Source organism: Salinivibrio proteolyticus (genome assembly GCF_027286365.1).
GTDB classification, from domain to species: domain Bacteria; phylum Pseudomonadota; class Gammaproteobacteria; order Enterobacterales; family Vibrionaceae; genus Salinivibrio; species Salinivibrio proteolyticus.
Genome location: NZ_CP114584.1, coordinates 325,001 through 786,373, shown reverse-complemented (window position 1 = coordinate 786,373; position 461,373 = coordinate 325,001). Strand labels below are relative to the sequence as shown.

407 protein-coding genes, 22 tRNA genes, 6 rRNA genes, 2 other RNA genes, 2 pseudogenes, 1 riboswitch and 1 other annotated feature (1 of these 441 running past the window's edge) are annotated in these 461,373 nt (G+C 50.5%); of the genes and pseudogenes, 173 read left to right on the top strand and 266 right to left on the bottom strand.

The features are described 5' to 3' along the window. The 3 genes from frsA to N7E60_RS03830 all read right to left on the bottom strand — a co-directional run. Window positions 1-1,244: the 5' portion of an esterase FrsA gene (frsA, locus tag N7E60_RS03840; protein ID WP_269598181.1), read on the bottom strand. The gene continues 10 nt to the left of window position 1, outside the view; 1,244 of the gene's 1,254 nt are visible here — the first part of the coding sequence; the start codon lies at window positions 1,242-1,244; its stop codon lies beyond the left edge, outside the window. A 157-nt stretch (window positions 1,245-1,401) separates the two neighbouring features. Next, a complete protein-coding gene (gene gpt, locus N7E60_RS03835) occupies window positions 1,402-1,857 on the bottom strand; it encodes a xanthine phosphoribosyltransferase (RefSeq protein WP_069587432.1) in 456 nt (151 codons plus the stop codon). A 56-nt stretch (window positions 1,858-1,913) separates the two neighbouring features. After that, window positions 1,914-3,206, bottom strand: coding sequence for an NCS2 family permease (locus N7E60_RS03830; RefSeq protein WP_069587433.1), 1,293 nt, complete (start codon window positions 3,204-3,206; stop codon window positions 1,914-1,916). A 739-nt stretch (window positions 3,207-3,945) separates the two neighbouring features. On the opposite strand from N7E60_RS03830, the gene N7E60_RS03825 reads away from it, so the two are divergent. Further along, the gene (locus tag N7E60_RS03825; protein WP_077661856.1) at window positions 3,946-5,421 is read left to right on the top strand and encodes an aminoacyl-histidine dipeptidase; all 1,476 of its coding nucleotides are present in this window, start codon (window positions 3,946-3,948) and stop codon (window positions 5,419-5,421) included. Here N7E60_RS03825 and dinB read toward each other — a convergent pair. The 10 genes from dinB to bolA all read right to left on the bottom strand — a co-directional run bounded on the left by dinB (window position 5,418) and on the right by bolA (window position 14,483). Then, window positions 5,418-6,467, bottom strand: a complete 1,050-nt coding sequence (gene dinB / locus N7E60_RS03820) for a DNA polymerase IV (protein ID WP_077455575.1) — start codon at window positions 6,465-6,467, stop codon at window positions 5,418-5,420. The two genes, N7E60_RS03825 and dinB, sit on opposite strands and share 4 nt — an antisense overlap. A gap of 82 nt (window positions 6,468-6,549) precedes the next feature. Next, the gene (gene nqrM, locus N7E60_RS03815; protein ID WP_069587436.1) at window positions 6,550-6,771 is read right to left on the bottom strand and encodes a (Na+)-NQR maturation NqrM; all 222 of its coding nucleotides are present in this window, start codon (window positions 6,769-6,771) and stop codon (window positions 6,550-6,552) included. Between the two features lie 30 nt (window positions 6,772-6,801). Then, complete coding sequence (locus N7E60_RS03810) at window positions 6,802-7,818, bottom strand: FAD:protein FMN transferase (RefSeq protein ID WP_269598179.1); 1,017 nt, start codon at window positions 7,816-7,818, stop codon at window positions 6,802-6,804. Window positions 7,819-7,902: 84 nt separating this feature from the next. Beyond that, a complete protein-coding gene (gene nqrF / locus N7E60_RS03805) occupies window positions 7,903-9,126 on the bottom strand; it encodes an NADH:ubiquinone reductase (Na(+)-transporting) subunit F (protein WP_269598178.1) in 1,224 nt (407 codons plus the stop codon). A gap of 31 nt (window positions 9,127-9,157) precedes the next feature. Beyond that, window positions 9,158-9,754, bottom strand: coding sequence for an NADH:ubiquinone reductase (Na(+)-transporting) subunit E (nqrE, locus tag N7E60_RS03800; protein ID WP_069587439.1), 597 nt, complete (start codon window positions 9,752-9,754; stop codon window positions 9,158-9,160). 6 nt (window positions 9,755-9,760) lie between these two features. Then, window positions 9,761-10,393, bottom strand: coding sequence for an NADH:ubiquinone reductase (Na(+)-transporting) subunit D (locus N7E60_RS03795; protein WP_069587440.1), 633 nt, complete (start codon window positions 10,391-10,393; stop codon window positions 9,761-9,763). Next, complete coding sequence (locus tag N7E60_RS03790) at window positions 10,386-11,189, bottom strand: Na(+)-translocating NADH-quinone reductase subunit C (RefSeq protein WP_077455572.1); 804 nt, start codon at window positions 11,187-11,189, stop codon at window positions 10,386-10,388. The genes N7E60_RS03795 and N7E60_RS03790 overlap by 8 nt, the downstream gene beginning before the upstream one ends. Beyond that, the gene (locus tag N7E60_RS03785; RefSeq protein ID WP_069587442.1) at window positions 11,179-12,420 is read right to left on the bottom strand and encodes an NADH:ubiquinone reductase (Na(+)-transporting) subunit B; all 1,242 of its coding nucleotides are present in this window, start codon (window positions 12,418-12,420) and stop codon (window positions 11,179-11,181) included. The genes N7E60_RS03790 and N7E60_RS03785 overlap by 11 nt, the downstream gene beginning before the upstream one ends. 3 nt (window positions 12,421-12,423) lie before the next feature. Continuing rightward, window positions 12,424-13,764, bottom strand: a complete 1,341-nt coding sequence (locus N7E60_RS03780) for a Na(+)-translocating NADH-quinone reductase subunit A (RefSeq protein WP_077455571.1) — start codon at window positions 13,762-13,764, stop codon at window positions 12,424-12,426. A 410-nt stretch (window positions 13,765-14,174) separates the two neighbouring features. Further along, complete coding sequence (gene bolA / locus N7E60_RS03775; protein WP_077479418.1) at window positions 14,175-14,483, bottom strand: transcriptional regulator BolA; 309 nt, start codon at window positions 14,481-14,483, stop codon at window positions 14,175-14,177. 193 nt (window positions 14,484-14,676) lie between these two features. Here bolA and N7E60_RS03770 point away from each other — a divergent pair, with 193 nt between their 5' ends. The 7 genes from N7E60_RS03770 (at window position 14,677) to N7E60_RS03740 (ending at window position 21,001) form a co-directional block, all read left to right on the top strand. After that, the gene (locus tag N7E60_RS03770; protein WP_269598177.1) at window positions 14,677-15,804 is read left to right on the top strand and encodes a methyltransferase; all 1,128 of its coding nucleotides are present in this window, start codon (window positions 14,677-14,679) and stop codon (window positions 15,802-15,804) included. Between the two features lie 19 nt (window positions 15,805-15,823). Continuing rightward, window positions 15,824-16,393: a YajG family lipoprotein gene (locus N7E60_RS03765; RefSeq protein ID WP_069587446.1), complete on the top strand. Its 570-nt coding sequence runs from the start codon at window positions 15,824-15,826 to the stop codon at window positions 16,391-16,393. A gap of 2 nt (window positions 16,394-16,395) precedes the next feature. Beyond that, on the top strand, window positions 16,396-16,956 hold the full coding sequence (locus N7E60_RS03760; protein WP_069587447.1) for a peptidylprolyl isomerase: 561 nt from the start codon (window positions 16,396-16,398) through the stop codon (window positions 16,954-16,956). A gap of 21 nt (window positions 16,957-16,977) precedes the next feature. After that, the gene (locus tag N7E60_RS03755; protein WP_269598175.1) at window positions 16,978-18,369 is read left to right on the top strand and encodes an AmpG family muropeptide MFS transporter; all 1,392 of its coding nucleotides are present in this window, start codon (window positions 16,978-16,980) and stop codon (window positions 18,367-18,369) included. 214 nt (window positions 18,370-18,583) lie between these two features. After that, complete coding sequence (locus N7E60_RS03750; RefSeq protein ID WP_069587449.1) at window positions 18,584-19,399, top strand: nucleoside-specific channel-forming Tsx family protein; 816 nt, start codon at window positions 18,584-18,586, stop codon at window positions 19,397-19,399. A 109-nt stretch (window positions 19,400-19,508) separates the two neighbouring features. Beyond that, on the top strand, window positions 19,509-20,396 hold the full coding sequence (locus N7E60_RS03745; protein ID WP_269598174.1) for a 2-dehydropantoate 2-reductase: 888 nt from the start codon (window positions 19,509-19,511) through the stop codon (window positions 20,394-20,396). 2 nt (window positions 20,397-20,398) lie between these two features. Next, entirely contained in the window at window positions 20,399-21,001 is a 603-nt protein-coding gene (locus N7E60_RS03740) for a DJ-1 family glyoxalase III (RefSeq protein WP_077455565.1), read from the top strand. Window positions 21,002-21,056: 55 nt separating this feature from the next. Here the strand turns inward: N7E60_RS03740 and thiI are convergent, their stop codons facing one another. From thiI to pomA, 3 genes are all read right to left on the bottom strand, one after another. After that, complete coding sequence (gene thiI / locus N7E60_RS03735) at window positions 21,057-22,505, bottom strand: tRNA uracil 4-sulfurtransferase ThiI (protein ID WP_069587452.1); 1,449 nt, start codon at window positions 22,503-22,505, stop codon at window positions 21,057-21,059. A gap of 147 nt (window positions 22,506-22,652) precedes the next feature. After that, the gene (locus tag N7E60_RS03730; protein ID WP_077455564.1) at window positions 22,653-23,588 is read right to left on the bottom strand and encodes a flagellar motor protein MotB; all 936 of its coding nucleotides are present in this window, start codon (window positions 23,586-23,588) and stop codon (window positions 22,653-22,655) included. A 43-nt stretch (window positions 23,589-23,631) separates the two neighbouring features. Then, window positions 23,632-24,393 (bottom strand): flagellar motor protein PomA, encoded by a 762-nt coding sequence (gene pomA / locus N7E60_RS03725; protein ID WP_077455563.1) that lies wholly within the window; start codon window positions 24,391-24,393, stop codon window positions 23,632-23,634. A 222-nt stretch (window positions 24,394-24,615) separates the two neighbouring features. On the opposite strand from pomA, the gene xseB reads away from it, so the two are divergent. The 3 genes from xseB to dxs are packed head-to-tail and all read left to right on the top strand — an operon-like array spanning window position 24,616 to window position 27,661. Continuing rightward, window positions 24,616-24,861 carry an exodeoxyribonuclease VII small subunit gene (gene xseB / locus N7E60_RS03720; protein WP_069587455.1) on the top strand — a complete coding sequence of 82 codons (246 nt, stop codon included), beginning with the start codon at window positions 24,616-24,618 and terminating at the stop codon, window positions 24,859-24,861. Then, window positions 24,854-25,753: a (2E,6E)-farnesyl diphosphate synthase gene (gene ispA, locus N7E60_RS03715; RefSeq protein WP_069587456.1), complete on the top strand. Its 900-nt coding sequence runs from the start codon at window positions 24,854-24,856 to the stop codon at window positions 25,751-25,753. Before xseB ends, ispA begins: the two co-directional genes overlap by 8 nt. 27 nt (window positions 25,754-25,780) lie before the next feature. Beyond that, the gene (gene dxs / locus N7E60_RS03710) at window positions 25,781-27,661 is read left to right on the top strand and encodes a 1-deoxy-D-xylulose-5-phosphate synthase (protein ID WP_269598171.1); all 1,881 of its coding nucleotides are present in this window, start codon (window positions 25,781-25,783) and stop codon (window positions 27,659-27,661) included. Window positions 27,662-27,747: 86 nt separating this feature from the next. On the opposite strand, the gene upp is transcribed toward dxs, so the two are convergent. Next, complete coding sequence (upp, locus tag N7E60_RS03705; RefSeq protein ID WP_069587458.1) at window positions 27,748-28,374, bottom strand: uracil phosphoribosyltransferase; 627 nt, start codon at window positions 28,372-28,374, stop codon at window positions 27,748-27,750. 184 nt (window positions 28,375-28,558) lie between these two features. Here upp and purM point away from each other — a divergent pair, with 184 nt between their 5' ends. Together purM and purN are read left to right on the top strand one after the other, a co-directional pair. After that, window positions 28,559-29,599, top strand: a complete 1,041-nt coding sequence (gene purM, locus N7E60_RS03700; protein WP_269598169.1) for a phosphoribosylformylglycinamidine cyclo-ligase — start codon at window positions 28,559-28,561, stop codon at window positions 29,597-29,599. Beyond that, complete coding sequence (gene purN, locus N7E60_RS03695) at window positions 29,599-30,252, top strand: phosphoribosylglycinamide formyltransferase (protein ID WP_167314074.1); 654 nt, start codon at window positions 29,599-29,601, stop codon at window positions 30,250-30,252. The genes purM and purN overlap by 1 nt, the downstream gene beginning before the upstream one ends. Before the next feature lie 62 nt (window positions 30,253-30,314). On the opposite strand, the gene N7E60_RS03690 is transcribed toward purN, so the two are convergent. Then, window positions 30,315-31,109, bottom strand: coding sequence for a class II glutamine amidotransferase (locus N7E60_RS03690; RefSeq protein WP_077455557.1), 795 nt, complete (start codon window positions 31,107-31,109; stop codon window positions 30,315-30,317). A 21-nt stretch (window positions 31,110-31,130) separates the two neighbouring features. Next, window positions 31,131-31,709, bottom strand: coding sequence for a D-sedoheptulose 7-phosphate isomerase (gene lpcA, locus N7E60_RS03685; protein WP_069587462.1), 579 nt, complete (start codon window positions 31,707-31,709; stop codon window positions 31,131-31,133). A gap of 315 nt (window positions 31,710-32,024) precedes the next feature. Here lpcA and fadE point away from each other — a divergent pair, with 315 nt between their 5' ends. Together fadE and N7E60_RS03675 are read left to right on the top strand one after the other, a co-directional pair. Continuing rightward, window positions 32,025-34,469 (top strand): acyl-CoA dehydrogenase FadE, encoded by a 2,445-nt coding sequence (gene fadE, locus N7E60_RS03680; protein ID WP_269598168.1) that lies wholly within the window; start codon window positions 32,025-32,027, stop codon window positions 34,467-34,469. Between the two features lie 124 nt (window positions 34,470-34,593). Next, window positions 34,594-36,030, top strand: a complete 1,437-nt coding sequence (locus N7E60_RS03675) for an IS1182 family transposase (protein WP_269598071.1) — start codon at window positions 34,594-34,596, stop codon at window positions 36,028-36,030. A gap of 124 nt (window positions 36,031-36,154) precedes the next feature. Here the strand turns inward: N7E60_RS03675 and N7E60_RS03670 are convergent, their stop codons facing one another. Together N7E60_RS03670 and dnaQ are read right to left on the bottom strand one after the other, a co-directional pair. Further along, window positions 36,155-37,459: a TIGR03503 family protein gene (locus N7E60_RS03670; RefSeq protein WP_077640482.1), complete on the bottom strand. Its 1,305-nt coding sequence runs from the start codon at window positions 37,457-37,459 to the stop codon at window positions 36,155-36,157. 8 nt (window positions 37,460-37,467) lie between these two features. Next, window positions 37,468-38,190 (bottom strand): DNA polymerase III subunit epsilon, encoded by a 723-nt coding sequence (gene dnaQ, locus N7E60_RS03665; protein WP_096631103.1) that lies wholly within the window; start codon window positions 38,188-38,190, stop codon window positions 37,468-37,470. Window positions 38,191-38,241: 51 nt separating this feature from the next. Between dnaQ and rnhA the strand changes: the two genes are divergently transcribed. Then, window positions 38,242-38,706: a ribonuclease HI gene (gene rnhA / locus N7E60_RS03660; RefSeq protein ID WP_269598166.1), complete on the top strand. Its 465-nt coding sequence runs from the start codon at window positions 38,242-38,244 to the stop codon at window positions 38,704-38,706. An 8-nt stretch (window positions 38,707-38,714) separates the two neighbouring features. On the opposite strand, the gene N7E60_RS03655 is transcribed toward rnhA, so the two are convergent. Then, window positions 38,715-39,440, bottom strand: a complete 726-nt coding sequence (locus N7E60_RS03655) for a methyltransferase domain-containing protein (protein ID WP_069587467.1) — start codon at window positions 39,438-39,440, stop codon at window positions 38,715-38,717. Window positions 39,441-39,472: 32 nt separating this feature from the next. On the opposite strand from N7E60_RS03655, the gene gloB reads away from it, so the two are divergent. From gloB to N7E60_RS03640, 3 genes are all read left to right on the top strand, one after another. Then, window positions 39,473-40,231, top strand: a complete 759-nt coding sequence (gloB, locus tag N7E60_RS03650; RefSeq protein ID WP_069587468.1) for a hydroxyacylglutathione hydrolase — start codon at window positions 39,473-39,475, stop codon at window positions 40,229-40,231. 70 nt (window positions 40,232-40,301) lie between these two features. Beyond that, complete coding sequence (locus N7E60_RS03645) at window positions 40,302-41,876, top strand: lytic transglycosylase (RefSeq protein WP_269598165.1); 1,575 nt, start codon at window positions 40,302-40,304, stop codon at window positions 41,874-41,876. Continuing rightward, a complete protein-coding gene (locus N7E60_RS03640; protein WP_269598164.1) occupies window positions 41,873-42,562 on the top strand; it encodes a YIP1 family protein in 690 nt (229 codons plus the stop codon). Before N7E60_RS03645 ends, N7E60_RS03640 begins: the two co-directional genes overlap by 4 nt. Here the strand turns inward: N7E60_RS03640 and N7E60_RS03635 are convergent. Then, the gene (locus N7E60_RS03635; protein ID WP_269598163.1) at window positions 42,555-43,397 is read right to left on the bottom strand and encodes an endonuclease/exonuclease/phosphatase family protein; all 843 of its coding nucleotides are present in this window, start codon (window positions 43,395-43,397) and stop codon (window positions 42,555-42,557) included. The two genes, N7E60_RS03640 and N7E60_RS03635, sit on opposite strands and share 8 nt — an antisense overlap. Before the next feature lie 186 nt (window positions 43,398-43,583). Here N7E60_RS03635 and N7E60_RS03630 point away from each other — a divergent pair, with 186 nt between their 5' ends. From N7E60_RS03630 to istB, 3 genes are all read left to right on the top strand, one after another. Beyond that, on the top strand, window positions 43,584-43,895 hold the full coding sequence (locus N7E60_RS03630) for a gamma-glutamylcyclotransferase family protein (RefSeq protein WP_269598162.1): 312 nt from the start codon (window positions 43,584-43,586) through the stop codon (window positions 43,893-43,895). A gap of 66 nt (window positions 43,896-43,961) precedes the next feature. After that, window positions 43,962-45,002: an IS21 family transposase gene (gene istA, locus N7E60_RS03625; RefSeq protein ID WP_269598161.1), complete on the top strand. Its 1,041-nt coding sequence runs from the start codon at window positions 43,962-43,964 to the stop codon at window positions 45,000-45,002. Further along, on the top strand, window positions 44,989-45,750 hold the full coding sequence (gene istB / locus N7E60_RS03620; protein WP_269597949.1) for an IS21-like element helper ATPase IstB: 762 nt from the start codon (window positions 44,989-44,991) through the stop codon (window positions 45,748-45,750). The genes istA and istB overlap by 14 nt, the downstream gene beginning before the upstream one ends. A gap of 302 nt (window positions 45,751-46,052) precedes the next feature. Here istB and N7E60_RS03615 read toward each other — a convergent pair. From N7E60_RS03615 to gmhB, 11 genes are all read right to left on the bottom strand, one after another. Continuing rightward, window positions 46,053-46,129: transfer RNA gene (locus N7E60_RS03615), tRNA-Trp, on the bottom strand. 8 nt (window positions 46,130-46,137) lie between these two features. Beyond that, window positions 46,138-46,214 (bottom strand) — tRNA-Asp (locus N7E60_RS03610). 203 nt (window positions 46,215-46,417) lie between these two features. Continuing rightward, window positions 46,418-46,533: ribosomal RNA gene (rrf, locus tag N7E60_RS03605) — 5S ribosomal RNA — on the bottom strand. A gap of 119 nt (window positions 46,534-46,652) precedes the next feature. Beyond that, a 23S ribosomal RNA gene (locus N7E60_RS03600) occupies window positions 46,653-49,639 on the bottom strand. A 347-nt stretch (window positions 49,640-49,986) separates the two neighbouring features. Beyond that, a tRNA-Ala gene (locus tag N7E60_RS03595) sits at window positions 49,987-50,062 on the bottom strand. A gap of 33 nt (window positions 50,063-50,095) precedes the next feature. Next, a tRNA-Val gene (locus N7E60_RS03590) sits at window positions 50,096-50,171 on the bottom strand. Between the two features lie 12 nt (window positions 50,172-50,183). Continuing rightward, window positions 50,184-50,259, bottom strand: a tRNA-Ala gene (locus N7E60_RS03585). Between the two features lie 12 nt (window positions 50,260-50,271). Further along, window positions 50,272-50,347 (bottom strand) — tRNA-Lys (locus N7E60_RS03580). A gap of 3 nt (window positions 50,348-50,350) precedes the next feature. Continuing rightward, window positions 50,351-50,426: transfer RNA gene (locus tag N7E60_RS03575), tRNA-Glu, on the bottom strand. A 224-nt stretch (window positions 50,427-50,650) separates the two neighbouring features. Continuing rightward, a 16S ribosomal RNA gene (locus tag N7E60_RS03570) occupies window positions 50,651-52,205 on the bottom strand. Together the 16S, 23S and 5S rRNA genes with 7 tRNA genes alongside form the textbook arrangement of a ribosomal RNA operon. Window positions 52,206-52,625: 420 nt before the next feature. Then, a complete protein-coding gene (gene gmhB, locus N7E60_RS03565; protein WP_096631095.1) occupies window positions 52,626-53,174 on the bottom strand; it encodes a D-glycero-beta-D-manno-heptose 1,7-bisphosphate 7-phosphatase in 549 nt (182 codons plus the stop codon). Between the two features lie 124 nt (window positions 53,175-53,298). Here gmhB and tsaA point away from each other — a divergent pair, with 124 nt between their 5' ends. Beyond that, window positions 53,299-54,024 carry a tRNA (N6-threonylcarbamoyladenosine(37)-N6)-methyltransferase TrmO gene (gene tsaA / locus N7E60_RS03560; protein WP_077455968.1) on the top strand — a complete coding sequence of 242 codons (726 nt, stop codon included), beginning with the start codon at window positions 53,299-53,301 and terminating at the stop codon, window positions 54,022-54,024. A 46-nt stretch (window positions 54,025-54,070) separates the two neighbouring features. Continuing rightward, entirely contained in the window at window positions 54,071-55,786 is a 1,716-nt protein-coding gene (locus N7E60_RS03555) for a proline--tRNA ligase (RefSeq protein ID WP_069588640.1), read from the top strand. Between the two features lie 46 nt (window positions 55,787-55,832). On the opposite strand, the gene N7E60_RS03550 is transcribed toward N7E60_RS03555, so the two are convergent. Next, window positions 55,833-56,444, bottom strand: a complete 612-nt coding sequence (locus N7E60_RS03550) for a superoxide dismutase (RefSeq protein WP_096631093.1) — start codon at window positions 56,442-56,444, stop codon at window positions 55,833-55,835. Between the two features lie 169 nt (window positions 56,445-56,613). Between N7E60_RS03550 and N7E60_RS03545 the strand changes: the two genes are divergently transcribed. The 4 genes from N7E60_RS03545 to N7E60_RS03530 all read left to right on the top strand — a co-directional run bounded on the left by N7E60_RS03545 (window position 56,614) and on the right by N7E60_RS03530 (window position 59,172). After that, entirely contained in the window at window positions 56,614-57,744 is a 1,131-nt protein-coding gene (locus N7E60_RS03545; RefSeq protein WP_069588636.1) for a patatin-like phospholipase family protein, read from the top strand. A 118-nt stretch (window positions 57,745-57,862) separates the two neighbouring features. Continuing rightward, window positions 57,863-58,717 carry a GGDEF domain-containing protein gene (locus N7E60_RS03540; RefSeq protein WP_069588634.1) on the top strand — a complete coding sequence of 285 codons (855 nt, stop codon included), beginning with the start codon at window positions 57,863-57,865 and terminating at the stop codon, window positions 58,715-58,717. Window positions 58,718-58,778: 61 nt separating this feature from the next. Further along, window positions 58,779-58,982 carry a YaeP family protein gene (locus tag N7E60_RS03535; protein ID WP_069588633.1) on the top strand — a complete coding sequence of 68 codons (204 nt, stop codon included), beginning with the start codon at window positions 58,779-58,781 and terminating at the stop codon, window positions 58,980-58,982. Between the two features lies 1 nt (window position 58,983). Beyond that, window positions 58,984-59,172, top strand: a complete 189-nt coding sequence (locus N7E60_RS03530) for a DUF4250 domain-containing protein (RefSeq protein ID WP_269598160.1) — start codon at window positions 58,984-58,986, stop codon at window positions 59,170-59,172. Between the two features lie 77 nt (window positions 59,173-59,249). Here N7E60_RS03530 and N7E60_RS03525 read toward each other — a convergent pair whose 3' ends face one another. The 19 genes from N7E60_RS03525 to rpsB all read right to left on the bottom strand — a co-directional run bounded on the left by N7E60_RS03525 (window position 59,250) and on the right by rpsB (window position 81,200). Further along, window positions 59,250-60,599, bottom strand: coding sequence for a sodium-dependent transporter (locus tag N7E60_RS03525; RefSeq protein WP_069588629.1), 1,350 nt, complete (start codon window positions 60,597-60,599; stop codon window positions 59,250-59,252). Between the two features lie 123 nt (window positions 60,600-60,722). Further along, complete coding sequence (gene tilS / locus N7E60_RS03520; RefSeq protein WP_269598158.1) at window positions 60,723-62,039, bottom strand: tRNA lysidine(34) synthetase TilS; 1,317 nt, start codon at window positions 62,037-62,039, stop codon at window positions 60,723-60,725. Between the two features lie 100 nt (window positions 62,040-62,139). Beyond that, window positions 62,140-63,099, bottom strand: coding sequence for an acetyl-CoA carboxylase carboxyl transferase subunit alpha (accA, locus tag N7E60_RS03515; RefSeq protein WP_096631083.1), 960 nt, complete (start codon window positions 63,097-63,099; stop codon window positions 62,140-62,142). Between the two features lie 55 nt (window positions 63,100-63,154). Next, a complete protein-coding gene (dnaE, locus tag N7E60_RS03510) occupies window positions 63,155-66,634 on the bottom strand; it encodes a DNA polymerase III subunit alpha (protein WP_269598157.1) in 3,480 nt (1,159 codons plus the stop codon). Between the two features lie 46 nt (window positions 66,635-66,680). Continuing rightward, a complete protein-coding gene (rnhB, locus tag N7E60_RS03505; protein ID WP_077455961.1) occupies window positions 66,681-67,280 on the bottom strand; it encodes a ribonuclease HII in 600 nt (199 codons plus the stop codon). After that, window positions 67,270-68,427 carry a lipid-A-disaccharide synthase gene (gene lpxB / locus N7E60_RS03500; RefSeq protein ID WP_269598156.1) on the bottom strand — a complete coding sequence of 386 codons (1,158 nt, stop codon included), beginning with the start codon at window positions 68,425-68,427 and terminating at the stop codon, window positions 67,270-67,272. Before lpxB ends, rnhB begins: the two co-directional genes overlap by 11 nt. Then, entirely contained in the window at window positions 68,427-69,215 is a 789-nt protein-coding gene (lpxA, locus tag N7E60_RS03495) for an acyl-ACP--UDP-N-acetylglucosamine O-acyltransferase (protein ID WP_269598155.1), read from the bottom strand. Before lpxA ends, lpxB begins: the two co-directional genes overlap by 1 nt. Window positions 69,216-69,217: 2 nt before the next feature. Next, complete coding sequence (fabZ, locus tag N7E60_RS03490; protein WP_069588651.1) at window positions 69,218-69,670, bottom strand: 3-hydroxyacyl-ACP dehydratase FabZ; 453 nt, start codon at window positions 69,668-69,670, stop codon at window positions 69,218-69,220. A gap of 84 nt (window positions 69,671-69,754) precedes the next feature. Next, a complete protein-coding gene (lpxD, locus tag N7E60_RS03485; RefSeq protein ID WP_269598154.1) occupies window positions 69,755-70,780 on the bottom strand; it encodes a UDP-3-O-(3-hydroxymyristoyl)glucosamine N-acyltransferase in 1,026 nt (341 codons plus the stop codon). 18 nt (window positions 70,781-70,798) lie between these two features. Then, window positions 70,799-71,308: an OmpH family outer membrane protein gene (locus N7E60_RS03480; protein ID WP_269598153.1), complete on the bottom strand. Its 510-nt coding sequence runs from the start codon at window positions 71,306-71,308 to the stop codon at window positions 70,799-70,801. Window positions 71,309-71,328: 20 nt separating this feature from the next. Next, window positions 71,329-73,761: an outer membrane protein assembly factor BamA gene (gene bamA / locus N7E60_RS03475; protein WP_269598152.1), complete on the bottom strand. Its 2,433-nt coding sequence runs from the start codon at window positions 73,759-73,761 to the stop codon at window positions 71,329-71,331. A 32-nt stretch (window positions 73,762-73,793) separates the two neighbouring features. Beyond that, window positions 73,794-75,149: a sigma E protease regulator RseP gene (rseP, locus tag N7E60_RS03470; RefSeq protein ID WP_269598151.1), complete on the bottom strand. Its 1,356-nt coding sequence runs from the start codon at window positions 75,147-75,149 to the stop codon at window positions 73,794-73,796. Beyond that, window positions 75,146-76,342: a 1-deoxy-D-xylulose-5-phosphate reductoisomerase gene (gene ispC, locus N7E60_RS03465; RefSeq protein ID WP_269598150.1), complete on the bottom strand. Its 1,197-nt coding sequence runs from the start codon at window positions 76,340-76,342 to the stop codon at window positions 75,146-75,148. The genes rseP and ispC overlap by 4 nt, the downstream gene beginning before the upstream one ends. Window positions 76,343-76,360: 18 nt before the next feature. Continuing rightward, window positions 76,361-77,212 (bottom strand): phosphatidate cytidylyltransferase, encoded by an 852-nt coding sequence (locus N7E60_RS03460; RefSeq protein WP_269598149.1) that lies wholly within the window; start codon window positions 77,210-77,212, stop codon window positions 76,361-76,363. 15 nt (window positions 77,213-77,227) lie between these two features. After that, on the bottom strand, window positions 77,228-77,998 hold the full coding sequence (locus N7E60_RS03455; protein ID WP_069588608.1) for an isoprenyl transferase: 771 nt from the start codon (window positions 77,996-77,998) through the stop codon (window positions 77,228-77,230). 75 nt (window positions 77,999-78,073) lie between these two features. Next, a complete protein-coding gene (gene frr, locus N7E60_RS03450) occupies window positions 78,074-78,631 on the bottom strand; it encodes a ribosome recycling factor (protein ID WP_069588606.1) in 558 nt (185 codons plus the stop codon). A 53-nt stretch (window positions 78,632-78,684) separates the two neighbouring features. Next, window positions 78,685-79,413 (bottom strand): UMP kinase, encoded by a 729-nt coding sequence (gene pyrH / locus N7E60_RS03445; protein WP_069588604.1) that lies wholly within the window; start codon window positions 79,411-79,413, stop codon window positions 78,685-78,687. Window positions 79,414-79,496: 83 nt separating this feature from the next. Next, the gene (tsf, locus tag N7E60_RS03440) at window positions 79,497-80,339 is read right to left on the bottom strand and encodes a translation elongation factor Ts (RefSeq protein ID WP_069588603.1); all 843 of its coding nucleotides are present in this window, start codon (window positions 80,337-80,339) and stop codon (window positions 79,497-79,499) included. Between the two features lie 132 nt (window positions 80,340-80,471). After that, entirely contained in the window at window positions 80,472-81,200 is a 729-nt protein-coding gene (rpsB, locus tag N7E60_RS03435; RefSeq protein WP_069588601.1) for a 30S ribosomal protein S2, read from the bottom strand. Between the two features lie 458 nt (window positions 81,201-81,658). Here rpsB and map point away from each other — a divergent pair, with 458 nt between their 5' ends. From map to N7E60_RS03420, 3 genes are all read left to right on the top strand, one after another. After that, complete coding sequence (gene map, locus N7E60_RS03430) at window positions 81,659-82,453, top strand: type I methionyl aminopeptidase (RefSeq protein WP_069588600.1); 795 nt, start codon at window positions 81,659-81,661, stop codon at window positions 82,451-82,453. 53 nt (window positions 82,454-82,506) lie between these two features. After that, a complete protein-coding gene (gene glnD / locus N7E60_RS03425; protein WP_269598147.1) occupies window positions 82,507-85,128 on the top strand; it encodes a bifunctional uridylyltransferase/uridylyl-removing protein GlnD in 2,622 nt (873 codons plus the stop codon). A 100-nt stretch (window positions 85,129-85,228) separates the two neighbouring features. Next, a complete protein-coding gene (locus N7E60_RS03420; protein WP_069588596.1) occupies window positions 85,229-85,606 on the top strand; it encodes a DUF3461 family protein in 378 nt (125 codons plus the stop codon). A gap of 67 nt (window positions 85,607-85,673) precedes the next feature. Here the strand turns inward: N7E60_RS03420 and truC are convergent, their stop codons facing one another. Both truC and N7E60_RS03410 read right to left on the bottom strand, forming a co-directional pair. Next, the gene (gene truC, locus N7E60_RS03415) at window positions 85,674-86,429 is read right to left on the bottom strand and encodes a tRNA pseudouridine(65) synthase TruC (protein ID WP_269598146.1); all 756 of its coding nucleotides are present in this window, start codon (window positions 86,427-86,429) and stop codon (window positions 85,674-85,676) included. Continuing rightward, a complete protein-coding gene (locus N7E60_RS03410; RefSeq protein WP_269598144.1) occupies window positions 86,426-86,746 on the bottom strand; it encodes a YqcC family protein in 321 nt (106 codons plus the stop codon). Before N7E60_RS03410 ends, truC begins: the two co-directional genes overlap by 4 nt. 140 nt (window positions 86,747-86,886) lie before the next feature. On the opposite strand from N7E60_RS03410, the gene N7E60_RS03405 reads away from it, so the two are divergent. From N7E60_RS03405 to N7E60_RS03390, 4 genes are all read left to right on the top strand, one after another. Next, window positions 86,887-87,939, top strand: a complete 1,053-nt coding sequence (locus N7E60_RS03405) for a DUF3549 family protein (RefSeq protein WP_269598143.1) — start codon at window positions 86,887-86,889, stop codon at window positions 87,937-87,939. Continuing rightward, window positions 87,929-88,237 carry a DUF3301 domain-containing protein gene (locus N7E60_RS03400; RefSeq protein WP_069588591.1) on the top strand — a complete coding sequence of 103 codons (309 nt, stop codon included), beginning with the start codon at window positions 87,929-87,931 and terminating at the stop codon, window positions 88,235-88,237. The genes N7E60_RS03405 and N7E60_RS03400 overlap by 11 nt, the downstream gene beginning before the upstream one ends. Window positions 88,238-89,082: 845 nt before the next feature. Beyond that, window positions 89,083-89,316: a DUF2789 domain-containing protein gene (locus N7E60_RS03395; protein ID WP_096631061.1), complete on the top strand. Its 234-nt coding sequence runs from the start codon at window positions 89,083-89,085 to the stop codon at window positions 89,314-89,316. 66 nt (window positions 89,317-89,382) lie between these two features. Continuing rightward, window positions 89,383-89,679, top strand: a complete 297-nt coding sequence (locus N7E60_RS03390; protein ID WP_269598141.1) for a hypothetical protein — start codon at window positions 89,383-89,385, stop codon at window positions 89,677-89,679. Here N7E60_RS03390 and N7E60_RS03385 read toward each other — a convergent pair. Together N7E60_RS03385 and syd are read right to left on the bottom strand one after the other, a co-directional pair. Next, entirely contained in the window at window positions 89,647-90,426 is a 780-nt protein-coding gene (locus N7E60_RS03385) for a Zn-ribbon-containing protein (RefSeq protein ID WP_269598140.1), read from the bottom strand. The genes N7E60_RS03390 and N7E60_RS03385 overlap by 33 nt on opposite strands. Further along, on the bottom strand, window positions 90,423-90,971 hold the full coding sequence (gene syd, locus N7E60_RS03380) for a SecY-interacting protein (RefSeq protein WP_269598139.1): 549 nt from the start codon (window positions 90,969-90,971) through the stop codon (window positions 90,423-90,425). The genes N7E60_RS03385 and syd overlap by 4 nt, the downstream gene beginning before the upstream one ends. Before the next feature lie 63 nt (window positions 90,972-91,034). Here syd and queF point away from each other — a divergent pair, with 63 nt between their 5' ends. The 5 genes from queF (at window position 91,035) to xni (ending at window position 98,310) form a co-directional block, all read left to right on the top strand. Then, a complete protein-coding gene (gene queF / locus N7E60_RS03375; protein ID WP_069588581.1) occupies window positions 91,035-91,883 on the top strand; it encodes an NADPH-dependent 7-cyano-7-deazaguanine reductase QueF in 849 nt (282 codons plus the stop codon). A gap of 120 nt (window positions 91,884-92,003) precedes the next feature. Further along, entirely contained in the window at window positions 92,004-94,355 is a 2,352-nt protein-coding gene (locus tag N7E60_RS03370) for a tetratricopeptide repeat protein (protein WP_077455945.1), read from the top strand. 73 nt (window positions 94,356-94,428) lie between these two features. After that, window positions 94,429-95,988 carry a GGDEF domain-containing protein gene (locus N7E60_RS03365; protein WP_269598138.1) on the top strand — a complete coding sequence of 520 codons (1,560 nt, stop codon included), beginning with the start codon at window positions 94,429-94,431 and terminating at the stop codon, window positions 95,986-95,988. A 103-nt stretch (window positions 95,989-96,091) separates the two neighbouring features. Continuing rightward, window positions 96,092-97,447, top strand: a complete 1,356-nt coding sequence (gene ppnN / locus N7E60_RS03360; protein ID WP_269598137.1) for a nucleotide 5'-monophosphate nucleosidase PpnN — start codon at window positions 96,092-96,094, stop codon at window positions 97,445-97,447. 77 nt (window positions 97,448-97,524) lie between these two features. After that, window positions 97,525-98,310, top strand: coding sequence for a flap endonuclease Xni (gene xni, locus N7E60_RS03355; protein WP_269598136.1), 786 nt, complete (start codon window positions 97,525-97,527; stop codon window positions 98,308-98,310). Here the strand turns inward: xni and rlmM are convergent. The 4 genes from rlmM to N7E60_RS03335 all read right to left on the bottom strand — a co-directional run bounded on the left by rlmM (window position 98,307) and on the right by N7E60_RS03335 (window position 101,421). Next, window positions 98,307-99,395: a 23S rRNA (cytidine(2498)-2'-O)-methyltransferase RlmM gene (gene rlmM, locus N7E60_RS03350; RefSeq protein ID WP_269598135.1), complete on the bottom strand. Its 1,089-nt coding sequence runs from the start codon at window positions 99,393-99,395 to the stop codon at window positions 98,307-98,309. The two genes, xni and rlmM, sit on opposite strands and share 4 nt — an antisense overlap. A 108-nt stretch (window positions 99,396-99,503) precedes the next feature. After that, window positions 99,504-99,884, bottom strand: a complete 381-nt coding sequence (locus N7E60_RS03345; RefSeq protein WP_269598134.1) for a DUF423 domain-containing protein — start codon at window positions 99,882-99,884, stop codon at window positions 99,504-99,506. Further along, the gene (locus tag N7E60_RS03340) at window positions 99,884-100,519 is read right to left on the bottom strand and encodes an alpha/beta family hydrolase (protein ID WP_269598133.1); all 636 of its coding nucleotides are present in this window, start codon (window positions 100,517-100,519) and stop codon (window positions 99,884-99,886) included. The genes N7E60_RS03345 and N7E60_RS03340 overlap by 1 nt, the downstream gene beginning before the upstream one ends. Continuing rightward, window positions 100,516-101,421, bottom strand: a complete 906-nt coding sequence (locus N7E60_RS03335; protein ID WP_069588567.1) for a transcriptional regulator GcvA — start codon at window positions 101,419-101,421, stop codon at window positions 100,516-100,518. Before N7E60_RS03335 ends, N7E60_RS03340 begins: the two co-directional genes overlap by 4 nt. A 382-nt stretch (window positions 101,422-101,803) precedes the next feature. Here N7E60_RS03335 and N7E60_RS03330 point away from each other — a divergent pair, with 382 nt between their 5' ends. The 8 genes from N7E60_RS03330 to N7E60_RS03295 all read left to right on the top strand — a co-directional run bounded on the left by N7E60_RS03330 (window position 101,804) and on the right by N7E60_RS03295 (window position 109,966). Further along, window positions 101,804-103,015: an aminotransferase class V-fold PLP-dependent enzyme gene (locus N7E60_RS03330; RefSeq protein WP_269598132.1), complete on the top strand. Its 1,212-nt coding sequence runs from the start codon at window positions 101,804-101,806 to the stop codon at window positions 103,013-103,015. A 22-nt stretch (window positions 103,016-103,037) separates the two neighbouring features. Further along, the gene (csdE, locus tag N7E60_RS03325; RefSeq protein WP_069588564.1) at window positions 103,038-103,463 is read left to right on the top strand and encodes a cysteine desulfurase sulfur acceptor subunit CsdE; all 426 of its coding nucleotides are present in this window, start codon (window positions 103,038-103,040) and stop codon (window positions 103,461-103,463) included. 502 nt (window positions 103,464-103,965) lie between these two features. Next, a complete protein-coding gene (locus tag N7E60_RS03320) occupies window positions 103,966-104,706 on the top strand; it encodes an SDR family oxidoreductase (RefSeq protein ID WP_069588562.1) in 741 nt (246 codons plus the stop codon). 14 nt (window positions 104,707-104,720) lie between these two features. Continuing rightward, window positions 104,721-105,932 (top strand): acetyl-CoA C-acetyltransferase, encoded by a 1,212-nt coding sequence (locus N7E60_RS03315; protein ID WP_069588560.1) that lies wholly within the window; start codon window positions 104,721-104,723, stop codon window positions 105,930-105,932. Window positions 105,933-105,987: 55 nt separating this feature from the next. After that, window positions 105,988-106,335 carry a phasin family protein gene (locus N7E60_RS03310; protein ID WP_069588559.1) on the top strand — a complete coding sequence of 116 codons (348 nt, stop codon included), beginning with the start codon at window positions 105,988-105,990 and terminating at the stop codon, window positions 106,333-106,335. A gap of 81 nt (window positions 106,336-106,416) precedes the next feature. Next, a complete protein-coding gene (locus N7E60_RS03305; protein ID WP_269598131.1) occupies window positions 106,417-108,231 on the top strand; it encodes a class I poly(R)-hydroxyalkanoic acid synthase in 1,815 nt (604 codons plus the stop codon). 124 nt (window positions 108,232-108,355) lie between these two features. Beyond that, entirely contained in the window at window positions 108,356-109,120 is a 765-nt protein-coding gene (locus N7E60_RS03300) for a substrate-binding periplasmic protein (RefSeq protein WP_269598130.1), read from the top strand. A gap of 60 nt (window positions 109,121-109,180) precedes the next feature. Then, a complete protein-coding gene (locus N7E60_RS03295; RefSeq protein WP_269598129.1) occupies window positions 109,181-109,966 on the top strand; it encodes a substrate-binding periplasmic protein in 786 nt (261 codons plus the stop codon). On the opposite strand, the gene tcdA is transcribed toward N7E60_RS03295, so the two are convergent. Together tcdA and N7E60_RS03285 are read right to left on the bottom strand one after the other, a co-directional pair. Further along, window positions 109,967-110,785, bottom strand: coding sequence for a tRNA cyclic N6-threonylcarbamoyladenosine(37) synthase TcdA (gene tcdA / locus N7E60_RS03290; RefSeq protein ID WP_269598128.1), 819 nt, complete (start codon window positions 110,783-110,785; stop codon window positions 109,967-109,969). It abuts the gene before it with no gap. A gap of 27 nt (window positions 110,786-110,812) precedes the next feature. Then, window positions 110,813-111,733, bottom strand: coding sequence for a LysR family transcriptional regulator (locus N7E60_RS03285; RefSeq protein WP_269598127.1), 921 nt, complete (start codon window positions 111,731-111,733; stop codon window positions 110,813-110,815). A 98-nt stretch (window positions 111,734-111,831) separates the two neighbouring features. Between N7E60_RS03285 and N7E60_RS03280 the strand changes: the two genes are divergently transcribed. The 3 genes from N7E60_RS03280 (at window position 111,832) to N7E60_RS03270 (ending at window position 115,133) form a co-directional block, all read left to right on the top strand. After that, window positions 111,832-113,160: an aspartate aminotransferase family protein gene (locus N7E60_RS03280; protein ID WP_269598126.1), complete on the top strand. Its 1,329-nt coding sequence runs from the start codon at window positions 111,832-111,834 to the stop codon at window positions 113,158-113,160. A 49-nt stretch (window positions 113,161-113,209) separates the two neighbouring features. Continuing rightward, entirely contained in the window at window positions 113,210-114,019 is an 810-nt protein-coding gene (locus N7E60_RS03275; RefSeq protein WP_269598125.1) for a BKACE family enzyme, read from the top strand. A gap of 142 nt (window positions 114,020-114,161) precedes the next feature. Beyond that, a complete protein-coding gene (locus N7E60_RS03270) occupies window positions 114,162-115,133 on the top strand; it encodes a TAXI family TRAP transporter solute-binding subunit (RefSeq protein WP_069588547.1) in 972 nt (323 codons plus the stop codon). Window positions 115,134-115,207: 74 nt separating this feature from the next. Here the strand turns inward: N7E60_RS03270 and mltA are convergent, their stop codons facing one another. Beyond that, window positions 115,208-116,287 carry a murein transglycosylase A gene (gene mltA, locus N7E60_RS03265; protein WP_269598124.1) on the bottom strand — a complete coding sequence of 360 codons (1,080 nt, stop codon included), beginning with the start codon at window positions 116,285-116,287 and terminating at the stop codon, window positions 115,208-115,210. Between the two features lie 235 nt (window positions 116,288-116,522). Here mltA and N7E60_RS03260 point away from each other — a divergent pair, with 235 nt between their 5' ends. Beyond that, the gene (locus N7E60_RS03260) at window positions 116,523-116,747 is read left to right on the top strand and encodes a hypothetical protein (RefSeq protein WP_069586647.1); all 225 of its coding nucleotides are present in this window, start codon (window positions 116,523-116,525) and stop codon (window positions 116,745-116,747) included. 73 nt (window positions 116,748-116,820) lie between these two features. Here N7E60_RS03260 and N7E60_RS03255 read toward each other — a convergent pair whose 3' ends face one another. After that, window positions 116,821-117,165 carry a DUF2850 domain-containing protein gene (locus N7E60_RS03255; RefSeq protein ID WP_269598123.1) on the bottom strand — a complete coding sequence of 115 codons (345 nt, stop codon included), beginning with the start codon at window positions 117,163-117,165 and terminating at the stop codon, window positions 116,821-116,823. Between the two features lie 247 nt (window positions 117,166-117,412). Here N7E60_RS03255 and argA point away from each other — a divergent pair, with 247 nt between their 5' ends. Next, window positions 117,413-118,738, top strand: coding sequence for an amino-acid N-acetyltransferase (argA, locus tag N7E60_RS03250; protein WP_269598122.1), 1,326 nt, complete (start codon window positions 117,413-117,415; stop codon window positions 118,736-118,738). A gap of 15 nt (window positions 118,739-118,753) precedes the next feature. Here the strand turns inward: argA and recD are convergent, their stop codons facing one another. After that, window positions 118,754-120,592, bottom strand: coding sequence for an exodeoxyribonuclease V subunit alpha (recD, locus tag N7E60_RS03245; RefSeq protein WP_269598121.1), 1,839 nt, complete (start codon window positions 120,590-120,592; stop codon window positions 118,754-118,756). Next, window positions 120,589-124,182 carry an exodeoxyribonuclease V subunit beta gene (gene recB, locus N7E60_RS03240; protein WP_269598120.1) on the bottom strand — a complete coding sequence of 1,198 codons (3,594 nt, stop codon included), beginning with the start codon at window positions 124,180-124,182 and terminating at the stop codon, window positions 120,589-120,591. The genes recD and recB overlap by 4 nt, the downstream gene beginning before the upstream one ends. 337 nt (window positions 124,183-124,519) lie before the next feature. Between recB and N7E60_RS03235 the strand changes: the two genes are divergently transcribed. Next, window positions 124,520-125,047 carry a hypothetical protein gene (locus tag N7E60_RS03235; RefSeq protein WP_269598119.1) on the top strand — a complete coding sequence of 176 codons (528 nt, stop codon included), beginning with the start codon at window positions 124,520-124,522 and terminating at the stop codon, window positions 125,045-125,047. 115 nt (window positions 125,048-125,162) lie between these two features. Here the strand turns inward: N7E60_RS03235 and N7E60_RS03230 are convergent, their stop codons facing one another. The 3 genes from N7E60_RS03230 to N7E60_RS03220 form a co-directional block, all read right to left on the bottom strand. Next, the gene (locus N7E60_RS03230; protein WP_269598117.1) at window positions 125,163-127,409 is read right to left on the bottom strand and encodes a CehA/McbA family metallohydrolase; all 2,247 of its coding nucleotides are present in this window, start codon (window positions 127,407-127,409) and stop codon (window positions 125,163-125,165) included. Window positions 127,410-127,839: 430 nt separating this feature from the next. Next, on the bottom strand, window positions 127,840-131,220 hold the full coding sequence (recC, locus tag N7E60_RS03225; RefSeq protein WP_269598116.1) for an exodeoxyribonuclease V subunit gamma: 3,381 nt from the start codon (window positions 131,218-131,220) through the stop codon (window positions 127,840-127,842). Between the two features lie 134 nt (window positions 131,221-131,354). Further along, entirely contained in the window at window positions 131,355-132,038 is a 684-nt protein-coding gene (locus tag N7E60_RS03220) for a DNA-3-methyladenine glycosylase I (protein ID WP_269598115.1), read from the bottom strand. Window positions 132,039-132,121: 83 nt separating this feature from the next. Between N7E60_RS03220 and N7E60_RS03215 the strand changes: the two genes are divergently transcribed. From N7E60_RS03215 to pheA, 4 genes are all read left to right on the top strand, one after another. After that, on the top strand, window positions 132,122-132,430 hold the full coding sequence (locus tag N7E60_RS03215) for a YebG family protein (protein WP_069586683.1): 309 nt from the start codon (window positions 132,122-132,124) through the stop codon (window positions 132,428-132,430). A gap of 225 nt (window positions 132,431-132,655) precedes the next feature. Beyond that, window positions 132,656-133,687: a 2,3,4,5-tetrahydropyridine-2,6-dicarboxylate N-succinyltransferase gene (dapD, locus tag N7E60_RS03210; RefSeq protein ID WP_269598113.1), complete on the top strand. Its 1,032-nt coding sequence runs from the start codon at window positions 132,656-132,658 to the stop codon at window positions 133,685-133,687. Between the two features lie 396 nt (window positions 133,688-134,083). Then, complete coding sequence (gene hpf, locus N7E60_RS03205; protein WP_069586681.1) at window positions 134,084-134,434, top strand: ribosome hibernation-promoting factor, HPF/YfiA family; 351 nt, start codon at window positions 134,084-134,086, stop codon at window positions 134,432-134,434. A 258-nt stretch (window positions 134,435-134,692) separates the two neighbouring features. After that, a complete protein-coding gene (gene pheA / locus N7E60_RS03200) occupies window positions 134,693-135,877 on the top strand; it encodes a prephenate dehydratase (RefSeq protein WP_269598111.1) in 1,185 nt (394 codons plus the stop codon). A gap of 45 nt (window positions 135,878-135,922) precedes the next feature. Here the strand turns inward: pheA and N7E60_RS03195 are convergent, their stop codons facing one another. The 4 genes from N7E60_RS03195 to N7E60_RS03180 all read right to left on the bottom strand — a co-directional run bounded on the left by N7E60_RS03195 (window position 135,923) and on the right by N7E60_RS03180 (window position 139,076). Next, window positions 135,923-136,249, bottom strand: a complete 327-nt coding sequence (locus tag N7E60_RS03195; RefSeq protein WP_131826387.1) for a hypothetical protein — start codon at window positions 136,247-136,249, stop codon at window positions 135,923-135,925. After that, the gene (locus N7E60_RS03190; RefSeq protein ID WP_269598109.1) at window positions 136,246-136,527 is read right to left on the bottom strand and encodes a hypothetical protein; all 282 of its coding nucleotides are present in this window, start codon (window positions 136,525-136,527) and stop codon (window positions 136,246-136,248) included. The genes N7E60_RS03195 and N7E60_RS03190 overlap by 4 nt, the downstream gene beginning before the upstream one ends. Before the next feature lie 335 nt (window positions 136,528-136,862). Further along, window positions 136,863-137,996, bottom strand: coding sequence for a bifunctional chorismate mutase/prephenate dehydrogenase (gene tyrA / locus N7E60_RS03185; RefSeq protein WP_069586891.1), 1,134 nt, complete (start codon window positions 137,994-137,996; stop codon window positions 136,863-136,865). Window positions 137,997-137,999: 3 nt separating this feature from the next. Continuing rightward, entirely contained in the window at window positions 138,000-139,076 is a 1,077-nt protein-coding gene (locus N7E60_RS03180; protein ID WP_069586890.1) for a 3-deoxy-7-phosphoheptulonate synthase, read from the bottom strand. Between the two features lie 186 nt (window positions 139,077-139,262). Here N7E60_RS03180 and N7E60_RS03175 point away from each other — a divergent pair, with 186 nt between their 5' ends. Both N7E60_RS03175 and btsR read left to right on the top strand, forming a co-directional pair. Next, the gene (locus tag N7E60_RS03175; RefSeq protein WP_408642333.1) at window positions 139,263-140,828 is read left to right on the top strand and encodes a LytS/YhcK type 5TM receptor domain-containing protein; all 1,566 of its coding nucleotides are present in this window, start codon (window positions 139,263-139,265) and stop codon (window positions 140,826-140,828) included. Window positions 140,829-140,959: 131 nt separating this feature from the next. After that, a complete protein-coding gene (gene btsR / locus N7E60_RS03170) occupies window positions 140,960-141,679 on the top strand; it encodes a two-component system response regulator BtsR (protein WP_269598108.1) in 720 nt (239 codons plus the stop codon). A gap of 20 nt (window positions 141,680-141,699) precedes the next feature. Here the strand turns inward: btsR and N7E60_RS03165 are convergent, their stop codons facing one another. The 7 genes from N7E60_RS03165 to ffh all read right to left on the bottom strand — a co-directional run bounded on the left by N7E60_RS03165 (window position 141,700) and on the right by ffh (window position 147,382). Beyond that, window positions 141,700-142,089 (bottom strand): DUF2799 domain-containing protein, encoded by a 390-nt coding sequence (locus tag N7E60_RS03165; RefSeq protein WP_269598107.1) that lies wholly within the window; start codon window positions 142,087-142,089, stop codon window positions 141,700-141,702. A 101-nt stretch (window positions 142,090-142,190) separates the two neighbouring features. Continuing rightward, window positions 142,191-143,615, bottom strand: a complete 1,425-nt coding sequence (locus N7E60_RS03160) for a carbon starvation CstA family protein (protein ID WP_077457611.1) — start codon at window positions 143,613-143,615, stop codon at window positions 142,191-142,193. A 227-nt stretch (window positions 143,616-143,842) separates the two neighbouring features. After that, a complete protein-coding gene (gene rplS, locus N7E60_RS03155; RefSeq protein ID WP_069586885.1) occupies window positions 143,843-144,196 on the bottom strand; it encodes a 50S ribosomal protein L19 in 354 nt (117 codons plus the stop codon). Between the two features lie 28 nt (window positions 144,197-144,224). Continuing rightward, complete coding sequence (trmD, locus tag N7E60_RS03150; RefSeq protein WP_069586884.1) at window positions 144,225-144,980, bottom strand: tRNA (guanosine(37)-N1)-methyltransferase TrmD; 756 nt, start codon at window positions 144,978-144,980, stop codon at window positions 144,225-144,227. A 25-nt stretch (window positions 144,981-145,005) separates the two neighbouring features. Further along, a complete protein-coding gene (gene rimM / locus N7E60_RS03145) occupies window positions 145,006-145,533 on the bottom strand; it encodes a ribosome maturation factor RimM (RefSeq protein WP_069586883.1) in 528 nt (175 codons plus the stop codon). A gap of 28 nt (window positions 145,534-145,561) precedes the next feature. Next, window positions 145,562-145,810, bottom strand: a complete 249-nt coding sequence (gene rpsP, locus N7E60_RS03140; protein WP_069586882.1) for a 30S ribosomal protein S16 — start codon at window positions 145,808-145,810, stop codon at window positions 145,562-145,564. A 198-nt stretch (window positions 145,811-146,008) separates the two neighbouring features. Beyond that, complete coding sequence (gene ffh, locus N7E60_RS03135) at window positions 146,009-147,382, bottom strand: signal recognition particle protein (protein ID WP_269598105.1); 1,374 nt, start codon at window positions 147,380-147,382, stop codon at window positions 146,009-146,011. A 184-nt stretch (window positions 147,383-147,566) separates the two neighbouring features. Between ffh and N7E60_RS03130 the strand changes: the two genes are divergently transcribed. Together N7E60_RS03130 and N7E60_RS03125 are read left to right on the top strand one after the other, a co-directional pair. Continuing rightward, complete coding sequence (locus tag N7E60_RS03130) at window positions 147,567-148,364, top strand: cytochrome C assembly family protein (RefSeq protein ID WP_069586880.1); 798 nt, start codon at window positions 147,567-147,569, stop codon at window positions 148,362-148,364. 107 nt (window positions 148,365-148,471) lie between these two features. Then, complete coding sequence (locus N7E60_RS03125; protein WP_069586879.1) at window positions 148,472-149,755, top strand: HlyC/CorC family transporter; 1,284 nt, start codon at window positions 148,472-148,474, stop codon at window positions 149,753-149,755. Window positions 149,756-149,846: 91 nt separating this feature from the next. On the opposite strand, the gene N7E60_RS03120 is transcribed toward N7E60_RS03125, so the two are convergent. The 22 genes from N7E60_RS03120 to N7E60_RS03015 all read right to left on the bottom strand — a co-directional run bounded on the left by N7E60_RS03120 (window position 149,847) and on the right by N7E60_RS03015 (window position 171,218). Further along, a complete protein-coding gene (locus N7E60_RS03120; RefSeq protein ID WP_269598103.1) occupies window positions 149,847-152,423 on the bottom strand; it encodes a LuxQ periplasmic sensor domain-containing protein in 2,577 nt (858 codons plus the stop codon). A 6-nt stretch (window positions 152,424-152,429) separates the two neighbouring features. Continuing rightward, entirely contained in the window at window positions 152,430-153,476 is a 1,047-nt protein-coding gene (locus N7E60_RS03115; RefSeq protein WP_269598532.1) for a substrate-binding domain-containing protein, read from the bottom strand. A 360-nt stretch (window positions 153,477-153,836) separates the two neighbouring features. Next, window positions 153,837-154,355, bottom strand: coding sequence for an S-ribosylhomocysteine lyase (gene luxS, locus N7E60_RS03110; RefSeq protein WP_077479392.1), 519 nt, complete (start codon window positions 154,353-154,355; stop codon window positions 153,837-153,839). A gap of 30 nt (window positions 154,356-154,385) precedes the next feature. After that, entirely contained in the window at window positions 154,386-154,994 is a 609-nt protein-coding gene (locus tag N7E60_RS03105; RefSeq protein WP_408642332.1) for a transglycosylase SLT domain-containing protein, read from the bottom strand. A 17-nt stretch (window positions 154,995-155,011) separates the two neighbouring features. Beyond that, entirely contained in the window at window positions 155,012-156,589 is a 1,578-nt protein-coding gene (gshA, locus tag N7E60_RS03100; RefSeq protein WP_269598101.1) for a glutamate--cysteine ligase, read from the bottom strand. Window positions 156,590-156,686: 97 nt separating this feature from the next. Then, window positions 156,687-159,533: a M16 family metallopeptidase gene (locus N7E60_RS03095; RefSeq protein WP_269598100.1), complete on the bottom strand. Its 2,847-nt coding sequence runs from the start codon at window positions 159,531-159,533 to the stop codon at window positions 156,687-156,689. A gap of 11 nt (window positions 159,534-159,544) precedes the next feature. Beyond that, a complete protein-coding gene (locus tag N7E60_RS03090) occupies window positions 159,545-159,967 on the bottom strand; it encodes a YqaA family protein (RefSeq protein WP_069586873.1) in 423 nt (140 codons plus the stop codon). A 64-nt stretch (window positions 159,968-160,031) separates the two neighbouring features. Continuing rightward, a complete protein-coding gene (locus N7E60_RS03085; protein ID WP_269598099.1) occupies window positions 160,032-160,988 on the bottom strand; it encodes an NADP-dependent oxidoreductase in 957 nt (318 codons plus the stop codon). 170 nt (window positions 160,989-161,158) lie between these two features. Beyond that, window positions 161,159-162,289, bottom strand: a complete 1,131-nt coding sequence (locus N7E60_RS03080; protein WP_077455252.1) for a sodium ion-translocating decarboxylase subunit beta — start codon at window positions 162,287-162,289, stop codon at window positions 161,159-161,161. A gap of 9 nt (window positions 162,290-162,298) precedes the next feature. Then, window positions 162,299-164,083: a sodium-extruding oxaloacetate decarboxylase subunit alpha gene (gene oadA, locus N7E60_RS03075; RefSeq protein ID WP_269598097.1), complete on the bottom strand. Its 1,785-nt coding sequence runs from the start codon at window positions 164,081-164,083 to the stop codon at window positions 162,299-162,301. 32 nt (window positions 164,084-164,115) lie between these two features. Then, window positions 164,116-164,361: an OadG family protein gene (locus tag N7E60_RS03070; RefSeq protein WP_269598094.1), complete on the bottom strand. Its 246-nt coding sequence runs from the start codon at window positions 164,359-164,361 to the stop codon at window positions 164,116-164,118. 536 nt (window positions 164,362-164,897) lie between these two features. Next, window positions 164,898-164,974 (bottom strand) — tRNA-Arg (locus tag N7E60_RS03065). Between the two features lie 25 nt (window positions 164,975-164,999). Further along, a tRNA-Arg gene (locus tag N7E60_RS03060) sits at window positions 165,000-165,076 on the bottom strand. A gap of 55 nt (window positions 165,077-165,131) precedes the next feature. Continuing rightward, window positions 165,132-165,208: transfer RNA gene (locus N7E60_RS03055), tRNA-Arg, on the bottom strand. A 32-nt stretch (window positions 165,209-165,240) separates the two neighbouring features. Next, window positions 165,241-165,333, bottom strand: a tRNA-Ser gene (locus tag N7E60_RS03050). A gap of 9 nt (window positions 165,334-165,342) precedes the next feature. Further along, window positions 165,343-165,419, bottom strand: a tRNA-Arg gene (locus N7E60_RS03045). A 24-nt stretch (window positions 165,420-165,443) separates the two neighbouring features. After that, window positions 165,444-165,536, bottom strand: a tRNA-Ser gene (locus N7E60_RS03040). A gap of 200 nt (window positions 165,537-165,736) precedes the next feature. Beyond that, entirely contained in the window at window positions 165,737-165,934 is a 198-nt protein-coding gene (csrA, locus tag N7E60_RS03035; RefSeq protein WP_069591103.1) for a carbon storage regulator CsrA, read from the bottom strand. A 443-nt stretch (window positions 165,935-166,377) separates the two neighbouring features. Beyond that, entirely contained in the window at window positions 166,378-168,960 is a 2,583-nt protein-coding gene (alaS, locus tag N7E60_RS03030) for an alanine--tRNA ligase (protein WP_269598093.1), read from the bottom strand. A 146-nt stretch (window positions 168,961-169,106) separates the two neighbouring features. Further along, entirely contained in the window at window positions 169,107-169,556 is a 450-nt protein-coding gene (locus N7E60_RS03025) for a regulatory protein RecX (protein ID WP_240531929.1), read from the bottom strand. Continuing rightward, entirely contained in the window at window positions 169,556-170,602 is a 1,047-nt protein-coding gene (gene recA, locus N7E60_RS03020; protein ID WP_069591106.1) for a recombinase RecA, read from the bottom strand. Before recA ends, N7E60_RS03025 begins: the two co-directional genes overlap by 1 nt. A 133-nt stretch (window positions 170,603-170,735) precedes the next feature. Further along, window positions 170,736-171,218: a CinA family protein gene (locus tag N7E60_RS03015; RefSeq protein WP_077662274.1), complete on the bottom strand. Its 483-nt coding sequence runs from the start codon at window positions 171,216-171,218 to the stop codon at window positions 170,736-170,738. A 141-nt stretch (window positions 171,219-171,359) separates the two neighbouring features. Here N7E60_RS03015 and mutS point away from each other — a divergent pair, with 141 nt between their 5' ends. Further along, window positions 171,360-173,906, top strand: a complete 2,547-nt coding sequence (mutS, locus tag N7E60_RS03010; RefSeq protein WP_408642339.1) for a DNA mismatch repair protein MutS — start codon at window positions 171,360-171,362, stop codon at window positions 173,904-173,906. A gap of 68 nt (window positions 173,907-173,974) precedes the next feature. Here mutS and rpoS read toward each other — a convergent pair whose 3' ends face one another. From rpoS to rlmD, 14 genes are all read right to left on the bottom strand, one after another. Beyond that, the gene (rpoS, locus tag N7E60_RS03005; protein ID WP_269598091.1) at window positions 173,975-174,949 is read right to left on the bottom strand and encodes an RNA polymerase sigma factor RpoS; all 975 of its coding nucleotides are present in this window, start codon (window positions 174,947-174,949) and stop codon (window positions 173,975-173,977) included. A gap of 97 nt (window positions 174,950-175,046) precedes the next feature. Then, window positions 175,047-175,952 carry a murein hydrolase activator NlpD gene (gene nlpD / locus N7E60_RS03000; protein WP_269598090.1) on the bottom strand — a complete coding sequence of 302 codons (906 nt, stop codon included), beginning with the start codon at window positions 175,950-175,952 and terminating at the stop codon, window positions 175,047-175,049. A 33-nt stretch (window positions 175,953-175,985) separates the two neighbouring features. Then, window positions 175,986-176,606 carry a protein-L-isoaspartate(D-aspartate) O-methyltransferase gene (locus N7E60_RS02995; RefSeq protein ID WP_069591116.1) on the bottom strand — a complete coding sequence of 207 codons (621 nt, stop codon included), beginning with the start codon at window positions 176,604-176,606 and terminating at the stop codon, window positions 175,986-175,988. Between the two features lie 78 nt (window positions 176,607-176,684). Continuing rightward, window positions 176,685-177,422 (bottom strand): 5'/3'-nucleotidase SurE, encoded by a 738-nt coding sequence (gene surE / locus N7E60_RS02990; RefSeq protein ID WP_069591117.1) that lies wholly within the window; start codon window positions 177,420-177,422, stop codon window positions 176,685-176,687. Further along, entirely contained in the window at window positions 177,403-178,440 is a 1,038-nt protein-coding gene (gene truD, locus N7E60_RS02985; RefSeq protein WP_167314029.1) for a tRNA pseudouridine(13) synthase TruD, read from the bottom strand. Before truD ends, surE begins: the two co-directional genes overlap by 20 nt. After that, window positions 178,437-178,916, bottom strand: a complete 480-nt coding sequence (gene ispF, locus N7E60_RS02980; protein ID WP_069591121.1) for a 2-C-methyl-D-erythritol 2,4-cyclodiphosphate synthase — start codon at window positions 178,914-178,916, stop codon at window positions 178,437-178,439. The genes truD and ispF overlap by 4 nt, the downstream gene beginning before the upstream one ends. Then, entirely contained in the window at window positions 178,916-179,545 is a 630-nt protein-coding gene (gene ispD / locus N7E60_RS02975; protein ID WP_269598530.1) for a 2-C-methyl-D-erythritol 4-phosphate cytidylyltransferase, read from the bottom strand. Before ispD ends, ispF begins: the two co-directional genes overlap by 1 nt. 111 nt (window positions 179,546-179,656) lie before the next feature. After that, the gene (ftsB, locus tag N7E60_RS02970; protein WP_069591125.1) at window positions 179,657-179,935 is read right to left on the bottom strand and encodes a cell division protein FtsB; all 279 of its coding nucleotides are present in this window, start codon (window positions 179,933-179,935) and stop codon (window positions 179,657-179,659) included. A 261-nt stretch (window positions 179,936-180,196) separates the two neighbouring features. Beyond that, a complete protein-coding gene (locus N7E60_RS02965) occupies window positions 180,197-181,633 on the bottom strand; it encodes an IS1182 family transposase (RefSeq protein WP_269598088.1) in 1,437 nt (478 codons plus the stop codon). A 158-nt stretch (window positions 181,634-181,791) separates the two neighbouring features. After that, window positions 181,792-183,090, bottom strand: coding sequence for a phosphopyruvate hydratase (gene eno / locus N7E60_RS02960; protein ID WP_077675035.1), 1,299 nt, complete (start codon window positions 183,088-183,090; stop codon window positions 181,792-181,794). A gap of 77 nt (window positions 183,091-183,167) precedes the next feature. Further along, window positions 183,168-184,802, bottom strand: a complete 1,635-nt coding sequence (locus N7E60_RS02955; protein WP_069591319.1) for a CTP synthase — start codon at window positions 184,800-184,802, stop codon at window positions 183,168-183,170. A 140-nt stretch (window positions 184,803-184,942) separates the two neighbouring features. Further along, window positions 184,943-185,752 (bottom strand): nucleoside triphosphate pyrophosphohydrolase, encoded by an 810-nt coding sequence (gene mazG / locus N7E60_RS02950; protein WP_077455266.1) that lies wholly within the window; start codon window positions 185,750-185,752, stop codon window positions 184,943-184,945. A 48-nt stretch (window positions 185,753-185,800) separates the two neighbouring features. Then, a complete protein-coding gene (gene relA, locus N7E60_RS02945; protein WP_269598086.1) occupies window positions 185,801-188,014 on the bottom strand; it encodes a GTP diphosphokinase in 2,214 nt (737 codons plus the stop codon). A 91-nt stretch (window positions 188,015-188,105) separates the two neighbouring features. Further along, complete coding sequence (gene rlmD / locus N7E60_RS02940; protein WP_269598085.1) at window positions 188,106-189,422, bottom strand: 23S rRNA (uracil(1939)-C(5))-methyltransferase RlmD; 1,317 nt, start codon at window positions 189,420-189,422, stop codon at window positions 188,106-188,108. 150 nt (window positions 189,423-189,572) lie between these two features. Here rlmD and barA point away from each other — a divergent pair, with 150 nt between their 5' ends. Continuing rightward, window positions 189,573-192,335, top strand: a complete 2,763-nt coding sequence (gene barA / locus N7E60_RS02935; protein WP_269598084.1) for a two-component sensor histidine kinase BarA — start codon at window positions 189,573-189,575, stop codon at window positions 192,333-192,335. A 16-nt stretch (window positions 192,336-192,351) separates the two neighbouring features. Here barA and acpS read toward each other — a convergent pair whose 3' ends face one another. From acpS to rpoE, 11 genes are all read right to left on the bottom strand, one after another. Then, window positions 192,352-192,741: a holo-ACP synthase gene (acpS, locus tag N7E60_RS02930; protein WP_069591308.1), complete on the bottom strand. Its 390-nt coding sequence runs from the start codon at window positions 192,739-192,741 to the stop codon at window positions 192,352-192,354. Next, window positions 192,741-193,472: a pyridoxine 5'-phosphate synthase gene (pdxJ, locus tag N7E60_RS02925; protein ID WP_069591306.1), complete on the bottom strand. Its 732-nt coding sequence runs from the start codon at window positions 193,470-193,472 to the stop codon at window positions 192,741-192,743. Before pdxJ ends, acpS begins: the two co-directional genes overlap by 1 nt. 2 nt (window positions 193,473-193,474) lie before the next feature. Beyond that, window positions 193,475-194,170, bottom strand: a complete 696-nt coding sequence (recO, locus tag N7E60_RS02920; protein ID WP_269598083.1) for a DNA repair protein RecO — start codon at window positions 194,168-194,170, stop codon at window positions 193,475-193,477. A gap of 36 nt (window positions 194,171-194,206) precedes the next feature. Next, entirely contained in the window at window positions 194,207-195,112 is a 906-nt protein-coding gene (gene era / locus N7E60_RS02915) for a GTPase Era (protein WP_069591303.1), read from the bottom strand. Beyond that, window positions 195,109-195,783 (bottom strand): ribonuclease III, encoded by a 675-nt coding sequence (rnc, locus tag N7E60_RS02910; RefSeq protein WP_069591301.1) that lies wholly within the window; start codon window positions 195,781-195,783, stop codon window positions 195,109-195,111. Before rnc ends, era begins: the two co-directional genes overlap by 4 nt. A gap of 12 nt (window positions 195,784-195,795) precedes the next feature. Then, the gene (gene lepB / locus N7E60_RS02905) at window positions 195,796-196,695 is read right to left on the bottom strand and encodes a signal peptidase I (protein ID WP_269598081.1); all 900 of its coding nucleotides are present in this window, start codon (window positions 196,693-196,695) and stop codon (window positions 195,796-195,798) included. Window positions 196,696-196,709: 14 nt separating this feature from the next. After that, a complete protein-coding gene (lepA, locus tag N7E60_RS02900) occupies window positions 196,710-198,506 on the bottom strand; it encodes a translation elongation factor 4 (RefSeq protein ID WP_069591298.1) in 1,797 nt (598 codons plus the stop codon). 78 nt (window positions 198,507-198,584) lie between these two features. After that, a complete protein-coding gene (locus N7E60_RS02895; protein ID WP_269598080.1) occupies window positions 198,585-199,082 on the bottom strand; it encodes a SoxR reducing system RseC family protein in 498 nt (165 codons plus the stop codon). Further along, on the bottom strand, window positions 199,079-200,056 hold the full coding sequence (rseB, locus tag N7E60_RS02890) for a sigma-E factor regulatory protein RseB (RefSeq protein ID WP_069591293.1): 978 nt from the start codon (window positions 200,054-200,056) through the stop codon (window positions 199,079-199,081). Before rseB ends, N7E60_RS02895 begins: the two co-directional genes overlap by 4 nt. Continuing rightward, complete coding sequence (locus tag N7E60_RS02885; RefSeq protein WP_077639520.1) at window positions 200,053-200,688, bottom strand: RseA family anti-sigma factor; 636 nt, start codon at window positions 200,686-200,688, stop codon at window positions 200,053-200,055. The genes rseB and N7E60_RS02885 overlap by 4 nt, the downstream gene beginning before the upstream one ends. A gap of 32 nt (window positions 200,689-200,720) precedes the next feature. Beyond that, entirely contained in the window at window positions 200,721-201,302 is a 582-nt protein-coding gene (gene rpoE / locus N7E60_RS02880; RefSeq protein WP_069591286.1) for an RNA polymerase sigma factor RpoE, read from the bottom strand. A 334-nt stretch (window positions 201,303-201,636) separates the two neighbouring features. Between rpoE and nadB the strand changes: the two genes are divergently transcribed. Continuing rightward, window positions 201,637-203,253 carry an L-aspartate oxidase gene (gene nadB / locus N7E60_RS02875; protein WP_069591283.1) on the top strand — a complete coding sequence of 539 codons (1,617 nt, stop codon included), beginning with the start codon at window positions 201,637-201,639 and terminating at the stop codon, window positions 203,251-203,253. Between the two features lie 84 nt (window positions 203,254-203,337). Here the strand turns inward: nadB and N7E60_RS02870 are convergent, their stop codons facing one another. From N7E60_RS02870 to N7E60_RS02860, 3 genes are all read right to left on the bottom strand, one after another. Beyond that, a complete protein-coding gene (locus N7E60_RS02870) occupies window positions 203,338-205,167 on the bottom strand; it encodes a methyl-accepting chemotaxis protein (RefSeq protein WP_167314020.1) in 1,830 nt (609 codons plus the stop codon). 114 nt (window positions 205,168-205,281) lie between these two features. Then, window positions 205,282-205,692 carry a protein YgfX gene (locus N7E60_RS02865; protein ID WP_269598079.1) on the bottom strand — a complete coding sequence of 137 codons (411 nt, stop codon included), beginning with the start codon at window positions 205,690-205,692 and terminating at the stop codon, window positions 205,282-205,284. After that, window positions 205,661-205,924, bottom strand: a complete 264-nt coding sequence (locus tag N7E60_RS02860) for an FAD assembly factor SdhE (protein ID WP_069589792.1) — start codon at window positions 205,922-205,924, stop codon at window positions 205,661-205,663. Before N7E60_RS02860 ends, N7E60_RS02865 begins: the two co-directional genes overlap by 32 nt. Window positions 205,925-206,151: 227 nt before the next feature. On the opposite strand from N7E60_RS02860, the gene ygfZ reads away from it, so the two are divergent. From ygfZ to N7E60_RS02835, 5 genes are all read left to right on the top strand, one after another. Then, complete coding sequence (gene ygfZ, locus N7E60_RS02855) at window positions 206,152-207,135, top strand: tRNA-modifying protein YgfZ (RefSeq protein WP_269598078.1); 984 nt, start codon at window positions 206,152-206,154, stop codon at window positions 207,133-207,135. A gap of 24 nt (window positions 207,136-207,159) precedes the next feature. Then, window positions 207,160-207,639, top strand: coding sequence for an aminoacyl-tRNA deacylase (locus N7E60_RS02850; protein WP_408642338.1), 480 nt, complete (start codon window positions 207,160-207,162; stop codon window positions 207,637-207,639). 15 nt (window positions 207,640-207,654) lie between these two features. Beyond that, complete coding sequence (locus N7E60_RS02845) at window positions 207,655-208,617, top strand: LysR family transcriptional regulator (RefSeq protein ID WP_069589750.1); 963 nt, start codon at window positions 207,655-207,657, stop codon at window positions 208,615-208,617. Between the two features lie 3 nt (window positions 208,618-208,620). Further along, window positions 208,621-209,157 (top strand): GNAT family N-acetyltransferase, encoded by a 537-nt coding sequence (locus N7E60_RS02840; RefSeq protein ID WP_269598076.1) that lies wholly within the window; start codon window positions 208,621-208,623, stop codon window positions 209,155-209,157. A gap of 193 nt (window positions 209,158-209,350) precedes the next feature. Continuing rightward, window positions 209,351-209,596, top strand: a complete 246-nt coding sequence (locus N7E60_RS02835) for a DUF1107 domain-containing protein (RefSeq protein WP_069589755.1) — start codon at window positions 209,351-209,353, stop codon at window positions 209,594-209,596. Window positions 209,597-209,673: 77 nt separating this feature from the next. Here N7E60_RS02835 and gcvH read toward each other — a convergent pair whose 3' ends face one another. From gcvH to N7E60_RS02815, 4 genes are all read right to left on the bottom strand, one after another. Beyond that, window positions 209,674-210,075 carry a glycine cleavage system protein GcvH gene (gene gcvH / locus N7E60_RS02830; protein WP_069589757.1) on the bottom strand — a complete coding sequence of 134 codons (402 nt, stop codon included), beginning with the start codon at window positions 210,073-210,075 and terminating at the stop codon, window positions 209,674-209,676. 120 nt (window positions 210,076-210,195) lie between these two features. Continuing rightward, window positions 210,196-211,428 carry an FAD-dependent 2-octaprenylphenol hydroxylase gene (locus N7E60_RS02825; RefSeq protein WP_269598075.1) on the bottom strand — a complete coding sequence of 411 codons (1,233 nt, stop codon included), beginning with the start codon at window positions 211,426-211,428 and terminating at the stop codon, window positions 210,196-210,198. After that, window positions 211,425-212,615, bottom strand: coding sequence for a 2-octaprenyl-6-methoxyphenyl hydroxylase (gene ubiH, locus N7E60_RS02820; protein WP_269598074.1), 1,191 nt, complete (start codon window positions 212,613-212,615; stop codon window positions 211,425-211,427). The genes N7E60_RS02825 and ubiH overlap by 4 nt, the downstream gene beginning before the upstream one ends. Before the next feature lie 63 nt (window positions 212,616-212,678). Further along, a complete protein-coding gene (locus N7E60_RS02815; protein WP_069589761.1) occupies window positions 212,679-213,254 on the bottom strand; it encodes a UPF0149 family protein in 576 nt (191 codons plus the stop codon). A 419-nt stretch (window positions 213,255-213,673) separates the two neighbouring features. On the opposite strand from N7E60_RS02815, the gene zapA reads away from it, so the two are divergent. From zapA to serA, 5 genes are all read left to right on the top strand, one after another. Beyond that, window positions 213,674-213,979: a cell division protein ZapA gene (gene zapA / locus N7E60_RS02810; protein ID WP_096630961.1), complete on the top strand. Its 306-nt coding sequence runs from the start codon at window positions 213,674-213,676 to the stop codon at window positions 213,977-213,979. 4 nt (window positions 213,980-213,983) lie between these two features. After that, window positions 213,984-214,166, top strand: a non-coding RNA gene (ssrS, locus tag N7E60_RS02805) — 6S RNA. Window positions 214,167-214,195: 29 nt separating this feature from the next. Beyond that, a complete protein-coding gene (locus N7E60_RS02800) occupies window positions 214,196-214,798 on the top strand; it encodes a 5-formyltetrahydrofolate cyclo-ligase (RefSeq protein ID WP_069589764.1) in 603 nt (200 codons plus the stop codon). A 54-nt stretch (window positions 214,799-214,852) separates the two neighbouring features. Then, complete coding sequence (rpiA, locus tag N7E60_RS02795; RefSeq protein WP_269598073.1) at window positions 214,853-215,512, top strand: ribose-5-phosphate isomerase RpiA; 660 nt, start codon at window positions 214,853-214,855, stop codon at window positions 215,510-215,512. A 351-nt stretch (window positions 215,513-215,863) separates the two neighbouring features. Beyond that, window positions 215,864-217,093 (top strand): phosphoglycerate dehydrogenase, encoded by a 1,230-nt coding sequence (gene serA, locus N7E60_RS02790; RefSeq protein WP_069589766.1) that lies wholly within the window; start codon window positions 215,864-215,866, stop codon window positions 217,091-217,093. Between the two features lie 96 nt (window positions 217,094-217,189). On the opposite strand, the gene yaaA is transcribed toward serA, so the two are convergent. Next, the gene (gene yaaA, locus N7E60_RS02785) at window positions 217,190-217,963 is read right to left on the bottom strand and encodes a peroxide stress protein YaaA (protein WP_269598072.1); all 774 of its coding nucleotides are present in this window, start codon (window positions 217,961-217,963) and stop codon (window positions 217,190-217,192) included. A gap of 72 nt (window positions 217,964-218,035) precedes the next feature. Further along, on the bottom strand, window positions 218,036-219,460 hold the full coding sequence (locus N7E60_RS02780) for an alanine/glycine:cation symporter family protein (protein WP_077455290.1): 1,425 nt from the start codon (window positions 219,458-219,460) through the stop codon (window positions 218,036-218,038). Window positions 219,461-219,697: 237 nt separating this feature from the next. On the opposite strand from N7E60_RS02780, the gene N7E60_RS02775 reads away from it, so the two are divergent. Together N7E60_RS02775 and N7E60_RS02770 are read left to right on the top strand one after the other, a co-directional pair. Continuing rightward, entirely contained in the window at window positions 219,698-219,877 is a 180-nt protein-coding gene (locus N7E60_RS02775) for a DUF3545 family protein (RefSeq protein ID WP_069589769.1), read from the top strand. A 119-nt stretch (window positions 219,878-219,996) separates the two neighbouring features. Next, window positions 219,997-221,433, top strand: coding sequence for an IS1182 family transposase (locus tag N7E60_RS02770; protein WP_269598071.1), 1,437 nt, complete (start codon window positions 219,997-219,999; stop codon window positions 221,431-221,433). Between the two features lie 158 nt (window positions 221,434-221,591). On the opposite strand, the gene ung is transcribed toward N7E60_RS02770, so the two are convergent. Further along, complete coding sequence (ung, locus tag N7E60_RS02765) at window positions 221,592-222,275, bottom strand: uracil-DNA glycosylase (protein ID WP_269598070.1); 684 nt, start codon at window positions 222,273-222,275, stop codon at window positions 221,592-221,594. Window positions 222,276-222,328: 53 nt separating this feature from the next. Beyond that, window positions 222,329-222,454, bottom strand: coding sequence for a hypothetical protein (locus N7E60_RS02760; protein ID WP_268794307.1), 126 nt, complete (start codon window positions 222,452-222,454; stop codon window positions 222,329-222,331). 411 nt (window positions 222,455-222,865) lie between these two features. On the opposite strand from N7E60_RS02760, the gene grcA reads away from it, so the two are divergent. Further along, the gene (gene grcA, locus N7E60_RS02755) at window positions 222,866-223,243 is read left to right on the top strand and encodes an autonomous glycyl radical cofactor GrcA (RefSeq protein WP_069589774.1); all 378 of its coding nucleotides are present in this window, start codon (window positions 222,866-222,868) and stop codon (window positions 223,241-223,243) included. A 47-nt stretch (window positions 223,244-223,290) separates the two neighbouring features. On the opposite strand, the gene thrC is transcribed toward grcA, so the two are convergent. The 3 genes from thrC to thrA are packed head-to-tail and all read right to left on the bottom strand — an operon-like array spanning window position 223,291 to window position 227,992. Beyond that, window positions 223,291-224,574, bottom strand: coding sequence for a threonine synthase (gene thrC / locus N7E60_RS02750; protein ID WP_269598069.1), 1,284 nt, complete (start codon window positions 224,572-224,574; stop codon window positions 223,291-223,293). Continuing rightward, the gene (thrB, locus tag N7E60_RS02745; RefSeq protein WP_167314008.1) at window positions 224,571-225,530 is read right to left on the bottom strand and encodes a homoserine kinase; all 960 of its coding nucleotides are present in this window, start codon (window positions 225,528-225,530) and stop codon (window positions 224,571-224,573) included. Before thrB ends, thrC begins: the two co-directional genes overlap by 4 nt. Window positions 225,531-225,532: 2 nt before the next feature. Then, complete coding sequence (gene thrA / locus N7E60_RS02740; protein WP_269598068.1) at window positions 225,533-227,992, bottom strand: bifunctional aspartate kinase/homoserine dehydrogenase I; 2,460 nt, start codon at window positions 227,990-227,992, stop codon at window positions 225,533-225,535. A gap of 24 nt (window positions 227,993-228,016) precedes the next feature. Then, window positions 228,017-228,134, bottom strand: a sequence feature (Thr leader region). A 168-nt stretch (window positions 228,135-228,302) separates the two neighbouring features. Between thrA and aceK the strand changes: the two genes are divergently transcribed. Further along, window positions 228,303-230,021 (top strand): bifunctional isocitrate dehydrogenase kinase/phosphatase, encoded by a 1,719-nt coding sequence (gene aceK, locus N7E60_RS02735; protein WP_269598067.1) that lies wholly within the window; start codon window positions 228,303-228,305, stop codon window positions 230,019-230,021. A gap of 185 nt (window positions 230,022-230,206) precedes the next feature. Then, entirely contained in the window at window positions 230,207-230,680 is a 474-nt protein-coding gene (locus N7E60_RS02730) for a hypothetical protein (RefSeq protein ID WP_069589780.1), read from the top strand. A gap of 25 nt (window positions 230,681-230,705) precedes the next feature. Here N7E60_RS02730 and N7E60_RS02725 read toward each other — a convergent pair whose 3' ends face one another. Together N7E60_RS02725 and N7E60_RS02720 are read right to left on the bottom strand one after the other, a co-directional pair. Beyond that, window positions 230,706-231,203: a putative 4-hydroxy-4-methyl-2-oxoglutarate aldolase gene (locus N7E60_RS02725; protein WP_069589782.1), complete on the bottom strand. Its 498-nt coding sequence runs from the start codon at window positions 231,201-231,203 to the stop codon at window positions 230,706-230,708. A gap of 10 nt (window positions 231,204-231,213) precedes the next feature. Next, complete coding sequence (locus N7E60_RS02720) at window positions 231,214-231,645, bottom strand: DUF3293 domain-containing protein (RefSeq protein WP_269598065.1); 432 nt, start codon at window positions 231,643-231,645, stop codon at window positions 231,214-231,216. A 435-nt stretch (window positions 231,646-232,080) separates the two neighbouring features. Between N7E60_RS02720 and arcA (N7E60_RS02715) the strand changes: the two genes are divergently transcribed. Continuing rightward, window positions 232,081-232,800 (top strand): two-component system response regulator ArcA, encoded by a 720-nt coding sequence (gene arcA, locus N7E60_RS02715; RefSeq protein WP_069589785.1) that lies wholly within the window; start codon window positions 232,081-232,083, stop codon window positions 232,798-232,800. 64 nt (window positions 232,801-232,864) lie between these two features. Here the strand turns inward: arcA (N7E60_RS02715) and arcB are convergent, their stop codons facing one another. Both arcB and N7E60_RS02705 read right to left on the bottom strand, forming a co-directional pair. Further along, entirely contained in the window at window positions 232,865-235,213 is a 2,349-nt protein-coding gene (arcB, locus tag N7E60_RS02710; RefSeq protein WP_269598064.1) for an aerobic respiration two-component sensor histidine kinase ArcB, read from the bottom strand. A 20-nt stretch (window positions 235,214-235,233) separates the two neighbouring features. Then, the gene (locus N7E60_RS02705) at window positions 235,234-237,012 is read right to left on the bottom strand and encodes a diguanylate cyclase domain-containing protein (RefSeq protein ID WP_069589787.1); all 1,779 of its coding nucleotides are present in this window, start codon (window positions 237,010-237,012) and stop codon (window positions 235,234-235,236) included. Between the two features lie 626 nt (window positions 237,013-237,638). On the opposite strand from N7E60_RS02705, the gene gltB reads away from it, so the two are divergent. From gltB to N7E60_RS02670, 7 genes are all read left to right on the top strand, one after another. Then, on the top strand, window positions 237,639-242,105 hold the full coding sequence (gene gltB, locus N7E60_RS02700) for a glutamate synthase large subunit (protein ID WP_269598063.1): 4,467 nt from the start codon (window positions 237,639-237,641) through the stop codon (window positions 242,103-242,105). An 11-nt stretch (window positions 242,106-242,116) separates the two neighbouring features. Further along, the gene (locus N7E60_RS02695) at window positions 242,117-243,529 is read left to right on the top strand and encodes an FAD-dependent oxidoreductase (RefSeq protein WP_077662309.1); all 1,413 of its coding nucleotides are present in this window, start codon (window positions 242,117-242,119) and stop codon (window positions 243,527-243,529) included. Between the two features lie 100 nt (window positions 243,530-243,629). Beyond that, the gene (gene mtnN / locus N7E60_RS02690; protein WP_069588469.1) at window positions 243,630-244,322 is read left to right on the top strand and encodes a 5'-methylthioadenosine/S-adenosylhomocysteine nucleosidase; all 693 of its coding nucleotides are present in this window, start codon (window positions 243,630-243,632) and stop codon (window positions 244,320-244,322) included. Window positions 244,323-244,343: 21 nt separating this feature from the next. Further along, window positions 244,344-245,321 (top strand): cobalamin biosynthesis protein, encoded by a 978-nt coding sequence (locus N7E60_RS02685; RefSeq protein WP_269598061.1) that lies wholly within the window; start codon window positions 244,344-244,346, stop codon window positions 245,319-245,321. 10 nt (window positions 245,322-245,331) lie between these two features. Beyond that, the gene (gene btuF / locus N7E60_RS02680) at window positions 245,332-246,168 is read left to right on the top strand and encodes a vitamin B12 ABC transporter substrate-binding protein BtuF (RefSeq protein WP_269598059.1); all 837 of its coding nucleotides are present in this window, start codon (window positions 245,332-245,334) and stop codon (window positions 246,166-246,168) included. A 20-nt stretch (window positions 246,169-246,188) separates the two neighbouring features. Continuing rightward, entirely contained in the window at window positions 246,189-246,800 is a 612-nt protein-coding gene (locus N7E60_RS02675) for a TRIC cation channel family protein (RefSeq protein ID WP_077662391.1), read from the top strand. 75 nt (window positions 246,801-246,875) lie between these two features. Next, entirely contained in the window at window positions 246,876-247,436 is a 561-nt protein-coding gene (locus N7E60_RS02670) for a flavodoxin family protein (RefSeq protein ID WP_269598058.1), read from the top strand. 94 nt (window positions 247,437-247,530) lie between these two features. Here N7E60_RS02670 and tyrS read toward each other — a convergent pair whose 3' ends face one another. Then, on the bottom strand, window positions 247,531-248,718 hold the full coding sequence (gene tyrS, locus N7E60_RS02665) for a tyrosine--tRNA ligase (protein WP_069588464.1): 1,188 nt from the start codon (window positions 248,716-248,718) through the stop codon (window positions 247,531-247,533). A gap of 244 nt (window positions 248,719-248,962) precedes the next feature. Here tyrS and N7E60_RS02660 point away from each other — a divergent pair, with 244 nt between their 5' ends. Then, window positions 248,963-250,288: a peptidoglycan DD-metalloendopeptidase family protein gene (locus tag N7E60_RS02660; RefSeq protein WP_077455306.1), complete on the top strand. Its 1,326-nt coding sequence runs from the start codon at window positions 248,963-248,965 to the stop codon at window positions 250,286-250,288. Between the two features lie 89 nt (window positions 250,289-250,377). On the opposite strand, the gene erpA is transcribed toward N7E60_RS02660, so the two are convergent. Further along, complete coding sequence (gene erpA, locus N7E60_RS02655) at window positions 250,378-250,719, bottom strand: iron-sulfur cluster insertion protein ErpA (RefSeq protein WP_069588460.1); 342 nt, start codon at window positions 250,717-250,719, stop codon at window positions 250,378-250,380. 214 nt (window positions 250,720-250,933) lie between these two features. Here erpA and hemL point away from each other — a divergent pair, with 214 nt between their 5' ends. After that, window positions 250,934-252,226: a glutamate-1-semialdehyde 2,1-aminomutase gene (gene hemL, locus N7E60_RS02650; RefSeq protein ID WP_077662313.1), complete on the top strand. Its 1,293-nt coding sequence runs from the start codon at window positions 250,934-250,936 to the stop codon at window positions 252,224-252,226. A 116-nt stretch (window positions 252,227-252,342) separates the two neighbouring features. Here the strand turns inward: hemL and glsB are convergent, their stop codons facing one another. Together glsB and trmB are read right to left on the bottom strand one after the other, a co-directional pair. Continuing rightward, entirely contained in the window at window positions 252,343-253,263 is a 921-nt protein-coding gene (gene glsB / locus N7E60_RS02645) for a glutaminase B (RefSeq protein ID WP_069588473.1), read from the bottom strand. A 94-nt stretch (window positions 253,264-253,357) separates the two neighbouring features. Further along, entirely contained in the window at window positions 253,358-254,074 is a 717-nt protein-coding gene (trmB, locus tag N7E60_RS02640) for a tRNA (guanosine(46)-N7)-methyltransferase TrmB (RefSeq protein WP_077455308.1), read from the bottom strand. A gap of 206 nt (window positions 254,075-254,280) precedes the next feature. On the opposite strand from trmB, the gene mutY reads away from it, so the two are divergent. From mutY to N7E60_RS02605, 7 genes are all read left to right on the top strand, one after another. Beyond that, a complete protein-coding gene (mutY, locus tag N7E60_RS02635) occupies window positions 254,281-255,369 on the top strand; it encodes an A/G-specific adenine glycosylase (RefSeq protein ID WP_077455309.1) in 1,089 nt (362 codons plus the stop codon). Further along, window positions 255,366-255,644 (top strand): oxidative damage protection protein, encoded by a 279-nt coding sequence (locus N7E60_RS02630; protein WP_069588452.1) that lies wholly within the window; start codon window positions 255,366-255,368, stop codon window positions 255,642-255,644. The genes mutY and N7E60_RS02630 overlap by 4 nt, the downstream gene beginning before the upstream one ends. A gap of 97 nt (window positions 255,645-255,741) precedes the next feature. Continuing rightward, entirely contained in the window at window positions 255,742-256,884 is a 1,143-nt protein-coding gene (mltC, locus tag N7E60_RS02625) for a membrane-bound lytic murein transglycosylase MltC (RefSeq protein ID WP_077455310.1), read from the top strand. 136 nt (window positions 256,885-257,020) lie between these two features. After that, a tRNA-Phe gene (locus tag N7E60_RS02620) sits at window positions 257,021-257,096 on the top strand. A gap of 45 nt (window positions 257,097-257,141) precedes the next feature. Continuing rightward, window positions 257,142-257,217, top strand: a tRNA-Thr gene (locus tag N7E60_RS02615). 2 nt (window positions 257,218-257,219) lie between these two features. Continuing rightward, window positions 257,220-257,295: transfer RNA gene (locus N7E60_RS02610), tRNA-Phe, on the top strand. A 4-nt stretch (window positions 257,296-257,299) separates the two neighbouring features. Then, window positions 257,300-257,375 (top strand) — tRNA-Asn (locus N7E60_RS02605). A 117-nt stretch (window positions 257,376-257,492) separates the two neighbouring features. Here N7E60_RS02605 and N7E60_RS02600 read toward each other — a convergent pair. The 12 genes from N7E60_RS02600 to N7E60_RS02545 are packed head-to-tail and all read right to left on the bottom strand — an operon-like array spanning window position 257,493 to window position 269,371. Then, window positions 257,493-259,184 (bottom strand): ATP-binding SpoIIE family protein phosphatase, encoded by a 1,692-nt coding sequence (locus N7E60_RS02600; RefSeq protein ID WP_269598055.1) that lies wholly within the window; start codon window positions 259,182-259,184, stop codon window positions 257,493-257,495. A gap of 7 nt (window positions 259,185-259,191) precedes the next feature. Beyond that, window positions 259,192-259,491, bottom strand: coding sequence for an STAS domain-containing protein (locus N7E60_RS02595; protein WP_077455312.1), 300 nt, complete (start codon window positions 259,489-259,491; stop codon window positions 259,192-259,194). An 8-nt stretch (window positions 259,492-259,499) separates the two neighbouring features. Continuing rightward, window positions 259,500-260,663 (bottom strand): methyl-accepting chemotaxis protein, encoded by a 1,164-nt coding sequence (locus N7E60_RS02590; RefSeq protein ID WP_269598053.1) that lies wholly within the window; start codon window positions 260,661-260,663, stop codon window positions 259,500-259,502. Continuing rightward, entirely contained in the window at window positions 260,653-261,705 is a 1,053-nt protein-coding gene (locus N7E60_RS02585) for a protein-glutamate methylesterase/protein-glutamine glutaminase (protein WP_269598052.1), read from the bottom strand. Before N7E60_RS02585 ends, N7E60_RS02590 begins: the two co-directional genes overlap by 11 nt. Continuing rightward, window positions 261,705-262,355 (bottom strand): chemotaxis protein CheD, encoded by a 651-nt coding sequence (locus tag N7E60_RS02580; protein ID WP_269598051.1) that lies wholly within the window; start codon window positions 262,353-262,355, stop codon window positions 261,705-261,707. The genes N7E60_RS02585 and N7E60_RS02580 overlap by 1 nt, the downstream gene beginning before the upstream one ends. Window position 262,356: 1 nt before the next feature. Next, window positions 262,357-263,202, bottom strand: coding sequence for a CheR family methyltransferase (locus tag N7E60_RS02575; protein ID WP_269598049.1), 846 nt, complete (start codon window positions 263,200-263,202; stop codon window positions 262,357-262,359). A gap of 2 nt (window positions 263,203-263,204) precedes the next feature. Then, on the bottom strand, window positions 263,205-265,604 hold the full coding sequence (locus N7E60_RS02570; RefSeq protein ID WP_269598048.1) for a methyl-accepting chemotaxis protein: 2,400 nt from the start codon (window positions 265,602-265,604) through the stop codon (window positions 263,205-263,207). Between the two features lie 3 nt (window positions 265,605-265,607). Further along, the gene (locus N7E60_RS02565; RefSeq protein WP_269598047.1) at window positions 265,608-266,078 is read right to left on the bottom strand and encodes a chemotaxis protein CheW; all 471 of its coding nucleotides are present in this window, start codon (window positions 266,076-266,078) and stop codon (window positions 265,608-265,610) included. Window positions 266,079-266,089: 11 nt separating this feature from the next. Beyond that, complete coding sequence (locus tag N7E60_RS02560; protein ID WP_077674986.1) at window positions 266,090-266,587, bottom strand: chemotaxis protein CheW; 498 nt, start codon at window positions 266,585-266,587, stop codon at window positions 266,090-266,092. 9 nt (window positions 266,588-266,596) lie between these two features. Next, window positions 266,597-268,711, bottom strand: a complete 2,115-nt coding sequence (locus N7E60_RS02555; RefSeq protein WP_269598046.1) for a chemotaxis protein CheA — start codon at window positions 268,709-268,711, stop codon at window positions 266,597-266,599. A 21-nt stretch (window positions 268,712-268,732) separates the two neighbouring features. Beyond that, window positions 268,733-269,092, bottom strand: coding sequence for a response regulator (locus tag N7E60_RS02550; protein WP_069588426.1), 360 nt, complete (start codon window positions 269,090-269,092; stop codon window positions 268,733-268,735). 21 nt (window positions 269,093-269,113) lie between these two features. After that, the gene (locus N7E60_RS02545) at window positions 269,114-269,371 is read right to left on the bottom strand and encodes an STAS domain-containing protein (RefSeq protein ID WP_269598044.1); all 258 of its coding nucleotides are present in this window, start codon (window positions 269,369-269,371) and stop codon (window positions 269,114-269,116) included. A gap of 360 nt (window positions 269,372-269,731) precedes the next feature. Here N7E60_RS02545 and N7E60_RS02540 point away from each other — a divergent pair. From N7E60_RS02540 to N7E60_RS02530, 3 genes are all read left to right on the top strand, one after another. Further along, a tRNA-Phe gene (locus N7E60_RS02540) sits at window positions 269,732-269,807 on the top strand. Between the two features lie 782 nt (window positions 269,808-270,589). After that, the gene (locus tag N7E60_RS02535) at window positions 270,590-271,717 is read left to right on the top strand and encodes an ISAs1 family transposase (RefSeq protein WP_269598043.1); all 1,128 of its coding nucleotides are present in this window, start codon (window positions 270,590-270,592) and stop codon (window positions 271,715-271,717) included. Window positions 271,718-271,757: 40 nt separating this feature from the next. After that, entirely contained in the window at window positions 271,758-272,930 is a 1,173-nt protein-coding gene (locus N7E60_RS02530) for an HD-GYP domain-containing protein (protein WP_269598042.1), read from the top strand. Here the strand turns inward: N7E60_RS02530 and panC are convergent. The 8 genes from panC to thpR form a co-directional block, all read right to left on the bottom strand. After that, a complete protein-coding gene (gene panC, locus N7E60_RS02525) occupies window positions 272,927-273,820 on the bottom strand; it encodes a pantoate--beta-alanine ligase (protein ID WP_069588419.1) in 894 nt (297 codons plus the stop codon). The two genes, N7E60_RS02530 and panC, sit on opposite strands and share 4 nt — an antisense overlap. Window positions 273,821-273,831: 11 nt before the next feature. Continuing rightward, window positions 273,832-274,626 carry a 3-methyl-2-oxobutanoate hydroxymethyltransferase gene (gene panB, locus N7E60_RS02520; RefSeq protein WP_077455323.1) on the bottom strand — a complete coding sequence of 265 codons (795 nt, stop codon included), beginning with the start codon at window positions 274,624-274,626 and terminating at the stop codon, window positions 273,832-273,834. A 35-nt stretch (window positions 274,627-274,661) separates the two neighbouring features. Beyond that, complete coding sequence (folK, locus tag N7E60_RS02515; RefSeq protein WP_096630874.1) at window positions 274,662-275,153, bottom strand: 2-amino-4-hydroxy-6-hydroxymethyldihydropteridine diphosphokinase; 492 nt, start codon at window positions 275,151-275,153, stop codon at window positions 274,662-274,664. Then, window positions 275,150-276,508, bottom strand: a complete 1,359-nt coding sequence (pcnB, locus tag N7E60_RS02510; RefSeq protein ID WP_069588471.1) for a polynucleotide adenylyltransferase PcnB — start codon at window positions 276,506-276,508, stop codon at window positions 275,150-275,152. The genes folK (N7E60_RS02515) and pcnB overlap by 4 nt, the downstream gene beginning before the upstream one ends. 103 nt (window positions 276,509-276,611) lie before the next feature. Further along, window positions 276,612-277,496 (bottom strand): tRNA glutamyl-Q(34) synthetase GluQRS, encoded by an 885-nt coding sequence (gluQRS, locus tag N7E60_RS02505; RefSeq protein ID WP_269598040.1) that lies wholly within the window; start codon window positions 277,494-277,496, stop codon window positions 276,612-276,614. A gap of 166 nt (window positions 277,497-277,662) precedes the next feature. Beyond that, window positions 277,663-278,112: an RNA polymerase-binding protein DksA gene (gene dksA / locus N7E60_RS02500; RefSeq protein WP_069586438.1), complete on the bottom strand. Its 450-nt coding sequence runs from the start codon at window positions 278,110-278,112 to the stop codon at window positions 277,663-277,665. A gap of 124 nt (window positions 278,113-278,236) precedes the next feature. Further along, on the bottom strand, window positions 278,237-278,959 hold the full coding sequence (sfsA, locus tag N7E60_RS02495; protein WP_269598038.1) for a DNA/RNA nuclease SfsA: 723 nt from the start codon (window positions 278,957-278,959) through the stop codon (window positions 278,237-278,239). 2 nt (window positions 278,960-278,961) lie between these two features. Beyond that, window positions 278,962-279,519: an RNA 2',3'-cyclic phosphodiesterase gene (gene thpR, locus N7E60_RS02490; protein ID WP_167313993.1), complete on the bottom strand. Its 558-nt coding sequence runs from the start codon at window positions 279,517-279,519 to the stop codon at window positions 278,962-278,964. 65 nt (window positions 279,520-279,584) lie between these two features. Between thpR and hrpB the strand changes: the two genes are divergently transcribed. Next, window positions 279,585-282,038 (top strand): ATP-dependent helicase HrpB, encoded by a 2,454-nt coding sequence (gene hrpB, locus N7E60_RS02485; RefSeq protein ID WP_269598037.1) that lies wholly within the window; start codon window positions 279,585-279,587, stop codon window positions 282,036-282,038. An 8-nt stretch (window positions 282,039-282,046) separates the two neighbouring features. Then, the gene (gene mrcB / locus N7E60_RS02480; RefSeq protein ID WP_269598036.1) at window positions 282,047-284,380 is read left to right on the top strand and encodes a penicillin-binding protein 1B; all 2,334 of its coding nucleotides are present in this window, start codon (window positions 282,047-282,049) and stop codon (window positions 284,378-284,380) included. Between the two features lie 82 nt (window positions 284,381-284,462). Here the strand turns inward: mrcB and N7E60_RS02475 are convergent, their stop codons facing one another. The 4 genes from N7E60_RS02475 to N7E60_RS02460 form a co-directional block, all read right to left on the bottom strand. After that, window positions 284,463-285,233, bottom strand: coding sequence for an ABC transporter permease (locus N7E60_RS02475; protein ID WP_069586433.1), 771 nt, complete (start codon window positions 285,231-285,233; stop codon window positions 284,463-284,465). After that, window positions 285,230-286,153, bottom strand: a complete 924-nt coding sequence (locus N7E60_RS02470; RefSeq protein ID WP_069586432.1) for an ABC transporter ATP-binding protein — start codon at window positions 286,151-286,153, stop codon at window positions 285,230-285,232. The genes N7E60_RS02475 and N7E60_RS02470 overlap by 4 nt, the downstream gene beginning before the upstream one ends. 15 nt (window positions 286,154-286,168) lie before the next feature. Next, window positions 286,169-287,821: a SulP family inorganic anion transporter gene (locus N7E60_RS02465; RefSeq protein ID WP_269598035.1), complete on the bottom strand. Its 1,653-nt coding sequence runs from the start codon at window positions 287,819-287,821 to the stop codon at window positions 286,169-286,171. A gap of 284 nt (window positions 287,822-288,105) precedes the next feature. Continuing rightward, the gene (locus N7E60_RS02460) at window positions 288,106-289,761 is read right to left on the bottom strand and encodes a SulP family inorganic anion transporter (RefSeq protein WP_069586430.1); all 1,656 of its coding nucleotides are present in this window, start codon (window positions 289,759-289,761) and stop codon (window positions 288,106-288,108) included. Window positions 289,762-289,974: 213 nt separating this feature from the next. On the opposite strand from N7E60_RS02460, the gene can reads away from it, so the two are divergent. The 4 genes from can to secF all read left to right on the top strand — a co-directional run bounded on the left by can (window position 289,975) and on the right by secF (window position 293,909). Next, complete coding sequence (gene can / locus N7E60_RS02455) at window positions 289,975-290,649, top strand: carbonate dehydratase (protein WP_069586429.1); 675 nt, start codon at window positions 289,975-289,977, stop codon at window positions 290,647-290,649. A 57-nt stretch (window positions 290,650-290,706) separates the two neighbouring features. Continuing rightward, a complete protein-coding gene (locus N7E60_RS02450; RefSeq protein WP_269598034.1) occupies window positions 290,707-291,117 on the top strand; it encodes a hypothetical protein in 411 nt (136 codons plus the stop codon). 105 nt (window positions 291,118-291,222) lie between these two features. Continuing rightward, on the top strand, window positions 291,223-293,001 hold the full coding sequence (gene secD, locus N7E60_RS02445; protein WP_269598032.1) for a protein translocase subunit SecD: 1,779 nt from the start codon (window positions 291,223-291,225) through the stop codon (window positions 292,999-293,001). A gap of 11 nt (window positions 293,002-293,012) precedes the next feature. After that, the gene (secF, locus tag N7E60_RS02440) at window positions 293,013-293,909 is read left to right on the top strand and encodes a protein translocase subunit SecF (protein WP_269598030.1); all 897 of its coding nucleotides are present in this window, start codon (window positions 293,013-293,015) and stop codon (window positions 293,907-293,909) included. Between the two features lie 98 nt (window positions 293,910-294,007). Here the strand turns inward: secF and hpt are convergent, their stop codons facing one another. After that, window positions 294,008-294,538, bottom strand: a complete 531-nt coding sequence (gene hpt, locus N7E60_RS02435; RefSeq protein ID WP_069586425.1) for a hypoxanthine phosphoribosyltransferase — start codon at window positions 294,536-294,538, stop codon at window positions 294,008-294,010. Between the two features lie 347 nt (window positions 294,539-294,885). On the opposite strand from hpt, the gene N7E60_RS02430 reads away from it, so the two are divergent. Then, the gene (locus N7E60_RS02430) at window positions 294,886-295,494 is read left to right on the top strand and encodes a TetR/AcrR family transcriptional regulator (protein ID WP_269598029.1); all 609 of its coding nucleotides are present in this window, start codon (window positions 294,886-294,888) and stop codon (window positions 295,492-295,494) included. Window positions 295,495-295,541: 47 nt separating this feature from the next. On the opposite strand, the gene N7E60_RS02425 is transcribed toward N7E60_RS02430, so the two are convergent. The 6 genes from N7E60_RS02425 to N7E60_RS02400 form a co-directional block, all read right to left on the bottom strand. After that, on the bottom strand, window positions 295,542-296,588 hold the full coding sequence (locus N7E60_RS02425) for an ABC transporter ATP-binding protein (protein WP_269598028.1): 1,047 nt from the start codon (window positions 296,586-296,588) through the stop codon (window positions 295,542-295,544). Further along, window positions 296,585-298,216 carry an ABC transporter permease gene (locus N7E60_RS02420; protein WP_069586422.1) on the bottom strand — a complete coding sequence of 544 codons (1,632 nt, stop codon included), beginning with the start codon at window positions 298,214-298,216 and terminating at the stop codon, window positions 296,585-296,587. The genes N7E60_RS02425 and N7E60_RS02420 overlap by 4 nt, the downstream gene beginning before the upstream one ends. Before the next feature lie 62 nt (window positions 298,217-298,278). Further along, window positions 298,279-299,295: a Fe(3+) ABC transporter substrate-binding protein gene (locus tag N7E60_RS02415; protein WP_077455341.1), complete on the bottom strand. Its 1,017-nt coding sequence runs from the start codon at window positions 299,293-299,295 to the stop codon at window positions 298,279-298,281. Between the two features lie 164 nt (window positions 299,296-299,459). Next, window positions 299,460-300,689: an ammonium transporter gene (locus tag N7E60_RS02410; RefSeq protein ID WP_269598026.1), complete on the bottom strand. Its 1,230-nt coding sequence runs from the start codon at window positions 300,687-300,689 to the stop codon at window positions 299,460-299,462. An 18-nt stretch (window positions 300,690-300,707) separates the two neighbouring features. Continuing rightward, window positions 300,708-301,046: a P-II family nitrogen regulator gene (glnK, locus tag N7E60_RS02405; RefSeq protein WP_069586419.1), complete on the bottom strand. Its 339-nt coding sequence runs from the start codon at window positions 301,044-301,046 to the stop codon at window positions 300,708-300,710. 252 nt (window positions 301,047-301,298) lie between these two features. Then, the gene (locus N7E60_RS02400; protein WP_269598025.1) at window positions 301,299-301,688 is read right to left on the bottom strand and encodes a YacL family protein; all 390 of its coding nucleotides are present in this window, start codon (window positions 301,686-301,688) and stop codon (window positions 301,299-301,301) included. A gap of 261 nt (window positions 301,689-301,949) precedes the next feature. Between N7E60_RS02400 and N7E60_RS02395 the strand changes: the two genes are divergently transcribed. Then, complete coding sequence (locus N7E60_RS02395; protein WP_269598024.1) at window positions 301,950-303,089, top strand: glycerate kinase; 1,140 nt, start codon at window positions 301,950-301,952, stop codon at window positions 303,087-303,089. Between the two features lie 68 nt (window positions 303,090-303,157). Here N7E60_RS02395 and acnB read toward each other — a convergent pair whose 3' ends face one another. Continuing rightward, window positions 303,158-305,755, bottom strand: a complete 2,598-nt coding sequence (gene acnB, locus N7E60_RS02390; RefSeq protein ID WP_069586622.1) for a bifunctional aconitate hydratase 2/2-methylisocitrate dehydratase — start codon at window positions 305,753-305,755, stop codon at window positions 303,158-303,160. A 558-nt stretch (window positions 305,756-306,313) separates the two neighbouring features. Between acnB and N7E60_RS02385 the strand changes: the two genes are divergently transcribed. After that, the gene (locus N7E60_RS02385; protein ID WP_269598022.1) at window positions 306,314-308,227 is read left to right on the top strand and encodes a methyl-accepting chemotaxis protein; all 1,914 of its coding nucleotides are present in this window, start codon (window positions 306,314-306,316) and stop codon (window positions 308,225-308,227) included. Between the two features lie 113 nt (window positions 308,228-308,340). Here N7E60_RS02385 and N7E60_RS02380 read toward each other — a convergent pair whose 3' ends face one another. The 8 genes from N7E60_RS02380 to N7E60_RS02345 form a co-directional block, all read right to left on the bottom strand. Next, entirely contained in the window at window positions 308,341-309,717 is a 1,377-nt protein-coding gene (locus N7E60_RS02380) for an IS4 family transposase (RefSeq protein WP_269597251.1), read from the bottom strand. A 145-nt stretch (window positions 309,718-309,862) separates the two neighbouring features. Continuing rightward, a complete protein-coding gene (gene lpdA / locus N7E60_RS02375) occupies window positions 309,863-311,287 on the bottom strand; it encodes a dihydrolipoyl dehydrogenase (RefSeq protein WP_069586620.1) in 1,425 nt (474 codons plus the stop codon). A gap of 186 nt (window positions 311,288-311,473) precedes the next feature. Further along, the gene (gene aceF / locus N7E60_RS02370) at window positions 311,474-313,354 is read right to left on the bottom strand and encodes a pyruvate dehydrogenase complex dihydrolipoyllysine-residue acetyltransferase (protein ID WP_269598021.1); all 1,881 of its coding nucleotides are present in this window, start codon (window positions 313,352-313,354) and stop codon (window positions 311,474-311,476) included. Window positions 313,355-313,366: 12 nt separating this feature from the next. After that, window positions 313,367-316,033: a pyruvate dehydrogenase (acetyl-transferring), homodimeric type gene (aceE, locus tag N7E60_RS02365; RefSeq protein ID WP_269598020.1), complete on the bottom strand. Its 2,667-nt coding sequence runs from the start codon at window positions 316,031-316,033 to the stop codon at window positions 313,367-313,369. 92 nt (window positions 316,034-316,125) lie between these two features. Further along, window positions 316,126-316,899, bottom strand: a complete 774-nt coding sequence (gene pdhR, locus N7E60_RS02360; RefSeq protein ID WP_069586617.1) for a pyruvate dehydrogenase complex transcriptional repressor PdhR — start codon at window positions 316,897-316,899, stop codon at window positions 316,126-316,128. 280 nt (window positions 316,900-317,179) lie between these two features. Then, window positions 317,180-317,734: a 1,6-anhydro-N-acetylmuramyl-L-alanine amidase AmpD gene (ampD, locus tag N7E60_RS02355; RefSeq protein WP_269598019.1), complete on the bottom strand. Its 555-nt coding sequence runs from the start codon at window positions 317,732-317,734 to the stop codon at window positions 317,180-317,182. Between the two features lie 27 nt (window positions 317,735-317,761). Beyond that, window positions 317,762-319,066: a diguanylate cyclase domain-containing protein gene (locus N7E60_RS02350; RefSeq protein WP_269598018.1), complete on the bottom strand. Its 1,305-nt coding sequence runs from the start codon at window positions 319,064-319,066 to the stop codon at window positions 317,762-317,764. Beyond that, window positions 319,063-320,055 (bottom strand): ABC transporter substrate-binding protein, encoded by a 993-nt coding sequence (locus tag N7E60_RS02345; RefSeq protein ID WP_269598017.1) that lies wholly within the window; start codon window positions 320,053-320,055, stop codon window positions 319,063-319,065. Before N7E60_RS02345 ends, N7E60_RS02350 begins: the two co-directional genes overlap by 4 nt. 162 nt (window positions 320,056-320,217) lie before the next feature. On the opposite strand from N7E60_RS02345, the gene nadC reads away from it, so the two are divergent. The 8 genes from nadC (at window position 320,218) to yacG (ending at window position 327,244) form a co-directional block, all read left to right on the top strand. Further along, complete coding sequence (nadC, locus tag N7E60_RS02340) at window positions 320,218-321,126, top strand: carboxylating nicotinate-nucleotide diphosphorylase (protein WP_269598015.1); 909 nt, start codon at window positions 320,218-320,220, stop codon at window positions 321,124-321,126. A 250-nt stretch (window positions 321,127-321,376) separates the two neighbouring features. Further along, a complete protein-coding gene (locus N7E60_RS02335; protein WP_269598013.1) occupies window positions 321,377-321,790 on the top strand; it encodes a pilin in 414 nt (137 codons plus the stop codon). Window positions 321,791-321,814: 24 nt separating this feature from the next. Continuing rightward, entirely contained in the window at window positions 321,815-323,497 is a 1,683-nt protein-coding gene (gene pilB, locus N7E60_RS02330) for a type IV-A pilus assembly ATPase PilB (protein ID WP_269598012.1), read from the top strand. 9 nt (window positions 323,498-323,506) lie between these two features. Beyond that, window positions 323,507-324,721, top strand: a complete 1,215-nt coding sequence (locus N7E60_RS02325; protein WP_269598011.1) for a type II secretion system F family protein — start codon at window positions 323,507-323,509, stop codon at window positions 324,719-324,721. Window positions 324,722-324,785: 64 nt separating this feature from the next. Next, window positions 324,786-325,655, top strand: coding sequence for a prepilin peptidase (locus tag N7E60_RS02320; protein ID WP_269598010.1), 870 nt, complete (start codon window positions 324,786-324,788; stop codon window positions 325,653-325,655). After that, complete coding sequence (gene coaE / locus N7E60_RS02315; protein WP_269598009.1) at window positions 325,655-326,269, top strand: dephospho-CoA kinase; 615 nt, start codon at window positions 325,655-325,657, stop codon at window positions 326,267-326,269. Before N7E60_RS02320 ends, coaE begins: the two co-directional genes overlap by 1 nt. Window positions 326,270-326,292: 23 nt before the next feature. Next, a complete protein-coding gene (gene zapD, locus N7E60_RS02310) occupies window positions 326,293-327,033 on the top strand; it encodes a cell division protein ZapD (RefSeq protein ID WP_269598008.1) in 741 nt (246 codons plus the stop codon). A 4-nt stretch (window positions 327,034-327,037) separates the two neighbouring features. Next, complete coding sequence (gene yacG / locus N7E60_RS02305; protein ID WP_069586608.1) at window positions 327,038-327,244, top strand: DNA gyrase inhibitor YacG; 207 nt, start codon at window positions 327,038-327,040, stop codon at window positions 327,242-327,244. 30 nt (window positions 327,245-327,274) lie between these two features. Here the strand turns inward: yacG and mutT are convergent, their stop codons facing one another. Both mutT and secA read right to left on the bottom strand, forming a co-directional pair. Beyond that, window positions 327,275-327,670, bottom strand: a complete 396-nt coding sequence (gene mutT / locus N7E60_RS02300) for an 8-oxo-dGTP diphosphatase MutT (RefSeq protein ID WP_069586607.1) — start codon at window positions 327,668-327,670, stop codon at window positions 327,275-327,277. A gap of 133 nt (window positions 327,671-327,803) precedes the next feature. Next, window positions 327,804-330,527, bottom strand: a complete 2,724-nt coding sequence (secA, locus tag N7E60_RS02295) for a preprotein translocase subunit SecA (RefSeq protein WP_077455358.1) — start codon at window positions 330,525-330,527, stop codon at window positions 327,804-327,806. A 416-nt stretch (window positions 330,528-330,943) separates the two neighbouring features. Here secA and N7E60_RS02290 point away from each other — a divergent pair, with 416 nt between their 5' ends. Continuing rightward, the gene (locus N7E60_RS02290; protein WP_269598006.1) at window positions 330,944-331,405 is read left to right on the top strand and encodes a DUF721 domain-containing protein; all 462 of its coding nucleotides are present in this window, start codon (window positions 330,944-330,946) and stop codon (window positions 331,403-331,405) included. A gap of 73 nt (window positions 331,406-331,478) precedes the next feature. Here N7E60_RS02290 and lpxC read toward each other — a convergent pair whose 3' ends face one another. The 17 genes from lpxC to rsmI form a co-directional block, all read right to left on the bottom strand. Beyond that, window positions 331,479-332,396 (bottom strand): UDP-3-O-acyl-N-acetylglucosamine deacetylase, encoded by a 918-nt coding sequence (gene lpxC / locus N7E60_RS02285; RefSeq protein WP_069586604.1) that lies wholly within the window; start codon window positions 332,394-332,396, stop codon window positions 331,479-331,481. 116 nt (window positions 332,397-332,512) lie between these two features. Continuing rightward, on the bottom strand, window positions 332,513-333,682 hold the full coding sequence (gene ftsZ, locus N7E60_RS02280; RefSeq protein WP_077455359.1) for a cell division protein FtsZ: 1,170 nt from the start codon (window positions 333,680-333,682) through the stop codon (window positions 332,513-332,515). A 33-nt stretch (window positions 333,683-333,715) separates the two neighbouring features. Beyond that, window positions 333,716-334,972, bottom strand: coding sequence for a cell division protein FtsA (gene ftsA / locus N7E60_RS02275; protein WP_069586602.1), 1,257 nt, complete (start codon window positions 334,970-334,972; stop codon window positions 333,716-333,718). Window positions 334,973-334,984: 12 nt separating this feature from the next. Then, on the bottom strand, window positions 334,985-335,755 hold the full coding sequence (locus tag N7E60_RS02270; RefSeq protein ID WP_269598004.1) for a cell division protein FtsQ/DivIB: 771 nt from the start codon (window positions 335,753-335,755) through the stop codon (window positions 334,985-334,987). Window positions 335,756-335,967: 212 nt separating this feature from the next. Then, window positions 335,968-337,437: a UDP-N-acetylmuramate--L-alanine ligase gene (murC, locus tag N7E60_RS02265; protein WP_077662349.1), complete on the bottom strand. Its 1,470-nt coding sequence runs from the start codon at window positions 337,435-337,437 to the stop codon at window positions 335,968-335,970. Between the two features lie 14 nt (window positions 337,438-337,451). Then, a complete protein-coding gene (gene murG, locus N7E60_RS02260) occupies window positions 337,452-338,510 on the bottom strand; it encodes an undecaprenyldiphospho-muramoylpentapeptide beta-N-acetylglucosaminyltransferase (RefSeq protein ID WP_269598003.1) in 1,059 nt (352 codons plus the stop codon). Beyond that, window positions 338,500-339,705 carry a cell division protein FtsW gene (gene ftsW, locus N7E60_RS02255; RefSeq protein WP_269598002.1) on the bottom strand — a complete coding sequence of 402 codons (1,206 nt, stop codon included), beginning with the start codon at window positions 339,703-339,705 and terminating at the stop codon, window positions 338,500-338,502. The genes murG and ftsW overlap by 11 nt, the downstream gene beginning before the upstream one ends. Next, a complete protein-coding gene (gene murD / locus N7E60_RS02250) occupies window positions 339,702-341,039 on the bottom strand; it encodes a UDP-N-acetylmuramoyl-L-alanine--D-glutamate ligase (RefSeq protein ID WP_269598000.1) in 1,338 nt (445 codons plus the stop codon). Before murD ends, ftsW begins: the two co-directional genes overlap by 4 nt. Window positions 341,040-341,041: 2 nt before the next feature. Further along, window positions 341,042-342,124 carry a phospho-N-acetylmuramoyl-pentapeptide-transferase gene (gene mraY / locus N7E60_RS02245; protein WP_069586596.1) on the bottom strand — a complete coding sequence of 361 codons (1,083 nt, stop codon included), beginning with the start codon at window positions 342,122-342,124 and terminating at the stop codon, window positions 341,042-341,044. Next, window positions 342,124-343,488 (bottom strand): UDP-N-acetylmuramoyl-tripeptide--D-alanyl-D-alanine ligase, encoded by a 1,365-nt coding sequence (locus N7E60_RS02240; RefSeq protein WP_269597999.1) that lies wholly within the window; start codon window positions 343,486-343,488, stop codon window positions 342,124-342,126. The genes mraY and N7E60_RS02240 overlap by 1 nt, the downstream gene beginning before the upstream one ends. After that, window positions 343,485-344,963, bottom strand: a complete 1,479-nt coding sequence (gene murE / locus N7E60_RS02235; protein WP_269597998.1) for a UDP-N-acetylmuramoyl-L-alanyl-D-glutamate--2,6-diaminopimelate ligase — start codon at window positions 344,961-344,963, stop codon at window positions 343,485-343,487. Before murE ends, N7E60_RS02240 begins: the two co-directional genes overlap by 4 nt. Then, window positions 344,950-346,716 (bottom strand): penicillin-binding transpeptidase domain-containing protein, encoded by a 1,767-nt coding sequence (locus tag N7E60_RS02230; protein WP_069586593.1) that lies wholly within the window; start codon window positions 346,714-346,716, stop codon window positions 344,950-344,952. The genes murE and N7E60_RS02230 overlap by 14 nt, the downstream gene beginning before the upstream one ends. After that, the gene (gene ftsL / locus N7E60_RS02225) at window positions 346,713-347,042 is read right to left on the bottom strand and encodes a cell division protein FtsL (RefSeq protein WP_069586592.1); all 330 of its coding nucleotides are present in this window, start codon (window positions 347,040-347,042) and stop codon (window positions 346,713-346,715) included. The genes N7E60_RS02230 and ftsL overlap by 4 nt, the downstream gene beginning before the upstream one ends. A gap of 3 nt (window positions 347,043-347,045) precedes the next feature. Beyond that, complete coding sequence (gene rsmH, locus N7E60_RS02220) at window positions 347,046-347,996, bottom strand: 16S rRNA (cytosine(1402)-N(4))-methyltransferase RsmH (protein ID WP_077639587.1); 951 nt, start codon at window positions 347,994-347,996, stop codon at window positions 347,046-347,048. A 16-nt stretch (window positions 347,997-348,012) separates the two neighbouring features. Beyond that, window positions 348,013-348,471 carry a division/cell wall cluster transcriptional repressor MraZ gene (gene mraZ, locus N7E60_RS02215; RefSeq protein ID WP_069586590.1) on the bottom strand — a complete coding sequence of 153 codons (459 nt, stop codon included), beginning with the start codon at window positions 348,469-348,471 and terminating at the stop codon, window positions 348,013-348,015. Between the two features lie 252 nt (window positions 348,472-348,723). Further along, an RNA gene (rnpB, locus tag N7E60_RS02210) (RNase P RNA component class A) lies at window positions 348,724-349,104 on the bottom strand. A 54-nt stretch (window positions 349,105-349,158) separates the two neighbouring features. Next, window positions 349,159-350,016, bottom strand: a complete 858-nt coding sequence (rsmI, locus tag N7E60_RS02205; RefSeq protein ID WP_069586588.1) for a 16S rRNA (cytidine(1402)-2'-O)-methyltransferase — start codon at window positions 350,014-350,016, stop codon at window positions 349,159-349,161. A 61-nt stretch (window positions 350,017-350,077) separates the two neighbouring features. On the opposite strand from rsmI, the gene N7E60_RS02200 reads away from it, so the two are divergent. The 4 genes from N7E60_RS02200 to N7E60_RS02185 are packed head-to-tail and all read left to right on the top strand — an operon-like array spanning window position 350,078 to window position 353,426. Continuing rightward, window positions 350,078-351,928 (top strand): penicillin-binding protein activator, encoded by a 1,851-nt coding sequence (locus tag N7E60_RS02200; protein WP_269597997.1) that lies wholly within the window; start codon window positions 350,078-350,080, stop codon window positions 351,926-351,928. Beyond that, window positions 351,928-352,293 carry a YraN family protein gene (locus tag N7E60_RS02195; RefSeq protein ID WP_077455370.1) on the top strand — a complete coding sequence of 122 codons (366 nt, stop codon included), beginning with the start codon at window positions 351,928-351,930 and terminating at the stop codon, window positions 352,291-352,293. Before N7E60_RS02200 ends, N7E60_RS02195 begins: the two co-directional genes overlap by 1 nt. A gap of 3 nt (window positions 352,294-352,296) precedes the next feature. Beyond that, window positions 352,297-352,887 (top strand): phosphoheptose isomerase, encoded by a 591-nt coding sequence (locus tag N7E60_RS02190; RefSeq protein ID WP_069586585.1) that lies wholly within the window; start codon window positions 352,297-352,299, stop codon window positions 352,885-352,887. Window positions 352,888-352,889: 2 nt separating this feature from the next. After that, window positions 352,890-353,426, top strand: coding sequence for a BON domain-containing protein (locus tag N7E60_RS02185; protein ID WP_069586584.1), 537 nt, complete (start codon window positions 352,890-352,892; stop codon window positions 353,424-353,426). Between the two features lie 87 nt (window positions 353,427-353,513). On the opposite strand, the gene lptG is transcribed toward N7E60_RS02185, so the two are convergent. Further along, window positions 353,514-354,587, bottom strand: coding sequence for an LPS export ABC transporter permease LptG (lptG, locus tag N7E60_RS02180; RefSeq protein WP_069586583.1), 1,074 nt, complete (start codon window positions 354,585-354,587; stop codon window positions 353,514-353,516). Next, window positions 354,587-355,687 (bottom strand): LPS export ABC transporter permease LptF, encoded by a 1,101-nt coding sequence (lptF, locus tag N7E60_RS02175; RefSeq protein ID WP_269597996.1) that lies wholly within the window; start codon window positions 355,685-355,687, stop codon window positions 354,587-354,589. Before lptF ends, lptG begins: the two co-directional genes overlap by 1 nt. 190 nt (window positions 355,688-355,877) lie before the next feature. Here lptF and pepA point away from each other — a divergent pair, with 190 nt between their 5' ends. The 4 genes from pepA (at window position 355,878) to N7E60_RS02155 (ending at window position 361,530) form a co-directional block, all read left to right on the top strand. Next, complete coding sequence (gene pepA, locus N7E60_RS02170) at window positions 355,878-357,389, top strand: leucyl aminopeptidase (protein ID WP_077662354.1); 1,512 nt, start codon at window positions 355,878-355,880, stop codon at window positions 357,387-357,389. Window positions 357,390-357,539: 150 nt separating this feature from the next. Then, the gene (locus tag N7E60_RS02165) at window positions 357,540-358,034 is read left to right on the top strand and encodes a DNA polymerase III subunit chi (protein WP_069587990.1); all 495 of its coding nucleotides are present in this window, start codon (window positions 357,540-357,542) and stop codon (window positions 358,032-358,034) included. Window positions 358,035-358,052: 18 nt separating this feature from the next. After that, window positions 358,053-360,911, top strand: coding sequence for a valine--tRNA ligase (locus N7E60_RS02160; protein ID WP_077662355.1), 2,859 nt, complete (start codon window positions 358,053-358,055; stop codon window positions 360,909-360,911). Window positions 360,912-361,146: 235 nt separating this feature from the next. Next, window positions 361,147-361,530 (top strand): DUF2061 domain-containing protein, encoded by a 384-nt coding sequence (locus tag N7E60_RS02155; protein ID WP_077480327.1) that lies wholly within the window; start codon window positions 361,147-361,149, stop codon window positions 361,528-361,530. Between the two features lie 50 nt (window positions 361,531-361,580). Here N7E60_RS02155 and rraB read toward each other — a convergent pair whose 3' ends face one another. Continuing rightward, window positions 361,581-361,964: a ribonuclease E inhibitor RraB gene (gene rraB, locus N7E60_RS02150; protein WP_077455376.1), complete on the bottom strand. Its 384-nt coding sequence runs from the start codon at window positions 361,962-361,964 to the stop codon at window positions 361,581-361,583. A gap of 329 nt (window positions 361,965-362,293) precedes the next feature. Here rraB and arcA (N7E60_RS02145) point away from each other — a divergent pair, with 329 nt between their 5' ends. The 3 genes from arcA (N7E60_RS02145) to N7E60_RS02135 all read left to right on the top strand — a co-directional run bounded on the left by arcA (N7E60_RS02145) (window position 362,294) and on the right by N7E60_RS02135 (window position 365,883). Beyond that, entirely contained in the window at window positions 362,294-363,514 is a 1,221-nt protein-coding gene (arcA, locus tag N7E60_RS02145) for an arginine deiminase (protein ID WP_077455377.1), read from the top strand. A gap of 199 nt (window positions 363,515-363,713) precedes the next feature. Further along, on the top strand, window positions 363,714-364,337 hold the full coding sequence (locus N7E60_RS02140; protein ID WP_269597995.1) for an outer membrane protein: 624 nt from the start codon (window positions 363,714-363,716) through the stop codon (window positions 364,335-364,337). 400 nt (window positions 364,338-364,737) lie between these two features. Continuing rightward, window positions 364,738-365,883 (top strand): DUF3103 family protein, encoded by a 1,146-nt coding sequence (locus N7E60_RS02135; protein WP_269597994.1) that lies wholly within the window; start codon window positions 364,738-364,740, stop codon window positions 365,881-365,883. Window positions 365,884-366,069: 186 nt separating this feature from the next. On the opposite strand, the gene brnA is transcribed toward N7E60_RS02135, so the two are convergent. Next, window positions 366,070-366,312, bottom strand: coding sequence for a type II toxin-antitoxin system BrnA family antitoxin (gene brnA / locus N7E60_RS02130; RefSeq protein ID WP_069587979.1), 243 nt, complete (start codon window positions 366,310-366,312; stop codon window positions 366,070-366,072). After that, window positions 366,299-366,484 carry a BrnT family toxin gene (locus N7E60_RS02125; RefSeq protein ID WP_408642331.1) on the bottom strand — a complete coding sequence of 62 codons (186 nt, stop codon included), beginning with the start codon at window positions 366,482-366,484 and terminating at the stop codon, window positions 366,299-366,301. The genes brnA and N7E60_RS02125 overlap by 14 nt, the downstream gene beginning before the upstream one ends. Window positions 366,485-366,800: 316 nt before the next feature. Between N7E60_RS02125 and N7E60_RS02120 the strand changes: the two are divergent. The 3 genes and pseudogenes from N7E60_RS02120 to N7E60_RS02110 all read left to right on the top strand — a co-directional run. Next, window positions 366,801-367,265: pseudogene (locus N7E60_RS02120) on the top strand (replication endonuclease); the annotation flags it as partial. A 268-nt stretch (window positions 367,266-367,533) separates the two neighbouring features. Then, window positions 367,534-368,418, top strand: coding sequence for a sce7726 family protein (locus N7E60_RS02115; RefSeq protein ID WP_269597992.1), 885 nt, complete (start codon window positions 367,534-367,536; stop codon window positions 368,416-368,418). Beyond that, window positions 368,418-369,359 carry a sce7725 family protein gene (locus N7E60_RS02110; RefSeq protein WP_269597990.1) on the top strand — a complete coding sequence of 314 codons (942 nt, stop codon included), beginning with the start codon at window positions 368,418-368,420 and terminating at the stop codon, window positions 369,357-369,359. Before N7E60_RS02115 ends, N7E60_RS02110 begins: the two co-directional genes overlap by 1 nt. Window positions 369,360-369,695: 336 nt before the next feature. Here the strand turns inward: N7E60_RS02110 and N7E60_RS02105 are convergent, their stop codons facing one another. The 4 genes from N7E60_RS02105 to N7E60_RS02090 all read right to left on the bottom strand — a co-directional run bounded on the left by N7E60_RS02105 (window position 369,696) and on the right by N7E60_RS02090 (window position 371,951). After that, window positions 369,696-370,031, bottom strand: a complete 336-nt coding sequence (locus N7E60_RS02105; RefSeq protein WP_269597989.1) for a transposase — start codon at window positions 370,029-370,031, stop codon at window positions 369,696-369,698. An 80-nt stretch (window positions 370,032-370,111) separates the two neighbouring features. Continuing rightward, on the bottom strand, window positions 370,112-370,951 hold the full coding sequence (locus N7E60_RS02100; RefSeq protein WP_269597988.1) for an LPO_1073/Vpar_1526 family protein: 840 nt from the start codon (window positions 370,949-370,951) through the stop codon (window positions 370,112-370,114). Beyond that, entirely contained in the window at window positions 370,951-371,139 is a 189-nt protein-coding gene (locus tag N7E60_RS02095; protein WP_269597987.1) for a hypothetical protein, read from the bottom strand. The genes N7E60_RS02100 and N7E60_RS02095 overlap by 1 nt, the downstream gene beginning before the upstream one ends. 95 nt (window positions 371,140-371,234) lie before the next feature. Continuing rightward, on the bottom strand, window positions 371,235-371,951 hold the full coding sequence (locus tag N7E60_RS02090; RefSeq protein WP_269597986.1) for an HNH endonuclease signature motif containing protein: 717 nt from the start codon (window positions 371,949-371,951) through the stop codon (window positions 371,235-371,237). Between the two features lie 790 nt (window positions 371,952-372,741). Between N7E60_RS02090 and N7E60_RS02085 the strand changes: the two genes are divergently transcribed. The 7 genes from N7E60_RS02085 (at window position 372,742) to N7E60_RS02055 (ending at window position 379,707) form a co-directional block, all read left to right on the top strand. Beyond that, window positions 372,742-372,879, top strand: a complete 138-nt coding sequence (locus N7E60_RS02085; protein WP_269597985.1) for a hypothetical protein — start codon at window positions 372,742-372,744, stop codon at window positions 372,877-372,879. A 318-nt stretch (window positions 372,880-373,197) separates the two neighbouring features. After that, the gene (locus N7E60_RS02080; RefSeq protein ID WP_269597984.1) at window positions 373,198-374,439 is read left to right on the top strand and encodes a site-specific integrase; all 1,242 of its coding nucleotides are present in this window, start codon (window positions 373,198-373,200) and stop codon (window positions 374,437-374,439) included. 471 nt (window positions 374,440-374,910) lie between these two features. Beyond that, window positions 374,911-376,572, top strand: a complete 1,662-nt coding sequence (locus N7E60_RS02075; RefSeq protein WP_077674930.1) for an anti-phage dCTP deaminase — start codon at window positions 374,911-374,913, stop codon at window positions 376,570-376,572. Between the two features lie 126 nt (window positions 376,573-376,698). Continuing rightward, on the top strand, window positions 376,699-377,595 hold the full coding sequence (locus N7E60_RS02070) for a hypothetical protein (protein WP_077674929.1): 897 nt from the start codon (window positions 376,699-376,701) through the stop codon (window positions 377,593-377,595). Window positions 377,596-377,686: 91 nt separating this feature from the next. After that, the gene (locus N7E60_RS02065) at window positions 377,687-377,929 is read left to right on the top strand and encodes a helix-turn-helix transcriptional regulator (RefSeq protein WP_077674928.1); all 243 of its coding nucleotides are present in this window, start codon (window positions 377,687-377,689) and stop codon (window positions 377,927-377,929) included. Further along, window positions 377,922-378,185, top strand: a complete 264-nt coding sequence (locus N7E60_RS02060) for a hypothetical protein (RefSeq protein ID WP_077674927.1) — start codon at window positions 377,922-377,924, stop codon at window positions 378,183-378,185. The genes N7E60_RS02065 and N7E60_RS02060 overlap by 8 nt, the downstream gene beginning before the upstream one ends. Beyond that, entirely contained in the window at window positions 378,169-379,707 is a 1,539-nt protein-coding gene (locus N7E60_RS02055; protein ID WP_269597983.1) for a replication endonuclease, read from the top strand. Before N7E60_RS02060 ends, N7E60_RS02055 begins: the two co-directional genes overlap by 17 nt. Window positions 379,708-380,283: 576 nt before the next feature. On the opposite strand, the gene N7E60_RS02050 is transcribed toward N7E60_RS02055, so the two are convergent. Beyond that, window positions 380,284-380,952, bottom strand: coding sequence for a hypothetical protein (locus tag N7E60_RS02050; RefSeq protein WP_077674925.1), 669 nt, complete (start codon window positions 380,950-380,952; stop codon window positions 380,284-380,286). A gap of 473 nt (window positions 380,953-381,425) precedes the next feature. Between N7E60_RS02050 and N7E60_RS02045 the strand changes: the two are divergent. Then, window positions 381,426-381,603 (top strand): annotated as a pseudogene (locus N7E60_RS02045) (IS110 family transposase); the annotation flags it as partial. Between the two features lie 31 nt (window positions 381,604-381,634). Here the strand turns inward: N7E60_RS02045 and N7E60_RS02040 are convergent. Further along, window positions 381,635-382,081 carry a hypothetical protein gene (locus N7E60_RS02040; protein ID WP_077674923.1) on the bottom strand — a complete coding sequence of 149 codons (447 nt, stop codon included), beginning with the start codon at window positions 382,079-382,081 and terminating at the stop codon, window positions 381,635-381,637. Window positions 382,082-382,422: 341 nt separating this feature from the next. Between N7E60_RS02040 and N7E60_RS02035 the strand changes: the two genes are divergently transcribed. Then, window positions 382,423-383,379 (top strand): IS110 family RNA-guided transposase, encoded by a 957-nt coding sequence (locus N7E60_RS02035; protein WP_269597982.1) that lies wholly within the window; start codon window positions 382,423-382,425, stop codon window positions 383,377-383,379. Between the two features lie 21 nt (window positions 383,380-383,400). On the opposite strand, the gene N7E60_RS02030 is transcribed toward N7E60_RS02035, so the two are convergent. The 3 genes from N7E60_RS02030 to N7E60_RS02015 all read right to left on the bottom strand — a co-directional run bounded on the left by N7E60_RS02030 (window position 383,401) and on the right by N7E60_RS02015 (window position 385,834). Further along, window positions 383,401-384,198 carry a class I SAM-dependent methyltransferase gene (locus N7E60_RS02030; RefSeq protein WP_269597981.1) on the bottom strand — a complete coding sequence of 266 codons (798 nt, stop codon included), beginning with the start codon at window positions 384,196-384,198 and terminating at the stop codon, window positions 383,401-383,403. Between the two features lie 1,160 nt (window positions 384,199-385,358). Further along, window positions 385,359-385,434: transfer RNA gene (locus N7E60_RS02020), tRNA-Ile, on the bottom strand. Window positions 385,435-385,588: 154 nt separating this feature from the next. Next, window positions 385,589-385,834, bottom strand: a complete 246-nt coding sequence (locus N7E60_RS02015; protein ID WP_269597980.1) for a hypothetical protein — start codon at window positions 385,832-385,834, stop codon at window positions 385,589-385,591. 321 nt (window positions 385,835-386,155) lie between these two features. Between N7E60_RS02015 and argF the strand changes: the two genes are divergently transcribed. The 3 genes from argF (at window position 386,156) to pyrI (ending at window position 388,786) form a co-directional block, all read left to right on the top strand. Further along, window positions 386,156-387,163: an ornithine carbamoyltransferase gene (argF, locus tag N7E60_RS02010; protein ID WP_269597979.1), complete on the top strand. Its 1,008-nt coding sequence runs from the start codon at window positions 386,156-386,158 to the stop codon at window positions 387,161-387,163. Window positions 387,164-387,377: 214 nt separating this feature from the next. Next, entirely contained in the window at window positions 387,378-388,319 is a 942-nt protein-coding gene (gene pyrB, locus N7E60_RS02005; RefSeq protein WP_069589975.1) for an aspartate carbamoyltransferase, read from the top strand. Further along, complete coding sequence (gene pyrI, locus N7E60_RS02000; protein WP_069589977.1) at window positions 388,319-388,786, top strand: aspartate carbamoyltransferase regulatory subunit; 468 nt, start codon at window positions 388,319-388,321, stop codon at window positions 388,784-388,786. Before pyrB ends, pyrI begins: the two co-directional genes overlap by 1 nt. Before the next feature lie 123 nt (window positions 388,787-388,909). Here pyrI and sspB read toward each other — a convergent pair whose 3' ends face one another. The 8 genes from sspB to zapE all read right to left on the bottom strand — a co-directional run bounded on the left by sspB (window position 388,910) and on the right by zapE (window position 395,301). After that, window positions 388,910-389,431, bottom strand: a complete 522-nt coding sequence (gene sspB / locus N7E60_RS01995; RefSeq protein ID WP_069588087.1) for a ClpXP protease specificity-enhancing factor — start codon at window positions 389,429-389,431, stop codon at window positions 388,910-388,912. Continuing rightward, the gene (gene sspA / locus N7E60_RS01990) at window positions 389,431-390,069 is read right to left on the bottom strand and encodes a stringent starvation protein SspA (RefSeq protein WP_069588088.1); all 639 of its coding nucleotides are present in this window, start codon (window positions 390,067-390,069) and stop codon (window positions 389,431-389,433) included. The genes sspB and sspA overlap by 1 nt, the downstream gene beginning before the upstream one ends. Window positions 390,070-390,156: 87 nt before the next feature. Continuing rightward, the gene (locus N7E60_RS01985) at window positions 390,157-390,894 is read right to left on the bottom strand and encodes a cytochrome c1 (RefSeq protein WP_096630730.1); all 738 of its coding nucleotides are present in this window, start codon (window positions 390,892-390,894) and stop codon (window positions 390,157-390,159) included. Then, the gene (locus tag N7E60_RS01980; protein WP_077456390.1) at window positions 390,891-392,156 is read right to left on the bottom strand and encodes a cytochrome b; all 1,266 of its coding nucleotides are present in this window, start codon (window positions 392,154-392,156) and stop codon (window positions 390,891-390,893) included. Before N7E60_RS01980 ends, N7E60_RS01985 begins: the two co-directional genes overlap by 4 nt. Next, entirely contained in the window at window positions 392,156-392,746 is a 591-nt protein-coding gene (petA, locus tag N7E60_RS01975) for a ubiquinol-cytochrome c reductase iron-sulfur subunit (protein WP_077676375.1), read from the bottom strand. Before petA ends, N7E60_RS01980 begins: the two co-directional genes overlap by 1 nt. A gap of 365 nt (window positions 392,747-393,111) precedes the next feature. Continuing rightward, complete coding sequence (gene rpsI / locus N7E60_RS01970) at window positions 393,112-393,501, bottom strand: 30S ribosomal protein S9 (RefSeq protein ID WP_069588094.1); 390 nt, start codon at window positions 393,499-393,501, stop codon at window positions 393,112-393,114. 13 nt (window positions 393,502-393,514) lie between these two features. Beyond that, the gene (gene rplM, locus N7E60_RS01965; protein WP_096630727.1) at window positions 393,515-393,943 is read right to left on the bottom strand and encodes a 50S ribosomal protein L13; all 429 of its coding nucleotides are present in this window, start codon (window positions 393,941-393,943) and stop codon (window positions 393,515-393,517) included. Between the two features lie 251 nt (window positions 393,944-394,194). Further along, window positions 394,195-395,301 carry a cell division protein ZapE gene (zapE, locus tag N7E60_RS01960; protein ID WP_096630725.1) on the bottom strand — a complete coding sequence of 369 codons (1,107 nt, stop codon included), beginning with the start codon at window positions 395,299-395,301 and terminating at the stop codon, window positions 394,195-394,197. A 200-nt stretch (window positions 395,302-395,501) separates the two neighbouring features. On the opposite strand from zapE, the gene zapG reads away from it, so the two are divergent. The 3 genes from zapG (at window position 395,502) to degS (ending at window position 398,557) form a co-directional block, all read left to right on the top strand. Then, window positions 395,502-395,909, top strand: a complete 408-nt coding sequence (zapG, locus tag N7E60_RS01955; RefSeq protein ID WP_269597975.1) for a Z-ring associated protein ZapG — start codon at window positions 395,502-395,504, stop codon at window positions 395,907-395,909. 68 nt (window positions 395,910-395,977) lie between these two features. Beyond that, window positions 395,978-397,342, top strand: coding sequence for a Do family serine endopeptidase (locus N7E60_RS01950; RefSeq protein ID WP_101494742.1), 1,365 nt, complete (start codon window positions 395,978-395,980; stop codon window positions 397,340-397,342). 141 nt (window positions 397,343-397,483) lie between these two features. Beyond that, complete coding sequence (gene degS / locus N7E60_RS01945) at window positions 397,484-398,557, top strand: outer membrane-stress sensor serine endopeptidase DegS (protein ID WP_269597974.1); 1,074 nt, start codon at window positions 397,484-397,486, stop codon at window positions 398,555-398,557. Window positions 398,558-398,659: 102 nt separating this feature from the next. Here degS and murA read toward each other — a convergent pair whose 3' ends face one another. From murA to mlaF, 7 genes are read right to left on the bottom strand one after another with little or no spacing between them, the layout of a single operon-like run. Then, window positions 398,660-399,919, bottom strand: a complete 1,260-nt coding sequence (gene murA / locus N7E60_RS01940; protein ID WP_077456382.1) for a UDP-N-acetylglucosamine 1-carboxyvinyltransferase — start codon at window positions 399,917-399,919, stop codon at window positions 398,660-398,662. A 9-nt stretch (window positions 399,920-399,928) separates the two neighbouring features. After that, a complete protein-coding gene (gene ibaG, locus N7E60_RS01935) occupies window positions 399,929-400,183 on the bottom strand; it encodes a BolA family iron metabolism protein IbaG (protein WP_269597973.1) in 255 nt (84 codons plus the stop codon). Between the two features lie 2 nt (window positions 400,184-400,185). After that, the gene (locus N7E60_RS01930; RefSeq protein WP_269597972.1) at window positions 400,186-400,500 is read right to left on the bottom strand and encodes an STAS domain-containing protein; all 315 of its coding nucleotides are present in this window, start codon (window positions 400,498-400,500) and stop codon (window positions 400,186-400,188) included. Continuing rightward, the gene (gene mlaC, locus N7E60_RS01925) at window positions 400,497-401,171 is read right to left on the bottom strand and encodes a phospholipid-binding protein MlaC (protein ID WP_069588111.1); all 675 of its coding nucleotides are present in this window, start codon (window positions 401,169-401,171) and stop codon (window positions 400,497-400,499) included. Before mlaC ends, N7E60_RS01930 begins: the two co-directional genes overlap by 4 nt. A gap of 4 nt (window positions 401,172-401,175) precedes the next feature. Continuing rightward, entirely contained in the window at window positions 401,176-401,655 is a 480-nt protein-coding gene (gene mlaD, locus N7E60_RS01920) for an outer membrane lipid asymmetry maintenance protein MlaD (protein ID WP_069588113.1), read from the bottom strand. A 2-nt stretch (window positions 401,656-401,657) separates the two neighbouring features. Continuing rightward, window positions 401,658-402,401, bottom strand: coding sequence for a lipid asymmetry maintenance ABC transporter permease subunit MlaE (mlaE, locus tag N7E60_RS01915; protein WP_232112038.1), 744 nt, complete (start codon window positions 402,399-402,401; stop codon window positions 401,658-401,660). 35 nt (window positions 402,402-402,436) lie between these two features. Beyond that, the gene (gene mlaF / locus N7E60_RS01910) at window positions 402,437-403,234 is read right to left on the bottom strand and encodes a phospholipid ABC transporter ATP-binding protein MlaF (RefSeq protein WP_069588116.1); all 798 of its coding nucleotides are present in this window, start codon (window positions 403,232-403,234) and stop codon (window positions 402,437-402,439) included. Between the two features lie 316 nt (window positions 403,235-403,550). Between mlaF and N7E60_RS01905 the strand changes: the two genes are divergently transcribed. The 12 genes from N7E60_RS01905 to mgtE all read left to right on the top strand — a co-directional run bounded on the left by N7E60_RS01905 (window position 403,551) and on the right by mgtE (window position 412,827). Continuing rightward, window positions 403,551-404,513: a calcium/sodium antiporter gene (locus tag N7E60_RS01905; RefSeq protein WP_069588117.1), complete on the top strand. Its 963-nt coding sequence runs from the start codon at window positions 403,551-403,553 to the stop codon at window positions 404,511-404,513. An 11-nt stretch (window positions 404,514-404,524) separates the two neighbouring features. Further along, entirely contained in the window at window positions 404,525-405,493 is a 969-nt protein-coding gene (locus N7E60_RS01900; RefSeq protein WP_069588204.1) for a KpsF/GutQ family sugar-phosphate isomerase, read from the top strand. Next, window positions 405,493-406,053, top strand: a complete 561-nt coding sequence (gene kdsC, locus N7E60_RS01895; protein ID WP_167313909.1) for a 3-deoxy-manno-octulosonate-8-phosphatase KdsC — start codon at window positions 405,493-405,495, stop codon at window positions 406,051-406,053. Before N7E60_RS01900 ends, kdsC begins: the two co-directional genes overlap by 1 nt. Then, window positions 406,050-406,613, top strand: a complete 564-nt coding sequence (gene lptC, locus N7E60_RS01890) for an LPS export ABC transporter periplasmic protein LptC (protein ID WP_077456370.1) — start codon at window positions 406,050-406,052, stop codon at window positions 406,611-406,613. The genes kdsC and lptC overlap by 4 nt, the downstream gene beginning before the upstream one ends. Beyond that, a complete protein-coding gene (lptA, locus tag N7E60_RS01885) occupies window positions 406,594-407,112 on the top strand; it encodes a lipopolysaccharide transport periplasmic protein LptA (RefSeq protein ID WP_069588205.1) in 519 nt (172 codons plus the stop codon). Before lptC ends, lptA begins: the two co-directional genes overlap by 20 nt. 8 nt (window positions 407,113-407,120) lie before the next feature. Further along, a complete protein-coding gene (gene lptB / locus N7E60_RS01880) occupies window positions 407,121-407,846 on the top strand; it encodes an LPS export ABC transporter ATP-binding protein (protein WP_069588123.1) in 726 nt (241 codons plus the stop codon). A 124-nt stretch (window positions 407,847-407,970) separates the two neighbouring features. Continuing rightward, the gene (locus tag N7E60_RS01875; protein ID WP_269597968.1) at window positions 407,971-409,428 is read left to right on the top strand and encodes an RNA polymerase factor sigma-54; all 1,458 of its coding nucleotides are present in this window, start codon (window positions 407,971-407,973) and stop codon (window positions 409,426-409,428) included. A gap of 25 nt (window positions 409,429-409,453) precedes the next feature. Beyond that, window positions 409,454-409,741, top strand: a complete 288-nt coding sequence (gene hpf / locus N7E60_RS01870; protein ID WP_069588127.1) for a ribosome hibernation promoting factor — start codon at window positions 409,454-409,456, stop codon at window positions 409,739-409,741. A gap of 3 nt (window positions 409,742-409,744) precedes the next feature. Next, window positions 409,745-410,188 carry a PTS IIA-like nitrogen regulatory protein PtsN gene (ptsN, locus tag N7E60_RS01865; RefSeq protein WP_269597967.1) on the top strand — a complete coding sequence of 148 codons (444 nt, stop codon included), beginning with the start codon at window positions 409,745-409,747 and terminating at the stop codon, window positions 410,186-410,188. A 26-nt stretch (window positions 410,189-410,214) separates the two neighbouring features. Continuing rightward, window positions 410,215-411,066, top strand: a complete 852-nt coding sequence (gene rapZ / locus N7E60_RS01860; RefSeq protein WP_167313906.1) for an RNase adapter RapZ — start codon at window positions 410,215-410,217, stop codon at window positions 411,064-411,066. After that, window positions 411,063-411,338 (top strand): HPr family phosphocarrier protein, encoded by a 276-nt coding sequence (locus N7E60_RS01855; RefSeq protein WP_077456362.1) that lies wholly within the window; start codon window positions 411,063-411,065, stop codon window positions 411,336-411,338. Before rapZ ends, N7E60_RS01855 begins: the two co-directional genes overlap by 4 nt. A 121-nt stretch (window positions 411,339-411,459) precedes the next feature. Continuing rightward, the gene (gene mgtE / locus N7E60_RS01850; protein WP_077456360.1) at window positions 411,460-412,827 is read left to right on the top strand and encodes a magnesium transporter; all 1,368 of its coding nucleotides are present in this window, start codon (window positions 411,460-411,462) and stop codon (window positions 412,825-412,827) included. Between the two features lie 69 nt (window positions 412,828-412,896). Here the strand turns inward: mgtE and rpoD are convergent, their stop codons facing one another. The 4 genes from rpoD to rpsU form a co-directional block, all read right to left on the bottom strand. Continuing rightward, window positions 412,897-414,735 carry an RNA polymerase sigma factor RpoD gene (gene rpoD / locus N7E60_RS01845; RefSeq protein WP_077456358.1) on the bottom strand — a complete coding sequence of 613 codons (1,839 nt, stop codon included), beginning with the start codon at window positions 414,733-414,735 and terminating at the stop codon, window positions 412,897-412,899. A 93-nt stretch (window positions 414,736-414,828) separates the two neighbouring features. Further along, window positions 414,829-416,580 carry a DNA primase gene (dnaG, locus tag N7E60_RS01840; RefSeq protein WP_077456356.1) on the bottom strand — a complete coding sequence of 584 codons (1,752 nt, stop codon included), beginning with the start codon at window positions 416,578-416,580 and terminating at the stop codon, window positions 414,829-414,831. An 83-nt stretch (window positions 416,581-416,663) separates the two neighbouring features. Continuing rightward, window positions 416,664-417,107 (bottom strand): GatB/YqeY domain-containing protein, encoded by a 444-nt coding sequence (locus N7E60_RS01835; protein WP_069588140.1) that lies wholly within the window; start codon window positions 417,105-417,107, stop codon window positions 416,664-416,666. Between the two features lie 23 nt (window positions 417,108-417,130). Beyond that, entirely contained in the window at window positions 417,131-417,346 is a 216-nt protein-coding gene (rpsU, locus tag N7E60_RS01830) for a 30S ribosomal protein S21 (protein ID WP_069588141.1), read from the bottom strand. Between the two features lie 249 nt (window positions 417,347-417,595). Here rpsU and tsaD point away from each other — a divergent pair, with 249 nt between their 5' ends. Next, window positions 417,596-418,615 (top strand): tRNA (adenosine(37)-N6)-threonylcarbamoyltransferase complex transferase subunit TsaD, encoded by a 1,020-nt coding sequence (tsaD, locus tag N7E60_RS01825; protein ID WP_077641059.1) that lies wholly within the window; start codon window positions 417,596-417,598, stop codon window positions 418,613-418,615. Window positions 418,616-418,653: 38 nt separating this feature from the next. On the opposite strand, the gene plsY is transcribed toward tsaD, so the two are convergent. Continuing rightward, entirely contained in the window at window positions 418,654-419,253 is a 600-nt protein-coding gene (gene plsY, locus N7E60_RS01820; RefSeq protein ID WP_069588145.1) for a glycerol-3-phosphate 1-O-acyltransferase PlsY, read from the bottom strand. 170 nt (window positions 419,254-419,423) lie between these two features. Between plsY and folB the strand changes: the two genes are divergently transcribed. The 3 genes from folB to N7E60_RS01805 are packed head-to-tail and all read left to right on the top strand — an operon-like array spanning window position 419,424 to window position 421,077. Continuing rightward, complete coding sequence (gene folB / locus N7E60_RS01815) at window positions 419,424-419,777, top strand: dihydroneopterin aldolase (RefSeq protein WP_069588147.1); 354 nt, start codon at window positions 419,424-419,426, stop codon at window positions 419,775-419,777. Beyond that, window positions 419,774-420,268 carry a 2-amino-4-hydroxy-6-hydroxymethyldihydropteridine diphosphokinase gene (folK, locus tag N7E60_RS01810; RefSeq protein ID WP_069588149.1) on the top strand — a complete coding sequence of 165 codons (495 nt, stop codon included), beginning with the start codon at window positions 419,774-419,776 and terminating at the stop codon, window positions 420,266-420,268. Before folB ends, folK (N7E60_RS01810) begins: the two co-directional genes overlap by 4 nt. Window positions 420,269-420,276: 8 nt before the next feature. Next, entirely contained in the window at window positions 420,277-421,077 is an 801-nt protein-coding gene (locus tag N7E60_RS01805) for an undecaprenyl-diphosphate phosphatase (protein WP_269597966.1), read from the top strand. A 6-nt stretch (window positions 421,078-421,083) separates the two neighbouring features. Here N7E60_RS01805 and N7E60_RS01800 read toward each other — a convergent pair whose 3' ends face one another. Both N7E60_RS01800 and pmbA read right to left on the bottom strand, forming a co-directional pair. Next, window positions 421,084-421,917 carry a hypothetical protein gene (locus tag N7E60_RS01800; protein WP_269597965.1) on the bottom strand — a complete coding sequence of 278 codons (834 nt, stop codon included), beginning with the start codon at window positions 421,915-421,917 and terminating at the stop codon, window positions 421,084-421,086. A gap of 94 nt (window positions 421,918-422,011) precedes the next feature. Next, entirely contained in the window at window positions 422,012-423,352 is a 1,341-nt protein-coding gene (pmbA, locus tag N7E60_RS01795; protein ID WP_069588153.1) for a metalloprotease PmbA, read from the bottom strand. A 128-nt stretch (window positions 423,353-423,480) separates the two neighbouring features. Here pmbA and yjgA point away from each other — a divergent pair, with 128 nt between their 5' ends. Next, window positions 423,481-424,008: a ribosome biogenesis factor YjgA gene (gene yjgA / locus N7E60_RS01790; RefSeq protein WP_069588156.1), complete on the top strand. Its 528-nt coding sequence runs from the start codon at window positions 423,481-423,483 to the stop codon at window positions 424,006-424,008. A gap of 35 nt (window positions 424,009-424,043) precedes the next feature. On the opposite strand, the gene tldD is transcribed toward yjgA, so the two are convergent. The 10 genes from tldD to csrD form a co-directional block, all read right to left on the bottom strand. After that, entirely contained in the window at window positions 424,044-425,492 is a 1,449-nt protein-coding gene (gene tldD, locus N7E60_RS01785) for a metalloprotease TldD (protein WP_269597964.1), read from the bottom strand. A 66-nt stretch (window positions 425,493-425,558) separates the two neighbouring features. Continuing rightward, window positions 425,559-426,377, bottom strand: coding sequence for a carbon-nitrogen hydrolase family protein (locus tag N7E60_RS01780; RefSeq protein ID WP_077641063.1), 819 nt, complete (start codon window positions 426,375-426,377; stop codon window positions 425,559-425,561). A gap of 2 nt (window positions 426,378-426,379) precedes the next feature. After that, window positions 426,380-430,237, bottom strand: a complete 3,858-nt coding sequence (locus tag N7E60_RS01775) for a YhdP family protein (RefSeq protein WP_269597963.1) — start codon at window positions 430,235-430,237, stop codon at window positions 426,380-426,382. A gap of 3 nt (window positions 430,238-430,240) precedes the next feature. Continuing rightward, window positions 430,241-431,710, bottom strand: coding sequence for a ribonuclease G (rng, locus tag N7E60_RS01770; protein ID WP_069588168.1), 1,470 nt, complete (start codon window positions 431,708-431,710; stop codon window positions 430,241-430,243). Between the two features lie 37 nt (window positions 431,711-431,747). Continuing rightward, window positions 431,748-432,317, bottom strand: a complete 570-nt coding sequence (locus N7E60_RS01765) for a Maf family protein (protein ID WP_096630698.1) — start codon at window positions 432,315-432,317, stop codon at window positions 431,748-431,750. A 6-nt stretch (window positions 432,318-432,323) separates the two neighbouring features. Beyond that, complete coding sequence (gene mreD, locus N7E60_RS01760; protein WP_069588172.1) at window positions 432,324-432,812, bottom strand: rod shape-determining protein MreD; 489 nt, start codon at window positions 432,810-432,812, stop codon at window positions 432,324-432,326. Continuing rightward, window positions 432,812-433,720 (bottom strand): rod shape-determining protein MreC, encoded by a 909-nt coding sequence (gene mreC / locus N7E60_RS01755; protein WP_069588174.1) that lies wholly within the window; start codon window positions 433,718-433,720, stop codon window positions 432,812-432,814. The genes mreD and mreC overlap by 1 nt, the downstream gene beginning before the upstream one ends. 33 nt (window positions 433,721-433,753) lie before the next feature. Beyond that, the gene (locus tag N7E60_RS01750; RefSeq protein ID WP_069588176.1) at window positions 433,754-434,797 is read right to left on the bottom strand and encodes a rod shape-determining protein; all 1,044 of its coding nucleotides are present in this window, start codon (window positions 434,795-434,797) and stop codon (window positions 433,754-433,756) included. A gap of 184 nt (window positions 434,798-434,981) precedes the next feature. After that, window positions 434,982-435,491, bottom strand: coding sequence for a hypothetical protein (locus N7E60_RS01745; RefSeq protein ID WP_077456336.1), 510 nt, complete (start codon window positions 435,489-435,491; stop codon window positions 434,982-434,984). Further along, on the bottom strand, window positions 435,488-437,467 hold the full coding sequence (csrD, locus tag N7E60_RS01740; protein ID WP_269597962.1) for an RNase E specificity factor CsrD: 1,980 nt from the start codon (window positions 437,465-437,467) through the stop codon (window positions 435,488-435,490). The genes N7E60_RS01745 and csrD overlap by 4 nt, the downstream gene beginning before the upstream one ends. A gap of 121 nt (window positions 437,468-437,588) precedes the next feature. Here csrD and N7E60_RS01735 point away from each other — a divergent pair, with 121 nt between their 5' ends. Both N7E60_RS01735 and N7E60_RS01730 read left to right on the top strand, forming a co-directional pair. Beyond that, window positions 437,589-438,476 (top strand): LysR family transcriptional regulator, encoded by an 888-nt coding sequence (locus tag N7E60_RS01735; protein WP_077479477.1) that lies wholly within the window; start codon window positions 437,589-437,591, stop codon window positions 438,474-438,476. A gap of 147 nt (window positions 438,477-438,623) precedes the next feature. Further along, window positions 438,624-439,781 carry an alpha-hydroxy acid oxidase gene (locus N7E60_RS01730; protein ID WP_269597961.1) on the top strand — a complete coding sequence of 386 codons (1,158 nt, stop codon included), beginning with the start codon at window positions 438,624-438,626 and terminating at the stop codon, window positions 439,779-439,781. A 63-nt stretch (window positions 439,782-439,844) separates the two neighbouring features. Here N7E60_RS01730 and N7E60_RS01725 read toward each other — a convergent pair whose 3' ends face one another. Further along, on the bottom strand, window positions 439,845-440,387 hold the full coding sequence (locus tag N7E60_RS01725) for a single-stranded DNA-binding protein (RefSeq protein WP_069588185.1): 543 nt from the start codon (window positions 440,385-440,387) through the stop codon (window positions 439,845-439,847). A 285-nt stretch (window positions 440,388-440,672) separates the two neighbouring features. Here N7E60_RS01725 and N7E60_RS01720 point away from each other — a divergent pair, with 285 nt between their 5' ends. From N7E60_RS01720 to N7E60_RS01700, 5 genes are all read left to right on the top strand, one after another. Next, a complete protein-coding gene (locus N7E60_RS01720) occupies window positions 440,673-441,374 on the top strand; it encodes a LuxR C-terminal-related transcriptional regulator (RefSeq protein ID WP_069588187.1) in 702 nt (233 codons plus the stop codon). A 65-nt stretch (window positions 441,375-441,439) separates the two neighbouring features. Further along, window positions 441,440-442,393 carry a DHH family phosphoesterase gene (locus N7E60_RS01715; RefSeq protein ID WP_269597959.1) on the top strand — a complete coding sequence of 318 codons (954 nt, stop codon included), beginning with the start codon at window positions 441,440-441,442 and terminating at the stop codon, window positions 442,391-442,393. Between the two features lie 262 nt (window positions 442,394-442,655). Then, window positions 442,656-443,516 (top strand): UTP--glucose-1-phosphate uridylyltransferase GalU, encoded by an 861-nt coding sequence (gene galU / locus N7E60_RS01710; RefSeq protein ID WP_069588192.1) that lies wholly within the window; start codon window positions 442,656-442,658, stop codon window positions 443,514-443,516. Between the two features lie 152 nt (window positions 443,517-443,668). Continuing rightward, window positions 443,669-446,494 carry an excinuclease ABC subunit UvrA gene (gene uvrA, locus N7E60_RS01705; RefSeq protein WP_069588194.1) on the top strand — a complete coding sequence of 942 codons (2,826 nt, stop codon included), beginning with the start codon at window positions 443,669-443,671 and terminating at the stop codon, window positions 446,492-446,494. Continuing rightward, window positions 446,494-448,167, top strand: a complete 1,674-nt coding sequence (locus tag N7E60_RS01700) for a Wzy polymerase domain-containing protein (protein ID WP_269597958.1) — start codon at window positions 446,494-446,496, stop codon at window positions 448,165-448,167. The genes uvrA and N7E60_RS01700 overlap by 1 nt, the downstream gene beginning before the upstream one ends. Before the next feature lie 7 nt (window positions 448,168-448,174). Here N7E60_RS01700 and N7E60_RS01695 read toward each other — a convergent pair whose 3' ends face one another. Continuing rightward, entirely contained in the window at window positions 448,175-449,308 is a 1,134-nt protein-coding gene (locus N7E60_RS01695; RefSeq protein ID WP_269597957.1) for a pyridoxal-phosphate-dependent aminotransferase family protein, read from the bottom strand. Between the two features lie 227 nt (window positions 449,309-449,535). Next, a riboswitch (Lysine riboswitch) is annotated at window positions 449,536-449,720 on the top strand. An 85-nt stretch (window positions 449,721-449,805) separates the two neighbouring features. Between N7E60_RS01695 and lysC the strand changes: the two genes are divergently transcribed. Beyond that, window positions 449,806-451,191, top strand: a complete 1,386-nt coding sequence (lysC, locus tag N7E60_RS01690) for a lysine-sensitive aspartokinase 3 (RefSeq protein WP_269597956.1) — start codon at window positions 449,806-449,808, stop codon at window positions 451,189-451,191. A gap of 39 nt (window positions 451,192-451,230) precedes the next feature. On the opposite strand, the gene metH is transcribed toward lysC, so the two are convergent. Further along, a complete protein-coding gene (metH, locus tag N7E60_RS01685) occupies window positions 451,231-454,896 on the bottom strand; it encodes a methionine synthase (RefSeq protein ID WP_269598529.1) in 3,666 nt (1,221 codons plus the stop codon). 181 nt (window positions 454,897-455,077) lie between these two features. Here metH and N7E60_RS01680 point away from each other — a divergent pair, with 181 nt between their 5' ends. Then, on the top strand, window positions 455,078-456,370 hold the full coding sequence (locus N7E60_RS01680) for a cation:proton antiporter (protein WP_269597955.1): 1,293 nt from the start codon (window positions 455,078-455,080) through the stop codon (window positions 456,368-456,370). 45 nt (window positions 456,371-456,415) lie between these two features. Here N7E60_RS01680 and metA read toward each other — a convergent pair whose 3' ends face one another. The 7 genes from metA to N7E60_RS01645 form a co-directional block, all read right to left on the bottom strand. Beyond that, window positions 456,416-457,363 carry a homoserine O-acetyltransferase MetA gene (metA, locus tag N7E60_RS01675; protein WP_077457974.1) on the bottom strand — a complete coding sequence of 316 codons (948 nt, stop codon included), beginning with the start codon at window positions 457,361-457,363 and terminating at the stop codon, window positions 456,416-456,418. A gap of 185 nt (window positions 457,364-457,548) precedes the next feature. Beyond that, window positions 457,549-457,664 (bottom strand): 5S ribosomal RNA (gene rrf, locus N7E60_RS01670). 7 nt (window positions 457,665-457,671) lie between these two features. Next, window positions 457,672-457,747: transfer RNA gene (locus N7E60_RS01665), tRNA-Thr, on the bottom strand. Window positions 457,748-457,843: 96 nt separating this feature from the next. Then, window positions 457,844-457,959, bottom strand: a 5S ribosomal RNA gene (rrf, locus tag N7E60_RS01660). Between the two features lie 115 nt (window positions 457,960-458,074). Then, window positions 458,075-460,962, bottom strand: a 23S ribosomal RNA gene (locus N7E60_RS01655). A 250-nt stretch (window positions 460,963-461,212) separates the two neighbouring features. Next, window positions 461,213-461,288 (bottom strand) — tRNA-Val (locus tag N7E60_RS01650). Window positions 461,289-461,297: 9 nt separating this feature from the next. Continuing rightward, window positions 461,298-461,373, bottom strand: a tRNA-Lys gene (locus N7E60_RS01645).

The following is a 461,373-nucleotide window of genomic DNA, read 5'->3' as shown; positions in this document are numbered from 1 at the left end:
TTGGCAAACCAAGAGACGGTCTCACACAACGCACGATGATAGCCGTCATGCAAAGGCGTATTCGGCAATGTCACCGCTTTACCACCACGACTATAGGTCGCAATCAGTTTATTGTCGGATTCTGGACAAACCGGATCACCTTTTAAGCTCAAGGCTAAAATGGGCACATCGGTGCGCCGTCCGGTGAGTAAGCCTTGGTTTTTGAGTGACCACGCCTGCAAGCGTGTCCGAAGCGTGTCGATAGGAATATGGCGACCGAGCCGCGACCCTAGTGTATCGAGGTACATGGGCGGCATTTTCTTCATCATTTGTGCATTGGTTAATAGCGAATGCACGATGCCTCCCAGCGCCGCACTCGCTTTGACTCTATGTGGTTCAAGAAAGGCTAACCGAACCGCTGGATTGGCGCCAAACCGGATCCCCATGGTGCCCACGCGGTGGTGATCCACCCAAGGTACCTCCGCCAGTTTATCTAACATGGCACGATGTAAGCGGCTGGTATCTTCATTGAGATGCCAATGACTGCTGTGCCCCACTGAGGGCATATCTAAGGTCAATACTGCGATATCTGCGGGAGCAAAGTAATCGACGAATACCCGCCATAAATCGGTTTGCAAACTGTCTAAGCTGCCACTGAGAATAACCACCGGCAGAGTCGCATCGGTTCTTGGCAGATACAGGTAACCTTTTAGCGATTTGCCATCGAGCGTTGTTTCTACGGTTTTAACCGTGAAGGGAAGCTTATCCATGGCATGCTCAAAGGCTTTGTAGGCCAGCGTTTCCGATTGCAAAGCGAGCGTATCGCCTTTGAGGTGAGGATACGCCGCGATACCGAAATAGGTACAGGCTTGCAGCCATTGCTGACTCGCTGCTTGATGCTCTCCTTTGTCTACCAGCGCTTGGGCGCGCTTTTGGTGCTGCATGCCCACTGCTGTCCACTCGTAGTTCCAATTTCCCGAGCGGTAGCCTTCTACCGTATCCAGCAGACTGTCAACGGAGCGTGAATTATCCGAATGAGCAATACGGGCAAAAATGGCTTCCATCTCTACCGGATCCACTCCTTGCCACGTCCATTGTCCACGACGCCGCATTCGATACCAGCTGCGCTCACTATCTCCATCAAACGCCGAATAACTCGCTTGATCGATTTGCTGGATAGCGCCAAACAATGTCGACGTTTCTTTGGCATGTCTGTGTTTGGCAAACAGCTTGACCGACAAATTTTGAGATTCGCTTTCCGACACGTTCACTCCCGAGCGTTCAGTTTATGACGCTCCTAGTGTAAACCATACTCACAGCAAGGCCATGATTTTCAGTCAATCGCGTCCCTAGAAACGAAAAAACGCCGCAACTGTGTGCGACGTTTTGTTGACAGCAGATTATCAATAACCTTGCTGGCTATTATTTGGCAATCGGATCCACATAGCTCACCGCCATATCCCACGGCTGCTCAATCCATGTGTCTTGCGCAATATCGACGATATAATCGTCAACAAGATGCTTACCCGCCGGTTTGGCGCTTACAGTCACAAAGCGTGCTTTAGGATAGAGTTGGCGCACCATTTCTGCGGTTCCGCCTGTATCAACCAAGTCGTCCACCACAATAAAGCCTTCACCATCCCCCGGTGCTTGTTTCACGACACGCATATCGCGCTGATGATCATGATCGTAGCTCGAGATACACACCGTATCGACATAGCGAATGCCTAGCTCACGGGCCAGAATGGCGGCAGGCACCAAGCCACCGCGACTCACAGCAATAATTCCCTGCCACTGGTCAGCGGGTAGCAGCCTCTCCGCCAATTGGCGTGTGTACATCTGCATGTTGTCCCAGGTGATGATGAACTTGTTACTCATGATGAAAACCTCGTGGCGTTTCTCGCCTTGTTATAACGTCAATGTGGGCGGCTGTTTTACACCAAGAAAACGAACTTGAGTAAGAACAATCCAGCCAAGATCCAGATACTGACAGGGACCTCACGCCCTTTGCCCGCAAAGGTTTTTACGGCACAAAACGCAATAAAGCCAAGGCCAATCCCGCTCGCAATCGAGTAAGTGAGCGGCATCAGCAAGCACACCACGACCACCGGTGCGGCTTCGGTCAAATCTCGCCAGTTAATCCCTACAAGACCTGACATCATCAAAATCGCAACATAAAAGAGAGCGCCAGCTGTTGCATACGCTGGGACCATACCTGCTAGCGGCGCAAAAAATAGCGCAAGCAAGAATAAGATCCCCACAACGACAGCAGTGAGTCCTGTACGGCCACCCGCTGCTACCCCTGACACACTTTCAATATATGAGGTTGTATTCGACGTGCCTAAAAGCGCCCCGACCGATGTCGCGGTACTGTCTGCCAGTAATGCACGATTTAAACGCGGCAGTTTACCATCTTTGTCCAAAAGTTCCGCGCGCTGTGCCACACCCACTAAGGTTCCTGCAGTATCAAAGAGGTCAACAAACAAAAATGCAAACACAATAGACACCAGACCAACTTCAAGGGCTCCGGCAAAATCAAGCTGCATAAAGGTCGGCGCGAGGCTTGGCGGCGCAGACATCACGCCATGGTAAGGGACATCCCCCGCGACAATACCAATCACGGTGACCACTAAAATCGCAATCATGACCGCCCCTTTTAGGCCACGATGCACCAAACCGATAGTGAGGAAAAAGCCAAGTGCTGCCATCGCTGGGGCAAATGCCGTCACATCACCCAGTGCGACAAGGGTTGCCGGGTGATCCACGACGATCCCCGCGTTTTGCAGTGCGATGAGCGCTAAAAACAAACCGATACCCGCCGAGATACCGGTGCGCAGTGACATAGGAATCGAGTTGATAATCCACTCACGAATTTTCAACACACTGAGTAGAATAAAACACAAGCCCGAAATAAACACCGCAGCCAGCGCAACCTGCCACGAGTGGCCCATTTGCAGCACCACTGTGTAGGTGAAGAAAGCGTTAAGGCCCATACCTGGCGCTTGAGCGACCGGATAGTTGGCGACAATTCCCATCACAAAACAGCCGACGGCAGCAGCCAAACAGGTGGCAACAAATACGGCGCCCTTGTCCATTCCTGCTTCAGCCAAAATAGATGGGTTCACGAAAATGATGTAGGCCATGGTGAGGAAGGTGGTCACACCGGCAATAACTTCGGTGCGAAGATCCGTGCCATGATCGCTGAGTTTAAATAAACGCTCTAACATCGTTGGTATCCCGAATAAAAGGTGGCGCATCATAAGATGCAAAAGGAAAACGTTTGCGTGTCAAAAATTGGCGCAAATCTTACCGATCGATGAAGGAAATTTCCAGCACGAAACCGCATGAATTGATCGGAATGTCATGGCTCTCGTGATGGTTGCCAACAAGATTGTCTATCATGACTGGCTTATCAGGCACCTGACATACCACCCATAAAAAAAACGCCACAACATTGTGTGGCGCCAGAACTAAAGCGTTTGCTTCTGGATCAGAAATGTCTCTGTAAGAGCGGGGGAATCGTAAAACTTACTTGCGGTACCCGAACGGCGCCGGATACGTAAATCCTTTGGTATACACTGACTGTTGGTTCCAGTAGTAGTTAGATACCATACCTTCCATCGTTTTTACCTCTCTCAAGTTTAAACCTAATGTTGTTCACATTTTGTCTCGGTTCCTTGGAGGCGAATACTCGGGTTCACTCCATGAACAATCGATAACCTGTGTTATCAGTGTCTAGATAATAACCCACACGTAATTATATTACAAGAAATAGAGTGACTAGAGTCACAAAAAGTTCATATTTGGTAGTTTTATTACGCCCTGCACGCCTAGATATCCGGCATGCACTCTGTTTTTCCTTCCCTTGATCCTGCGACTGTCACCACCTAGTCGACAGTGGTATGCTTGGTAAAGTCCATCTATTTCAGTAAGGCCTACTGTTTAAAAGGCCAACAATAAAATAAAATGGAGTCTACCGTGTCTGAGATCAGCCAATTATCACCCCAGCCTGTTTGGGCTTTTTTTGACCAGATTTGTGCTATTCCACATCCCTCTTACCACGAAGCACAATTGGCAGCATTCATTGTCGATTGGGCGAAAGGCCGAGGTTTAGAGGTTCGCCAAGATCCCACTGGCAATATTTTTATCCGCAAACCGGCGACGCCGGGAATGGAAAACCGCAAAGGTGTAGTACTACAAGCCCACCTTGATATGGTGCCGCAGAAAAACGAGCACACCGAGCACGACTTTACCACTGATCCGATTCGCCCTTATATCGATGGCGAGTGGGTCACGGCGGATGGCACGACATTAGGCGCCGATAACGGTATTGGAATGGCCTCCTGCCTTGCCGTCTTAGCGGCTGATGACATTGAACATGGTCCGCTCGAAGTGTTGCTCACCACCAACGAAGAAGCTGGGATGGACGGTGCATTTGGCCTAGAAGCAGGCTGGCTTGAAGGAGAAGTGTTACTGAACACAGACTCCGAACAAGAAGGAGAAATCTACATGGGCTGTGCGGGCGGCGTCGATGCTAGCATGCACTTTCCGGTCGAGCGTCATCCCATCGGCGACAATTTTGCGCGTTTTACCGTCGGTATAAAAGGCCTAAAAGGCGGCCACTCTGGGGTGGATATTCACACGGGTCGCGCCAATGCCAATAAGCTACTTGCACGCATGCTCAGCCATCACCTCAGTGAGATTGATGTCAGTCTAATTGCATTGCGAGGCGGCACATTGCGTAACGCCATCCCGCGTGAAGCCTTTGCAGATATTGCCGTGCCAGTCGAACAAAAAGACGCATTAGCCGCGGCGATAGATAACTACGCGCAGTTGCTTCACGATGAGTTGGGACGCTTGGAGGAGAACGTCACTGTTGTACTCGATGCGTCCGACAATCAAGCCGACCCATTGACCCGTGCCGTACAATCTCGGCTACTCGCGGCCTTAAACGCGGCGCCAAACGGTGTTATACGGATGAGCGATGATGTTCCGGGTGTGGTAGAAACCTCACTGAACTTAGGCGTTATCCAAACCGATGAGCATACTATTACGGGATTGTTTTTGATCCGCTCATTGATCGATTCAGGGCGAGAAATGGTGCAAGGCATGCTGCGCTCACTGGCCGGTTTAGCAAACGTGACCGTCGAGTTTTCCGGCGCATACCCGGGGTGGAAGCCTGATCCGGACTCTGAAATCATGCATATTTTCCGCGATACCTATGAAGCTATCTATCAGCGTAAGCCTGATATCATGGTGATCCACGCGGGATTAGAATGCGGTCTATTTAAAAAACCTTATCCGGATATGGATATGATCTCGTTTGGTCCAACGATTAAGTTCCCTCACTCACCTGATGAGAAAGTGAACATTGAAAGTGTGGGTCACTATTGGCAACAAATGCGCGCTATCTTAAAAGCGATTCCTGAAAAGCGCGCTTAAGCGAGTAAACTTAGCTGGGGGTCATTGTCGTCCCCCAGCCCTACCGACAAACCAATCAGCCGCACCGCTCTACCCTCGCCTCGATAAAACGCTTCATGCAACAAGGTATCAAATAGCCCTCGATCTAACCGCTCACAGCGGTGTGCAACCGTCGTGGTTTGAAAGTCGTTGAATTTGAGTTTGACCCCTTGGCGACAAATCCGTCCATTCGCATCGGCTTTTTCGAGTCGCCGTTGGAGCTCTTCGTATAAAGTATCTAGCCACTGTAAACAATCATTCAGCGCCGCAAGATCTTGCGATAAAGTGCGCTCTACGCCAACGGATTTACGTATCCGCTCCACTTGCACTGGACGTCGATCAATACCGTGTGCTCGCTGCCATAGTACCTGCCCAAATTTACCAAACCGCTGGATCAGTTCACCATGATCGCTACACTGCACATCTCTACAGGTAAACAAATTCAGTTCATGAAGCTTGGTTAAGGTGACACGTCCTACGCCCGGAATGCATTGCAAAGGGAGCTCAGCCACAAAGGTGTCGACCTCGTCAGGGGTGATCACGCATAAGCCATCCGGTTTGTTGATATCTGAGGCGACTTTGGCGAGAAACTTGATTGGCGCGACGCCTGCCGACGCGGTTAATGATAGCTCGTCGCGAATGGTGTGACGAATCGCTTCTGCAATGCGGGTTGCCGAGCCTTGATGACTGTCGCAATCTGTAACATCTAAGTAAGCCTCATCAAGAGAGAGGGGCTCAATAATATCGGTATAACGATGAAAAATAGCATGAAGCTGCTGAGAAACGGCGCGGTACTTGGCCATATTGCCACGCATAACCGTCAGACCGGGACATAGTTTAAGTGCTTGAGCTGTCGCCATCGCGGAACGGATCCCAAAGCGACGCGCGGGATAATTGCAGGTTGCAATCACCCCTCGCCCATCAGGTGACCCGCCAATCGCAAGAGGCACCTGTTGTAAGGCAGGGTTATCACGCATCTCCACTGCCGCATAGAAACAATCCATGTCGATATGGATGATTTTCTTCATGACAATCCTGCATGGCCACCAGATAAGACAGAGTGACTCACTGGTGGCTATCTACTGTACACCTGATCGCGTCAGGTCTTTGCTAGATAATTTGGTTTTTCTTCCACTCACGGGTTTTCTCTGCACGCGCTTCTCGCTTTTTACGTGCATCGCACGGCTCTGGGCAGTCGCATTCTTTTTCAATACCGATTGCGCCTAGGCCACCACAGCTCCCACTGATGGTTTTTTGCTGTACGATGTAGCCGATCGCCATCCCTGCAATCACAAGTACAAAAACAGCAAAGGTGATAAGAAATACTGACATAATTGCTCACCTACTATCGTTATTGCGTATTTAACGCTTTAAATAAGGCTTAAACGCCTCAGATGCGATTTCTTTAAAACCGTCATCCGTTTTCACTACCATAAAGGCAGGAATATTGGCTTGATTTGCCAATGCAACGGCTTTCTCTGGTCCAAGTACCATGAAGCCTGTTGCCAAACCATCCGCCGTCATACAAGACGGGTCCAACACAGTGACAGACACTAAGCGATGATGAATCGGTCGTCCTGTTGCTGGATCAATGATGTGCGAATAGCGTACCCCATCATGCTCAAAGTAATTGCGATAATCCCCTGACGTGGCAACCGCCATATCCCCAGGCTCAATAATCTCTTGCACCGACTGTGTGCCGGCACTAGGCTTTTCAATCGCGATGCGCCAAGGTACGCCGTCTTGGTTCACACCTTTTAATTGTAACTCACCACCAATCTCAACCAAATAGTTATCGAGACCAAGTGACGCCAAATACTCAGCGACCACATCTACGCCGTATCCTTTGGCGATCGTTGACAAGTCGACATAAAGGTCAGGATTGGTTTTGGTCAACTGATTGCCCGATAAAGACAGGCTATCTAACCCCGTCATCGCCATTCGCTGTGCGATTTCTTCGTCGGTCGGAATATTCTCTGGTCGTTTTTCAGGGCCAAAGCTCCAAAGATTCACTAACGGTCCAACCGTGACATCTAACGCGCCATCGGTGAAGGCGTTAAGACGCATAGCTTCTTTCACCACTTTCGCCGTCGCGTCAGATACCTCAACCGGAGAGTCAGCACGATGTTGATTGAAACGGCTCAGCTCCGAATCGTCTCGATACGTCGACATCTGGTCATTCACCAGCTCCAAACGCTTATCGATTTCTTTTTGGATAACAGCCTTCTCGGGCGTGTTTTCCGTTGCAATGTACTTAATGGAGTAATACGTGCCCATTGTACTGCCATTAAGATGGACCAGCTCAGGTGAACGCTCACAACCGACCAAAGCCACGAGCAGTGTCAGCGTTGCCACACAGCCTAACCAAAACTTCTTCATATGGGTGTCCTTCGACGCGAGGTTGATACGTAAAATGGCTGACCCAAAGGCCAGCCATTAAAAGGTAAGTCACACGTTGCGATCTTAGCCGCCGAAGTCATCCAGAAGGATGTTTTCGTCTTCAACACCTAAGTCTTTCAGCATACCGATAACGGCTGCGTTCATCATTGGTGGACCACACATGTAGTATTCACAGTCTTCTGGCGCTTCATGATCTTTAAGGTAGTTTTCATAAAGCACGTTATGGATAAAGCCTGTGTAACCATCCCAGTTATCTTCTGGTAGTGGGTCTGACAGTGCGCAGTACCACTTGAAGTTATCGTTCTGCTCTTGAAGCATATCGAAATCTTCAACGTAGAACATTTCACGCTTAGAACGTGCACCGTACCAGAAAGTGATCTTACGATCTGAGTTCAGTCGTTTAAGTTGGTCAAAGATATGCGAGCGCATTGGTGCCATACCGGCACCACCGCCGATAAAGACCATTTCAGCGTCGGTATCTTTCGCGAAGAACTCACCAAACGGCCCTGAGATCGTACACTTATCACCCGGCTTCAGTGACCAAATGTAAGACGACATTTGGCCTGGTGGCACATCAGGGTTACGTGGTGGTGGCGTTGCCACACGCACGTTCAGCATGATGATGCCTTCTTCTTCAGGGTAGTTCGCCATTGAGTAAGCACGGATGATTTCTTCATCCACTTTTGACTCATAGCGGAACAAGTTGAACTTCTCCCAGTCTTCGCGGTATTCCTCAGGAATATCAAAGTCAGAGTACTTAATGTGGTGCGCTGGCGCTTCAATCTGAATATAACCACCTGCACGGAAAGGTACAGACTCACCGTCAGGTATACGCAGCTTCAGCTCTTTGATGAACGTGGCTTTGTTGTCGTTAGAAATAACTTCACAATCCCACTTCTTCACGCCAAAAATTTCTTCTGGCAATTCGATCTTCATGTCTTGCTTTACAGCAACCTGACATGACAGACGTTCACCTTCACGTGCTTCACCTTTGGTGATGTGATCAAGCTCGGTTGGCAGAATATCACCGCCACCTTCTTTGATTTTTACGCGGCACTGGCCACATGAACCACCACCACCACAGGCAGAAGAAACAAACACACCAGCACCGGCCAGTGCACCAAGCAGTTTACCGCCTGGCTGAGTAACGATCGCCTTTTCAGGATCGTCATTGATATCAATTGTGACGTCACCGGTTGGTACCAGCTTGGACTTGGCGAACAAAATCACCAATACCAGCGCCAGTACAATCAGAGTAAACATCACTACACCAAGAATAATGTCCATTGACTATTCCTTTTCTCGCAGTTTACCCGGCTTACAGTTGCACACCAGAGAAAGACATAAAGCCCAATGCCATCAAACCAACTGTGATAAAGGTGATCCCCAAACCACGCAGTGCTGGCGGCACGTCTGAATATTTCATTTTCTCACGGATACCCGCTAGGGCGACGATGGCTAGCATCCAGCCCACCCCAGAACCGAAGCCGTAAACCACTGACTCTGCGAAGTTGTAATCACGCTGAACCATGAATGATACGCCACCGAAGATGGCACAGTTCACCGTAATAAGCGGCAGAAAGATACCCAGCGCGTTGTAAAGCGGCGGGAAGAAGCGGTCGAGTACCATCTCAAGAATCTGTACCAACGCCGCGATAACGCCGATGAAGGTAACAAAGTTCAAGAAACTCAAATCGACGCCTTTCACCAGCGCGTCTTCACGCAGAACCAAGTTGTAAACCAAGTTGTTAACCGGCACTGAGATGGTCAGTACCACAACCACGGCCACACCCAGACCAAATGCGGTTTTTACTTTCTTTGATACGGCCAAAAAGGTACACATACCAAGGAAGAATGCCAGCGCCATGTTCTCGATGAAGATAGAGCGCACTAGCAGGCTCAAATAATGTTCCATGTGCTATTACTCCTTCGCTTCAACTTGTTCAGGTTTGAAGGTACGCACAATCCAAATCAAAAAGCCGATGAGGAAGAATGCAGATGGGGCCAGAAGCATCAAACCGTTTGGCTGATACCAACCCCCTTCATTGACCACAGGTAGAATAGACACACCAAACACTGAGCCAGAGCCCAGTAGCTCACGGAAGAACGCGACTGTCATCAGCACAAAACCGTAGCCCAGTGAGTTACCAATACCGTCAATAAATGATGGCAATGGCGACGACTTCATCGCATACGCCTCAGCACGACCCATCACGATACAGTTGGTAATGATAAGACCAACGAATACGGACAGCTGCTTAGAAATGTCGTACACGAACGCTTTCAATGTTTGGTCAACCACGATAACTAACGACGCGATGATCGCCATCTGGACGATGATACGTACGCTGTTAGGAATGTGGTTACGGATCAAAGAAACACACAGGTTTGACATCGCCGTTACGAACATCACCGCCAACGTCATAACAAATGCCGTTTGCATCTGTGTGGTCACCGCCAAGGCCGAACAAACACCGAGGACCTGTAAGGCAATCGGGTTATTGTCCAGTACCGGTGACAGAAGGTTTTTCTTCAGTTCTTTAGCTTCAGCCATCGATCAGGCCTCCCTCGCGAACTTTTGCTAGGAATGGACCAAAGCCCATGTCACTTAGCCAGAAGTTAAACTGGTTCTGAACACCATTACTGGTTAGGGTCGCACCCGACAATGCATCGATACCGTGCTCACTACCTTGAGGAGCGCCGCCTTTAACGATGCGAATCGCTGGCTCGCCCTGCTCGTTGAATAGCTTTTTGCCATCCCACTGCGCGCGCCATTTCGGGTTTTCAACTTCACCACCTAGCCCTGGTGTTTCACCTTGCTCGTAGTAAACGATGTCAGCAACTGTATTACCGTCGGGTTCTACCGCTACGAATGCGTACATCATGCTCCAAAGGCCAGAACCATTGACGGGCAAAATCAGACGCTGAGTTTGACCTGCCTCGTCTTTGACTAAGTACACCTTAGCGACGTCAGGACGACGACCGATATCGGCAATGTTTTCATCGCCACTCAGTTTTTTCGACAAGGCCGGATCATTGGCAGCCGCACGCTGATCGTAATCAGCTGCCGATTCAACGTTGACCGTCTCAGGGCTAACAAATTCACCGTCATCTAGGCTGACTAGACGAGTCTCAATGTACTTGTTGTAAGCATCATTGATCGCACTTTTGCCACCCGTGACATCAATACCAGCCACCGAAAGGATGTTTTTCTGTACGTCTAGCTTTGCATTAATTTGTTGCAAAGGACGTAGCGCTACTGCTGCACCAGACACCACAATCGAGCACACCAAGCTCAATGCGATAACAACGAGCAGCGTCTTTTTAATACTATCGTTACTACTTGCCATTACGAGCCAGTCTCCGTTTGATGTTGCCCTGAATCACCAGGTTATCGAACAGTGGTGCAAACAGGTTCGCGAACAAGATCGCCAGCATCATCCCTTCTGGGTATGCTGGGTTAACCACGCGAATAATCACGGCCATCGCACCAATCAAAATGCCGTACCACCATTTTGCTTTATTGGTGAACGCAGCAGAGACAGGATCCGTCGCCATGAACATCATACCGAACGCAAAACCACCCAGTACAAGGTGCCAATGAGCAGGCATGCTAAACATTGGGTTGGAATCAGAGCCAATCACATTGAACAAGGTTGCCGCGGCGACCATACCGAGGAAGGTACCCAAGATGATTCGCCATGATGCAATGCGCATGTAAACCAGCGCCGCACCACCAATCAAGATGGCAAGCGTCGATACTTCACCCATTGAACCTGGGATGTTACCAATAAAGGCGTCCATCCAAGTCATGGTTTGACCGGTCACGTTGTGCATCAGCGCCATTTCACCGCCGGTTGACCATTGACTCAGTGCTGTCGCACCCGAGAAGCCGTCCGCAGCGGTCCATACCAAATCACCAGAGATTTGAGCAGGATACGCGAAGAACAAGAATGCACGGCCAGCCAACGCAGGGTTCAAGAAGTTACGGCCTGTACCACCAAAGATTTCTTTTGCAACCACCACACCAAAGGTGATACCCAAAGCGGCTTGCCACAATGGCAGCGTTGGCGGAACGATCAGTGCAAAAAGAATCGAGGTCACGAAGAAACCTTCGTTCACTTCGTGCTTACGGATAATACAGAACAGTACTTCCCAGAAACCACCCACGATAAACACGGTGGCATAAATAGGCAGGAAGTAGGTGGCACCCAAGACCATTTTGGTGCCCCAACCTGCACTCGCAAGCGGCCCCGCAATCGCCTCAGTCAGCCAATAGTGCCAGTTCCCTTCAATGATTTGCGCAAGCTGCGCGCCTTCATATAAATGGTTCAGGCCCATAATGGCTTGGTTACCTGTGTTGTACATACCCCAGAACATTGCGGGGAACACAGCAAACCACACCATGATCATGATGCGTTTCAAATCGATGCTGTCACGCACGTGAGCGCCAGCTTTGGTCACCATGCCTGGCGTGTACAAAATGGTCGCGACCGCTTCATACAGGGCAAACCACTTCTCGTGTTTACCGCCTGGCTCAAAGTGTGGCTCGATTTGCTCTAAAAAGTTTTTCAGGCTCATCTGTTACCCTTCCTTCTCAATTTTTTCCAGGCTCTCGCGGAGCATTGGGCCAAATTCGTACTTGCCAGGGCAGACAAATGTACAAAGTGCCAAATCCTCAGGATCTAACTCCAGCGCGCCTAACTGTTGCATACTATCTGTATCACCGGCACAGATATCACGCAGCAGCATAGTCGGCTCGATATCCAGCGGCATTACTCGCTCATAGTTACCGATTGGCACCATAGAACGATCACTACCGTTGGTCGAGGTGGTCATATTGAAAAGTTGGCCTTTAAACAGGTGGCCAAGGTACGCACGGGTCACAGAGAAGCGGTTTTTGCCGGGAGATAACCAACCGAACAACTCTTTCTCATTACCTTCGCGTAATACAGACACTTGCAGGTGGAAACGGCCAAGATACGCATGAGGACCAGTCGCTTTGGTACCCGAGAGTACAGAGCCTGAGATAATGCGGCTCTCGCCGGCCATCAACTCACCGTCCGTCAACTCATCAAGGTTAGCGCCCAGTTGAGTACGTACCAAGCGTGGCTTATTGACCATAGGGCCTGCTAAGGCAACCACGCGATCGGTGTTGATTTCACCGGTCAGAAAGAAATGGCCAAATGCAATGACGTCTTGATAGTTCAGATGCCATACCATTTTTTCCATACTTGCTGAGCGCAAGTGGTGGATATGGGTACCGACAAGACCCGCTGGGTGAGGACCAGCGAAGACGTGCTGCTCAACGTTTGATTGCTTGCTAGTCGGTAACTCTACGTCTGCTTTACAAACGAATACCGTTTTTTCGGTAAGGCGAGAAACCACATCTAGGCCCGCAACGAAAGCCTCTTTTTGCTCATCAATGATCACTTTCGGATCCGCGGCAAGCGGATTGGTGTCCATGGCATTGACAAAGATAGCTTCCGGCACGGCATCAACCGCAGGCGACTTGCTAAAAGGACGAGTACGAAGCGCTGTCCACATGCCAGACTCGACCAGTTGGTCAACAATGGCTTGGCGATCTAGCGATGCCAACTGTGAGGCTTCATATTTATTAAACGTGACTTGCTCGTTTCCATCGACTTCAATGACGACAGACTGAAGAACACGCTTGGCACCGCGGTTAACTTCAACCACTTTACCAGCTGCTGGTGCAGTGAATTTCACGCCCGGATTCTTCTTGTCTTCAAAAAGAATCTGACCTTTTTTCACTACATCACCCACACGCGCGTGCATGGTGGGGCGCATTCCAACGTACTCTTCGCCAAGCAAGGCGACTTTCTTGACGGCTGGGCCGTCATTTATCACCTGAGTAGGAGTCCCGGCAATAGGGATATCCAAACCCTTTTTTATTGTAATCATACGCACTTGCACTACATTAACGGGAAAAAGAATTCTGTTATTGCGCAGTTAAAGACACGACTTTCGACTGTTTGGCGGCCATGACGGCCCACCGTCGCAACATCCTGCTAACCAAATCGTTACACAAAGGTAGCCTAGGTTAGTCTTTAAGCGCCGTATTCTATCACTAACCCCAGCGTTGATTCTATGGGTATTGTCACTGGAGCGTGGCAATTATCCATACCTGTACAAACAATACTCGCTATAAGCTCACAGTTTCACTGCTGTTTTTTTGTTCACCTTAGCAGGTAATGCGAACACTCGCCTGTGCTGATGAAACGAAAGCCGTACGCAGTTACCACTCACCGAACCGCTCATATTTATGTAAGAATTTGTTGCCACAACGTGAAAAATCAACATCAGCGCTGGCGCTATTTGCCCCCACCGCGACAAGCAGGTGAATCCGGAGCTTGCGCTTGTGACGCCCACTCTTGCGGCGTGTAAGTGTGGATCGCCAACGCATGAATATGATGGGCCAACTCATCAGATAAGGTCGTATTCACTGCGCGGTGACGTTGAATTAAACGCTGACCGTCAAATGCCTCTGATACCACCACGACTTTAAAGTGGCTCTCTGATCCTTCTGGCACGTTATGCATAAAGCTTTCATTACGCACATCCAGAAAGCTAGGCGAAAAGGCCTGCTCGAGCTTCTCGGTGATCTGTGTTTGTATTTTCATTTTGCTTCCCACATTTTACACGGGGAGCACAGGTGCTCTCAGTGTAGATGCTATTGATGATTTTGCGACTTTCGCGGTGGCGTGAGCTTTCAACACCAGAGATAACGCCACGTTTTAAATTGCAGTCTCTGGCTGAGTGCGACAATATACCCACTTTATCTAGCGCGACGCAAAAACTCCGATGAAGACTGAAATGACGACGCCTGCGGGCCAGCCATTAATACTCCACCGTTATCCCCGACGTAAAAACGAGACGCTGCAAGCGTTCGACGCAGCCGACGAATACTTGATTGAGCACGTGGCTGAGTTGTCATTACCGGCCGGTGCGCGTGTGTTGATCATCAATGATCACTTTGGCGCGCTAAGCTGCTGGGCGTCACAACAAGGCTATGACACGATTCAAGTCAGTGATTCGGTGGTGGCACAACAAGCAACTGTCCAAAACTTAGCCGCCAATGCCCTGCCTAGCATCGTCCAATTAACCAGCCTAGAGCCGCTGCCTGAGCGCATCGATGTGGTGCTATTACGGATCCCGAAAAGCTCACGCATGTTGTCATGGCAATTACAGCAACTTGCCGCGATCACCGATTCATCCATTCCCGTCATCGCCGCGGCGAAGGCCAAAGAGATTCACACCTCAACGTTAAACCAGTTTGAGCGCCAGCTCGGCAACACAGTGACCTCACTGGCGAAGAAAAAAGCACGCTTAGTATTTTGCACGCCGCGTGACGACAAACCCGAGTTAATCGACCAGCTACATACGTTCGATGTGCCTGATTACGCCATGACACTGGCGAATTTCCCCAATGTATTCTCTGCGCAAAAACTGGATATTGCGGCGTATTTGATGTTACCTCACATTCCGAGTGAACCCGGATTAAAAAGGATTGTCGATCTAGGGTGTGGTAATGGTGTGCTTGCCTTGCAAGCCGCTCGAAACAATCCAAATGCCTTTATTCATGCCGTTGACGAAAGCCATATGGCTGTCGCATCGGCGCAACGTAACCTTTTAGCGCATCACATTGCGCCCACGCGCTTTGAGTGTGAAGCGCGGGATTGTTTGAGCGAGTTTGCACACCATGATGTGGACTTGGTGATGTGTAATCCACCATTCCATCAACAACAAGCCATTACCGATCATATTGCTTGGCAAATGTTTTGTGACGCAAAACGTGTTCTGACCAATCATGGCCGCCTTTTAGTCATCGGAAACCGACATCTCGGCTATCATGCTAAGTTAAAACGCCTTTTTGGTAATGTCTCCGTCATTGCGTCGAATAAAAAATTCGTTATTCTTCAAGCAGTACACGCCCAACATTAAGTAAAGGATGCTGAACACAATGAAAAAACTGCTCGTTGCCGCTGCCGTGCTTATCCTAGCAGGCTGTTCATCGCCGCGTGATCCGCAACTGACTATCGCGCCCAAACCCGCCACCTCAAACCAACAGCAAGTGAATAACTTGCCCGTAGTTGTGAAAAGCCGTGATCTGCGTACCGCCCAGTTTGTGGCTGTCATTGACAGTGGTCGCTCTAACGTGAAGCCACTGCATGCTAGCCAGAATCTGCGCGTTGTCTTAGAAGATACCCTTTCTCGCCAACTTTCTTCGCAAGGCTTCCGTGTAGTGGCGAATGGCCCGGGAACACTGCGCCTCGATATTCTTGATGCCCTCGTGCGTGTAAAACACACGGTGTTTAAGCACAATATGGAAGCGTCGGTCCAGCTTCAGCTGGTCGCAGAGTCTCCTGATGGTCGCTTCGTGAAGCGTTACACTGGCAAATCAACCCAAGAAGGGATCAGCAGCGCATCGCCTGATGATATCGAAATGGCTCTGAACAACTTGCTTGAGGCGGTACTGCAAGATATTGCCAACGACGAGCAGTTGCTTAAGCACATGAAAGAGCACTTTTAATCATGCGTACCTTCTGCATGATGTGCATGCTTGCGTTGGCTGCATTGCCAGCGCAGGCGGAAGTGTTGGTGAAGGTGGATACAACGCTCGGCGCATTTACGCTCAGTCTTGATGAGCAAAAAGCGCCCAAAACCGTGGCTAATTTTCTCCGTTATGTTGATGATGGCAGCTATGTTGGCTCTCAATTTCATCGCGTGATCCCGGGGTTCGTGGTCCAAGGTGGTGGGTTTGATAAAGACCTTGAGCGCCTGCCGGTATATGACACGGTTGACAATGAATCCACTAATGGCCTGAGCAACCGACGCGCCACGATTGCGATGGCCAGAACCAATGACCCCGATTCGGCCACGCGTCAATTTTACATTAATATCAACGATAACGGCTTTCTGGACGCCACGCCCAACAAGCTTGGCTACACCGTTTTTGGTCGAGTAGTTGAAGGCTTTGTCACGGTGCAAAACATTTCATCTCAATCAACCGTGACGATCCCAAGCAAGCGGATGCAAGACGTACCACAACAACCCATTGTGATAAATAGCATCTCTCGAATATCTTCTCAGTAGCTGACAGACAGGCTTGCGATCATGTTACCTAATCTTAAGGGGGCGCTTGCGCCCTATGCCGACCGCCGACTCCTTTATGTGTTCTTAATGGGCTGCTGTAGCGGCTTTCCTTGGGTGTTAATCGGCTCCAACTTAAACGGCTGGCTCGCGGATGAAGGTCTCTCTCGTACCGCGATTGGCCTATTCGGCTCGGTGTTTGTGCTGTATGCGGTGAACTTTCTCTGGGCGCCTTTGATCGATAGACTCAAAGTGCCCATGCTTAATGAGCGCTTCGGACAACGCCGCAGTTGGATATTGCTCACCCAAGCGCTGATTCTGATCGCAACCTTGGCCTTATCTCAGCTTAATTTACACGGCTTGACGGCCATTGATCCTTGGGTGACCACTGTGGTGCTTTCATCGCTGATTTTTGCGATTGCACTCGCCTCTGCCACCCAAGATATCGCCATTGATGCCTTTCGTATTGATAATTTTGCGGAGCATGAGACCGATAAGTTCCCACTTGCCTCTGCCATGTCCGTCATTGGATGGTGGACGGGATATTCTCTGCCCGGCTACATCGGTTTTATCAACGCTGACGCCATCGGTTGGAATCAGGTGTATGTGATCATGGCCGGGTTCGTAGGCTTAATGTTACTGGCCACCTTATTCGTTAAGGAGCCTGCCAGTGACCGCGAACAGCGCCAAGATGCCGCGACCCGTTACTATCTAGGGAAAGGATACAGCAGTGCACGCACTTGGTTAGCAGTGACTGTGTTTGAACCTTTTGCCGAGTTTTTCCGCCGCAACGGTGTAAAAGTTGCGTTAGCCATTCTGTTGTTTGTTTTTCTCTTTAAGATTGGCGAGGCCTTTTTGGGCCGGATGTCGATTGTCTTTTACAAAGATGTTGGCTTCAGCAATGAGCAAATTGGTTATTACTCCAAGCTCGTAGGTTGGGGACTGACCGTGGTGTATACCTTAATCGGCAGCTACATTAACTTGCGCTTTGGGGTAATCAAAGGCTTGTTTATTGGCGGTGTGGCCATGGCCTCCAGTAATTTGATGTTTGCTTGGCTTGCTGTGGTGGGGCCAGACGAGCACCTGCTGCTAGGCGCGATACTGGTGGATAACTTCACCTCGGCTTTCGCCACCATTGCCTTTGTCTCTTTCTTGACCTTCTTAACCGGGCGCGCTTTTTCCGCCACTCAATACGCGCTGCTTGCATCGTTGGGTAACCTTGGCCGTACCTCTCTCGCATCCTTTAGCGGTATGATGGTGGACTGGCTGGATAGCTGGTCAACATTTTTCGTAATAACCTCATTGATGGTGATCCCAGGTCTAGTCATGCTGCTCTATATTGGTAGACAATTTAGAAAAGAATCATCGCACCATGACGCACCTTCTGGACAATGTCTAAAAACCCGGCAGGACTAGCATTTCCCCATCACAGCGGAGTGCAAAAATTGCGCTCCGCACGTCATTTTCTTTTAATCAAGATCACACAAAAATGACATGTAATCGGATACATTCCACCTTCAGTCACATCTAAAAATCATGTCTACATTTGTTACATTGTTTATGGTGAACTTAATCAATATACTGCCTCCATTGAACTCAACGGTTACACACTTAAGCAGAGGCAGTCACCATGAAAAAGTCCCTACTCGCACTTGCCGTCATGGCAGCTAGCGCCGCACCTATCGCCAACGCGGCTGATTACTCAGACGATATCTATAAAAACGATCATAAATGGCTTCAGTTTAACGCCATGTATGCCATCAACGAGAAACCTCAGTTCGGTCCTGACACCGATAAAGATCATAATTACCTCGAGATGGAATTTGGCGGCCGTAAGGGCGTGGTTGATCTCTATGGCTATGTGGACATCTTCGACCTTGCCGAAAGCGATAGCGACAACAACAATAAAAAAGGCGCGCCTAAAGCCTTTATGAAGCTAGCACCACGCTTCTCAATTGACGGCATCACCGGGCAAGACTTGTCGTTTGGCCCTGTACAAGAAGTATACTTCTCGACTTTGTTTAACTGGGGTGGTGGCGATAGTGACACTAACAACTCGTTCTGGGGTGTCGGTGCCGATGTTGAACTGCCTTGGTTTGGCAAAGTAGGCATGAACCTTTACGGTTTGTATGACATCAACAAAAAAGACTGGAACGGTTACCAATTCTCGACCAACTGGTTTAAGCCTTTCCACTTTTTCGACAACGGTAGCTTCCTGTCATACCAAGGCTATATCGATTACCAGTTTGGTGCCGATGACACTTTCAAAGGCAACAGCCAAGCGACCCACGGCGGCGCGATGTTTAACGGCCTATATTGGCACTCAGACAACTATGCCCTCGGTTATGGCCTAAAAGCCTATAACGATGTCTACTTGATTGAAGATGGTGGCACAACGGAAAGCTCAGGTATTTCCCACTACCTAAGCGCTACCTACAAATTCTAAGTGACTGCGCCGGCCTCTCGGTCGGCGCTTTTTTCCTCCCCCAACTTGTTTCTCTGTCTTGCTCCTACCTCGTGATAAACTATGCACTTTTAACCGCTCTGAGCTTGTCATGAACATAACTTTTATCGGTGCAGGCGCAATTGGTACTTTGTGGGCAACCCAATTAGTGCAAGCCGGTCATCGCGTGCAGGTGATCACCCGTGCAGGCACAGAAGTGTGTCGGCAATTGGTACTCGACAGCCATACCGTGACGGTCCCCGCTAACCAGCCACAAGCCATTACCGATTGCGATCTATTAATGGTGTGTACCAAGGCTTACGACGTCATGCATGCCTTACAACCTCTCATCGAGCAACTTCATCCCGATACAATTATCGTCTTAATGCACAATGGGATGGGACCGCATGCGCAAATCAAAACGCTAGTGAGTCCGTCGCAACCTTTATTGCTCGCCACCACCTCACACGGCGTCTTTAGCCCCTCTCAAGGGAGCTATCAGCATACCGGCCACGGAGAGACTTACATCGGCGCGGCGAATAAGGCAGGTCAGCAGTGTGCCTTTGTCGCCGAAGTGTTGGATCATGCCTTATCGCCAGTGCACTGGCACGAAGCGATTATCCATCAGCTATGGCATAAGCTGGCGGTTAATTGTGTGATCAATCCACTCACCGCGATTCATCAAGTGAATAACGGAGCATTGTTATCTGCCGACTACCAAGACACCATCCAGTTACTTTGCCAAGAACTTGCCCGTGTGATGCAAGCTGACGGACTCGCTACCCATGCCGAACAGCTAAAAACACAAGCACTGACAGTGGCACGCGCCACCGCAAATAACTATTCATCAATGAATCGCGACTGCTATCATGGCAGAAAGACAGAGCTTGAGCAGATCACAGGCTATTTATTGGCTCGAGCGGCACATCATCAGATTAAGGTGCCTACTCATCAGGCGCTGTATGACGCCGTGAAGCAACGTGAGGTACAAAAAGGATAATCATGAAACCGATTAACGTCTTAGTATGCGTGGCACCCGGCAGCGAGGAAATGGAAACCGTCACCGCCATTGATGTGATGAAGCGGGCTGGTTTTTGTGTCACCGTTGCCAGCGCCGACCCTGAAGGTTCACTCACTTTAACCTGTTCTCGTGGCGTACAATTAGTGTGCGATGCACCTTTGGCGAGTGTGGCCGACCAGCCGTTTGATTGCGTCATTTTACCCGGGGGTATTGACGGGGCGCAGTGTTTAGGCGACAGCGCGATCGTGATAGAAATTATCAAACAACAGCAAAGTGACCATGCATGGGTCGCGGCTATCTGCGCGGCTCCCGCGCTTGTCTTGCAGCGCCACCAGCTTTACCCCACCTCTCATATCAGTTGCCACCCCAGTGTCAGCGAGCAGATCCCAGAGCAATGGCGCAGTCGTCGCCGTGTGATGACTGATTATGATCACAAGTTGATCACCAGCCAAGGCCCGGGCTCTGCGCTCGAATTTGCCATTGAGATTGTTCACGTCTTGGCAGGGAAAGCACTGGCCTGGCAGGTTGCCGAACCTATGGTTCCCCTCCCAAACTTGCAGTACGAGAAAAAATTCGCCGAATAAAAAACAGGCAGCGAGGCTGCCTGTTTTTCTTTGCTTAAATCGTGCTTTGTCGCGATTAGCCGCGATAGACTTTGACATTTTCAAAGCCCATGTCTTTTAGATACAGCGCTTGAAGGCGGCTCATCACACCACGCTCACAGTACAGCAAGTAGGTTTTGCTTTGGTCTAGGTCGCCAAAGCGGGTCGCTAATTTAAAGAAAGGAATATGAACAACGTCAGTGCCGTCGATGTTCAGTGGCTTTTCCTCTTCTTCATCACTGCTGCGAATATCAATGACAATCGCGCCTTGCTCGGCCTCGTTAACCAGTTCAACCTCGGGAGCCTTTTCCTGACTAAGTTTCTCGATATCGCGAATATCCATCACCGAGGCATTGTTAACCACTTGCTCCAGTAACGCGAAGTCAAATTTCGCTTCCTCGGCCTCAAGTTTGGCTTTCTCGGCTTTAATCGTCGGGCTTTTCGAAATCACACCACAGAATTCAGGCATGGTTTTAGCGAAGTCTTCAGTGCCGATTTTACGGGCTGTCTGGATAATGTCTTCTTTATCCCAGTTGATCAGCGGACGCAGGATTAACGTGTCCGTCACGTTATCAATCATGCGTAAATTGGTTAGAGTTTGGCTCGACACTTGTCCTAAGGCTTCGCCGGTGACCAGAGCTTGAATACCGAAACGCTCGGCAACCATGCTTGCCGCACGCATAAACATCCGCTTTAGCACGACTCCCATCTGACCATCATCGATGTTTTCGAGGATACTGGCGACAACCGGCTCAAAGTCGATAGAAATAAATTTCACTTTCGCCGACGAGCCAAACTTGTTCCACAGGAAGTGCGATACCTGCTGCACACCCGTTTCATGGGTTTTGCCGCCTAAATTGAAGAAGCAATAATGGACCTTGCTACCGCGCTTAATATGCAAGTAACTCGACACCCCTGAGTCGAATCCTCCCGAGATCAAGCTCAGCACATCTTCTTGCGTGCCGAGTGGGAAGCCACCCAAGCCAGTATGGCGGTGCTTTACCAAGTTCAGCTTATCGTGGTCCACTTCCATCATCACGGTCACATCAGGCTTTTTCAGCTGTACGCTGGCGGTCGGAACAGCTTGGTTTAACCCACCTCCTACGTAACGCTCTACATCTATCGAGGTAAAGTCATGCTGGCCGCGGCGTTTAGCACGCACGCAAAAGGTTTTTCCTTCGATTTGGTGACGAACACCCTCAAGGGTGAGTTCATAGATGTGGTGTAAATCGTTAAATAACGTTTGCTCAACCTCAAGCACCGTCTGCACGCCCGGCGTGTTGGTTAATACATCCAGGACAAGCTGACGCTCGTTTGGTTGTTTTAACGTCACCTCAATGTGATCCCTACGGTTATATACCGCCGTATTATCTGTCCGACGCTTTAAAATATTACGAATATTGCATTCGAGGATTTTAGTAAAACGCTTTCTAACAGACTCACTTTTGACGATCACCTCAGGGTGAATTTTAACGATAAACTTCATAACCGGTTCGATACAGCTGGAAACAAGGTCGCGGATTATACAATAACCACGTCCCAGCTGAAACCGGGCATTTCTACGTCTAAATAAAAGTGAAAAACCTGACCGTAATAAACGTTTTTAATCAATCCATTACGGTCAGGATCTAGCTTATGGGGTAGGTGCAGCCGCATTGTCGGCCGATATTTCATCTGAAAAGCTGGGTTTTCCTTGGATCACAGCGATTTCTACACGGCGATTGGCCGCACGGTTATCGGGCGAGTTATTGGGCGCGCGAGGCTGAGTGTCTGCCAACCCTTCCACTTTCATGCGCAAATGGTTAAACCCGGGCACTTTTTCCATTTCTTGCGCTACCGATACCGCACGCTGCGCGGATAAATCCCAGTTGGAACGGTACAGCTCCGATTCCAAAGGTGTGCTGTCCGTGTGGCCTGACACTTTGATTTCACCGGGCACATCTTTCACCAATTCCGCAATTTGGCGCACCATGGGGCGGAACTTGGGTTGCAAAAAGGCCGAATTTTGCGGAAATGCGCCTTTTTCCCGAATACGGATCACCAGTTGTTGACCCAAGTTTTCAACTTCAACGGCTCCTTCTTCGATTTCACGCTCTAACGCCTGCACAATCATCTTTTGCAACTGTTCCATTTGCTGCTGGCTTTGTTGCTGCTCCAGTTGAGAAGCAACCTGTGCACTGGTGCCTCCCTCCATATCCGACGCAGTGCGTTGTGAGCCACCCGAGCGGTCCGATTCACCTTCTTGGAAATTAAGCGTTCGTTGGGTCATGTCGATGGTTTGCTGCATGATCACTTCGATAGGGGTCGGCTCTGGTCGCCCCGGACGGAACTCTTGCGCAATCACACTGGTACCTTTGGGAATGTCTTTGACTTCCAGAACATTTTGTACCCCGAAGGCAAACTTCATCGACCCTGCTATCTGCTTAAACTTCAAAACGTCCATCTCAGAGAAGGACAGCAAAAGCACGAAAAAGCACATCAGCAGTGACATCAGGTCGGCGAACGTCCCCATCCACGGCGGCAGGCCGGGCGGTGGACATTTGCATTCCTCTTCTTCTTGTTGTGCCATCTAGACTCCTTACCCACGGTTCACTGGCGTGATCGGCCAGTGCTTAATTATCGACATCCACTTCACGTTTACTCTCGTTGAGGTAGTTTTTCAAAAATCCGTCGATAACACGCGGGTTTTGCCCATCCTGAATGGCCAACAAGCCATCCATAATTAAGCGCCGATTCAGTTTTTCTTGCCCTTTACGCAACGCAAGCTTGTTAGCGATCGGTGTTGCAACCATATTGGCGAGCATGGCGCCATACATGGTGGTCAACAAGGCCACGGCCATCGCAGGGCCTATGGCTTTCGGGTCATCCATATTGGAGAGCATCGCCACCAGACCAATCAAGGTCCCGATCATCCCCATTGCCGGCGCAACATCGGCTAACGCCGCATAAAAACTGATCCCGTGGTCGTGACGCTCCTCGGTCAGACTAATGTCTTTTTGCAGGGTGGCTCGCACCACATCTGCATCGTGTCCATCCACCAGTAAGTCGACCCCTTTTTGCATAAACGAGTTACTGACTTCCATCTCTTCTAACGCCAAAAAGCCGCCTTTACGGGCGGCATCTGCCATTTCAATAATCTTGGCAATCAAGTCTTCCGGATCGTCCGACTTAAACATGAACGCCTTGCCTGCAATCTTAAAGCAAGCAAAAAACTGTCCCATGGTGTAGTTGGTCAACACCACGAAAAGACTGCCCCCGATAACAATCAGTACGGACGGCACGTCGAAGTACATGTTCATGGTGCCGCCCAACAGCATGGCCATAATGACGAATGCGAACGAGCCTATAATGCCGATGAGCGTCGCTATATCCACGTCAGTCTCCCTTAGATTACATCGGTTCGTTATTATTTGTTTTTGTTGTCTTTGGTTGTATCGGCAACCAATCCTATAGGTTTAGCGCAAATCCGCAAATACCAACAAGCAGAATGCGTGATTTGCAAAGCAGCGTTTGGGGCACAAAAATCGCCTGATGAATTTGACCCCCTGTCAGCACTGGGTTAACGTCTGTCCCTCCCTCTCTAATTTTATTGCATCATGGCTGTGAAGAAACCAGAAAATATGACCTTTGAGGACACCCTCAAAGAGTTGGATGCGATCGTCGGTGCTTTAGAGACTGGCGACCTCGCCCTTGATACGGCAATGAAGCGCTTTGAGCGCGGTATTGCGCTTGCGCGCCAAGGACAAAAAACCTTAGCAGATGCTGAACAGCGCGTTGAGATTCTGCTTTCTCAAGATGATGACGCGCCACTGACTGAATTTTCTCACGACGACAATGACTGATTCCGTTGTACAGCTCGCGCTGCGGGAGACGCAACACCGCAGCAACCAACAGCTATCGCGTTGGCTAGACACACTCTCGCATCAAGATTTACCGCTTATTAAAGCAATGCGCCACGGCTTACTGCTCGGCGGCAAGCGCGTTCGTCCTTTCTTGACTTATGCTACCGGACAATTGTTTGGGGTGCCCATCACTGATTTGGACACACCCGCTGTGGCGGTAGAGTGCATTCACGCGTACTCCTTGATCCACGATGATTTGCCCGCCATGGACGATGATAGCCTGCGACGAGGTCAACCGACTTGCCATATCGAGTTTGATGAAGCGACCGCCATACTCGCCGGGGATGCCTTACAAACCTTGGCGTTTACGGTGTTATCCGAAGGGTCGCTCAATCCAAACGCTGAATCTTACCGTATCGATATGATAAGAACGCTGGCAAACGCCAGTGGCGCCAGTGGAATGTGTCTGGGTCAAGCGCTCGATCTCGCCGCCGAAGGCCAACACGTCGGGTTAGAGGCGTTAAAACAAATCCACCGTAACAAAACGGGGGCATTAATTCGAGGCGCGGTCAGACTGGGGGCTTTTGCCGCCGGCGAGAAAGGAGTGACGCACCTTGACGAGCTGGATACCTTTGCCAACGCCATTGGCCTCGCGTTCCAAGTGCAAGATGACATTTTAGATATCACAAGCGATACCCAAACATTGGGGAAACCGCAGGGATCTGACATGAGCGCGGATAAAAGTACCTACCCTGCGCTACTCGGTTTACAGGGCGCGCAAGAAAAAGCACAGCAACTTTACCAAGAAGCACTACACGCGCTGCATGCGATCCCCTACAATACCGAACAACTGGAAGTTTTTGCCCGATATATCATCGAGCGCAACAACTAGCATTACCAATAAAAGCGCCGAACCACTATGACACTGGATATATCAAAGTACCCTACACTCGCGTTGGCTGATACGCCGGAAGAGTTACGCACCATTCCGCGTGATCACCTTCCAGAACTGTGTGATGAGCTGCGTACCTACTTACTTAATACGGTTAGCCACTCAAGTGGTCATTTTGCGTCTGGACTTGGCACTGTCGAGCTGACTGTCGCACTCCATTATGTCTATAACACCCCTTTTGATCACCTTGTTTGGGATGTCGGTCACCAAGCCTACCCACATAAAATTTTGACGGGTCGGCGCGAAAAAATGCCGACGATTCGCAAAAAGGGCGGATTGCATCCCTTCCCGTGGCGCGAAGAAAGCCCCTACGATGTGCTGTCGGTAGGCCACTCTTCGACGTCAATAAGCGCCGCATTGGGGATGGCCATTTGTGCCGAAAAAGAAGGGAAAAACCGCAAAGTCGTTAGTGTGATTGGAGACGGAGCCATCACCGCGGGGATGGCATTTGAGGCGATGAACCATGCTGGGGACGTGAAACCCGACATGCTGGTGATCCTCAACGACAACGAAATGTCGATTTCAGAGAATGTTGGTGCTCTCAACAATCATCTGGCGCAGCTTCTTTCTGGTAATTTGTATACCACCATCCGAGAAGGGGGCAAAAAAGTCCTGTCGGGCGCGCCACCAATTAAAGAGCTGGTCCGTCGTGCTGAAGAGCACCTCAAGGGGATGGTGATACCGGGGACCATGTTCGAGGAACTCGGCTTTAACTATATCGGCCCTATCGATGGTCATGACGTGGAAGAGCTGGTTAAAACGCTAAAGAACATGCGTAACCTGAAAGGGCCACAGTTCTTGCACGTGATGACGAAAAAAGGCAAAGGCTACGCGCCTGCGGAAAAGGATCCGATTGGGTATCATGCCGTTCCTAAATTCGATCCAAGCGTGCATAGCCTACCGAAATCAAAGCCAGCCAGCCCGACATTTTCTAATGTCTTTGGTGACTGGTTGTGTGATATGGCCGAGCAAGACGACAAACTGCTCGCCATTACCCCGGCGATGCGTGAAGGCTCTGGTATGGTGCGCTTTTCCAAGGCGCACCCTGACAAATACTTCGATGTTGCGATTGCCGAACAACATGCCGTCACCCTAGCGGCAGGTATGGCGATTGGTGAGTACAACCCTGTGGTAGCTATCTACTCCACCTTCTTACAGCGTGCGTACGATCAGCTGATCCATGATGTCGCCATTATGAACTTACCGGTGTTGTTCGCGATCGACCGCGGTGGCATCGTGGGCGCCGACGGCCAAACGCACCAAGGGGCATTTGATTTAAGCTACCTAAGATGCATCCCGAATCTAGTGGTGATGACGCCAAGCGATGAGAACGAATGCCGGCAAATGCTCTATACCGGTCATATTCATCAGGGCCCGGCCGCAGTGCGCTACCCACGCGGGGGAGGCATGGGCGTTGATATTGAGCGCGATATGCATGCACTCCCTATCGGTAAAGGCGTACAAAAACGCCAAGGAAAGCGCATTGCGCTACTTAACTTTGGTACTCTGTTGCCCGGCGCCCTCGCGGCAGCAGAAGCGCTTGATGCAACCGTGGTAGATATGCGCTTTGCTAAACCTCTGGATGCCGATTTAGTGGCAGAAATGGCGAAAACGCATGATTGCCTTGTCACTATTGAAGAAAACGCCACCGCTGGCGGGGCGGGAACCGGTGTGATTGAAAGCTTAATGACGCAAGGTATCATTAAGCCGGTATTGCAAATTGGCTTGCCCGATCGCTTTATTCCACAAGGCACTCAGCAAGAATTGCATGCTGAGCTGCAATTAGATGGTGAGGGGATCGAAGCGCAAGTGCGTACTTACCTCGATAAAATAGGCCTGTCTTTATAAGACGGGACATTTAGACTAAAAAAGCCCGCGATACTAAGCGGGCTTTTTGATCCGTTATTACGCCATCATCTTGGCGATGATAACGATTACTTGGTACCGAAGATTTTATCGCCGGCATCACCTAGGCCGGGTACGATATAGCCTTTGTCATTCAGCTTTTCATCGATAGCTGCAGTATAGAGCTCGACATCCGGATGCGCTTTTTTCAACGCTTCAATACCCTCTGGGGCAGAGACTAACACCAACACTTTGATATGTTGACAGCCTTGCTCTTTAAGCAAATCGATAGTGGCAATCATAGAACCACCCGTTGCCAGCATAGGATCGACCACCAGCGCCATGCGCTCGTCGATATTGCTCGCCAACTTGTGGAAATACGGTACAGGCTCTAGCGTTTCTTCATCACGGTAAATGCCGACCACACTGATACGGGCACTTGGTACATGCTCCAACACACCGTCCATCATACCGAGCCCTGCACGCAAAATAGGCACCACGGTGACTTTTTTACCTTTGATTTGATCAACGCTGACTGGGCCGTCCCAACCTTCGATGGTCACTTTTTCTGTTTCGAAGTCTGAAGTGGCTTCGTATGTCAGTAGGCTACCCACTTCAGTGGCAAGCTCACGAAATCGCTTAGTGCTAATATCCCGCTCACGCATCAATCCAATTTTATGCTTCACTAACGGGTGCCCGACTTCCACGACCTTCATCTTAGACTCCTTACAAAAAACAAATTCTCGGTAGTATACACGAAAGAGTTTTGCTAGCGTAGATCAAAGGCTTGACATCTCGCCTATTTCCTCACCAAACAGCTGACGCAAACGTTTTCCTTTCTAATTATCTACTGATAGAATAGCGCCGACTTTTGACTTCCAACTCCGGCGAGGAATTGCAGTGAGCGGTAAACAATCATCTCTTAGCTACAAGGATGCAGGTGTCGATATTGATGCGGGTAACGCCCTAGTCGACCGTATCAAAGGCGTCGTCAAACAAACTCACCGTCCTGAAGTAATGGGCGGCTTGGGCGGGTTTGGTGCCCTGTGTCAGTTACCGACCAAGTATAAAGAACCCGTGCTGGTGTCCGGCACTGATGGGGTAGGAACCAAATTACGTTTAGCGCTTGATGCCAATAAGCACGATACGATCGGCATTGATTTGGTCGCCATGTGTGTGAACGATCTGATTGTTCAAGGGGCTGAACCACTCTTTTTCCTCGACTACTACGCGACCGGAAAATTAGACGTCGAGACAGCGGCCGATGTGGTCACAGGGATTGCTCATGGATGCCAACAAGCCGGTTGTGCCCTGATCGGTGGCGAAACCGCTGAAATGCCGGGCATGTACTCAGGGGATGATTATGATGTCGCTGGGTTTTGTGTCGGGGTCGCGGAAAAATCCGCATTAATTGATGGCAGTAAGGTCGGTGAAGGCGATGCTCTGATTGGTCTGGCTTCTAGCGGTCCTCACTCAAACGGCTACTCTCTGATCCGCAAGATCTTGGAAGTCAGCGAGGCTGATTTAACCATGCAACTCGAAGGCAAACCTTTGGTTGAGCACTTGCTGGCACCGACCCGTATCTACGTGAAGTCAGTACTCACTTTACTTGAGCAATACCCTGCTCATGCCATTTCTCATATTACCGGTGGCGGCTTCTGGGAAAACATTCCCCGCGTATTGCCTCAAGGTACAAAAGCCGTTATTGATGGAAATAGCTGGCAATGGCCAGCCATCTTTAACTGGTTGCAGGCACAAGGCAATGTCAGTGACTATGAAATGCTGCGCACCTTTAACTGTGGCGTCGGCTTAGTCATCGCGCTACCACAAGCACATGCCGAACAAGCGATCGCACTGCTCAATGAGTCAGGGGAAACCGCTTGGCAGTTGGGCCATATTGCAACAAGTGCTGACGGCGAAGCGCAAGTGGAGTTGGTGTAATGACAAAACGCATCGTGGTGTTGATCTCGGGAAGTGGCAGTAATCTTCAGGCCTTAATCGATAAGTGCCCGCAAAACGCAAAAATTGTCGGCGTGATTGCAAACAAGCCAGATGCCTACGGCCTAACCCGCGCGGATAATGCTGGAATCGAGACTCGCGTGCTCGAAAACTCGCGCTATGACACTCGCGACGCTTACGATCATGCGTTGGCAACCGCCATTGATGCGTTGGCTCCTGACTTGGTCGTTCTCGCCGGCTTTATGCGTATACTCACCCCAGCCTTTGTCGAGCACTACCAAGGACGAATGCTGAATATTCATCCGTCGTTGCTCCCCAAATACACGGGCTTACATACCCACCAGCGCGCGATTGATGCGGGTGATACCGAGCATGGCACCTCAGTGCATTTTGTCACAGAAGAATTGGATGGTGGCCCGGTGATTTTACAAGCACGTGTCCCCATTTTTTCAGAAGACGACGCCAATACCGTTGCAGCACGAGTGCAACAACAAGAGCACCAGATTTATCCTTTGGTTGTTCGCTGGTTTGTCGAAGAGCGCTTACGCATGGAAGCTGGCCAAGCTTGGCTCGACGGCGCGCCGTTGGGCCCTGCTGGCTATGCCGCTGATGAATATGACGACCTAAAAGCCTAGTGTGATTCGCCCTGATCAAAAAAGGCGCCTGATGGCGCCTTTTCTATGCTGGCAGACCGCAATCAGGTCGTTGCATACTGATCTTGATTGGTGCAATACACTTCACCAAAATGGAAGACGCAGTACTCCCCTTCTGCCATTTTGTGCCAGTTTTCATTATTGGTTAGCGGCTGGGTCGCGATCACAGTGACGACATCATTGGGCGTAGTCTCCTCATGAAAATCAACCGTCATTTCCTGATCGATCAAGCTCGCTTTACCAAACGGGGCCCGCCGCGTAATCCAGTGCAAGTTATTACTGCAATACGCCATCACATAGTCACCATCGCTAAACAGCATGTTGTACACTCCAAGTGCACGTAACCGATCGCAGCGCGAGGCGATAAAGTCGAACACCTCACACATGTTATCGGGTTGCTGTGGGTAGTGCTTGTATAGTTCATTAAGCAGCCAACAGAAGGCTTTTTCACTGTCGGTTTCTCCCACAGGCTTAAAGTGGCCCGTTTCTAAGCTTTCAAACCCAGATAGCTGGCCATTGTGGGCAAACGTCCAATAACGTCCCCAAATTTCGCGAGTAAAAGGATGCGTGTTTTCAAGGCTGACGCCACCTCGATTAGCCTGACGAATATGACTGACTACCGCACAGCTTTTGATCGGATAACTGGTTACCAACTCGGCCACTTTAGATTGGCAGCTTGGGGCGGGATCTTTAAAGGTGCGAAACCCTTTCCCTTCGTAAAAGGTAATGCCCCAGCCATCTCGATGCGGCCCTGTTTTTCCGCCGCGCTGAATAAGCCCAGTAAAACTAAAACAGATATCCGTAGGCACATTGGCACTCATGCCAAGCAGTTCACACATTCTTTCATCTACCTCCGAGCATTAGGCCGCCATTTCCTTTTCCACCAGCTGGATAAGAATATGGATAATCTTAATATGGACTTCTTGAATACGATCCGCATAGCCAAAATGAGGGACACGAATTTCGATATCCGCAAGACCAGCCATTTTGCCGCCGTCTTTCCCAGTCAGCATGATGGACTTCATGCCTTTCGCTTTCGCCGCATCGATCGCGTTAAGAATGTTACCGGAGTTTCCTGAGGTAGACAGACCAAAGAGGACGTCGCCTTTCATGCCGACGGCTTCAACATAGCGTGAAAAAACAAACTCATAGCCAAAGTCGTTGGAAACACAAGAAAGGTGGCTTGGATCAGAAATCGCAATCGCAGGATACCCCGGACGGTTTTCACGATAACGGCCCGTTAACTCCTCAGCAAAATGCATGGCATCACAGTGCGAGCCACCGTTCCCACACGAAAGCACCTTGCCACCCGCTTTGAAGCTATCGGCCAATAGCTTGGCAGCTTCTTCAATTTGTTGAATGTTTTTGTCGTCACTTAAAAAGGCATTCAAAACGGTAGCTGCTTCCGACAGCTCACCGCGAATAATATCTTGGTACATGGCATGTTCCCATCGTTGAAAAAGGCCAGGCTCTCACTCTGTGCACCGGGGGTGAGAGCGGATTTAAGGTCAGTGTAACCGTATCGTTTTGTGCCTGTCGACTGCCGCTTGCGTGTTGGTCTCGAGCTAGGTCACGTTTGTTCAAATGGCAACCTATCTTTCCAACTTTGGCGGAGAATGATTGATGATTTTCTCACCTTGCAAGCCACATCACACCGTACCAATTTACAAATATTTAAATTTTTGCTTACATTAAGTGGTACGACCTCTTACCTCATTTGAGGAGAGGCTAACTAAACCGAAGGAGATGACGTGATGGCGACAGGGTTATTTATCGCTGCCATGCTAATTGTGGCAGGCGTACTCGCATACCATCGTGCCAATTTGCTGGTTTCAACAGCTGCATTGGCTGCGGGACTAGTAGTAGGGACTTTACTGGGGAGTGTTGGACAGATCACTTGGCTGATCTTTGCCGTAATCGCACTGCCACTTAATATCGCGACATTCCGTCGCAACTGGATCAGTAAACCAGCGTTTAAAGCATTTAAATCTGTGATGCCAGAAATGTCAGCCACAGAAAAAGAAGCCATCGACGCAGGTACAGTATGGTGGGAAGCAGATCTTTTCCGTGGTACGCCTGACTGGAACAAATTGCATGATATCCCAGCACCACGTTTAAGTGCCGAGGAGCAGGCGTTCCTGGATGGCCCTGTGAATGAAGTCTGCCGTATGGTTGATGACTATCAAGTCACCCACGAGCTGGCAGATTTACCACCTGAGGTATGGCAATACCTGAAGGACAACAAGTTCTTCGCCATGATCATCAAAAAACAATATGGTGGCCTCGAGTTCTCCGCTTACGCCCAGTCTTTGGTGTTACAAAAACTGTCTGGCGTGTCAGGCGTACTGTCATCTACGGTCGGGGTCCCTAACTCTCTCGGTCCGGGTGAGCTATTGCAGCACTATGGTACCGAAGAGCAAAAAGACCACTACTTACCGCGCCTTGCTGAGGGTAAAGAAATTCCATGCTTTGCCTTAACCAGCCCAGAAGCAGGCTCCGATGCGGGCTCGATCCCTGACTACGGGGTTGTCACAAAAGGGATGTGGGAAGGCAAAGAAGTGCTGGGGATGAAAATCACCTGGAACAAACGCTACATCACCCTAGCCCCTGTCGCTACCGTACTCGGTCTCGCGTTTAAACTTCGCGATCCTGACCATCTACTTGGCGATCAAGATGAGCTTGGTATTACCTGTGCACTGATCCCGACCGATTTAGAAGGTGTCGATATCGGCCGTCGTCACTTCCCTCTCAACGTTCCATTCCAAAATGGTCCGACACAGGGTAATGACGTCTTCGTTCCAATGGACTTTATTATTGGCGGCCAGAAAATGGCGGGCCAAGGTTGGCGTATGCTGATGGAGTGTCTGTCGATTGGTCGTGGTATCACCCTGCCATCGAACACCACCGGCGGCTTGAAGTCAGCAGCATTGGCAACCGGTGCTTATGCGCGTATTCGTCGTCAGTTCAAATTGCCGATCGGTAAAATGGAGGGTATTGAAGAGCCTCTAGCACGTATCGCGGGCAATGCTTACGTAATGGACGCCGCCAGTGCCCTGACCGTGACAGGGATTGACTTGGGAGAAAAACCGTCGGTGATCTCCGCCATCGTCAAATATCACTGTACGCATCGTAGTCAACAAGGTGTGATTGATGCGATGGATGTTGTGGGCGGTAAAGGTATCTGCCTTGGTCCTAAAAACTTCTTGGGACGCAACTATCAAGGCTCACCTATCGCCATAACCGTTGAAGGTGCGAACATTTTGACGCGTTCGATGATCATCTTCGGTCAGGGGGCGATCCGCTGCCATCCGTTCGTACTGGATGAAATTCGTGCCAGCGAAGACACCGATTCGCAACGTGCGTTAAGTGCCTTTGATCGCGCACTGTTTGGTCACGTTGGCTTTGTGATGAGTAACCTTGCTCGCACATTGTGGCTGGGCCTGACCGATGGACGCTTCTCGAAAACACCACGTAAAGACGAAACACGCCGTTACTACCAGCAAATGAACCGCTACAGTGCGGCATTAGCGCTGCTGGCTGACGTTTCAATGGCGGTTCTCGGGGGTAATTTGAAGCGTAAAGAGCGTCTGTCTGCGCGTCTGGGTGATGTGCTTAGTCAGCTTTATCTTGCCTCTGCAACCATGAAACGTTACGCCGATGAGGGCTATCAGAAAGACGATCTGCCACTAGTTCATTGGGGTATGCAAGATGCCATGTACCAAACCGAGCAAGCGCTGGATGAGTTCCTTGCCAACTTCCCAAATCGTATGATTGCAGGATTGGTACGTGCCCTCGTGTTCCCATTAGGTAAAGGTCGCCGCAAACCAAGTGATCGCTTAGACGGTAAGCTTGCAGTAATTTTGCAATCGCCAAGTGCAACACGTGATCGCATTGGCCGTGGACAATTCTTCGAGCCTGGTAATGCCATTGGGAATATCGAAAAAGCGCTTCACGACATTCTCACTGCAGAGCCGATCCACAAAAAAGTTTGTGACGGTATTGGCGAGAAACTGCCATTTATGTTCTTAGACCAAGTGGCACAGAAAGGTCTGGATGCGGGCGTGATCAGCGAACAAGAAGCGCAGCTGCTCCGTGACGCTGAAGTGGGTCGACTAGAAACCATCAATGTTGATGACTTCGATCCTGCAGAGCTTCCTGCTGCATCGACTAAAGTGGGAAAGATGCATGATGCAGCTTAATGATTCGCGTTAAGCTGCCCAACCAAAAAGAGAAGGCAATTGCCTTCTCAGACTGCTGACAAAGGTCTAGCTTTCGAGCTAGACCTTTGATCTAATAGGAGTGTCGCAATAGGGATGCTCCGGTATGCTTCAAGAACCTTCTCCACACCAATATGAACTTGAAATGGTGACGATGGAACAACTTGTTCCCAAAGACCATCTTGTTCGTAAAATCGACCGTGCCATCGACTTCGAGTTTATTCGAGATGAAGTCGCCCACCTTTATTGCAAAGATAATGGCCGTCCACCCGTTGACCCCGTTCGCTTATTTAAAATCATCCTGCTTGGCTATCTCTTCGGCATCAAAAGCGAGCGCCAGCTTGTTAAAGAAATTGAAGTCAACGTTGCTTATCGTTGGTTCTTGCGTATGTCGCTGACAGAGAAGGTCATCCATGCGTCCACGCTGAGCCAAAATCGTATTCGTCGCTTTAATGGCACGGATGTCTTCGAACGCATATTCAACCATATTGTGGTTCAAGCCATGGAGAAGGGCTTAGTCGCAGGGCAAGAGCTGTATACCGATAGCACACACCTTAAAGCCAGTGCGAACAAAAATAAGCATGTGAATAAACTGCGCCCGGTGAGCGCCGGCGCTTACCTAGAGATGTTGGATGAAGACATCGCCTGTGACCGCAAAGCAGAAGGAAAAAAGCCGTTCAAGGACGCGCCATTAAAAACGGACGTCAAAAACACAAAAGTGAGTACGACTGACCCTGAAAGTGGTTTTATGACCAGAGATAATAAGCCCCAAGGCTTCTTCTATCTTGACCATAGGACCGTTGATGGTAAGCACGGTATCATCGTCGATACGTATACAACCCCAGGGAATGTCAACGACTCACAACCGTATATCCATCGCCTTGACCACACACTCACGCAATTTAACCTCAATCCTATTGCCGTGGGCATCGATGCTGGCTACTTCACGGCACCGGTTGCCGAATCCTTAGAGCGTCGCAGCATTCTTGGCGTATTCGGCTATCGTCGCCCTTCTCGAACGAAGAATACGTTCAAGAAAAAACACTTCACATACGATAAGAAAACCGACACATATCGCTGCCCCAAAGGGCAAACGCTTATCTATAAAACAACCACAAGAGCCGGCTATCGTACTTATCACTCAGACCCAAAGCAGTGTGCGTTCTGTCCGGTTAGAAACGACTGTACGCAAAGTAAGACCATGCAAAAGGTCATCACGCGTCATCTTTACACTGATGCAGTCGAGCGTGCCAATGAAATGCGACTGTCTCGTTATGGCAAAAAGATATACAAGCGACGAAGTGAGACTGTGGAGCGAAGCTTCGCCGACGCTAAGCAGCATCATGGGCATCGCTACGCACGCTTCCGAGGGCTTGCAAATGTGCAAATGCAATGCTGGCTGGCGGCGGCTGCTCAAAACATCAAGAAGATAGCGTTAGTGGTGAGCTATCTAAGAAAATGTGGCTTTAACATGGCGGATATAAGGCAAATACTGGCTTCTATCCGCCAATTTAGGCGTTGGTCGGTAACGACCACTCTCTAACAAAAAATATCGCGATCGCGGCCTACGGCCGCTTATCAAAAAGAACCCCGCCTAAAAAGGCGGGGTTCGTCAGCAATCTGAGAAGGCAATTGCCTTCTCTTTTTTTATTCTTTACTTCTCTTTTTTATTCTTTATCCGGTTTATCCATGTCCAACTCATCGCCCATCTCTTCACGCGCACCTTCATCGGGTGGCGGCGCTTCCAACTCTTGAGCCGCTTCAGCGAGCTTCCGGGCTTTGCGCTTTTTCAACACAAACCAAACCGCTGCGCCGAGCAGAAGAATCAATAGATTCCCTACACCGATAATCAGTAACGATGTCGTGCGTGCCTTTTCCTTCTCTCGCTCACGACGCCGCTCTTCCGCTGCCGCTTGCAATTCGCGCTCTCGCGCCAACCGCTCGGCTTCTGCTTGTTCAAGCGCTTCATAATCGGTCACCGCAAACGTCTGCTCAGGTAAACTAAAAACCAGCGGTCGGCCTGACAATAAATCCGTCGCATAAAGCATACTGCTCCATTTGTACTGGCCCGGCGTGGATGCATACGGGATGTCCAGTGTCATCGTCATGGATTTATCATCGTTCGATGTTTGGTAAACTGTGGTCTTCCCTTCCGTGTCGATAAATTTAGCATGCACCGATATGCTACCCGGCTCAATACTGGCCTCCTCGGCCTGAATAACCAGCTTGTGTGGCTCATCATCAATTTGGCTTTGTTTAAACGTCGCCATCAATGGCGTCGGGTACACCAGCACTTCTTGCTCTAAGGTGCGGAAAAAAATGCCATTGCCTGACGTCACACGCGCTCGGTATTTACCGGGCATCACATTCACCGGCAGTGCGACGGTGAAGATACCATCATTGGGCTTTTCATCTAACCCCGTCCCGTCGTCACTAAAATGCCCGAGTGAGCGAGGCTGAGGGCGCTGATCAGGGTTGAGCGATTCAGGATCTTCGACGTACTCGGTAAAGGTGACATTCAAATCAACGCGCTCGATGAAATCGCGCAGGATGAGAGGCTCATCGCCAAGCTTTAATCGCGCCGTGAATTTCACCGTTTCCCCCTGATATAAACGCGGAGGAAGATCATCAACCTGCATACGCAGATCGCTTAGCACTTTTACTTTGTTATCAGGGCTAACTCGGCCAATCGCTTGCCACGGACCGGGCATGGGATCAGTGATAGAAACGATGTCCATGTCCGATTCTTGGTGCCAAGAAACTTTATCCGGATGTCGCCATGCGTAGTACTTAGTGCCATCGGGGCGCACCAGGACCACAGGGACACTGGGATCTTCTCGGTAAATCACGAACGCGGCACGCTCAATGGTAGGATCAACCCGAAAGCGGTTTTCCAGCAGACGTATTTCTTGCTCACTGGCTTGCGCCAATAATGGGATACAAAGACAGGCAGTCCACCACCGCTTTTTCATGTGCTCTCCTACTGTCGCCAAAGACAGCTACCATTTTGCTCAATAAAATCTAAACGCGCTTCGTGTGCACTTAGTTCATCGGCGGATGCGGGGATAATCTTTAGCGGTTTCTGACGTTTGACCGAACGCGGCGCCATTGGGCTCGCATTGTCCGTATCGGTTCCCGCGTTAAAAGACAGGCTGGTTTGCCCGCCCGTCATCAGTAAGTAAACGTCGGCTAAGATCTCGGCATCAAGTAATGCCCCGTGCAACGTGCGGCGAGAATTATCAATACCATAGCGCTCACATAAAATATCTAAGTTATTGCGCTTACCCGGGAAGATTTTCTTCGCCATAGCAAGGGTATCGGTAATTGAACAGATCTCGCTCGTCTTTAACGCCACTCCCAGGTTTTTAAACTCGTAGTCCATGAAGCCGACGTCAAAGGGCGCATTGTGGGCAATTAGCTCCGCCCCTTCTACAAAGGACACAAATGCCTGATGCACATCGGCGTATGTCGGTTTGTCGGCGAGAAAAGCATCCGTGATACCGTGTACTTCAATAGCTTCAGGATCAATCGCACGTGTCGGTTTAATGTAGGCATGAAAGTGCCGACCGGTTAGCTTACGATTGATAATTTCAACCGCGCCGATTTCGATAATGTTGTGTCCCTGGTAATGAGGGCCACCTTCGCGGTTCATACCTGTGGTTTCGGTATCAAGAACAACAAGGCGATCGTAATTCGCTTTCATGGCAATACTTATGTCAAACTTGGCAGATTCTAATTCCCGATAGTACCAAAGATGACCAAGCAGGTAGAAATTTTCACAGACGGTTCATGCCTCGGTAACCCAGGTCCCGGTGGTTACGGTGTGGTGATGCGTTATAAACAGCACGAAAAAACCTTGAGCGCCGGTTATACCCTCACAACGAATAATCGTATGGAGCTCATGGCGGCTATCGTCGGACTGAACGCCCTTACCGCGTCATGCGAGGTCGTGCTTACCACAGACAGCCAATACGTGCGCCAAGGGATCACACAATGGATCCATAATTGGAAAAAACGTCAGTGGAAAACTGCAGATAAAAAGCCAGTGAAAAACGCTGAGTTATGGCAGCAACTCGATGCTGCGGCCGCCAAGCATACGGTGACTTGGAATTGGGTAAAAGGCCACGCTGGCCACCCAGAAAACGAACGCTGTGATGAATTAGCCCGAGAGGCGGCCAATCACCCTACTCTGGTTGATGAAGGGTATCAGCCGCAATAAGCAGGTTTTTATCCACCGTTTGGCACGACTCCACCTAAAGGCGCAACGGCTTTTTTCAGCTTCCAGCGTGGTTTGATGGGTTTTAACGGATAGCTGCGTTTACGGGCGATAATAAAGTAGACGCAGCCGACAAAGGGCGTGAATTCAGCAAAGCTGCTTTCTACCCAAGCGTGTCTCGCCTTGGGCTGTTTCGTTGGCCACAAACCAAAGTGCGTTGCAGTGGTCACCTCATAATTCATCACACTTAGCCAATCGCGGATCCTCAGTGGAGAAAACATACGTCCACTCCATGGCAGTCGCTGGCCGCGTCCCCGCAATACACGCTTGATTCCCATCACGCTGGTCGGGTTGACGCCGGATAAAATAAGATATCCATCGTCAATCATCACGCGATCCACCTCACGCAGCAGCCGGTGAGGATCATCGCTATAGTCGAGCTGATGAGCCAGCAAGCACGCATCAAACGATTTTTCGATGAAAGGAAGCGCATAATGGTCTGCGGTTAAGTTGCGCATTGGATTACGTTTATCCACACAGACTTGGTGTTGAATGTTACACTGTTGGCTGACCAGTTCGCAGCTTAGCCCGCCGAGCTTCAGTAAATGGTAGCCAAACAGGTTAGGCAAACATTCATCTAAACGCGTTTGTAACTGCGCTCGTGTCCAATCCCCATACGCAACTTGGTCCCACGTATAGGGGTAATCATAGTGATAATCGATGCGCGCTGGTTTCATGGTCAAGGCTCATTCTATTGCTGGAGAACCCAATGCTCAGTGTCAAAAGCATACCTGCATTTAACGATAATTACATATGGCTCATTATTAGTGAAGATAACCGTTGTGCGGTGGTCGATCCGGGTGAAGCACATCAAGTTATCGACTACATTCAGGCACATGAGTTGACCTTATCCTGCATTTTAATCACACACCATCACTGGGATCACACCAATGGCATTGAAGATTTAGTACGCTTTGCGCCAAGTGCTGCGGTGATAGGTCCCGATGTAAAGCCTATCCCTCGACTTACGATGGCAGTGAAAGACGGTGACCAGATCGATGTGTTTGATCACCGTTTTCTGGTGGTGGGCGTAGAAGGCCATACCGAGGATCATATCGCGTTTGTCGGCGATGGTAAGCTATTCTGCGGTGATGCTCTATTTTCAGCAGGATGCGGCCGCTTACTCGGTGGCACCGCAGAACAAGCCGTTAACTCATTGAAAAAGCTTGCATCCTTACCCATCGAAACTCAGGTTTTTTGTGCACATGAATACACGGCGGCCAACGTCGCTTTCGCATTAACCGTTGAACCGGAAAATGATGCGCTACATTTGTATAGAGAAGAAGTAAATAGGTTGCGTGCGCAGCAAAAACAGACTCTACCGAGTACCATTGAGCGCGAACGGCGCATAAACCCATTTTTACGAACGAGCGAACCGACTGTGATTCAAGCGGTGAGTGGCCGAGCCACTGATGACAGTGAGCTAGAAGTATTCAGGGCTCTGCGGCAGTGGAAGGACGAATTTTGAGCTGAGTCTCTTGTCATCAATAGAGCCAGCCCCTATTATCATCGGCTATTTTGGACGAAGGTTTTATGCAATGAAGTACCGTTTTGTTATCTTGAGCACCCTGTTGCTGAGCGGCTGTCAGCTGACAGGTGATGCTCAGAATACGGATATCGCAACAAAAAAGACCCCAGTCGCGGCTACTCCGGTTAAAGCAACACCGACCGTTTCCGCGACCAAGAAACAACCGACCCCAGCGACACCAACGGTACTTTCACCGCAAATGCAGGAGGATGTGTGGCAACGAATCAGCATGCAGCTGTCACTGCCCGTCCCTAATAACAGCGCTATCCGCCAGTACCGCAATTGGTACCTAAAATATCCAAACCACATTGCCACCGTCGCGGAACGTGCCACTCCTTTCTTGCACTTAATTGTTGAGAAAGTAGAAGCGCGCAATATGCCGCTTGAGATCGCATTGCTACCTATCGTCGAAAGCTCGTTTGATCAATTTGCTTACTCTCACGGTCGTGCCGCTGGCTTATGGCAGTTTGTACCAGCAACCGGTGAACGCTTCGGACTGGAGCAAAATTGGTGGTATGACGGTCGTCGTGATGTGGCCAAAGCCACCGATGCCGCCTTGGACTACTTGGAATACCTTAACGGTATGTTTGACGGCAATTGGCTTCACGCTATTGCCGCCTACAATTCCGGTGAAGGGCGCGTTGCTCGTGCGATTCGTAACAATGAGAAACGGGGCAAGCCAATCGACTTTTGGCACCTCGATTTACCCAAAGAAACCAGTAGCTACGTCCCCAAGCTGATTGCACTTGGCGACGTCATTCGTCATAAAGATAAATATGGCCTTGAGGTTCCCGCCATCGCGAACAAACCTGCACTGGCATTGGTTGAACCCAATATCCAAATGGACCTAGCACTGGCAGCCAACTATGCTGGCCTGAGCGTGTCAGAGTTACAAAGCCTTAATCCGGCTTACAACCACTGGGCAACCGCGCCTGCCGGTCCGACCCACTTGTTACTTCCCATCGATAAAGTCGATCGTTTCAACACCGAACTGGCGAAAAATAACAACCAAGGGCTACGTGTGGAGCGTTATTACGTCCAATCGGGCGATAGCCTGAGTGAAATTGCCGCCCACTACAACACGACGGTCAAGGTACTACAGCGCGCTAACCAACTGAGTACCACACGTATCCGTGTCGGTCAGCCTCTGATGATCCCAGTCTCATTGAAAGACGAATCTCAGTACACCTTAAGCGCCCCTCAGCGCCTTGCTGCATTACAAGCCGCTGAGCGCGACGGTTACAAACGGACCCATACCGTGCGTAAAGGGGATAGTTTCTGGACAATTGCTCGCCGTTATGACGTTGACTACCGACAACTGGCAAAATGGAATGGCATGAGTCCTCGAGATACCTTGAGTATTGGGCAAAAGCTGGTCGTTTGGGATAAAAACGATAACGCAAAACGTGTTCGTACCATCACTTATCAGATTCGCCAAGGCGACTCCCTAAGCAGCATTGCGCAGCGTTACAATGTGTCCGTGTCTGATCTGGTTAAGTGGAATCAGCTACGCAAGAACGCCTATATTCAGCCGGGCCAGCGCCTCACCCTGCATATTGATATCTCGCGGAGTAGCGGCTCATGATGGTAGCGTCCTCTAACCCTTTGTTCGCCTTGCGTGATATCATAATCCGGCCGAGTGCCTGCTTTGCCGCATTGAGCCAGCGTCCTGCATGGGCGTGGCTGGCGTACTTATTACTGTGCTTTAGCTCAATGGCGTTTTGGAACGCCTATTTCGACCACACGGATCTGGCTACCCTTCAGCGAGTGTTAATTCAAACACTCTCTATGTCCGAAGGCGATGCCCAGCAATGGTTGGAGCGTGAGACCCTATTGGCGTCAGAGGTGCTAGGAGACTGGTTTGGACGCGCGGCGGTCATCTTCGCGCTGGCACTTTGGTTCCGTCTTGCCACTAAACAAGAAGCACCAACTTTTGGCTACCGACATTGGCTTGCGGCAACCAGCTTTATCCTACTACCCGCCATCGTGGGTGATCTGGCCAGCTATACCAATATGATGTTGTCACCGAGTTTTATTCTACCTGCCCACGCAGATCTCAACAGCCTTAACGGACTGTTAAAACTGCCGTTGACGTCAGAGTGGAGTGCTTGGGCGGCGAGTCTACCCATTCTTCTTCCTTGGTATTGGGTGCTCAGTATTACCGTCTTGGCCCTCTGGACGCCGCTTGAACAAGGTAAAGCGATTGTGGTTGCCACCCTGCCTTGGTTTGCCGTCTTTGGGGGATGGGCCCTGATGATTGCCGTTAGCTAATCACCTTCAACTGCGCCTCCATCGGAGTATGATCGGAGGCGCCGTTATCCAACGCTTTTGCGCCTTCCACCACTAATCCTCGATAAAAAACATGATCCAAGGGCAAGCCAAATTTCGTGATCCGCTCATCCGGGCTAAACGCCATTTCCTGAAGCGATAATCTAGAGACCATTGCCCTTACCGCCTCTAAACGACGCTGAGACCAAGTATTGAAGTCCCCAGCGAGAATAATCGGCCCTTCAACCTGCGCGAGCACTTTTTCTAACGCCGCCAGCTGTTTCTTATACGCTGACATGGCGTACGTAAAGTTAATGCTATGAATATTTACCACTGCCAGTCGCTGACCATTAGACAGTTGATATTCGCTGTACAAAGCACTTTTCGGCAGCCTTAGATAAGGTTCAACGGCGGTATATGCACAGCTATGCATCGGATTAACCTGAGACAAATTCATCACCCCAGCCACAGCATCTTGCATAGCAAACGCATAAGCTTGATCGTAGTGAAGTGACGCTTGGTTTATCCAGCGAGCAAGCTGAGGACCAAAACTGGCTTCTTGCAATAACATTAACCGGTGAGGATCACGATATTGACTCAGCGCCGTCTCCCAATGAGGACGTTGCTGTTTATAAATATTCCACACCAATAATGAAAAATGCCCGTCTTCATCCAATGGAGAAGCATGAATATAATCAACACATTGCCGGTGAATACCTGAGACGGTATGCAACTGGGTACTATCTGGCACGGTAAAATAGCCATTTACACCCACCACAGCGGCCGGCACTAGAATCGCTGTGCCCCACGCCATCGCTTTACCAATTCGCCGTTTCATCACGTCTACCACTATTGATTACTCAGCCACTGTGAGTATAACCTGCCATCAGTTCGGGCGCCGATTTTGCGCGTCTTGCGGTTAAAATACAAGCAAAGATCTCACTTTATGACTTGCCGATAATCGAGCCCCAGAGATAGGATGTGAAAGCAATAATAACAATATACATTCAAGGAGCGACGCCACATGCTCAATAATCTATTTGTGTATGGCACCCTGTGTCCGGGGGAACGGAATCATTATCTACTTGCTGATGTTCAAGGAGACTGGTATCCCGCTACATTACAAGCAGTACGCACGGATCGTGGGTGGGGATCGGCAAAAGGCTATCCAGGGATTGAACTCAGTGACAATCCCGACGATATCGTGCACGGTTGGTTGCTAAAAGCAAAAGACCTCACGACGACCATCCCCCAATTAGATGAATTCGAAGGGGCGGGCTATCAACGCGTTATTGTAGAAATTCGTTATCAACTGTCACCGATCATGCAAAACTGATCCACTAACGATCATCGAAAACTGATCCACTTGGTATCATCCGTTTATTTTTTGTACGGGTGATTTATGTTAACCAAGGAGACATTTGTGGATATTCATGTTCACTTTGCACAAGGCCAAAGTATTCGTAAAATTGCCCGTCAATTAGGCATCTCTCGTAACACCGTAAAGCATCATTTGCAGCAGCATCAGATGCCCAATTACGCGCAACGAGCACAACCCGCGACAAAACTAGCGCCCTTTAAACCCTATCTCGTCCAACGAATTGAGCAGGCCAAACCCGATTGGATACCTGCCACCGTCTTGTTTGACGAGGTCGTCCAACGCGGTTATCCAGGCGGTATTGCTCAGCTCCGACGCTTTGTGTGTCAGTTTAAGCTTTGTTCCACTCCTGAGCCGGTTGTCCGTTTTGAAACGCTACCAGGGCAGCAAATGCAAATCGACTTTACCACCATTCGTCTCGGTAAACGGCCGCTCAAAGCCTTTGTCGCAACGTTAGGTTACTCGCGCGCCACTTTCGTCAAATTCTTTGATAACGAGCGTGCGCATGCATGGCAACAAGGTTTAAAAGAAGCGTTTGAGTATTTCGGTAGAGTACCCGAGCAAGTGCTGTGTGACAACGCTAAAGCGCTCATCATTGAGCGAGATGCTTATGCACAAGGCGAACATAAGTTGCATGATGAGATGCTACAGATGTCGAAAGACTACGGCTTTAAGCTGGTTGCTTGTAAACCCTATCGAGCTAAGACCAAGGGGAAAGTTGAGCGTTTTAACCACTACTTAAAAAACAGCTTCGTTGTGCCACTTAGCGCCGAATTGCGCGCGCAAAATCTCGAGCTGGATGTACAAATAGCCAACGCAAAAGTCGGCCCATGGTTACAACGTGTGGCGAATCAACGCATTCATGGCACCACGTTAGCTGTCCCTGCTGAGCGCTTGCGAGAAGAAGTGAAACAGTTACTTCCTCTGCCAAAGTTCGTTCAGGGTGCAAGCCAACACAAGTGTGCCCCAGATATCCGTATTGTGCCGCCACGAGAGTCCATCAATCTACAACATCCCATGAACGTTTACGAAGCGTTGTTTGGAGGTGACCATGCTACTGCATGAACAAATAGGTCATCTCTGTGACTCACTGAAACTCAGCTCTGTTGCCGCCTCTTGGCCATCGTTGGCTGAGCAATGTATTGCTCAAGAAAAGAGTTATGGTGAATTTCTACGCGCGTTATTGGAAAGCGAGCAACAACAACGAGACGAGCGAACCCGACAGCTTTTCAGTCGTATGGCAGGTTTTCCCGCGCATAAAGAGTTAAGTACGTTTGATTTTAAGTTCGCCACCGGCGTCCCGAAACAGCAGATACAAGAATTAAGTGCGCTGACCTTCATTGAACGTAATGAAAACGTGGTGCTACTTGGACCAAGCGGTGTCGGTAAAACGCATTTAGCTATCGGGTTGGGACTAAAAGCCGTACAGGCTAGAAAGAAAACGCGCTTTATCACTGCTGCTGATTTGATGCTGCAATTATCGACCGCTAAACGGCAAAACAAGCTGAAGCAATACCTCTCTCGCTCCGTGATGGCCCCAAGGTTATTGATCATTGATGAAATCGGTTACCTGCCATTTGGACGAGAAGAAGCGAACCTATTTTTTAATGTGATCGCTAAGCGCTATGAGTATGGCAGCATTATTTTGACCAGTAATCTATCGTTTGGCCAATGGCCAAGCGCATTTGCCGATGATGCGACATTAACGGCAGCGATGTTAGATCGACTACTTCACCACTCCCATGTTCTGCAGTTAAGTGGTGATAGTTATCGATTGAAAGATAAACAACGCTCAGGAGCAATACCTGACTAAAAGGGTGGATCAATTTTGATTGATCGTTTTTAAGCTAAAAGTGGATCAGTTTTCGGTGATCGTTGACATCAACCAAATATGGATATGGTACAGACCATAACCGCCTTCACTTATGAGCTCTGCTTCAGTCATCAGCCAGAAGAAGCAGGCCCAAGCCAGTTTGTCGCCAAAAACTATTAGCGCTGTCAGACAGTCAAAAGCACCGACAAGCGTCAGTGCTTTTTGAGTAGCAGAAATAGATGGGTTCGACCGGTAATATTTAGATCAAAAAAAAGCACCGACAAATGTCGGTGCTTTTTAGATGGCAGGGGTGGAGGGATTCGAACCCCCAACACGCGGATTTGGAATCCGCTGCTCTGCCAATTGGAGCTACACCCCTATAAATAGTGGCGGAGTGGACGGGACTCGAACCCGCGACCCCCGGCGTGACAGGCCGGTATTCTAACCAACTGAACTACCACTCCGCACCAATTCTGTTTCACCAAAGTCTTACACTTAATTGCTTTGATGCTTAAATATTTGCTAACTAAAGCCCAATATTAAGCTCTAATTAGATTATCTTGTTTGATGCGATGAGGATTTTGAATCGAGACGCGCAGTGTACGGTCAGTACATGAGCATCGCAGCTATCAAAAATCGCAAGCAACAGTCACAATTTATAATCAAAGCCTGGCGATGTCCTACTCTCACATGGGGAGACCCCACACTACCATCGGCGCTGCTTCGTTTCACTACTGAGTTCGGCATGGAGTCAGGTGGGTCCAAAGCGCTATGGTCGCCAAGCAAAATTTTGTGTGTCTTCACTTTTCTAAAAGTGAAAACCATAAACCTAGAAAGCTGTTCGTTCTCGCCACAATCAACTGGCTTATTTTAAGTCCAACCCAAAACCTCTTGGGTGTTGTATGGTTAAGCCTCACGGGCAATTAGTACAGGTTAGCTCAACGCCTCACAGCGCTTACACACCCTGCCTATCAACGTCGTCGTCTACGACAACCCTTTAGAGAGCTCGAAGCTCTAGGGATGACTCATCTCGGGGCCAGCTTCGCGCTTAGATGCTTTCAGCGCTTATCTGTGCCGAACTTAGCTACCGGGCAATGCGTCTGGCGACACAACCCGAACACCAGCGGTTCGTCCACTCCGGTCCTCTCGTACTAGGAGCAGCTCCCCTCAATCATCCAACGCCCACGGCAGATAGGGACCGAACTGTCTCACGACGTTCTAAACCCAGCTCGCGTACCACTTTAAATGGCGAACAGCCATACCCTTGGGACCGACTTCAGCCCCAGGATGTGATGAGCCGACATCGAGGTGCCAAACACCGCCGTCGATATGAACTCTTGGGCGGTATCAGCCTGTTATCCCCGGAGTACCTTTTATCCGTTGAGCGATGGCCCTTCCATTCAGAACCACCGGATCACTATGACCTACTTTCGTACCTGCTCGAGCCGTCACTCTCGCAGTTAAGCGGGCTTATGCCATTGCACTAACCTCACGATGTCCGACCGTGATTAGCCCACCTTCGTGCTCCTCCGTTACTCTTTGGGAGGAGACCGCCCCAGTCAAACTACCCACCAGGCACTGTCCTCACCCCGGATAACGGGGCTAAGTTAGAACATCAAACATACAAGGGTGGTATTTCAAGGATGGCTCCACAGCAACTGGCGTCGCCGCTTCAAAGCCTCCCACCTATCCTACACATGTAGGCTCAATGTTCAGTGCCAAGCTGTAGTAAAGGTTCACGGGGTCTTTCCGTCTAGCCGCGGGTACACAGCATCTTCACTGCGATTTCAATTTCACTGAGTCTCGGGTGGAGACAGCGTGGCCATCATTACGCCATTCGTGCAGGTCGGAACTTACCCGACAAGGAATTTCGCTACCTTAGGACCGTTATAGTTACGGCCGCCGTTTACCGGGGCTTCGATCAATGGCTTCTCTTGCGATAACCACATCAATTAACCTTCCGGCACCGGGCAGGCGTCACACCGTATACGTCATCTTTCGATTTTGCACAGTGCTGTGTTTTTAATAAACAGTTGCAGCCACCTGGTATCTGCGACTGCCCATAGCTCCATCCGCAAGGGACTTCACCGCGGGCAGCGTACCTTCTCCCGAAGTTACGGTACCATTTTGCCTAGTTCCTTCACCCGAGTTCTCTCAAGCGCCTTGGTATTCTCTACCCGACCACCTGTGTCGGTTTGGAGTACGGTTGCTACTTACCTGAAGCTTAGAGGCTTTTCCCGGAAGCATGGCATCAATGACTTCACCACCTTGGTGGCTCGACATCGTGTCTCGGCCTTGATTTCCCGGATTTGCCTAAGAAATCAGCCTACGCACTTGAACCTGGACTACCATCGCCAGGCCCACCTAGCCTTCTCCGTCCCCCCATCGCAGTAAGCAGCAGTACGGGAATATTAACCCGTTTCCCATCGACTACGCCTTTCGGCCTCGCCTTAGGGGCCGACTTACCCTGCCCCGATTAACGTTGGACAGGAACCCTTGGTCTTCCGGCGAGGAGGTTTTTCACCCCCTTTATCGTTACTCATGTCAGCATTCGCACTTGTGATACCTCCAGCATGCCTCTCAGCACACCTTCAACAGCTTACACAACGCTCCCCTACCCAATATCCATAAGGACATTGCCGCAGCTTCGGTGTATCGCTTAGCCCCGTTACATCTTCCGCGCAGGCCGACTCGACCAGTGAGCTATTACGCTTTCTTTAAATGATGGCTGCTTCTAAGCCAACATCCTGGCTGTCTGAGCCTTCCCACATCGTTTCCCACTTAGCGATAACTTTGGGACCTTAGCTGGCGGTCTGGGTTGTTTCCCTCTCCACGACGGACGTTAGCACCCGCCGTGTGTCTCCCGGATAGTACTTACTGGTATTCGGAGTTTGCAAAGGGTTGGTAAGTCGGGATGACCCCCTAGCCTTAACAGTGCTCTACCCCCAGTAGTATTCGTCCGAGGCGCTACCTAAATAGCTTTCGGGGAGAACCAGCTATCTCCGAGTTTGATTGGCCTTTCACCCCTAGCCACAGGTCATCTCCTAACTTTTCAACGTTAGTGAGTTCGGTCCTCCAGTTGATGTTACTCAACCTTCAACCTGCCCATGGCTAGATCACTCGGTTTCGGGTCTAATGCTAGCAACTACACGCCCAGTTAGGACTCGGTTTCCCTACGGCTCCCCTATGCGGTTAACCTTGCTACTAACATTAAGTCGCTGACCCATTATACAAAAGGTACGCGGTCACCCCATCACTAAGTCACCTCTGCTTGATTGGGCGGTTGACCCACGCTGCGCGTGGTTAACCCAATAAACAAAGTGATTGCGTCTCACTAAGGTAAGGTGTCTTAGTGATGGAGCTCCCACTGCTTGTACGTAGACGGTTTCAGGTTCTATTTCACTCCCCTCACAGGGGTTCTTTTCGCCTTTCCCTCACGGTACTGGTTCACTATCGGTCAGTCAGGAGTATTTAGCCTTGGAGGATGGTCCCCCCATGTTCAGACAAGATATCACGTGTCCCGTCCTACTCGTTTTCACGACTAAGGCGCTGTCGGTTACGGGGCTATCACCCTTTATTGCCAGGTTTTCCAACCTGTTCACCTAACGCCTAAGCCACTTAAGGGCTGCTCCGGGTTCGCTCGCCGCTACTGCCGGAATCTCAATTGATTTCTTTTCCTTCGGGTACTTAGATGTTTCAGTTCCCCGAGTTCGCCTCTTAGCGCTATGTATTCACGCTAAGATACCTGCTTATGCAGGTGGGTTTCCCCATTCGGAAATCCCAGACTCAAATGGCTTTTACTGCCTTATCTGGGCTTATCGCAAGTTAATACGTCCTTCATCGCCTCTGACTGCCAAGGCATCCACCGTCTACGCTTAGTCACTTAACCATACAACCCCAAGAGGTTTTATTTACGGCGAGATTGTCTAAAAAAGAAATCTACGTCGCAAAACCACTGAGTGTTGAATCATCAACTAATTAAGGTTTTGTTTTTGCCGGACTCAAAATAGAGACTTTGCTTATCACTAAGACAAAGCCCAAGCACACTTGATTGTGTGAGTGACATTTCTGTCACTGATTGAGAACTTTACTGTCATTCTTAAAGAATGACTTGTCAGCTTTCCAGATTGTTAAAGAGCATGTGTGTCTATCATAAAGACAAACCACTTTATTATTTGCTTTCAGACACAGCTTTTCGCAACAGGAGATAACTGCTGTGAAAAACGAATAATAAAGTGGTGGAGCTATGCGGGATCGAACCGCAGACCTCCTGCGTGCAAAGCAGGCGCTCTCCCAGCTGAGCTATAGCCCCAATATAATATGGCTTTTCTCTTTGAAAGAGAAATGGTGGGCGATACCGGGCTCGAACCAGTGACCCCCTCCTTGTAAGGGAGGTGCTCTCCCAACTGAGCTAATCGCCCATCCTTCAGACTTGGTGGAGCTAGGCGGGATCGAACCGCCGACCTCTTGCATGCCATGCAAGCGCTCTCCCAGCTGAGCTATAGCCCCGCGTCTGAGAAATGGTGGGTTGTACAGGATTCGAACCTGTGACCAATTGATTAAAAGTCAACTGCTCTACCAACTGAGCTAACAACCCAAGTGGCGTCCCATAGGGGAGTCGAACCCCTGTTACCGCCGTGAAAGGGCGGTGTCCTAGGCCTCTAGACGAATGGGACTTTATGCGGATGATTTATCTTCTCTAGCTGCGTTGCTTTCATTGCTCAGCCAATCACATAGTTTTTCTATGCTCAGGCCATTCGCACTTCAAGCGCCTTGCTATCCAAGCAAATCATCACGCCTAAGCAATAATTCCTAGGCGTGTTTGGCATTGGGATGCCAAACCTCTCTTTATACTTTCAACCTATACAATCTGTGTGAACACTCGCAAGAATAGCGTCAGTAAGGAGGTGATCCAGCCCCAGGTTCCCCTAGGGCTACCTTGTTACGACTTCACCCCAGTCATGAACCACACCGTGGTAAACGCCCTCCCGAAGGTTAAGCTATCTACTTCTGGTGCAGCCCACTCCCATGGTGTGACGGGCGGTGTGTACAAGGCCCGGGAACGTATTCACCGCAGCATTCTGATCTGCGATTACTAGCGATTCCGACTTCATGGAGTCGAGTTGCAGACTCCAATCCGGACTACGACAAACTTTAAGGGATTCGCTTAACATCGCTGTCTCGCTGCCCTCTGTATCTGCCATTGTAGCACGTGTGTAGCCCTACTCGTAAGGGCCATGATGACTTGACGTCGTCCCCACCTTCCTCCGGTTTATCACCGGCAGTCTCCCTGGAGTTCCCGACATTACTCGCTGGCAAACAAGGATAAGGGTTGCGCTCGTTGCGGGACTTAACCCAACATTTCACAACACGAGCTGACGACAGCCATGCAGCACCTGTCTCAGCGCTCCCGAAGGCACTCCTCTATCTCTAAAGGATTCGCTGGATGTCAAGAGTAGGTAAGGTTCTTCGCGTTGCATCGAATTAAACCACATGCTCCACCGCTTGTGCGGGCCCCCGTCAATTCATTTGAGTTTTAACCTTGCGGCCGTACTCCCCAGGCGGTCTACTTAATGCGTTAGCTCCGAAAGCCAAAGTCTTAAACCTCAGCCTCCAAGTAGACATCGTTTACGGCGTGGACTACCAGGGTATCTAATCCTGTTTGCTACCCACGCTTTCGCATCTGAGCGTCAGTCTTTGTCCAGGGGGCCGCCTTCGCCACTGGTATTCCTTCAGATCTCTACGCATTTCACCGCTACACCTGAAATTCTACCCCCCTCTACAAGACTCTAGCCTGCCAGTTTCAAATGCGGTTCCGAGGTTGAGCCCCGGGCTTTCACATCTGACTTAACAAACCGCCTGCATGCGCTTTACGCCCAGTAATTCCGATTAACGCTCGCACCCTCCGTATTACCGCGGCTGCTGGCACGGAGTTAGCCGGTGCTTCTTCTGCAGCTAACGTCAAGCAATGCACGTATTAAGTACACTACCTTCCTCACTGCTGAAAGTGCTTTACAACCCGAAGGCCTTCTTCACACACGCGGCATGGCTGCATCAGGGTCTCCCCCATTGTGCAATATTCCCCACTGCTGCCTCCCGTAGGAGTCTGGGCCGTGTCTCAGTCCCAGTGTGGCTGATCATCCTCTCAAACCAGCTAAGGATCGTCGCCTTGGTAAGCCATTACCTTACCAACTAGCTAATCCTAACTGGGCCCATCCCAACGCGATAGCTTACATGTAGAGGCCACCTTTGGTCCGTAGACATTATGCGGTATTAGCCGTCGTTTCCAACGGTTATCCCCCTCGTCAGGGCAGGTTCCCAGCCGTTACTCACCCGTCCGCCGCTCGACGTCCAGTAAATCCACCGAAGCTTCAATACTGCCGTTTCCGCTCGACTTGCATGTGTTAGGCCTGCCGCCAGCGTTCAATCTGAGCCATGATCAAACTCTTCAATTAAAGTTTTTTCGAAACCGAAGTTTCAGCTCAATGAATACTGATTACTGTTTATCTCCGAAGAGAAAAACGAATTGACTGTGCCGAACAACTGTAAAAGTTGTCGTTTGGTCACTCAGTTCATCGAATAAATCTTTTGTCTATTCTCAACGAGTGCCCACACAGATTGCATAGGTCAAATTGTTAAAGAGCGTCGCTCAATCTTGAGCGGGAGTGGCATTTTACGCCACCGAGGCAGTGAGTCAAGCTTTTTGTTTACTTGGCTTTGCTGCCGTTTGTTAGCGCGGTTTGCCGTGCCAACGAGGAGCGAATTATAGGGTGATAAATTTAAGTCGCAAGTCTTTTTTTCAACGAAATTAACCGTTAGAACAAATTATCACCAAAAAGGTACAAAAGTGTGATTCTGATAGGCTCGCGTGTGAATTAGCTCAATGTACTCGGAACATCTGCGATGGAATCCACCACGCAGGTTGCTAACGATTCCCCTTCCTCGGTCACAGGCTTTCCTGATCTCACGAGAATACGGGTAGCCACACCGGCAGCTTGTGCAGCCTTCATGTCATCAGCTTTATCACCGACCATCACCGAGCGTGACATATCAATATCGAGCTCCTGCTGAGCCTCAATCAACATACCCGGCTTGGGTTTGCGACAATCGCAATCAATCCGATACTCACCGACCCCTTCACTGGCATGGTGTGGGCAGTAATAAATACCGTCAAAGTCCACGCCCTTGTCGGCAAAGTTCCAATCCATCCATTCCGTTAGCTGCAAAAAGTCTTGCTCAGAGTAATAACCACGGGCGATACCGGCTTGGTTGGTCACCAGCACTAATAAATACCCTTTTTCTTTTAGGGCGCGGCATGCGTCGAACACACCTTCGATATACTCAAAATTATCGATATCCGCCACATAGCCGTGGTCGACATTGACCACACCATCGCGATCAATAAAAACAGCGGGAAAACTCACTCACAATTCCTCATTCAGTGTCAGGCGATAATTATGACATGCTGCGTGGTTGCTTGCATCTTTGCATACTCAATGAAACTCGCGTGTTAAGATTAGCGTGCGTCTATTAACCGAACTTCACCCTATGCAAGATACTTTCTCTATCTCTCCTGTTGGCACTTTGATTTCTCCGTTTAAAGAAAAGTTTGCTGTGCCGCGACAACCGGGCCTAGCGCCTAGTGCCTTGGCATATATTGAATTGCGCGGTGACGCGAATCAGCTTGATGCGGTAAGAGGCATTGAGCAGTTTTCCCACCTTTGGTTACTATTCTTGTTCGATCGTAATTTAGATAAAGGTTGGTCCCCGACAGTTCGTCCCCCGCGTTTGGGTGGAAACGAGCGAGTCGGCGTCTTTGCCAGTCGTGCGACCTTTCGTCCCAATGGTATCGGCATGTCGGCGGTAGAGCTGGTTCGCGTTGAGTCTACTCCGGGCCAAGTCCGGTTAGTCGTACGGGGGTGCGATCTTGTCAATCGAACGCCAATTATCGATATCAAACCTTATATCCCCTACTCTGATTGTCTTGATAGTGCTCAGGGCGGGTTTGCTCAGCAAAAGCCTGACTTGATGCCAGTTCATTTTTCCAACCCCGCCCTCGCGACACTCTCTCAACATCCTGAGGGCACATACCAACGCCAAGTGATTGAAGAGGTGCTCGCACAAGACCCTCGCCCTGCCTATAAAAAGGGCAAGCCAGATGCTAAGCACTATGCCGTCCACCTGTTCGATTTCAATGTGCGTTTCACGGTGTCTGACGACCAGATTCACGTTGAGACCATAGAAGCTTTTGTCGAAACTCCCCCGCGCTGTTAATATGCCCTACTTATTATTGATCGCTAATATCAACGGATAACTTTAAATGCGTACCAGTCAATATCTGCTTTCTACTTTGAAAGAAACCCCTAGCGACGCAGAAATTGTCAGCCACCAGCTGATGCTGCGCGCAGGTATGATTCGTAAACTTGCTTCAGGTCTATACACTTGGCTGCCGACCGGTGTACGAGTGCTACAAAAAGTTGAGCGCATTGTACGGGAAGAAATGAACAAGTCAGGCGCTGTCGAGACGCTTATGCCAGTGGTACAGCCTGCAGATCTATGGCAAGAAACAGGACGCTGGGAAAAGTTTGGTCCAGAACTGCTTCGCATCGCGGATCGTCACGAACGTCCCTTTGTACTTGGACCCACGCATGAAGAAGTGATTACTAACTTGGTGCGCAACGAGATTAACTCGTATAAGCAACTGCCGATCAATCTGTATCAGATTCAAACCAAATTCCGTGATGAAGTTCGTCCGCGTTTTGGCGTGATGCGTTCACGTGAATTTATCATGAAAGATGCATATAGCTTTGATATCGATAAAGCGGGTATGGAGCAAAGTTACGAGAAAATGCGTGCCGCCTACTGCGCCATTTTTGATCGTATGGGCCTTGATTACCGCGCGGTATTGGCAGACACAGGAGCGATTGGTGGCTCCGCGTCACATGAGTTCCACGTACTTGCTGGTAGCGGAGAAGACCTGATTGCTTTCTCCACCGAGTCCGATTACGCCGCCAACATCGAAAAGGCAGAAGCACTCGCGCCTAAAGATCAGGCTGAGGCGCCAACCCAAGCGATGGAATTAGTCGACACGCCAAATGCAAAAACCATTGCCGAGTTGGTGGAGCAATTTAAGTTGCCGATCGAAAAAACCGTCAAGACCTTGTTTGTTAAGGCCTCTGATGAAGTAGACGCCGACCTGATCGCGCTGATTATCCGCGGCGACCATGAACTCAACGAAGTGAAAGCAGAAAATCTTCCTGAAGTTGCAGCGCCATTAACCTTTGCGACAGAAGAAGAAATTCGCGCCTTAGTCGGTGCCGGTCCCGGTTCACTAGGTCCGGTCAATCTTCCTGCGCCGTTTATTGTCGATCGCAGCGTCGCGGTAATGAATGATTTCGGCGCCGGTGCCAACATTGACGACAAACACTACTTTGGCATCAACTGGGGCCGTGACGTTGAACTTGGCCAAGTTGCCGATTTGCGTAATGTGGTTGAAGGCGATCCTAGCCCATGTGGCAAAGGCACCTTGATGTTTAAGCGCGGTATTGAAGTTGGCCATATTTTCCAACTGGGTAACAACTACTCGGAAAAAATGGGCGCAGGCGTCCTCGGCCAAGATGGCAAAAATACAACCCTAGAAATGGGCTGTTATGGTATTGGTGTGACACGTGTAGTTGCCGCTGCGATTGAACAAAACCATGATGAAAATGGCATCATTTGGCCAGACGCGATTGCACCGTTTACCGTGGCGATTGTGCCGATGAATATGCACAAGTCTGAGCGTGTCCGTGAAGCGGCTGAAAAGCTTTACGCTGATCTTACTGCTGCCGGTATCGAGGTACTCTTTGATGATCGTAAAGAACGTCCTGGGGTAATGTTCTCAGACATTGAGCTAGTAGGTGTGCCGCATACCATCGTAATCGGTGAGCGCAGCATGGATAATGGCGTATTTGAATATAAGCATCGCCGCGACGGTGAGAAAGTGCCGTTCGCTATCGACGACGCCTTATCGTTTATCCAAGCAAAACTGGCTTAAGCCTTATCGTCTAGAGAGTAAATGCCCCGCGTTGCGGGGCATTTTTTTAACCGATCGCTTGCTGGTACGCTTTTTCAGCAAATGACCAATTCACCACCTTCCACCACGCGTTCACGTAGTCAGGACGTTTGTTCTGGTAGTTAAGATAATAAGCGTGTTCCCAGACATCACACCCTAAAATCGGTTCACCTTTGACCTCTGCAATATCCATCAATGGATTGTCTTGATTAGCCGTTGAGGTGATCGCAAGCTGACCATCCTCTTTCACCACCAGCCATGCAAAACCTGAACCAAACTGACCAATTGCCGCCTGACTAAAAACCTCTTTAAATGCATCAAGCGAGCCGAAGGTCTCGACAATCGCATCGTAGAGTGCGCCTTCTGGCGCAGGCTTAGGATTCGGCGTCATCGATTGCCAGTAAATCAGGTGGTTATAGTATCCTCCCCCATGATTACGAATCGCTGCTGGCAGCGACGAGATATCTCGAAACAAATCCTCAACCGGCTCACCATCGCGGTCTGTCTCTTTTATCGCAGCCACGAATTTATCGAAATAGGTTTTGTGGTGACGCTGGTGATGAATGCGCATGGTTGCCTCATCGATATGCGGTTCGAGAGCATCATAGGCATAGGGTAAATCGGGAAACGAATAAGTCATCTTGTCACTCCATCGATTAATTGACCTCCTCACCATAGATCGAATTGATAATGATTTTCAACCTCATTATCTATAATGAAAAAGAAACGGACGTTGTGATGACTAACGCGCGACAGGGCGCGTGAAGTAACTATAATCAAGCTGTTAGCCTTTTAACGTCGTCGGTTATATGTCTACACACAAGCCTAAAATCGCTCTCGTTCTGACTGGTGGTGGTGCGCGTGCGGCCTATCAAGTCGGTGTATTGGCTGCCATTGCTGAATGGTACCCTCGCGTTCACACCAGTCCATTTACGATATATTCCGGCACATCTGCCGGAGCAATCAATGCGGTGTCTCTGGCTAGCTACGCGTCATCTTTTCGACTTGGCGTCAAAAAGTTGTCATGGCTGTGGCATCGGCTCGATACATCGCGTATTTTTGCCAGTCAGCCTCTTGGTCTGTTAAGTCACCTCGCTAGCCAAACAGGACAGCGCTTTCAGTCACGCTATCAACCCACTTCACCTTTTGGCCTGTTAAATAATCGCCCATTGCGTGAATTGCTTAATCAAACCATTAATTTTAATAAGTTAAACTATCAATTACTGTCCGGTCACCTTCATGGCCTATCGGTGACCGCTTCCAACTATCAAACCGGCCAATCGGTCAGTTTTTTTCAAGGTGATGCCAGTATTTCGCCATGGGAGCGGGCACGAGCTGTCGGCCGACGCAGCCAACTCTCGACAGAGCATTTACTGGCCTCTTCAGCCATTCCTTTCGTGTTCCCTGCCTCACGCATTGGCCATGAGTTTTATGGGGATGGTGCGATTCACCAAATCGCCCCTTTGCGACCGGCGATTAAAATGGGGGCGGAGCGGATCCTCATTTTGGATTTAACCACAGGTATTCGCACTGCTGGCAATATCGACCCGTCAGCGCCAGGACTCGCGATGCTGGGCGGTCACCTGATGAACGCAATATTTGCTGATACCTTGTCGGCCGACTTAGAAAACTTGCAGCGCATGAACCAAATTCACCTTGCCCTGAACGACGCGCAGCGCCACCAGCTAGGATTAAGAAAAGTGAATGTCCTACACCTGCGTCCATCGGTCCCTTTCGAGCCCGTAGCCAAGCGTTTTTATCGCCATATGCCCTTTGCCGCACGTGCCCTGTTAAGGCTTTTAGGCATCAATGCCTCACAAGATGCTACCTTTGCCAGTTATTTATTGTTCGAGCCGGCATATCTTCGCCAGTTAATTGACATCGGCTACCAAGACGCACAGAATCACAGATCCCAAATCCTCTCCTTGTTGATAGAATAGTCATCCAAAAAGAACGAGATAGATCGCAGCCAAACGACGTCTCTTCGCCTTGATAATAGGCTGGCATGGATTCTGCTTATTCAGCATGACCCACAAATCAGATAGCTGTTGATTATTAATGACTGCCTCGCACTTAAAGCAATTCACACACTCTGGCATCGCCCCGCGTAAAGTTCCGCTGGGTGCTGATCAGCGTTTGTTGTTGCTACAAAAACTGCAAGGACACCTCGATATCAAGGTATTGTTTGAGGTGTATGCACGAGAGGTAGAAAAGCAGATTGATATTGGTCGTATCATTTGGGAGCACGACGAAATCTCAAATATTATCCGTCGGGGTGAGCAACATACTTTCCGCCAAACCTTCGCGATTAAATTTAATAAGCAACCATTAGGGGTGCTGCAGTACTCCACTCCGTATAAACTTGATCCGGATGAAATTAGCTTATTACACACCTACCATAAGTTGCTTGCCGGTCCGCTGACCAATGCGGTTGAATATACCCGTGTAAAGAACATGGCACTGCTGGATGGATTAACCGGACTGCACAACCGAACCAGCTTTGAGCAGGATTTGCAGCACGCGGTTGCAGTTTGTGAGCGGCAAAATATTGGCTTGGTCATGATGATGTTCGATATGGATAATTTTAAACAAGTCAATGATAACTATGGCCACCTAGACGGTGATAAAGTGCTTCGTCGTTTTTCGCTGCTGGTCAAAGAGGCCGTGCGTGGTAGCGACCGCTGTTATCGCTTAGGCGGTGACGAATTCGCGGTGTTGCTACAGCCCGCCGGTGATGATTCAGTCGCCAATGTCACCCATAGAGTCAAACATCTGGTCACCAATGACCGATTACTCAGCGCGCACGATATCAGCGCCTCGGTTGGCTATGCCCAATATCGTAAAGGCGATAACAGCGTTTCGCTTTATGAGCGTGCCGATCAGAGCATGTATCGCCAAAAACGCGCTCGCTAACCCTTTTCTCAACGCCTCTCCTTTCGCTATAGTGCGTGCAGTACTATTGAGGAGATCCATTATGAAAGTTGCAGATTGCTGTGAACTCATCCGCCAGCGCTATGCCGAGATTGGCAGTGGCGAACAAGGCTACATTCCTGCAGCTATCAGCTGCGCGCTGAAAGCATTAAATGATGTCGCAAGTGACGAGAGTGTTTCGCCAGCTCGTCGTGAACAAGCCGCATTTGCTGCTGCCAATTTATTGATTAGCGATCACGAGGATTAAGATGGATTTGAAAAACTATGCCTCGATGGATCCTGTCATGCTCATGAGCATTATTAACATGAAGCTACGCGATGAGTTTGCCAGTTTAGAGGACTTAGTACGTTACTATGATATCGACCGCGACACCTTGTGTGCGCGCTTAGCGGATGCTGGCTTTACGTATTTAGAAGACGCCAAACAGTTCCGTTAACTCATCTCGCCTTGCCTGTTAAGCGGCGATAAAAAAAGCGGACCGATGTCCGCTTTTTTAGTGTCATCATTTGGCTTTTAGCCAAGTGAGACCCACAACACTGTGGCTACCAACACAGGGCAAACAAACTTCACATACACAGGCCAGATTTTCCAGAACAGACTCTGCTCAATATCATCATAACCTTCGCGCAATGCCGCTAGCTTGCGATCACGCGACCAAATCCAACCACCAAATAGACAGAAAAGTAGCGCCGCAAAAGGTTGGAAATATTGGGTCGCCACCTTCGCAACTAAGCCAAATAGCGCACCGAAGTTAAACACAATCACCGCACTGCAGAGCGCAATCACACCCCCTAACACCCAGCTGGTGATTTTCCGGCTTGAGCCCAAGCGCTCACTGGCCAGCGCTACAGGACACTCCAGCATAGAAATCGAGGATGTCAGGGCCGCGATAGTCATCAGCAAAAAGAAGACGAGAGAAACATACGGGCCTGCCGCGCCTAAACTTTCAAATAATAAAGGCAACACAGTAAACACCAAGGTATCGGCACTGAGCAAACTGCCGTCTTGCGCATAAATCTCAACGCCTTGATGCATGGCAACAAACATCGCTGGCAACACCACTAGCCCGGCAATCACCGCCACTGCGGTATCGACCAAAGTGACACTCAGTGCCATTTTCGGCAGGTTTTCTTTGTGGCTAAGGTACGAGCCATAAATCAGCATGGAGCATCCGCCAATCGTCAGAGAGAAGAAGCCCTGTCCCATGGCTGCTAATAGCAAATCTTTGTCCATCACTTTGCTAAAGTCGGGGATCAGGTAGTGCTTTAAGCCTTCTGTCGCGCCGGGTAGCGTCATGATATAGACAAACATCGCAGCAAAGAGGACAAACAGCGCGGGCATGAGACGGGTTGACCAACGCTCAATCCCCTGCTTAACCCCCGCCTGTACGATCACAATGGTGAGCACATAAAACACCACCGCCCCAAAGAGATTACGTGATGCTGAGAAGCCTTTTAACCAAGCGGATGCGTCTGAAAACTGGAAAATGTCTGCCACCGCAGCCAATAAAAAAGAGACTAACCATCCGCCTACAATGCTGTAAAACGCCAAAACCATACAAGGTACAGCCAAGCCAATCAGCCCCACGCCACTGCCAAAACGCTTCAGAAGAGGGTTATCACTCAGCGCACGCATGCTGTCCAACGGGTTAGCGCGGCCATGCCGACCAATCGCCATCTCCACCACCAACATGGGAAAGGCAACGAGTAAGATCATCAGTAAGTAGACTAATAAAAAAGCGCCGCCCCCGTTGCTCGCCGCCTGCGTTGGGAACCCCCAAATATTGCCTAGTCCCACAGCCGCGCCGGCTGCAGCAAGGACAAAGCCTATTCGGGTGCCAAATAATTCACGACTCGATGCCATTACTTCTTTACCTCAATGTATCATTAGACTAGTACATTAAGTAATTCGGACAATTTTAGCAAGTGTCGTTTATCTGACTGGTGGTTTTATGAGCAGGCAGATAATTGGCGGGTAAGGGATAAGTTAAGCAGTGTTTTTCCGCTCCCAGACTAAACGCCATACCTTCCCGACCGCTGATTGACTCACAAAGCAATCCGCCACGGCGATTACACCACGCTCGTCGCAAAGGATTGGCAAGCGACGCCGCTGCCAACTTGGAATACCGTATTCTTGATAAAGCTTCTTGAGTTTACGACGGCCTTGCCGCCCGGCAGGATGGGCGCTTAACCCGCTGGGATTAAACTGCACCGATAGCCAAGACTGTGGCAAAGGACCTAATGCCAATCCTTGCGCGCGCTCTGTATAAGGAAGAAGCACCAAACGCCCTAATCCATCCGGCAAATGTAATGGCGATTGTGGCGTCAGTTTACCTTGCCATGCAGTGACATCCGCGGAGTCAGCAATAAGATACAAACGCTGCTGATAACGACGAATGCTCTTTCCATCAACCGACAGTTGCGGGTTAGCATCCGCTCTTGCCTGCACCACATCCTGGATCAGCGTATTAAGCTGAGCCTGAGTTAAAATCAGATCATGGTACTTCAACCAGTGTCGTAACATCGCTCGACACAGAGCAAGATCCGTAAGAGGGAGATGTGCCAAAGACAAACTGTTGTCCGTATCGATGGCGTTTTCGACCAAAGGGGCGACAAATGTTGCTAAGAGTGCCGCTTGCTCTTGGCACAATTGCTGCGTGCGTTGCACGGCAGTGCGAAACCCCGGCCAACGCGCGTCAGCTTCTGGGAGCCATTGTTGACGGATAAAATTACGATCAAAGTGTGTATCTTGGTTGCTCGGGTCTTCCACCCATGCCAACCCTTTTTGACGCGCGTAGTGATGCAATTGCGCCCGTGACGCTGCCAACAAAGGACGGACTAAGAGCCCTTTGCCGAGTGTTCTCACAGTGGGCATTCCCGCCAATCCTTCCAGACCACTTCCTCGCTTCAATGCCAAAAAGAAGGTCTCGACTTGATCATCGCTGTGTTGCGCGGTAAGAACGAGTCCATGGGGTTGGAGTAACTCTTGAAAGGCTTGATAGCGTGCCTCTCTAGCTGCATGCTCTGTGCTTAACTCTGGGTCGAGAGTGACATGTTTTAGGATGAAGGAAAAACCCGCTTGCTCCGCCCAAACCTGACATTGTGTCGCCCACTTATCGGCATCAGCATGCAAACCATGATGAACATGACACACGGAATAGTCGTGCTGCGGATGCTGGCCGCGATAACTGGCCAATAGATCCAGCAGCACCCGAGAGTCTAATCCCCCACTCAGGGCTAAAAGAATTTGTCGTGGCTGAGCCGTTAGCGGCGCCAGTGTGTCTGTCAGGTATTGGGTGAGCATAAGCATCTGTCATTGTGAGTCTGCGCCTATTGTTGCTGGCGCGTAGCAAAAAGAAAAGGGCCATTAGGCCCTTTCATTGTGCTCGATTATCGAGTGGCAATTAGCAGTAACCATAACTGAGCAAACGCTGATATCGGCGGTCGCGTAGGCTTTCAGTATCCAATGCTTCCAAATCCGCGAGCTGGCTAATCAAGGTTTGTTTAATGCTTTGTGCCGTCGCTTTCATATCGCGATGCGCACCACCTAGAGGCTCTTCAATCACAGCATCAATCAAGCCCAGCTCTTTCAAGCGTGGGGCAGTCATCCCCATTGCGTCTGCCGCTTGTGGTGCTTTGGCCGAATCACGCCACAAAATAGAGGCACAGCCTTCGGGCGAAATCACTGAGTATGTTGAATACTGGAGCATATTGACGTAGTCACCAACACCGATCGCCAAGGCACCGCCTGAGCCGCCTTCACCAACCACATTACAGATCACCGGCACGGTCAGGCCCGCCATTTCCTTCAAGTTACGTGCAATGGCTTCTGACTGACCACGCTCTTCTGCCCCCACGCCTGGGTAAGCACCGGCAGTATCAATAAAGGTGATCACTGGCATGTTGAATCGCTCTGCCATTTTCATCAAGCGTAATGCTTTGCGATATCCTTCAGGCTTTGGCATACCAAAATTACGCTTTACCTTCTCGTTGGTATCACGGCCTTTTTGGTGACCGATGACCATCACTGGACGCCCTTCTAAGCGCGCAATACCGCCTACTAGGGCTTTGTCATCCGCATAGGCGCGATCGCCCGCCAGCTCGTCAAATTCGTGAAAGATAAGATCGATATAATCATAGGTGTAAGGACGTTGAGGGTGGCGCGCCAGTTGTGCCACTTGCCATGCCCCTAAATCACCAAAGATCTTGCGCGTAAGCTCAAGACTCTTGGTTTCCAGTTGTTCAATTTCCTTATCAAGATTAACCGCATCTTCTCCGCCACGCTTGGAGACAGCGCGAAGGGCTTCAATTTTAGCTTCTAGCTCTGCGATCGGTTGTTCGAATTCTAAAAAGTTAAGACTCATACCAAGAGAATCCTATTGGTCACCGCCGGTGTACGCGATGCGTCACCAGCTAAGCTTAGTTAAACTCTAATTCGACCTGCTCGTCGCCAAGCAAGCCTTTTAAATTATCGATCAGTTCATCCGCGGGGGTAATTCGCCACTCCGCCCCTAAACGTAACCGCGCCCGTGCATCACGGCGCTGGTAATAAAGATTCACTGGCACAGTCCCTGAACGGTACGGTGCCAACGTATCATGAAACCGTTCAAAAAACGGGGCATCAATTTGCTCTTCCATGATAGAGATGCCCAAACAGCGCGCATATTTTTCTCGCGCTTGACTGATGTCCATGATTTCACGGGCCGTCATTTTAAGCCCACCATTGAAGTCATCAAAGCTGACCTGTCCTGAGACCACCAGAATTCTGTCTTTCTCCACCAGATCGAGATATTTGTCGAGTACGTCAGAAAAAAGCATCACTTCCATGCGGCCCGAGCGATCATCAAGGGTTAAGATCCCAAGACGAGAACCGCGCTTGGTGGTCATGACACGCGCCGCAATCACAAGACCGGCGACCGTAGACACCACATCACGCTTAGTGGCATGCGCGTCTTCCAATCGCCATGTCACATAGTGTTTAAGCTCTTTACGATAGCTATTGATGGGATGGCCGGTCAAATACAACCCTAGGGTTTCTCGCTCCCCTTCCAGCCACACTTTATCTGGCCAAGGTGCCACATTCGCGTAGGCGTGCTCGACCTCTTCCGGGGCATCCGTGAGGACACCAAACATATCGGTTTGTCCGTAAGACTCGGCTTGATGATGCTGACTGGCCGCACGAATAGCGTCATCGAGTGATGCCATCATTGCCGCACGATGAGGGCCAAGCCTATCCATGGCGCCTGCGCGAATCAAGCGTTCAATCACACGCTTATTGACTTTTTTGGTATCAATGCGCGCACAGAAATCAAATAAGTCACGGAAGTAGCCATCTTGCTCTCGCGCCGCAACAATATTGTCGATCGGCCCTTCACCCACCCCTTTAATCGCGCCAATACCGTAGACGATCTCCCCTTTGTCATTGACGGTAAAGCGGTGCAAACCCGCGTTCACATCTGGGGGGAGCACCGTTAGTTTCATGCGACGGCACTCTTCCACCAGTCCGACAACTTTATCGGTGTTATCCATATCCGCGGTCATAACGGCGGCCATGAATTCAGCCGGATAATGCGCCTTTAACCACAGTGTTTGATAAGAGACCAAGGCATAAGCGGCGGAGTGTGATTTGTTGAAACCATAACCGGCAAACTTTTCCACCAAGTCGAAGATACGCATGGCAAGTTCGCCATCAATGCCGTTTGCGATCGCGCCTTTTTCAAAGATGTCGCGCTGCTTGGCCATTTCTTCGGGTTTTTTCTTACCCATCGCACGACGTAGCAAATCGGCGCCACCGAGCGTATATCCGGCTAAGATCTGGGCAATTTGCATCACCTGCTCTTGATACAAGATGATGCCGTAGGTCGGCTCAAGGGTCTCTTTCAGTGACTCATGTTGCCACTTTTCATCGGGATAAGAGACTTGTTCTCGTCCGTGTTTTCGGTCGATAAAGTTATCCACCATCCCTGATTGCAATGGGCCTGGGCGGAACAGAGCCACCAGTGCGATCATGTCTTCAAAACAGTCCGGTTGGAGACGCTTGATCAGCTCTTTCATGCCCCGCGATTCCAGCTGGAACACAGCTGTCGTCTCTGCCTTACGCAGCATCTCGAATGATGGTTGGTCGGCCATCGGAATCGCCGCGATATCGATAGGATCTTTGCCTTGCGCTTGTAAGCGAGGGTTAATCATTCCCAGCGCCCAGTCGATAATGGTCAGCGTCCGCAGCCCCAAGAAGTCAAACTTCACAAGACCGGCCGTTTCAACATCGTTTTTATCAAATTGGGTGACAGGGTGGTGCCCTTCACTGTCACAATATAGCGGTGCAAAGTCCGTAATCGTCGTCGGTGAAATCACCACCCCGCCCGCGTGCTTGCCCGCGTTACGTGTCACCCCTTCGAGCATGCGGGCCATGTCGATCAACGCTTTGACTTCTTCGTCTGCGTTGTAAACCTCAACCAACTGCGGTTCAGCTTCAAACGCCTTTGCCAACGTCATGCCCGGGTCGGGCGGCACCAATTTAGAAATACGGTCAACAAACCCATAGGGGTGACCCAATACACGACCCACGTCTCGGATCACCGCTTTGGCCGCCATGGTACCGAAAGTAATGATCTGGGATACCGCATCCCGGCCGTACATTTCGGCCACGTGGTCGATCACCAAATCACGCTTATCCATGCAAAAGTCGACATCGAAGTCGGGCATGGAAACTCGCTCTGGGTTCAAGAAGCGCTCAAAAAGCAGATCGAACTCTAGGGGATCCAAATCAGTGATTTTAAGGGCGTACGCAACCAAAGAGCCGGCCCCGGAGCCCCGTCCGGGTCCCACCGGAATATCGTTATCTTTTGACCATTGGATAAACTCCATCACGATCAAAAAGTAACCAGGGAAGCCCATTTGGTTAATCACACCGAGTTCACGGTCAAGGCGCTCGTCGTATTCAGGTCGCTTAAGGGCGCGCTCTTTCTCATCGGGGAAAAGAAACGCCAGTCGCTCTTCTAGGCCTTCTTTGGAGCGTTTGACCAAGTACTGATCAATCTCCATCCCTTCGGTTGGGAAGTTCGGCAGGAAGTATTCATTAAGTCTGACCGGTACATTACAGCGCTTAGCAATTTCCACGCTATTTGCCAACGCTTCTGGGATATCCGCAAAGAGCTCGCACATCTCTTGCTCGGTGCGCAGATATTGCTCGGCACTGTAGTTTTTCGGGCGACGTGGGTCGTCTAACGTATAACCATCGTGGATGGCCACACGGATCTCGTGGGCGTCAAACTCGTCGGGCGAGATAAAGCACACTTCGTTCGTCGCCACCACAGGCAGGTCGTGCTCGGTGGCAAAGTCGACCGCAAAGTGTAGGTACACTTCTTCATCCTGACGTCCGGTGCGAACGAGCTCCATGTAATAAGCATTGGGAAAATGGGCTTGATAAAAACGGGCGCACTCTTCAGCAAGCGCCTTATTGCCTTTCAGTAAGGCTTTGCCCAAGTCTCCTCGGCAGCCGCCAGATAATACAATCAACCCGTCAGCGTGTTCTACCAGCCACTCTTGGTCGATCACTGGCGTATGTTGAACATGGCCGCGCAAGTAAGCTTTGGAAATCAGTAAAGTGAGGTTTTTATACCCCGCTTTATCCGCGGCAAGAAGGGTCAGCTGGCATAATTCATCGCCAAACGCCTCCGACTGCACCTTAAAATCGGCACCAATGATAGGTTTTACACCCACATTATTCGCGGTGTTATAGAACTTTACCAACCCACAAAGGTTGCTAAAGTCTGTCAAGGCCATCGCAGGCATGCCCATTTCGGCCACTTTCTTAACCAGTGGCGGGACTTTGGACAACCCATCGACCATGGAGAAATCACTGTGAATACGTAAATGGACGAAACGTGGCTCAGACATAAAACTCGTTACTATCTAGGGATTGGAAATGATAAAGCGCCGTCACTTACGCTAAACCAAGGGCGCGTTTAACCGGTTTAAAGCTTTTTCTGTGCATTGGTAAAGCGCCATGCTCACTCAATGCGGCCATATGCGCCTTGGTAGGATAGCCTTTATGCTGGGCAAATCCATAGGCCGGATAGGCGATGTCCAACTCAGCCATTTCTCTATCACGGTCTACTTTCGCCAAGATCGACGCCGCACTGATCTCGGCGACGCGTAAGTCGCCTTTCACCACCGCTTGCGCCGGCATCGGGAGCGAGGGAACACGATTACCATCAATCAATGCGTAATCGGGAGTAACGGCAAGGCCTGCAATGGCACGTTGCATCGCGACCATGGTGGCCTGAAGAATATTTAAGCGATCAATTTCTTCGGGCTCTGCGCGCCCTAACGACCACGCCAAGGCTTTGGCTTTGATTTCATCGTACAACGCGAGACGTTTTTTCTCACTCAGCTTTTTTGAATCGGTGAGCCCTTCAATCGGTTGATTCGGATCGAGGATAACAGCCGCCGTGACAACCGCGCCCACCAAAGGACCTCGCCCAACTTCATCCACGCCAGCAATCAAGCGTGCGTCAGGGTATACAAATGCCTCATCTGTCATGATTTTTTACTAACTCTAATACTGCGGAGGCTGCAGAGGCATCCGCATCTTTACGAATGGTTTGATGCAGCTGTGTAAAAGTCTCAAGCAAGGCTTGGTTATCGCCATCCAACATCCGTGAAACAGCTGCTGCCAGCGCCTCAGGCTCGCACTCTTCTTGCAATAACTCGGGCACCAAAGGGGCATCGGCGAGGATATTGGGCAAAGACACATAGCGCGTTTTGAGCAAACGCCGTGCTAGCCACGCAGTCAAAGGCTTCACTTTATAGCCTACAACCATGGGGCGCTTCAGCAACATACACTCAAGAGCAACGGTACCAGAGGCCAGCAACACCGCATCAGAAGCACTGATCACTTGCCTTGCCGTATCATTCACCAAGGTAAATGACAATTCCGGCGCATGGGTTTGCCACGCTTGCTCGAATTGTGCGCGGCGTGCGTCATTCACCAAGGCGACCACAAAGCCGAGATCAGGATACTGCTGTGACAGACGCTGGCAGGTTTGCAAAAATGGCGGCGCCAACATTGCCATCTCACTCCCACGACTTCCCGGCAAGACGGCTAACCAACGTTTGTTGGTATCCAGCCCCAACGCTTGTTGTGCCTCGCGCTGATCGACTTGCATGGGAATGCTATCAGCCATGGTGTGGCCGACAAACGCGCAAGGGACGTTGAACTTATCGTAAAACGCTTTTTCGAAGGGCAAAAACGCCAAGACAAGATCGGTCGCGGCCGCAATTTTAAAAATACGCTTTTGACGCCATGCCCAGACCGAGGGACTGACATAGTGAACCGTTTTAATGCCGGCCTGTTTTAACAATGCTTCGAGACGTAAGTTGAAATCAGGTGCATCAATACCGATAAACACATCGGGGGGATGGGTAGTGAAGTGTTTGACGAGGCTCGCTTTAACCTTCAGCAAACGGGGCAAACGGCCGAGCACTTCAACCAGCCCCATTACAGCAAGCTCTTCCATATCAAATAGGCTCTGGCAGCCTTGCGCAATCATGCGCGGCCCACCAATACCGACAAATTCTACATTGCCGTATTGGGCCTTAATTGCCTTGATAAGGCCTTCACCTAAAACATCGCCGGAGATTTCTCCGGCGACAATTCCCACTCGTAATGGACGTTCGCTGGGCAACATTAACGAATGATGCCTCGTGTTGAACGTTCAAAGAAATCAACAAACAGGGCCAAGGCAGGATCGTCCTCGACCTGGCTAGCCAACGCCTGTTTGACCTCTTCAAGGGTTTTACCGGAACGATACATGTTCTTGTAAACCGCACGAATCGCACGAATCGATGCTTTCTCGAATCCGCGACGCTTCAATCCTTCCACGTTAATGCCGAAAGGCGCGCAGTGGTTCCCCTGAGCCATCACATAGGGGGGGACATCTTGGACCACAATAGAACCGCCCCCCAACATCGCATGGCTACCCACCACACAGAATTGGTGGATCGCAGACATGCCGCCCACAATGACGTAATCGTCGATGTGTACATGACCGGCTAGGGTCGCATTGTTGGCAAAAATACAGTGATTTCCGATCACACAATCGTGTGCCACGTGGGCGTTGATCATGAATAGGTTATCATTGCCAACTTTAGTCTCACCTTTGTCTTGTACCGTACCACGGTGCATGGTGACACTTTCACGAATGGTGTTGCGATCGCCAATTTCTAGCGTCGTGGGCTCACCCGCATATTTCAGGTCTTGGCACGCTTCACCGATCGATGCGAATTGATAGATGCGGTTATCTTGGCCGATACGCGTAGGACCTTTAATCACGACATGCGTCATGACTTCGGTACCCGCACCAATCTCGACACCTTCTCCGATAAAAGAAAATGCGCCAATCTTAACGTTTTCTCCCAATGTCACCCCGTCTTCTACAACGGCGGTCGGGTGGATATAGGCAGTTTCGTGGATCACAATTAGATCTCTCTTCTTGCGCACTTCAGTTCCGCCGAGCAGACAACGTCTCCGTCTACTTTCGCTACTCCGGTAAAGGCAGCAATTCCTCGGCGCTCTTTAATAAACTCCACCTCGAGGACCAGTTGGTCTCCCGGTGTGACAGGACGGCGGAATTTCGCGTTATCAACGCTTGCAAAATAGTATAGCTCGTTGTCTTTTGGCTTCCCGAATGTCTTAAATGCCAGCAAGCCAGTGGCTTGCGCCATTGATTCAAGGATCAATACGCCAGGAAACACAGGCAACTGAGGAAAGTGGCCGGTAAATTGAGGCTCATTCACGGTAATGTTTTTTATCGCGTGAAGGTATTGGCCTTCTTCATAATCGGTAACGCGATCGATCAACAAAAACGGATAGCGATGTGGTAGCAGCTCTTTGATTTCGTTGATGTGTAACACTTTGTTTTCGCGAGTCAAGGTAGTATTCCCGTTTAAATCCAATACTGACTTCTTTAACGCAAAACGGCCCGCGTTTTTGAGGCGGGCCTGCAATCTGTTGCGTTAAGCTTGGTTATCGAGCTGTTTTTCGAGCTCTTTTAGCCGCTTGTGCATCTCGTCAATCTTGAGCACACGCGCGGCTGTTTTCCGCCACTCGCGGTTGGGCTGTAACGGAATGCCGGACGAGTACATGCCCGGCTCAGTAATCGGTCGCATTACCATCGCCATACCTGTGATGGTAACGTTGTCTGTGATTTCCATATGGCCATTAAACACACTGGCGCCGCCGATGATGCAGTGCTTACCTACTTTTAGGCTGCCTGCCATCACAGTTGCACCAGCCACTGCCGTGTTTTCGCCGATCGATACATTATGCGCAATCTGACACTGGTTGTCGATAATCACGCCATCAGCAATGCAGGTATCGTCCAATGCACCACGGTCAATGGTCGTACACGCACCAATTTCGACCCGATCACCAATCACAACACGACCTAGCTGCGGGATCTTAATCCACTTACCTTTTTCATTCGCGTAGCCAAAGCCATCCGCGCCGATTACGGTTCCCGCCTGTACCAAGCAGTCCTCACCCAAAACCACATCATGGTAAATGGTGACATTGGCCCAAAGTTTGGTTCGTGCACCCAGTTTGGCGCCTTTACCGACAAAACAGCCCGCACCAATCTGCACGCCATCACCAATTAAGGTTCCGGACTCGACCACCGCGTTAGGACCAATCGCCACGCCTTCACCCAGAATGGCATCTTCGGCAACGACCGCCGTCGGCGCAATGTCAGTGGCACAGGCAGGTGTGGTATCTAAAATTTGGGCCACTTTGGCATAAGCCACATAAGGGTCAGAAACCACCAAGGCATTGCCTTGGCAGTATGACACGTCCGCTTCTTTTAGCATCACCGCACTGGCGCGACACTGCGCCAAGTGTTTGCGGTATTTCGGGCTCGATAAGAAGGTGATTTGCCCTTCTCTCGCTGAATTCATCCCTGCTAGCGAGGTTATTGTTACAGCACCGTCTCCGTGGAGCTGAGCGTCCAGTTTTTCCGCTAATTCAGCGAGAGTAATCGAAACCATGGGCTCCTCGATTGTTTGTTATTTTACTGCATTAATGACTTTTTCAGAGAGATCGTCGCCTGGGTTAGCGTACAAGATGGCATTGGCATCCAATACAATGTCGTAACCTTCTTGCTCAGCCACTTGATCGATGGCGGTTTTTAGCTTTTTGACCAGTTTAGACTCTTCTTGGCCACCACGCTTGCGTTGATCTTCCTGTAACGCTTTTACTTTTAATTTGTAGTCCGACTCCATCGATTGGAGATCACGCTGCAGTTTGATGCGCTCATCTTCGCTCATCAGCTCGCCGTTACGTTTCAGCTTTTCAACCCCTTCTGAGAGCTTTTCTTTCATGCGCTCAATTTCCGCTACACGGTCTTTGAATTCAGCACGCAGCTTTTCGTTAAGGTTGTTTTTTTGAGCCAGCTGAGACATCACCGCCCCAGTCGATACGTAGCCCACTTTCTGTGCAGCATCAGCCGCTGATGCGTACATGGACGTGGTCAGAATTGCGACACTAAGTCCCGCTGCTTTCAAAAATGATTTCACAATAGTCTCCTTTCTGATGATCAGAATGTGCGCCCGATAGTGAAGGAAAAGAACTCTTCATCATCGCCAGGCTGGCTTGTAATAGGTTTTGCAATTGAAAACACCAAAGGTGCCATCGGTGACATCCACTGTAGGGCTACCCCGTAAGAGGCACTGATATTGGATGGATCCGAGTAATCTTTGATATTGCTAATACCACTGTATTTCTCTGCAGCAGCGACGTCATATTCGGTGTCCCACACTGAGGCGGCGTCCACAAAGACACTGGTACGAATTTGCTGACGCGCTTCGTCAGAGGCAAACGGTGTAGGCACAATCAGCTCTAAGCTGCCTTGCGCAATCGCGTTCCCGCCCACAGAGTCACTCGAGCCGTAGCTCCCTTCATTTTTCTCAATGTCTTTTTTGCCTGGTTGCTTAGAGCCACCTTCCCCATATACGGCTTTGGGGCCCACTGTATTTGAGCGGAAGCCACGCAAGGTCGAGAAGCCACCTGCGTAATAGTTTTCATAAAACGGCAACATATGATCTTGGCCATTGATCTGGCCATAGCCATTGCCGTAACCAAGGCGACCACGCATCAACAGCGTGAACTCATGCTCTTGAGTTAACGGCACATACTGGCGGATATCATATTGCATTTTAAAATACTGGACGTCAGAGCCCGGCACTGTCATTCGGTAAGAAGCTCGCTGATAGTTACCTGCCGTAGGGAAATAACCACGGTTGAGATTATTACGCGTCCATGAAACGGATAAGTCAAAGTCATCCACTTCTAGGCCATCATTATGGTTCTTGTGATCTTCATGGCGCTTCATAAACTCATCGATCTGGTAATACTTACCTAGATTTTCGATTTTGTTGTGGGTATAGCCCAACCCAAAATCAATTGAGTTCAGTTCATCGGTCCAAAAGCCCCACGTCAATTTCGACCCATAGCTTTGGTTGGTGTATTCGACGATGTTCGCGTCTCGCGCCTCAAACTCGTTATAGAACACCTTGCCCCCGAGGCTAACACCATCGAGAGTAAAATAGGGGTCACGATACTCAAGCGTCAGGTTCTTGCGGTAATCGTTAACCATGGCATTAATACCAAAGCGATTACCGGTGCCGGCAAAGTTATCTTGCTGCAAGCCCAGCTGTAAGCTCGCTCCTGATTCGGTACCATAGCCGATCCCAAAGTTGATGCTGCCCGAGTTGGCTTCTTTAACCTTATAATTCACATCGACCTGATCGTCGGTGCCAGGAACCCGCTTAGTGTCTACTTCAGCACTTTGGAAAAAACCGGTTCGGTTGAGACGCTCTTTACCACGACTCACGGCTTTAGCATTAAGCCAAGTGCCTTCAAGTTGACGCATCTCACGGCGCAGCACTTCATCCTTGGTGGTGGTATTACCGGTAAAGCGAATGTTTCGGACATAAATACGTTTGCCCGGCTCAACGTTGACCGTCAGCGACACTTGCTGATTCTCATCATCAAATGTCGGCAAGGTACTCACTTTCGGGTAGGCAAAACCGGTTTCACCGAGGTGGCGTTTAATCGCCTCTTCCAACGCTGTGACCTTGTCCCCGTTATAGGTATCACCTCGGGTAAAGTTCACTAGCGAGCGGTAGATCTCCTCATTCTCAGGATCGCCACGGAAGCTTAGATCCGCCACTTGATAGGGCTTGCCTTCGTTAACATTTAAGGTGATATATACACCTTTTTTATCCGGAGAAATCGCCACTTGGGTCGACTCAACGCGAAACTTCAAATAGCCGCGATTTAAGTAGTAGCTGCGTAGCTTTTCCAAGTCACCCGCCAGCACTTGCTTTTGGTATTTCTCGTTAGCCAAGAAGTTCCACCAAGGAACATCAACACGCAAGTCGAAATTATCGCGCAGCTCTTCATCACTGAAGACTTGGTTGCCCACAAAGTTAATCTGCTCGATTTTTGCAGAAACACCTTCGGTGAAAACAAATTTCAGATCCGCACGGTTACGTGGTAAGGGTGTGACCACGGCTTTCACCGATGCACTGTATTTTCCCACGCTGTAGTAGAAATCTTCTAAGCCTTTTTCAATCTTGCTGAGCTTGGTGCGGTCTAACGCCTCACCTACACGCAACCCTGATGCGGTCAGGTTTTCTTTCAGTTGCTCTTCTTTGATGGCTTTGTTGCCTGAAAACGAAATGCTGGCAATGGTTGGGCGCTCGATCACTTTCACTAAGAGTGCATCATCATCACGATAAACCCGCACATCCTCAAAGTTACCCGACGCAAACAGAGCATTGATGACATCCGCGACATCGCTATCATCCACCTTGTCTCCAACACGCACCGGCATAGAGAGCAATGCTGCCCCTAAACTGACTCGCTGTAGGCCCTCAAAACGGATATCGCTGACTTGGAATGTATCCGCGTGCGCCACACTGCTACTGACTAAAAGAGACGCTATTAATAGTTTTTTCATCGCCATGTGCTTCTGACTTATCCTTGAATACTAACCGTTTAAAGTCGGGCGAAGTCGTTAAACAATGCCACTGCCATTACCATCATCAACACGGCAGCGCCGATACGATACCCAAAGTCTTGTACACGCTCTGGTACAGGACGGCGCGTGACCGCTTCAATACCAAAGAACAATAAATGCCCGCCGTCTAAGACCGGTAGGGGTAGCAAATTGATAATGCCGAGGTTAACGCTGATCAGCGCCATAAACCCTAAAAATGAGATCAATCCGATCTCGGCTGTCATCCCTGCGCCTTTGGCAATAGAAATCGGTCCGCTCAGGTTATTGACGCCCACATCCCCAACAATCAGCTTTTTCACCATATTGACGGTGAGGCTGATAACCTGTCCGGTTTTACTGACTGCCTCAGGGATCGCCGCAAGCGGCCCATACTGCTGCGTAAAACGGTAAGCCTCCGGCCAAGGTTCCATTTGCGGCGCAATACCTGCGTAGCCGGTGACCTTGCCATTACTTTCACGCGCATCCGGTGTCAGGCTCAACACCTGCTCACGCCCGGCGCGCGTCACCGTCACCTGCAGCGGTTGATTCGGGCTTACTTGTACCGCCTCAACCAATTCAGACCACGCTTGTAATCTATTGCCATCAACCGCCACTAAGGTATCACCTGAAGCAATGCCAGCCTTCGCAGCGGCACTGCCCTCCACCACCTGAGCCACATCGAGTGTGATTGCAGGACGGTAAGGGGTGATCCCTAAGGTTGTCAGCGGAGACTCAGTTTCTGGATTAAACTGCCACGCGGTTAAATCCAATCTGTAGTCCCGGCTATAACTGGATGCCACTTCTGGCTTTGCTGTTATGGTCATCTGCTCATCACCGATATGGTTGATGAGTGAGAAATTAACAGCCTGCCAATCTGCGGTTTCGACGCCCGAAATGTGGGTAAGTTCCATACCCGGTTCAATTCCGGCCTCTGCAGCGATGGAGTTGGGGGTTATTTGACCAATAACGGGTTTGACCGCAGGGATCCCCATCATGAAAATCAACCAATAGGCGACCACTGCAAAAAGAAAATTGGCAATAGGCCCTGCGGCGACAATAGCACTGCGTTGCCACAGCGGTTGATTATTAAATGCACGTGGTTTGTCATGCTCAGCGACCGCCTCAATACGCTCGTCAAGCATTTTGACATAACCACCTAACGGAATGGCGGCAATGACATATTCGGTGTCGTCTTTACCCCGCCAGCGCCATAGTGCGCGCCCAAAACCAATCGAGAAGCGTTCGACTTTTACGCCACAGCGGCGCGCGACCCAAAAGTGTCCATACTCATGAATGGCCACCAACACACCGAGAGCGACAATAAATGACGCTGCGTTCCATAGAAATGCACTCATTTTGCAACCTTAGCAATGTGCTCCTTAGCCGTAATTCGCGCCATTCTATCCAGCTCCAGCAGGCAATCCAAGCTTGATGGCGAGCGAAGTGTGCTTTGTGATAACACCGCCTCATTAATCCGTGCGATGTCCATAAAGCCTATCTGGCCTTTTAAGAAGGCATCCACCGCTTGTTCATTGGCGGCATTGAGTGTCGTTGTCGCCGCTTGCCCGTGCTGGCATGCCTCAATCGCCAAAGACAAGCAAGGATAGCGGCGGGCATCCGGTGCCATAAAGGTAAATTCGCCAATTTGGGTAAAATCAAGCGGTGCAACCGACGTCGTCACACGTGATGGATACGCCATCGCGTGGGCGATAGGCGTGCACATATCAGGGGTGCCTAATTGGGCGAGCACCGATCCATCGCTCATTTGCACCATAGAGTGGATGACCGACTGAGGATGAATCACAACCTCGAGCTGGTCGGCACGCGCATTAAATAACCAGCGTGCTTCAATATACTCCAAGCCTTTATTCATCATGGTGGCAGAGTCAACGGAAATTTTGGGTCCCATCGACCAATTGGGGTGAGCAACCGCTTCCGCTACGCTCACGGTATGCAAGGTCTCAGGTTCACGATAACGGAAAGGCCCCCCTGAGCCTGTGAGCAAGATTTTGCTCACGCCCGCGGCACTCAGATCGCAGCGGCCGGGGTTAGCTTGTACAACCTGCGGTAAGCACTGAAAAATTGCATTGTGCTCACTATCGATAGGTAACAGCTCTGCGCCATATTGATAAACTGCATCGATAAAGAATTGCCCTGACATCACCAAGGCCTCTTTATTGGCAAGCAAAACGCGCTTACCCGCTTTCACCGCAGCCATGGTCGGCATCAAGCCTGCCGCCCCCACCACCGCAGCCATCACCATATCAACTTCAGGCAAAGATGCGAGTGTGCATAAACCTTGCTCACCGGCCAACACTTCTGTGTTAACCCCTTTCGCCTTAAGCGCTTGTGCCAATTCCAATGCAGCGTTCTCATCGGCCATGGCTGCAAAACGCGGCCGCCAATGCAAACACAGGCGGGTCATCTTTTCCACATTGGTATTGGCCGCCAGTGCGGTCACTTCGAACTGTTGAGGATTTGCCTCAACCACAGAAAGCGTACTGGTTCCGATCGAGCCAGTGGCACCTAATACAGTGATTTTTTGCATGTGATACGCTCGTTTTACTTAATTCGCAAACGCGAAATACAGCACGGTAAAAACGGGAAATGCAGCGGTCAAACTATCAATTCTATCCAAAATACCGCCGTGGCCGGGTAATAAATTCCCACTGTCTTTCACGCCAGAGACACGCTTAAACATACTCTCAGCCAAATCGCCCAGCACCGACGCTAACGCTGTAACCACAGCGATACAAAGCAGCGCGCCCACACTCGCAAAATGAATATCGAGAAGCTGCGCACCGGCCCATGTCACGACAACGGCGGCCACGAGCCCACCAAGCAAACCTTCTAGGGTTTTATTGGGGCTCACCGCCGGTGCCATTTTATGCTTACCGAAGGCTTTACCGGCAAAGTAGGCACCGCTGTCGGCACACCACACCAACACAAACACCAGAAGTACCAGTTTCGCACCGTAATAGGTGGAAAATTGATAGTCTGCGGCGCGTAAAATCAACACGCTCCACATAAAGGGCAATAAGGTCAAAAGACCGAATAGTTGGCGCAATAAGCGACTGTGCGTCCAAAGCGCTCCGGATTTAGGAAAGGCTAAGACCAACCCGGTGGCAAACAACCACCATGCCGCGCCCGCTGCTGCTACCGAAAAGGGGGCCACTGCTAAATGGCTCAGCGCATAGGCACTAAAAGGGAGACTATAAATGGATAGCGCCACTGCCGCCGCCGGAACGATAAAGGTAAGCCATCTTGAAGAGTTGGACACAAACTGTGTCCACTCCCAATGACCGAGCAGCGTGACGGCAGCAATCACCGCAACAAACGCGGGAAAAGGCAAATAAAAGACAGCGGCGACCACCAAAGGGACTAACAAGGCCGCGGTTAAAACACGTTGTTTGAGCAAACTGATTCCTCGTGGTTACTTATCGGTTGTTAGCATGGCTTTGATTTGCTCGCCGGTACAGCCAAAGCGTCGTTCACGATTGACATACCAAGCGACCGCATCGAACAGGCTTTGCTCGTTGAAATCGGGCCAATATTGTTCTGTAAAATACAACTCGGCATAGGCGGCTTGCCACAAGATGAAGTTACTAATGCGACATTCGCCACTGGTGCGGATCATTAAATCCACATCGGGTAAGTCAGATAGCATCAATTGACGAGCAATATCTTGCTCTGTGATATCGCTGACCTGTAATTGACCAGTCGCGACTTGCTCTGCGACACGACGTGCCGCTTGAGTAATATCCCATTGCCCACCATAGTTAGCCGCAATATTGAGCACGAGTTGATCGTTATTTGCGGTCAAAGCTTCAGCTTCGGCAATTTTTTGTTGTAGCGATGGGTTAAATCGAGAGGTATCACCGATAACGCGAAGTTGGACACCATTTTTGTTCAAGCGTTTGACTTCGCGAGAAAGCACACTGATGAACAACTCCATCAGCACACTGACTTCATCTTCTGGCCGACGCCAGTTTTCACTGCTGAACGCAAACAAGGTTAGGGCTTTTACCCCAAGCTCCGACGCCGCCTTCACCGTTTTACGCACTGCTTTAACACCGGCTTTATGCCCAAATACACGGGCTTTGCCTCGCGCCTTTGCCCAACGTCCGTTTCCATCCATGATAACGGCAATGTGCTGCGGTAGGGCGGCAGACTCGAGCTGCGCATCAAGAGACTGGGAACTCATGTTTCTCCTTGGCAAATAAAAAGCGCTGTACTGCACGCACAGCGCTTTGACATTGGTGGTAAAGTCTAATGAGATTTAGACTTCCATCAACTCTTTTTCTTTTGCATCAAGAAGCGCATCAACATTCTTCACCGCAGCATCCGTCAGCTTTTGAATTTCATCTTGTGCACGGCGCTCGTCATCTTCAGAGATTTCTTTGTCTTTCAACAGTGCTTTTAGGTCACTATTAGCGTCACGGCGGATATTACGTACCGCAACGCGGCCTTGTTCGCCTTCTGCGCGCACCAACTTGACCATCTCTTTACGACGCTCTTCCGTCAATGGAGGAAGCGGCACACGAATCACGGTACCTGCTGATGCTGGGTTAAGGCCCAAATCTGCAGTCATGATCGCTTTTTCAACCGCTTGTGCCACTTGCTTGTCAAAAACAGTAATCGCCAAGGTTCGTGCATCTTCAGCAACGATAGAGGCGAGTTGCTTCAACGGTGTTGGTGCACCGTAGTATTCAACCGTAATGCCTTCCAACAAGCTTGGGTGGGCACGACCGGTGCGAAGTTTTGAAAGATTGTGTTTAAGCGCTTCTACACTTTTATCCATACGCGCTTTGGCGTCTGCTTTAATATCGTTAATCACTGGAGGTATCCTTGCGATTGAATTTTACTGTCCGATTATGCCACTAAATCGGCTTAGCTGTTAGTAATCAGAGTGCCTTCTGTTTCACCCATCACGACACGGCGTAAGGCGCCCGGCTTATTCATATTAAACACACGGATCGGCATTTGGTGATCGCGTGCTAACGTAAATGCGGCCAAATCCATTACTTTCAACTCTTTTTCGAGTACATCTTGGTAACTCAAGGTTGAATAAAGCTCAGCATCTGGGTTTTTGGTTGGGTCATCACTGTATACGCCGTCAACTTTCGTTGCTTTGATCACCACGTCAGATTCAATTTCAATGCCGCGTAGGCACGCCGCTGAATCCGTGGTAAAGAAAGGGTTGCCCGTTCCGGCAGAGAAAATCACCACACGGCCATTACGAAGCTGGCTAATCGCTTCAGCCCAGTTATAGCTGTCACACACACCATTAAGTGGAATGGCGGACATCACTCGTGCGTTCACATAGGCACGATGAAGTGCATCACGCATTGCCAAACCGTTCATCACGGTGGCCAGCATACCCATGTGATCGCCCACAACACGGTTCATTCCCGCTTCGGCAAGACCAGCGCCACGGAATAAATTACCGCCGCCGATGACTAATCCAACCTGAACACCTAACTCGACCAATTCTTTAATTTCTTGTGCCATACGGTCTAGCACAGTTGGATCGATACCGAATCCATCGTTGCCCTGCAGGGCTTCACCACTGAGTTTAAGTAAAATGCGTTGATATGCAGGCTTAGGATTTGTAGTCATGTCACTACCTTATATTAGGCACTAAGTTAGGGAAGAAGGTTATGGAAAGGCCGCGGCGAATACCGCGGCCTGAATCAGAAAAATTAGCCTTTTTGTGCAGCAGCTACTTCTGCAGCAAAGTCTACTTCTTCTTTCTCGATGCCTTCGCCCACTTCAAAGCGGATGAAGTTAGTCACTTCGGCACCTTTTTCTTTCAGCATTTGGCCCACAGTTTGCGCTGGGTCCATAACAAATGCTTGACCAGTCAGAGAGATTTCGCCGGTGAATTTCTTCATACGGCCAACAACCATTTTCTCTGCGATTTCAGCAGGCTTGCCTGACTGCATCGCGATATCAACCTGGATTTGTTTTTCTTTCTCAACCACGTCAGCTGGTACGTCTTCTGGGTTAACGTACTCAGGCTTAGATGCAGCAATGTGCATAGCAACGTGCTTGATGGTTTCTTCGTCAGCGTTTGCAGCTACAACCACACCGATGCGATCGCCGTGACGGTAAGAACCTACTTTCGCGCCTTCGATGAATGAAACACGACGGATATCCATGTTTTCACCGATTTTTGCAACTAGCTCAGCACGCTGCTGTTCGAATTTTTCTTTCAGCGCGTCGATTTCTAGGCCTTCTGCCAAAGCAGTTTCAGCCACTTGGTTAGCAAATGCAGCAAAGTTAGCATCTTTAGCAACGAAGTCAGTTTCACAGTTGATCTCAACGATCGCTGCTTTGCCTTCGTTTTCTTTAACCAGAATCACGCCTTCAGCAGCAACACGGCCAGCTTTTTTCGCTGCTTTAGCCGCACCACTTTTACGCATGTTTTCGATCGCGACTTCGATGTCTGCGTTCGCTTCAACCAGTGCTTTTTTACATTCCATCATGCCAGCGCCGGTGCGCTCGCGCAGTTCTTTAACCAGGGCAGCGGTAACAGTTGCCATTGTTCAATCCTCGATTCGAAACTATTTGGGTAAAAAACAGGGGCCCGACTTCGGCCCCTGCTAACCATACTTAGCTTACAGCATGAAAGATGACACGCTGATGGCTAAGAACGCTCACAAGGAGCTGTTGTCTTACTCAGCGACTTCAACCAGCTCGTCTTCTGCTTGCGCAACGATGTCTTGGCTACGGCCTTCTTTGTATGCGTCAGACGCTGCGTTCAGGTAAAGTTGGATAGCGCGGATTGCGTCATCGTTACCTGGGATTACGTGGTCAACGCCGTCTGGGTTAGAGTTAGTATCTACTACCGCAAATACTGGGATACCCAGGTTGTTCGCTTCTTTGATAGCAATGTGCTCGTGATCCGCATCGATAACGAACATTGCATCAGGCAGGCCGTTCATGTTTTTGATACCACCCAGAGACTTCTCAAGTTTTTCCATCTCACGAGTGCGCATCAGCGCTTCTTTTTTGGTCAGCTTTTCAAACGTACCGTCGGTAGACTGGGTTTCCAGGTCTTTCAGACGCTTGATAGACATACGAACGGTTTTCCAGTTGGTCAGCATGCCGCCCAACCAACGGTTGCTCACATAAAACTGCTCGCAGTTTTCTGCTGCCGCTTTTACCGCTTCGCTTGCTGCGCGCTTAGTACCAACGAACAGGACTTTACCTTTACGCTCACCGATTTTTGACAGTTCAGCCAAAGAATCGTTAAACATTGGTACAGTTTTCTCAAGGTTGATGATGTGTACTTTGTTGCGAGAGCCAAAGATGAAAGGCTTCATCTTAGGGTTCCAGTAACGGGTTTGGTGACCGAAGTGTACGCCCGCCTTGAGCATGTCGCGCATTGAAACAGTAGCCATGATAATTTCCTCTTGGGGTTAGGCCTCCACATATCCCATTTGACCGACCCGCACAGGGCACCCCGGACAATGTGACGATATGTGTGTGATTTAAAATAAAAAGTGTTTAGTGAAATGCCATCAAGATGAAACCTGACAAAAACAGATTGATCACAATGACGGATTTCGGCGCGCTTTATACCACATAAAGTAGGCAAAAATCCAGATAAATTGCCCAAGCGAAGGCCGGTTTGTCGTATTGCCGCACCACTGCCCAAACGGCGAAAGGTGTGGTTCTGGTTTCCAGAAACCGCCCAGCTTGATACCATGTGCCCACTTCAATGTGTCTGCCCCGCGCTACCGGTGACCAAAGAGTAGCAGGTCAAAGCAGCGCATGCCTGATTTATCAGGGTGTGAGGTCCCTCACGCTCTGACGCTCATTGCCTCGATGAGCGAGACGAATTAAGTGAGAAAGCAAAATGACGATCCCAATTAAAACAGCAGAAGAAATAGAAAAAATGCGCGTTGCCGGTCGGTTGGCCGCAGAAGTGCTGGAAATGCTGGCCCCACATGTAAAGCCAGGCGTTACTACGCGTGAACTGGATGACATCGCGCACAAATATATGACCGAGGTGCAGGGCACCACACCCGCTACCTTGAATTATCACGGCTTCCCTAAGTCCATGTGTACCTCTATCAACCACGTGGTTTGTCATGGGATCCCTTGTGACGAAGATGTGCTCCAAGATGGCGATATCGTCAACATCGACGTCACCGTTATTAAGGATGGCTATCACGGCGATACATCGAAAATGTTTTTGATTGGTGAGGTCTCTTTGGAAGACAAGCGCCTTTGCCGTGTCACCCAAGAAAGCCTTTATCATGCCATCAAAAAGGTGAAGCCAGGCGCTACAGTTGGTGACATTGGTACTGCTATCCAAAAATTCATCAAAAGCAGCAACACTCGCTACTCGATCGTAAAAGAGTACTGTGGACACGGTATCGGTGCGAGCTTCCATGAAGATCCACAAGTGGTGCACTACAAAAACAACGATCGAACCATCCTCAAACCTGGTATGTGCTTTACCATTGAGCCTATGATTAATGCAGGTAAATACGGTACCGTGCTTGATGAAGACGATGGTTGGACGGTTTATACCATTGATGGCAAGAAGTCAGCGCAGTGGGAGCACACCCTGCTAGTGACCGAAACAGGGGTGGAAATCTTAACCCTTCGTGAAGAAGAAACCATCCCGCGCCATATCAACCACTAAGACTCTGATAAAAGCCGGGCTTGCTCCGGCTTTTTTATGCGCAAAGGAACGCCATGACAGACACAGTTATCACACCACAAAGTTTGACCCAAGACCAATTGAGTCCAGCGGCACTCAAAGCCCAATTTCAGCACCTCCTTGAGCAACAGAAGCAAGACTTCCTCGCCAATGTTCCGGTGCCTGAACTGGTCTATCAGCGTAGCGATTACATGGATGCGCTGATGCAGAGGCTTTGGCAGCATTTTGGTTTTGACCAGCACCCTCATCTCGCCTTGGTTGCTGTAGGTGGCTACGGTCGGCGTGAACTCCACCCCCTGTCTGATGTTGATCTGCTATTACTTTGCCAAGGGCCATTAGACGATCACCAGCAACAAAAACTCAGTGAATTACTGACCTTATTGTGGGATCTCAAACTTGAAGTGGGCCACAGCGTGCGCACGGTCGATGAGTGCATCAGTGTCGGACTCGACGATCTGACGGTAGCGACCAACCTGCAAGAAGCACGCTTATTATGCGGCAGCGAGCGGCTATTCAATGCGCTGGAACAGCGCGTTCATGCGGATGACTTTTGGCCCAGCGAGCGTTTTTATCGCGCGAAAGTGGAAGAACAGAAAGCCCGCCATCGCCGCTATCATGACACCGCCTACAAGCTGGAGCCAGATCTGAAGTCAAGCCCCGGTGGACTGCGCGACATCCACACCCTCGCCTGGATAGCCCGACGCCATTTTGGCGCCACCAGCCTGCGTGAGATGAGTCACTATGGCTTTCTGACTGATGCCGAGTATCGCGAACTGAATGAGTGCCAAAACGTACTCTGGCGGATTCGCTTCGCGCTTCATTTAGAGCTGCGCCGCTATGACAACCGACTGACCTTCGCGCACCAAACCTCCGTTGCCGAATTGCTAGGCTATCGTGGCGAGGGAAATCGTGCGGTAGAGCAAATGATGAAAGACTTCTTTCGCACGCTCGGTCGGATCGGCGAGCTTAACAAGATGTTGCTGCAAATCTTCGATCAAGTGATTATCGACAATGGCCGCCCGGGCCAAATCGACATTCTGAGTGACGATTTTCAGCGCCAAGGCAATGCGATCGAAGCGCGCAAACCGGCACTATTTCAAGCACGCCCTGACACCATTCTCGACATGATGCTCCATGTGGCTGATGACACCACCATAGAGGCCATATCGGCGCCGACCCTTCGTCAACTGCGCACGGCACGTCGTCGGCTTAACCATTTTTTGTGTCAGCAACAAGACGCTCGCGAAAAATTTATGGCCTTGGTGCGCCACCCCAATGCGCTGCATAAAGCCTTTAGTTTGATGCACCGCCACGGCATTATGTCAGCCTACCTGCCGCAGTGGAGTCAGATCGTCGGACAAATGCAGTTCGACTTGTTCCACGTCTATACCGTGGATGAGCACACCATTCGCTTGCTTAAACACATGCGCCTTTTTGACGATGAGGCCAACCGAGAACGTCACCCCATTTGTTGTGATATTTTCCCTCGACTCGCACGCCGCGAGTTACTGCTAATCGCAGCTATCTTTCATGACATAGGCAAAGGGCGCGGCGGCGATCACAGCGAAATTGGTGCCATCGAAGCCCATGACTTTTGCCTTGAGCACGGCTTATCTCGCCCTGAAGCGAATATTGTCAGTTGGCTGGTGCGAAACCACCTCCTGATGTCCGTGACTGCACAACGTCGCGATATTTACGATCCCGACGTGATCACCGACTTTGCCAAAGAAGTGCGCGATGAGGAGCGGCTTGACCTGCTAGTGTGTTTGACCGTCGCCGACATCAATGCCACCAACCCTGACTTGTGGAATAGCTGGAAACGCACCTTGATCGCAGAGCTCTATTACTCGACGCAAAAAGCCCTGCGCCGAGGACTAGAGAATCCGCCGGATGTCCGTGAACGGATCCGCCATAACCAACACTTAGCAGCCGCCATGCTACGCAAGCAAGGGCATAGCCCGCGTGATATTGAGTTGCTTTGGCAACGCTTTAAAGCCGATTACTTTCTCCGCCATACCCACAAGCAAATCGCTTGGCACAGTGAACATTTGCTCCACCATCAAAGTGATCAACCTTTGGTGTTGGTGAGCAAAAAAGCGACCCGAGGCGGTACCGAAATCTTTGTTTATTGCCAAGATAGGCCCAGTTTATTTGCGCGCGTGGTTGCCGCATTAGATAAGAAAAACCTGAGTGTCCATGATGCACAGGTCATGACCAGCAAAGATGGACATGCACTCGATACCTTTATGGTCATGGATCAAAATGACGAGGCAATTCCCCTCGACCGTCACCCCCGGATCATCGAAGGGGTCGCCAAGGCCATTGAAGAAACGGGCAAGATCACCATTCCGCGTCGTCGAGCGCCACAAAAGCTCAAACACTTTACCGTCAAAACTCAGGTCCTTTTCTTACCAACCAAAAATGGACGCCGTACCTTGATGGAGCTGGTAGCCCTCGATACACCGGGGTTGCTGGCCCGCGTTGGTGCCGTGTTTGCGCGGCAAGGCGTCAGTGTTCATGCAGCGAAGATCACGACCATTGGTGAGCGGGCAGAAGACTTTTTTATTGTAACGGATGCCCAAAACCAAGCCCTGACATCTGAACATCAAGCGCAACTAAAAACCGCGCTAGAGAAGACGCTATCGCAAGCAAAATAGCCAAAGTGGTCACGGTAATTGGTGTGGCTGACGGGCTACACTGAGCCCTGTATCGAAACGCTGGCTCACAGCGTGTACGACGTCAACTTATGAGGTGGTTATGTACCAACAGTTAAAAAATATCGGCGTTGAGCATCCAGAGAAAATCGAGCGTTATTCACTGCGCCAAGAAGCCAGTTATGACACGCTGAAGATCTATTTTGAAAAGCAAAAAGGCGAGTTGTTCGCCAAGAGCATGAAGTTTAAATACCCACGCCAGCGTAAAAATGTGGTCGTGGACAGTGGTACGGGGCGCTTTCGTGAAGTCACAGAGATCAATCGCAGCTTATCACTGGTGATTGATGAGCTGGACCAAATCGTCCAACAAGAACAAGCCGAACATGATGTAAAACAGAAGATCCTGACCGATTTACGTCATCTTGAGAAAGTCGTCGCCAGCAAAATTGCTGAAATTGAATCTGAGCTGGAAAAACTCTAATCAGCGCAGGCAGCTCCAGCGCTCATACAGCCTAACAATGCGTCGTGCTGTTCGGCACGACGCCCTGCTAATTTCCCATTAAATTCGCGTTATCAGGCCATTGCCACGCAAACGCCTCCATCAGCGCTTGCCACTGGTTGTCAATCGGCGCCGTCACCGTTAGAAACTCACCAGACACAGGGTGTTCAAAACACATCTGGCTTGCGTGCAACAGTAAACGATGACAATCAAAGTGGTGACGAAAAACCCGGTTATGCCGTCCATCGCCGTGGGTAGTGTCGCCAATAATCGGATGACTAAGATGATGCATATGTCGACGCAACTGATGTTTGCGACCGGTATGCGGCTGCATGGCGACTAAACTATACCGGCTGGTCGCATAACGCCCCGTCGCGATCGGTAACTCTATTTTCGCTAATGGCTGATAGTCGGTGATCGCCGACTTGGCTTCCGGCGCCTGGCTGGCATGCTTATCAGCAATCTTGTCTTGTTCTTCCACCAGCGGATAATCAAGCTGGCCGGCGTCTGTTATCCAGCCTCGGACGATGGCATGGTAGCCCTTTTTAATCTGGTTGTTGGCAAACTGTGGCATCATTGCCGCGGCAACGTCACTGGAAAGGGCAAACACCAAGACACCAGAGGTGGGTTTATCAAGCCGGTGGAGTGGATAGACATGTTGGCCAATTTGATCCCGTAACGTTTGCATCACAAAACGGGTCTCACCTTTATCCAACCAAGAGCGATGAACCAGCATACCGGCAGGTTTATTGACCACCACCAAGTGATCGTCTTGATATAAAATACTAAGCGGCAGGTCTGTCATTGATCGGTAAACAAACTATCAATCCGCACAACCACAGCGACCACCTCACGATGTCCCGCTTGCTCTTTCATTGCTTCTTCCACATAAGGTGAAATTTCAAAGTTACGCGGTAAAGTCTGCCCAGCATCAATCAGTGCACGCATCTTAGGTACAAAAATCCATTGCAGCCATTCGTGGCATGCCAAGGTATCGACAGCAAAAGGCTCAGTGCTCGCGAGACGCTCAGCCGACGGTGGCGTCGTTTGCCATAGCGCGTGATCATTTAGCACTTGCTCCAACTCATCAAGAAGTTGGATACATTGAAAGTGAAGACTCATTGATACCCTCATCACTTAGTGTTTATGGAAACCGCGAAGCATACCATGATCAAGCCAAAGACAACACGCACAAGGCAAGCATCAGCTGGGTGAAAACTGATATACTCCCGCCCATCAAGCGAAAACAGCGAGCGGATACCATGGAATCTTTTCACGCGCTGAGCACCCTTTTTGATCATGCCCAGTGTCAGTTTAGCGTCTACGACTTAGGCCGACGTGTTTGCCTTCTCGACGATGCCGAGTTTCGTGCCGTTGAGGCGAACCAACAACCTTACCCTTACCCTCTGCGCCATCATGCGCATATGGCTGTCGCGTTCTGGCCAAAGGGCGGCGCACCTTGGGTATGGTTTTTGAAAATGCCACTGGATGAGCGAGGGCTACTTAGTCACACCGCGATGGGTGACTTTCTGCAATATGTCAGTGCGGCCATGGGGGAGAATTTAAGCGCAACGCCGAACAAAGCGCAGCGTGAGAAGCTGGCTAACAACCCTTACACCTTCACCCCAACAGATGACAAGATGGCGATGTTTCATGCTTCGCTCACCTACTCGCTCGGTCGTCCCGCGAGCCAATATTACGAACAAGCTCAACACTATTTAAACGGTGAACTCGGCTGGGATAACTGGCAAGGCGTTGGCCTACAAGGCTTGGCAGATATTTGCGTGCGTATGCACGAGCAAAATAATGCCACGCGAGTAAGAAAAGCGATCGCCAATATGCCAACCACGCCGCAATATGCATTGCTGGGGTGCTTGGAGCACTGCACCTTGAGCGACAAGCTTGCTGCCACCTTGCGCACGCTATTTAGCGATTTGTGTGAGAGCCAAGAAGTCGACCTCTTTTTCGTTAGCGCATTATTGCGCGCCCATGCGGGTGCACCAAAAGCACAGCGCGATCAATTGATCCGTGCCGTATTAGCTAAACGCGCACTCCACCATCAAGAGATCTTTGTCGCCATCGCGGGGCGGTGCTGGGATGGATTAACCGATGATGCTGTATTGGATGCCTTTTTAATTGCGATTGCCGACCAACATGACCCGGCGCTATTCCAACAAATCTATGCCGATCTGGTGATGATGCCTGATCTTCGCGGTGCATTATTAAGCCGCTTGCATGGCAATACCTCTCCGGCACTGACTCAGGCGATGGCTCGTCTGCAATCGGCAGTGAAGCAACCCCATCATGATCACTGATCTTGTTACCCTGTTACTCGTCTTTGTCGTCGCGATGCTGTTTTGGCAACAGCGGCGGCAAAGCGAGCACGCGCATCGATACATTCAGCATTATTGCCAACATATGGGGCTTCAGGTGTTATCCATTGCGCGCGGTAAGCATCGGCTCACACACACCGATCAGGGCTGGCGCTGGGTAACACATTACTGGTTTGAATTTTCATCGACCGGGCAAGATAGCTATACCGGCCATGCGCAGTTGCGAGGATTTCGCTTAAAAAGCATCGACACGCCGGTCCATACCATGCCTGTACAATAAGGCCCATACCCACACAATCGCGCCATATTCGCGCAAATGGATAAGCTGTACTAGAGTAACAGTATGATGCACACGTCGCGCGACACGCGAGTAGTACGTGACAGGGAGTCACCGGAAAAGATGGGGTAACCGCTCATGTTTACCGGCTACAAAAAGGAAGGGCGCAGCTTGCGCCGCGCCCGAGAGTTTTACTTGCAGCTATCCTGCTACTAAAAGGTGCTCCCTGCATCATTCCTTGATCAGTCGCCGATTCCTTCAGCGTCGTTCCATGTCTCTCCGTCTTGGAGGTGTCCTTTCGTCATCCTGACAAACCGAAATTCCCGTTTTCGATAAGCTCTCCATCCTGGAGGTGTCCATGACTTCGTCCTGAAGTATTCCTTAAGCCCCCATCCTGGGTTGTCCTAAGTCTTCCTGACGTACAAGCTTCCTGCCTGTAGAGAACGGTTCCATCCGATGTCCTTCTGCAATCCTTGCCAGCGCTTCATCCTGAAGTACTGCCTCATCCTGAGGTACCGAGTCCGTGGTGATTCCTGTTCCCTGTGTCAGTTCCCTTCCGACACCGATAAGATTACGCGACTGAGCCTTTGGCACAAGACATCACAACGTGCGCGATGTCTCAATTTTATCCCAATCATATAAAACAAAACATAAGCCATTGTTTTTATTTAACAAAAAGCCAGACCCTTCTCGTTTAACCCGGTACGATTCTGCTTTTCTCCCACGCCTTTGTAAGAGATATCTCACAAGCGAACCAGCATTTTGTCCCTACCAGAGTACAAGGCAAGCTGTCTAGAGGATTGCTATAGTCAAATAATGGATGCATAGACTAGGTTTGAGGAGCGACAATGGAAACTTTCCAGCACGATTTAACGCACTTGTTTGAGCAATTAGGCCTAGCAAGCGATCAGCAGGCCATCGAGCATTTCTTAACAAGCCATTGTCTGGTCGATGGTCAATCTTTGGTAGATGCGCCGTTTTGGAACACCGCCCAACGGACTTTTATCCATGAAGCGTTACAAGAGGATGCCGATTGGGCCGAACAAGTCGACACCCTTGATGCTTTGTTGAGAAAATCTTAGATTACGACGAGGTCAGCGCGGCAGCGAGTTAGCCAAGCGCACGTATTAATGAGATTGAGAATCACGATGAGTTATCAAGCGGCACTAGAACGCGCAATCCACACCTTGGTCCAAAAAGGGCAATCAGTCACCGTGGCAAAGCTGAAAGCACAGCTTGATACCCCGGTGCCGTTGCCCCTGATTATTCAAGCGGTAAAAAGTGCCAAATCTAATTCACCGTTACCCGACATGGCCGAGGAGGAGACTGCTCCTTCAGAGGCAATGCGAATTGCGGCGCTCGAGCAGCAAGTCTCCCAACTGACGGCTCGTCTGAGCGAATTGGAAGAGCGCTTAAGTGAGCTTGAAGTCCCACGAAAGGTTTGAGACCAAACGGCAAGCCTCGCACTTGAACAGGAAAATATCGTGCAGTGGTGTTTCCAATCGCCACTGTCCACCACATTTAGGACAAGGGCGCGCTAACTCACTGTCCTTATCTTTACCACCGACACGGTATTGATAGTAATACGTGGGTATACCCGTGAGGTATTCAATCCGTCCACGCAAATCCCAGCCACGTTGGAACAATCGAGTTTGCGGGTTTTCTAGCTCGTTAAGCCCGGCAAACTCCGCATCACTGGCACCTGCCATCTGCAATTCATCACACGCTTGCCATTCCGTTTGCCACTTGATCACAGATTTGTGGTCACCATTAAAGGTCGCGGGTAAGCGATATAAAGGAATCGGCAGCAAGGTATCACCACACCGTAACGGTGAGCAGGTGTGGACAAACGTGGTATATAACACCTGCCAACTCGGTGTCGTACTTGGCGCCGCTTGTTCGGAGTTAAGGTCTCGACCTAAAAGACGCACCTTAGGCTGAGTCAGACACGCCTCGGACAGTTGATTCAATGCTCGCTTGACTTGAGGGCTATTAAACTTTGGCTGCAACGCACCTTCATCCGGACAAACAACCCGAAGCTGAAACTGCCCTTCTTGCATCAGTATCGGGAATTCACGCCCCAACACCTGACCGTTGTAACGCAACGCATCCATCAAGCCATTAATCGCGCGGTCAACCGCGCTCACCGTTGTATTGTCGAAGCACTCGAAGGTTAGCTCGGTAAGGATCATGATACATCAACCTCTAACGCCTCAATGAATTGCTCAACATCGTCCGCCAACACCTCTCGCGATCCTTTATTGAGTACTTCTTTCACCACTTGGCCCGTGACATTATCAATAGCAATAATCGTCATTTCATCATCAGTGGTCGCAATAAAGACACTCGGGGAGTATTTACGCTGGCGCTGCATCATTAAATGCCCAAGAATATTTTCTTGTAAGCGGGCCAAGTCATCTTCACTCCACACTTGCAGTAAATTGAAGCGCTCACCGCCAAAGTGCACCGGCAAATCTGCGCAGTACATAAAGTTATAAAAGTCTTTAATGTCGCTGTGCAGACGTAACTCAATCGCGTGCTCCACGTTGGTGAAGTCTGCCAAAGTATCACGCTGAACCGGTTGCCATTGTACTTGGTGGGCATTTTCGCTCTCGACACACGGTGACGCTAAGCCTAAATACGCCTCCGTGCACGGCAAGCACTGCTGCACCTTTCGCCATTTGGCAACATATTTCTGGGCTAGCGCCCAAAGGGCGTTATGTAATGTGTTCTCCATTAGCAACCTATAGCAAGATTCAGTAAACTTTACCCATTCTACTTGAATCGATGGCAAATCCGTATGAGCAATTACCAAGATGCCGATGCCCTAGCCGGTCTGTCGCTAGGCCAACACACTGACTACCCGACGCAATACGACCCGTCACAGCTACGCGCCGTCCCGCGTGAGCTGAATCGTCAAGCCATTGGCCTGAGCAATGAGACTGTGCCCTTTACCGGCTATGACACCTGGACACTTTATGAGCTGTCTTGGTTAAACCAAAACGGCCTTCCGCAAGTGGCCATCGGTGAGGTACGCCTACCCGCTTCTAGCCCAAACTTGATTGAGTCTAAATCGTTTAAACTGTATTTAAACAGCCTCAATCAAACCCGCTTCGAGAGCTGGCAAAAAGTCGCCGATGCACTTCAGAAGGATTTGTCTGCCTGTGCAGGCGAAGAGGTGGATGTGACCCTCTCGCCACTGAGTGAACTGGAAGGCGAAACCATTGCTGGAATGGCCGGTGAGTGCATCGATCATCAAGATATCAGTATTGATGATTATACTTTTAACCCTGATTGGCTCGATGGCGCCGCGCAAGGGGCGATTGTGTCAGAAACGCTGCACAGCCACTTGCTAAAATCCAATTGCCTGATCACCAACCAGCCTGATTGGGGATCGGTGCGCATTGCCTATAAAGGGAAAAAAATTAACCGCGAGAAGCTACTGCGTTATCTAGTGTCCTTCCGTGAACACAACGAATTCCACGAACAATGTGTGGAACGTATTTTCATGGACATCATGCGTTTTTGTCAGCCAGAAAAGCTCACGGTTTACGCGCGTTATACACGTCGTGGCGGACTCGACATCAACCCTTATCGCACCAACATGGGTAAAACGCCGAGCGAAAATAACCGACTCGCCCGTCAATAACTATGATTCAGCGACGTCTCGTTGCGGCCTATGTGCCGCAACGTTGAGTCAGCGCGCAGACATGGCTGTCTCAAACTGGCAGCCTTCATTTTTGTTCAGACGCATTTTTGAGGATAGCGCATGCGCTTTAGCCGCCCCTTCCTAGGCCTGCTCTTATGGTTAACGTCGTCCATGGCGTTGGCTTCTATCCATTCCTCGCCTGTACTAACCAATGCAGAAGAATTGTTAGCCACCGCGCCTGAGCAATCGTTAGAGATCAGTAACCGTTTCTTAGCGCAGCGACGACTCACTACGGGTGCAAACCGCTCTCACGTCAATAACGATACCGATCGCTCAATTCGCACCCCCTTGCATACGGTGTACGCCTATTTGATCAGTGCTCGTGCTTACGCACACCTTGAGCAACCGCTAGAAGCCAAAGCGGCATTACAAAAAGCCTATCAAGTCGTCGAAGAGCACGAGCTCAAACACACACTGGTGCAAGTGATGCTGACCGAAGCGTCCCTCACTTGGCATTTAGTCGGCGATGATAAACAGGCATTGCATAAACTGGATGAAGTCGATGCGGCATTGAATGCACTTCCTGATAACAGTCTCAATATCCACGACGTGCGTTTTAACAGCGCCTTGTTGCGCGCCAATATTCTCGCCGCCACGGCAGACAGTGAAACAGCGCTCATCGCGTATGAACGTGCACGCAGCCAATTATCCACGCACCCGGAAAACCTACGTGATAAAGTCGAGTTTCAACTCTCATTGGGGGCTTTCCTACTCGATGAAAAACAGCATGAAAGCGCATTGACCGAGTTGCTTAGTGCATTTTGGATAGCCAGTGAAAATGAGTACACTGCGCTCATCGCTCGCGCTAACATGCAACTTGCGCAACTGTACTTTCAGCAAGGCGTGCTCAAACAAGCCCTCGAGCACGCGAACCAAGCAGCAGCGTTTTTTGAACACTTTTCACTGAGCCGTCAGCTTTCCGCTTCTCAGCGTTTATTGGCCGCGATTTACGAACAACAAGCGCGTTATAACTTTGCGTTAGTGCATTACTTTAACGCGCTTGAAATTGAGCAAAACCTGTCCAGACCTAAGCCTCTGGCCGAGGTCCACTTTGCCATTGCAAGAACCTATTTCGAGTTATCTCACTACCCATTAAGCGACCGCTATATTCAAGATACGTTACGTTTAGCCGGTGCAATGCCCAACTCGCAGCTCACAACCCAAGCAATCCTGTTGCAAGGGCAAATTCATTTAGCCCTGTCTAAACCCAAACTGGCCGAAAAAGAAATCCAAACTGCGCTGGAACAGGCCCAAGCCCAGCAAGACCTCGCCACCGTCACGCGAGCTTATCAGGCTTTATCCGCGGCGTTGGAAGCTCAGGGGCAGTATCAACAGGCACTCGCCATGCAACGCGAGTACGAACGCTTACGCGCCCGTCAAACCGAAACCGAGCAACAAAGCCAAGCCGATACGTTCAAACAACAGCAACGTGTGGTCGAGCGCCAATTACAAATGGACGAACTACAGCGTCAACTCGATGGCGCGCGTCAAGAGCAGATCCATTTGCAAAAAGTTAACTATTTCTTGCTCGGTAGCCTTGGTGTGCTGTTGGTCATCGTCTATTTGCGCCACCGAGCCGCCGTGATGCGCCAAATCGAGCTTGAGCAATTGCGTGACGATTTTTATGCCCACCCTCGAACTGGGCTACGCAACCTACGGATGCTCAATGCCAAGCTGCCCCGTTCGTTAGAAAAAAGTAATGCCAATTTTGAGCAATGGTACTTAAACGACATGATCCACCAGCCACTCAGTGACCGGCTGCGGTTCGCAATGTTTGATGTTGCCTTTTTAAAGGATTTATTTTTGCACCATGGCTATCAATATGCGCAGGATATCGAACGTCAGCTGGGTGAATACCTCTCCGATAAAGTCACGGGAACCGGTCGCCTATACCACTTTTCCGATGCCCTATTTATTTATATTGAAACCAACTGGGAAGAAGATGCCCAACCCGACGCCCTTGCCCATTTTGTTCAATCTTTGATTGAAGATTTTGTCGCACATTATCATCAGCAACCCGACGACAGTGATCAGGATGATACGCTATCAGCAAATATCAGACTCTCAACTCAGGTTTGTGTCGGGCTGGCTGAGTACCCTTTCTTGCCGCGAGCGTATACCTCGATCAACGATCAGGAATTGATTGAAATTCTCCTCACGGCCACCAATAAGGCATGCGAGCTCGCGGAGCAAAGTGGTGATAGCCATTGGGTACATTTAAGCGCCATTGATACCGCGCCTGCCGCCAGCTTCGTCAATACCAACTTACGACATGCCTGCCTACGCGGTATTGACTCCGGATTAGTGAAGGTTAAAACGTCAGCGAACACATCAATTAACTGGCAGACGGATCACGAATCTGATAAAAAGCGAGGGTTAATTATTGATGATCGAAGCAATAAGTCGGTATAGCTAGAGACGTTTGGCTGGCGAACCCCGCCGCCTGTTGCGTCATCGCAAATGTTGTCAGGTGTATCCCCGAGAAATGAATAAGTCCAATCCACAGCTGGTAACGGCAGGCACCGCGTCTGCGGTCCAAGAAGATACGCCATACGCGTATCGGGACTTGGCCTTAAAATCACGTCGTGAGATCCATATTCTCAAGCGCTTGGTGACTCGCTTTGTCGCAACCTGTACCGGAAAAAGCTCGCTACTCGATAAAAAGTTGGCTGAATTCCGTGAGCTGTTACATGTTACGCAGGATGTCAGCCCTCTGATCCCGCGTTTAGCAATTATAGAACGCATGGTGGGTCAGCACGATATGACACAAAAGAAAGTCGAGTCGCATCTTAGTGCGCAGTTTCATGCCAGTGGCGAAACACTAAAGCGCGTACCCGGCTTACCGGCACAACTGAAGCGCGATTTGCGCGATCTTTTATCTCAGCCGGCGGACGATCAAACCACCCGCACACAGCAGTTGGTCAAGTTACTCCAACTGTATGAGCGCGCTGTCACTTTGCAAGCGGTACGTCCCAGCGCTCGACACTCGGAGACCACCCTCGAACAGGATCAAATTCGCCGTGTTGCCGACGAATTGCAAAACCTAATCACTGAACTTGATCTCGACGGAGAAGCGGGCCAACGCTTGCTCGATATTCGTCAACAGCTACTCGAAGCACTCTCGCCTGCGACCATCATTGCACTCACATTAGAATCGCTCAAGCTCATCCTAGAGGCGACACACGCCGAGCGGCGGGCCTCGCAAGCATTTTTGGCGCAAGTGAATGATAACCTGATTGCGATCAGCCAACAAAATACCCGCGCCTACGACCATGCCCATAGCCTGCGCCAAGACCACCAGCGTATTGATACCTTGCTGGGCGGCACTATCGCTAACATTGAACGCGATCTGAGTGCACCTAGCGCCGATGCCACTGCACTGAGTCGCTCGTTAGCGCATGCGCTGGCCGATCTCAAAGCGCTCGCCGACGAGAATGAAGCACTAAAAAATCGCGAGCAGTCTTTGGTTGAGCAATTGGCGCACAATCAGAACCAACTGAACGCGGTTGCCGAGCAAACCATGGATCAAAGACGCCGCTTGGGCGACCAAGAGCGTAAGCTGTTACTCGATCCGCTCACCCGTGTATACAACCGCGCAGCGTTGCACGACCGTCTAGAGCATGAATACCGTCTATGGCGCAAATATCAGCATGATTTCTGTCTCGCGGTGATCGACATCGATCATTTCAAAGAGGTGAATGTCCAATTCGGTCACCTTGTTGGCGATAAAGCCCTCAAGATTATCGCGCGCAGTATTTATCAGTGTCTGCGTGATACCGACTTTATCGCTCGCTTTGGCGGCGAAGAGTTTGTGGTCTTACTGCCTGATGCGGATGAAACCACCCGAACCGACATTTTGGCGAATGTGAGTCATACCATTCGTCAGTTGCCACTGAAATTCAAAAATCAGCGCGTCTCTATTACAGCATCGATTGGTGCCACGCTCTTCTCCGGCTCAGACACCCCAACGCATGTGCTTGAGCGTGCCGACCAAGCCCTATATCAAGCGAAAAACGCCGGTCGCAACCAAATCATTTGGTGTTAATTTTTTCTGGTCAATCTGCCAACCTGTGTGTATTTTTAATTAACACACTGATTTTTATAGCACCACTCTGCCCTTCCTAATTTGTCTTCAAGAGGTTGTCGCTATGATCACACACATTAGCCCTATCGGCACCATGGACCTGCTTTCACAAATTGAGGTCGATCGTCTTAAAGCGAGTGCAAGCAGCGACTTATATCGCCTTTATCGAAATTGTTCACTCGCCGTTCTGAACTCAGGCAGCCACACCGACAGCTCCAAAGCCTTGTTGGAGAAACATACCAACTTTGAGATCCGCGTATTGCGTCGAGAGCGGGGGATAAAACTAGAGCTGGTGAACCCACCCGACCATGCATTTGTCGATGGCAAAATTATTCTCGGTATTCAAGAACATATGTTTTCCGTCCTGCGCGATATTATCCATGTCAATGTTCAACTCGAGCACAGCCCGACCCTTAACCTTACCAGCTCACCCCATATCACCAACCTGATATTCGGCATTTTACGTAACGCAAAAACACTGCGGCCGCGGGTCGATCCTAATCTCGTGGTCTGCTGGGGCGGCCACTCAATCAATGACATTGAGTACCAATACACCCGAGAGGTTGGTCATGAGCTGGGGTTACGTGAACTCGACATCTGCACAGGATGTGGCCCCGGCGCAATGGAGGGGCCAATGAAAGGCGCCGCGATTGGACACGCGAAACAGCGTATCTACGATAGTCGCTTCATCGGTCTCACCGAGCCATCTATTATTGCCGCGGAGCCACCGAACCCCATGGTCAACGAGCTAGTGATCATGCCTGACATCGAAAAACGCCTTGAAGCTTTTGTCCGTATCGCCCACGGCATTATTATCTTCCCTGGCGGGGCAGGGACCGCAGAAGAACTGCTCTACATTCTCGGTATCATGATGCACCCAGAGAACCGTGAACAACCACTACCCATTGTGCTAACTGGGCCAAAAGAAAGCGAAGACTATTTCCGCAATATCGACACCTTCATTCGCGAAGTCCTTGGCGACCAAGCATCCCAGTTTTATGAAATCGTGATTGACGATCCGGCCAAAGCCGCGCGTTTAATGAAAAATGCGATGCCGGCGGTAAAAGAACACCGTAAAGCCACTGGAGATGCATATTCCTACAACTGGTCACTCAAAATCGAGCCAGAATTCCAACTGCCTTTTGCACCGACCCATGACAACATGGCGAACCTGAATCTACATATGAATCAACGCCCTGAACTACTGGCATCGGCATTACGCCAAGCGTTTTCAGGCATTGTGGCAGGTAACGTTAAAGATGAGGGGATCCGCAATATCGAGCAACATGGCCCGTTTAAAATTGACGGCGATAAAGTGCTGATGGCGAAAATGGATAAGCTGCTGCAAAGCTTTGTCGATCAACAACGAATGAAATTGCCGGGCACTGAGTATGTGCCTTGCTATCAAATCGTCTCTTAATCCCATCGGGCGGCTTTGCCCACCCGTGTAAACTGGTACAATGGGCAGCATGCTGCTCATTGTTACCGGTTAAGTCTATGTCCAAGCTTCACGTTGTTATCATTGATGCCATGAACCTGATCCGTCGCGTTCATGCCGCCCAGCCCGACACTCATACCCTTGAGGCAACCACACAGACCTGCCTGAAAACACTGGATAAAATCATCAGTCACAGTGAGCCCAGCCATATCGTTGCCGTTTTCGATCATACCGGCCAAGATCGAGGTTGGCGTGCCGATATTCTGCCTGAGTACAAACAGGGCCGGAAACCCATGCCCTCCGACCTCGAACAAGGGTTGGATACTATTCAAGATGCATTTTGGCAGCGTGGTGTAGACTCCTTGCTCTCACAAGGGGATGAAGCCGATGACATGATCGCAACGCTCGCATTAAAAGTCGCGGCTCATCGCGAGCAAGTCACCATTGTTTCCACCGATAAAGGCTATTGCCAACTCTTACAGCCCACATTGCGGGTGCGAGATTATTTCCAGCATCGCTGGCTTGATTTAGCATTTGTGGAAAAGAGTTTTGGCGTTCGCCCTGAACAGTTGTGTGATTTTTGGGGGCTCGCCGGCATCAGCAGCAGTGAGATCAGCGGCGTACCGAGTATTGGCCCGAAAAGCGCAGCCAGTTTACTGTCCCAGTACGGTGATCTGGACGCCATACTCTCGGCTAACGATCTGGCTGATAAGTGGGCGAAGAAGTTAGATGGTCACCACGATCTCGCACGCAAATGTAAGGCCGTGGCACAACTAAAAACGGATATCCCACTGGGTTTTAACCTACAGGATATCCGCTTTCAACCGACCACAGTCAGTGCCTAACCATTCAACGAGTGTTGACGTTTTACACGACGCAAGTACACGGTGATTTCTTCACGATCGTGATAAAGGTGTTTCGCCTTCATCTCGTAGGGAATGTTGTGCTGCTTTAAAAACTCACCCAAGGTGTCGAGGTTATAAGAAACCTGCTCATATCGACGGCTCATGGGGAGCTTCAAGTTGAACATGGCCTCTTTCGCCCATCCTGCAATCAACCACTCCCCCATGAGTTGAGCGACGCGGGAGGGTTTTTCGATCATGTCACAGACCAACCAAGTCACATTTTTTCTCGTGGGCTCAAACTTAAAGCCATCTTCGGCATGATGGAATACTTGGCCAGTTTCCATCAAGCTTTCATCCATCGCGCCGTTATCAACCGCATGCACAAACATCGAACGCTTCACTAACTGGTAAGTCCACCCGCCGGGACAAGCCCCCAAGTCGACCGCCCATAATCCGGGCGCGAGTCGCGTATCCCACTCCTCTTTAGGAATAAAGTGATGGAACGCTTCTTCTAACTTTAAGGTCGAGCGACTCGGCGCATCGGCAGGAAATTTCATGCGCGGGATGCCCATGTAATGCGTTGAGTTATTGGTGGTCAATGAGTAACCCACAAAGCATGTCCCCGGCGCGATAAAGCAAAGATGAATAACCGGCTTTTTAGGATTGTCTTTTGCTAACATCACGCCCTGCTTTCGCAGTGCCTGACGCAATGGAACGGTGAACTTACGACAAAACTTCAATAAGGCTTTCGCCTCGTCATTATCCGGCGTCTCCACCCGTAAGTCTCCCGCTTTGGGCAGTGCATCCGCAACAGCCAAAATCGGAGAAATTCGGTCGTCCGGATCCAGATCAGAGAGCGATGCGGTCACCGCAATCATTTGCCGGGCAAAGATCAGGGAATCGAGCGGCAGATCACGGACAATCTGCTCAGCCTCACCGTCTTGGTAGCATTCAAACAGCACATAGGCGCTGTTGTTAATCACTCGCGGAAATCCGTAAATACCCATCTCAGTGGTTTTTTGTTGAATTTCCGCCGCACAGTCTTTTTCAAACCCTGCACGACAGTAAAGCAAAACCTGATTCATGACTTCCTCTGGTTTGGGTCACCGTCACGATTACCGTGACAAAAAACAAGCTGCGCATTATATATGCCAAACGGTTAGGAAAGAAATGCCAACCCTGATGATTTTGGTTTACTGGCGACCCGCGCGCCATGCTCCAAACGCCAATGCGCCCCAGCCGACTAAAAAGCTTAGCCCACCGAGCGGGGTGACAGGCCCGAGCCAAGTCATGTGTGTCAATGCCAAAAGATACAAGCTGCCACTAAAACAGAGTATCCCGACCCACCATGCGATACCCGTTGTAACTACACAGCGCTCAGGCAGTTGAGGCGTAACCGCCCCAAGACACAACAACGCCAAACTGTGCCACATTTGATAATTGACGCCGGATTTAAAAATCGCGAGCTCATAGTCGTTGAGTGTCGCTTTCAAGCCATGTGCGGCAAATGCGCCGAGCGCCACTGCTAATCCGGCACCGAGCGCCCCTGAGATAATCCAATGCTGACGCCCCATCAATTTGCTCCTTGTTGGTGAATAAACTGGCACAGATGCGAAACGGCGGTTTGGCGATTTTGCATCTCTGTCAGTCCCGAGGCTTTGCGAGGTTTAAAGCTATGATCCCCATCGGGCAAGAACGCGACCTCGACACTGGGCGATAGTGAATAACTCACCACCTCTTCTTGGCGGCCAAAGGTGTCTCGCTCACCTTGCAAAATCAATACAGGACGAGTGACTGACGCTAAATGTTCGCCCTTGTATTTTTCAGGTTTGCCCGGCGGATGAAATGGAAAGCCCAGACAGATCACACCTGAAACACTTGGATTTTCGGTTAAATGACTGGCCATTCTGCCCCCCATCGATTTACCGGCCAGCCATAAACGGCTGGTCGCAGGACGCAGACCATTCACCTGCTCAATCACAGCTTCAAAACAGCTCAGCAGAGCAGACGCACGGTCTGGCGGGCGTTTTTTACCATCGACTTTTCGCTTATCCATGTAAGGGAAATTAAACCGTACCACACAAGTATGCTCGCTCAATCGTGCTGCCATATCGGCCATAAATTCATGATCTTTGTCCGCGCCCGCACCGTGAGCAAAAATAATCCAATCCGTTGCTGTCTGCTCACCATCAATCAAAAGTTCTGTCATAAATTCATCTTCTCCTGCTCTTTCGCAGCCGTTTCTAGCATCCACTCTCGAAATGCCGCAATCCGACCGGTTTCCGCATCACGCTGTTGGCTAACCAAGTAAAAGCCATTGTCACTTTTGAGCACTTGTTCAAAGGGATGCACAAGTCGTCCCGAAGCCAATTCAGGTTGGGATAACACATTATTACCTAGTGCGACACCTTGGCCGTGGGCTGCCGCTTGTAACACCATGGAAGAGTGGCTAAAGATAGGCCCATGTTCCAAATTGATATCCGTCAGTTGATGCGCCTTCGCAAATGCTTTCCACTCTTTGCGTGAGCGGTCATGCAGTAGCACATGGTGTTTGAGATCATCAGGACAAGTCAGCGGCTTACCGGACTCTAGTAGCAAAGGTGAGCAAACCGGCAGTAGGCACTCTTGGTATAAAAGATCGCAACGTAGCCCCGACCAATTCCCTCGGCCGTAGTAAATAGCCACATCCACATCATCCGTCAGTGATCCGTCTTCCAAATCAACTGCTTTTATCCGAACATCAATATCGGGATGCGCTTTGTTGAAATCAGCTAAACGCGGTACTAGCCATTGAATAGCAAAACTCGGCGGAAGACTAATGGTGAGCGCCCCTTTCGCACTTCGCTCCAATACTTTATCAGTCGCATAGGAAAGCTCGGAAAAAATATCTTTAATATCAAGAAAGTAACTCTGGCCTTCTTCGGTTAGCAGCAAAGATCGGTTGCGACGCCGAAAGAGCTTAAGGCCAAGGAACTCTTCCAGCGCTTTGATTTGGTGGCTAACTGCAGCCTGAGTCACAAAAAGCTCTTCGGCAGCCCGTGTAAAGCTTAAATGTCGCGCTGCGGCCTCAAACACTCGAAGCGCGTTCAGCGGTGGGAGACGCCTTGCCATAAACAGCTCACCTCTAGTTATTAGTTTTTCTAATCGTTGGCATTATAAATTGTCGATTGCTGATATACCAGCAACCTCCTATAGTGCACCCCGCATCCACAAGTGACGTCTCTCTATTTAAGACTGTTTCCGTGGTTGCGATGTTGTGTTTGCATTTGTCTAACACTGGTTAGACAGGTAGTCGTATCTACCACTTTTAACTTCCTGTATTTTGACATTGTCTGTCATTACATATTTGTTGGCACTGAGCTTTGCTCAGTGCTTTTTTTTGTCTGTTTGATAACGCCTATCCGCGCGATACGCCCTCTGAGCGATAAAGTTACTTGAGTTCCAGCCAAGAGATAGGGATCATAAGCAAGATTCAGTTTGGACAGCTCGTACTATGACGCAACATTTCGATATTCACGCACTACGCGCCCAATTTCCTGCCTGCGAAAATCCGGACTGGGTGTACCTCGACAGTGCCGCAACAGCACAAAAGCCCCGAGCGGTGATTGATGCCATCAGTGATTTTTATGCGTCGCCGTTAGCCAATGTGCATCGCGGCCAGCATCAAGCGTCACTCACTGCGACCGAGAAGTTCGAACAAGCGCGTCGGGATGTGGCGGCATTTATTGATGCTAAACCCAACGAGATCATCTGGACCCGAGGGGCTACCGAGTCGATCAATTTATTGGCTTACAGCCTGAGCCAACATTTCACTGCGCAGGATGAAATCTTGGTCAGCGAAATGGAGCACCACGCCAACCTGATTCCATGGCAATTAGTCTGTGAACGCACTGGCGCGACCTTAGTCAAAATCCCCTGCTGTCCACACACCGGTCAGCTCGATTTACATGCGTACCAACAAGCACTGAATACTCACACTCGGATTGTTGCCGTCAGCCATGTCAGCAATGTCACGGGTACCCGCCATCCTATCGAAAAGATGACCGCCATGGCGCATCGTTATGGTGCAATTGTGATCGTTGATGGTGCACAAGGTGTGATTCATGACCCCATCAGCATGGCCGAGCTTGATGCAGACTTTTACGTGTTTTCCGGCCACAAACTATACGGGCCAACCGGGATTGGCGTACTTTATGGCAAACAAGATAGCCTCGCCGCACTGCCCGCTTTTCACGGCGGAGGCAAAATGATCACTGACGTAAGCTTTGAGCAGCATACTCTCGCCCCGATCCCTGCTCGCTTTGAGGCCGGCACCCCAAATGCGGCTGGAGCGATTGGACTGGCAGCCGCCATCCAATGGTTAACACAATATGACTTGCGCGCAATAGACGCTCATCTCAGCACCTGTTATCAAGCTCTTGTCGAGGGTTTGAAGCAACGTCCTGCCATTCAGCTTATCTGTCCACAACCGCATAGTACTATGGTGTCTTTCGTGGTGGATGGCGAGCACCACGCGGACATTGCTGAGCTACTCGGCCAACAAAATATCGCGGTGCGTTCGGGCCATCACTGTGCGCATCCGTTTATTAAGGCGCTCAATGTAGAGGGCACAGTCCGTGTATCTTTGGGTGCCTATAATAGCCAAGAAGACATTGACCGCTTCCTGACTGCACTGGATAAAACGTTATATTTACTCGGTGTTTAATCGCTAATTAATAGGATTCACGATGGACTTACCCTCTCACCCATTTGGCAGTGAGCTCGACCAACACACCGTTGCCGAGATGCTGGCACAACACACCAACTGGGAAGACAAATACCGCCAGCTTATTATCTGGGGAAAACGTTTACCGACCTTCACTGACGCGCAAAAACAGGCTGCGAGCCAAGTATCGGGCTGTGAAAGTGATGTGTGGTTTTTGCACCACAAAGACGCGGAAACGCACTACTTTGCCGCCGACTCCAATGCGCGTATTGTAAAAGGACTGCTAGCCGTGGTTCTCGCCTGTGTGAACGGCCAAAACCACGCACAGATCGCTCAGTTGGATTTGAATGCGGTCTTCTCGCAAGCCGGGCTTGCACACCACCTCAGTGAATCACGCACCAATGGCTTGCACGCCATCGTGCAACATATTCATTCCGAGATTAAATAATCAAGCGTAAACAGGCGGATAGCAACAATAAACACAGCAAAAAGCCTGTTTACCCCACCCACTCAATTGCCTAATAATCCATTCATATTTAGCCACTAAGCTATCTTAAGACCACCAAAATGCAATCGATAACATTGCCAATAATTGAGTCGTTATAACTACTAATAATTGATCAAATAAAAAACCAAAAACAAACACATCATTTACATTTGATTTCATTTTTGCGGTTAATCATTGACATAGATCTCGAATAGATAAAAGAACGCGTTTTTACTTTGCGTAATTTCTCAGATTCGTTAGGTTAATTATCGGCGGTCATAAAAGGGTCACACCTTAACGATAGACTGCCCAGCAACAGTGACAGAAGATATTAATCATTATTGGCATAGGTCTTGCTGTTACTCACAGACAATAAGGATGACTGTAATTCTGGCGTGAGTGGTTCCAGATGCGGCTTCAGGCATCTCGTTTAATTTGCTTGTTGTAGTGAATGGAGTCATACATGAAGAAACTGGCATTAGTTACCGGCGCAAAAGGCGGTATTGGTTCAGCGATCACAGAACAATTGGTTCAAGAAGGATACCGCGTGATTGCGACCCACTTCACCGGCGGCCAAAGCTGCGCGCAAGAATGGTTTGAAGAGAAAGGCTTCAATTCAGAGCAAGTGCGCCTTTTTGAACTCGATGTCACCGATACTCAGCAGTGTGCAACACGTATCGCCAAACTGCTTGAAGAAGAAGGCACTGTCGATGTGCTCGTGAATAACGCAGGCATCACGCGCGATAGCGTCTTTAAAAAGATGGATGCCACCCAATGGCATGACGTCATTAATACCAACCTCAATAGCCTCTTTAACGTTACCCAACCTTTGTTCGCCGCGATGTGTGAAAAAGGCGGTGGACGTATCATTAATATTTCATCGGTTAATGGCCAAAAGGGCCAGTTCGGCCAAGCCAACTATGCTGCAGCCAAAGCCGGCATGATGGGCTTCAGTAAGTCACTGGCTGCCGAAGGTGCTCGCGCCGGCGTGACCGTCAACGTGGTGGCCCCTGGCTACACAGCAACGCCTATGGTCACCGCCATGCGTGATGACGTTCTAGAATCCATCACCAATCAAATACCGATGAAACGCCTTGCTAAACCTGAAGAAATCGCCGCGGCTGTGACCTATCTCGCCAGCGATGCAGGTGCTTACATTACAGGTGAAACGCTGTCGGTGAACGGCGGCTTATACATGCAATAAATCAGGGAACGATGATGGAACGCATTTATATCGTAGCAGCAAAACGTACTGCTATTGGCGCCTTTTCAGGCTCGCTAAAAGATATCCCAGCAGGTCAATTGGCCGCTCATGCAATCAAAGGCGCACTACAGGCTGGATCGCTCAGTGGCGACGCTGTCGATGAAGTCATCGTCGGTAATGTGGTCAGTGCAGGACAAGGCATGGGTATTGGCCGTCAAGCCGCCATTTACGCAGACATTCCAGCTAGCGTGCCCGCCTATTCTGTCAATATGGTTTGCGGCAGTGGCATGAAGTCAATTATGGATGCTGTGACGCACATTCGCGCAGGAGACGCACAGGTTGTAGTCGCTGCGGGGGTGGAAAACATGTCACAGATCCCGTTTGCGGCAGCAGGCAATTTACGCACCGGACAAAAGATGGGCAATTTTGCGATGAAAGACTTGCTCATCAATGATGGCCTTACCGATGTGTACAACCAGTATCACATGGGCGTGACAGCCGAAAACGTTGCCAAAGAAGTCGGGATTACCCGTGAGCAACAAGACAGTTTCGCACTAAGCAGTCAGCAAAAAGCGATTGCGGCAATCGAAGCGGGTCATTTCAAGCAAGAAATTGTGCCCATTGAAGTCAAACAACGTAAGCAAACACTCACCTTTGATACCGATGAATATCCAAAGGCTGATGCCACGTTAGAAGGACTCACCAAGCTGCGTCCGGCTTTTGATAAAGAAGGAACGGTCACTGCAGGCAATGCGTCTGGCATCAACGATGGCGCCAGTGCCGTCATTGTTGCCTCTGAGTCTGCCGTCGCCAAACATGGCCTGACACCGCTTGCTGAAATTACTGCTTACGCGCAGCACGGTATTGACCCGAGCATTATGGGGCTTGGTCCAGTTGGTGCGGTCAATGCCGCGCTCGATAAGGCCAACCTGACTATTGACAACATCGATTTGTTTGAGCTGAACGAAGCCTTTGCAGCCCAAGCGCTCGGTGTGGTTCATCAATTAGCACAACACCATCAAATCACTCCGGATGCTTTATTGGAGCGTGCAAACGTGAATGGCGGTGCCATTGCACTCGGCCACCCTCTTGGCGCGTCTGGTAACCGGATTGTGGTCACACTGCTACACGAGCTGACCCGAAGAAGCGCAACCTATGGCGTCGCTTCTTTGTGTATTGGCGGCGGCATGGGTACGGCTTTGGTTATCAAGCGTACACAAGCGTAAATGGACATTTGCGACCTTGGGAACTATCCCAGACAACACTATCAGGAGATACACCATGTACACAGATATGTTTAAAGCGTTTTCTGAGCAATCTGAAAAAGCCTTGGCTCCATACGTTAACTTCAACAAATTGGTAGCCAAAAACGTAGAAACTCTTACCGAGCTGCAAATGAATGCCATGCGCACATACAGCCAGCTAGGTCTCGAGCAAATGAAAGCGGCAAGCGAAGTGAAAGACGTATCAACACTGACGTCATTCAGCAGCCAGCAGCTTTCTGCGCTGACAAAACTGTCTCAGCAAATGATGGATGACAGCACCAAGCTGCAAAACATCGCCAAAGAGTTCAAAGAAGATATCGACAAGTTGACTGCCGAAAACATGAAAACTGGCACCCCAGCATAAGGGCAAGGCCACTACAACAGCGCCTGCTGCCTTGTGGGTAGCAGGCCTTTGTGGTGTTTATCCGTTTAAGAGGGCAAGACTATGTTTCATCACTTCTTTTCGGACTACCTTGCCAGGCTGCAAGAACAAAACCAGCAATGGTGGCAGGATCTTGAGCAGGGCAAGGCAGCCGTAAACACACCGTTCAACCAAGCCATGCAGGAAATTAGCCTGCAAGACACTGCTCAGTTGCTGGAAGGTGCGGCTCAACAACCCGCTGCACTTTTACAGGTACAAATGCAGTGGTGGGAACAACAACTTCAAATTTGGCAAAACGCCATGCTCGCGCGCGACAATACCGAAGAGGTCGTCAGCGAAGAGCGAGATGACAAGCGTTTCAAAGACAAAGCATGGCAAGAAGACGTCTTGTACAACTTTATCAAGCAGTCTTACTTGCTGTTCGGGCGCACCTACATGCAAACCATCGATGCTATTGAAGGCCTCGATGAAAAAACCCGTGAGCGTCTCTCTTTCTTTTCACGTCAAGCGATTAACGCTATGGCGCCAAGCAACTATATCGCGACCAACCCTGAACTGTTGAAAATGACACTGGAATCTCAGGGCGAGAACCTACTTCGTGGTATGGAGCAGCTAAAACAAGACATGGAGTCAAGCGCCGATATTTTGAAAGTGCGCATGACCAACAACAATGCCTTCCGTGTCGGTGACGATGTAGCGAACACCCCAGGGGATGTGGTGTTTAAGAATGAGGTGTTTGAACTCATCCAATATCGTCCTATGACGGAGAAAGTACACGCGACCCCCATCTTGGTGGTGCCTCCGTTTATTAATAAGTATTACATTCTCGACTTGCGTGAGAAAAACTCACTAGTGCGCTGGCTGGTCGAACAAGGCCATACCGTGTTCTTGATGTCATGGCGTAACCCTTCTGCAGATCAAGCAGAGATAGGCTTTGAAGACTATGTGACGCAAGGCACTGTCAAAGCGGTTAGTGCTATCGAAGAAATTACAGGACAGTCGCAGATTAACGGCGTGGGTTACTGTATCGGTGGCACCGTACTGGCCTGCACGATTGCTTACTATGCCGCGAAACGCATGAAGGCGCGCATCAAGTCGGCGAGCTTCTTTACCACCTTGCTCGACTTCTCTCAGCCGGGTGAAATTGGTGCCTATATCAATGACAGCCTGATCCGAGCGATTGAAGCGCAAAATACAGCGCGTGGTTATATGGACGGCCGCTCACTCAGCGTCACATTTAGCTTGCTTCGTGAAAACAGCCTGTACTGGAACTATTACATTGAGAATTATCTCAAGGGAAATAGTCCCGTTGATTTTGACTTGTTGTATTGGAATAGCGATAGCACCAACGTGGCGGCGAAAACCCACAATTTTATCCTGCGCGATTTGTATCTTGAAAACAAATTGGTGCAAGACAAAGGGGTTAAAGTCGGTGGCGTCTGGATTGATCTCAACAAGATCAAGGTGCCAAGCTACTTCATCTCGACCAAAGAAGATCACATTGCCCTATGGCAAGGCACCTATCGCGGTGCACTGAATGTCGGTGGCAATAAAACCTTTGTGTTGGGTGAGTCTGGTCACATTGCGGGGATTGTTAACCACCCTGTGAAGAAAAAGTACGGATTCTGGACCAACGATAGTCTGCCTGATTCAGCCGATGAGTGGCTCGATAACGCGTCACATCACACGGGTTCTTGGTGGACGCATTGGGAGAAATGGCTGCGAAGCTATAGCCCAGATGAGCAGGTAGAGCCTTATGCAATCGGCTCTGAGAACTATCCGGTTCTTTATGCGGCGCCGGGTGAATACGTTCGTCAGGTTTTGCCGATTCACACAGAGGCAAAAACCGAACCTGAGCCTGAAGAAGCTAACGCTTAACCAACTACTGTCTCAATAATAAGAATGGCGGCGCAATTGTGGCTCATAGAGAGCGACGGCGCCGCTACTTTATTTCTCCTGCACTATACTCCTCTCATAGTCACAAGAACGATCAGGAGGCAGTATGAGGCTGATGGTGCAATGGGGATGCGCATTGTTGCTGATCCTTCCAATGCTCACACATGCGCAATCACTCCGCCTGGCGTCGGGTGAATACCCTCCTTTTATTTCGCAACACCTCCCCAACCAAGGCCCATTAACTGAAATTATTGTGTTGGCCACCGAAGAAGCTAATCTCGATTTGTCTTTTGGTTATTTTCCTTGGCATGAGTCGATGGCGTTGGCTCAGCAAGGTCAGTGGGACGGTACGGTTGGCTGGGCTTTCACCGAAGAGCGCGCACTGGATTTTATCTATTCAGATGCCATTTATACCGAAAGTGCCGTTTTCTTTTATCTCCGAGATAAAGCATTCGATTGGTCAAAGCCCGAGGATTTAGCCGGTCTTGCGGTCGGTGTCGGCCTTGGATATATCGACGTCAAGACACTGAGCCAATTACAAAAATCCGGTATTGATGTGAAGTTACAAGAATTTGCCAAAGAAGAAGACAAACTCCACGCGTTATTGAATAATCAGATTGATCTTGCACTAGGCAACAAAGATGTTTTGCAGCACATCATTCAAACGGCTCTCAGTGCTGAGCAAGCTCGTCAGTTGACGCATCATCCTCGTCCCTTTCGCGTAACCCCCTTACATGTGCTGTTTAGTCGTCAGATTGAACAGGGCTACGATCATTCCCGCGCATTTAATAAAGGGTTACGACGCATAAAAATGGATGGTCGCTATCAAGCAGTTTGGAATCAATTTCGACGGCAAAAAATGTCGGAATAGTCTCAGTTGAAGATTCATCGACATTGGTTTTGGTAAATGTCCGTTGACTTTGGAGTTGTTATGTGGCGATGGCTAATCATTTTATTCGCGTTCAGCCTCCCGGTGGTTGGTGTTGCCACGCCCAATTTGGTGCTCACGTCTGGCGACTACCGTCCATTTATTTCTGATCAATTGGCACATCAAGGGGTGTTGGCGCATATCGTCAAAGAAGCTGGCAAGCAACAGGGCATGGAGATAGAGATCAAGTTTGTCCTTTGGCAGCAAGCCAAAATAGAGGCACAAACCGGTAAAGCACACGGCACGGTTGGTTGGGGCTATACCCCAGAAAGAGAGCGCGACTTTATTTATTCAGCCCCCATTTATACTGAGTCTGTGGTCTTTTTCCACCTCAAAAATCGCTACTTCGATTGGCAGTCTTTAGAGAGTCTCAATGGTCTCAACGTCGGTATTAGCGAAGACTATATTGAAGACAATATGCTGGAAACCTTTAATCAAGAGGGTGGCAGCGTCATCATCCACAAATACCCGAACGAGTTCGAGAAGGTGAAAAGCTTACTAACCGGTCAAAGTGATGTGATTATCGGCAATCAATACGTCATCCATGACGTGGTGCGTAATCAACTTCGCAACGACGAAAGTCGTCACATCACATTTCATCCCAAGCCGCTTCGAGTGACCCCATTACATGTCTTATTCAGTCGTCAACACCCCCAAAGCGCACTGTGGGTCAGTCAGTTCAATCGAGGATTACGCCAGATAAAGATGAGCGGTGACTATCAGCGCGCTTGGAGTGCGTTTCGTATGGGAGAGTATGGGCTGATCGGCATCCCCGCCGAGCAGCCGTAGTTAATCGGCTTGGCGTATTTTATCCGCCTCGATCAATTTATATAAAATACGTGACACCGCGACGAACCCAAAACTGGCCGTCACCATGGTTGCCGCACCAAAACCACTGGCACAATCCATTCGCTTCGGCCCTTGTGCAGATGCCTTGCTTTCACAGACGCTGCCATCAGGTTGTGGGTATTTGAGTTGCTCGCTTGAAAAGACACAGTCAATCCCAAATTTTCGACCTTGAGTTTTAGTAAAGCCGTAAAAGCGACGCAAGTTGTTACGCAGCTTCGCCGCGAGTGGGTCTTGAATCGTTTTAGTCAAATCCGCCACTTGGATCTGGGTGGGATCGATCTGTCCCCCCGCGCCACCTACGGTAATGACTTTGATTTTGTGCCGCTTGCAGTGAGCCAACAAGGCCGTTTTGGGCTTGATGCTATCGATAGCATCAAGCACATAATCAAAGCGCTTGTCGATATACTCGGCAATATTATCCGGCGAGATAAAATCATCAATCACAGTCACTTGGCATTCTGGATTGATCGCCGCCACACGCTCGGCCATCACCTCGCTTTTGCTTTGGCCAATGGTCGCTTTCAAAGCATGGATTTGTCGATTGGTGTTAGTGACACACACATCATCCATATCAATCAGCGTGATGGCCCCAATCCCTGTCCGTGCCAGCGATTCCACTGCCCACGATCCCACGCCACCAATACCGATGACACAAATATGGCTCTGGTGAAACACCTCAAGCGCACGGCGTCCATATAAACGAGCCGTACCGCCAAAACGTTGCAGATAGGATTCTGATAGGGATTGAGTCATAACCATAGTCTTCATTGATCGCGCAGACAGGCGTTATACCGACTTGCTGATGGGATGTCTAGCCAGATCCCCTTTGAGGGTATCATACAACCAATTGATCACCTGCATAACCGCTGGTGAGCGCTGCTTATATCGCGCGCTGTAAAGATAATAGCCATAGCCGCTATCGATACTTAACCCCAACGGATTCACAATCTGATCGTTTGACAGGGCGGCTGAGACCATAAAGGTGGGGATTAACGCCATCCCCATCTGTTGTTTTACACCTTCAAGCGCCATAAAAAAGTGCTCAAACCCCGCTCCGTATTGCGGATTGCTGTCAGCCAGCCCAAATTGTTGCCAAAACTGCTCCCACAGTGAAGGGCGCGTCAAATGAGATAAAACCGGCACCTCCGATAACAACGCGGTCCGATCCAAAGGCTCTGGTAGCAAGGTCACTGATGCAACAAGCGATAAGTGTTCGTGAATTAAACAGACTCCTTGCGCGCCTGCCTGCTGATGAGGCTGACAGCGGATTAAAATATCCAGTTCACTTTCTTTCCCTTGGGGCACATAGTCACTGGCACTGACCACCACAGAAATATCAGGATGCTGCGATTTAAACACTGGCAGCTGAGGGATCAACCAAAGGCTAGCAAACGAGGGCGGCACCAATAAGCTGACGGACTCATGCCTTGCACTTTGCTGACGCGCTTGCGCCGTGGCATTGGTGATATCATTGACGCTGGCCGATATCATAGTTAAATAAGGCTCTCCGACTCTGTTTAGTCTTACTCCCCCAGCATGTCGCTCAAAAAGTGGTTGACCAATTCCTTCTTCGAGCTGCTGTATTTGCTTGCTCACCGTACTTTGGCTGACATGCAATACCTTCGCGGCTTCTGAAAAACTTCCTGTTTGAGCCACCGCAATCAGTGTTTGAAGCGAGCGCATCGACGGCAAACGCACATTCATCATCCCATTCCTTTTTTGCATGCCTGATGAAAATATATCCTTTGCGGTTTAAAACACAAGTTCACCATACTGAGTTATCACGCTTGCATTGAGGCCCTCGTATGAGTCATGTCTTTCACCGTCACTGTCATCATCTTCCCCCTACCATTGCCAGTGGTAATGGGATGTACTTAATCGACACTCAAGGTAACGAGTATCTCGATGCATGCGGAGGCGCAGCCGTCTCTTGCCTTGGGCACAACCACCCTACCGTGTTAGAGGCTATCCACCGTCAACTGGATGCTATTCCTTATGCGCATACCGGCTTTTTTACCTCCGCACCGAGTGAAGCACTTGCCGAGAAGCTGGCTGATCTTGCCCCTACTTCCATCAACCATGCTTACTTGGTCAGTGGTGGATCTGAGGCAATGGAAACCGCCCTCAAGCTCGCTCGCCAGTACTGGGTGGAAGTCGGCGAGCCCCAGCGCCAACATTTTATTGCTCGGCGACAGAGTTATCATGGCAACACCTTGGGCGCCTTGTCTGTGGGAGGGAATGCGTGGCGACGTGCTCCATTTGCGCCTTTATTGATGGATACCAGTCTGATTGCCCCCTGTTACGCCTATCGCGATCAAGGTCCCGATGAGACCGCTTACGAGTATGGTCAACGGGTGGCCAACGAGCTTGAAGCCATGCTGTTAGAAAAAGGCCCAGATACCGTCATTGGGTTTGTCGCAGAACCTGTGGTGGGCGCGACAGCCGGTGCATTGACCGCAGAGGCTGGCTATTTTTCTCGTATCCGCGCGATCTGCGACCAGTACAATATTTTGCTGATCCTCGATGAAGTCATGTGCGGTACGGGACGCACTGGGCGTTTTTTCGCCTTTGAGCATGAAGATATCGTTCCGGATATTGTTGCCATCGCTAAAGGGCTGGCTGCCGGTTATCAACCCATTGGCGCGACCTTAGTCTCAGATCGTCTCTATGAAGCGATTGCGTCTGGGTCAGGCTTTTTTCAACACGGCCATACCTTTATGGCTCATCCAACGGCATGTGCCGCTGCCTTAGCAACACTCACCACACTTGAGCAAGAAAGATTAGTTGACGCGGCGGAAAAACAAGGTAAGGCGCTTAAAACGGCGCTACATCATCAGTTTGATTCACACCCTTTTGTCGGCGACATTCGCGGACGTGGACTGTTTGTCGCGTTGGAGCTCGTAGCAGACAAGACCAGTAAACGTCCCTTTTCATCTGATCTCGCGCTCCATCAAACGATAAAACACACCGCCATGCATAACGGGCTGATGTGTTATCCCATGGGCGGTACCATTGATGGTAAGCAGGGGCATCACATCTTACTCGCACCGCCCTATATCATTGAATCAACTCATATAGCGGCCATCACCGACAAGTTAGCACTAACATTAGAGATGTGCTTGCCTTCTCAATAACGATACATTGATAGACGAGGGGAAAAGAATGCAAGACGCAAGGACGATCATGGTTGCCCCCAATGGTGCACGCTTACAGCCCACACACCACCCGAATGTGCCTGTCACCAACGAACAGCTTATTCACTGCCTGCACGAATGTGCAGACGCAGGTGCAACCATGGCACATATCCACGCCCGAGATACACAGGGGGCTCATAGCCTTGATCCCGCGCTAAACCAAACGCTATATCAGCAAGTGATGGATGCCGTCGGCGATCGCATGGTGATTCAACTCACCACCGAGGCCGTAGGCCGCTATTCTCCCCAGCAACAGATGGCTCTTATCCGAACCGTCAAACCGGAAGCCGCTTCCTTTGCGCTCAGAGAGCTTGTTCCTGATCATCAACCGACTCACCAAGCCGTGAAAGATTTTTTTGCTTGGACAGTGGAGGCGCGCATCTACAGTCAGTTTATTCTCTATCACCCTCAAGAATTGGCACGCTATTACGCGTTACGAGAACAAGGCATTCTTCCCTCGCAAGGTCATCACCTGCTTTTTGTTGCGGGCCGCGACCGAACGCCTCCCAGGGGCGCACCGGAAGATATCGTCGCCATGTATCAAGCTCGTCACTTAGATGACACTGTTCCGTGGTCTGTCTGTGCATTTGGCCAGCGAGAGCTTTCCTGTTTAACCACGGCCGCCTTGCTAGGAGGAGATATGCGGATTGGTTTTGAAAACAACACCTTCGATGTCCATGGTCGCGCAGCCCCCAATAACGCATACCAGATCACACAACTGCGCAACACGCTGGAAAAGCTGGGATATTGTACTAAACCTGTACAAGCATTGAGGCAAACCATGACCCAGTCGTTTTAACCCAATACTATTGCTTGCAAATATTGTTAAAAGATTGAAAAAATAGCGCGGTGACACTTTTTTGTCATATTTGCATCGAGTGTCATACCATCTTCGAGGGTGCGCCCGGATAGCAACCTCTAACTAAAAAGGAATCTTAAGCATGAAAGCGATGAAACCGACTCTGATTGCGCTCAGCTTTTCCGCTGCACTAGGAACCGCAGCAACCGCTCAAGCAAATCAGTTTGTGACCATTGGTACCGGTGGTGTTACTGGTGTTTATTACCCTACGGGTGGTGCAATCTGCCGTCTGGTCAATAAAAGCAAAGATGACCATGGTATTCGCTGCTCAGTAGAGAGTACGGGCGGTTCTATTTACAACATCAATACTATCCGTGCTGGCGAGCTAGATATGGGTATCGCCCAGTCTGACTGGCAATATCACGCTTACAAAGGCACCAGCAAGTTTAAAGACCAAGGCGAGTTCAAAGATCTGCGCGCGGTCTTCTCGATCCACCCTGAACCCTTTACTGTGGTCGCACGTGCGGACGCAGGGATTAAAACCTTTGATGATCTGGCTGGCAAACGCGTCAACATTGGTAACCCAGGATCAGGTCAACGCGGTACCATCGAAGTATTGATGGACCAAATGGGTTGGGATATGGACAAGTTCGGCCAAATCTCTGAGCTAAAGGCGGCGGAACAATCCAAGGCATTGTGTGACAACAAAATTGATGCCATGGTCTACACAGTCGGCCACCCAAGTGGCGCAATCCAAGAAGCGACCACTGCCTGTGATAGCGTGTTAGTGGAAGTGGCGAACGATGCAGCTAAACAGCTGATTGCTGACCGTGATTACTACCGTAAAGCCGTGATCCCAGGTGGCATGTACCGTGGTAACGATGGCGATGTCACTACGTTCGGTGTCGGTGCGACCTTTGTATCATCGACTCAAGTACCAGACGACGTGATTTACAACGTCGTTAAAGCGGTGTTTGAGAACTTCGATGATTTCCGCCGTTTGCACCCAGCCTTTGCGAATCTGAAGAAAGAAGAAATGGTAAAAGATGGCTTGTCTGCACCGCTTCATCCCGGCGCAGCACGCTACTATCGTGAAGCTGGCTTGATTGAATAATCAATCACGCTCAAAGGAAAAGCGAGCATTCAATGCTCGCTTTTTTATCGCTTCAACTCCGTGAGTGACACTCTCTAAGGCTGACTCGCAAGCTGTGGCGACAACGCTTCAAGCTTCCAAACTCGGCCAAAGTGTTTGTAATGCCCCGCTCGCTCTCCAGCGTCATTGCCCATACCGTGGTACAAATCAAGATGATTTTCTTTGACTGCGCCACCAGTATCCAATGCCATCAAAAGTTTTAATACATGCTCTCCAGTCCAGTTACCTTGCTCATCCAACTGAGGAACTTCAGCAAGTAACACACTGCCCATCGGTAAATAACGACGATCCGCTGCGACAGAGGCGCCCGCTTTCAACGGAATACCTGCGGTACCGCTCACGGGGTCTGCGGCCTTAGGCGTGAAGAAAACATAAGAGGGATTTTGTTCAAGTAACTCACGAACTTCCTCTTCACCGTGCGCCGCTACCCAGTCTTTGATCGCTTTCAGCGACATTTTTTCACGCGGCACTTCACCATTTTCAATCAAGACTTTACCGATGCTGACGTAAGGGTGGCCATTCTTGCCGCCGTAGGCAAAATACTCGAGTTGGTCGTTATCGCCAAAGTGGACAAAGCCACTGCCCTGAACTTCCATAATAAAGTTATCAATCAAAGAAGCGCTATAACCCAGCTCTAACCCCAACCCATCTAAGGCTCCATCATAAATCGCTTTGCGATCTGGGCAGTCGTCATCGCAAAAGGGTTTGGCATAAACCGGATAGCGGAACAAGGCATCGGGTTGATGGCGCATCTCAATCACTGGTGAGAAATAACCGGTAAACATCACGTTACCAAAGTCATCACCACCGCCCATTTGGTCGACACCCAGTCCAAACTCAGCAAGTGCTTCCACATTGCCTCCTGCATCCAGCCACGCTTGCAAACGCTGGTATACCGCTTGATGCTTGGCCACTAGCGAAGGCGATTTCGCTTTTACTTCGGCTAACTGATCATTAAACAGACTAAAGTCACGTGGGCTATCAGACACCACGTGTGGCACTGGAGTTAAAATTGATTCAAACCGCCCATCAACATATTGTTGACCACGGTCAGTGGGACGTACACACCCTGCGAGTGCAACCACACACCCCATCACGACTAACGCTTTTTTCACACTGTAATCCAATCAGTAGTTTGTAGCGCTAAGGCTCGCAAAAAGACCTACACTTCGCAATCACTTCTCATTGCTAAGTTGTAACTGCCTGCAAATCAATACACGTTGAATGTGATCAAATCTATCTTACCTGCCTGAAATAGGCGACATTCATGAAAGTGTCATATAATTGTTATGTACTGTGTCTGAAACAAAATTGCATAATAAATGCAACATCAAGGGAGTACAGGTTGCTATGGATCTGAAAGTTGGGCGTTCAACGCTTCTTGATACCGATGCAGTGGAATACCAATGGATTCGAATGATGGCCAGTGAGGGCTGCACTCGAAACACTATCAATACCAGCATTCAACGTTGTCTCGGTGGCGATGAAACCACCGCCGATATTCTTCGCCGCGTGGCCATGAAGCAGTGTTCGGTTAATGAACTGCTTTCATCTCTCGACGCGGTTAAATACTAGCGTGTAAAGTGGCGCCATATTGCCATTGATCGCAATTGGCGCCTCTTCACTTGCAGCAGCGCTGCGCGCAAACTTAATTCGCCTTACCGAACATAGACGTATAGTGCGCTGGCGATAGCCTTTCTAGCGTTGATTTATTCTCTACGCGATACAGATACTCTTGTGTGCCAATCGTGTACGACAGCTCATCGCCATCAAACGTATAAGCAGTAGTCGCACGACTGCCATTGGTATAAATACCATCCGAGCGCACCTCAAAACGGTCAGCCGCATAAGGGGCCACATCTAGTTCCACCCACTCACCGTATAAATCTTTTTTGGTCATATCAGGGGCAAAAAACTCGGGGCGAGTTGCCACAAGAAAACTGGCGCCACCCGCTAGAATAATAAACACCAGTAAAAATATTTGTTTGGTCAACCGCACGCTACAACCTCACTCACTGATAATCAGGACATTTTAACCAATCCCATTGTCTACTTTAGACGCAGTTTGCAAATCTTGTGAGTTTGGTTCCCAAACAGACGCTAACTTGCCTACGTCACCTTGCCTCTTTATCGCTCGGGCGCGCAGACGACAGCGCATAGTAAAATGACTAAAGGCTTGACACTTATCACCCAAAGAGAATAAAAAGGCACTATAAGTGAATATTTAGACGGATAGACACGTGAAGATAAGAAGTACCGCACTGGTTAAAGGATTTCGTCAATCGGCGCCGTATGTCAACGCTCACCGAGATAAAACCGCGGTGATCATGCTGGGTGGCGAGGCGATGGCGGATGAGAACTTTCAGAATATCGTCAATGATATCGCCCTACTCAATAGCCTGGGCATGAAACTAGTATTGGTGTTTGGCGCCCGCCCGCAAATCAATCGTGCTCTTAATCAGTACGGACTGGAAACGCCTTATCACAAAGGTATTCGCATCACCGACAGCCACGCGCTTGAAGTGGTCAAACAAGCGGCCGGTCAAGTGCAGCTCGACATTACGGCGCGTTTATCCATGGGGCTCAACAACACCCCAATGGCGGGCGCTCAGATCAATGTGATCAGTGGTAATTTTGTTATTGCGCAACCCTTGGGCGTCGATGATGGGATTGATTATTGCCATAGTGGCAAAATTCGCCGCATCGATATTGACGGCATTCAGCGCCAGCTCGATCAAAACGCGATTGTGCTGATGGGGCCAGTAGCCAGCTCAGTCACAGGCGAATGCTTTAACCTCACCTCCGAAGAAGTGGCGACTCAGGTCGCGATTCGGTTACGCGCAGACAAGTTGATTGGCTTTTGCTCTGAACAAGGGGTCTTAAACCCAGACAATGAGGTGATTTCTGAGTTACTGCCCACCCAAGCCCAGCCACTTCTAGAAGCGAGAGAAGCCGCTGGCGATACTGGCTCTGGCACCAGTCGCTTTTTACGGGGCGCGATTGCTGCGTGTCGCGCGGGCGTTACGCGTAGCCATTTAATCAGCTATAAAAAAGACGGCGCCTTGATTCAAGAGCTGTTCTCGATTGAAGGGATCGGCACCCAGATCGTGATGGAGCGTGCCGAAAAAGTGCGCCAAGCCCAGATTGACGATATCGGTGGGATCTTGGATTTGATCCGACCTTTGGAGCAACAAGGGATCCTGGTGCGCCGCTCGCGAGAACAATTGGAGCAAGAAATCCCTCGCTTTACCATCATCGAGCGAGATGGATTGGTGATAGGCTGCGCCGCCCTCTACCCGTTTAGTGAGGCGCGTACCGGCGAGATGGCTTGCGTCGCCATTCATCCGGATTATCGTGATGGCGACCGCGGCGTCATGCTCCTCAATCACCTCAAGCAACGTGCTAAAGCCAAAGGGCTCGAGACCATTTTTGTGCTCACCACCCACAGTTTACATTGGTTTTTGGAACAAGGCTTTTTACTCTCCGATGTATCAGCACTCCCCAACACTCGCCAAGAGCTGTACAACTATCAGCGTCGCTCTAAGGTGCTGACCTTAACGCTTTAGCGGATTTCGTCACACTCAAGGCGCTATTAAAGCATCCGGCAAACCACTATACCTTGCGGTGCGTGCGCTCACACCGTGGCGCAGCACCGGCCAAGACGCGTAAAGATCAAGCTGGTGCTTCGCCCGCGTGATGCCGGTGTAAATCAGCTCGCGGGTGATCACCGGTGAAATAGTGGGCGGACATACCAACACCGTATGCGCGAACTCCGAACCCTGTGATTTATGCACCGTCATCGCAAACGCGGTTTGATGGGCGGGCAGACGGCTGGCAAGCAAATAGCGCACCTCGCCATCATGGGTTTCAAACGCTACTCGCGTAATCCCTTCATGCTGCACCGCAATCCCAATGTCACCGTTATACAGCCCCAGAGCATGATCGTTTTGCAAAATCATGATCGGTCGGCCGTGGTACCAGGTGTCACGCTCTTTGGCGATCAGCCCTGTCGACGCCAAGTGCTGCTCAATGGCTTGGTTGAGACCAGCGACGCCAAATGGACCTTCAGTCAATGCACACAACAAACGAAATTGGCTAAAGGCACTCAGCACGTCCGCCATCGATGACGGATTTTCGAGCGTTGCATTGTCGAGTGCCGTTAAGTAACTGCGATATCCTGTCACCGCTTGTTGCATCAGGGCCTGATAGCTGTCATCACTCAACACATGGTGGGCAATATCGCTATAGCCGCGTTTTAACACCGCCCCCACCTCAGCCATTTCTCCTCGGTTCACCGCAAAGGCGAGCTGGCCAATGCCGGATTGGGCATCAAAGCGATAGCTCTTTCGCAGCAGACACAGAGCACTGGCAATCGCTGGCGCGTGCGGGTTTTCGGGTACATCAAAGCCAGTCAGTTGGCTTAAACGCGCTGCTTGCGCCGCTGGATAGCCCGCCTCGGCGTACTGACAAATATCGCCTAGCACCGCCCCCGCTTCCACAGAGGCAAGCTGATCTTTATCCCCCAGCAAAATAATGCGTGTTGAGGGCGCCAAGGCATCGAACAGCTGTGCCATCAAAGGCAAGTCCACCATTGAGGCTTCATCGACAATCAACACATCCGCATGCACGGGATTATTTTTATGATGGCGAAACGCCACTCGCTGCGGAATCGCCCCTAATAATCGGTGAATGGTACTGGCTTGGGTTGGCAGCGCCGCTTTCACGTCATGATCAACAGGCAAAGCGGCAATCGCCCGCCCCAGTGATTCAGTCAATCGGTTAGCCGCTTTACCGGTCGGGGCCACCAGCTTGATAGTGAGCGCTGCAGAGGCTGTACGCTCGGCGTGGTGCGAGGCCACCAGCGCCGCCAACAAACGGGCGACGGTGGTGGTTTTACCCGTACCCGGCCCACCCGAAATCACCGCAAAAGGCTGGGTCAACGCGGTGGCTGCCGCCACTTTTTGCCAGTCTATCTCTGCCTGTGAGGCGGCAAATAAATTATCTAGGGTTTGTCTGGCCTCATCCGGTACCGGCAGCGCCGTCAGACGCTGGCGAATATGCCCTGCCACTTGCTGCTCGGCATGCCAGTAGCGATGCAAATACAGTCGGTGTCCGGCAAGCACCAAGGGCGTCGCCTGCGTCCCGTCAGACACCACCGACGCCTGTGCCAATTGCTCGCTTGGCGCTTGGCTATCAATGTGCGCCAATAAAGGCTGCCAAGCGACGTCACTGGGTGGCTGCCACTGGTGCAAATCAAGGCAGACATGGCCTTTGCCCACCTCGCGGCTCAGCAGCGCCGCCCATACGGTGATAGCAGCCTTATCTAATTGGGTGTCTTCTTCGCCCATCAAACAAGCAAATTGCACATCAATCGCTCGTAATTCCCCGCGCTGGTATAGTGCCATTAATGCTTGTTTCATACCGACTCTCCAGCAAACAGGTTGTCCAAGGCGTCAATCAGTGCCTTGTCGGGACGGTGCGCGAACACACCGGTCTCGCCGCTATCACTGGCGCCCCGTAAAAAGAAATAAAACACGCCCCCCACATGGGTGTCGTAATCATAATCTGGGATCCGCTGGCGCAAAAAGCGGTGCAGCGCCAAGGTATAGATCTGGTACTGAAAGTCGTATCGGTGCGCGATCATCGCCTCTTTGAGCGCATCAGGATGATAATCGGCCACACTGTCCCCTAAATGGTTCGACTTCCAATCCAGCACGTAATACTTGCCGTCGGCGCGGAAGGTTAAATCGATAAAGCCTTTTAACATCCCGCGCGCCGTCTCAAAGGTGAGCTGGCCAGCTCGCGCTGATAAGGCATCATATCGCGCGGCAAGTCGATTCAATCGCTGGCAGTCCAGTGCGGCCAAAGGCATCACGAACTCCATCTCCGTTAACCGACTGGCGTTGTCAATTTGGTTCAGCCTCAGCCCTTGCTCATTAAGCGGATGTTTCAATACCTGAGTCATCCACTGCTGCAATATCGGGCACCACTGCGGGTCATAGTTTTCCAAGCTAAGGTGATGGGTGATGAGTTCAGCGACCTCTTCACCCATCAAATCAGCGGTAAAGTCCACCTCTTCAAATAAGGTGTGTAAAAAGGTACCGGCTCGCGCGCCTTTGGGAAACGCAAAAACCGACCAAAGGTCCACCGCCACATCTGCTGTCTCCTCGTCAGCGAGGTCATCGTCCGCGTCCAAGTCATAACTGGCCAATGTTGGTAAAGCGCTGATGTGATGGCTTTGTTTTAACAGCCCTGAGTAACTGGTTAACCGCCACTGACGGTCAATTTTGCCGTCAAACTGACGCGCGCTTAGCGCCTCGTGCGCCCCCGTTTGAGGGGCATAATGGCTATCATCCGGTTCAGGCGGCGCGACCACCGCCACCGCATCGCTCGCGCTCGCCAATCCAGCCAAACTCTCGGCCAGCAAACTAGCATCACCGGCTTCTCCATGCTGGAGCAAATAACCGAGGGCCGTTAAGTGCAAAGCCGAGTCTTTTTGCCGACTATTACCTTGTTTAAGGGGCGCACAGCCGATAAAACACCCATACACGGCGCGCGTCACCGCCACATATAGCAAGCGGATATCTTCAGCCAGCCGCTCTTTTTCAGCACGTTCTTTGCCTTCATCGACATTATCCAGCGCCAGCACCGGCTGATACTGTTCATCATGATAAAACGGTTGGCTGCTTTCGCGATACTGACAAGCGAACGGCAAGTAAACCAGATCGTATTCCAAGCCTTTTGATTTATGGATGGTGACGATTTGCACCAAATCACGCTCCGACTCCAACCGCACCTGCTGCTCTTCCGATTGTTGAGCCGGCTCGGCCATTCGCTCTTGTAACCAGCGGATCAGCGCGTGTGGGTTGTCCAATTGCTGGCTGGCACTTTGCAGCAACTCCGCGATATGCAAAAAGTCGGTCACACAGCGTTCGCCTTGCGGCATCGCCAACCAGTTTTCTGCCACTTGGCGGGCACTGGCGACTTGGCGAAGCATCGGCATCACCCCACGACGCTGCCAAGTATCACGGTAATGGCTAAAGGCCACCACCTCTTGCTCCCACAAGGCTTCGTCTTGATTGAGTAACGCCAGCTGCTCTGCGGTCAGGCCAAATAAAGGGCTGGCTAGCGCTGCCCGCAACTTACGCTCGTTTTCAGGCTGCATGACCGCCACTAAAATGCGCTCAATATCGCTGGCGACGGGGCTGGCGAACACATTATCACGGTTAGAAAGATACACAGACGCCACGCCTTTTTCGGCCAGCGCTTGCTTGACCAGCTGTGCCTCGCGTCCGGTGCGCACCAACACAGCGATATTGTGCGGCTGAATGTCGGCTCGGCCGGACGGAGTTTGTAGATAACTATTGCCCGCCATCGATTGGTTGAGTACCTGAGTGATATGCTGTGCGGTACTCACCGCCAAGGTCTGTTCAAAATCTTGCTTGGCACACAATTCATCCGGGCTGTGATGCCAAAAGGTGAGCGCGGGCTGCTCGTTTCCCTCCACCACCAGCGCCTTTTGTTTGGCGCTAGGCGAAGAGGCCACCTCTAAAAAGGGAATACTGTCTTGATAGACAAACGGTGCCTTCGCACGTGAGAACAAGGCATTGACCCCGCGCACCATGCCATCTGTCGAGCGCCAGTTGGTGGCAAGGTTATAGTGATCACTCACCTGTGCACGGGCATGAATATAGGTGAAGATATCGGCGCCACGAAAGGCATAAATCGCCTGTTTAGGATCGCCAATCATCATTAAACCGGTGCGCTCATCCTCTTCCCCTGTGTCTGTCTCTGCGTCTGCGAATACAGGGGCATCGTCCGCCACTGGCGGCTGATAGACAGTGCTAAAAATCTGATATTGCAGCGGGTCGGTGTCTTGGAATTCATCAATCATTGCCACCGGATATAAGCTGCGAATACGCGCAGCCAACTGGCCTTGGCTATCTTGGTCAAGTGCGCTGGCAAGCTGAGAAAGGAGATCGTCAAACGAGAGCCACCCTTGACGGCGTTTTTCTTGGCGGAGCAGCTGCCGAACTTCTTTGATCGCCAGCGCGGTTAATCCCGGCTTTAACGTCGGCGGCTGATCAACCAATGCCTGAATTTGATCAAATAGCGCTAGACTCGGTGGTTCTGCTTTACTCTTGGCCGCTAATGTCTGTTGAGCGAATTTTTCCAATTTGTCAGGCAATTGGTAATCAAGCGTCTCGGCATTGGCCCATTGTTCCATCGCATTCAGCCAGTTCGCCAAATGGTCTTTGCGATAACTGCGGCCATCGAGTTTAGCGGCGCTGAGTTGTTCGGTGATCTGCTCCCCCGCCTCGCGCCATGCGCGCTTCACCCCGTCAATCTTGGCAATCGCCGCTTGGTGTGCCGCCGTGAGATCTTCGCCGAGATCAGGCGCCTTAACCGTGACAGCCGGTCCGGATAAATAGGGCGCAATCTCTTTTAATAAGGCTTCCGGTGCGGGCCAGTAGCTGCTCACCACACCGGCTAACGATTTAGGCAGCGGATAAAAACGACGACGCCAAAAATCGGCCGCCGCGCGCGCTTTGATCTGTCGCTCGTCGGTGACAAATTCATGACTGAACAGGCTGCCCGATTCAAACGCATTTTGGGTCAGCATCCGCTGACAAAAACCGTGAATGGTATAGATGGCCGCCTCGTCCATCTGACGTTCGGCCTCTAACAGTCGCTGCGCCGCGGTTTTATGATCGCTAATCTCTGCCAGCAAAGGTTCAATGATAGGATCGTCACTCTCACCGCGCATAAAGGCAAAACGCGCCTCATGAATGCGACGCCGAATACGGTCTTTTAGCTCTTGGGTTGCCGCTTCGGTAAACGTCACCACCAGTATTTGCTCGACCCGACACGGCGCTGCGCGGCCATGCCCAAGCAACAATCGCAGGTACAAGCCAGCAATGGTAAACGTCTTTCCGGTGCCAGCGGAGGCTTCGATTAATCGGACGCCATCAAGTGGCAAGGTGAGCGGGTTGAGGATCTGCGGTTCCATATCATTATTTCATCGCCTAGTCTGCCCGCTATTGTAGCAACCCCTTGGGGTAAAACATATTCGGGCAAGAGTAACAATTGCAGGATCCTTCAAACTAACACGCAAACATTTCACTTGAGGCCTTGTTTTCTAGGCGGGTTAGCGGATGATTCAAACTCAACGAACAATACAATATCAGAAAAGTACTAAATAATTGTTCTTAATCAGGTGCAGAGAAAGCACTCGCGAAAAATTAAAGGGCTTGCATAAACAGGTATATGGATATACGCTGATTTTGAATCGCTTATCTCGAAAGGCTAAGCATACGCAGGTGAAACTGCCAATCCATTGAAAACGGATGATGACCCGCATGAAAATCCAAAGTCAAGCTTACTCTCCTCTTTTCTCTACAGTTTATGATGAGAAAACTCCCATCGGCTATCTTGGTCGTGGTACACACTACTCTATATTTAGAGCTGCCCAATTTCTTAACAATATGTATCAACCTCAAACGCCATTGAGAGCACAAGACTTTTGTGTTGTTTGGGATGAAGATCATGATACCCGTATCATAGAAGTCATTGAGATATTATATCTTAATAATTTACTCGCACCCGTTCTTTATATTGGAGAAAGGAAAGGAGGTGTAAGTGTCATACTTGATAAAAGCTTTTATGATAATAAAACCTTACTAAGTAGCTTCTATCAGCAGTTGTCAATTATCACTCAAGGACTTAACGATCCATGGTGTTCTGATGTTGGTTACTTTGATCCAACGAGTAAATGTGTTGAGCCAGTTGCATTAATAAATGACTCAATTGATAAAGTTACTGTTTACCTGAACAACATAAATAATCTTTGGTCTCTTGGGCACAAAGGTTTTTGATCAAAAAATAGTGTTCAGTAATATAATATGAAACATAACACATACTTTATTGGACCTTTAAAGTGCAAAAAAGGCCAGCATCGCTGGCCTTGGTTCATTGATTGAGACTCGAGGTTTACGACTGAATCCACACTGGGTTGGTCCATGCAGTGCTGCCGTCTTTATCTTCCACTTCTAGGTTGATCCAGCCTTCTGCATCCGCAGGAATAGACAGCGATAGCTCAAGACGCTGTGTGCTCTCTTCAGGGTTAATGGTAATGCTGTTTAGCACCTCACCACCTTGACCGATTAAGCGCACTTCTTTGAGGCCATCAGCGGCGACGACGTTAATATCCCATTTATCACCTGCCTTGGCGGTTTCACCAAACATGATGTTTTGTGGGTACAAGATTGGTCCCTGCGTGGCATAGCCGTGACCGGCTTTTAACGCTTTGGCAAAGGCGAGCGGCGTCAATTCGCCGTCAACGTGCGCCATCATACGAATACGACCGGTGAGCTGGTTCCACGCATCATGGGTATCAGTACCCGCGGTGAGGTACATGGCTTCGCCTTGATCCCAAAGCTTGTGCGCTTTTTCAAGCGTCGGCTCGTTATCGACACGTGCGTTAAGTTCCATCAGATCGAAACGGTCGGTCTTACCGCCCGGCACCGCATCCTTAGCGATATTGGTGAAGTAGCCATAATCGTTATATGGATGGTTCATCGGCACCACTTCTGCACCCATCTCATGTGCAGCATCAATCAGAGTATGTACGTCATCAGTACCCGGATCGACCGTCAGCGCAGCGCCATTGTCGATGGGGAATGGATTCATGTGACCCCACGATGGTGAGATTTCAATCGATGGAATGAAAGGCACACCACGTTTCGCTGATAAGTCAGCAAACACTTTGTGATTAATGGTGGAGTCGTGATCACTGATAAAGGTCAGATCCAAGTCGGTTGCCAACTGAGCACGCACCACGATTTCTGGTGGGGTTACCCCTTCCAACACATTACCGTGGTGGTGCAAATCAGCACCATACCAATGGTTACGATTTGGGAAGGTAACCTGAGGCACTTTCACCACTTGTTGGTTGGTTTTGCCCGACTCGAGCGTTACATCCAAGGTTTGTGATTCTGCGGTAAAGCCCGCACCGGCGTTAATGCCCAGCTTGTATTCACCCGGTGCCAGCTTTAGCTCAGCATGGCCGGCTGGCAGCAAGTCAGTGAAGAAGGTGCGTTTACCCAAAAATTCAACCGGTGGCGCTTGGCCTTCAATGATAGTCACACGCGCGTCTTTAGCGACACCAGAGGTCGCTTCTTCCACGTTAAGCGCAAGCGTCGCTGGGCTTTTCAGCGATGTGAAGTCCAGTGTCTGCTCACTGTCAGCACTCACGGTAATAGATTGCGGCTGGCTATTCGCATGCCCGGTTGCCGTGCCGTACACTTGGTACTTGCCTTCCGGCAAGGCCATGCTGTACTGACCATCTTTAGCGAGCGTCCACGCGTAAGGGTGGCCGTCTTTTTCAATCATCACAATCGCATCGGCAGGCACGTTACCATTGTCGGCGCGAAGTTGGCCGCTAATGGTGCCCGTCGCTTCGCCATGACGCTCAGCTTCGGCTTTAACAATCGGTGCCATATCGCCGTTTGGAACAACCTGCAGCTTTGAGTCAAAGGTACGGGTTTCACCGGCTTTAAGCGTGTGGCCCAAATACATGTCGCGGCCATTGTATTTGATGCGGTCAAAGTAAGGCGCATGCAACGCAAACGCCCAATCTCGGTCATACGCGACCATGCGATCGGCAAGGGCGTTATCCGCCATCGCTTCTTCATTGCCTTCAAGGCCCGGCACTGCGAACTGATAACCCGTATCCGGCCAAATCGTGTGGCCTGATTCCAGCTCAAGATCGTCTTCGCCTTGGTTGGTCATCACGGTTTTCAGCCCAATCGAATCAGAGCCTGCTTCCAAGGTATACCAAGTGGTAATGTCGACCTTGTCGAAGTTACGGCTCACTTTGATCACCGCTTTTTCATCGCTGTCTTCCACAACCTCAATCGACTTACGCTCGTTCGGCCAAGCCGACCAGCTGTTGGGGATGAAATCTGCAAAAGCGACTCGGTCTAGATCAATTTTGCCATTTTTCACCGCCGCGAGATCCACCAAGGTGCCACGTGGCACACCCCACGGTGGCGCAGACTCAACCGCCAATGCAAACGCGACATGCTCGTTTTTTACGGTGATGTCTTGGGCGTGCGTTGCCTCGCCGTCGGGAATCGCCGTTTTACCCTGTGTAATGCTGACGTCGGCATGCGCTGAGGCACCCAACAGTAGTCCAGACACTAAGGTCGCCACCGCGCTTTTTGAGAATTTATGCATGAAGGCACATCCTTTTTTTCATGGTTTGTTATATGAATTTTCGATGACATTGTGCGTTAACTTAATTACACGTTCAAATAAAAAACCAACAAAAACCATCATCAAACCTCACCAAAGATATGCACACTAATTTTATTCAATTATACAATTAACTGATATTTATAAATAAAATTATATAACTAACCCAAAAAATAATAGCCAAACGAATGTTTAGACCACGAATAAATCAATTCATTAAATACATGCTTTTGACTAATACACAAACAACAAAGTGATAACAATTTGCTCTATTGGCGTCTCACGATGCATCGCTTTTAACCGTCTTGTTCACCACGCCCCTAAAAGAAGCATCGGTTAAATATTCTTTTTTTACGCATAAAAAAGCCAGACAAGACGTCTGGCTAATAAGGTACGGCAGGAAGATAAGACGCTAACGTTTTTGTCGCTGCGCTAGCATCGGCATTAAGTGGCGATCGCCTGTAGCTAACAGCGCCTGGCCGAGGCTCTCTCGCCATTGCGGCCAAACACGGTAGATGTAAGGATCGTGCCCTTCGCCAGGATTAAAGCCCCCCACAAACGTATCGCGTATCGCTTTTAGGGCTTTGTCTTGGCCGGTTTCACTGTTATCAAAGCCTTTTTTGCCATCTCGGGCTTTTATCCCCGCTCCGACTGAGCTTGGCAGATAGGTAAGCGGCTGGTTGAGGCCATGTTGATAGTCTTCAACCAAAGCTTGTAAGTGTGCAAGCGCGTCATCTTTGCTGAGTGGGGAAAACTCGATGGTTTCTTTCACCCCCACCAATGTACTCGGCACGGCTTCGCCCATCGCGCATTGACATAAATGATCGATCCATACCGCAAGCTGATGACGCACGGTCAGATCACCGCAATGAAAGCGGACCAAGCTGTCTTGATAACGCCGGTTGAGCCAACCTTGCAATTGCACTTCACCCAACGCAGTGGGAAGGGTCAGATTAAGCTCAAGATCAGGGCGCGGCGCGGCGAGTAAAGGCGTTAAACGTTGGTACATATCACGGATCACCGTGACTTGCGAATCCAAGGTCAGTTCGCCAAAGTACGCCAAAGGCAACTTGCCCTGCCCACGCTGTCGAGCCATAAAATCCTGCACACTTTGGGGACTGTCATCGGTTTCAATAAAGTGAGCTAACAGCTGATCGCGTAGCTGAAACCGGTGCAAGGTATCTAAACTAAAGGGTTCAAATTCTTCTAACGGCGCTTCTAACTGCTCAAAGAAGACTTTCAAGCGGCGTTGGAAAAAATAGCGCACGGGCAACCGCCAAAAGCGCTGCAATTCAGCCAACTCAATCACAGGATCCTTGTGGCTGTCCGGATCAGGGCTTAACGCATCACCAATAAATGCCGGCAGTTGCGTCCCTTGTCCTTGAGCAGCTGGTAGCCACTCTTGTGCATAACTTCCAGCACCGGAAAAGGCATCAGAGCTAAAGGGCGTTAGCGGATGGAACTGGATAAGTTTTTCTTCCAACTGCTGGCGTGACTGCGCTTCGGGTAAGTCGCGGTCACCGGCCAAACAGTAGCCTTGGGTGCAATACTCAAGCAACTCGGTGACCAGTACTGATGGGACTTTTAAGCTGTTGTCTTGCACTGAGCGACCGACATAACTGATATACAAACGCTGCTGTGCTGACTGCAACGCTTCTAAAAACAGGTATCGATCATCGTCGCGGCGCGAGCGATCTCCCGCCCGCGTGCGTCCCACCATCAAATCAAAGCCGACACTGGGCACTGTGCGCGGGTACACGCCATCATTCATCCCAAGCAGACACACCACATCAAAGGGAATGGAGCGCATCGGCATCAAGGTACAAAAGTTGACCTGGCCGGCCAAAAAGCGCTGGCTGACTCGCTCGTTATTGAGGCGACCATTAAAGTAATCGCGCACCACGGGCAACGTCAACGTATGGGTAAAGGCGGCATCGCTGAGCTGCGTTAGCCAACTGTCTAACTGAGTACGGATCAATTTGACTGCTAACTCTTCATCCCCTTCAATGGCGAAGCAGTCATCCAGCATTTGGGTCAATCGCGCCACCCACGCCTTGCCATCGCATTCAATCGCCAACTGCTGCTGGTAGTGAATCAAGGTGTCGATAAACAATCCTAAACGCCCCGCCAGCTCCGCATTAAGTCCTTGGACTTCATCATAAGGGACGGTGTCTGCAAACAAGCCGGCCTCACTCGGCATCGCGTAGCCAAGTAACATACGTTTCAGGCCAAATAGCCACGTATTCTGATACTGCTCGGGCAAGGCAAATTGGCTCGCGGTATGGGTATCAAGCCCCCAGCGAATGCCGGTTTCTTCCACCCACTGCTTAATCTGATCAAACTGTTGGCTGTCGATGGCAAAACGGCGCGACACCGCCGGCACCTCAAGAATTTCCAATAGCTCCGCCGCACTGCATCGACTATCAGGCAGGGTGAGCAGACGCAAAAAGGCGGCTAACACCGGGCTTTCTTGATCGGCACTGCGATCTGAGATGGAAAACGGAATAAAACGCTCACTCGGTGCATTACCAAACACCGCTTGAATGGCGGGGCTGTAGGCATTGATATCCGCCACCATCACAATCACATCGCGGGGGCTCAGTGATGGGTTGGCCTCAAACATCGCCAGTAGCTGATCGTGCAGCACTTCGACTTCGCGCATCGGGCTGTGACAGGCATGAATTGCGATCGAAGCATCATCTAGCTCGATTTCTGTTTTCGCCGCACTGGTTTCAGTCTGCTTGGGATCGCCCGGCTCATTCAAATCCAAAATATCGGCTTGGATGTGATGCAGCAGATTATCGCGAGTGACCTCAACAAAGCCGCTATCAATCTCATTACAAGCCATTTCCGAGAGCAGCAGTAAGTTATCGCGTCCCAGTTTTCCCATCGACGCCAGCAAGCTATTCCCTACTTCACCGTGCTCAGGCTCATCAAGCCCCAGTGCCAATTGGCTCTCGGCGGGGATGTCTTCAATTCGGCTGATCTTATCCCGCGCCAATGCGGCACGTTTAGCCAGATAGCGCTTGTCGCGAATATCGCCCCAATAATAACGGCATGGATTGGTGAACATAAAATGCACCTCCACATGCTCGCCCAGTGCTTGCAACGCATCCAGATAGCGTGGTGGGAGCGCGGAGATGCCAAACACGAAGACCCGCTCAATATCAGCCAGTCCCTCAGGTTTGTGCTGATGACTGGTTAAGGTATCGATAAACTCTTGATACAGGTTGGCGCGATGATAAGGCGATTGACCCAACGCCAAGGTGTGATCGTATAAGCGGCGCCACAGTTTTTGCTGCCAAGGCTGCACATCGTCAAGCTCGGGTACCGGTTGTTCTTGCTCCCATGCCAGCACCCACTCGGGGCGATAGACCAAATACTGGTCGAAAATATCGGCCACTTTTTCGGCCAGCTGGTAAGCACGCTGCTGATCCTGGCTATCTTCCAAATACGCGGCTAAATCAGCGAACTCTGGCGCATCCAGACAGCTGGGTAAGATATCCATCAGCTTCCATGTCATCGCCTCTTTATTGAAATCACTGCGCTCAGGCACGCCATCCAACACCCGCACAAACAGCTGCCAGATAAAGGTAGCGGGAAGCGGGAATTCGACGTTAGCGACAATCTGCTGCTCATTGGCGAGTGCCATTTTTAACCACTGCGCCATGCCGGGGCTTTGCACCAGAATAAGTTCTTTTTGAAAAGGGTCAGACAGCGGTCGCTGTTGGATCAGGGAGACCAACAAGGATTTCAACAGATCGAGCTGATTAGAGTGATAAACAGTAAACACAAGGCGCTCACATGGGAAAGATAACTGGCATCGATTGTGGCCGATTGCCGTACTAAGCGCAAACCGCCATCGATACGCCGCGACCTCGCACACGGCTTGCTAACCGTGTGATGGCACAGCAAATCGCTACGCGATTAAACGCGATTGTCACCCACACTGAATGCGATCAGCTGGCTGATATGGTTCAGTGAACGGCCTGACTCTTGTTGCCACTCATTAAATGCCTGTTGCGCCGCTTGCATCGCCCGCTTGGTCTCTCGGCCGCTATCAACGATTTTAGTCGCACGCAGGTAGTGCTCGATATCGCGGGTGAACAAGAAGGTGTCCTTGCCCATTCGGCGCAAGGTATAAGCACCCGTATTACCACCTAAACGCTTACCGTGCTTTTTTAAATACTGCCATAAACCGACAATATCTTCGCTGGGCCAATCGGCGACAAACTGGCTAAAACTGCCGTGCGATTGCTGCACGCGGTGGATCATTTCCGCGTTGTGCGGAATGGTCATCACCTTGGTAAGGTGACGAATAATCGCTGGGTTGGTGGCTTTTTCTTCCCACATTTCCGGCGGCATCAGCAGCATTTTCTCAATATCAAAGCCCCAGAACACCTCTTCAAATCCGGGCCATTTTTTACGCACTACCTGCCAACTAATGCCCGATTGAAACACCTTCTGGCTAAACGCCGCGAGCCAGCGATCATCTGGTATCTCACACAAGGCATCATATACAAGCGGTGCCACCAGCATATGCTCTAACGCACGTTGACCGCCTTTGCGTTCGGCGGCACGTTGATAAATAGTGCTAAATTTTTCTCTCATGTCACAATCATGGCAGGGTCAGTAGACAATGGCCCTTATCGTACTGTATAAAAAGACAGTAAATCAACGAAGAGAGGGTGATTATGGCCGTTATCGTCAAGTACGTGGTCGAACGCGAAGGAGAAGAAAAGATGACATTTACCTCCAAAGCCGAAGCCGATGCCTACGACAAAATGTTGGACATGGCAGACGCCTTGTTCGATCTGATTGAAGAGAGCAAACTGGTAGACGACGAAGAAAAGCGTGAAGCCTTGTCGCTATACCTAGCTGAACATAAAGACTCTGTCCTCGAAGCGCTGGGCGCCAAGCGCAAGGCGGCAAAGAAAAAGCCGGCTAAAAGCGAGACCAAAGCGGACACAAATAGCGACGACAAAGACGCCGACGCTGCCTAATGTTGTGATTGCTGACCCTTTTAGGATCCGCGAAAGAGCAAGCCCAGTGGCTTGCTTTTTTTATGCCCGCCCCTTTCACCACCTATGCATTAAGGCGCATCGCTGCCCCGACCTGTGCGGTTTTTTCGTCAGCCGCCGTTTGATCGCTTCCAACCACTGCCGCTTGTCTTTAAGATGAAGCGTTAGATGTTTTAAGCCCAAATACACACAAGGAGATCTTCCCCGATGGCAAGCTTTGCTCTGGCGCTAGGTACAGCGACCAAAAACCAGGACGGTAAAATCATTGAGGTCTACTTCCCGGCACCACTACTCAACCCGAGCGATGAGCTGGTTAACGCACTTAGCGCCCTCACCGACTATACGTCGGGTAACCAAGTGATCGAGGTGGCGCCTGAAACATGCGGTGCGATCAGCGAAGCCTTCTCAGCGGCTGACGCCTCTCAAGCGGCAACCTTTGCCAATAAAGCGCAACAAACCACACAACCCTTGGTACTGGTGATCCTCGAAAATGACATCAAGCCAGCGTCAGTGGCGGAAGGCTTCCTCAAGCTTCAACTGATCTCACACCGCTTAGTGAAACCACACGGTGTGGTGCTTGACGGACTCTTTGGTCTGCTACACAACATTGCTTGGACCAACCAAGGCCCGATTGACTTGCCGGAACTGCCTGAACGTCAAATGGAAGCTCGCCTGAAGGGCGAAACATTGACCGTTGAGTGCGTGGATAAATTCCCGAAAATGACCGATTACGTGGTGCCTGCTGGCGTGCGTATTGCAGATACCGCCCGAGTGCGTTTAGGTGCCCATGTGGGCGAAGGTACGACAGTGATGCACGAAGGCTTTATCAACTTTAATGCCGGTACTGAAGGTGTCAGCATGGTTGAGGGCCGTATCTCTGCAGGAGTCATGGTCGGCAACGGCAGTGATATTGGTGGCGGCGCATCAATCATGGGAACCTTGAGCGGCGGCGGCCAGATTGTCGTTTCGATTGGCGAAAACTCACTACTCGGTGCCAACGCCGGCCTTGGCTTCCCATTGGGCGATCGTTGCACCATCGAGTCAGGCCTGTATGTCACCGCAGGTACCAAAGTCACCATGCTCGACGCCGACGGGAATGCGGTCGAAAGCGTTAAAGCACGTGACTTGGCGGGCAAAGCCGATCTCCTGTTCCGTCGTAATTCAAAAACAGGTGCCGTTGAGTGTTTGACCAACAAGAGTGCGGTTGAGCTCAACCACGAGCTACACGCGAATAACTAATGCTTTGATTGTTTATCAGCGCATTATCAGGCGGCCATCATGGTCGCCTTTTTTATGCCCAGTTTGCTTGAGCCACTCTCGTTTCACCGCAGAGCACCAAAAAGTACAAGCTGATTTGTGGCACATTTTTAACCACAACGAAAAGTAGAAAAACAAATAGGCGCGACGCGGCCCTGACTGGCGGGTAAATCAGCATTCGTGACCTCTCTCAAGGTAGCATTTTTGTCTTTAAGTTCAAGGGATTTCATGCTTAACAAATGTCAGGATCCGTGAAGGCTCACAGTTCAACTTTTCGTTTTTTCTCCCCCCTTTAAACTTGAGCCAAGTCACGTTATCAAAGGAGGAAAGCGGTAATCTGAATATGAACCTAATACAGGGGAACAAAGAGGAACGAGTATGAGAGTGGAAATTGCAGGCAAAAACATCGAAATCACTCCCGCCATCCGTGAGCGCATCGAAAGCCGCTTTGATAAGTTGGCCAAGTGGCAGGTGGCACTCATCAATCCTCATGCTGTGATCAGTAAGGAGCCAAACCATCAGTTCAAAGTAGAAGCCAAAGCAGGGTTGCCAGGATCAACCATCGTGGCCTCTGCAGAAAGCGATGACATGTATAAAGCGATCAACGAGGTGGGCCAGAAGCTAGAGAAGCAATTAAATAAGGTCCAACACAAAGGCGAAGCGCGCCGCAACGACAAATCAACGGCAACGGTTGCAATGGAAGAAAACGCAGCCGACGAGGAAATCTAATCCGCATTGCATTACCTCACCCGCTAAACATGTCAGCCCCGCCCCCGCGGGGCTTTTTGGTGCTTGACAGCATCCCCCGCTGTCAATATGGTTAATTGACACGCAAACATAACAACCAAGGCCCTATGCTGATTATTGCTCGTTTCTTTCGCTTCTTTTTTATCTCGCCTGTGCGGGAGGAAGCGTGCTAAGCCTTAACAGCATGGCGCTCTAACCTCCCAACCGGGAGGTTTTTTTGTATTAGAACAAGGATAATGTATGCCAGACACGCCACTTTCACTGGACGAGATCCGTACTCGGATCAGCCAGTTAGACCACGAATTGCTGACTTTACTGGCCGAGCGGCGCCGCCTCAGCGTGGATGTCGCGAAAAACAAAATCGCAATTCAAAAACCGATTCGCGATCAAGCGCGAGAACAAGACTTATTGGAAAAATTGGTCAGTGATGGCAGCTCTCACCAACTGGATGCCCATTATGTGCTGAGTATTTTCCACACCATTATTGAAGACTCGGTGCTGATCCAGCAGCGTTATCTGCAAGCGCTGGCCAACCCCGACAATCAACGTCCGGTAGCTCGGGTTTCCTTTTTAGGCAGCCAAGGTTCGTACTCTTATCTCGCCGCGCGCCAGTACTTTAGCCGCAAGCAGACCGAATTGGTGGAAATGGCTTGTGACAGCTTTAAACAAGTGGTCGAAACGGTAGAAACCGGCCATGCCGACTATGGCTTATTGCCTGTCGAAAATACTAGCTCAGGGTCGATCAATGAAGTGTACGATCAGCTGCAGCACACCCGGCTATCTATCGTTGGCGAGTTAACCCTTCCCATTGCTCATTGCTTACTGACCGTTGGCGACCAAGATCCCAGCCATATTGATACCCTATACGCGCATCCCCAGCCTCATCAGCAATGCAGCGAATATGTCGATACTTTAGGAAAAATTAAGAAAGTGTACTGTTCAAGCACCGCTGACGCGATGCAACAAGTGGCAGATTTAAACCAACCTAATGTGGCTGCCATCGGCCATGCCGCCAGTGGTGAGTTGTATGGCCTCACGGCAATCAAAACAGACATAGCGAATCAGCAGCAAAACTACACCCGCTTTATTGTGGTGGCCCGTAAGCCGGTGAAAGTGTCCAAACTTACGCCTGCCAAAACCACGTTCATTATGTCGACGTCGCAGCAAGCAGGGTCTTTGGTGGAGTGTTTGATGGTATTGCGAGAGCGCGGCATCAATATGACCAAGCTGGAATCTCGGCCCGTGCTCGGCAACCCATGGGAAGAGATGTTTTATGTCGATGTTGAAGCCAATATGGCCAGTGATGTGATGCAAAGTGCACTGGACGAGCTCACCACCCTGACCCGTTATCTAAAAGTGCTTGGTTGCTATCCGTCAGAAACCATTTCTCCCACCGAGGTATCGCTGCCGGACAGCAACGAATAATCATAAGTTACCGATAAAAAAAGCCTACGATGTGGGCTTTAATTATTAATACCAATGTCCATATGGAATATCTCTGGCGTCCTTAGGCAGTTTTCTTAACGTGTATTCATCCTTCAAGTATAATTTTTCAAAATTATTTCTTCTAGCTCCAGCTGGGGGCATATCTCTTAGTATTTTAACAATTGATTGTATTTCCTTAGACTCAAATCGATACCCGCGCGATAAAGCATCATGTAGTATGGGAATTAAAGCATTATATTTTTCATTTGCATCTTTTTTGTCTTCTAGTAGTCCATACATCATTTCCAAAGGTGTAGCCAAAGGAGATGCTTTAGATATAGAGCCTAAAAGTGACTTAGGGTTCATACTCATTTTATAATGACCTTTGCTATCGCAGCATTAACGCCAACCTCAATTAAAAACAGAGAATAATGACTAGAACTAAAGCTCTGATCCCAATATCTTAATATGGGATATAAATAGTCAGCAATAGTTATTGCAACATATGAAAAAGCGATAATTTTACACTCTAAATCGCCAAAAATGTCTACATTTCTATACTTTGAATATAATGCGATAATGACAAAAAACATCACAACAGGTGATATGAAATTAATAGCGTGCTCTACATAGTCTCCAACTGTAGACATTGAAAATAACAACGAAGAGCTGAACACTATATAGATGAAAGCCACTAATGGAAAATATCTACTCTGCATAAAATTCTTATTTAAATTAATATTTAGCTAGAAGAACAATAAAACCCGAAAAACAATACCAATATATAAATAAAAAATCGATTAAAAAATCACTAGTCATTGGAGGTATGATTTTTTTTAGGACCAAGATCTCACTCTAGTTGTCTCATTATTTTTATTCCATTTCTACCTATGACAGATAAGGTATTTCTACGCTATCAAAAAACCAGCCAAGTGGCTGGTTTGGGTATAGATTTATCATCTATTGTCGGAGTGGTTTACATAAACTAGGTCGCGGTGCGGTGGGTGGCGTCGTTGGCTTGTCGCAACAGGCCTTGGCTTTCTTGTAAAAAGCGCGGCGCGTAATCGCCAAACCAGTTTTCGACTTGGGCAAACGCATCGACAAAGGTGGCTTTGTCGTGCTGTTCAAGCAAATCAATCGCTTCCCCAAAGCGCTGGTAAAAGCGCTTAATCATCGCCAAGTTTTGCGGTGAGGACATAATAATATCCGCATACAAGCTTGCATCTTGGGCAAACAGACGCCCCACCATGGCAAGCTCCAAGCGATAAATCGGTGAGCTCAACGCTGTCAGCTGGTCCAAGTTGGGGTTTTCTTCTGCCAGATGGACCCCGTAAACAAACGATGTAAAGTGACGTAGCGCTTGGATCAGCGTCATGCCCTCATCATGCTCAACAGCACTGATCCTGTGTAGTCCCGCCCCCCAAATACGAAATTGCTCGAGCAGCCATTGGTAGGCTTCTGGCTCGCGGCCATCGCAGTAAACAATGACCTGCTTAGCCAGGCTAGCCACATCAGGACCAAACATGGGGTGCAGCCCCACAACGGGGCCTTGATGCGCCGTTAACATGGCTTGTAGCGGGCCAGATTTAACGGAGGTAAGGTCTGCCAAGATACAGTCTTTCGGAAGCTGCTGGAGGGCGCTAATCACGGTTTCGGTGACATCAATCGGCACAGAGACCACCACCATGCCGGCATCTGCGAGCAGTGCCTCTGCGTTGTCCCAATCGTTTTTCTCCAACACAGACACTTGATAGCCCGATAAGCGGAATAAGCGTGCGAATAAGCGACCTAACTGCCCTTCTCCGCCAATCACCACGATGCGGCGCAAATCCGGATTTAGGCATTTAAACCCTGAGTCGTTTTCGCTGCTGTACGACTCGCGCATTGTGCGTCGCAGCACATCTTCAATCAAATCGGGCGGCACCCCTTGCGCTTCGGCCTCTGCTCGTCGAGACGCTAACATGGCCGCTTCACGGTCAGGCGCATAAATGGGCAAGCCATGCTGACTTTTTACCTCTCCCACTTCCGCAACCAGTGCCAGTCGTTTGGCGAGTAGAGTTACCATTTGTTTGTCGACATCATCGATTTGATCGCGCAGTCGGCTTAGTTCCGCCACCATGATTTAGTCCTGTTGAATCCGTTGTTGTAGAGAAGTTGCCAACGCTTGGTGCGTATGACGCAGCAATTGTTCGGTAGACGCCCAATCAATGCAAGCATCAGTGATCGAGACGCCGTACGCCATCTCTTCTTTGGGCAGATCCGCCGATTGATTCCCCGCATGGATATGGCTTTCTAGCATCAGACCGATAATAGACCGGTTGCCCTGATTGATCTGGTGGATCACATCTTCAGCGACCAAGGTTTGGCGACGGTAATCTTTGCGAGAGTTCGCATGGCTACAATCGACCATCAGCGATGGCGTCAGGTTAGCATCGCGCAGTTGCTGCTCACACTCGGCCACAGAGACTGAATCATAGTTGGTTTGCTTGCCGCCACGTAAAATCACATGGCCATTGGGGTTACCTTGTGTGGTCAATAATGCCACTTGGCCGGCTTGGTTAATCCCCATAAAACGGTGCCCTGAAGCAGCCGCTTTCATCGCATTGGTGGCGGTGGCCAGATTGCCATCCGTACCATTTTTAAAGCCAATCGGCATAGACAGGCCACTCGCCATTTCACGATGGGTTTGTGACTCGGTGGTACGAGCACCGATGGCTGCCCAACTAAACAAATCGCCAATGTATTGTGGACTGATGGGGTCGAGCGCTTCGGTGGCCAGCGGCAATCCCATTTCAGCAAGCTCAGTGAGCAGACTGCGTGCTTGCTTTAAGCCAAACTCAACATCAAAGCTGCCATCCAAGTGTGGATCATTGATAAGCCCTTTCCAGCCCACTGTGGTACGTGGTTTTTCAAAGTAAACCCGCATCACAATAAACAAGTGGTCGCTCAGCTCATCCGATAGGGCTTTCAAACGGCGGGCATAGTCTTTCGCCGCGTCGACATCATGAATGGAGCAAGGACCACAGACCACGAGCAGGCGGTGATCACGCTTGTTGATAATATCTGCCACGGTTTGGCGGGCCTGACTAATCGCCGCTCGGGTGCTTTTGGCGATAGGAAATTGATCGCGAAGTTGCTCTGGTGTGAGTAGCACTTGTTCATCGCGAATGTTGATATTGGTTACCGAATCTTGCTGCATGACCTTGCCCTAAAATATGTTCACTATGTTTTACATAGACAATACCAGCCCATATTTTAAAAGCAATAGTAACTGTATCATTTAAATTACGGTGTAATTTTTAATTTACACTCGCATTTTTAATTAGAGTCTTTTATCACCAACAGTTACTATAACGGGGAACTCTAGTTACCCCTTTTTATTGTTATGGCGTTAGTGCTTTCATTGCTGCAGCAGATGAGCGTGTATCTTGTGATCGCGTATTTGCTGAGCAAAACTCCTGTGTTTATGCCGCTGCTCAGTATTTCTGGGCGGCTATCGCACAAGTGTGTCTGCTATGTGCTTTTTTCCGGCTTTTGTATTCTCGGCACCTATTTTGGGTTGCACATCCAAGACGCAATCGCGAATACCCGCGCTATCGGTGCCGTGCTTGGCGGTCTGCTTGGCGGCCCTGTAGTGGGTTTTTTGGTCGGCTTAACGGGCGGACTACATCGCTATAGTTTAGGAGGGTTTACAGATTTAGCCTGCGCGATCTCGACCACAGCAGAAGGCGTGATTGGCGGCTTAATGCACCGCTACTTGGTCTCTAGCAACCAAACCAGCCGTTTGTTTTCCCCTACCGTGGTCCTAAGCGTGACGTTCGTAGCAGAGCTGGTACAAATGGCCATCATTCTCGCCGTCGCCGAACCCTTTAGTCGTGCTTATGAGCTCGTCAGCGCAATTGCTGCGCCCATGGTGATCGCTAACTCAGTCGGCGCCGCGATGTTTATGAGCATTATTGTTGATCGCAAGACGTTGTTTGAACGCTATTCCGCGGCGTTTTCTAGTAAAGCGCTTAAAATTGCTGAACGCTCGGTCGGTATTTTAAGCAGCGGGTTTAATCAACAAAGTAGTGAACAGGTCGCCGCCATTATCCAGCAAGAAACTGGCGTGGGGGCGGTGGCAATCACAGATCGCGAGAAAATCCTCGCCTTTACCGGCATTGGTGATGACCACCACTTACCCGGTACCCCAATTGCGTCCGATTATACCCGACGTGCCATTGCAGATGACCAGCTCATCTATATCGACGGCGCGGATACCCCTTATTGCTGCTCACTGTCTCCCCATTGCAAACTGGGCTCTGTGTTGGTGATCCCGCTACGCGGCGGGGATGGCTATGTGCTAGGGACGGTGAAGCTTTATGAGCCAAAACGTAAACTGTTCTCGGCGATCAATGTCACCATGGGAGAAGGGATCGCGCGTTTGCTCTCCAACCAAATCTTAACCGGCCGTTATCAGCGCCAGCAAACCTTGCTGACCCAAGCGGAGTTAAACTTGCTACGCGCCCAAGTAAACCCTCACTTTTTATTTAACGCGTTGAACACCATCAGTGCGGTGGTAAAGCGCGAGCCAGAGCGCGCCCGTCAGTTAATCCAGCACTTATCCACCTTCTTTCGTAGTAACTTAAAGCAAAACCGTGAAACCGTCTCGCTTGAGCAAGAGCTGAATCATCTTGATGCCTATCTGGAACTCGAACATGCCCGCTTTGCCGATCGAATGAGTGTTGAAAAGCAGATAGATCCGGCTATCTTGCACGCGGTGATCCCCAGTTTTACCTTACAGCCTTTGGTTGAGAACGCGGTGAAACATGGGATCAGTCAATTAATGGCCGACGGTCAAATCATCATTCGTGGTTGGCAAGAAGGCGAGTGCCTGTATTTACAAGTCGAGGACAATGCAGGTTTCTATCAACCAGCGGCACAGCATTCTGGGCTGGGATCGTATTGTTGACTTCGTATTGTTGAAAACGGATACGCGTTCGGCGGATACGGGCTAAAAATGACATGCCAGCATGATCACTGGACACGTGCCACCGTGACCTTGCCATTAACCGATACTGCCCCAAACAAGGAGACCATGGCATGATTCGAGCGTTAATCGTGGATGACGAATTGTATGCACGTGAGGCCTTGGAAGATGAGCTGCTAGGATTAGGCGGTGTAACCATCATTGGTCAATGCAATAACGCCATTGATGCACTGAAAACCATTAATCACGCCCGCCCCGATGTGGTGTTTTTAGATATTCAAATGCCTCGCGTCACCGGCCTTGAGCTACTCGCGATGCTTGACCCCGAGACCATGCCCAAAGTGGTGTTTGTCACCGCCTATGATGAGTTTGCCGTACAAGCCTTTGAGGACAACGCATTTGATTATTTGCTCAAGCCCATCGAAACCGCGCGCTTAAAAAAGTCGCTCGACAAACTGTCGCGTGAGTTAAATCGACCAGAGGACTATCAGGCGATCACGCCCGCACTGGAGCTGCTCCCTTGTGCGGGCCATAACCGGATTACCTTAGTGCCTCACCAAGACGTCGAAGTGGCACGCACCTCAGTGACTGGCGTGACACTACTCACCGCCAATGGAGAATCCGTCACCCATTTAAGCTTGAAAGTCTTGGAAGACAAAACGCCCTTAATGCGCTGCCACCGACAATTTTTGGTGCACCCTGCCGCTATTCGGGAGATCCGGCTGTTAGATAATGGGCTCGCGGAGGTGGTGACCGCCTCCGCTCATTCGGTACCGGTAAGCCGACGTTATCTTAAGGCACTGAAAGATAAACTTGGTCTTACCCATAATTGATGTCGGCACCGGTTTTAGCGCTAGTAAAACTGGCTATTCGCTTGGCTTTGGTAATCGTTATAGCCACGTTGCCACTCCATACGAAAACGCTGTGAACCGGGTCGGCTTTCGCACACGCCCATATAGGGGTTGCCATCCAACCCGAGTTGATACGCATGTGCAGGATTGCAGTATGCGTCAATGCCATGAATATAGCCTTGCTCGTAGTCGAGGTAATTGGCGGTCATACGGTCGCCCGCTTTGTTCGCCAGTGTGCGTAAGTCGTTTAAGGTTCGCTGTGGTAGCCCGCGCTGGCCATCTTGCTCACCCAGTCCATACCAGTTTTGCTCATCCACTAACGCTTGTGTAGTCGACGCTGCACACCCCGCCATCAGCACAATAGTCAGTAACGAAAAAAGCGCGTGTTTCATGCCACCATCCTTTTGATCAAAAAAGCCCCAGCGAGTGCTGAGGCTTTGATCTTAGCGCATTTTATGCGTTATTGCTGTAATACCAATTGGTTAGAATGGCATCATTGCTCGTCAGCAATCAGCTGGGGGTTCGGCTTATAGACCACAAGGAACGCAATACTCGCCACCACCGTTGTTACCAAGCCAATGATGGTTGCTGTGTTCATCGGTAAGCCAAAGCCGATGTCGGCGTTAGCTAAGTAGGTCACGGTGACTGCAGTCATAAACATCGCCGGAATGGTGCAGACCCAGTGCAGCTTATCACGCTTAATTAGGTAGGCTGCCGCGGCCCACAACATGATCATCGCCGTGGTTTGGTTCGCCCAACCAAAGTAGCGCCAAATCACGCCAAACTCGGCCTTAGTGATCAAGTAACCCACCACAAACATAGGAATCGCAATCAGGAGACGTTTCATCAATGGCTTTTGCTGAATATTCAAAAAGTCAGCAATGATCAAACGCGCAGAACGGAACGCGGTATCCCCTGAGGTGATAGGCAATACAATCACACCTAATACCGCCATAATGCCCCCGACGGTGCCCAAGAGCGAGGTAGAGACCTCATGCACCACAGCGGCAGGACCACCATTGGCGAGCGTTTGATTCAACGCATCCGTGGATTCGTAAAAGCTTAATCCTAAGCTACACCAGATAAGCGCAATCACACCTTCACCAATCATGGCGCCATAAAAGATAAAGCGACCCGACTTTTCATTCTGCATGCAGCGCGCCATCAATGGCGACTGGGTGGCATGGAAACCTGACACCGCCCCACAGGCAATAGTGATAAAGAGCAGTGGCCACAATGGCAGATCGGTGGGATGGAAGTTAGTGGCAAAATCGAGCCCTTGGCTGTAGAAGCTGTGATCGCTCACGGCCAAGCCAATCATCAAGCCGACCGACATAAAGACCAACAAGGCACCAAAAAACGGATAAAAGCGACCAATAATTTTATCGATCGGTACCACAGTCGCGAGGATATAGTAAGCAAAAATGATCGCCACCCATACCGGTACACTCATCGCCGATAAGCTACCTAGCAGCTTGGCAGGGCCCAAGACAAAGACCACGCCCACCAGCATCAAGAGTAACACCGCAAAGAAGTTCATAAAATGTTTCGCGAAGTTACCTAAGTGCTCGCCGACTACCGCAGGAACCGATGCACCTTTTGCTCGGACACTCAGCATTCCCGAGAAATAGTCATGAACCGCACCGGCAAATATACAGCCAAACACAATCCATAACATGGCCACCGGTCCATACAAGGCACCGAGGATTGGACCAAAAATCGGCCCGAGACCTGCAATGTTAAGCAGTTGAATAAGATAAACTTTTTTATCAGATAGCGGGACGTAATCCACACCATCATTCATGCTCATGGCGGGTGTCGCTTGTTCGGGCTTAGGACCGAACACCTTGGTAATAAAGGTGCCATAAGTGAAGTAGCCGGCGATCAAAGCCACTACGCAGAGTAGAAACCAGGACATTCTCGTTCTCCGTCTCGATACGCAGCGATGCTGCTAATCAGTGAGTAAGGTACAGATGCCATTTTGCCCTATTGTTTGTCTATGTCTTGCGCTCTTTCAGTGAGTGGCAACATAGCAAGTTAAATGGTCGTGACGGGCATTAAGTGGTTTCGTGACCTGACTGTAAGAGAACAATAAAAAAGCCCGTCCATTGGGACGGGCTTTCTGAGCAATAAACGCCGGAGCGATTACTTCTTGTTAAGACGCTCTTTGATTCGAGCTGACTTACCAGAACGCTCACGCAGGTAGTACAGTTTGGCACGACGTACTGCACCGCGACGTTTAACAGTAATGCTGTCGATAACTGGCGAGTGAGTTTGGAAAGTACGCTCTACACCTTCACCGCTAGACATTTTACGTACGGTGAATGCAGAGTGCAGGCCACGGTTGCGCTTAGCAATTACCACACCTTCGTATGGCTGCAGACGCTCACGGTTACCTTCTTTTACTTTAACCTGTACCAGGACAGTGTCACCTGCTTGAAACTCAGGCAGGTCTTTTTTCATTTGCTCGTCTTCGAGCTGCTTGATGATGTTACTCATTGTCTATAACCCTAGAATAAACTGAAACTCAATTTGATTCGGCACTTGCTCGATGCTCTTTAATGAACTCGGCAAGTAGTGATTCCTGTTCGTCAGTCAGAGCTAGGTTTTCCAGGAGCTCTGGTCGTCGTAGCCAAGTGCGACCTAGCGATTGCTTTAATCGCCAGCGACGAATGTCCTTGTGGTTTCCGGATTTTAGCACCTCTGGTACCGCCAACCCATCTAACAACTCAGGACGCGTGTAGTGTGGACAGTCTAACAACCCGTTGGCAAAGGAGTCTTCCTCTGCTGACGCCATGTCGCCTAAAACGCCCGGTACAAACCGAGCAACAGCGTCTACTAACGTCATCGCGGGCAGCTCGCCCCCACTGAGCACAAAATCTCCCACCGACCATTCTTCATCGACGTGAGTTTGTATAATGCGCTCGTCTACCCCTTCGTACCGGCCACAAATCAAAATAAGTTTTTCATTGCTGGCCAGTGATTCGACCCCCGCTTGGTCGAGCTTACGCCCTTGCGGAGAGAGGTAAACCACTTTCGCGTTATCGCCTGCGGCTTGTTTGGCAGCATGAATGGCATCGCGCAACGGCTGAACCATCATTAACATACCGGGGCCACCGCCGTAAGGTCGATCATCAACCGTACGATGTTTGTCTTGAGTGAAATCACGCGGATTCCACGTTTCGACGTTTAACAGCCCTTTTTTAACCGCTTGGCCCGTAACTCCAAAATCAGTGACGGCTCGGAACATTTCTGGAAAAAGGCTGATAATGCCAACCCACATATTTCCGCTCGCTTACTGTTGGAGTTTAAAAACCAGGATCCCAGTCAACTTCGATCCGTTGAGCAGTGCGATCAATCGACTTGATGACCTGCTCTTCAAGGAACGGAATTAAGCGTTCCTTTTTGCCAAAAGCATCTTTCAGGTTGGCTTTAACGACAAGTACGTCGTTCGAGCCCGTTTCAAGCATGTCTGTCACAGTACCAAGGTGATAGCCTTTCGCATTCACCACGTCCATGCCAAACAGCTCACGCCAATAAAACTCTTCATCCGATAACGCTGGCAGTGCTTCAGCACTAACGGCGATTTCGGCATTGGTCAGCATCTGCGCGTCTTCGCGCTGATCAAGCCCTTTGAGCTTGGCAACATACCCTTTGTTGTGGCGCTTCCAGTCTTCTAACTCGAAACGTTGCCACTCGCCACGCACCTGAATAAACCAAGGTGAGTAGGCAAAAATGCTCTCAGCTTCTTCAGTGTAAGAAAAAATCTTGAGCCAGCCTCGAATGCCGTATGACGAGCCAAGCTTGCCGACGACGATAGTTTCTTGCTCACTCATTTCTTCTTTTAACCCTGACACTGATTGCTTACGCTGCTTTCGCTGCGTCTTTGATCAGCTTAGCAACACGGTCAGAAACCGCAGCGCCTTCGCCAACCCAGTGGTTTACGCGATCTAGGTCAAGGCGTAGTTTCTCTTCCTGGCCTTGAGCTACAGGGTTGAAGAAACCGATTTTCTCGATGAAGCGACCGTCGCGCGCCTGGCGGCTGTCAGCTACAACGATTTGATAGAATGGGCGTTTTTTCGCGCCATGACGTGCCAAACGAATGGTTACCATATCGTCCTCATTTGCATTACTTAATAAAATTGGCCCCGTTTCGCGTAAGCAATGCGGGGCCTCGTGCCAAAATAAAGCTCGGGAATTTTACTCTTTATTGCTGTGATTGCAACTGGTTTAGCCAAATTTTCACCAGCTGTCCCAAGCCTCACAGCGAGTTGTCATGCAGGCTGACGCTTCATCCGCCTGCAAAATGGGTTAGCCCATAAAGCCACCACCAGGTCCACCCGGCGGCATCATGCCTTTCATCTGACGCATCATGTTACGCATGCCGCCTTTTTGCATTTTCTTCATCATTTTTTGCATCTGGGTAAACTGCTTGAGCAGACGGTTCACGTCTTGCACTTGGGTCCCAGAGCCGGCTGCGATACGTTTTTTGCGCGAGCCTTTGATGATCTCAGGGCGTTGACGCTCACGTGGGGTCATCGAATTGATGATAGCTTCCATTTGCACGAACATCTTATCGTCAACGTTATCTTTCACGTTGGCCGGTAAGTTCGACATGCCTGGGAGCTTATCCATCATCCCCATCATGCCGCCCATGCTTTTCATTTGCTGCAGTTGGTCACGGAAATCGCCCAGATCAAAGCCTTTCTTTTCTTTGAACTTCTTGGCCATTTTCTCGGCTTTGTCTTTATCGACATTACGCTCGAGATCTTCGATAAGTGACAGCACGTCACCCATGCCCAAGATACGGGATGCCACCCGGTCAGGATGGAAGGGCTCTAGTGCATCAGTCTTCTCACCCACACCCAAGAATTTAATCGGCTTACCGGTAATATGGCGAACCGACAACGCAGCACCACCGCGCGCATCACCATCGACTTTGGTCAATACCACACCAGTCAGTGCTAACGCATCATTAAAGGCCTTTGCGGTGTTCGCGGCGTCTTGACCGGTCATGGCGTCTACCACGAACAAGGTCTCAACTGGGTTAATCGCATGGTGGACGTCTTTGATCTCGTCCATCATAGCATCGTCAACGTGCAGACGACCGGCGGTATCGACGATCAACACGTCGTAGAATTTGAGCTTCCCTTCATCGAGCGCCGCTTTGGCGATATCTACTGGGTTCTGGTCTGCGCTCGACGGAAAGAAATCAACGCCAACTTCACTGGCCAGTGTTTCCAACTGTTTGATCGCCGCGGGGCGATACACGTCAGCCGATACCACCAGCACTTTTTTCTTATGACGCTCTTTGAGCATCTTACCCAGTTTACCCACACTGGTAGTTTTACCGGCACCTTGCAGGCCCGCCATCAGGATCACCGCGGGAGGCTGGGTGGCAAGATCAAGCTGCTCATTAGCATCGCCCATCACCGCTTCCAGCTCGGCTTGAACGATCTTGATGAATTCTTGCCCCGGGGTCAGGGTTTTCGATACCTCAATCCCCACGGCGCGCTCTTTAACGCGTTTAACAAAATCACGAACCACAGGGAGCGCGACATCGGCTTCCAGTAGCGCCATACGCACTTCGCGCAGGGTTTCCTTGATATTGTCTTCCGTTAATCGACCTCGGCCGCTGATATTTTTTAGCGTCCGGGATAAACGTTCTGATAAGTTTTCAAACATGCGTTACTCGCCCACTCGTCCTATTGGCCCATGACATTGACCGTCAGGGTGCAATCGCTGTCGCGAAATTAATTGAGATTATACCGCAATCCCCCCATCGCTTGCATGTATCGATAGCGACAGAGATTGAGGCAAGGTATACTCACACCTTCATTCTTATTGATTAACTGACTGATCGGTGACGATGGATATTCTGACAGCCTTATTGGCATCACTGCTTTATCTGGCCGCCATTTTGCAGATCATCCCCGGCTTGTCCAGCAACAATCAGATTAGTGCGAAGCCGGTCTTCTTTACTGCACTGGCTGCGCTGGCATTGCACGCATATCTGCTCAAGGATTTAATCCTTTCTGGCAGCGGGCAAAATTTAAGCATACTCAACGTCGCGTCGTTGGTAAGCTTCATCATTGCTATGATGACTACCGGCCTGATTTTCCGACTCCGTTTATGGTTTTTGCTGCCGGTTGTCTATGCCTTTGCGGGGTTAAACCTCGCCAGCGCGACCTTGCTACCCGGTGCCTTTATTACCCATCTAGAGTCACACCCTGAGGTGTTGTTGCATATCTCCTTGGCGCTGTTTGCGTACTCGACCCTGATGATTGCAACCTTGTACGCACTGCAGCTGGCTTGGCTCGACTATCAGTTAAAACATAAAAAACGTCAGGTCATCAACCATAACGTCCCACCTTTAATGATGGTGGAGCGCCAACTTTTCAACATTATTTTAGTGGGCCAGAGTTTACTGACGGTCACCTTAATTACTGGATTTGTCTTTGTCGATGATATGTTCGCGCAAGGAAAAGCGCATAAAGCCTTCCTCTCGATGGCAGCATGGGTGGTCTATGGTGTGCTACTATGGGGCCACTATCAATCTGGCTGGCGTGGACGTCGAGTGATTTGGTTTAGTATTGTAGGCGCCTTTCTACTCACATTGGCCTACTTTGGTAGCCGATTTGTTCGCGAGATCCTTATTGCGGGTTAATCGTCACCCTAGAATGCATGATGGGTGCGCTCGCTACCCAACCGCATGTCAGTGTTATACTCTCGAGCAGACGCTCACATTTTAAAACAAACGTAAGGAACAGTTCGTTGGACGACATATCGACGGGAATATTAATTTCCTTCTTGGTATTGCTTATCGTCATTTCCGGTTATTTTTCCGGCTCTGAGACAGGCATGATGGCATTGAATCGATACCGATTACGCCACCTTTCTAAACAGGGCCATACCGGTGCCAAGCGAGTTGAAAAACTGCTAGCACGCCCGGATCGTTTGATTGGACTCATTCTAATCGGCAATAACCTCGTCAATATTCTTGCCTCTTCTATTGCGACTGTCTTAGGGCTACGCCTTTATGGTGATGCCGGTATTGCGATTGCGACCGGTGTCCTGACGATGGTGATTTTGGTGTTTGCAGAAGTGACACCGAAAACTTTAGCAGCCTTGTACCCTGAGCGTGTTTCCTTTCTCAGCAGCTTTGTACTCACCATCCTGATGAAGGTGTTTTACCCGGTTGTAAGCTTGGTGAACTTCATCACTAACGGCTTTCTACGCTTGCTTGGCTTGGGCGTGAAAAGTGATGGGAAAGACAATTTAAGTACCGAGGAATTGCGTACCATCGTTAATGAGGCCGGCAGTTTAATCCCACGTCGTCACCAGCATATGTTGATCTCGATCTTAGAGCTCGAAGAGGTGACGGTAGACGACATTATGGTGCCCCGTAACGAAATCACAGGGATCAACGTCAACGATGACTGGAAGTCCATTATGCGCCAGCTTACCCATGCGCCACATGGCCGTATGGTGCTGTATCGTGACACCATCGACGAAGTGGTCGGCATGTTACGGGTACGAGAAGCGTACCGATTAATGGTCGAGAAAAACGAATTCAATAAAGAGACCTTGCTGCGCGCTGCGGATGAAGTGTACTTCATACCGGAAGGTACCCCGCTCAACGTGCAGATGCTGAAGTTCCAGCGTAACAAGCAACGCATTGGTCTGATTGTGGACGAGTACGGCGACATTATCGGTTTGGTGACCTTAGAGGACATTCTCGAAGAGATCGTAGGGGAATTTACCACCTCACTCTCGCCAAGCTTGGCCGAAGAAATCACTCCGCTGACAGATGGCGGTTATCTGATTGAGGGTAGCGCCAATATCCGTGATTTAAATAAGAGCCTGAACTGGGATCTCCCTACCGACGGTCCCCGCACATTGAACGGTTTGATCTTAGAGCACTTAGAGGATATTCCTAATAGCCGCCTAAGCGTGGAAATTGACGGCCATCTAATTGAAATCGTCGATGTTGCCGAGAACATGATCAAACAAGTGAAAGTGCTACCGATCCAAAAGCAGAAAGTCAGCACCGAGTAGAACAGAATTCGCCGTTAAGTTTTCTAACGTTAGAACAGCTTAACGGCTCTGCCTTTTCCCCGTTATATTGACCTTATACGCAAGCCTCTCACTAATCAGCGGTGCTCTGCTCCACCATTGCTTGCCGCTCGGTTTGGTAATAACGCAATGCCTCAACAAAGCTATCTTCTTTGATGGGTTTCACAATCACATAATTTGCCCCGGCCTCATAAAAGGCATCATGCACACTGCCATATGCATCAGCAGTACAGGCATAAACCGGCACATTCAGCCCCAGCTCTTGGCGAATAGCCTTAGTGGCATCAATCCCCCCCAAATTAGGCATTTGGTTATCCATCAACACAAGATCATAGGTGGTTTCACGTAACGAGGTAAGCGCTTCCTCACCATCTTTCACCCAATCTACGCTGATGTCGTGTTTTTTACAGAACGCTTGTGCCACCATCGCATTAATCTTGTTGTCTTCAACTAGCAGCACGCGCTGTATGCCGGCCTGCCCGGCATCAAACATGGTGCTTTCCGCCATGGTTTTGGGCTTATTATCTACGTGTTCGACCGGCACTGTCAGCGTAAAGCAGCTGCCTTTCTCTGATTCACTGGTCACCTCAATCGCGCCGCCGAGTAAGTCGAGCAGGCTCTTAACAATGGAAAGCCCCAATCCACTGCCGCCGTATTTGCGCGTCACACTTGAGTCGGCCTGAACGAAAGGATCGAATAAGGTGTCGAGTGCATCTGCACTCATGCCCACCCCTGAATCTTGCACTTTTATCATCAAGCGGTGCTGAGCCCCCTCCATTGGGGTAAGTTTGACTTCAAGCGCCACATTGCCCTGATGGGTAAACTTCACCGCGTTGCTCATCAAGTTAAACAGTATTTGGGTCAAGCGCGATTGGTCAGAGCGTATCACGGTATCGTCCGCGAGATTAGACTCGATAATCAGTCCAATATGCTTACTTTCGCACAGCGGCGTATAGATGTTTTCTACCGTACTGATGATATCGTGCAAATAAAAATCACCGTACTCGATGGTCATCTTACCTTGCTCTATTTTGGAAAGATCCAAAATATCGTTCAGAACAGTCAGTAAGTGCTCACCACTTTGGTACAAGCTTCCCAAAAGCTCACTTTGCGCTTTATCTTCCACTTTATCGCTGAGTATTTGGGTAATGCCAAGGATCCCATTGAGCGGTGTTCGGATCTCATGACTCATCTTAGCGAGGAATTCCGATTTTGCGCGAGCGGAGGCTTCTGCCGCTTCTTTGGCACGTTGACTTTGCTGTTCGGCTTCAATCAGCGACGTAATTTCTTGTCCTTGCCCGATGACAGCCTTCACTTGGTTATCGACCATCAAAGGAGCAAGGTTCCAACGATACACGCGGTTATCGATATGAATATTAACGCCTTTAAGAATGGTGCCATCGACGGCACGCTTAAGATAAGGCGAGATAGCGCGCATAAACTGCATGTACATCCAGCTCGTTTGCTGCGCATCGGCGTCATAATTCAGCTTTAACTTGGCTGCCGGGTTAATCCGCGTGATGGCAAAGTCGGTGTCCCAAACAATAATGGGTGAGAGCGCATAATCAAACAAATCCTGCAATGACCGCTCTTTTTCGTAAAGGGCATCAAATGTCGATTCGAGTGTCTGACCGATGTGATCAAACTCTTCAATATCAGAGCCCGCAAAAGGCAAGGTTCGCTGGCGTGAGGTCGCGCCCAGGGTATAACGCATCAATTTGTCGAGCGAACCGGCAATACGCGTTTTGACAAACCGGTTGACCCAAATAGCCGCCACTAAAATCACTAACGTGGTGAGTAAAAGGTTGATCCCCATTTGGCGCTGTAACGCGAGCACATTGTCGTTGCGTTGTGCCGACAGTACAGCGATATCGGAGTTTTCCCCTTCAATACGCAAATTAGCGTGACTGATAAGGTAGTTGCTGAACGCTTGACTACTCCCCTTGGTGGGTAAGGTGAGTTCGTTAGCGAAATTATCATCCCCAGTCAGTGTGGAAGCGAGCGTTAACTCTTTGACCGATAACCAAACGGCTTGCGTACCACTGGCCCGCTGCAGGCTTTTGACAAAAGAAAAGTTGCCATTGAGCATCACCGCAACATACAAGTAACCGCCCAACTTACCACTGGCTTGGAAAACGATTGGGGTTTTGCGCATAAGCACATATCCCTGCTCCATCTCGGTGGTAATGGTGGTCAGTGTCCAGCGGTTGATATCTCGCAGCTGCGCACGCAAGCGCTCAAGCCCTTTGTCATCAATGCCATGAAAAAGGCTACTCCCATCGTGCCATAACAACTCGCCATCACGGGAAATAAAACGAAAATCAGGGGTATTGGCGGCATCTTGCTGCTCTTGCTCAATGAAATAGTCGTCGAGAGCAATGCGATCGCCTCGTGCCACCAAGTCTTGCAGCGTCATACTGGATGCATTAGTGTTTTGGTGGATCTGTAGCGAGTCTAGGCGACTATCAAACACATTCTGCAAAAGGCGTGACGTTTGTGTCAGCGTACGCGTCACTTCCTGATTAATGCCTGCCAGCGTCAGTTGATAGCTCTGGACATAGACGCCTACAGTCACAAACAAGAAAAACACCACGATAAGACGCGTGAGTAGCTGTGAAAGTGACAGTTTTTTGGAGCCTGACATGGTCATGATGCGTTAATCCGAGTATCTGAAAGCCTGCTTCTTAAGCGCATTAATGCGCTCAGGACTGTCCTCTTTCGTGACAATTTCAAATCGGCCGGAGTATACCACGGGCACAGCCTGATCCTGCAGATCGCGTTTAATCGCCTCCGCCATTGCTACGCCTGTGTCATCATTCATCCGCATCACAGTAACATCCAGATCGCCACGTTGCAGGGCATCAAGCTCTGCTGAGCCGCCGCCCCAGCCATTGATCACGACCTCATGCCGGTTCAAGTCATCCAGCGCATTAATTGCACCGAAGGCGACGTCTGTGGCGCACGCGTAAATAAAATCAAGCTTCTCATTATTGTTGAGCATTGCTTTTGCCGCCTCATAGCCAGACGCTTGGTCGCCTTTGGTGTAATACGCAGAGACTAAATGATTGTGACTGTGGTTATTCATTGCATCGATAAATGTATCGCCACGCGCGTCGCTAACATAGCCTTGCGAAAAGTAGAGAACCGAATACGCGGCTCCTTGCGGGTAGCGGGCATTGAAATGGTCTGCTAACGCTAAACTGCCCTCTTGGTGGTCAAAGCCAACATACAGAAACGGCTGATTGCCCTGCCACGACTTAACCGGTGTGGTGATATTTTGCAGGATTAGCTTGGTTTTGTTTTGCGACAATACATGGTTAATAAATTTGCGATGACGAACACTGTTGAGGGTGAAAATTAGGTAGTCGGCGCCATCACGAAGCGCAGCGTACAAAGAGGCACTTTGCTCGCGAATATCATTGTTGGGCCGCGTGGTCACTTGCTCCAATTCATACTGAATATTCAGCGCTTGCAGCCGACGTTCCAGAGCAAGAATATTACGCTGCCAGTAATCTGAAATCTGCTCACCCGGCACGACGACCGAGATCTTAATCGGTTGAGGAGCGGTTTTAAGCGGCTCGGGCTCTGCTTGTACTTGTCTATCAAGTTGCTCAGTTAGCGCATTTTGCTCAGGGTGAAGACGCAGATATTCACTGTAAGACCAATAATCATTAAGGGCAGCCAGCGCATTAGACGTCATCATCCAGATAATGACGCCACATATTGCACGAACAATCTTGAGATGTGTGGGTTGCCGCTTGCTCAATTTCACGTTGGGTCTCACTGCCTTATCACTTGCCAGATACCTATCAGCTTAGCGAATACCAGCACATTGCGCAGCGCCGAACTTCAGAAGCGTGCTTCATTAAGCAAAAAAGCTGCAATCACGCATACTCCTTCTCGCAATTTATCCAACAATCAAGACAGGCTGGATTCTGTCCCAATCTTGGTAGCAGATGAAATAGCAAAGAAAGAGAACGATAATATAAAAAACGCCACCGAACGGTGGCGCCTTAAACGTCTACTTTTTTATATCCGATGTGCACCTATTTCTGCAAAGAAATTAATCCACACGCAAGGTTTGTAGCATCGACTCGGGTAGCGACAGATCATCGTTCTTATTCACGGTGATCCCAGCATCAATGATCGCGCGTGCAATGTCCTTCGCTTCAGAGAGCGAATGCATTGCATAGGTGCCACATTGGTACTCATTCAGCTCTGGGATTTTATCTTGCGACGGTACCGTCAATACATCTTCCATCGCCGCTTCCCAAGCGCGACCCACATCACTTTCTTTAGGTTCACCAATCAAGCTCATATAAAAGCCCGTTCGGCATCCCATTGGGGAGATATCAATGATTTCAACATCCTTGCTGTTTAAGTGCTTGCGCATAAAGCCTGCAAACAAGTGTTCCAACGTGTGGATGCCTTTTTCCGTCAAGATCTCTTCATTGGGTCGGCAAAAGCGCAGATCGAACACGGTGATCGTATCACCACCGGGCGTTTTCATCGTTTTAGCCACGCGCACTGCAGGTGCATTCATACGGGTATGGTCGACCGTAAAACTATCCAATAATGGCATTTTGCCCTCCTTTTCATTCATCACTGTGGCTTAGAAAGGCCACCAGCTCAGATTATCCTCTAAACGTTGCCGGCAGCCTTTAAGCTGCCAGCCATAATCCTTGGCTTGCTGCTCTACTTTTCGCGCGACGCGTTTAAGTTCGGGTTTGCGCTCAAAAGAGCCGCGCTTAAAACCGCCGCGTCCTTCATGGTAAGCCAAATATTGTCGGTACACATCCCATTTAGACACACCAAGTTGACGATAGGTTTCGTTGGTGTACCAACCAATAAATTGCAATGCATCATCGAAGTTGGTACGTGAACCGCCATTACCGGTTGCCTTTTGATAATCCGACCATGCAGGGTCTTGCGCTTGTGCATACCCGTAGGCACTGCTCACTCGCCCCCAAGGTAAAATCCCCAAGACATAATCACGAGGCGGCAAAGCATCATGGACAAACGCACTTTCTTGTTTCACGAAGGCCATCGCGACTTGGATGGGTGTCCCCCACGCCTTTTCCATCTCCACCGCCGCTTCAAACCAATCTGGATTCTGTTCAAAAATCGCACATAGGTTATTCGGATTATCCGGCGGTGGTGTTGCACAGCTAGACAGAAATAATACCGCCCCTAGTGCCACGAAAGCTCGGCTAACACACACCCAAGTCATCCTCCGATTTACCAGCTTTCTGCCATTGGCACATCTTTGAAATAGTCTTTCAAGAAGGCCTCAAAGCTAAGTGTGTCACTTGCTTCAACGTCTTTTTGACGAGCGAGACTGGCAGCCGCTTCTTGCAAAAATTCCGCATCACTGTGGATACGATAGTCGTCGCCACTAAGTGCCGTCTTGTGCGCACTGGCTAACCCTAAGCCCACATTACCAATACCACCTTGAGCGATAATATCGGCAAGTAGGCGTCCAGAGAGGGTGAGCTCTGGGTTGTCAAAGCAGGCCATCATTTTATCGCAGACGGTTTCGTAGCGATTATCACCCACCGCTCGGTCCATCACGGCAGCCAATTGTTTGAGCTCAGCCATCACGTGTAACCCCCACTCCGCTTGTGTGCGCTGATGGCCGTCACATCCAGTGGTGAGCAATAAGCCTGGCTTGCGCCCCTCAATCACTATCTTGTTCCAGTTCTCACGCCAGCAATTGAGCTCCGCATCTGTCATCGGGTCTGACGGCGAGAGCGCACACCAACTTACAAAGAGATCTAGGAAATGGATTTGGTCTTGTTCAATGCCAACCGGACTGTAAGGGTTAACATCTAGCGAGCGCACTTCAATGTACTCGACACCGGCACGATCCAAGGCTTCTGTGGGCTTTTCACCACTTTTCGCATTGCGTTTGGGGCGGATAGGCGCATAGAGTTCATTTTCTATCTGCAAGACATTGGTATTAAGCTGGCGATAACTGTCACCATCACGGATCCCAAGCTTGGCAAACTCATGCGAGGGGGTACGAATCGCACTGCGCAATCCTTCCAAATATTGCTCAAGGGTATTAAAGCCGATTCTTAGCTCGGCTTGCGCGTTGTTGGTATAGCCTAAGTCACTGAGACGCAGAGAGGTTGCATACGGTAAGTAACAGGTACCTGATGGCAAATACTCAAACGGCAAACGGGTCTGTGCATGCTTAATAAAGGTGCCACACAAGGCAGGTGACGCACCAAACAAATACGGGATCATCCAACCGTGACGGTAGTAGTTACGGATAAGATCAAAATAGCCTTGCGTGACTTGGGCTTGCGTCACGGACTCCGTGTGGTAGAGATGCTGCCAAAACGTCTCTGGGAGGGAGATATTAAAATGCACCCCAGAGATCACTTGCATCACACTGCCATAGCGATGTTTAAGCCCTTGGCGATAAAGTGTTTTCATCCGCCCGATATTCGAGCTGCCATATTGTGCCAAGGTAATATCGTCTTCAGACGCGACCACACATGGCATGGACATGGGCCATAGCTGCTCGTCACCCATTTGCTTGTAAGTAAAACGGTGAATGTCTTGCAGCTCATCGAGCATTCCGTTGACCGATGTATTGACGGGCGTAATAAATTCCAACAAAGACTCCGCAAAGTCCGTAGTGATCCATCGATGCGTTAGCGCTGAGCCAAGTGCATCTGGATGCGGCGTCTGTGCCAAGTGCCCGGTTGGCGTGATCCGTAAGGCTTCACGCTCCAGTCCTCGGCCAATCCCCTTTAATGCTTCTGGGTTTTGCGCCAAACGCGCTAACCGCTGGGTGAAATCAGTCAAAACGTTTCTCTTATCTTTGTGCTGCGTGACGGGTTAGGATAAACAAGCTATCACTCAAAAGCCATCACGCAGCGACATGTGTTTACTCGAGGCGGCGTTAGCGATACTCAAGCGTAAGCGGATTCACCGGCAAACCAAGCGCTTTCAGCTCTGGCGCAAGCTGTTCGGCATCTCCGACAACGATGATTTGATAGTCATTCGGATTAAACCAACGTCTCGCTGCCTGATTTAAGCGTTCAAGATCCATCGTTTCAATGATCGCTTGCTGCTCATCGCGGTAGTTGTCGGATAAATCAAACTCCTCAATATGGGCAATTAAGCCTGCCTTATCCCACGGGGTTTCATAGCTCAGCGCATCTTGTTGTCCGCTCGATTGGCGCAGATAAGCAAGCTCTTGCGGTGTGAAACCATTTTCCGCCGCATTGGCCATTTCCTGCCACAGCTGGTTGATTGCATCAACCGTCGCGTTCGCACGCACATCAGCATCAAACTCAACGGTGCCGATTTGGCGCCCACTATACACACCGCCACCAGCGCCATAGGTATAGCCTTTATCTTGGCGCAGGTTCTGATTAATACGTGAGTTGAAGTTGCCGCCGAGGTTAAAGTTGGCCAAGCGCGTGATAAACATCTCGCCAGTCGCATCATAAGGCATGCCGTGGCGCACCATACGAATACTGGATTGCGGCGCTTTCGGTTTATCTACAAGCCAAATTTGTGGCTGCTTTTCATCACGAGGAACAGCGCGAGCGACCTGCGGTTGAGAACGAGGCGCCTCTTGCCACGGTGTTATTTGGTTCGCCAACGTCACGGCTTGATCGCGTGACAAATCGCCCACGACCACCAGCTGGCTGCCTTTCAACACATAATGTTGGCGATAAAACGTGCGAACGTCATCAATGGTAAGTGCTTCAATATCTTCTGCGACACCACCTCGTGGAGCACGGTACACTGCGTCTTGGAACAAGAGCTCTCGAGTAGCTTGGTCTGCGAGCCAGCTAGCATCATCGGCACGCGAGGCCATCCCTTCCAGCAGTTGCGCTTTGAGACGCATGAAGTCTTGCTCGGAGAAGGTAGGCGCACTTAACGCTTTGTGAACGAGTTGCAGGGTTTCATCCACATGTTTTTTCAGCGCAGTCATCGTGATATAGGTTTCATACTCACCGGCTTCAATACTCGCCTGGCTCCCCAATTGCTTCAGGGCTTGGGTTAACTCCGCCGCGCTCATCCCTGCCGCGCCTTCGGTAACCATCTTGGCAGTAAGGTTGGCGAGACCGCGCTTGTCATTCGGCTCCATAAAGGTACCGGCAGGCAAGGTCATATACAGGGTAACCGTCGGCGTTTCACGACTCTCCGTACCAACAAGATGAATGCCATTATCGAGGTTGGCACGATAAATTTGCGGCACGTTCACCGTCACACTACCAGCAGTAGGAGGCACTTGGGTGCGATCAATATTTTCCGGCGTACGACGTGGTGGCAGCTTCTCGTGTGAAGGCGCGATGCTTTGCGCGTAATTTGGGCGCTGATACACAAAGTTAGCTGGCTTCGCCACTAAGTCCGTGCGCTCGTACGGCACCACACTCAGATACACGGCAGGCTTATTCTTCACCCAGCGGTGGAAACTTTCCATCACGTTTTCAGGGGTCACCGCCTCAAGACGCGCCAAACGTGCTTCTAAGCGATTGGCATCACCAAATAAACTGAAGTCGCTGGCCAGCTGCTCGACTTTGCCGTCCACGCTTTGCAGCGCGAAGATGTCATCCGCTTCAGCCATGGTTTTGATGCGGGCAATACTTGCCTTCGACACCCCTTGTTGTTCAAAGGTCTCAAGCGCGTCCATCAACAGGGTTTCAACCTCAGCCAATGATTGCTGCTGGCTGCCTACGCCATAGAGCTCAAACGTACAAGCAAGCTCACCACAACGGTGGGAAGCGCCAGCGCTCAACAGCTTACCTGACTGCACCAAGGACTGATAAAGCAGGCTATCACGATCTTGTCCAAGCACGCTGGCAAGGACGCCTAAGCGGGTGCTGGTATCTGTGTCCGGCGTGCCGGTTGGGAAGGTAATGAACAATACGGGTTGGGAGATTTGGTCTTCCAAGGTGACATAGCGGTCCGCCTCAAGCGTGACGGGTTGTGGTTTAGGGGCAGCGACCTCTGGGCCAGCAGGAATATCACCAAAATACTTGTTCACCCAAGCCAGCGTTTGTTGTACATCAATATCTCCACCGATGGTCAAGGTGGCATTGTTTGGTCCGTACCAGCGTAGGAAAAATTGCTTCAAATCCCCTACGTCAACGCGATCAAGATCCTCAACGTAGCCAATCACAGGCCACGAATAAGGATGACCTTCAGGATAAAGCGCTTGATTAATGGTTTCATTAACCCGGCCATAGGGCGCATTATCGATACGATAAGCGCGTTCGTTTTTCACCGTATCACGCTGGACTTCAAATTTACGTTGCGAAACCGCTTCTAGCAAAAAGCCCATTCGGTCCGACTCAAGCCAAAGTACGCGCTCTAACTCATTGGCGGGAACGGTTTGATAATACTGAGTGGTATCGCGATCGGTCGAGCCATTGTTATATCCCCCCACTTCTTTGATCCGTTTGTCGTGATCATCCACATGCTTGGAGCCTTCGAACATCATGTGTTCAAAAAAGTGTGCAAAGCCCGATTTACCCGGTTCTTCACGGGATGAACCGACGTGATAACGCATATCGACTTTCACCAAAGGATCGGAGTGGTCTTGATGCAACAGAACGGTCAGCCCGTTATCAAGACGAAACTCTTGATAAGGCACCTGTGCGCTACCCTTTGGCGGCGACACGGTTTTAATCCAAGTAATACCTTCAGGGGTTGGCGTGGCTTGTGGGCCAAGTAACTGACACCCTGTCAGTGAGGCAAGAACAAAAAACGAGACGAGCAATAAACGTTGCATATGATAATTTCCTACCCGGCTACCCAATGATATGACAAGACAAGAATAAGGTAGCGCGCTGTTTTTGCAGAAAAAATAACTAGCCAGCACCAAGACTGGCGTAAACGTAGCCACCCGGCGACGACACATAGGGGATCACCAATGGCGGGCACCCAACTTAACAATAATGCGGCATAACCGTATCGCTTTAACCACGCCAGCGCGTGGCGATCCCAGCGCCGCTTGGGTTGATAGTCAGGTAACCAACGACCAATCGCATAGTTGGTCATACCGCCTAGCGTATTGCCCACGCTGGCAATCGCAATAATGACGCTTTCGGGGTAGCTATGGTGATGAAGCAAATACACCATATTGGCTTCAGAGCCACCCGGGAGCAAGGTGGCACTGAGAAAGCTGGTTGCAAACAACATAACCAGCGATGACCAATCGCCCATTCGACCGCAGACTCCCCTATTGGTTCAGGCGTTTAGGCCCTGAATGACCACTCTTTTTATCCATTTATGCAGACGGCATTTCGAGGACGCGTTTACCACGCGTATGACCTTCTTCAAGGGCAACGTGTGCTTGTGCAGCCTCCGCTAACGGATACACAGCCGCAATATCAATCCGTAAATCACCTTGGTAAAGCATGTCGAGTAGGCGCTGAGTTTGCCATGTATTGGGCTCCACCAGCATCCCAGTGGCTTTCAAGCCTCGTTCGGTCGCTGCTGAGGTAATCATATCGCGGGTATTAGTCGGCACGGTCACCACACGTCCGCCAGTGCGTAAACTGGCGAGCGCATCAATCCCAGTTTCTCCTCCAACCAGATCAATCAGCACATCAAATTCACCATGAGCCGTTGCCCAATGGGTTTGGTGATAATCAACTGGTTTTGCATCAAGCTGACGCAAGAAATCATGATTGGACGGCGAGGCGGTCGCGTAAACATTCGCCCCAGTTCGAACCGCTAATTGAACCGCCAAGTGACCCACGCCACCGGCACCGGCCAAGATCAGTACTTTATCGTCTGCCCGTAATTGCGCGTGTTCGAGCGCTTGCCATGCGGTGAGACCTGCCAGTGGTAAGGCAGCGGCATCTACCATAGGCACACTCGGTGGAACGGTCGAGAGTAACCCCGCGTCCGCTACTACGTACTGGCTATAACCGCCACCCTCAGTGGGAAAGCCAATCATACCTGCAACGCGGTCGCCCACATCAAACTTGCTTTCGTTGGTGCCATTAGCCACCACAACACCCGCAACATCATATCCCGGCACCCAAGGTAATTTGTCTTGGTTATGCTCTGCGGCCCAGCCAAGGCCTGCACGCGTTTTTGCATCAATCGGATTCACGCCTGCCGCTTTTACCTGAATCAGCACTTGTTCTTCAGACGGGGACGGAATAGGACGATTAACGGCGGTTAACACCTCAGGTCCACCAAATTGGGGGATCGCAAGAGATACATTGTTCGACATAAAGACTCCTTTCGCATGCCGTTGCCCGGTTGAGTCACCTGACTCATCGCTTCATAGCAAAGCACTGCGTAATCGCAAAGCGTAAACCTCTAGTCTTAACAAAAACGGCGATAGACACAATGCCTACCGCCGTTTTCTTTTCGCCTTTTCTCGTCACAAGACAGGGCGTGTTATCCGACCAACGCCAACAAGATACCCGCTGCCACCGCCGAGCCAAGCACACCGGCCACATTGGGCCCCATAGCATGCATTAACAAGAAGTTGTGTGGGTTGGCATCTAAACCAACTTTGTTGACAACCCTTGCCGCCATGGGCACTGCCGACACGCCTGCTGCGCCAATCAGCGGATTGATCGGATCGCGGCTAAAGCGGTTAAGCAGCTTTGCCATCAGCACGCCGGCGCCAGTCCCAATACTGAATGCCACAGCACCGAGTACCAAAATGCCTAACGTCTCAAACTGAAGAAACTTATCCGCTTCTAATTTAGAGCCCACCGCCAAGCCAAGGAAAATGGTGACAATGTTAATCAGCTCATTTTGCGCGGTGCCGGATAAACGGTCGACAACCCCACATTCTCGCATCAAGTTCCCGAGGCAGAACATCCCGACCAGCGGTGTTGCCGACGGCAAGAACAAGATGGTCATCATTAATACCGCCAGCGGAAACAGCACTTTCTCAGTTTTCGACACATGGCGTAACTGCTGCATCTCGATTTGACGCTCTTTTTCCGAGGTAAACAGCTTCATGATCGGAGGCTGAATAATCGGCACAAGCGCCATGTAACTGTAGGCGGCGACTGCAATGGCGCCGAGCAAATCCGGCGACAGCTTGCTGGCGAGGAAGATTGCTGTCGGCCCATCCGCACCACCAATAATGGCAATCGAGGCGGCATCCTTGAGCGTAAATGCCATCCCAGGAACCAAGTTGAGCAAAATGGCACCAAACAAGGTGGCAAAAATGCCAAACTGTGCCGCCGCACCCAATAGCAGCGTGCGCGGATTGGCAATCAGCGCGCCAAAATCGGTCATCGCGCCAACGCCCATAAAAATCAATAGCGGGAAGACGCCCGTATCGATACCGACATGATAGACGTAGTAGAGCAAGCCGCCCGGCTCGTTAAATCCAGCATTAGGAATGTTCGCCAGTATCGCCCCGAACCCGATAGGCAAAAGCAACAAAGGCTCGAACCCACGGCGAATGGCCAAAAAGAGCAACAAGCAACCGACGGCGATCATCACAAGCTGAGGCCATTGGAAATTCGCCAAGCCCGTTTCTGACCACAAGATCATTAATCCTTCCATGTTGCCCTCTTACCCTAAGTGCAATAGCGGCATACCCACGGTCACCGCATCGCCTTCTTTTACTTGGACATCCTGAACTGTGCCTGCTTGCGCCGCTCGGACCTCGGTCTCCATTTTCATCGCTTCGAGCACAATCAATACATCCCCTTCTTGCACGTGCTCACCCGCCGATACCATCACTTTGAAGATGTTACCCGCTAAAGGAGCAGTGACGGGTTCGCCTTGTGATTGAGCGGCGCTAGGTTGAGGGACTGATGTCGCTGGCGACGAGCTGGGCTGAATGTCTCCTAACGCGCCATCTGGACCTACATCCACATTAAAGACCTGTCCATTCACACGCACGCTATAGGTTTCAATCTCGCCGCCTGATGTCGGCTTGTTGGCCACAGAGGCAGACTCTGCTTCACCGGTTGGTGCAGGTTCAAAGGCATCGGGGTTGCCGCGATTTTGTAAGAACTTCCACCCCACCTGCGGAAATAACACATAAGTTAAAACATCGTCGATTTTATCGTCTGCCAAAGACACGTTTTCGGCGTCGGCTTTTTCAATGAGAGCCTGCGTGAGCGCATCCAGCTCAGGCGCTAATTTATCTGCAGGACGGCAAGTAATCGGCGCTTCACCATCCAGCACTTGGGCTTGCAGCTTCGCATTGACCGGTGCGGGCGCTTTTCCATATTCGCCCTTGAGCAGCGCCGCCGTTTCTTTGGTAATGCTCTTATAACGCTCGCCAGTCAGAACATTAATCACTGCTTGCGAGCCGACAATTTGGGAGGTGGGTGTGACCAATGGGATATAACCGAGATCTTCGCGTACACGCGGGATCTCATCGAGTACCTCATCCAAGCGGTCGGCCGCACCTTGCTCTTTAAGCTGGCCTTCCATATTGGTGAGCATGCCGCCCGGCACTTGTGCGATCAAAATCCGTGAGTCGACGCCCTTGAGCTGCCCTTCAAACTGCGCATACTTTTTCCGTACCGTTCTAAAATAGGCAGCCACAGATTCCAACTTGTTGAGGTCGAGCTGCGTATCGCGCTCTGTGTTCTCCAGCATCGCCACCACGGTTTCCGTCGGCGTATGGCCATAGGTCTGGCTCATCGACGAAATCGCGGTATCTAATACATCGAGTCCTGCTTCAACGGCTTTAATGGCCGTTGCGGTTGATAAGCCAGTCGTGGCGTGACAGTGCAGCGATAAAGGGATATCACACGCCGATTTGATGCGACTTACTAGCTCATAGGCTTCATACGGCTTTAGCAAGCCAGACATGTCTTTAATACACAGTGAATGACACCCTAAATCTTCCAGTTGCTTGGCAAGATCTGTCCATGTGTCCAAGGTATGAACAGGGCTTGTGGTATACGAGATCGTTCCTTGTGCATGTGCCCCAACTTCTACCGCGGCACCGACCGCCGCTTTGAAATTGCGCACATCATTCATGGCATCAAAAATACGGAACACGTCCATACCATTGGCGTGCGCACGTTCGACAAATTTATGCACCACGTCATCGGCATAGTGGCGATATCCCAGCAAATTTTGCCCACGTAACAACATCTGCATTGGCGTGTTCGGCATCGCCTTTTTCAGTTCGCGCAAGCGCACCCAAGGATCTTCCCCCAAGTAGCGAATACACGCGTCAAAGGTCGCTCCACCCCATGTTTCGAGTGACCAAAAACCAATTTGATCAAGCTCGGCGGCAATCGGCAACATATCGTCCAAACGCAGGCGCGTGGCAAACAACGACTGATGGGCATCACGAAGCACCACATCGGTAATAGCTAACGGCGTAGACATAACAAACTCCTTTTTTATATGTGCCTTACCACTCAACGCTGGCGTTGGCGATATTGCTGAACAGCGACAGTAATCGCAGCAATCACATCCGGGGATGTTCCCGGCTGAGCTTTAACGGGGGTAGACGCGACAGATGATGCTGGCGTAGGCTGGGTAGGATCGCCAAAGCGAGCAAGCTGACGTACCAGAAAAATCAGAATTGAAAGAAATACGAACACCACTGACATGCCGGTGAGCATGAGCATCAGTGCCTGTTCTAAAAGCGGGCCCAGTTCCATGGTTATCGTCCTTGTCACCTATTCCCCTGTAACGATGGTTTGATTCCTCACAGGGTTTAAAGGGGTATTTAATCGTTTGCGGTCAAAATACTAACTATTTGCACAAATGACAATCGATGTGTTGCGTTTTTGTTACCTTACAACGCACGCTATCACCGCGCTAGACGCGATAACCTTAATTTGACGTTTACGTAAAGGTAAATATATAGATTACGCATTTTACGGTGAGTACTGAGGGTCTATCAGAATTGCGAGCTTGTCTATGCAAGGGCTTCGATGCGGGAATCAAAATGATTGTGCGAATTTTGGAAAAAACCTTTTTCTTCTCCACAGCCAATCACTCTTAGGGACTGATAAAAGGAGAAAGCGTTAATAAACGCATCAAAAGGATTGACCAGTAGGATGGATCACACGAGCGAGAAAAACAGACTGAACGGTCGGTATTTAACACAACGATAAATGAGGGAGTAACACGAACTGCCACGGTAGCGTGACGAACAATAGGAGGAAATGAATTGGGAATTAAAGCAAAGAAATGGCGCGTCCGGGAGGATTCGAACCTCCGACCGCCTGGTTCGTAGCCAGGTACTCTATCCAGCTGAGCTACGGACGCGCTGACGGATTTTCATGATTGAAGATGGCGCGCTCGGGAGGATTCGAACCTCCGACCGCCTGGTTCGTAGCCAGGTACTCTATCCAGCTGAGCTACGAGCGCGTGTCTACAATCGGTTCATCCTGAACATCGTTTGCAAGTCTTCCGTGAAGGGTGATGGCGCGTCCGGGAGGATTCGAACCTCCGACCGCCTGGTTCGTAGCCAGGTACTCTATCCAGCTGAGCTACGGACGCACATCAGTTTTACAAGGCAGGCTTGTAAGTCATGGCGGTGAGGGAGGGATTCGAACCCTCGATACGGCTACAAACCGTATACTCCCTTAGCAGGGGAGCGCCTTCAGCCACTCGGCCACCTCACCACAAGTAAATGGCGCGTCCGGGAGGATTCGAACCTCCGACCGCCTGGTTCGTAGCCAGGTACTCTATCCAGCTGAGCTACGGACGCACATCTATCTTGCTTGCAGCAACATGGCGGTGAGGGAGGGATTCGAACCCTCGATACGGCTACAAACCGTATACTCCCTTAGCAGGGGAGCGCCTTCAGCCACTCGGCCACCTCACCGTCGCTGCGGGGGCACATATTACTTTGAGCCACAAATATGTCAAACACTTTTCGGGCAAAAATCGCTTAGCCCCAAACAAATGGACAATTATCACCCAAAGGTCGGCTTTTTTGTTGGTTTATTGGTCGTTTAGACGTAATTATTCTGCAACTTTCTGGCATAAAAAAGGTCGACCTAGGTCGACCTTTTCTGCACTCAATTAGTAGTCGTTCTGACCACCGGCTGGGGTGCCTTTCTCTGCTTGTATACGCATGTAAATTTCTTCACGGTGTACAGAGACTTCTTTTGGTGCGTTCACACCGATGCGAACTTGGTTACCTTTCACACCCAAGACGGTGACGGTGACTTCATCACCAATCATCAAAGTTTCGCCAACACGGCGAGTCAAAATCAGCATTCTTCTACTCCTTGAGTATCAATCTTTTACTTATTCAATCAGTGTCTGAGCCAGATAACCCGCCTGCGTACCGGCCCGCTATCTGTGATCGTATGACCATTTCCCTGCTCGTGATGCTAATGCGACGGTTAAATAAACGCCGCAACACACACTATGGCTGAATTATCAGACCATATCCAGAAAAGGGCAGAGAAATTTACTGTTTTATCATCATGCCGTTAGCAATGTTAGCGCTTGACCTGAGATAACAGTGTAAGAGAAATCTGTGTTGCACTGGTTGGCAAGGACGTAAAACCTAATCCATATCACGTCTTCTCGCCAGCGCATTGCCTAAGGCGTTGCACTATACAGAATCAAAAAAAAAGTGCAATTATTAATCTAGATCACAAAAAAGGGTCGCCCATGGCGACCCTCTTGACTTTAACACTTAGCTGTGAACTCGATTAAAGGCGCTCTGCCAGCCATGCATCGACAGATTGAATCGCTTGCGGTAATGCAGCCACATCACTGCCGCCCGCTTGCGCCATATCTGGGCGACCACCACCTTTGCCGCCGACTTGTTGCGCGACAAGGTTGACTAACTCACCGGCTTTGACTTTGCCAGTCAGATCTTTGGTCACACCGGCAATCAGACCGACTTTACCATCGGCAACGTTACCGAGCAGGACAATTCCGCTACCCATCTGGTTTTTCAAGTCGTCAACCATGCTACGCAGCGCTTTGTTATCTGCGCCATCGAGCTGGCTCACAAGCACTTTAACACCGTTAAGTTCTCGGACTTGATTGATAAGCCCTGCACTCTCCTGCGCCGCCAGTTTTTGCTTAAGCTGCTGAATTTGCTTCTCAAGCGCCTTGGCTTTGCCGTGTGCATCGTCAAGCTTGGCTTTATAGTCAGCTTGTTGCTGATACACACGCTCAATCGCATCTTGTCCGGTGATCGCTTCAATGCGGCGTATACCCGCAGCAATGCCACCCTCAGAGGTGATCTTAAATAGACCAATATCACCGGTACGGTTTGCGTGCGTACCGCCACACAGCTCGATGGAGAAGTCACCCATGGTCAGTACGCGTACTTTGTCGTCGTACTTTTCACCAAACAGAGCCATCGCCCCTTTTTGTTTGGCCGCATCGATATCCATCACATCAGTTTGCACGCTGTGGTTGGCGCGGATTTGCTCATTGACGATTCGCTCAACCGCTTTTAATTCGTCGTGACTGACCGCTTCTAGGTGCGAGAAGTCAAAACGCAATCCGTCTGGGCGAACCAACGAGCCTTTCTGTGCCACATGCTCACCTAAGACTTGACGCAGGGCTGCGTGAAGTAAGTGAGTGGCAGAGTGATTAAGTGCAATGGCTTGACGACGCGCGGCATCAACCTGCGCCTTCGCTGTGCTACCGACAAGCAGTTGCCCTTCTACTAAACTGCCGTAGTGCGCAATGGCCTGACCAACTTTTTGCGTATCTGTCACTGCAAAGCGGCCTTGCTCGGTAATCAGCACACCAGCGTCACCACATTGACCACCCGCTTCGGCATAGAAAGGGGTATGGTCGAGAATCACAACCGCATGATCACCCGATGCGAGCGTCTCAACAGGCGCCCCATCGACAAAGATCTCAGTAATGCTTCCTTCGCCCTCTGTGCCAGTGTAACCGCAGAAGTCTGAACCATGTTCCACTTTGATGGCTTGGTTGTAATCAGTACCGAACTGACCCGCTTCGCGCGCACGTTGGCGCTGTGCTTCCATCGCCGCTTCAAACCCGTCTTCATCGATGCGATAGCCACGCTCACGGGCAACATCGTTGGTTAAATCAGCTGGGAAGCCATAGGTATCGTAAAGCTTAAAGACGGTTTCGCCATCTAGCACATCACCTTGCACTTTATCCAAGGCTTCTTCCAGCATGACCATGCCACGCTCAAGGGTGCGACCGAAGTTTTCTTCTTCGATTTTAAGCACTTTTTCGACCATGGTTTGCTGATCACGCAACGCTTCGCCAGCCGTGCCCATAATCGCCGCCAAAGGACCAACGAGCTTGTAGAAAAAGGCACCTTTCGCGCCCAGCTTATTGCCATGGCGCACTGCACGACGAATGATACGACGTAGCACGTAGCCGCGGCCTTCATTGGATGGCATCACGCCATCAACAATCAGGTACGCGCACGAACGGATGTGGTCTGCTACCACACGCAGCGATTGGTTACCCAAATCATCGACGCCAATGTTGTCAGCCACTTGTTTGATCAGTTGCTGGAACACGTCAATTTCGTAGTTGGAATGAACGTTTTGCTTGATGGCCGCAATACGCTCGATCCCCATGCCGGTATCAACCGATGGCTTCGGCAAGTTTTCCATGGTGCCGTCAGCTTGACGGTTAAACTGCATGAAAACGATATTCCAGATCTCGATAAAACGGTCACCGTCTTCTTCTGGAGAGCCTGGAGGTCCACCCCAAATATGGTCACCATGATCGTAGAAAATTTCAGAGCATGGGCCGCAAGGTCCAGTGTCACCCATTTGCCAGAAGTTGTCTGACTCGTAAGGCTTACCGCCCTCTTTATCACCAATGCGCACGATACGATCAGCCGGTACACCGATAGTGTTGTGCCAGATATCGAAAGCTTCATCGTCGGTTTTATAAACGGTGACTAGTAGCTTTTCAGTCGGCAGGCCAATCGTTTTGGTCAGAAATTCCCACGCGTACTGAATCGCGTCTTGTTTGAAATAATCGCCGAAGCTGAAATTACCCAGCATTTCAAAGAAGGTGTGGTGACGTGCTGTGAAGCCGACATTTTCTAAGTCGTTGTGCTTACCGCCCGCTCGTACACAACGCTGCGCAGAGGTGGCGCGTGAGTAGTCACGTTTTTCGATCCCTAAAAAGGTATCTTTAAACTGGTTCATACCTGCGTTGGTGAACAAAAGCGTTGGATCATTGGCAGGCACGAGCGATGAGCTGGGCACAATCTGATGCCCTTTGCTTTCAAAGAACTTGAGAAACGCGGTGCGGATCTCATCAGTGCTCATATACATTGGCTAATCCTGATAATCGAGTGTTGCGTTAGCAACCGGTCGTAGTAATGACGCGATGGTAACATAATTTTATTTGCGCCATTGTAAACAACCGATCGCGTACGGAAAAGAGACAGTGCAGGATTCAGCGATAATTGATGAGGAATTTAGTCGTTGGAGAGCGCGTATTGGATTTGATCGAAGTTAAAGCCCCGCGATTGCAAAAAGCGCATCCGCTTGGCTTTGAGTTTTTGATCCGCGGGTGGGATCACGCCGTCAATATCAGCATATTTGCGCTGTGCGGTTTCTTTTGCCAAGGCAAACCAATCAATCTCAGCTGCTTGCTCTGCTTGAGAAAGTAACTCGCTATCGACCCCTTTACGCTTGGCATCTTGGCAGATGCGCAACCAGCCATGTTGTTTGCTGATCCCTTGGCGTAATAGGCTCGCTGCAAAACGGGCATCATCTAACCAACCCCGCTCTAAGCAAGTTGCCAAGGTGCTTTCAATCGTTTCGCTATCAAAGTCACGCTGCTCAAGCTTTTGGCGCAACTCTTGTACAGAATGATCGCGGCGGGCCAATAAGCCCACCGCAATCTCTTGGCACGATGACGACATTACAAATCGTCTTCTGTTTCTGCCTGCGCGTCAGCTTCTACCACTTCGTTATTCAATGCGGTTTGCAACAGCATTTCACGCAATGTGGTATCGAGCTCTTTCGCAATATGTGGGTTCTCTTTGAGGTACTTACAGGCGTTAGCTTTACCTTGGCCAATTTTATCGCCTTTGTAGCTGTACCACGCACCCGCTTTCTCGACCAGCTTGTGCTTGACCCCGAGATCAATCAGTTCGCCATGCAGGTTAATGCCTTGGCCATAAAGAATTTGGAATTCAGCTTGCTTAAAGGGCGCCGCGACTTTGTTTTTCACCACTTTCACACGGGTGTCGTTACCGACCACTTCGTCGCCTTCTTTGATCGCACCAATACGACGAATATCCAAGCGCACCGACGCATAGAATTTCAGTGCGTTACCACCCGTGGTGGTTTCGGGGTTACCGAACATCACACCAATCTTCATCCGTATTTGGTTGATGAATACCATCAAGGTGTTGCTGTTTTTGATGTTGGCGGTCAATTTACGCATCGCTTGTGACAGCATGCGTGCCTGAAGGCCCATGTGAGAATCACCCATCTCACCTTCAATTTCCGCTTTTGGTGTCAACGCCGCTACCGAGTCAATCACGATCATATCGACAGCACCGGAGCGGGTCAGTGCATCAGCAATTTCTAGCGCTTGCTCACCTGTGTCTGGCTGTGACACCAAAAGGTTATCAATATCGACACCTAACTTACGGGCGTAAACAGGGTCTAGTGCGTGCTCGGCATCGATAAACGCACAGGTTTTGCCCATTTTTTGGGCTTCGGCAATCGCTTGTAGGGTCAGGGTTGTTTTACCCGATGATTCCGGACCATAAATTTCAACAATACGGCCAAATGGCAATCCTCCCGCCCCTAGCGCAATATCCAGAGACAATGAGCCGGTCGATACGGTTTCGATGTCCATGGTGCGGTCATCGCCAAGGCGCATAATAGAGCCTTTACCAAATTGCTTTTCGATTTGTCCAAGCGCAGCGGCAAGCGCCTTTTCTTTGTTATCGTCCATTTCAGTCTCCAAGAAATAAAACTCAATCTATGCGACGAGAAAGCTGTCGTTAATGCGGTCAAGTATACTGTCCATTTATACAGTGTCTAGAGCTGATCAGAAAAAATCTGATGTGTCCCACAACCCAAACACGTCACTGTAGCCGATTTAAAACATGACCAAGTGCGTGCGCAATGGTTTGCTCGCGCACTTGACGGCGGTGGCCATCAAAGTGACAGACTTCGGTCTCGGTTTCATCCTCTCGCCATGCCCACGCAAACCAGACGGTGCCGACTGGTTTTTCTTCACTCCCTCCTGATGGCCCGGCCACGCCGCTAACGGCAATCGCAACATCTGCGTTTGCACGCTCACGCGCGCCCTCAGCCATTGCCATCACCACAGGTTCACTCACTGCGCCATACTGCTCGAGCGCCATATCAGGTACCTTCACCAAACGCTGCTTCGCGTCATTGCTGTAAGTCACGAAGGCTTGATGGAACCATTGTGAACTACCCGCAACATCCGTCAGGCAATAGGCGATTCCCCCACCCGTGCATGACTCAGCGGTGGTGATAGTCAATTGTGCATCAGCCAGTACATCACCTAGCTGCTTTGCCAGTGAATATAAGTGGTCCACGTGTTTCTCCTTTTTCATGGCACCGAAATCCACATGACGTGGCTTTACCCTGTGCCCCGACATCACGTATTCTAAGCGGCCTTAACGTTCCATTTTGCAGGTCTAGTCGTGACAGTACAAGCGCTCGAAAAACACACGCCCATGATGCAACAGTATCTCAAGTTAAAAGCTCAGCACCCCGAGGAGCTGCTCTTTTACCGTATGGGAGATTTTTACGAACTCTTTTACGACGACGCCAAACGCGCCTCACAATTGCTTGATATCTCACTGACCAAGCGCGGTAGCTCAAATGGCGAGCCCATTCCAATGGCAGGCGTGCCTTACCATGCGGTAGAAGGATACCTTGCCAAGCTTGTCCAATTGGGCGAACCCGTTGCCATTTGCGAGCAGATTGGCGATCCGGCCACCAGCAAAGGCCCAGTCGAGCGCCAAGTTGTGCGTATTGTCACACCCGGCACCGTCTCTGATGAGGCATTACTGAGCGAGCGAGTGGATAATTTAGTGGCCGCCATCATCGCCGATGATACTGGCTTTGGCTTTGCCACCTTAGATATTACGTCCGGCCGTTTTGTGTTGAGTGAGCCACAAACGTTAGAACAAATGCAGGCAGAGCTGCAGCGTACCCAACCGGCCGAACTGCTCTATCCTGAGGATTTTGCCTACTCCGACCTGCTTTCGGTAAGCAAAGGCGCCCGCCGTCGCCCGATTTGGGAGTTTGACCTCGATACGGCACGTAGTCAGTTAACCGCCCAATTTGGCACCCGAGACCTGATTGGTTTTGGCGTGGAAGACTGTGCGCGCGGGCTCAGTGCCGCAGGCTGTTTGTTGCAATACGCCAAAGATACTCAGCGCACCGCCCTACCTCATATTCGGGCGATTATCAAAGAACAACAAGACAGCGCGGTGGTGCTAGATGCTGCGACACGCCGCAACCTTGAGATCACACAAAACCTTGCTGGTGGTCATGATAATACCTTGGCCGACGTGCTGGATCGTACCACCACCCCGATGGGAAGCCGCTTGCTTAAGCGTTGGTTACACCAACCGCTCCGCGACCGAAGTGTACTCAATCAACGATTGGATGCGATAGAGACATTGCTTGATACTGGGCTTTATAGCGATCTCGCCGCCGAGCTCAAACCCGTTGGCGATATCGAACGCGTGTTAGCACGCTTGGCGATGCGCTCTGCTCGTCCACGCGATATGGCCCGCCTACGGACTGCGCTTGCACAGCTGCCGGCGATTCAGTCGCAGCTCAGTGAATTGAATCACTCTGCGTTTGCACACTATGCCAAAGCAACTCAGCCTATGCCTGAGCTTACAGATTTACTGACGCGGGCAATTGTCGATAACCCGCCGGTGGTAATTCGTGATGGTGGGGTCATTGCCCCCGGCTATCACGCGGAACTCGATGAATGGCGTGAGCTGTCTGACGGCGCATCGCGCTACCTTGAGGAGCTAGAACAGCGCGAGCGTGACAAGTACGGCATTGATACTTTAAAGGTCGGCTACAACCAAGTGCATGGCTTTTATATCCAGATTAGCCGCGCACAAAGCGATCGCGTCCCCGCGCATTACATTCGCCGTCAAACGCTTAAAAACGCGGAGCGCTATATCATTGCCGAGCTCAAAGAGCATGAAGACAAGGTGCTAAGCTCCAAGTCTACGGCTTTGGCGCTGGAAAAACGGTTGTGGGAAGAGCTGTTTGATTTATTGCTTCCTCACCTTGCTCAATTGCAGGGTGCGGCTGAAGCGTTATCCGCCCTCGATGTGCTGTGTAATCTCGCCGAGCGCGCTGACACGCTTAATTACCACCGCCCTAAACTCAGTGACCAAGCTGGTGTGGAGATTGAAGCAGGTCGCCATCCGGTCGTCGAACAAGTGATGACAGACCCCTTCATTCCGAACCCTATCTCACTGAGGCCTGAACGGCGTATGCTGATCATTACCGGCCCTAACATGGGGGGTAAGTCGACCTACATGCGCCAAACCGCATTGATTGCTTTGTTGGCCCATATTGGTGCGTATGTGCCTGCCGACAGTGCCGTCATTGGACCGGTCGATCGCATTTTCACCCGCATTGGTGCGTCTGATGATCTTGCCTCAGGACGCTCCACCTTTATGGTAGAAATGACGGAAACGGCCAATATTTTGCACAATGCAACCGCACACAGTTTAGTCTTGATGGATGAAATCGGCCGTGGCACCAGTACCTATGATGGCTTATCACTGGCATGGGCCAGTGCTGAATGGCTGGCCGAGAAGATTCAAGCTATGACTCTGTTTGCCACTCATTATTTTGAGCTCACCGAACTACCGGGGCAAATGGACGGCTTGGTGAATGTCCACCTGGACGCGGTGGAACATGGCGATGAGATTGCCTTTATGCACGCCGTACAAGAAGGCGCGGCGAGTAAATCTTACGGGCTAGCGGTTGCAGGATTAGCTGGCGTCCCTAAACCGGTGATCCGCCGAGCCAAGCATAAATTGGCGCAGTTAGAACAAAGTGGCCAACAAAAAGTCACTGGCGACACATCTCACAATCAGGCCGTGCCAACACAGCTCCCTTTGCTTCCTGAACCTAGTGAGCTCGATCAGGCCGTTGATGCGCTCAACCCCGATGAGATGACACCTCGTCAAGCGCTTGATGCACTCTATGCACTCAAAGCCCTCCAACAGTCTCGCTAATCATTCAATAACGCATTAAAAAGGACGGCACCTTGGCCGTCCTTTTTTGCTTATAGCGATTAGTGCTGTTATTGCTCGACATTAAACAAAGACTCAATACTCAGTCCTTGCTGGGTCAACATATCGCGTAGGCGACGCAATCCTTCAACTTGAATTTGACGCACGCGCTCACGGGTTAGACCGATTTCACGCCCCACGTCTTCAAGCGTGGAGGCTTCGTGGCCAAGAAGGCCAAAGCGACGCGCCAACACTTCACGTTGTTTGGGGTTCAGCTCTTGTAGCCATTGCACGATCGACTTTTTCATATCGTCGTCTTGGGTGGTGTGCTCTGGACCATCTTGTTTTTCATCGGCGATGATATCCAGCAGCGCTTTTTCTGAATCCCCACCAATTGGGTTATCCACCGAGCCAATGCGTTCGTTCAAACGCAGCATGCGATTGACGTCTTCAACCGGTTTATCGAGTTGGGCGGCAATGTCTTCGGCAGTCGGTTCATGGTCCAGTTTTTGTGCTAGTTCACGCGCCGTACGCAGGTAGACATTCAGCTCTTTCACCACGTGAATCGGCAAGCGAATGGTACGCGTCTGGTTCATGATGGCACGCTCAATGGTTTGGCGAATCCACCATGTGGCGTAGGTAGAGAATCGGAAGCCTCGCTCTGGATCGAACTTTTCAACGGCGCGAATCAGACCTAAATTGCCTTCTTCGACCAGATCCAATAGCGCAAGACCTCGGTTAGAGTAGCGTCGAGAAATTTTCACCACCAAACGGAGGTTACTCTCGATCATGCGTTTACGTGCCACTTCGTCACCACGTAGGGCACGACGCGCATACAACACTTCTTCCTCGGCGGTCAGCAGGGGTGAAAAACCAATTTCACTCAAGTAGAGTTGTGTGGCATCTAGGGCTTTGGATGTCGCAGCGTGCTGTTGTACAGCCTGTTCAACCTCTTCGGCAACCTCTTCAACTTGCGCATCCAAGGTCTCGAAATCCACGTCTTTATCCAAGCCGTCCAGTTTTTTCGCGGTGTTAGTTTGGCTCATAGCGCCTCCCTTATGGCGTAGCAGCTAAGCAGAGCGTATCTCTGCTTTCACCGGCCCCGTCACACTGGTGGCTTGACGATATCACGCCTTTGTAGCGCTATCGTTTAGGCAAATAATGCAACGGATTGACCGATTTTCCTTTGTAGCGAATCTCAAAATGCAACCGAACACTGTTTGTACCTGTACTGCCCATTGAAGCTATTTTCTGCCCCTTTTTGACAGACTGGCCTTCTGAAACCAAGAACCTGTCATTATGTGCATACGCACTCAGGTAATCATCATTGTGTTTCACTATTATTAATTTGCCGTAACCTCGAAGCGCGCTTCCGGCGTATACGACTTTTCCGTCTGCCGCTGCCTGAATGCTTTGCCCTCGTTGTCCAGCAATATCTATGCCTTTATTGCCTCGTTCAGTGCTAGAAAATCGCGACACCATTCGGCCGTTGGTTGGCCACTGCCAGCTTATCTGTTGGTTAGATACGCTCGCCGTCCGCTTGTTGTTAACAGCTTGTTTACTTTTTTGTTTTATTTGACTGTACCTTGTGGCTGATTGGGCTTCAACTGCTTTTTGTTGCGAAACCGCCGTTTTCGCCTTCTTTTCTTGACCGAATTTACCATTTTCGGTGCTTTTACTAGAAGATACTGCTACCGCCGCAGCTTTTGCAGCTGAACTTGTGGCAGAGGCCACATTTGTTGCCCCTGAGGTGGACTTTGCCACATCAGGACGCTGATACGCAGGCTTCCACAACGCTAAGGTTTGACCCGGATAAATGGTGTAAGGCGGTTGGAGGTTGTTATGTTTGATGATGTCGTCAATATCACGATCGGTGATGTAGGCGATATAGTAGAGAGTATCGCCTTTCTTCACTTCGTAGTAGCTACCGCGGTAGCTGCCTCTGTCGACACTGGAGTAGTCAGGCGTCACACTAGATACGGGCGCTGGGCCATGCCAAGCACACCCAGAAAGTATGACTACTGATAAAAGAAAAAACGCGATTTTCATCTGTTTTTAGTTTCTACTCCATAGATAGCGTAGTTAGGCCAGTTCGCCGGCAACAAGGGGCACAAAACGCACCGATTCAATCGTTTCGGTCAGAAACTCTTCGCCCTGCCTTGTCACCTTGATTAGCGTTTGTTGGTGCTCTCCAACGGGAATTAACATCACACCGCCTTCTGTCAGTTGTTGGCATAATGCATCTGGAATACGCTCTGCCGCCGCGGTGACGATAATCCCATCATAAGGACCTTTCGCCGGCCAGCCTTGCCAACCATCACCGTGCTTGGTGGCCACATTATAAATGTCGAGCTGCTTGAGGCGTCGCTTGGCGAGCATTTGCAGCTGCTTAATCCGTTCAACGGAATAAACCTGATCCACCAGCTGAGCAAGAATCGCCGTTTGATAGCCAGAGCCGGTTCCTATTTCCAAAATGCGACTGTCGCGTCGCAAATTGAGCAATGTTGTCATCTTAGCCACAATATAAGGTTGTGAGATAGTTTGTCCCCACCCAATCGGTAACGCATTGTTTCCGTATGCTTGGTGAGTCATGGCTTCAGAGACAAACAGATGCCGGGGCACTGCTTGCATTGCATCTAGAACGCTTTGGTTATCAATACCTTGTTGCTGCAAAAATTGAATAAGTGATTGCGCTTGACTCAACGTCTGCTTCCTTTATCACTGAGTATTAATCGAACGAGATAGGCTAGCGCGTTAACTTCGCCAGCCTGTTTTCAGTAGCTATTCCGCTAACCACTGAGAAAACGCTCCGAGCGTGTCGTGAGCGGTAAGGTCCACCTGAAGCGGCGTAATAGAAACGTATTGCTCCGCTATGGCGTGAAAATCCGTGCCCGGTCCAGCATCTTGCGTTTTTCCGGGTGCACCGATCCAGTATATGGGTTTCCCGCGCGGATCGCCTTGTTTTATCACGTCTTCGGCATGGTGACGGGCACCAAGACGGGTCACCTTCCATCCTTTTAACGCTTCAATCGCCACATCCGGCACATTGATATTAATCAGACGGTGACTGGGGGCGGCATGGCGCTGGTTTTTAGCCAAAAACTGCTTAATCACATGGGCGGCGGTGTCAAAATGCTGATGACCACATAGTGAAACCGCGATCGCAGGGGCACCGAGAAAGAACCCTTCCGTGGCCGCGGCAACGGTGCCGGAGTAAAGCACATCATCGCCCAAGTTTGCACCGTGGTTAATGCCGGTGATCACGAAGTCAGGTTGCCACGGAACCAATTGGTTCAACGCTAAATGGACCGAGTCAGTGGGCGTACCTTGCACCGCAAAACGCCCAGGACCGAGTTCACGAACCCGCAGCGGATTCTCAAGCGTTAATGAGTTCGACGCGCCCGAACAATTTCGATCCGGCGCAGCGACCACCACCTCGGCAATCTCACTCAGAGCGTGAGTGAGCGTTTGGATCCCTTGCGCGTGGTAGCCATCGTCATTACTGATCAGTATGCGCATCCTGCTCTCCTTGTTCTTGTGGGCTAATCAGCTCGCGCATCACTGTGGTGGCGAAAGCGCCGGCAGGTAGAGAAAAACGCACACACAAGCTGTCTGCATCCAGCTCCCACGTCATATTTTTCGGCAACAAGCGGATCTCTCGGCGGTCATGGCGCATGCGGTTATTGCGGATCACGGCGAGCAGATCCGGCTCTTTATCGAGAACCGCCTGCTCAAACTGCTGCGCACTGTCTGTGGTGGGAAGTGCGTTGTCACCGGTCAGAGGAGCGGTAATACGCATCCCTTCAACGCCGGCTTGGTTGCAGGCGACCAGTTGGTCGGCATCGTCAACGCACAGATCACCCGCCAGTGTTTGGCTAAAACAGCCTGCCTCGAGGCGTGCTGAAACCACGTGATTAAACAGCAATGAACGCGCCGCAGAGAGGTAAAAACTGCGCTTACTTTTATCTTTCACTTTGCGCTCACCGCGTCCCCATGCTCGCGCTGCGTCAAGGTTGTTCCCTTCTCGGCCAAACCGCTGCTCACCAAAGTAATTAGGGACGCCTTGGGTTGCAATGGCCTCTAAGCGCGGCACCAATGCACTCGGATTGGCTAGAGCGCGGATCTGCAGCACAAAATCATTCCCGATAAGATCACCCGGCCGCAGTTTTTGATGGTGGCGAGCGGTCGCTTCAATGCTCAGTACGCCAGGATGCGTGGCGACAAACTCGTTTAAATCAGGATCGGCTTTGCCCGGTAATTGTACGCTGAACCACTGCTCGGTCACCGCATGCCTATCTTTCAGGCCCGCCCAACTCACTTGTCGTGATGGCACACCGCATGCTTTAGCCAGCTCATTGGCCACATAGCGCGTATTCTCGCCACGCTTTTTGATTCGCACTAGAAAGTGTTCACCGGCTCCCGACGGGGTAAAACCGAGGGTTTCCGAGACGTAAAAGTCGTCTGGCGAGTGTTTGATTTGGCCGGATTGAGTCGGCTGGCCATGCATATAAGCCAGGGGAGCAAGTACGTCTGTCATAGCGTCTCTTTTGTTAGTAGCACAACGGCTTCACAAGCAATGCCCTCTTTACGCCCGGTAAAACCGAGTCGCTCTGAGGTGGTTGCTTTTACATTAATGGCATCGATGGGGGCCTTTAGATCGTCAGCAATCGCCGCACACATGGCGGGAATATGCGGGCCCATCTTTGGCGCTTGGGCGATGATAGTGATATCTGCATTACCCAAACGATAACCTTTTTCTTGTACTTTGCGGTAAACGTCGCGCAGCAACATACGACTGTCCGCGCCTTTCCACTCATCACTGGTATCTGGGAAATGCTGGCCAATGTCACCGGCCGCAATCGCGCCCAACAATGCATCACACAGGGCGTGAAGTGCCACATCACCGTCCGAGTGCGCAAGCAACCCTTGTTCATAAGGCACAGCGACACCACCAATGATCACCGGGCCATCACCACCAAATTTGTGTACATCAAACCCATGTCCAATTCGCATCATGATTTGCCTTCTTGTTGCGATAAGTAAAACTCGGCCAGCACCCTATCTTCAGGATGCGTCACTTTAATATTGCTGGCACTGGCAGGAACTAATAGCGGATGGCCGCCCGCCGCCTCAATCGCCGACGCGTCATCAGTCACCTGATCTCCAGCGCTTGCCAATGCCACTTTTAAGTGCAGGGTGGGAAACATTTGTGGCGTCAAGGCATGCCACAGTGCCTGTCTGTCGACAGTCTGTGCAATACAGCCATCCGGCTGTGCCCGCTTCATAGTGTCGCGAACCGGAGCAGCTAAGATCGCGCCGTCAGAATGGCTTTGGGCTGCGTGAATCAACGCATCAATGTCTTTGTGAGTGACGCAGGGGCGTGCTGCATCATGCACCATCACCCAACGGGTCTGTACTGCCTCAAGCCCTGCCTGTACCGATTGTGCCCGCGTCGCACCGCCTGTGACGACGGTAATATCCGGATTGTCGCCCAGTCCGGTCTCAGCAAAATAGCCATCGTTCTCACCGATCGCGATAATCACGCGGTCAATCGCAGCATGACTCAGCAAGCGTTCAACGGTGTGGGTAATTAACGGCTTACCTGAAAGGTGTAAATACTGCTTTGGACAGTCTGCCTGCATGCGACTGCCTACGCCAGCGGCGGGCACCACCGCTGTAATTCCTGATTGCAAAGAGGCTTTTTCTACCACGCGTTTTCTCTTTGATTAGTCCGCGATCGTGCGGATGATGGGTTATCGCGTTGCGTCGACTAAACGAAAAAAGGTTTCGTCAGGTTTAATCATGCCCAACTCATTACGGGCGCGCTCTTCAATCGCTTCTTGTCCACGCTTGAGATCCGCGATTTCGGCATACATTTGTTGGTTGCGCTTCACCAGCTTTTGGTTCGCTTGTTGTTGCACCACGACGTTTGCCTGAGTGTGCCAATAATCCATAACGCCATTCTTACCCAGCCACAATTCATATTGCAGCCACGCCAGAGTGATAAATAGCGCAACAGATAGCAGTCTCATGGTTTCACTCCTTAGGTGTTCAGTGGGCCAGCAACGTCAATTATGCTAACCGCATAGGCTAGCGGATCAGGCCGCCGGTGTCATGGTTTTCTGTTTATCTGGCGCGTGAAGATGCGCTCAAACGCACCTCTTATCCATTCATACGCCCTTGAATACAAAAAAGCCGCCATAAAGGCGGCTTCAGATTGCTGACGAACCCCGCCTTTTTAGGCGGGGTTCTTTTTGATAAGCGGCCGTAGGCCGCGATCGCGATATTTTTTGTTAGAGAGTGGTCGTTACCGACCAACGCCTAAATTGGCGGATAGAAGCCAGTATTTGCCTTATATCCGCCATGTTAAAGCCACATTTTCTTAGATAGCTCACCACTAACGCTATCTTCTTGATGTTTTGAGCAGCCGCCGCCAGCCAGCATTGCATTTGCACATTTGCAAGCCCTCGGAAGCGTGCGTAGCGATGCCCATGATGCTGCTTAGCGTCGGCGAAGCTTCGCTCCACAGTCTCACTTCGTCGCTTGTATATCTTTTTGCCATAACGAGACAGTCGCATTTCATTGGCACGCTCGACTGCATCAGTGTAAAGATGACGCGTGATGACCTTTTGCATGGTCTTACTTTGCGTACAGTCGTTTCTAACCGGACAGAACGCACACTGCTTTGGGTCTGAGTGATAAGTACGATAGCCGGCTCTTGTGGTTGTTTTATAGATAAGCGTTTGCCCTTTGGGGCAGCGATATGTGTCGGTTTTCTTATCGTATGTGAAGTGTTTTTTCTTGAACGTATTCTTCGTTCGAGAAGGGCGACGATAGCCGAATACGCCAAGAATGCTGCGACGCTCTAAGGATTCGGCAACCGGTGCCGTGAAGTAGCCAGCATCGATGCCCACGGCAATAGGATTGAGGTTAAATTGCGCGAGTGTGTGGTCAAGGCGATGGATATACGGTTGTGAGTCGTTGACATTCCCTGGGGTTGTATACGTATCGACGATGATACCGTGCTTACCATCAACGGTCCTATGGTCAAGATAGAAGAAGCCTTGGGGCTTATTATCTCTGGTCATAAAACCACTTTCAGGGTCAGTCGTACTCACTTTTGTGTTTTTGACGTCCGTTTTTAATGGCGCGTCCTTGAACGGCTTTTTTCCTTCTGCTTTGCGGTCACAGGCGATGTCTTCATCCAACATCTCTAGGTAAGCGCCGGCGCTCACCGGGCGCAGTTTATTCACATGCTTATTTTTGTTCGCACTGGCTTTAAGGTGTGTGCTATCGGTATACAGCTCTTGCCCTGCGACTAAGCCCTTCTCCATGGCTTGAACCACAATATGGTTGAATATGCGTTCGAAGACATCCGTGCCATTAAAGCGACGAATACGATTTTGGCTCAGCGTAGACGCATGGATGACCTTATCTGTCAGCGACATACGCAAGAACCAACGATAAGCAACGTTGACTTCAATTTCTTTAACAAGCTGGCGCTCGCTTTTGATGCCGAAGAGATAGCCAAGCAGGATGATTTTAAATAAGCGAACGGGGTCAACGGGTGGACGGCCATTATCTTTGCAATAAAGGTGGGCGACTTCATCTCGAATAAACTCGAAGTCGATGGCACGGTCGATTTTACGAACAAGATGGTCTTTGGGAACAAGTTGTTCCATCGTCACCATTTCAAGTTCATATTGGTGTGGAGAAGGTTCTTGAAGCATACCGGAGCATCCCTATTGCGACACTCCTATTAGATCAAAGGTCTAGCTCGAAAGCTAGACCTTTGTCAGCAGTCTGAAGCCGCCATAAAGGCGGCTTTTGGCGTCAACAGTGAAAGGCAAGGTGCCTTTCCATCACAGCCAATCGGCTGCGACTTTTATTATTGACCTTTAACTTCTTTCAGACCGTTAAACGGTGCTTTTTCACCCAGCGCTTCTTCGATACGGATCAGCTGGTTGTACTTGGCAACACGGTCAGAACGGCTCATAGAACCAGTTTTGATTTGGCCTGCTGCAGTACCAACCGCCAAGTCAGCGATGGTTGCGTCTTCAGTTTCACCTGAACGGTGAGAGATTACGGCAGTGTAGCCCGCGTCTTTCGCCATCTTGATCGCAGCCAAGGTTTCGGTTAGAGAACCGATTTGGTTGAATTTGATCAGGATAGAGTTCGCCACACCTTTGTCGATGCCTTCTTTCAGGATCTTGGTGTTGGTTACGAACAGGTCATCACCCACTAGCTGAAGTTTGTCACCCAGCAGTTCAGTTTGGTGCTTAAAGCCATCCCAATCTGACTCGTCTAGGCCGTCTTCGATAGACACGATTGGGTACTCTTCAGCCAGTTTCGCCAGATAGTGGTTAAACTCTTCTGAAGTAAAGGTTTTACCTTCACCCTTCATGTTGTAGATGCCTTGCTCTTTGTCATAGAACTCAGACGCAGCACAGTCCATCGCTAGGGTGATATCTTTACCTAGCTCGTAGCCTGCTTTCTCAACCGCTTCTTTGATAGCAGCAAGGGCAGCAGCATTTGACTCTAGGTTAGGCGCGAAACCACCTTCGTCACCAACAGCAGTGCTTAGGCCTTTGGCCTTCAGAACTTTGGCTAGGTTGTGGAATACTTCCGCACCAATGCGCAGTGCTTCTTTCAGGGTTTTCGCACCAACAGGTTGGATCATGAACTCTTGGATATCAACGTTGTTGTCCGCGTGCTCACCACCGTTGAGGATGTTCATCATTGGTAGAGGCATTGAGAACTGACCCGCAGTGCCGTTTAGTTCAGCGATGTGCTCAAACAAAGGCATGCCTTTCGCCGCCGCAGCAGCTTTTGCGTTAGCCAGAGAAACCGCTAGGATCGCGTTAGCACCGAACTTAGATTTGTTCTCAGTGCCGTCAAGGTCGATCATCACCTGATCGATGTCAGCTTGGGCTTTCGCGTCTTTACCTAGCAGTGCTTCTGCGATTGGGCCGTTAACCGCTTCAATCGCTTTCAGTACGCCTTTACCCATGAAACGTGACTTGTCACCGTCACGCAGCTCTAGTGCTTCGCGAGAACCGGTAGACGCACCTGATGGCGCTGCCGCCATACCAACAAAGCCACCTTCCAAGTGCACTTCTGCTTCTACAGTTGGGTTACCGCGTGAATCGATAATTTCACGACCTAGAACTTTAACGATCTTAGACATTGTGATTCCTCTCGTCTGTCATTGTATTCAAAAAATAAAAAGCGGCCGCCCGTCAGGACTACCGCTTCACATTTGTGTTATAGCTCACCGCGCTGCTTTTTACCTGCAGCCGCAACGAACCCGGCGAATAGCGGGTGGCCGTCGCGAGGAGTCGAGGTGAACTCTGGGTGGAACTGACAGGCCACAAACCATGGATGTGCTGGGTTTTCGATGATTTCTACCAGCTTCTTGTCCGCCGACAAGCCCGATACAAGTAGACCGGTTTTTTCCAATTGTGGACGCAGCAAGTTATTCACTTCGTAGCGATGACGATGGCGCTCGTGGATTTGAGTGTTGCCATATAGCTGATGCGCTTTAGACCCTTCAGATAGGTGGCAAAGCTGTGCGCCTAGACGCATAGTGCCACCTAAATCAGAGGATTCGCTACGCTCTTCCACGTTACCTTCTTCATCAACCCACTCGGTGATCAGTCCCACCACTGGGTATTTGCTGTCTTTGCTGAATTCGGTGGAGTTAGCTCCTTCCATCCCAGCAACATTACGGGCGTATTCAATTAACGCCACTTGCATGCCTAAACAAATGCCAAGATACGGCACTTTGTTTTCACGCGCATATTGTGCGGCAAGGATTTTGCCTTCGACGCCGCGATCACCAAAACCGCCCGGAACCAAGATCGCATCTAAACCATCGAGCAGCTCAGTGCCGCGGGTTTCGAGATCTTGTGAGTCAACATACTTGATGTTGACGGTCAGACGATTTTTCAATCCGCCATGCTTCAGCGCTTCGTTGACTGATTTATACGCGTCAGGCAGTTCGATGTACTTACCCACCATACCAATGGTGACTTCGCCCATTGGGTTGGCTTCTTCGTAAATGACTTGTTCCCATTCAGACAGGTCGGCTTCCGGCGCTTGGATGCCAAAGCGCTGACAAACCAAGTCGTCCAGCCCTTGAGAGCGAATCAATGAAGGAATTTTGTAGATTGAATCCACATCCTTCATGGTGATAACCGCTTTCTCTGGTACGTTACAGAACAGTGCAATTTTTGCACGCTCATTGGCTGGAATTGGACGCTCACTACGGCAAACGAGGACATCCGGCTGGATACCAATCGATAGAAGCTCTTTTACCGAGTGCTGGGTCGGCTTGGTTTTCACTTCACCCGCCGCAGCCAAGTATGGCACCAAGGTAAGATGCATAAACATCGCACGCTCACGACCGACTTCCACGGTCAGTTGGCGAATCGCTTCAAGGAATGGCAGTGATTCAATATCACCGACAGTGCCGCCAATTTCCACGATCACCACGTCGTGACCTTCACCACCGGCGATGATGCGGTCTTTGATCGAGTTAGTGATGTGTGGAATCACCTGAATGGTCGCTCCCAGGTAATCTCCGCGGCGCTCTTTGCGCAGAACATCCGCGTATACGCGACCAGAGGTAAAGTTATTACGCTTGGTCATTTTGGTGCGGATAAAGCGCTCGTAGTGACCGAGGTCAAGGTCGGTCTCGGCGCCGTCTTCCGTGACGAATACTTCCCCGTGCTGGGTAGGGCTCATTGTCCCTGGATCCACGTTGATATAAGGGTCGAGTTTCATGATGGTGACGTTGAGGCCACGCGCTTCAAGAATGGCTGCCAATGAGGCTGCAGCAATACCCTTACCGAGGGAGGATACAACACCGCCCGTAACAAAAATGTAATTCGTCGTCATGCTAAACCTGAGAGTTGGATTTAGAGGAAATTAATGGAAATCTGGACGGGAAGTCATGATACCAGACCCCACTCACTCCCACAACGTGAAAACTATCACACACCATACTGTTTTTATTTGTCGCAAATCAATGATGAAACTTACAGCGTGTTGCTTTTTTCCTGCTTTTTGACCTGTTGCCAGGCCGATTCCAGTTCATCTAACTGACATTCTTGAATATTTTTTTCATCATTGCGTAATTGAGTTTCAACTTGACGGAAACGTCGTTCGAATTTTTGATTCGCGTTACGCAACGCGGATTCCGCATCCGTGCCTACGTGGCGTGCCAGATTTACCACCGAAAACAATAAATCGCCGATTTCTTCTTCCACCCGCGCGGGGTCTACCGGCGTGATTGCCAGTTCTTGCTCAACCTCGGCAATTTCTTCGCGTACTTTATCGAGCACCGGCGCCACCGCATCCCAATCAAACCCCACTCGCGCACAACGTTTTTGCAGTTTGTGTGCGCGCACCAGTGCGGGAAGGCCTAACGTAACGCCGTCTAACACGCTAGTGGGTTGCTCTGACGCCGCTTTGTCGGCACGCTCCTGTGCTTTAATCCCTTCCCAATCCGGGCCGTGCAGCGGCTCACCTTGGCTGTCTTTAGGACCAAAGACATGCGGGTGACGACGGGTGAGTTTGTCACAAATCGCCCCCACGACGGCGTCAAAATCAAAACGATTTTGCTCGTGTCCCAATTGACTGTAGAACACTATTTGAAAGAGTAAATCGCCTAATTCATCTTTTAGGTCCGACCAGTGCTCACGCTCAATGGCATCGGCCACTTCATAGGCTTCTTCGAGCGTGTGAGGCACGATGGAGGCAAAAGTTTGGGCTTTGTCCCAATCGCACCCTTTTTGTGGGTCGCGCAAGGTCGCCATGATAGTCAGTAAATCGTCAATCGACGCCATACTTCGTTATCCTTAAAAAAACGCCCTGTCGATAACAGGGCGTGATGTTTATCTGAGTCGTTTGGCTTCTACCACATCCTTGACCTGCTCCAACCGATTCACAATTCGGCTAAGCGTGTCGAGATCGGAAATCTCTAAATCAAAGTCCATGATAGACATCTGCTTTTTGTAATCGACGCGGCTTTGCATGCCCGCAACGCGGACTTTTTCATTGCTGAGCACGGTATTAATGTCTTTGACTAATCCGGTCCGTTCATTGGCGGATAAGCGAATGCGCACATGGTATTGCCCGACATGCCCTTTGCCCCAGACGGTGGCGATGATTCGCTCCGGCGCATGGTGACGAAGTTCGTTGAGTTGCTCACAATCCGCACGGTGTACTGAAATACCGCGTCCTTGGGTCACAAAGCCCATAATGTCATCACCCGGCAGCGGCTGACAGCAACGCGCGAGGTGGGTCATCAGGTTATCAACCCCTTCAACCACCACCGCATCACGATGGGTTTTTCCACCTACGGTTTTTTGTTCACTTTGTTGAAGTTTTTCCAGCAACTGTTGCTCTTCTTCTTCCAAGCTTGGCTTGTTGATCAGGCTGTTAATGTGATTAACCACCTGATTGATGCGCAGATCGCCACTTCCGACCCCCGCATACAGCTCTTCCAGTGAATTCACATTGAAGCGCTTGAGCGCCAAACTCGCATCTTTACTGGCACCGCCAATTTTTTGTAGTTCGGTATCGAGAATTTCTTTACCCGCGGCAATGTTTTTATCTCTGTCTTGTTTGCGGAACCAAGCGTTGATTTTTGCCCGCGCTCGGCTCGAATTCACAAAGCCTAAGCTTGGATTCAGCCAGTCACGTGAGGGGTTGGGCTCTTTTTGGGTGATAATTTCAACCTGATCCCCCATCTGTAAGTGATAGGTGAAAGGCACAATGCGTCCTTCTACCTTGGCACCAATGCAACGATGGCCGACTTCAGAGTGAATGTGGTAGGCAAAGTCGAGCGGCGTCGCACCGCTTGGCAAGTCGACCACATCACCACGCGGTGTAAAGGCATACACGCGATCATCAAAGACTTGGCTGCGCAACTCATCCAGCATTTCGCCTGAGTCTGACATCTCTTCTTGCCACGCCAAGAGTTTTCGCAGCCAGGTAATTTTCTCATCGTAGCCACTGCGTCCACTGGCTGAGCCTTCTTTATACTTCCAGTGCGCCGCCACCCCAAGCTCCGCATCATCATGCATTTGACGGGTGCGAATTTGAATTTCGACCGGTTTGCCTTCCGGCCCCAACACGACGGTGTGAATTGACTGATAACCGTTGGGTTTGGGGTTGGCGACGTAATCATCGAACTCTTTCGGTAAGTGACGATATTTGGTGTGCACCGCGCCCAATGCGGCGTAACAGTCTTGTAGCTCTTCGGCGATAATGCGCACCGCTCGTACATCAAATAGCTCATCAAACTGCAGATTTTTTTTCTGCATTTTGCGCCAAATACTGTAGATATGCTTGGGACGGCCATACACTTGCGCGTTGATATGAGAAGCTTCCATCGCCTGCTGCAGATCAGTGACAAACGCGGTAATGTAGTTTTCGCGATCGATGCGCCGTTCAGCCAGTTGCTTCGCGATTTGTTTATAGGTCTGCGCGTGCTGGTAGCGGAAGGCGTAGTCTTCGATTTCCCATTTTAACTGACCAATACCGAGACGGTTGGCCAAGGGTGCATAGATGTTGGCACTCTCTTTCGCCGCCTGCAGACGCACCTCTTCCGGTGCATCTTTAACTTCACGCAGATAGCAAATACGTTCCGCCAGCTTGATCACCACGCAACGGAAATCTTCGACCATAGACAGCAACATGCGGCGAACATTATCCACCTGCGCGGAGGTCGCTTCGGCATCGGTTTGGGTATTCAAATGACGGATGGCGGCGGTTTGCTGCACGCCCTCAATCAGTTTGACAATCGCGGGCGAATAGCGCTCTTCCAAGGTATCGAGCGCCAGCAATTTGACTTCCACCACCGGGAAGAAGAGCGCGGCGAGGAGCGTGTCGGCGTCCATACTCAGGGTCACCAAGATTTCAATCATCTCTCGGCCACGCCACAGCGGTTGGCTCAGCGCCGTTTCATCCCCTAACGTACGACAATAATTGTACCCATCCAGCAGGGCTTGAGCGGTTGAGGCGTCTTGTCCTAACCGCGCAATCCAAGTTTGAAGATCAAAGGCTTCATCTTCATGCAGATGGGCTTCTCGTACCGCAACCATAACTGTTCCTATCCTTATCTTTCGCCTCAGCGAAAGAGGCATATCCATGTTTAACCGCGTGGCTTCAGATCGAACACATCATTGACGACACCTAGCGTCGAAATAGTGCCATGGATTCCAAATGCCCTGTTTGCGGAAACATATCAAGCATACTCAAGCGAGTTAATTGGTAACCCTGTGCCAACAACACGCGACTATCCCGCGCCAGCGTCGCTGGGTTGCAGGACACATATACAATGTGTGTAGCGCTAGATTGTGCCACAAAGTCCATCACTCCGGCAGCCCCTGCTCGGGCAGGATCGAGCAGGATTTTATCAAATGCGTGCTGTGTCCAGTCCCCATTCAGCGTCTCACCATTGAGATCTGCTTGGTAAAACTGCGCATTGCTTACTTGGTTGGCCTTCGCATTATCCTGAGCTTGCGACACCATCGCCTCAACCCCTTCTACACCAATCACGGTTTTCGCCTGTTTCGCCATGGGGATGCTGAAGTTGCCAAGACCACAAAACAGATCCAACACCACATCGGTTGACGCAAGCTCTAGCCAATTCAGTGCTTGGGCAACCATCTGTTGGTTCACCGCCGCGTTGACTTGAATAAAGTCGCCAGGCTGAAAATAGAGGCGGGTTTGTTGGCTCTCGTAATACGGAGGCTCGCCCACCACTCGCTCAAGCGGCCCATCAGCTTGCTGCCAATACAACATGCAGCCTGTCAGCTCTGCCCATGCTTGAAGCGCTTGCCTATCTTCTGGATGCAACGCCTTAGTGGTGCGCAACGACGCAATACAGCCATTGTCTGCCTCAATCAAATCAACATGGCCGAGGATTCGGCGTCCTCGCAGCCCATCTAAACAAGGCCGCAAGCTGGCAAGCAGCTGATTTAATGGCTCACTGAGAACAGGACAGTGGCCCACATCGACAATGGCATTGCTTTGACGGGCTCGAAACCCCATGGTCAGCGCCCCTTTATTATCGACTTTCAAGCTGATGCGCGCGCGACGACGATACTGCCAAGGGCTATCGATGGCGCCATCCGACAGCTCGACCGTCTCGTCTCCGGCAAATTTTTCAATCAATTCTGTCAGCACTGCGCGCTTGTGTGCCACTTGGCCTGAGTGGCTTAAATGCTGCAAACTACAGCCGCCACATTGCTGATACAAAGGACAAGCCGGCTCAATGCGAGTTTCCGCGCGCTGGTCGAGTTTAATCAGTTTGGCCCGCGCATACTGGCGCTTTTGCTCGGTGAGCTGCACCAGCGCCTGTTCACCGGGCAAGGTACCCGGAACAAAGACTGGTTTTTTCTGCCAATAGCCGACCCCATCACCGTGGTGGTCGAGGCGTTGAATCGCGAGCAACTGATGCTTTTGTTCAACGTTTTTTTTCTTCTGAGGCTTAAAAAAGCGCGCCATGGTGGATTCCAGTGTCAAAGTGCTTGTGGTCGCAAGCGAGTCAAAGAGGTCCTGCCAGTGGGAGTTGTGATAGTTCGCTGACTATTTAGTTATTGAATCATGTACACTGGCAGCTAATTACAGCCATTATTTTCCCATAGTTTATCCAGCATGACCAAATATGGACTCCGCACCCGTGTCTCCGTGTTGACCATTGCGCCTACCTTGATTGTTGGCCTCCTGCTGAGTGCGTTCTTTACCAGCACGCGTTATCAGGACTTGGAACAACAACTTACCATCACAGGGTCTGCCATTATCGAGCCTTTGGCGATTGCCAGTGAGGTTGGATTAAAAAACGATAGCCGCGAAAATGTGCGACGCTTGATTGGCTTTGCGCACCGTCAGCACTCCCAGTTTGTGCGCAGTATTGCGGTGTTCGATCGCCACAACGAATTGTTTGTTACCTCCAACTATCACCGTGATTTGGCGATGCTATCGGTCAATAATGGCCAACCCATCCCGACCCAGTTACAGGTAAGCCAACAGCAAGAGACCCTGATTTTACGGGCGCCTATTCTGGAAATTGGCCGTTTTACGCCTGGGTTAAACGTCGAGCGCCCCTTAGGCTATATTGCGATGGAGCTAGATCTAAGCTCGGTGCGGCTAAAGCAATATCAAGAGATGATCACCGCATTGGTGATGGTCGCACTCGGCGTGATCCTCTCATGCTTCTTTGCATACCGATTGATCTCAGATGTCACCCATCCCATTGCGAATATGGTGAGCTTAGTCGATAGGATCCGTCGCGGGCACTTGGATGTTCGTATTGAAGGTGAGCTGCTGGGTGAGCTCGATACCCTCAAAAATGGCATCAACGCCATGGCCATTTCCCTTTCCGAATATCATCTGGAAATGCAGCAAAGCATTGATCAGGCTACCTGTGACTTGCGCGAAACCCTCGAGCAGCTCGAGATCCAAAACGTTGAATTAGACATTGCCAAAAAGAATGCTCAAGAAGCCGCTCGGGTGAAATCTGAGTTCTTAGCGAATATGTCTCACGAGTTGAGAACGCCTTTGAACGGGGTGATTGGCTTTACCCGTCAGATGTTGAAAACAGAGTTGAGCAGTAGCCAACGCGATTACTTGCTGACCATTGAAAAGTCGGCCAACAACCTGTTGACCATCATCAACGACATTCTCGACTTCTCCAAACTCGAAGCTGGGAAACTGCTGCTGGAAAACATTCCTTTTGACTTCCAAGACATGCTGGATGAAGTCATGCGTCTGCTCGCACCCATGGCGCATGAAAAAGGGCTGGAGCTAACCTTACGTGCCGATGCCCGTATCCCTGCTGGCGCGGTTGGTGACCCGTTACGTATTCAGCAAGTGTTGATCAACTTAATTGGTAATGCTGCCAAATTCACAGAGCGCGGCAATATTGATGTCAGTGTCGATTTAAAACAGCTACATGATGAAACCATGGAGCTGCAGTTTATGGTCAAAGATACCGGCATTGGCATCTCAGAACGCCAGCAAGCCCAGCTTTTCCAAGCCTTCCGTCAGGCCGATGCCAGTATCTCACGCCGTTATGGCGGGACAGGCCTTGGGTTGGTGATCACCCAAAAATTGGTGCAACAGATGGGCGGAGACATCGGCTTTACCAGCCGCCTCCACCAAGGTTCTTCATTCTGGTTTACGTTGAAACTCACGCAGACTGATTTACCCGTCTCGCAGCCAATTGATATCGAGCCGCTGGTTGGCCGTGATCTGGTGATTGTTGAACCCAACCCTCGCACACGGGAAATCCTCCGCCATCGATTAGGGCAAGTGGGGTTAAACATCGATACCGTCGCCGATGTCGAGATGCTCAGCGATCACGCATACACCTTTGCGCTGTTATGTTTTGACGCCGGAAAAATGCCAGAAATCGAAAGCATGAAACAGGCCGTGCTCGCCTGTGAGCAGCGAGCAAACAGTGTGATTGTGTGTCTACCGACCACTGAGCTGGAAGCCTCTGAACACTTATTAAAAGCCGGCGTCAGCGCCTGCATTGCAAAACCTATCCCACAACGCAAGCTCCTTGAGACATTACTAGGCTCGCCCGAGCCTACGCCGCTACCACTGCCGAAACCCTGCAGCCATCAAAAAGCGCCGTACACAGTGATGACCGTCGATGATAACCCCGCCAACTTAAAGCTGATCACCGCTTTGCTGGCCGAACGGGTCGAGAAAGTGGTGACCGCCGAAAATGGGGTTAAAGCCTTAGCACTTGCCCACCAGCAAGCCTTCGACATCATCTTGATGGATATCCAGATGCCAGAAATGGATGGGGTCACGGCCTGTCAGGAAATTCGTAAAGCGGGCATGAATCAGCAAACCCCCATTGTGGCTGTCACCGCCCATGCGATGCCGGGCGAGCGCGAGCGCCTATTGGAAGCGGGCATGGATGACTATCTGACCAAACCGATTGAAGAAGCCATGTTAGAAAGCACCCTCGCACGCTGGCTACGCTTTGACGAGCTTTCCGCCGTGACGGTGAGTGATGTGGAGCCCGCCCCGAAAGCGGTTTGCACCGATCAAAGTGCGCGCCACCTCGACTGGCAACGAGCGTTAAGCCAAGCCGCGGGTAAAGAAGATCTCGCCAAAGAAATGCTAGAGATGCTGATTGCCTCATTTGCTGGTGTCAAAACCATCGTGGAGCACGCATTGGCCGGCACCTGCTCTACCGAGGATTTATGGCAAGCAATTCATAAGTTACATGGCAGCTGTGCATACAGCGGGGTTCCGCAACTCAAAGCGCTGTGTCATGAGCTAGAAACGCAGCTCAAAGCAGGCGCAGATATCGACACCGTCGAGCCAGAGTTATTGGAACTACAAGATGAGATTGCCCATATCGAACAGCTGGCGCCCCAGTATTTGAACGACGACGCGTAAAACACCCTCGGCGGCCTTAAGCCGCCGGTGTGCCTTCAAGGATTACGTGTGCCACCGCATAAGCTTTTTCATCAGAGAGCGTCAGCCAGCAGTGGCTGACACCTCGGGCTATCGCTAGCTGTTGTGCCTTGCCAGACAGGGTCAGCACGGGCTGCCCCGACGGTTGATTGCTCACCGTAAAGTCTTGAAAGCTGACCCCTTGAGCAATCCCGGTTCCTAGTGCTTTCGCGGCAGCTTCTTTCGCGGCAAACCGTTTCGCCAAATAGCGCCCTGGCTGCTGAGTTGCCGCCATTTGCGCCTGCTCTGGCTCAGTCAGAATACGATCCGCAAAACGGGCACTGCGAGACAGCGCCGCCTCAATGCGCGCTATCTCAACAATGTCAGTGCCAACGCCTAAAATGGCCATTAGCGACGCGCAGACTCCATAATCGCTTTCATATCCGCCACTGCTTTTTGCAGGCCATCAAACATGGCGCGGCCAATAATCGCGTGACCAATATTCAGCTCATGCATTTCTGGCATCGCCGCAATCGGCGTGACGTTATGGTAAGTCAGGCCGTGTCCGGCGTTCACTTTAATACCCAGATCCGCCGCGTAGCTGGCAGCAGCAGAAATCTTCTTCAATTCAGCTTGGCGGTCGTTGTCGTTACTGGCATCAGCATAGTGACCCGTATGCAGCTCGATATAAGGCGCACCACACTGGTGAGCGGCATCAATCTGCTCACGGTCAGCATCGATAAATAGCGACACTTTTATGCCCGCCTGAGTCAGGGTTTGTGTTGCCGCTTTTACTTTGTCTAATTGACCGGCGACATCTAACCCTCCCTCCGTGGTCAATTCTTCACGCTTTTCGGGAACTAAGCAGACGAATTCTGGTTGGGTGTCGAGGGCAATTTTCACCATTTCATCGGTCACTGCCATTTCTAAATTCATGCGTGTTTGTAGCGTTTCTTTGAGAATGCGCACATCGCGATCCGTGATATGACGACGATCTTCACGCAAATGGACAGTGATGCCATCCGCCCCGGCACGTTCTGCCATTTCAGCCGCGTGGACAGGATCTGGGTACGCGGTGCCACGCGCATTACGCACGGTGGCAATGTGATCAATATTCACACCCAAGTAAATCTTATTCATGATTATTTCCTTCTAAACAATTCTCTGCTTTTTAGCGGCTTAGGGCCTAAGTATGGCTTAAGCGCAATGCGTGTAAACCGCTTCGCAGCCCGCAATTGGTCGCTGGTGTCAAATTGACGCGTCGCCAGCGCACGCAGATCGTGACCGGTAAACTGCCGCTGTTGGCTTTTCATCAGGGACGCGACAAACCCTTGTTGTTCGCGAAACAGATACGTCATGTTATCGTCAATCGGGTCACCACTGCCAGCGCAATGAAGAAAATCAACCCCATAGCCCAGCGCCTCGAGTAACGCGAGTTCAAAACGGCGCAGTGCCGGCTCGGGGTTGTTATAGCGTGCTAGTTGCGTCAGTGCAGTGACATAATCGAGGAAGACCGTCGGGTACGGCGTTTGCGGCTCAAGGACGCGCATCAAAACTTCGTTGAGATAAAAGCCAGAATAGAGCGCATTTCCAGAAAGTGGTAACGCCAAACCGGTCGCTTCAGCGCTTCGTAAAGTACGCAATTCACCGCGACCGCCCCATTTTAGCAACAACGGGGTGAAAGGTTGTAAGGCGCCTTTGAGTGCAGAGCGCTTACCGCGCGCGCCTTTAGCCAGCAAGCTAACTCGGCCCTCGCCTTCAGAGAACACATCAAGGATCAGGCTGGTTTCGCTATAGGGGCGTGAGTGAAGCACAAAACTGCGTTGAAAGCCGTCCACGCCGCCCCTCCTGTGTATGGCTACCGAGTGGGTAACTTAGAGATCGTCAATGTAGCCCAAGCTGCGCAGTGCACGTTCGTCATCTGCCCAACCGGATTTTACTTTGACCCAAAGCTCGAGGTAGACCTTGCGCTCAAATAGATCTTCCATATCGAGTCGGGCCTCACGGCCGATACGTTTGATTTTCTCGCCGCCTTTACCAATCACCATTTTCTTTTGGCCATGGCGCTCGACCAAAATCAGGCCATTGATATGAAAACCATCCGTCTCTGGATTGTAATCAAAGCGCTCGATTTCGACGGTCACCGAGTAAGGCAACTCTTCACCCGTGAAACGCATTAGCTTTTCACGAATGATTTCTGACGCCATAAAGCGTTGCGAGCGATCTGTCACATACTCTTCAGGGAAGTAGTACTCACACTCAGGTAAGGCATCGCGAACACGCTGCTCGACCACATCGATATTGGTACCGTGTTTCGCGGATACAGGGATCACATCAACAAACTCCATCTTTTCCGACAAGGTTTGTAGGTGCGGGAAGAGTTCGGTCTTTTCACGCACATTATCGACTTTGTTAACCAAGAGTACGGTTGGCAACCCTGAACGCGCCAGCTTGTTCAGAACCATTTCGTCATCTTTGGTCCAGTGGGTACCATCCACCAAGAAAAGAACGAGCTCAACATCGGTCAACGAGCTGTTTGCCGCTCGGTTCATCAGGCGGTTGATCGCGCGCTTTTCTTCAATATGCAGCCCCGGCGTGTCTACATAGACGGCTTGATAGTTATCACGGGTATCTACGCCCATGATACGGTGACGCGTGGTTTGCGGTTTGCGTGACGTAATCGAGAGCTTTTGCCCAACGAGACGATTGAGCAAGGTCGATTTGCCGACGTTTGGACGCCCGACTATGGCGATAAATCCGCAGTGCTGTGCTTGTGTCATTGTGCCAACTTCTGTAATGCTAATTCTGCAGCCGCTTGCTCTGCCTTGCGACGACTGCTGCCTTTACCTATCACAGAACGCTCCAGTCCTGCCACTTGACACTCCACCGTAAACTCTTGGTTGTGTGCCTCGCCACGTACTTTCATTACCGTGTAAGACGGTAGCGGTTTACGCTTGCCTTGTAGGTGCTCTTGCAAGCGGGTTTTGGGATCTTTTTGGCTGACGCCCGGCTCAATGGTATTTAAGCGTTGTTGATACCAATTGAGGATAATGCGCTGCACCGTATCAATATCACTATCCAAAAAGATAGCACCAATCAGCGCTTCTACCGCATCCGCCAAAATTGAGTCTCGGCGGTAGCCGCCACTTTTAAGTTCTCCTGGGCCAAGGCGCAGTACTTCGCCCAGTGAAAACTCACGGCCAATCTCAGCCAAGGTATTGCCACGAACTAAGGTCGCGCGCATACGACTCATATCCCCCTCATCCACTTTAGGAAAACGGTGGTAGAGATCGTCAGCAATCACAAAGCTGAGAATGGAATCTCCCAGAAACTCCAAACGCTCATTGTGGGTGCCATTGGCGCTTCTGTGTGTCAGTGCAAGCTCAAGTAATGCCGCGTTATTGAATTGGTAACCAATCTCACGCTGCAGTTTATCTGTTAGTGTTGTCATCATGTTCCAGAATTAATTAATACCACCAATACGGTTAAAGCGAACGCCTGTCGGCACCCAAGATGGTAGCCAGCTATCACTGTCGCGTTCGAACTCAAAGCTTACCCATATAGCTACCGCCTTACCGACCAAGTTGCGTTCAGGGACAAATCCCCAGAAACGGCTATCGGCACTGTTATCTCGGTTATCCCCCATCATGAAGTAGTGGCCTTCTGGCACCACCCAGCGGTTGACGCCCGGACGAGGCTGATAAGCAGCCACGCGGTCATTGCGGGATGGGTTCACGAGGATCTGGTGTGCTTGCGCGCCCAAGGTTTCTTGCGCCTGAATCAAGTTCACACCGCCTTGGGAAAACTCGCTCGGCTCAATATTATCAATGGGCACAGGCTCGCATTGTGATTGCCCTTTGGGCTGGATACACAGTCGTTTTTCTTTGGTATAGACAATGGTATCGCCGGGCAATCCGATCGTTCGCTTGATGTAATCGATATTCGGTTGTGGTGGATACTTAAAGACCACGATATCACCGCGTTCCGGTTTGCCGGTCTCAACCAGCTCGGTATGAAACGCAGGATCGCGCAGCCCATAGGCAAACTTTTCCACCAAAATAAAATCGCCAACCAGCAAGGTTGGCATCATGGATCCTGATGGAATTTGAAAAGGCTCATAAATAAAGGATCGCAAGACCAATACCACGGCAATGACCGGGAAAATCGATACCGCGTTCTCAATCCAGCTGGGCTGAGGCGTCACCTTGGCGACTTGTTCACTATCGACATCGCTGTCAGACACATTGAGGGCTTTCGCGGCCGCTTGGCGACGTTGCGGCGCCCAACGGTACTTGTCTAACACCCAAATAATGCCGGTGACCACAGTCACCAGCACCAGTATCAAAGAAAATGTATTGGCCATACTTTAATCCGTTATTATTTGTCTTTACCCACGTGCAAAATGGCCAAAAAGGCTTCTTGCGGCAGTTCGACGTTACCGATCTGCTTCATGCGCTTCTTACCTTCTTTTTGTTTTTGCAGTAGTTTTTTCTTACGACTCACGTCACCGCCATAACATTTAGCTGTAACGTTTTTACGTAACTGCTTCACGGTTGAGCGTGCAATGATGTGGTTACCAATCGCCGCCTGAATCGCAATATCAAATTGCTGACGTGGGATGAACTCTTTCATCTTCTCAACCAAATCACGGCCTCGAGGCTGGGCATTATCACGGTGAGTAATAATTGCCAAGGCATCAACACGGTCGCCGTTAAGAAGAATATCTACCCGCACCATGTCTGATACTTCATAGCGCTGGAAGTTGTAATCCAAAGAGGCGTAACCGCGGGACGTCGATTTAATCCGGTCGAAGAAGTCCAAGACCACTTCAGCCATTGGGATATCGTAGGTTAGCGCCACTTGGTTGCCGTGATACACCATATCTACTTGCATGCCGCGCTTCTCCACACATAAGGAGATGACGTTACCGACAAACTCACTTGGCACCAAGATGTTACAACGGGCAATCGGCTCACCGATGGTGTCGATATCGTTGATCGGCGGCAACTTCGCAGGGCTATCCACGTACACCACTTCTCCGTCGTTTTGTGTCACTTCGTACACAACCGTCGGGGCGGTAGTAATCAGGTCGAGGTTGTATTCACGCTCAAGACGCTCTTGGATGATTTCCATATGGAGCATGCCAAGGAAACCACAGCGAAAACCAAAGCCCAGTGCCGCTGAGCTTTCTGGCTCATAAAACAGTGAGGCGTCGTTTAAGCTCAGTTTACCTAGCGCATCGCGGAAGTTTTCATAATCATCCGAGGAGATCGGGAACAAACCGGCATACACCTGTGGCTTGACCTTTTGGAAACCTTCAATGCGCTTTTCACAGCCATTTTTTGCATGGGTAATGGTGTCACCCACTGGGGCGCCAAGAATGTCTTTAATGCCACAGATCACCCAGCCCACTTCACCCGTTTTCAGCCCTTGGAGCTCTTTGCGTTTCGGCGTGAAAATGCCGATGCTATCAATGTTCCACTCTTGGCCGGTGCTCATGATTTTGACTTTATCGCCTTTTTTGAGCTCACCTTCACGGATACGCACCAATGACACCACCCCTAGGTAGTTGTCAAACCAAGAGTCAATGATCAGGGCTTGCGTGGGAGCATTCGGATCGCCTTCTGGTGGCGGGATAAGACGTACAATATCTTCCAGTACATCATCCACGCCCACGCCGGTTTTCGCCGAACAGCGGGTAGCATCAATGGCTTCAATACCCACGATGTCTTCAATTTCTTGCGCGACGCGATCAGGGTCGGCAGCCGGAAGGTCGATTTTGTTCAGAACAGGCACGACTTCCAAGTCCATTTCAATCGCGGTGTAGCAGTTTGCTAGGGTCTGAGCTTCCACGCCCTGTCCAGCATCTACCACCAGCAAAGCACCTTCACACGCTTTCAGTGAGCGTGACACCTCATAAGAGAAGTCGACGTGTCCTGGCGTATCGATGAAGTTAAGCTGATACTCATTGCCGTCTTTGGCTTTATAGTTCAGTGTCACACTCTGTGCTTTGATGGTGATACCGCGCTCGCGCTCTAAGTCCATAGAGTCGAGGACCTGAGAAGCCATTTCCCGGTCAGTAAGGCCCCCACATACTTGAATGAGTCGATCGGAAAGGGTCGACTTACCGTGGTCAATGTGGGCGATGATCGAAAAGTTACGAATATGCTTCATGTGTTAGTGTGACTTACTCGTTATCTATAAGAATGGGATCCTAGGATCAGGTGGGGCGGATTCTACCGAAAATAGTGGCTAGTCGCTATCCTGACGTGCTGCATTTATCACCGCGAGCTCGGAAACTGGCTCTCCCATCACGCGTAATAACTGGGGCTGCTGTTGCTCAGGCGTCCCTACCCGTGCCGCAAAATAGCGCGCAATCAGTACACCGAGTGTGCCAAAACCAACACTGGTGGCAATCACACCAGCCTCGCCGCCACTGGCAAGCTCGGTAAACACAAACTGACCAAGCAGTGCGCCTACCATCAACATCACTAGCGGCACCAGATACACAATCAACGCGGAACGCACCAAGGTGGCTTCCGCGAGACCAATTTCAACCAAGGTCCCGACCGGTAATGCTTTGGGGGCACGCACTTTGACATGATTAACCTTACCGGGCAACGCTTTAGACACGATACCGGTGCCACACTGACTTTGTGATTGGCAACTGCCACAGCTGGTTTGTTGCTGACACGCCAGTGCCAGCCAGCCATCTTGATATCCAGTCACTTCCGCGAGCGCTTTAATCATTGTTCAACCTGTTGCGATGCTTTTTCTCCATTATCGGTGATACGCACCGAATTAGCGACACGTTTAGCGGTTTCAGGCGGAATATCACCCACCACGGTAATCTCTGCGTTTCCGCTAATCACACTGTGCAACGTCCGGCGCCCCTGACGAACAATTTGCTCGCGTACCGAGACATCGTCCGCTTTGGCCAAATAAACCGAAAAACTGAACAGGCCGTCGCTAAACATTTGGCTCTCAACCGCACGCTTGGTCATCATTAAGCGATGGCGATTGCTGTACACAGGCTCAAAACCATCCGGCAATTGGGTGACTTGCCAATCTAATGATGAGTGGTTAGTGGCAGGCAGTTTGAGTACAGGTGGGAGCGTGAGTTCTGCCAGTTGCTGCATTGCTTCGCTAATGCGCGGCGTGACCACGAGCGACAATGCGCGATATTGCTCCAGCGGGTCACCATCTCGGTCCAATAAATCGGCGCGGACCGGAAGCTTACTCTCTTCATCAATCCACAACAGATACGAGTAACGCTCACCATCTTTTGGGGTAATTCGCACCACTTGGCAAGCCATACCCGCTTCACGAGATTCACCCATTGAGACAAAATCATACTGACGTGCAAGGACATCAATATCGGTTTGAATCAAGGTGGGAAGTGGCGCAACGATATGATCGCTGGCAATGGTAAAGGGGTCATACCCCGGCTCAAAGTAGCTCACTTCATCGCCGCGACGGATCACTTCGCGCGGCGGTCCGCTGAGGTACATTAAGTGCCCGAATGCATGCTCACCCACGCGCGCATGACGAAAGCGCATCGGCTCTAAACTATTTTTGCCGACCATGATGTAGGACACTTCATAGTCTAATGTGTCGCTTGCGACGTCCATTTGATGTAACAAAGCCTCGGCAGAAGGTTCGGCCGAGGCTTGCGCAGACATCAAACCGACCAGCGCAAGCGCACCGATCAGAGTTTTTTTCATTGATTTGTACTGCTCATCGACGGTGCCAGTGTCTGATTCTCAGACAGCCTATCTTTATTCAAACGAAGCTGCAATTCGTAGTCTTTCAACATCGCATTAATCCGGCGACGTTGCTCCATCAACTGCGCTTCAGTGGGCGTTGAGCGAAAATCGTCTCGGCTCAGGCTCACCGGTTCTGCGGCACCCGAAAAAGGAATGGTTTCTAGTACCGGTGGCTGCGTGGCGGTACTCGCTACCGGTGATGTACTCTCCGGCTGGTTATACTGCTGCACACCGACAATCACGGCCAATGACACACAGGCGGCCATCCCCACTTGCGTGACTTGTTGAAGCCAGTTGGGCAAGTGACGACGGGCTTTTTCTGGCGTCGGCTGCGCTTCATGCATAGGTACCACATCACTGTCGTGATGATGAACAGGGGTATGCGCTGGCTCCTTGTCTAACGCAGACGCCACCGCCCCAGCAATGTCCCACTGTGCGGCACTTGGGGTTTCGCCTCGCATTACGTCACGGAGGGTCCCGAAACTTTCCCATGTTTGCAGCGCGTCATTATCGTGCTCGAGTTGGTGGATCACTGCGTTATCCACGACCTCACCATCTAACAACGCTGAAATTTGTTCTCTATCCGTCATTCATGTCACCGTCATGCAGCCAGCAAAACACGTTACCGTTTCATCAGTGGTCGGATGCGCTTCTCCACCGCTTCTCGAGCGCGGAAAATACGAGACCGTACCGTACCGACTGGACAATCCATTACCTGTGCAATTTCTTCGTAGCTGAGTCCATCGAGCTCACGCAACGTAATTGCGGTTTTTAAGTCATCAGGCAGTGATTCGATCGTCGAAAAAACTACCTGCTTCAGTTCCTCTGACAACATCAAGTTCTCAGGGTTCGAAATTTCTTTTAGTGAGCCGCCGCTTTCAAAATTCTCTGCGTCTTCTGCGTCTATATCACTGCCGGGTGGACGACGCCCTTGCGCCACCAAATGGTTCTTTGCTGTGTTCACCGCAATGCGATACAGCCAAGTATAAAACGCACTCTCACCACGAAACCCCGGTAAGGCACGATAGGCTTTAATGAACGCCTCTTGTGCGATGTCCGGAATATCGCCACTGTGTGTTCCCACGTAGCGGGCAATAAGGTTGCACACCTTATTTTGATATTTGACGACTAACAGGTTGAATGCTTGCTTGTCACCATTCTGTACACGTTCTATTAGAACCTGATCGGTTAGCTGCTCGCTCATTCGAGCGTTTACTCCTTGGTTGTTCTTTCCGCCCGATTATCGAAATTCTGTGCCCGACGTTGTCAGAACGCGGTTAAACCCTCTTGCGAGCATTCGCACATACTACGACGAAGTGGCTGGGGAAAAGTTCCTCACCATATTGGTTTTATTTTGGGTGTCATCACATTACTGTGACGGGATGGCTAAATTATGACAACCTAGCCCGCCTATATTGTCGCCCGAAGGATAGCATGGTTGCAAACTTTCCCCCTCCGTTCACTGTGATTTGATCCAAGTGCGCGCAGGCGTGACAAATTGGTGTAACATGGGCCGCGTAGAAAGAGGACCAGGGATCATGACGACCACAACTCAGGAACATCAATGTGATGTGCTGGTTATCGGCAGCGGTGCCGCCGGCCTATCATTGGCGCTACGTTTGGCGCCCACACATAAAGTGATTGTACTTAGCAAAGGCCCATTGAGCGAAGGAGCCACCTTATACGCGCAAGGTGGTATTGCCGCGGTTTTTGATGAGCAGGACTCTGTCGAGTCACACGTTGAAGACACACAAATCGCAGGCGCTGGCATTTGTGATACGCAAGTTGTCGACTTTATCGCTCGAAATGCGAAAGATTGCGTACAATGGCTGATCGATGGCGGCGTGCCTTTCGATCAAGAAGATACTGAGAGTGACACGCCGAAATATCACCTCACCCGCGAAGGTGGACATAGTCACCGCCGCATTCTTCATGCCGCGGATGCCACCGGCATGGCCGTGCAAACCTCACTGCAAGATAATGTACGCAACCACCCCAATATTACCTTGCTCGAACGCCACAATGCGCTCGACATTATTACGCGTAAAAAAATCGGCCTTGGTGGTCCCAATCATGTGTTAGGTGCCTATGTCTGGAACCGCGACCGCGAAGTGGTCGACACGGTACGGACCAATTTTGTAGTGCTGGCGACCGGTGGTGCATCCAAAGTGTATCAGTATACCTCGAACCCAGATGTGTCATCTGGTGATGGCATCGCTATGGCTTGGCGTGCGGGCTGTCGGGTCGCTAATTTGGAATTTAATCAATTCCACCCAACCTGTTTGTATCACCCTGATGCCCGTAACTTTTTGCTTACCGAAGCATTACGTGGTGAAGGCGCTCATCTCAAACGCCCAGACGGGACACGATTCATGTCAGAGTTTGATGCGCGTGGCGAGCTAGCCCCACGTGACGTGGTGGCGCGCGCCATTGACTATGAGATGAAGCGCCTCGGGGCTGATTGCATGTACTTAGATATCAGTCATAAAGATCCTGACTTTATCACCAAGCACTTCCCGACCATTTACGAGAAGCTGCAAACCTATGGGTTTGATCTCACCAAGGACGCGATTCCGATTGTACCGGCCGCTCACTATACCTGTGGCGGTGTGATTGTTGACCAAAACGGCAATACCGATTTACCGGGCCTCTATGCAATCGGCGAAGTGAGCTATACCGGCTTGCACGGCGCCAACCGGATGGCGTCTAATTCGCTTCTGGAGTGTGTGGTCTACGCGTGGTCTGCCGCTGAACATATCAAAGCGCACCAAGATCATGTTGAGCCGCTTGCGCCGCTACCTGCTTGGGATGAGAGCCAAGTAATTTGCTCCGATGAAGAAGTAGTTATCCAGCACAACTGGCACGAGCTGCGTTTGTTCATGTGGGATTATATGGGGATTGTTCGCTCCACCAAGCGTCTGGAGCGCGCACTGCGTCGTATTGAACTGCTCAAGCAAGAAACTCACGAGTACTACGCCAATTTCCGCGTGTCGAATAACTTGCTAGAGCTGCGCAACTTGTTACAAGTGGCGGAACTGATGGTGCGATGTGCCATGCAGCGTAAGGAGAGCCGAGGGCTGCACTACACCATTGATTATCCAGAGCAATTACCCGACTCTGGGCCAACCATTTTGGTGCCCGATCAACCTTGCTAACCATGTGACGGTAATAATAAAGGCCAGCAAACGCTGGCCTTTTCTCATTGAACGAAACAGCACTCAATCTACTGCATTGTTTGCTCAGCTTTTAAACTGACTCACTGCGCGCTCTAGGTTCGCCGCCTCTTCCGCCACCTGATGGGCTGCATCACGGTTTTGCTGAGCGCGGTCGGTACTGGTTTGAGCAATATCCTGAATAGTATGCACGTTTTGGTTCACTTCTTTGGCAACCGAACTTTGCTCTTCAATGGCGGTCGCGATCTGGGTGCTCATGTCCATGATATGTTGCATATCAGCCATGATTTGCGCCAACTCTTGGGAAGCCGCCTCTACTTTAGACACCGACGTTTGCCCATCTTCGCGGCTTTGCTCCATACGCTCCGCGACCGACTGGGTTTGGTCCTGCAACGAACCAATAATACCGGCGATTTCATCGGTCGATTCTCGCGTACGGGTCGCCAGCTGACGTACCTCATCGGCAACCACCGCGAAGCCGCGTCCTTGTTCACCGGCTCGAGCCGCTTCAATCGCCGCATTCAGGGCCAGCAAGTTCGTTTGCTCGGAAATGTCTTTGATGACATCAAGCACCGACCCAATTGTCTCGGACAGTTTACTCAGCTCCAACACTTCGTTGCTGGTATTGCTGAGCGTTTCTGACAAAGTCATGATCATGGTGCGGGTATCATCCACCACTTGCTGGCCATTTTGCGCGCGTCCCAAACTGGTACGGGCGTTTTCGGCGGCTTGATCGGTATTACTGGCAATATCACGAATGGTGCTTTCCATCTCGTTCATCGCGGTTGCTGCGTGGGTAGTTTCATCTAACTGGGTGGTCAGTGCAGAGCTGGTTTGATGACTACGCGATTCGACTTGCTCGGCACTTTGATGCAGCGCTTGCACCGCAGAGCGTACATCCGTCACCATGGTTTGGATGCCAGCCAGCATCTGATTAACATCTTTGGCCATCGCCGCAATTTCATCACGACCCGCCTCATCGGCCCGCAACGTCAAATCTTTTTGTTGCGTGATCTGGCTCATTTTCTCACTAAAGCTATAAATGCGGCGTTGAATCCCTCGATTCATCCACAAAGAAACCACCGTCATTACCAGCGCCAAGAGAATAACAATCGACGCAGTCAGTACCATGGTTTCTCTTTGCGCCTTGGTAATAGCACTTTGGTATGACTCACTTAGGGTTTCAAACATCTCTTCAACTTGGTGGGTCTTGCCACGGATATTGCCCAGCAGGCCTTGGTCATGCGCCAATCCCAGTTGCTCTTTTTGCGTTACCACCGCCTTTACCGTCGTGTGGTGCGCTTGGAATAACGCTAACAAATCGCCTTTTAGGTAGGCAGTCAGCTCGTTCATTTGCCGTTGATATTGCTCGATGTGACTTATATTGCTGCTATTAACGAACAGCTTCGCCTCCGCCACCAACAGTCGGGCGCTGCTTTCCAGCACAATATCGTTTTTGGTCGCCGCAACCAGCTTCTCACTGGCTTGTTGCATATCACCACGCAAACCTTGTCCGGCCTCTAGGCCGAGACGTTGATAGCCCGCGCCAAGGTCACGAAACCCCTGCGCGTAGCCTTGCATCGCTGTCGACACTTGACCAATGATTTGGGTATCGAGGCCAAGCGCTTGGCTTTCCGTGCGCAATTCACCGAGCAGGCTATTGAAGGCATCAACATTATTATCAAATCGGGAGAGATATTTGGGATCCATGCGGGCAAGAAAGTCTTTTTCATTACGTCGCAAATTAAGCAGAATCACTTCAAGGTCAGACACTGTGGTTAACTGACGGTGCATGTTGCCAAGCTTGCTCTCCGCTTTCCATGCCACACCCGCCACGGCCAACAGGGCTACCACCGACATCGCGGTTAGCAGCAATAGTTTTTGCTTTATATTCATAGTCACCCTACAACCAAACTCAGAGTTTCAATAGCCCTACACATTGTGTGCACCTTTTACTATCGGCCAAGTTGGGTAAAAGTAAAGCGACGTAAACACCTCGTCACAATAATGTCACAAACTATCCCCAGTCGCCGTACAGCAGTGACGATAAATTAGACGAAAGTGATAGTCTGGCATCCCGCCTCGCCACAAAAAGATCCGCGACTCCTCTTGTGCATTCTCGAGGACAACCAACCAAGGCGTCGCCCAGACACAGGACATTTTCCCTTTCGGTTGGGTATTCATCTGAACATAAAAATGGCGATCAATGGATAAGGTGCCTTGGCTAGCCAGTAACTGGTGGTAGAACCTTCGACCATCGCGGATCAGGTAAATAATCGCAAGGGCGCGGGCACTCAAAGGAAGGGCAAGGTGAAAAGTGATCAGCCATGCCGCTATCACGCCGAACAGGATCAGGCTAATAGCGACATAGCGAGGACAGCGGAGCTGACTATGTACGAAGCTTGCTTCGGTTATGGGCAACGATCTTATCAACGATAGATTTCATCTTAGGATCGTCAGGTTTACCATGCCCCATCAGCCACGCAAACAAATCAGGGTCATCACTTTCCAAAAATGCGATGAAGTCTTGCTTGTCACTGTCACTCAAGGTGTCATAGCAAGCTTCAAAGAAAGGCATAATGATTACATCAAGCTCCAACATGCCACGGCGGCATGCCCAACGGATCCGTGGTTTATCGTCGGTATTTACCATGTTTACCTCAATCACTGATGTCAGTGGATGCATAGTATCAGCGCCAACGGAGGGCGACTACTTTTCCTCTCAACTCGGCTATGAAGATGAGAGCTATCCCCTGATGTTTATCAATTCAACGTCGCTTGCCATCAATACCCTTACAATACAAAGGCTGACAAGCTGACAACGCACGATTAGTATACGTGTCATACTCTGTGTTTTTCTCAACTGCGAGCGTGATTTCTATGAGCGAATGGTATCAAACAGTCGCCTTTACCCCAGCCGAGCGCAATGCAAATAGCCCACTGCCTGATTTGGCCTTGGTCGCATTAGATAACTGGTCATTGACGCAAGTGAGCGGCGACGACACTCAAAGCTATCTGCAAGGACAATTGACCTGCGATCTGAGCCAACTCGACAAACATCAATCGACCCTCGCGGCTCATTGCGATCCCAAAGGCAAAGTATGGTCGGTATTACGGCTTTTCCATCACGGCGACGGTCTAGCCATGGTGCAGCCAATGTCGATTGCACAAACGCAACTCACTGAGATAAAAAAATACGCCATCTTCTCGAAAATCGACTTTCAGCCTAGTGAAGATGTATTGCTCGGCGTCGTCGGCCAACAAGCAGAACAAGTGATCGAAAAACATTTCGGCGCTCAAGGTGACGTGCGCCACAGCGAGCACGGCACAGCGGTGAGGATCGAGCCAACCCGCTGGTTGCTTGCCATCAGTCCTTCTGCGGCGGACCAACTGGTTGCAGCCTATCAGGAAAGTGCCTTATTGGTTGACAGCACGCTATGGGAGCAATGCGACGTCGATGCTGCCTTGCCGCGCATTGAAGATGCCACCAAAAGCGAGTTTATTCCGCAATCCCTCAATCTGCAGGTACTGAATGCGATCAGCTTTACCAAAGGCTGTTATACCGGTCAGGAAACGGTCGCACGCGCGAAATACCGTGGCATCAATAAACGCGCCATGTATAAATTGGTAGGACAGGCCGATAAGGCCCCTAAGCCGGGAGATAAAGTGGAGCGTGCGGTAGGGGATAATTGGCGAGCAGGCGGCACCGTCATTGCTGGCGCTACCTACTCAGATGGTCATGCAGCCGCCTTAGTGGTTTTACCCAATAACTTGGACGACGACACCGCCTTTCGATTCGCGGATACGCCCGACGCCATTTGGCAGCGCGTCGCACTCCCGTATTCACTCGAAGAGGAAAAATAACCCTTGGTCGCTTCTCCTGCCTCTATGCCACTGCACACCGCCGTCACTGCCACGCTTGATATGGCAGGGGTGGCTTATGAGGTGCTGTGGCAATCGCAAGCTACCCAATCCATCAATGACACAGCGGCAGCGCGCGGGATCTTACCGGCGCGTATGCTAAAAACGCTGCTTTTACGTGATATGGGTAACCAGTACGCATTAGCCTGTGTTCCCGGCGACCGTCAGGTCGATCCACGGCGTGTGCGCGAGCAGTTAGCGTGTCGGCGAATGACACTGGCTGACGCAGATAAGGTACGCGCAATGACAGGATATACGCTTGGCACGGTCGCGCCCTTAGGGTTACCTCGGCCACTGCCAATTGTGTTTGAAGAGCGTATTTTCGACCACGATAGTGTCACGATCAGCAGTGGTGATCCGCACGCTGGGCTGTGGGTGAAAGTGGCGGATCTAGTGACACTGTGCCAGCCGCTACGCGCCGCCATTTGTCGTGACGATACCCCCTAGGAGTCAAAGCTAAGGATGGCGCAAAAACAGTGGCGTAAATACGACCTCAACCTACTCGTAACCTTTATCACCTTAATGGAAACGCGCAGCGTCACCCGCGCAGCTGAACGTTTGGCCTTAGGGCAATCGGCCATGAGCCATAGCCTGTCGCGTTTGCGTGTGATGCTTGATGATCCCTTATTTGAGCGCCGCGGCCATCAAATGGTCCCCACTGCCCGCGCGATAGATATCGCGCCTAAGATTCAGGCATTACTCGATACGCTCGCCAGCGAGGTGTTGGTGCCACCTTACTTTGATCCCCAACACTATGATGGACAAGTGCGCATCGGGCTCACGGACTATGCGGAGCTGATTTTTGCCCCCGCCTTATTTGATAGCTTTACGACTCACCTGCCTCACGCCCAATTGAGCCTTCGCCCTGTCGACAAGAAACGTTGTCAGCAGGCACTTGATGACGATGAGGTCGATGTCGTGATTGGTGTGCTTCCAGAGGGGATGGAAAACATGGCCAGTCAGCTCTTGTATCACGAACAGCACGTCTGTCTGTTTGACCCCAAAAGCACAGGGCTGCAAGCCCCCATTAGTTTGGCCGATTTTGTCGCAACGCCACACGCGCTGGTTTCCACCCAAGGTCAGTTAACGAGCCCTATCGACCAAACCCTGACCAAGTTAGGCTATCACCGTCACGTGGTGATGGGATCGCAGCGATTTCTCACCGTGAGGCAATTGCTAAAACAGCGCCAATTACTTTGCACTGTCCCGGAACTGATGGCACGTATCGATAATTTCGATGATACCGACACCCTTGCTCTGAGTGTACCTCCCATTGATGTGCCAGGGTTTGACATCCATCTGGCATGGCGACAGCAAATCAGTGCTCACCCACGTACTCAGTGGCTCATTGCCCATATCACCGAGACCGTTTTAACCCGAGTCGATGCCCTAAAAGCCAATCCAAGCTACGATGGAAAGGAGTAAGCGATGCCGTTTTTACCTTTAACCGATGTGAACATCAATGACGTTGCTGAACTGGTCCGTGAGACATTTACTCACAGCGAAGGGCCGGATGAGGGGAACTTGATTGGCCAACTGATTCATCAGCTGCACGACACCACACCAGAGGGTGAATGGCTTGGGTTTGTCGCGGTCGATAACTCAGCGCTGGCTGGAGCAGTGTTTTTTTCTCGGTTAAGCTATCCAACCATGCCCGACGCGGCACTGCTTTCGCCGATGGCGGTCCACCCAAGCTATCAAAAACAGGGGCTTGGGCAGTCATTAATTCAGCATGGCCTTACCGCATTAAAAGTGCAGGGCTATCAGTTGGTGATGACCTATGGCGACCCAGCGTTTTATGGCCGCGTAGGATTCACTCCCATTTCTCCAGAGACCATTCAACCACCGCATCATTTGAGCTATCCACATGGGTGGCTGGGGCAATCATTAACCGATGCACCATTAACGGCACTGAGAGGAAAACCCAGTTGCGTACCCGCATTTAACTGCGCTGATTTGTGGTAAAGATCTCAAACTGAGGATGCACACTAACGCTGTCATCCCCTCGCCATAAACCCTTTGCACAATCTGCGCCGTTGTATGTCGCTATTTCTCGACATCACAACTATGGTTACCACCTAGAATAGGGTTACCACGTCAGAGCCACCATGCAAAGTGGTCAGGACTCAAGGTTTATTTCATTATCCAAGAAGGGTTTATGCGCGTTTTTAATCGCTATGTGCCAAGGTTGGTCGCAAAACATGTGGCGCGACTTTTTTCAGGTCGACTTTATATTGCCGGACGAGGACGCTTCGATTTCGAAAACGGTTGGCTAAAAGCGCCTCAAGACGCCACTATCACGCACTATCAAACCGTCAAAGAAGTTAATGCGGTGATACGAGAGACCTATCAGCAAGCGATGTGTGATGAGACTCAGCCTCACACGGTCAATACACGCCGCTGATTCACGTTCAGGACGAGCTTAAATCAACAGGCCCCGCCAAAAGGCAGGGCCTGACGATGACGCAAAGACAGCCAACCTTATTCGTCGTCGTCTTCTTCCCCTAAGGTTTCTTCGTAGCTTTGCGCATCCAAGAGATCATCAATTTCAGACTCATCGGTGGCGCGAATTTGGAATAACCAGCCATCACCATAAGGGTCGCTGTTCACCAATTCCGGAGAACCGTCCAGCTCTTCATTCACCGCAACCACTTCCCCAGAAATAGGCGCATAAATATCAGAGGCGGCTTTGACAGACTCTGCCACGGCACAATCGTCTCCCGCATCAAAACTGTCGCCCTCGTCGGGCAAATCAATAAATACCATATCCCCTAACAGGGCTTGCGCATGATCCGAGATACCAATGGTAAACAAGCCATCGCCTTCTGGGCGCACCCACTCATGCGTTGAAGTAAATTTTAATTCTGATGGGATATCACTCATAGTTTTGTTCCTTGTTGCACCCAGTGACACATCGTCGTTTCAACAAACTTCGTGGTTCACTAATACTTGGTTGATTAACTACACAACAACTAGCACACAGATATCGATTCGCCAATAATCTCAGCTAGACGATTCAGAAAATGTTGCACAGGCGAGCTTGGGTAGCTCGCCACTTAGCCCTAGCGCCCGTTTAATAAATGGCAGTTTAGCGCCCGGCAAATGATTCACAGCCTGCATGCCGACACCACGGAGCAATTTTTTGATCGGATGAGCGCCGTCAAACAAACTTCTAAAGCCTTGCATGGCGGCGATCATTTGCGCCGCTTCTGCTTTTCGCCAGCGTTCATAATTGCGCAGTGACGCATGCAGGCCAATGTCTTTTTCTTGCTCAGCAAGGTGTATGAGTGTTTCGGCAAGCGCAGCGGCATCTAGTAACCCTAAATTCACCCCTTGGCCGGCCAGTGGATGAATGGTGTGCGCCGCATCCCCCACCAAGGCCACACGGTCAGCGGCAAATTGCTGTGCATAACGCATGGTTAATGGATAACTGGCGCGCGGCCCCACGGCTTCGCAAAGCCCAAGGGTCACATCAAATTGTGCCGTTAAGGCCTGATTAAATGCCGCATCGTCCATATCCATATAGTGCTGCGCCAAGCACGGCGACACCGACCATACAATCGAGCAAAGGTACGGATCGCTAAGCGGTAAAAAAGCCAGTGGGCCATCCGGCGTGAAGATTTGCCGTGCAACGCCCTGATGAGCAACCTCAGTGCGAACCGTCGCAACAACCGCGTGATGCCCGTAGTCGCGTTGCACCAAAGGTAAACTGGCTTGGCCTCGCACCCAAGAGCGCGCACCATCTGCCCCCACCACCAATTTAGCGGTCACGCCGCCACCAGAGGCAAGCTGTAGCCAGGTTTCTCGCTCACCCATCATCATCGATTGACACTGCTCAGGCATCAGCAGCGTCACATTACTTTGCTGTTTGATTTTATCGAGGAGCGCCAACTGAATGACACGGTTTTCAACAATATGGCCCAGATCACGCTGGCCCAGACTTTGTGCATCAAACGCTATCTCGGCAAAACTGTCTTGCTCCCAAACGTGCATGGCTTGATAACTTGCCATGCGGCGAGATTCAATGCCCGACCAAGCCCCCACGCCGCGCAATATGCGTTCACTGGCGCGGCTTAGGGCTGACACACGGTTATCCGGGATGGTATCCAAGCTGGGCTCAGGGGTTTTCCCTTCAATAACCACCACACGTAAAGCGCTGTGCTCCAACGCTGCCGCCAAGGTGAGCCCCACCATGCCGCCGCCAATGATGGCAATATCTGCATTGATCATCTTCATGTGCGCGCTACCCATCCTATGGTGCGTTGAATAAGAGGTTGTTTAAGACTCGGTAGAGCTGACATCAACCCCAGTCCGAGATTACGAGTGGCCGATAACACCGCATTTTGGTTAGAGAACAGGTGCACTAATCCGGATGTGGTGGCGATGGTAGTCTCTCGGTCAGCTTCTCTACGTTGCGCGTAGCGAGTTAAGACTTGCATGGCACCCAGATCCTCGCCGTGTGCTGACGCTGCCGTCAGAACCTCGGCTAGCGTGATCACATCTCGTAGACCGAGATTAAACCCTTGCCCCGCGATCGGATGGAGGCTTTGTGCCGCATTGCCGACCACAGCCACACGGTGGCTGACTGGACTCACCACTTGATTAAGCACCAACGGATAGGCATGCCGAGTGCCAACATGAAGGAGTTTACCCAAGCGCCATCCAAAGGCAGTCTGCAAACCGTCCAAGAAGGTTGCCTCGCCGCACGAGAGCCAATGGTCGACCTCATCCGGTGACACACACCAGACCACTGAGCACCGCCCCTGCGACATCGGCAGTAACGCCACCGGCCCTGTGCGAGTAAAGCGTTCAAATGCCACCCCTTGATGCGGCAGCGCGGTACTCACGTTGGCAATGATCGCCACCTGATGGAAATCGTGCTGCTGACGTGCGATCTTCAGCTGTTGACAGCATGGCGAGCGTCCGCCATCGGCAGCCACCAGCAATTTTGCCTGCAAGGTCTCTCCTTGCTTGAGCTCAACGGTTACCGACGCTTGCTCTCGATGGATATGTTCGACGTAATCGGGACAATAAAGATCAATGGCGCTGCGATGACTGAGCTGCTGGTGAAAGACACGGCCAGCATCCGCAAGCTCAATCACTTGCCCCAAATAAGGAACACCTTGAGCGTTCGCATCAATCTGTGTCTGCCCCGCATGGCCGCGGTCCGAGACATGGATTTGCTGAATCGGGGTGCCAAATGGCGCTAACGCCGACCATAAACCCAGCGATTCCAGTGCAGCACAGCTTCCCTGTGCCAAGGCAATACTGCGTGCATCATACCCAGGGTGATTGGCATGATCGGGCAACATCGCCTCAACCACGGCAATACGCAGCTGACCGCCACTTAATGTATCCAGCGCAAGTGCGGCCGTGGCACCGGCCATCGCGCCACCGGCAATGATTATATCGTAGGCTTTCATCCCACCTGTCCCTAATCCCATACTGTATGGGGTCATCGCATGTCAGCGATGTTGATTCATTGATTAATGGAGTGTCTTTGGAGTCTCATCCGCATCCGGACGCGCACCCAATTCAGCATGCACTACCATGCAGCACACACGAACATGCTCGCAAACTTGCTCAAGCAGCTCCGCTTGTTCTTGCATATCACCGTCTTCGTCAATGCCAAGCTGGGCAATAGCTTTAAGGTCGCTCAGCGCCTCGGTGACGTCATTGGAGAGTTGACGGCCTTGTTTACCGATCAGCCCCACCCCTGCTAAAAACGCATTGATCCATTCGACAAGGGCTTCTGCTCGAGCGACTACGCCAACCTGCTCGTCGTCAGGGACATAGATATCGAGATCTAAGTCGTCCCCGGTCAATTGTGTTTTCAGCTGGTGATAGCTTTGCATGGCGAGGGTTTTCGCCTCAGTCGGCCATCCCATACCTTGGTTGGTATAGTCGTAAAGCATGGTGAGCCAGCCCCCATCTTCCAGCGCCATACCCCCACTTAACATACCGGCGATTAAGCCATGCATTTCGGCGGGTGTGACGGCAAGGCTATCTGCCGATAAAGTCGTCGCGGCTTGCGCATAAAGAGGTAAACGGGTATCAGTCACAATCTTGCCCTTGGTCGTGCATGTTATAAAACCCACAGTCTACCATTTCACACCGCGTGGCTGAATCGCTCCCGTATCAAAAGCACGCAAACACGCTTTGATACCTCTTCCGATACGAAGACACGGATAAAATCGTTTCATCGTGGCTGGCAGTGTAAATCGACGCGCTACGCAACGGGCATGACAAAGATCAATTCATACTCGGCTTGGCAACTGGCCATAATAAACTGCGGCTTAGCTCTCATCTGCCAACCTGTCAGGGCATGCATCACCCGTTTCCATGTCTAAATTGACAGCAGATACACAGCTTAAGTATTTCAAAGTGGTGTATCACTAAAAATAATTGCTAGAATAGCGGGCATTGTTACTGTGTCGTTGGCCCAAGAATAAGAGGCCGCACGAGGAGCCAGCCAACCATTATGAGCACACAACCGGTTGAAATTAAGATCCTTGATCGCTTTGTTCGGGTCAATTGTCCACCAGGACAAGAACAAGCGCTTAAAGAAGCAGCAAGTGAGTTCGATCAACGGTTGCAACAACTGGCTGAGCGCACTAAAGTAACCAACACAGAGCAGTTAATTGCCATTGCTGCTTTGAATGTTTGCCACGAGCTAAATGAAGCTAAGCAATCATTGGTCGACGTCCAAGATCAGGTTAAGCAACGGAGCGCCCTGATGGTGTCAAAGTTGGACACAGCAATGGCCACGCAAGGACCGCGTAAGTAATCCGAATTCCCTGGGGTGTTTGTCAGCGGATCTACGTCCCTGAGCCGATAAGCAAACCTAAGGGTGTGTTGTTACAAGCTACTGAGCAAGCTCGGCACGTACCGAGAAGCCTACGGTTTGTACTGCCCGCCCGCCTTGAACCAGCGGGTTCAAGGGCCTTCGATCCCGACGGCATCCCGGGGCCCTCTTCCAGACAGGCTAGCATCAAGGACAGTTATGCAGCCCAGACAGCAAATACGTCAACAAGTCCGACACGCCCGCCGGCAACTGAGCGCTGAACAGCAAGAGCACGCCGCCCACGCGGTCATGACACGCTTTATGGCCTTGCCGTCTGTGATCGCCTCTCAGCATATTGCCTTATATTTATCGTTTGATGGTGAGCTTGATACCGCGCCGTTGATTAATGCCTGCTGGCAGGCCGGAAAGTCTGTCTATCTCCCTGTTGTCCATCCATTCAGTCAGGGCCACTTACTGTTTTTACATTACACCCCGACCACCCCGATGCAGTCGAACCGCTACGGGATCGCCGAGCCCAAACTGGATATTCGCTATCTCTTACCCACCCATCAATTGGAGGTGATTGCCACACCCTTGGTTGCCTTTGACGATCGCGGTCAACGGCTGGGCATGGGCGGTGGCTACTATGATCGTACCTTGGCGCTCTGTGCACACCCAAGTGCTACGGCGGTCGGCCTTGCTCATGACTGTCAGCATTGGGGCCAATTACCCACCGAGCAATGGGACATGCCCCTTCCCCACATATTAACGCCCAGTCACCATTGGCACTGGTCAGCCACGAATTCGCGACCTCTATCCTGACGGCGTCGACGCGCTTCGCTATAATCGCCGCCAAAACCCCCATTAGGAGTGATCATGAACCAAGACGATAAAAAAAGAGCAGCGGGCGAAGCGGCGGTGGAATATGTCAAACCCGGCAGCATTGTTGGCGTAGGGACAGGCTCGACCGTCAACTACTTCATCGATGCCCTTGAACCGATTAAATCGCAAATTAAAGGCGCTGTTTCCAGTTCAGAAGCATCCACCGAGCGTTTGAAAGCACTGGGCATTGAGGTGTTTGATGCGAACGACGTCGCAAGTCTTGATGTATACGTGGATGGCGCAGATGAAATCAACGCGCGCAAGCATATGATTAAAGGTGGAGGCGCAGCCCTCACCCGTGAAAAGATTGTCGCGGCGATCGCAGATAAATTCATCTGCATTATCGATGACACCAAACACGTTGATGTTCTTGGCGAGTTTCCGCTTCCTGTGGAAGTGATCCCGATGGCACGCTCTTATGTGGCTCGCGAGTTGGTCAAACTCGGGGGCGATCCTTGCTATCGTCAAGGGGTAGTGACCGATAACGGCAACGTGATCTTGGATGTGCACAATATGAAAATCCAAGATCCAAAAGCGATCGAAGATACCATTAACGGTATCGCAGGTGTAGTGACTGTCGGCTTATTCGCCAACCGTGGTGCCGATGTCGTCTTGACCGGCACCGAAAACGGCGTGCAAAAAATTGCAGACTAAACGCATAACCCACCATGCATAGTCGGTGAGAAACGTATTATCTCCCGCAAAAGCCAAACGTTTGCGTTTAGTGTAATCAATAAGTTAAAAGCGCCTTTTTTAAGGTGCTTTTTTTATGGTCTAGAACGGATAATTCTTACCCCTTCGCAAAATTTTTGTTATCTTGGTCACTGTTCTGATACCGGCACATCGCGCGCCCTCCTGCGGCTTCGCGAATGAGATCAGCCTAATGACAGCGCTTCTAGCCGCTTTTTCTTAGCAGACGCGTTAAGGGCACAGGGTCACGATGCGCCCCGGCACTCAGGCGCAACATTGCTACCACTATTGTTTCTAAGGAAGAGAACAGCCCGCATGTCACACTATTCACTGGACAAGAATAAGATCAAAATTCTGCTCCTCGAAGGCGTCCACCCCACGGCGTTAGAGGCCTTCAAGCAAGCTGGTTATACCAATATTGAGTATCACAAAGGCTCCCTCACCGGTGAGGCGCTGGAAGAAGCGATTCAAGATGCTCACTTTGTCGGCTTGCGTTCACGTACCCAGCTGACTGAATCGGTTTTCGCAAAGGCGAAAAAATTGGTCGCAGTAGGCTGCTTTTGTATCGGAACTAACCAAGTTGATCTCGACGCAGCTGCTCAACGTGGTATCCCGGTTTTTAATGCCCCCTTCTCAAATACCCGCAGCGTCGCCGAATTAGTGCTTGGGGAGATCCTGCTGCTGCTACGTGGTATTCCGGAAAAGAATGCCAAAGCACATCGTGGCGAATGGCAGAAATCCGCCGAACGCTCGTTTGAAGCACGCGGAAAAGTATTAGGAATTATCGGTTATGGCCACATCGGGACGCAGCTGAGTATTTTGGCAGAGAACCTTGGCATGAACGTTTGTTATTACGATATCGATAACAAGCTCTCACTCGGAAATGCCGTGCAAGTCAACTCGCTGACTGAATTATTAAACCGTAGTGATGTGATTTCATTGCACGTTCCAGAAACCGAAAGCACTCAAAACATGATCGGCAGTGAAGAATTCGCCCGCATGAAGCCCGGTGCTATCTTTATTAATGCCTCACGCGGTACAGTGGTGGACATTGATGCCCTATGTGGCGCGCTCGAGAGCAACCATTTGTCCGGAGCGGCGATTGATGTATTCCCTGTTGAGCCTAAAACCAATAATGATCCCTTCAGCTCACCGCTGCAGGCCTTTGATAATGCGCTGCTCACCCCACACATTGGTGGCTCGACACAAGAAGCGCAGGAAAACATTGGCCTTGAGGTAGCAGGCAAGTTGATCAAGTACTCTGATAACGGCTCGACACTCTCTTGTGTCAACTTCCCAGAGGTGTCACTGCCAGAGCATCAAGGGCGTTCTCGTTTACTCCACATTCACGCGAACCGTCCCGGTGTGTTGACCAAAATCAACACCACCTTTGCCGATGAAGGCATCAACATCGCCGCACAATATCTGCAAACTTCAGCAAAAATTGGCTATGTGGTCATTGATGTCGAAACCGAACAGGCTGATAAAGCACTGAAAAAGCTGAAAGCGATTGAAGGCACGATTCGCGCCCGCATTCTTCACTAACTGAAAGCGAAAAAAAAAGCCCCATTGGGGCTTTTTTTTTCATTGAGACACAGAGCCGCATCGGCTGATACTTGTCGTAACCTTATTGCCTGTGCGTTACTGTTCTTCACGCAAAAAGACCAACTCATTCCCTTTGGAATGTGCCTCGCTAAAATAGTAGCCGCCAACATCAAATGTCTTGATAGCTTCAATGGATGTCGCACGCTGATCAATCAAATAGCGCGCCATCATGCCACGGGCTTTTTTGGCGTAAAAACTGATCACCTTGTATTGACCGTTCTTACAGTCTTTAAAGACAGGGGTCACAATGTCGCCGTCGAGTTTTTTCTTGTTTACCGCTTTGAAATACTCATTGGAGGCCAAGTTCACCAGTAATCGATCATCTTGCTCTGCCAAGGTGCGATTCAATGTCTCAGTGATGATATCACCCCAAAACTGATACAAGTTATCACCGCGCGATGTCGCCAGCTTGGTGCCCATTTCAAGACGATAAGGTTGCATCAAATCCAATGGCCGCAATAGGCCATACAGCCCCGACAGCATACGGAAATGTGCCTGCGCCCAATCAAAGTCCTCTTCAGACATTGAAGTGGCATCCAGACCCGTATAAACATCCCCTTTAAACGCCAGTACCGCAGGGCGTGCATTATCAGTGGTAAAGGTTGGAGACCATTCGGCAAAACGGACCGCATTCAGACTGGCAATTTTATCACTCACCTTCATTAACGCACCGATATCGGCGGGCGTTAATTGGCGACATACCTCGATCAATGCTTGAGAGTGCTCAGTCAGCATGGGTTGGGTATGACGTTGCGTCGGCAATGGTGACTCATAATCCAATGTTTTTGCGGGGGAGACCACAATCAGCATCTTGCTAACCCTTATGTTATCTGTCTGTTGCCAAGACTATCATTCCAGCATAAAAAAGCCACCGCATCACGGTCACTGCTTGGGCAAAGGCCAAGCCTTTTCGTCCAATTGGCTGTGAAGCTCAGGGAAGCGGCGACTATCAAACACAGGCACTCGCCCTAACGAACGTTGGGTGTGGTAATCAGCGGCCAAGCGCTTAACAATGCCAGACAGCAATAAGATCGCAATCATGTTCACCAAGGCCATCATGCCCATTGATGCATCCGCAAGCGTCCACACTAAGGGGAGCTCGGCCAGCGCGCCAAACATCACCATGCCCAATACCAATGCTCGAAAATAAGGCAGTGCCGGGCGCAAACGACCATTGATAAACAACAAATTGGTTTCTGCATACGAATAATTGGCAATGATGGAGGTAAACGCAAAGAAGAAAATCGCCACCGCCACAAATTGCTCACCCCAATCGCCGACCTGAGCACTTAAGGCACGCTGTGTCAGTTCCACCCCCGTGACTTCGCCACCGGGTATATACTCCCCCGATAGCAGAATAATCGCGACGGTTGCGGTGCATATCACCAGAGTATCGACAAAGACGCCCAGCATTTGCACATAGCCTTGAGAAACTGGATGAGGCGGATAGGGTGTGGCGGAGGCGGCGGCATTCGGCGCCGAGCCCATGCCCGCCTCATTCGAGAAAAGGCCACGTTTAATCCCCTGAATCATCCCTTGCGCCAAGGTGTAACCCAATGCGCCAGAAGCGGCTTCATGAAGACCAAAAGCACTTTTAACCACCAGCGATATCACGGCGGGCACTTGCTCGAGATGGGTCAACATTACATAACACGCCAGAGATAAATAGAGCAGCGCCATCACAGGGACTAAGACCTCAGCTGTGCGTGCAATTTGACGTAAGCCACCATAAATAATCAACCCACTAACCAGTGCCAGTCCTGCACCGACATAGGCGGGAGGCCAGCCAAAAGCCACTTGGGCAGCCTGTGAAATCGAATTCGCTTGAACTGAGTTAAACACCAAACCAAAGGCAAGGATCAGCAGCAACGAGAACAATATTCCCATCCAGCGCATCCCCAAGCCATGTTCCATATAGTAAGCCGGACCGCCTCGGAAGTAGCCATCCGGATCGCGAACTTTATAGACCTGTGCCAAGGTGCTTTCCGCAAAGGCAGTCGCCATTCCCAGAAACGCCATCAGCCACATCCAAAAAATCGCCCCTGGTCCACCAAGAGAGAGTGCAACCGCCACACCAGCCATATTGCCTGTCCCGACGCGTGCAGCCAGTCCAGTACACAAGGCTTGAAACGACGAAATTCCCGAAATGTCGCGGCGGCGACTATGACGCATCACAGAAAACATATGGGAGAAGTGACGGAACTGAATGCCACCGAGTTTTAGCGAAAAGAAGACGCCACCGCCGATCAGCACATAAATGAGCACCGAGCCCCATATCAGGTCGTTAATAAAGGTTAAAAGGCTCAAATGACTGTCCCTCGTCGTGTCGTGATTGCTGTCTGCGGCGCAATCTTCGCTTGTCTGACCGGTAAGATCAATTGATGGCCGCCCTTGGCTGTGCTGGTCATCACTGTTTTTAAAAATTCAGTGATGGCGTTCTCATAAAAAGTTCATCAATCTGCCACAAATGAGAAATACTTCAATTTTACGGTAGGGCGAGCTGTGGTATTTAAAACCTAACCGCAAGGTGAACAAGGGGTGACTATGGATAACTTTGCCTTTAACGACATGTTCGAGCAAGACAAGCCACAACGCAGCGGACGCGCAAAACCAGTCAAACGTAAATGGAGAGAAATTGAAGCGCTGAAGGACAAACAGCGACTGAGAAAAGAATTGGAAGAAATCGATATGTATGGCGATTTCTCTCAACTGGACCTTGATTAACTCACCGATAAAAGGATGCGAAAAAGGTGCTCACTGAGCACCTCAGACTGCTGACAAAGGTCTAGCTTTCGAGCTAGACCTTTGATCTAATAGGAGTGTCGCAATAGGGATGCTCCGGTATGCTTCAAGAACCTTCTCCACACCAATATGAACTTGAAATGGTGACGATGGAACAACTTGTTCCCAAAGACCATCTTGTTCGTAAAATCGACCGTGCCATCGACTTCGAGTTTATTCGAGATGAAGTCGCCCACCTTTATTGCAAAGATAATGGCCGTCCACCCGTTGACCCCGTTCGCTTATTTAAAATCATCCTGCTTGGCTATCTCTTCGGCATCAAAAGCGAGCGCCAGCTTGTTAAAGAAATTGAAGTCAACGTTGCTTATCGTTGGTTCTTGCGTATGTCGCTGACAGAGAAGGTCATCCATGCGTCCACGCTGAGCCAAAATCGTATTCGTCGCTTTAATGGCACGGATGTCTTCGAACGCATATTCAACCATATTGTGGTTCAAGCCATGGAGAAGGGCTTAGTCGCAGGGCAAGAGCTGTATACCGATAGCACACACCTTAAAGCCAGTGCGAACAAAAATAAGCATGTGAATAAACTGCGCCCGGTGAGCGCCGGCGCTTACCTAGAGATGTTGGATGAAGACATCGCCTGTGACCGCAAAGCAGAAGGAAAAAAGCCGTTCAAGGACGCGCCATTAAAAACGGACGTCAAAAACACAAAAGTGAGTACGACTGACCCTGAAAGTGGTTTTATGACCAGAGATAATAAGCCCCAAGGCTTCTTCTATCTTGACCATAGGACCGTTGATGGTAAGCACGGTATCATCGTCGATACGTATACAACCCCAGGGAATGTCAACGACTCACAACCGTATATCCATCGCCTTGACCACACACTCACGCAATTTAACCTCAATCCTATTGCCGTGGGCATCGATGCTGGCTACTTCACGGCACCGGTTGCCGAATCCTTAGAGCGTCGCAGCATTCTTGGCGTATTCGGCTATCGTCGCCCTTCTCGAACGAAGAATACGTTCAAGAAAAAACACTTCACATACGATAAGAAAACCGACACATATCGCTGCCCCAAAGGGCAAACGCTTATCTATAAAACAACCACAAGAGCCGGCTATCGTACTTATCACTCAGACCCAAAGCAGTGTGCGTTCTGTCCGGTTAGAAACGACTGTACGCAAAGTAAGACCATGCAAAAGGTCATCACGCGTCATCTTTACACTGATGCAGTCGAGCGTGCCAATGAAATGCGACTGTCTCGTTATGGCAAAAAGATATACAAGCGACGAAGTGAGACTGTGGAGCGAAGCTTCGCCGACGCTAAGCAGCATCATGGGCATCGCTACGCACGCTTCCGAGGGCTTGCAAATGTGCAAATGCAATGCTGGCTGGCGGCGGCTGCTCAAAACATCAAGAAGATAGCGTTAGTGGTGAGCTATCTAAGAAAATGTGGCTTTAACATGGCGGATATAAGGCAAATACTGGCTTCTATCCGCCAATTTAGGCGTTGGTCGGTAACGACCACTCTCTAACAAAAAATATCGCGATCGCGGCCTACGGCCGCTTATCAAAAAGAACCCCGCCTAAAAAGGCGGGGTTCGTCAGCAATCTGAGGTGCTCACTGAGCACCTTTTTTATTGGTCAGGTTTTATCTGACCAAGACGGCTTTGCCCCTCAATCACTTGGCTTTCTACGCATCATCCAGGGTGGGTTGCCAATCAATGGGCGCTTTACCTTGCTCGCGCAATAATGCGTTAGTTTGTGAGAAATGGCGGCAGCCCAAGAAGCCTCGATGCGCTGACAGTGGAGAGGGATGTGGCGCAGTTAAAACATGATGGCGCGTACGATCAATCGCTTTGCCTTTTTTCTGAGCATGCGCGCCCCAAAGCAAGAACACCACACCATCACCATGCTGATTGACAGCCTCAATCACTCGGTCAGTAAAGGTCTCCCACCCCAGCTTGGCATGAGAGTGCGCCTTTCCTTGTTCAACAGTCAGTACCGTGTTTAACAATAACACGCCCTGCTCTGCCCAGCTTTTCAAGTAGCCATGTAAAGGGATCTGAAATCCCTCGATATCCGTCGCTAGCTCTTTATAAATATTGACCAACGAAGGTGGCGTTTTTACCCCGGGTAATACGGAAAAGCAGAGCCCATGGGCCTGATTGGGCCCATGGTAAGGGTCTTGGCCTAAAATCACGACTTTCACATCGCCAAGTTCAGTAAAACGAAAGGCGTTGAATACATCCTCTTTGGGAGGAAAAACCGTGACGCCACTGGCCCGGACCTTTTCCACATAGGCTAGCGTATCGCGAAAATACGCTTGCTCCTTCTCGTTGGCTAGCACCTGCTGCCACGTTTGCGCCTGAGTCATGGTTGCTCCTTATCATCACACTGGCGCCATTTTAACGAGACAAACAGATGAAATCAGTGTGTGGCGCGATCTTTTGTTCTTTCTGTGTGGGCATGGTAATGACGTTGGCAGCGCCCTTGTACCGCTCGGTTCGGGGTCGGTAAGCTCGCGTGTGAACGTGGCGATAATGTTCTAGTCATGGGTCGCTCCTTATCTATGCGTGTGCCTAGAACATCATGAAAAATCAATGCCAAGTTTAAATAGCTATATATTTCAAACGATTAATAAAATTCGAGAAGAACACTCCGCCAGCCATGTACCAATATGGTGCAAAACTGCCTACCCATCGATCAATCTCGCCCTTACTTTTGTAGTAAATTTACAACAAAATAGCGCTATAAATACGAATGCTTGTCGCTGCGCGTTGTGCTCTTATCATCAAATTGATTTTGTTCACAATAATATTGATATCAAATAACTATCTTCACGATAAAGACGATTAAATATTGACCTAAATCAAAATAACCCTACAGATAAAGAGGTATATATGAACGTCGAAAGTGATGAAATCTTACATCACTAAAGTCACTATCAGAAAAAGGGGATAGGCCATGATCACCGGCATTCAAGTAACCTCAGCGGCCAATGATGATCTCATCAATTCTATTTGGTTGATTGATAAAGAAACCGACCAAGCACGCTGTGTCTGTGCAAAACAAGGCTTTGAGGCGGATCAAGAAGTCGCGCTGTCTTCTTTGGGTGAGTTTGACTACCGTGAAGTCAATATCGAAACCCAAGCGGTTAATGAAGGGGGTCAACACCTGAACGTTAACGTGCTGAAGCGTGAAACTTTGGAAGATGCAGCCAAGCACCCAGAAAAATACCCGCAACTGACCATCCGTGTCTCGGGCTATGCGGTTCGCTTTAATTCACTGACCCCTGAACAACAGCGTGACGTGATCACCCGTACGTTTACAAGCTCACTGTAAACACACAGGTTATAAAGAAACAGCCCGCTTTGGCGGGCTGTTTTTGGTTAAGCGCTCAAATTAAGCAGGTACGCTCTTAAGACCGAGAAGTCGGTCTCTTGCTCACTCGACAATAAATCCATCTGCGCATGTTTTGCCAATGGCCCTGGCAGCGGAATATCCTTGTGTAAAATCGCATCGACCGACTCTTTAAACTTGGCCGGATGCGCGGTACACAAGAAAATCCCCTCTTCTTCCTCGCCAAGCTGTTGTGCTAACAAACGATAGGCAATGGCTCCATGCGGCTCGCATAAATAGTCTTGCTCAGCAAGCTGCGTCAAACTCTCTGCGGTTTGCGCATCGTCTGCGCGTCCTGATGCCAATTCGCTCAGCGCCCACCCTTCACGGCGGAAAAGCTCTTCGATACGCGGCCAGTTGTTCGGCTGACTGACATCCATCGCATTCGATAAAGTTGCGACTGTGGTTTGCGGCTGCCACTGCCCGGAGGCTAAATAGCGTGGCACCGTATCATTGGCATTGGTGGCAGCGATAAAGCGTTTAATCGGCAGCCCCATCGCCTTGGCAATCAAGCCCGCAGTCAGGTTGCCAAAGTTACCACTGGGTACCGCGACAACCACTTGGTCTCGCTTGTACTGAGGGATCTGCGCAAGCGCTTCAAAATAGTAGCAAATTTGCGCCATCAGCCGGCTGATATTGATTGAGTTTGCTGAGTTTAAGCCGATGGTTTGACGCAGCTCTTTATCATCAAAGGCTTGCTTCACCATCGTCTGGCAGTCGTCAAATGTGCCGTTCACTGCCACGGTGTGAATATTGCCGCCGAGAGTACAAAACAGCTTTTCTTGCAGTGGGCTAATTTTGCCTTTCGGATACAAAATCACCACGTTGATGTTTTCAATGCCATAAAACGCATGAGCAACGGCAGCACCGGTATCGCCTGATGTGGCGGTGAGAATCGTGATCTTGTTGCCGTCTGACACTGCCGCGAGAGATTGCGCCATAAAACGACCACCAAAATCTTTGAAGGCGAGCGTTGGCCCATGGAAAAGTTCTAACGCATGAATGCGCTCAGTGACAGATTTGAGTGGTGCCTCAAAGGTAAACGCCTGCGCCACCAGCTCATGGATTTGGCTTTTTGGCAGTTCGTCGCCAATCAAGGCCGAGAGGATCTCAGTGCTACGCTCTACCAATGGCATCGACAACAAGGCATCGATATCCTCAAATTGCGGTATGTGCTCGGGGAAAAACAGCCCTTGTCCTCGCCCCAATCCTTGTTTGACCGCTTGCGCGAACGACACGGTTTCACTGTGATCTTTGATGTTGTAAAGCTTCATGCCTGACTTCCTATTTCTTTTGCGCCCTGTCCATCAATGCGACATACATGAACAAAGCCATCATTATTTTGTACGTAGTGCTCGCGCAGCCATTGTGCGAGTCGCTCGGCAACCTGTAAATCATCACAGATGCTAAACAAGGTCGGCCCAGAGCCTGAAATCCCTGTCGCAAGTGCGCCACAGCTGTCTGCATACGCCCGCGCTTCAACAAAGCCCGGCAACAGTTTTTGCCGATAGGGCTCTGCAATCACATCACAAATCAAGCTCGCCGCCAGAGCAGGTTGTTGAGTGTGACACGCGTGAATAAAGCCGCCTAAATATCGCCCGTGGGCAATAACGTCTTGACGGCGATACTGTGCGGGCAAGATAGTGCGTGCTTCTGCAGTCGAGACTTTAATCCCGGGGTAAGCCATCACCCAATACCAGTTGTCAAAATGTGGTACGGCTTGGCTGATCACGCCTTGGCTTTCCAGCATCAGTTGCAAGCCACCTAAGTAGCAAGGCGCCACGTTGTCATAGTGTAAGCTGCCCGAAATACTGGCTTCCATCTCCCCCATTAGCGCTAGCATGGTGGTTTCATCCAGTGGGTTACCGTGAAAGCGGTTTAACGCATCAAGTGCTGCAACAATCGAACACGCACTGGATCCCAATCCGGAGCCGATGGGCATATTCTTTTCCAGCAACATCGCCACCGGCTTTACCGCGATCCCTTGACCCTGCAGCGCATGTGCATACGCTTGGTAGGCCTGATAGACAATATTGTCCTTTTCATCAGCAGGAAGCTTGTCGGTAAATCGCCCTTCACAGCGCAGCGAAAAGGGGCGGTCGCTGCCCGCCTTCACTTCAACCACATCCCCCAGCAAGCTGCCATCGATAGGGCTGACCGCTGCACCTAACACATCAAAACCCACACTCACATTACCAATTGAAGCGGGTGCGTAAACGCGTACTGTCATCACTACACTCCTAGCTTCCAACCCAAGGTGCGCATCAAATCAGCGAATACCCCTGCCGCCGTCACGGCGGTGCCTGCCCCATATCCACGCAAGACCAATGGAATCGGCTGATAATAGCGGCTGTAAAAGGCGAGTGCGTTTTCGCCATCTTTAATTTTGTGCATCGGATCGTCACTGTCTACGGCTTGAATTTTCACGAAGCATTGACCGTCTTCAATACCGCCGATATAGCGCAGCACCTTGCCCTCTTGAGCCGCTTGCTCTGACCATTGCTTAAAGTAAGCATCCGCCTCCGGCAAGCGTGCCATAAAGGACTCCACATCACCCGATTGATCAAAGCCTGGCGGCAACGCGGGCTCAACTTCGACATCTTCCAGCTCTAAATGCATGCCAGCTTCTCGTGCCAAAATTAACAATTTACGCGCCACATCCATGCCAGATAGATCGTCACGTGGGTCGGGCTCAGTGAAGCCACTGTCACGCGCAACCTTGGTGGCATCACTAAAGCTTACGCCTTCATCTAACTTGCCAAAAATGTGTGATAGCGACCCCGACAAGATCCCAGAAAATCGTGATAGCTCGTCCCCTGCAGCAATCAGGTTTTGCAGGTTTTCAATGACGGGCAAGCCAGCCCCCACCGTGGTTTCATACATAAACTTACGATGTGTCGCGCGCGCCGCCTGACGCAGCTGTTGGTAATAAGCCATGCTACTGGTATTGGCTTTTTTGTTAGGCGTGATCACATGGAAGCCCGCACGTAAGAAGTCCGCATACTGATCCGCGACTTGTTGCTCTGCTGTGCAGTCAATCAACACTGGGTTGATGATATGATTACGCTGCACCAACTGAATCATACCGGCAAGGCTAAACGGTGAAAGGTGATTAGGCAGCTCATCACGCCAGCTATCAAGGTTAATGCCTTGGCTGTTCAGCCACATGCCTTTACTATTTGCCATTCCACAGACACGCATCACAATGCCTTGCTGCTGCAGCTTCGCTTGTTGACGACGAATTTGCTCAATCAGCTCACCACCGACCCCGCCCACACCGACGATAAACACATCGAGGTGGTGTTGGCTGTTAAACAAGTTTTCATGGCAGGCTTTCACCGCTTCCGAGACACGCTCCGAGGGGACAACCGCCGAGATAGCACGCTCTGACGAACCTTGAGCAATGGCGACAATATTGACATTCACTTCCGCTAGCGAGGTGAAAAAGCGCGCCGCAATCCCTTTCGAAGTGCGCATACCATCCCCCACTAAGGAGACAATCGATAGGTGATCGATAAACTCGACAGGCTCAAGCAAACCATCTTTAAGCTCAAGTTCAAAATGGGTCCGCAACGCCTTCTCAGCTTTCACTTTATCCTGCGCTTGAATACAGAAGCTAATGCTGTACTCCGACGACGATTGGGTGATCAGCACGATAGAAACGCCCGCGGATGACATGGCGCCAAACACACGTGAAGCCATACCAACCATTCCCTTCATCCCAGGACCAGAGATATTGACCATACTCAGATCGCTAAGCGTGGTGATCCCTTTAATGGCAAGCTTATCCTCACCAGTATCATCGCCAATCAAGGTGCCTGCGCCTTGAGGATTGGCCGTATTTTTAATCAAACAAGGGATATGGAAGCGAGCAATAGGGGCGATGGTTTTAGGGTGGAGCACTTTGGCACCAAAGTACGACAGCTCCATCGCTTCTTGATAACTCAGCGACTTCAGTAAACGCGCGTCTGGCACCAAGCGGGGATCGCAGTTATAGACACCATCGACATCCGTCCAGATTTCGCAGCACTCTGCACGGACACAAGCGGCCAGCACCGCAGCGGAATAATCGGAACCATTGCGTCCCAAGGTCACCAGCTCCCCTTGCTCATTGCCGGCCATAAAGCCTGGCATCAAGCCAACATGATTAGCGGGAATGGGAGACTGTTTAAAGCGTTGCGAGGAGGTTTCAATGTCGACTTCAGCACTCAGGTAACTGCCAGAAGCGGCAAAATAACTGACCGGATCAATCTCAAAGACTTGATAGCCACGCGCCACTAACAGCGCTTGCATGGCCGCTACGGACAAACGTTCCCCCTTGCTCACCACGCGCGCATAGGTGCTGTCCGGACAAAGCCCTAGCAGGTTCATACCGTGTACGTATTGGCGTAGTTGTCCGAGACTGCGAGAAAGTTTATCGAACAAAGGTTGGGTATCGAGATTGGGCTGGCGTTCGGCAAGGCCTTGGAACAGCGCGGTGAAAATGGTTTCTAGCTCTTTGAGTGGCAGCTCAGCCTCTCCATGTTTAACCGTATTATCCACCACGGACACCAGAATATTGGTAACACGCGCTGGGGCGGATAAAACAGCAGAGACGTCACTCTGACCCTGATTGCTAACAATGATGTCAGCGGCACGACTGAATCGCTCTGCATCAGCAAGCGATGTGCCACCAAATTTTAAAACTCGCATCCGTTTGGGACCTCTCTCTTAAGATAAAAAAAAGCCCGTACCGGTGAGGGTACGGGCTTTTTTTGGAAATTCTGTGCGTATCAGCCCGCACCAACACACATTGTGCCAGTAATAATGGTGGTTGTTGTGGTGGTAAGGGTGCTGATCGTCAGTTGCATGTGTGTTGCGTTTATCGTTTGTTTTGTTGAGTTCTACTTAGGTGTATCGAATCATGCCGCCGAGGTCAACAAAAAAGTGACACTGATTGCTTTTTCGCCAAAACTCTGAGAGGTTGAAGAGAACAAAAACGGCATGGAAGCAGGGAACGCGAATGACACAGGACGCCATGGCACAATTAGTCGCAAATACGATATTACAGGGCTCGGATGCCATGTATGGTCGCTTCTTAGATGTGACGTCAGGCGCTCAAGAGCGCTTTGAGCAGCAAGACTGGAAAAGCGTGCAGCAAGCACTGAAAACGCGTATTCAATTTTACGATCACCATGTCGGCTTAGTGAGTCAGCAACTGCGGGCTATGCTGGGCAAAGAACACGCCACACGCTCCTTTTTGATGGCAGTGAAAGCAGCCTACATCAAACTCCTTGATGATTACCCGCGCTACGATATCGCTGAGAGTTTTTTCAATTCGGTGTATTGCCGTATTTTCGAACACCGAAATATTCGTCGTGACAAACTGTTTGTACAAAGTTCGCAAGGCGGACGCATTCCCAAGTATCCAACGCCCTTGTTGCGACGCTTTCAATCGCAAGCTGGCATTTATGCCACGCTAGAGCGCATGCTAGACAGCACCCCCTTTACCCTGCCTTGGCGAGATAAAAGTGGCGATCTTAAGCGCATTACGCAAATCCTTCAGCAACGCTTTGGCCCGCAGTTAACCATGAGCTTCACCATTGAAATGGTGCGTCAGCCGTTCTTTCGCAACAAAGGAGCGTACTTAATTGGCCGTCTGGATATGGCGAACCAACGTCGCCCCCTCGTGCTGCCCTTGCTTATCTCAGATAACGGCGAGCTGTATATTGATGCATGTATTACCGATAGCGACGATGTGAGTATCGTATTTGGTTTCGCGCGCTCTTATTTTATGGTGTATGCCCCCGTCCCAGCGGCTTTAGTCGACTTTCTCAATCAATTAATGCCCAATAAAACTCCAGCAGAGCTCTACACCGCGATCGGCTGTCAAAAACATGGTAAAACCGAGCTATACCGCGAATTTCTCTATCATTTGGATAATTCTGATGACTTGTTTGATATCGCGCCGGGGATCAAAGGGATGGTGATGTCGGTGTTCACCCTGCCCTCATACGGCTTTGTGTTTAAGATCATCAAAGACAAATTCGCACCGCAAAAACAAATGACGCACGCCCAAGTGCGCGAGAAATACCGCCTCGTTAAAGAGCACGATCGGGTGGGACGCATGGCCGACACGCAGGAGTATCGGAACTTTATCTTTCCTCGTCACCGTTTCAGCGATGCACTGATTGACGAATTGCTAAACGTGGCGCCTTCATGTGTGTCCGTCACTGACACAGAAGTACGGATCCGCCATTTATATATGGAGCGGCGGATGATCCCGCTAAATATTTACCTCGAGCAAGCCAGTCCTGACGCCTTAACCCAAGCAGTGCAAGAGTACGGTGATGCCCTCAAAGAGCTCGCAGCTGCCAATATTTTTGCCGGTGACATGTTGTTTAAAAACTTTGGCGTCAGCCGTCATAATCGGGTGATTTTCTATGATTATGATGAAATCGCCTATCTCACTGAGGTCAATTTCCGTCGTATACCGCCACCGCGTTATCCAGAAGATGAGCTAGCCGCAGAGCCTTGGTACAGCGTGGGAGAAAATGATGTGTTTCCCGAAGAGTTTCGTACCTTTTTGTTGGTCAACCCTTCGCTACGTGATGAGTTTGAGCGCCTGCATCCCGAGCTTTTTGAGGCCGAATTTTGGCAGCAACTGCAGCATCAGGTTCAAGAGGGCTACTTCCATGATGTGCGTCCCTACAGCGATGCGCTTCGGTTAGTCAAAGCCTAAACACGCTTAACCTGGCGTCAATTTTGCTTGTTGTTTAATCGTCGCCATCACACGCTGGCACCTATCAGATACGTCAATAGCATGACGTTTTTTTAGACAAAGTTGCGACCGCGCACACTTTTTTGTCTACACTGATCATCAGCGGTGACGAAACCGACAAAAATAACAACGCAAAGGAACCTAGAGTGAAACAATTCGGATTGTTCGCACTCGCCTTGCATTTAGTGGCAACCCCTGCATTTGGCGAGCAAATGCTATCGTTCGAGACCGAAACGATAGCCGACTCCAATCGCTTTTTTATCCAGTCGATGCCCTCGGCCGGAGACGGATTTGATAGCTGGACCATAGAGTCAGGCTATCGCTACCCCTTGAGTAATCTCTCCGTTTACCTTGGCACGCAAATGAAAAGCGAAACCCAGACAGCCCCCACGCAACGCGGCTTACTCAGCGGCATCGAGTACCGATTTACCGACAAGTTACATGTTTCAAGCCAACTGAGCCACGGCTACCAACGTGATAAAAGCGTTAACCAATGGGGAGTCAGCAGCCGCTACCAATTAAGTGATTCTTTCGATGTCAATGCCGGGCTAGATGTGGAGTTCGATCCTGAAAAAGACACCGAGTCTATTTACCAACTCGGCGTCGGGTTACGCTTTTAACAACGTGTAACGACGGCGTGAATGCTTAATCCACGTCGCTGACTGTGTTCAAGGGCTGCGCACAAACCAGCACACCGTTTTTGTCAGCATACAGGTAATCACCTGGGGTCACTAACACGCCTTCCAGCGTTAGCACCACATCTACCTCTCCCCAGTCCCGTTTTTGGGTTTTAATCGGACAGACGCCGAGTGCTTTAATGCCAATAGGCAAGGTGGCAAGCGTCGCCACATCCCTCACTGGCGCGGCAATCACCACCCCTGCCCAACCATTGTCGACCGCACTTTTTCCGATCATATCGCCCAATAGCGCACGATCCATCGCGCCGCCGCCATCAACTACTAAAACCTGACCTTGGCCGGGCGTTGCGAGGAGCGCTTTCACTTTGGAGTTATCGTGATAACAGCGGACAGTACGTATCCGTCCTTCAAAGCCGCTCACCGCGCCAAAATCTTGCCACTGAATGGGTAACCAACGCACGGCGTCTGGGTGGTTGTCGCATAAATCAGGTAGTCTATCGTCCATGATGCTCTCCTCAGTCCAGTGATGAGTTTGTCAATTCCAGCAGTGATGAAAACGTCACGCCTAGTGACTGCGGCGCAAAATCTGTCATCAGTGCAGGCAGTAACCATAATGTATCCTCCTCCACCCAATAAATCGCGTTTTGCTGCCATGTTTTCGCCAATGCAATCGCTTCGTCTTGATTCAGAGCAACGGCAAAACCCGGCTCAAACCAGCTGCCATCAGGCGCCCCACCATTCATTGCCCAATAGCGAATCCCCGCTTTCTCCATCTCATCCACAAGCTGACGATTACGCAATTGATTCTCTTTCTCAGATAAAGGTTGGCTACGAGGGTTAAATGCGGTAAGAATGGCAAAAGAACGGACACTGGGTGCTTGGGGTGCCCGAAATGCGATCTGCTGGTAAGTTTTCCACAAATCGCTGGCGTTATTCTGATCACACATTATTTACACCTGTTCGTTACTAACATTATGCTTAATTGCTAATTATGCGCTAGTATTCATAAAGTTAAACGGGAAGTTGACCCTAATCACCAACAAAGATGCTTTTGATTGGGGTCAATAAAGGATGAAAAAAATCATCAACGTTCACCGTAATATATTGTTAGCGCGCTGTTAAATGAATACAATTAGCGGCAATCAATGGATGTAACAGTGATTGCCTCTGAGGCTTACGAGGGCCGATAACGCCCCGCCTCAACTGGAACACACGGTGCGTTGTCTAGCATCGACACACACCTCTCTATGGATGGCGTGCCATATGTTGATTGCGAGGTTCGCGGAAGGCATCCTCTCGCAATTTTGTAAATTTTTTTCATGGGCTAGTGGAACTAGACTGTGAAGCGCAACCGGATTCTATTTAGATATTAGGTATCGCCAATGCAAACCCCGCAAATTCTGATTGTAGAAGATGAACAAGTCACACGTAACACGCTGAAAAGTATCTTTGAAGCGGAAGGTTACAATGTCTTTGAAGCCAGCGATGGCGACGAGATGCATCAAGTCCTATCCAATCATCAAGTGCACTTGGTGATCATGGACATCAACTTGCCCGGTAAAAACGGCTTACTGCTCGCGCGTGAATTGCGCGAACAAGGCGACATGGCATTGATGTTCTTGACGGGCCGTGACAACGAGGTCGACAAAATCCTAGGGCTGGAAATTGGTGCCGATGACTACATTACCAAGCCATTTAACCCTCGTGAACTGACCATTCGTGCACGTAACTTGTTAACCCGTGCGATGAGTAGCGTGAACGGTGGTGAAGAAAAACGCAACGTTGAACAGTATGTGTTTAATGGTTGGGTTCTTGATATCAACAGTCGCTCTTTGATTAACCCTGAAGGCGAGTCATTCAAATTGCCACGTTCAGAGTTTCGTGCCCTGCTGCACTTCTGTGAAAACCCAGGCAAAATCCAGACCCGTGCTGAGCTGTTGAAAAAGATGACAGGTCGCGAGCTAAAGCCGCATGACCGTACTGTGGATGTCACAATTCGTCGTATTCGTAAGCACTTCGAATCACACAGCGACACCCCAGAGATCATTGCCACCATTCATGGTGAAGGCTATCGCTTCTGCGGTGAGCTCGAAGATCAATAAGCTGCACACCCAATATGAATAAGGCGCCTGATGGCGCCTTTTTTGTTTAGCTTGTGGGTGGCGTTTAGGAGGATTGCTCATCTAACCATGCTTTTAACACCGTCAGATCGTGCTGATAGCCTACTTTAATTTCATCAACCCAATCGGCAATATTCTCCCACCACGCCGGTAACTCGGGAGACTGTGCTTTTTGGGCCACTTTTTGCACATGCTTTAAGCCCACTGATCCTGCCGCACCTTTAATTTTATGCGCTTCCGACACAATGCCATCTTGGTCGCGTGCGGTCATATTCGAATCAAGAATCGCGATGTATTCCGGCATCAATTGTTCAAACATTTCAATGCTTTTTCGCACAGGCTCGGTGCCAACCAGCTCGACATAGCCGGTGAGCATGTCCATATCCAACAGCTTTTCCGCTTGCTCGCTTGCGACTGGCCGTGTCGACGCACTCTCGTCAGTCACCGCTTCTTGCCCCTCCGCCAACGCATAACGCTCAATCACTTGGCTAAGTGCCGCGACACTGATCGGCTTGCTGATTGCATCATCCATGCCTTTGTCGATGTACTCTCCTTTGTCTTTGATCACATTGGCGGTTAATGCGACAAGTGGTGGTAAGCTCGACTGTGTTTCGCGTAATGTTGCTGCAATATCAAAGCCGGTCATATCCGGTAATTGAATATCTAATAGCAATAAATCAAACGCTCCGGGCATAAAGGTGTTTAGCGCCGACTGACCATCTCGAGCAACGGTCACCTCATGGCCTAGACTTTCCAATAAATTGGTAGCGACCGTGATGTTTAGCTCAATGTCTTCGACGAGCAAAATTCGCAAGCGGCTATCACTGCGCGTGGGCAGTTGGACCTCATCATCCGCAGGCTCACTCAAAGGCACGGAAACCTTCACGGTAAAGGTACTCCCTTCACCTTCTTCGCTATCGACGGTAATGTCGCCTCCCATCATGCGCGCTAACTGGCGAGACACGGCGAGTCCAATCCCTGTTCCCACAGCATGCAAGTTTTCTTCGCCTTGTTTTACCTGATAGTACATGGCAAAAATTTTATCTTGCTCATCTGAAGGGATCCCGACCCCGCTGTCTTCGACTTCAAAGCAAAGATGCGCGTGGTCATCTTCCACATCTGCACTAACAGTGATGATCACACAGCCTTGCTTGGTGAATTTGACGGCATTCCCGACCAGATTCCACAAAATTTGACGTAATCGTGTCGCATCCACGGCGACAAATTCCGGCAAGTCTGTCACCCGTTCAAGTTCAAACCGCAGCCCTTTTTGCTCCGCCATCAGGCCAGAGATGTTTTCAATCTCAGTAACAAATTCACGCAGATCGATGCTGGTGGGGTACAAGGACAGTCGGTTGCGATCGGATTTATCTAAATCGATAATATCGTTGAAAATATTACCCAAGGTGATGGCACTGACGTAAATGGTACGTAAGTAATTGCGTTGATCATCATCCAGCGGCGAGTCCAATAGCATGCGGCTCAATCCGACAATCCCATTCAGCGGTGTGCGCAGCTCGTGACTGATGGTGGAGATAAAGGCGGTTTTATCTCGGCTCGCTTTCTCCAATGCATCTTGATAACGCTTGCGTTCGGTGATTTCACGGCCAAAGCCAAGCAATCCCAGATGGCGCCCGTCTCGCGCAAAGAAAGGGACTTTGCGCAGTTCAAAATAGGCCTTGCGTCCATCTTGATACTCAAGCCATTGCTCGTAGGTAATGGAGACGTTGTTATCAAAGACTTGCTGATCGGTCTCTACCACTTTAGCGGCGATATCCTCGCGATAGACATCCCACGGCGTCAGGCCCTTCAGCGCCTTCTCTTTATAGCCGGTCAGCTCTTCCATCGCGCGGTTACAACCAGAGAACTGCCCCTTGGCATTGCGGTAATAAATCAGATCCGGCGACGCATCAATAAACGAGCGCAGCAATGCGGTTTGCTCGGCTAGCTCTAGCTGAGCTTTTTCCCGCTGATACACCTCGTTTTCTAGATCCTTGATCGCCTCTTGGCGCGCACTCTCAGCTTTTTTACGCTCTTCGATTTCTAAATTCAGTTGCTCAATATTTTCGGTCAACTGCCGGTTAAGACGCATGTCTCGCGCACGCATCTCTTCTAATTTAGACACCAGCTTAGATAAGCGCTGCCGCGATTCTTCAAGCTGATCCACCACCACGGACAAAAAATAAACCGCCCAAGGGGTAATCACCAGGCCGAAGAAAATCGAGCGGATAATGTCGATATTTTGCACCGTGCCTTCCAGCACCAAGGTGATGCCCACTTGCACCACCACGGCCAGTGCCACAAGCGCCAGCGCGAGTAACATGCTGAAGCGGACAATGCCCAGCTTGACAAGCAAATCAACATAATACTGCGCTAATACTTTGAGTTGTTTCATAAAGGCTTACTACACGCCAGTTAAGAGTGGAAGTGTTCAGGCTCAGGGCGCGGCGCATCATTCTCTGTGACGCAAGACGTTGGTCCCATTAAGCTGACTTGATTACGCCCAAGTCGCTTCGCCTGGTACATGGCTAAGTCGGCTTGATGGATAAGCTCCCCATAATCCCCTTCGGGTGAGGGGATCATACACGCAACGCCGAGACTCGCGGTCATCACCGCTGCGACCGGCGAATACTGATGCGCGATTTCACGCTCGGCCAACGCAGCTCTTGCCCGCTCGGCAACTAAGGCGGCCCCATCAAGCTCAGTGTGAGGCAATACAATAGCAAATTCCTCTCCCCCATAACGCGCGACCGCATCAAGTGGTCGATTAATCGCCGACTTAAAAGCGTTCGCCACTTGCTGCAAGGCCCAGTCGCCTTGTTGATGGCCGTAATTATCGTTGTAAAGTTTGAAATGGTCGATGTCACAGAGGATCAAGGCAAGCGGCGTTTGTTCACGGGCGTGTGAGCGCCACAACTTGCGCAGTTGCTCATCAAAGCTGCGTCGATTCGCCACTTGGGTCAAACTATCCACGAAGCTCATTTCTTGGAATGACATGATCGCATCCGCCAGCTGTTGTTGGGTGTGCTTACGTTCGGTGATATCGCGTGCCATCACCAGTACTGCAAAGCTGTCAGTCACCGGATCATCAATACGCGATTTAGTCACTTCAAACCAAGTTTGCTCGCCGCTGGGCCGCCAAATCACATCTTCATAGGTCACGGTTTCCCCAGTATCCAGTACATGCTGATCGCGCTGACGATGCTGATCAAAAATATCTGCATCGACGACCTCTTGCGCTGGAGAGGTTTCAAGCGCTTCAATGGAGACCCCAAGCGCATCGGCATAGGCTTGATTACAGGCAAGGTGGTAATAGTCCTGATCAAAGATCCCAATCGGATCCACACTGGCATTAAAAATCGCGCTCAATAAATTGCTCCGTTGCTGAAGCGCTTGTTCGGCCGATTGGCGATGATGCACCTCGCGTTGCAAACTTTGCTGCATTTGGTGCCAGTCGGTCACATCATGACTGATGCTCAAGGTGCCAACCACCTGTTGCTGATCATTTTTAAGCGCGGTGATATTGGTTTCAAGCAAACAGCTTTCGCCGTTTAGTTGCGATGCCCACGTACGCACCGTCTTTGAGCCAGACAAAGGCTGATCGGCATGCCACATAATGCCCTCTTGCTCGCGGCCTCGCCAAAAGCGGTCAAAGGCCGCATTGGTTCCCACCACATTGCCATCGACATCTTGAAAGCAAACCAATTCAGCCAACGAATTAATCACGCTAAGCAAAACACCATGTTCTTGATGCTGTAGCTGCCATTGCGCGTGGCGCGCCAGTGGTGCTAGCGACACCAACCATGCTTTTTTACGCCGACAACGAATGGGTAAGCCCGACAAGCGCACGCCAATGCGTACTCGATTCGCGCCGGGTGCTTTGACCTTAGCTTCGACATTAGAGAAAGGACGTGGCCACTGCTGCGCAACAATAAAGGCACGTACTGCTTGTCGCTGGTGCTCATTGGCCGTTTTAAAGTGGCTTTTGCTGTCCACCAATGAAAATGCCTCCACACAGGCAGCATTGGCATACAAGATGTCACCCTCATCGGCGGTAACAATGGCATGGGGAGTATCGAGATCAGCCATATACACACGCCAATGGGTTAACGCGACGGTTTCTTGTCGCGCACGCCACGCGTAGCCAAGCACCGCACCTAAAACAAGAAATGTAAATAAAATGAAAAATGCCATGCGGCTCCTGTGTGATCACAACCATCCTTGATTCGCGACATCTTTTTCCATTGCGCCGCTTATGGAACCGCTATTTTGCCACAGTTTTCTCAAAATACATGGCTACGTGCCTCACAGGTTTTTACTGTCAGTTGTCATTTTTTTACATCAAATCACAGCGTATCTTGCTATGAAACTGAAGACATAAAACGCACCCTGCTTTATTTCTTTAGTTGGTTAGAATTTATGCTCGAATTTGGCCTTAAATTAATAATTATTTAACAAAACAGCATAAACGCGAATAGCTATTATTCCTGAAAAAATTGACACAAAACCTGAAAATATCAGGTGTTTAATTGACATCACACCAAGCTTCATGGTGCATAAAGGCTGCATAATAAAATTTGACCTTTAACTGCTTTGCCGTTAATTTGAAAGGTCGCTGAATAGCGCTTTCTGGATACGGCAGGCTAGGCATCGCGTTGAAAATCAGTAATTTAATTACTTACAAGCACGCGATTTTCCCGTTAAAAAAACACAACATAACGGGTGAGCTGTCACAGTCCTAGACGCTTTCAGAGTGGTCAGGAGGATCACGACAATAAATGCAATCACTGCGAGTGACGCAGTAGCAAGGGAGAATTGCAATGTCGCTGTACAACCCAATGTTGGAAAAGGATAACTGTGGTTTTGGTTTGATCGCCCATCAAGAAGGTGAGCCCAGCCACAAGTTGGTTCGTACCGCCATTTCCGCACTTGATCGCATGACCCACCGCGGAGGGATTAACTCCGATGGTAAAACCGGGGACGGTTGTGGGTTATTGCTCCAAAAGCCCGACCGTTTCTTTCGCCTTATTGCCGAACAAAACCAATGGAACCTAAGCCGTTTGTATGCGGTAGGAATGCTTTTCCTGAGCACAGATCCGGTGAAGGCGCAGCGCGCCCGCGCGGTGTTTGAACAAGAAATTGCTGCCGAAACACTCTCCGTGGTTGGTTGGCGTACGGTACCAACCAACCCTGACGTGCTGGGTGAAATCGCCAAGCAGTCACTCCCCGTTATCGAACAAGTCTTTATTAACGGCCCAGCCGGTTGGCGCGCACGCGATTTAGAGCGTCGCCTGTATATTGCGCGCCGCCGCGCAGAAAAAGCGTTGGCTGACGACACAGACTTCTACATTACCAGTCTGTCGACCCAAACCATCGTCTACAAAGGCTTGTGTATGCCGGCAGATTTGCCGCGCTTTTACACTGATTTGGCCGATTTACGCCTCGAGTCTTCGATCTGTTTATTCCACCAGCGTTTTAGCACTAACACGCAACCACGCTGGCCGCTCGCTCAACCGTTCCGTTACCTTGCACACAATGGTGAAATCAACACCATTGAAGGTAACCGCCAATGGGCACGCACACGGGCATACAAATTTAACTCGCCCTTATTGCCAGACCTCCATCAGGCCGCGCCTTTTGTCAATGAATCAGGGTCGGATTCGTCGAGCCTCGATAACATGCTTGAAGTGTTTTTGTCCGGTGGTATGGATCTCTTCCGCGCCATGCGCCTGCTTGTGCCACCCGCTTGGCAAAACCATCCGGATATGGATGATGAGCTGCGTGCATTCTATGACTTTAACTCCATGCACATGGAGCCATGGGATGGTCCTGCCGGTATTGTGATGTCTGACGGCCGTTATGCGGCTTGTAATCTCGACCGCAACGGCTTACGCCCTGCGCGTTATGTGGTCACTAAAGATAAATTCATCACCCTCGCCTCTGAAATTGGCATTTGGGATTACGCGCCTGATGAGGTCGCTGAAAAAGGGCGTGTTGGCCCGGGTGAATTGCTGGTGATCGATACCCGAGAAGGCAAAATTTGGCACTCAGCGGAAATCGATAATGAACTGAAAAGTCGCCACCCCTATCGGGAATGGCTCGATGCTCACGTGCGTCGCCTGACCCCGTTTGAAGAACTTGATGATGATGCCAGCGAAGGCAGCCGGAGCTTGCAAGACACCCAATTGAAGGTTTACCAAAAGCTGTTTGGGATGTCGAACGAGGAAGTCGAGCAAGTCGTCAAGGTGCTCGGGGATATCGGTCAAGAAGCGACCGGTTCGATGGGCGATGATACGCCAATGGCAGTATTATCTTCTCGTCCCCGCTGTGTGAGTGACTACTTCCGTCAGAAGTTTGCTCAGGTTACCAACCCACCCATTGATCCCTTGCGTGAAAACCACGTGATGTCACTGGCCACCTGTATCGGCCGAGAAATGAACGTTTTCTGCGAGACCGATGGCCACGCTGAGCGCGTCGCGTTTAAATCGCCCGTGCTCTTATTCTCAGACATGGTGCAGTTACTCGAGCTCGACGATACCTATTATCGCAACAGCATTCTCGATATTAACTACGATCCGAACGAGAAAGATCTGCAGCAGGCCATCTTAGATCTTTGCGATCAAGCCGAGCGCTGCGTGCGCGATGGCACGGTACTGGTAGTCCTGTCTGATCGTAGCATCAACAAAAACAAACTCCCTATCCCTGCCGCTATGGCTGTCGGGGCGGTGCAAAAGCGTCTGGTCCGCGAAAACTTGCGCTGTGATGCCAACATCATCATTGAAACCGGGAGTGCACGCGATCCGCACCAATTTGCCGTATTACTCGGCTTTGGTGCCACGGCTATCTACCCGTATCTCGCCTACGAAACGCTAGCCAATCAAGTCGACATTGGCGCAATCAAAAAGCCCTATCGCGATGTGATGGTGAATTTTAGAAATGGCATCAACAAGGGCCTATTTAAAATCATGTCAAAAATGGGGATCTCGACCATTGCCTCTTACCGCTGTTCGCAGCTGTTTGAAGCGGTCGGCCTGCATGACGATGTGGTAGAGCTTTGCTTTAAAGGTGTCGCAAGCCGCATTCAAGGGGCGAACTTTGATGATTTCCAGCAAGACTTAGTCAACCTTTCTCGTCGTGCTTGGATTAAACGTAAGCCGCTAGAGCATGGTGGGTTACTCAAATACGTCCACGATGGCGAGTATCACGCTTACAACCCAGATGTCGTAAAAAATCTGCAAAGTGCAGTGCGCTCTGGGGAAGCGATGGACTACAAAACCTACGCGAAAACGGTGAATGAACGTCCGGTGGCAACCTTGCGCGACCTAATGCGCTTGAAAAAAGCCGATACACCATTACCACTTGAACGCATTGAACCCGCCACCGAGCTATTTAAACGCTTTGATTCCGCGGCCATGTCTATTGGTGCTTTGAGCCCTGAAGCGCACGAAGCGTTAGCCATTGCGATGAACCGCCTTGGCGGCCACTCGAACTCCGGTGAAGGGGGGGAAGACCCACGCCGTTTCAATAGCGAGCGTAACTCCAAAATCAAGCAAATTGCATCGGGCCGTTTTGGGGTCACTCCCCACTACCTCACCAATGCCGATGTGCTGCAAATCAAAGTTGCACAAGGGGCGAAACCCGGTGAAGGCGGACAATTGCCCGGCCATAAAGTCACGGCAGAGATCGCCAAATTGCGTTTCTCAGTCCCAGGTGTCACCTTGATTTCGCCACCGCCACACCATGATATCTACTCGATTGAAGACTTGGCGCAGCTGATTTTTGATTTAAAGCAGGTCAACCCAAGCGCATTGGTATCGGTCAAACTGGTCTCTGAACCGGGCGTGGGCACCATTGCTACCGGTGTGGCAAAAGCCTATGCCGACCTGATCACCATTTCAGGGTATGACGGCGGCACAGGGGCAAGCCCGTTGACCTCCGTGAAATACGCCGGTAGCCCTTGGGAATTAGGCCTTGCCGAAACCCAGCAAGCCCTCGTGGAAAATGGCTTACGCCACAAAATTCGCTTACAAGTCGATGGCGGGCTCAAAACTGGCCTCGATATTGTAAAGGCCGCCATTTTAGGTGCAGAGAGCTTCGGCTTTGGCACCGCGCCTATGGTGGCGTTGGGCTGTAAATATTTGCGTATTTGCCACCTGAATAACTGTGCAACCGGTGTGGCGACCCAAGATGACACGCTTCGTCGCGACTACTTTAAAGGCTTACCTGAGCAGGTGATGAACTTCTTTAAAGGCTTAGGCGAAGAAGTCCGCGAGCTACTCGCTGAGCTTGGTGTCGAAAAGCTCACCGATCTCATTGGCCGAACGGACTTGCTGGAAGCAGTTGATGGCTTTACCGCCAAGCAACTAAAGCTCGATTTGAGCCATATTCTAGAGGCGCCCACACCCTGGCCGGGCAAAACCTTATATTGCAGTGAGCCTAATACGCCTTTTGATAATGCACCGCTTAACCAAGCCTTGCTCAGTGAGCTAGGGGAGGCGATTGACGCTAACCGACGAGCCAGCATCTACAAATCGGTACGCAATACCGACCGTTCAGTCGGTGCTAGCCTCTCTGGCGCGATTGCAAAACGCTATGGCAACACGGGCATGGCAGCCAATCCTCTGGATATTCAATTGCAAGGCACAGCGGGTCAATCTCTCGGGGTGTGGAATGCGGCAGGGGTTAATATCACCCTTGTCGGCGATGCCAATGACTATGTCGGCAAAGGGATGAGTGGCGGTGAGATCGTGATCCGTCCTCCTGTGGGATCCGCCTTTGCCAGTCATGAGTCCACCATCATGGGCAATACCTGCCTGTATGGTGCCACTGGTGGCAAGCTGTTTGCGGCAGGGAAAGCAGGCGAACGGTTCGCCGTGCGTAACTCAGGGGCCCATGCGATCGTCGAAGGCGCAGGAGATAACGCCTGTGAGTATATGACGGGCGGTATCGTCGCGATTTTAGGTCGCACTGGCGTCAACTTTGGCGCTGGAATGACCGGCGGCTTTGCCTATGTGCTCGATGAGGAAGGCGATTTTAACGGCCGCATCAATCCAGAGTTGGTTGAAGCGCTGTCGCTAGAATCACTGGCCATTCATCAAGAGCACTTACGCGGACTGATCGCGCAACATTTAGAGCTGACAGGTTCAGATCGTGCGCAACAACTGCTGGCTGATTTTGACCAATGGGTACACCGTTTCTATTTGGTCAAACCTAAAGCCGCTGATGTCAGCACCTTGTTAGGCCACCAGAGTCGCAGCGCTGCCGAGCTGCGAGTTCAGGCGCAGTAAAGGAGGGATCCATGAGCCAGAACGTATATCAGTTTATCGATGTGCAGCGTATCGACCCGCGAAAAAAGCCGATTGATACCCGCAAAATAGAGTTCGTGGAAATCTACGAGCCGTTCACCGAAAAAGAAGCGTCGGCACAAGCCGATCGCTGCTTAGATTGCGGTAACCCCTATTGTGAGTGGAAGTGCCCCGTGCATAACTACATTCCACAATGGCTAAAGCTAGCCAATGAGGGGCGCATCTTAGAAGCCGTTGAGCTATCGCACCAAACCAATAGTCTGCCTGAGGTCTGTGGCCGCGTGTGTCCTCAAGACCGGCTTTGCGAAGGTGACTGTACGCTCAATGATGACTTTGGCGCTGTGACCATCGGTAATGTCGAAAAGTACATCACCGATAAAGCGTTTGAAATGGGCTGGAAGCCCGACATGTCACATGTTGAGTGGACAGACAAAAAAGTGGCTGTAATCGGTGCCGGCCCAGCAGGGCTTGCGTGTGCCGATGTGTTGGTGCGCAATGGCGTCAAACCCGTGGTGTTTGATCGCTATCCGGAAATTGGTGGCTTGCTCACCTTCGGGATCCCGTCATTCAAACTGGAAAAAGAGGTGATGCGCAACCGCCAACGGATTTTCACCGAAATGGGCGTGGAGTTTCGTCTCAACACCGAAGTCGGTAAAGATGTGGCCATGCAGACCTTGATTGATGAGTTTGATGCGGTCTTCCTCGGTGTCGGGACGTACAAGTACATGCGAGCTGGTCTTGCCAACGAGGACGCACCCGGTGTGTTTGATGCACTGCCATTTTTAGTCTCCAACACCTACAAAGTGATGGAACTGAAGAACGCGCCGCCCTTCATCGATATGGCGGGTAAGCGTGTGGTAGTCCTCGGGGGAGGCGATACGGCGATGGACTGTGTCCGTACCTCCATTCGTCAACAAGCCGCCAGTGTGACTTGTGCCTACCGTCGTGACGAAGCGAATATGCCCGGCTCGCGCCGCGAGGTGAAAAACGCGCGTGAGGAAGGTGTGAACTTTATGTTCAACCTTCAGCCGCTTGGCATTGAAGTCGACGAAAACGGCAACGTGCGCGGGGTTACCGTGGTAAAAACCCAGCTCGGTGAGCCTGATGCTGCAGGTCGTCGTCGCCCAGAGCCGATTGAGGGCAGTGAGCATGTGCTAGAAGCAGACGCCGTGATCATGGCGTTCGGTTTCCAACCTCATGCCATGGAGTGGCTGGAGCCCTATGATGTGGCCCTTGACGAGCGTGGTCGCATCAAAGCGCCAGCCAAAGGGGACATCTTATATCAAACCACCAACCCGAAAATTTTTGCCGGTGGTGATGCAGTGCGCGGGTCAGATTTAGTGGTCACCGCCATTGATGAAGGGCGGAAAGCGGCCGAAGGGATCATGGACTACCTCGAAGTCTGATCCTCTCCCACCCCGACTGAATAGAAGTGCCTCAAAGGAGGCACTTTTTTATTGCCTCATGTACACTAACCCCATTCTATGTGCTAACAGGATCATCAAGATGAAAATCGGCATTATTGGCGCTATGGAGCAGGAAATTACCCTGCTGCGTGATAAGCTCGCGAACCTTACCACTCATCACGAAGGAGGTTGCACCTTCTACTCTGGCACACTGCAGGGCCGTGACGTGGTATTGCTCCAATCAGGCATTGGTAAAGTATCGGCAGCAGTCGGCACCACCTTGTTGCTGTCACAGTTTAAGCCAGATTGCGTGATTAACACCGGATCAGCCGGCGCTTTTGAACCCTCATTAAACCTCGGTGACGTCGTTATTTCCTCGCAAGTGTGTTACCACGACGCGGATGCAACCGCATTTGGCTACCAGATGGGTCAAGTTCCTCAGCAACCGGCTCACTTTGACTCCGACGACGCACTGATGGCACTGGCCGAGAAAGCCATTGATGACGAGACACACGTGGTACGCGGGTTAATCTGCACCGCGGATACCTTTGTGCACACAGATGCACACCGTCAACACATTCGCACCCACTTCCCTAAAGCGGTAGCGGCAGAGATGGAAGCGGCGGCGATTGCACAAGTGTGCGCCCAGTTTAAGATCCCATTTGTGGTCGTGCGCGCCATCTCTGATGTGGTGGCAGAAAAAGAATCACCGATGACGTTTGAAGAGTTTTTGCCGCTGGCTGCGAAAAGCTCGTCCGCCATGGTTGAAAAAATGGTTGCGCTTTTCGACTAACCCTCCGAACGCTTATCATGGATGAACCTTGCCATTATGGATGCACTGCTTAACCCGCAATATTGGCTGACTATGGCCGCCAACCACCCAAGCTTCTGGGCGCTGTGGTTGGCGCTATTAATCCATTGGTTACTCCCCTTATCCGCCAATTATTCTCCGTTTCAGTATTGGCAACAGTACGCGCTCATTTTAGCCGACCAAGTCAACCAACCGACCGATCCGAAACGGCAGAGAAAGCTCGCAGGTGGGCTGGCACTGGCACTCATGTGTGGCACACTGGCGATCTTGCTGATTGCCACCCGAGAGTTGGTCTGGTTCCGCCCTTTATTTGATGCGCTACTGCTGTGGCTTGCCCTCGATTGGCGCAATATTGATACGTTTTCCCAAGCATTTGCCTATGCCATTGAACAACACGACAAAGGGACAGCACGCGCGCTTTTGGCCAACCGCGTCAACCGAGAAACTGAATCTTTGTCGATTGTCGGTCTGGGTAAGGCAGGCGCAGAAACGCTATTGCTTGGCACCGCACGTCATGGCGCCTGTGTGATTTTCTATTTTGTGCTATTTGGTGGTGTCGGCGCCCTGCTGTATGCCAGCTTAGTCCGTCTTGCGCGCGTGTGGTCGCCGAGCCGTCTCACCTTCTACCCATTTGGCTTAGCGGTCGCACGTCTTCTCAACGGACTCGATTACGTTCCTATGCGTCTATTTGCCCTCTTGTTCGCTCTGGGTCGTTCCCCACTCACGCACCTTAAAGCGTGTTGGCAACAGGGACAGCGCTGGCGCACGCCGGGGCCGGGCTGGCTATTGGCTTGCGCCAGTAGCCGCTTTCAGCTCTCCCTCGGAGGCCCTGCCATTTATCAAGGCACCAAAACATTGCGCACAAAAATCGGCAGTGGCGTGACACCGGCCTGCTACCACCTTTTGTTATTACGTCAAAAACTCAGAGTGAGCATGCTCATTTGGATCGCCTTTAGCGCGTTATGCTTGCTCATCGTGTAAGGATAAAAACATGCTCGGTCTCTCTCCTCGCGGCGTCGGACTTTTGGTTGCCGCTTTTCTCTTTACCACGGCCGCTTATGCACACCCTGCCCCACCTCGTGTGATCAGTCTGGCGCCTCATGCCACTGAGCTCGCTTACGCTGCAGGCCTCGGTAAACAACTCGTCGCCGCCAGCGCGTACAGTGATTACCCCGATGAGGCAAAAATGCTTGAGCGCGTATCGAACTATCGGGGCATCAAACTGGAGCGTATTGTGGCGCTTAAGCCCGACTTAATCTTGGCGTGGCGAGGCGGTAACCCACCTAAACCGCTGGAAACATTGGCGCAACTGGGTATCGAGATCCGCTACCTTGATGTCGAAAAACTCGACAACATCAGCGGCTTTATTCGCGAACTGGGCCGTTATGGCCGCCACCCCGAGATAGCACAGAAAAATGCAGCCGCTTTCGACCAAAAACTGCGTGCACTGCGCACCCGCTATCAAGACGCAACGTCAGTACCTTACTTTTATTTATTAAGTGGTGCGCCACTAATGACAGCCAGTGATCATGCCTGGCCAAGCCAGCTTTTTAGGCTATGTGGCGGCGCAAACATTTTTGCCGATAGCCCCGCGGCTTATCCGCAAGTGAATATGGAGCAAGTGATCACCCGCAAACCGCACACTGTGTTTTATACCGGTGGTGAACTGCCTGCTAGCTGGCAAAGTATGAAAGACTTACTCCCCAGCCTTGCTCAGCACTATGCGTTTCAATTAAACCCAGACTGGCTAACGCGAGCAACGCCCCGTGCGTTGCAGGCTGCAACCCAAATCTGTGAGGCACTTGATACGGTGCGCCGCGCAACCTAGGACCCATGATGACCCAAACCATGATTTTGTATTTATTTGATTTATTTGGCACGGCAGTATTTGCTATCTCAGGTGTACTCATGGCTGGCCGTTTACGGATGGACCCTTTTGGCGTCGTGGTCCTTGCCTGCGCCACTGCGATTGGGGGCGGAACAGTACGCGATATGGCGATGGGAGCAACACCCGTGTTTTGGATCAGTGACACGCTATATATTTGGGTGATCCTCGCCACCTGTGTTGCCACCATGCTGCTTATTCGCCACCCCCGCCGACTCCCTTGGTACGTACTACCCTGCGCCGACGCCGTCGGTTTAGCCGTCTTCGTCGGTATCGGTGTCGATAAAGCGTTAAGCTATGGGACTTCACCACTGGTCGCGGTAATCATGGGTGTGATTACCGCGTGTGGGGGCGGCATTATTCGTGATGTGTTGGCCAGAGAAGTGCCCATGGTGCTGAGAACCGAGGTCTATGCCACCGCATGTATTGCTGGCGGGATCGTTCATACACTCGCAGTTGAAGTGGGGCCAGATGCCGTCACCGCATCAATTGCAGGCATGGTCACCACCTTGCTGATCCGCTTAGCGGCGATTCGCTGGCATTTATCCTTGCCACCCTTTGCCCTTGATCGTTAAGCATAAAAGATTGGGGGTTGAAAGTTCGCGCCTCTACCCTAAGGACTGTTAGATAGCCACCAGAAAGGAGCCACAATGTTACGTATTGCAATCATTTATCATTCGGTCAGTGACCATACACACGGACTCGCCACCACGATTGCAGAAGGGATCCAAGCAGGCGATGGCGATCCCCTAGTCTATCGTATTGAGCCTGATGTGATTAAACATGGCCGTTTTATCGACCAAAAGGTCTTTACTCAGCTTAAAGATGTGGATGCGATTATTTTTGGTGCACCCACCTACATGGGCGGGCCAAGCGCACAATTTAAAGCGTTTGCCGATGCATCCAGCCCAACGTGGGAGCACCAAGATTGGCGGGGTAAGCTTGCAGCTGGGTTTACGGTAGGAAGCCACACGGGAGGAGACCAATCAGCCACCCTCAGCTACTTCCAAACATTAGCCAGTCAACACGATATGCTATGGCTTAGCTTAGGTCGTGCCAATATCGGGGTCGAAAACATCAACCCAACCGGCACAACACATGGCGCCACCGCCCATGAAACTGGAGAAGGACTGAGTGAAGCCTGCTTACAAACCGCCTTCTATCTGGGCCAACACATGGTTCGCGCTTTGAAAGGGGTGTGGCACACTTAATTGCCTCTCATGCCGAGCATGATGCGCATCAGGATCATGCAGGCACAAAAAAGCCCTCGCATACATGGCGAGGGCTTGTCTATTCAACGGATAATTAGCTGAGCGTCACCCGAGCGAACTTACGTTTACCCACTTGGTAAACGGCTTCGCCCGCCGCTGGCACCAGCTTAGTGTCTTCGACTTTTTCGCCGTCAATTTTCACCGCGCCTTGACGGATCATACGCAGCGCATCTGACGTTGAGCTGACCAAACCGGCATCTTTCAAAAGGTTACCAATCGCAATGCCTTGCTCGAAGCTAAAGCTTGGCATCTCGTCAGGCATCGCCCCTTTTTGGAAACGATTGATAAAGGTCTGCTCGGCCGCATCCGCATCCGCGTCTGAGTGGAAACGCGCGATGATCTCTTTCGCTAGCAAGATTTTAATGTCACGTGGGTTTTTGCCCGCTTCGACATCTTTCTTGAACTGAGTCACTTCCTCTAAAGGACGGAATGACAACAGCTCGTAGTAATCCCACATCAAATCGTCAGAGATAGACATGATCTTACCGAACATATCATCCGGACGTTCGCTCACACCGATGTAGTTATGGGCGGACTTGGACATTTTCTTCACGCCATCCAGCCCCACCAGCAGCGGCATGGTCATAACAACTTGCGGTTTCTGTCCGGCTTGCTTTTGTAGCTCACGTCCCATCAGCAGGTTAAACTTCTGATCCGTACCGCCCAGTTCTACGTCTGCTTCCAACGCGACAGAGTCATGCCCTTGTAGCAGCGGATAGATAAATTCGTGGATCGCAATGGGTTGGTTGCTGCTGTAACGTTTTTTAAAATCATCACGCTCTAGCATACGGGCCACGGTTGAGCTTGCCGCAAGGCGGATCATGCCATCAGTGCCCAACTCACCAAGCCACGTCGAGTTAAACTCAATGCGGGTTTTGGCCGGATCGAGAATTTTAAACACTTGCTCTTTGTAGGTTTCTGCGTTTTGCAGCACTTGCTCACGCGTCAACGGTGGACGGGTAGTGTTTTTACCACTCGGATCACCGACCATGCCGGTATAGTCTCCGATCAAGAAGATGACTTCATGGCCGAGCTCCTGAAACGCGCGCAGCTTATTTAGGATCACTGTGTGCCCAAGGTGGATATCCGGTGCCGTCGGATCTGCACCCAATTTAATACGCAGAGGACGATCTTCTTTAAGCTTGGCAACCAGCTCGTCTTCAGGGATTACTTCATCAACGCCACGTTTTAGTTCTGCTAGCGCGGCTTCCAGGCTCGCCATAGTCTCTCGCTCCTACAAAATAGGCAAAAATGTGATAAACCGACATACTACTCGAATAGCGACAGTTTTTGAAACCAGTTAGACTTATAGCCAGTGTGCAAGGTGTGCACAGTGGCTGCCGGCAACAGATGTTTGTGGTCTTTGTGTTAACCGTGTCAAATTATTATCAGGGCATCATCCCCAATAAACCGATTGGGAATCTGACTGTCATATTTTGTATTCGCAGTGATTCAACATAGTTTTCATGCCGTTAAAAAAACTCGCAGCTTTACCTAAATTACATAAACTCACGATAGGTGCACTGAGCGCGTTCGTGGTATTACTCATCCTTGTCCCTGATGGCGCAAGCACGCCACGCCCTGAGCCTAATTTTGAACTTGGCAAGCATTATCCCTTACCCGTTGATGCCGTCTCTCTGCTGCCGCCTGAAGGTGAAATGCCAGCGCAGTTTAAACGTCATATCAACTGGCAAAGTTATGAAGTCCAGCATGGTGAAAGCATGGCCTTGCTGTTTAATCGTGCCGGTTTGAGTCCAACCACACTCTATCGTCTGGTTAACGCGGATGAAGGTACCAAAAGCTTGGCCTATCTCAAGCCGGGGGATGAAGTGCGTTTGGGCGTTGATGAAAGCGGTGAACTGGTGCAACTCATTCAGCCACGCGGCACCAATGAAACCCTGATCGTGAGCAAGGTCGATGATAAATATCAGTCACGCATCGAGACAAAAAACATTGATACACAACTGAACTTCGCCCGCGCTACCATCAAATCAAATTTCTGGCAGGCCGCTACCGATGCAGGGTTAGATCCGAATCAGATTATGCAGCTTGCCGGGATTTTTGGCTGGGACGTAGACTTTGCGCTCGATATTCGAGAAGGCGATAGCTTCTCTGTGCTTTATGAAGAAGAGTTTGTTGAGGGTGAACATATTGGGAGTGGCAACATCTTGGCTGCCACCTTTACCAACCGAGGGGATACGTTCACCGCGGTACGTGCCAAGAATGGCAAATATTACACCCCCACGGGCAAAGCGATGAAAAAAGCCTTCTTGCGCTCCCCTGTGAACTTCCGTTATGTCAGTTCGAACTTTAATCCGCGTCGCTTACACCCAGTGACAGGACGCGTAAAGCCCCACCGAGGGACAGATTATGTCGCTCCGGTTGGCACCCCTATCAAAGCCGCGGGGGATGGCGTGGTCATGAAAGCCTCATACAACCGCTTTAATGGCAACTATGTGTTTATCCGCCACAGCTCAACCTATATCACCAAGTATTTGCACTTAACTAAACGTAAAGTGAAAACCGGTCAACGGGTCAAACAAGGGGATATCATTGGTACCTTGGGAGCTACAGGCCGGGTAACAGGGGCGCACCTGCACTATGAGTTTTTGGTGAATGGTGTCCATAAAAACCCGCGTACGGTGCAATTACCCGAAGCTAAATCACTGCAAGGGCAAGAAAAACAAGCCTTTGTACGCCTCGCCGAGTCACGCATGGCGCAGCTGAGTAAGTTTAATCAACTGCTTGCCTCAGTCGGGCCGCTCAGCTATCACGCCAATAACGGCGGGTAACCAGCGGCACATAAACACAAACGGCGCCTGTCGGCGCCGTTTGTGTTTGATAGTCAATAACTATCCGCTATGAACGTCTCGTGAACCCGTTATACGCTAAAGGATGCGCCACACCCACACGTCGTGGTCGCATTCGGGTTATTAACAAAGAAACGTGAGCCTTCGAGCCCTTCGGTATAGTCCACCACACCGCCCATTAGGTATTGCAAGCTCATGGGGTCAACCACTAACTTCACGCCGCTTTTTTCGATTTCCATATCGCCTTCATTCACGTTTTCGTCGAAGGTAAAGCCATATTGAAAGCCGCTGCAGCCACCACCTGTAATGTAAACACGCAGTTTCAGATTTGGGTTTTCTTCTTCCTGAATCAGCGTTTTAACCTTAGTCGCCGCTGCTTCTGAGAACTCTAACGGCAAAGGTGCATCGCTCATTGTTACCTCACATGCTCATCGTGCTTAGCGTTGAATTATCTAATACCTGAGTAAAGTGTTCAAGTATTACCCGATTGATCGAGGGTGTGATCAGTACGTATAAATTGCCACTCAGGGGTCAATCAAATCATACTCCATCTCGCCAGTGATCCGTATCTTTGGTTAAAATGCCCCAACGCAATTTAGGCTTACGCCTTACATAACAGGATATGTCATGACCAAATCAGCACAACTTTTCCAACAAGCAAGACGCACCATTCCAGGTGGCGTGAATTCTCCCGTACGTGCTTTTGCCGGCGTCGGCGGCGACCCTGTCTTTATGGAGCGCGCCGATGGCGCTTATATTTTCGATGCCGACGGTAAAGCCTACATTGATTTCGTCGGCTCATGGGGCCCGATGATCTTGGGTCACAATCATGCTGCTATTCGTGAGGCTGTGATTGATGCCGCTCATCGTGGCCTAAGTTTTGGCGCCCCGACAGAAAGTGAAATCACATTATCAGAATTAGTGGCAGAGCTGGTGCCATCGATGGAAATGGTCCGCATGGTCAACTCTGGCACAGAGGCGACCATGAGTGCGATTCGTTTGGCGCGCGGCTTTACCAAGCGGGATAAGTTCATCAAGTTTGAAGGAAACTATCACGGTCATGGCGACTGCCTGTTGGTTAAAGCGGGCTCTGGCGCTCTCACCTTGGGTGAGCCTAACTCACCGGGGGTGCCTGCTGACTTTGCGAAACACACGCTGACATGTACCTATAACGATCTCGACTCTGTCCGTCAGACCTTTGAAACCTATCCAGACGATATTGCCTGTATCATCGTTGAGCCTGTATCAGGGAACATGAACTGCGTCCCGCCACAGCCAGGCTTTTTGGAAGGACTACGCGCCCTTTGCGACGAGTTCGGCGCTCTGCTGATCTTTGATGAAGTGATGACCGGCTTTCGTGTGGCACTAGGCGGCGCTCAAGCCTACTACGGGGTGAAACCCGATCTCACCACACTGGGTAAAATCATCGGTGGCGGTATGCCTGTGGGGGCGTTTGGTGGTCGTCGTGATGTAATGGAGTATATCGCACCGACTGGCCCAGTCTATCAAGCCGGTACCCTTGCCGGTAACCCTGTGGCTATGGCGGCGGGCCTCGCCTGTCTCAGCGAATTGCGTCAGCCAGGCAACCATGATTATCTGGACAGTATCACCAAGCAACTGGCCGATGGCTTTAAAGCCCTTGCGGACAAACACGGTATTGCACTGACCACCAACCAAGCCGGCGCAATGTTCGGTTTCTTCTTCACCGATAACGACACGGTCACATGTTTCAAAGACGTACAGCAATGTGATACAGAACGCTTTAAGCGCTTCTTCCACTTAATGCTAGAGCAAGGTGTCTATCTTGCACCGTCCGCTTATGAAGCCTGCTTCACGTGCTTAGCGCACGGGCAAAAAGAGATCGACGCCACCTTGTCGGCGGCCGACCATGCCTTTGCTACCCTAGCCGCTGAGGCATAAGCACGCGCAACCTTGGATGACATCTGTGCTTGAGTCACAAGCAAAAAGCCCCGCGAGATCTCGCGGGGCTTTTTTTTACTTGCGCTGATGGTGTTAGGCCTCATCACCGCCAAAAACTAGAATATCGAGCGCCCAATTCGTGCTGATAGGAGCTCAAGAGCCGCGGTTCCTGCCAACGAGTTGCCGGAAGGGTCAAGCTCAGGCGACCATACTGCAATCGACATTTCACCGGGAACGACCGCAATAATGCCGCCGCCCACGCCGGATTTGCCCGGCATCCCAACACGGTAGGCGAATTCACCCGCACCATCATACAAGCCACACGTAGCCAGTAGCGCATTCAATTGTTTGCTCTGGGTTTTGGTGAGGATCGCGCGCGCGCGCCCCAACGGCTTACCCTGATTGGCAAGATAGAAAAACGCTTTCGCCAAGTCCACACAACTCATTTTCAGCGCACAATAATGAAAATAATTGGTCAGTACCGGCACGACCTCGTTTTCAAAATTACCAAATGCTCGCATCAAATAGGCGATTGCGGCATTGCGGTCACTGTGCTGCATTTCCGAGTCCGCGACCACTTTGTCATAGCAAATATGAGGGTTTGCCGCCAGCGCGCGAACAAACTCCAACATCCGCTGGCGCGGTGCCGATTGACGCGTATGCAGCATGTCACTGACCACCAGTGCCCCTGCATTGATAAATGGATTACGCGGGATACCTTGTTCCATCTCAAGCTGAATAAGCGAGTTAAAGGCTTGTCCAGAGGGCTCTTTGCCAACACGCGCCCAAATCTCATCCGCTTTGTAGTTTTGCATCGCAAGGGTTAGGCTCAACACCTTGGAGATCGATTGAATCGAAAAGGCTTCATCTGCATCCCCGGCGCGAATGATCTCACCGTCGTTGTAACATACCGCGATGCCTAACTTATGATTCGGCACGTCGGCCAGTGCGGGAATATAGTCGGCAACTTTGCCTTTGCCGATCAGCGGACGCACATCATCCAGGATGTCAGATAATAATTGAGAACTGGGTTTCACTTGCTTGCTCCCTTTACAGCTTGGGACAAAAAAGCCAACCCAAGGTTGGCTTTCAGTGCACATCGAAAAGTGGCGCCCACAAGGCGTCAGTCGATCACGCCGTGCGTGTGTATTTAATATCCCACACACCATGACCGAGTCGATGACCGCGTTGCTCAAATTTGGTAAGCGGACGATCATCAGGGCGCGGAACATAATACCCCTCTTGGGCGATGTTTTGATAGTGTGGCGCAGCGTCCATTACTTCAATCATATGCTCGGCGTAGTTTTCCCAGTCCGTTGCCATATGGAATACACCACCGACTTTAAGCTTATCTCGGACCATTTCAGCAAACGGGAGCTGAACAATGCGGCGTTTGTGGTGGCGCTTTTTATGCCACGGGTCGGGGAAGAAGAGTTGCACCGTATCCAAGCTTTCTTTCGGCAGCATTTGTTCAAACACTTCCACCGCATCATGGCACATCACACGCAGGTTAGTCACACCGGCCTCACGCGCTGCCATCAGGCATGCACCCACACCCGGGGTGTGTACTTCAATGCCAATAAAGTTTTTCTCTGGCGCGTTTTTCGCCATTTCAACCAAGGAAGCCCCCATACCAAAGCCAATCTCTAACACCACAGGATTGCCATTGCCAAACACCTGCTGCCAATCCAATTCAGTGGCCTCAAAATCAATGCCCATGGTTGGCCAGCATTCATTCAGCGCTTGTTCTTGGCCTTTGGTTAACCGGCCTTCGCGACGCACAAAGCTGCGAATTTTGCGAATGACTTTTCCATCCTCGGTCAGTTCGGTTTTAGTGACTTCAGTCATGATTGTATGCCTGTGATGCAGTGATTGGGACTCAATGGTTCGCGCAAGACCCAAGATTGTTGGAAATCTAAACGGACTGCGCATTATGCAAAGTTTTCACGCCAGCGCAAGTTGGGATCAAGTGATCCTATTGGTGATCCCTGTCGTTAGTGTACCCTGTGCCCTGCATCCGTGCACGTGTGAGCAAAACAATAAGAGAGATCGCAGTGAGTCAATCCTTTTCAGACGCCATCTTGGCATGGTACGACCAATATGGACGTAAAACCTTGCCGTGGCAGCAAAACAAGACGCCTTATAAAGTCTGGCTAAGTGAAATCATGCTTCAGCAGACACAAGTCAGTACGGTTATTCCTTATTTTGAGCGTTTTATGGCACGCTTCCCAACTGTGACGGACTTGGCGAACGCGGATCAAGACGAGGTTCTCCATTTGTGGACAGGGCTTGGCTACTACGCGCGGGCACGCAACTTACACAAGGCCGCAAAGGTGATTGCCGAGCAATACGACGGCGTTTTTCCTACCACCTTAGAGGCCGTGATGGCCTTACCCGGGGTGGGACGTTCCACCGCAGGTGCGGTACTTTCCCTATCGCTTAAACAGCCACATCCCATACTCGACGGCAATGTAAAACGCACACTCGCGCGTTGCTTTGCCGTCGAAGGATGGCCGGGTAAAAAACCAGTTGAAAACAAGCTCTGGGCGTTGGCAGAAACACTGACACCCACAACAGACACGGATAAGTACAATCAAGCCATGATGGATATGGGCGCTATGATCTGTACCCGCAGCAAGCCGAAGTGCGAGCTTTGCCCCGTCGCGGAGCGGTGTGAAGCGCGTGCGCAAGGACGCCAACTCGATTTTCCCGGAAAAAAACCGAAAAAAACGCTACCGGTCAAACAGACCAGTTTTTTACTGATTCAGTATCAAGACGAAATCTGGCTAGAGCAGCGCCCACCCAGTGGCCTTTGGGGGGGACTATGGTGTTTACCCCAAGCTGAAGAGCAACACGCCGAGCAAGCAATTCAAGAGAAGCTACAAGGCCTCGTCCCGCTACGCACCGAAGTATTAACTGCGTTTCGCCATACCTTTAGCCACTTTCACTTAGATATCGTGCCGATCAGCGTCACGGTATCGCAACGCCCTCAAATCGTCATGGAAGCCAATCAAGGGCTTTGGTATAACTTGTCACAACCCGCAAAAGTTGGATTGGCGGCCCCGGTGAAAAAGCTGTTAACCTTGCTTAATCACGAACGCCAACGCCCCCAAACAGGCGATAATGAGGAACCTAGATTATGAGCCGTACCGTATTTTGCCAACGCCTCCAGAAAGAAGCTGATGGCCTTGATTTTCAACTCTATCCCGGTGAGCTGGGTAAGCGTATTTACGATAACATCTCAAAAGAAGCGTGGGCTGACTGGCAGAAAAAGCAAACCATGCTCATCAATGAGAAAAAGCTCAATATGATGGATCCCGAGCACCGTAAATTGATCGAGGCTGAGATGGTGAAATTCCTTTTCGAAGGCCAAGACGTGCAGATCGATGGTTACGTGCCACCGGAAGATAACCAATAACGCGCGCTGCGCCACAAGCAGATTGCGTTATCACTGCAAATCACCCGCATTGTGTTAGGCTAAATGCGGGTGTTTTTTTATGCTAACGCGATGAAAGATGACGCGATTAATCTGTTTACTGATTTGCTGTCTAAGTTTACTGATCACAGGTTGTAGCCGCGAAAGCGTCGAGCAGTACGTGGGCGTCAGCTATAAAACGACCAACCGATTTGCGAAAAACCTCGCTCCTCTCCCCGGTCAATTTGAAAAAGACATTGACGCGCTCAACCAATTAATCGGTCAGTTTACTGGCAACATTGAAGTGCGCTGGGGTGAGAATCAAGTCTTTGTGTCGGGCAAACGCGACTACGTTAAATACACAGATAACTATAAAAGTCGGGCTCGGATTGATTTTGAACGCGGTGTTATTCAAGTTGAAACCGTCGCCACAGACAATCCAAAATCGCATTTAAAACAGGCAATTATCACCACCCTACTCACACCTCAAGACCCTGCCTCTGTCGATCTTTACTCGGCGGCTGAGGTGCCGCTCGAAGGTCGCCCCTTTTTGGAAGGACAAGTGGTGGACCACGAAGGTAAAGCCATTAGCTGGCAGTGGCGCGCGAATCGCTTTGCCGAATACTTACTCGACCACCGTCTGAAGAAAAAACAAGTCCGTTTTCAGAATATGTATTACGTCACCATCCCTATGGTAAGTGATCACGTCGCGAAGCGAAGTTATCAGTATGCTGATATCGTCCGCCGTGCCGCCAAGCGCTATGATATTTCAGAACAGCTTATCTATGCGATTATCAAAACGGAAAGCAGCTTCAACCCCTATGCGGTAAGCTGGGCGAATGCTTACGGGTTAATGCAAGTTGTCCCTAAAACCGCAGGACGCGATGTGTTTAAATTGGTGAAAAAGCGTCCTGGCCAGCCCACTCCGAAATACCTTTTTGATCCAGAGAAAAATATTGATACTGGCACTGCGTACTTCTACATCCTTAAAAACCGGTATCTTAAAGCCGTACGCGATCCACTCTCTTTGCACTACAGTATGATTTCCGCCTACAACGGTGGAACGGGAAATGTGCTACGAACCTTTGATCGCAATCGCGATCGCGCCATGCGAGACTTAAATAGTCTAAAACCTAATCAGGTGTTTTGGGCGCTTACCCACCGCCACCCTTCTTCGGAGTCTCGGCGCTACCTACAAAAGGTAACGCGTTACCAAAAAGAGTTTGCGAATTTACCCCAATAAGCCCTGATGAAACCCTGAAAATTGTGCACTTTTATGGCATTTCGCTGCCTTTTTATCCAAACAACACGATTAGCGCACTTTTTTCAAAAAAACAGTTGACGGTGAGACGGAAAATCCGTTTAATAGCGCCCCGTTGGCCCGGATAGCTCAGTCGGTAGAGCAGGGGATTGAAAATCCCCGTGTCGGTGGTTCGATTCCGCCTCCGGGCACCATATAATGAAATAATGGTGTGACACACAGTATTTCGCGATTTGTGTGCCGGCTTAGCTCAGTTGGTAGAGCAACTGACTTGTAATCAGTAGGTCGCCAGTTCGACTCCGGCAGCCGGCACCATTGCCTCGATAGCTCAGTTGGTAGAGCAGGGGATTGAAAATCCCCGTGTCGGTGGTTCGATTCCGCCTCGAGGCACCATTATTCCCCCATAGTTCAGTTGGTAGAACGGCGGACTGTTAATCCGTATGTCACTGGTTCGAGTCCAGTTGGGGGAGCCACATTTAAAGAAAGCGTTAACCGAAAGGTTGGCGCTTTTTTTGTTTGGCTATCGCCAAATATGTCACTGGGCTAGGCGCTCCCGACTAGGCGTCCCTCCCCAGTTACAGGCCTATCCGTTACGCTTGGCCATTGTTAAGCTTAAAAACCGCTTCAACGGCTCGACCTTGATCACTGTAGCTAAACTGCTCGCATATCGATTTAATCAACGTAATCCCTCGCCCAGACAAGCTCTCCGCATCATGGTTGGTTTCTCGGATTTGACGTTCATAATCAAAGCCCTTCCCTGAGTGCGCCATCTTCAAAATAAAACGCTGTACCTTGGGCTGAAAAGCTAACTCCAACTCAATGTAATGCTCACCACTTAGCGCATCGAGTTTTTCTTGCCGTGATAGATAGTAATTAAAGAAACCATCCACATCGTTTTTCGATACGGACTCGAGGCCCAAAATACCATAATCGAGCGCATTATTGAGAAGCTCTGATATCACAGTGCAAATTAAATCAAGATCAGTACTTTCTCCCACGATGCCTTTTACTCGCCCTCTTAAATCAGCGATTAAATCGGCTTTTTTCAGTAACTCGGTATCAAAACGAATTTGAGTACACGATGGGACGACAGAATAAGGTTGCAGTGAAACTGTATTGTCCTGCCTTTCAGGGCAAGCAATCGGAAAAGAAAGCTCTAACATGGAAATGTCATCGGTAACGCCAGCATCCCCTGCGAAGGCCGAAAGTGTACGCTTTACTTGCTCAATTAAGCTGCCTTGGCAACCACTTAGCGCACGAATAAGTCCAATTTCAGACAGCTGCTTATCAGACTGATTTCTCGCTTCAATTACGCCATCTGTGGCTAAGAATAGACGCTGCCCTTCTCTAAACTGTAACCGCGTGATAGTCGCATCAAAGCTCGCCCTGTCTTGCGCCCCTAGTGCCATGTGTCGGCCGTGATGGGTTTCTAACACTTGCCCATATTGATCAAGACTGTAAGCATCCGGCATCCCACCGGTCCACATATTCACAGTTAATCCATCTGGCATCACTTCCAAAACCGCACCAGCGAGCATAGTGCCAACGGGCATAAAGTTGCGTAAGTGAGTATTAACTTCACTGGCAATATCGCCCACCGGTAAGCCTCGTTGAGCGGTTGTGATAAAGGTTTTCACTGCTGGAATAGTACTTATTGCAGCAGGAAGTCCATGCCCTGTGGCATCAGCAATCAGGATATATAGCCCACCCAAAGGCCTAGGTAATATCATGGTAACATCGCCATTAAACAGACTGTATGAGCCTGAGTAACTATCAAACCCTGATACGCCCGATAAACTAAATGACATCAAACGCTCAAAAATTTGGCTTGCCATCGCGTGCTCATAGACGGTAGCCTCTTGGAATTGTTTCAGCTGGTCGCGTTGGAATGTGACTTCGCGGAACAGACAGGTATGACGAAAGTGGGTCCGGACTTTAACGATAAGCGTCGCAACATCCACCGGCTTACTCAAAAAGTCATCACCGTATTGCATGCAGCTTGCATAAATATCTTGGTCATCAATGCCGGTCAAAAATATGATAGGTAGCAACTTTTGCGGGAAACGCCTGCGTATTTCCTGCGCCATTTGAAACCCATCAATTTTAGGCATGTTGACATCAGAGATGATCAAGTCTGGAAACATTTCCGGCGAGATAGACTCCAACAGTTGAAGCGCCTCGCTACCATTCATCGCCATGCTGATATTATCAGCTTCGTCCTTTAAGGCTGCTGCAATATAGTGCACCAACGCCGGCTCATCATCGACCACCAACACGTTCATAGGCGACTCACTCTATTTTGAATTTTTTCTCAAATTTGGCGATAAACAACACACGCTTAATCGCATCCGGACAGTTGATTAGCCGAATTGAACCATCAGATTTGTTTAAATAGTCCTGCATGTTCAAAAGAATGCCGAGCCCCGCACTGTCCATATAGGTCGCTTCTCGGAGGTCGACAATCACCTCCTGATCAGTCAGATCGGCATAAGCATCTCGGATCTCTTGCACCATCGTAAAGTTGAACTCGCCTTTCACATGCAAGATCACCTGTTTCCCATCCTTTTGTTCGTCCCGTCGAATTCTCATTGGCACCTCTAAAATAATTCAATTTCACCTTCATCAAGGGATTGTTGTTTTGCAGGGGCACGTTTGGCAGAGCCTGCTTTTTCTTCAATGGCATTGACCTTTTCATTTAGCGCATGCCAATCGATATCCTTTTCCGACATGGTTTCAATAATCAGTGCGTTCAATTCTTCCAAAATATGCAGATTGTCGAGTATGTGCCCACCTTGTTGCGTGATAATGTCAGCAAATTGTAGGTTCTTAATACACGAGCCAATTTCTTGCTGGACCTGCTCCCCGAGCATGGAGACCCGTTCTATTTCCTGGCCGACCTGATCGTTGACCGATTTCACCCCTTCGAGTAACGAGTCAATGTATTCTTTCGACCGAATTGACTCAGTCATATCTAAAGAAGCAATTTCCCCTACGGTATCCTTGGTTTTATCGACACTTTCTTGGGCGAGATCGATATGCTTGTGGATTTCAGTATTAAGGTCTGTCGCCTTAATCGCGAGTGAGCGAACTTCTTGGGCAACGACCGCGAAGCTGCGTCCATTTTCGCCGGCGCGCGCCGCTTCAATGGCTGCGTTCAATGCGAGCAAGTTGGTTTGATCAGACATGGCTTGCACATCATCCAACAGCTCAAATACCTCATTGAGTTTGCTCGACATTTCTTCAATGGTATAAATGGACGACACGCTTTTATCACTGACCTTGACCATAATGTCGATGTAAGCATCAATCGCACGTTCAGTTTCGGGTAACACCTTGGTCAGACTGTACTCGCTTTCTTCGTTATGCAGCAGTTCGTTCGCCATACTGGTCGCAGTCGCGACCTGGTCCTGACAGGCACTTTGCATACTAAAAAAGCTCCCATTTAAGCTTTCAACCGATTCATCAATTACCTCACGTTGACGCGCTAACTGCTCACGGATTGGTACCAACTCAATCGATAAAATATGATGAATACGGCGTAGCAGTTGTTCAGGGGCATCCTTTTCCACCATGTCGGCCCCTTCTTCCATACCAATCGAAGCACGCTTTTTCGATAAAAGAAGAAGCTGTCCCCCCATTAATACGAAGACCAACATAGCAAACACACCGGCTTGCCACGTCATCGACCATAACGCAAAGCCAATCGTGAGGAGTAACGTCAATATCGGTGGCCATATTAGGGACTTAGAATCACTTGCCATAGACTGTCTCCACTAAGAAATTTGCCACATTAGAGAGCGGAAGGACTTGTGATGCGCCTCCGAGTTCAATTGCGACACGTGGCATCCCCCACACCACAGAGCTAGCTTGATCCTGCGCCGCCGTTAATGCACCGGCTTGATGCATTTTTAGAAGACCGGATGCTCCGTCTCTCCCCATGCCAGTTAAAATGACCCCCACCGATTTAGCACCGACGGCTTCTGCAACAGAGGAAAACATCACATCAACAGACGGGCGGTGACGCTCAACCGGCGCTTCATCCGTCGGTTGGCAATATAAATGACCTTGTCGATTCACCACCGTAAGATGGCGATCGCCCGGCGCTACATAAACATGCCCTTGAATAAGCGGCATGCGATCAGCCGTTACTTCTTCGACGGATAAACGGCAAGCTCGGTCTAACCGCTGAGCGAAAGGCCCACAAAAAGCCGCCTTGATGTGCTGGGTAAGCACGATGGGCGGCATGTGTTCGGGCAGTCTTTCAAGCACGCCCCTTAGCGCCTCCGTACCGCCAGTGGAAGCACCCAGCGCAATAACTTCATACCCTTTGCGATTATAATGATGACGATTGACCTGCACAGGTGCTGCTTGTTTACCCCACAGAGGTTGACCAATGTTGGCTTGGGCCGCCGCTTTCACTTTACTCACCAGCTCATCCCGCTCTTGGGTCATGGCGGTGGCTATGTTGGCAGACGGTTTAGGCACATAGTCGACCGCACCAATCTCCAGCGCCGTTAAAGTGACCTCAGCCCCATGCTGGGTCAAGGTCGATACCATCACCACAGGCATTGGCCGTAAGCGCATCAAATTTTTAAGAAATTGAATACCGTTCATCTTCGGCATTTCAATGTCTAACGTAATCACATCCGGATTTAGCTTCTTAATTTTTTCCCGTGCTTCATAAGGATCTTCCGCCGCCCCTATGACCTCAAGGGCAGGATCACTCTCAAGACACTCCCGAATCAATGTTCGATAGAGCGGTGAGTCATCAACGATCAGTACTTTATAGCGATACTTACTCATCAAAACAGCTCCACATCTTGATTATCAGCGCTGTCATCTCGAGATTCTTGGAGCAAGCGTTGATTGTATTGGGCCTCTTCTGCCACCAGCTCTTTTTGACTGAGAGACTGAATTTTCTTCACCCAAGCTTTTCCAGTTCTAGGATCAAACAACACGCGGCGAGGAAAAGACTGGCCAAGGTCTTCTGAGACTAAGGTCAGAACTTCATTGGCAACATAGCGACGAACAAACTCAATGTTTTTGCGCCCTATAGCAATGTTCTGCCCCATGATATTGCCCCCACCAAAAAGCTTGACGCGTAAACGGTTTTTTATCGCCCCTTGTTGCAACAAGGTATTGATGAGGATCTCCATGGCATAGTTACCGTACCGCGCCGCATGAGACATGTATTGCTCTGCACTCCATTCTTTCGCCGCTTGGTCATCTTTAAGTGGCAACATAAAGTGATTCATGCCGCCCATATTGGCGAGAGGATCCCAGATACATGCAGCAATACACGACCCTAACCCTGTCGCGATAAGCTCGTCGTCCGAGCTGACGTAAATCTCTCCCGGCTTCAATTTCACCATGTACCTGTCATGCTCTGGACTAAAAAAACGCTGTACGGGTTTTTCTTGGGCATGATGGTGCAGTTCTAGTGCTTGGTGCATATCACTCCCGTTTGCGATACATGGTATGGCCGAGGTTGTCGAATTTATTCGCCATTTTTCCAATGCCTTCTGAGTGGCCGATAAATAAAATGCCGCCCGGCGCTAATTGGCGCCAAAAGCGCTCAATTAACCATTGCTGCGTCTCGCGCTCGAAATAAATCATTACGTTACGACAAAAAATTGCATCCATTGCATGCTTGTGAGGCCAGTCACCTTTTAGATTAAGTTGCTTAAAACTAATAATGTCGCGTAGCGCTCGTTTGGCTTTAAATAAATCCTGCTTAATCCCTTTTCCTTTTAGAAATCCCGGTTTGAGATACTCCGGTGGGATGGTGTTAACAACATCCAAGCTGTAGGTGCCGTTACTCGCTGTGTTTAGTACTTGGGTGTCGAGATCCGTTGCCAATAAATGAACATCCATTTGACCACCAATCATGCCGTGACCCGCCAATACTGACGCAATGGTGTAAGGCTCTTCACCGGTGGAACACCCTGCCGACCAAATCCTCACCCGCTTTTGCTTACGTTGTTGCCACAGGGGGATCAACTGATGGGCGAGGAAATCAAAGTGATGACGCTCGCGAAAAAATTGCGTTTTATTGGTGGTGAGTGCATTGATAAAAGCCACTCTCTCGTCAGCACTTTTCTCCACCAACGCAAAATAATCATCAAAGGTTGCCACGCCCGTTCGGCGCAAACAGCGCGCCAAACGGCTATACACCATACTTTTCTTTTTGTCCGCCAACGAAATACCGGTTTCATTCAGCATAAATGTCTGCACAAACTTAAATTGCGTTTGGCTGAACGAGTATGCACTCGCAGATGACGAGCTCACCGGCGCACTCACGCTTAAAACTCCTCCCACTCATCACTGACTTCAGACGCCGCGCTTTTTCCCGAATTCACCGCTTTTAGCCGTGCTGCTGGCGCGGCTTCTCCATTGCGATAAGGCGCTGGTTCTTTCTTAGCCGCGACCGATGAACGGGGTGAAGCGGGTTTCGTATTCGATTGTGCAAGTTGCTTATCGACTAACTTTTCGGCATCAATATCGATTTGGAAGAAACCGATTAGATTAATCAATTCAGCACTCTCATCGCGCATTGACTGGCTAGATGCTGCGGCCTCTTCCACCAAAGCTGCGTTTTGCTGCGTCATTTGGTCCATACGCGCCACCGAACGGGTGATCTCGTCGATTCCGGTCGCCTGCTCTTGGCTCGCCGCGTTGATCTTGTCAATAAGCTGAGATACTTCCATCACCGAAGAGACAATTTCTTCCAACATCTCCCCAGATTCATCGACCAGTTTCGAGCCTTGAGTGACTTTCTCTACACTGTCTTTGATCAGTTCTTTGATTTCTTTAGCTGCACCAGCACTGCGCTGCGCCAAATTACGGACTTCGCCCGCGACAACGGCAAAACCTCGACCTTGCTCGCCCGCTCGCGCCGCCTCAACGGCCGCATTCAGCGCCAATAGGTTGGTTTGGAAGGCGATTTCATCAATCACGCCAATGATGTCAGCAATTTTCTTGCTCGCATCATTGATTTCGGCCATGGCTTCAACGGTTTCTTTGACCACTTCACCGCCTTTGTGTGCTTTTTCGCTGGTTTTAGACGCTAGGGTGTTCGCAGAGGCGGCACTTTCCGCATTTTGCTTCACCGTAGCCGTCATCTGCTCCATGCTCGCCGCGGTTTCCTGTAAGTTGGCCGCTTGCTCTTCAGTACGTTCACTCAGATCGTTATTACCCTCAGCAATTTCAGCGGATGCAGACGCCACACGTCCTGAAGAATGGGTGATCTTCTCTACCATATTGCGCAAGTTGTTGATTGAAGCATTCACCGCTTGGCTCAGATCTTCAAAGTCCCCTTTGTAATCCTCGGGCATATTGATTTTCAGATCACCTTTCGATACGCCACGCATCACGCGAATACACTCATTCAATGGGTCGACAACACTATCGAGTAATTGGTTAATTCCGTTACCCAATTTGGCCATCGAACCACTGTACTTACTGGTATTCATTCGATCACTAAGGTTACCATCGGCCGCTTTTTCGATAAGGTCTTCTACCTGACGCAGGCTATCCATTTGTTCGGTAATATCCTCCCATTGCAACCCTGGCCCCATGTATTCACCGTCATCGTCATAAAGGGCAATGCAATTGAGCGCAAATTCGAGCGCTGCGACCTTAATTTCAGCTTTCAATGGCATCCGGTCTGGGTTGGCAATCACAGACTGTTGGTGCGACGGGTTTTTATGGAATTGATCAATGCTAGTACCAACTAGCTTGTCTACAGAGAAGCCAGGGAAGACCTCGCGCATCTCATCCTCGCGGCTCTTAAGCAGCTCAGTAACTGCAGGATTGAGGTAGCGAATGATGCCATCTTTATCCGCCAGCATCACTTTGGTCGTCATGCCCTCTACCACAGCGGCCAGCCGCGACCGCTCAGCTTCTTTTTTGCGACGTTCTGTCACATCACGCCACTCAATGGTGGTGCCGATATGGCTACCATGCCGGTCGTAACTTGCCGTCGCATGAAACTCAAAGCGAGCTGCTTTAAATCGAATATCACGGTTTATGGGTAAGTCATTCGGCGACAGGAATGTGTCACATTGAAGCTGTGGAAACAGATAATCGATTTGCTTACCGATAATATCGTCACGATTCGCGACAAACGCATTGTTTTTACTGCGAAATGTCTGCTCATGCTGCTTACATAAGCGGACGGTTTGCTCATTCACATGCGTGATCTCACCGTGCGTTCCTAAAATAACAAACGCACTGTGGGTATTATCCAATGCGCCTTTTAGCAAGCTATGCTCTTCGCTCTGGTGAGCGCGTGCGGTTATATCACTGAGCTCAACACTAAAGCCTTGCCCATCCGTCACTTTGCTGGCAGACACGCGCAGCTTCCCAGCGCCAATTTCAATGTTTTGTACCGAGGGCTTGTCGTCTAATAGCTGCTGCCATTGCTGATAATCGACCAAGTCTGACGGCAATACTGCACTCATTGGTTTGCCAAAAAGCATGTCACTTTGGGCAGTGAATTCGGTATTACCACGCTCTCGAATCGCCGCTTGATAACATTGCAACAACTGCAATGCCCGTCGGTTAATCAGTGTGATTTGCAGTTGATTGTCGAGCATAATGAGTGCAGCAGGCGCGACATTGAGTGCCGCAAGAAGCTGCACATTCTGCTTTGTTTGTTGGGTTTGTTGCTCTTGCTGTACTTCCCTTTTAAACCACGCCATATTCTAGTCCTCGTTCGCGATCTCGGGTTGTGCTGTTTGCTGTAACTGATCAAAGTCGAATAACCGCTCTAAATTAATCAGAACCACATGCCTATCATTCACCGAGGCGATCCCTTCCATGTACCACTCTTCGCGTCGATGTAGCCCAGGCGGGGCTTTAATTTGCTCTGTACTCAAGTTATGTACCTCTGCCACGGCATCGACCACGATGCCCAACGAGATACCTTGCTTGTCTCTTACGATGATAATTACGCTCATTGAGGTCAGCGTGGCTGGCGGCATACCAAAACACTGGCGAATATCCATGATGGGGATGTATTCTCCCCGTAACTCCAGCACACCTAACATGTGCGGCAACGAATTAGGAATACGTCGCACCTGTGACCAACCGCGAACCTCTTTCACATCCAAGATGTGCACGCCGTACTCTTCGTCTTCCAGTAAAAAACTCAAATACTCTCGTGATTGCTCCATATTTATTTCACCTATATCCAATGCTCGATACGCAGCAGCTCATCAACATTGACCAATGACATCACCCGCTGATCGACATTGAGCAAACCACTTACGTAGGCAATCACTTGGGAATCACCGATAGGTGGCATAATCTGCCCTTCACCCTGATCCACCACATCTGATACCGCATCCACTACAACGCCCATGACCTTGTGGTTCGCGGCCTCACTGGCGCGTAAAATTAGCACGACCGTTTCACGGTGGTAGTCCGCTTTTTTGGTGTTAAACCGCACACGTAGATCCATGACAGGCACAATCATGCCGCGCAGGTTAATGACGCCGAGTATGAACGCCGGTGAGCGCGGCAGTAGTGTTGGTGGCTCCCAAACTCGGATCTCTTCGACGGTTTGGATATCCACGCCATAAAGCTCACCCGCTAAATCGAAGCTCAGGTAATCGCTGCCTTGTAAACGATCGACGCGATCGTCAATGTCCACCACGTCTTCAGACTGCATCAGATTCTGCATGGCCTCTCCTTATGCCGCGGCGATATGACCGCTAGCGTCACTGACGCGCGACAAGAATTGCGTAATGAGCCCTTGGATATCGAGGATGAGTGATACCGAGCCGTCACCCAAAATAGTGGCACCGGAAATACCTGCCACGCGGGTATAATTAGACTCTAAGCTTTTGATAACGACTTGCTGCTGACCCAGTAATTCATCAAGCAACAGCCCGACTTTCTTATCGCCCGCTTCAACCAAGCAAAGCAATTGCTTATCGAGATCCTCGCCACAGTGCCCTAACCCAAACTCTTCTTTTAAGCGCAAAATTGGGATATTTTCATCGCGTAGGCGATAAAGCTGTACGCCAGACGCGGTTTTAATTTGTTGGCTATCAATTTGAATGGATTCAATAATAGAAATAAGTGGCACCACATAAACTTGGCCCGCCACCTTAACGAGTTGTCCGTCCAAAATCGCCAGCGTTAATGGCAAACTGATTTTGAATGTGCTGCCTTTTTCGGGTGCTGAGTGCACATCGATATTACCGCCTAACTGCTCGATATTACGGCGCACGACGTCCATCCCCACACCGCGCCCTGATACGTCTGATACCTGTTCAGCGGTTGAAAAGCCCGGAGCAAACACAAGATTGAACACTTGCGTGTCCGTCAACTCATCAATCGGTAAGTCATCTGAGATGAGGCCCTTATCCAGCGCTTTTTGCCAAATTTTTTCTTTATTCAGTCCGGCACCATCATCGCTGACTTCAATCACAATAGAACCGCCTTGATGATAGGCATTCAAATGCACTAACCCGATTTCGGGTTTACCTTTTCCTTTTCGCTCTTCGGGGGACTCTAAGCCATGGTCGACCGCATTTCTCACCAAGTGCACCAGCGGGTCGGAGATACGCTCTAAAACCGTTTTATCCAGTTCAGTGCTTTCCCCTTCAATCATCAGCTCTACACGTTTACCTAACTGTGATGACAGGTCGCGAATCAAACGAGGGAAACGGTTAAAGGCAAAACTAATCGGCAACATGCGGATATCAAGCACACTCTCTTGTAGCTCTTTGGTGTTTTGCATCAACTGCTCGAGACCTGACTGGAGTTGCTCAAGTTTTTCTGGAGAAAAGTTACTACTGAGTTCAGCCAGCATAGATTGTGTGATCACTAATTCGCCGACCAAATTGATCAAGTTATCGACTTTGTCGATCTCAACACGAATGGAGGAAACGCTAGCATCACTTTTCGCTGCAGGTTTGGGCGCCGTTTTTTTGCTACTGGATTTGCTGGCTGTCTGAGCCTTGTCCGATGTTTGTTCCTCAGCAGGTTGCGCTGATGCCACAGGCGCACTATCAGAAGCCGCTATATTCTCTGAAGCTGAAGCAGTCGCCGTAGAAGAAGATCCTGCCGATGCTTCCTCATTGCGCGTAATACTCAGCTCACACTCATCTTCGACCCAATCAAAAATCGCTTCGATATCTTCACGGGGAACATGCCCATCAACGCGCACTTGCCATTTTAAGAACAATTGCTCGGGATCGAGTTCGGTAAAATCTGGCAGAGCAGAGGGATCACACACAATATCCGCTCCACCGGGGAGTGCTTCAAGCTCTCGAAGAATACGTACCGGATCATTACCAGAAAACAACATATCTGGGTGAGGCTCAAAACCAACCAGCCATTCGCCCGCTACCGAGACAGCCGGGACATCAGCGACGTCAGGTGCTTGCGCTTCGGAGGGCGCTGCGGCCTCATTTCCCATGATGGCGTTTAACGCTTCGGTCACCGCATCACGTTCAGAGCTGTCATAGTCAGTGTCGTTTTCATACGACTCCAACATAGACAAAATGCAGTCCCCACCACGCAGCAGCACATCAATAGTGTGACTATCTAGCTGCCGCTTCCCTTCACGCGCTTCATCAAGCAGCGTTTCCATGTCATGGGTGAAATGACTGATATCATCGAGATTAAATGTCGCGGCCCCCCCTTTAATCGAGTGAGCAGCGCGGAATATGGTGTTAATTGATTCTAGGTCAGTGGCTTCAGGGTCAAGAGCCAATAACTCTCGCTCCAGCACTTCCAGATTCTCGCGGCATTCTTCATAAAAAATGCGCCGTAGCTGGTCCATGTCCATGGCCATAGAACCCTCCGTCGATGCGCCTTACAACACGCGCTGTAGTGTTTTCAGTAAGGTGTCTGGATTAAACGGCTTAACGATCCAGCCCGTCGCTCCGGCAGCTTTACCGGCCGACTTTTTCTCTGCTGAGGTTTCGGTGGTCAACATCAAGATGGGAGTAAATTTGTACTGCGGCACGCCGCGTACTTGTCGCACAAATTCCAACCCATCCATCACTGGCATATTGACGTCTGAAATAATGAGGTCGAATTTTTTAGTCTTCGCTTTGCGCAATGCGTCTGCGCCATCGTTTGCCGTTTCAACTTGGTAACCGGCTTCTTTCAAGGTATGACTCACCATTTGCCGAATGGATACTGAATCATCTGCTGCAAGTATATTTGCCATCCTCTTACCCCAACTCCATGTTTAACGATTGAGCTTTAGTAGCTCGACCATACCTGCGGTTTGCGCCGCGCCATAAAGATTTTCAGACACGTTTTGCCATTGCAGTTCCTCTTGGGTCCGAACCAAGCAAAGCAACAGCTGAAGGCCTGCACCATCGATACGATTAACGCTTCCCGCGTCTAGAATGCACTGCTTTTCGTCGCCGATTTTGTTTGCGATTTCTTCTTTAATTGATTGAATTTGGGTGATATCTAATGACTCTCCAAGGGTAATTTCCATCACGAAGCCGCTCTAACTGTTTGTTTAGAAACATATGTTTTTTGTTTCGCTTTATAAGTGTAGCAACTATCTACCAAGTGATGATTTTTTAGCCACAGCAAAAAAAGAGGATGTTCAGGAAGATGTTCATTCAAAACAAGAAAGCTGGACAGCAAAGACAAAAAATACAGTCACTTAAACACTGGATGGGTCGACGAAAGAAAGGCGTATAAAGAAATGCATGCCGGATTTAAAATTAGCGAGAATGCTCACACTTCGTACAAAACAGGGTGTAATCAGTAATGAATATTGTTTGTTAGGCGTTTAAGCTGAAATTTACTTTGACATTATGCAGTTAATACTATTTAATAGCGCTCCTTAGCCCGGATAGCTCAGTCGGTAGAGCAGGGGATTGAAAATCCCCGTGTCGGTGGTTCGATTCCGCCTCCGGGCACCATGTTTATGAAAATCCCTGCTCTCACGAGTGGGGATTTTTTTATGCCGACACCGTGTCGGTGGCCTTGCAGGCCGCGATAGATTCCGCCTCCGGGCACCATGTTTATGAGAATCCTTGCTCTCACGAGTGGTTTTTTTTTATGCCGACACCGTGTCGGTGGCCTTGCAGGCCGCAATCGATTCCGCCTCCGGGCACCATGTTTATGAGAATCCCTGCTCTCACGAGTGGGGATTTTTTTATCTGTTTTTTATCTCGTTATCTCCACACTCACGTTTATCATCTGTCCATCACGCTTCATGTTGGTTTTCCTATCTAGCTAGGGAAAAACGCCCGCCGAATCAATTAAAGTCGGCTATCTTTGTAATACATCAGTGGCAACATGATTGAGTGGGGATATCAGAGATATCAATAGTCTGTGTGGCACCCCGCATTAAACCACATACTGTACTGGTAGTATGGCGTAACACCACATTCATTCACGGACCAAACAGGCGCAAATCTCCCAGAGTGAGCATGGCAGCAGGTAGCATTAAGCTTTCGACCGAACGGCTACAAGCCGGTTTATATATAAAACTCCCACTGAAGTGGCGTGATCACCCAGGGAAAACGCATGAAGATCCGCGGCATGCCTGGGCTAGCGATTTAATGACTTAATTGTCAATTAAGGATGAAAATCGTGCGTTGAACCATGTTTATTAATTAAAATGAGTGAAAATAAAGGATCAATTTGTTGATCATTTTCAGTGCGATTTAATGGTCTCCTAACGTTTAGGAGATTAAAAATGACAGAAGATAAAAGTCCATTTATGCATTTCGTTTCCATTAGAGACATTCGTCAAGAAGGTAAAGTTGAACATACGTTATCAGATATTATTTTGATAACGATTTGTGCGGTGTTGTCTGGTCATGATACCTGGAAAGGTATGAGTGATTATGGACGTAAGCAGCGTGATTTTTTATTACGCTTTGGCTTCTCAGGTAAAACATCACCCTCGGCAGATACGATTGCAAGAGTGATGGGAACCATCAGTACAAAAGCATTACAAAAAGCCTTCATAGAATGGATGAAATCGTGTCATGAATTAACGGATGGTGAAGTGGTTGCCATTGATGGAAAAACACTGAGGGGTTCATATAACCGAGCAACAGACCAAGCTGCGATTCATATGGTTAATGCGTTCGCAACCGCAAATGGTGTATGCCTCGGACAGTCAAAAGTAAATAGTAAAACCAATGAGATCACTGAAATACCTAAGCTGCTGGAATTGCTCGACATTTCTGGGTGTTTAATTACTATAGATGCCATGGGTTGTCAGCGAAAAATCGCACAAAAAATCATTAATAAAAATGCCGACTATTTGCTTGCTGTTAAAGGAAACCAAGGCAAGTTAGACAAAGCGTTTGATAATTATTACCGTCCTTCAATGCTTCAAAACTTTGATGGTGATAGCTACGCATCACAAGAGAAATCGCATGGACGTTTAGAAACACGATGTGCACTGATTAATACGGATTTAAGTGTATTAGGTGATTTGGCTTACGATTGGCCTGAATTAAAAACGATGGGCATCATGGTGAGTGTTCGACAAGAGGGAAAGCACGCCGAAGAGTCAGATATTTCAGTGCGCTATTATATAAGCTCAAAAGCACTGACAGCGAAAGAGCTTCATGATGCCACGCGCTCACACTGGTTAATTGAATCAATGCACTGGCAACTTGATGTTGGATTAAAAGAAGATGCTTGCCGAATAAGAGTCGATGACCGAGCGGAAGTTTTTGCACGAATAAGGCAAATGGTTCTGAATTTATTAAAGCAAGAGAAGAGTTTCAAAGCCGGTATTCAACGCAAGCGAATGATGTGCGCGATGGACCAAGAGTACCTGGCGACCGTGCTGGGAAGCCTTTCGTGACGCGGATGTTCATGCGTTTTCCGTGCGTGATCACCCTTTTATGCTGAATCGTTTTCAAATTGAGAGCGATGCACAAGCCAAGGTGATTCGCTCGCTCCAGATTAGTTTCGTGTATTACTACCCAGATAAAAGCATTTCGACGCCTCTCCCTGCACTTGCCGAGAAAACGGAAAATCCTGACGAGGTGGATCCCAACGCCGTGCACCGTGAAAAAGAAGCCATGGAGCAAGAAAAGCAGAAACGGATAGAAGAGCAGCGCCGTTTTCGCGCCCGTATTCAGAAAGTACAGCAACACTATCAACGTTCTATGGCACAGCTTCGCGCTATCAATATGAAGGTGTCACAGCGCCCCCAAGCCGCCAATGAGGATGTGCGCATGCTGGTGGATAGCCTCATGGTTGTCGGTAGCGAAGCGAATGTCACCTTGCATTTAATGGACGACCCTTCGCTTGCGGAAGATATGTATGCGCATTCGTTGAATGTGGCGGTATTGGCCCTGATGCTGGCCAGAAGCCATGGTTACGACAATGATAAAATCCGCGCTCTTTTAACCGGCGCCGTTCTTCATGATATTGGGACCAAAAAAGTCCCGTCGGCGATTATTCGTAAAAAAGAGCGCCTGACTGAACCTGAGATGAATTACTATCGCTTGCATGTCGCTTACGGCTCGGAGCTGATTACCGAGATGGATGAGTGTACGCCGAGCGTGGAGAAGATCCTTGCCCAGCACCATGAGTACGCCGATGGCAGTGGTTTTCCTGACGGCCTTCAAGGGGATAATATCGACGAGATGGCGCAAATCGTCAGCATGATGAACTTTTACGATCGGTTATGCCGCCCTCAATTTGGTGCGCCGGCACGCATGCCATTTGCCGCCCTATCTCATCTTTTTAAAGACAACAAAGAGAAATTTAACCCGCGGTTGCTGGCACTGTTTGTCAAAATGATGGGCGTGTATCCACCCGGCACCGTGGTGAGGCTTTCAAGTGGTGAGACGGGAATGATCGTATCGGTCAATAGTAGTGCTCTGCTGAAACCCAACGTCATGCTTTACGACCCAGAAATTCCCGCGGATCAAGCGACCATTATTGATATGCGAGAGAGCGATCTAGAGATAGACACCGCCGTGCCTATCTCTAAATTACCGCAGGAAATTAAAGATTATTTGAAACCAAGAACACGGATTTCCTACTTTATGGATGGTGATGGCTAGTGACTGGCTGACTCGGCTTTTTCAGCCTTGTCCGCGGCACGCTGTAACTCAACCACCAGATTGTCAATTAAGCGAGTCTGTCCCAAGTAAGCCGCCACTAAGATAACAGCTTGACGACTCTCTTCAGTGACTTGGCCAAGGGTTGACGCATCACGGATATAAAACTCATCCGGTTGCAAGCCAGCGGCACGGAGTTGATCGTGCGCATCTTCAATCAGATCGTCCAGATCACGACGGCCATTACGCATCTGTGCGCTCATCCAACGCATCGTTTTCGCGAGTACGGGCGCGCGTTGACGCTCGTCGACAGTCAGGTTGTTGTTGCGAGAGCTCATCGCCAAGCCATCACTCTCACGCACGGTTGGCACACCGACAATCTCAATCGGCATCGCCATATCTGTGACCATTTTGCGGATCACAGCAAGTTGCTGGAAGTCTTTCTCGCCAAAGCACGCCACACTGGGCTGTACTAAGTTAAAGAGCTTAGTGACGACGGTCGCCACCCCACGAAAATGTCCGGGGCGCGATGCGCCTTCCAGCATAGTGGAGAGCCCTGGGACGTCCACAGTGGTGTGTGTCTCAAGCCCTTGAGGATAAAGCACCTCAGCACTCGGGGTGAAGACGAGATCGACGCCCTCTTCACGCAATTGGGCTAAATCGTCTTCCAAAGTGCGTGGATAATTGGCCAGATCGTCTGCACGGTCAAACTGCATCGGGTTCACAAAGATGCTCACCGCCACCACTTCACCAAGCTCACGCGCCTTACGCACCAGCGTTAAATGCCCTTGGTGTAAATTGCCCATTGTGGGTACAAACGCAATGCGTTTATCGGCTTTTCGCCATTGGCTAATCTGATCGCGCAGCGGCGCAACCTCAGAAATCACCTGCATACTCGGCCTCTCTATTTAAACGTATGTGCGGGACCCGGAAACTCACCGCTTGCTACTTCTTTGACGTACTTGGCCACCGCTTCACGCGCGTCGCCAGTTTCAGCCAAATAATTTTTTGAGAATTTAGGCATGTAATTGGCAGAGACACCGAGCATATCATGCATGACCAAAATTTGACCATCGGTGTCACCGCCCGCACCGATTCCAATCACGGGTACCGACACAGTGTCAGTAATACGCTTAGCCAGTGAGGCGGGAACGCATTCCAGCAAGATGATCTGCGCGCCGGCTTTTTCTAGCGCGACCGCATCAGCCACCATCTGCTCGGCTTTATCTTCCTCACGGCCTTGTACTTTAAAGCCACCGAAAATATTGACCGATTGCGGGGTGAGACCCAAGTGCGCACAAACAGGTACGGCACGCTCGGTCAGCATTTTTACTGCGTCCACCAGCCATGATCCGCCTTCAATCTTTACCATATTGGCGCCAGCTTTGATCAGCTCAGCAGCATTGGCACAGGCTTGCTCCGGTGTGGCACAGCTCATAAATGGCATATCTGCCATCAGCAAGCTATTTGGGCTACCCGCACGCACGCAACGGGTGTGATAAGCCAATTCTTCAACCGACACCGATAAGGTATCGCTCTTTCCTTGCAGAACCATTCCAAGCGAATCGCCCACAAGTAAAACAGGCACTTCCTGTTGCTCGAACAATTGGGCAAAACTCGCATCATAAGCCGTCAGTGATGCAAACTTTTGGCCCTGCTGCTTCCATGTCATCAGATCAGTGATTGTGATTTTTTTCATTATGTCTCCCAAAGCCTGAAACTGGGGCCCACCGATTAAGCGTGATCGCTAATACGGGTTAAACCATTACGATCGACGCGCGTCAGGCTCGCGGCGAGGGTGCTGCCGTCGGGCAAGCACAAGTCGGGGGCAATGTCGGCAAGTGGATAAAGCACGAACTCGCGCACTTTCATGCCGTAGTGTGGCACCGTCAGTCGCGGATGATCGATGACGCGATTGCCATAGAGCAAAATGTCGAGGTCCAAGGTTCTTGGCCCCCAGCGTTCTGCTTTGCGTTCCCTGCCATAATCAAGCTCAATCGCTTGCGTTGCATCCAATAGTGTCAAAGGGTCAAGGTGGGTGTCCAGCGCAATCACTGCGTTAATATAATCCGGCTGATCAGCTGGCCCCATAGGTTTACTCGTGTAAAGCGGAGATACCGCAACAAACTGACTTTGCGGCAATTGCTTTAAGGCAGCAATCGCTTGGTTCGCCTTTTCTATCGGGTTCCCCAAGTTACTACCAATGGCGATATACACACGATTCATGAAGATGAATTCGATTGTGGTTTACGTCGTCGTGGCGCTTGCTTACGACGGCGAGGTTTACGTGTATTACTCACTTTATTAATGGCGCGGACCATTTTCTGTCGGCCACCTTGGTCGGCACGTTGGAAATCACGCCACCATGCACCTAGCACCTCGGTATCTCCACCTTCAACCGCACCACGCATTTCTAACAAATCAAACGCCGCACGGAATTTGGATTCGTCGAGCAATTTGAAGGCGCGAGCCCCTGTGCGACGCGTCATGCGCATTTGCAGTTGCCAGATTTCTCGTACCATTGCCGTGAAACGGCGTGGAATTGCCACCGTTTTCACTTGCTCGTCCAGGATGTCGTTAGCGGCCACCATAAAGGCATCGTAATAACTCAAGCCACTTTCGAACGTCATCTCCTCAGCACGTGTTACCACGGGATACCAAAGCATGGCCGCAAACAAAAAGGCCGGATTAATCCGTTGACTGTTGGCGATCCGTTTATCCGTGGAGCTTAAGACCTGCTCAAGCATTTGTTCGGTTTGACTGGTGTGCTCTTCGGTAAAGTGCGCCGCAACCGCAGGGAAAAGCTGTTCGAAGAGATGATACTCTCGCAACATTTTATAGGTTGCCAAGCCTTGACCTGCTTGCAGCAGTTTCAGACTTTCTTCAAACATGCGCGCCGACGGGATTTCTTGTAGCAACGGGGCCAAGGTTTCAATCGGTGCGGCCGTGGCCGGATTGATGGTCATGTCGAGTTTGACGGCAAAACGTACCGCACGCAACATCCGCACCGGATCTTCGCGATAGCGCGTTTCAGGATCACCAATCAAACGAATAATGCGGTTGTTCAGGTCGTCCACACCACCGGCGTAATCTCGAATCGAAAAATCAGCGATGTTGTAATACAACGCGTTAACGGTGAAATCGCGACGTTGTGCATCTTCATCAATGCTGCCATAGACATTGTCTCTTAGCAGCATGCCGTCTTCTGAACGCGCCGTGTGCTTACTTTTCTTCGGATCAGTGTGATGACCTCGGAAGGTCGCCACTTCAATCACATCACGGCCGAACAGAATATGGGCAAGACGAAATCGCCGTCCGACAAGGCGGCAGTTTCGGAATAACTTACGCACTTCATCTGGCGTGGCATTGGTGGCGATATCAAAGTCTTTGGGGTCACGCCCCAAGAGTAAATCACGCACACCGCCACCGACGAGGTACGCCTCATAGCCCGCTTTATGCAGGCGATAGAGCACTTTCAGCGCATTTTCGCTGATACCTTTTCGCGAAATGCCATGTGCTTTGCGGGGGATAACTTCCAACTTAAGATCCTCTATTGCTCGTGATTTATTATCACGATTCAGAACCTTACGGCAAAAGCTGGTCACTCGATTAAAGATAGCTCACCTCGTCATTTACAGTTCGGGCCATGAAACAGCGGCATATAATATATCAGGGTGGGAAATTTTAGAATGCTGTCTTTACCTCTGTTTCCCGTGGCAGGGTGGCTATTGACCATCTTTTTACTGCTTCTGCCAATAATTCTCCCGGTTTCGCCGAGCGCCAATCCGGAGAAAATGGCATTCCCAAAAACGCTAATGCGGCTAGCAACGCTGGCATTGGGTCGGCGCGATTAATCGCGGGAGCATGATTCTGCTTAGATAATTTGTTCCCATCGGCATTGACTGCCAAGGGCAAGTGTAGATAGCGTGGCGCCACCTTACCCAGCTTTTGATATAAGGCAATGTGACGCCCTGTGGGCATAATTAAATCCGCGCCGCGCACCACATCCGTAATGCCTTGGTCAATGTCATCCAAGACCACCGCGAGATTATAGGCATACAGACCATCACGCCGTTTGATAGTAAAGTCTTCACGGGCAAGTGCTGCATCCATGTCTAGCGTACCGTGAAGCCGGTCCTCAAAGGCGAGGATTGCTGCCGGGCTTTTTAAACGTACCGCCGCTTGCTCTGGCCCGTGATGCTTCTCTCGGCATGTCCCTAAATAGATGCCACCTGCCGCTTTAATTTGTTTACGTGTGCACGTGCAATAGTACGCCTCGCCCGAGGCTAACCACGCATCAATCTGCGCTTGATAATCAAGCAAGTGATCACTTTGATACCGCACCGCACCGTCCCAATGCAGCCCATAGGCTTCGAGTGTTTGCAAAATATCACTCGCCGCCCCTGCAACCTCTCGCGGCGGATCAATATCTTCGATTCTCACCAGCCATTGTCCATCGTGAGCGCGTGCATCTAAGTAGGAGCCTAGCGCAGCGACCAAGGAACCAAAATGCAAAGGGCCGGACGGTGAAGGCGCAAAGCGGCCAATATAGTGCGTGTGCGAGGTCATGATAAGCGGGCAATCAAGGGCATAAGCCTAGTGGCAACAAGGAATAGCGCAAATTGTACGGGGATATAGCCTGAACACAAGCATACCAAGACACAAAAAGGGAGCCGAAGCTCCCTTTTATCCAATTGGGTATACTGCCAATTCACTGCATTGGCTGTCGGGGCAATTAGCCCGCCATTTGCTTTTCTTTAAGCTCAGCAAGCGTTTTGCAGTCGATACATAGCTCGGCGGTCGGACGCGCTTCAAGGCGACGAATACCGATTTCCACACCGCACGAGTCACAAAAACCGAAGTCATCGTCTTCAATGCGTTGTAGGGTTTTGTCGATTTTTTTGATCAACTTGCGCTCACGATCGCGGTTACGCAGCTCCAAACTGAACTCCTCTTCCTGCGCCGCTCGGTCAACAGGATCGGGAAAGTTTGCCGCTTCGTCTTTCATATGGTTAACCGTACGATCGACTTCTTCCCTGAGCTGATTACGCCACGCGTTGAGGATTTTACGGAAATGCTCGAGCTGTGGCTCGCCCATATATTCCTCACCAGGCTTCTCCTGGTATGGCTCTAATCCGGCAATGGCCAGGATGCCCAGCGATTTCTTTTCTTTGCTTTCTGGCATTCAGCTTCTCCTAAAAACACCTTGACATGACCCGTGTCAGTCAAATGAGGGCGCTATCTATATCAGAAAGCCTATAGGGTGGCAATCTTTGATTTACGCCCTGCTACGCCCAGTGTGAACATGTCTACACTTTTGCTGTATTCGCAACAAAAGGTACGGAATTAACCAGTATTAGCTCACTTGGCGACAACTCAGCTTGGTAACAAATTACTTCCACACCCGCCGCCACCGCGTCATTTAATAACTGATTATAGTCCGCGTCGATATGGGGGGCACCGGTGACTTTTTCAATCCCTGAATGCAAAACAGCAAACAGTAATACGGCACGATGGCCTTGTTCGACCATTGAAATCAGTTCACGCAGATGCTTTTGCCCTCGGGTTGACACCGCATCTGGAAAGGCTCCCCAGCCATCCTCCTCTAATAAGGTGACACTCTTTACTTCTATATAGCAGTCCGTTTTGTCATCGTCACGTAATAGAAGGTCTATGCGACTGTTTTCGCTGCCATAGCGTACTTCTGTCTGTAATTGTGCATAGCCGGCTAGTTCAGGAATACGCCCCGCCTCAATCGCCTCGACCACTAAGGTGTTGGCGCGGGCCGTATTGACACAGATCCAGTGACCTTGCTGAGTGTAATTGAGCTCCCAGCTATGCGGATATTTACGCTTTGCATTGTCCGACGTGGAATACCACACGGTATCACCGGGAGTTGCACAACCCGTCATAGCGCCTGTATTGGCACAATGCATCGTCAAGGTATCGCCATTGACCAGCGTGACATCGGTTAAAAAGCGTTTATAACGGCGCACTAAGGTGGCCGACTGGAGTGGTGGCGAAAACTGCATGCTCAATTCCTGCTAGTAAGATCAAACGCATGTAAGCATTGGTATAAGGCTATCCCCTCACTATCACGCGGGCCATGTGTGGCTTGATGAGAAGGCGAAGCGTAGAGACCAAAGCGTTGGCAAGTAAATGTTAGCGACGGTAGCGGCGGTCCGTCCAAACCTTGAACGGTTTTAACCCCTCGGCGTAATGTGATGTGAGGAGTAAACGCATGACTATCACGCTGTGCTGGCCAAGCTGCTAACTGGCTTAAGCGATGGGCCAGTTCGCACAGCATAGCGGGCGGCGTCGCGACGGTCGCACAAGCGATGTTTGGCCCTGACCAGACGGCTAATTGTGATAATGTCAGGGAAAATGAGGAGAGACAAATAGCGTTGGCCTCTTCACACAACGCGGGTAACACCGCCTCCGGCACGTCCCCTAAAAACGCTAGCGTGAGGTGCAAGTTGGCGTCAGGCACGGCGCGCCCTTCCCCCGATAGCTGATTTTTATAGTCAGCCAGCGCCTTTCTGGCAGCAAGATTCACGCTCTCATTCAAGCCCAGCGCGAAAAATACTCGCATGGGGTCTCCTTTTCCGTCTGGTTCGTTAAAATAACTGCTTTGATTCTGACACAAAGGGCAAACGCTTGTCTCAGCTTCCGATTGATGCCGTGATTCCGCCGTTAATTGACGGCTTGCGCCAGTACCCACAAATCATTCTATCGGCACCACCGGGCGCCGGTAAGTCAACGCGCCTGCCACTCGCCCTGCTCGAACGCACCGCGTTAACCGGCAAAATCCTACTCCTTGAACCAAGACGTTTAGCTGCGCGAAACATCGCTGCTTTTTTAGCGCAACAGTTAAATGAACCAGTTGGACAGACCGTGGGACTGAGAATGCGTGGCCACACACAAGTCAGTGCCAACACCCGCTTAGAAGTAGTTACCGAAGGTGTCCTGACGCGCTTACTGCAACAAGACCCCATGCTGGAAGACGTAAGCCTGATCCTGTTCGATGAGTTTCACGAGCGCAGTTTACACGCCGATCTAGCGCTGGCCCTAAGCCTCGACAGCCAAGCGGGCCTGCGCGAAGACTTACGTTTAATTGTGATGTCAGCGACCTTAGACAATCACGCCTTATGTCAATGTCTGCCTGACGCATTGGTACTCGCTACCGAAGGGCGCAGCTTTCCAATTCACTATCACTATCAGCCAATCGCTCGCCGTGACCAGTGGGAAAGTGCGGTGGCACGCGCTAGTCTCGAATTTATCCGACAACACTCAGGCTCGGCACTGATGTTTTTACCCGGGATGCAGGCAATACGCCGCGTCCATCAAGCGCTACAAAACACGCTTCCCGACGACATGGATTTACACCTGCTTCACGGTAGCCTCGACTTTTCAGCGCAGCAAGCGGCTATCGCACCTGCACCCAAGGGAAGGAGAAAATTGGTACTGACCACCAATATTGCAGAAACCAGTTTGACGATTGATGGGGTTCAGCTGGTCATTGATACGGGTCTTGAACGTTTGGTGACCCACCACGCGCAGACGGGTATCGATAAGCTCGTCACTCGGCATATTGCGCGCAGCTCTGCAGTACAGCGCGCAGGACGGGCCGGACGACTCAGCGAGGGACATTGCTTACGCCTTTATAGTGAAGAGCAATTCCAGCGTCTGCCTGCGGCCCCTGATGCACCGATTCTGCGCGAAGACTTAACCGACTTGGCCCTAAATGTGATCCAATGGGGCTGTGACGTCCAAGATTTACACTGGCTTGACGCGCCCCCCGCGAAACATTGGCAAGCTGCCTGCCAAAGGCTGACACAATTAGGCCTGACGGATACACGACAGACATTCACCGCGCTCGGGCAACGGGCTAGCCAATTGGCCGCCCAACCTCGCGCTGCAGCGATGCTCGCACGCGTGGAAACGGCCGCCACATCGGTGCAATCGACCGCTTGCTGGTTAGCCGCTTGGGTGGATAAACCGGTCAGAGGAAACGGAACATTATCGCTTATCGATCAGGTGCGCGCCGCGATGTCATCGCGAGAGCACCAGTCACGGGCCAAGTCGCTGGCTCACGCACTTGGTATCCGTTTGACCCGCACACTCGATGAGCAGGCATTGCCGTTATTGGCCGCTTTCGTTTGGCCCGATCGCATTGCGCAATCACGTGGGCAATCGGGGCGCTTTGTGATGGCAAATGGTCACGGCGTCACACTCGACAGGCAGGATCCCCTGAGCCATACGGACACGCTGGTGATCTGTGATGTGATGGCCAGCGAGCGCAGCGATAGCCGGGCCTACTGCGCCATTGCGTTATCCCTAACGTCCTTGAATGAGGCTCGTCCCGATCTGTTTACACACCGAGAAGTGATCGCGTGGGATGAACAGCGTGGCACGCTACGCGCAGAAAAACAGCAGTGTTTGGGAGAGCTGGTGCTTAGTCGTCAACCGCTTGATACGCTCACCGCGGAGCAGCAAGTGCAAGGGTTGCTTGATGCGGTTCATCAAAAAGGCCTTCAGGCATTGAATTGGCAGCCAGAAAGTCAGTCCTTACTCACACGGGCGCGCTGCGCACAGGCGTGGGGGCTCGACATTGCGCTACCGCCTTTAAGCGATGCGGACTTGCTTAACACCCTTGATACATGGCTTGCGCCGTTTATGCACGGCCTGTCGCGTTGGCAAGCAATTAAACAGTTAGATCTAAAACCAGTACTCGAAGCTTGGTTTGGGTATGAGACGACGCAACAGCTTAACGCCGCCCTACCCACTCACCTAACGGTGCCGACAGGCTCTCGCTATCGATTACGCTACGAGTCTAACAAGGCACCGGTTTTGGCGGTGAAGATGCAAGAGATGTACGGACAAGCGCAAACACCGACGCTTGCCAATGGTAAGGTAGCGGTCCAGCTTGAGCTGTTGTCCCCTGCCGGACGACCGTTACAAATAACCCAAGACTTAGCGGGCTTTTGGCAAGGGGCCTATAAAGAGGTGCAAAAAGAAATGAAGGGACGCTACCCTAAACACCTTTGGCCGGATGACCCAGCCAATCATGTGCCCACACGCAAAACGAAACGCCATTTTAACCAGAGTTAACCGATTGTATGGCTAATAAAAAAACACGCACTAGCACTAAGAAACGCACCGCGCCGACCCGTCGCACTAAAAAAGCGACCGCCAAGCCAAGCTGGACCAAGCGCTTGCTTGCCTTCGGCTTTAAATGCAGTTTGGTCGGTATAGCGGCTATCGTTATCCTCGGTATTTACTTAGATGGCAAAATCCAAGACAAGTTTAATGGTCAAATTTGGCAGCTCCCGGGGGTTGTCTATGGCCGTGTGATTAGCCTGTCACCGGGGAGCGATTTTTCCTTGGTTCAGTTGCGCCAGCAGCTAGATGCACTCAACTACCAAAAAGTGCGTACCCCCAAGCGCCCCGGTGAATACTCAGCGTCGCAGACACGGTTAGAAATCATCCGACGTCCGTTCGACTTTGAAGACGGTCCGGCCACCGCTCGGCACGCCATGCTAAGCTTTAACGGCAACCAAGTGACCAAAATCACCGAGGTAAGCAGCAACCAACCGCTAGGACTGTTGCGTATCGAACCCAAGTTATTGGGGATGATGGAGTCTGGGATCCACGAACAGCGTTTATTTTTACCCCGAGAGCGCTTTCCTGAATTTCTGGTAGAAGCCCTGATCACAACCGAAGACCGCGACTTTTACCACCACGAGGGGGTCTCTCCAACGGGGATATTGCGAGCCTTGGTGGCCAATATTCGTGCAGGTCGCACTGTACAAGGTGGCTCAACCCTCACCCAACAGCTCGCCAAAAACCTGTTCCTAACCCGTGACCGCACCTTGTGGCGAAAAGTCCAAGAGGCCTACATGGCACTGTTGCTCGATTTTCGGTACAGCAAAGACAAAATCCTCGAGGCTTACCTCAATGAAGTGTATCTCGGTCAAAACCGCGGTGAACCTGTGCATGGATTTCCATTGGGGGCCAGACTCTACTTTGGACGTCCCATCAACGAGCTGCGCGTTGACCAACTTGCGTTGTTGGTTGGCATGGTCAAGGGGCCGTCTTATTACAACCCGTTCCGTCATCCCGAGCGCGCGAAAACTCGTCGCGATCTCGTTTTACGGTTAATGATGGAGCAAAACCTACTCACCAGCGCAGACTATGATGCGGCCGCCAGCCGCCCGCTAGATATTCAAAGCACGCCTTCGCTGGCAAGCCCCCAACCGGCTTACTTTGATCAGCTCAAAGAAGAAATTCGTCAAAAGGTCGGCGACAAGTACGCTGCTGGTGCTGGCCTGCGCATATTCACCACCCTCGATCCTGTTTCTCAACAGGCCATCGAACGAGCGGTGACCACTAAGGTCAAAACATTAAAAGGACGGGCCGGTAACCAATTAGAAGCCGCAGCAGTGATTGCCGACCGTCGCAGTGGCGAAGTTCGCGCCATGGTCGGCGGCGCAAAGCCCGGTTTCGCCGGATTTAACCGCGCCCTGAACGCAAAACGCCCGATCGGATCATTGGCCAAACCGGCGGTGTATCTCGCGGCATTAAGCCATCCGACCCGTTTTCAGCTTACCAGCGACATTGACGACAACCCCATTCGTCTTGAGGGCAGTCAAGGCAGCAGTTGGCAACCGCGGAACTATGACCGCCAATACCGAGGCAGTGTGTCTTTGCTCACGGCACTGGCCAAGTCGTATAACGTGCCCACGGTGAATCTCGGCATGCAACTGGGCTTAGGTGAAGTGATTGACACCTTCGGCAAGCTGGGTGCGAATACTGATGCCATTCCACGCGTGCCATCCGTGCTGCTTGGTACATTTAGCATGAGTCCGTTTGACGTTACTCAGATGTATCAAACCCTCGGCAGTGCTGGTCAGCGCGCGCCTCTCACCGCACTGCGGGCTGTGACCACCAAAGAAGGCCATAGTCTTTATCGCAACTGGCCCAAAGCAGAGCGTGTCGTACCAGAGCAAGCCGGTTGGTTAACCTTATATGCGATGAAACAAGTCGTTCAACAAGGAACGGGCCGCTACTTGCAGCAACATCATGGCCAGTTTGCACTCGCCGGTAAAACAGGTACAACCGACGATAACCGTGATAGCTGGTTTGTTGGCATGGATGATAAGGAAGTCACCACTATTTGGTTGGGCCGCGATGACAACCAATCAACGGGACTGACCGGTGCATCAGGGGCGTTGCGTGTCTATGACGATTACCTCACGCGCCGCGGTGCGAGCAACCTCAGCGTCGCGTGGCCTGCTCAAGTCACTACAGTCACAGTGCAGCATAACGCGAGTCGCTATCAACTGGACTGTTACGGTAACCAAAAACTCCCTATGTGGGATCCGAGTGGTGAGTTAGCGAAACGGTGTGATAAACCAGACCCAGTCGGATGGCTGAAAGGCTTGTTTAACTAAACCAAAAAGCCCCAGTTTGGATAGCTGGGGCTTTTTTAACGATCAATTAGATAGCTTCATCTTAGCCATGATTAACCCTCGCTTAGCTGCGCAATCCGGTGCCTCGAGAAATTAATCCCCATGCCAAGGCATACAGCCCCGCAATAAACAGCAGTAAGACGCCAAACGAGGTGGTAATCCCCACATCCGAGACACCCAAAAAGCCGTAACGGAAGGCGTTAACCATATACACAATTGGGTTCAGTTTGGACACGCCCTGCCAAAACTCTGGTAACAGTGATAGCGAGTAAAAGACCCCGCCTAAATAGGTCAATGGCGTGAGGACAAAGGTTGGGATCAAGCTTATATCGTCGAAGGTTTTGGCGAAGATCGCATTGATTAATCCCCCCAGCGCAAACACCGCCGACGTCAGCACCACGGTCGTAATAACAATCAGAGGGTGCGCGATTTGCAAGTCGACAAAAAAGAGCGACGTCATGGTCACCAAGGCACCCACAGCCAAGCCGCGACACATGCCACCACCAATGTAGCCGGCAATGATCACGTAGTTTGGAATAGGCGCGACCAACAACTCCTCAATATTATGTTGAAATTTGGCACTAAAGAAGGACGATGCCACATTCGAGTAAGAGTTGGTGATCACCGACATCATGATAAGCCCGGGCACGATGTACTCCATGTAAGTGAAGCCTTCCATCTCACCAATTCGAGAGCCAATCAGGTTACCGAAAATAATAAAATAGAGGCTCATGGTAATCGCTGGTGGCACCAAGGTCTGAACCCAAATACGCGTAAAGCGGACCACTTCTTTGTGGATCAGGGTACGAAAAGCGACCCAATACAAGGCATTCATGCGTGGCCCTCCCCGTTTTGCTGAATCAAGGTGACAAACAACTCCTCAAGACGATTCGCCTTATTTCGCATCGACAGCACTTGCACACCTTGTTGCGACAATTGTTCAAATACCGGCGTCAGCCCGACTGATTTATTCACCTCCACTTCAAGGGTGTTAGTGTCGGTTTTTTGCCAATTCACGCCCTCTAAGGTGCTGAGCTTATGTCCAGGCTGCAAATCAAGAATGAAGGTTTCCGCGTCCAACTTGGCAAGCAGTGCTTTCATGGACGTGTCTTCCACCAGCTCACCCCGATTGATGATACCGATATTTCGACACAGCATCTCTGCTTCTTCGAGATAGTGGGTGGTCAAAATAATGGTGATCCCTTGGCGGTTTATCTCACTGAGAAAATCCCACATCGAGCGACGCAGCTCGATATCCACCCCAGCTGTCGGCTCGTCCAAGATCAATAAGCGAGGCTCGTGCATTAACGCGCGGGCAATCATCAAACGACGCTTCATCCCACCCGATAAGTTCCGTGCCGGCTCATGGCGTTTATCCCACAAGTCGAGCTGAGAGAGGTATTTTTTCGCACGCTCTTTGGCCTGAGCACGCGGCACACCGTAGTATCCAGCTTGATTCACCACAATCTGCTGCACTTTTTCAAACTGGTTAAAGTTAAACTCTTGCGGCACAAGGCCAATTTGCTTTTTGGCTTCCACCTTTTGCGTGTCTAAGTCGTAGCCAAAAATGCTCACCTGACCTTGAGTCTTGTTGACCAGTGAGCTCAATATGCCAATGGTGGTCGATTTTCCCGCCCCATTAGGCCCCAATAGCGCATAAAAATCGCCCTCCTCCACGGAGAGCGATACCCCTTTAAGCGCCTTGACATTGGACCCGTACGTTTTCACTAGGTCCTTAATTTCGATTGCTTTCATAAGCTCCCGTTACGTTTAAGCCATAACTTCGGTCACTTTGTGCGCGGCGCGTAATGCGTCATAACGGCTATCAAAGGTGTGGTCGTCAGTGAGCCAATTTTTTACATGCAAGCGCTCTAATTGGTCCCGCGTTTTTTGGTGGGGACAGAGCAAAAAGACTTGGCAATTCACGTCTAACGCATCTTTGATGGCATTTTCCAGCGCTAGACCGACAGTCATATCAATCATGGGCACGTCGCTAAGGTCGAGGATCATGACATCAAATTCCTCAATTTTGCTATGTTGACGTGCAATCGCTTTTGAGACACTGAATATCATTGGGCCTGAGAGGTAGAAAAACAACACTTTTCCGTTCGCGCTGTCTAATAAGGCACGCTCCATATCGTTAAGCGGTACATCGTCCTCATCAGCATCACTGATCGCTTTCACTTGCTTTTCTTGCTCCCGGCTCAGGTGTTCAATCGCGATAATATTGGCGATAAACACCCCGACGCCGACTGCGACAATCAAGTCCACCAGTACGGTCAGCACCATCACACCATACATGATAACGGTTTGATGCAAACTGACTTTATGCGCACGCTGAATGAAGGTGCGGTCGAGAATATTAAAACCGACATAAATAGCGATACCCGCCAATACCGCCATCGGAATGGGCTCGGTCAGAAAGCCAGCGACTAAGATGACCGCCGCGAGCAAGAGTGCACGGATAATGGCCGACAACGGAGAGCGTCCCCCCACCTGCACATTGACGACCGTCCCCATGGTACCGCCAGCCCCTGGTAACGCGCCGAATAACCCAGCAACCATATTCGCTAACCCTTGGCCGCGTAACTCTTTGTCCGAGTCATGTTCCTCGCGAGTGAGTGAATCGGCAATCACCGCTGACAATAAGGTATCAATACAGCCTAAGATCCCGAGTACCAAGGCATCGACCATCATGGTGGTGAGCATTTCACTGTTAAATTGAGGCAACACCAAGGTTGGCAGCCCGGTTGGGATCTCGCCAATCCGGCGAATCGCCGCCAAATCAAACCATGCAATCGACAGTAAGGTGACCACAACGAGCGCAACCAGCTGCACCGGCATATAGCGCCGGTAACGCTGTGGAAAGGAGAACAAAATACCCAGTGTCACCAGCCCCAACAGTAATTCGCTTTGCTGAGTGTGAGCAATCAGATCGGGAAGACTTTTAAGCGTGCCTAACACCCCGCCATCAGGCGTGGCTTGGCCCAGTAAGGGTGGCAGTTGGAGAATAATCAGGATAACGCCAATCCCCGACATAAAACCGGAAATCACGCTGTAGGGCATTAAGGTCACGTATTTGCCCAGTTTGAGTGTCCCCAATATCACTTGGAACAGGCCGGCCATCATTACTACGGTAAAGCCCATTGCCATGCCGCCCTCGGGATAGCGCGACACCATGGTAGTGAGCACCGCGGTCATAATCACCGTCATCGGCCCAGTTGGCTCAGAGATAAGCGTTGAAGAGCCACCAAATAAAGCAGCAAACAAGCCCACTAAAATGGCGCCCCACATTCCGGCTTCCGCTCCCGCCCCTGACGCTACCCCGAACGCCAGCGAGAGGGGCAAAGAGATAACCGCCGTGGTGACGCCCCCAAACAGGTCCCCTTTGAGGGTCCAGTTTTTGAATCGTTCGAATTTCAAAACCTTTGATCCTTTCAAGTCGTATGCAGTTTCACGGCCATGACGGCTTTACTCACTGGCACGGGACTCACCCGGTGCGCGGGCGCCAGTATATAGGAATGTGTGTAAGATCAAATCAGGTAGGAAAACACGTGGTCAAGTTTCAAGCAAATGATTCGAAATGCGTAGAAATGTGGCAAATTTAAAATAAAAGCGTTGTAAAATAAGGTTTGTCAAAAACTTAGCATCGCTAAAAAATCGCGAAAAGCGCGACATCACCGTCAAGGCCACGTCGCGCTATGAGGTTATGGCATTACTTCAACTAACCGGTTAGCCGCTTCGAGCGCCGGCTTACGTGTGGTGAAAATGTGCGCATCGCGAACCCAATCACCTATGTGTAAGCGCTGCAATTGCTCACGCGTTTCGTCATGCGGGCACAGTAAAAACACCGTACAATTCGCTTCTCGTGCATCTTTAATCGCGTTTTCGAGCGCGAGCCCAACGGTCATATCCAGCATAGGCACATCACTTAAGTCCAAAATCATCACACGGAACTCATTGATATGCGCATGCTGACGCGCAATGGCTTTAGAGACGCTGAAAATCATGGGGCCGGATAAATAGAAGAACAGTACTTGTCCATTACTGGCATCTAAAAGGGCACGCTCCTCATCATTAAGCGGTACTTCGTCATCCTCGGCATCACTGATTGCGCGCACTTGTTTCGCTTGCTCGCGACTGAGTCGTTCTATTACCAGTAAGTTAGCGATAAAGACCCCTAATCCCACCGCCACGATTAAGTCAACGAACACAGTCAGTGCCATCACGCCATACATGATCCCCGTCTGCTGCAAACTAATTTTGTGGGCGCGATGCAAAAAGCTCCAATCTAAAATATTAAAGCCGACATACAAGGCGATGCCCGCCAACACTGCCATCGGGATGGGCGCAGTCAGCGCGCCGGCCACCAACACCACCGCAGCCAGAATAAGCGCCCGCAAAATGCCCGACAGCGGCGAACGCGCCCCCACTTGGACATTGACCACAGTGCCCATGGTAGCCCCCGCGCCGGGCAAGGCGCCAAATAGCCCTGCGATCATATTGGCAATGCCTTGTCCGCGCAGCTCACGATCCGAGTCATGCTCTTGTCTGGTCAGCGAGTCCGCAATCACGGCGGTTAACAGGGTATCAATACAGCCGAGCGTCCCGAGCACCAGTGCATCTATGACCATGGCGGTAAAATGCTCGGGGGTGATATGGGGGATCACGAGCGACGGCAGGCCGGTTGGGATCTCACCAATTCGACGAATGCTGTCCGAATCAAAGAGTACCACCGACACCAAGGTAATACTGACAAGCGCTACGAGTTGCGCGGGAATGAAACGACGGTATTTGGCGGGAAAGTAAAACAAAATTCCTAGCGTGAGCGCGCCGAGAAAGACTTCTTTGATGTCGGCATTGACCAGTAAATCTGGCAAGGCTTTTAAGGTACCGAGGACACCGCCCGATGGCGCAGCTTGCCCTAATAGCGGCGCAAGTTGGAGCAGAATCAATATCACGCCAATACCCGACATAAACCCAGAAACGACACTGTAGGGCATTAAAGTCACGTACTTGCCTAAGCGCAAACTGCCAATCAGTACTTGGAATGCGCCGGCCATCATCACCACGGTAAAGCCCATTGCCAAGCCGCCTTCCGGGTAGCGTGCCATCATGGCAGTTAATACCGCCGTCATGATCACCGTCATGGGGCCTGTCGGCTCTGAGATCAGGGTCGACGAGCCACCAAAAAGCGATGCAAAAAGCCCAACTAAGATGGCTCCCCAGAGTCCAGCTTCTGCACCGGCGCCTGAGGCGACACCAAAGGCTAACGCCAAAGGCAATGAAATAATGGCAGTCGTCACGCCGCCGAACAGATCGCCCTTTAATGACAGTTGTGCAAATCGTCCTTTATCAAACACGCACTACCTCTACTGCGGTTAAGATCATGATGGAGCGAACAGTATACGAATTTTCTCGCATTAACCTATCCGAGCAGTGGCCCACGCAGTTAACAGCGTGATCCCTCGGGCGTCATAAATGTAAAAACATGTGAATATTGATCTCAGTATATTTCACGGCGTAGCAGTGAGGTATAGTGGCAATTGATATGTTTGCCAAAAGACACGTTGCCCATGGCCAAAATCAAAGCTTTATTTGCTAACAACAAAGCATGGTCGCAAGATATTCGCGACAGTAACCCCCAGTTTTTTGCCAACTTGGCCCAAGAACAACATCCTGAATACCTCTGGATTGGCTGTGCTGATAGCCGCGTACCCGCCGAGCGCCTTACAGGATTAGATTCGGGTGAGTTGTTTGTTCACCGCAATGTCGCCAATCAAGTGATTCACACCGATCTCAATTGTTTATCTGTGGTGCAGTACGCCGTCGATGTTCTGCAAATCAAGCACATTATTGTCTGTGGTCATTATGGGTGTGGTGGTGTCCACGCGGCCATTGATAACCCAGAGCTTGGTTTGATCAATAACTGGTTGCTTCACATTCGCGATTTGTATCTCAAACACAAACATTATCTCGGCTGCCTGCCGCCACAAGAGCGCGGTAATCGCCTGTGCGAAATCAATGTGGCTGAGCAAGTGTATCATCTGGGTAATTCCACCATTTTGCGTGCAGCGTGGGAGCGCGGCCAAGACGTGAAAGTACATGGTTGGTTCTACAACACCACCGACGGTATTTTGCGCGATTTAGGCATGACCGCAGATAGCCGCGAGTCGCTAGAAGTGAACTACCAAGCGGCGATGAGTCATTTAGTGCCCGACTCTGCCGCGCCGGTTTCTTGTGAGAATTGACACAGTGCTGACACAGTCACACTTGTGATCGCGACTTAATCGTCGTACAACACCGCCATGACTCCGATCGCGCACGCTTCATCATCAACAACGCACCGCTCTCCGCTCACCATGTGGCTGATGGCGGGCATGATGCTGTTTGCGGTACTGGTCAATGTGGCAGCGCAAGCGCAGGTTTCACCGTTTCGATCCAGCAGCCAAGTCCATGCCCTTCAGCAAACACCGGCGCTCGTTTCTACCGCGAGAGCCAGTGTTGCCTTGCCTGCGGCATTGCCTGACGACGATACCCAACCGCCACATTTAGTCGCGATTCTTCCTCCCCCGCACATTCGCCTGGCTTGGCACCTGATTGCCTTTTTGTGCGCACTTGGGGTGTGTCTGCCACGCCAGTATCTTACCTTTTCGCTCCCCCGTCTCGGCGGCTGGCGAGAACACAACCTGCAATATCGCTTTATTCATTCGCGTTAATCGTTCGCTTTCCTAAAGGCCGTTGCGCCTTTCCCCCAATCACAATATCGAGCCGACGCTCGGTATTAGGTTTTGCTGTGCGTGATGCACAGCCAAGGAGAACGAATGAATAAATTATCCCCCGTTAATCGCTATTCTTTATGGCACTACGCCGCATTAGTCCTGATGCTGATCGTCCTGACCGTGCAGGCGTTACCAAGCTTTTTTGGCGACCACCCAGTGGTGAGCGTGTCGCATCACTCGCATCAGGGACTGCAAAACTGGCTGAAAACCCATCCAGATGCCGTGAGTGAAGTGCGTTATGACTCGCAAGGGACGGTTAGCTTAATCACGCCCGATATTAGCCAGCAACAGAACGTACAACAGCAATTAAAAGGCACTCTAGGGCCCGACGCGGAAATCACCCTCGATTATTTATCCGCAGCACCCACATGGCTGTCGCGCCTCGGCGCCGAGCCGGTAAAACTAGGGCTCGATCTGCGTGGCGGCGTACAGTTGTTACTTTGGGTTGATACCGACCAAGCACTCGCCCATCAAGCCGAGGCGTTAGTGCAAGGACTCAACCTTTGGTTAGACAGTCAGCACTTACCCGCTAACGCCACAGTCAACACCAAAGATAACACCACGGTGCAATTGCCGATGCTCAGTGCCAGCGATCGCAGCAAAGCCAGCGCTTGGTTTACCGAGCATTATCCGCAATGGCGATTCAATAGCGCCGCAAATGGCTGGCAGATGACCGATACCGAGCAAGACGCGATGTGTCATCAAGCTGTACGTCAGAATATCGATATTCTTCGCAAACGTATCGACGCCTTAGGCGTGGCTGAGGCGAGTGTGCAACGTCAGGGTAAAGACTATATCCGTATCGAACTGCCCGGGGTGCATGATCCCAAACAAGCCAAAAATGTCATTGGCGCGACAGCCTCACTCGCATTCTATGCCCTCGATGCCACAAGCCCGAAACGCCTGTATGACGCACAGCACAATGTGGTGCCGTTAGCACGTCACGCCATTTTGGGTGGGGAACACATTATTGATGCGCGTACTAGCGTTGATGAAATGCGTCGTCCACAGGTTGATATTCGCTTGGATGGCCCCGGTGGTGAGACCATGTTGGCCTTTACCCGACGTCACTTGGGCGATCCCATGGCTACTGTGTACCGTGAGTATCAAGCCAATGAGCAAGGTGAGCTGGTTGCCAATGAACGGGTGATCAACGTTGCGACAATTCAAAGTGCGCTTAGCGATCGATTCCGGATCACAGGCCTGTCGAGCCCAGAAGAAGCCCGTAACCTCTCGATGTTGCTGCGCGCTGGCGCCCTCACCGCGCCGATTAAAATCGTTGAAGAACGCGCGATTGGTCCGACCTTGGGCGCCGATAATATCAAGGCCGGATTTTCTGCACTGGCCGTTGGCATGATAGGTATGGCTATCTTTATGATGCTTTGGTATCGCCGCTTCGGATGGGTTGCGATTGTCTCGCTGGTTGCCAACTTGATGATGCAAGTCGGCCTACTCGCGCTGCTGCCCGGCGCAGTGCTGACCCTACCCGGCATCGCTGGTTTAGTGTTAACCGTGGGGATGGCGGTCGATACCAATGTACTTATCTTTGAGCGTATTCGCGATCGCTTACGTGCCGGCGCAAGCCTAGCCAATGCGATTGATACGGGTTATCGAGCAGCCTTTAGCACCATCTTTGACGCCAATATCACCACCTTAATTTCCGCGGTCTGTTTGTATGCGGTCGGCTCAGGCCCATTACAAGGATTTGCCACCACACTGATCCTGGGATTATGCGCCAGCATGATAAGTGGCATTGTCGGCACGCGAGCCATCATCAACCCGATTTGGGGACGCGACCGCCGCCGCGCCGTGACCATTTAAGGAGCCTGTTTATGAAACTGACACAAGTCCGCTATACCAGCTTCGCCCTATCGGGGTTACTCACCGTCCTCAGCCTCTGGGCGATCGCTTATTATGGCCTAAACTTGGGCATCGATTTTACCGGCGGCATCGTGATTGATTTCGCCTTACCCAGCCTAGCGGGCAGTGATACGCTGCTCGCCGCCCTGCACAGTCAGTTCGGCGAACTGGCGACACTCACGCCAAGTACCACTCAAGGCCAGTGGCAGCTTATTTTACCTCATGCGCCCCAATGGCAAGATCCGCAACAGGTCATCGCCCACATCAGCAGCGCAATCGCCATGCCTGTCACCTTGGTTCAAGCGAACGTCGTCGGCCCTCAAGTGGGTCAGGTGCTATTTGAGCAAGGGGGGTTGGCACTGCTGGTTGCCTCGTTGGCCATCATGCTTTATTTGGCAATTCGCTTTGAGTGGCGTCTTGCTCTAGCGGCGATAGGGGCGCTAGTGCACGATGTGACTCTCACCTTAGGCCTATTGGCGATACTTGCGGTGCCGATGGATCTCAATGTCATTGCTGGCCTTCTCGCCGTTATCGGTTACTCGCTCAATGACTCGATTGTGATCGGCGATCGGCTGCGAGATGTGCTCAGAGCCAAACCGAATCAATGTGTATATGTCAGCACCAATATTGCGGTCTGTGAGACTTTTTCGCGCACCATGATCACCGCCGGCACGACGCTATTTACCATCGGATGTTTGTTGGTATTAGGTGGCGATGCCTTGTACGGCTTTGCGCTGACACTTTTTGTAGGCGTGCTCACTGGCACCTGGTCATCGGTCGCGGTGGCATCTTGTCTACAAGAAATGCTGGGATTGTCTCCCGCGCATTATCAGCGCGCGCCGGCTCCCGAGCGAGAAGGTGCCTATTAACTTGCTATGAACATAAAAAAACCGAGCGTCTGCTCGGTTTTTTTATGTTCATAGCCTGACAGCCAAAAAGGCTCAGCGCTCAGAGAATGCCGTCACGATTAATCGAGCGGCACCACTTTACCGATAAATGGCAAGTGGCGGTATTTCTGCGCGTAATCAATCCCTACGCCAACCACAAACTCGTCTGGGATAGTAAAGCCAAGCCAATCGACTTTCACATCCACTTCACGACGTTCTGGTTTATCAAGTAGGGTACAAATACGCACGGAATTGGGCTCACGTAGCGATAGAATTTCACACACTTTGCTAAGCGTATTACCCGTATCAATGATGTCTTCGACCAAAAGAATGTCTTTTCCTTTGATATCATCATCTAAATCTTTGAGGATGCGCACGTCACGTGTGCTTTCCATGCTATTGCCATAACTTGATGCGGTCATAAAATCGACCGAGTGTGGCAAGTCAATGGCACGACATAAGTCAGCCATAAAGACGAACGAGCCTCGTAGCAATCCAACCAATACTAGGTCTTTTGAGTCTTTATAATGCTCGTTGATCTCGGCGCCCAGGGCTTTTACTCGCGCCTGTACGTCCTGTTCTGAAATCATCACTTCAACGGTGTGTTTCATATCTGCCCCGATGGTTTGTCCCCACGTTTGCGGGGGTCAATAACAAAGGTGGCATAGTCTAGCACTAAATCGATTGCGGATCCCAATTCCACCGATTGACCTTGATGCGTACCCTTACACTAGTTAACTATCACACTGATTGATAAGAAAAAATAATCCCTGCCTGTGTTTTTATTAATAGATGACTTTTTTTGCAGACAAAATTACCGATTTACGGCCCAGATCGGCCTTCCAGCCGTTGTCACGCCACGGAGAGCTGGTATAAACTCAATTCGCTAATTAAGAAAATTATTAGCACAAACAATAATTAATTTGTACAAACTAAATATAAGTTGGCAGGTTTTAGGATGGCTCAATCAAATGAAAGAACAAGGACGCGACTGTCACCAGAGAGACGCAAAGAGCAGTTGTTAACTTGTGGTTTGGATGTGTTTGCAAAACGGGGAATCGGTCGTGCCGGTCACGCTGATATTGCTGATATGGCGAATGTCTCTGTGGCAACCGTCTTCAATTACTTCCCGACCCGTGAAGATCTGGTCGAGGAAATTTTGGCCCAAACAGAAAAGCATTTCATTGCGTTAATCAATGATTGCACCCGCGATAGTCAATCGATGCGTGCATCACTTAACTGCATTACCTCGCAGATTATCGATACCGCATTGGAAGACAAAGCATGGATGAAAGTCTGGTTTGAATGGAGTACATCGATTCGCGAAGACATTTGGCCACGCTTTGTAAAAGGCAGCCGCGATGCCGTCGAGCAATTTGTGCACGTGTTTGAGCGAGGCATGGCGCAAGGTGAACTCACTCACCGTCACCAACCTCGCGAGTTGGCAAGCATGCTTGCAGGGGTTTGCTATGTGTTGTTTTTACAAGCGCACCAGCAACCCGATAAAGCGGCATTAAGCGAAATGGCACAAAAGTACATCGATGTACTGTGTCAGCAAGGCGCTTAAATTGTGCGCTGATGACGAAAAGCCAACCTCGCGGTTGGCTTTTTCGTTTAAGCATCAATAAAGCTGGGCCCATCGTTAAATAACACCGGCTCATGAGGGCGAATGGTTAGACTTACCGTATCCCCCACCGATAATGGTTCACGGGCATGCACCGACAATTTTTGGCCGTGAATATCAATGGTGTAACGGCTGCTATCCCCCATAAATTGCTGCGACAATACCTGCCCCTCGCCTTGCGCATCCGCACGGATACTCAAAAATTGTGGGCGAAGCAACCACCAATGTGGACCGGGATGACAATGCACTGGCCGTGGCCAAGGTCCCAGCGGCGTCTGCATTTGTTCTTGCGCCGACACAGTCACAGGTACATAAGAGCCTTGCCCTAAGAAATCAGCCACAAATCGGCTTTTCGGCTGGTAATACACCTCAGTCGTATCCCCGAATTGCTCGATAATCCCTTGATTCATCACCGCCAATTTATCCGCAAAGGCAAAGGCTTCCTCCCGGCTATGCGTGACCAAAATCGCCGTCACCCCCTGTGATTTAAAGATCCGGCGGATCTCTTCAATCAAGTCATGGCGCACTTGGGTATCAATATTGGAAAACGGCTCGTCCAACAGCAACAGATCAGGCTCATAAGCCAGCGCACGCGCAATCGCAACCCGTTGTTGTTGACCACCGGATAACTGGTGCGGATAGCGCTCCCCCAGCCCTTCAAGGCGCACGAGCTTGAGCATATCAACCACTTTTTCATGGCGCGCAGACGCGGCCAGAGACGTAAGACCAAAGCCGATATTCTCGGCAACGGTCAAGTGCGGAAACAACGCATAGTCTTGAAAAATCATACCAATATTGCGCTGCTCAGGCGGCACCGAATGCTGGCCATCTCCCATGATGTTACACCCAATCGACAGCGTGCCCGCGCTAAGAGGGATTAACCCAGCCATGGCTTTCAACAAGGTGGTCTTGCCGCAGCCGCTGGCGCCTAGCAAACACACAATCTCACCCGGTGCGACTTGCAAAGACAAATCTTTGAGTACTGGTGTGCCGTTATAACTGCAGGTCAGGTTTTCTATCGACAGGGCGCACTTCATTGGTATTTCTGCTCCAACGAACGGTTAATCAAAATAAGCGGTATCAGCCCCACCGCCACCAGCAAAATGGCAGGTAAGGCCGCATATTCGAGGTGCTCATCCGAGGTAAAGTTGTACACGTAGGTAGCAAGGGTTTCGAAGTTAAACGGACGCAGTAAAATCGCCGCATTCAACTCTTTCATCGACTCGATAAAGACCAGCAGCATCGCAATTAAAGTCCCCCGACGGATTAAGGGGAGATGAACACGACGAATCACGCCGCTGGTCGTGCATCCCATAGTACGCGCCGCCATGTCGAGTGAAGGCGGTATTTTTGCCATGCTAGACTCAATACTGCCGATCGCGACCGCACTGAAACGCACCACAAAGGCAGTGAGCAAGGCAAACATGGTGCCAGAAAGCACCAAACCGGGGCGTCCCCAGTCATACGCCTTGGCGATGTCATTGATCAGGTGATCGCCTCGAGTTAATACCAGCATCACCCCAATCGCTAATACCGTGCCCGGCACCGCATACCCCATAGAGGCGAGACGCATGGGCGCGACACTCAAACCATGACCGCGTAAGCGGCGATACACATTGACGGTCCATGCAATGCCGACCGCAACCACAGCCGCAAGGCTGGAGGTATAAAAGCTGTTGTAGCTAAAGGTGAGAAAATCGTCGATGGCATTTTGCGCATAGTAGTGCCACGCATAAATGATCAGTTGAAGCAGCGGCAATATAAACGCCAGCGATAGCAAGCCCCAACACCAGACAACCACGCCCACTTTCTTCCAACCGGACAGGGGGGTTTTCTCTATCGCATCACTGCTTGATGACGGCGTAAATTGCGCTTGCTTACGTCGTCCATAACGCTCGGCACTGATCAATACAAAAATAGCCACCAGCATAATGGCAGAAATTTTAGCCGCTGCCGTTAAGCTTGAGTAACCCAACCAAGTATCGTATACCGCAGTGGTTAATGTACTCACGGCAAAATAATTAACCGTACCAAAATCTCCCAGCGCTTCCATTGCCACCAGCGATGCCCCGACGGCAATGGCGGGACGGGCCAAAGGCAGGGAGATACGGCGAAAACTTTGCAGTGGCGAGCATCCCAGTAGACGCGCAGAATGGGTCAAGGTGACACTTTGCTCCATAAACGCGGCGCGAGTCAGCAGGTAGATATACGGGTACAGCACCAATGCCAGCACAAAACACGCCCCCGGTAAGGTACGCATATCTGGAAACCAGTAATCATTGACACTTTGCCATTCAAACCAATGGCGCAGCAGGCGCTGTAACGGCCCTGCATAATCAAACCAATCGGTGTAGATATAACCGATGATATAACCGGGCATGGCTAATGGCAGTACCATCGCCCATTGCAAATGCCGGCTTCCCGGCACTTGATACATGGCAAGCATCCAAGCCGTCGGCACACCCAAGGCGATCGCAATAACCACGACCCCCACCACCAGTAAGCTGGTATTGAGCGTATACGTCGGCAGAACCGTCTCAAACAGATGGGAGAAAATATCATCTGTATCACCGATTGCGGTGTAGAAGATTGCCAAGATCGGCAAAACCAGCAGCAGAGCAAGGCCCCAACTGCTGGTTTTAATAACGGGTAATCTGTCTTGCATAGCCTACAACATTCAGGCGTCAGAGAAAGACAACCGGGGTGTTATACACCCCGTGTAGAGGCTTACAGATCGAACTGGACTTCATCCAGTAGCTTCACTGATTTGCTGTAGTTATCAGCAATAGCCTCTAGTGGCATGGGATCGTGCTTATACTCGCCCCACGATGCCACTAGCTCAGACTTTTCTACGCCAGGTTTCACTGGCTCTTCAAAGTTCACTTCAGCATACATGTGCTGCGCTTTGTCTGACGTTAGGAATTCCATGAGTTTAAGAGCGTTTTCTTTATTCGGCGCATACTTCGCCATCGCCATGCCGCTCACATTCACCTGGGTGCCGTGCGCATTTTGGCCAGGATAGTTAATGTATACCGCTTCCGCCCACGCTTTTTGTTCTTCGTCGTTCAGCATCTTACCAAGGTAGTAGCTGTTCCCCAAAGAAACGTCACACAAGCCTTCTTTAATCGCTTTGACTTGTGCACGATCATTCCCTTGAGGTTTACGCGCCAAGTTCGCTTTCACCCCTTTCAGCCATTCTTTAGCGGTAGCTTCACCGTGATTTTCGATGATGGCAGACACCAAAGACACATTGTAAGGGTGTTTGCCTGAACGGGTGCAAATCTTGCCTTTCCATTCAGGTTTTGCCAAGTCGAGATAATCAAAATCATCACCCAGTTTACCGACCCGCTCACGCGATGAGTAAACGGCGCGAGCACGAGTGGTCAGCGCAACCCACTTATCCTCACTGTCACGGAACTGCTCAGGAACGTTTTGATCGATCACATCGCTTTGCACTGGCTGAACCACATCGTGATTAACCAAGTCTTTGAGGCGAGAAATATCGACGGTCAGCAATACATCTGCAGGACTGTATTCGCCTTCCTGCTTCACCTTCTCCGCCATACCTTGTTTAGCAAACTTCACGTTGACTTTGATGCCCGTCTCTTCAGTAAACGCATCGAACATAGGCTCAATCAAAAAAGGTTGACGATACGAGTAGACGTTCACTTCTTCAGCGGCAAAGGCGGCGCTCGTTCCTAATAAGCTAGCCGTAACAGCAGAGGCGATTAGCAGTTTTTTCATCGTAACAGTCCTTAAATTAGACGATAAATGATAACGTTTCTCAGTTTCGTTAGTATACAGCTAATGATTTTGGGCTCAATATTCTGCCACGCAAAAAAAAACGAAACCCAACATCAAAAATGTAAGGTTTCGTTTCAGAGTTTAACTAAGTGCCGTACGAGTGACTATTTCACGCTAACGAATTCGGGATATGCATCAATACCGCAGTCATGCAAATCCATGCCTGACATCTCTTCTTCTTCGGTAACACGAATGCCCATGGTTTTCTTCAGTACCAACCACACCACAAAGCTCGCACCAAAGACCCAAGCGAAGATCACGGCCGCCCCCAGCAATTGTGCACCAAAGCTTGCGCCTGCGTTGCTCAGCGGCACGACCATCAAGCCAAAGAAACCACACACACCGTGCACCGAAATCGCACCCACTGGATCGTCGATTTTAATTTTATCGAGGCCGACGATGCTAAACACTACGATGGCGCCCGATACCGCACCGATAATAAGCGCAGCGACTGGCGTGGGGGATAAGGGATCAGCGGTAATGGCGACCAAACCGGCCAATGCACCGTTTAAGATCATGGTCAAATCGGCTTTGCCCCACAGTGTTTTACACACCAGTAAGGCAGCAATCGCACCGGCTGCCGCCGCCGCATTCGTGTTCAAGAAAATTTGTCCTACCGCCGTGGCGTTTTCAAAGTCTGACACCATCAGCTGCGAACCGCCGTTAAAGCCGAACCAACCGAACCATAGGATAAAGGTACCCAAAGTCGCTAGAGGTAGGTTCGAGCCAGGAATCGGATTCACTTGACCATTCTTGCCGTATTTACCTTTACGTGCCCCCAGCAAGATCACGCCCGCTAATGCAGCTGACGCGCCCGCCATATGCACGATGCCTGAGCCGGCGAAATCGCTAAAGCCTGCTTCGGATAGGAAACCACCACCCCATGTCCAGTAGCCTTCTACCGGATAGATGACTGCGGTGAGTACCACAGAAAACAGCAAGAACACCCATAGCTTCATACGCTCTGCCACGGCCCCTGAGACTACCGACATGGCGGTAGCAACAAACACCACTTGGAAAAAGAAGTCCGACTCAAGAGAGTGATCCGCGTCGGCCGCTTGCGTTCCAATCAGCGAACCAAACGAGGGCATAAAGCCACCCGCACTATTGTCGACATACATGATGTTGTAGCCCACCAACAGATACATGGTACAGGCGATCGCGTATAAGCAAATGTTTTTGGTGAGGATCTCGGTGGTGTTTTTCGAGCGAACTAGCCCTGCCTCTAACATGGCAAACCCAGCCGCCATCCACATCACCAACGCACCGGATAAAAGGAAAAAGAAGGTGTCTAGTGCGTAACGTAACTCAGTAACCGTATTGACCAATTCCATTGTGATTACTCCCTGTGATTAAATTGCTTCCAGATCCATTTCGCCAGTGCGGATCCGCACGGCTTGCTGGAGGTCAAAGACAAAAATCTTACCGTCGCCGATTTTGCCGGTTTGTGCCGCCTTAGAAATCGCTTCCACCACGGCATCAACACTATCGCTCTGGACGGCGATTTCGAGTTTTACCTTCGGCAAAAAATCGACTTGATATTCGGCACCGCGATACAGTTCGGTGTGCCCTTTTTGGCGGCCAAACCCTTTCACTTCTGACACTGTCATGCCGTCAATGCCGACGTCGGATAGTGCTTCACGGACGTCATCAAGCTTAAAAGGCTTAATAATGGCGCTAATCAGTTTCATATCCTTCTCCTGAGTCCTTATGTTTGCATCAGTCAATAAGCATCAAGAGACATGCCAACTATTAACTAGATAAAAATCAGGATATTACAGAAACTAACTGGGGGAAGGCGCACATTTGCACTTTTTTAGTGCAAACTATTCACCATCTCGACGCATAGATTCATCACGAGGAGGACGATGCACCAAAGCGAGCCACGTGCAGATGTCTTATAGGAAGGAGGCGAGTGTCAGCGTCTGTCACTCGCCGGCAGATTATCGCGTACGGCGTCCGTAGCGAGCAATAAAATCACGATACGCTTCGAGCATGGCCAGAAAGTCTTCATAACCACAAGCAGCGCTGCTTTCTTGATCGTAAAACTGTAGGTCTTGTGCGCTCAACGTATCCGTCGCCTCGTCAGAGGGCGTTTGCAACATCGCATTGGCCATCACCACCACTTCTTCAGGATTGGCCGTCAGCGTGAAGGTGTGTCCTCGCCATTGCTGCTCTTGGCGCAATTGGGTAAAGGTGGCTAACCACGCATCCACCTCACTCAGGTCGGTACCCAACTCATCAAGCAACCAACGCCCCATGGCCTCATGCCCCATTGAGAACACAATGCGATAGCTGTCATCAAAACTATTGCGGGAAAATTCGTAATCCACGTCCACCTCCAAAATGAGAGGCTATTGTCCGAGTTTTTCTATCAATTGCCAACTCGAGACTGTTCTCAAACTGTCACCTTCGCCATACTTAAATACGATACCCAAACAACTTGGCGTTGCAGGTAGGCTGTGAGTGAATCCCCATGAGCATAGATAGATTATGTGATTGGGATGAACGAACGTAGCCAACACCGCTGCAGCTTCAAGTAGGAAGGGTATATCAGCCTCATCAACGTGGTCGCGTCTGGAAAGGAGTAGCCGATGCATATAGTGATAGCCCCTGATTCGTTCAAAGAAAGCCTTTCAGCTGGCGAGGCGGCGCAAGCCATCCATGACGGCATGGCGCGTATACTACCCAAGGCACATTTTACCTTACTCCCCATGGCCGATGGCGGCGAAGGGACGGCGCAAAGTTTTGCCCAGCAATTAGGCGGCGACTTTCACACTTGCCAAGTGACTGGTCCCGATTTTTCATCGATCACCGCCAGCTATGTTATCGTCCCTTCGCAGCGACTCGCGATCATCGATGTGGCCAGCGCCTCTGGCTTGCCCCTGCTCGCTCACCATCAACGCAACCCACTACACACTACCAGCCTAGGGACTGGAGAGCTGATTCGTGCCGCCCTCGCACATGATGTCGATGAAATCATTATCGGCTTAGGCGGCAGCGCCACCACAGATGCGGGCGCAGGTATCTTGGTGGCCTTGGGGGCAAAGTTGCTCGATAGCCAGGATGCGCCCATTTCGCCAACCGGTGATGGCTTAGGTAGGCTCGCACACCTTGATCTGAGCCAGCTCGACCCTCGACTTAAACGCGTCCGATTAACGGCTGCATGTGATGTGGATAATCCGTTATGTGGTCCGCAAGGTGCGGCAACCGTATTTGCGCCCCAAAAAGGCGCGTCACCGGAGCAGGTTCGTCAACTGGAGCAACACCTGCATCGTTTTGCCAGCCTCTGTCGCTATCAGCTCGGCAAATCGATTGCACAATTTGCGGGCGCCGGCGCGGCCGGTGGAATTGGTGCCACCTTGGGTGGCTTGCTGGACGCGCAATTGGTCCCCGGTGTGGCGCTCTTGCTAGAACGCAGCCAAGCCACCCCTTACATAGCAAAAGCCAATTGGTTGGTGACAGGCGAAGGAAAAGTCGATGCTCAAACGCTGCATGGTAAGGTGCCCGCCGCCTTGGCACAGGTCGCGAAGCAATTTGATGTTCCTGTGGTAGTACTAGCAGGCCGCGTTGGCGACGATTGTGAAGCCTTATACGAACGCGGGGTTACCACTATCTTGCCGATTCAATCAGGTCCCTGTGATTTACAACATGCTTTTGAACACACTGCGGAGAATCTGCGCCGCACTGCAGAGAATGTCGCCCGCCTGATTGCCGCGCAAAGTGAACAATAAGCCATTCAGACCGACAGCATCACCAGGATAAAAAAACGCCCTCCGAAGAGGGCGTTGGATAAAGCCAGCTAGACCGCGGCTTTGATAATGACGTTATCCGCTTTTTGCGTGTATTCGTCCATACGGTGGAAGTTCAGATAGCGATAGGTATCTGCTGCTGTCGCATTAATGTGCTCTGCGTATTCGAGGTATTCCTCTTTGGTGGGAATGCGTCCTAGGATCGCACCTACCGCCGAAAGCTCCGCTGAGGCAAGATACACATTGGCGCCGGTTCCCAAACGGTTCGGGAAGTTACGGGTCGAGGTCGACAATACGGTCGATTTCTCTGCCACACGTGCTTGGTTCCCCATACACAATGAACACCCTGGCGTTTCAATCCGCACCCCAGCACGGCCATAAATACCGTAATAGCCTTCTGCTGTTAGCTGATCTCTATCCATCTTCGTCGGTGGTGCCACCCACATACGGGTCGATAAACTGCCACCGAATTTATCCAGCAGTTTACCGGCCGCCCGGAAGTGACCGATGTTGGTCATACAGCTACCGATAAAGACTTCATCGACGCTATCGCCAGCAACATCCGACAAGGTGCGAGCATCATCTGGGTCGTTCGGCGCACACAGAATAGGCTCTTTGATGTCTGCCAGATCGATTTCAAGCACATGCGCGTACTCGGCATCTTTATCGGCTTCCATCAAACTTGGATTAGCCAGCCATTGCTCCATCGCTTGGATACGACGCTCGATAGTACGACGGTCGCCATAGCCTTCGGCGATCATCCACTTCAACATCACAATGTTAGACTCAAGGTACTCTGCCACCGAGTCTTGTGACAGCTTGACCGTACAGCCAGCCGCTGAACGCTCTGCGGATGCATCCGACAGCTCAAAGGCTTGCTCAACGGTCAGGTGCTCCACCCCTTCAATTTCCAAGACACGGCCTGAGAATTCGTTGATTTTGCCGGATTTCTCAACCGTCAGGAGACCTTGCTTAATACCAAAATATGGAATGGCATGTACCAAGTCACGTAAGGTGACCCCAGGCTGCATTTCGCCTTTAAAGCGCACCAGAACTGACTCTGGCATATCCAGTGGCATCACGCCGGTCGCGGCCGCAAAGGCCACCAGACCTGAACCGGCAGGGAACGAAATACCCAGCGGGAAACGCGTGTGTGAATCACCGCCAGTCCCCACGGTATCGGGCAGCAGCATTCGGTTTAGCCATGAGTGGATAACACCATCACCCGGACGCAATGACACACCACCACGGTTCATAATGAAGTCCGGCAGTGTGTGGTGAGTTTCGACATCCACAGGCTTTGGATAAGCGGATGTGTGGCAGAATGACTGCATAGTGAGATCGGCGGTGAAGCCAAGACACGCTAAATCTTTTAACTCATCACGCGTCATCGGACCCGTGGTATCTTGTGAACCCACGGTGGTCATTTTTGGCTCGCAATAGGTACCGGGGCGGACACCCTCGACACCACAGGCTTTACCGACCATTTTCTGTGCCAACGTAAACCCTTTGGTAGAGTCCGCAACAGGACGCGGACGACGGAATACGTCCGAAGGCTCAAGGCCTAAACTCTCACGCGCTTTATCGGTCAGACCACGACCGATGATGAGAGGGATACGCCCCCCGGCACGCACTTCATCGTATAAGATATCGGTTTTCAGTTGGAAGGTAGACAGAACCTCATCGGTGCCATGCTTGCATACCTTGCCGTCGGCCGGATACAAGTCAATCACATCGCCCATATTGAGCTTGCTAACATCCAGCTCAATCGGCAAGGCACCCGCATCTTCCATGGTATTGAAGAAAATCGGCGCGATTTTTCCGCCTAAACAAAAACCACCAAAGCGCTTGTTCGGCACATTAGGAATGTCTTTGCCCATAAACCACAGCACAGAGTTGGTCGCTGATTTACGTGACGAACCCGTACCGACCACATCACCCACGTAAACCAGTGGATGACCTTTTTCTTCCAGCGCTTTCATTTGCGAAATCGGACCAATCTCACCGGGCTTATCCGGCTGAATGCCCTCGCGCTCGTTCTTTAACATGGCCAGTGCGTGGAGAGGAATATCAGGGCGCGACCAAGCATCGGGTGCTGGCGATAAGTCATCGGTGTTGGTTTCACCCGATACTTTGAACACCGTCAGCGTCACTTTTTCAGGGATTTGCGGCTTGTTTAAGAACCACTCGGCGTTAGCCCAAGATTCCATCACTTGCTTGGCGTAGGTATTCCCTGCTTTCATTTTATCTTCAACGTCATAAAACGCGTCGAACATCAGCAGAGTATGAGACAAGGCCTTTGCCGCAATCGGTGCCAACGTGGCATCATCAAGCAGCGCAATCAGCGGTTCGATGTTATAACCGCCTTGCATGGTCCCTAACAGCTCAGTCGCGCGTTCACGACTAATGAGCGGAGAGCTTGCTTCTCCCTTCGCAAGCGCGGCAAGAAAGCCGGCTTTTACATAAGCCGCTTCGTCCACGCCGGGTGGAATACGATTTTCAAGTAGGTAGACCAGTGTTTCTTCTTCGCCAGCGGGCGGGTTTTTCAACAGTTCTATCAGACTGGCGGTTTGCTCAGCGTTCAGCGGTTTAGGCACAATGCCCTGAGCGGCACGTTCTTCGACGTGTTTACGGTAGGCTTCAAGCACGACTATTTCCTCTTTTCTCGGTCAGATCGTGTGATCCAACATCCTTGGAAAGTGTTAGTACTCGTATCACGCTTATCCGGCGAAGTTTATTAAAATTTTCCAGCAAGACGAGGGTTCGAGCACGTAACCGCTGCGTGAGGATAGCATTTTTAACTTAAAATTAAAATCTACCCCTTTTATGAAACATACGACTTAGGTCTTAGTGACGCAGCGCGCTAATCCCTATTCTTCTCACACTACTCACAGCATGTGTCGCGGTTGTGACTGATTCTACACCGCTTTTTTCCATGACGCAGTAATCAGTCTGTTATCAAGTTCACAGCTTCACATCCGCGGTAGAGAGGTATTATTCCCCTTTGCTGTTGAAACTGCGCACTAGGTGTTATTTTTATCAATAAAACCGACATGTTCCGTTAAGTTTGTGGGGTTCTCGCCGATACGTCGTTAACCATTCACACACTTCTGCTAACTTAGACATTAGTACCATAAAAATATCCCAGTCTTTGTCACCCTATTGCGTGGCAGACTCTGTATTCATTGACTTGTAGAGAGAAGGGCATGAAGCTAAACCAACTCACTATTAAACAAAAACTCATCTTGGCCTTTGTGTCAGCCGTTATCGCCTCCACGGCGATTATCAGCTACATGAGCTTGAGCCAAGCTCGAGATATTATGGAAAAGCGGCTGTTGGAGAACGAGCTGCCAACCACCCTCACCCAATTTCGCGATACGATTGATAGTGAAGTAAACCAGCTACAATCCGCCGCACGCCAGTTAGCCTCAAACCCGGTGACACTCGATATTCTCAACCAAGGGATCACCCCGAGCGAAGAAGCCCGCGTGGTCAAGCAGCTTAACGTGTTACGTGACCAATACGATCTCAATGATGCCTCTATCGCTAACCGAGAGACCGGCCAGTATTGGAATCAAAACGGATTTTTACGGGTGTTAACGCGTGAAAAAGACAGTTGGTTTTATAACTTTCTCGACAGTGGCAATGCCACCATGGCGCAGGTATTCCAAGAGGATAATGGCGAGCTCAAACTGTTCGTTAACTTTCAACAACTTAACGGCAAAGGCTTGGCTGGGTTTTCGCGTTCACTCGAAGACATGACCCGCTTTTTGAATCAATTCAAAATCGAGCAGTCGGGCTTTGTTTTCTTAGTCAATGCCGATGGCATGGTCCAATTGCACCGTGACACCGATCTCATGGGCGAAAAAACATTGAGTGATGTGTATGGATCACAGGCACGGAGCTTGCTCCAAAAAGGTGACTTTAACCTCCTCGATACACACATTAATGGCAAGGAAGTCCTGCTCGCCTCAAGTTATGTTCCCTCCATGGACTGGTATGTCATCGCAGACGTCCCAGCAGACGAAGTCTATGCCCCGCTGAATCAAACGCGCAACCAAATTTTAATGGTCTCTGTCGTCGTCGGGCTCTTGTTCGTTGTCGTCGCCATCTGGCTTGCCGCGACCATTACCAAGCCTATCCAATATGTCGCCAATGTATTCCGTGAAATAGGTGAAGGCGAAGGCGATCTGCGCCAACGTGTGGACATCAACAGCCAAGATGAAATTGGCCAACTCGCATCTGGTTTCAATAGCTTTGTGGAAAAAATCCACCGCTTAGTCTCAGATGTAGCCGCCACGGGTGGTGAGCTAAGAAGCGCCGCCGAACAGGTCTCAGCACAAGCCAGCGCCACCCAATCGCAAAGTGAACATCAGCGAGATCGTACCGTTCAGGTGGTGACCGCGATTAACGAGATGGGCGCCACCGTCAATGAGATTGCTGGGAATGCGGCCAATGCCGCCAGCGCTGCGAATCAAGCCTCTGATGGTGCAGCCAGTGGCCAACAAGTCGTTACCCAAGCGCGAGATACCATTGCACGCCTAGCCGATGACATGGAGAACATGTCCAAGGTCGTCAGTGCATTAGCAGAGAATACTGACTCGATTGGCGGCATTTTGGATGTGATCCGCGGTATCTCCGAGCAAACGAATTTACTGGCACTCAATGCGGCGATTGAAGCGGCACGAGCGGGCGAACAAGGGCGCGGATTTGCGGTTGTTGCCGACGAGGTGCGCAGCTTGGCAAGTCGCACATCTGACTCTACCGATGAAATCCAAACCATGATCGATCGCCTCCAACAAGAAGCGAGCAATGCCGTGCAAGCCATGGAGCAAAGCCGAGCGATGACGGCCGAAGGGGTCAATGCTTCCGACGAGGCGTCACAAGCACTCAATTTGATCAACGAGCAAATTGTCCAGATCTCGGATATGAACACCCAAGTGGCAACGGCTACCGAGGAGCAGTCCACCGTGGTGAATGACATTAATAAAAATATTGAAGAGATTAATCACAGCTCGCAGCAAACCGCTGATACCGCCAACACCATGGCAGAAGCCAGTGAGTCACTACGTGATCTTTCTAAACGTCTTGATACCTTGGTTGGGAGCTTTAAGCTTTAAGCTTTAAACGCTATCTTCTGACGCACGAAGCGGGCTTTGGCCCGCTTTTTTATTCTTAAGCGGTACCTAACAGATATAAAAAAGCCCCGCATGGCCTGTCTCTTGATCACATCTCAGAGGTCAAGAGACTGGGCTAGTAGGTAACCTTCAAGGATGGTTTGTAACATAAACCATCCTTCCCATAACCTTTCCCAGCCAACTCGGCCATTACGTTTTGAGTCATGCCAACCGGCTAACTTCCCGAGATTAATGTACGCCCAATACAGACTGGGAGCATGCTTTGGCGGCTTACTCTTTTCCTGTTTAGACCACAGAAGCTTCCAAGCCAGCGGGCTTAATATCGTTTCACAACTCTGTTTTTCGGCCTCTTCTTTATTGAGTCCGAGGTAACGCAGTTGGTGCAACCGCACCGCGATGAAAGCCAGTATCACGACCATTCGCTCTAAGTTTTCTTTACTTTGCATCCGCAGGCCTTCGACTTGAGTTCCGCCGCTCTTCCATGCTTTGTGAAACTCCTCAATCAACCAGCGCTTTTCGTAGTAATCCAATATGCGTGCAGCATCTTCTTTCGTCCGGACGGGCTCTGATGTCAGAATATGCCAGTTCAGGCCTTTCTCATGGCCAACTTCCTGACAACCCACGTAATATAACGGCACAGGCTCACCTGTTTTATTGGCAGGGATCTTCACCGTCACCGGTGCGTAACGCACTTCGCAGCTGGCTTTACGAGCCTTGCGACCGCCTTTCTGCCTAACCTGAACCGTCCTAGTGCCAGCATGCGCCAAGGAGTCGCTGTACTGGTAAAGTCTCTCCTCACTTTCCTTGATGCAGCGACTTTGCATTGAACGCACAATAAAGCGTTGCTGATGCGAGATCTTGTAGGTCAGGTATTCGATAACATCAGCCTCCCGGTCACAGACCGAGATAACCTTCTGAATTCCGTTCCCGAGACGAGTTTCCATGGCTCGAGAAGCGCGTTCCCATTTATAGCTTTCTTTTTCTATGTAAGGCCTGCTCGCATGGCGCTGATTCTGCCCGTAGGCCTGGAGATCTCTGGTCCAGCGTTCTTGCTCAATCAGACCAACGACATGTTGCTCTTCAGGCGCAAACAGCAAGACAGAATGGGCATGCATCCCTCGGGAGCGCTTATTGGATGTGGTATGCCCCATTTCTCCCCGAACGGTCTGATGGGAAAACTCGAGCGAAGTTGTATCTTCAAGGGCGAGTAAGCAATCATAGTGCTTTGTATGTTCAACTGTTGCGGCAAAACCCGCTTCAGCAATGGCTTGTGGATCAATGGCTTGATTCCGAGTAAAACGATAGGCCGCTTCAATATCGGCGGGAGATTTTAAAGACTGCACGAGGGACTGTCCTAAGTGGTTGGCCAGAGAGGAGGCAAGTTTAACCAGACGCTTGGTTCGGCGGCTATCACCTAATTCGGTATGGTAGAAGGTATCCTTGGCCCATTGCTCAGCATCTGTTGAAAACATAGTCACTTACCTCAACTTATGATTTTTTGTTGAGATCAGTCAGGCAGATAAAGGTTCAAAAAAAATCCCTCGATTCTCATCGAGGGATTTGTGTAGGAAAGCCAGCGCATGGCGGGGCTTAATCAGAAAACGATAAACGCGCGGTTTATTTCTTTTTCTTTGCTTTTGGATTTGGCAGGTCAGTGATTGAGCCTTCAAACACTTCTGCGGCAAGACCAACAGACTCATGCAAGGTTGGGTGAGCGTGTACTGTCAATGCGACATCTTCGGCATCACAACCCATCTCGATAGCAAGGCCAATCTCGCCTAACAGTTCACCACCGTTAGTACCAACAACCGCACCACCGATCACGCGATGAGTGTCTTTATCGAAGATCATCTTAGTCATACCATCGGCACAATCAGACGCGATCGCACGACCAGACGCTGCCCATGGGAAGGTAGCCACTTCGTAGTTAATGCCCTCTTCCTTACACTCTTTCTCGGTCTTACCGACCCATGCCACTTCTGGCTCAGTGTAAGCGATTGATGGGATCACTTTAGGATCGAAGTAGTGCTTCTTACCAGCAATGACTTCTGCGGCAACGTGACCTTCATGCACACCTTTATGCGCAAGCATTGGCTGACCAACGATATCGCCAATCGCATAGATATGTGGCACGTTAGTACGCATTTGCTTATCAACACGGATAAAGCCACGGTCATCAACTTCAACGCCCGCTTGGCCAGCGTCAAGTAGCTTACCGTTTGGTGTACGGCCGATAGCAACCAGAACGGCATCATAGCGTACAGGCTCTGCTGGCGCTTTTTTGCCTTCCATGGTGACGTAGATACCGTCTTCTTTGGCTTCTACCGCGGTCACCTTGGTTTCTAGCATCAGGTTAAATTTCTTGCTGATACGCTTGGTGAAGACCTTCACCACATCTTTATCCGCAGCAGGGATCACTTGATCAAACATTTCAACAACGTCGATTTGTGAACCTAGCGAGTGATAAACCGTACCCATTTCTAGACCGATGATACCACCGCCCATTACCAGCAGTTTCTCTGGTACTTCTTTGAGCTCAAGCGCGTCCGTTGAGTCCCAGATACGTGGGTCTTCATGCGGGATAAATGGCAGTTCGATTGGACGAGAGCCCGCCGCAATAATGGCATTATCAAAATTGATAGTGGTGGTTTCATCACCTTCAACCACTAGGGTGTTCGCGCCAGTGAAACGGCCTTTACCGTTAACAACAGTCACTTTACGCTGCTTGGCCATGCCACCCAGACCACCGGTCAGTTGACCGATAACCTTATCTTTCCAAGTGCGAATTTTATCGATATCGGTTTGTGGCTCGCCGAAAACCACACCGTGATCCGCCATTGCTTTGGCTTCTTCGATCACTTTGGCAACGTGAAGTAGGGCTTTAGAAGGGATACAACCAACGTTTAGACATACACCACCTAGGGTGTTGTAACGTTCAACCAATACTGTTTCCAAACCTAGATCGGCACAGCGGAAGGCGGCGGAGTATCCAGCAGGACCAGCGCCAAGGACGACGACTTGCGCTTTGATTTCTTTACTCATTCTGACCTCGTTGTAGTCTTATTCCCTGACAGGCTAAGAGCGGTAATTTTTTATTGTTGTGGGAGTTTGGAAGCCACAGTTTACAGCCATGTTAATGGGCTGAAAAATAAAAACCCATAGCCTGTGAGCTGCACAACAATTCCCAACCGGCCCGTAACGGGCCGGAGGGTGTTGTCGGTGACGCGATTACAGTACCAAACGGCGGATGTCTGACAACAAGCCGTTGAGGTAAGTAATAAAGCGCGCGCCTTCGGCACCGTCAATCACACGGTGATCGTAAGACAGAGACAATGGCAGCATTAGGCGAGGTTCAAAGTCCTTACCGTTCCATACTGGTTTCATTTCTGACTTAGACACACCCAAGATAGACACTTCTGGTGCATTGACGATTGGCGTAAATGCCGTACCGCCTAGGCCACCTAGGCTCGAGATGGTAAAGCAACCACCCTGCATATCAGAGGCAGTGAGTTTGCCTGCACGAGCTTTCTTAGAAACCGCCATCAGCTCTTCAGATAACTCGTAGATGCCTTTTTTGTTCACGTCTTTGAACACAGGCACAACCAGACCGTTTGGCGTGTCAACCGCGATACCGATGTTGACATACTTCTTCAGGATCAGGCTTTCACCGTCTTCAGATAGCGATGAGTTGAAAGAAGGGAAAGCTTCTAGCGCTTTCGCAGCCGCTTTCATGATGAACACCAATGGGGTGATCTTCATGCCAGAGTCTTTCTTCTTCTCGATCGCGTTTTGTTCTTTACGGAACGCTTCCACTTCAGTGATATCAGCGTTGTCCCACTGCGTCACGTGCGGGATCATTACCCAGTTACGTGCTAGGTTCGCACCAGAGATTTTCTTAATGCGAGACAGTGGTTTGACTTCGGTTTCACCGAATTTGCTGAAGTCCACTTTTGGCCAAGGGAGCAGACCCAGTGCGCTACCGTCGCCTGAACCCGATGCTGCACCCGATTCAAGGCGTTTCAGCGCTTCTTTTACAAAGCTCTGAACGTCTTCTTTCAGTACGCGTCCTTTACGGCCGCTACCTTTTACCTTCGCAAGGTTCACGCCAAATTCACGGGCCAGACGACGAACAACAGGAGACGCATGCGCGTATTCTTTGTTCTCTACAAACTCGTCTTTGCCAGCGTCAGCTTTAGCCGCTGGGGCGTCAGCTTTGGCTGCAGGCGCAGGTGCCGCCTTCTCAGCAGCAGGTGCCGCTGCAGGTGCAGGCGCTGCTGGTGCGCTACCAGCAACTTCGAAGACCATGATCAACGAGCCCGTCGAGACTTTATCGCCCGCGGCCACTTTGATTTCTTTCACTGTACCCGCAAACGGTGCAGGGACTTCCATTGACGCTTTGTCGCCTTCAACGGTGATCAGTGACTGCTCTTCTTCAATGGTATCGCCAACCGCAACCATGATCTCGGTAACTTCAACTTCATCGCCACCGATATCAGGAACGTGAACGTCTTTAGCTTGTGCTGCTGCAGGCGCTGCTGGTGCCTCGGCAGCTGCAGGCGCTTGCGCTGGCGCGCTGCCACCCACTTCGAACATCATGATCAGTGAGCCAGTTGACACCTTGTCACCCGCCGCGATCTTGATTTCTTTAACGGTACCCGCAAACGGTGCTGGCACTTCCATTGAGGCTTTATCGCCTTCAACAGTGATCAGTGACTGCTCTTCTTCAATGGTATCGCCAACCGCAACCATGATCTCGGTAACTTCGACTTCGTCACCACCGATATCAGGCACGTGTACTTCTTTGATTTCTGACGCAGCCGCTGGTGCAGCAGGGGCGGCTGGCGCCGCCTCTTGAGCTGGTGCGCTTTGCGCTGGCGCATCGGCTTCGAAGATCATAATCAAAGAGCCCGTGGTCACTTTGTCACCTTCAGCAATTTTGATTTCCTTGACCACGCCCGCTTGTGATGCAGGCACTTCCATGGATGCTTTATCACCTTCAACGGTGATTAACGACTGTTCTTCTTCGACCTTGTCGCCAACGCTAACAAGGATCTCAGTCACTTCTACTTCATCAGCACCGATGTCAGGTACATTAATCTCGATTGACATTATTTCAGCCTCTTACGCGAACAGCGGGTTTACTTTGTTGGTATCGATGTCGAATTTCTTGATAGCGTCCGCTACCAGTTTCTTGTCAACATCGCCACGCTTAGCCAGCTCGTTAAGCGCCGCAACAACCACATAGCCTGCGTTCACTTCGAAGTGACGACGTAGGTTTTCGCGGCTGTCAGAACGACCAAAGCCGTCAGTACCCAGAACTTTGTAAGATTCCGCTGGGATAAACGCGCGAACTTGGTCAGCGTAGTTCTTCATGTAGTCAGTCGCAGCAATCGCAGGCTCAGTTCCCATTACAGTTTGGATGTAAGGAACTTGTGCGTCTGAATCTGGGTGCAACATGTTGAAGCGATCTGCATCTTGGCCGTCACGTGCCAGCTCGTTGAACGAGGTCACGCTGTATACGTCAGACGCTACACCGTACTCATCGCTAAGCAGTTTCGCCGCTTTGCGCACTTCAGTCATGATGGTGCCAGAGCCCATTAGCTGAACTTTCGCTTTGTCGCCCGTATAGGTTTCTAGCTTGTAGATACCTTTACGGATACCTTCTTCCGCACCCTCAGGCATGGCTGGCTGATGATAGTTTTCGTTCATCAGCGTCAGGTAGTAGTAGATGTTTTCTTGGTCAGGACCGTACATGCGACGGATACCGTCTTGCATGATCACCGCCACTTCGTACGCGAAGGTTGGGTCGTAAGAAACACAGTTAGGTACAGTGCTCGCCAGAATATGGCTGTGACCGTCTTCGTGCTGCAGACCTTCACCGTTCAGGGTAGTACGACCGGCAGTTGCACCCAATAGGAAACCACGTGCTTGTTGGTCACCTGCCATCCACGCCATGTCGCCAACACGTTGGAAGCCGAACATTGAGTAGTAGATGTAGAATGGGATCATTGGCAGATCGTTGGTGCTGTAAGAGGTCGCCGCCGCTACCCACGATGACATCGCGCCTAGCTCGTTGATCCCTTCTTGCAGTACTTGACCGCCTTGGTCTTCTTTGTAATAAGACACCACACCACGGTCTTCAGGGGTATAAGTCTGACCATGTGGGTTGTAGATACCGACTTGACGGAACAGACCTTCCATACCGAAAGTACGCGCTTCGTCAGCAATGATAGGTACAATGTTTTTGCCGATGTTTTTGTCTTTCAGCAATACATTCAAAGAGCGTACAAAGGCCATGGTGGTGGAGATATCACGCTTCTGCTCAGACAGCAGGGCTGAGAAATCATCCAGTTTTGGCAGTGTTAGCTCTTTAGTAAAATTAGGCAGACGTTGCGGGGTGTAACCGTGCAGCGCTTTACGGCGCGCGTGCAGGTACTCATGCTCCGCAGAACCTTCTTCCAACTGTAGGTAAGGCAGGTTTTGTACGTCTTCATCAGACAGCAAGTCTTGCAGGCCAAGACGATCACGCATGGCAATGACGTGCGTCATGTCCATTTTCTTCACTTGGTGCGCGATGTTCTTACCTTCTGCCGCTTCACCCATGCCGTAACCTTTAACGGTTTTCGCTAGGATCACGGTTGGACGGTCATTGCACTCTTGCGCCGCTTTGAACGCAGCAAACAGTTTTGATGGCTCATGACCACCACGCTTCAGTGCAAAGATTTCTTCGTCGGTCATATCCGCAACCAAAGCAGCTGTTTCTGGATACTTACCGAAGAAGTGTTCACGCACGTAGGCGCCATCTTTTGATTTGAAGGTTTGGTAATCGCCGTCGATGGTTTCGTTCATCAACTGCAGCAGTTTACCTGAGGTATCTTTCGCCAGCAGTTTATCCCAGCCAGAACCCCAAACCACTTTGATCACGTTCCAGCCAGCACCTTTGAATAGGCCTTCTAGCTCTTGGATGATCTTACCGTTACCCATTACAGGGCCATCAAGGCGCTGCAGGTTACAGTTGATCAAGAAGCATAGGTTATCCAGTTTTTCACGGGCCGCAAACGACAGCGCACCGCGTGATTCTGGCTCATCCATCTCACCATCACCCAAGAACGCATAAACGCGTTGCTCTGAGGTGTCTTTCAGACCGCGACCGTTCAGATACTTGAGGAAACGCGCTTGGTAGATAGACGCAATAGGACCCAGACCCATAGAAACGGTAGGGAATTGCCAGAATTCAGGCATCAGTTTCGGGTGTGGGTAAGAAGAAATACCTTTACCGTCTACTTCTTGGCGGAAGTTGTCGAGCTGCTCAGCAGTGAGACGACCTTCAACAAACGCACGCGCGTAGATACCTGGAGAGATGTGACCTTGATAATACACCAAATCGCCGCCGTCTTTTTCATTCGGCGCACGGAAGAAGTGGTTGAAACAGGTCTCGTAGAAAGCAGCCGATGACTGGAATGATGCCATGTGGCCACCCAGCTCTAAATCTTTCTTGGACGCACGCAACACGATCATGATTGCGTTCCAACGAATGATAGAACGGATACGACGTTCCAGATTCACATCACCTGGGTAAGCAGGTTCTTGATCGGCAGGAATGGTATTTACATAGTTGGTGGTCACGCCAGTTGGCATGTCAACACCGTCTAAACGTGCTTGTCCCAGTACTTGCTCCAGAAGGAACTGGGCACGTTCTACACCTTCTTCACGAACGACTGACTCGAGGGCTTGTAGCCACTCTTGAGTCTCAAGTGCGTCCACGTCATGTTTCATGACTTCAGACATGGCGATCTATCCTTTCGTTGATTGACTCATACAAAACAAACGTTGTCGCAGCTGGAGACACCGCTTGCCCTTTCTTTTGGGCGAATCCGGTGTTACTCCAACTCGTCCTTGCGTTGTTGAATTCGACGCAGAGACCGTTCTCGACGGCTTTCTTCACGGCCAAGATCCAACAGAGTTTCCTCAATGTAAGCTAAGTGTGCATGTGACGCCTGTCTGGCTTTTTCTGGTTCGCCAGCAGTAATCGCATCCACGATCTCAGCCCGGTGTCGGCTGACGTTTTCCACCGTTTCTTGGCGGCGGTAAAGTAGCTCAAAGTTTTGCAGAATATTCTGCTCCAGCAGCGGCGCAAGACTGCGCATAATATAAAGCAGCACCACATTGTGTGCCGCTTCCGTTACTGCAACTAAATACTGCATGACAGCCGAGGCTTCTGCCTCTAAATCCCCTTGTTGCTGCGCATGACGAATCGCATCATGGCAGTCACATATCCGCTTGAAGTCTTCTTTCGTACCGCGGAGGGCGGCAAAGTAAGAAGAGATGCCTTCCAGCGCATGACGTGACTCCAGCAAATCAAGTTGGGTTTCAGGATGGTCCGCCAATAACTCTAGCAGGGGTTCAGAGAATCGCTGCCACAGTCGTTCACTGACAAAAGTGCCGCCACCTTGTTTACGCGTCAGCAACTTTTTAGCTTCAAGTCGCTGGATCGCTTCGCGCACTGACGGACGCGACACATCAAATTGTTTTGCCAACTCCCGCTCAGGCGGTAACTTCTGGCCCGGCGATAAAGTGCCTTCCAGAATTAAACCTTCGAGCTCTTTCTCGATAACATCTGAGAGTTTGGGTTGACGAATTCTTTGATATGCCATTGTTTTTGTTGACCATCCGTCTTAGCAGCTTTCACTGCCTTCGACAGAAACTGACTGGTTGTCAATTGGTAATACCAATTTTTTATAATCCTTTAAAGTTACCAGACAGCAGATATTGTGTCCACCAGAAGTTTGATTGACATCATGGAAACGACTGTATCTTTAAGGTGACAGTCGGCACACTCTGGCTCGCAAAAATTGGTCTGACCAATAAACACTTTATTAACAACCCGCCTTTTTACAGCTCCACGAGCCCAAACAAGCGCGAGATGCCGCCACACTACTTGGCGATCAGCGAATTATAATAGGGCCAATCAAATGCAGGGCCCGGATCGGTTTTTCTCCCCGGCGCAATATGTTCATGGCCGGTAATACGATCACAGGTAATGGCTGGATAATACTGCATCAGCGTACGGGTGATCGTCGCTAAAGCTTGGTACTGCGGATCGGTATAAGGTAGGTCATCCGTGCCCTCGAGCTCGATACCGATCGAAAAGTCATTGCATTGCTCGCGTCCATCAAAACACGAAGCGCCAGCATGCCACGCACGCTCGTTGAATGGTACAAACTGGATCACACTTCCATCTCGTCGGATCAGTAGGTGCGCGGAGACGCGAAGATCGGCGATCTCGGCAAAATAAGGGTGCTTACTCGCGTCGAGCTGACCTTGAAAAAACTGTTCGATATAGGGGCCATCAAACTGTCCTGGCGGGAGGCTAATATTGTGGATGACCAGTAAGGAAATCTCTTCCCCATCGGGTCGTTGATTGTAGTGGGGAGATGGGCAAGCGCGCGCGCCCACCAGCCAATGATCATTGATGTTTGAAAAAGACATGCCGCTATCCATGGTTGGACTGGACGATTACTCTATCTCGCGGGTGTTCAGATTGGAATAGAAGCAGCAACCCGCGCTTGGGTTCGCTTTGGCATGATACATGGCTGAATCAGCTTGATTCATCAATTGTTGCAATTCCAGTCCATCGGTTGGGAAACAGCTCACCCCGATACTCAGAGAAAGCTCCAACTCTGCACCATTGGTCACCATTGGCGCGCGCATTTCTTGAATAATACGCTCAATCACCTCTTTCAGTGCCTGTTTATCCGCCAATAAATCGAGCCAAACAATAAACTCATCGCCGCCTAAACGCCCAACTAAATCAGAACGTCGCACGGCAAGCTTTAACCGCTGGCTAACGACTTTTAGCAGTTCGTCGCCCACCCCGTGACCATAGGTATCATTCACTTCTTTAAATCGGTTTACATCGATAAACAGCAACGCGGCTTTTGTTTGCGCGCGTGAAGCACGCATCAAGGCAACCTCCACATGTGACTCAAACGCACGGCGATTAAACAGTCGAGTGAGTTCATCATGCTCGGCTAAGTACATTAGCTGCTGCTGTTGCTCTCGCAGTTGCTGAGTTTGTTGGGCAATCTCTTCGGCGAGTTGCTCTTTACGCACCATGGTATTTTTCAGCGTTCGCTTCATCTCGTTAACGTGGGCGGCAAGATCAGACATTTCATCAGAAGTGTCGAGTGAGAGCTGAGTGGTTAAATCCCCTTGCTTGATTTTCGCCACATCGTCATGCAGCTCCTCAAGCCGCTGAAAGAAACGCCGCCGTGTATTGGTGGCTAATGCGGTCACTAACAGCGCCAATAAGATCAGCACCCCCCCATGGAGGAGAAGCAAGGCTTTTTGTTGCTGCCCAGCAGAGTGCATCGCTTCTTGACGCATGGAGAAGGCCGCCTCACTCATGGTTTGTAGTAGCATGTTATAGCGAGAAAACACCATCAATCGCGCACTTTCCGTGGTATTGATATCGCTCTGACGCCGTGCCGATAACACTAATAAAGTGTCAATACTTTGTGCCGCTTGGCGAATCGCTTGGAGCGGCTGGATCGGCAATTCACGATTTTGTTCACGAAGGCGTTGCAGCAAGGTTTGGTTGGCATGATACGCATCTTGGCGTGTTTCCGCGCTATGGTACTGCTGATATAACCAAAGCCTTCCCCGCACCGCATCAATTTGTGAATGCAAAGAAACAATGGCATCAAGACGATGTTGGACCTGCGTTTGTTTATAAAACAACTCTACGGTGATAAGTAAGGTGATCATGGTGAGCGCAGCACAGGCGTACACAACGACACTTAACTGTTGTCCTATCTTCATTTTAATAAGCTCGCCTTATGCGTCGCCTCCGTTAAAGGGCCAGGATTTAGCAAACGACGAAAGCCCGGTTCCGTCCCTGCCACTAGCCCGGCTTCTCGTGCCCACATAGCTTGATTTTTTAAGCTCAGGAGTAAAGCGTCGCTCAAGGAAAGCCGAAAAAGATAGTCTTGCCAAAGCCATGCCAGCTGGTCGTCGGGCATTGACAAGTAGTCGGCCACCACTGTCTTTGATTCATCGGGATGGAGATGAATATAGTCAATCGCATCATTCAGCCCTGCAATCACCTGACGCATACGCTGGTGTTGATGAATGTTTAACGGGCTTCGGCTCGCCAGTAAAAAAGAGAGGTTGTGCAGCCCCTTACTGTTAAATTGCGATACGCGCTGTTGCGCCTCTTGCATCACTTGATAGCCATAAGGCTCCCAAATTGAAATCGCATCGACTTCTCCACGCAATAACGCGCCGGGGAGTTGGTCTGGAGAGTAGTAGGCCTTTCGTATCGGCAACTCAGACAGGCCATTCAGATTGAGCATTAAGTCTAAGAAGAACTCACTGGCGCTCGATTGCACTACGCCAATACGCGCATTCGCCAGCACATCGAGCGATTGGTGAATCGGCAACGTCAATGACCAGAGTTTGACGTCGTTATTGGACTCTACAAAACTGGCGAGGATATTAAAGTCATCACGTTGAAAGCTATTAAACATCGCGACGGTTTCCGACACCGTCGCGAGATCGGCATCTCCCGCCATCAGCGTATTAAAACTTTTTACCCCACCATGAACCGGTAAAAGGCTAACATTCACACCGTGGCCGGCAAAAAAACCCTGTTTCTTCGCGATGATAATGGGCGCGGCAAGCGGTGTGAGAGATACTGCAATCGTCACGGTCGGACTGCTGTTGTTGACAGGCGCACGCACTCCTTGCCACGCCCAATACCCCAGTATCGCGATGGCTAACATGGCACATAATGCAAATAGTCGTTTCATTGTTGCGCCTCATAAGTGTGTGCTGACACCAAGTATAGTCAAGGTTTAGACAGGCCATGCACAAAAAACAAGGCGATAAAAAAGTTTACCGCTGCAGTGGCTGCATTTCATCACCAGTGAGGTTATCATTTCGGCAACTTTTGACTGCACCAGTGAGCCAAGATGACGTCGACAACTTCTCCATTTCGCGCGGTACACGATAGCGATAGCCGCTTTGCTTATCTCACCTCGCACCTTGATGCGGACGTAAAACGTCTAGTTTCTGAGACACTTCGAGAAGACTTGGGAGGAGAGATTGATCCCAGTCAGGACATTACCGCAAGCTTGATCCCTGCCGACTCGGTCTCTACCGCTATTTTGATCACCCGAGAAGCTGGGGTATTTTGTGGTCAGGCGTTTGCCGATGAGGTGTTTCGTCAACTTGGCGGTGCCGTGTCGCTCACTTGGCATGTCAAAGATGGCGACACAGTGACACCAAATCAAACTTTGTGCACCCTGCACGGCCCCTCGCGGATTATTTTGACCGGCGAGCGCAATGCGATGAATTTTATTCAAACGCTATCCGGTTGTGCGAGCAAGGTGGCGACTTATGTGGCGGCGCTTAATGGCACGCTCACACAATTGCTCGATACCCGCAAAACCATTCCAGGGCTGCGGAGTGCGTTGAAATACGCGGTCGCGTGTGGTGGCGGCCATAATCATCGGATTGGAGTGTTCGATGCCTATTTGATCAAAGAAAATCATATTCTTGCCTGTGGGGGCATTGCTAATGCCGTGCAAGAAGCTCGTCGCCTTAACCCCGATAAGCCAGTGGAAGTAGAAACAGAAACCTTGGCCGAGCTGCAACAAGCCATTGATGCGGGGGCCGATGTGGTGATGCTGGATAACTTCACCATTCCCATGATGCGTGAAGCGGTTGCGCTCAACCAAGGCCGTGTCGCCCTCGAAGTGTCTGGAAACGTCACCTTGGACACTCTCGCCGACTATGCCGCCACAGGCGTCGATTATATTTCCGTGGGCGCGCTGACCAAGCATGTTACCGCGCTCGATTTATCCATGCGCTTTCAGTAATCCACCTGTTCGCAAGATAATGAGGCCGCCTCTTACCCGCGGCCTTTTTTATAACAATTCTGTGACAAAAAATTTGTCGTCTGTCGAACACTGCAACAGAAAAAACCCACTGTTACATCAAGGTTTTATCCTTGACTCTCAAACTCATGTTTCCCCTCTTTTTTGCGCCACACACAGGAGAGTAAAGTGCTGGCACTGATTGTTGCCCACTCACTTTGCGGCAACTCATGATTACGAGGAGAGAAATAGGATGAAAAAGCAACAAGGGTTTAGCTTGATTGAGTTACTGGTGGTATTAGGCATTATTGGCGCATTGACTGCCATCGCCATTCCGCAATATCAAAAGTATCAAGATAAAGCCAAAGTCACTGCCGCGATTGCCACGCTGACCAATATGCGCTCCGTGGTAGAAGCAAAAATTATCGAGACGGGCGCGTTCCCAAAAGACGCGGATAAAAAAGGACTTGGTATTCCTGATGATGTAAAAATCAACGCCATTAATGGCGTTGAAGGAAACATGAAAATAGCCGTACAGGGGATGCCGAAGGGTAATGAAGTCACACTCGCACGGTCTCCTGAAGGCAAGTGGACATGCGAGCCATCATCAAAAGATCTCGAAGTCAATGGCTGCAAGCAAGCGAGTAAAAACCAGCCAACACCTTAAGCAAATATAAAACAGGGACTCGCAATGATCCCAACCGCTCAGTTGTATCAAGCCGGTTTATTGACTGATGCCCAGCGCGATATGCTGGGCATTGGCGACAATACTTCGCTCAATCTTGCGCATATACTCGATGCTGGGGTTGACCCCACCGCGCTCGCCAACACCCTCGCCACGCTGCACCATCTTCCGTTCGCAGAGAGCCATCAGTACCCGTTTAAAGACACCTGCTATGCCCTCGACCGGCGTGATTTAATTCAGCGTCACCAAGTGTTACCGCTTGCTCAGCAAGGCCAAGAGCTATTACTGGGGGTCAGTGATCCAGATAACGCAGAAGCTGTCGCCGACTTTCGCTTTTCTACTGGGCTCAATGTCCGGTTAGTGGTGCTCAGTCAGCCAGATTTGGATGCTGCGTTACGCCACTTATACGGGGCAGATATCGATGGCACTGGCGATGGTATCACCATCAGTGATCAGGACTTGGCGGCCCTGACCGTCACCGATAGCCCACAAGAGGACAGTGCCGAGCTACAAAGCGATCAGGCGCCCATCAGTCGTTACATTCAACAGATCTTAGTGGATGCGGTGCGCAAAAAAGCCTCCGACGTGCATTTCGAGCCTTTTGAGCATCACTACCAAATTCGTTTTCGCCAAGACGGTTTATTACAAACCTATGCTCATCCTCCGGCAGGGGTCTCGCGGCGACTGTCGACCCGGCTCAAAATCTTAGCCCAACTCAATATTGCCGAACGACGTTTGCCACAGGACGGGCGCATCAAGCTGACCCTCACCGCCGACCATACCGTCGATATGCGCGTCTCTACCCTGCCAACCATTTGGGGCGAGAAAGTAGTGGTTCGTCTGTTGGATAATGGCCAGCAGCAATTAACCTTGCATGATTTAGGCTTAACCGAGTGGCAACGCCAGCACTATCAAGACGCATTAGATAGACCGCAAGGCATGATTTTGTTTACCGGCCCAACCGGAAGCGGCAAAACCGTCTCCTTGTACAGTGGGTTAAAGTATCTCAATCAGCCCGAGCGTAATATTGCCACCGTCGAAGATCCGGTTGAGATCCAGCTAGAAGGCGTCAACCAAGTCAACGTTAATACGGCCATTGGTTTAGATTTTGCCACCGCACTCCGTGCATTTTTGCGCCAAGATCCCGATGTAGTCATGGTGGGGGAAATTCGCGATCTCGACACCGCTGAAATCGGGATCAAGGCCGCGCAAACTGGTCATCTGGTGTTATCAACCCTGCATACCAATTCCGCCGCCGAAAGCATCACCCGTTTGTCCCATATGGGCATTGCCCCCTACAACCTTGCCAGCTCCCTAACTTTGGTGGTGGCCCAACGTTTAGTCCGCCGTTTATGCCCGATGTGTAAACAGCCGCATCCAGCTGATGATCCGCACCTTCAGCACTTAGCTAACCTCTATCCGACGTTAACCCCAAACACCTTGTACCAAGCTCATCCTCACGGCTGCTATCAGTGTTATCAAGGCTATCAGGGTCGCACAGGGGTGTATGAGGTGCTTCCTGTCACCGAGACTATTGCCAGCGCCATTTACCGCAATGCCAGTGCCATCGAACTGACCCAACTGGCGACAGAGGAAGGGATGTGGCGATTGGCCGAATCCGGGATTGCCAAACTCAATCAAGGGATCACCAGCATTCAAGAGCTTACTCGCGTTATTCAGCTTGCCTAAGGAGTCTTCATGGCCAAACCCACGCTGTTTCTCTTTCATTGGCGCCAAGCCGCTGCAGGCGGCGACAAAAAAGGCCAGGTGTTCGCCTATACCGAGCAGGATGCTCGCCAACAGCTGGCGAGCCAATCGATCTTGCCCACACGCATCATTCGCCGTCGACTATCGAGCTTTCAGCAGCGCCGTCACAAAGCCAAAGCGGCGGATATCACTCAGTTTTCCCGCGATCTCACCACTCTGCTAGAGTCTGGGATCCCTATCGTACAGGCCCTCAACCTCATCGCGCTCAATCAGGTCAAAGCCGAGATGCGCTTGCTGGTGCGTCATATTCGCCAGCAACTCGAAGCGGGCACCAGTTTAAGCGATGCGTTGGCGCAAGCGAGTCCCTTGTTTGATCGCTTCTACTGCGATCTGGTCGCAACAGGCGAGCAAACCGGGCAATTGCCGCAGGTCTTTGCCCGTTTAACCTTGTATCGTGAAAAACAGGCGCAGCTTCGCAGTAAAGTGATTAAAGCCATGATCTATCCCAGCATAGTGATCAGCGTGGCCTTGGGAGTGAGTGCCTATCTGCTGGTATTCGTGATCCCGAAATTTAAACATATTTTTGACTCCTTCGGCGCCGAGCTACCTTGGCTGACCCAACAAGTCCTCGCCTTATCCGACATCGTGAGCCAACACGCATTGACCATCACACTGATAATGGCGGGCCTTGCCGCTGCCCACCAGCTACTGCAGCGTAAAAACGCGACCTACCAATATTACTATGACCGCTGGCTACTGCGACTGCCCGTCATCGGTGAAGTGGTGAGTAAAGCCTGTATTGCCAAATTTTCTCGTACCCTCGCCACCACCTTTAGTGCTGGTATTCCGTTACTTTCTGGCTTACAAGCGGCAACAAAATCCATGACCAACGCCTATTATGTTCACGCGCTTAATGCAGTATATCAGCACACTGCAACGGGTATTCCACTCCACCAAGCATTGCGTGACAGCGACAGCTTCCCTGTGATGGTGACGCAAATGGTGATGATTGGCGAAGAGTCGGGCTCACTCGATAATATGCTCAACCGCATCGCGCAAATCTATGAAGCCGAAGTCGATAACACCGTTGACAACCTCGGTAAAATCATCGAGCCCTTGTTAATTTTAGTGCTGGGGCTATTGATTGGCGGCTTGGTAGTGGCCATGTATTTACCGATTTTCAATCTGATGTCCGTTCTTGGCTAGCCAAGATAGAGTCTCTCGCCACAAGGCGCTATGATGCGCACAAGGTTTATACCCAGAAGGTCCCATGTTGATATTCTCATCGCCGTTATTCATCGTTCTTGCCGGCCTATTCGGCCTGATTATCGGTAGCTTTTTAAATGTGGTCATCGCACGTTTGCCAATCATGATGGCGCGTCGTTGGCGCCAAGAATGCTTAGCCACCTTTCCTGATGCAAACATTGAGGCCCAAGATGGGCAGCGCTTTGATTTGTGCCTTCCCGCGTCTCACTGTCCGGCCTGTGAGCAAACCATTCGTTGGTATGACAATATTCCGCTACTCAGTTGGCTGGCTTTAAAAGGCCGCTGCCGCCATTGCCAACATCCCATCAGTAAACGCTATCCATTGGTGGAGCTGACCGGCGCGATACTTTGCATGCTCCCCGCATGGCTTTTCACCTCCCCGACATGGGCCATCGCGGTGATGGCGGCTAGTTTAGTGTTGTTAGCCTTAACCTTGATTGATTGGGAAACCCTGCTGCTGCCCGATCAACTCACCTTACCCTTGATGTGGGCTGGCATCAGCCTTGCGCTAATCGGCATTAGCCCCGTCACCCTCAGTGAGAGTGTCATTGGTGCCATGGTCGGTTATGTCAGCCTTTGGAGCCTCTTTTGGGCCTTTAAGCTCACCACCGGCAAAGAAGGCATGGGCTATGGCGACTTTAAGCTTTTTGCCGCCTTGGGGGCGTGGCTGGGATGGCAAGTACTGCCGCTATTGATCCTGCTGGCCTCATTAAGTGGCGCCGTGATTGGCGCGATCGTACTCCGCCGTCAGCAGCAAGGGCTGCAGCAACCTTTCGCCTTTGGTCCTTTTATTGCGATCGCCGGCTGGGTCTGCCTCCTGTGGGGTGATGGCCTGTTACACTGGTATCTTTCACAACTATTGGGAATGCGTTAATGGGATTAGTGATTGGGCTTACTGGCGGTATCGGTAGCGGCAAAACCACGGTTGCCAACCAGTTTGCGGCCAAAGGCATTGAGGTGATTGATGCAGATGTGATTGCACGCAATGTGGTGGCGGTTGGCAGTGAAGGGCTTGCGGCAATCGCCGCGCGCTTTGGTGAATCAGCCCTGCTGCCCGATGGGCAATTGAATCGCGCTTGGCTCAGAGAGCGGGTCTTTTCACACCCAGACGACAAACGTTGGTTAGATGACTTACTGCACCCAATGATCCGTACCCAGATGATCAGCGCTTGCGCGCAAGCACGCTCTTCCTACTGTTTGCTTGTGGTGCCGTTATTGGTGGAAAATAACCTCATGGCATTAGCGGATCGCATTTTGGTGGTCGATGTTGATGAGCAAACCCAAATTGCACGGACATTAAAGCGAGACGGCGTGAGCCGCCAGCAAGTGGATGCCATTCTGGCTGCCCAAGCAACCCGTGCGCAGCGACTTGCGGTCGCCGACGACATCATCAACAATGATCAACCAGAGACGGAACTCCAACACCAGATTGATGCCTTACACCAGACGTATTTAACCTTGGCCGCCCAACATCACACCGGGGAGTAACCGGATAGGATCGCGAAACATTTATGACCAGCCTCACTTTGTATGAACACCCACTCAATGAACAGGTGCGAATTTATTTGCGCCTAGAGTACCTGCTCGATCAATTGGACGAAGTGAGCGGATTATCGGCCCCTTGCCACCATATTCAATTTTTCCGCAGTCTATTTGATTTGCTGGAAATTCTCGAACAAGTGCAAGTGAAAGCGGATCTTGCCAAGGATTTGGATAAGCTCAAGAAAAAGCTCAACGCTTGGGCGCATGTGCCACAGGTCGATCAACAGCAGCTACAACAACTGCTCGAGCAATTGGCCGAGCACCAACGCGCGGTCTTGCAAGCCAAGCGCTTTGGCCAAGCGCTACGCGAAGATCGCTTCCTGACCAGCATCAAACAGCGATTCTCCATTCCCGGTGGCAGCTGTAGTTTTGATTTACCCATTTTCCACTATTGGTTACATCAGCCTTTGGTCGCCCGCCAAAACGCGATTAATGGCTGGCTCGCCACACTATCACCGCTGCGTCATGCCCTAGCATTTTGGTTGCAACTGACCCGAGAAAGCGCACAAGATGGGCATGTCGAGGTTAAGCAAGGCTTCTATCAACAAGACGCTGATGGCGCGTGCCTGATCCGGATTCAGGTTAACCCCGATCTGGGCGTTTATCCGTTGGTTTCAGGACACAAAAACCGTTTTGCGATCCGTTTTATGCCATTTGACGATGATCGCGAGGTCGCCGACAATATGCCGGTATTTATCAGTGTCTGTTAAGGAGATGAGCGTGAGTGATACCCCCGCGGTGGTGAAATGTCCAACCTGCCAACAACCTGTTGTTTGGGGCGAAATCAGCCCGCATCGCCCGTTTTGCAGCAAACGTTGTCAGTTGATTGATTTAGGGGAGTGGGCCAATGAAGAAAAGGCGATTCCCGGTGCACCAGACAGCTCTGATGACGACCTATGGTCAGAAGGACAGGCGGAGTAATCTCCACCTGCCAAGACGAACGATCCGTGCTTAAAATCGAGCACGGATTTTCTCAAGCACCGCGTCATTCGCTTCAGGGAAGGTATACTCGGATAAACGTGCAATCGGTGCCCACTCACCATGCTGACCTTCCTGCCCTTGCGGTTCCCCTTCAAAGCGACTGACTAAGAAAAAATCAAAGCTTAACGCTTTATCTGGAAAATCAAAGTCTAGCGAAATAAAGGGGCTGACGTCGGTGGCATCAATTCCCACTTCTTCACGCAGCTCCCGCACCACGGCTTGGCGCGGTGTTTCGTTGGCTTCAATTTTTCCGCCGGGGAATTCCCACTTTCCGCCTTGGTGCACATCCGCATGGCGACGTGTAATAAATATCTTATCTTGCGCGGCATTAACAATCACACCAGCGGCAATGCTTACCCGTTTCATGAATACTCCTACTTACTACCGCCTACGCGCTATCCACTGTCTGTTGATATGGATGCAAGCACGTCAGCGAACGCGCGTCTTGGGGTATAAAAAAAGGCCGCTGAACGGCCTTTTTAGTCATACATAGTCAGGGTTAGATTTTACCGTGACATTGTTTAAATTTCTTCCCTGATCCGCATGGACACGGCTCATTACGGCCAACTTTTCGTCCATCGCGCACCACAGTTTCGTTGCCTGAAGCGTTCGCCTCGCCGTCACTGAGTGGGTTATCGGCTTTGGCATGATTTACTTGCTGTTGGCGAGCTGCTTGCTCTGCACGTGCTTGACGCTCCGCTTCCATACGCTCAACGTCATCAGGCTGTTGCACACGAACGCGGCTGAGTGTGGTGATCACGTCGGTTTTTAGCGCTTCTAGCATGTCTTCAAACAGCTCGAACGATTCACGCTTGTACTCCTGCTTCGGATTCTTTTGCGCATAGCCGCGCAGGTGGATACCTTGGCGCAGGTGATCCATCGCCGCCAAATGCTCTTTCCACAGCGTATCCAAAGTTTGCAGCATGACCGCTTTTTCGAAGTTGCGCAGTGTTTCAGCACCCACCGCCGCTTCTTTGCTCTTATAGACATCAATCAGCGATGACAGAATTCGCTCACGCAATAATTCTTCATACAGCTTGTCGTCTTCATCCAACCATTGTTGGATAGGCAATTCGATATCAAAATCTGCTTTTAAGCGCTGCTCTAGGCCGGCGATATCCCACATTTCTTCCAAAGATTGCGGCGGAATATATTGGCTAACCAGTGCATTCACTACATCTTCACGGTTATGCTCAATCATTTCACTGATATCGCTGGAAACCAGCAGCGCGTCACGCAATTCGTAGACCACTTTACGCTGATCGTTGGCCACATCATCGAATTCCAGCAGCTGCTTACGAATGTCGAAGTTACGTCCTTCTACTTTACGTTGCGCGTTTTCAATCGCCTTGTTCACCCAAGGGTGTTCAATCGCTTCACCTTCACCCATCCCGAGGCGTTTCATCATGTTAGAGACTTTTTCTGAGGCAAAAATGCGCATCAGTGAGTCTTCCATCGACAGATAAAAACGCGTCGAACCTGGGTCACCTTGACGACCAGCACGGCCACGAAGCTGGTTATCAATACGGCGTGACTCGTGACGCTCCGTACCAATAATGTGCAGGCCACCCGCCTCAACCACTTGGTCGTGAAGTTGCTGCCATTTCTCTTTCGCCGCTTCGACTTGTGCGTCTGTCGGCTCGTCAATATCACCCAGTACCTGCTTCCAGCTACCGCCTAGAACAATATCCGTACCACGACCGGCCATGTTGGTTGCAATCGTCACGGTGCCCGGATAACCGGCTTGTTCAACGATTTCGGCTTCGTGGGCGTGGAATTTCGCGTTGAGGACTTGGTGCTTGATGCCATCTTTTTTCAGCGCATTAGAAAGAAGCTCTGATTTTTCAATCGAGACGGTCCCGACGAGTACCGGCTGGCCTGCTTTCGCTCGCGTTTTAATGTCTTCAATAATCGCGGCAAATTTCTCACGCTCGGTCATGTAAACCTGATCAGCATGATCTTTACGCACCATCGGGCGGTTGGTCGGAATAACCACGGTATCCAATCCATAAATCGACTGGAACTCAAAGGCTTCGGTGTCCGCAGTCCCTGTCATCCCTGACAGCTTTTCATAGAGTCGGAAGAAGTTCTGGAAGGTGATCGAGGCCAGTGTCTGGTTCTCGTTTTGGATTTTCACCCCTTCTTTGGCTTCCACCGCTTGGTGTAACCCTTCAGACCAACGACGTCCCGGCATAGTACGGCCGGTGTGCTCATCAACGATGATCACTTCGTCTTCTTTAACAATGTAATCGACGTCGCGCTCAAACAGCACATGGGCACGGAGTGCGGCGTTAATATGGTGCAACAAGCTAATATTCGCGGGCGAATACAGTGTATCGTCTTCTGCCATCAAGCCGTTTTTCTTTAGCAGCTCTTCGACAAATTCTTGGCCGTTTTCGGTCATGTAGACCTGTTTGGCTTTCTCATCGACGGTGTAATGCCCATCGCCACGATATTCTTCTGAGTCTTCTTCGTCTTGCTTTTCGAGCTGAGGGATCAACGCGTTGATCCGCTGATACATTTCTGAGCTATCTTCTGCTGGCCCTGAAATAATCAGTGGTGTACGCGCCTCATCAATCAAGATGGAGTCCACCTCATCGACAATTGAGAAGTAGCGATCGCGCTGCACGCGATCTTCCGCACGAAACGCCATGTTATCGCGCAGGTAGTCGAAACCAAATTCGTTGTTGGTTCCGTAAAGAATGTCACACGCGTAAGCGGCTTTCTTCGCTTCCGGTGGCATGTTCGGCACATTCACGCCGACCGTCATGCCAAGAAAATCGAATAGCGGACGGTTTGTTTCCGCGTCACGTTGCGCCAAGTAGTCGTTGACGGTAACGATATGCACGGATTTGCCTGTCAGTGCATTCAAATAAGACGGCAAGGTCGCCGTCAGGGTTTTACCCTCACCGGTGCGCATTTCTGCAATCTGGCCACTGTGCAGCACCATGCCCCCGATCAGCTGAACATCGAAGTGGCGCATACCAAACACACGCTTAGATGCTTCGCGGACGGTGGCAAAGGCTTCAGGAAGCAGATCGTCCAAGCTTGCGCCTTGGTCGAGACGCTCACGGAATTCGACGGTTTTCGCTTTTAGCGCATCATCACTGAGGGATTCAAATTGGGGCTCTAGCTTATTGATTTCATCAACGACTTTTCGCAGCCGACGCAAAGTGCGGTCATTACGGCTTCCGATAACTTTAGTCAGGATTTTCGATAACATGGCGTTGCCGGTACTCTTTTTAATGGTCTTCCCACATGGGCGGCAGCTGCACAGCAATGATGCTGGTGTGCATTCAGTTCAACGCGGATAGGCTATGGTTCATCGATTCGACAGAAGATGCCAATGCGCGCATCTTTATTAGGTGGAGCCAAATCGGAAAGAATTCAAGGGCGGACAGTGCCGCTTAACAACTTATTTTCCGCGAAGCTGATTGTGAAATTAACAGGCTGCATTGAAAACACTATGCCTGTCGCTCTACCCATGCGACACTTACCTGTGAATGATTCGGTCACTTATAATAAGGGAAATTGGACCGACATCCTATGAATAATCAGGGACAGATAGGATCAATTAGGAAAAATTAGACGCTGTGCGACTGTTCACGCACCGAATTGACGATAAAAAAGACAATAGCCATGCGAGATCACCGACCCCGCTCTACGTTGCACCTGTTAGAGAGCGACAACAACAATATCGCTCAACGCGCTGTTGAGCTCGCCAAGCTAAATAAGTTGATCTTGGCCTTGTTGCCGGGCGAAACCTCTAAGGCTTGCCGGGTAGCAAACTATCGTGAGGGCGTGCTCGTAGTTGAAGCTGGCAGCGCTGCTTGGGCTATGCGGCTCAATTACGAGCGCCAACACCTTTTGTCCGTATTACGGCAAAAAGGCCTCGCCAGTCTCACCACCATTGAAGTGAAAATTAATCCAGCCTTGGCCGCCGTGGATAGAGAAGAAGATGCCGCCACTCCCGCGCGCCATTTGAGCAAAGCCTCGGGTGAGTTACTGCATGAGCTGGGGCAAAGTGCCTCACCAAAGTTAAAAGCGCGTTTAGAGGCCTTAGCCAAGCTAGCGACAGACACAAAAAAGCCAGAGTCGTGACTCTGGCTTGATTTAACAGGGTGTTGAGCAACTTACCATGATAAGGCAACTCTGCCCTATTTAGGTGCAAGTATTACGCAAGCACCATATCTGGATCAGCAAAGGCAACCGGTGATTTTTCCGTTTCTTCAAACGTTACCCACTCCCACGCTTCTTGATCCGCCAACACCGCACGCAGCAGCTGGTTGTTCAGTGCATGGCCCGATTTGTAGGCGCGCATTTCACCGATGATGCTATGGCCACACATGTATAGGTCACCAATTGCATCCAACACTTTGTGCTTCACTAATTCGTTATCAAAGCGCAGACCTTCTTCGTTCAAGATGCGGTAGTCATCCAGAACAATGGCGCAATCAAAGCTGCCGCCCAAACACAGGTTCTGTGATTGTAGGTATTCAATATCGCGCATAAACCCAAAGGTTCGCGCACGACTGATATCTTTGATAAACGACTGTGTCGAGAAGTCCATCACCAAATTTTGTTGCTCTGATTCAATCGCAGGATGGTTGAAGTCGATGGCAAAATCGAGGCGGAAACCGTTATACGGCACCAGCTCTGCCCATTTGTCGCCGTCTTCAATGCGAACAGGTTTTTTAATGCGAATGAATCGTTTTGGTGCGTTTTGTACTTCAATACCGGCAGATTGCAGCAAGAAGATGAATGGGCTTGAGCTACCATCCATAATCGGGATTTCTGGCGCATTGACCTCGATAATAATGTTATCGATGCCCATACCGGCAATCGCGGCACTTAAATGCTCGACAGTCGAGATACGCACGCCTTCGTCATTAACGAGCGCGGTACACAGCATAGTGTCGCGTACATCCGCTGGATCAGCCGGAAAGTCAACCGGCGGCTCCATATCGGTACGGCGATAAATCACGCCGGTGTTCGCAGGAGCCGGACGCAGAGTAAGCGTAACCTTACGCCCAGAGTGGAGGCCCACACCGGTCGTTTCGACAATACTTTTTAATGTTCGCTGTCTTATCATCGGCTTATCTCAACTTTTTCTCAAAAAAGTGTGCTCTGCGTCACTCATTACCCTGTCACCTTAGACAAAGGGAGCGTGATGATAGCACATCGCTGGCTACAAACCAAGCACTGGCACTAGTCAGCTTGCTTACGCAAAAACGCAGGAATATCGAGATAATCATGCTCGGTCTGCGATTTTGGCGCCGCGTTTGACGACGACGCAGCTGGCTGCTCTTTTGCCGCAGGCGTTGCCGCCTGAGGTTTTTCTTGCAAAGGCTGTGCCTTTTTCGGCTCGGCCGGTGCTTGCCCAGACTGTGCGTTGGTCACCAAGGTAATATCTGGCTTACGTTCGTTGCCAATCCCCGTTGCCACCACAGTCACTCGCAGCTCGTCGCTCATTTCCGGATCCATCGAGGTACCAATCACGACAGTCGCATTATCAGAGGCGAACGCTTTAACCGTGTTACCGACCGTCTCGAATTCATCAAGACGCATATCGAAACCAGCGGTAATGTTCACCAGCACACCGCGTGCGCCTGCTAAGTCGATGTCCTCAAGTAGCGGGCTAGAAATGGCCATTTCAGCCGCTTCTTCTGCTCGGTCTTCTCCCGTAGCAACCCCGCTTCCCATCATGGCGTGCCCCATCTCTGACATCACAGTGCGGACATCCGCAAAGTCGACGTTAATGTGGCCCGGACGGGTAATCAGCTCAGCAATACCTTGCACCGCGTTACGAAGTACATCATTCGCTTTCGCAAACGCATCTAGTAAGGTTATGCCACGACCCAGTACTTTGAGCAGTTTTTCGTTAGGAATCGTGATAAGCGAGTCAACATTCTTAGACAGCTCTTCAATTCCTTGCTCAGCAAAGGCCAGTCGCTTCTTACCTTCGAAGCTAAATGGTTTGGTGACCACTGCAACGGTGAGGATACCCATTTCTTTCGCAATTTCTGCGATGATAGGTGCTGCACCTGTCCCAGTACCGCCGCCCATTCCTGCTGCGATAAATACCATATCGGCACCTTCGAGCTCAGCTTTAATCGCATCGCGATCTTCAAGGGCAGAATCTCGACCTACTTGAGGGTTTGCCCCCGCGCCTAGGCCTTTGGTGATGTCACCACCAATTTGAATGACGGTGCCAACGCTACTTTTACGCAACGCTTGGGCGTCAGTGTTAATACTAATGAAGTCAACGCCTTCGATTGACTCACGTACCATATGCTCGACAGCGTTACCGCCGCCACCGCCAATGCCAACGACTTTAATTACCGCATCGTCAGACATTTCCATCATCGGTTCAAACATGAGTTCTCTCCGTCCTTCCTGTTCGCATCAGGGTTAAAATTCTTTCTTAAACCAGCTACTCAGCTTGCTTACCCAACTGGCAACAGCCCGCTTTTGCTCTGGTTCACTCGTTTCTGTCAGCAAGTTTTCTTTGCCGTAATGCAAAAGCCCAACCGCTGTTGCATAACATGGTGCTTGTACATAGTCGGTTAATCCGGTGACACCCACAGGCTGCCCAACTCGTACTTGATTCTGAAACACACGCTCAGCACATTCGACCAAACCGTGCATCTGTGCCGCACCGCCAGTCAGTACAATGCCTGCGGCTAACTGGTGCTTCACGCCTTCACTGCGTAGCTTGTCTTGAATGGCAACCAGCTTCTGATTGACCAATCCCAACAGCTCAGAACAACGTGGCTCAATCACTTCTGCAAGTGTCTGGCGCTGCAATGTCCGTGACGGGCGTCCGCCCACACTGGGTACATTGACTTTGGCATCCTTGCTGACCAATTCGCTAAGTGCGCAGCCGTACTTCACTTTAATGTCTTCTGCGTCGGCAAGCGGTGTTCCGAACGCGTAAGCAATGTCGCTGGTAATCACGTTCCCCGCATAAGGGATAACCTCTGCGTGGCGCAGCGCGCCTCCCGTCCAAACTGCGAGATCCATGGTACCACCGCCAATATCGACAACGCAGACACCCAGCTCACGTTCGTCCGGTGTAATCACCGCATGGCTTGCTGACAAGCCGGAGAAAATCAGTTGATCAACTCTAAGACCACAGCGTTCAACCGCTTTCTCAATATTTTTTGCCGTGTCATTGTGACATGTGATGAGGTGCACACTGGCTTCCATACGCACACCTGACAACCCCACTGGGTTTTTGATCCCTTCTTGATAGTCAATTTTATATTCTTGTGGGATCACATGGAGCACGCGTTGCTCATCACTAATCTTCACTGACTTGGCAGTGTGGATCACATTGTCAACGTCATCTTGGGTCACTTCCTCATCGGAAATCGTACCCATCCCTCTTTCAGTCTGGCAGTGAATGTGCTTTCCTGACAAAGAAAGATACACAGAACTGATTTGGCAATCCGCCATCATTTCTGCTTCATTCACCGCACGCTGGACGGATTTGACCACAGATTCTAGGTCGTTGACGCCACCTTTATCCATGCCACGAGACGGGCTGGTCCCCACGCCCAATACGTTGATGGTGCCGTCTGGCAGCACTTCACTGACCAGCGCAGACACTTTGGACGTACCGATATCCAGTCCAACAATCAGTGATTTATCTGTCGCTTTATTCATTCACACCATCTCTTAATCTTGGCTAGTCGTCTCTTCCGTCTCTGTTTTCCAACCTACGGCAGCACCTGTGTCATAGCGTAAGTCCACGTAAGCGATCGGTGTTTGTTGTTGCTGTATCTCAGGGTAAAGGTGCACAAACCGCGCTAAGCGCTCTTCTCGTGCTTCTCGACCCAACTCAATCCGTATGCCGCTGCGTGTCACGATACGCCAAGAGCGTCGCTCGTTCAGTGATAAAGCTTGAATCGACAAGCCAATGCGATTGAGCTGCGCATTTAAAGTCTCACTGGCAGCAAGCACCTCTTTTGCACTCTCTGGCATACCGTGCAAAGACACCAGATCCTGTCCTGCAACATCCGCCGGCGTGCCATCAAAAATCTCGCCATCAGGCGTTAACAGCTTCTGTCCATTCCAGATAGCTCGCGCTTGATACTCGGTAATATGGACTTTCAAGGTGTTCGGCCACTGTTTGCGAACCGCCACGTGCTTAACCCAAGGCAGCGCCTCGATGTTTGCCTGGATGCTATTCACATCTTGCAGCATAAAACTTTTCAAGGTGCCGACCGACAACACAGCGTCGCGCACTTGCTGATCACTGACCTGAGTCCGAGCGCCTTCGATAACCAACTGAGACAAAGGCAGCTGCTGCTCATCGCTCATCCAATCGATCACTCGCACAAAGCCGGTCACCATCAAAAGAATGACTGCGGTAAGAAACACCAATCCCGCCCATTGCTGACGTTCAAGGTTCACCGTTTCTTGTATGCGTGTGAGCGCATTTACCATGCTCATACCTTTGTTATCGCCTTGTGTCGAGCAAGCTTGACACCCCCAGCGAAAAAACCGACTGATTATAGCGATCCCGCGCCTCGTGCTCCAACTTGATTGACGCTTTGTATCAATAAGCTGAGATCTGTTCCGAGCAATTTTGCTCTGTGATGCGAAAAAAGCCGCCTTTTTATTCGGATCATCCGAGTATGACACAGCTTTTTATCACATCAGTTTGTTTTTTGTTGTGCCATTTTTGCTTTATCCAGCGCCATTGCCGCTAAATTTCGCGCTACTTTACCAATGTCACCCGCGCCTTGTGTTAAAACTAAGTCATTCGCTTGCAGTACATTGGCCAATGCGGCCGGTAACGCCTCGGCATTTGGCACAAAAATCGGATCGAGCTTGCCTCGCGCCCGAATGCTACGACACAAACTTCTACCGTCAGCCCCGGCAATCGGTGTTTCTCCCGCGGAATAGACATCCAACATCAACAGCACATCCACGTTTTCCAGCACATTGGCAAAATCATCATAGAGATCGCGGGTACGGCTGTATCGGTGCGGCTGAAAGATCATCACCAAACGATGATCTTGCCAGCCAGCGCGTGCCGCTTTAATGGTGACATCCACTTCACTAGGGTGGTGACCATAATCATCAACCAATAACGCCGTTCCTTGCTCGACAGGGAATTCTCCCAGTTGGTCGAAACGACGTCCTGTTCCTTCAAAACTGGCAAGCGCACGCACAATCGCAGCGTCATCCACACCGTCTTCGGTCGCGACAGCAATCGCGGCACTGGCGTTTAATGCGTTGTGTTGTCCCGGAATATTGAGCTCTATGGTCAAGGTCTCGCGTCCCGGACGGGTGACTTTAAAAATCCCGCGCTGACCTTTTTGGTGATAATCGTGCAAACGCACATCGGCATCATCAGAAAAGCCATAGGTGATCACTTGGCGACCAATCGATGGGATCAGGGCGCGCACCACAGGATCATCAATACACACCACCGCTAACCCGTAAAACGGCAGATTGTGAAGAAAATCAATAAAGGTTTGCTTTAGCGTTTCAAAGTTACCGCCGTAGGTATCCATATGGTCGGCTTCAATATTGGTGACGATGGCGACCATAGGTTGTAAATGCAAAAAAGAGGCATCGCTTTCGTCCGCTTCCGCAATCAAATATCGGCTACTCCCCAAACGCGCGTTGGTGCCAGCACTTTTCACTAATCCCCCGTTAACAAAGGTGGGATCTAAACCGGCTTCCGAATAAATCTGTGTCACTAATGCAGTGGTCGTGGTTTTACCATGAGTGCCGGCAACGGCAATACCGTGCCGATATCGCATCAATTCGGCCAACATTTCGGCACGACGAACCACCGGAATGCGGAGCGATTTTGCCGCGACCACTTCCGGATTATCGGGCTTGATGGCGGTAGAGACCACCACCACGCTTGCTTTCTCAATATGACTGGCTTGATGACCGATAAAGATCTCTGCCCCCATGGACGCCAAACGCTCGGTGACCACATTTTGTGCAAGATCCGAGCCGGTTATTTGGTAACCTTCATTAATCAGCACTTCAGCAATACCACACATACCCGCACCGCCGATGCCCACAAAGTGGATCCGTTTCACCCGACGCATTTCCGGGATCATGGTACGAAGTTTTTCTAGCTGCTGATTATCCAATTTACCCATTCATCTTTTCTCTATTATTTTGCTTGTTCGGCAATCACTTGTGCCACACGTGCATCCGCATCAATGATCGCGGCATCGCGCGCGGCGTTCGCCATCGCAAGGAGGCGCGCTCGGTCTAAGCCGTCAATTGTCTCAGCCAGCGTGGCGGCTGTCAGTGATGGCTGTTCAATCATCAGTGCTGCATCACGTTCAACCAAGTAATCACCGTTTAGTGCTTGCTGACGATCGGCATGCATAAAGGGCACAAAGATCGCCCCCACACCGGCTGCCGCGAGTTCCGAGACCGTCAAAGCGCCACTGCGACAAATCACCACATCGGCCCAAGCGTAAGCACTGGCGACATCATCAATAAATTCGGTCACGGTCGCATCGGTAACGCCCTCAGCGTGATAGGCCGCTTCGGTACTTTGCGCGTTTCCTTTACCGGCTTGGTGACGCACCACGACTGGCTGCGCCGTTTGTGCCACCGCAACAGGCACAGTTTGGTTTAAGATGCGCGCACCTTGACTGCCGCCCATGACCAGAATACGTAGCGGTCCGTTGCGATCACGAAAGCGCGCTGTCGGTGACGGCAAGGAACACACATCACGGCGCACCGGATTGCCGACCACAGGCTGACCCTCAAACGCTCCCGGAAAGGCTTGCAGCACTTGCTTAGCCACTTTTGCCAACCATTGGTTGGTTAACCCAGCCACCGCATTTTGTTCATGAAGCACCACAGGTACACCACTGAGCCAAGCGGCGATGCCGCCGGGGCCACTCACGTATCCGCCCATGCCCAACACCGCATCGGGTTTATAGCGCTTAATGATTTGGCGCGCTTGCCAAATGGCGCTGAGGATCATCCACGGCGCACGCAGCTTGCGGATCAGGCCCGAACCAATCAAGCCTTTGACACGAATAAACTCAATATCAATGCCGTGTTTGGGAACCAGATCGGCTTCCATACGATCCGCAGTCCCCAACCAACGGATCTGCCAGCCTTGTTGCTCTAAATATTTAGCGACCGCGAGGCCGGGAAACACATGTCCACCTGTTCCCCCCGCCATTACCAATAAACGTTTACTGCTCATCGTGTTGAATTTTATCCTGATAATGCTTGATTTGATGGGCTTGGGCCGTGGCTAAACGGTACTCATGGTCGATACGTAACAGCAGGGCGACCGCCATTGCCATGATCAAAAGGCTGGAACCGCCATAACTGATCAGAGGCAGCGTCAGCCCCTTGGTCGGCAGCATGCCCGCGGCAGCGCCCACATTCACCATGGTTTGAAACGCAAACCAAATCCCGATACCAAAGGCGAGAAAGCCACCAAACAATTGTTCTTGTTCAAGGCAACGTCTGCCAATAAATAAGGCTTTGAAGACCAAGCAGAAAATTAAAACCAAAATGACACTAACGCCCACCAGCCCTAGCTCTTCGGCAATCACGGCAAAAACAAAGTCGGTATGCGCTTCTGGCAAGTACTCCAATTTTTGAATCGAGTTGCCCAAGCCTTGCCCAAACCAATCACCGCGCCCAAAGGCCATTAACGATTGGGTAAGCTGATAGCCACTGCCAAACGGGTCTTGCCAAGGGTCAAGGAAAGCGGTAACACGCCGCACCCTATAAGGCTCTGCAATGATCAAGCCTCCCACCAGCGCAAGCCCTGCCACCAGCAGCGCGATAAATTGCCATAATTTGGCGCCGGCAATAAATAACATGCCCACCGTGGTCACAAACATCACCACCACTGAGCCTAAATCGGGCTGGGCAAGGAGTAAGCTTGCAAATAACAACAGCACCGCAAGCGGCTTCGCAAAGCCACGAAAGTGCTCGCGCACCTCACCATGACGACGGACGAGGTATCCTGCCAAAAAAACAAATAGAGATAACTTGGCAATCTCGGCAGGCTGAACATTGATCCCAGCAATTGAGATCCAACGCGCTGCACCGTTGACCGAGCGCCCGATGGCTAACACGGCCAGCAGCAACACCGATGACAGCAATAGCATCCAACCACTGTATTTTTGCCAAAGCCGCACGGGAATATACATCACCACCACAGCCGCTATCACGGCTACCGTGAGATAAATCGCGTGCCGTTTCGCAAATAAAAATGGGGCATCGGCCAAGCGAAGGGCAACCGGGATAGACGCCGACGTCACCATCACCAGACCAATCACCATCAATAGCAGGGATACCCAGACAAGTTGGCGATCATAGAGCACACCCGGCGATGGGGTGCGCAGCCAAGACCAACACTGTTTGGGCCAAGTGCGTATCATCGGACATCACTCACGGTAAGTTGTTTGACGGCATCGGCAAAGGCATCGCCACGTGCCATAAAGTTGGCGAACTGATCGAGGCTCGAACAGGCTGGTGACAATAGCACCATATCACCCGGTGCAACGTGTTGGGCAATGACATTAATCGCCTGTTCCAAGGTATCAAAACGCTGCGACGAGCGGCTCAATGCAGCCAGTTTTTCACCATCCTGCCCAAAGCAATATAGCTGGGCAGACAGCTTATCCAACACAGGTTGAAGCGCCTGAAAATCCGCACCTTTACCATCACCGCCGAGTAACAAATGGAGCTTCCCTTGCAGCGTTAAGCCATCCAAAGCAGCTAACGTGCTGGCCACATTGGTCGCTTTGGAATCATTCACCCAAGTTACGCCGTTGATCGTTGCCACCGTCTGGCAACGATGAGGCAAGCCAGTATAGGTTTGCATTGCCTTAACTTGTCCATCGCGACCGATACCGACACTGTCTGCCAGTGCCATTGCCGCTAAGCAATTGGCAACATTATGACGCCCAACGAGCGCAAGTTCGGTCACGGGCAGGACAGGAACACCCTCCACACTGAGCCACTCTTGGCCTTGATGACTGATCAGACGATAGTCGCCGTGCTGAAAACCAAATAAAACGAGAGGTTGCTCACTGTGCGTTGCTTTGTCATCAGCGTTGGCAATCCGGGTGTGTGCGTGAGCGAAAATACGTAACTTGGCCGCGCGATAATCGGCCAAGCTGTCGTAACGATCCATGTGATCTTCAGAAAAGTTTAAAAACGCGGCACCATTCAACGCCAATGACGCCGTGGTTTCCAGTTGAAAACTCGACAGCTCCAGCACATATAAGTCATGCCCTTGGTCGAGTAAATCAAGCGCCGCGACACCGATATTGCCACCCACACCCACACGGATACCCGCTGCTTTGGCCATCTCGCCCACTAAGGCGGTGACAGTGCTTTTCCCGTTCGACCCGGTAATAGCGACCACCGGCTTATCGCAATACCACGCAAAGAGTTCAATGTCGCCAACGATGGGGATGCCCGCTTGATGAACTGGGCCAAGCGCGGGCGTCGTCAGCGCAATGCCCGGGTTGGTCACCACCAGATCGGCGTCGGCTAACCACTGTTCCTGCCAGCTTCCGGTATGTAATGTCACCTGAGCCGGCAGTTGATCACACCCCGGAGGTTGAAGACGCGAATCCATCACGCGAATCGTTGCCTGAGGATGGTGGCGGGCAATAAAGCGCACCACGGATAATCCAGTCACCCCCAAGCCCATCACCACGATATGATCAAACTCGGTTAACGAACGCTGGCTCACGGTTGACATGATTAACGTACCTTCAGCGTTGCCAGTGCAATCAACACTAGCATCAAAGAAATAATCCAAAAGCGGACAATGACTCGTGGCTCCGGCCACCCTTTTAATTCATAGTGATGATGAATCGGTGCCATACGGAAAATACGCTGTCCTCGCAATTTATAAGAGCCGACTTGCAAGATCACCGACACGGTTTCCATCACAAATACGCCGCCCATGATGATCAACAGCAATTCTTGGCGTACCAAGACAGCAATGGTGCCTAGCGCGCCACCAAGGGCCAACGAGCCGACATCGCCCATGAATACTTGAGCTGGATAGGTGTTAAACCACAAAAAGCCTAAGCCAGCACCGACGATGGCGGCACACACCACCACTAGCTCACTGCTGTATTTGATGTAAGGGATATGCAGATAGCTGGCAAAGTTCACATTCCCCGTTGCCCACGCAATAAACGCAAAGCCTCCCGCGACCATCACCGTCGGCAAAATCGCGAGACCATCCAACCCATCGGTTAGGTTCACCGCATTACTGGTGCCAACAATCACAAAATAGGTAAAGACGATATAAAACAGCCCCAGTTGAGGCATCACATCTTTGAAAAAGGGCACAACCAGTTGCGTCGCAGCGGTGTCACTACCATGCGCATACAGCGCAAAGGCCACTCCTAGCGCAATCGCGGATTGCCAAAAATACTTCCAACGTGCAATTAAGCCATCGGTGTTTTTGCGCACCACTTTGCGATAATCATCGACAAAGCCAACCGTGCCGTACCCGAGCAACACTACCATCACCGCCCATACATAGGGGTTCGACAAATCTGCCCACAAAAAGACGGTCAGGGTAATGGCGGCCAGGATAAGCACCCCGCCCATAGTAGGTGTACCACGCTTGCTAAAGTGCGATTCGGGCCCTTCTTCTCGTACCACTTGGCCAATCTGCATCGATTGCAGATATTTAATCAGTCGCGGTCCCATCCATAACGAGAACACAAGCGCAGTTAACGCACTCACAATGGCGCGAAAGGTCAAATATTCAAAAAGTCGCATTGACGGGAAAAAGCCCTGCAATGCCTCAGCTAACCATACCAGCATCAGCAGGCCTCCTTAATGGCGGCAACAACCGCCTCCATCGCCATACCTCGGGCGCCTTTGACCAAAATGGTGTCGGGATTATGTGTTTTCATCATGGTTACTACATGCGCGATCAGCGCGTCTTTTGAGTCAAAATGACGGCCGTGACAGCATTCACTGATCACACGGCTATCGGTTCCTGTGGTAAACACCTGCGTCAGCCCCGCCTTGGCGGCGTGCTCACCCACTTCTCGGTGCATTTGTTCGCTGTACTGCCCTAGCTCGGCCATATCGCCTAAAATCAACCAACGCTCGCCAGAATAACTGGCAAGCACGTCGATGGCGGATTTCATCGCCGGAACGCTGGCATTGTAGGTATCGTCAATCAGGCGGAGTCCGGCACGCGGCTCACTCACTTCGGTGCGGCCTGCGGCATTTTTCATCGCCGCAAGTCCTTGAGTAACGTCCTCTAAGGTCACGCCCGGTAACTGCATCGCGGCACACCCGGCCATCAATGCGTTGGTAATATTGTGTTTGCCGGGCAGCGGTAACGTCACCGTAGATTGCTGCTCGCCGTCACTGAACACTAAGCGGTAGCAGCCCGCCTCGACCAGCTCGCTCTCCACCAGTTGCAAAGGCGCAGCCGCTTGCTCAGTCACCTGAATCACGTTTTTGTCTGCCAGCACGGCTTGCCATTTCTCACCGCCATGGCTTTGCGCGTTGACCAGCGCTATACCGCCTTGAGGTAGGCCTTGATAAATTTCACCTTTGGCGGTCGCGACCCCCTCTAGCGACCCAAACCCTTCAAGGTGGGCAGCCGCAAGGTTGGTCACCATGGCAATATCCGGTTTGACAAGCGATGTGGTGTACGCAATTTCACCGATATGGTTCGCACCTAGCTCAATCACGGCATAGTCATGATCGGGCGTGAGACGAAACAAGGTGAGCGGCACCCCGATATCGTTATTAAAATTGCCTGCGGTCGCCAAGGTCTTCCCTTTGCGCGACAAAATGGACGCGAGCATTTCTTTGACCGTGGTTTTGCCACAGCTGCCTGTAATCGCGATGGTAGGAACCTGACACTGCCCTTTAACCCACGCGCCCAGCTGGCCCAGGGCGATACGAGTATCGTCGACCACCAATTGCGGCAAGTCGATATCCAGTGGTGTCGATACCACCAGTGCCACAGCGCCCGCCTGCTTGGCTTGCTCTGCAAAGTCGTGCCCATCAAACCGTTCGCCTTTCAACGCCACAAATAGCGCGCCTTTAGTCACCTGTCGGGTGTCTGTGGTGATCGCGGCAACGTCAAGCGCCGGTGGGGTGTCCACACCGTGCCATTGCGCGGCCAAAACATCAGCAAAGGTTGTGAGTGCGGTGGTAATCATGGTAACTCCTTCAATAACGCAGCCACGGTTTCACGGTCGGAATAATGCACTTTGCCGTCGGCAAGGACTTGGTAGTCTTCATGGCCTTTGCCCGCGACCAGCACGATATCGTCAGCTTTGGCCGCCTGCATCACCCGTGACAATGCACGCGCGCGATCGTGCTCAACCCATGCGTTATCGGGGGCCTGCATCCCAGCAAGCATGTCATCGGTAATCGCATTGGGCGCTTCACTGCGCGGGTTATCGTTGGTCAGTACCGCCTGATCGGCATATTGCTCTGCAATGCGAGCCATCACCGGACGCTTGCGGGTATCACGATCGCCGCCGCAGCCAAAGACACACCACAACTTACCCCGACAGTGGCGGCGCAGTGCGATCAGAGCCTTCTCCAGCGCATCGGGCGTGTGAGCATAGTCAACCACCATGGTCGGTTTGTCAGGGGCAAGAAAAACCTCCATCCGGCCAATGACGGCGTTTAATTGATCGCTAGTCGCTAACAGGGCATCCAGTGAATAGCCCAAGCCTAATAGGGTCGCCAAACTGACCAAGAGATTGCTGACGTTAAAGTCACCCACCAAGGCAGCATTCAACTCCCCTTGTCCCCAACTGGTTTCGACCATCACACGTACGCCGTCGGTGGCAAAATTAATCTGGGTGGCACGCACATAAGGGCCGGCGTGGTGTTGCAAAGAATCAGCGTGCAGCGCGACCGCAATCGCCTTGGGCCACTCGCGCAGCCATTGGCGTCCCACCTTATCGTCGGCATTAATGACTTTGAGCGGGTTACCCAATGAGAAAAGCTGCTTTTTCGCCTCAGCGTATGCCGCTAAGGTGCCGTGATAATCAAGGTGGTCATGGCTGAGATTAGTAAATACCGCCGCATCAAAGGCCAAGCTCGCCACGCGGCCTTGCACCAATCCGTGCGAGGACACTTCCATCGCCACATGCTTGGCACCTTGGTCGGCAAATGCCGCTAGCTGCGCTTGAATGCTAATGGCATCGCCAGTGGTGTTTTCCGCAGCCTGCAGTCGGCCGATAAAGCCATTGCCTGTGGTGCCCATCACCGTGGTGGGCGCATTTAGCGCATCAAGCCATTGTGCAATCAGCTGCGACACCGTGGTCTTACCGTTGGTGCCAGTCACGCCAATCAAGCCTACTCGCTGCTGCGGGTCGTGATAGAACCGAGCCGCCAACGCTGACAGCAAGGCGGGGAGATCCGGCAAAGAGATAACCGGCACCTCGTGGTGCCAATCAAGACGCGCCGTTGCATCATCGGCTTGCTGAACAATCGCCACCGCACCGGCCTCGATGGCCGCAGGAATAAATCGACGACCGTCCACTTGATGGCCGGCAATGGCAACAAACACATCCCCTGACGTCACTTGGCGACTGTCCAACGTGAGTCGGTTTACTGTGATACTCGGTGCATCAGCTAGCCAAGGGCTTAGCCACTGCTTTAAATCATTCATTCGCATCCACTTGGTTAGAACGCTGAGCTACTTGAAGCCCCGGGCCGGTCTGAGCATCCGGAGCAATATTTAAAATCTGAAGCGCACTTTTCATCACGCTCGAGAATACAGGGGCTGCCACTTGGCCGCCGTAATACTTGTCACCTTGGGGTTCGTTGATCACCACCACCATCGCGAGTCGCGGGTTACTGATCGGCGCCAGCCCCGCGGTGTAGCCAATGTATTCGTCACCGTATCCTCCCGCGACTGCGACTTTTGCCGTCCCGGTTTTAGCACCAACACGATATCCATCCACCGCCGCACGACGCGCACTGCCACCTTCTTGGGTAACACCTTCTAGCATCTGCAGCACTTTATAGACATTGTCGCGGGTGGCGACCTGTTTGCCTTCCGTCACCCCTTCATGCTTGATGATACTCAACGGACGATTCACACCCAGTGAGCCCAAGGTGGCATAAGCACGGGCAAGTTGTGCGGGCGTGACTGACAAGCCATAACCAAACGCTAAGGTCGCACGTTCAAAATCGGACCAACGGCGACGCGTCGGGAAAATACCCACCGACTCGCCCACCAGCTCAACGCCTGTGCTCGCCCCCAAACCAAAGCTGCCATACTCGCCAAGTAAGGTTTCGACCGGCATCGCCAGTGACAGCTTACTGACACCGATGTTGCTGGATTTTTTGAGAATGCGCGCCAGATTGGCTTTTCCGACTTTCGACACATCACGTACGCGGCTGCCGCCGATTTGCATGATGCCGTTTCCGGTATCAATCACGGTATTCATGTCGGCGACCCCATTTTCCAACGCCGTCAGCACCACAAAAGGCTTCATGGTAGAGCCGGGCTCAAACACATCGGTGATCGCACGGTTGCGCATATTAAAGCTTTTCAGATCACCACGGTTATTGGGGTTATAGGAAGGCGCATTGACCATGGCGAGTACTTCACCGGTTTTGACATCCACCATCACCAGTGAACCAGACGTCGCGCGGTAATCTGCGACCGCTTGCTTAATCGCGCGATAAGCAATGGCTTGCAGACGCTGATCAATGCTCAATGCGATAGGTTGGCCTTCTTTTTTATCTTCGGTGGCAATGTGCTCTACCACGCGACCAAAGCGGTCTTTGCGTACGGTACGTTTGCCATGTTCACCGGTAAGCCACTCATCGTAACGGCGTTCAATCCCTTCCAAACCGTGACCGTCGATACCGGTCACACCCACTAAGTGAGCACTCACTTCAGCACTAGGATAAAAACGACGAGATTCTTCTTTTAAGCCCACCCCGGGCAGGTCGAGCTTATTGACATAAGACGCCATGGCCGGGCGGACTTGGCGTTGCAGGTAGATAAACCGGCGGTTGCGGTTTGCTTCAATTTTGTCGATCAGAGCTTGGCGATCCAGTCCCAACACATCCGCAAGTGCGTACCAACGATCTTTTTTCGCTAATCCCTGATGCTTAAATACCGTGACAGGATCCGCCCAGACTGCTTGGACAGGCACACTGACCGCCAGAGGCTCACCATTGCGGTCGGATATCATCCCACGGGCGGAATGTACTTCTTCCACCCTGACCGAACGTAAGTCCCCTTCGTAGCGTAAACGGTCGGGCTCAATCACTTGAATAAAAGCCGCCCGAGCCACCAGTGCGGCGAACGCGAGACCAATAAACACACAAATAAGGCCAAAGCGCCACTTGATAAAAACAGGTGGCGCTTTTGGCGTGCGTCGATTTGCTGGCTTCTGGGTACGCTTTTTCACGGGTTCGTACTCAAGGGTCGTTTAACGATCACTTCATTTTTTTGCGTGGGCCGAATCATACCAAACGCGTTTCGCGCCACAGATTCGACATGGCTATGTTCCGACAAGGAGTTTTCCTCCAACAGTTGGTTTCGCCATTCCACTTCTAAAGTTTCACGCTGGTCGAGCAACGCATCTTGTTTAGCAATCAAGTTGCGAGTGGATTGTGTCATCAATACCACCGCAATTGCCGAGACCAGCACGGCGCCGAGCAGCAACAAAGGCACCTTGCCTACTGCCAGTAGGTCGTGGCGAATTTGTTTAGCGAGGCTCGGGCGTCTTTCCATGGTTTATCCAAGCTTTTCTGCTACACGCAGCACCGAACTGCGTGCACGGGCATTGTGCTCAATTTCTTGTGACGATGGTTTGATCGCTTTACCGATGGGTTTCATCGCCGCCGAACCAAGTTCAGCAATCTGCGCCTCGGTCAGCGGCACCCCTCTCGGCACCTCCGGCCCTTTGCTTTGTTTGCGAATAAAGCGTTTCACCATGCGATCTTCGAGTGAGTGGAAACTGATCACCGATAAGCGTCCTTGAGGCGCCAACACCGCCAATGCGCCTTGCAAGGCCAGTTCTATCTCATCGAGCTCACTGTTGATATAAATGCGGATCGCCTGAAAGCTGCGGGTCGCGGGGTGCTTTTTCTTCTCTTTAAACGGCACCGTGTTGTCGATCAACTTGGCCAGTTGACTGGTGGTTTCAAGCGGCGGGGTCTCTTCATCTTCACGGTATTTGACGATCGCATGAGCAATCCGCTTGGCAAAGCGTTCTTCACCGAAAACTTTTAGTACCCAAGCAATGTCATCGGCGCTTGCCGTTTCCAACCACTGCGCAGCAGACTGGCCGGCGGTCGGGTCCATACGCATATCGAGCGGACCATCACGCAAAAAGCTAAAGCCACGGGTCGGATCATCCAGCTGTGGCGAAGACACGCCCAAATCGAGCAACACACCATCGACTTTTCCTGCCAATCCTAAATCGGTGAGGTAGGTTTCAATGCCCGAAAATGGCCCATGGATAATTTGGAAACGCGGATCCTTGATGGTGCCGGCTTCTTCGATGGCACGAGGATCGCGATCAATCGCATACAAACGCCCGTTCTCGCCCAACTGAGACAAAATATGTCGCGAGTGGCCGCCACGGCCAAAGGTGCCGTCGACATAAATGCCGTCAGGTTTAATGGCAAGGCCGTCCACAGACTCATTTAAAAGGACGGATACATGGGTATATTGTTCTGACATAAATTCGCTTCATTAATTACAGTGACAGATCTGCTAACCGTTCACTGATGAGGTGGTTTGACTCCGCCTGTGTATCCATATCCTGACGAATTTGCTGCTGCCAAGTTTGCTCATCCCAAATTTCAAATTTGTTGAGCTGGCCGACCAACATCGCTTTGCCATCCAGTCCGGCATATTGGCGCAACGTGGACCCAAGCAGCAGTCGCCCTTGTCCGTCCATTTCGCAATCAAATGCGTGCCCGAGCAATAAACGCTGTAGGCGTCGCTCTGCAGGCTGAAAGCTGGATAATTTTGAGAGCTTGTCTTCAATCACTTCCCATTCAGGGACCGGATATAAGGCCAAGCAAGGGAGTTGGTGATCAATGGTGCACACAAAGCGGCCTTCGCAATGCGCGACTAACGCATCACGATAACGGGTCGGCAAGGCAAGCCGTCCTTTTTTATCGACCGAAATGGCGCTGACGCCTCGTAACATGGCGTTATTTTCCCTTTTTCACCAAAATTATCCACTTTACACCACATTTTCCCACCCAGAAGTGTACGTAGCAGGTAAAAAGAAAGTCAAGCGAGTCACGAAAGTGATTACGATCACATATTATGAAATAAAAGAGGCAATTCAGCTGGTTAGTCTGTGTTCACTTATCGACTATTGATAGCAATATAACTAAATCATCTGACCAATCGCTGAAAACAAGAAGGCGAGCCCAAAAAGGCTCGCCTATAAATGCGGTTGAGTTGGCCTGTAAGCCGGGTTCTGTACCGTAAAAACGGCGGTAACCATTCGTCTAGGCCTGCAATCGCTCACAGGCTCCAGCAACCTACCCGTCCCCAAACGCGGGCCGCGCCAATAGGGACCTATTTGGTCTTGCTCCGGGTGGAGTTTACCGTGCCACGAACTGTTGCCAGACGCGCGGTGCGCTCTTACCGCACCCTTTCACCCTTACCTGTGCTCCGAAGAGCCATCGGCGGTCTACTCTCTGCTGCACTGGTCGTAGGCTCACGCCCCCCAGGCGTTACCTGGCACCCTGCCCTGAGGAGCCCGGACTTTCCTCCCCTTTATCAGTCTCCCAAAGGACATCAATAAAGCAGCGGTTACCCGGCCAACTCGAGCGGGGGAGTATATAGAAGATTGTTAGCGCAAGCCAGCCAAAATCACGCCCAGTTACAGATTCTCCAAGCCCCACTTATAGAGTGCGTTCTTTTTAACCGAATACAGTTCCGCGACTAACGCCGCCGCTTTTTTAAGAGGTAACTCAGCGGCAAGCAACCCTAATGCGCGACAGGCGGACTGTGGCAACGCATTTTTATCCGCACGGTGGCCGGCCACTAGCAACACCATCTCGCCTTTTAAGCGGTTGGGATCTTCATTCAACCATTCAATTAATGTCCCCAAAGGCGCGCCGTGAATGGTTTCAAAGGTTTTGGTGAGCTCGCGCGCCAATACCACGCGGCGTTCTGGCCCAAGCACTGCCAGCATATCGGCCAAACTATCGCGGATACGGTGCGGCGACTCATAAAAAATCAAGGTGCGCGGGTCATCGGCTAAATCACGGAATGTGTCTTGGCGGGCTTTCGTTTTCGGCGGCAGGAACCCTTCAAAACTAAAGCGGTCTGAAGGCAAGCCTGATGCACTCAATGCAGTCACCACCGCACACGCGCCCGGCAGCGGCACCACGCGGATCCCAGCGTCGCGGCATTGCGTCACAAGGTGATAGCCTGGGTCACTGATCAGCGGCGTGCCCGCATCGGAGACCAGAGCTATCGACTGACCTTGCTGTAAGCGATTAATCAGCGCAGCCGCTTTTTGCTGCTCATTATGTTCGTGCAGGGCAAACGTTTTGGTGCTAATCGAGAAATGCGACAATAATCGAGCCGTGTGCCGCGTATCTTCAGCGGCAATCAGGTCAACATTGGCTAACACCTCTAACGCACGTTGCGTGATGTCGGCCAAATTGCCGATTGGCGTCGGTACAATATATAGCGTGGGAAGTGCCCGCTCGGATAGATTTGCATCAGTCATTTGTTTAACAACCCTTCGGCGATTAAGATAGGGGCAACGTTGTCACGGTTGAAACATGTTCATGCTTAAACTTACCCAGAAGCGTCAAAGTGTAACACGACTTGTCACGCCTGTAGCCTTGGCGTTGGCACTGGCGGCCTGTAGCGCGCCAACCACAGGACCCACAGCTCGCCATGCGATCAGTCAACCGGCGAAGGAGAACTCAACCTTCTATCTGCTGCAAGCGGAAACCAGTGAAGGCAACCAGCAAAATGACTGGTTTTTACTGGCAATCAAGGCGCTCATTAACGAGCAACAGTTCAACCAAGCAGACGTTTTGCTGCAACGCTTGGAGCGACGCCCTCTTACCACCGATCAACAGATCGAGTGGACGCTGACACGGGCACGCTTTTTAGCGGAAACCGGCAAGCTCCCTCAGGCCGATGAAGCACTCACCCTCAACCCAAATTGGCAGTTGAGTGCCGAGCAACGCGCGCGTTTTTATCGTCAAAAAGCTACCATTGCGCGTCAGCAAAGCAATGCATTCGCCGCGGTGACCAACCAACGCTTGGCCGCTGGCTATTTGGACGGCAGCGAGGCTCGCCAAGCGTGGAATACTTTGTGGCAAGATTTGCAGCAATTAAACCAGCGCGAAGTGGAACGGATTGAAAGCGGCGATGATGACATTCTCGCCGGTTGGGTTCGCTTGCTAGACATTGCACGGCGCCACAGCCGCGATCCGGCTCAAATGCAAACCGCACTTAACGATTACTTAAGCCAACATCCCGCGCATCCGGCCAATCGGTACTTGCCCGACAACTTGGCGGATATTCAGTCGCTCACCATCACCCAACCAACGCGTGTCGGTGTGATGCTGCCACTGAGCGACAAATTTGCCGAACAAGGGGATGCCATTCGCGACGGCTTTGTCGAAGCCATGCTCGATGACAAGAGTGAGCAAAAGCCGACGGTATTTTTCTACGACACCAATGCGCTCGATATGCAGGCCCTTGAACAGCGCGTGCAAGATGATCGCCTCGACTTTGTGGTTGGCCCGCTCCAAAAACACATGGTCGCCGCAGTGAGTGAGGCAATCGCCGGTCAAGTACCTTTGTTGGCATTGAATCAGCCCAACGATGATAGTTTCACTCCCGGAGTGTGTTATTTCACCCTCTCTCCCGAGCAAGAAGCGGCACAAGCCGCCGATCATCTTTATAACCAAGGCTATCAGTTCCCGATGGTGCTGTATCCTGACTCCACCTTTGGGCGTCGAATGAGCGAAGCGTTTTCCACCCGCTGGCAGGCTTTGACGGACACCCAGGCGGAGCAAGCCGCCTTTGGGGATCGCAGTGGCATGCAAGCCCGCATTCAATCCATTTTTGGATTAGACGGGAGTCAGCGCCGTATTCAGCAAATGAAACAACTGACCGATCTGCCCTTGTTATCGCAACCAAGAAGTCGCCGCGATATTGATGCGGTGTACATGGTAGCCGGTGCCGCTGATCTGACCTTGTTGAAACCTTTCATCGAAGTGGCGATTAATCCTGATGTGGTTCCGCCTAAACTGTATGCCAGCTCACGCAGTAACAACCGCGCCGATGGCATGGGACAACTGGGCGAGTTACAAGGCATTGAGTTTAGCGATGTCCCCCTTCTGATCAGCCCAGATAGCGAAGCGCACCAGCAACATGCGCGTCGCCACCCAGCGCAAAGTAATAATACCGCGCGCTTACATGCGCTGGGGGTCGATGCTTACGCCCTCCTAACCGGCCTGCCCCAAATGCAAGCGCTGCCCGGTTATCAGGTTAATGGTCAAACCGGACAACTGTCACTCGGTGACAACTGCGTCATTAACCGTAAAATGCGGTGGGCACGCTTTGGCAAAACCGACATCGAGCCGGTTGCCCCGACGGATAACGGAGCAAGCCAGTAATGCAAGGTCAGCCAACTAAGGAGACGGGGCAAGCCTATGAGCAATATGCTTGCCAATACCTGCTCCAACAAGGGCTGACCTTACTGGATAAAAACGCCCATAGCCGCCGAGGCGAGCTGGATTTAATCATGCAAGAGGGCAAGTGCTTAGTCTTCGTCGAAGTCCGCTTCCGACGAGGGCGCGGTTTTGGCGGCGCGGCCGCAAGCATCACCGCCACCAAACGCCGCCGCTTGTACCTTGCTGCCGAACGTTGGATGCAACGTCACGGCTTTCACAGTCACCACACCGAGTTTCGCTTTGACGCTGTGACCTTTGATGGCCACGTTGAAGCAATCAACTGGATAAAAAACATCGTTGAAGGGTAAGTAATGCTAGAAAGCATCAAAGAGAGCTTTACCGAGAGTATTCAAACACAAATCGCGGCCGCAGAAGCGATTCCAGAGCATCTGTCACAAGCGGCACAAGTGATGGTACAAAGCCTGCTGAATGGCAATAAAATTCTTTGCTGTGGCAATGGCGGCTCTGCGGCTAATGCGCAACATTTCGCCTCCTGTTTGCTAAACCGCTTCGAAACCGAACGCCCCAGCTTACCGGCGTTAGCGCTGACCGCAGACACCACCACGTTAACGGCGGTTGCGAACGATTACAGCCACGATGAAGTGTTTTCCAAGCAAGTGCGCGCGCTCGGCCAAGCGGGGGATGTGCTCCTCGCCATCTCGACCAGCGGAAACAGCAAAGACATCATTAAATCCATGGAAGCCGCGGTAACGCGTGATATGACCATCATTGCCATGACAGGCAAAGACGGCGGCGAAATGGCAGGCTTGCTTGGCCAACGAGATGTCGAAATTCGTATTCCCTCACAGCGTACGGCGCGTATTCAAGAAGGTCACCTGCTTGCCGTGCACTGCCTGTGTGACTTGATTGACCAGGTGCTTTTCCCTTCTCACGGAGAATAAACATGCGTGTGTTATTGACCGTTTTACTCGCCTTTACCTTACAGGCTTGTTCCGCCGTTTACTCTTCTGACCCGCGCACCACTGGCGAAGAATGGCAAGATACACAAATCGGTCTCAATACCGCTGGCATTGTCAATAAACCGCCGTTTAGAAATAAGATCCGCGCGAAAGCTGCGGCTTTCCAAGGTCAGGTTCTCTTGGTGGGGCAAAGTGCCGATCCGGCATTGACCGAGGAGTTTGTCGCCCGCATTCGTGCGCTCGACAATGTGGATGTGGTCTACAACCAAATTCGCCAAGCGCCGATGCTGGGCTTGGCTGATATTAGTACCGACAGCTGGCTCACGACCCGCGTTAAAGCCGCACTTGTTGCTGATGACACTCTGCGCAGCGTGAACATCAAAGTGGTGACCGAGGCACGAGAAGTCTTTCTTCTTGGTGCAGTGACCCAAGCACAAGCGGATAAAGCGGCTGATATCGCCCGCAATATTCGCGGCGTCAATCAGGTGATTAAAGCGTTTCAGTACACGGACCAGCGCTAGTCCATATATATGCGCTCTTATCCAAGTAAAAGGCCAAGGAAATCATACCTTGGCCTTTTTTGTCTTCGTCATGTATCGATGCGGTGGCTACAATTTGCGTCTAAGCAGTAGCAAGGTGACGGCCAAGAAAATCAAACTCGGCGTCACGGCCCCTAACGCTGGCGGCAGCTTATACACCAAGCTCATCGGTCCAAACACTTCATTGGCGATATAAAAGCCAAAGCCAAAAATCACCCCTGATAGCACCCGCGCACCCATGGTGACACTGCGAAGCGGACCAAACACGAAGCTCAGTGCCAACAGCATCATCACCGCTATCGACAGCGGCTGCACCGCTTTTCGCCACAACGCGAGCTCATAGCGCGACGCATCCTGCTGCGAGGCTTTCAGATAGGTGACATAGCTATACAGGCCAGATAGCGGCAGCTCTTCCGGTTTTACCGTCACCACCGCCAATTTATCGGGAGTGAGCGTGGTTTTCCACACCAGTTGGTCTTGCTTCACATTGGTAAAGGCGGTGTGATTTTGCATGCGCGTAATGGTGACATCTTTGAGCATCCAACTGTCTTTATCGAGGTAGTCGGCACGTTCGGCAAACACCACATTGGTCATCACTTGGTTGTCATCAAACTTCCAGATGCTTACGCCATTGAGGTTGTCTTGCTCGTCGGCCCGAGCAATATAAATAAAATCATTGCCATCTTTGGCCCATACCCCGCGTCGTACCGACATGACATTCCCGCCGGATTTAGCAATCGAACGCAGCTCACGCGCGGCTTTTTGCGCATCAGGCGCGCCCCATTCACCAAGTACCATGACAATCAGCATCAAGGGGATCGCGGTTTTCAGCACCGACATACCGATTTGCAGTTTCGACACACCTGCCGCCTGCATTACCACCAGCTCGGAGCTGGACGCTAGCATCCCAAGTCCAATCAGAGCGCCGAGCAATACTGCCATGGGGAAAAACATTTCAATGTCACGCGGCATGCTCAGCAGCACGTAGAAAATTGCTTTGCCCATGGTGTAAGCGCCATCCCCGACCGAACGCAGCTGTTCGACGAACTTGATGATGGCGGATAACCCAACCAGTGTGGCCAAACACAGTGATGAAGTGCCGATCAGGGTGCGGCCGATATACCAATCTAGGATGCGAAACATCAGGCGGCTCCTTTCAAACTGGCTTTGAGTTTACGCATAGGTAATGAGTCCCAACTGGCTAAAATCACCGCGAGTAACAAGGCCGCGACGTTAACACTCCACAACCCAATTTGCGCGGGTAAGTCACCATCTTCGACCGCGGATTTTGCTGCACTGATAGACAAGAAATAGGCCAGATAAATCAATATCGCCGGGAAGAGCTTGGCAAAGCGCCCTTGGCGAGGGTTCACCGATGACAAGGGGACCACAATCATGGTCATCAGCGGGATACACAGGACCAGTGAGATCCGCCATTGCAGCTCGGCTCGCGCTTTTAAGCTGCTTTCCCCAAACAGTTGCAAGGTCGGCATCGCGTCCCAATCTCGGCTTTTTTCACGCACTTCACGCTGACCAATCAATACCTGATAGTTTTTATAGGTCGTCACCCCGTATTCAAGGCGACTGGGGATCCCTTCGGTGCGAGTACCATCGACTAAATCAAGCACCTGACGCCCATCTGGCAACTCCGAGATATAGCCTTTATCCGCCACCACCACGTTAGGCAGTAGCGACTCGCGCGGCACAGGCTGAGCGACAAAAATACGGTTCAAGGTCTTGCCGTCGTTTTCGATGTTGTCGACAAAAATAACCGCTTGTCCAGACGGTGCACTCTGGAACTGGCCTTGTACTAAGAGCTCCAGTCCCGACTCTGCCTCCAGTTGCTCCATCACCTTGAGTTCTTGGTTATTGGCCCAAGGTGTTAGCCATAGCGCATTAAAGGCGGCCACGGAACCTGTGATCAGTGCCAAATACAGTGCAGCGCGGATCAAAAATTCGTTACCAATCCCGGTGGCATTCATCACCGTGATTTCACTTTCCGCGTACAAACGACCAAAGGTGATCAATATCCCAATGTACAAACTTAGCGGCAACATCAACATTGCCATGGATGGCATGTAGAGTCCCACCAAGGTGATAATTTGATCACTTGGAATCGACCCTTCTGTCGCATTGGCAAGAACGCGGATAAACTTTTGGCTAAAAAAGACCAGAAATAACACAAATAAAACTGCAACTTGTGTCTTAACCGTCTCCCGGATCAAATATCGAACAATTATCAAAGCGAAGGCACCTATGGAAAACTTGTTTTTTTACTCGAATAACTATAGTTTCTGGTTTAATTAGTTGTTTTCTAATCTTTCGGCCATTTGTTGACCGCCGGCTGATCCGGGCGCAATAGAGCGTTCAACAACATAGAGGCGGCATTATCCAACATTTGGTCTCAATTGTCTTTAGGATCTAGGAGTACAAATGGAGTTCAGTGTAAAGAGCGGTAGCCCCGAAAAGCAACGCAGTGCCTGTATTGTCGTGGGCGTATTTGAACCTCGCCGCCTGTCACCCGTCGCCGAGCAACTCGACAAAATCAGTGACGGCTATATCAGTGCCCTACTGCGCCGCGGTGACTTGGAAGGCAAGCCAGGCCAAGTGCTCCTGCTACACCATGTCCCGAACGTCCTGTCTGAGCGTGTCCTGCTGGTCGGCTGCGGTAAAGAGCGCGAACTCGGCGAGCGCCAATACAAAGAGATTATCAAAAAAACCATCAACACCCTCAATGAAACCGGGTCGATGGAAGCAGTGTGCTTCTTAACCGAGCTGCACGTGAAAGGCCGTGACACCTACTGGAAAGTCCGTCAAGCCGTTGAAAGCACCAAAGACACCCTCTACACCTTCAACCAATTCAAGAGTGTGAAGCCAGAAATCCGTCGCCCACTGCGCAAGTTGGTGTTCAATGTACCAACCCGTCGTGAATTGAATTTGGGTGAACGTGCGATTGCCCATGGCTTAGCCGTTTCTTCAGGTGTCAACGCGTGTAAAGATTTGGGCAATATGCCACCCAACGTGGCTAACCCTGCCTATCTCGCCTCGCAAGCCCGTCGTTTGGCTGACGACTTTGATACCGTCACCACGCGCATCATCGGCGAGCAAGAAATGGAAAAGCTTGGTATGCACTCCTACCTTGCCGTTGGCCGTGGCTCGAAAAACGAGTCGATGATGTCAATCATGGAATACAAAGGCCATCCTGACCCAGATGCCAAACCGATTGTGTTGGTCGGTAAAGGACTGACCTTCGATTCAGGCGGCATTTCCATTAAGCCCGGTGCAGGCATGGACGAAATGAAGTACGACATGGGCGGTGCGGCGTCTGTCTTTGGGGTGATGCGTGCCCTTGCTGAGCTCAACTTACCGCTTAACGTCGTCGGTGTGCTCGCCGGCTGTGAAAACATGCCTGATGGCCAAGCCTATCGTCCCGGCGATATTCTCACCACTATGTCAGGCCAAACCGTGGAAGTGCTCAACACCGATGCCGAAGGCCGTTTAGTCTTGTGTGACGCCCTGACTTATGTTGAACGCTATGAGCCAGACTGTGTGATCGATGTGGCCACCTTAACCGGCGCCTGCATCATGGCCCTTAGCCATCACATCAGTGCTTTGATTGCCAACCAGAACCCGCTGGCACATGAAATTATCAATGCGTCTGAGCAAGCGGGTGACCGCGCTTGGCGTCTGCCGATGACTGACGAGTTCCAAGAGCAGCTCGACAGTCCCTTTGCCGATATGGCCAACATTGGCGGCAAAGGTGGTGGCACCATCACTGCAGGCTGTTTCTTGTCGCGCTTTGCCAAGAAATACAACTGGGCGCACCTAGATATTGCCGGTACCGCATGGAAAAGCGGCGGCAAGGAAAAAGGCTCAACCGGTCGCCCGGTGCCTTTGCTGGTGCAGTTCTTATTGAATCGCTCTGGCCTCGAAGTGGTCGAGTAATTGCCAAGGAGGCCAAACGGCCTCCTTTTTTTGTCTGAACTTTAATCGACACTGGTGTCAGCGCGCACAATCCGCTATGTTGGTTATCCCGCGCTTGACCGGACACCACACTTTTGGGACGGAGGCCGTTTCTCAACTTTAGGAGCGTATATGTCCACCGCCACCTTTTATTTGTTGGCGCCACCCGACGGCGCGTCATCTGACGATGGATTGACGCCCGAACAACAAGCGCGCGAACAACAAACGTTAATAGACACCGCGATTCATTTGGCCTTCTATTACTATCAACAGGGGCAACGTATTTATCTCGCCGCCCGCGACCAGCAACAGGCCCATCAACTGGATGATGCCTTATGGCAGCGCGACGCCGATACGTTTGTTCCCCATAATTTGGTAGGAGAAGGACCACGAGGTGGTGCACCCGTAGAAATCGGTTGGCCCGGTGTACGTCACTCCGGGCACCGCAGCGTGCTAATCAATTTGGCGACAGAGGCATCAAATTTTGCGCCTTCGTTTGCACAAGTGGTAGACTTCGTCCCTTGCGATGAGACGCTCAAACAGCACGCGCGTCACCGATATAAAGCATACCGACTGGCAGGCCTGCAACTTCAAACCCTTGCCATCGACCAATCGCCCAAACCTTGACGATCTTTCAAGAGCGCTATGGAAAAGACATATAACCCACAATCAATTGAAAAAGCGCTGTACCAGCGCTGGGAAGAGGCGGGCTATTTCCGACCTCATGGTGATACCAGCAAAGATGCCTATAGCATCATGATCCCGCCGCCAAACGTCACTGGCAGCTTGCATATGGGTCACGCGTTCCAAGATACCATTATGGATACCTTGATCCGTGCCGAGCGTATGAAAGGCAAAAACACCTTGTGGCAAGTGGGTACCGACCATGCCGGTATCGCGACACAAATGGTGGTGGAACGTAAGATCGCAGCCGAAGAAGGCAAAACCAAGCACGACTACGGTCGTGACGCGTTTGTCGACAAGATCTGGCAATGGAAAGGCGAATCAGGCGGCACGATCACGCAACAGTTGCGTCGTCTCGGTGCCTCTGTCGATTGGGATCGCGAGCGCTTCACCATGGATGAAGGCTTTTCCAATGCCGTTAAAGAAGTCTTTGTTCGCCTTTACCAAGAAGATCTTATCTATCGTGGTAAGCGTTTGGTGAACTGGGATCCGAAATTGCACACCGCGATTTCCGATCTCGAAGTGGAAAACAAAGACAAGAAAGGCCACATGTGGCATTTCCGTTATCCACTTGCCGATGGCGCGAAAACAGCCGAAGGCAAAGACTACATTGTGGTTGCCACCACCCGTCCGGAGACTATGCTGGGCGATACCGGTGTTGCGGTTAACCCAGAAGACCCGCGCTACAAAGACCTGATTGGTCAGCACGTGTTACTGCCAGTGGTGAATCGTCGTATCCCTATCGTGGGCGATGAGCACGCTGACATGGAAAAAGGCACCGGCTGTGTAAAAATCACCCCAGCGCACGACTTCAACGACTATGAAGTGGGCCAGCGCCACCAGCTGCCAATGATCAATATTCTCACGCTGAACGCTGATATCCGCGACAGTGCTGAAGTGTTTGATCACAAAGGTCAGCCAAGCAATGCTTACCCAACCGATATTCCAGCCAACTACCAAGGTTTGGAGCGTTTTGCCGCGCGTAAAGCGATCGTGGCCGAATTTGACGCACTGGGTTTATTGGAAGAAATCAAAGATCACGACCTCACTGTCCCATACGGCGATCGTGGCGGCGTCGTCATTGAGCCAATGCTTACCGACCAGTGGTACGTACGTACTGCACCACTGGCAGAGCCTGCCGTAAAAGCGGTAGAAGATGGCGACATTCAATTCGTACCGAAACAATACGAGAACATGTACTTTGCGTGGATGCGTGACGTACAAGACTGGTGTATCTCTCGTCAGCTTTGGTGGGGTCACCGCATTCCTGCCTGGTACGACGACCAAGGCAATGTCTATGTTGGCCGTGACGAAGACGAAGTCCGTCGTGAAAACCAACTGGCAGACGACGTAACGCTACGCCAAGACGATGACGTACTGGATACGTGGTTCTCATCGGCACTTTGGACGTTCGGTACCCTAGGCTGGCCAGAGAACACAGATGCGCTGAAAACTTTCCACCCGACCGACGTGTTGGTATCAGGCTTTGACATCATCTTCTTCTGGGTGGCGCGCATGATCATGATGACCATGCACTTCATCAAAGATGAAAATGGTAAGCCACAAGTGCCCTTTAAGACGGTCTATATGACCGGCCTTATCCGCGACGAAAGTGGCGCCAAGATGTCAAAATCTAAGGGTAACGTCCTTGACCCTCTCGACATGATTGACGGCATTGGCATCGATGAGTTGGTGGCAAAGCGCACCGGCAACATGATGCAACCAAAGCTGGCTGAAAAAATTGAGAAAGCGACCCGTAAAACGTTTGAAAACGGCATCGAAGCCCACGGCACCGATGCACTGCGTTTTACCCTCGCAGCGCTGGCCTCTACCGGTCGTGACATCAACTGGGACATGAAGCGCCTTGAAGGTTACCGCAACTTCTGTAACAAACTTTGGAACGCCAGCCGCTATGTGCTGATGAATACCGAAGATCAAGATTGCGGCATGAACGGCGGCGAGATGCAATTCTCACTGGCTGATCAGTGGATTGAATCTCAGTTCCAGCAAGCGGCGAAAGACTTCAACACCCACCTCGACAACTATCGTCTCGATATGGCGGCGGGTGTGTTGTATGAGTTTATTTGGCACCAATTCTGTGACTGGTACTTGGAACTTACCAAGCCTGTCCTGTGGAAAGGCGACGAAGCACAACAACGTGCCACCCGCTATACCCTGATCACGGTATTGGAAAAAACCTTGCGTCTGGCCCATCCAGTGATCCCTTACATCACCGAAGCGATTTGGCAAAGTGTTAAACCGCTAGTTGACGGTGTGGAAGGCGATACCATTATGCAGCAGCCACTGCCGCAATTTGATGCTAGCCGCGTGAACACCCAAGCGTCAGAAGACATTGAGTGGGTGAAGCAGTTTATCGTTAGCATCCGTAACCTACGTGCTGAGTACGATATTGCGCCAAGCCAGCCGCTTGAGGTGATGCTGAAAGCCGCTGATGAACGCGATGCCGCTCGTGCGAACACCAACAGCGCGACCTTGCACGCCCTTGCCAAACTTGGCAGCTTCAAGGTACTGGATGGCAGTGAATCTTTACCAGCCTGTGCCTCTGCCTTGGTCGGTAGCTCAGAAATCTTGATCCCGATGGCGGGTCTGATTGACAAAGATGCCGAACTGGCGCGCTTGGATAAAGAAATCGCCAAAGTGGAAGGCGAGATCAAGCGCATCGAAGGGAAGCTCGGCAACGAAAGTTTTGTCTCCAAAGCCCCTGAAGCAGTGGTCGCCAAAGAGCGCGAAAAACTCGATAACTATCGTGTCAGCCTCACCAAACTGGGTGAGCAAAAAACCACGATTGCGGCGCTATAAATCGAGCGTTGACGTCGGACGTTTTACATCGATAGACCTTCGTGATAAACCACGCCATCTGGCGTGGTTTTTTTATTCTCTCCCATCCGCAACTCAGCACGCCGCAGCTAAAACCCGCCACACTTGATAGCTCCGCCCTATCTAAAAGATAGTGAGAACCGTTTTTATTTATCGACACAGACACGACATACTGTCAGTGTTGATTAAACGCGTGTTGCCGCGAAGGAGCTACACCATGAAGAAGACATTAAGCTTTGCCGCTATCCACTTTTCTATCGCCTTTACCGTGGCCTATGTGCTGACGGGCGATATCATCATCGGTAGCTTGATTGCGATGACAGAGCCCACCGTCAATACCGGCGCGTTTTATCTTCATGAAAAGCTCTGGCAACTGAGCCGCCGCGCACGTCCCGTGGTGAAAACCGCCAGCTTTGCGGTGGTGCACTTTAACGTTGCCTTCTTAGTGGGCTATGTGATCAGTGGCGATTGGTTAGTCGGTGGCGCACTGGCACTGGTTGAGCCAAGCATCAACACCCTTGCCTACTTCTTCCACGAAAAGGTATGGCAGCGTCGCCATTCGGTAAACTCCGCACCGCTTCATGTGGGGCATCATCATTAAATAAAAAGCCACGATATATCGTGGCTTTTAAAACAGGATGGATGGCCGACTTATTCGTTGTCGTCGCCGTCTTCGTCTTCACCCGACTCAAAGTACGTGCCCCAGCCGTCGTAATCGATATCGTGTTTTTCAGCAAGCGTCATTAGCTTTTCTACTTGCTCATCAATACGCTCGGCATTGAGTGCCGTTTCCATCACCGCATCAAAGCAGACGATGGTTCCGCCCTCTTCCAGCTCTAGCTCTTCGGCTTCCGCCACTTCAAAGCCCAGTTTAAACGCCTCAACAGCGGCATCTTCTAACTCAGCAAACGTGGCAGCCGATAGGTGATGCTCAATGGTGTAAAGCGCATCCGGATCGCTTCCATCCGCCAGAAGCTCCTCAATAATCATGCGAGTATCTTCTTGTTGCTCTTGAATCATTTCTGCCAGTGACATGCCGCGACTCCAAATAGTGAATGTGGGGCGCAATATGGCACGGTTTAGCAAAAAATGCCACGTTGATAAAAAGGCAAACTGACCAGAAAGTCGCCAAGTTGATGAATTTTCTGTGACCTTGCTAGTTCGCTGGGATTGTTAGTGAATTGTAACATTGACCTGCTTTCAGAAGGTTGTCATTATTCGACCATCCAAGGAGGACATGAGACACGCCCGTCCCTCGAGCAAGACCTGCACTCCCCGCACCACTGGTGACACACAATGACGTGTGTAAGGCGATGTAGTCTGTCTCATTGCCTGGCCCGTAGAAAGGAAAAAGAGGACCTACCATGAGTGAGTTTTACGTTGGATCAGAAGTTGGGCAACTGAAGCGGGTATTGCTTCACCGCCCTGAACGAGCGTTAAACCACCTGACGCCATCGAACTGCCATGAGCTGTTATTTGATGATGTTCTGGCGGTGGAACGAGCCGGAGAAGAGCATGATATGTTCGCCCGCACCTTAACCAACGAAGGGGTGCAGGTTTATTTGCTTCATGATTTGCTGGTTGAAACCCTCGCCGTGCCAGAAGCAAAACAATGGCTACTCGACACCCAACTCAACCAATACCGCCTCGGCTACCAATTTGCTAACGACGTGCGCGCCTACATGGCCGATATCGATCACAATGCACTCGCCGACATTTTACTCGGCGGATTAAGCTACATTGATTTGCCCGTGCAATCATCCTCAATGATGCAAGCGATGCACGAGAAAACCGATTTCGTGATTGAGCCGCTACCGAACCACTTATTTACCCGAGATACGTCCTGCTGGGTATATGGCGGTGTCTCACTCAATCCAATGGCAAAATCTGCGCGCCAACGTGAAACCAATCACCTGCGCGCCATTTATCGCTGGCATCCCGAATTTGCAGAAAGCCAGTTTATTAATTACCTCGGTGATGAAGTGCGTGATTACGACAACGCCATGATTGAAGGCGGCGATGTATTAGTGATTGGCCGCGGCGCCGTCTTAATTGGCATGTCGGAGCGCACCACGCCTCAAGGGGTTGAACAATTGGCGCGAAGCCTGCTGTTTAGTGGACAAGCCAAAGAAGTGATTGCGGTACAACTGCCAAAAAGCCGCTCTTGTATGCACCTTGATACCGTAATGACCCATATGGATGTGCATACCTTCTCGGTCTACCCCACCGTGATGCGTCCTGATTTGCCATGCTGGCGCTTAACCCGCAAAGGGGAAGATAGCCTGAACGTGGAAGCGCAATCTTGCTACCTCACCGCGATTGAAAAAGCGCTGGATGTCGGCCCACTCAATATCATTACCACCGGTGGTGATAGCTACGCGGCCGAGCGTGAGCAATGGAACGACGCCAACAACGTGCTAACCGTACGTCCTGGCGTTGTCATTGGCTACGAAGGCAATACGTACACCAATGAAAAGTATGATAAAGCCGGTATCAAGGTATTATCTGTGCCCGGAGATCAGCTCGGACGAGGTCGCGGCGGCGCGCGCTGCATGAGCTGCCCGCTTGAACGCGACGGTATCTAACCGCCTGTGAGCCGCTGCCTTGTCAGCGGCTTTTAAATTCTTTAATTACAAAGGGTTAAACTGCAAAAAGATAAAGATTGCACAAACTTTAAACTCACTATATACTCCTGCCGATTTTTGACACGGATCACACTATAAGCTGTCGCAGCAACCCAATGGATGGGACCCCAACCTAACCATTGAGAAAAAGAAGCAAACAATGAAAACCATTCCCTATATTGCCTTAATTGCCGCGCTATATGTGACACCCACTTTTGCCAATTTACTCTATCTTGGCGCTGAACTCGGGCATATTCGCTATGGCAGCGAAACAAGCGGCCCTGTTACCGAACAATTGGCCGATGATATCGACGATGGCGCCATGGCGACGCTGAAGGTCGGTAGCTATTTTGGTCCCAACCTACGCGTTTATGGTTTTTTACAGCGTAATGGCGAAAGCGAAGTGTCTTACCGTGAGTTATCTGCGACAGGCTCGCAATTCACGTTAAGCCGCGACGGCTACCAATACGGTGTGGGCAGTGATTACCTTTTCCATTTTACGCCCGCAAGCTACATCAGCGTAGGCGGCCGTGTGGGCTACTACTACAACACGCTTGATGTAAGTGCACGTGCCAGCGGACAAACGCTCACCTCTCAAATAGACACTGACGGTATTGCCGCCGGTCTTAGCACATCGATTGGTCATCACTTTACCGACCACATTAGTCTCGAGCTTGGCTACCGCTACGAAAAACTCGAAAAAGACGACAATGTCTTGCTAGGCCAACGCATTACCTTTGAAGACACCCATCAAGCCTTTTTGGGCTTCAATTACACCTTCTAAGATTTCGCCTGACCTAACGGTGGCCGATTGTCTCGGCCACCGCTTACGGTTTTACCGGCTACCATCATGTTTACACTCAGCGTGCCTTCTCATTTCTGACATTTATTATTAGCCAGATTTATCACCAAATACCTATTGAATTACTCAATAATACAGTACGTTATTGTCACCACTTCGCTTTTAACATCCAGACAAAAACCCCACTTTTATCATTCCTTTTTTGTATTGAGTGTTTACTCTACTGCCAAAAATTACTAATTTCGCATTAGAGTTTCATGTTTTTTGTGAACTATGTTCACAGCCCTTTTTATTAGAGATAGCGTGTTTGAAGACAAGCATCGCAAGATACAAAGCGTTAGCCTCGCTAACGTCAGTTGGAACACAACTAAAAGGAAATGCGATGAATAAAAAAACACTGATTTCGCTGCTATTTGCCGGTCTTACTCAAGTTCTTGCTCCTGCTTTTGCCGGCAGTGCAGACAACACCGTGGTTGAGATCAAGCGCGATACCGCCAAACAACTGAGCCAACAGTACGAGCTGATTGCGCCGACCTTGCACCGTAGCATTAACAGCTACAGCTTAAGCGCGTCACTCTCATCACTTACCGAGCCCCAAGCGCGTAGCGCGCGCAGTAAACGCAGCATTGACTCGCAGCTATACAGCGCCGACCGTGCATTGCGTGAAGCGCAAGGCGTCGAAGAAGTGGCCGACCAATTGCTCGAAGTTCGCTTGGCCGACCCAAGCATGCTCGCACGCTGGCAAGCGGGTCAATCTCCGCTGTTCGCCTTTGAACCTGCTGGCGATGAGCAAACATGGACTCAAATCGAAGCATTTGACATTGAAGGCAATACCCATTGGCTCGACGTCTACCAAATGCCAGACCGCCCTGTCTTAGTGGTCGACACCAATGGCAAAGCCTCACTGAAAGCTGGCCTAGAAGTGATGCGCCGCACCCTCGCAGAGCAAAATCCAGCACCGCGCGTTCGTCGCAGCGCCCCGATGATGGCAGCAGAGCCACAACCCATTCACACCACAGTGCTGAAAACGATTCGCCTTGAAGATGACAAAGAACCTTGGATCTCAGGTGCGGCGGAAGTGTATGCCATTGTGACCGGTGTGAACCCAAGCCGTGACGAACCGACGCTCGACATTGTGGATATGCCTTATTTGGATTACGACAAAACCACCTATCATCCTAATCAGGTAATGATCCACTGGGAGCGTTATCGTTGGGGCGCCGCGGACGTTATCTTGATGGAACAAGACGACGGCACCAACTACAAAGAGCTGGCGCTTAAACTCAACGAAATTGCTAGCGATATCATTGCAGCAATCCCCGATCTTGAAGTGCAAGCTTACGGTGTGATCACCAAAATCACCGGTAAGATCATCGAAGCCATCCCCGACGGCTGGCTCACCAACGATGATGACTTTGTGGACGTGTATTACACCCTCCTCAAAGACCGCACCTACCAAGATCACATCGGTGCTGGCGGCAACGCCACCGCTACTTGGGAGCCTCTGGTTATCGAGCCAACTCAATAATCCAGGCTTGGTTTCATTGAGCTAGATAGACAAAACGCAGCCGTGGGGCTGCGTTTTTCGTCGCAACAACAAGCATGGTAGTTGCTAGTGCTCGTTCACATACTGACTCATTTCCGCGCTCGTTCGTGGGAGTGACTAAGTCAACTCCCTGTTACGATGCTTAACGTTAGCGCGTTTATACGTAGATTATTCGGGTGTGTGATGATGCGATACATTTTCCAGCCGTTCTGCCAACCACATTTTAATGATTGACTGACGTGTTACGCCCACCCGGCTAGCCTCACGATCTAAGGAGGCTAACATCCACTCGGGGAAGTCCACGTTCACCCGTTTCTGGGTTTGTCTTGGACGCTTAGCTTTCGATAGAGCAAGATCATCTACAATGTCATCGTCACTCTCAAACTTGGCATCAAATTCATGCGCTTTCATATAAGCTCACCTCCGCTTTCCGTGAACGCCTGACAGAAATGATCCGAATATTGTTACCACGAGATGTGATTACGCCAGACCAATACTTACCGTTTAACATGCCGATCACCACATACCTTGGCTCACCGCTTGTCTTGGCAGGAATTTCAATAAGATAAGGATCGTCCCACAAACCTTACGCGGTCTTTAAGTCAATTCCATGCTTAGTCACATTTAACCTGCTTTTGTTCTCATCGAATTCAAATCCACGCATGAGTAAAAATTATACTCTTTTTGCATACTGTGCAATCTACTAGCAAGTGGTATAGCTCAGCCGAGCTCGCCGCTAAACTCGTTCCCACGCTCCCGCGTGGGAATGCATACTGAGCTCGACCCCTGAACAGAAGCCATTACAAAACCATCAATCCGCAATTGTCGAATTTGGTTGCTCTGCCCTTGCTGAACTGATCCTTGTTCTCTTACACCGAGGCCAATTTTGGTTGACCACTACGCCTGCTGAGGCTCAAGATTACCTCAACGATATTTGGAAGCTTATGCGTGCCAAGCTACAGCGCGAGGATGTGCGATTCTATGGCTTTCGGGTTGTGGAGCCACAGCACGACGGTACACCCCATTGGCATTTATTGTTGTTCGTCGAGCCTGCGCATTACGACACCCTCATCACTACCATGAGAGATTACGCTTTACGGGAAGATGGCGATGAAACAGGCGCTGAGCAGCACCGCTTTACGGAAGTGAAGATTGACCCGAATAAGGGCTCAGCGACGGGGTATATCGCGAAATACATCTCAAAAAACATCGACGGTGATCATCTTGATGCAGGTATCTACGGTGAAGACCCGAAATGTGCCGCGGCGCGCGTCGATACATGGGCGGCATGCTGGAGCATTCGCCAATTTCAACAACTGGGAGGGTGTTCGGTGACGGTTTGGCGTGAATTACGCCGCTTAAAGGCATCTCAGCAGGCGGGAAGGCCATCATCACCCGAACCAACGAATGGCATCTGTCATGAAGACAGATGCGCTTTTACTTGGAGTTCTGTGAATAACTGTATTTTTTTATAGTTACGAATGATCTCTCACTTTTCTGGTATGTATATGTGATCAGTTTGGTATCGGATGAATTATCTTTAAGGCAGCATATTGGTATCTGCTGAGATGAGCTTTACGTTTGGTTGGTCTAGAGTACAATTTGCAGGGTTTGGACAATAAGCAATGAGTTATGCGTAATCTTAATCGACAGAGAGACATTGCGTCTCTTTTTTCAGCAAAAGCAATTAAAGCTTTAATTTCTAAAGGTGTTTCAGGTCTTCCTGCATCTTCTGGATATATAGAGCATCTACTTACGAACCGTGAGTGTTCGAGCGTTGTACATCTGTTCGATACAGCTTACAAGGAGTTGGTAGCCTCATATAGAAATGAGTATGTGTACAAAAATGCTATTGCTGAGAAAATCATAAGAGGTAAGCATCGCTTTTCTAAAAGCTGCTACTTTTCTTCAGAGTTTCGTGTAAATAACTCAATCGCAGATGTAGTGATAGCGAATGGAACAACTTCTGCTTATGAAATAAAGACCGAGTATGACTCTTTCGAACGTTTAGAAGGTCAACTATATGACTATTTCAAGGTTTTTGATAACGTAAATGTCGTTCTTCCAGAAAAATGTCTTGATAGTTGGTTACCTAGAATCCCTTGTAAAACTGGTGTAATCGTTCTTACTGAAAGATATACATTACGAACTATACGAGAAGCACACTCTAACATGTACGAGCTGGATCCAAATAGCGTTTTTTCTTGCCTACGTCGTGATGAGTACATCGAAGCGATAAAAAACCAATTTGGCTTTACTCCTCAATGTAAGCCTGTAGACCTTAAAAAAGCTTGTAGAAAGCTATTCTTAACGCTAAATAGTGAGGTTGTGCATAGAGAGTTTCTAAATGCACTTAGGTCTAGGAGACTTCGTAAGGAGAAGGTTGAGTTGATCAAGTCGGCACCACCATCTTTAACTTCAGTTCTACTTTCGACAAGCTTAAATCTTCGAGAAGTAGAGACATTGAGAGCAGTTTTTAGCGGTGGTATGGAATCAATACAGCACTCGGAGGCATAATGTACTTTCCCTTCTTTAGAGCACGCCAGTTCGAACTCCTTGCACTACGCGATACAATCGATTCACATATAAGTGTTAATAATATTAAGCCCATAATTGAACCAGTAAATGAAAGCACACGTGATATTTTACGTTTCTGCGAGGAGCTAGAAAAAGTTGGTGCTGGATTTATACTTATAGTTAATCCATCTAAGGGGTTTTATCAACGAAACGCAAAGAAAATTGAATACCTTATCAGCGAATGCGTTCAAAAAAACTCTAGAATAGAGTTTGGCTTTCGAATAAATGACGGAACACCAATTAAGACTATAAAAGCATTTCTTAATGGCTATAAAGAATATTCGGTTTCACTAATTCACGAATCTAGCATTCAGGAAGTTAATGAAATAAAAGAACTAATTAATTCAATAGATAACTTTTCTTTTAATATATTCATCAAAGAAGGTACAGGCACTCGCTATCGAAAAAAATTTAGCGATTATAGTAACGTTCTATTGGAGGATGGCTTTAACAAGTTGGAGAGGAACTCCGATTATGGTGGCGAAGAGTTCTTTAGTGACTTAGTCTATTCATATGAAGAGGATGGATATTTCGGGTTCGGAGACTATTCAATAGTAGGTGATCACTTCACTGAAGGTGGAGGGCAAGCTCGAGCTTGTGCTATCCACATTACATATGAAGAAAAACAGCGCGAAGAAGTGTGGGTCCATCATTTCTTATCTCATCCTAGAGAGGCTGTTGAGGATGGTGCGACTTTAGCGGCAGAAGCTATTGAACAATTGGTCTTATACGTTCGAGAGGCTTGGGAACCAGAAAGCTACACCGAAGCCATTAAAGATTTTTTCTTGATCTATGATTCAGGTAAACAAACAAGTCTTGCTTACGTTAAGAAGCTTTCAATGCGACATCACTTAGAGCTTATAGATAGATTACTCGATTGAAATAGAAAGAGTATGAATCCATTGGCCTATATAACTGACACAAGAAAATAAAAAGCAAAAGGCCTGAGTGGTTACTGCCCTCTTAGGCCTTCCTATTACTAGTAGACTCGCTCCGTTTTACTAGACACGCAAATCTGATTTTGATTCACTTTAACGGACACATCTTTTATTAATAACATTCGCTTTTACCGTAGATGAACGCTATCTCTGCGCCTAGCTCACTATCTGCGCGCGCATGTCCTGACTGTCCGCGGCTTAGCCAATCATAATAGCCACTACGAGACACAGAAAGATGCCTACAAAGCTTCTTTACTGAGTAAACATCACTATATTGCTTTACGAATCGGTAGGCTTGCGCCTTTGTTCTGCTTGAAAGCGTTGCCACTTTTTTAAGATATCGTTCTCCTCTTCAAGCTCCGTGATCCGTCGCTTGAGTGCCGATAACTCATCCTTCGCCTTGTCTGGCTTCACTTTATTTTTTAGGGACTTGACCATACCAAACTCTCCACCTCGATACGCTTTACGCCATTTCGATAGCATGAATGGGTGGATATCAAGCGCCTCTGCAACCGACTTCACTGTTCGATGCGTCTCATAGCTCCATTCAACCGCTTTTAGTTTGAAGTCTAGTGAATATTGCGCTGTCTTTTTACCCGTTTTATAGGCTGGCATACTGACCTCCTCAGGTCGTCGATGCGTGTCCAGTAAAACGGATCAAGTCCAGGAGCGAATTTAATGGCCTTGTTAGCACTTTATTTGAATAGCTGCTTTACATCGACTTGAGAATATTTTGACAAGTTTAGCCAGCCGATTAATCTCCCAACAGCAGTTAATTGAAAATGTCCTATATGACACTTTGCTATCATTTCTTGAAGCTCAGCAATATTACGTAAGCCGTTCTTATTTGAGTATTCTATCAATTGCTCCACGTTCTTTCCCTTTAGCTCTGGGATTTCCTTGAGGAATGATGGCGTCAAACCAACGAGGGTTATTTGGCGAGCGACAATAGCACCTGAAACCGAGATGTATTGTAAATCCCCATGAGTAGTTTTTGAACAAGACGAAATATGCGCGAGTGTTTGACCAATTGTTTGATCTACAATTTGGAGATTTGGTGCATTAAATGCCGCCTCATTAATCAATACCTCCAAGCTTAAATAGCTAACGTGCTTCTGAGATAAATTTGGCAAAATACGTCTGGCTTCTGCGGCAATTAGCTCTATTAACTCGGGGCAGTCTTTAGACATCATTGTGCAGAAAAGCTCGCACAGCAAATCGACGTTGCTTTTTTCACCCTTCCTTGCAACATCAACTGCCATTGCTTGCATTTCATATTGCATTGCAGGCTCTTCAAACTTGCTTGGATCAATTTTATTCTTGTGCTTCTCAAAAGATTTTTTGAGCTCATCCAGCATTGCCTCGACACGCTTATCAGCGGTTTCTCTAGCTGCCTGCTGGATTCTTGGGAAGTTTAATTCAAATAAGTCCAAAAATATTGCGCGCAACTCCTGATAAGGGGTAATCGTTACATTCCCTCCGGCTTGAATTGCAGAGGAGTTCTCACCAACATCCTGTTTCTGTTTTTCGAACATTAGTTTTTTCCCCCAACATTTCCTTTCATATCTCCGCCTACTTGCACTGCAGTACTTCCATTTCCTACTTTCATATCTTGATTGACCGCTTTGTTATAGCCTTGTTTATATCCGACAAACCAAAAAACAATACTCGACCCCAAGCCTGAAAATATCCATTCATAATTATTTTGAAGAAACTCAATCATAGTGATTACTCCTTGAGTGCTAACGCCTCACTCACCGGAATTTTAGGAGTGAAACGAGTAAAATTTCCGAGTGCAGTGACTTGTTATAAGGAAGACTAGGCTAACCTATTCTCTACATAGCCCCATAACTCGAATACTAATTTTTGTATTTCCAGTAACTTATCTTTTACAAGCTTTATCTGTGCAGATATTTCATTGTCATACTCAGAAGTACCTGGGGCAGATTTTGGAATGAATTTTGCGCAATAGCTACCATTATAATGATAATTATCCTGCTCTCTAATATTAAGAACCTGCCGCATTAGATCGACTATTCGATCCTGCCTATCCCTTACGCTTGGGTCATAAGACCTAAGTTCTAAATTATAGATATGTATGTTCTGAAAAAAGTTACTCAATTTGACATAGACTTCTTGCTCAAACCAATACCCTGTTTCAGAGCCTACCGATGAAACCTCACCACAATCATTATAAGAAAGAATGTCTGCTACTGTGTTTAAAAAGCGATGGGCTCTATCGCCCTCCTGCCCCCTAACAAATGCATTGCTATTTAGACGAGCCCTAAGAGCTTCCTTATAACTATGCAGGGCTCTCCTATCAATTACTCCGGCATGTGCCATTTTATGATGCTTATCGCATAGAAGAATTAGATTTTCCTTTCGGTTATCTTCTCGGTTTTGATTGATATGGTGAATTTCGAGATATGTATGTTCATTGCATCCTGTTACTGAGCATTCATGTCCCGCCTCTACCTCGACTTCCCGTCTAAGATTCGCTGGTATTGCTGGCCTATCAGACTGATATGTGCTCATTATCGATATTCCTTATAACATTGCATTAGTGCGCATGCGCGATTTCCCAAAACCGATATACGCCCTCTTTCCTAGCTAAATCACTGTTATCAATGTAATTTACTGCCGATATCGGACATCTCTTTTCCGTGAAAGTGTGCATGCTGCCTATCTCTATTCGGGTACTCACACTATCCCCCAAGCGTAATTCTGTAAACGCATGACTAATAGGCTCTTTTTATCATCCGTTCTGGGATAGTGCGAATCGGTCACGGATAAGCGTGCTCGCTTTTGGCTGTCTCTAGCCGATAAGCGGGTTAAGCATCCAGTGGTTAGCCATGCTACCGCCGATCAGTTGTCGGCACCTAACACGCCATCGTATTGGCAGATTTGTAGATGAGTGTATCAAGCCGTGTGTGGGTTTTCGTGCGCTGTTATCTAAAATGTTAGATGGCACAGGTTTTGTGATATGGATACAAAGGTGGGCTTTGGCTCAGCTAAAGGTTAGGTTAGGTTAGCGGACATCAGCCCTATCTCGATAAATAGTCACTTCAAATAAATGCTAGAGCAGTCTCGATTGACAAGACTTAGTTTGGGAACTAGTTTTGTGGCTCGGTCCCGATGGAAGGAGCGCCCCTTGGGCAATTGGAGCCCAAGCCGACGCAGCCATTGGGACTTTTTCTATAGTTCACACAATCCTCTCGGAGGATCTATCGGCTATATGCCATTTGTGTTCACGTAGTAAACGTTTATCCTCATTAGCTGTGAACACTGAGCTAGATTATTGATCTCAAAACGAATTTAAGCCCTGATGGAAGGTGCGCTCCTTGGGCAATTGGAGCCCTTGCAAACGCAGCTATTAGGGCTTTTCTATTTCTCTACCCTAATCCAGCGTTTTGAGCTATCGATTTGTCACCTGATTTATTTTGATGCGAAACAGCAAGAGTAGTGCGTTCTTGTTTGACTAAGTGTTTGACTAAAAATCAGCAGGTACAAAAAGGCGTAGTAGGTACTAACCTGCTACGCCTTGCTATGACTGGTGGCCCCTCCCAGACTTGAACTGGGGACCAATCGATTATGAGACGCTTTTTGGGTGTTTTTGCATGAACCGCAGCGAACAAAGAAGAACAATTTAACCCAATAATATCATGTATTTATATCGTTTTCTTTGTTTTTCCTTGTTCATCAAAATTCATGGAAGTATGATTGATTTGCTACATATATGCTACACAGAATCGATGGGTAGACACCAAGGACGCAAAGCATCATGCCTCTTAAAAAGAAGATCACCGCAAGCAGTATCAAGCAGTTTTCGGTTGAGGATAAACGCATCAACGATACCGAGATTCATGGCTTTCATGCTCGTATCTCAGCAACGGGGCGCATTGTTTACTACCTCTACTACCGACATGATGGCAAACAGGTTAACTACAAGCTCGGAACAGCACACGACCTAACCCCAGCCCAAGCGCGTGACCTTGCTAAACAAAAGGCAGGTGACGTTGCCAAAGGGAACAACGTACATGATGAAAGGAAGCAAGCGCGCCAAGAAAGCCAACGCCGCAAACACCTCAAACTCCCCGTTTACCTAGACGAGCGATACCTACCCTACTTGCAAACCCGTAACCCGAAAACGGCCCAGCGTATTGTGAACCACATAAAAAGCCGCTTTGCGTTTTTGATGGATAAAGAGCTCGACCAAATTACCGCATGGGAAGTTGAGAAATGGCGAAGTGAGCAACGGAAAAAGGGTAAAGCCGCATCGACAATTAATCACAGTGTGAACTCACTTAAAGGCGCATTATCTCGCGCTGTTGAATGGGGATTAATCGAATCACACGAACTGACCAAAGTGAAAGCCATCAAGGCCGACAATACCCGCCTACGCTATCTCACCGACATGGAAGAGAAGCGATTACGGCATGCTATCAAGCATCGAGACCAAGATATTCGCCTAGCTCGCCGTTCGGCCAATGAGCATCGGGCTATACGTAATTACTCGTTGTATCCATGCTTAGATGATGTCACGTTCGTGGATTATGTAGAGCCTCTTATCCTGCTAGCTATCAACACAGGGCTACGCCGAGGCGAACTACTCAGCCTTGAATGGCGTGATATCTATTTTTCTGAACGCTATCTTCAAGTGCGCGGCGGGAATGCAAAATCAAAAGAAGGCCGCATAGTACCACTCAACAATGAAGCCTATGACACACTGGCAAGCTGGCGAGAGCAAAATCCCGAGGCCACCTACCTCTTTGAGGGCAAAAACGGCCAACCGCTTACCGACGTTAAAAAGCCGTGGGGAACCGTATTAGGGCTTGCAAATATTGAAGGCTTTAACTTCCACGACCTCCGACACCATTTTGCCAGTAAGCTAGTGATGGCAGGCGTCGATCTCAATACCGTTCGGGAGCTACTAGGCCACGCCGACCTAAAAATGACGCTAAGATATGCCCACCTAGCACCAGAGCATAAGGCAGCGGCTGTTAGTTTGATTGGGAAAAGGTAAACAACTAGGTATGCATTTTCTATCAATCACTTATGTGAGCCTCCTAAAAAGTAATTTAGGGATAAGAGGATGATGGCCTCCGCAAAAAACACCTTTAAATTGGCTCGCATTTTCCTTTTGTACAATAATGCGGTTGTGTGTTTAGGGCATTAATGTCTCATTGATTCTAGTGATGATTTGAGTAGAATGTGCACAACTCAGAGTGAGGCTGGAAAAATGATAGAAGAAATAGCTAACAAAAGACATTTAAAATCAAACTCTTACAAGAAAAAAGAGACCAAAGAAAATACCCAGCAACCCAACGTTGTTAATCTACATTCTTACTCGGCTAAGAAAGCAGATGATCTAGCACTTGCTCGAATCCTATCACGAGCCAACAAGCAGACTTGGTAGCTCGTCACATACATCTCGTTTTCCATACATTATTATGCTCTCCATTGCTTATAAAGCTATCAAGGGAGAGCATAATAGATGGCAAGTCCTCAGAGAAAAACCACTCCTAGTGGTTCCTTGAACCAAAATAGTTCCCATAATTCAGAAAACAAAGACCCAATAGAATTAATCGAAGAACGTCAAGCTAATGATTTAATTATTGGATTTTGCGGTGCTGTTGGTTCTGGCATAAAGTCATTACGTTTAGCACTAGAAGAATCTTTAAAAGATCATGGCTACACGTGTGTTCACATACTTATTAGTGATCTTATACTGCAACTAAGTGAAGAAAAAAAGCCTTCAGATCCGAAGGAGAGATATATAAAGCTACAAGATTTAGGTGATAAATTACGTGAAAAATATAGACAGACTATTTTAGTTGAAGCTGCAGTTCAAGAAATATCAAAATATAGAGAAAAAGAAAAAAGTGAAGAAAACATTAAATCAGAAGAAAAGGTTAACTCAAAAACAGCATTTTTAATTGATCAACTTAAAAACCCAGCAGAAGTAGAGCTTCTTAGGCTTGTTTACCAAAACAACTTTTATTTTATAGGTTCGTTGAGAGAGCTCAGTCAAAGGAAAAGAAACCTCAGAGATGAAGGTATAAAACCAGAAGATATAGACAATATAATTCATAGAGATAGGAAGTCTAATGAAGGCTATGGACAACATTCTGCAAAAACAATTTTAGATGCTGACTTTTTTATCAGGAATAATCATAGTCATAAAAGTGATCTAAAAAATAAAGCAGAAAGATTTATCGGATTAATTCACGGAAAGAATGGCCTAAGCCCCACAATAGAAGAAAAAGGTATGTTTTCTGCTTTTTCTTCATCCCTCCAGTCTAGTTGCTTATCTAGACAAGTAGGCGCCTCGATATTAGATGAGGACGGTACTGTATTAGCAACAGGTCGAAATGATGTACCAAAAGCAGGAGGTGGCCTATATTTATTTGAAGATAAAGAAAACGACTTTAGGTGTATTCACAAAGGAGGGAAATGTTACAACGATTATCACAAGAATAAAAACTTTAACAAACTAAGAGATATCCTTTCTAACTCCGTTATAGAGCTAATAGATGAATTAAAGATTAATTTAATCAACACGATTACTAATGAAACAGATTTAGAAAAAGAAAAAATAACCCCATTAATAGAATCATTTATTGAAAATAAGCAAAAAACTAATCTCACATGGATTGAAGATACTGTTAATAAATTCAATAAGACACCTATTGGATCTTTAATTGAATACTCCCGAGCCATTCATGCAGAGATGGATGCAATTATATCTCTGGCAAGACACGGTAATGAGTCGACCTCTGGAAAGATCCTTTTCTCGACCACTTACCCATGCCACAACTGCGCACGCCATATTGTTGCTGCAGGGATAACGAAAGTGATTTACATTGAGCCTTATGAAAAAAGTCTTGCTCTTGACCTTCACGATGATGCAATAACAGAACAAGAGCAGTCTGGTAAGGTCATATTTCAACTTTTTGAGGGTGTTGCACCAAGAAGATACCAAAGGTTCTTCATGAACGGTGGGGCTCGTAAAAAAAACGGGGAAGCCAGACGGTATACAAAAGATAAAATATCACATATAGATATTCAGTTCTTAGACAGTTATCGAGATTATGAGGATAGAGTAGTGAGACAGCATCAAGAGATACTCGTCAATAAAGAAGGCAATGATTCATAAGGTTATTTGATATAAAACACTTCCCGACAGCAATTATAAAAATGAGGTTGTCGGGTAACATTTCAATTTCCTATCGTTGGAAATAGTAAATCTATCTAATCCTTAAATACTATAGAGGCATTAAGGATGCAAAACCGTCGCTTTTACCGCCTAGATGAAATCCACGATGTCACCCCTATCACCAAAGGCGACCTATTGGCCGCTGTCGAGGAAGGGCTGCTTTCCCTGTGCGCATGGGTAGATGAAAAATCGATGGGGGCGATGCTTGCGGCCGAAGAGGGCCATAGGCCTACTCTGGCAAACCTGTTCGCCTACAAGGGCGTACTAGGCCTAACACAAGACCAGTCAATAGCCTGTATTCATTCAAAAACCGCTCCTATTCGTCACGCCCTGATACTGGAACCTGACCGCGTTAGCCACTGGCGGGAGGTCAAAAACGATTTCCCAGACGCCGAGAACGGCCCATTTACTCGGGTATCCTCCCTGCCCCAGAGGCCTATGGCCCCCTTTATGGCCTATGGGGCCATAGGCACCAAGGCGACCTATGGGCAAGAAGCGAGGCAACTGGCCCAAGCAGGCCCAGAGGAATGGAGTCGTCAGGGATTTTCAGGCCTATGGGACGCCCTAGCCAAAACAGGTAGGGCGTTAGAGGCCAAGCCATTGGCGATAGATGCTGACCAATTGCGGTTTGATTTGCAGGCCGTCAATACCGCCTTAGACCTACGCCCAGAGGGCGAAACAGGCCGAAGCATTTCCGCCCCTGATACCGGAAATATTGAAACCCACCCCATCAAAATCATGATTCGAAAAGTATTGGCAGGGGATCGCGACGCTAAAGCCCTAAAGGTTTGGCATGCCATCAAGCGAGACCATCAAAACGACGCTCACCAGATTGATGAAGACGGCCTCATTACGGGCATCAACCATGACGAAATCGAGTGGTTTGGCCGTGGGGATCATATCAATCGCATCACTTACAAAACCTTCAAAAACTACGTCTCTGATATCCGTAAAAGCCTTTAGATAAAAACTGTCCCAGCCATTATCCCAGCTAGCGTCCCAAGCTAGTTGGGACGCTTACGGTATCTCCCAACGAACACACGGAGATATCGTTATGCACACTGAACACATTCATAAACGCGCATACACAGAACAAGAAACCGCTGCTTACATCGGTATGAGCCGTTCTTTCCTACGTCAATCACGCATGGAAGGCCATCGACTCAACCGCACCGAAGCGCCACCATTTATCAAAATTGGCCGCGCGGTACGTTACCTCAAAGAAGATTTGGATAACTGGTTAGATCAGCACCGCAAACAGGCGCACCTCAGCTATGGAGAGCGTGAGCATGCCTAAGCTGAATAAACATCAACAATCGGTTATCCGTACGATGCAAGCAGGGCATTGGTTTGAGCTATGTGCTGATTATCGCGTCAATCAGGCCGGATACATTGGCTCAACAGGGTTTGATATGAAATTAAACCCACGCACTGTCTTTAAGCTCTATCGAGAAAAGCTCATCACGTACCGAACCACCTACCCCTACGGTATCAAGTGGTATGTTTTTGAGCTCACACCAGCAGGGAGGGCATTAGATGTTAGCCATTCCTGAAACTGAATTTTCTCAAATTGACTGGGATGATAAGGCGTTCGTGAAAGAGCGCCTTTGTCGCTTGCCGGATAAAGCGCAAAAAATCCTGTTCAAGCACTATCGCGCTATTTCTAACAAGCAAGCGCGAAACACCTACCTACGCGAGCTCACCGACAGCCTGATGAGCAAGCTCACCGTGTCGCCCGAAAAGTTAAACCTCAATATTTCAGAAGACGCCTTGCGAGAAGAGGCGGAAAACCTTGTTGATTCCGCACTGGCGATTAGGCGTGAATTAATGGGGGACGAACAGCAAACAATCGCTACCCTACACGCCCTATGTGCCAGCCTTGGCGTGCTGCCTCCCGATGAGGAGAAATACACCCTAGAGGGTCGGCTACGTCGTATGTCCGATAAATCATGGTGGCTGCGCAAACTTCGAAAAGCCCAGCGCAAGAACATTGAAACCGTGATGCGACACCTCAATGAGGTAAACCGTCGCAAATCTATCTACTGCTCCGAAGAAACCCTAAGCGCCCGCGCTTCTCAAAAGTTTCACCAAGAGCAATACCTTGCGAACACGACAGTTACCAATCAACTAGGGCAAAGCTTTAGCCTGCTGGAATTATCGAAAAAGGGCGTCGCTGATCCGAAAATTCGCAAAACCGAGCTCATGGTGAGGGCGCGAGGTTTTGAAGATCTAGCCAATGAGCTCGGCCATGTGGCGACCTTCCTCACCATTACGTGCCCGTCTAAATATCACCGCAGCTATGCGACAACGGGCGATGAAAACCCTAAATGGGGAGGCTATACGCCTGCTGAGGCTCAAGATTACCTCAACGACATTTGGAAACTTATGCGTGCCAAGCTACAGCGCGAGGAAGTGCGATTCTATGGCTTTCGCGTTGTGGAGCCACAGCACGACGGTACACCCCATTGGCATTTGCTGTTGTTCGTCGAACCTGCGCATTACGACACCCTCATCACTACCATGAGAGATTACGCTTTACGGGAAGATGGCGACGAAATAGGCGCTGAGCAGCACCGCTTTACGGAAGTGAAGATTGACCCTAACAAGGGCTCAGCGACGGGGTATATCGCGAAATACATCTCAAAAAACATCGACGGTGATCATCTTGATGCAGGTATCTACGGTGAAGACCCGAAATGTGCAGCGGCGCGCGTCGATGCATGGGCGGCGTGCTGGAGCATTCGCCAATTTCAACAGCTGGGAGGGTGTTCGGTGACGGTTTGGCGTGAATTACGCCGCTTAAAGGCAATGATGGCAGAAAGTCAGCTAGTGCAGGATATTCACGGCGCAGCCGACAAAGGCAACTGGAAAAGCTTTACAGATCTGATGGGGGGCGTATTCTGCAAGCGCACAGAGCAGGCTATAGCCCCTCATTATGAGCTGGCTTTTGATAGTGATACAGGCGTGGTGAAAACGTCTATGTATAGCGAAGACGAGCTTTTAAAGGTGCTTAAAGGCATCTCAGCAGGCGGAAAGGCCATCATCACCCGAACCAACGAATGGCATCTGTCATGAAGACAGATGCGCTTTTACTTGGAGTTCTGTGAATAACTGTATTTTATCGGAAATTTGATATGGTCAACGCCGAACAAACTCCAACGCCTTGCACTGGCGAAGATGAAATGGGGAAGCTTTTAGATATATGCTGGCAAAGCTGAGCCCGAAAAGGCGCAGAGCGTGGATTACCTTAGCAGGACTAGTTACTCAAGCTTCTTAAGCGTTTCTTTGGATGTACGCACGAAGATGAGTCCTTGCCGTTGATTCCGGCTTAAGGCCTCTCAATTCAGTGTCTCTGGTGGTGCCATCTGGCAGATAAACCGTAAGTACATCATCAAAGATTGAATACTCTGCTGTGTGGACGACACCTTCGTGTTCTATCGATATTTCTTCGTTCATTTCTTACTCTACTATTCTTCTTGAAAAAATTGCCAGTTTTTTAGGGACTTGACCATACCAAACGCTCCATATCGATGAATATTGTGCTGTCTTTTTACTCGTTTTATAGGCTGGCATACTGACCTCCTCAGGTCGTCGATGCGTGTCCAGTAAAACGGATCAAGTCCACTGTCCCTCTTGAAGCGTTTGTTATGCTTACATTTTCAAATATTCTATACGATTGTGTAATTCTCGAACCAAAGACCAAAACTCAATAAAATGTGGAGGGATAAAAAATATATCATTCAACTCGATCAGCTCTTTACCTGTTATCCGAAGATAATGTGCACTATTTATTTTAGCCAGACAATCAAGTATGTCTTTATCGATTGCAAAATAGTACGGTTTCAGCTCTCCGAGATACTCTATTACTGGAATTACTGTGTAGATAACAAGCAAATCTTTATAGGTCTTAGGTTCGTATTTACAGTTTGGATATTGAATAATTCCATTTGAACGATCTATGCTTACGTCTAGCGCAGAGCCTCGTTCTAGCCAACGACTAACCGTATCAATATCTGCATTAGCAGCAATATAACCTTTAGCTACTTTTTCATTAAAAATGCATGTTTCGACAGCATATTCAACTTGATCTACAAGTTCTTTCAATTTTGGATAAATAACTCTATTAATTCTTTTTTGGTTACGATTTTCTGATAATTTCGTAGTAAGAAAGAAAAACACAAAGCTCGAAAACAAAGAGAAAATAAAAGATCCAAAAAGGCTATTACCTATGGAGCTTGTTCCCAACATATAACCAAACCCAATGCAGGTGACGACTAATGCTATGAAAACTACGCCACTAGGATAATCAAAATTTTTCATCAAACCTCAATTAATGTATGCATAACGCCGTTGTCTAGCGAATCCCCTCATAAATATCAGTTGAAACAATGAGGTAGACACGCATCGCTCCCTCTGATCTAATGAATTTCGCCAAAAACACACTTGGCACAGGCAGATTCAATAGCGATGCTAACGATGCGTAATGACCAAATCCTACTACAAACACTGTCAAAGAAGTGCACCAAAATTCACAAAAAACGGCTGATTCCCCTCAACAAGTTTGGGCGTATGCTTGAGACGCAAACCTCAGTTAAACATGCGATTAAACGTATAGGCCGCCTATTAGGCAATACGCTGTTGCATCAAGAGAAAAATCTCATTTATCGCTGGCATGCGCATCTGATTACGCGCGCCAACTCTTTTCCCGTCATCTGGTTGATTGGTCGGATGTACGTGAGCAATGCGCTATGTGACACTGTGTACTTTCACTAGCTCCTACGTAAGAACGATCATTAGCGGTGATGTCTACGATGCAATGTGATCCTGTTTTTAAAGCAACGTATACTCGATAGTCGCCGCCGAAAATCCGAAAAAGTCACCATTATTGCCTGTGTACGTAAAATGATAGTGATCTTAAATTCGATGCTCAGAGACGGCGTGATGTGGGATAAAAATCTCGCTAAAATTTAGGATTGACGACATACTCGTTTGTTAGCCATACTTATGCACGCTTCATTTTGCTTGCTAATTTGTTGTTAATTTGAATTTTTTTGTCAAGTTGGTTTCGAGTAAGCTTGCGCTTTCGCATAACGTCTAAGTAAAAGCTTTTTTCCCAATCATTAATCCAACCTTTGTCGTAAGCATGAGATATTGCCTCTGCATTTAACGATTTCTCATCGTCTTTTCTAACTCGCTTTATTGCTTGGAAAATTTTATCTGATGGTAAACCAATGAACTTTTTAACACAGCAGTTTCCAACAGTCGCATAGTTAGAATTTAACTTGTTCTTAAGGTTACAAATTTCAATGATAGGGAAATGCCCACACAAACAACGCTCTGGCTCGTCTGCTTCGTATATTTCGTACAGAGTCCATTCAGATTTAGCTACATCCCAAAGCTGCGATTGAGACAGCTTAATTATTTCTTCTGTTAATTTATATTCCGACATACTTACCTCGTATGGCTAACGCCGCGTTAAGTGGTGAGCAACGCCTACCACCCTACCTAAACCATTGTGCCGTAAACACTTAAGCTGAAATAAACCGAAAATGCCAAGCGTTGGGAATCCGTCTTAAACGCTTTGTATGGATAATCTCACCCGTATTTGGGTAAAGTGAGACCCAGGCTTTAGCTGCAACTAAAGCTTTCTAATGTGCAGTTCGATTGAACGCTGGCTCCTCTGTCGAGAGACCGATAACAAACATGAACGCACCTTAGAACTCCAAGCACCAAACTCGAATACTCGACTGGGTCTCGAACCCGTATTACGCAAACAAGAGTTAGCTTATTATGAATACTGCATCCAATCAAAACATCTACATCGGCGTCGATACCGGCAAAGCGCAACTCGACATCTACGTCAGACCAACTGCGCACTTCTTCTCTGTGCCAAACACTGATAAAGGCATTAAAGATGCATTGAAAATCATCAAGCCATATCAGCCTGAGCGCATCATCATTGAAGCCACTGGCCGATTAGAAATGCCCTTTGTGCTCGCGTGTATTGAAGCCAATTTACCCATCGTACGCGCCAACCCTGTGCACATTAAACGCTTCGCCGGCGCCATTGGCCGCAGAGCGAAAAATGACCGCTTAGATGCTGAGTTAATTGCACATTATGGCGACGCCATTAAGCCTGAAATCACCATTATCAAGGCGGAAAATATACGTCTAATGAGTGACTTAGTCATCAGGAGAAACCAGCTCCTATCTATGCAAACGATGGAAAAGAACCGCTTGCAGATACTGCCCAAAACCTTGCATTCAACCATCAAACCCATGCTCACTGCGATGAAAAATCAAATCACCAACATCGAACAAAAACTCGTGAAGTTGATTGAAGCATGCCCTGAATATCAGACTAAAAATACGCTCTTACAAAGCGTGCCTGGCATTGGCAGCATTGCGGCAGCATCTATCATCAGTAACGTCCCTGAGCTGGGCTATATAACTAACAAACAAGCGGCATCACTCATTGGTGTTGCACCCGTGACAAAAGAAAGTGGGCGATATAAAGGCAAACGAGTGATCCAAGGTGGACGTGCTCAAGTTCGTACCGTGTTATATATGGCGATGATGTCTGCGATGCAATGTAATCCTGTTTTTAAAGCGACGTATACCCGATTAGTCGCCGCTGGAAAGCCGAAAAAAGTCGCCATTATTGCCTGTGTGCGCAAGATGGTAGTGATCTTAAATTCGATGCTCAGAGACGGCGTGATGTGGGATAAAAATCTCGCTAAAATTTAGGATTGACGACATACTCGTTTGTTAACTGGCTTTTCTAGCGACGACTAAACCATGATTACTTGAACCCAGTAAACTTGGTTCATCACAATTTGCTAAGTGATAGTCTAACCAAATTTGATATTGATATGGCGTAAAGTTATTTACACCGTTAGATATATAGCGACCAAAACCATCTGTCGCAGAGTGTCCGATAACACTGAAACCTTTGTCTTGTAACAAACTTTCCACTTCAGTTGGTGTGGCGAAATACCCTACATTGAAAAAGGTATCTGCTTTCGAGCTTGAAACTGTACCATGTTTATTTAGTTCGATTAGTACTTCTGGAGTCACCAGTTCTGGAAACTGTTGAGCGAACATCCCCGCGACAAAAAAACGAGATATATAGGCAACTGCTAACACTCCCTCCGGCTTCAAAATTCGCAATGCTTCGTTTATCGCCAGCTCTCTTTCAAGTTGAGTTTTCAAATGGTAAAGAGGGCCTAGGATTACACAAACATCTTGAGAATTACTTTCGATAAATGGAACGTCACATGCATTACCCTCAAACACTTTTAATTCGATGCCCTCAGATTTTGCTTTGGTATTTAAAATGTCGACTTGGTCAGGCACAAGCTCTACAGCTGTTACATCACAGCCCATTTTTGCAAAAGTCAAAGAATAGCGACCTGTAGCTGCTCCCAATTCACACACCGATTTACCTTTTGACAAATAGGGCATTAGTTTATGCATTGTTGTGTCAAACTCTAGCTGTGCGATGTACTGCCGAGTTAGCCTTTCATCTTCATTTGCACCCGTATATTGGGCTATAAGCTCTTCCAATGTTAAATACTCCTTTTGCCAGTTAACGCCCTGTTAAGGTGTGAGCAACGCAATACCGATGTCACCGCAGACCACCTTAAACACTAAACGCAACGCATAGCAACAATGCTACGCGTTGCGAATCACTCTTAAACAGATTGTTATGTGCCTTGGCCGTTAAACTAGAACCACATAACTTATTCATATTGTTATAGTTTTAGATTCCACAGTTGAATAGCTCATAAAAGAACATCACCTTTAACAAGTACAATGTTCTTCCAACTTTGCACATTCATCACAATATGAACACTCGCACTCTTCTTCTTTTTCTCCACAATTTTCACAAGTAGAACATGAACAAAAATCGCTTAACTCACCACAACCATCACATTTTTCACAAATGCATTCATGTTCCTTTTGTCCACATTCATCACAATACGAACACGTGCAACAACTTCCAGGCAAAGCACATCCATCACAAATTTTATCCATATCATCAATCATTATTTTTACCTCTATTATTTATAAAACACGGTATATCACAAGCACATAACATTGTATTAGCGCGCATACTCGATTTCCCAAAATCGTTATCCGCACAATTTTCTACCTAACCGACTGATCCCACGTGGATTTTTACTCTTTAATCGATACTGTTCTTCCGCGAAAGTGTGCATGCCGCCTATCACTACTCAGGTATTCACACCATCCCCAAGCGTGAATCTGTAAACGCATGACGAATTGGCTCTTTTTGTCATCCATTCTGGGATAGTGTGCATCTGTCACGGATAAACGCGCACGCTTTTGGCTCTATCTAGCAGATAAGCTGGTCAAACATCCAGTAGTTAGCCATGCTACCGCCGATCAGTTGTCGGCACCTAACACGCCATCGTATTGGCAAATTTGTAGATGAGTGTATCAAGCCGTGTGTGGGTTTTCGTGCGCTGTTATCCAAAATGTTAGATGGCACATGTTTTGTGATATGGGTACAAAAGCGGTCTATTCGAAAGCTGTGCTCAAGCCAGCTATCACTAATATCGAACCTGAAAATGGGTATGGCAGGTGGGGAGTGCGAATCAAAAGGACGTTTAAGAGCGATTAATTTGCTACATATATGCTACACAGCAAAATAAAAAGCAAAAGGCCTGAGTGGTTACTAACCTCTCAGGCCTTTCTATAACTGGTGGCCCCTCCCAGACTTGAACTGGGGACCAATCGATTATGAGTCGACTGCTCTAACCACTGAGCTAAGGGGCCGAGTGGGTTGGGATTATAGGGGATGCCCGACAGGGTGTCTAGCTGTAAGGGGGGTGAATTCAGTATGCTTTTTGAGCACTTAGCGCGGTAAAACCAAAACAAGCGCCGCCAATGTGGCGGCACTCACGCTTTGCTTACTTAGGTTGTCTTCGCCTTACTGCATCGCAGGGTCTTGGCTAGTGTCGTCGGCGGGCCAAGTGTTCTCTTCTTCAGCAGGCCAAGTGCTGTTGTCTTCTTCTGGCATCGGCTGGGTATCACAGTCGGTGCTTCCGTCTGGGCAGGTCACAGCAGGCTGTCCGTTTGCTGGCTGCATTGGCTCATCGTTTGCCATAGCAGGGCCGGCTAGGCCAACCATCATCATCAATGCGCTTAGGGTGAGTACTTTGTTGTGTGCTTTCATCACTTTCTCCTTCGTTTTTGTCGTTGCCCTTGAGGACAAAATCAGTATCTCGCGATGCCAGCGGTGTTCTGTCATTGAGACGCTATGGGTTGGTAAAAGGCGCGCGGAGTTTGTCGCCGGTTTTTTAGGCGTGTCAGCTGTCGTTTAAAAAGCTCCCTCCCGGTCAGAAAAACATCAGAATGATGGATTTCTGGTCAACATGTTGCGCTTGCATGCGGCAATAGGCTTGCATCCCGTCGTCTCTCCCCTTACTATCCAAAAGAATAATTAAACATTTTTACTGGTTTTATATTCACAAATAAGCCATAAACAGGGATAGATATGAAAAGCAACCTCTACCAACACTCACTGCTCACTCTGTTAGATCTGTCCCCGTCGCAGATCCAAGATTTGGTGGACGACGCTGCGATGTTAAAAGCGGCGAAGGCCAATGGTGAAGAAGTTGCCCGTCTAAAGGGTAAGAATATTGCGCTGATTTTTGAGAAAACCTCGACGCGAACGCGTTGCGCCTTTGAGGTAGCTGCGTTTGATCAAGGCGCACAAGTGACCTATCTCGGCCCAAGCGGTACGCAAATTGGTCATAAGGAAACCATCAAAGATACCGCGCGCGTGCTGGGAAGAATGTACGATGGCATTCAGTATCGCGGTTTTGGGCAAGATGTAGTGGAAACCTTGGCAGCCTACGCGGGCGTGCCGGTTTGGAATGGACTAACAGATACCTTTCACCCCACCCAAGTCCTTGCTGATCTGCTCACCATGCAAGAGCACAGTGACAAGCCGCTTAATCAAATCGCCTTTGCCTATTTGGGGGATGCGCGCAATAACATGGGCAATTCCTTGCTGGTTGGGGCCGCTAAAATGGGAATGGATGTACGCCTGATTGGACCCAAAGCTTATTGGCCCGAAGAAAGTTTGGTTGCGCGTTGCCAAGATATTGCCGCCAGCACTGGCGCGTCGATCACCTTAAGTGAAGAGACTGCCGCGGTGGAAGGCTGTGATTTTGTGTATACAGATATTTGGGTATCGATGGGCGAGCCCGAGTCGGCATGGGCACAACGCGTGGCCGCGCTTACGCCTTATCAAGTCACCCCAGCCTTGATGCAAGCGACACAAAACCCTCAGGTGAAATTTATGCACTGCCTGCCCGCGTTCCATAATGATGAGACCCAAGTGGGCAAGCAAGTAGCTGAGCAATATGGATTAAATGGCCTAGAAGTGACTGAAGAGGTGTTTGAATCTGCGCACTCGATCGTCTTTGATCAAGCAGAGAATCGCATGCATACCATCAAGGCTGTGATGGTCGCCACACTCGTAAAACCACAGGCGTAAACGATTGCACTTTTGCTTGCACCCCACAAAAAGGCGCGTATAATTCGGCCAGATTTCATTACACGGCCAGTCGATATGTTTGTTATTCCACCCACAAACAGCGCGCTATCCGCCCCTCAGGGGGACAGCACCCGCATTGGTCGTGATCGTAAAAACCTCCGTTTCGGAGGTTTTTTTTTGCCTGTAGCACACTGCAAAGAAAGGGACTCGCGTTATGGCCAATACCCTGTATAACAAACACATTATTTCCATTCCCGAGCTCAGCCGCGACGAGCTGGAGTTAATCGTTGCCACGGCGGGCGAACTCAAGGCACGCCCTAACCCGACGCTGCTAAAAAACAAGGTGATTGCCAGCTGCTTCTTTGAAGCCTCCACCCGCACACGCTTGTCGTTTGAAACGGCCATTCAACGCCTAGGCGGCTCGGTGATTGGCTTTCCCGATGGCGGCAATACCTCATCAGGTAAAAAGGGTGAAACCTTGGCTGACTCGGTGCGTGTGATTTCATCGTATGTGGATGGCTTTGTGATGCGTCATCCAAAAGAAGGCGCGGCCCGTTTGGCCTCAGAGTTTTCGGAAGGTGTGCCTGTGGTGAATGGCGGCGACGGCGCGAACCAGCACCCGACCCAAACCTTGCTGGATTTATTCTCCATTTATGAAACCCAAGGCCGTTTAGATAACCTCAACATTGCCATGGTCGGCGATCTGAAGTATGGCCGTACCGTGCACTCCCTCACTCAAGCCTTGTCCAAGTTTGAAGGGAACCGTTTCTTTTATATCGCCCCCGATGCGCTCGCCATGCCCGAGTATTTGCTCGATGAGCTCACCGCGGCGGGCCACCCTTACAGCCTGCATAGCAGTATTGAAGAAGTGGTGCCTGAGTTGGATGTGCTGTACATGACTCGTGTGCAAAAAGAGCGCTTCGATGAGTCAGAATACGCCCATATCAAAGCTGCGTTTATCCTAAACGCTGCGATGTTGCGTGATGCGAAACCCAATATGAAAGTGATGCACCCACTGCCACGGGTGGATGAGATTACCGTGGATGTCGATAAAACCCCGCATGCGTATTACTTTGAGCAAGCCGAAAATGGCGTCTACGCGCGCGAAGCACTATTGGCCTTGGTGTTAAATGAACAAGTGGAAGGAGTCGCCTAATGAACACTGATAGCAAACTACAAGTAGAAGCGATTCGCAACGGCACTGTGATTGACCATATTCCAGCGCACATTGGCTTTAAGATCCTCAACCTGTTTCAGATGCATGGCAGTGAAGAGCGGATCACCATTGGCTTGAACTTGCCCTCTTCCGCCCTCGGCAGCAAGGATTTGATCAAAATTGAAAACGTGGTGATCAGCGAAGATCAAGCCAGCCAGCTGGCACTTTATGCGCCACAAGCGACGGTGAATCAAATCGAAGAGTATCAAGTGGTCGCTAAGCTGCCGCTGACATTACCAGAGGTGATTCAAGGCGTGTTCCGCTGTCCGAACAGTAACTGTATCACGCACGGTGAGCCTGCAGTGGTCAGTAGCTTTCGAGTGTTAACCGAGCAGCAAGATGTCAAACTGCGCTGCAAATACTGCGAAAAGGTCTTCTCTCGCGAGATCATGACCGAAAATCACTAAGCACTCGTTATCCGTGCCGACTAGCCCTTGGTGAGGAATATCAAGGGCAACAAAAAAGCCAGCGTAATGCTGGCTTTTCTAATCAAGCGATCGGGCTGTTTCAATAAACAGCGATGAGATCGGTTATTTCACCACAGTCAGGGTCGGTTTCCCTTTTTTCGCCGGGGCGGTTGGGATCTCATCCTCTTCGGCTTGTGGCAACGCTTCCGGATCGTCGACGCTATCGACCGACACCAACGATGGCTCGTCATCATCGATGTTCAGTTCATCAAAGGCTCCCGATGCCATCTCTTCATCTTCTGGCGAGGCATACGCAGGCTCCATTTCAAACATGGTGCCGGCGCCGTTTTCGCGAGCATACAATGCCATCACGGCCGCCATCGGTACATTGACCTGTTGTGGACGTCCGCCAAAGCGGGCATTGAAACTGACGAACTCGTTACCCAGCTCAAGGTTACCAACCGCGCGTGGCGCGATATTGAGAACGATTTGACCGTCTTTGACATAATCAAACGGCACCTGCACACCCGGCAAAGTTGCATCAACAACCATGTGCGGAGTGAGCTCGTTATCGAGTAACCAATCATAAAAAGCACGCACCAAATAAGGGCGGCGTGGTGTCATCGAGAATTCTGATGTAGACATTATTGACCCGTTAGTCGCATTTCACGTTCAGCTTCTGTCAGTGAGGCGAGAAATGAATCACGCTCAAACAGACGCGTCATGTAGTCTTTGACTTCTTTAGAGCCTGGGCCTGCCAGCTCAATGCCCAGAACAGGCAAACGCCACAGCAGTGGTGCAAGATAGCAATCAACAAGGCTAAACTCTTCACTCAAGAAGTACGGGCTTTCCGCAAACACAGGCGCCAGTGCGAGTAGCTCTTCGCGCAGTTGTTTACGTGCCTTGTCGGCCTCATCAGCACTACCGTGGCTGATCTTTTCAACCAAGGTATACCAGTTACGTTTGATGCGATACATCATCAAACGGCTTTGCGCACGCGCAACCGGGTAAACTGGCATCAATGGCGGGTGAGGGAAACGCTCATCCAAGTATTCCATGATGATGTCTGCGTTATACAACGCAAGTTCACGGTCCACCAAGGTCGGAACAGAGTTATAAGGATTCAGATCAACCAAGTCCTCTGGCAGATTGTTCGGATCTACCAACTCAATTTCTACACTGACACCTTTCTCTGCGAGGACGATGCGTACCTGATGACTATAGAGATCAGATGCGTCAGAGAATAACGTCATCACCGAGCGTTTATTGGCAGCAACAGCCATCAACCCCTCCAGGATGTTCAATATCAATAGAAAGCAATGGGGACAAAGCGTCCCCATTGCGGATTAGCAACACACTAGATTAACCGATCAGTGCACATCGCGCCAATATTCTTTCTTGAGTAGGTAACCCAAGATAAGGAATATCACGAAGAAGCCAATCACCCACCAACCTAGTTGCTGGCGCTCTAACTTCACAGGTTCGCCGGCATACTCAAGGAAGTTAACCAGATCACGCACGGCATTGTCGTACTCGCCGGAGCTGAGCTCGCCATTGCCATCAGATTCTAGGCCAACGAACTCTTCAACCATTTTACCGTCAACCATACGTTGCTCGTAAACTTTACGCGGTGTCCCTTGCAGCTCTTCCAATACATGGGGCATACCGACGTTCGGGAAAACCACGTTGTTCACGCCAAATGGACGAGAAGGGTCAACATAAAACGAGCGTAAATAGGTGTATAGCCAATCGACACCTCGCACGCGCGCCACCAAGGTGAGGTCAGGTGCCGGAGCGCCAAAGTACTGGCCGCCAGATTCTTGCGACATGGCGTTTTTCATCAAATCCCCGTACTTGGCGTTTTTATCGAAGATGAGATTATCTTCCATCAAGTCTTTCGGGATATTCAGATCGTCTGCCACACGCTGATAGCGCTGATATTGCGTGGCGTGACAACCAAAGCAGTAGTTCATAAACAGCTTGGCACCACGTTGCAATGAGGCTTTGTCCGTTAAGTCGTTGTTGGCATCGTCCAAATGAACATTACCACCGGCGGCCATCGCCAAAGAGGGCAACAGCGCGCATAACATTACAATCCATTTTTTCATTTGAATGTCACCCTCTCTGGTAGCGGTTTTGTTGCTTCATTTTTGCTGTAGAAGAACAACAGCACGAAGAACATGAAGTAACAGAAGCTGAAGATCTGCGCCAGCAAGGTATAAGTTGGCGTCGCAGGCAACGCACCGAGAATGCCCAGAGCGATAAAGGCAATCACGAATTGCACAATGTTCGCCAAGTGCAACTTGCTGCGGTAGCGGTATGAACGCACGCGACAGCGGTCAAGCCATGGCAACAAGAACAGCACCACAATCGATGCACCCATGGCGATAACCCCAATCAGTTTGTCTGGAATCGCACGCAAAATCGCATAGAAAGGCGTGAAGTACCAAACCGGGGCAATGTGCTCAGGTGTCTTCAGCGGGTTCGCCGCTTCAAAGTTAGGTGGCTCAAGGAAATAGCCGCCCATTTCAGGGTTAAAGAAAATGACGTAGGCAAACAAGATGCCGAACACACCGATACCAATCAGATCTTTCACCGTCCCGTAAGGGTGGAAAGGGATCGAATCGAGGATGTCATATTTCTTGGTGTAGTCAGGGTGGAACTTAAACTGTGACTGGTAATCGTCGCCCATCTTGCCTTTTGGCAGTTTGGTATCAATACCGTCTGGGTTGTTTGAGCCCACTTCGTGCAGTGCCAGTACGTGAAGCACAACAAGCAACAGCAGCACAATTGGCAACGCAATGACGTGCAGCGCAAAGAAGCGGTTCAGTGTTGCGCCAGAGACGACGTAGTCACCACGGATCCACAGGGTGAGGTCGTCACCGATAACCGGAATGGCACCAAACAGTGAAATAATAACCTGCGCGCCCCAATATGACATCTGACCCCAAGGCAGCAGATAGCCCATAAAGGCTTCAGCCATTAGCACCAAGAAAATCAACATACCGAACAGCCACAGCAGTTCACGAGGCTTTTGGTAAGAGCCGTAAATTAACCCGCGGAACATGTGCAAGTACACCACCACGAAAAAGGCCGAGGCCCCGGTGGAGTGCATGTAGCGGAGCAGCCAGCCATATTCCACATCACGCATGATGTATTCAACCGACGCGAACGCGCCTTCTGCTGACGGCACATAGTTCATGGTTAGCCAAATCCCTGTAAGAATTTGGTTAACCAAAACAATCATGGCCAACACACCGAACATATACCAGAAGTTAAAGTTCTTCGGCATAGGGTATTCGGTCATGTGTTTACGGTACGCATTCATCGCTGGAATACGTTTTTCAACCCAGTTCAGGAAATTTTCCATTACGCATTCCCCTCATCTTGTCCCACGATTATGCGCTTGTCGTCCAAGAACATATAAGGCGGCACTACCAAGTTAAGTGGAGCTGGAACACTTTGGAATACGCGTCCGGCCATATCAAACTTGGAACCGTGGCACGGGCAGAAGAACCCGGCTTTCACCCCACTTACCTGCTCGCTAAAGCTGTCTGGCAAATAGGTTGGTGAACAACCAAGGTGGGTACAAATACCAACCGCAACAAAGATTTCTGGCTTAATAGAACGGGTTTGATTGGTTGCATACCCTGGCTGCTGAGGTTGCTCAGACGCGGGGTCACGAAGTCTGTCTTCAAACGTAGACAACTCTTCGAGTATTGCTTGGCTGCGACGGACCACCCATACAGGCTTTCCTCGCCATTCGACGCGGATCATCTGGCCGTCTTGCAGTTTACTGATATCGACTTCAACTGGCGCACCCGCGGCCTTTGCTTTGGCGCTTGGGTTCCAGGACTTAATAAAAGGCACGGCAACTGCTACGGCCCCTAAACCGCCAACAACTGACGTCGTCGCAGTCAGGAAACGGCGTCGGCCGGTATTCACTGGCGCATTGCTCATCCAACATTCTCCCATGTGCTCCCGCTTGGATTTTTATTGTGTCCTTTGCGTCCATGGAGCGTACGGCTAACTCAAAAACGAATATGTAATAACGGCTGACCGGGATCAGTTCGATTAAATCTTAGCTGCTATTACGTCGGCTAGATGATAGAGAAAACCCTACTTTTTGACAAGATAAAGCTACCTTTTTGTAACAAATGTGAGCGGTGTGCACAGAATTAAGGAAAGGGTAATAGAAATGTTGGAAAATGCGTGCTTATACGCTGTTTTGAAAGGAAATATATTTGTAAGCCGTTTGGTGCAAATATAAAAAAAGCCCGGTGTAACCACCAGGCTTTTTGAGGCAAATATTGCTCGGGCGTAAATTAACGCTTCGAGAATTGTGGGCGACGACGTGCTTTGCGCAGACCCACTTTTTTACGCTCAACTTTACGCGCGTCACGAGTCACGAAGCCAGCTGCACGTAGTGCAGGACGTAGAGACTCATCATATTCCATCAGTGCACGAGTGATGCCGTGACGGATAGCGCCCGCTTGACCAGAGATACCACCACCAGAAACGGTGATGTACAGGTCTAGCTTGTCGATCATCTCAACCAACTCTAGTGGCTGACGAACAACCATGCGAGCAGTTTCACGACCAAAGTAAGTGTCCAAAGAACGCTTGTTGATCTCGATGTTACCGCTGCCCGGCTTGATGAATACACGAGCTGCGGAGCTTTTGCGACGACCAGTGCCGTAGTATTGTTCTGCCATTGCTATATTCCTCTTAGATGTCTAGTACTTGCGGTTGTTGTGCCGCGTGCTTGTGCTCAGAACCCGCGTAAACTTTCAGTTTACGGTACATCGCACGACCTAGAGGACCGCGAGGCAGCATGCCTTTAACGGCTTTCTCAATAACCAGCTCAGGTTTTTGCGCGATCAGCTTCTCAAAGCTGATTGACTTAATGCCACCAATGTAGCCAGTGTGGCTGTAGTACATTTTGTCAGACGCTTTGCGGCCAGTTACAGTAACTTTCTCAGCGTTGATAACAACGATGTAGTCACCGGTGTCAACGTGAGGGGTGTATTCTGGTTTGTGCTTACCACGCAGACGAGATGCAATTTCAGTAGCCAGACGGCCCAGAGTTTTGCCTTCAGCGTCTACAACGTACCAGTCGCGTTTTACAGTTTCTGGTTTAGCAACGAAAGTTTTCATGCTAATGATTACCCGATTTAATAAGTTTCACTTAAGGAGCCGAAGCTCCCACTGTTAAGAGTCCATACAACACCCCTTCGAGTGGTGGTACCCTCGGCCTAAGCCTTTCAACAGTAACGGTGGGTTGCGGGATTATAGGGAAGAGTGGAGAAAAAATCACCTCTTTTTCAAAAAAAATCCCACCAAAATGCGCAACTGGTTATTGTTTAGCAACCGCCTGATGCGCAAAGCGCCAACAGGCGCGCGACAGCCTATGGTAAGTGCGCCAATGCAAGGTATTCGTGGCTTTGCATCTCGATAAGACGTGACTGGCAGCGCTCAAATTCGAACCGTAATCGCTCGCCCGCATACAGGCTGTCCATCGGCACCGCTGCAGAAATGATCAGCTTAACGTTACGTTCGTAAAATTCATCCACTAGGGCAATAAAACGACGGGCAGCATCTTCTTGATTAGCTTGAAGTTGCGGCATATCGGCCAGCAATACCGTGTGATACAAACGCGCCAATTCCATGTAATCGGTTTGACTACGTGCGGACTGACACAGCTCAGCAAAACTAAAATGCGCGACACCATCTCCATTTTCGATGGTTTGCAGCGCGCGGTGGTTCACGTCAATCACATCATCGCGCACCCCACCCTCGCCATTGAGTTTACGAAAGTAGTCGTCCATTTTGGCACGGGCACTGTCTCCCAAGGGATGATGAAAAATGTCTGCTTGCGTGAGGGTGCGAAGACGATAATCCACCCCTGAGTCAACGTTCACCACCTCGCAATGCTGATTGATTAAATCGATCGCAGGTAAAAACCGCTGTCGCTGAAGGCCGTTGCGATATAACTCGTCTGGCACAATGTTTGACGTGGCCACCAGCGTAATACCGCGTGCAAACAGGGCTTCCATTAAGGTGCCGAGGATCATCGCATCGGTGATATCAGAGACAAAAAATTCATCGAAACACAAAACGCGCGTCTCTTGGGCAAATTTATCCGCGATTTGCCAAAGCGGATCGGCCTCGCCATCCAGCACTTTTAACTCTTGGTGTACCCGATGCATAAACCGGTGAAAGTGCATGCGCATTTTGTTTTCAAAGGGCAGCGCATGGAAAAAGGTATCCATCAGATAGGTTTTACCGCGTCCGACACCGCCCCAAAAATAGAGCCCTTTGACCGGTGTAACCGGCTCAGGAGTCGATTTACGCCATGGCAGCCATGCACGCTTGTCTGGCTTAGGCGCAGCCACAGGTGTGTGCAGTAAGCGGTGGTAGAGCGCATCGAGTTTCTCAACGGCCATGCGCTGTGCGGGGTCTTCGATAAAATCGTTTTGGTTCAGATCGTTATTATAATGTTCGAGCGGCGTCATTCCTTGAAAGCCTCGTGTTATTCGCCTGCCTTGATAGTACCACGTCAGACGATTGCCATGTATAGTGAGCAGCAATCACCAACCTTCACCTTTCTCAATATAGTGCGCTAAAGTTGAAGCAAGCAGACGCGTTTCGCTTGTCTTTTTAGGCGGGAAAATGGTATCTGTGGTTGGTCAACTTGTGACTACAAGGAGCAGTTATGGCCTGGATTAATAGCCTGATCTTTCTCATCATCGGCGTAGCGGTTGGCTTTTTGATAGCCCGCATGACTACGCGTGACCTCAAACAACAAAAAGATTTAAAAAGGGAGCTGGAAAAGTCACGTTACGAGCTGGAGCAATATCGCCAAGAATTGGTCGATCATTTCGCCCAAAGTGCTGACCTGCTCGATACCATCTCGAAGGATTACAGCAAGCTGTATCAGCATATGGCAAAAACGTCTTCCGATCTGATGCCTAATTTACCCGAGCAAGATAATCCTTTTGCGAAGCGCTTGGGCAAGATCACCGAGATTAAAGAAACCACTGACAGCGACCAACCGCCACGCGATTACTCTGACACTGGCTCTGGGCTATTGAAAGGGGAAGAAAAGTCGCGCGTGAGTTGATCAAGGATTGAACTTTTTAAGATAGGCCCCACTCTTATCCATACTCGGACAATCGGAGTGAGTCTATGATGAAAAAGTCTTTACTAGCGATTAGTGTTGCCGCGTTGACCCTTGGCGCGGCATTTTCTCCTCTTCCTAGCCATGCGGCACTTCCTCAAGCGGTGAGCGGTCAAACCATGCCTAGCTTGGCGCCAATGCTTGAGAAAGTTTCTCCTGCCGTGGTCAGTATCGCTGTCGAGGGTAATAAAGTTTCGAAACAACGTGTTCCTGAAGCGTTTCGTTTTTTCTTTGGCCCCAACATGCCTTCTGAGCAAGTTCAAGAGCGCCCATTCCGCGGGTTAGGCTCTGGCGTCATTATCGATGCGGACAAAGGCTACATTGTTACCAACCATCATGTGATTGATGACGCCGACCAAATTCGCGTTCAGCTGCAAGATGGCCGTGAATATGACGCACGCCTGATTGGCAGCGATGAGATGTCAGATATTGCCCTGCTGCAACTGGATGACGCTGCGAAAGACCTCACTGCAATCAAACTGGCTAATTCAGACGCACTACGCGTCGGTGATTTTGCCGTCGCGATTGGTAACCCCTTTGGACTGGGGCAAACCGTTACCTCAGGGATTATCTCTGCGCTCGGACGCAGTGGTTTGAATTTAGAAAACTTTGAAAACTTTATTCAAACCGATGCCGCGATTAACAGCGGTAACTCCGGCGGCGCTTTGGTCAACCTAAATGGTGAGCTGATTGGTATCAACACCGCGATTTTAGGCCCCAATGGCGGTAACGTCGGGATTGGTTTTGCCATCCCAGCCAACATGGCGAAAAGCTTGGTCGACCAAATTCTCGAATATGGCTCGGTACGCCGCGGCATGCTGGGCGTGACCGGCCGTGAGCTGACCTCTGAGTTGGCAGATGCATTTGGCCTTGCCACCAAACATGGTGCGTTTGTAAGCCAAGTGATGCCGGACTCTGCCGCCGAAGAGGCTGGCTTAAAAGCCGGCGACATTATTGTTTCGGTCAACGGTAAGAGTATCCGTACCTTTGGCGAGCTACGCGCAAAAATCGCGACCTTGGGCGCAGGCAAAGACGTTGAGCTGGGTGTGATCCGAGATGGCGAAACCATCACGGCCAAAACCACGCTGAAAGAAGCGAGCCAGACGCAAGCCAAAGCCGATGACTTGCATAAGGCATTGAAAGGCGCTGAGCTGAAAAACCATGATGGCGATCCTGCCGGTGTAGAAGTCGCTGCGGTCGCGGAAGGGTCTTTGGCGGCGCGCTACGGGCTGCGCGAAGGAGATGTGATTGTCGGGGTGAACCGACATAAGGTCGAAAACCTCGGTGATTTACGTAAGATTTTGGAAGACAAGCCAAATGTGCTGGCTCTGAATATCGCCCGAGACAACGGCTCCTTGTATTTAGTGATCCGTTAATCCCGCCTTTGCCTCACGCACAATGCCTGCCACTTGGCAGGCATTTTTTGTACAAAGCTCACCGCTTAGCATTTCCACAAACGATTGTTGCAATGCTATCCTCTAGCCTCGCAGTTGGCTTCGTTGAGGATAGCATTATTTATGCTGGCACTATTGGTTCGCTCCACGCTTATTGGCTTATTCACTGCCGCCCTAATTTTGGTTGCGGTGCCTGATCTACGCTCAGGCCTTTTTAGTGTTTCATCCTTGCCCGATTTTGATGAGGTCCAGCAGCCTGAACTGGTTTCATTCAGTTATGCGGTCAAGCGCGCCTCTCCCGCGGTGGTGAATATTTATACCCGCAATTACGTTCGCGGCGACCGTTTGCAGCTCAATACCCAAGGACTTGGCTCAGGCGTGATCATGAGCGCCAAAGGCTATGTGGTCACCAATTACCATGTCGTCGCCAAAGCGGATCAGGTGATTGTTGCCCTGCAAGACGGCCGTATTTTTACCGCGCAAATGGTCGGTAAAGATCAACGCACGGATCTGGCGGTACTGAAAATCCCAGCTGAAAACTTACCCGTAATCCCAGTCAACCAAGACTATCAACCGGCCGTTGGCGATACCGTTCTTGCGATTGGTAACCCGTATAACCTCGGACAAACCACCACTTACGGCATTATCTCCGCCACGGGCCGCACTGGAATGAGCTTTTATGGCCGCCAAGACTTTCTGCAAACCGATGCCGCGATTAACCGTGGGAATTCCGGCGGCGCGTTGGTGAACAGCCGCGGTGAGCTGGTAGGGATCAACACCGCCTCGTTTCAGCAGGCAACCGATCTGGAAACCTACGGGATTTCCTTTGCCATTCCCTATCGCTTAACCGAAAAGATCATGAATAAATTAATTGCTGATGGGCGCGTTATCCGAGGCTACATTGGTATCGATGGTCGTGACGTCAATCCAGTGATGGCGCGCTTGCTTGATGCCGAGCAACAGCGCGGCGTAATGGTGGCGGACATGGATAAAGGCGGGCCGGCAGAAAAGGCGGGAATTCAGCCGCAAGATTTGATCATTAAAATTAACGACAAACCGGTTAAAGGTGCCCGTGGAGCAATGGATATCGTCACCGATGCGCGTCCTGGCACAACGCTTTCGATTACCCTTATCCGCGATGGGGAGAGTTTAACACTACCTGTCACGGTCGGGAACGAGCCAGACAGCGGCGAATAGTCGACGGCAACGTATCGTTAGCACACGCTGACGCCTCACAAAGACAAAAACGCCAGCCCAATCAAGGCTGGCGTTTTTTCGTTAATCTATCGCACGACGCGCTTACTCGCCGTCAATACGCTCGATTTTCGCGCCCAGCGCTTGCAGTTTATCTTCGATACGCTCATAACCGCGATCGATATGATAAATGCGATCCACCACGGTTTCGCCTTTGGCAATGCATCCAGCAATCACTAAGCTTGCCGAGGCACGCAGATCGGTGGCCATCACTTGCGCGCCACTGAGGCTATCGCAATCACCACATACCACAGTGTTGCCTTCTATTTCTGCGTGTGCGCCCATACGTTGCAGTTCAGGCACATGCATAAAGCGATTCTCGAAGATGGTTTCGGTAATAATCCCGGTCCCTTTCGCCACCAAGTTCAGCAAGGTAAATTGCGCTTGCATGTCGGTTGGGAAGCCCGGATGCGGCGCGGTACGTACATTCACCGCTTTCAGTTCGCGACCGGTCATATCCAACTCGATAAAGTCATCGCCTGTGGTGACCTTAGCGCCAGCTTCTTCCAATTTATGAAGCACGGCTTCGAGTAAATCCGGTGAGGTATTGCGACAAACAATATGGCCGCCTGAAACCGCCGCGGCCACCAAGAAGGTACCGGTTTCAATCCGATCAGCAACCACCGCATGTACGCCGCCGCCAAGACGTTCAACCCCTTCAATTTCAATCCGGTCGGTGCCTGCACCTTTGACTTTCGCCCCAAGGGTGTTGAGGAATTTCGCCGTATCCACGATTTCTGGCTCGCGGGCGGCGTTTTCAATCACGGTCGTGCCTTCTGCTAAGGTGGCAGCACACATCACAGTGACGGTAGCACCCACGCTGACTTTATCCATCACAATGTGGGCGCCTTTTAGACGACCATCGACGGTGGCACGTACATAGCCTTCATCGAGTGTGATGGTGGCGCCAAGTTGCTCTAAGCCGTTAATGTGCAAATCTACCGGACGGGCACCAATCGCACACCCGCCGGGTAAAGACACTTCCCCTTTTCCGAAACGTGCGACCAAAGGGCCGAGCGCCCAAATCGACGCACGCATGGTTTTAACCAAGTCATAGGGGGCACACAGTTCCGTGATATCGCTAGCATCGACATGGACAGAGCCATTGCGGCTGACTTTTGCCCCAAGGCGCGATAATAGCGCCATAGTGGTATCGATATCGCGCAGTTTAGGCACATTGGCCACTTCAACAGGCTCTTCAGCCAACAGTGAAGCAAATAAAATAGGGAGAGCTGCATTTTTCGCGCCGGAAATGGCCACGTCACCTTTAAGCGGGCCATTGCCCGTCACTCGAAACTTTTGCATCTGACCCTCTTACAACTGCATCAGCTTTTTATCGCGCGCCCACTCTGCGGGGGTCATCGCTTTAATGCTCACAGCATGAATATCGTTACGCGCAATGTGCTCCATCAGCGGACCGTAGATGGTTTGCTGTTTTTTCACACGCGACATCCCGTCGAACATCTCTGCCACGGCAACCACTTCAAAGTGGCTTCCGTCGCCTTTCACGTACAGCTCGTCTAGTGACAGAGCCGCGTCTAAAATGGCTTTAACTTCGCTCGCTTCCACGTTTAAACCCCTTCTTGATGCTCAGCATCGTCAAAAAATGCCTCGATGTTGCTTAGCGTCAACAACAGTTTGAGCTGCTCTGGCATGCCACTGTAGCGCACGGTCTGACCTTTCTCTTTCAAGGCTTTATCCAAGTGCAACAACATGGCCATGCCGGCAGAGTCGACGCGAGATAGCCCGCTTAAATCCAGGCTCAGCGCCGAATCATTGGGTAGCCACTGGCTACGCTGGCGCCAAAAAGCGGGCACTGTGTCACGATCTAACCGTCCTGACAAGTGGTAATACTGTCCGCCGCTGGTAGTTAACTCGACACTCATGACTCGCCCTGTTTCTGTTTATCCTCGCGACGAATCGGTTTTGCCGCCAGCTCTTTGAGCTGTTCAATCACAGCATCAATGCCGTCACGACGCAGCGGCGCTTTCCACTCTGATTGTTTAGATTGGATCATACTCACCCCTTCTGCCGTTACGTCATAGGCTTGCCAATTTCCTGTCCGAGTATTTTTACGCAGGCTGAAATCAAGGCGAATCGGCGGACGTGAGGAATCGGTGATATCCACGCGCACTTTAACAATCTTGTCGTCATCACCAATGGCTTGGTCACGTTGCACGTTAACATCTTGGTTGTCGTACTCGAGCAGGATTTGTGCGTAGGAGGCAATCATGTATTCGGTGAATGCCTCGGTGAATGCATCACGCTGTTCAGGGGTAGCTTGGCGATAATGCTGCGCACCTAGCACCAACGACGCCGCATAGCGGGTGTGGATGTAGGGCAGTAGTTCGTCTTTGACCACGTCACGCAGCAAATCCGGATCGGCGCGGAACAAGGTGCGATCTTTACGCAGGCGAGTAAAGGTGTTGTCAGCCACTTGCTCAATCAACCGGTAGGGGTTGGTTTGGTCCACCGGCTCACTGGCATGCACAAACGAACTGACACTGGCGACAAACACGATCAGCGCTGATGACAGTGTGATCAAAACCTTTTTCATCTGATTACTCCTTATCACCCACGCTATACAAGAACTGGCCAATCAAGTCCTCAAGTACCAACGCAGATTTGGTGTCTTCTAACTTACCGCCGTCTTCAAGGTAGCCAATGCCTAATGCTTCATCGACAAACCCAGGCGTAATACCAATGTACTGCTCACCGAGTAAGCCTGCGGTGTAAATCGACGCTGAGCTCGACTCAGGGAAATATCCCGCACTGCTGTTAATCTGTAGGGTGACTTTTGGTACATAGGTTTCTGCATCCAGCGAGATAGCCGTCACCTGCCCCACGGTCACGCCCCCGACTTTGACCGGTGAGCGCACTTTCAGGCCACCAATATTGTCAAACTCTGCGGTTAAGGTGTAGGTATCCGCTCGTCCCCAACGTTGAACATCCGCTACCTGGAACGCCAACACCAATAATGCTGCAATCCCTGCGATGACAAAGCAGCCTACCCAAAATTCTGTTTTTCGACTCTGTTGCATGATTAATTCCCAAACATGAGTGCAGTAAGGACAAAGTCAAGGCCAAGTACGGCCAATGAAGAGTGCACCACAGTGCGTGTGGTGGCGCGGCTGATACCTTCCGAGGTCGGCGTGGCATCGTAACCGTTAAACAGGGCAATCCAAGTCACTGCGATAGCAAATACCACACTTTTGATCAGTGCGTTGCCAACGTCATAACCCAAATCGACCGATGCTTGCATCACAGACCAGAAACTACCGTGATCGATGCCTTTCCAGTCTACCCCGACGAGCTCACCGCCCCAGATACCCACCAGCATAAAGATCACCGCCAACAACGGCATCGCAATCACACCGGCCCAGAAGCGCGGTGCGATCACGCGGCGAAGCGGGTCAACCGCCATCATCTCTAAGCTGGATAGCTGCTCGGTGGCTTTCATCAGACCAATTTCCGCGGTCAGCGCTGAGCCAGCCCGTCCGGCAAACAGCAGTGCCGTTACTACCGGACCTAATTCGCGTAACAGCGACAAGGCGACCATTTGTCCAAGGCTGGTTTCCGCACCAAAGTCGGACAGCACTAAATAGCCCTGTAAACTCAACACCATACCAATGAATAGGCCTGATACGATGATGATCGCCAGTGAGCGAACGCCCACCGAGTAAAGCTGTTTAATCAAGAGCGGAAAGGTCTTGCTCGGCTGTGGTTTGCCCACCAGCGCGCCGGTCATCACAAAGGTGGCGCGTCCCATCGACTCGGCCACGCCCATCGCGCGGCGACCCACATCCGCAATCTGCGTTTTTATCACCGGTAAATCTCCTGCTCTAGCTGACCCGCAGGATAGCGGAATGGTACAGGGCCATCTGCGTGCCCTTCGAGGAATTGTTTGACCCAAGGATCTTGATTATCACGCAGCGATTGCGGTGTGCCACTGGCGATGATCCGGCTGTCTGCCAACAGATAGACCTTGTCCGCGATGCTCATCACTTCAGGCACATCGTGGGACACCACCACGCAGGTCAGGCCCAAGGCTTGGTTAAGCTGGCGAATCAAGGTGACCAAGACTCCCATGGTAATAGGGTCCTGCCCCACAAACGGCTCATCAAACAAAATCAGTTCTGGGTCGAGGGAAATGGCACGCGCCAGTGCGGCACGGCGGGCCATCCCCCCAGAGAGATCACTGGGCATTAACGCGGCCGCCCCGCGAAGTCCTACCGCCTCGAGCTTCAACATCACAATGGTATGAATGAGGGATTCATCCAACTGAGTGTGCTCACGCAAGGGAAAGGCCACATTGTCAAACACCGACATATCGGTGAACAAGGCGCCAGATTGAAACAACATGCTCATCCGTTGGCGCACATCGAATAAACGACGACGCCCTAAGGTGGGAATATTGTGGCCATCAAAAACAATGTCGCCGGCATCAGGCTTTAGCTGGCCAGCAATCAAACGTAATAGGGTTGTTTTACCAATGCCAGATGGTCCCATGATGGCGGTCACCTGACCACGCGGCACCTGCAAATCAATATGATCGAAAATGCACCGGCTGCCCCGTGAGAATGTCATCCCGTTAATATCTATCAGGCTCTGTGCTGCCATTGCCGCATTCTCATGGTTAGATAGGATAAAAAATTAAGTGGCTGATAATAAGGCGTCCCCTATGCTAACACAAGCAACGCCCGCTCCCTGCCTGATAGGACGTGATATAGCCCTGATAATGGCAGTATAGCCATTCACCCGCTCAGCGAGGAAGAATGGCCTATATGGACCGAAAAAGTGCCAACGAGTTCCCGTTCATGAATGAAAAGCGACGCATTCACGGCGATGGTGGGGGCTTTTCGCTTCACATTTGCCACGTTAGCCGTCAGAATTGCACCTCATTTACGCCAATTAAAAAACGCAAAGGACAGGTGTCATGGTAGAAGCGGTTGCCATACTTATTGTGGGATTAGTGTTACTGGTTTGGAGTGCTGACCGACTCGTGTTCGGTGCTGCCGCGATCGCGAAAAATTACGGCGTCTCTCCTCTTGTGATCGGTATGACGATTCTGGCCATGGGCTCTTCCGCGCCTGAAATGATGGTATCGGCCAATGCCGCGCTCGCGGATAAAACCGACACCGCAGTGGGGAATGTTTTAGGGTCAAACATTGCCAACATTGCCCTCATTCTTGGCTTTACCGCCCTGATTAAGCCTTTGTCGATTAGCTCTATCATTTTGCGCCGCGAACTACCATTAATGTTAGCGGTCACCTTGCTCGCCGGCGCTCTTTTGTGGAACAACCACCTCGGCTTTTTCGAAGGCGTGGGCCTGTTGGTCTTATTCGTGGTGTTTATCCTTGCCATGATCAAAATTGGCAAAGACTCAGGCGGGACCGATCCTATGCTGGCGGATCAGGAATCGGACATTCCGCAAGATGTCAGTAATCTAAAAGCGGTAATGTGGATTTTAATCGGTCTGCCTTTGCTATTGCTTTCGTCCGATCAAGTGGTCGACTCGGCAGTCACCATTGCCCAATACTTTGGCATGAGCGACTTGGTGATTGGCTTAACCATCATTGCTATCGGCACCAGCCTGCCCGAACTCGCCGCCTCGATTGCCGGCGTGATGAAAGGGGAAGACGATCTCGCTGTCGGCAATATTATCGGCTCGAACGTGTTTAATATCTTGGCGGTGATGGGGATCCCGGGCTTGCTCAACCCGTCACCAATCAGTGAATTTGCAATGGGACGGGATTACTACATCATGCTCGTTCTCTCTGTGATGCTACTTATCTTCGCATTAGGCAAATCACGCAGTATCAATCGCATTGAAGGGTCGATCTTTTTGATGTGTTATATCGCCTATCAAGGCTATCTCTTTGTTAACGCTGCCGCATAACGGACATGGTGATGAGTGAATTTGATTTTCGTCGCGCAGGGCTTGATGTGCTTACCATTGAGCAAGATGCGATTGCACAACTCAAAACGGCGATTGACGAGCATTTTGATGCCGCCTGTCGATTAATCTTGAACGCCACCGGCAAAGTGGTGGTGATGGGAATGGGCAAATCGGGCCATATCGGCCGTAAGATTGCAGCTACCCTTGCAAGCACAGGAACGCCTGCGTTTTTCGTCCACCCGGGAGAGGCAAGTCACGGTGACCTTGGGATGATCAATCAAGGCGACGTGGTGCTAGCCATTTCCAACTCGGGCGAAGCCGGTGAAATTCTTACCTTACTGCCGGTGATTAAACGTCTCGGGATCCCGTTAGTCTGTATGACGGGCAACCCCGACTCGAGTATGGGGCAACTCGCCAAGGTCCATCTCAATATTCACGTCCCCAAAGAGGCGTGCCCCCTTAAGCTTGCGCCTACATCGAGCACCACGGCCACCTTGGTGATGGGCGACGCGCTCGCCATGGCATTGATGCAAGCAAAAGGTTTTACCGCCGATGACTTTGCCCTGTCTCATCCGGGCGGCGCATTAGGACGCAAACTACTATTACGTATTAGCGATCTGATGCATCAAGGCGAGCGTTTACCCGTGGTGCCAGACAATGCCACCGTACGCGATGCGTTACTGGAAGTGTCCGAAAAAGGCCTCGGAATGACCGCCGTGGTCGATGCAGAGCAACAGTTGGCCGGTGTCTTTACCGATGGCGATCTACGCCGCTTACTCGATCAACGCATTGATTTACACACCACCGCCATTGGCGAGGTGATGTCCGCCAACCCGATCACCATTGAACCGGAACTGCTGGCGGCAGAAGGACTCAAACTCATGGAGGAGCGTAAAATTAACGGGCTGCTGGTAGCGAAAAATGGCCAGCTTCTTGGCGCCCTCAACATGCATGACCTTTTGAAAGCCGGAGTAATGTAATGTCCGCACCTGTGACTGACACCTTATATGGCCCTGTTGCCACCACCCTGTTCGAACGCGCGGCGACGATCCAGCTACTGATTTGCGATGTCGATGGCGTTTTCTCCGATGGTCGCGTGTATATGGGCAATCAAGGCGAGGAGCTGAAGGCCTTTCACACCCGTGATGGCTACGGCATCAAAGCCTTGATGAACGCTGGCATTGAGGTCGCAGTGATCACAGGTCGACAGTCTAAGATTGTCGAAAATAGAATGAACGCCTTAGGTGTCCGTCATGTCTATCAAGGACAAAGTGACAAGCTAGCTGCGTACGACGATCTTTGTCAGCAATGCAACGTCAGCCCTGAGCACACCGCGTATATCGGTGATGACTTGATTGATTGGCCCGTTATGGCAAAAGTCGGCCTCGCGGTCTGTGTGGCAGACGGCCACCCGCTATTACAACAACGTGCCGATCTAGTGACCCAAATCCGTGGTGGGTTCGGCGCGGTCCGTGAAGTCTGCGATCTGATCCTCGAAGCACGAGGCGAGCTCGATCAGCATAAGGGCTTAAGCGTATGATGCAGCGGCTCAGCATGCTGGTGCTGATAGTACTGTGTGCCCTAACCGGCTATTATCTGCTTTCTCAACATGTCTGGGAGCGTACAGTACAAGTGGAGCCGGACGCAGAAAAGCCTCTGTTTACCGGTGAAAAAATTAAAACCGTGCAATACAACGCCGATGGGATACGCAGCTATACCGTTGACGCTGAGCACTTAGAGCACTACGCCAATATTGATGAAACCCACTTTAACGAGCCTGTCTTGTGGACCTATCATAATGGCAAAGACGAAGAGTGGCGCATCAGTGCTAACTATGCGGTGCTGTCTGATAAGCACATACTAACGATGACAGGCAAAGTGCGAATTTTTAACTTGCTACCGAACGCGCAAATTCATTCGGTAGCCACCGAAACCGTGACGTTGGACCTGACCACGCGAGACTTTTGGTCCGACCGTCCCACCACCATCACTGGCGTTGGCTTTCAAACCGAAGGGCAACGCGTGAAAGGGAACTTCGGTAACCACCAGATGGAATTGTTAAACGATGTTAAAGGCCGATATGAAACGACCCCTCGTTAAAGCACTGGCAGGTGCCATGTTGCTGTTTTCGCACTATTCATTGGCATTGAGTAGCGACACTGAGCAACCGATTTATATTGAATCTGAGAGTCAGCATTTGGACATGGCCACCAACACGGTGACCTTTACCCAAGATGTTGTGCTGACCCAAGGTAGCATTAAAATTCTGGCCGACAAGCTGGTCGTGATCCGTCCTCAAGGTCAAGAAGGCGATGAAACCATTGAAGCGTTCGGTAAACCCGCGACCTTCGAACAGACCATGGATGATGGTAAAAAGCTGCACGGTGAAGCCTATAAGTTGCGCTATGAAGTGGGCAACGAGTTTTTGAAAATGTCGACCAATGCCATGCTGGAACAGGCAGGTAATCAAGTCGAAGGCAATGTGATCACCTATCAAATTGATAAGCAGCAATTGGTCGCAGAAAGTGACAGCAATAAGCGAGTCACAACCATCTTGCAGCCGACTACCAAAAGCCCATCTGAGTCAGAATCGCAATAAGAGGCCCTATGGCAACGTTAAAAGCGGCCAATTTGGCGAAAAGTTATAAAGGACGAAAAGTCGTCGCCGATGTCAGTCTGGAAGTAAAATCCGGCGAGATCGTCGGCCTACTCGGCCCAAATGGTGCAGGTAAAACCACATCGTTTTACATGATTGTCGGTCTTGTCGCTCGCGACGAAGGGGCAATTTTTATCGACGATCAAGACATTAGCATTCAGCCGATGCATAACCGTTCACGTCTTGGCATCGGTTATTTGCCGCAAGAGGCCTCGATTTTTCGCAAGCTCACCGTCTACGACAATTTGATGGCGGTACTGCAAACGCGAAAATCCCTCACCAAAGAGGAGCGTCAAGACAAAGCCGAAGATTTGTTGGATGAATTTAATATTCAGCATATCCGCGATAGCCTTGGCATGGCGCTGTCAGGGGGCGAACGACGCCGTGTCGAAATTGCACGCGCCCTCGCCGCTAACCCGAAATTTATTTTGCTTGATGAGCCATTTGCCGGCGTCGATCCAATTTCCGTGATCGACATTAAAAAGATCATCGAACACCTACGCGATCGTGGCTTAGGCGTGCTGATCACTGACCACAATGTCCGTGAAACCTTGAGTGTCTGTGAGCATGCTTACATTGTCAGCCAAGGACACTTGATTGCGCACGGCACCCCTGATGAAGTGCTGAATGACGAGCACGTCAAACGTGTCTATCTCGGTGATCAGTTCAAGCTATAGTAGACTCGCTCACGCTAAAATCTGCCAATCACGGCTATAGTTATTTATAGAGCGCTTGCCCTGCATCCCAGAGCAAGCGTTTTAACCTCATTGGTCGTTCTAAAAGGAAAGGTGTAACGCCCCTATGAAACCCACGCTTCAGCTCAAGCTTGGACAACAACTCGCAATGACACCGCAGCTACAGCAGGCTATTCGCCTGCTGCAGTTGTCGACGCTAGATTTGCAGCAAGAGATCCAAGAAGCGTTGGAAACCAACCCGCTGCTGGAACAAGACGAGGGTCAAGAACAAGAAGCCGCGGAGCGTAACGATAACGACACCGCGGAAACCGCCACCGCCAGCGCCGACACGTTAGAAACCTCAGACGCCTTCGAGAAAAACGAAATGCCTGACGAGTTGCCGGTGGATACCACTTGGGATGACGTCTATAGCGCGGGAACCGGCAGTACTGGCATTGCCTCGGGCGGCGACGAGCTCCCCGTGTATCAAGGTGAAACCACCGAAAGCCTTTACGACTACCTAAAATGGCAGCTCGACCTCACCCCCTTCTCGGAGACGGATCAAGCCATTGCCTTGGCGATCATCGATGCGGTGGACGATCAAGGCTACCTGTCAGTCACCACTGATGAGATCTTAGAAAGCTTGGGCAGTGAGGAGATTGAGCTTGACGAAGTAGAAGCTGTACTGAAACGTGTTCAACACTTTGATCCATTGGGTGTAGCCTCTCGCTCGCTACAAGAGTGCTTATTGCTCCAATTAGCGACATACAATCCAGAAACGCCCTGGCTGGATGAGGCACGTACCGTGCTCACCCAACATATGGATTTGCTCGCCAACCGCGATTATCGTCAACTGATGCGAGATACCCGCCTAAAAGAGCCGGATCTGAAAGCCGTGATGCAACTGATCCATAGTCTTGAGCCACGTCCGGGTAATCTGATCGTGACCAACGAAGCGGAGTACGTGGTCCCCGATGTCTCCGTGTTTAAGCACCACGGCAAATGGGTGGTACAAATCAACCCAGATAGCGTTCCTAAGCTTAAGGTCAATGAGCAATATGCCGCTTATGGTCGTAACGGCTGTAGCCCGTCAGACAGCCAGTTTATCCGCTCCCATTTGCAAGAAGCTAAGTGGCTGATTAAAAGCCTCGAAAGCCGTAATGAGACCTTATTGAAGGTGGCCCGCTGTATTGTCGAACATCAACAAGATTTCTTTGAGTATGGCGAAGAAGCCATGAAACCCATGGTACTTAACGACATCGCCATGGACGTCGACATGCACGAGTCGACCATCTCTCGTGTCACCACCCAAAAATTTATGCATACGCCACGCGGTATTTTTGAGTTGAAGTACTTCTTCTCAAGCCACGTGAGCACGGACAATGGCGGCGAATGCTCTTCGACAGCCATTCGTGCCCTGATCAAAAAGTTGGTGGCAGCGGAGCCTGCCAACAAGCCCCTCAGTGATAGCAAAATTGCCGCCTTGTTAGCTGAGCAAGGCATCAAAGTTGCACGACGGACCATCGCTAAGTATCGGGAGTCGCTCGGTATTGCGCCGTCAAACCAGCGCAAGCGCCTGCTTTAGGCGCCTCAACAGAAGGAAGATGTGTATGCAAATCAACCTGACCGGACATCATGTCGAAATCACGCCACCAATACGCGAGTATGTGGATACAAAGTTTGCTAAACTCGAGCGCTTTTTCGAGCACATTAATAATGTCCACGTTGTGTTGACGGTCCAAAAGCTCGACCAAATTGCTGAAGCGACGCTCCATGTCAACAATGGAGAGATTCATGCTAAAGCGCAGTCGCAAGATATGTATGCGGCCATTGATGGGTTGACCGACAAGTTGGTCAAGCAATTGAGTAAACATAAAGAGAAGCTCAAACAGCATTAAGCTATGGAACTTAAAGACGTACTCACAGTGGACTGCACGCGCAGTGCCGTCCACTGTTCCAGCAAGAAACGCGCCCTTGAAATCATTAGCCAAGTGGCTGCGGACAAGTTGGGGGTCAACGCGCAACAATTGTTTGAATGCATGCTAAGTCGTGAAAAGCTGGGCACCACAGGTATCGGCTCAGGGATTGCTATTCCACACGGCCGTATCACGGACAGTGACCATGCTATTGGCGTGCTGTTGCAATGTGCTGAACCGATTGAGTTCGACGCTATCGACAAGCGCCCCGTTGATTTGCTCTTCGCGCTACTCGTTCCGGACGAACAGTGTAAATACCACCTCCAAACCCTCTCGGCCATCGCCGAAAAGCTCAATGATAAACAGCTATGCCGACAGCTTCGCAATGCAGACTCGGACCAAGAGCTGTACAATATCATGACTCAATAACGAGTAAGGGCTGACGGGAGTCTATTATGATGCTGAAAATTGTCAGTGGCCGTTCGGGGTCAGGCAAATCTGTGGCGTTGCGGGTGCTCGAAGATCTCGGGTATTACTGCGTTGATAATCTCCCTGTGAATCTGTTGCGCGACTTCGTCACGTCGCAAGAAGATGCCGAAGCCAAAATTGCGGTCAGCTTGGACATTCGCAACCTGCCTAACGCGAATGAGCCTATTGCTGACACTCTCGCCGCGTTGCGGGAAGTGTGCGATGTCACCTTGTATTACTTGGATGCAGATGACAAAGATCTGATTAAGCGCTTTAGTGAAACGCGCCGCTTGCATCCCCTGTCGCGCCAAAACCTGTCTCTTGAGCAAGCCATTCAAGCCGAAAAGCAACAAATGGCGCCCATCAAAGAACATGCCGACCGCGTGATTAATACCACGGGGCTGTCGATTCACGACTTAAGTGAGTCGGTGCGCTCACTGGTATTGGGCCGCGCCAGTGGCGACTTGGTGATGGTGTTTGAATCGTTCGGTTTTAAGCATGGCTTACCCGCCGATGCCGACTATGTGTTTGATGTTCGCTTTTTGCCCAACCCGCATTGGGAGCCGACCCTGCGCCCTCATACCGGCTTAGAAAAGCCCGTACGCATGTTCCTCGCCGCGCAACCCGATGTCGCGATGCTGATTGCACAAATCAAAGGCTTTCTTGAGTCTTGGCTGCCCGCATTGAAAAACAATAATCGCAGTTATGTTACCGTTGCTATTGGATGCACGGGCGGTAAACACCGCTCTGTGTATATAGCGCAATATCTGGCTGACTATTTCACGGAGCTTGGCGAAAAAGTGCAAATTCGCCATCGCACCTTGGAGCAATCGTCATGACCACCCTGCACACGGATGTGTGTGTGCGTAACCGACTGGGCTTACATGCGCGGGCCGCGATGAAGCTGGTTGAGCTGCTCCAAGCCTACGACGCCACCATTGAGTTGCAAAGTGGCGATAAGCGCGCCACGGCCGATAGTGTGATGGCGATGCTGATGCTGGAATCGGCTCAAGGACAAACCATCACTCTCACCGCGACGGGTCCACAGGCCGAACCGGCTTTAAACGCGGTAAAAGCGCTGTTCGATGCCGGATTTGACGAAGAAAGTTAACCGCCCACTGCGCTGACCAGCACGCAATTCCTTTCTTATACTGACACGCAACCCATTTGTCATGCGACAGACTCCCCTGATTGCGTTAGAATTTCAGACATTGCAATGGGGGATGTTGCCTATGGCAGAAACGACAGAACAAGAACAAAGCAATCAAACCCACCAACGGCTACAAGAAGTTAGCCAACTGCTGGAACAAGGCATGTTTGTCCGCGTGCGCCGCATGTTGGAAGACATGGAGCCGGAAGACATCGCCCACCTTCTTGAGGCCTCGCCGCCCAAAGGCCGTTTAGTTCTCTGGCAACTGACGGATCCCGAAGACCAAGGTGAAATCCTCGATGAGCTGTCTGAGGATGTGAAAGACGGCATCATGGTGCGTATGGCGCCTGAGCAACTTGCCGCCGCCACCGAGGGGATGGAAACCGACGACGTCGCTTATCTACTGCGTAGTTTGCCTCAAGACGTCTCACAAGATGTGCTGGCGGAGATGGACGCACAAGACCGTGCGCGCATCCAGCAAGCGCTCTCCTACCCGGAGGACTCTGCGGGCGGGATGATGAACACCGACGTGGTCACGATTCGGGGCGACGTCACTGTGGATGTCGTGCTGCGTTATCTGCGCATGCGAGGCGAGCTACCCGATACCACAGATGCGCTTTATGTGATTGATCCGAATGGCCGACTGATTGGCAATCTACCCATTGCCGCCTTGTTAGTTAACCAACCGGATACGGAAGTGGTCGACATTATGGACGATCCGGATGAAGCCATTAGCGTAACCATGGACGATGGCGATGTGGCGAGCCTCTTTGAGCGTCGTAACTGGGTTTCAGCCCCTGTCGTCGATCAACATAATCACCTTGTCGGCCGTATTACCATCGATGATGTGGTCGATATTATTCGTGAAGATGCCGAGCACTCGATGATGGGCTTGGCCGGTCTGGACGATGACGAAGACACCTTTGCGCCCGCCTTTAAAAGTGCGCGTCGTCGCAGTATCTGGCTGGGGATCAATGTGCTCGCGGCACTGACCGCAGCCTCCGTGTCGAACATGTTTGAAGGCACGCTTGATAAGATGGCAGCGATTGCGGTGTTGATGACCATCGTCCCATCGATGGGCGGTGTAGCAGGGAATCAAACCGTTGCCTTGGTCATTCGCGGGTTAGCCGTGGGTCACATTGGTGACTCCAACACACGCTGGCTGCTCGCCAAAGAAGCCACCGTCGGACTGATCAATGGCTTGGTATGGTCGATGATTATTGGCGGCGTCGTAGTGCTATGGAAAGGGAATCTTGAGCTTGGGCTGATCATTGCCGGTGCAATGATGATGAATTTATTTATCGCTGGGATTGCCGGGGTCGCCATCCCGACTCTGTTAAAAAAATACAATATTGATCCGGCACTGGCCGGTGGCATGGCATTAACTACCGTTACTGACGTGGTTGGACTCCTTGCCTTTCTTGGCCTCGCCACCCTGTTTATTACCTAATCTGACCGCGATTAAAAAAGGCGAGCCATTGGCTCGCCTTTTTATTGGACTGTGCAAAACGCTTACCGCTTACTCGTCCAAGAAGCTACGTAATGTCTCTGAACGGCTTGGGTGACGCAGCTTACGCAGCGCTTTCGCTTCAATCTGACGAATACGCTCACGCGTAACATCAAACTGCTTACCGACTTCTTCCAACGTGTGGTCAGTATTCATATCGATACCAAAGCGCATGCGTAGCACTTTTGCTTCACGCGGTGTCAGACCGGCCAATACGTCATTGGTCGCCATTTTCAGGTTGTTAGACGTCGCTGAGTCCATCGGTAGCTCAAGGGTGGTATCTTCAATGAAATCACCCAGATGTGAATCTTCATCATCACCGATAGGGGTTTCCATTGAGATTGGCTCTTTCGCAATCTTGAGGACTTTGCGGATTTTATCTTCCGGCATCATCATGCGCTCCGCCAACTCTTCAGGCAGTGGCTCACGGCCCATTTCCTGGAGCATTTGACGCGAGATGCGGTTAAGCTTGTTGATGGTCTCAATCATGTGCACCGGAATACGAATCGTCCGGGCTTGGTCTGCAATCGAGCGAGTAATCGCCTGACGGATCCACCAAGTCGCATAGGTTGAGAACTTATAACCACGGCGATATTCAAATTTATCCACCGCTTTCATCAAGCCAATGTTACCTTCTTGAATCAAATCCAAGAATTGTAAGCCACGGTTGGTGTATTTCTTAGCAATCGAAATAACCAGACGTAAGTTGGCTTCCACCATCTCTTTCTTCGCGCGGCGTGCTTTCGCTTCACCGATAGACATGCGACGGCTAATGTCTTTGATACGCTCAACAGACAGGCCCGTCTCTTCTTCGATGATTTTCAATTTCTGCACACAACGACGCAGATCTTCTTCGTAACGCGCCACACGCTCTGCATACGGCTTACCGGATGACAGCGCTTCATCAATCCATGCATCGGATGATTCGTTACCGGCAAACAATTGCACAAAGGTTTTCTTCGGCATTTTGGCCTGATCGACACACAGACGCATTACCAAGCGTTCTTGGGTACGCACTTTGTCCATGGTCTGGCGCATTTCGTTAACCAGACGATCAAACTGCTTAGGCACCAAGCGGAACTGCTTGAAGGTTTCCGACAGCTCTTCGATAGACGCTTTAGTGCGGTCATCGTAACGACCATACTGGTTGATTGCCGCTTCCATATTGGAATACGTACGACGGAGCTCGCTAAATTTCTCGCGTGCAAGCTCAGGATCGATACCGACATCTTCTTCGCTATCATCATCGTCGTCGTCATCAGCGTCGTCGTCATCTTCGTCTTCGAGCTCTTTCTCACTCAGCTCAGAGCCGATGTGGGTGGCGGTCGGGGCCATGTCATCTTGGGTTGGATCAATAAACCCAGAGATGATGTCAGTCAGGCGTAGCTCTTCCGCTTCCACCTTATCGAACTGATCAAGCAGTGAGGCAATCGAGGCCGGGTATTCCGCCACCGAGCACTGTACTTGGTTAATGCCGTCTTCGATACGCTTGGCGATATCGATCTCACCCTCACGGGTCAGAAGCTCTACCGTCCCCATTTCACGCATATACATGCGCACAGGATCGGTGGTACGGCCAATTTCACTTTCCACACTGGACAGCGCTGCCGCTGCGGCTTCTACCGCGTCTTCGTCGGCCACGGTCTCAGACATCATCAATTCATCAGCATCGGGCGCGGCTTCTACCACTTGAATGCCCATGTCATTGATCATCTGAATGATGTCTTCTATCTGGTCGGAATCGACAATGTCTTCCGGGAGGTGGTCGTTAACTTCGGCATAGGTCAGATAGCCTTGTTCCTTGCCTTTTGCGACAAGCAACTTTAGCTGTGACTGCGGATTTTGATCCATAGACGATATCCAACTTCGGGTCTGAGTGAAGAATTTAGTATGCGGAAACGCAAACCGCCAATTTTAACAAATGTCGCCTTTGCTGGCTACTTTCTAAACGGACTGGCTCTGTATCAGTAGCATCAGTTCCCGCTTCTCTTCGACTGATAAGCCGACGGTATTTGACTTCGCTTGCAACTTGGCTATTTGTTGTTCGACACACTGGGCGAGTATTTTATCCAGTGAATCGCAAAAAAGTTCTGACGCATTATCATCGTCAATATAAAGATCCCAGCCGGCTAACCGCGCCAGCAAGGCTTCTTGTTTTGTCCCCCGCCAGTGCTCTAGCAACTGACCGGTAGTGATATTGGGGCGCGCTCGACAGATCTCAAGGATCGGATTAAGTAACGCCAAACCGGGCAAATCAATCGACTCCGCTGACGGCAACGGCGGTACTTCTTGGCCCAAGTACGGGTACTGGACCAGTAACGCAATTACCTCACGCATCGGCGTACGCTTAATCTCTGATTGCCCATGTACTTTAACGGGCTGTCCTTGGCGACGGATCAAGGTCTCAAGCTGATGGTCATCCATGATGCCCAATTTCTGCCCCAGCGTATTACGCAGGTAAAGGCGTAACGTATCTCCGGGCACTTTTTCAATCAAAGGCACCGCCAAGTTCGCAAGCTTGGCTTTGCCTTCTTGGCTGCTGGTGTCGACTTGCTTAAGCAAGGTGGTGAACATAAAGGTGGAGAGGGTTTGTGCCTCATTCAACCGCTGTTCAAACCCTTCTTTGCCCTCTTGGCGGATCATCGAATCCGGATCTTCACCGTCGGGCAAAAACATAAACTTGAGCTGCCTGCCATCAGTCATGTAAGGCAGTGCTTGCTCCATCGCCCGCCATGCTGCTTCTCGGCCGGCTCGATCGCCATCGTAGCAGCAAAGTATAGTACTACTTTGCCGAAACAGGGTTTGCATATGCTCCCCTGTAGTCGATGTCCCCAGCGAGGCCACAGCGTAATCGACGCCAAACTGTGCCAGTGCCACCACATCCATATAGCCTTCAACCACGAGGATACGCTCAGGGTGGCGATAACGTTGCATCACTTCATACAAGCCATACAACTCCCGACCTTTATGAAAGATCGGCGTTTCTGGCGAGTTCAGGTATTTCGGGGTGCCATCCCCTAACACCCGGCCACCAAAGCCAATCACACGGCCTCGGCGATCGCGGATAGGAAACATCACGCGACCACGAAAACGGTCATAACTGCGACCATTGTCGTTTTCAATCAACATGCCGGCGGTGACCAGCTGGCGTTGCTCCGCTTGGCTACGACCAAAACGTCGCTTAATGGTGTCCCAATGATCAGGGACATACCCAATACCAAACTGTTTTACCACTTCACCGGATAAACCACGTTGTTTGAGATAATCCACCGCCACCTGTCCGGCTTCCGTTCGCAGCTCGCTGCTGTAGGTCCGTGCAATGGCTTCCATGGTTTCATAAATCTGACGTTTATCGTCCGTGGGAATGCTGGGGCGTGCTGTCCCGCCATTCGCTTGTTCACGGGGCACGTCTAAACCCAGTGTGTTCGCTAACTCTTCGATCGCATCGGGAAACTCCAATCGATCAAATTCCATCACAAAATCGATGGCATTACCGTGCACACCACATCCGAAGCAGTGGTAAAACTGCTTTTCTTGGCTAACGCTAAATGAAGGCGTTTTTTCGTTATGGAACGGACAACAGGCGCTGTAATTCTTGCCCTTTTTCTTGAGCTTGACCCGTGCGTCTATGATCTCAACAATGTCGAGACGTGAGAGCAAGTCGTCAATGAATGCGCGCGGGATTCTGCCTGCCATAACCTGAAATTTATAGGGAGAGAAGCAAACAAGCCGCGCCGTCCATTACGGAAAGCACGGCTTGTTGTAAGGTCTGGAAAAACTTAGCTTAAATTCGCTTTCACGAGTTGGCTAACTTTTCCCATATCAGCTCGGCCTTGGATTTGAGGTTTTAGTACCCCCATCACCTTGCCCATGTCTTGCATGGAGGCGGCGCCGGTTTTTTCAACGGCAGCTTTTACCAATGCATCGACCTCTGCTTCGCTCAGTGGTTGAGGAAGAAACTCTTCAATCACTGCAATTTCTGCGAGTTCTGCATCGGCAAGGTCATCACGACCGGCTGACTGGTATTGGGCTACGGAATCACGGCGCTGCTTTACGCTTTTTGTCAGCACCGCAAGAATGTCCTCGTCACTCAATGACTGACGGGTATCCACTTCTTGCTGTTTAATGGCTGACATCAGAAGGCGAATCGTACCAAGACGCGTCTTGTCTTTCGCTTTCATCGCCGCTTTTTGGGCATCTTTTAGACGTTCAAGCAATTCCATAGCACCTACCTAATCTGACTAAATTAGTACAGACGTACGCGACGTTGGTTTTCGCGTGCCAACTTCTTCAGGTGACGTTTTTGAGCAGCGGCTTTAGCGCGTTTGCGAACGGTAGTTGGCTTTTCGAAGTGCTCACGACGGCGAACTTCAGAAAGAATACCTGCTTTTTCACAAGAGCGCTTAAAGCGACGCAATGCTACGTCAAATGGTTCGTTTTCACGTACTTTAACTACTGGCATGTGCCTTTCACCTCAGGGGTTATCAGTTATCGCTGGCGAATTATTGGCCAGCCTTGATTAAAAATGGTGCGAAATTCTAATCCGAATAGGGGGGCATTGTAAAGCACATCTGGCGAATTACTTCCAAGCCATGTAAGATTGCGCGCACCGCCAGCCTGTGCTGGCAACGTCTTCTCGCTTCGGTCTTCACGCTCAGCGTGCTCATTTATCCTAAGCGTTCAATCTATCGGCTGTTTTCCTGAGGTTATGATGCGAATTTTAGGCATAGAGACATCGTGTGACGAAACTGGCGTGGCGATCTACGACGATCAACGCGGGCTTTTGTCACATAAACTTTACAGTCAGGTAAAGCTTCATGCCGATTATGGCGGAGTTGTCCCTGAGTTAGCCTCTCGCGATCATGTTAAAAAGACCTTGCCGTTAGTCAAAGCAGCGATGGCAGAGGCACAGCTGACACCCGCGGATATCGATGGCGTGGCCTATACCGCCGGTCCCGGATTAGTCGGTGCCCTGCTGGTCGGTGCCACCATCGGTCGCAGTCTGGCGTACGCATGGCAAGTGCCAGCGGTGGCAGTGCATCATATGGAAGGCCACTTACTTGCACCTATGTTAGAAGACACACCTCCTCCCTTTCCTTTTGTGGCGTTGCTCGTCTCCGGCGGACACACGCTGTTAGTCGAAGTAAAAGGCATTGGCGAATACCGCATTCTTGGTGAGTCGATTGATGACGCAGCCGGTGAAGCGTTTGATAAAACCGCGAAGCTGATGAATCTTGATTATCCCGGTGGCCCCTTACTGTCAAAACTGGCAGAAAACGGCACCCACGGTCGCTTCACCTTCCCGCGTCCGATGACCGATCGCCCCGGTCTCGATTTCAGCTTTTCCGGCTTGAAGACATTTGCCGCGAATACCATTGCTGCCAATGACAATGATCCGCAAACCCGTGCGGATATCGCGTATGCCTTCCAAGACGCAGTGGTGGATACGCTGGCAATCAAGTGTAAGCGAGCGTTAGAGCAATGTGGCATGAATCGATTAGTGGTTGCTGGCGGCGTTAGCGCGAATCGTCATTTACGCGACAAACTCGACACCCTCACGCGCAAACTGGGCGGTGATGTTTTCTATCCACGTCCCGAGTTCTGTACCGATAACGGCGCCATGATTGCCTATGCGGGGATGCAGCGACTCAAAAACGGGGAGCATATGGGACTGGGGGTGAAGGCACAGCCTCGCTGGCCGATTGATACCTTGCCATCCCTAACTAAATGATGCAAAAAAGCAGCCTTGGGCTGCTTTTTTTACGTCCGTTAACGTCGCCAGCGCCTGAGTACAATGGGCTTTTCCTCGCCATCGAGTAGGCGACGAATATTTTCATAGTGACGAAATAAAATCAGGCAAGAAAGCATCGCCACTGGCATCGTAAATTGCGGTTTAATCCACCAAGTGAAAAGCGGTGCCAAAATGGCGGTGACGATAGCACTTAATGACGAATAGCCGGTGATCACCAACACCACTCCCCACGTCAGCACTAACAAGCCAGTGAGACTGAGTCCTATCGGAGCCATGGCGCCCAGCGCCGTCGCTACACCTTTGCCGCCTCGAAAATGAAAGAACACCGGATAGATGTGCCCAAGACAGGCGGCGATGCCAATCAAGCCAAGCAAAAACGGATTAATCCCGATAAGATAACTGAGCCAAACGGGGATCGTCCCTTTGAGCATGTCGCACACTAAGACCAATGCCGCGGCCGTGCGGCCGCCAAGGCGATACACATTGGTCGCGCCCGGATTTCCAGACCCTTGTTCGCGAGGATCCGGCAGGCCATAGGCCCGGCACACCAGCACCGCACTGGAAACAGAGCCGAGCAAATAGGCAGCGATGATGATGGCAATGGCCAGTGCAGTCATGTGAAATTCCTAGAGTTTGTGCTGCATTCGTTGCTATAGTGCGCCCACGATCTTGATTAGACGCAACATGGATCGGAACGCATCGCGCATCCAAGTGTCAATCGATAAGCCCGATAATACGGGCTTTCTTACCACAGTGGTATCCGACCTGTCACGGAGTGTGAAAAAACATGGATTCCGTCTTTATAGAACAACTCGACGTTGTGACCACCATCGGTGTCTACGATTGGGAACAAACCATCCAACAAAAGTTGGTACTTGATATCGAAATGGCGCACGACAATCGTCCCGCCGCCCAAAGTGATGATGTCAGTTTAGCGCTGGATTATGCCAGTGTCAGTGAGGCTGTGATTGCACATGTTCAAGCCAGCCGCTGTGCACTCATCGAGCGGGTCGCCGAAGAGGTCGCCGCGCTAATCCAGTCACAATTTGGCGTCAGCTGGGTAAAAGTGCGTGTGGCCAAACCTGGCGCCGTCGCCCAAGCGCGTAATGTTGGCGTGGTGATAGAGCGAGGCACACGGTGACAAAAGCATTAGTCAGTATTGGCTCAAACATCGATCGCGACCTGCATATTCAAGCCGCGGTTAAGGCGTTACGAGCCTTAGACCCACACTGCCGTTTTTCGCGCATTTTTGAGGCCGAACCCGTCGGCTTTGAAGGGCCGAATTTCTATAACCTTATCGCTGAGCTCGACACGGCACTCGATCTGCAAACCTTTTGGCAAACCATACGCGATATCGAAAGTCGATATGGGCGACAGCGCGACGACGTTAAGTATCGCGATCGTACCTTGGACATCGATTTATTGACCTTTGGCGATCAGTGTCAGTCCAGCGGACCGGCCTTACCGCGCAACGATATTTATAAATTTGCATTCACCCTTTGGCCGCTCGCTGAACTGTGTCCCGATCAAGCAATCCCCGGGGATGGACGAACATTTGCGCAGCTTTGGCAGCAATTTGACCAAGCCCAGCCACTATGGCCTATCGAGACCCCTGCGTATTTGAAGGAATAATCATTACCATGAGCATGTTTGAAGCCTTTTTTCTTGCCCTTATTCAAGGCTTGACTGAGTTTTTGCCCATTTCCAGCTCCGCCCACCTCATTTTGCCATCGCAGATTTTTGGCTGGGCCGACCAAGGCTTAGCCTTCGATGTGGCCGTTCATGTCGGCACACTTGCCGCGGTGATTGGCTATTTCCGCCGTGAAGTTGTGTCACTGTTAGGTGCCTTTTTCACGTCGTTCACAGGTAAACACAGTCGGGATAGTCAATTGGCTTGGATGATCGTATTGGCGACCATTCCCGCCTGCGTGGCTGGCCTATTTCTTAAAGATTTAATTGAGCTTTACCTGCGTTCAGCGTGGGTGATTGCCGCTACCACCTTACTATTTGGCGCACTGCTTTGGTGGGCTGACCGCCATGCGCGTCAACAATGCGATGAGTATCAAACCACCCGATCGCGTGCGCTGTTTATCGGGATCGCTCAAGCACTTGCTTTGATCCCAGGCACCTCACGTTCGGGCGCCACCATTACTGCTGCGCTGATGCTAGGCTACACCCGAGAAGCCGCCGCGCGTTTCTCATTTTTGATGTCGATTCCAATCATCACCCTCGCCGGATCATATCTGGGCTTACAGCTGGCCACCAGCCCAGTGCCGGTTGAGTTTGCCCCCATTGGGGTTGGCGTTTTGGTCTCGTTTGTCAGCGCCTATGCGTGTATTCATGCGTTTTTAAAGCTGGTCACCCGTGTGGGCATGTTACCGTTCGTGATTTACCGCCTGATTTTAGGTGTGGGTCTCATTGCGCTATTGATGAGCCAATAAAACTCGCTAATCCAATGCCATCCGAGGGCAGACCACATTGGCTGCCTTCAGGTGGTACATCTCCACCTCTGAATGGCTAAAAAAGCCCACTTCCCACGGGTTTTTCGCCACAAAACGCTCTCGTATCTCATCAAACATCATCGACGGTTTAGGTACGGTATAAACCTCGCCGCGAATAATGCTGTAGTTCCATTCAATCGCCTGTTCAAAGGTAAAGGTTGCGCGGCTATCAATCGCAAAGTAACAGCGGTTGTCGCGTTTTAGCAGCAACGATTTGAAAGTACTCGGAAAGGTGATAAAGAAAATGTCATCCTCGACCGACGATAAAAACGCCATCACCGTCGTATGTGGCTGACTCAGTGCATAGGTCAAAAGCACACCGATTTTATTATCATACTCACTGTCATCCATCGCCGGGACTTGCGATAAAGGTGTGGTGGGTAACGCCACGGTCCGACGCGTATCTAACGGATAAGCATAATCAGGAGCTTGATAAGACTTCACCACGCCCATCCCATAGGCCACTTGATACTCAAGCGCATCAATCATGACCTCAAAGGCGGATGTGGCAATCACCTTGCCCTTAAACGACAGACGATACACCTTAAGGTCTGCGTCATAGTCACTCACCCCGGTGCGATTATCGAGATGTAACGTCACCCATTGACCGTCTTTCAATTGGTGTCCTTTGGGAAAAATCGTACGTAACCGGGTATCACTAAGCGGCTCCACACCGCAAATCGACACCGCCATACTGCCCATCTTCTCTGGGGTGGAATACGTGCCTAGCACGCCCAATACACGCGCTCCAATCAGATCACGCAACGGCCTTGTGTCCATGCCTCGCTCCCTCGCTGCTCGACTAACAGCTATTAGCATGGCAGTAAACTAAAAAGGGCGCCAATCGGCGCCCTAAAGGAAGATGTGATGGGTATTATTCGCCAGCCACTTTCATTGCATCAATAATGATTGAGCCGGTTTGAATTTGGCTGCGCGTTTCAATATCTGTGCCGATTGCGACAATATTGGCGAACATCTGGTTTAAATTCCCCGCGATGGTAATGCCGCTGACTGGATATTGGATTTCACCGTTTTCCACCCAAAAACCCGCAGCGCCGCGCGAATAATCGCCAGTGACCGGATTCACCCCCTGCCCCATTAACTCAGTCACCAATAGACCAGTGCCCAAGGTTTTCAGCATGGCATCAGCATCTTGGCCGGTGTGGCTGACATACCAGTTATGGATACCGCCAGCGTGGCCAGTGGGCTCCATATCGAGCTTGCGAGCCGCGTAGCTGGTCGCTAGATAGGTTTTTAATACCCCTTGTTCCACGATGCGTCTGTCTTGGGTCTTGACCCCTTCGCTATCAAACGGCGAGCTGGCCGATCCTTTAAGTACGTGGGGTAACTCATTGATCGTGAGCCAGTTAGGGAAGATTTGTTCATCCTTTTTATCCAGTAAAAAGGATGACTTGCGATATAACGCAGAGCCACTGATCGCCATCACCAGATGACCAAACAGGCCGGTCGCCACACTGGCATCAAACATCACGGGGACTTCACACGTAGCCAGACTACGTGGGTCTAAGCGCGCTACCGCGTGTTTTGCCGCTTCGATACCGACTGAGGTTGGGGTCCATAAATCGGCTTTATCGCGCGCAACCGTGTAGCTCATATCGCGCTCCATGCCATTGGCACTTTCCGCGATCACCGAGCAGCTTAGCGCCTGACGGCTGGAGGCATAACTGCCTAGCATGCCGTGGCTATTGCCATACACACGGACTCCGTAATGGCTGTCGTAACTGGCTCCATCACTGAATTTGATCCGCGAGTCATAACCTAACGCGGCTTGTTCCGCCTCAATGGCTAATGCGGCTGCAGCATCGGGCTCTGGCTCGTCAGGGTAAAACAGATCAAGATCGGGATACTCAAAGGCCATTAAGTGTTTTGGTGCTGGGCCACCAAAGGGATCCGGTGAGGTATAGCTGGCAATTTCCAACGCGGCTTCGACCGTTTTGGCAATCGCACGCTCGGACAGATCTGTCGTGGATGCGCTACCTTTGCGCTGATCGCAGTAGACAGTCACTCCCAAGGCACCATCGCGATTAAACTCTACGTTCTCCACTTCACCCATGCGTGACGTGACGCTGATCCCTGTGCTTTTGGTGATCGCTACCTCTGCGGCATCACTGCGTTGCGCGGCCATGTCCAATGCACGGCTGACGGCTTGGCGTAGGTGTTGCTCTTGCTCCGCGACCTGCTGTTTTACACTCATAGTTGACCTTTCTGATTAAAATTCGAATTTAGAATACGGGGCCACGCGAGCCGGTGACAAAAAAGCCCGCGTTTGTGCGCATTTCTTGTTAACATAAGTGTCATTGCACATTCTCATTGAGGTTGAACATGGGCCGTAAAAATAAACCTGCTCCTTGGGAGGAAGAGGAAGAAATCATCTGGGTGAGTAAATCCGAGATGAAGCGCGATATGCTCGCCCTGCAAGAGCTTGGCGAAGCGCTGGTTAAGCTCAAGCCTGCCGTGTTGGAAAAGTTTCCACTCGACGACGACTTATACACCGCCATTGTTGACGCACAACGCTTAAAAAACGAAGCACGTCGTCGCCAATTGCAATATGTCGGCAAGCTCATGCGCTCTCGCGACCCTGAGCCGATTCAAGCGGCGCTGGATAAGCTACAAAACAAGCACGCGCAACAGAGTGCTGAGCTGCATAAGCTCGAAAAACTGCGCGACCGTGTTGTGGATGAAGGCGACGACGCTATCAACGATGTGATGTTGCAGTATCCAGAGGCCGACCGCCAACGCTTACGCCAGCTTGCCCGTCAGGCTAAAAAAGAGCGACAACAAAACAAGCCGCCCAAGGCCTATCGCGAGATCTTCCAATACATTAAAGGCTTTTACGACCAAAGCCTGTAAAACCTCACGCCAGTGTTCTCCACTGGCGTGTTTGTTTATGACTCCGTGCCACCCACTGTCATGGCATCAAGTTTCAGCGTTGGCTGACCCACGCCAACCGGCACACTTTGCCCTGCCTTACCACAGACGCCGACGCCTCGGTCAATCGCGAGATCATTACCCACCATCGACACTTGTTGCATCGCCTCAATACCACTGCCAATCAAAGTAGCCCCTTTCACAGGCGTGGTAACTTTGCCGTTCTCAATTAAATAGGCTTCAGAGGTCGAGAACACAAATTTACCCGAGGTAATATCCACTTGTCCGCCACCAAAGTTCGGCGCATACAAACCGTGCTCAACACTAGCAATAATATCACTCGGCGTACTGTCGCCACCCAGCATGTAGGTATTGGTCATACGAGGCATGGGTAAATGCGCGTAAGATTCGCGACGGCCGTTTCCGGTCGGTGCCACTCCCATCAAGCTCGCGTTGTGCTTATCTTGCATATAGCCTTTAAGCACCCCGTTTTCGATCAGGACGTTATATTGGCCCGGCACGCCTTCATCATCGATATTGAGCGAGCCGCGACGGTCCGCCATCGTGCCATCATCAACAATGGTGCAAAGCGGTGAGGTCACTTGCTCACCGAGGCTGCCGGTGAAGACAGACGATTCTTTACGGTTGAAATCGCCCTCCAAGCCATGCCCGACCGCTTCATGCAATAGTACGCCCGGCCAACCCGGGCCTAACACCACAGGCATGGTGCCAGCAGGGGCGCCTTCTGCACGCAAGTTCACCAACGCTAAACGAATCGCTTCATCAGCAAACTGTAGCGCCGTGCTTTTTCCGTCTTGCTCTTGCAAGAACACCTCGTAACCATAACGGCCACCGCCGCCAGCACTTCCCCGCTCACGGCGTCCATCCTGCTCAACGAGCACAGACACAGATAAACGGACCAGAGGGCGGATATCCGCGGCATAGGTTCCATCCGTGGCGGCAATCAATACTTGCTCGTACAAGCCATTAATACTGGCACTGACTTCTTTCACTCGCGGCTCTTTGGCACGAATGTAGCTGTCGATTTCTTTCAGCAATGCGATTTTTTGCTCGCGGGTTAGGCTACCGAGCGGATCAAGCGGGCCATAGTATTGACCACCTCGAACCGTGCGAAAGGCACTGACTTGACCCTGCCCACCTTTGGGTGCAATCCCGCGTGCGGCGGTCGCACTTTGCATTAAGGCATCAGCGTTAAGTTGGTCCGAGTAGGCAAACCCGGTTTTCTCACCCGTGATAGCACGTACACCTACACCTCGATCGATATTGAACGAGCCGTCTTTGATGATGCTATCTTCCAAGACGAGCGACTCGTGCCACGTTGATTGGAAAAAAACGTCGCCGTAGTCAATTTGACGACCACTCAGGTGAGCCAGTGTCTCTTGGAGATGCGACTCACTGATCCCCGCAGGGCGCAATAAGGTTTCTTCGACCTGTTCCAGACTCATTCGCTTACTCTTGGTTGAGGCTATTTATGCTAGCCAAAGATAAAAAGATGATGCGCCGAGGGTGCGCTATTTCAATTGGGTTTGCAACCGAGCGTGGTCGAGCACCGGCATTTTACGGCGAATGGATTCACCGATGCTTAGATCAAGCTCCGCCCACGTCACACCGGGGTCGTCCCCTAGTGACGCGACCACTTGCCCCCAAGGGTCGATAATCATCGAATGCCCCCACGTTTGACGGCCTTTACTGTGCTCGCCACACTGCCCGGCAGCAATCACCCAGCATTGGGTTTCAATCGCGCGGGCGCGCAGCAATGCCTCCCAGTGCGCCTGTCCCGTGACGCGCGTAAACGCCGCCGGCACAGTTAAAATATCGGCGCCTTGCGCGCGCAACGCATGATAGAGCGGCGCAAAACGCACGTCATAGCAGATGCTTAACCCCAAGCAACCAAATGGCGTGTCCACGGTGGCAAGTTGATCACCGGCTTGAAAGTAGTCCGACTCCCGATAACGTCCATGGGCATCCGCCACTTCCACATCAAACATATGGAGCTTATCGTAGCTACCTCGCAAATGTCCGGCGTTGTCGAACACCAAGCTTGCGCTACTCAAACGGCCATTGTCGTTTTGGATCGGAAAAGCCCCCACCACCAGCCAGATATCGAACTGGTGCGCCATTTCTGCCAGTTGGCGCTGGATAGGGCCATGTCCTAACGGCTCGGCATGCCGTTGGTAATCTTGTTTGTCACCAAATACCAAGGCATTTTCTGGCGTCAGTGCCAGTTTGACGCCTTGTTGATGCAACCGCTGCAAACTGGTTTGCAGTACGTCCATGTTCTGCACCGGATCGGCGCCCGAATTCATCTGGATGATGCCGACTTTCATCATGCTCACTCCTTGGCTTGTTCTGCCTGTTGGCGCAATCGTTCCGTGGCATCGGCGGGCAAGGTTAGCGCCTCTTGATTACGGGATATTTCCCGAATATCAGGCGTACCAATCGGCCCAGTGACTTGATAGCGAACCTGTGTAAAGACATCCACAACCGGCGAAATCGCCGTGGTGACGGCCAATACGTAGAGCGCCGTTTGTGGCGTAACAGCAAACGCGCTGAGCACAGGGATCCCAGAGGTAATATCTGGCGTAAAGCGCACATCCGCGTTGACTTGGTTGCTGACCAAGTTAGCGATACCTCTGATAACCATATCACCTGCTAATCCATCCATGCGGATATTATCGGTCACGACCACGCCATTTGTGATCACCGCACGGCCCGTAATGTCATCAAACGCCAGTCCATCTTCGAATACGCCAGAAAAGTCGAGTTGGATTTTGCGTAGAATAGAATCCAAGCTAAATAAGCCCAGCAGTTTGCCCGCTCCCCCGACGCCACTGATGTAACCATCTTGGATATCGGCACGGACTTCACCATTTAAACTCGTGATATCCGCTTGCCACGGCAGTCCCCCATAAGAGATATCCGCTTGCGAGGTAAAACGCGCATCTTGGATCCCACCGCTGACCCCAAAGCGCCCCATTAAATCCGACGTGCTATCGCCATTTAACTGTATGGAGAGCGCCGTTTGATTGCGCTGATCCTCATCGATTGACCAACTGCCGCTTACCGCCGCTTGGTTTTGACCGCTCTCGATGGTCAATGAGGTTAAGTCTATGCGTTCTTCTTGCTTGTCGAGTGATGCAGAAACTCGCCCAAGTCGATAGCCTTGTAGCCATAAATCTTTGATCAATATATCGGTGGATGGCACCGCCGCCAATAGCGCCTTGTCAGCGACAGAGGCTCGGCTGTCCACCGGTGCGAACAGGGGGGCATTAGGATCGTTTTCGGCGGTATCGGCGATCATATTGATATGCCAACGATCGACATCGATCGCTAAGCGTCCTCCCGTCGGCCACTGGGCGCGGCCGCTAAGCTCATTGCTACCGAGTAAGGCGTCCCATCCTTGTGGCTTTTTGCGCACAGCAAGAGACACTTGATTAAACCTCAGTTTGTCGGCATCTAAGCGAGCTATGCGTGCGTTCACTTTAGTGGGCACCGGTAAGGTCGGAAAATCACTTTGCCCTTGTGGCCATTGCGGCGTCACGTCACGCCATAGGTCACGCCACGGCATTATATCTAGCTGTGCCAAGTCAATATCCAACCGATGCCCTTGCGTCGCCAAGAGTGAGGTGGGCTGTTCGCCCACATGCCATTGGCTTGCAGTGATCACGGGACGATCGCCTTGGGTATTAATACGCGCTTGATAGCTAACCGCCGGTAACTGAATTCGCCCTTGTAGCCCTTCGCTGTTGCCCGTTGCCGCCAGCGAGGCGCTACCGGTTGACCAACGCGGTTTAGCCAGTGGCGCGGGCAATGTTGACTGCAAAGGCGTGGTGTCGATATCAACACCCAGTTGGTAGTCAAAACCGATGTCATGCAGCGTCAGGCCCAAGGTCGCCTGCCAACGGGCACCACCAGCAAGATAATCCTCGAGCGGTAACGACAGTTGAGCCAGCAAAGGGGCGACGTCCCAGTCCGCATCCAGATTAAGATCCAGCTGATAACCTGCCGCATCGGTTTGTCCGTCAAAATCGACCTTGATGGGCTGGCCCAGCCATTGGGCCGTCAGCGCCCGAGTGCGGATGGTATCATCGTCAAAGCGCAGCCTACCTGCGACATTATCCAGTTGCATGGACGGTGCCTGAATCAGCACTTGGTTCCCCGCAAAGCGCACTTCACCTGTGGCGTGCGGCTGACTACCGTCGAGAGGGATATCGAGCGCTAAATTGGCATCTACCAATCCCTTAACTTGAACGTGCGTCAACGCCGCGCCCACTGAGTCGACGAGTGGGGTCGCCAACATATAACGACGGACCGCATCCCCGGTGGCGGATAAATCTGCCGCTAGGGTTAATGTGCTATCCGGCGCCTCCATATCCGCGATATCGGCGCGAACCTGACGGCTGATCGCATCGCCAAGGCGTACATGATCGCCCTGAATGGTTAACCGTGCGTTTTCAAATAAGAGCGCAGCATCCAATTCGGTCAGAGTAGGCCATGCGGTATTAAAACTGAATGCGCCTTGACTCAGCGGCACTCGCGCTTGGAATACGCCGTCATGTTGACGGTAGGGAAACGCATTTAACGCGCCAAACCATAAAATGTCACTGCCTTGCGCCTGCCCGCCTTGAATCGCACGAGAGAGGTAATCGGTGAGTGAATCTGGCATCGCACGGATGGGTAAATAGCGCCACGTTTGGCCTGCATCGTGCACATCGGCGTTAGCATAGAGCGCCAGAAACGGTGAACCTTGTGCAGGAATGTCTAAGCGAAACGCGCCGCGCGCCGCCAAGTCTGCCGCTTGGAGGGCAATCGCATCACTCCAAACCGTCAAAGTATCGCCACGATCCGCCCATTGCACCGTCACCTCCCCATGCTCAAGCGGTAACGGCGCTTGAAAAAAATCACCATAGGGGAGTGATTGTTGCCCTAATGCTAAGGTCGCCTTGCCTTGATGTCCCTGACCGGACACGGTGACATTTAACCCCTCAAAGGCCGGGAAATAGCCCCATTGATTGGCGCGAATGTCAGAGAAAGAGGCTTGATAGCGCAGCGGCGCATCAGGGGACTGACTCATTGCCAGCGAGTCCACCATACCGGTCGGTGAAAGGGCGTCTATCAGTTGATGCTGACGGTCAGATTGGCTCAACAATCCAACTAACGGACGTAATGCCGCGATATCAATGTGACGGGCATTCAGCTGCCAGTTGGACACGTTTCCTTGCCAAGATAGCTGATTGAGCGCCGGCAGCGTGGTATCCCCTTGCTGAACCCAAACCCCATCGCTATCCACACGCCATTGCTGGTCCTCTCTTGCCTGCAGTTGCACGCGGCTGTCTTTGATCGCCCATTGCTGCGAGGCCCCTTGCTGATCGCGCCACGTCAAAGCCAAAGTATCGACACCCAGCAAGGCATTCGCCACTTGGCCTTTCTCAACCCGCAGCCATGCATTGGCATCTAAGCGCGCATTGTCAATCGTAACTGACGGCGTGAAGCGCTTCATCAGCCACGGTGCCAAATCCATGTTTTCGCTAGCCAGATAAAAATCACCACTGAGCGAGTCCAACCCGTCGGTCTCGGTAAAGGCCGCATTGACGCGGATTTTTTCCAGCTCTGTCCCCGCAATCCCAATGGTGCCCTGCGCATGATGCTGACCATTTTGATTAAGCCACAACAAGTTATCGATATTCAGCGTCTGTGCCGCCAATGAAGGTGTGACAAGAACAAGACGGGCGTTGGTTACAGAGAACTGGCCAAGGCGAGCTAAAAACAAATCTTCAAGGCGCTCACGTACCCCGGTGCTATCTTTTTTATCGGGCAGTTGACCACTGTTAAAGGTCAGCCCATCGAGGGTAACATGGGAAAACACCGGTTGACGGCGGGATAGGCTCGCAAAAACATCCAATTTTAAATCAATGTGGTTTGCGGTCAGTAACGGCGGGCTGTTATCACTGGTGGTCAAGGCGACATGATTGAGTTGCAATGACGGCGTAAGGTTGCGCCATTGGCCAGCAATGGTCCCAAGACGCGCGCTAAAGCCCGTTTGCTCGCTAACCCATTGTCGTAGCGGCTCACGCACCATATCCACGTTGGGCAATAAAAAGCGCAAACCGCCAATAAAAACGGCGGTTAACAGAATAAGACTCACGACGCCAGCTAGCAACCAGCGTCCAATTTTCGCGGCCCAGGTCATGGATTACATCATTACTACGTCAAACTGCTCTTGGGTATACAAAGGCTCGGATTTCACCTTTACTTGCTTGCCAATAAAGACTTCAAGCTCTGCGACTAAGTGGGAGTCCTCTTCTACCAAAGCTTCCACCACAGCAGGCGAGGCATATACCACAAATTTGTCGGCATCATAGGCACGGTTCACCCGAGTGATTTCTCTTAGCACTTCATAGCAGACGGTTTCTACCGTTTTCACCGAGCCTCGGCCTTCACACGTTGGACACTCGCCACACAGCACATGTTCAATACTTTCGCGCGTGCGTTTGCGGGTCATTTCCACTAAGCCGAGTTGGGTAAAGCCATTAATGTTGGTTTTTACTCGATCATGACTTAACGCTTGTTCCAGCGAGTGCAACACGCGGCGGCGGTGTTCGTCGGTACTCATATCGATAAAATCGATGATAATAATACCGCCCAAATTACGCAGACGCAGTTGACGAGCAATGGCCCGTGTCGCTTCAACATTAGTATTAAAAATAGTCTCATCAAGGTTACGGCGCCCAACAAAGGCCCCGGTATTGATATCGATGGTGGTCATGGCCTCGGTTTGATCAATGATCAAATAGCCCCCCGACTTCAACTCCACCTTACGTTCCAACGAGCGCTGGATTTCGTTTTCGGTGTCGTACATATCAAAAATCGGTTGCTGACCATCGTAGTAAGCAAGCTTGCCGGCAAGCTCGGGGACAAATTCAGAGGTGAATTCTTCCAATGTATCATATGCTTGACGAGAGTCGACCCGAATCAAATCCAGCTCGGTGCCAACAAAATCACGCACAATGCGCTGCGCTAATGCCAACTCACCATAGAGCATGGATTTTGATTTATACCGTGCGCGCCGCTCTAAGACCTTCTTCCACAACCGTTTTAGAAAGGCTGCATCTTGCGCCATTTCTTTATCCGTCGCGCCTTCAGCCGCGGTACGGATAATAAAGCCGCCCAACTCATCGCAATAGTCACTGACAATACGTTTTAGACGACTGCGCTCCTCTTCACTTTCGATACGCTGTGACACGCCAACATGCGACGCGCCCGGCATAAAGACCAGATACCGCGACGGCAGAGTGATGTCCGTGGTCAGACGAGCGCCTTTGGTGCCCAAGGGGTCTTTGACCACCTGAACCACAATGTCTTGTCCTTGGCGTACCAATTCAGAAATATCGCGCACTTGAAATTGCTGCTTCTCATTCTCAGAGACACACTCAGTGTGCGGCACGATATCCGAGGCGTGCAAAAAAGCCGCTTTATCTAAGCCAATATCGACAAAGGCTGCCTGCATCCCAGGCAAGACACGACTCACTTTCCCTTTGTAGATATTGCCTACGATGCCGCGCTTCGCTTCTCGCTCAATATGGATTTCTTGAAGGTTGCCACCTTCGATCATCGCCACCCGCGTCTCGCTAGGTGTGACATTGATTAACAGTTCCGCACTCATGGTTTCCCCGACATCTCAAAAGGGGCCTGACGATTGATCAGGCCATAAATTGCTTGAGCAGTTGCTCGGTTTCATACAATGGCAAACCAACGACCGCGTGATAACTGCCGTCGATACGGGTGACAAACTTGCCGCCAAGGCCTTGAATGGCGTATCCGCCCGCTTTATCCATAGGTTCTTTCGATTGCCAATACGCGCGAATATCGTCATCGGTCAACTCACGAAACCACACCCGTGTCGTCACCACAGTGGTCACTTGCTTCATCGCATTGGCAACGGTCACCGCCGTCATCACTTGATGCTCACGGCCAGATAGCTGTTTGAGCATACGCGCCCCATCCGCTTCATCGCGCGGTTTTTCCAGTACCTGCTCGCCATCGACGACGATCGTATCGGCGCCTAATACAGGTAAATGACCACCGGTCTTTGCGACTCCCGCACGTGCTTTGTCTTGTGATAAACGAGACACATAAGCATAAGGCGATTCACCGGCTTTTTGCTGTTCTTCAACATCCACCACTACCCGCGAAAAGTTGATGCCCATATCGGTCAACAACGCTTGGCGTCGCGGTGAGCCTGAGGCCAGATATAAATCAATGCTCATGATATCCCTCTAACGAATTGCAAAACGACGACGCACCCGGCGGAGCAGCAAGAAAAGCCAAGGCCACAGTATAAAGTTAAGCACACCTGCCCAGAGCTGCTCTGGATTAAACTGTACGTCAGAGACGAGGTACTCCGCCCAGAACTCGATCAACTTTCCCGCGAGGGTTAACAGCGACAGTAGCAACGCTTGTTGCCAGTAAGACATGTTGCGCAAAAGTTGAAAGTTGAGCGCGACAAGATAGACCAAGATCGCCATCATTAAACCGCGCACCCCTAATGTTGACCCTAACATCAGGTCCCACAGCAAGCCCAGCACGAGTGCCGTGCCAACATTGACCCGGTGCGGCAAAGCCAACACCCAGTAGAAGGTCACCAGCAACACCCACGATGGTCGAAAAGGCGCGAGTTCGCCAGGCCAAGGCGCTGCTTGTAAGATAAGCGCAGCAATAAAAGTCAGCCAAATCACCAGATGGCCGCGAAATATTGAATTTGCCACTATTGCGACTCTCCTTTTTCGTTAGATGCCACGGCATCCTCGGGTTGAGAGCCTGCTTGTTCGCTATCTTGCTCAGGATCCGCTTGCTCAGGCGTCGGCCAGACCAACAGCAAATACCGGAGACGATCAAATTTCACCGCCGGCGTTGCCTTGACCTGAGCAAATGGCCGTTTGTTGTCAAACGAAAACTCCGTCACCGTGCCCACCGGATAACCTTCCGGAAAAACACCGCCCAATCCCGACGTGACCAGCTTGTCACCGACCTTAATATCGGTACTGCTCGGAATGTTGTCCAAGCCGATATACGCTGTCGAACCCCGCCCGGAAGCAATCACTCGAATATCATTGCGCATTACCTGCACAGGAATCGCGTGGGTAGGATCGGTTAATAGCAGCACCCGGCTATTGTGCGCGCCCACATAGGCAATTTGCCCCACCACACCGTGTTCATTGATCACCGGTTGGCCTTCGTAAACACCATTGGTGCGCCCTTTATCCAGCATCACTTGATGTTTATAGGGATCGGAGTCGACCGCCATAACCTCAGCGACCATTTTTCGCTCATCGCGAACAAACGGCGAGCCGAGTAACTCCCGTAAGCGTTGGTTTTCGCGCTCTGTTTGCGCTAACAACAACTGATCACTTTCAAGACGCAATACTTGCGTACGCAGCGCCTCATTTTCGGCCACTAGACGCCGGTGAGATTGAAACTGCGTCACCAACGCATCTAGCGTGTCCCTTGGAACGTTCGACGCATATTGCAACGGTGCAACCAGTGTATTGAGGAAATAGCGAACGCCAGCAAAGGCGTCAAGACGACTATCAGCCAGCATAAGGCTGACTGATAGTAAGAGAGCGAAAAACAGGCGTAGTTGCAGAGACGGGCCTCTGCCAAACATAGGTTTCATGATGAAAACAACCTGTTTGTTGGCACGATCACCTTAGTCTTCGCTAAAGAGGTCGCCGCCGTGCATGTCAATCATTTCAAGCGCTTTACCGCCACCGCGGGCCACGCAGGTCAATGGATCTTCTGCCACCACCACAGGGATGCCGGTTTCTTCCGTCAGCAAACGGTCCAAATCACGCAGCAGCGCACCACCGCCTGTGATCACCATACCGCGCTCAGAGATGTCAGACGCTAGCTCAGGTGGACATTGTTCTAGCGCGACCATCACGGCTGAAACAATTCCGGTCAGCGGCTCTTGCAGCGCTTCAAGAATTTCATTCGAGTTCAGGGTAAAGCTACGCGGCACCCCTTCAGCGAGGTTACGACCACGCACTTCAATCTCACGCACTTCATCGCCCGGATATGCCGAGCCAATTTCATGCTTGATGCGCTCTGCCGTCGCTTCACCAATCAAGCTACCGTAGTTACGGCGCACGTAGTTGATGATGGATTCGTCAAAACGGTCACCACCGATACGCACCGATGAAGAGTACACCACACCATTTAGCGAGATCACAGCCACTTCAGTGGTACCACCGCCGATATCGATCACCATCGAACCTGTGGCTTCTGAGACCGGCAGGCCTGCACCGATCGCCGCCGCCATTGGCTCGTCAATCAAATACACTTCACGAGCACCCGCACCGAGTGCTGACTCACGAATCGCACGGCGTTCAACTTGGGTCGAACCACAAGGAACAGCGACCAGCACACGCGGGCTTGGGCGCATATAGCTGTGATCGTGTACCGATTTGATAAAGTGCTGCAGCATTTTCTCAGTCACGTAAAAGTCGGCAATCACACCATCTTTCATCGGGCGAATGGCCGCAATGTTTCCAGGCGTACGACCCAGCATTTGTTTGGCGTCGTGACCCACAGCAGCCACACTTTTTGGCGAACCCGCTCTGTCTTGGCGAATGGCAACAACAGAAGGCTCATCAAGAACAATGCCTTGTCCTTTTACGTAAATCAGCGTATTGGCGGTTCCCAAGTCAATCGATAGATCGTTGGAAAACATCCCGCGAAGTTTCTTAAACATGATGGTCGGTTAATCCTGCAAGCTGTGAAATCAGACAAATTGAGCTAAATGTATCAACGCGCACGGTAAGCGGCAAGATACGGCGCTGTAAACCTGAATGAGATCTGAGTTTTTTTTCATTGCGCTGTCATTTTGATGATTTTTTCATCGAAAAACATGCCAGCTTCCTATTTTGTCCACTTTGCTATTGCGACATCGGTGCCTCTTGGCAAGAGGGACGGATGACTAATTCGGTCTTCGCATGCTGTGTCGGTGTTGCTTCATAGTAACTGAGGTAACAAGACGGTGCGGGATTATCATGATACATCCACACGTAATCGACGCCGGCTTGGCTGTCATGCGGCTTGGGCAGCCAGCGCTCTTCTTCTTTAAGTACACCAATCAATTGCGGTAAGTCATTGGCTACAGGATACCCAAACTGCACATCAATGGTGACGCCTTCGACCGTCAACGTTCCGCGAGGCTGATCCGCGATATTCGAGGCTTGCGCTTGTTCATAGGTCTGTACCATCACATTATCAATGGCGCTTTTTAGCCCTTTTAACGCCGTTACGTTCGCGTCCGCCTCATAATCATAGAATTTGGGCACCGCAACAACCACAAGCAAACCTAAGGTACACAACAGAAGAATAAATTCGAGCCATGTTCTCCCTGCCTGTTGCTTACGATTCACTTGATTCTCCTCTGTTGTCATCGTTTCCCCCAGCGGCGGCGTTTCTTTTGCGCAGGATGAGGCGACATTTCCGCACCGAGTAAGCGCCCTTGCCCCCCCACGACGCCCAGCTCTTTGACCACCTGCCACTCTAGGTCCGTTTCCACACCTACTGCCAAGACGTCGGTGGTAGTAGCTTCACACGCCCCCAGCATACTGCGTAAGTACAATTGGTTTTCAGGGCGCTGATGAATATTACGCACTAAGCTACGATGTAACTTGATATACGCTGGCTGAATATCTTTTACATAGTGAGTGCTCACTACTGTTCGACCAGCTTGGTCGACCACGAGTCGGCACCCTAACGCGGCTATCATTCTCAAACAAGGGCGCGCCGCGTCAAATTGCGCCACTAAGGCACCTTCAGACACTTCCACCAACAAACGATTGAGGATACTTCGGGGTGTTTGCAATAACGCATCACGCAACCAAATCACAAATTCGCGTTGGCAAAGTGAGTGAACACTTACATTTATAGCATAATTGTCGATATGATCAGCGGTTTTTAACCACCACAGCGCACGGCTCACCGTCGCTTTATCAAACACCACATCCATACCGACCAACTCGACCCCAGGCCAGAATCGAGAGGCTTTTAACACCTTGCCATTTTCGTCTTTGATCCGACCTAAAAGTTCATAGTGAAGACGGGTTTTGCCATCCCGCGCATAGACAGGTTGGCGATACAGCATCGGTCCTTCCCCCGCCATCACCGATTCCAACAGCGTACGCCAGCGCACACTGCCGCGTTTGTCTAAGCGGCGAATGTCTTTGTCAAATTGCGACCAGCCGCTATGCCCTTCCAGTTGGGCCGCTCGCAGAGCACGCTCGGCTTCATCCATCAAGCGACCTCGGCGCTCTCCCGCCCCAAATGAGGTCATGCCCATATGGAACCAGTTGTCGGCATCCAGCGTATCTGGCGGGCTAAGCTTGTTAAGTGCGTTGGTAAGTTGAGACAAAAAGGGATGGACTTCTTCCCCAGCTTGGTTAACCAACAGAATGGCAAAATCCGAGGCAAAGTAGCGAGCCAGTACCGCATCAGGAAAACGTTGGATCGCATTCGATAACACACTGCCCATGCCTTGAATCAGCGCATCAGCGCCTTCTTGCCCCTGCTGTTCAAGCAAGTCTTCCCAGTCGGCGACACGCACTAAAATCAAGCTACCTTGGCTCGCATCATCGCTGGCTAACGTGTGCAAGCGGTTATCAAACATGACTCGGTTCGCCGCTCCAGTCAGCTGATCAAGGAAGGTATTAGTGCGAATAAAGGTATCAAAGCGACTTCGCTCTTGGCGAGCTTCTTTCAATTCCTCGATTAATTGCGTCAATGCGGCACTGGCAGGGATCGGCCACTCGTGAGTATCGCCATGTTGCGCTTCATCAAGCCTGCCAGCTAAGATTAAGCGCCCTCGCTGCTCCAAGACCTCACTGCCATAAAGCTGTCGGCGTAACCATTGGATCCCCCACGCCAAGCCCAGCACAATCACCAAAATGGCCGCTGAAAGTGACGACAGCGGCCCAATGGAGTAGGCAAACTCGGCATACGGGGGCACAAAGGTCAGCTTCACAGCAAAGCCGGGGTTATTCGCCAGCGGAATGTCTCGGGTAATCGCTTGTTGCGTGGTCGGGGCTTGATAATGAATTTGCTCGTACTGATAAAGGATGCCCGCATCGGAGTAGATGGTCAGCGAGGTGACATCACTCGCCTTGAGCATTTTAGGCAGCCAACGTGAAAAATACTGGTTGTCCCGTTGCTCGGTGGCCATTTCCTGATCGATCACCTCCACCATGCCATCCACATAGTGTGAGATAAAATCGATACCTAATTGACGAAAGCTAATTGCCCCACCGATAAATAAGACAAAAATGGCACACACCACAATCAGGGTGACAAACGCCACTAATCGATTGGTAAGCTTCATGCCGCTAACTTTGATGGCGTTGGCTGTTCTTTCCATGATTCTCTGCTGATTCAGGTCGCCTTGATGGTCGAGTAGTCGGTATTATCAGGCTTGGTTATCATAATGTGAATGCTTGTCTGACGATTGGTTATCACCTTTTCCACTATTAAGAGGTTTCATGGACTGGATTACCTGCACACAAAGCTTTATCTGTGTGGTTGAACAAGGCTCTTTGGCACAAGCCGCCACCAAGTTACACACCTCAAGTTCTGCACTGTCAAAGCGGTTAAGCTGGCTTGAGAGCCAACTGGGCGTGCAGCTGTTAAAGCGCACCACCCGAAGCCTGTCCATGACAGATGCTGGCGATCTGTTTTATCAACGCGCCAAAGCGTGGGTGGACGATTGGCAACAGCTGGTCAGCGAGACCGCATCCACGTTTGGCGAAGTCAGTGGCATCCTGCGTATCGGTGCGCCATTGGTGACAGGGAACCGCTTTTTGGTCAACTTTATTGCTGAGTTTCTTGAGATCTATCCGAAAATCAAAGTCGAACTGACTACGCTGACCCCCGGCCAATTGCCCGATCTGAATTTAGATGTGGTGATCAGTCGAGAGCTCGACTACTTCAACTCAGCCAGCTACATCGCGGCCAAGCTATTTGATTTTCAGCCCGGTTTTTTCGCCGCCCCCAGCTACCTCGCTCGTCACGCGCCGATCACCTCACCAACGCAACTGACCGAGCACAACGTATTGCTATATGGCAATTCACACCAACCTCAAGAACGTGTTTTTGAGGACGGAACGCGCTTGCAGTTATCTGGCAACTTTGTCTCTCCCAACCCTGAAGCGCTAGTGAGCGCGGCTGTGATCGGGATGGGGATCATTCTTGGCGGCGCTGGCACCGTCCAAAAAGAGCTCGATCAAGGGTTACTGGTCCCCGTTTTACCAACCCTGAAACAGCCCCGCACATCTGCCTATGCCTACTATCCAAAGTTGGACTATAACCATACCAAGACCAAATTATTTATCGATTTTATCAAGCAAAAAGTTAAGAACTTGTATATCTAAGGGAATGCCACGGCTTAAAAAGCGATAGCGCATGCGCGGCTTTGCGCGATTTTGGAAAAAGTATTTTATTTTTTGTCTATATATCGATAACAACTGCCGCGCTAAGGTAAGGGTCTTTACTCACCTCACAAAACGGACGCGAGATCCATGTCTTACTACAATCCTAACTATCCCGACACACCGGCACTCAAACGTGCGGCCAAAAAGCGTATTCCCGCCTTTGCCTTTGATTATTTATGTGGTGGATGCCACGACGAAATCGGTCTCGCTCATAATTTTGATCGCTTTGAAGACGTCAAGCTACAGTCTGATCTTTTGGCTCCCACCCCTGACATTGATTTATCCGTTGAGCTCTTCGGCCACCGCTATGCCGCGCCCTTTGGCATTGCGCCTGTTGGCTTACAAGGCTTGATGTGGCCTAAAGCGCCTGAAATTCTTGCCAAAGCCGCACTGGAAGCCAATGTTCCCTACGTGCTCAGCACAGTGTCGTCGGCAAGTCTTGAAACCATTGCCGACATTTCTGAGGGCACCGCGTGGTATCAGCTCTATAACCCAACCGATGCCAAGATCCGCGAAGATCTGATGGGCCGCATTAAGCGTGCAGGCTACAAGGTTCTCCTCGTCACCGTCGATGTACCAACCTTTGGTTATCGCCCTCGTGACATCAAAAACGGCTTAGCCATGCCACCCAAAATGAACCTACGCAATATTGCACAAATGATGCAATGTCCAAGCTGGTGTTGGCATACCTTGCTGGCGGGGGTACCGGAAATGCAAACCCTCAAACCCTACATGCCGAAGAACATGCCCACCAGCGAGTTGGCAAACTTTATGAACAATACCGTGATGGGTGCAGTGGATTTTGAAAGCCTGAAAGTGATCCGTGACAACTGGGATGGCCCCTTGATTCTCAAAGGACTGGTCAATCCTGAAGACGTCGCTCAGGCCGTTGCCCTAGGTGCTGATGGGGTGGTGCTATCCAACCATGGAGGCCGTCAGTTAGATATCGGCGAATCGCCGCTCGATACCATTCGGGCTATCGACAAGGCCTATGGGGATAAAATTAAGCTGTTGCTAGACAGCGGCGTACAAAGCGGTGGCAACGTTGCGCAGGCGATGGCCATGGGAGCCGACTTTACCTTGCTGGGCCGTACCTTTGTTTATGCGTGCGGCGCCGTGGGGCATCATGGTGGCGAGCACGCGATTGAAATGCTCAAACAGCAAATGACGCAAGTCATGGGGCAGTTAAAGTGTCCAACGCCGACACAACTGCCACATTTCCTCAAAGCCGGACCCGGTGTTTAAGTTCATCAGATAAAGAAAAGCCCCGTAACAACGGGGCTTATCGCTTGTCGAGTAAACCGTTTTTTAGAACGGAATATCGTCGTCAAAGTCAGGCAGATCGTTGTACTGCTGCTGAGGTTGCGATTGCGGCTGAGATTGCGGCGCGGCTTGCTGCTGAGGCGGCTGCTGGTTGAAGTTGTTTTGTGGCTGTTGAGGCTGACCCCATCCACCTTGCTGCTGCGACTGCTGCATTGGCTGACCTTGGCCTGGTCCGGCACGGCCACCAAGCATTTGCATGCTGCCGTTAAAGCCTTGTACCACTACTTCTGTTGAGTAGCGGTCTTGACCACTTTGATCTTGCCATTTGCGCGTTTGCAGCTGCCCTTCAATATAAACTTGCGAGCCCTTACGCAAATACTCGCCAGCCACTTCTGCGGTCTTACCAAACAGGACCACGCGATGCCATTCGGTTTTTTCACGCATCTCGCCAGTGCTCTTGTCGCGCCATGACTCCGAGGTCGCTAGGCTTAAGTTCGCCACTGCACCACCGTTCGGGAGATAACGGATTTCCGGATCATTGCCCAAATTACCAATCAAGATGACTTTGTTTATGCCACGGCTGGCCATAGGTGACTCCCACTCTTGTTACACGCGAAAACATTTTCGCCTACTGGATAAATAAACACGAAGTCTAGCACGAGCGTCAAAGAGGTTCGATGCTTTTCCACGCGATCTAGTTCCAGATTCTGTATTCACGCTGCGAACCTAAGAACGGTCATACGCTTACATATACGTAGACAACAAAAATAGTTTAGACTGAATAAAGTCCCCGCGTGAGCGCCTCTCTGCGCTGAATTATGCAATAATACGCACATCGGTGAGCACGCTTTACGTCAGATAAGTAGGAACTTTATGAGCAAGGCAGAAACTACGTCCGATTCTTACACACTGCTTCTCATCTCTCAGCCCAGCATGTCTGTCTCTGCATTGATCGCGTGTTTAGAAAAAGAAATCCGCGGCACCGTTGAACTCGTGAGTCCAGATACGATTCACGAAAAGCTTACCGAGCGTTCTGGGTTAGTCCTGATTGATTTAAGTGCCTTTGACGACACCGCCACCGAGCGTCTTAAACATGCACTCACACCGTATGCTGATCAGCATGTGTTTGCTCTCCTCAATGCCCATGATCTTACCGCGAAGGAATTGGCAAGCTGGCCCTTTATTAAAGGGGTATTTAAGAAAGACGATGAGCTAAGCCATCTGTGCTACGGCGTTGAGAAGATGTTCTCGGGAGAATATTGGCTCCCCCGCCACAAAATGGCTGCGCTGATTCACTACTATCAACAGCATTATCAGCAAACTATCGATGAACAAGCCATCGTGCTCACCAACCGTGAGCAAGAAATCTTACGGCATCTGGTCACAGGCGCATCGAATCAAGATATTGCCAATGCGCTTGCGGTCAGCGAGCACACGGTTAAATCGCATTTGTATAATGTTTTCAAAAAGATAAATGTAAAAAATCGCGTACAAGCTGTTTTTTGGGCGAAAAACAACTTATCGTTAATCGGATCGGTCGGGCTCGAACTCGGTCCTGACAGTTACGATGATTAATCGCGAATACATCCTCCCGATCCCAACGGCGCACTCGCGCCGTTTTTGCAATAAGGAAGTCGCAAATGGCCTTTGATGTTTTTAATGGCGATGCCGACGGGCTAACCGCACTGGTACAGTGGCGCCTCGCTTATCCTCAAAACACCACCCTTATCACTGGTGTGAAGCGGGATATTGCGTTGTTGCAACACGTCCCAGTTGAGACCGAACAGGTCAATGTGTTTGATATCTCGATGGCAAAAAATCGTCCTGCCTTAGAGGCCTTATTGCAGGCGGGAGCCAGCGTTTTTTATGCAGACCACCATGACAGTGGGCCGCTTCCGACCTCGCCGTTATTGGATGCGCACATTCATACTGCATCGAATACCTGTACCGCACTGATTATTGACGCCCTACTCGGTGGCCAATATCGTCATTGGGCGCTCGTGGGCGCGTACGGTGACAACCTGAACCGCAGTGCTGACGCCCTAGTGAAGCAAAGCGAGATCGATACCGCCACGCGCGACCGCCTACAGCGCTTAGGGGTGTATCTAAACTACAACAGTTATGGTGCCAGTTTGGATGATCTACTTATGCCGCCTGCAGTGCTTTATCGCCACATTGCCGGATTTGAAACGCCTGACGACTTTATGCAAGCCTATCCAGATATCGTGATGGCGCTCGCGGAGGGATACCAAACCGATCGTGCTCATGCAGAACAACTTACTGCCGAGTATGACTATGCCGGTGGTGCCGTCTATCTACTACCCAATGCGCCTTGGGCGCGGCGTATCAGCGGCATGTTCGGCAATCAGCTTGCCAACCAATCGCCCGATAAAGCTCACGCGGTATTAACGCCAACACCGGATGGAGACTGGATGGTTAGCATTCGCGCCCCCTTAAACCGTCCCCTAGGCGCAGTGGCTCTCGCACAACAATTTGCCACTGGCGGAGGGCGAGAAGGCGCGGCTGGAATCAATGCCTTGCCACAAACAAAGCTATCCGACTTTGTATCGGCTTTCAGTCGCCACTACCCGTAAGTTTGCTCAGCCTCTTATCTCTGTCTCGCGTGAGCATGGGTAAAGAGTGTGAACTAACGCATATTCATGTCGTCAGAGTCTGGGTGAGCGATGAGTGAGGCCGTGCGTTTCGCTATACTGGAGCGATCGCGGCTTGCTTCCCTGCGCGTCGCCCAGCAAAATAATGCCCAACCTATTGCTGTGGATGGTGTATTTGATTGCCATTCACGTAAATCACGCTGCGGCCTGTATGGCCACATCAGTGACGAATAAAGGATCCAAGATGATTAACAAATGTCTGTTCCCCGCCGCCGGTTATGGTACGCGCTTTCTACCCGCGACCAAGTCCATGCCCAAAGAGATGATGCCTGTCGTCAATAAACCATTGATTGAGTACGGTGTTGATGAAGCACTTGAAGCAGACATCCACGGCATGTGCATTGTAACGGGTCGCGGTAAGCATGCGATCATGGATCATTTCGATAAGAACTATGAGCTGGAGCATCAGATCAGCGGCACCAACAAAGAAGTGCTGTTGGATGATATCCGTAACACCATCGAAAAAGCCTCGTTTACCTATATTCGCCAACATGAAATGCGTGGCTTAGGACACGCCATTTTAACCGGTCGTGAACTGGTGGGTGATGAAGCATTTGCGGTCGTGCTGGCGGATGACCTGTGTATCAACCCGGGGCATGGCGTGCTTAAACAAATGGTGGCGCTATACAAACAATTTCGCTGTTCTATCGTCGCGGTGGAAGAAGTACCCGAAGATGAGACCCATAAATACGGGGTTATTTCCGGGCAAGAGATCAAAGACGACCTTTTCCGCGTAGACAACATGGTGGAAAAACCTGACCCGGGTACAGCGCCGAGCAATTTAGCCATTATCGGCCGTTATATTTTAACCCCTGATATTTTTGAACTGCTCGAAAACACACCACCGGGCAAAAACGGTGAAGTGCAAATCACTGACGCCTTGCTCAAGCAAGCGCAAGCCGGATGTGTGTTGGCCTATAAATTTAAAGGGGAGCGCTTTGACTGTGGCAGCGTGGAAGGCTTTATCGAAGCCACTAATCATTGCTATCAAAACCTCTACTTAGGCGGCAAAAACAAAGACGAAGCCACGGTTAAAAACCCGTAACCCCCGCTCTGCGTTGCGTCTCGACGTAAGGACTTTCCACCTTGGCAAAAGGCTGTGTAAATATACAGCCTTTTTTGTTTGGTCACAGCGCCGTCTGTGCGATACTGGGCACCGGTGACCAATAAGTGAGCTGACTGAGAAGTAGGATAACAATGGATAATATCGACGTCAGAGGCGCGCGTACGCACAACCTCAAAAACATCAACCTAACTATTCCCCGCGATAAGTTGATTGTCATCACCGGGCTCTCTGGATCCGGAAAATCATCTTTAGCCTTTGATACCTTGTATGCAGAAGGACAACGTCGCTATGTTGAGTCTTTGTCGGCTTATGCGCGCCAGTTCCTCTCTTTGATGGAAAAGCCCGACGTTGATCATATTGAAGGCTTGTCCCCCGCTATCTCCATTGAGCAAAAATCAACCTCGCATAACCCGCGCTCAACCGTGGGTACCATCACCGAAGTGTACGATTACTTACGCTTGCTGTATGCGCGGGTCGGCGAGCCTCGCTGTCCGACCCATGATGTGACCTTGGCCGCTCAGACGATTAGCCAAATGGTCGATAAAGTGCTTGCCCTACCAGAGGGCAGCAAACTGATGTTGCTCGCCCCGATTATCAAAAACCGCAAAGGCGAGCACGTTAAAACTCTCGAAAACCTTGCCGCACAGGGCTTTATTCGCGCACGTATTAATGGCGAAGTCTGCGATCTGTCCGATCCACCGACACTCGAACTACATAAAAAACACACCATTGAAGTGGTGGTAGATCGCTTTAAAGTCCGTGAAGATCAACAGCAACGCTTAGCGGAATCGTTTGAAACCGCCCTCGAGCTCACCGGCGGCAGCGCGGTGATCAGCTGGATGGATGGCGACGGCGAAGAGCTGATCTTCTCTGCCAATTTTGCCTGCCCGCATTGCGGTTACAGCATGCAAGAGTTAGAGCCACGCCTGTTTTCCTTTAATAATCCGGCTGGCGCTTGCGGCACCTGTGATGGCTTAGGCGTACAACAGTACTTCGATCCTAAACGGATTATTCAAAACCCTGCGGTCAGCCTCGCCGGTGGGGCTATTCGAGGCTGGGATCGACGCAATTTCTACTACTTTCAGATGCTACGCTCACTCGCTGATCACTACGACTTTGATCTCGAGCTGCCGTGGCAAGATCTGTCTGGCACCATTCAAGACATTCTGCTTTACGGTTCAGGCCCGAAAGAGATCGAGTTTAAATACGTCAACGATCGGGGCGATATTCGTGTACGCAAACATCCATTTGAGGGGATCCTCAACAATATGGAGCGTCGCTACCGTGATACCGAATCTAATGCGGTACGTGACGAGCTGGCTAAGTACATTGCGACTAAACCGTGTGCAAGCTGTGGCGGGTCACGATTGCGTCAGGAAGCACGCCATGTCTTTATTGATGGCCGCAACTTACCTGAAATTTGCGAGCTGAGCATTCAACAAGCCCTCGACTTTTTTGAACAACTGACCTTATCGGGTCAACGTGCCAAAATTGCCGAAAAAGTGATGAAAGAGATCCATGACAGATTACGCTTTTTGGTCAATGTCGGGCTTAATTATCTTAACTTGTCACGAAGCGCCGATACGCTTTCTGGCGGGGAAGCACAGCGTATCCGCTTGGCGAGTCAAATCGGGGCTGGCCTGGTCGGAGTAATGTACGTGCTTGATGAACCCTCCATTGGTTTGCATCAACGAGATAACGCACGCTTACTCGATACGCTGGAGCATTTACGCGATCTCGGAAACACCGTGCTTGTGGTCGAGCATGATGAAGACGCCATTCGCGCCGCCGACTACGTGATTGATATTGGTCCAGGCGCTGGTGCTCACGGCGGACAAATCGTGGCCGAGGGCAGCCTCGACGATATTCTCAACAATGACAACTCGCTAACCGGACAGTACCTCAGCGGCAAGCAGGCGATTGCCGTTCCAGAGACCCGTCGCCCTCGAGATCCCGACAAAATGTTGGTGCTTAAAGGCGCAACAGGGAACAACTTAAAACATGTCGATTTACACTTGCCCGTAGGCTTATTCACCTGTGTCACCGGCGTATCTGGGTCAGGAAAGTCGACATTAATTAACGATACCTTCTTTAAAGTGGCCCACCAGCAACTCAATGGTGCCACCACCGCCGAACCCGCGCCTTACGAGTCTATTGACGGGTTAGGACATTTCGACAAAGTGATCGATATTGATCAAAGCCCCATTGGGCGTACTCCACGTTCAAACCCAGCCACCTATACGGGGATCTTTACGCCGATACGTGAGCTCTTCGCCGGCACGCAAGAGGCTCGGGCACGCGGGTATAAAGTGGGTCGCTTTAGCTTTAACGTACGCGGCGGTCGCTGCGAAGCCTGCCAAGGCGATGGGGTGATCAAAGTAGAAATGCACTTCTTGCCCGATGTGTATGTGCCTTGTGATGTGTGTAAAGGGAAACGCTACAACCGCGAAACACTCGAAGTGCGCTATAAAGGCAAAACTATCGATGAAGTCTTGGAAATGACCGTCGAAGACGCACGTGAATTTTTCGACGCCGTCCCCGCTATCAAGCGTAAGCTACAAACGTTGATGGATGTCGGTCTGAGTTATATACGTCTAGGCCAAGCCGCCACCACCTTATCAGGCGGCGAAGCACAGCGGGTAAAACTGGCCCGTGAGCTATCTAAGCGCGATACCGGTAAAACGCTATATATCCTTGATGAGCCGACAACCGGCTTGCACTTCCATGATATTCAGCAGTTGCTGAATGTGTTGCATCGCTTACGCGAACAGGGCAACACCATTGTGGTGATCGAGCATAACCTAGATGTGATTAAAACCGCAGATTGGATCATCGATTTAGGACCTGAAGGCGGTAACGGCGGCGGTGAAATCATTGCTCAAGGTACGCCAGAAGAGATCGTCAATGTGGTTGGTAGCCATACGGCCCACTTCTTGAAGCCCATGTTGGAGCGATAATGACACAGGCGTTACCCACCCACCGAGTGAAACGAAAACCGCTTACGGTGCCCTTTTTAGGGGCACTGGCGGCGTTATGGCTGATCTGTTTGCCATTGTATTCGGTCGACTTGCCGTTGGTGGGTATTCGCCATCCTGCTGCCGCTCTGTCGTTACTCACGCTTAGCTTGGTATTGGGGTTCGCCGGACTGGAAGTGTGGCGACAGCACACATGGCGCGTCACTCACTTAACTTGGGCGTTAGTGGCCGCCACGCTCTGTGCCAGTGTGCCATATCTTTATCCGCAAGCGGCAACGCTAAATAGCGGCTATGCCATCGCCGCATTGGTCCTCAGCTTCGGTTTTTTCTCCAGCTTACAGCAGTTTATTTTTAATCATGCCCAGCGACAAAAGCTACTGGCCATTTTGATGCTTGCCTCTTGGTTGGCCATCCTCTCCGTCTTAGGCAACCAATCGCCACCGGGCATAGCGCCTTTTAAGTTTGAACATTGGGTGCCGCATTTACCCTCTGCCGTGACCCATGCGTTATTACTCACCGGCCTAAGTTTGGCGGCTTATCTGCTCGCCCGAGAGCCAAGTAACCGCTACCGCCATCCGATAACGCAAAGCGTGTTGGTGTTCACGCCTGTGGTTATCCTGCCCGTGCTTGCCATGCAAGGACGACCGCTACTGCTCCTGTTTGCCCTTTGCGCCATTGCCTTGCAACAGGTTTACCTCAGTCGCTTTGCGACGCGGCGCCAGCATCTTGCGTGGCTGGCCGCCATGTCTGCCGGTGCGTTACTCGCGGTGTTCGGACTGACCGGGCAAGAAAGCTGGCAATGGCTCACGCCTCAAGACAAACGCGTACTGTGGCTTGCCTGGCAGCAATTTCAACAAACGCCTTTTTTTGGCGTTGGCATGGGTCATGGACAAACTACTCTACTGCTCGCATCGGCGGCACATCCGGGACACACTGGCCCCGTGAAATTGCCGAGCGCGCTAGCATTGTGGTTATTGGAAGGTGGGCTTGTGATAGCACTGGCGTATCTTGCGGTGATACTGCCACTGGCGCTTCGCATTATCCGCGCCCCTTCTGGCACGCGGCGTATGCTCGTTGCGCTCGTGCTTCCGCCACTCACTGGCTTGCTTATCTATCCGGCCAGCGGTACGCAGTGGTTTAACGGTATTTTACTGCTCATGTGGCTGTACTGGCTGGATAATTTAACCAGCAAATACCAACGAATCACATTTTCTACCGCCGAATATGGGCAGCGTATCTCGACACGCAGTATTGCCACTGTAATGATCTTGGTGGGATTGTTGTGCCTATCATCGGTGTATTTAGCCAATCGCTACCTGCGTGACTCTTTATTAACCTCTCAGCGTATTACGCTCTACCAGCAACATCCATGGTGGCAAAGCAAACTCACCCAAGGGCTCGCGGAACAGCACTTTCAGCACACCCTAGAGACGCTGTCGGATGCCGAGCGCCACCAGCACCTGAACCTATGGCTGCAGCATGTGGCACAACACCCCACGTTTGCGGGCTACCAGCATGCTTACCAGATTGCACTGCAAATTGGCGATACGCAGCGGGCACGCGATATTCAGCAAGAGGCGCGATATTTGTTTCCGCAAGCCGCCAAGGTGTGGACCACTCGCCACACCTTACCGATGCGCACTCCGCCGGAATAACGTACGCCTAGCGCAGTGCGTCGCCCAATGCTTTTAAGCATAGCGCGATGTTTTCTTCACGCGCACTGTAGCCCATTAAGCCAATTCGCCATGCCTTACCAGCGAGATCGCCCAAGCCTGCACCGATTTCGAGGTTATAGGTGTTGAGCAAATGTTGGCGTACCGCGCCATCATCGACGCCATCCGGGATATACACCGCGTTCAATTGCGGCAAGCGATAAGGCTCATCCACCACAAAGCGGATACCTAAATCGTCCAACCCCGCTTTTAAGCGTTGATGCATGGTTCGATGACGCTGCCAAGCGTTCTCAATTCCCTCTTGATATAACTTGAGCAATGATTCATGTAACGCATACAGACTATTGACCGGTGCAGTATGGTGATAACTGCGTTTGCCGTCACCGCTCCAATAGCCCAGCACTAAGCTTTGATCGAGAAACCAGCTTTGCACCTTGTGGGTGCGCGCTTGCATTTTTTCAACGGCACGCGCCGAGAAGGTGACTGGCGATAGGCCCGGGACGCATGACAAGCATTTCTGACTACCAGAGTAGACCGCATCAAGTTGCCATTCATCGACTTTCAAGGGTACACCGCCAAGTGATGTTACGGCATCAACAATTGTAAGGCAGCCGTGCTCGCGCGCCAGCGTCGCCAGTGTTTGCGCATCTGAGCAAGCGCCCGTGGAGGTTTCAGCATGAACAAACGCGACGATGCTAGCTTCTGGGTGCGCTTTTAATGCCGCTTCCACCTTTTCAGGGCTGACAGGCTCGCCCCATGCATCGTCAACCATCACCGCGTGTGCACCACAGCGTTCAACGTTTTCTCGCATTCGGTCGCCAAACACCCCATTGCGACAGACAATCACGGTATCACCGGGCTCTACAAGGTTAACGAAGCACGCTTCCATTCCTGCACTCCCGGGGGCAGAGACCGCAATGGTAAACGGATTCTCGGTCTGAAAGGCATATTGTAAGAGCTGTTTGACCTCATCCATCATCGCAATAAAAAGGGGATCGAGATGTCCCAACGTCGGACGACTCAACGCCTGCAACACTTGCGGAGAAATATCAGACGGGCCAGGGCCCATCAGGGTGCGCTCTATCGGCTGAAATGAGCGGATATCGGAAATTGAAGTTGCCATAACCTATCCTTGTGTCTGCTAAATTTGCGCTTTCCGTTATAGCATACTTTGTGTTCATCGCCCCATTGTCACATTGCGAACTTACGTGCTAGAGCGCATATTCAACGGGTGGCGGATAGCAGCGATATAGGTGCCTGATCGTCGCTTTGCAACTCAATTGGCGGTTGACAACCACTCACCAGCGCCCGTAATGTAACCACTCACCATGTGGATCAACACATGGCCGAACATACAGAAGAGGTGCATCACTCAGGCAGTTATCACGCGGAGCCCTACTCCAAGGCGTGATAATCAGGGGAGGCGATGCCGAGGGGGTTCCGACAGGGTAAGGAGCCGCCGGCCATGAAGGCTGAATCCTTCAGGCTGTCACTTGTCATCCATTTGGACAGACAGGTGGAGCGCTTCTGGCAGAATGCCTGCCGTTTGCTCTTCCTTTTTGCTCGCGTTTGCGACGTGACTTCTGATGTTCCCCACTGACTTTTAAATATGTTGAATCAATGAGCACGAGCTCAAAAGGGGAAAAGGACGTGAACCCGTTACCATCTATTTCAGTCGCTAAATTTGGCGGCACCAGTGTTGGCACCTTTGCCGCCATGCAACAAAGTGCCGCAGTGATTATGCGCCATCCTGAGACCCGTTTTGTAGTGATTAGCGCATGTGCCGGCGTCACCAACCATCTTGTCGCCTTAGCCCAAGGCATAAAAAACGATGTCTTACGCCAAAACACACTGGATGCAATAGACGCTATCCACCAGCAAATACTGGCAGCTTTGCCCGCTTGTCATCACACCCAAGAAGCAGTGCGAACGCTCCACCAGCAGATTATCTCCTTGAGTGAGCAAGCCTGTGAGGCCCCGAGCGAAGCGCTTACCGATGCCTTGGTTGCCTGTGGCGAGCTTACCTCTACGCACCTGTTTACTCGCTTGCTCGTCCATCTTGGCCTGCCCGCAGTTCGGATTGATGCCCGCGAATATTTGAAAACGGATAGCCAATTTGGTCACGCTATTCCAGATATCGCCCTAACTCAGCAACAGTGTCAGCGCTTGAATGCGCAGCTAGACAATCACATTCTCGTGACCCAAGGCTTTATCGGTGCCGACAAAGAAGGACGAACGACCACTCTTGGCCGAGGAGGCAGCGACTACAGTGCCGCTTTGTTTGCCGAAGCGCTCGGGGCAACAAGCTTGGCGATTTGGACCGATGTACCGGGCATTTATACTACCGACCCACGCCTCGCTGCCAAAGCACGTCCTATTGCTGAGATCAGCTTTAGTGAAGCTTCGGAGATGGCGACGTTTGGCGCCAAAGTGCTCCACCCGTCCACGCTATTACCCGCGGTACGCCAGCATATTCCTGTCTTTGTCGGGGCGGCCTGTGCGCCGGAAAAAGGCGGGACTTGGATCCGAGAACACGCGGAATCATCCCCCCTATTCCGCGCCATTGCGTTGCGCCGAAATCAAACCATGGTGACCTTGACCAGCTTGACGATGTTCCAAGCGTATGGCTTTCTTGCCAACGTCTTCGCGATCCTAGCGCGCTATCAGATCTCCGTCGATCTGATCACTACCTCCGAAGTCAGTGTGTCTTTGACACTCGATCAAACCAATACACAAGGTGAGGTGCCCCGTTTGCCTGATGCCGCCTTGGAGGAACTCTCGACCTTGTGCCATGTTGACGTTTGCCAACACTTGGCCGTGGTCGCCTTAATTGGTAATGAGATGCGTCATACTCCGGGGGCGGTGACGCCGGTATTTAACGCCTTAGATACCGCCACCTTGCGCATGATTTGTTATGGCGCGAGTAATCACAATGTCTGTATGGTGGTTGATGACGACAGTGCCACCGAGGTGGTGCAGCGTTTACATACACAGCTTTTTGAGTAAAACCCAAAAGAAAAGCCAGCGTGCGCTGGCTTTTCTCGGTTAGGCATTAAGATTAGGGCCTAGCCACTTTTCAGCTTCCTCAAGACACCAGCCTTTACGTGCCGCGTAGCTATCACGTTGATCGTTTTGAATTTTCGCTACCGCAAAGTAACGTGACTCTGGATGGGAAAAATACCAACCCGAAACCGACGCGCCCGGCCACATGGCATAGCTTTCGGTAAGTGTCATCCCCGTATGCGCTTCTACCGATAGCAATTGCCAAATCTTGCCTTTCTCACTGTGTTCAGGACAGGCGGCATAACCTGGCGCTGGCCGGATCCCTTGGTATTGTTCGCGGATCAGGGCGTCGTTATCGAGCGTCTCATCGGGCGCATACCCCCACAAGGTGATCCGAATTTGCTGGTGAAGATATTCCGCAAAGGCTTCTGCGAGTCGATCCGCCACCGCTTGGATCATGATCGCGTTGTAGTCATCCCCTTTCGCTTTGTACTCTTCCGCCAAAGCATACTCACCAATACCGCCTGTCACCGCAAATGCACCAACCCAATCCGGCTGACCGCTGCTTTTCGGCGCAATAAAGTCTGACAAGCAATAGTTCGCACCACGCGGCTTTTGTGTTTGCTGGCGCAAATGATTCAATATCGTGCTCACCGTTTTTCGTGACGAGTCGGTATACACTTCAATATCATCATCCACGCTATTGGCAGGAAAGAGGCCACACACCCCTTTTGCCGCTACCAAGCCTTCTGCCTCGAAACGATCGAGCCAAGCATTGGCGTCTTGATACAAACGACGGGCTTCCTCCCCCACCAGCTCGTGATCCAAGATCGCGGGGAATTTGCCACTGAGAGACCACGTCATAAAGAAAGGCGTCCAGTCGATATACTGACGTAAGGTCGCTATCGAAACATCATCGTAAACATGGATGCCCGGCTTCGCCGGTTGCGGAGGCATATAGTTTGCCCAATCCGTTTGCCACTTGTTATCGCGAGCCTGCTCCAAGGTCACCGGTGGCGTGCGGGGCGCTTTACGCTGATGCTGCTCACGCACAGTGTCATACTCGTTGGCCAAACGCGCGACAAAATCAGGTCGCTGCGTCTCGGATAATAACGAGGAGCACACCCCAACCGCACGCGACGCGTTGGGTACATAGACCACGGGCGCATGGTAATGCTGCTCAATTTTCACCGCGGTATGGGCTTTGGAGGTGGTCGCACCGCCAATCAGCAGAGGAATATCAAACCCTTGTCGCTCCATCTCTTTCGCCACGTTCACCATCTCATCTAACGATGGGGTGATCAGACCCGACAGACCAATAATGTCGACGTTTTCTTCTCGAGCCACCGACAGGATTTTATCGGTCGGCACCATCACGCCAAGATCAATAATCTCAAAGTTATTACACTGCAGCACCACGCCCACAATGTTTTTGCCAATGTCGTGTACATCGCCTTTGACGGTGGCAAGCAGGATCTTGCCATTAGTCTGCCCTTGCTGCTTTTCAGCGTTGATGTAAGGTTCAAGGTACGCCACCGCTTGCTTCATCACCCGAGCCGACTTCACCACTTGTGGCAGGAACATCTTGCCTTCGCCAAACAAGTCCCCAACCACGTTCATGCCCGCCATCAACGGGCCTTCAATGACTTCTAGGGGTTTACTCGCTGCCGCGCGAGCCAGCTCGGTATCTTCAACAATAAATTCTGTAATGCCTTTGACCAGTGCATGTTCCAGCCGCTTTTCTACTGGCCAGCTACGCCACTCCGCGGTTTCCGCGACCTCGCTCTCACCACTATCACGATAGCTGTCGGCGATCTCCAATAACCGCTCCGTGGCACCATCGTCTTTGTTGAGCACCACATCTTCTACTGCCAAGCGCAGCGATTCAGGCAAATCATCATAGATGGCTAACTGGCCCGCATTGACGATCCCCATGTCCATGCCATTTTTGATGCAGTGATACAAAAACACCGCATGAATAGCCTCACGGACGGGGTTGTTGCCTCGAAACGAAAACGACACATTTGAGACACCGCCAGAGATCATGGCATGCGGTAACGTTTGCTTGATATCAGCCACGGCGTTGATGAAGTCGACCGCGTAGTTATTGTGCTCATCAATGCCGGTGGCAACCGCAAAGATATTGGGATCGAAGATAATGTCTTCCGGCGGAAAACCGACTTGCTCGACCAGAAGATGATAGGCCCGCGTACAGATTTCTACTTTTCGTGCCTGAGTATCGGCCTGTCCTTGCTCATCAAACGCCATCACTATCACCGCTGCACCATAGCGACGGACTAAACGTGCTTGGTGAAGAAAGGCTTCTTCTCCTTCTTTGAGCGAAATAGAGTTGACGATGCCTTTCCCTTGAATGCACTTAAGGCCAGCTTCAATCACCTCCCATTTGGAGGAGTCAATCATCACGGGCACACGGGCGATATCCGGCTCGGCCGCGCAAAGATTGAGAAATCGCACCATGGCCTTTTCGGCATCCAACATGCCCTCATCCATATTGATATCGATGATTTGGGCGCCGTTTTCCACTTGCTGCAATGCCACTTCAAGCGCTTCGTCATATTGCTCTTCAACGATTAAACGTTTAAAGCGTGCTGAGCCGGTCACATTGGTGCGCTCACCCACATTAACGAACAAGCTATCGCCATTAATGGTTAGTGGCTCGAGTCCAGATAAGCGACAGGCGACGGGATGAGCCGGCAAGGGGCGAGGAGGATGCGTCGCAACAACATCACTGATCGCTTGAATATGTTCGGGGGTGGTCCCGCAACAGCCACCGACCAAGTTGATAAAGCCAGATGCCGCCCACTCATCAATGTGTGTCGCCATCTGTTCAGGAGAGAGATCATATTCGCCAAAGGCGTTGGGCAACCCCGCGTTCGGGTGGACAGAGACAAAGCCCTCACAAATGTCGCTCAGCTCTTTAACGTATTGGCGCAATTCCGCCGGCCCGAGCGCGCAGTTCAAGCCAAAAGACAGTGGCTCGACATGACGCAACGAGTGATAAAAAGCGGCGGTGGTTTGTCCGGATAAGGTACGCCCAGATGCATCAGTGATGGTGCCGGAGATCATAATGGGCAGGCGCAAACCACGAGTATCAAAGACCTTCTCCACCGCAAACGCACAGGCTTTGGCGTTCAAGGTATCAAAGATGGTCTCCAACATGATGATATCTACACCGCCCTCAATGAGGGCTTCGGTAGACTCAGCATACACGTCGACTAACTGATCAAAACTGACATTGCGAAAGCCCGGGTCATTCACATCCGGTGAAATTGAGCACGTTCGATTAGTGGGCCCTAACACACCCGCGACAAAGCGGGGTTTAGTTGGCGTTTTCGCCGTCCACGTATCAGCAACCTCACGCGCAAGCCGAGCGGCCGCTAAGTTGATTTCCGCACTCAGCGCTTGCATGTCGTAATCGGCCATCGCGATTCGGGTGGCGTTAAAGGTATTGGTTTCAATAATGTCCGCGCCCGCAGCCAGATAATCACTATGTAGGGCAGCGATTTTATCGGGTTGAGTCAGCACCAGAAGGTCATTGTTACCTTTTACATCACAGTGCCAATCTTTGAAACGCGCGCCACGATAATCGGCCTCATTGAGCCCTAGCCCCTGAATCATGGTGCCCATACCACCATCGATTACCAAAATACGTTCGCGCAGTTGCTGTGTCAGTCGGTCCATACTCATTACGCTTATCATCTTCCTCATTGCGATAATTTCATCCTACCACAGCGAAAATGGAAATCTAGACGTCTATTTAAATGAATTAATATTGATCTATTTCAAATCTGCTGTTCGTTTTGGAAGCGATTTCTATTAATATTTTGTAACTCTTTTTTCCACTCCCTAGCCGTATCAGGAATGATGTATGTCAACCTACGCTATCCTCAGCTTTATGGCCGCTGCCGCCATTATCATCGCGTTTATTAACAGTAAAATTAGCCGCGTCCAAACCACCATCGCAATCACGGCGGGTGCACTTTTACTGTCTTTAGGGATAGTGATTGCCGGTCAGTATCAAGCCCTGCCTCTAAAGGCGATTGCCGCGCAAACCTTAGGGGATATTCATTTTGAGGAGTTTCTCCTTGAGGGCGTGCTTGGCTTTCTACTTTTTGCTGGAGGGTTGGGCGTCAAACTGCCTTCGTTTTCAGACCAAAAATGGGAAATCACCACTCTTGCACTCGGTGCGACGCTGCTCTCCGTGTTTTTAGTTGGATCTGGTGTGTGGGGCGTGTTCCAACTGATTGGGGTACAATTTGATTATATTTACTGCTTACTTTTCGGCGCCCTTATCTCACCCACGGACCCCATTGCCGTGCTTGCGATTGTCAAAAAATTACATGCCCCCATGCGTATTACCACCCAAATCGAAGGCGAGTCGTTGTTTAACGATGGTTTTGGCTTGGTGGTGTTTGTGACTATTTTCACCCTCGCATTCGGACATCAAAACCCAACCTTGGCGGGCACCCTGTCGCTGTTTGCGCAAGAAGCGATTGGCGGCATATGTTACGGCCTAGTTTTAGGCTATGCCTTTCACCGTTTGATTTGTGCCACTAACGATCACTCCATGGAGCTGTTGCTCACTTTAGCCATTCCCAGTGCTGGCTATGTGCTCGCCGATATGCTGCATGTTTCCGGACCACTGGCAATGGTCGTCTCCGGGATCATGATCGGTAACTGGACCCGCTTTATTGGCTTTTCCAAAGAAAGTGAAGATCACCTCGACCATTTCTGGGAACTGGTCGATGAATTTCTTAACAGCTTACTGTTCTTGCTCATCGGCTTAAGCTTGTTGCAAATCACCTTTCATGAAGAGGACTGGATTGTAATGGGTTGTGTCGTGCCTTTAGTGCTAGCGGCTCGCTATTTGAGTGTCAAAGCCTGCTATCTCGGTTTCCGATGCTTTCGCGAATATAACCCGTGGGCTGTGCGCATTCTCACATGGGGAGGATTGCGTGGAGGCCTCGCCTTGGCCATGGCCATGGCGGTACCAGCTGGCATTATTGTGGTCCCAGAAAAACAAATCGATGTCAGAGAGCTGATTTTGGTGATGACTTACGCGGTGGTGGTGTTTTCTATTTTGGTACAAGGCTCAACCATGACCGGCATGGTTGATAAAGCAAACGCAGTTCAAGACGAGATGGACAAGCGCCTTCAATGAACTCCGCTCCTTTGTCTATCATAAAGGCGCCAGATGGCGCCTTTTTTATTCATCAAGCGTAAAGTTAGACGCTGAAAATGTATCCAAATCGAAGGGGGTTTGCTGATAGACACAATAGTTCAGCCAATTCGCAAACAGCAGATGCCCGTGACTGCGCCAGCTCACATACGGTGGCTGAGAAGGATCGTCATCCGGGTAATAGTTAATGGGGATCACCGGCTCCATCCCCTCCTCTAAATCACGGTGATACTCATCATGCAAGGTATGCGCATCATACTCAGGATGCCCAGTGACAAACACATTGCGCTTATCTTTGGTCGCGGCCAGATACGTACCCGCCTCATTAGAGGTGGCTAAGATATCCAGATCGGTATGTTCATCCAAATAATGGGGAGAAAAGTCTGCATAACGTGAATGAGGCGCTAAGAAGCTATCATCAAAGCCGCGTAATAGCGGATGCTTAGATAACTCCCTATTTACCTGATGGCGATAAACACCTGATAGCTTTTCTTTGCGTGTTTTCTTAGGCAAATCGTAAAGTAGCTTTAATCCTGCTTGCGCTGCCCAACAGATATAGAGTGTGGAGGTGACATGTTGGTGTGCCCAATTCATCACATCCTGTAAATGCTCCCAGTAAATCACGTCCTCAAATTGCACTAAGCCGAGAGGCGCGCCTGTCACAATCAAACCATCAAAGTTACGCCCCCGCACAGCCTCAAACTGGCGATAGAAGGTATCAAGATGTTCAGTCGGCGTGTTCTTGCTTGGTCGATTGTCTATCCGTAAAAGCTCAACATCCACTTGCAAAGGGCTATTAGAGAGCAGGCGCATAAATTGCGTTTCTGTCTCGATTTTCTTTGGCATCAGGTTTAGAAGCAGGACTTTCAGCGGACGGATGTTTTGGCTTACCGCACGCGTTTCTGTCATCACAAAGATATTTTCACGCCGCAGAATATTGGTCGCGGGAAGTTGGTCCGGAATTTTAATCGGCATCACTGCCTCCTAGAGATGTTTAGACGTCCAGATATCTAATAACATAACGCAGCCCATTATGGAGCTCAAGCAATAATCACGCAGGATAAAACAATACTCTATTGAGGATAGAAAGGAATCGGTATGGAAGGACAATACGTAAAAACGAAAAAGCCCTCCGCGAATGCGGAGGGCTTAAAAATAACTCTTGGCAGTGACCTACTCTCACATGGGGAGACCCCACACTACCATCGGCGCAGCAACGTTTCACTTCTGAGTTCGGCATGGGTTCAGGTGGTGCCGTTACGCTATGGCCGCCAAGAAAATACTGGTGCTGATAGGCAGATTTGAACTGCCGACCTCACCCTTACCAAGGGTGCGCTCTACCAACTGAGCTATATCAGCGAAAACACTTCATCAAAGTCTTACACATATCTGCTTTGATGATTAAATTCGTTTTTGCCTTCAGATTTTTTCAAAAATCTGAAAACAAGAAAGCAAGCCTGGCGATGTCCTACTCTCACATGGGGAGACCCCACACTACCATCGGCGCTGCTTCGTTTCACTACTGAGTTCGGCATGGAATCAGGTGGGTCCAAAGCGCTATGGTCGCCAAGCAAAATTTGGTGTGTCTTCACTTTTCAGTCAAAACACCTAATCTAGAAAGCTGTTCGTTCTCGCCACAATCAACTGGCTTATTTCAAGTCCAACCCAAAACCTCTTGGGTGTTGTATGGTTAAGCCTCACGGGCAATTAGTACAGGTTAGCTCAACGCCTCACAGCGCTTACACACCCTGCCTATCAACGTCGTCGTCTACGACAACCCTTTAGAGAGCTCGAAGCTCTAGGGATGACTCATCTCGGGGCCAGCTTCGCGCTTAGATGCTTTCAGCGCTTATCTGTGCCGAACTTAGCTACCGGGCAATGCGTCTGGCGACACAACCCGAACACCAGCGGTTCGTCCACTCCGGTCCTCTCGTACTAGGAGCAGCTCCCCTCAATCATCCAACGCCCACGGCAGATAGGGACCGAACTGTCTCACGACGTTCTAAACCCAGCTCGCGTACCACTTTAAATGGCGAACAGCCATACCCTTGGGACCGACTTCAGCCCCAGGATGTGATGAGCCGACATCGAGGTGCCAAACACCGCCGTCGATATGAACTCTTGGGCGGTATCAGCCTGTTATCCCCGGAGTACCTTTTATCCGTTGAGCGATGGCCCTTCCATTCAGAACCACCGGATCACTATGACCTACTTTCGTACCTGCTCGAGCCGTCACTCTCGCAGTTAAGCGGGCTTATGCCATTGCACTAACCTCACGATGTCCGACCGTGATTAGCCCACCTTCGTGCTCCTCCGTTACTCTTTGGGAGGAGACCGCCCCAGTCAAACTACCCACCAGGCACTGTCCTCACCCCGGATAACGGGGCTAAGTTAGAACATCAAACATACAAGGGTGGTATTTCAAGGATGGCTCCACAGCAACTGGCGTCGCCGCTTCAAAGCCTCCCACCTATCCTACACATGTAGGCTCAATGTTCAGTGCCAAGCTGTAGTAAAGGTTCACGGGGTCTTTCCGTCTAGCCGCGGGTACACAGCATCTTCACTGCGATTTCAATTTCACTGAGTCTCGGGTGGAGACAGCGTGGCCATCATTACGCCATTCGTGCAGGTCGGAACTTACCCGACAAGGAATTTCGCTACCTTAGGACCGTTATAGTTACGGCCGCCGTTTACCGGGGCTTCGATCAATGGCTTCTCTTGCGATAACCACATCAATTAACCTTCCGGCACCGGGCAGGCGTCACACCGTATACGTCATCTTTCGATTTTGCACAGTGCTGTGTTTTTAATAAACAGTTGCAGCCACCTGGTATCTGCGACTGCCCATAGCTCCATCCGCAAGGGACTTCACCGCGGGCAGCGTACCTTCTCCCGAAGTTACGGTACCATTTTGCCTAGTTCCTTCACCCGAGTTCTCTCAAGCGCCTTGGTATTCTCTACCCGACCACCTGTGTCGGTTTGGAGTACGGTTGCTACTTACCTGAAGCTTAGAGGCTTTTCCCGGAAGCATGGCATCAATGACTTCACCACCTTGGTGGCTCGACATCGTGTCTCGGCCTTGATTTCCCGGATTTGCCTAAGAAATCAGCCTACGCACTTGAACCTGGACTACCATCGCCAGGCCCACCTAGCCTTCTCCGTCCCCCCATCGCAGTAAGCAGCAGTACGGGAATATTAACCCGTTTCCCATCGACTACGCCTTTCGGCCTCGCCTTAGGGGCCGACTTACCCTGCCCCGATTAACGTTGGACAGGAACCCTTGGTCTTCCGGCGAGGAGGTTTTTCACCCCCTTTATCGTTACTCATGTCAGCATTCGCACTTGTGATACCTCCAGCATGCCTCTCAGCACACCTTCAACAGCTTACACAACGCTCCCCTACCCAATATCCATAAGGACATTGCCGCAGCTTCGGTGTATCGCTTAGCCCCGTTACATCTTCCGCGCAGGCCGACTCGACCAGTGAGCTATTACGCTTTCTTTAAATGATGGCTGCTTCTAAGCCAACATCCTGGCTGTCTGAGCCTTCCCACATCGTTTCCCACTTAGCGATAACTTTGGGACCTTAGCTGGCGGTCTGGGTTGTTTCCCTCTCCACGACGGACGTTAGCACCCGCCGTGTGTCTCCCGGATAGTACTTACTGGTATTCGGAGTTTGCAAAGGGTTGGTAAGTCGGGATGACCCCCTAGCCTTAACAGTGCTCTACCCCCAGTAGTATTCGTCCGAGGCGCTACCTAAATAGCTTTCGGGGAGAACCAGCTATCTCCGAGTTTGATTGGCCTTTCACCCCTAGCCACAGGTCATCTCCTAACTTTTCAACGTTAGTGAGTTCGGTCCTCCAGTTGATGTTACTCAACCTTCAACCTGCCCATGGCTAGATCACTCGGTTTCGGGTCTAATGCTAGCAACTACACGCCCAGTTAAGACTCGGTTTCCCTACGGCTCCCCTATGCGGTTAACCTTGCTACTAACATTAAGTCGCTGACCCATTATACAAAAGGTACGCGGTCACCCCACAAGGGAGGCTCCCACTGCTTGTACGTAGACGGTTTCAGGTTCTATTTCACTCCCCTCACAGGGGTTCTTTTCGCCTTTCCCTCACGGTACTGGTTCACTATCGGTCAGTCAGGAGTATTTAGCCTTGGAGGATGGTCCCCCCATGTTCAGACAAGATATCACGTGTCCCGTCCTACTCGTTTTCACGACTAAGGCGCTGTCGGTTACGGGGCTATCACCCTTTATTGCCAGGTTTTCCAACCTGTTCACCTAACGCCTAAGCCGCTTAAGGGCTGCTCCGGGTTCGCTCGCCGCTACTGCCGGAATCTCAATTGATTTCTTTTCCTTCGGGTACTTAGATGTTTCAGTTCCCCGAGTTCGCCTCTTAGCGCTATGTATTCACGCTAAGATACCTGCTTATGCAGGTGGGTTTCCCCATTCGGAAATCCCAGACTCAAATGGCTTTTACTGCCTTATCTGGGCTTATCGCAAGTTAATACGTCCTTCATCGCCTCTGACTGCCAAGGCATCCACCGTCTACGCTTAGTCACTTAACCATACAACCCCAAAAGGTCTTGTATGAAAACAACTAAGGTTTTGTTTTTGCCGGACTCAAAATAGAGACTTTGCTTATCACTAAGACAAAGCCCAAGCACACTTGATTGTGTGAGTGACATTTCTGTCACTGATTGAGAACTTTACTGTCATTCTTTAAGAATGACTTGTCAGCTTTCCAGATTGTTAAAGAGCATGTCGTTTATTGCTAAACCACGTTCTAAAGATTCTTAAGCAAAAACCTTTAAAGCGTGGTGGGCGATACCGGGCTCGAACCAGTGACCCCCTCCTTGTAAGGGAGGTGCTCTCCCAACTGAGCTAATCGCCCACAATATAGTGGTGGGTTGTACAGGATTCGAACCTGTGACCAATTGATTAAAAGTCAACTGCTCTACCAACTGAGCTAACAACCC

Excerpts from the sequence above, each read along its gene's own strand:
- coaE (WP_269598009.1), top strand. The coding sequence starts at position 325,655 with ATGGGATTAGTGATTGGGCTTACTGGCGGTATCGGTAGCGGCAAAACC.
- N7E60_RS03235 (WP_269598119.1), top strand. The coding sequence starts at position 124,520 with ATGATGACCCGCATGAAAATCCAAAGTCAAGCTTACTCTCCTCTTTTC.
- folB (WP_069588147.1), top strand. The coding sequence starts at position 419,424 with ATGGATTCCGTCTTTATAGAACAACTCGACGTTGTGACCACCATCGGT.
- N7E60_RS02845 (WP_069589750.1), top strand. The coding sequence starts at position 207,655 with ATGGCGCAAAAACAGTGGCGTAAATACGACCTCAACCTACTCGTAACC.
- gltB (WP_269598063.1), top strand. The coding sequence starts at position 237,639 with ATGTCGCTGTACAACCCAATGTTGGAAAAGGATAACTGTGGTTTTGGT.
- N7E60_RS02155 (WP_077480327.1), top strand. The coding sequence starts at position 361,147 with ATGAAGAAGACATTAAGCTTTGCCGCTATCCACTTTTCTATCGCCTTT.
- N7E60_RS03830 (WP_069587433.1), bottom strand. The coding sequence starts at position 3,206 with ATGTTAGAGCGTTTATTTAAACTCAGCGATCATGGCACGGATCTTCGC.
- murG (WP_269598003.1), bottom strand. The coding sequence starts at position 338,510 with ATGAGCAGTAAACGTTTATTGGTAATGGCGGGGGGAACAGGTGGACAT.
- rimM (WP_069586883.1), bottom strand. The coding sequence starts at position 145,533 with ATGAGTGAGCAAGAAACTATCGTCGTCGGCAAGCTTGGCTCGTCATAC.
- N7E60_RS02545 (WP_269598044.1), bottom strand. The coding sequence starts at position 269,371 with ATGGAAATTACCCTTGGAGAGTCATTAGATATCACCCAAATTCAATCA.
- map (WP_069588600.1), top strand. The coding sequence starts at position 81,659 with ATGACGATCCCAATTAAAACAGCAGAAGAAATAGAAAAAATGCGCGTT.
- N7E60_RS03285 (WP_269598127.1), bottom strand. The coding sequence starts at position 111,733 with ATGATGAATGTGCGTTTGCCGTCGATGCGCTCGCTTCAAACACTGATT.
- N7E60_RS02630 (WP_069588452.1), top strand. The coding sequence starts at position 255,366 with ATGAGCCGTACCGTATTTTGCCAACGCCTCCAGAAAGAAGCTGATGGC.
- ftsW (WP_269598002.1), bottom strand. The coding sequence starts at position 339,705 with ATGATACGCACTTGGCCCAAACAGTGTTGGTCTTGGCTGCGCACCCCA.
- pdhR (WP_069586617.1), bottom strand. The coding sequence starts at position 316,899 with ATGGCATATCAAAGAATTCGTCAACCCAAACTCTCAGATGTTATCGAG.
- N7E60_RS02695 (WP_077662309.1), top strand. The coding sequence starts at position 242,117 with ATGAGCCAGAACGTATATCAGTTTATCGATGTGCAGCGTATCGACCCG.
- rraB (WP_077455376.1), bottom strand. The coding sequence starts at position 361,964 with ATGTCACTGGCAGAAATGATTCAAGAGCAACAAGAAGATACTCGCATG.
- N7E60_RS03090 (WP_069586873.1), bottom strand. The coding sequence starts at position 159,967 with ATGGGCGATTGGTCATCGCTGGTTATGTTGTTTGCAACCAGCTTTCTC.
- tyrA (WP_069586891.1), bottom strand. The coding sequence starts at position 137,996 with ATGGTGGCGGAACTAAGCCGACTGCGCGATCAAATCGATGATGTCGAC.
- serA (WP_069589766.1), top strand. The coding sequence starts at position 215,864 with ATGTCACACTATTCACTGGACAAGAATAAGATCAAAATTCTGCTCCTC.
- N7E60_RS01985 (WP_096630730.1), bottom strand. The coding sequence starts at position 390,894 with ATGAAAAAATGGATTGTAATGTTATGCGCGCTGTTGCCCTCTTTGGCG.
- rplM (WP_096630727.1), bottom strand. The coding sequence starts at position 393,943 with ATGAAAACTTTCGTTGCTAAACCAGAAACTGTAAAACGCGACTGGTAC.
- N7E60_RS02425 (WP_269598028.1), bottom strand. The coding sequence starts at position 296,588 with ATGAAGTGCGCCCTGTCGATAGAAAACCTGACCTGCAGTTATAACGGC.
- barA (WP_269598084.1), top strand. The coding sequence starts at position 189,573 with ATGACCAAATATGGACTCCGCACCCGTGTCTCCGTGTTGACCATTGCG.
- petA (WP_077676375.1), bottom strand. The coding sequence starts at position 392,746 with ATGAGCAATGCGCCAGTGAATACCGGCCGACGCCGTTTCCTGACTGCG.
- metH (WP_269598529.1), bottom strand. The coding sequence starts at position 454,896 with ATGAGTATGGACCGACTGACACAGCAACTGCGCGAACGTATTTTGGTA.
- rseP (WP_269598151.1), bottom strand. The coding sequence starts at position 75,149 with ATGAGTGCATTTCTATGGAACGCAGCGTCATTTATTGTCGCTCTCGGT.
- murA (WP_077456382.1), bottom strand. The coding sequence starts at position 399,919 with ATGCAAAAGTTTCGAGTGACGGGCAATGGCCCGCTTAAAGGTGACGTG.
- aceE (WP_269598020.1), bottom strand. The coding sequence starts at position 316,033 with ATGTCTGAAGTCATGAAACATGACGTGGACGCACTTGAGACTCAAGAG.
- N7E60_RS03745 (WP_269598174.1), top strand. The coding sequence starts at position 19,509 with ATGAACATAACTTTTATCGGTGCAGGCGCAATTGGTACTTTGTGGGCA.
- N7E60_RS02530 (WP_269598042.1), top strand. The coding sequence starts at position 271,758 with ATGCTGAATCGTTTTCAAATTGAGAGCGATGCACAAGCCAAGGTGATT.
- N7E60_RS03275 (WP_269598125.1), top strand. The coding sequence starts at position 113,210 with ATGGTTGCCCCCAATGGTGCACGCTTACAGCCCACACACCACCCGAAT.
- secA (WP_077455358.1), bottom strand. The coding sequence starts at position 330,527 with ATGTTATCGAAAATCCTGACTAAAGTTATCGGAAGCCGTAATGACCGC.
- N7E60_RS02160 (WP_077662355.1), top strand. The coding sequence starts at position 358,053 with ATGGAAAAGACATATAACCCACAATCAATTGAAAAAGCGCTGTACCAG.
- mreC (WP_069588174.1), bottom strand. The coding sequence starts at position 433,720 with ATGAAACCTATGTTTGGCAGAGGCCCGTCTCTGCAACTACGCCTGTTT.
- N7E60_RS03420 (WP_069588596.1), top strand. The coding sequence starts at position 85,229 with ATGTACCAACAGTTAAAAAATATCGGCGTTGAGCATCCAGAGAAAATC.
- plsY (WP_069588145.1), bottom strand. The coding sequence starts at position 419,253 with ATGACTGCACTGGCCATTGCCATCATCATCGCTGCCTATTTGCTCGGC.
- N7E60_RS03690 (WP_077455557.1), bottom strand. The coding sequence starts at position 31,109 with ATGTGTGAACTGCTTGGCATGAGTGCCAATGTGCCTACGGATATCTGT.
- nqrF (WP_269598178.1), bottom strand. The coding sequence starts at position 9,126 with ATGGACATTATTCTTGGTGTAGTGATGTTTACTCTGATTGTACTGGCG.
- btuF (WP_269598059.1), top strand. The coding sequence starts at position 245,332 with ATGCTCGGTCTCTCTCCTCGCGGCGTCGGACTTTTGGTTGCCGCTTTT.
- rsmH (WP_077639587.1), bottom strand. The coding sequence starts at position 347,996 with ATGTCAGAACAATATACCCATGTATCCGTCCTTTTAAATGAGTCTGTG.
- N7E60_RS02100 (WP_269597988.1), bottom strand. The coding sequence starts at position 370,951 with ATGTTCGAAAAACAGAAACAGGATGTTGGTGAGAACTCCTCTGCAATT.
- rnc (WP_069591301.1), bottom strand. The coding sequence starts at position 195,783 with ATGACAACACTAACAGATAAACTGCAGCGTGAGATTGGTTACCAATTC.
- zapD (WP_269598008.1), top strand. The coding sequence starts at position 326,293 with ATGACCAGCCTCACTTTGTATGAACACCCACTCAATGAACAGGTGCGA.
- purN (WP_167314074.1), top strand. The coding sequence starts at position 29,599 with ATGACAAAACGCATCGTGGTGTTGATCTCGGGAAGTGGCAGTAATCTT.
- N7E60_RS02055 (WP_269597983.1), top strand. The coding sequence starts at position 378,169 with ATGTTAGCCATTCCTGAAACTGAATTTTCTCAAATTGACTGGGATGAT.
- N7E60_RS02675 (WP_077662391.1), top strand. The coding sequence starts at position 246,189 with ATGATTTTGTATTTATTTGATTTATTTGGCACGGCAGTATTTGCTATC.
- N7E60_RS03165 (WP_269598107.1), bottom strand. The coding sequence starts at position 142,089 with ATGAAACACGCGCTTTTTTCGTTACTGACTATTGTGCTGATGGCGGGG.
- era (WP_069591303.1), bottom strand. The coding sequence starts at position 195,112 with ATGACACAAGCACAGCACTGCGGATTTATCGCCATAGTCGGGCGTCCA.
- ftsL (WP_069586592.1), bottom strand. The coding sequence starts at position 347,042 with ATGGAAAGACGCCCGAGCCTCGCTAAACAAATTCGCCACGACCTACTG.
- N7E60_RS03395 (WP_096631061.1), top strand. The coding sequence starts at position 89,083 with ATGGAAACTTTCCAGCACGATTTAACGCACTTGTTTGAGCAATTAGGC.
- N7E60_RS01805 (WP_269597966.1), top strand. The coding sequence starts at position 420,277 with ATGAGCATGTTTGAAGCCTTTTTTCTTGCCCTTATTCAAGGCTTGACT.
- rlmM (WP_269598135.1), bottom strand. The coding sequence starts at position 99,395 with ATGAATCAGGTTTTGCTTTACTGTCGTGCAGGGTTTGAAAAAGACTGT.
- pyrH (WP_069588604.1), bottom strand. The coding sequence starts at position 79,413 with ATGACTACAAATCCTAAGCCTGCATATCAACGCATTTTACTTAAACTC.
- rlmD (WP_269598085.1), bottom strand. The coding sequence starts at position 189,422 with ATGGCGCGCTTTTTTAAGCCTCAGAAGAAAAAAAACGTTGAACAAAAG.
- ubiH (WP_269598074.1), bottom strand. The coding sequence starts at position 212,615 with ATGAAAGCCTACGATATAATCATTGCCGGTGGCGCGATGGCCGGTGCC.
- N7E60_RS02060 (WP_077674927.1), top strand. The coding sequence starts at position 377,922 with ATGCCTAAGCTGAATAAACATCAACAATCGGTTATCCGTACGATGCAA.
- pepA (WP_077662354.1), top strand. The coding sequence starts at position 355,878 with ATGGAGTTCAGTGTAAAGAGCGGTAGCCCCGAAAAGCAACGCAGTGCC.
- N7E60_RS03755 (WP_269598175.1), top strand. The coding sequence starts at position 16,978 with ATGTTACCTAATCTTAAGGGGGCGCTTGCGCCCTATGCCGACCGCCGA.
- N7E60_RS02140 (WP_269597995.1), top strand. The coding sequence starts at position 363,714 with ATGAAAACCATTCCCTATATTGCCTTAATTGCCGCGCTATATGTGACA.
- csdE (WP_069588564.1), top strand. The coding sequence starts at position 103,038 with ATGGACTTACCCTCTCACCCATTTGGCAGTGAGCTCGACCAACACACC.
- syd (WP_269598139.1), bottom strand. The coding sequence starts at position 90,971 with ATGGAGAACACATTACATAACGCCCTTTGGGCGCTAGCCCAGAAATAT.
- trmD (WP_069586884.1), bottom strand. The coding sequence starts at position 144,980 with ATGTGGGTTGGCATTATCAGCCTTTTTCCAGAAATGTTCCGAGCCGTC.
- truC (WP_269598146.1), bottom strand. The coding sequence starts at position 86,429 with ATGACAGACCTGCCGCTTAGTATTTTATATCAAGACGATCACTTGGTG.
- N7E60_RS02085 (WP_269597985.1), top strand. The coding sequence starts at position 372,742 with ATGGAAGGTGCGCTCCTTGGGCAATTGGAGCCCTTGCAAACGCAGCTA.
- murC (WP_077662349.1), bottom strand. The coding sequence starts at position 337,437 with ATGGGTAAATTGGATAATCAGCAGCTAGAAAAACTTCGTACCATGATC.
- dinB (WP_077455575.1), bottom strand. The coding sequence starts at position 6,467 with ATGAAGAAAATCATCCATATCGACATGGATTGTTTCTATGCGGCAGTG.
- argF (WP_269597979.1), top strand. The coding sequence starts at position 386,156 with ATGAAAAGCAACCTCTACCAACACTCACTGCTCACTCTGTTAGATCTG.
- recD (WP_269598121.1), bottom strand. The coding sequence starts at position 120,592 with ATGAAACAAGCATTAATGGCACTATACCAGCGCGGGGAATTACGAGCG.
- pheA (WP_269598111.1), top strand. The coding sequence starts at position 134,693 with ATGCCAGACACGCCACTTTCACTGGACGAGATCCGTACTCGGATCAGC.
- N7E60_RS02270 (WP_269598004.1), bottom strand. The coding sequence starts at position 335,755 with ATGGTAAATGCGCTCACACGCATACAAGAAACGGTGAACCTTGAACGT.
- istB (WP_269597949.1), top strand. The coding sequence starts at position 44,989 with ATGCTACTGCATGAACAAATAGGTCATCTCTGTGACTCACTGAAACTC.
- yaaA (WP_269598072.1), bottom strand. The coding sequence starts at position 217,963 with ATGCTGATTGTGGTCTCCCCCGCAAAAACATTGGATTATGAGTCACCA.
- lptA (WP_069588205.1), top strand. The coding sequence starts at position 406,594 with ATGAAACGACCCCTCGTTAAAGCACTGGCAGGTGCCATGTTGCTGTTT.
- panC (WP_069588419.1), bottom strand. The coding sequence starts at position 273,820 with ATGCAGGTGATTTCTGAGGTTGCGCCGCTGCGCGATCAGATTAGCCAA.
- thiI (WP_069587452.1), bottom strand. The coding sequence starts at position 22,505 with ATGAAGTTTATCGTTAAAATTCACCCTGAGGTGATCGTCAAAAGTGAG.
- sspA (WP_069588088.1), bottom strand. The coding sequence starts at position 390,069 with ATGGCTGTTGCTGCCAATAAACGCTCGGTGATGACGTTATTCTCTGAC.
- rnhB (WP_077455961.1), bottom strand. The coding sequence starts at position 67,280 with ATGACAGATGAGGCATTTGTATACCCTGACGCACGCTTGATTGCTGGC.
- N7E60_RS02760 (WP_268794307.1), bottom strand. The coding sequence starts at position 222,454 with ATGACTAGAACATTATCGCCACGTTCACACGCGAGCTTACCGACCCCG.
- N7E60_RS02105 (WP_269597989.1), bottom strand. The coding sequence starts at position 370,031 with ATGCCAGCCTATAAAACGGGTAAAAAGACAGCGCAATATTCACTAGAC.
- N7E60_RS03825 (WP_077661856.1), top strand. The coding sequence starts at position 3,946 with ATGGAGTCTACCGTGTCTGAGATCAGCCAATTATCACCCCAGCCTGTT.
- N7E60_RS03740 (WP_077455565.1), top strand. The coding sequence starts at position 20,399 with ATGAAACCGATTAACGTCTTAGTATGCGTGGCACCCGGCAGCGAGGAA.
- N7E60_RS02550 (WP_069588426.1), bottom strand. The coding sequence starts at position 269,092 with ATGGCAAATATACTTGCAGCAGATGATTCAGTATCCATTCGGCAAATG.
- N7E60_RS03640 (WP_269598164.1), top strand. The coding sequence starts at position 41,873 with ATGATGGTAGCGTCCTCTAACCCTTTGTTCGCCTTGCGTGATATCATA.
- glnD (WP_269598147.1), top strand. The coding sequence starts at position 82,507 with ATGACAGACACAGTTATCACACCACAAAGTTTGACCCAAGACCAATTG.
- degS (WP_269597974.1), top strand. The coding sequence starts at position 397,484 with ATGCTGGCACTATTGGTTCGCTCCACGCTTATTGGCTTATTCACTGCC.
- N7E60_RS02560 (WP_077674986.1), bottom strand. The coding sequence starts at position 266,587 with ATGCAGAATCTGATGCAGTCTGAAGACGTGGTGGACATTGACGATCGC.
- tsaD (WP_077641059.1), top strand. The coding sequence starts at position 417,596 with ATGCGAATTTTAGGCATAGAGACATCGTGTGACGAAACTGGCGTGGCG.
- ung (WP_269598070.1), bottom strand. The coding sequence starts at position 222,275 with ATGACTCAGGCGCAAACGTGGCAGCAGGTGCTAGCCAACGAGAAGGAG.
- N7E60_RS03630 (WP_269598162.1), top strand. The coding sequence starts at position 43,584 with ATGCTCAATAATCTATTTGTGTATGGCACCCTGTGTCCGGGGGAACGG.
- nqrM (WP_069587436.1), bottom strand. The coding sequence starts at position 6,771 with ATGTCAGTATTTCTTATCACCTTTGCTGTTTTTGTACTTGTGATTGCA.
- dnaQ (WP_096631103.1), bottom strand. The coding sequence starts at position 38,190 with ATGAAAGCGAATTACGATCGCCTTGTTGTTCTTGATACCGAAACCACA.
- btsR (WP_269598108.1), top strand. The coding sequence starts at position 140,960 with ATGATTCGAGCGTTAATCGTGGATGACGAATTGTATGCACGTGAGGCC.
- xseB (WP_069587455.1), top strand. The coding sequence starts at position 24,616 with ATGGCTGTGAAGAAACCAGAAAATATGACCTTTGAGGACACCCTCAAA.
- N7E60_RS03270 (WP_069588547.1), top strand. The coding sequence starts at position 114,162 with ATGAAAGCGATGAAACCGACTCTGATTGCGCTCAGCTTTTCCGCTGCA.
- N7E60_RS01720 (WP_069588187.1), top strand. The coding sequence starts at position 440,673 with ATGAGCAAGGCAGAAACTACGTCCGATTCTTACACACTGCTTCTCATC.
- csrD (WP_269597962.1), bottom strand. The coding sequence starts at position 437,467 with ATGGAAAGAACAGCCAACGCCATCAAAGTTAGCGGCATGAAGCTTACC.
- N7E60_RS01875 (WP_269597968.1), top strand. The coding sequence starts at position 407,971 with ATGAAACCCACGCTTCAGCTCAAGCTTGGACAACAACTCGCAATGACA.
- bamA (WP_269598152.1), bottom strand. The coding sequence starts at position 73,761 with ATGGCGATGAAAAAACTATTAATAGCGTCTCTTTTAGTCAGTAGCAGT.
- N7E60_RS01780 (WP_077641063.1), bottom strand. The coding sequence starts at position 426,377 with ATGATGAAAGTCGGCATCATCCAGATGAATTCGGGCGCCGATCCGGTG.
- N7E60_RS02965 (WP_269598088.1), bottom strand. The coding sequence starts at position 181,633 with ATGCTTCAAGAACCTTCTCCACACCAATATGAACTTGAAATGGTGACG.
- lptG (WP_069586583.1), bottom strand. The coding sequence starts at position 354,587 with ATGTTTCGCATCCTAGATTGGTATATCGGCCGCACCCTGATCGGCACT.
- N7E60_RS01680 (WP_269597955.1), top strand. The coding sequence starts at position 455,078 with ATGTCAACCTACGCTATCCTCAGCTTTATGGCCGCTGCCGCCATTATC.
- bolA (WP_077479418.1), bottom strand. The coding sequence starts at position 14,483 with ATGAAAATACAAACACAGATCACCGAGAAGCTCGAGCAGGCCTTTTCG.
- N7E60_RS03295 (WP_269598129.1), top strand. The coding sequence starts at position 109,181 with ATGTGGCGATGGCTAATCATTTTATTCGCGTTCAGCCTCCCGGTGGTT.
- mutS (WP_408642339.1), top strand. The coding sequence starts at position 171,360 with ATGATGCAACAGTATCTCAAGTTAAAAGCTCAGCACCCCGAGGAGCTG.
- tsf (WP_069588603.1), bottom strand. The coding sequence starts at position 80,339 with ATGGCAACTGTTACCGCTGCCCTGGTTAAAGAACTGCGCGAGCGCACC.
- N7E60_RS03340 (WP_269598133.1), bottom strand. The coding sequence starts at position 100,519 with ATGACAGAACTTTTGATTGATGGTGAGCAGACAGCAACGGATTGGATT.
- brnA (WP_069587979.1), bottom strand. The coding sequence starts at position 366,312 with ATGAAAGCGCATGAATTTGATGCCAAGTTTGAGAGTGACGATGACATT.
- N7E60_RS02040 (WP_077674923.1), bottom strand. The coding sequence starts at position 382,081 with ATGTCGGAATATAAATTAACAGAAGAAATAATTAAGCTGTCTCAATCG.
- N7E60_RS02725 (WP_069589782.1), bottom strand. The coding sequence starts at position 231,203 with ATGGACGATAGACTACCTGATTTATGCGACAACCACCCAGACGCCGTG.
- arcB (WP_269598064.1), bottom strand. The coding sequence starts at position 235,213 with ATGAAACAACTCAAAGTATTAGCGCAGTATTATGTTGATTTGCTTGTC.
- N7E60_RS03535 (WP_069588633.1), top strand. The coding sequence starts at position 58,779 with ATGAAAGTTGCAGATTGCTGTGAACTCATCCGCCAGCGCTATGCCGAG.
- N7E60_RS02290 (WP_269598006.1), top strand. The coding sequence starts at position 330,944 with ATGCGAGATCACCGACCCCGCTCTACGTTGCACCTGTTAGAGAGCGAC.
- mlaD (WP_069588113.1), bottom strand. The coding sequence starts at position 401,655 with ATGCAACAGAGTCGAAAAACAGAATTTTGGGTAGGCTGCTTTGTCATC.
- tilS (WP_269598158.1), bottom strand. The coding sequence starts at position 62,039 with ATGCTCACCCAATACCTGACAGACACACTGGCGCCGCTAACGGCTCAG.
- N7E60_RS02190 (WP_069586585.1), top strand. The coding sequence starts at position 352,297 with ATGCTAGAAAGCATCAAAGAGAGCTTTACCGAGAGTATTCAAACACAA.
- N7E60_RS02670 (WP_269598058.1), top strand. The coding sequence starts at position 246,876 with ATGTTACGTATTGCAATCATTTATCATTCGGTCAGTGACCATACACAC.
- gcvH (WP_069589757.1), bottom strand. The coding sequence starts at position 210,075 with ATGAGTGATATCCCATCAGAATTAAAATTTACTTCAACGCATGAGTGG.
- dxs (WP_269598171.1), top strand. The coding sequence starts at position 25,781 with ATGACACTGGATATATCAAAGTACCCTACACTCGCGTTGGCTGATACG.
- N7E60_RS03070 (WP_269598094.1), bottom strand. The coding sequence starts at position 164,361 with ATGGAACTGGGCCCGCTTTTAGAACAGGCACTGATGCTCATGCTCACC.
- alaS (WP_269598093.1), bottom strand. The coding sequence starts at position 168,960 with ATGTATATGAGCACTGATGAGATCCGCACCGCGTTTCTCAAGTTCTTT.
- yacG (WP_069586608.1), top strand. The coding sequence starts at position 327,038 with ATGAGCGTGAGTGATACCCCCGCGGTGGTGAAATGTCCAACCTGCCAA.
- ftsZ (WP_077455359.1), bottom strand. The coding sequence starts at position 333,682 with ATGTTTGAACCGATGATGGAAATGTCTGACGATGCGGTAATTAAAGTC.
- dnaG (WP_077456356.1), bottom strand. The coding sequence starts at position 416,580 with ATGGCAGGCAGAATCCCGCGCGCATTCATTGACGACTTGCTCTCACGT.
- N7E60_RS02870 (WP_167314020.1), bottom strand. The coding sequence starts at position 205,167 with ATGAATATAAAGCAAAAACTATTGCTGCTAACCGCGATGTCGGTGGTA.
- luxS (WP_077479392.1), bottom strand. The coding sequence starts at position 154,355 with ATGCCATTATTGGATAGTTTTACGGTCGACCATACCCGTATGAATGCA.
- N7E60_RS03220 (WP_269598115.1), bottom strand. The coding sequence starts at position 132,038 with ATGAGAGAAAAATTTAGCACTATTTATCAACGTGCCGCCGAACGCAAA.
- sspB (WP_069588087.1), bottom strand. The coding sequence starts at position 389,431 with ATGTCTACATCAGAATTCTCGATGACACCACGCCGCCCTTATTTGGTG.
- trmB (WP_077455308.1), bottom strand. The coding sequence starts at position 254,074 with ATGACTGAAGTCACTAAAACCGAACTGACCGAGGATGGAAAAGTCATT.
- rpsU (WP_069588141.1), bottom strand. The coding sequence starts at position 417,346 with ATGCCAGTAGTTAAAGTACGTGAAAACGAACCATTTGACGTAGCATTG.
- N7E60_RS01905 (WP_069588117.1), top strand. The coding sequence starts at position 403,551 with ATGGTAGAAGCGGTTGCCATACTTATTGTGGGATTAGTGTTACTGGTT.
- aceF (WP_269598021.1), bottom strand. The coding sequence starts at position 313,354 with ATGTCAATCGAGATTAATGTACCTGACATCGGTGCTGATGAAGTAGAA.
- yjgA (WP_069588156.1), top strand. The coding sequence starts at position 423,481 with ATGGGCCGTAAAAATAAACCTGCTCCTTGGGAGGAAGAGGAAGAAATC.
- kdsC (WP_167313909.1), top strand. The coding sequence starts at position 405,493 with ATGTCCGCACCTGTGACTGACACCTTATATGGCCCTGTTGCCACCACC.
- N7E60_RS02345 (WP_269598017.1), bottom strand. The coding sequence starts at position 320,055 with ATGAAACGACTATTTGCATTATGTGCCATGTTAGCCATCGCGATACTG.
- nlpD (WP_269598090.1), bottom strand. The coding sequence starts at position 175,952 with ATGAAAATCGCGTTTTTTCTTTTATCAGTAGTCATACTTTCTGGGTGT.
- ftsB (WP_069591125.1), bottom strand. The coding sequence starts at position 179,935 with ATGAGACTGCTATCTGTTGCGCTATTTATCACTCTGGCGTGGCTGCAA.
- N7E60_RS02135 (WP_269597994.1), top strand. The coding sequence starts at position 364,738 with ATGAATAAAAAAACACTGATTTCGCTGCTATTTGCCGGTCTTACTCAA.
- sfsA (WP_269598038.1), bottom strand. The coding sequence starts at position 278,959 with ATGCAGTTTTCGCCACCACTCCAGTCGGCCACCTTAGTGCGCCGTTAT.
- pyrB (WP_069589975.1), top strand. The coding sequence starts at position 387,378 with ATGGCCAATACCCTGTATAACAAACACATTATTTCCATTCCCGAGCTC.
- ispA (WP_069587456.1), top strand. The coding sequence starts at position 24,854 with ATGACTGATTCCGTTGTACAGCTCGCGCTGCGGGAGACGCAACACCGC.
- relA (WP_269598086.1), bottom strand. The coding sequence starts at position 188,014 with ATGGTTGCGGTACGAGAAGCCCATCTGCATGAAGATGAAGCCTTTGAT.
- istA (WP_269598161.1), top strand. The coding sequence starts at position 43,962 with ATGTTAACCAAGGAGACATTTGTGGATATTCATGTTCACTTTGCACAA.
- N7E60_RS02955 (WP_069591319.1), bottom strand. The coding sequence starts at position 184,802 with ATGACGACGAATTACATTTTTGTTACGGGCGGTGTTGTATCCTCCCTC.
- N7E60_RS02600 (WP_269598055.1), bottom strand. The coding sequence starts at position 259,184 with ATGAACGTGTTGGTGGTCGATGATGAGCCGGCGTTGGTGCACTATATT.
- surE (WP_069591117.1), bottom strand. The coding sequence starts at position 177,422 with ATGCGCATACTGATCAGTAATGACGATGGCTACCACGCGCAAGGGATC.
- N7E60_RS02570 (WP_269598048.1), bottom strand. The coding sequence starts at position 265,604 with ATGGCGTGGTTTAAAAGGGAAGTACAGCAAGAGCAACAAACCCAACAA.
- N7E60_RS01930 (WP_269597972.1), bottom strand. The coding sequence starts at position 400,500 with ATGAGTGTCGAGTTAACTACCAGCGGCGGACAGTATTACCACTTGTCA.
- upp (WP_069587458.1), bottom strand. The coding sequence starts at position 28,374 with ATGAAGGTCGTGGAAGTCGGGCACCCGTTAGTGAAGCATAAAATTGGA.
- N7E60_RS03550 (WP_096631093.1), bottom strand. The coding sequence starts at position 56,444 with ATGACTTATTCGTTTCCCGATTTACCCTATGCCTATGATGCTCTCGAA.
- N7E60_RS03120 (WP_269598103.1), bottom strand. The coding sequence starts at position 152,423 with ATGACCATGTCAGGCTCCAAAAAACTGTCACTTTCACAGCTACTCACG.
- N7E60_RS03655 (WP_069587467.1), bottom strand. The coding sequence starts at position 39,440 with ATGAAACCAGCGCGCATCGATTATCACTATGATTACCCCTATACGTGG.
- lpdA (WP_069586620.1), bottom strand. The coding sequence starts at position 311,287 with ATGAGTAAAGAAATCAAAGCGCAAGTCGTCGTCCTTGGCGCTGGTCCT.
- N7E60_RS01700 (WP_269597958.1), top strand. The coding sequence starts at position 446,494 with ATGACACAGGCGTTACCCACCCACCGAGTGAAACGAAAACCGCTTACG.
- N7E60_RS02585 (WP_269598052.1), bottom strand. The coding sequence starts at position 261,705 with ATGAGTAAGTATCGCTATAAAGTACTGATCGTTGATGACTCACCGCTC.
- N7E60_RS02325 (WP_269598011.1), top strand. The coding sequence starts at position 323,507 with ATGGCCAAACCCACGCTGTTTCTCTTTCATTGGCGCCAAGCCGCTGCA.
- xni (WP_269598136.1), top strand. The coding sequence starts at position 97,525 with ATGTCCAAGCTTCACGTTGTTATCATTGATGCCATGAACCTGATCCGT.
- N7E60_RS03330 (WP_269598132.1), top strand. The coding sequence starts at position 101,804 with ATGACGCAACATTTCGATATTCACGCACTACGCGCCCAATTTCCTGCC.
- dnaE (WP_269598157.1), bottom strand. The coding sequence starts at position 66,634 with ATGTCTGAGCCACGTTTCGTCCATTTACGTATTCACAGTGATTTCTCC.
- N7E60_RS03405 (WP_269598143.1), top strand. The coding sequence starts at position 86,887 with ATGGAATCTTTTCACGCGCTGAGCACCCTTTTTGATCATGCCCAGTGT.
- mlaC (WP_069588111.1), bottom strand. The coding sequence starts at position 401,171 with ATGAAAAAGGTTTTGATCACACTGTCATCAGCGCTGATCGTGTTTGTC.
- ffh (WP_269598105.1), bottom strand. The coding sequence starts at position 147,382 with ATGTTTGAAAACTTATCAGAACGTTTATCCCGGACGCTAAAAAATATC.
- N7E60_RS03130 (WP_069586880.1), top strand. The coding sequence starts at position 147,567 with ATGGATATTCTGACAGCCTTATTGGCATCACTGCTTTATCTGGCCGCC.
- N7E60_RS01980 (WP_077456390.1), bottom strand. The coding sequence starts at position 392,156 with ATGGAAAATTTCCTGAACTGGGTTGAAAAACGTATTCCAGCGATGAAT.
- lpcA (WP_069587462.1), bottom strand. The coding sequence starts at position 31,709 with ATGTACCAAGATATTATTCGCGGTGAGCTGTCGGAAGCAGCTACCGTT.
- N7E60_RS02475 (WP_069586433.1), bottom strand. The coding sequence starts at position 285,233 with ATGAATGCCTTGTATTGGGTCGCTTTTCGTACCCTGATCCACAAAGAA.
- N7E60_RS03750 (WP_069587449.1), top strand. The coding sequence starts at position 18,584 with ATGAAAAAGTCCCTACTCGCACTTGCCGTCATGGCAGCTAGCGCCGCA.
- gloB (WP_069587468.1), top strand. The coding sequence starts at position 39,473 with ATGCTCAGTGTCAAAAGCATACCTGCATTTAACGATAATTACATATGG.
- N7E60_RS02895 (WP_269598080.1), bottom strand. The coding sequence starts at position 199,082 with ATGATTAAAGCGCTCGCGGAAGTGACTGGATATCAAGATGGCTGGCTG.
- lptB (WP_069588123.1), top strand. The coding sequence starts at position 407,121 with ATGGCAACGTTAAAAGCGGCCAATTTGGCGAAAAGTTATAAAGGACGA.
- N7E60_RS02080 (WP_269597984.1), top strand. The coding sequence starts at position 373,198 with ATGCCTCTTAAAAAGAAGATCACCGCAAGCAGTATCAAGCAGTTTTCG.
- N7E60_RS03795 (WP_069587440.1), bottom strand. The coding sequence starts at position 10,393 with ATGGCTGAAGCTAAAGAACTGAAGAAAAACCTTCTGTCACCGGTACTG.
- N7E60_RS03175 (WP_408642333.1), top strand. The coding sequence starts at position 139,263 with ATGGCGTTAGTGCTTTCATTGCTGCAGCAGATGAGCGTGTATCTTGTG.
- N7E60_RS02565 (WP_269598047.1), bottom strand. The coding sequence starts at position 266,078 with ATGGAGCAATCACGAGAGTATTTGAGTTTTTTACTGGAAGACGAAGAG.
- N7E60_RS03390 (WP_269598141.1), top strand. The coding sequence starts at position 89,383 with ATGAGTTATCAAGCGGCACTAGAACGCGCAATCCACACCTTGGTCCAA.
- N7E60_RS02320 (WP_269598010.1), top strand. The coding sequence starts at position 324,786 with ATGTTGATATTCTCATCGCCGTTATTCATCGTTCTTGCCGGCCTATTC.
- metA (WP_077457974.1), bottom strand. The coding sequence starts at position 457,363 with ATGCCGATTAAAATTCCGGACCAACTTCCCGCGACCAATATTCTGCGG.
- N7E60_RS02090 (WP_269597986.1), bottom strand. The coding sequence starts at position 371,951 with ATGAGCACATATCAGTCTGATAGGCCAGCAATACCAGCGAATCTTAGA.
- rpiA (WP_269598073.1), top strand. The coding sequence starts at position 214,853 with ATGAACCAAGACGATAAAAAAAGAGCAGCGGGCGAAGCGGCGGTGGAA.
- ygfZ (WP_269598078.1), top strand. The coding sequence starts at position 206,152 with ATGAGCGAATGGTATCAAACAGTCGCCTTTACCCCAGCCGAGCGCAAT.
- N7E60_RS03025 (WP_240531929.1), bottom strand. The coding sequence starts at position 169,556 with ATGTCGTCATCGTGCCAAGAGATTGCGGTGGGCTTATTGGCCCGCCGC.
- N7E60_RS03675 (WP_269598071.1), top strand. The coding sequence starts at position 34,594 with ATGCTTCAAGAACCTTCTCCACACCAATATGAACTTGAAATGGTGACG.
- N7E60_RS02095 (WP_269597987.1), bottom strand. The coding sequence starts at position 371,139 with ATGATTGAGTTTCTTCAAAATAATTATGAATGGATATTTTCAGGCTTG.
- zapG (WP_269597975.1), top strand. The coding sequence starts at position 395,502 with ATGGCCTGGATTAATAGCCTGATCTTTCTCATCATCGGCGTAGCGGTT.
- N7E60_RS02420 (WP_069586422.1), bottom strand. The coding sequence starts at position 298,216 with ATGCAAGACAGATTACCCGTTATTAAAACCAGCAGTTGGGGCCTTGCT.
- mraZ (WP_069586590.1), bottom strand. The coding sequence starts at position 348,471 with ATGTTACGAGGCGTCAGCGCCATTTCGGTCGATAAAAAAGGACGGCTT.
- thpR (WP_167313993.1), bottom strand. The coding sequence starts at position 279,519 with ATGCGAGTATTTTTCGCGCTGGGCTTGAATGAGAGCGTGAATCTTGCT.
- hpf (WP_069588127.1), top strand. The coding sequence starts at position 409,454 with ATGCAAATCAACCTGACCGGACATCATGTCGAAATCACGCCACCAATA.
- N7E60_RS01725 (WP_069588185.1), bottom strand. The coding sequence starts at position 440,387 with ATGGCCAGCCGTGGCATAAACAAAGTCATCTTGATTGGTAATTTGGGC.
- N7E60_RS01950 (WP_101494742.1), top strand. The coding sequence starts at position 395,978 with ATGAAAAAGTCTTTACTAGCGATTAGTGTTGCCGCGTTGACCCTTGGC.
- N7E60_RS02035 (WP_269597982.1), top strand. The coding sequence starts at position 382,423 with ATGAATACTGCATCCAATCAAAACATCTACATCGGCGTCGATACCGGC.
- N7E60_RS02825 (WP_269598075.1), bottom strand. The coding sequence starts at position 211,428 with ATGAAGATGATCAATGCAGATATTGCCATCATTGGCGGCGGCATGGTG.
- rnhA (WP_269598166.1), top strand. The coding sequence starts at position 38,242 with ATGACCAAGCAGGTAGAAATTTTCACAGACGGTTCATGCCTCGGTAAC.
- ispD (WP_269598530.1), bottom strand. The coding sequence starts at position 179,545 with ATGCAGGCAGACTGTCCAAAGCAGTATTTACACCTTTCAGGTAAGCCG.
- N7E60_RS01735 (WP_077479477.1), top strand. The coding sequence starts at position 437,589 with ATGGACTGGATTACCTGCACACAAAGCTTTATCTGTGTGGTTGAACAA.
- N7E60_RS02380 (WP_269597251.1), bottom strand. The coding sequence starts at position 309,717 with ATGTTTTCAACAGATGCTGAGCAATGGGCCAAGGATACCTTCTACCAT.
- N7E60_RS03280 (WP_269598126.1), top strand. The coding sequence starts at position 111,832 with ATGAGTCATGTCTTTCACCGTCACTGTCATCATCTTCCCCCTACCATT.
- mazG (WP_077455266.1), bottom strand. The coding sequence starts at position 185,752 with ATGGCGTCGATTGACGATTTACTGACTATCATGGCGACCTTGCGCGAC.
- N7E60_RS03365 (WP_269598138.1), top strand. The coding sequence starts at position 94,429 with ATGAATAAGTCCAATCCACAGCTGGTAACGGCAGGCACCGCGTCTGCG.
- dapD (WP_269598113.1), top strand. The coding sequence starts at position 132,656 with ATGGCAAGCTTTGCTCTGGCGCTAGGTACAGCGACCAAAAACCAGGAC.
- N7E60_RS02470 (WP_069586432.1), bottom strand. The coding sequence starts at position 286,153 with ATGAAAGCAATCGAAATTAAGGACCTAGTGAAAACGTACGGGTCCAAT.
- rseB (WP_069591293.1), bottom strand. The coding sequence starts at position 200,056 with ATGAAAAAAACTCTGATCGGTGCGCTTGCGCTGGTCGGTTTGATGTCT.
- rpsI (WP_069588094.1), bottom strand. The coding sequence starts at position 393,501 with ATGGCAGAACAATACTACGGCACTGGTCGTCGCAAAAGCTCCGCAGCT.
- folK (WP_096630874.1), bottom strand. The coding sequence starts at position 275,153 with ATGAATCGTGTGTATATCGCCATTGGTAGTAACTTGGGGAACCCGATA.
- murD (WP_269598000.1), bottom strand. The coding sequence starts at position 341,039 with ATGTCAACCGTGAGCCAGCGTTCGTTAACCGAGTTTGATCATATCGTG.
- N7E60_RS03555 (WP_069588640.1), top strand. The coding sequence starts at position 54,071 with ATGCGTACCAGTCAATATCTGCTTTCTACTTTGAAAGAAACCCCTAGC.
- N7E60_RS03095 (WP_269598100.1), bottom strand. The coding sequence starts at position 159,533 with ATGCAACGTTTATTGCTCGTCTCGTTTTTTGTTCTTGCCTCACTGACA.
- secF (WP_269598030.1), top strand. The coding sequence starts at position 293,013 with ATGAAACTGACACAAGTCCGCTATACCAGCTTCGCCCTATCGGGGTTA.
- arcA (WP_077455377.1), top strand. The coding sequence starts at position 362,294 with ATGAGTGAGTTTTACGTTGGATCAGAAGTTGGGCAACTGAAGCGGGTA.
- thrC (WP_269598069.1), bottom strand. The coding sequence starts at position 224,574 with ATGAAGCTTTACAACATCAAAGATCACAGTGAAACCGTGTCGTTCGCG.
- nadC (WP_269598015.1), top strand. The coding sequence starts at position 320,218 with ATGACGTCGACAACTTCTCCATTTCGCGCGGTACACGATAGCGATAGC.
- N7E60_RS03635 (WP_269598163.1), bottom strand. The coding sequence starts at position 43,397 with ATGAAACGGCGAATTGGTAAAGCGATGGCGTGGGGCACAGCGATTCTA.
- pyrI (WP_069589977.1), top strand. The coding sequence starts at position 388,319 with ATGAACACTGATAGCAAACTACAAGTAGAAGCGATTCGCAACGGCACT.
- mrcB (WP_269598036.1), top strand. The coding sequence starts at position 282,047 with ATGGCTAATAAAAAAACACGCACTAGCACTAAGAAACGCACCGCGCCG.
- N7E60_RS03785 (WP_069587442.1), bottom strand. The coding sequence starts at position 12,420 with ATGAGCCTGAAAAACTTTTTAGAGCAAATCGAGCCACACTTTGAGCCA.
- rpsB (WP_069588601.1), bottom strand. The coding sequence starts at position 81,200 with ATGGCTACTGTTTCAATGCGCGACATGCTCAAGGCGGGCGTACACTTC.
- aceK (WP_269598067.1), top strand. The coding sequence starts at position 228,303 with ATGACACAGGACGCCATGGCACAATTAGTCGCAAATACGATATTACAG.
- pilB (WP_269598012.1), top strand. The coding sequence starts at position 321,815 with ATGATCCCAACCGCTCAGTTGTATCAAGCCGGTTTATTGACTGATGCC.
- N7E60_RS02685 (WP_269598061.1), top strand. The coding sequence starts at position 244,344 with ATGAACCTTGCCATTATGGATGCACTGCTTAACCCGCAATATTGGCTG.
- N7E60_RS02430 (WP_269598029.1), top strand. The coding sequence starts at position 294,886 with ATGGCTCAATCAAATGAAAGAACAAGGACGCGACTGTCACCAGAGAGA.
- N7E60_RS02835 (WP_069589755.1), top strand. The coding sequence starts at position 209,351 with ATGCGCGTTTTTAATCGCTATGTGCCAAGGTTGGTCGCAAAACATGTG.
- csrA (WP_069591103.1), bottom strand. The coding sequence starts at position 165,934 with ATGCTGATTTTGACTCGCCGTGTTGGCGAAACTTTGATGATTGGTGAT.
- N7E60_RS03315 (WP_069588560.1), top strand. The coding sequence starts at position 104,721 with ATGGAACGCATTTATATCGTAGCAGCAAAACGTACTGCTATTGGCGCC.
- N7E60_RS02705 (WP_069589787.1), bottom strand. The coding sequence starts at position 237,012 with ATGGCATTTTTCATTTTATTTACATTTCTTGTTTTAGGTGCGGTGCTT.
- lpxD (WP_269598154.1), bottom strand. The coding sequence starts at position 70,780 with ATGGTTTCGATTACTCTCGCTGAATTAGCGGAAAAACTGGACGCTCAG.
- rplS (WP_069586885.1), bottom strand. The coding sequence starts at position 144,196 with ATGAGTAACATCATCAAGCAGCTCGAAGACGAGCAAATGAAAAAAGAC.
- mlaF (WP_069588116.1), bottom strand. The coding sequence starts at position 403,234 with ATGGCAGCACAGAGCCTGATAGATATTAACGGGATGACATTCTCACGG.
- N7E60_RS02580 (WP_269598051.1), bottom strand. The coding sequence starts at position 262,355 with ATGCACCAAGCACTAGAACTGCACCATCATGCCCAAGAAAAACCCGTA.
- N7E60_RS01730 (WP_269597961.1), top strand. The coding sequence starts at position 438,624 with ATGTCTTACTACAATCCTAACTATCCCGACACACCGGCACTCAAACGT.
- N7E60_RS03410 (WP_269598144.1), bottom strand. The coding sequence starts at position 86,746 with ATGAGTCTTCACTTTCAATGTATCCAACTTCTTGATGAGTTGGAGCAA.
- zapE (WP_096630725.1), bottom strand. The coding sequence starts at position 395,301 with ATGACGCCGCTCGAACATTATAATAACGATCTGAACCAAAACGATTTT.
- pmbA (WP_069588153.1), bottom strand. The coding sequence starts at position 423,352 with ATGAGTGTAAAACAGCAGGTCGCGGAGCAAGAGCAACACCTACGCCAA.
- panB (WP_077455323.1), bottom strand. The coding sequence starts at position 274,626 with ATGAAAAAAATCACAATCACTGATCTGATGACATGGAAGCAGCAGGGC.
- N7E60_RS03085 (WP_269598099.1), bottom strand. The coding sequence starts at position 160,988 with ATGTCGAACAATGTATCTCTTGCGATCCCCCAATTTGGTGGACCTGAG.
- ptsN (WP_269597967.1), top strand. The coding sequence starts at position 409,745 with ATGGAACTTAAAGACGTACTCACAGTGGACTGCACGCGCAGTGCCGTC.
- N7E60_RS03195 (WP_131826387.1), bottom strand. The coding sequence starts at position 136,249 with ATGAGTATGAACCCTAAGTCACTTTTAGGCTCTATATCTAAAGCATCT.
- nadB (WP_069591283.1), top strand. The coding sequence starts at position 201,637 with ATGACGACCACAACTCAGGAACATCAATGTGATGTGCTGGTTATCGGC.
- N7E60_RS02450 (WP_269598034.1), top strand. The coding sequence starts at position 290,707 with ATGACTCCGATCGCGCACGCTTCATCATCAACAACGCACCGCTCTCCG.
- N7E60_RS02015 (WP_269597980.1), bottom strand. The coding sequence starts at position 385,834 with ATGAAAGCACACAACAAAGTACTCACCCTAAGCGCATTGATGATGATG.
- erpA (WP_069588460.1), bottom strand. The coding sequence starts at position 250,719 with ATGAGCGATGCACCTTTGCCGTTAGAGTTCTCAGAAGCAGCGGCGACT.
- N7E60_RS03810 (WP_269598179.1), bottom strand. The coding sequence starts at position 7,818 with ATGAAGAAGTTTTGGTTAGGCTGTGTGGCAACGCTGACACTGCTCGTG.
- N7E60_RS02395 (WP_269598024.1), top strand. The coding sequence starts at position 301,950 with ATGCATATAGTGATAGCCCCTGATTCGTTCAAAGAAAGCCTTTCAGCT.
- N7E60_RS01900 (WP_069588204.1), top strand. The coding sequence starts at position 404,525 with ATGAGTGAATTTGATTTTCGTCGCGCAGGGCTTGATGTGCTTACCATT.
- N7E60_RS03190 (WP_269598109.1), bottom strand. The coding sequence starts at position 136,527 with ATGTCTACAGTTGGAGACTATGTAGAGCACGCTATTAATTTCATATCA.
- lptC (WP_077456370.1), top strand. The coding sequence starts at position 406,050 with ATGATGCAGCGGCTCAGCATGCTGGTGCTGATAGTACTGTGTGCCCTA.
- N7E60_RS02185 (WP_069586584.1), top strand. The coding sequence starts at position 352,890 with ATGCGTGTGTTATTGACCGTTTTACTCGCCTTTACCTTACAGGCTTGT.
- N7E60_RS03760 (WP_069587447.1), top strand. The coding sequence starts at position 16,396 with ATGCGTACCTTCTGCATGATGTGCATGCTTGCGTTGGCTGCATTGCCA.
- accA (WP_096631083.1), bottom strand. The coding sequence starts at position 63,099 with ATGAGTCTTAACTTTTTAGAATTCGAACAACCGATCGCAGAGCTAGAA.
- N7E60_RS03160 (WP_077457611.1), bottom strand. The coding sequence starts at position 143,615 with ATGTCCTGGTTTCTACTCTGCGTAGTGGCTTTGATCGCCGGCTACTTC.
- N7E60_RS02110 (WP_269597990.1), top strand. The coding sequence starts at position 368,418 with ATGTACTTTCCCTTCTTTAGAGCACGCCAGTTCGAACTCCTTGCACTA.
- N7E60_RS02115 (WP_269597992.1), top strand. The coding sequence starts at position 367,534 with ATGCGTAATCTTAATCGACAGAGAGACATTGCGTCTCTTTTTTCAGCA.
- thrA (WP_269598068.1), bottom strand. The coding sequence starts at position 227,992 with ATGCGAGTTTTAAAATTTGGTGGCACATCGCTTGCTGATGCAGAGCGA.
- N7E60_RS02885 (WP_077639520.1), bottom strand. The coding sequence starts at position 200,688 with ATGACGGATAGAGAACAAATTTCAGCGTTGTTAGATGGTGAGGTCGTG.
- arcA (WP_069589785.1), top strand. The coding sequence starts at position 232,081 with ATGCAAACCCCGCAAATTCTGATTGTAGAAGATGAACAAGTCACACGT.
- N7E60_RS03455 (WP_069588608.1), bottom strand. The coding sequence starts at position 77,998 with ATGAGTTCCCAGTCTCTTGATGCGCAGCTCGAGTCTGCCGCCCTACCG.
- lepA (WP_069591298.1), bottom strand. The coding sequence starts at position 198,506 with ATGAAGCATATTCGTAACTTTTCGATCATCGCCCACATTGACCACGGT.
- mraY (WP_069586596.1), bottom strand. The coding sequence starts at position 342,124 with ATGCTGGTATGGTTAGCTGAGGCATTGCAGGGCTTTTTCCCGTCAATG.
- N7E60_RS02720 (WP_269598065.1), bottom strand. The coding sequence starts at position 231,645 with ATGTGTGATCAGAATAACGCCAGCGATTTGTGGAAAACTTACCAGCAG.
- rpoD (WP_077456358.1), bottom strand. The coding sequence starts at position 414,735 with ATGGATCAAAATCCGCAGTCACAGCTAAAGTTGCTTGTCGCAAAAGGC.
- N7E60_RS02075 (WP_077674930.1), top strand. The coding sequence starts at position 374,911 with ATGGCAAGTCCTCAGAGAAAAACCACTCCTAGTGGTTCCTTGAACCAA.
- rng (WP_069588168.1), bottom strand. The coding sequence starts at position 431,710 with ATGAGTGCGGAACTGTTAATCAATGTCACACCTAGCGAGACGCGGGTG.
- N7E60_RS02415 (WP_077455341.1), bottom strand. The coding sequence starts at position 299,295 with ATGAAAAAACTGCTAATCGCCTCTGCTGTTACGGCTAGCTTATTAGGA.
- N7E60_RS01695 (WP_269597957.1), bottom strand. The coding sequence starts at position 449,308 with ATGGCAACTTCAATTTCCGATATCCGCTCATTTCAGCCGATAGAGCGC.
- rpoS (WP_269598091.1), bottom strand. The coding sequence starts at position 174,949 with ATGAGCCAAACTAACACCGCGAAAAAACTGGACGGCTTGGATAAAGAC.
- tcdA (WP_269598128.1), bottom strand. The coding sequence starts at position 110,785 with ATGGTTATGACTCAATCCCTATCAGAATCCTATCTGCAACGTTTTGGC.
- mutT (WP_069586607.1), bottom strand. The coding sequence starts at position 327,670 with ATGAAACGGGTAAGCATTGCCGCTGGTGTGATTGTTAATGCCGCGCAA.
- N7E60_RS01745 (WP_077456336.1), bottom strand. The coding sequence starts at position 435,491 with ATGACAACAGAGGAGAATCAAGTGAATCGTAAGCAACAGGCAGGGAGA.
- N7E60_RS03305 (WP_269598131.1), top strand. The coding sequence starts at position 106,417 with ATGTTTCATCACTTCTTTTCGGACTACCTTGCCAGGCTGCAAGAACAA.
- N7E60_RS03115 (WP_269598532.1), bottom strand. The coding sequence starts at position 153,476 with ATGATGACGTCTAATGCGCTGGCTGCCCTTAATGATTATTGGTCTTAC.
- N7E60_RS03765 (WP_069587446.1), top strand. The coding sequence starts at position 15,824 with ATGAAAAAACTGCTCGTTGCCGCTGCCGTGCTTATCCTAGCAGGCTGT.
- N7E60_RS03300 (WP_269598130.1), top strand. The coding sequence starts at position 108,356 with ATGAGGCTGATGGTGCAATGGGGATGCGCATTGTTGCTGATCCTTCCA.
- glnK (WP_069586419.1), bottom strand. The coding sequence starts at position 301,046 with ATGAAACTGATTAGCGCCATTATTAAGCCTTTTAAGCTTGATGACGTC.
- rsmI (WP_069586588.1), bottom strand. The coding sequence starts at position 350,016 with ATGACTGATGCAAATCTATCCGAGCGGGCACTTCCCACGCTATATATT.
- N7E60_RS02410 (WP_269598026.1), bottom strand. The coding sequence starts at position 300,689 with ATGGAATTGGTCAATACGGTTACTGAGTTACGTTACGCACTAGACACC.
- N7E60_RS03370 (WP_077455945.1), top strand. The coding sequence starts at position 92,004 with ATGCGCTTTAGCCGCCCCTTCCTAGGCCTGCTCTTATGGTTAACGTCG.
- lepB (WP_269598081.1), bottom strand. The coding sequence starts at position 196,695 with ATGGCCAATACATTTTCTTTGATACTGGTGCTGGTGACTGTGGTCACC.
- dksA (WP_069586438.1), bottom strand. The coding sequence starts at position 278,112 with ATGCCAGAAAGCAAAGAAAAGAAATCGCTGGGCATCCTGGCCATTGCC.
- acpS (WP_069591308.1), bottom strand. The coding sequence starts at position 192,741 with ATGGCCATTTTAGGCGTTGGCACTGACATTGTTGAGATAGCGCGCATT.
- rpoE (WP_069591286.1), bottom strand. The coding sequence starts at position 201,302 with ATGAGCGAGCAGCTAACCGATCAGGTTCTAATAGAACGTGTACAGAAT.
- N7E60_RS02555 (WP_269598046.1), bottom strand. The coding sequence starts at position 268,711 with ATGGCCATGGACATGGACCAGCTACGGCGCATTTTTTATGAAGAATGC.
- eno (WP_077675035.1), bottom strand. The coding sequence starts at position 183,090 with ATGTCTAAGATCGTTAAAGTTCTAGGTCGTGAAATTATCGATTCACGC.
- pdxJ (WP_069591306.1), bottom strand. The coding sequence starts at position 193,472 with ATGAATAAGATTTACTTGGGTGTGAATATTGATCACATTGCCACCGTG.
- can (WP_069586429.1), top strand. The coding sequence starts at position 289,975 with ATGGCCAAAATCAAAGCTTTATTTGCTAACAACAAAGCATGGTCGCAA.
- N7E60_RS03770 (WP_269598177.1), top strand. The coding sequence starts at position 14,677 with ATGACGACGCCTGCGGGCCAGCCATTAATACTCCACCGTTATCCCCGA.
- N7E60_RS02800 (WP_069589764.1), top strand. The coding sequence starts at position 214,196 with ATGCAGCCCAGACAGCAAATACGTCAACAAGTCCGACACGCCCGCCGG.
- murE (WP_269597998.1), bottom strand. The coding sequence starts at position 344,963 with ATGCGAATGAATGATTTAAAGCAGTGGCTAAGCCCTTGGCTAGCTGAT.
- mtnN (WP_069588469.1), top strand. The coding sequence starts at position 243,630 with ATGAAAATCGGCATTATTGGCGCTATGGAGCAGGAAATTACCCTGCTG.
- galU (WP_069588192.1), top strand. The coding sequence starts at position 442,656 with ATGATTAACAAATGTCTGTTCCCCGCCGCCGGTTATGGTACGCGCTTT.
- N7E60_RS03385 (WP_269598140.1), bottom strand. The coding sequence starts at position 90,426 with ATGATCCTTACCGAGCTAACCTTCGAGTGCTTCGACAATACAACGGTG.
- N7E60_RS02240 (WP_269597999.1), bottom strand. The coding sequence starts at position 343,488 with ATGATTACCACCGCACTCACAACCTTTGCTGATGTTTTGGCCGCGCAA.
- ppnN (WP_269598137.1), top strand. The coding sequence starts at position 96,092 with ATGATCACACACATTAGCCCTATCGGCACCATGGACCTGCTTTCACAA.
- N7E60_RS01855 (WP_077456362.1), top strand. The coding sequence starts at position 411,063 with ATGACCACCCTGCACACGGATGTGTGTGTGCGTAACCGACTGGGCTTA.
- N7E60_RS03730 (WP_077455564.1), bottom strand. The coding sequence starts at position 23,588 with ATGGCACAACAAGAAGAAGAGGAATGCAAATGTCCACCGCCCGGCCTG.
- N7E60_RS03310 (WP_069588559.1), top strand. The coding sequence starts at position 105,988 with ATGTACACAGATATGTTTAAAGCGTTTTCTGAGCAATCTGAAAAAGCC.
- thrB (WP_167314008.1), bottom strand. The coding sequence starts at position 225,530 with ATGACAGTACGCGTTTACGCACCCGCTTCAATTGGTAATGTGAGTGTG.
- N7E60_RS01715 (WP_269597959.1), top strand. The coding sequence starts at position 441,440 with ATGGCCTTTGATGTTTTTAATGGCGATGCCGACGGGCTAACCGCACTG.
- N7E60_RS03530 (WP_269598160.1), top strand. The coding sequence starts at position 58,984 with ATGGATTTGAAAAACTATGCCTCGATGGATCCTGTCATGCTCATGAGC.
- N7E60_RS03320 (WP_069588562.1), top strand. The coding sequence starts at position 103,966 with ATGAAGAAACTGGCATTAGTTACCGGCGCAAAAGGCGGTATTGGTTCA.
- truD (WP_167314029.1), bottom strand. The coding sequence starts at position 178,440 with ATGACAGACGTACTTGCTCCCCTGGCTTATATGCATGGCCAGCCGACT.
- N7E60_RS03525 (WP_069588629.1), bottom strand. The coding sequence starts at position 60,599 with ATGGCATCGAGTCGTGAATTATTTGGCACCCGAATAGGCTTTGTCCTT.
- N7E60_RS02535 (WP_269598043.1), top strand. The coding sequence starts at position 270,590 with ATGACAGAAGATAAAAGTCCATTTATGCATTTCGTTTCCATTAGAGAC.
- N7E60_RS02195 (WP_077455370.1), top strand. The coding sequence starts at position 351,928 with ATGCAAGGTCAGCCAACTAAGGAGACGGGGCAAGCCTATGAGCAATAT.
- tyrS (WP_069588464.1), bottom strand. The coding sequence starts at position 248,718 with ATGGCGAGCCTGGAAGCCGCGCTAGCAGAACTAAAACGTGGCGTTGAT.
- grcA (WP_069589774.1), top strand. The coding sequence starts at position 222,866 with ATGATCACCGGCATTCAAGTAACCTCAGCGGCCAATGATGATCTCATC.
- N7E60_RS02385 (WP_269598022.1), top strand. The coding sequence starts at position 306,314 with ATGAAGCTAAACCAACTCACTATTAAACAAAAACTCATCTTGGCCTTT.
- hpf (WP_069586681.1), top strand. The coding sequence starts at position 134,084 with ATGAGAGTGGAAATTGCAGGCAAAAACATCGAAATCACTCCCGCCATC.
- N7E60_RS03335 (WP_069588567.1), bottom strand. The coding sequence starts at position 101,421 with ATGGCAAGGCGTCTCCCACCGCTGAACGCGCTTCGAGTGTTTGAGGCC.
- N7E60_RS03780 (WP_077455571.1), bottom strand. The coding sequence starts at position 13,764 with ATGATTACAATAAAAAAGGGTTTGGATATCCCTATTGCCGGGACTCCT.
- N7E60_RS01835 (WP_069588140.1), bottom strand. The coding sequence starts at position 417,107 with ATGGAATTGCTTGAACGTCTAAAAGATGCCCAAAAAGCGGCGATGAAA.
- ampD (WP_269598019.1), bottom strand. The coding sequence starts at position 317,734 with ATGTCTTTTTCAAACATCAATGATCATTGGCTGGTGGGCGCGCGCGCT.
- N7E60_RS02660 (WP_077455306.1), top strand. The coding sequence starts at position 248,963 with ATGCCGTTAAAAAAACTCGCAGCTTTACCTAAATTACATAAACTCACG.
- secD (WP_269598032.1), top strand. The coding sequence starts at position 291,223 with ATGAATAAATTATCCCCCGTTAATCGCTATTCTTTATGGCACTACGCC.
- N7E60_RS03645 (WP_269598165.1), top strand. The coding sequence starts at position 40,302 with ATGAAGTACCGTTTTGTTATCTTGAGCACCCTGTTGCTGAGCGGCTGT.
- N7E60_RS02350 (WP_269598018.1), bottom strand. The coding sequence starts at position 319,066 with ATGAAGATAGGACAACAGTTAAGTGTCGTTGTGTACGCCTGTGCTGCG.
- zapA (WP_096630961.1), top strand. The coding sequence starts at position 213,674 with ATGAGCACACAACCGGTTGAAATTAAGATCCTTGATCGCTTTGTTCGG.
- lpxB (WP_269598156.1), bottom strand. The coding sequence starts at position 68,427 with ATGTTGCCCAGCGAACGTCCATTACGAGTGGGAATTGTCGCCGGAGAA.
- N7E60_RS03400 (WP_069588591.1), top strand. The coding sequence starts at position 87,929 with ATGATCACTGATCTTGTTACCCTGTTACTCGTCTTTGTCGTCGCGATG.
- N7E60_RS02775 (WP_069589769.1), top strand. The coding sequence starts at position 219,698 with ATGGATAACTTTGCCTTTAACGACATGTTCGAGCAAGACAAGCCACAA.
- N7E60_RS03790 (WP_077455572.1), bottom strand. The coding sequence starts at position 11,189 with ATGGCAAGTAGTAACGATAGTATTAAAAAGACGCTGCTCGTTGTTATC.
- N7E60_RS03540 (WP_069588634.1), top strand. The coding sequence starts at position 57,863 with ATGACTGCCTCGCACTTAAAGCAATTCACACACTCTGGCATCGCCCCG.
- ftsA (WP_069586602.1), bottom strand. The coding sequence starts at position 334,972 with ATGAATAAAGCGACAGATAAATCACTGATTGTTGGACTGGATATCGGT.
- N7E60_RS02065 (WP_077674928.1), top strand. The coding sequence starts at position 377,687 with ATGCACACTGAACACATTCATAAACGCGCATACACAGAACAAGAAACC.
- N7E60_RS02200 (WP_269597997.1), top strand. The coding sequence starts at position 350,078 with ATGCTTAAACTTACCCAGAAGCGTCAAAGTGTAACACGACTTGTCACG.
- gpt (WP_069587432.1), bottom strand. The coding sequence starts at position 1,857 with ATGAGTAACAAGTTCATCATCACCTGGGACAACATGCAGATGTACACA.
- N7E60_RS03670 (WP_077640482.1), bottom strand. The coding sequence starts at position 37,459 with ATGAAAAAGCGGTGGTGGACTGCCTGTCTTTGTATCCCATTATTGGCG.
- uvrA (WP_069588194.1), top strand. The coding sequence starts at position 443,669 with ATGGATAATATCGACGTCAGAGGCGCGCGTACGCACAACCTCAAAAAC.
- N7E60_RS01775 (WP_269597963.1), bottom strand. The coding sequence starts at position 430,237 with ATGACCTGGGCCGCGAAAATTGGACGCTGGTTGCTAGCTGGCGTCGTG.
- ispC (WP_269598150.1), bottom strand. The coding sequence starts at position 76,342 with ATGCAAAAAATCACTGTATTAGGTGCCACTGGCTCGATCGGAACCAGT.
- oadA (WP_269598097.1), bottom strand. The coding sequence starts at position 164,083 with ATGTCTACGCCGTTAGCTATTACCGATGTGGTGCTTCGTGATGCCCAT.
- mgtE (WP_077456360.1), top strand. The coding sequence starts at position 411,460 with ATGGCAGAAACGACAGAACAAGAACAAAGCAATCAAACCCACCAACGG.
- gluQRS (WP_269598040.1), bottom strand. The coding sequence starts at position 277,496 with ATGACCTCGCACACGCACTATATTGGCCGCTTTGCGCCTTCACCGTCC.
- tldD (WP_269597964.1), bottom strand. The coding sequence starts at position 425,492 with ATGAGTCTGGAACAGGTCGAAGAAACCTTATTGCGCCCTGCGGGGATC.
- N7E60_RS03260 (WP_069586647.1), top strand. The coding sequence starts at position 116,523 with ATGGATCTGAAAGTTGGGCGTTCAACGCTTCTTGATACCGATGCAGTG.
- hpt (WP_069586425.1), bottom strand. The coding sequence starts at position 294,538 with ATGAAACACACCGTTGAAGTGATGATTTCAGAACAGGACGTACAGGCG.
- mltC (WP_077455310.1), top strand. The coding sequence starts at position 255,742 with ATGACGCGATTAATCTGTTTACTGATTTGCTGTCTAAGTTTACTGATC.
- N7E60_RS02050 (WP_077674925.1), bottom strand. The coding sequence starts at position 380,952 with ATGAAAAATTTTGATTATCCTAGTGGCGTAGTTTTCATAGCATTAGTC.
- N7E60_RS03545 (WP_069588636.1), top strand. The coding sequence starts at position 56,614 with ATGTCTACACACAAGCCTAAAATCGCTCTCGTTCTGACTGGTGGTGGT.
- N7E60_RS02070 (WP_077674929.1), top strand. The coding sequence starts at position 376,699 with ATGCAAAACCGTCGCTTTTACCGCCTAGATGAAATCCACGATGTCACC.
- nqrE (WP_069587439.1), bottom strand. The coding sequence starts at position 9,754 with ATGGAACATTATTTGAGCCTGCTAGTGCGCTCTATCTTCATCGAGAAC.
- N7E60_RS03345 (WP_269598134.1), bottom strand. The coding sequence starts at position 99,884 with ATGGGGCGTCAGCATTGGATTATCTCAGGGGCGCTCGGTGCCGGATTA.
- rpsP (WP_069586882.1), bottom strand. The coding sequence starts at position 145,810 with ATGGTAACCATTCGTTTGGCACGTCATGGCGCGAAAAAACGCCCATTC.
- recA (WP_069591106.1), bottom strand. The coding sequence starts at position 170,602 with ATGGACGATAACAAAGAAAAGGCGCTTGCCGCTGCGCTTGGACAAATC.
- N7E60_RS03080 (WP_077455252.1), bottom strand. The coding sequence starts at position 162,289 with ATGGAAGGATTAATGATCTTGTGGTCAGAAACGGGCTTGGCGAATTTC.
- N7E60_RS02860 (WP_069589792.1), bottom strand. The coding sequence starts at position 205,924 with ATGGTAAATACCGACGATAAACCACGGATCCGTTGGGCATGCCGCCGT.
- ispF (WP_069591121.1), bottom strand. The coding sequence starts at position 178,916 with ATGCGAATTGGACATGGGTTTGATGTACACAAATTTGGTGGTGATGGC.
- mlaE (WP_232112038.1), bottom strand. The coding sequence starts at position 402,401 with ATGGGCGTGGCCGAGTCGATGGGACGCGCCACCTTTGTGATGACCGGC.
- N7E60_RS02590 (WP_269598053.1), bottom strand. The coding sequence starts at position 260,663 with ATGGCAAGTGATTCTAAGTCCCTAATATGGCCACCGATATTGACGTTA.
- tsaA (WP_077455968.1), top strand. The coding sequence starts at position 53,299 with ATGCAAGATACTTTCTCTATCTCTCCTGTTGGCACTTTGATTTCTCCG.
- lysC (WP_269597956.1), top strand. The coding sequence starts at position 449,806 with ATGAGCACGAGCTCAAAAGGGGAAAAGGACGTGAACCCGTTACCATCT.
- N7E60_RS02335 (WP_269598013.1), top strand. The coding sequence starts at position 321,377 with ATGAAAAAGCAACAAGGGTTTAGCTTGATTGAGTTACTGGTGGTATTA.
- lpxC (WP_069586604.1), bottom strand. The coding sequence starts at position 332,396 with ATGATAAGACAGCGAACATTAAAAAGTATTGTCGAAACGACCGGTGTG.
- N7E60_RS02165 (WP_069587990.1), top strand. The coding sequence starts at position 357,540 with ATGTCCACCGCCACCTTTTATTTGTTGGCGCCACCCGACGGCGCGTCA.
- N7E60_RS03180 (WP_069586890.1), bottom strand. The coding sequence starts at position 139,076 with ATGCAGCAAGATTCGGTAACCAATATCAACATTCGCGATGAACAAGTG.
- fadE (WP_269598168.1), top strand. The coding sequence starts at position 32,025 with ATGGCGACAGGGTTATTTATCGCTGCCATGCTAATTGTGGCAGGCGTA.
- N7E60_RS01750 (WP_069588176.1), bottom strand. The coding sequence starts at position 434,797 with ATGTTTAAGAAACTTCGCGGGATGTTTTCCAACGATCTATCGATTGAC.
- N7E60_RS02850 (WP_408642338.1), top strand. The coding sequence starts at position 207,160 with ATGCCACTGCACACCGCCGTCACTGCCACGCTTGATATGGCAGGGGTG.
- N7E60_RS02840 (WP_269598076.1), top strand. The coding sequence starts at position 208,621 with ATGCCGTTTTTACCTTTAACCGATGTGAACATCAATGACGTTGCTGAA.
- N7E60_RS03215 (WP_069586683.1), top strand. The coding sequence starts at position 132,122 with ATGGCCGTTATCGTCAAGTACGTGGTCGAACGCGAAGGAGAAGAAAAG.
- N7E60_RS02770 (WP_269598071.1), top strand. The coding sequence starts at position 219,997 with ATGCTTCAAGAACCTTCTCCACACCAATATGAACTTGAAATGGTGACG.
- hemL (WP_077662313.1), top strand. The coding sequence starts at position 250,934 with ATGACCAAATCAGCACAACTTTTCCAACAAGCAAGACGCACCATTCCA.
- recB (WP_269598120.1), bottom strand. The coding sequence starts at position 124,182 with ATGGAACCGCAGATCCTCAACCCGCTCACCTTGCCACTTGATGGCGTC.
- N7E60_RS01800 (WP_269597965.1), bottom strand. The coding sequence starts at position 421,917 with ATGGACACAAGGCCGTTGCGTGATCTGATTGGAGCGCGTGTATTGGGC.
- queF (WP_069588581.1), top strand. The coding sequence starts at position 91,035 with ATGAGCAATTACCAAGATGCCGATGCCCTAGCCGGTCTGTCGCTAGGC.
- rapZ (WP_167313906.1), top strand. The coding sequence starts at position 410,215 with ATGATGCTGAAAATTGTCAGTGGCCGTTCGGGGTCAGGCAAATCTGTG.
- N7E60_RS02595 (WP_077455312.1), bottom strand. The coding sequence starts at position 259,491 with ATGAGAATTCGACGGGACGAACAAAAGGATGGGAAACAGGTGATCTTG.
- N7E60_RS03230 (WP_269598117.1), bottom strand. The coding sequence starts at position 127,409 with ATGCATAAATTCTCAAAAAGCGCGGTGGCGACCTTAGTGTCTGGACTA.